The sequence below is a fragment of the Lactobacillus sp. ESL0785 genome, assembly GCF_029395455.1.
Lineage (GTDB): Bacteria > Bacillota > Bacilli > Lactobacillales > Lactobacillaceae > Lactobacillus.
Genome location: NZ_CP113916.1, coordinates 634384 through 1095756, shown reverse-complemented (window position 1 = coordinate 1095756; position 461373 = coordinate 634384). Strand labels below are relative to the sequence as shown.

At 37.2% G+C, this 461373-nt stretch carries 414 protein-coding genes, 3 tRNA genes, 2 other RNA genes, 1 pseudogene, 1 riboswitch and 2 other annotated features (2 of these 423 cut by a window edge); of the genes and pseudogenes, 215 read left to right on the top strand and 205 right to left on the bottom strand.

Going from position 1 to position 461373, the window contains the following annotated elements; translation table 11 throughout:
• The 4 genes from OZY43_RS05230 to OZY43_RS05215 all read left to right on the top strand — a co-directional run.
• A protein-coding gene (locus OZY43_RS05230; RefSeq protein ID WP_277164028.1) for an SLAP domain-containing protein crosses the window boundary here: on the top strand, positions 1-13168 show its 3' portion. Its footprint begins 6614 nt before the window's first position; the window shows 13168 of its 19782 coding nt (coding positions 6615-19782); the start codon falls outside the window, past its left edge; its stop codon occupies positions 13166-13168.
• 161 nt (positions 13169-13329) lie between these two features.
• Positions 13330-14652, top strand: a complete 1323-nt coding sequence (locus tag OZY43_RS05225) for a DUF2325 domain-containing protein (RefSeq protein ID WP_277164027.1) — start codon at positions 13330-13332, stop codon at positions 14650-14652.
• Positions 14653-14882: 230 nt separating this feature from the next.
• Positions 14883-15722 (top strand): YitT family protein, encoded by an 840-nt coding sequence (locus OZY43_RS05220; protein ID WP_277164025.1) that lies wholly within the window; start codon positions 14883-14885, stop codon positions 15720-15722.
• A 173-nt stretch (positions 15723-15895) separates the two neighbouring features.
• The gene (locus OZY43_RS05215; protein ID WP_277164024.1) at positions 15896-16558 is read left to right on the top strand and encodes a BspA family leucine-rich repeat surface protein; all 663 of its coding nucleotides are present in this window, start codon (positions 15896-15898) and stop codon (positions 16556-16558) included.
• A gap of 80 nt (positions 16559-16638) precedes the next feature.
• Here the strand turns inward: OZY43_RS05215 and OZY43_RS05210 are convergent, their stop codons facing one another.
• Together OZY43_RS05210 and OZY43_RS05205 are read right to left on the bottom strand one after the other, a co-directional pair.
• Positions 16639-18084, bottom strand: a complete 1446-nt coding sequence (locus tag OZY43_RS05210; protein WP_277164022.1) for an SLAP domain-containing protein — start codon at positions 18082-18084, stop codon at positions 16639-16641.
• A gap of 14 nt (positions 18085-18098) precedes the next feature.
• Positions 18099-19070, bottom strand: coding sequence for an SLAP domain-containing protein (locus OZY43_RS05205; RefSeq protein ID WP_277164021.1), 972 nt, complete (start codon positions 19068-19070; stop codon positions 18099-18101).
• A gap of 238 nt (positions 19071-19308) precedes the next feature.
• Positions 19309-19385: a sequence feature (ribosomal protein L21 leader region), on the top strand.
• A 13-nt stretch (positions 19386-19398) separates the two neighbouring features.
• On the opposite strand from OZY43_RS05205, the gene rplU reads away from it, so the two are divergent.
• The 23 genes from rplU (at position 19399) to OZY43_RS05090 (ending at position 40046) form a co-directional block, all read left to right on the top strand.
• Positions 19399-19710 (top strand): 50S ribosomal protein L21, encoded by a 312-nt coding sequence (gene rplU / locus OZY43_RS05200; RefSeq protein ID WP_277164019.1) that lies wholly within the window; start codon positions 19399-19401, stop codon positions 19708-19710.
• 17 nt (positions 19711-19727) lie between these two features.
• Positions 19728-20021 (top strand): 50S ribosomal protein L27, encoded by a 294-nt coding sequence (gene rpmA / locus OZY43_RS05195; protein ID WP_277164017.1) that lies wholly within the window; start codon positions 19728-19730, stop codon positions 20019-20021.
• Between the two features lie 148 nt (positions 20022-20169).
• Positions 20170-21279, top strand: a complete 1110-nt coding sequence (locus tag OZY43_RS05190; protein ID WP_277164016.1) for a Xaa-Pro peptidase family protein — start codon at positions 20170-20172, stop codon at positions 21277-21279.
• 71 nt (positions 21280-21350) lie between these two features.
• Complete coding sequence (gene efp / locus OZY43_RS05185) at positions 21351-21920, top strand: elongation factor P (RefSeq protein WP_277164014.1); 570 nt, start codon at positions 21351-21353, stop codon at positions 21918-21920.
• 18 nt (positions 21921-21938) lie between these two features.
• Positions 21939-22397: an Asp23/Gls24 family envelope stress response protein gene (locus tag OZY43_RS05180; RefSeq protein ID WP_277164012.1), complete on the top strand. Its 459-nt coding sequence runs from the start codon at positions 21939-21941 to the stop codon at positions 22395-22397.
• Entirely contained in the window at positions 22375-22773 is a 399-nt protein-coding gene (gene nusB, locus OZY43_RS05175; RefSeq protein ID WP_277164010.1) for a transcription antitermination factor NusB, read from the top strand. Before OZY43_RS05180 ends, nusB begins: the two co-directional genes overlap by 23 nt.
• A gap of 53 nt (positions 22774-22826) precedes the next feature.
• Positions 22827-23675: a tetrahydrofolate dehydrogenase/cyclohydrolase catalytic domain-containing protein gene (locus tag OZY43_RS05170; RefSeq protein WP_277164009.1), complete on the top strand. Its 849-nt coding sequence runs from the start codon at positions 22827-22829 to the stop codon at positions 23673-23675.
• Positions 23665-25029, top strand: a complete 1365-nt coding sequence (gene xseA / locus OZY43_RS05165) for an exodeoxyribonuclease VII large subunit (protein ID WP_277164008.1) — start codon at positions 23665-23667, stop codon at positions 25027-25029. The genes OZY43_RS05170 and xseA overlap by 11 nt, the downstream gene beginning before the upstream one ends.
• A complete protein-coding gene (locus OZY43_RS05160) occupies positions 25013-25252 on the top strand; it encodes an exodeoxyribonuclease VII small subunit (RefSeq protein ID WP_277164006.1) in 240 nt (79 codons plus the stop codon). Before xseA ends, OZY43_RS05160 begins: the two co-directional genes overlap by 17 nt.
• A 1-nt stretch (position 25253) precedes the next feature.
• Positions 25254-26120 (top strand): polyprenyl synthetase family protein, encoded by an 867-nt coding sequence (locus OZY43_RS05155; RefSeq protein ID WP_277164005.1) that lies wholly within the window; start codon positions 25254-25256, stop codon positions 26118-26120.
• Complete coding sequence (locus OZY43_RS05150; RefSeq protein ID WP_277164004.1) at positions 26120-26932, top strand: TlyA family RNA methyltransferase; 813 nt, start codon at positions 26120-26122, stop codon at positions 26930-26932. The genes OZY43_RS05155 and OZY43_RS05150 overlap by 1 nt, the downstream gene beginning before the upstream one ends.
• Positions 26933-26941: 9 nt before the next feature.
• Positions 26942-28627: a DNA repair protein RecN gene (recN, locus tag OZY43_RS05145; protein ID WP_277164003.1), complete on the top strand. Its 1686-nt coding sequence runs from the start codon at positions 26942-26944 to the stop codon at positions 28625-28627.
• Positions 28624-29064, top strand: a complete 441-nt coding sequence (locus OZY43_RS05140) for an ASCH domain-containing protein (protein WP_277164002.1) — start codon at positions 28624-28626, stop codon at positions 29062-29064. Before recN ends, OZY43_RS05140 begins: the two co-directional genes overlap by 4 nt.
• A gap of 462 nt (positions 29065-29526) precedes the next feature.
• Positions 29527-30141, top strand: coding sequence for a guanylate kinase (gene gmk, locus OZY43_RS05135; RefSeq protein ID WP_277164001.1), 615 nt, complete (start codon positions 29527-29529; stop codon positions 30139-30141).
• Between the two features lie 2 nt (positions 30142-30143).
• Positions 30144-30362 carry a DNA-directed RNA polymerase subunit omega gene (gene rpoZ / locus OZY43_RS05130; RefSeq protein ID WP_277164000.1) on the top strand — a complete coding sequence of 73 codons (219 nt, stop codon included), beginning with the start codon at positions 30144-30146 and terminating at the stop codon, positions 30360-30362.
• Between the two features lie 69 nt (positions 30363-30431).
• Positions 30432-32831 (top strand): primosomal protein N', encoded by a 2400-nt coding sequence (gene priA / locus OZY43_RS05125; protein ID WP_277163999.1) that lies wholly within the window; start codon positions 30432-30434, stop codon positions 32829-32831.
• A 12-nt stretch (positions 32832-32843) separates the two neighbouring features.
• On the top strand, positions 32844-33788 hold the full coding sequence (fmt, locus tag OZY43_RS05120; RefSeq protein ID WP_277163998.1) for a methionyl-tRNA formyltransferase: 945 nt from the start codon (positions 32844-32846) through the stop codon (positions 33786-33788).
• The gene (rsmB, locus tag OZY43_RS05115) at positions 33775-35100 is read left to right on the top strand and encodes a 16S rRNA (cytosine(967)-C(5))-methyltransferase RsmB (RefSeq protein ID WP_277163997.1); all 1326 of its coding nucleotides are present in this window, start codon (positions 33775-33777) and stop codon (positions 35098-35100) included. The genes fmt and rsmB overlap by 14 nt, the downstream gene beginning before the upstream one ends.
• A 4-nt stretch (positions 35101-35104) precedes the next feature.
• Positions 35105-35854, top strand: a complete 750-nt coding sequence (locus OZY43_RS05110) for a Stp1/IreP family PP2C-type Ser/Thr phosphatase (RefSeq protein WP_277163996.1) — start codon at positions 35105-35107, stop codon at positions 35852-35854.
• The gene (gene pknB, locus OZY43_RS05105; protein ID WP_277163995.1) at positions 35851-37812 is read left to right on the top strand and encodes a Stk1 family PASTA domain-containing Ser/Thr kinase; all 1962 of its coding nucleotides are present in this window, start codon (positions 35851-35853) and stop codon (positions 37810-37812) included. Before OZY43_RS05110 ends, pknB begins: the two co-directional genes overlap by 4 nt.
• Complete coding sequence (rsgA, locus tag OZY43_RS05100; RefSeq protein ID WP_277163994.1) at positions 37809-38702, top strand: ribosome small subunit-dependent GTPase A; 894 nt, start codon at positions 37809-37811, stop codon at positions 38700-38702. The genes pknB and rsgA overlap by 4 nt, the downstream gene beginning before the upstream one ends.
• A gap of 10 nt (positions 38703-38712) precedes the next feature.
• The gene (locus OZY43_RS05095; RefSeq protein WP_277163993.1) at positions 38713-39363 is read left to right on the top strand and encodes a ribulose-phosphate 3-epimerase; all 651 of its coding nucleotides are present in this window, start codon (positions 38713-38715) and stop codon (positions 39361-39363) included.
• A complete protein-coding gene (locus OZY43_RS05090) occupies positions 39360-40046 on the top strand; it encodes a thiamine diphosphokinase (RefSeq protein ID WP_277163992.1) in 687 nt (228 codons plus the stop codon). Before OZY43_RS05095 ends, OZY43_RS05090 begins: the two co-directional genes overlap by 4 nt.
• A 99-nt stretch (positions 40047-40145) precedes the next feature.
• Here OZY43_RS05090 and rpmB read toward each other — a convergent pair whose 3' ends face one another.
• Positions 40146-40331: a 50S ribosomal protein L28 gene (gene rpmB / locus OZY43_RS05085; RefSeq protein ID WP_277133595.1), complete on the bottom strand. Its 186-nt coding sequence runs from the start codon at positions 40329-40331 to the stop codon at positions 40146-40148.
• 165 nt (positions 40332-40496) lie between these two features.
• Between rpmB and OZY43_RS05080 the strand changes: the two genes are divergently transcribed.
• The 16 genes from OZY43_RS05080 to OZY43_RS05005 all read left to right on the top strand — a co-directional run bounded on the left by OZY43_RS05080 (position 40497) and on the right by OZY43_RS05005 (position 62921).
• Positions 40497-40859, top strand: coding sequence for an Asp23/Gls24 family envelope stress response protein (locus OZY43_RS05080; RefSeq protein ID WP_277163991.1), 363 nt, complete (start codon positions 40497-40499; stop codon positions 40857-40859).
• Positions 40860-40880: 21 nt separating this feature from the next.
• On the top strand, positions 40881-42539 hold the full coding sequence (locus tag OZY43_RS05075; RefSeq protein WP_277163990.1) for a DAK2 domain-containing protein: 1659 nt from the start codon (positions 40881-40883) through the stop codon (positions 42537-42539).
• 3 nt (positions 42540-42542) lie between these two features.
• Positions 42543-44579, top strand: coding sequence for an ATP-dependent DNA helicase RecG (gene recG, locus OZY43_RS05070; RefSeq protein ID WP_277163989.1), 2037 nt, complete (start codon positions 42543-42545; stop codon positions 44577-44579).
• A 19-nt stretch (positions 44580-44598) separates the two neighbouring features.
• Positions 44599-45597 carry a phosphate acyltransferase PlsX gene (gene plsX, locus OZY43_RS05065; protein ID WP_277163988.1) on the top strand — a complete coding sequence of 333 codons (999 nt, stop codon included), beginning with the start codon at positions 44599-44601 and terminating at the stop codon, positions 45595-45597.
• A 39-nt stretch (positions 45598-45636) separates the two neighbouring features.
• Positions 45637-45879, top strand: coding sequence for an acyl carrier protein (gene acpP / locus OZY43_RS05060; RefSeq protein ID WP_277163987.1), 243 nt, complete (start codon positions 45637-45639; stop codon positions 45877-45879).
• A gap of 121 nt (positions 45880-46000) precedes the next feature.
• A complete protein-coding gene (locus OZY43_RS05055) occupies positions 46001-47020 on the top strand; it encodes an ABC transporter ATP-binding protein (RefSeq protein WP_277163986.1) in 1020 nt (339 codons plus the stop codon).
• A 3-nt stretch (positions 47021-47023) separates the two neighbouring features.
• Positions 47024-47989: an ATP-binding cassette domain-containing protein gene (locus tag OZY43_RS05050; protein WP_277163985.1), complete on the top strand. Its 966-nt coding sequence runs from the start codon at positions 47024-47026 to the stop codon at positions 47987-47989.
• Between the two features lie 2 nt (positions 47990-47991).
• Positions 47992-48951, top strand: a complete 960-nt coding sequence (gene opp4B / locus OZY43_RS05045; RefSeq protein WP_277163984.1) for an oligopeptide ABC transporter permease — start codon at positions 47992-47994, stop codon at positions 48949-48951.
• 16 nt (positions 48952-48967) lie between these two features.
• Positions 48968-49876, top strand: coding sequence for an ABC transporter permease (locus OZY43_RS05040; protein WP_277163983.1), 909 nt, complete (start codon positions 48968-48970; stop codon positions 49874-49876).
• A 198-nt stretch (positions 49877-50074) separates the two neighbouring features.
• Positions 50075-51847: an oligopeptide ABC transporter substrate-binding protein gene (locus tag OZY43_RS05035; RefSeq protein WP_277163982.1), complete on the top strand. Its 1773-nt coding sequence runs from the start codon at positions 50075-50077 to the stop codon at positions 51845-51847.
• A 198-nt stretch (positions 51848-52045) separates the two neighbouring features.
• Positions 52046-53815: an oligopeptide ABC transporter substrate-binding protein gene (locus OZY43_RS05030; RefSeq protein WP_277163981.1), complete on the top strand. Its 1770-nt coding sequence runs from the start codon at positions 52046-52048 to the stop codon at positions 53813-53815.
• 170 nt (positions 53816-53985) lie between these two features.
• Positions 53986-55752, top strand: a complete 1767-nt coding sequence (locus OZY43_RS05025; protein ID WP_277163980.1) for an oligopeptide ABC transporter substrate-binding protein — start codon at positions 53986-53988, stop codon at positions 55750-55752.
• A 154-nt stretch (positions 55753-55906) separates the two neighbouring features.
• Positions 55907-56590 carry a ribonuclease III gene (rnc, locus tag OZY43_RS05020; protein ID WP_277163979.1) on the top strand — a complete coding sequence of 228 codons (684 nt, stop codon included), beginning with the start codon at positions 55907-55909 and terminating at the stop codon, positions 56588-56590.
• A gap of 11 nt (positions 56591-56601) precedes the next feature.
• Positions 56602-60165: a chromosome segregation protein SMC gene (smc, locus tag OZY43_RS05015; protein WP_277163978.1), complete on the top strand. Its 3564-nt coding sequence runs from the start codon at positions 56602-56604 to the stop codon at positions 60163-60165.
• A 2-nt stretch (positions 60166-60167) separates the two neighbouring features.
• A complete protein-coding gene (gene ftsY, locus OZY43_RS05010; RefSeq protein ID WP_277163977.1) occupies positions 60168-61472 on the top strand; it encodes a signal recognition particle-docking protein FtsY in 1305 nt (434 codons plus the stop codon).
• Positions 61473-61496: 24 nt separating this feature from the next.
• Complete coding sequence (locus OZY43_RS05005; RefSeq protein ID WP_277163976.1) at positions 61497-62921, top strand: C69 family dipeptidase; 1425 nt, start codon at positions 61497-61499, stop codon at positions 62919-62921.
• 52 nt (positions 62922-62973) lie between these two features.
• Here the strand turns inward: OZY43_RS05005 and OZY43_RS05000 are convergent, their stop codons facing one another.
• Positions 62974-64398, bottom strand: a complete 1425-nt coding sequence (locus OZY43_RS05000; protein ID WP_277163975.1) for an amino acid permease — start codon at positions 64396-64398, stop codon at positions 62974-62976.
• A 150-nt stretch (positions 64399-64548) separates the two neighbouring features.
• Positions 64549-65976, bottom strand: coding sequence for an amino acid permease (locus OZY43_RS04995; RefSeq protein WP_277163974.1), 1428 nt, complete (start codon positions 65974-65976; stop codon positions 64549-64551).
• A 202-nt stretch (positions 65977-66178) separates the two neighbouring features.
• On the opposite strand from OZY43_RS04995, the gene ylxM reads away from it, so the two are divergent.
• The 8 genes from ylxM to OZY43_RS04955 all read left to right on the top strand — a co-directional run bounded on the left by ylxM (position 66179) and on the right by OZY43_RS04955 (position 71771).
• A complete protein-coding gene (ylxM, locus tag OZY43_RS04990; protein ID WP_277163973.1) occupies positions 66179-66520 on the top strand; it encodes a YlxM family DNA-binding protein in 342 nt (113 codons plus the stop codon).
• A 4-nt stretch (positions 66521-66524) separates the two neighbouring features.
• Positions 66525-67952: a signal recognition particle protein gene (gene ffh, locus OZY43_RS04985; RefSeq protein ID WP_277163972.1), complete on the top strand. Its 1428-nt coding sequence runs from the start codon at positions 66525-66527 to the stop codon at positions 67950-67952.
• Positions 67953-68034: 82 nt separating this feature from the next.
• Positions 68035-68307 carry a 30S ribosomal protein S16 gene (rpsP, locus tag OZY43_RS04980; RefSeq protein WP_277163971.1) on the top strand — a complete coding sequence of 91 codons (273 nt, stop codon included), beginning with the start codon at positions 68035-68037 and terminating at the stop codon, positions 68305-68307.
• Positions 68308-68376: 69 nt separating this feature from the next.
• A complete protein-coding gene (gene rimM, locus OZY43_RS04975; RefSeq protein WP_277163970.1) occupies positions 68377-68892 on the top strand; it encodes a ribosome maturation factor RimM in 516 nt (171 codons plus the stop codon).
• Positions 68882-69604 (top strand): tRNA (guanosine(37)-N1)-methyltransferase TrmD, encoded by a 723-nt coding sequence (gene trmD, locus OZY43_RS04970; RefSeq protein WP_277163969.1) that lies wholly within the window; start codon positions 68882-68884, stop codon positions 69602-69604. Before rimM ends, trmD begins: the two co-directional genes overlap by 11 nt.
• Positions 69605-69719: 115 nt before the next feature.
• Positions 69720-70067: a 50S ribosomal protein L19 gene (gene rplS / locus OZY43_RS04965; protein ID WP_277163968.1), complete on the top strand. Its 348-nt coding sequence runs from the start codon at positions 69720-69722 to the stop codon at positions 70065-70067.
• A gap of 104 nt (positions 70068-70171) precedes the next feature.
• Complete coding sequence (locus OZY43_RS04960; protein WP_277163967.1) at positions 70172-70936, top strand: nucleoside phosphorylase; 765 nt, start codon at positions 70172-70174, stop codon at positions 70934-70936.
• A 184-nt stretch (positions 70937-71120) separates the two neighbouring features.
• The gene (locus OZY43_RS04955) at positions 71121-71771 is read left to right on the top strand and encodes a uracil-DNA glycosylase (protein ID WP_277163966.1); all 651 of its coding nucleotides are present in this window, start codon (positions 71121-71123) and stop codon (positions 71769-71771) included.
• A 30-nt stretch (positions 71772-71801) separates the two neighbouring features.
• On the opposite strand, the gene lexA is transcribed toward OZY43_RS04955, so the two are convergent.
• Positions 71802-72425, bottom strand: a complete 624-nt coding sequence (lexA, locus tag OZY43_RS04950; protein WP_277163965.1) for a transcriptional repressor LexA — start codon at positions 72423-72425, stop codon at positions 71802-71804.
• A gap of 144 nt (positions 72426-72569) precedes the next feature.
• Here lexA and OZY43_RS04945 point away from each other — a divergent pair, with 144 nt between their 5' ends.
• The 5 genes from OZY43_RS04945 (at position 72570) to OZY43_RS04925 (ending at position 78240) form a co-directional block, all read left to right on the top strand.
• Positions 72570-72818: a DUF896 domain-containing protein gene (locus OZY43_RS04945; RefSeq protein ID WP_277163964.1), complete on the top strand. Its 249-nt coding sequence runs from the start codon at positions 72570-72572 to the stop codon at positions 72816-72818.
• A gap of 70 nt (positions 72819-72888) precedes the next feature.
• Entirely contained in the window at positions 72889-73107 is a 219-nt protein-coding gene (locus OZY43_RS04940) for a YneF family protein (RefSeq protein WP_277163963.1), read from the top strand.
• Between the two features lie 68 nt (positions 73108-73175).
• Positions 73176-74930 (top strand): ABC transporter transmembrane domain-containing protein, encoded by a 1755-nt coding sequence (locus OZY43_RS04935; RefSeq protein WP_277163962.1) that lies wholly within the window; start codon positions 73176-73178, stop codon positions 74928-74930.
• Between the two features lies 1 nt (position 74931).
• Positions 74932-76713, top strand: coding sequence for an ABC transporter ATP-binding protein (locus OZY43_RS04930; protein ID WP_277163960.1), 1782 nt, complete (start codon positions 74932-74934; stop codon positions 76711-76713).
• A 126-nt stretch (positions 76714-76839) separates the two neighbouring features.
• Complete coding sequence (locus tag OZY43_RS04925) at positions 76840-78240, top strand: FAD-binding oxidoreductase (protein ID WP_277163959.1); 1401 nt, start codon at positions 76840-76842, stop codon at positions 78238-78240.
• Positions 78241-78304: 64 nt separating this feature from the next.
• Here the strand turns inward: OZY43_RS04925 and OZY43_RS04920 are convergent, their stop codons facing one another.
• Positions 78305-79483, bottom strand: coding sequence for a cyclopropane-fatty-acyl-phospholipid synthase family protein (locus tag OZY43_RS04920; RefSeq protein ID WP_277163957.1), 1179 nt, complete (start codon positions 79481-79483; stop codon positions 78305-78307).
• A gap of 86 nt (positions 79484-79569) precedes the next feature.
• Positions 79570-80184, bottom strand: coding sequence for a 1-acyl-sn-glycerol-3-phosphate acyltransferase (locus OZY43_RS04915; RefSeq protein ID WP_277163956.1), 615 nt, complete (start codon positions 80182-80184; stop codon positions 79570-79572).
• Between the two features lie 62 nt (positions 80185-80246).
• On the opposite strand from OZY43_RS04915, the gene OZY43_RS04910 reads away from it, so the two are divergent.
• The 27 genes from OZY43_RS04910 (at position 80247) to OZY43_RS04780 (ending at position 111715) form a co-directional block, all read left to right on the top strand.
• Positions 80247-81278, top strand: a complete 1032-nt coding sequence (locus OZY43_RS04910) for a GIY-YIG nuclease family protein (RefSeq protein ID WP_277163955.1) — start codon at positions 80247-80249, stop codon at positions 81276-81278.
• A 158-nt stretch (positions 81279-81436) separates the two neighbouring features.
• Positions 81437-82222, top strand: a complete 786-nt coding sequence (gene rpsB / locus OZY43_RS04905) for a 30S ribosomal protein S2 (RefSeq protein ID WP_277163953.1) — start codon at positions 81437-81439, stop codon at positions 82220-82222.
• Between the two features lie 30 nt (positions 82223-82252).
• Positions 82253-83128, top strand: a complete 876-nt coding sequence (gene tsf / locus OZY43_RS04900) for a translation elongation factor Ts (protein WP_277163951.1) — start codon at positions 82253-82255, stop codon at positions 83126-83128.
• A 134-nt stretch (positions 83129-83262) separates the two neighbouring features.
• Complete coding sequence (gene pyrH, locus OZY43_RS04895) at positions 83263-83988, top strand: UMP kinase (protein WP_277163950.1); 726 nt, start codon at positions 83263-83265, stop codon at positions 83986-83988.
• Positions 83988-84545 carry a ribosome recycling factor gene (gene frr / locus OZY43_RS04890; protein WP_277163949.1) on the top strand — a complete coding sequence of 186 codons (558 nt, stop codon included), beginning with the start codon at positions 83988-83990 and terminating at the stop codon, positions 84543-84545. Before pyrH ends, frr begins: the two co-directional genes overlap by 1 nt.
• A 3-nt stretch (positions 84546-84548) precedes the next feature.
• Positions 84549-85280 carry an isoprenyl transferase gene (locus OZY43_RS04885; protein WP_277163947.1) on the top strand — a complete coding sequence of 244 codons (732 nt, stop codon included), beginning with the start codon at positions 84549-84551 and terminating at the stop codon, positions 85278-85280.
• 9 nt (positions 85281-85289) lie between these two features.
• Positions 85290-86087: a phosphatidate cytidylyltransferase gene (locus tag OZY43_RS04880; RefSeq protein WP_277163945.1), complete on the top strand. Its 798-nt coding sequence runs from the start codon at positions 85290-85292 to the stop codon at positions 86085-86087.
• A 10-nt stretch (positions 86088-86097) separates the two neighbouring features.
• The gene (gene rseP, locus OZY43_RS04875) at positions 86098-87354 is read left to right on the top strand and encodes an RIP metalloprotease RseP (RefSeq protein WP_277163943.1); all 1257 of its coding nucleotides are present in this window, start codon (positions 86098-86100) and stop codon (positions 87352-87354) included.
• 30 nt (positions 87355-87384) lie between these two features.
• The gene (locus OZY43_RS04870; RefSeq protein ID WP_277163942.1) at positions 87385-89085 is read left to right on the top strand and encodes a proline--tRNA ligase; all 1701 of its coding nucleotides are present in this window, start codon (positions 87385-87387) and stop codon (positions 89083-89085) included.
• 6 nt (positions 89086-89091) lie between these two features.
• Positions 89092-93405, top strand: coding sequence for a PolC-type DNA polymerase III (locus tag OZY43_RS04865; RefSeq protein ID WP_277163940.1), 4314 nt, complete (start codon positions 89092-89094; stop codon positions 93403-93405).
• Positions 93406-93498: 93 nt separating this feature from the next.
• Entirely contained in the window at positions 93499-93888 is a 390-nt protein-coding gene (locus OZY43_RS04860) for a hypothetical protein (protein WP_277163939.1), read from the top strand.
• A 149-nt stretch (positions 93889-94037) separates the two neighbouring features.
• Positions 94038-94511: a ribosome maturation factor RimP gene (gene rimP, locus OZY43_RS04855; protein WP_277163938.1), complete on the top strand. Its 474-nt coding sequence runs from the start codon at positions 94038-94040 to the stop codon at positions 94509-94511.
• 17 nt (positions 94512-94528) lie between these two features.
• Positions 94529-95743 carry a transcription termination factor NusA gene (gene nusA / locus OZY43_RS04850; protein ID WP_277163937.1) on the top strand — a complete coding sequence of 405 codons (1215 nt, stop codon included), beginning with the start codon at positions 94529-94531 and terminating at the stop codon, positions 95741-95743.
• Between the two features lie 18 nt (positions 95744-95761).
• Positions 95762-96058, top strand: coding sequence for a YlxR family protein (locus tag OZY43_RS04845; RefSeq protein WP_277163936.1), 297 nt, complete (start codon positions 95762-95764; stop codon positions 96056-96058).
• 2 nt (positions 96059-96060) lie between these two features.
• Positions 96061-96372 carry a ribosomal L7Ae/L30e/S12e/Gadd45 family protein gene (locus OZY43_RS04840; protein WP_277163935.1) on the top strand — a complete coding sequence of 104 codons (312 nt, stop codon included), beginning with the start codon at positions 96061-96063 and terminating at the stop codon, positions 96370-96372.
• 4 nt (positions 96373-96376) lie between these two features.
• On the top strand, positions 96377-99016 hold the full coding sequence (gene infB, locus OZY43_RS04835) for a translation initiation factor IF-2 (protein ID WP_277163933.1): 2640 nt from the start codon (positions 96377-96379) through the stop codon (positions 99014-99016).
• An 18-nt stretch (positions 99017-99034) separates the two neighbouring features.
• A complete protein-coding gene (locus tag OZY43_RS04830; RefSeq protein ID WP_277163932.1) occupies positions 99035-99397 on the top strand; it encodes a ribosome-binding factor A in 363 nt (120 codons plus the stop codon).
• A 44-nt stretch (positions 99398-99441) separates the two neighbouring features.
• Complete coding sequence (truB, locus tag OZY43_RS04825; RefSeq protein ID WP_277163931.1) at positions 99442-100335, top strand: tRNA pseudouridine(55) synthase TruB; 894 nt, start codon at positions 99442-99444, stop codon at positions 100333-100335.
• A 19-nt stretch (positions 100336-100354) separates the two neighbouring features.
• Positions 100355-101284: a riboflavin biosynthesis protein RibF gene (gene ribF / locus OZY43_RS04820; protein ID WP_277163930.1), complete on the top strand. Its 930-nt coding sequence runs from the start codon at positions 100355-100357 to the stop codon at positions 101282-101284.
• A 152-nt stretch (positions 101285-101436) separates the two neighbouring features.
• On the top strand, positions 101437-102486 hold the full coding sequence (hrcA, locus tag OZY43_RS04815) for a heat-inducible transcriptional repressor HrcA (protein WP_277163928.1): 1050 nt from the start codon (positions 101437-101439) through the stop codon (positions 102484-102486).
• A 12-nt stretch (positions 102487-102498) separates the two neighbouring features.
• Entirely contained in the window at positions 102499-103089 is a 591-nt protein-coding gene (gene grpE / locus OZY43_RS04810; protein ID WP_277163926.1) for a nucleotide exchange factor GrpE, read from the top strand.
• 17 nt (positions 103090-103106) lie between these two features.
• Positions 103107-104963 (top strand): molecular chaperone DnaK, encoded by a 1857-nt coding sequence (gene dnaK / locus OZY43_RS04805; RefSeq protein WP_277163925.1) that lies wholly within the window; start codon positions 103107-103109, stop codon positions 104961-104963.
• A gap of 81 nt (positions 104964-105044) precedes the next feature.
• Entirely contained in the window at positions 105045-106187 is a 1143-nt protein-coding gene (dnaJ, locus tag OZY43_RS04800; RefSeq protein ID WP_277163924.1) for a molecular chaperone DnaJ, read from the top strand.
• A gap of 102 nt (positions 106188-106289) precedes the next feature.
• Positions 106290-108128, top strand: coding sequence for a translation elongation factor 4 (gene lepA / locus OZY43_RS04795; RefSeq protein WP_277163923.1), 1839 nt, complete (start codon positions 106290-106292; stop codon positions 108126-108128).
• A gap of 24 nt (positions 108129-108152) precedes the next feature.
• Positions 108153-110429 carry a single-stranded-DNA-specific exonuclease RecJ gene (gene recJ / locus OZY43_RS04790; RefSeq protein ID WP_277166362.1) on the top strand — a complete coding sequence of 759 codons (2277 nt, stop codon included), beginning with the start codon at positions 108153-108155 and terminating at the stop codon, positions 110427-110429.
• Between the two features lie 97 nt (positions 110430-110526).
• Positions 110527-111054 (top strand): adenine phosphoribosyltransferase, encoded by a 528-nt coding sequence (locus tag OZY43_RS04785; protein WP_277163921.1) that lies wholly within the window; start codon positions 110527-110529, stop codon positions 111052-111054.
• Positions 111055-111196: 142 nt separating this feature from the next.
• Positions 111197-111715 (top strand): GNAT family N-acetyltransferase, encoded by a 519-nt coding sequence (locus OZY43_RS04780; RefSeq protein ID WP_277163920.1) that lies wholly within the window; start codon positions 111197-111199, stop codon positions 111713-111715.
• Positions 111716-112261: 546 nt separating this feature from the next.
• Here OZY43_RS04780 and OZY43_RS04775 read toward each other — a convergent pair.
• The 3 genes from OZY43_RS04775 to deoC all read right to left on the bottom strand — a co-directional run bounded on the left by OZY43_RS04775 (position 112262) and on the right by deoC (position 116263).
• A complete protein-coding gene (locus tag OZY43_RS04775) occupies positions 112262-114535 on the bottom strand; it encodes an HAD-IC family P-type ATPase (RefSeq protein WP_277163919.1) in 2274 nt (757 codons plus the stop codon).
• Positions 114536-114726: 191 nt separating this feature from the next.
• On the bottom strand, positions 114727-115446 hold the full coding sequence (locus tag OZY43_RS04770; RefSeq protein ID WP_277163918.1) for a GntR family transcriptional regulator: 720 nt from the start codon (positions 115444-115446) through the stop codon (positions 114727-114729).
• A 109-nt stretch (positions 115447-115555) separates the two neighbouring features.
• Positions 115556-116263, bottom strand: coding sequence for a deoxyribose-phosphate aldolase (gene deoC, locus OZY43_RS04765; RefSeq protein WP_277163917.1), 708 nt, complete (start codon positions 116261-116263; stop codon positions 115556-115558).
• A gap of 165 nt (positions 116264-116428) precedes the next feature.
• On the opposite strand from deoC, the gene OZY43_RS04760 reads away from it, so the two are divergent.
• The 13 genes from OZY43_RS04760 (at position 116429) to OZY43_RS04700 (ending at position 129359) form a co-directional block, all read left to right on the top strand.
• The gene (locus OZY43_RS04760; protein ID WP_277163916.1) at positions 116429-116839 is read left to right on the top strand and encodes a PTS N'-diacetylchitobiose transporter subunit IIA; all 411 of its coding nucleotides are present in this window, start codon (positions 116429-116431) and stop codon (positions 116837-116839) included.
• A gap of 25 nt (positions 116840-116864) precedes the next feature.
• Positions 116865-117359, top strand: a complete 495-nt coding sequence (locus OZY43_RS04755; protein ID WP_277163915.1) for a PTS sugar transporter subunit IIB — start codon at positions 116865-116867, stop codon at positions 117357-117359.
• 16 nt (positions 117360-117375) lie between these two features.
• Positions 117376-118221: a PTS sugar transporter subunit IIC gene (locus OZY43_RS04750; RefSeq protein WP_277163914.1), complete on the top strand. Its 846-nt coding sequence runs from the start codon at positions 117376-117378 to the stop codon at positions 118219-118221.
• Between the two features lie 11 nt (positions 118222-118232).
• The gene (locus OZY43_RS04745; protein ID WP_277163912.1) at positions 118233-119066 is read left to right on the top strand and encodes a PTS system mannose/fructose/sorbose family transporter subunit IID; all 834 of its coding nucleotides are present in this window, start codon (positions 118233-118235) and stop codon (positions 119064-119066) included.
• Between the two features lie 276 nt (positions 119067-119342).
• A complete protein-coding gene (locus tag OZY43_RS04740; RefSeq protein WP_277163911.1) occupies positions 119343-121361 on the top strand; it encodes a PRD domain-containing protein in 2019 nt (672 codons plus the stop codon).
• Positions 121345-121818 carry a fructose PTS transporter subunit IIA gene (locus OZY43_RS04735; protein WP_277163909.1) on the top strand — a complete coding sequence of 158 codons (474 nt, stop codon included), beginning with the start codon at positions 121345-121347 and terminating at the stop codon, positions 121816-121818. The genes OZY43_RS04740 and OZY43_RS04735 overlap by 17 nt, the downstream gene beginning before the upstream one ends.
• A gap of 11 nt (positions 121819-121829) precedes the next feature.
• Positions 121830-122144: a fructose PTS transporter subunit IIB gene (locus tag OZY43_RS04730; RefSeq protein WP_277163908.1), complete on the top strand. Its 315-nt coding sequence runs from the start codon at positions 121830-121832 to the stop codon at positions 122142-122144.
• Between the two features lie 31 nt (positions 122145-122175).
• Positions 122176-123222: a PTS fructose transporter subunit IIC gene (locus tag OZY43_RS04725; RefSeq protein WP_277163906.1), complete on the top strand. Its 1047-nt coding sequence runs from the start codon at positions 122176-122178 to the stop codon at positions 123220-123222.
• A 15-nt stretch (positions 123223-123237) separates the two neighbouring features.
• Positions 123238-124629: a glycosyl hydrolase family 32 gene (locus OZY43_RS04720; protein ID WP_277163904.1), complete on the top strand. Its 1392-nt coding sequence runs from the start codon at positions 123238-123240 to the stop codon at positions 124627-124629.
• Between the two features lie 4 nt (positions 124630-124633).
• On the top strand, positions 124634-125407 hold the full coding sequence (locus tag OZY43_RS04715) for a Cof-type HAD-IIB family hydrolase (RefSeq protein ID WP_277163902.1): 774 nt from the start codon (positions 124634-124636) through the stop codon (positions 125405-125407).
• 14 nt (positions 125408-125421) lie between these two features.
• Entirely contained in the window at positions 125422-125802 is a 381-nt protein-coding gene (locus tag OZY43_RS04710; protein ID WP_277163900.1) for a VOC family protein, read from the top strand.
• A 5-nt stretch (positions 125803-125807) separates the two neighbouring features.
• On the top strand, positions 125808-126680 hold the full coding sequence (gene scrK / locus OZY43_RS04705) for a fructokinase ScrK (RefSeq protein ID WP_277163899.1): 873 nt from the start codon (positions 125808-125810) through the stop codon (positions 126678-126680).
• Positions 126681-126743: 63 nt separating this feature from the next.
• Entirely contained in the window at positions 126744-129359 is a 2616-nt protein-coding gene (locus OZY43_RS04700) for a glycoside hydrolase family 38 C-terminal domain-containing protein (protein ID WP_277166360.1), read from the top strand.
• Positions 129360-129736: 377 nt separating this feature from the next.
• Here OZY43_RS04700 and eno read toward each other — a convergent pair whose 3' ends face one another.
• Positions 129737-131023 carry a phosphopyruvate hydratase gene (gene eno / locus OZY43_RS04695; RefSeq protein ID WP_277163897.1) on the bottom strand — a complete coding sequence of 429 codons (1287 nt, stop codon included), beginning with the start codon at positions 131021-131023 and terminating at the stop codon, positions 129737-129739.
• Positions 131024-131256: 233 nt separating this feature from the next.
• Here eno and OZY43_RS04690 point away from each other — a divergent pair, with 233 nt between their 5' ends.
• Positions 131257-132087: a DegV family protein gene (locus OZY43_RS04690; RefSeq protein WP_277163895.1), complete on the top strand. Its 831-nt coding sequence runs from the start codon at positions 131257-131259 to the stop codon at positions 132085-132087.
• A gap of 57 nt (positions 132088-132144) precedes the next feature.
• Here OZY43_RS04690 and OZY43_RS04685 read toward each other — a convergent pair whose 3' ends face one another.
• Together OZY43_RS04685 and pnuC are read right to left on the bottom strand one after the other, a co-directional pair.
• Positions 132145-132720 (bottom strand): phosphatase PAP2 family protein, encoded by a 576-nt coding sequence (locus OZY43_RS04685; protein ID WP_277166358.1) that lies wholly within the window; start codon positions 132718-132720, stop codon positions 132145-132147.
• A 230-nt stretch (positions 132721-132950) separates the two neighbouring features.
• The gene (gene pnuC / locus OZY43_RS04680) at positions 132951-133664 is read right to left on the bottom strand and encodes a nicotinamide riboside transporter PnuC (RefSeq protein WP_277163894.1); all 714 of its coding nucleotides are present in this window, start codon (positions 133662-133664) and stop codon (positions 132951-132953) included.
• Positions 133665-133838: 174 nt separating this feature from the next.
• Here pnuC and OZY43_RS04675 point away from each other — a divergent pair.
• Positions 133839-133928: transfer RNA gene (locus tag OZY43_RS04675), tRNA-Ser, on the top strand.
• A 74-nt stretch (positions 133929-134002) separates the two neighbouring features.
• Here OZY43_RS04675 and OZY43_RS04670 read toward each other — a convergent pair.
• A pseudogene (locus OZY43_RS04670) lies at positions 134003-135111 on the bottom strand (site-specific integrase).
• Between the two features lie 415 nt (positions 135112-135526).
• A complete protein-coding gene (locus OZY43_RS04665; protein WP_277163893.1) occupies positions 135527-135838 on the bottom strand; it encodes a TipAS antibiotic-recognition domain-containing protein in 312 nt (103 codons plus the stop codon).
• A gap of 192 nt (positions 135839-136030) precedes the next feature.
• Here OZY43_RS04665 and OZY43_RS04660 point away from each other — a divergent pair, with 192 nt between their 5' ends.
• From OZY43_RS04660 to OZY43_RS04640, 5 genes are all read left to right on the top strand, one after another.
• A complete protein-coding gene (locus tag OZY43_RS04660; protein ID WP_277163891.1) occupies positions 136031-136546 on the top strand; it encodes a dihydrofolate reductase in 516 nt (171 codons plus the stop codon).
• The gene (locus OZY43_RS04655; RefSeq protein WP_277163889.1) at positions 136543-136734 is read left to right on the top strand and encodes a hypothetical protein; all 192 of its coding nucleotides are present in this window, start codon (positions 136543-136545) and stop codon (positions 136732-136734) included. Before OZY43_RS04660 ends, OZY43_RS04655 begins: the two co-directional genes overlap by 4 nt.
• Positions 136735-137078: 344 nt before the next feature.
• Complete coding sequence (locus OZY43_RS04650; protein WP_277163887.1) at positions 137079-137933, top strand: MetQ/NlpA family ABC transporter substrate-binding protein; 855 nt, start codon at positions 137079-137081, stop codon at positions 137931-137933.
• Positions 137934-137952: 19 nt separating this feature from the next.
• Entirely contained in the window at positions 137953-139014 is a 1062-nt protein-coding gene (locus OZY43_RS04645; protein WP_277163886.1) for a methionine ABC transporter ATP-binding protein, read from the top strand.
• Positions 139007-139708, top strand: coding sequence for a methionine ABC transporter permease (locus tag OZY43_RS04640; RefSeq protein WP_277163885.1), 702 nt, complete (start codon positions 139007-139009; stop codon positions 139706-139708). Before OZY43_RS04645 ends, OZY43_RS04640 begins: the two co-directional genes overlap by 8 nt.
• A 67-nt stretch (positions 139709-139775) precedes the next feature.
• Here the strand turns inward: OZY43_RS04640 and OZY43_RS04635 are convergent, their stop codons facing one another.
• The gene (locus OZY43_RS04635; RefSeq protein ID WP_277163883.1) at positions 139776-140057 is read right to left on the bottom strand and encodes an HU family DNA-binding protein; all 282 of its coding nucleotides are present in this window, start codon (positions 140055-140057) and stop codon (positions 139776-139778) included.
• 177 nt (positions 140058-140234) lie between these two features.
• Positions 140235-141074, bottom strand: a complete 840-nt coding sequence (locus OZY43_RS04630) for a glycosyltransferase family 8 protein (RefSeq protein WP_277163881.1) — start codon at positions 141072-141074, stop codon at positions 140235-140237.
• A gap of 185 nt (positions 141075-141259) precedes the next feature.
• On the opposite strand from OZY43_RS04630, the gene OZY43_RS04625 reads away from it, so the two are divergent.
• From OZY43_RS04625 to OZY43_RS04570, 12 genes are all read left to right on the top strand, one after another.
• Positions 141260-141886, top strand: a complete 627-nt coding sequence (locus OZY43_RS04625; protein WP_277163880.1) for an SLAP domain-containing protein — start codon at positions 141260-141262, stop codon at positions 141884-141886.
• Positions 141887-141902: 16 nt separating this feature from the next.
• Positions 141903-142385, top strand: coding sequence for a nitroreductase family protein (locus tag OZY43_RS04620; protein WP_277163878.1), 483 nt, complete (start codon positions 141903-141905; stop codon positions 142383-142385).
• Between the two features lie 295 nt (positions 142386-142680).
• A complete protein-coding gene (locus OZY43_RS04615; protein WP_277163877.1) occupies positions 142681-142956 on the top strand; it encodes a helix-turn-helix transcriptional regulator in 276 nt (91 codons plus the stop codon).
• A gap of 473 nt (positions 142957-143429) precedes the next feature.
• Positions 143430-143675: a binding site (T-box leader), on the top strand.
• A 111-nt stretch (positions 143676-143786) separates the two neighbouring features.
• Complete coding sequence (gene brnQ, locus OZY43_RS04610) at positions 143787-145175, top strand: branched-chain amino acid transport system II carrier protein (RefSeq protein ID WP_277163875.1); 1389 nt, start codon at positions 143787-143789, stop codon at positions 145173-145175.
• A gap of 470 nt (positions 145176-145645) precedes the next feature.
• A complete protein-coding gene (gene brnQ / locus OZY43_RS04605) occupies positions 145646-147022 on the top strand; it encodes a branched-chain amino acid transport system II carrier protein (protein ID WP_277163874.1) in 1377 nt (458 codons plus the stop codon).
• Between the two features lie 164 nt (positions 147023-147186).
• Positions 147187-147741: an isochorismatase family cysteine hydrolase gene (locus OZY43_RS04600; protein WP_277163873.1), complete on the top strand. Its 555-nt coding sequence runs from the start codon at positions 147187-147189 to the stop codon at positions 147739-147741.
• Between the two features lie 145 nt (positions 147742-147886).
• Positions 147887-148882 (top strand): dihydroxyacetone kinase subunit DhaK, encoded by a 996-nt coding sequence (dhaK, locus tag OZY43_RS04595; RefSeq protein ID WP_277163872.1) that lies wholly within the window; start codon positions 147887-147889, stop codon positions 148880-148882.
• Positions 148883-148901: 19 nt separating this feature from the next.
• On the top strand, positions 148902-149486 hold the full coding sequence (gene dhaL / locus OZY43_RS04590) for a dihydroxyacetone kinase subunit DhaL (RefSeq protein WP_277163871.1): 585 nt from the start codon (positions 148902-148904) through the stop codon (positions 149484-149486).
• The gene (dhaM, locus tag OZY43_RS04585) at positions 149483-149854 is read left to right on the top strand and encodes a dihydroxyacetone kinase phosphoryl donor subunit DhaM (protein WP_277163870.1); all 372 of its coding nucleotides are present in this window, start codon (positions 149483-149485) and stop codon (positions 149852-149854) included. Before dhaL ends, dhaM begins: the two co-directional genes overlap by 4 nt.
• Before the next feature lie 115 nt (positions 149855-149969).
• A complete protein-coding gene (locus OZY43_RS04580; protein ID WP_277163869.1) occupies positions 149970-150689 on the top strand; it encodes an MIP/aquaporin family protein in 720 nt (239 codons plus the stop codon).
• Positions 150690-151623: 934 nt separating this feature from the next.
• The gene (locus OZY43_RS04575; RefSeq protein ID WP_277163868.1) at positions 151624-152346 is read left to right on the top strand and encodes an MIP/aquaporin family protein; all 723 of its coding nucleotides are present in this window, start codon (positions 151624-151626) and stop codon (positions 152344-152346) included.
• Between the two features lie 489 nt (positions 152347-152835).
• Complete coding sequence (locus OZY43_RS04570; RefSeq protein ID WP_277166356.1) at positions 152836-154923, top strand: copper-translocating P-type ATPase; 2088 nt, start codon at positions 152836-152838, stop codon at positions 154921-154923.
• A gap of 53 nt (positions 154924-154976) precedes the next feature.
• Here OZY43_RS04570 and OZY43_RS04565 read toward each other — a convergent pair whose 3' ends face one another.
• Entirely contained in the window at positions 154977-156125 is a 1149-nt protein-coding gene (locus tag OZY43_RS04565; protein WP_277163867.1) for a CPBP family intramembrane glutamic endopeptidase, read from the bottom strand.
• 95 nt (positions 156126-156220) lie between these two features.
• Here OZY43_RS04565 and OZY43_RS04560 point away from each other — a divergent pair, with 95 nt between their 5' ends.
• The 12 genes from OZY43_RS04560 to citX all read left to right on the top strand — a co-directional run bounded on the left by OZY43_RS04560 (position 156221) and on the right by citX (position 168470).
• Positions 156221-156865 (top strand): copper homeostasis protein CutC, encoded by a 645-nt coding sequence (locus tag OZY43_RS04560; protein WP_277163865.1) that lies wholly within the window; start codon positions 156221-156223, stop codon positions 156863-156865.
• 143 nt (positions 156866-157008) lie between these two features.
• Positions 157009-158412, top strand: coding sequence for a class II fumarate hydratase (locus OZY43_RS04555; protein WP_277163863.1), 1404 nt, complete (start codon positions 157009-157011; stop codon positions 158410-158412).
• Positions 158413-158428: 16 nt separating this feature from the next.
• On the top strand, positions 158429-159826 hold the full coding sequence (locus OZY43_RS04550; protein WP_277163861.1) for a flavocytochrome c: 1398 nt from the start codon (positions 158429-158431) through the stop codon (positions 159824-159826).
• 279 nt (positions 159827-160105) lie between these two features.
• Positions 160106-161035 (top strand): L-lactate dehydrogenase, encoded by a 930-nt coding sequence (locus OZY43_RS04545; protein WP_277163860.1) that lies wholly within the window; start codon positions 160106-160108, stop codon positions 161033-161035.
• 19 nt (positions 161036-161054) lie between these two features.
• On the top strand, positions 161055-161753 hold the full coding sequence (locus tag OZY43_RS04540) for an RraA family protein (protein ID WP_277152476.1): 699 nt from the start codon (positions 161055-161057) through the stop codon (positions 161751-161753).
• A gap of 19 nt (positions 161754-161772) precedes the next feature.
• Positions 161773-163239 carry a DASS family sodium-coupled anion symporter gene (locus tag OZY43_RS04535; RefSeq protein WP_277163859.1) on the top strand — a complete coding sequence of 489 codons (1467 nt, stop codon included), beginning with the start codon at positions 161773-161775 and terminating at the stop codon, positions 163237-163239.
• Between the two features lie 12 nt (positions 163240-163251).
• The gene (locus tag OZY43_RS04530; RefSeq protein ID WP_277163858.1) at positions 163252-164040 is read left to right on the top strand and encodes an alpha/beta hydrolase; all 789 of its coding nucleotides are present in this window, start codon (positions 163252-163254) and stop codon (positions 164038-164040) included.
• A gap of 12 nt (positions 164041-164052) precedes the next feature.
• A complete protein-coding gene (gene citC / locus OZY43_RS04525; RefSeq protein ID WP_277163857.1) occupies positions 164053-165108 on the top strand; it encodes a [citrate (pro-3S)-lyase] ligase in 1056 nt (351 codons plus the stop codon).
• Positions 165098-165394, top strand: a complete 297-nt coding sequence (gene citD, locus OZY43_RS04520) for a citrate lyase acyl carrier protein (protein ID WP_277163856.1) — start codon at positions 165098-165100, stop codon at positions 165392-165394. Before citC ends, citD begins: the two co-directional genes overlap by 11 nt.
• Positions 165395-166309, top strand: a complete 915-nt coding sequence (locus OZY43_RS04515; protein WP_277163855.1) for an aldolase/citrate lyase family protein — start codon at positions 165395-165397, stop codon at positions 166307-166309.
• Positions 166299-167837, top strand: a complete 1539-nt coding sequence (gene citF, locus OZY43_RS04510) for a citrate lyase subunit alpha (RefSeq protein ID WP_280927705.1) — start codon at positions 166299-166301, stop codon at positions 167835-167837. The genes OZY43_RS04515 and citF overlap by 11 nt, the downstream gene beginning before the upstream one ends.
• Before the next feature lie 90 nt (positions 167838-167927).
• The gene (citX, locus tag OZY43_RS04505; protein WP_280927704.1) at positions 167928-168470 is read left to right on the top strand and encodes a citrate lyase holo-[acyl-carrier protein] synthase; all 543 of its coding nucleotides are present in this window, start codon (positions 167928-167930) and stop codon (positions 168468-168470) included.
• Here the strand turns inward: citX and OZY43_RS04500 are convergent.
• Together OZY43_RS04500 and ybaK are read right to left on the bottom strand one after the other, a co-directional pair.
• On the bottom strand, positions 168463-169410 hold the full coding sequence (locus OZY43_RS04500; protein WP_277163852.1) for a sugar-binding domain-containing protein: 948 nt from the start codon (positions 169408-169410) through the stop codon (positions 168463-168465). The two genes, citX and OZY43_RS04500, sit on opposite strands and share 8 nt — an antisense overlap.
• A gap of 119 nt (positions 169411-169529) precedes the next feature.
• Positions 169530-170030, bottom strand: a complete 501-nt coding sequence (gene ybaK, locus OZY43_RS04495; RefSeq protein WP_277163851.1) for a Cys-tRNA(Pro) deacylase — start codon at positions 170028-170030, stop codon at positions 169530-169532.
• Positions 170031-170093: 63 nt separating this feature from the next.
• Between ybaK and prmA the strand changes: the two genes are divergently transcribed.
• The 6 genes from prmA to aspS all read left to right on the top strand — a co-directional run bounded on the left by prmA (position 170094) and on the right by aspS (position 177610).
• Entirely contained in the window at positions 170094-171038 is a 945-nt protein-coding gene (gene prmA / locus OZY43_RS04490; RefSeq protein WP_277163850.1) for a 50S ribosomal protein L11 methyltransferase, read from the top strand.
• A gap of 43 nt (positions 171039-171081) precedes the next feature.
• Positions 171082-171456: a hypothetical protein gene (locus OZY43_RS04485; protein ID WP_277163849.1), complete on the top strand. Its 375-nt coding sequence runs from the start codon at positions 171082-171084 to the stop codon at positions 171454-171456.
• A gap of 14 nt (positions 171457-171470) precedes the next feature.
• Entirely contained in the window at positions 171471-173711 is a 2241-nt protein-coding gene (locus OZY43_RS04480) for a bifunctional (p)ppGpp synthetase/guanosine-3',5'-bis(diphosphate) 3'-pyrophosphohydrolase (protein ID WP_277163847.1), read from the top strand.
• On the top strand, positions 173711-174148 hold the full coding sequence (dtd, locus tag OZY43_RS04475) for a D-aminoacyl-tRNA deacylase (RefSeq protein WP_277163845.1): 438 nt from the start codon (positions 173711-173713) through the stop codon (positions 174146-174148). The genes OZY43_RS04480 and dtd overlap by 1 nt, the downstream gene beginning before the upstream one ends.
• Positions 174149-174463: 315 nt before the next feature.
• Positions 174464-175750, top strand: a complete 1287-nt coding sequence (hisS, locus tag OZY43_RS04470; protein WP_277163843.1) for a histidine--tRNA ligase — start codon at positions 174464-174466, stop codon at positions 175748-175750.
• Positions 175751-175753: 3 nt separating this feature from the next.
• The gene (aspS, locus tag OZY43_RS04465) at positions 175754-177610 is read left to right on the top strand and encodes an aspartate--tRNA ligase (protein ID WP_277166355.1); all 1857 of its coding nucleotides are present in this window, start codon (positions 175754-175756) and stop codon (positions 177608-177610) included.
• Between the two features lie 124 nt (positions 177611-177734).
• On the opposite strand, the gene tpx is transcribed toward aspS, so the two are convergent.
• Both tpx and OZY43_RS04455 read right to left on the bottom strand, forming a co-directional pair.
• Positions 177735-178226 (bottom strand): thiol peroxidase, encoded by a 492-nt coding sequence (tpx, locus tag OZY43_RS04460; RefSeq protein WP_277163842.1) that lies wholly within the window; start codon positions 178224-178226, stop codon positions 177735-177737.
• Positions 178227-178319: 93 nt separating this feature from the next.
• The gene (locus OZY43_RS04455; RefSeq protein ID WP_277163841.1) at positions 178320-179504 is read right to left on the bottom strand and encodes an aminotransferase class I/II-fold pyridoxal phosphate-dependent enzyme; all 1185 of its coding nucleotides are present in this window, start codon (positions 179502-179504) and stop codon (positions 178320-178322) included.
• A 146-nt stretch (positions 179505-179650) separates the two neighbouring features.
• Here OZY43_RS04455 and msrB point away from each other — a divergent pair, with 146 nt between their 5' ends.
• The gene (msrB, locus tag OZY43_RS04450) at positions 179651-180082 is read left to right on the top strand and encodes a peptide-methionine (R)-S-oxide reductase MsrB (protein ID WP_277163839.1); all 432 of its coding nucleotides are present in this window, start codon (positions 179651-179653) and stop codon (positions 180080-180082) included.
• Positions 180083-180146: 64 nt separating this feature from the next.
• Here msrB and OZY43_RS04445 read toward each other — a convergent pair whose 3' ends face one another.
• From OZY43_RS04445 to OZY43_RS04435, 3 genes are all read right to left on the bottom strand, one after another.
• Positions 180147-181025, bottom strand: coding sequence for a YitT family protein (locus OZY43_RS04445; protein ID WP_277163838.1), 879 nt, complete (start codon positions 181023-181025; stop codon positions 180147-180149).
• 275 nt (positions 181026-181300) lie between these two features.
• Positions 181301-181843: a peptide-methionine (S)-S-oxide reductase MsrA gene (gene msrA, locus OZY43_RS04440; RefSeq protein WP_277163837.1), complete on the bottom strand. Its 543-nt coding sequence runs from the start codon at positions 181841-181843 to the stop codon at positions 181301-181303.
• A gap of 66 nt (positions 181844-181909) precedes the next feature.
• Positions 181910-182740, bottom strand: a complete 831-nt coding sequence (locus OZY43_RS04435; protein WP_277163836.1) for a pyruvate, water dikinase regulatory protein — start codon at positions 182738-182740, stop codon at positions 181910-181912.
• A 190-nt stretch (positions 182741-182930) separates the two neighbouring features.
• On the opposite strand from OZY43_RS04435, the gene rpsU reads away from it, so the two are divergent.
• The 10 genes from rpsU (at position 182931) to rpoD (ending at position 193000) form a co-directional block, all read left to right on the top strand.
• Positions 182931-183107 (top strand): 30S ribosomal protein S21, encoded by a 177-nt coding sequence (rpsU, locus tag OZY43_RS04430; protein ID WP_009560161.1) that lies wholly within the window; start codon positions 182931-182933, stop codon positions 183105-183107.
• Positions 183108-183206: 99 nt separating this feature from the next.
• Positions 183207-183650 (top strand): GatB/YqeY domain-containing protein, encoded by a 444-nt coding sequence (locus OZY43_RS04425; RefSeq protein ID WP_277163835.1) that lies wholly within the window; start codon positions 183207-183209, stop codon positions 183648-183650.
• Between the two features lie 21 nt (positions 183651-183671).
• Positions 183672-184628 carry a PhoH family protein gene (locus OZY43_RS04420; RefSeq protein ID WP_277163834.1) on the top strand — a complete coding sequence of 319 codons (957 nt, stop codon included), beginning with the start codon at positions 183672-183674 and terminating at the stop codon, positions 184626-184628.
• Positions 184628-185152, top strand: a complete 525-nt coding sequence (gene ybeY / locus OZY43_RS04415) for an rRNA maturation RNase YbeY (RefSeq protein WP_277163832.1) — start codon at positions 184628-184630, stop codon at positions 185150-185152. The genes OZY43_RS04420 and ybeY overlap by 1 nt, the downstream gene beginning before the upstream one ends.
• The gene (era, locus tag OZY43_RS04410; protein ID WP_277163830.1) at positions 185152-186060 is read left to right on the top strand and encodes a GTPase Era; all 909 of its coding nucleotides are present in this window, start codon (positions 185152-185154) and stop codon (positions 186058-186060) included. The genes ybeY and era overlap by 1 nt, the downstream gene beginning before the upstream one ends.
• A 1-nt stretch (position 186061) precedes the next feature.
• On the top strand, positions 186062-186814 hold the full coding sequence (gene recO / locus OZY43_RS04405; RefSeq protein WP_277163829.1) for a DNA repair protein RecO: 753 nt from the start codon (positions 186062-186064) through the stop codon (positions 186812-186814).
• A 250-nt stretch (positions 186815-187064) separates the two neighbouring features.
• Positions 187065-187982, top strand: coding sequence for a glycine--tRNA ligase subunit alpha (glyQ, locus tag OZY43_RS04400; protein ID WP_277163828.1), 918 nt, complete (start codon positions 187065-187067; stop codon positions 187980-187982).
• Positions 187975-190041: a glycine--tRNA ligase subunit beta gene (glyS, locus tag OZY43_RS04395; RefSeq protein WP_277163827.1), complete on the top strand. Its 2067-nt coding sequence runs from the start codon at positions 187975-187977 to the stop codon at positions 190039-190041. Before glyQ ends, glyS begins: the two co-directional genes overlap by 8 nt.
• Positions 190042-190061: 20 nt before the next feature.
• Positions 190062-191879, top strand: coding sequence for a DNA primase (gene dnaG, locus OZY43_RS04390; protein ID WP_277163826.1), 1818 nt, complete (start codon positions 190062-190064; stop codon positions 191877-191879).
• A complete protein-coding gene (rpoD, locus tag OZY43_RS04385) occupies positions 191879-193000 on the top strand; it encodes an RNA polymerase sigma factor RpoD (protein ID WP_277163825.1) in 1122 nt (373 codons plus the stop codon). Before dnaG ends, rpoD begins: the two co-directional genes overlap by 1 nt.
• A 42-nt stretch (positions 193001-193042) precedes the next feature.
• Here the strand turns inward: rpoD and OZY43_RS04380 are convergent, their stop codons facing one another.
• Positions 193043-193483 carry an 8-oxo-dGTP diphosphatase gene (locus OZY43_RS04380; RefSeq protein ID WP_277163823.1) on the bottom strand — a complete coding sequence of 147 codons (441 nt, stop codon included), beginning with the start codon at positions 193481-193483 and terminating at the stop codon, positions 193043-193045.
• Between the two features lie 125 nt (positions 193484-193608).
• On the opposite strand from OZY43_RS04380, the gene OZY43_RS04375 reads away from it, so the two are divergent.
• The 8 genes from OZY43_RS04375 to OZY43_RS04340 all read left to right on the top strand — a co-directional run bounded on the left by OZY43_RS04375 (position 193609) and on the right by OZY43_RS04340 (position 200318).
• On the top strand, positions 193609-194286 hold the full coding sequence (locus OZY43_RS04375) for a class I SAM-dependent methyltransferase (protein ID WP_277163822.1): 678 nt from the start codon (positions 193609-193611) through the stop codon (positions 194284-194286).
• Positions 194283-195080: a Nif3-like dinuclear metal center hexameric protein gene (locus tag OZY43_RS04370; RefSeq protein ID WP_277163820.1), complete on the top strand. Its 798-nt coding sequence runs from the start codon at positions 194283-194285 to the stop codon at positions 195078-195080. The genes OZY43_RS04375 and OZY43_RS04370 overlap by 4 nt, the downstream gene beginning before the upstream one ends.
• Before the next feature lie 11 nt (positions 195081-195091).
• Positions 195092-196333, top strand: a complete 1242-nt coding sequence (pepT, locus tag OZY43_RS04365; RefSeq protein ID WP_277163818.1) for a peptidase T — start codon at positions 195092-195094, stop codon at positions 196331-196333.
• A gap of 307 nt (positions 196334-196640) precedes the next feature.
• Positions 196641-196994, top strand: coding sequence for a GntR family transcriptional regulator (locus OZY43_RS04360; RefSeq protein WP_277163816.1), 354 nt, complete (start codon positions 196641-196643; stop codon positions 196992-196994).
• 11 nt (positions 196995-197005) lie between these two features.
• Positions 197006-197713: an ABC transporter ATP-binding protein gene (locus OZY43_RS04355; protein WP_277163815.1), complete on the top strand. Its 708-nt coding sequence runs from the start codon at positions 197006-197008 to the stop codon at positions 197711-197713.
• The gene (locus OZY43_RS04350; RefSeq protein ID WP_277163813.1) at positions 197710-198537 is read left to right on the top strand and encodes a hypothetical protein; all 828 of its coding nucleotides are present in this window, start codon (positions 197710-197712) and stop codon (positions 198535-198537) included. The genes OZY43_RS04355 and OZY43_RS04350 overlap by 4 nt, the downstream gene beginning before the upstream one ends.
• A gap of 82 nt (positions 198538-198619) precedes the next feature.
• Positions 198620-199444, top strand: coding sequence for a hypothetical protein (locus tag OZY43_RS04345; protein WP_277163812.1), 825 nt, complete (start codon positions 198620-198622; stop codon positions 199442-199444).
• Positions 199445-199469: 25 nt separating this feature from the next.
• Positions 199470-200318, top strand: a complete 849-nt coding sequence (locus OZY43_RS04340) for a hypothetical protein (RefSeq protein WP_277163811.1) — start codon at positions 199470-199472, stop codon at positions 200316-200318.
• Positions 200319-200735: 417 nt separating this feature from the next.
• Here the strand turns inward: OZY43_RS04340 and OZY43_RS04335 are convergent, their stop codons facing one another.
• Entirely contained in the window at positions 200736-200927 is a 192-nt protein-coding gene (locus OZY43_RS04335; protein ID WP_277163810.1) for an LBP_cg2779 family protein, read from the bottom strand.
• Between the two features lie 62 nt (positions 200928-200989).
• Positions 200990-201565, bottom strand: coding sequence for a signal peptidase I (gene lepB, locus OZY43_RS04330; RefSeq protein ID WP_277163808.1), 576 nt, complete (start codon positions 201563-201565; stop codon positions 200990-200992).
• Between the two features lie 83 nt (positions 201566-201648).
• Here lepB and OZY43_RS04325 point away from each other — a divergent pair, with 83 nt between their 5' ends.
• Genes OZY43_RS04325 through nfsA form a run of 5 tightly spaced genes read left to right on the top strand, consistent with a single transcriptional unit; the run spans position 201649 to position 206297 of the window.
• Positions 201649-202401, top strand: a complete 753-nt coding sequence (locus tag OZY43_RS04325; protein ID WP_277163806.1) for an SAM-dependent methyltransferase — start codon at positions 201649-201651, stop codon at positions 202399-202401.
• Positions 202391-203356, top strand: coding sequence for a hypothetical protein (locus OZY43_RS04320; protein WP_277163804.1), 966 nt, complete (start codon positions 202391-202393; stop codon positions 203354-203356). The genes OZY43_RS04325 and OZY43_RS04320 overlap by 11 nt, the downstream gene beginning before the upstream one ends.
• Complete coding sequence (locus OZY43_RS04315) at positions 203349-204734, top strand: RsmB/NOP family class I SAM-dependent RNA methyltransferase (RefSeq protein WP_277163803.1); 1386 nt, start codon at positions 203349-203351, stop codon at positions 204732-204734. The genes OZY43_RS04320 and OZY43_RS04315 overlap by 8 nt, the downstream gene beginning before the upstream one ends.
• Before the next feature lie 8 nt (positions 204735-204742).
• A complete protein-coding gene (locus OZY43_RS04310; protein WP_277163802.1) occupies positions 204743-205531 on the top strand; it encodes an HAD family hydrolase in 789 nt (262 codons plus the stop codon).
• A gap of 28 nt (positions 205532-205559) precedes the next feature.
• Positions 205560-206297, top strand: coding sequence for an oxygen-insensitive NADPH nitroreductase (gene nfsA, locus OZY43_RS04305; protein WP_277163801.1), 738 nt, complete (start codon positions 205560-205562; stop codon positions 206295-206297).
• Between the two features lie 114 nt (positions 206298-206411).
• Here the strand turns inward: nfsA and fni are convergent, their stop codons facing one another.
• From fni to mvk, 4 genes are read right to left on the bottom strand one after another with little or no spacing between them, the layout of a single operon-like run.
• Positions 206412-207428: a type 2 isopentenyl-diphosphate Delta-isomerase gene (fni, locus tag OZY43_RS04300; protein ID WP_277163800.1), complete on the bottom strand. Its 1017-nt coding sequence runs from the start codon at positions 207426-207428 to the stop codon at positions 206412-206414.
• Positions 207429-207436: 8 nt separating this feature from the next.
• Positions 207437-208519 carry a phosphomevalonate kinase gene (locus tag OZY43_RS04295; RefSeq protein ID WP_277163799.1) on the bottom strand — a complete coding sequence of 361 codons (1083 nt, stop codon included), beginning with the start codon at positions 208517-208519 and terminating at the stop codon, positions 207437-207439.
• Positions 208520-208554: 35 nt separating this feature from the next.
• Positions 208555-209517, bottom strand: coding sequence for a diphosphomevalonate decarboxylase (mvaD, locus tag OZY43_RS04290; protein ID WP_277163798.1), 963 nt, complete (start codon positions 209515-209517; stop codon positions 208555-208557).
• Positions 209517-210425 carry a mevalonate kinase gene (mvk, locus tag OZY43_RS04285; RefSeq protein WP_277163797.1) on the bottom strand — a complete coding sequence of 303 codons (909 nt, stop codon included), beginning with the start codon at positions 210423-210425 and terminating at the stop codon, positions 209517-209519. The genes mvaD and mvk overlap by 1 nt, the downstream gene beginning before the upstream one ends.
• Before the next feature lie 75 nt (positions 210426-210500).
• On the opposite strand from mvk, the gene OZY43_RS04280 reads away from it, so the two are divergent.
• The 7 genes from OZY43_RS04280 (at position 210501) to nth (ending at position 223574) form a co-directional block, all read left to right on the top strand.
• The gene (locus OZY43_RS04280) at positions 210501-213974 is read left to right on the top strand and encodes a PD-(D/E)XK nuclease family protein (protein WP_277163796.1); all 3474 of its coding nucleotides are present in this window, start codon (positions 210501-210503) and stop codon (positions 213972-213974) included.
• 1 nt (position 213975) lies between these two features.
• Complete coding sequence (gene addA / locus OZY43_RS04275; RefSeq protein WP_277163795.1) at positions 213976-217590, top strand: helicase-exonuclease AddAB subunit AddA; 3615 nt, start codon at positions 213976-213978, stop codon at positions 217588-217590.
• A gap of 21 nt (positions 217591-217611) precedes the next feature.
• A complete protein-coding gene (locus OZY43_RS04270) occupies positions 217612-220398 on the top strand; it encodes a helicase C-terminal domain-containing protein (RefSeq protein WP_277163794.1) in 2787 nt (928 codons plus the stop codon).
• The gene (locus tag OZY43_RS04265; RefSeq protein WP_277166353.1) at positions 220391-220870 is read left to right on the top strand and encodes a hypothetical protein; all 480 of its coding nucleotides are present in this window, start codon (positions 220391-220393) and stop codon (positions 220868-220870) included. The genes OZY43_RS04270 and OZY43_RS04265 overlap by 8 nt, the downstream gene beginning before the upstream one ends.
• Before the next feature lie 66 nt (positions 220871-220936).
• Positions 220937-222235 carry an asparagine--tRNA ligase gene (gene asnS, locus OZY43_RS04260; RefSeq protein ID WP_277163793.1) on the top strand — a complete coding sequence of 433 codons (1299 nt, stop codon included), beginning with the start codon at positions 220937-220939 and terminating at the stop codon, positions 222233-222235.
• 73 nt (positions 222236-222308) lie between these two features.
• The gene (locus OZY43_RS04255; RefSeq protein ID WP_277163791.1) at positions 222309-222950 is read left to right on the top strand and encodes a DnaD domain protein; all 642 of its coding nucleotides are present in this window, start codon (positions 222309-222311) and stop codon (positions 222948-222950) included.
• Positions 222951-223574: an endonuclease III gene (gene nth, locus OZY43_RS04250; protein WP_277163790.1), complete on the top strand. Its 624-nt coding sequence runs from the start codon at positions 222951-222953 to the stop codon at positions 223572-223574.
• 46 nt (positions 223575-223620) lie between these two features.
• On the opposite strand, the gene OZY43_RS04245 is transcribed toward nth, so the two are convergent.
• Together OZY43_RS04245 and recU are read right to left on the bottom strand one after the other, a co-directional pair.
• Positions 223621-225981, bottom strand: a complete 2361-nt coding sequence (locus tag OZY43_RS04245; protein ID WP_277163788.1) for a transglycosylase domain-containing protein — start codon at positions 225979-225981, stop codon at positions 223621-223623.
• A complete protein-coding gene (recU, locus tag OZY43_RS04240; protein WP_277163787.1) occupies positions 225968-226603 on the bottom strand; it encodes a Holliday junction resolvase RecU in 636 nt (211 codons plus the stop codon). The genes OZY43_RS04245 and recU overlap by 14 nt, the downstream gene beginning before the upstream one ends.
• A 69-nt stretch (positions 226604-226672) precedes the next feature.
• Here recU and OZY43_RS04235 point away from each other — a divergent pair, with 69 nt between their 5' ends.
• The 11 genes from OZY43_RS04235 to OZY43_RS04185 all read left to right on the top strand — a co-directional run bounded on the left by OZY43_RS04235 (position 226673) and on the right by OZY43_RS04185 (position 238420).
• Positions 226673-227242, top strand: a complete 570-nt coding sequence (locus tag OZY43_RS04235) for a DUF1273 domain-containing protein (protein ID WP_277163785.1) — start codon at positions 226673-226675, stop codon at positions 227240-227242.
• Positions 227243-227333: 91 nt separating this feature from the next.
• On the top strand, positions 227334-227771 hold the full coding sequence (locus tag OZY43_RS04230; protein WP_277163783.1) for a DivIVA domain-containing protein: 438 nt from the start codon (positions 227334-227336) through the stop codon (positions 227769-227771).
• Between the two features lie 29 nt (positions 227772-227800).
• An RNA gene (gene rnpB / locus OZY43_RS04225) (RNase P RNA component class B) lies at positions 227801-228159 on the top strand.
• A gap of 69 nt (positions 228160-228228) precedes the next feature.
• A complete protein-coding gene (locus OZY43_RS04220) occupies positions 228229-229353 on the top strand; it encodes a class I SAM-dependent RNA methyltransferase (protein ID WP_277163782.1) in 1125 nt (374 codons plus the stop codon).
• On the top strand, positions 229350-230576 hold the full coding sequence (locus OZY43_RS04215; protein ID WP_277163781.1) for a metallophosphoesterase: 1227 nt from the start codon (positions 229350-229352) through the stop codon (positions 230574-230576). Before OZY43_RS04220 ends, OZY43_RS04215 begins: the two co-directional genes overlap by 4 nt.
• Before the next feature lie 15 nt (positions 230577-230591).
• Positions 230592-230930 carry an acyltransferase gene (locus tag OZY43_RS04210; protein ID WP_277163780.1) on the top strand — a complete coding sequence of 113 codons (339 nt, stop codon included), beginning with the start codon at positions 230592-230594 and terminating at the stop codon, positions 230928-230930.
• A gap of 198 nt (positions 230931-231128) precedes the next feature.
• Positions 231129-232805: a formate--tetrahydrofolate ligase gene (locus OZY43_RS04205; RefSeq protein ID WP_277163779.1), complete on the top strand. Its 1677-nt coding sequence runs from the start codon at positions 231129-231131 to the stop codon at positions 232803-232805.
• Positions 232806-232813: 8 nt separating this feature from the next.
• The gene (gene lspA / locus OZY43_RS04200; RefSeq protein ID WP_277163777.1) at positions 232814-233278 is read left to right on the top strand and encodes a signal peptidase II; all 465 of its coding nucleotides are present in this window, start codon (positions 232814-232816) and stop codon (positions 233276-233278) included.
• Positions 233271-234179 carry an RluA family pseudouridine synthase gene (locus tag OZY43_RS04195; protein ID WP_277163776.1) on the top strand — a complete coding sequence of 303 codons (909 nt, stop codon included), beginning with the start codon at positions 233271-233273 and terminating at the stop codon, positions 234177-234179. The genes lspA and OZY43_RS04195 overlap by 8 nt, the downstream gene beginning before the upstream one ends.
• Positions 234180-234184: 5 nt before the next feature.
• On the top strand, positions 234185-235240 hold the full coding sequence (locus OZY43_RS04190) for a carbamoyl phosphate synthase small subunit (RefSeq protein WP_277163775.1): 1056 nt from the start codon (positions 234185-234187) through the stop codon (positions 235238-235240).
• Between the two features lie 3 nt (positions 235241-235243).
• Positions 235244-238420 (top strand): carbamoyl phosphate synthase large subunit, encoded by a 3177-nt coding sequence (locus tag OZY43_RS04185; protein WP_277163774.1) that lies wholly within the window; start codon positions 235244-235246, stop codon positions 238418-238420.
• 56 nt (positions 238421-238476) lie between these two features.
• Here OZY43_RS04185 and OZY43_RS04180 read toward each other — a convergent pair whose 3' ends face one another.
• A complete protein-coding gene (locus OZY43_RS04180; protein ID WP_277163773.1) occupies positions 238477-240162 on the bottom strand; it encodes an NFACT RNA binding domain-containing protein in 1686 nt (561 codons plus the stop codon).
• 382 nt (positions 240163-240544) lie between these two features.
• Between OZY43_RS04180 and OZY43_RS04175 the strand changes: the two genes are divergently transcribed.
• The 3 genes from OZY43_RS04175 (at position 240545) to OZY43_RS04165 (ending at position 242598) form a co-directional block, all read left to right on the top strand.
• Positions 240545-240958, top strand: a complete 414-nt coding sequence (locus OZY43_RS04175; RefSeq protein WP_277163772.1) for a MarR family transcriptional regulator — start codon at positions 240545-240547, stop codon at positions 240956-240958.
• 74 nt (positions 240959-241032) lie between these two features.
• Positions 241033-241911, top strand: coding sequence for a DegV family protein (locus tag OZY43_RS04170; RefSeq protein ID WP_277163771.1), 879 nt, complete (start codon positions 241033-241035; stop codon positions 241909-241911).
• A gap of 63 nt (positions 241912-241974) precedes the next feature.
• On the top strand, positions 241975-242598 hold the full coding sequence (locus tag OZY43_RS04165) for an NUDIX hydrolase (RefSeq protein ID WP_277163770.1): 624 nt from the start codon (positions 241975-241977) through the stop codon (positions 242596-242598).
• Between the two features lie 48 nt (positions 242599-242646).
• Here OZY43_RS04165 and xerS read toward each other — a convergent pair whose 3' ends face one another.
• Positions 242647-243711 carry a tyrosine recombinase XerS gene (gene xerS, locus OZY43_RS04160; RefSeq protein ID WP_277163769.1) on the bottom strand — a complete coding sequence of 355 codons (1065 nt, stop codon included), beginning with the start codon at positions 243709-243711 and terminating at the stop codon, positions 242647-242649.
• 1174 nt (positions 243712-244885) lie between these two features.
• Here xerS and OZY43_RS04155 point away from each other — a divergent pair.
• Entirely contained in the window at positions 244886-245245 is a 360-nt protein-coding gene (locus OZY43_RS04155) for a helix-turn-helix transcriptional regulator (RefSeq protein WP_277132737.1), read from the top strand.
• A 73-nt stretch (positions 245246-245318) separates the two neighbouring features.
• On the opposite strand, the gene OZY43_RS04150 is transcribed toward OZY43_RS04155, so the two are convergent.
• From OZY43_RS04150 to parE, 4 genes are all read right to left on the bottom strand, one after another.
• Entirely contained in the window at positions 245319-246248 is a 930-nt protein-coding gene (locus OZY43_RS04150) for a manganese-dependent inorganic pyrophosphatase (RefSeq protein ID WP_277163768.1), read from the bottom strand.
• A gap of 59 nt (positions 246249-246307) precedes the next feature.
• Positions 246308-247246 carry a LysR family transcriptional regulator gene (locus OZY43_RS04145; protein ID WP_277163767.1) on the bottom strand — a complete coding sequence of 313 codons (939 nt, stop codon included), beginning with the start codon at positions 247244-247246 and terminating at the stop codon, positions 246308-246310.
• 145 nt (positions 247247-247391) lie between these two features.
• Positions 247392-249845 carry a DNA topoisomerase IV subunit A gene (gene parC, locus OZY43_RS04140; protein ID WP_277166278.1) on the bottom strand — a complete coding sequence of 818 codons (2454 nt, stop codon included), beginning with the start codon at positions 249843-249845 and terminating at the stop codon, positions 247392-247394.
• A 15-nt stretch (positions 249846-249860) separates the two neighbouring features.
• A complete protein-coding gene (parE, locus tag OZY43_RS04135; protein ID WP_277166275.1) occupies positions 249861-251819 on the bottom strand; it encodes a DNA topoisomerase IV subunit B in 1959 nt (652 codons plus the stop codon).
• 96 nt (positions 251820-251915) lie between these two features.
• On the opposite strand from parE, the gene plsY reads away from it, so the two are divergent.
• Complete coding sequence (gene plsY, locus OZY43_RS04130; protein ID WP_277166272.1) at positions 251916-252551, top strand: glycerol-3-phosphate 1-O-acyltransferase PlsY; 636 nt, start codon at positions 251916-251918, stop codon at positions 252549-252551.
• Between the two features lie 139 nt (positions 252552-252690).
• On the opposite strand, the gene OZY43_RS04125 is transcribed toward plsY, so the two are convergent.
• The 11 genes from OZY43_RS04125 to OZY43_RS04075 all read right to left on the bottom strand — a co-directional run bounded on the left by OZY43_RS04125 (position 252691) and on the right by OZY43_RS04075 (position 263685).
• Positions 252691-253578, bottom strand: coding sequence for an aldose 1-epimerase family protein (locus OZY43_RS04125; protein ID WP_277166269.1), 888 nt, complete (start codon positions 253576-253578; stop codon positions 252691-252693).
• A gap of 17 nt (positions 253579-253595) precedes the next feature.
• Positions 253596-255005 carry an ATP-dependent protease ATPase subunit HslU gene (gene hslU, locus OZY43_RS04120; protein WP_277166266.1) on the bottom strand — a complete coding sequence of 470 codons (1410 nt, stop codon included), beginning with the start codon at positions 255003-255005 and terminating at the stop codon, positions 253596-253598.
• Between the two features lie 18 nt (positions 255006-255023).
• The gene (gene hslV, locus OZY43_RS04115; RefSeq protein ID WP_277166263.1) at positions 255024-255548 is read right to left on the bottom strand and encodes an ATP-dependent protease subunit HslV; all 525 of its coding nucleotides are present in this window, start codon (positions 255546-255548) and stop codon (positions 255024-255026) included.
• On the bottom strand, positions 255548-256471 hold the full coding sequence (gene xerA, locus OZY43_RS04110; protein ID WP_277166261.1) for a site-specific tyrosine recombinase/integron integrase: 924 nt from the start codon (positions 256469-256471) through the stop codon (positions 255548-255550). Before xerA ends, hslV begins: the two co-directional genes overlap by 1 nt.
• Entirely contained in the window at positions 256471-257787 is a 1317-nt protein-coding gene (gene trmFO, locus OZY43_RS04105) for a methylenetetrahydrofolate--tRNA-(uracil(54)-C(5))-methyltransferase (FADH(2)-oxidizing) TrmFO (protein ID WP_277166258.1), read from the bottom strand. The genes xerA and trmFO overlap by 1 nt, the downstream gene beginning before the upstream one ends.
• Positions 257788-257873: 86 nt before the next feature.
• Positions 257874-259982 carry a type I DNA topoisomerase gene (gene topA / locus OZY43_RS04100; RefSeq protein WP_277166255.1) on the bottom strand — a complete coding sequence of 703 codons (2109 nt, stop codon included), beginning with the start codon at positions 259980-259982 and terminating at the stop codon, positions 257874-257876.
• A gap of 63 nt (positions 259983-260045) precedes the next feature.
• On the bottom strand, positions 260046-260897 hold the full coding sequence (gene dprA / locus OZY43_RS04095; protein WP_277166252.1) for a DNA-processing protein DprA: 852 nt from the start codon (positions 260895-260897) through the stop codon (positions 260046-260048).
• 49 nt (positions 260898-260946) lie between these two features.
• Positions 260947-261705, bottom strand: coding sequence for a ribonuclease HII (locus OZY43_RS04090; protein ID WP_277166249.1), 759 nt, complete (start codon positions 261703-261705; stop codon positions 260947-260949).
• Entirely contained in the window at positions 261702-262541 is an 840-nt protein-coding gene (gene ylqF, locus OZY43_RS04085; RefSeq protein WP_277166246.1) for a ribosome biogenesis GTPase YlqF, read from the bottom strand. Before ylqF ends, OZY43_RS04090 begins: the two co-directional genes overlap by 4 nt.
• Before the next feature lie 50 nt (positions 262542-262591).
• Complete coding sequence (locus tag OZY43_RS04080; protein WP_277129674.1) at positions 262592-262822, bottom strand: YozE family protein; 231 nt, start codon at positions 262820-262822, stop codon at positions 262592-262594.
• Positions 262823-262824: 2 nt separating this feature from the next.
• Positions 262825-263685: a DegV family protein gene (locus OZY43_RS04075; RefSeq protein ID WP_277166243.1), complete on the bottom strand. Its 861-nt coding sequence runs from the start codon at positions 263683-263685 to the stop codon at positions 262825-262827.
• 118 nt (positions 263686-263803) lie between these two features.
• Between OZY43_RS04075 and OZY43_RS04070 the strand changes: the two genes are divergently transcribed.
• Complete coding sequence (locus OZY43_RS04070) at positions 263804-264469, top strand: hemolysin III family protein (RefSeq protein WP_277166240.1); 666 nt, start codon at positions 263804-263806, stop codon at positions 264467-264469.
• Here OZY43_RS04070 and OZY43_RS04065 read toward each other — a convergent pair.
• The 17 genes from OZY43_RS04065 to OZY43_RS03985 form a co-directional block, all read right to left on the bottom strand.
• Positions 264455-265651, bottom strand: coding sequence for a CCA tRNA nucleotidyltransferase (locus OZY43_RS04065; RefSeq protein WP_277166237.1), 1197 nt, complete (start codon positions 265649-265651; stop codon positions 264455-264457). The two genes, OZY43_RS04070 and OZY43_RS04065, sit on opposite strands and share 15 nt — an antisense overlap.
• Positions 265652-265921: 270 nt before the next feature.
• On the bottom strand, positions 265922-267175 hold the full coding sequence (locus OZY43_RS04060; RefSeq protein ID WP_277166234.1) for a tetratricopeptide repeat protein: 1254 nt from the start codon (positions 267173-267175) through the stop codon (positions 265922-265924).
• Positions 267176-267300: 125 nt separating this feature from the next.
• Complete coding sequence (locus OZY43_RS04055) at positions 267301-267576, bottom strand: HU family DNA-binding protein (protein ID WP_277166231.1); 276 nt, start codon at positions 267574-267576, stop codon at positions 267301-267303.
• A gap of 186 nt (positions 267577-267762) precedes the next feature.
• On the bottom strand, positions 267763-269073 hold the full coding sequence (gene der, locus OZY43_RS04050; protein WP_277166228.1) for a ribosome biogenesis GTPase Der: 1311 nt from the start codon (positions 269071-269073) through the stop codon (positions 267763-267765).
• Positions 269074-269133: 60 nt separating this feature from the next.
• Complete coding sequence (gene rpsA, locus OZY43_RS04045) at positions 269134-270342, bottom strand: 30S ribosomal protein S1 (protein ID WP_277166225.1); 1209 nt, start codon at positions 270340-270342, stop codon at positions 269134-269136.
• A gap of 72 nt (positions 270343-270414) precedes the next feature.
• Positions 270415-271089 carry a (d)CMP kinase gene (cmk, locus tag OZY43_RS04040; RefSeq protein ID WP_277166222.1) on the bottom strand — a complete coding sequence of 225 codons (675 nt, stop codon included), beginning with the start codon at positions 271087-271089 and terminating at the stop codon, positions 270415-270417.
• 42 nt (positions 271090-271131) lie between these two features.
• Positions 271132-271602, bottom strand: a complete 471-nt coding sequence (locus OZY43_RS04035) for a LysM peptidoglycan-binding domain-containing protein (RefSeq protein WP_277166219.1) — start codon at positions 271600-271602, stop codon at positions 271132-271134.
• 110 nt (positions 271603-271712) lie between these two features.
• Entirely contained in the window at positions 271713-272399 is a 687-nt protein-coding gene (locus OZY43_RS04030) for an ECF transporter S component (protein WP_277166350.1), read from the bottom strand.
• 80 nt (positions 272400-272479) lie between these two features.
• Positions 272480-272594, bottom strand: a riboswitch (FMN riboswitch).
• A 27-nt stretch (positions 272595-272621) separates the two neighbouring features.
• Positions 272622-273341, bottom strand: coding sequence for a pseudouridine synthase (locus OZY43_RS04025; protein WP_277166216.1), 720 nt, complete (start codon positions 273339-273341; stop codon positions 272622-272624).
• Positions 273341-273949 (bottom strand): SMC-Scp complex subunit ScpB, encoded by a 609-nt coding sequence (scpB, locus tag OZY43_RS04020; protein ID WP_277166214.1) that lies wholly within the window; start codon positions 273947-273949, stop codon positions 273341-273343. Before scpB ends, OZY43_RS04025 begins: the two co-directional genes overlap by 1 nt.
• Complete coding sequence (locus OZY43_RS04015) at positions 273939-274676, bottom strand: segregation/condensation protein A (protein WP_277166212.1); 738 nt, start codon at positions 274674-274676, stop codon at positions 273939-273941. Before OZY43_RS04015 ends, scpB begins: the two co-directional genes overlap by 11 nt.
• Complete coding sequence (locus OZY43_RS04010) at positions 274669-275031, bottom strand: reductase (protein WP_277166211.1); 363 nt, start codon at positions 275029-275031, stop codon at positions 274669-274671. The genes OZY43_RS04015 and OZY43_RS04010 overlap by 8 nt, the downstream gene beginning before the upstream one ends.
• A gap of 14 nt (positions 275032-275045) precedes the next feature.
• Positions 275046-275954, bottom strand: coding sequence for a site-specific tyrosine recombinase XerD (xerD, locus tag OZY43_RS04005; RefSeq protein ID WP_277166209.1), 909 nt, complete (start codon positions 275952-275954; stop codon positions 275046-275048).
• Positions 275938-276825 carry a S1-like domain-containing RNA-binding protein gene (locus OZY43_RS04000; protein WP_277166207.1) on the bottom strand — a complete coding sequence of 296 codons (888 nt, stop codon included), beginning with the start codon at positions 276823-276825 and terminating at the stop codon, positions 275938-275940. Before OZY43_RS04000 ends, xerD begins: the two co-directional genes overlap by 17 nt.
• A 111-nt stretch (positions 276826-276936) precedes the next feature.
• Positions 276937-278706 carry a pyruvate kinase gene (gene pyk, locus OZY43_RS03995; RefSeq protein WP_277166205.1) on the bottom strand — a complete coding sequence of 590 codons (1770 nt, stop codon included), beginning with the start codon at positions 278704-278706 and terminating at the stop codon, positions 276937-276939.
• Positions 278707-278736: 30 nt separating this feature from the next.
• Entirely contained in the window at positions 278737-279696 is a 960-nt protein-coding gene (gene pfkA, locus OZY43_RS03990) for a 6-phosphofructokinase (RefSeq protein WP_277166203.1), read from the bottom strand.
• Between the two features lie 167 nt (positions 279697-279863).
• Entirely contained in the window at positions 279864-282992 is a 3129-nt protein-coding gene (locus OZY43_RS03985; protein ID WP_277166201.1) for a DNA polymerase III subunit alpha, read from the bottom strand.
• A gap of 108 nt (positions 282993-283100) precedes the next feature.
• Between OZY43_RS03985 and OZY43_RS03980 the strand changes: the two genes are divergently transcribed.
• Positions 283101-283307, top strand: coding sequence for a DUF2929 family protein (locus tag OZY43_RS03980; protein ID WP_277166199.1), 207 nt, complete (start codon positions 283101-283103; stop codon positions 283305-283307).
• Between the two features lie 50 nt (positions 283308-283357).
• On the opposite strand, the gene OZY43_RS03975 is transcribed toward OZY43_RS03980, so the two are convergent.
• From OZY43_RS03975 to uvrC, 8 genes are all read right to left on the bottom strand, one after another.
• Entirely contained in the window at positions 283358-284905 is a 1548-nt protein-coding gene (locus OZY43_RS03975; RefSeq protein ID WP_277166197.1) for a bifunctional UDP-sugar hydrolase/5'-nucleotidase, read from the bottom strand.
• Positions 284906-284970: 65 nt separating this feature from the next.
• The gene (gene rpmF / locus OZY43_RS03970) at positions 284971-285162 is read right to left on the bottom strand and encodes a 50S ribosomal protein L32 (protein ID WP_277166195.1); all 192 of its coding nucleotides are present in this window, start codon (positions 285160-285162) and stop codon (positions 284971-284973) included.
• Between the two features lie 112 nt (positions 285163-285274).
• Positions 285275-285496: a LapA family protein gene (locus tag OZY43_RS03965; RefSeq protein WP_277166192.1), complete on the bottom strand. Its 222-nt coding sequence runs from the start codon at positions 285494-285496 to the stop codon at positions 285275-285277.
• Between the two features lie 9 nt (positions 285497-285505).
• Complete coding sequence (locus OZY43_RS03960; protein WP_277166189.1) at positions 285506-286300, bottom strand: SDR family oxidoreductase; 795 nt, start codon at positions 286298-286300, stop codon at positions 285506-285508.
• Positions 286293-287237 carry a ribonuclease Z gene (gene rnz, locus OZY43_RS03955; RefSeq protein WP_277166185.1) on the bottom strand — a complete coding sequence of 315 codons (945 nt, stop codon included), beginning with the start codon at positions 287235-287237 and terminating at the stop codon, positions 286293-286295. The genes OZY43_RS03960 and rnz overlap by 8 nt, the downstream gene beginning before the upstream one ends.
• 12 nt (positions 287238-287249) lie before the next feature.
• On the bottom strand, positions 287250-289169 hold the full coding sequence (locus OZY43_RS03950; protein ID WP_277166182.1) for an acyltransferase family protein: 1920 nt from the start codon (positions 289167-289169) through the stop codon (positions 287250-287252).
• 41 nt (positions 289170-289210) lie between these two features.
• A complete protein-coding gene (obgE, locus tag OZY43_RS03945; RefSeq protein WP_277166179.1) occupies positions 289211-290515 on the bottom strand; it encodes a GTPase ObgE in 1305 nt (434 codons plus the stop codon).
• Positions 290516-290596: 81 nt separating this feature from the next.
• Complete coding sequence (uvrC, locus tag OZY43_RS03940) at positions 290597-292399, bottom strand: excinuclease ABC subunit UvrC (RefSeq protein WP_277166176.1); 1803 nt, start codon at positions 292397-292399, stop codon at positions 290597-290599.
• 183 nt (positions 292400-292582) lie between these two features.
• Here uvrC and OZY43_RS03935 point away from each other — a divergent pair, with 183 nt between their 5' ends.
• Complete coding sequence (locus OZY43_RS03935; RefSeq protein WP_277166173.1) at positions 292583-292699, top strand: SPJ_0845 family protein; 117 nt, start codon at positions 292583-292585, stop codon at positions 292697-292699.
• 32 nt (positions 292700-292731) lie between these two features.
• On the opposite strand, the gene yihA is transcribed toward OZY43_RS03935, so the two are convergent.
• From yihA to rpsO, 7 genes are all read right to left on the bottom strand, one after another.
• Positions 292732-293319: a ribosome biogenesis GTP-binding protein YihA/YsxC gene (yihA, locus tag OZY43_RS03930; RefSeq protein WP_277166171.1), complete on the bottom strand. Its 588-nt coding sequence runs from the start codon at positions 293317-293319 to the stop codon at positions 292732-292734.
• Positions 293309-294589, bottom strand: a complete 1281-nt coding sequence (gene clpX / locus OZY43_RS03925) for an ATP-dependent Clp protease ATP-binding subunit ClpX (RefSeq protein ID WP_277166168.1) — start codon at positions 294587-294589, stop codon at positions 293309-293311. Before clpX ends, yihA begins: the two co-directional genes overlap by 11 nt.
• 122 nt (positions 294590-294711) lie before the next feature.
• Complete coding sequence (gene tig / locus OZY43_RS03920) at positions 294712-296046, bottom strand: trigger factor (protein WP_277166166.1); 1335 nt, start codon at positions 296044-296046, stop codon at positions 294712-294714.
• A gap of 143 nt (positions 296047-296189) precedes the next feature.
• Entirely contained in the window at positions 296190-297380 is a 1191-nt protein-coding gene (tuf, locus tag OZY43_RS03915; protein WP_277132654.1) for an elongation factor Tu, read from the bottom strand.
• A gap of 185 nt (positions 297381-297565) precedes the next feature.
• On the bottom strand, positions 297566-298399 hold the full coding sequence (locus tag OZY43_RS03910) for a tetratricopeptide repeat protein (RefSeq protein WP_277166164.1): 834 nt from the start codon (positions 298397-298399) through the stop codon (positions 297566-297568).
• Positions 298400-298401: 2 nt separating this feature from the next.
• Positions 298402-300180: a ribonuclease J gene (locus OZY43_RS03905; protein ID WP_277166162.1), complete on the bottom strand. Its 1779-nt coding sequence runs from the start codon at positions 300178-300180 to the stop codon at positions 298402-298404.
• 157 nt (positions 300181-300337) lie between these two features.
• Positions 300338-300607, bottom strand: a complete 270-nt coding sequence (rpsO, locus tag OZY43_RS03900; protein WP_277166160.1) for a 30S ribosomal protein S15 — start codon at positions 300605-300607, stop codon at positions 300338-300340.
• A 200-nt stretch (positions 300608-300807) separates the two neighbouring features.
• On the opposite strand from rpsO, the gene rpsT reads away from it, so the two are divergent.
• A complete protein-coding gene (rpsT, locus tag OZY43_RS03895) occupies positions 300808-301059 on the top strand; it encodes a 30S ribosomal protein S20 (protein WP_277129711.1) in 252 nt (83 codons plus the stop codon).
• A 64-nt stretch (positions 301060-301123) separates the two neighbouring features.
• Here the strand turns inward: rpsT and holA are convergent, their stop codons facing one another.
• The 9 genes from holA to typA form a co-directional block, all read right to left on the bottom strand.
• The gene (gene holA / locus OZY43_RS03890) at positions 301124-302110 is read right to left on the bottom strand and encodes a DNA polymerase III subunit delta (RefSeq protein ID WP_277166158.1); all 987 of its coding nucleotides are present in this window, start codon (positions 302108-302110) and stop codon (positions 301124-301126) included.
• Positions 302107-304395: a DNA internalization-related competence protein ComEC/Rec2 gene (locus OZY43_RS03885; protein WP_277166156.1), complete on the bottom strand. Its 2289-nt coding sequence runs from the start codon at positions 304393-304395 to the stop codon at positions 302107-302109. Before OZY43_RS03885 ends, holA begins: the two co-directional genes overlap by 4 nt.
• Positions 304364-305095, bottom strand: a complete 732-nt coding sequence (locus OZY43_RS03880; protein WP_277166154.1) for a helix-hairpin-helix domain-containing protein — start codon at positions 305093-305095, stop codon at positions 304364-304366. Before OZY43_RS03880 ends, OZY43_RS03885 begins: the two co-directional genes overlap by 32 nt.
• 61 nt (positions 305096-305156) lie before the next feature.
• Entirely contained in the window at positions 305157-306203 is a 1047-nt protein-coding gene (locus OZY43_RS03875) for a SepM family pheromone-processing serine protease (RefSeq protein WP_277166152.1), read from the bottom strand.
• Between the two features lie 3 nt (positions 306204-306206).
• A complete protein-coding gene (coaD, locus tag OZY43_RS03870) occupies positions 306207-306686 on the bottom strand; it encodes a pantetheine-phosphate adenylyltransferase (RefSeq protein WP_277166150.1) in 480 nt (159 codons plus the stop codon).
• Positions 306686-307237, bottom strand: a complete 552-nt coding sequence (gene rsmD, locus OZY43_RS03865; RefSeq protein ID WP_277166148.1) for a 16S rRNA (guanine(966)-N(2))-methyltransferase RsmD — start codon at positions 307235-307237, stop codon at positions 306686-306688. The genes coaD and rsmD overlap by 1 nt, the downstream gene beginning before the upstream one ends.
• Positions 307234-307581 (bottom strand): YlbG family protein, encoded by a 348-nt coding sequence (locus OZY43_RS03860; RefSeq protein WP_277166146.1) that lies wholly within the window; start codon positions 307579-307581, stop codon positions 307234-307236. The genes rsmD and OZY43_RS03860 overlap by 4 nt, the downstream gene beginning before the upstream one ends.
• Positions 307571-308761, bottom strand: coding sequence for an FtsW/RodA/SpoVE family cell cycle protein (locus tag OZY43_RS03855; protein ID WP_277166145.1), 1191 nt, complete (start codon positions 308759-308761; stop codon positions 307571-307573). The genes OZY43_RS03860 and OZY43_RS03855 overlap by 11 nt, the downstream gene beginning before the upstream one ends.
• A 99-nt stretch (positions 308762-308860) precedes the next feature.
• Positions 308861-310702, bottom strand: coding sequence for a translational GTPase TypA (typA, locus tag OZY43_RS03850; protein WP_277166139.1), 1842 nt, complete (start codon positions 310700-310702; stop codon positions 308861-308863).
• A 258-nt stretch (positions 310703-310960) separates the two neighbouring features.
• Between typA and def the strand changes: the two genes are divergently transcribed.
• From def to OZY43_RS03830, 4 genes are all read left to right on the top strand, one after another.
• Positions 310961-311515, top strand: coding sequence for a peptide deformylase (def, locus tag OZY43_RS03845; protein ID WP_277166137.1), 555 nt, complete (start codon positions 310961-310963; stop codon positions 311513-311515).
• A gap of 176 nt (positions 311516-311691) precedes the next feature.
• Positions 311692-311916, top strand: coding sequence for a DNA-dependent RNA polymerase subunit epsilon (locus OZY43_RS03840; RefSeq protein WP_277166135.1), 225 nt, complete (start codon positions 311692-311694; stop codon positions 311914-311916).
• A gap of 6 nt (positions 311917-311922) precedes the next feature.
• Positions 311923-313602, top strand: coding sequence for a ribonuclease J (locus tag OZY43_RS03835; protein ID WP_277166133.1), 1680 nt, complete (start codon positions 311923-311925; stop codon positions 313600-313602).
• 47 nt (positions 313603-313649) lie between these two features.
• Positions 313650-314585, top strand: coding sequence for a YegS/Rv2252/BmrU family lipid kinase (locus tag OZY43_RS03830; RefSeq protein ID WP_277166131.1), 936 nt, complete (start codon positions 313650-313652; stop codon positions 314583-314585).
• A 40-nt stretch (positions 314586-314625) separates the two neighbouring features.
• On the opposite strand, the gene OZY43_RS03825 is transcribed toward OZY43_RS03830, so the two are convergent.
• The 28 genes from OZY43_RS03825 to OZY43_RS03690 all read right to left on the bottom strand — a co-directional run bounded on the left by OZY43_RS03825 (position 314626) and on the right by OZY43_RS03690 (position 341863).
• Entirely contained in the window at positions 314626-316230 is a 1605-nt protein-coding gene (locus OZY43_RS03825) for an APC family permease (protein WP_277166129.1), read from the bottom strand.
• 119 nt (positions 316231-316349) lie between these two features.
• On the bottom strand, positions 316350-316739 hold the full coding sequence (locus tag OZY43_RS03820) for a DUF1828 domain-containing protein (protein WP_277166127.1): 390 nt from the start codon (positions 316737-316739) through the stop codon (positions 316350-316352).
• Positions 316740-316752: 13 nt separating this feature from the next.
• Positions 316753-319104: an ATP-dependent RecD-like DNA helicase gene (locus tag OZY43_RS03815; RefSeq protein WP_277166125.1), complete on the bottom strand. Its 2352-nt coding sequence runs from the start codon at positions 319102-319104 to the stop codon at positions 316753-316755.
• A complete protein-coding gene (locus OZY43_RS03810) occupies positions 319097-319744 on the bottom strand; it encodes a tetratricopeptide repeat protein (RefSeq protein WP_277166122.1) in 648 nt (215 codons plus the stop codon). The genes OZY43_RS03815 and OZY43_RS03810 overlap by 8 nt, the downstream gene beginning before the upstream one ends.
• Positions 319744-320403: a histidine phosphatase family protein gene (locus OZY43_RS03805; protein WP_277166120.1), complete on the bottom strand. Its 660-nt coding sequence runs from the start codon at positions 320401-320403 to the stop codon at positions 319744-319746. The genes OZY43_RS03810 and OZY43_RS03805 overlap by 1 nt, the downstream gene beginning before the upstream one ends.
• A 106-nt stretch (positions 320404-320509) precedes the next feature.
• Positions 320510-321601, bottom strand: coding sequence for a tRNA 2-thiouridine(34) synthase MnmA (gene mnmA, locus OZY43_RS03800; RefSeq protein ID WP_277166348.1), 1092 nt, complete (start codon positions 321599-321601; stop codon positions 320510-320512).
• A 36-nt stretch (positions 321602-321637) separates the two neighbouring features.
• Positions 321638-321979 (bottom strand): DUF1831 domain-containing protein, encoded by a 342-nt coding sequence (locus tag OZY43_RS03795; RefSeq protein ID WP_277166118.1) that lies wholly within the window; start codon positions 321977-321979, stop codon positions 321638-321640.
• Positions 321980-322027: 48 nt separating this feature from the next.
• Positions 322028-323185: a cysteine desulfurase family protein gene (locus OZY43_RS03790; RefSeq protein WP_277166116.1), complete on the bottom strand. Its 1158-nt coding sequence runs from the start codon at positions 323183-323185 to the stop codon at positions 322028-322030.
• Positions 323186-323881, bottom strand: coding sequence for a 5'-methylthioadenosine/adenosylhomocysteine nucleosidase (locus tag OZY43_RS03785; RefSeq protein WP_277166114.1), 696 nt, complete (start codon positions 323879-323881; stop codon positions 323186-323188).
• A 20-nt stretch (positions 323882-323901) separates the two neighbouring features.
• On the bottom strand, positions 323902-324210 hold the full coding sequence (locus OZY43_RS03780) for a hypothetical protein (RefSeq protein ID WP_277166112.1): 309 nt from the start codon (positions 324208-324210) through the stop codon (positions 323902-323904).
• Position 324211: 1 nt separating this feature from the next.
• Entirely contained in the window at positions 324212-324775 is a 564-nt protein-coding gene (locus OZY43_RS03775; protein WP_277166110.1) for an NUDIX hydrolase, read from the bottom strand.
• A complete protein-coding gene (locus tag OZY43_RS03770; RefSeq protein ID WP_277166108.1) occupies positions 324776-324997 on the bottom strand; it encodes a cold shock domain-containing protein in 222 nt (73 codons plus the stop codon). It lies immediately after the preceding gene.
• Entirely contained in the window at positions 324997-327786 is a 2790-nt protein-coding gene (gene ileS, locus OZY43_RS03765) for an isoleucine--tRNA ligase (protein WP_277166106.1), read from the bottom strand. The genes OZY43_RS03770 and ileS overlap by 1 nt, the downstream gene beginning before the upstream one ends.
• Before the next feature lie 226 nt (positions 327787-328012).
• The gene (locus OZY43_RS03760; protein ID WP_277166103.1) at positions 328013-328786 is read right to left on the bottom strand and encodes a DivIVA domain-containing protein; all 774 of its coding nucleotides are present in this window, start codon (positions 328784-328786) and stop codon (positions 328013-328015) included.
• Positions 328762-329562: a YlmH/Sll1252 family protein gene (locus tag OZY43_RS03755; RefSeq protein ID WP_277166101.1), complete on the bottom strand. Its 801-nt coding sequence runs from the start codon at positions 329560-329562 to the stop codon at positions 328762-328764. The genes OZY43_RS03760 and OZY43_RS03755 overlap by 25 nt, the downstream gene beginning before the upstream one ends.
• On the bottom strand, positions 329562-329864 hold the full coding sequence (locus OZY43_RS03750) for a YggT family protein (RefSeq protein ID WP_277166099.1): 303 nt from the start codon (positions 329862-329864) through the stop codon (positions 329562-329564). Before OZY43_RS03750 ends, OZY43_RS03755 begins: the two co-directional genes overlap by 1 nt.
• The gene (sepF, locus tag OZY43_RS03745) at positions 329864-330307 is read right to left on the bottom strand and encodes a cell division protein SepF (protein WP_277166097.1); all 444 of its coding nucleotides are present in this window, start codon (positions 330305-330307) and stop codon (positions 329864-329866) included. The genes OZY43_RS03750 and sepF overlap by 1 nt, the downstream gene beginning before the upstream one ends.
• Positions 330308-330326: 19 nt before the next feature.
• Entirely contained in the window at positions 330327-331664 is a 1338-nt protein-coding gene (gene ftsZ / locus OZY43_RS03740) for a cell division protein FtsZ (RefSeq protein ID WP_277166095.1), read from the bottom strand.
• A gap of 15 nt (positions 331665-331679) precedes the next feature.
• On the bottom strand, positions 331680-333038 hold the full coding sequence (ftsA, locus tag OZY43_RS03735) for a cell division protein FtsA (RefSeq protein ID WP_277166093.1): 1359 nt from the start codon (positions 333036-333038) through the stop codon (positions 331680-331682).
• 59 nt (positions 333039-333097) lie between these two features.
• The gene (locus OZY43_RS03730) at positions 333098-333949 is read right to left on the bottom strand and encodes an FtsQ-type POTRA domain-containing protein (RefSeq protein ID WP_277166091.1); all 852 of its coding nucleotides are present in this window, start codon (positions 333947-333949) and stop codon (positions 333098-333100) included.
• 21 nt (positions 333950-333970) lie between these two features.
• On the bottom strand, positions 333971-335077 hold the full coding sequence (gene murG / locus OZY43_RS03725) for an undecaprenyldiphospho-muramoylpentapeptide beta-N-acetylglucosaminyltransferase (protein WP_277166089.1): 1107 nt from the start codon (positions 335075-335077) through the stop codon (positions 333971-333973).
• 1 nt (position 335078) lies between these two features.
• Positions 335079-336458, bottom strand: coding sequence for a UDP-N-acetylmuramoyl-L-alanine--D-glutamate ligase (gene murD, locus OZY43_RS03720; protein WP_277166086.1), 1380 nt, complete (start codon positions 336456-336458; stop codon positions 335079-335081).
• 9 nt (positions 336459-336467) lie between these two features.
• Positions 336468-337430, bottom strand: a complete 963-nt coding sequence (gene mraY, locus OZY43_RS03715; protein WP_277166084.1) for a phospho-N-acetylmuramoyl-pentapeptide-transferase — start codon at positions 337428-337430, stop codon at positions 336468-336470.
• 6 nt (positions 337431-337436) lie between these two features.
• Complete coding sequence (locus OZY43_RS03710) at positions 337437-339599, bottom strand: penicillin-binding transpeptidase domain-containing protein (RefSeq protein WP_277166082.1); 2163 nt, start codon at positions 339597-339599, stop codon at positions 337437-337439.
• Positions 339599-339961, bottom strand: coding sequence for a cell division protein FtsL (gene ftsL / locus OZY43_RS03705; protein WP_277166080.1), 363 nt, complete (start codon positions 339959-339961; stop codon positions 339599-339601). Before ftsL ends, OZY43_RS03710 begins: the two co-directional genes overlap by 1 nt.
• Before the next feature lie 12 nt (positions 339962-339973).
• Positions 339974-340921, bottom strand: a complete 948-nt coding sequence (gene rsmH, locus OZY43_RS03700) for a 16S rRNA (cytosine(1402)-N(4))-methyltransferase RsmH (protein WP_277166078.1) — start codon at positions 340919-340921, stop codon at positions 339974-339976.
• Between the two features lie 2 nt (positions 340922-340923).
• A complete protein-coding gene (mraZ, locus tag OZY43_RS03695) occupies positions 340924-341355 on the bottom strand; it encodes a division/cell wall cluster transcriptional repressor MraZ (protein ID WP_277166076.1) in 432 nt (143 codons plus the stop codon).
• Between the two features lie 181 nt (positions 341356-341536).
• Entirely contained in the window at positions 341537-341863 is a 327-nt protein-coding gene (locus tag OZY43_RS03690; protein ID WP_277166074.1) for a DUF3397 domain-containing protein, read from the bottom strand.
• 92 nt (positions 341864-341955) lie between these two features.
• Here OZY43_RS03690 and OZY43_RS03685 point away from each other — a divergent pair, with 92 nt between their 5' ends.
• The gene (locus OZY43_RS03685) at positions 341956-342093 is read left to right on the top strand and encodes a DUF4044 domain-containing protein (protein WP_277166072.1); all 138 of its coding nucleotides are present in this window, start codon (positions 341956-341958) and stop codon (positions 342091-342093) included.
• A 38-nt stretch (positions 342094-342131) separates the two neighbouring features.
• Here OZY43_RS03685 and mreD read toward each other — a convergent pair whose 3' ends face one another.
• The 10 genes from mreD to ezrA all read right to left on the bottom strand — a co-directional run bounded on the left by mreD (position 342132) and on the right by ezrA (position 354623).
• Positions 342132-342662 carry a rod shape-determining protein MreD gene (gene mreD / locus OZY43_RS03680; protein WP_277166070.1) on the bottom strand — a complete coding sequence of 177 codons (531 nt, stop codon included), beginning with the start codon at positions 342660-342662 and terminating at the stop codon, positions 342132-342134.
• Positions 342662-343513 carry a rod shape-determining protein MreC gene (gene mreC / locus OZY43_RS03675; protein ID WP_277166068.1) on the bottom strand — a complete coding sequence of 284 codons (852 nt, stop codon included), beginning with the start codon at positions 343511-343513 and terminating at the stop codon, positions 342662-342664. Before mreC ends, mreD begins: the two co-directional genes overlap by 1 nt.
• 49 nt (positions 343514-343562) lie before the next feature.
• Entirely contained in the window at positions 343563-344567 is a 1005-nt protein-coding gene (locus OZY43_RS03670; RefSeq protein WP_277166066.1) for a rod shape-determining protein, read from the bottom strand.
• A 272-nt stretch (positions 344568-344839) separates the two neighbouring features.
• Complete coding sequence (locus OZY43_RS03665) at positions 344840-345463, bottom strand: JAB domain-containing protein (protein ID WP_277166064.1); 624 nt, start codon at positions 345461-345463, stop codon at positions 344840-344842.
• A gap of 35 nt (positions 345464-345498) precedes the next feature.
• Positions 345499-346179: an HAD family phosphatase gene (locus OZY43_RS03660; protein WP_277166062.1), complete on the bottom strand. Its 681-nt coding sequence runs from the start codon at positions 346177-346179 to the stop codon at positions 345499-345501.
• The gene (locus OZY43_RS03655; protein ID WP_277166060.1) at positions 346160-347437 is read right to left on the bottom strand and encodes a folylpolyglutamate synthase/dihydrofolate synthase family protein; all 1278 of its coding nucleotides are present in this window, start codon (positions 347435-347437) and stop codon (positions 346160-346162) included. Before OZY43_RS03655 ends, OZY43_RS03660 begins: the two co-directional genes overlap by 20 nt.
• Position 347438: 1 nt before the next feature.
• Positions 347439-350078 (bottom strand): valine--tRNA ligase, encoded by a 2640-nt coding sequence (locus tag OZY43_RS03650; protein ID WP_277166346.1) that lies wholly within the window; start codon positions 350076-350078, stop codon positions 347439-347441.
• 277 nt (positions 350079-350355) lie between these two features.
• Positions 350356-351573, bottom strand: coding sequence for a tRNA uracil 4-sulfurtransferase ThiI (thiI, locus tag OZY43_RS03645; RefSeq protein ID WP_277166058.1), 1218 nt, complete (start codon positions 351571-351573; stop codon positions 350356-350358).
• Positions 351573-352736, bottom strand: coding sequence for a cysteine desulfurase family protein (locus OZY43_RS03640; protein WP_277166056.1), 1164 nt, complete (start codon positions 352734-352736; stop codon positions 351573-351575). Before OZY43_RS03640 ends, thiI begins: the two co-directional genes overlap by 1 nt.
• A 168-nt stretch (positions 352737-352904) precedes the next feature.
• Positions 352905-354623 carry a septation ring formation regulator EzrA gene (gene ezrA / locus OZY43_RS03635; RefSeq protein ID WP_277166054.1) on the bottom strand — a complete coding sequence of 573 codons (1719 nt, stop codon included), beginning with the start codon at positions 354621-354623 and terminating at the stop codon, positions 352905-352907.
• A 356-nt stretch (positions 354624-354979) separates the two neighbouring features.
• Between ezrA and rpsD the strand changes: the two genes are divergently transcribed.
• The 5 genes from rpsD (at position 354980) to OZY43_RS03610 (ending at position 358580) form a co-directional block, all read left to right on the top strand.
• On the top strand, positions 354980-355591 hold the full coding sequence (gene rpsD / locus OZY43_RS03630; protein WP_277151714.1) for a 30S ribosomal protein S4: 612 nt from the start codon (positions 354980-354982) through the stop codon (positions 355589-355591).
• 68 nt (positions 355592-355659) lie between these two features.
• Complete coding sequence (locus OZY43_RS03625; RefSeq protein ID WP_277166052.1) at positions 355660-356127, top strand: YueI family protein; 468 nt, start codon at positions 355660-355662, stop codon at positions 356125-356127.
• Positions 356127-357428 (top strand): replication-associated recombination protein A, encoded by a 1302-nt coding sequence (locus OZY43_RS03620; RefSeq protein WP_277166050.1) that lies wholly within the window; start codon positions 356127-356129, stop codon positions 357426-357428. Before OZY43_RS03625 ends, OZY43_RS03620 begins: the two co-directional genes overlap by 1 nt.
• A 364-nt stretch (positions 357429-357792) precedes the next feature.
• Positions 357793-358074: a hypothetical protein gene (locus tag OZY43_RS03615; RefSeq protein ID WP_277166048.1), complete on the top strand. Its 282-nt coding sequence runs from the start codon at positions 357793-357795 to the stop codon at positions 358072-358074.
• A gap of 47 nt (positions 358075-358121) precedes the next feature.
• Complete coding sequence (locus tag OZY43_RS03610) at positions 358122-358580, top strand: universal stress protein (RefSeq protein ID WP_277166046.1); 459 nt, start codon at positions 358122-358124, stop codon at positions 358578-358580.
• A 72-nt stretch (positions 358581-358652) separates the two neighbouring features.
• Here the strand turns inward: OZY43_RS03610 and OZY43_RS03605 are convergent, their stop codons facing one another.
• The 18 genes from OZY43_RS03605 to OZY43_RS03520 form a co-directional block, all read right to left on the bottom strand.
• A complete protein-coding gene (locus tag OZY43_RS03605) occupies positions 358653-359846 on the bottom strand; it encodes an FtsW/RodA/SpoVE family cell cycle protein (protein ID WP_277166044.1) in 1194 nt (397 codons plus the stop codon).
• A 12-nt stretch (positions 359847-359858) separates the two neighbouring features.
• The gene (locus OZY43_RS03600) at positions 359859-360086 is read right to left on the bottom strand and encodes a DUF2969 domain-containing protein (protein WP_277166042.1); all 228 of its coding nucleotides are present in this window, start codon (positions 360084-360086) and stop codon (positions 359859-359861) included.
• An 8-nt stretch (positions 360087-360094) separates the two neighbouring features.
• Positions 360095-360388 (bottom strand): membrane protein insertion efficiency factor YidD, encoded by a 294-nt coding sequence (gene yidD / locus OZY43_RS03595; RefSeq protein WP_277166040.1) that lies wholly within the window; start codon positions 360386-360388, stop codon positions 360095-360097.
• Between the two features lie 17 nt (positions 360389-360405).
• A complete protein-coding gene (locus OZY43_RS03590; protein ID WP_277166038.1) occupies positions 360406-361395 on the bottom strand; it encodes a rod shape-determining protein in 990 nt (329 codons plus the stop codon).
• A gap of 86 nt (positions 361396-361481) precedes the next feature.
• Positions 361482-361712, bottom strand: a complete 231-nt coding sequence (locus OZY43_RS03585; RefSeq protein ID WP_277166036.1) for a DUF1146 family protein — start codon at positions 361710-361712, stop codon at positions 361482-361484.
• A 72-nt stretch (positions 361713-361784) separates the two neighbouring features.
• Complete coding sequence (locus OZY43_RS03580) at positions 361785-362222, bottom strand: F0F1 ATP synthase subunit epsilon (RefSeq protein WP_277166034.1); 438 nt, start codon at positions 362220-362222, stop codon at positions 361785-361787.
• 11 nt (positions 362223-362233) lie between these two features.
• The gene (gene atpD / locus OZY43_RS03575; protein WP_277166032.1) at positions 362234-363673 is read right to left on the bottom strand and encodes a F0F1 ATP synthase subunit beta; all 1440 of its coding nucleotides are present in this window, start codon (positions 363671-363673) and stop codon (positions 362234-362236) included.
• 23 nt (positions 363674-363696) lie between these two features.
• Positions 363697-364659: a F0F1 ATP synthase subunit gamma gene (locus tag OZY43_RS03570; RefSeq protein WP_277166030.1), complete on the bottom strand. Its 963-nt coding sequence runs from the start codon at positions 364657-364659 to the stop codon at positions 363697-363699.
• A 10-nt stretch (positions 364660-364669) separates the two neighbouring features.
• On the bottom strand, positions 364670-366181 hold the full coding sequence (atpA, locus tag OZY43_RS03565; protein ID WP_277166028.1) for a F0F1 ATP synthase subunit alpha: 1512 nt from the start codon (positions 366179-366181) through the stop codon (positions 364670-364672).
• Between the two features lie 14 nt (positions 366182-366195).
• On the bottom strand, positions 366196-366744 hold the full coding sequence (gene atpH, locus OZY43_RS03560; RefSeq protein WP_277166026.1) for an ATP synthase F1 subunit delta: 549 nt from the start codon (positions 366742-366744) through the stop codon (positions 366196-366198).
• Positions 366744-367253: a F0F1 ATP synthase subunit B gene (atpF, locus tag OZY43_RS03555; RefSeq protein WP_277166024.1), complete on the bottom strand. Its 510-nt coding sequence runs from the start codon at positions 367251-367253 to the stop codon at positions 366744-366746. Before atpF ends, atpH begins: the two co-directional genes overlap by 1 nt.
• A 46-nt stretch (positions 367254-367299) precedes the next feature.
• The gene (gene atpE, locus OZY43_RS03550; RefSeq protein ID WP_277166022.1) at positions 367300-367524 is read right to left on the bottom strand and encodes a F0F1 ATP synthase subunit C; all 225 of its coding nucleotides are present in this window, start codon (positions 367522-367524) and stop codon (positions 367300-367302) included.
• Between the two features lie 18 nt (positions 367525-367542).
• Positions 367543-368256: a F0F1 ATP synthase subunit A gene (gene atpB, locus OZY43_RS03545; RefSeq protein ID WP_277166020.1), complete on the bottom strand. Its 714-nt coding sequence runs from the start codon at positions 368254-368256 to the stop codon at positions 367543-367545.
• Between the two features lie 117 nt (positions 368257-368373).
• Complete coding sequence (gene upp, locus OZY43_RS03540; protein ID WP_277166018.1) at positions 368374-369003, bottom strand: uracil phosphoribosyltransferase; 630 nt, start codon at positions 369001-369003, stop codon at positions 368374-368376.
• Positions 369004-369088: 85 nt separating this feature from the next.
• On the bottom strand, positions 369089-370093 hold the full coding sequence (locus OZY43_RS03535; protein ID WP_277166016.1) for an L-threonylcarbamoyladenylate synthase: 1005 nt from the start codon (positions 370091-370093) through the stop codon (positions 369089-369091).
• The gene (gene prmC / locus OZY43_RS03530; protein WP_277166014.1) at positions 370094-370942 is read right to left on the bottom strand and encodes a peptide chain release factor N(5)-glutamine methyltransferase; all 849 of its coding nucleotides are present in this window, start codon (positions 370940-370942) and stop codon (positions 370094-370096) included.
• The gene (gene prfA / locus OZY43_RS03525; protein WP_277166012.1) at positions 370935-372023 is read right to left on the bottom strand and encodes a peptide chain release factor 1; all 1089 of its coding nucleotides are present in this window, start codon (positions 372021-372023) and stop codon (positions 370935-370937) included. The genes prmC and prfA overlap by 8 nt, the downstream gene beginning before the upstream one ends.
• A 16-nt stretch (positions 372024-372039) precedes the next feature.
• Positions 372040-372639 (bottom strand): thymidine kinase, encoded by a 600-nt coding sequence (locus tag OZY43_RS03520; protein WP_277166010.1) that lies wholly within the window; start codon positions 372637-372639, stop codon positions 372040-372042.
• A 150-nt stretch (positions 372640-372789) separates the two neighbouring features.
• On the opposite strand from OZY43_RS03520, the gene OZY43_RS03515 reads away from it, so the two are divergent.
• Positions 372790-374142: a Mur ligase family protein gene (locus OZY43_RS03515; RefSeq protein WP_277166008.1), complete on the top strand. Its 1353-nt coding sequence runs from the start codon at positions 372790-372792 to the stop codon at positions 374140-374142.
• Positions 374143-374196: 54 nt separating this feature from the next.
• On the opposite strand, the gene OZY43_RS03510 is transcribed toward OZY43_RS03515, so the two are convergent.
• From OZY43_RS03510 to OZY43_RS03500, 3 genes are all read right to left on the bottom strand, one after another.
• Complete coding sequence (locus tag OZY43_RS03510) at positions 374197-374829, bottom strand: aldo/keto reductase (protein WP_277166006.1); 633 nt, start codon at positions 374827-374829, stop codon at positions 374197-374199.
• A gap of 760 nt (positions 374830-375589) precedes the next feature.
• Positions 375590-375661: transfer RNA gene (locus OZY43_RS03505), tRNA-Gln, on the bottom strand.
• A gap of 10 nt (positions 375662-375671) precedes the next feature.
• Positions 375672-375743: transfer RNA gene (locus OZY43_RS03500), tRNA-Glu, on the bottom strand.
• 98 nt (positions 375744-375841) lie between these two features.
• Here OZY43_RS03500 and OZY43_RS03495 point away from each other — a divergent pair.
• Positions 375842-376852, top strand: coding sequence for a serine hydrolase domain-containing protein (locus OZY43_RS03495; protein ID WP_277166004.1), 1011 nt, complete (start codon positions 375842-375844; stop codon positions 376850-376852).
• Between the two features lie 37 nt (positions 376853-376889).
• Here OZY43_RS03495 and OZY43_RS03490 read toward each other — a convergent pair whose 3' ends face one another.
• The 5 genes from OZY43_RS03490 to OZY43_RS03470 all read right to left on the bottom strand — a co-directional run bounded on the left by OZY43_RS03490 (position 376890) and on the right by OZY43_RS03470 (position 381472).
• Entirely contained in the window at positions 376890-377075 is a 186-nt protein-coding gene (locus OZY43_RS03490) for a hypothetical protein (protein ID WP_277166002.1), read from the bottom strand.
• A 231-nt stretch (positions 377076-377306) separates the two neighbouring features.
• Entirely contained in the window at positions 377307-378692 is a 1386-nt protein-coding gene (locus OZY43_RS03485) for an MFS transporter (RefSeq protein WP_277166000.1), read from the bottom strand.
• Positions 378693-378759: 67 nt separating this feature from the next.
• Entirely contained in the window at positions 378760-379290 is a 531-nt protein-coding gene (locus OZY43_RS03480; RefSeq protein WP_277165998.1) for an ECF transporter S component, read from the bottom strand.
• A gap of 134 nt (positions 379291-379424) precedes the next feature.
• Positions 379425-380768 carry a glucose-6-phosphate isomerase gene (locus OZY43_RS03475; RefSeq protein ID WP_277165997.1) on the bottom strand — a complete coding sequence of 448 codons (1344 nt, stop codon included), beginning with the start codon at positions 380766-380768 and terminating at the stop codon, positions 379425-379427.
• Positions 380769-380848: 80 nt separating this feature from the next.
• On the bottom strand, positions 380849-381472 hold the full coding sequence (locus OZY43_RS03470; RefSeq protein WP_277165995.1) for a VanZ family protein: 624 nt from the start codon (positions 381470-381472) through the stop codon (positions 380849-380851).
• Positions 381473-381618: 146 nt separating this feature from the next.
• Between OZY43_RS03470 and OZY43_RS03465 the strand changes: the two genes are divergently transcribed.
• Complete coding sequence (locus OZY43_RS03465; RefSeq protein WP_277165992.1) at positions 381619-383811, top strand: LTA synthase family protein; 2193 nt, start codon at positions 381619-381621, stop codon at positions 383809-383811.
• A gap of 35 nt (positions 383812-383846) precedes the next feature.
• Complete coding sequence (locus OZY43_RS03460; RefSeq protein ID WP_277165991.1) at positions 383847-384707, top strand: SPFH domain-containing protein; 861 nt, start codon at positions 383847-383849, stop codon at positions 384705-384707.
• A 60-nt stretch (positions 384708-384767) separates the two neighbouring features.
• On the opposite strand, the gene OZY43_RS03455 is transcribed toward OZY43_RS03460, so the two are convergent.
• The 5 genes from OZY43_RS03455 to OZY43_RS03435 form a co-directional block, all read right to left on the bottom strand.
• On the bottom strand, positions 384768-386219 hold the full coding sequence (locus tag OZY43_RS03455; RefSeq protein WP_277165989.1) for a HAMP domain-containing sensor histidine kinase: 1452 nt from the start codon (positions 386217-386219) through the stop codon (positions 384768-384770).
• Complete coding sequence (locus OZY43_RS03450) at positions 386216-386941, bottom strand: response regulator transcription factor (protein ID WP_277165987.1); 726 nt, start codon at positions 386939-386941, stop codon at positions 386216-386218. The genes OZY43_RS03455 and OZY43_RS03450 overlap by 4 nt, the downstream gene beginning before the upstream one ends.
• Positions 386938-387333 (bottom strand): SdpI family protein, encoded by a 396-nt coding sequence (locus OZY43_RS03445; protein ID WP_277165985.1) that lies wholly within the window; start codon positions 387331-387333, stop codon positions 386938-386940. Before OZY43_RS03445 ends, OZY43_RS03450 begins: the two co-directional genes overlap by 4 nt.
• Positions 387334-387363: 30 nt before the next feature.
• Positions 387364-388332: a mannose-6-phosphate isomerase, class I gene (gene manA, locus OZY43_RS03440; RefSeq protein ID WP_277165983.1), complete on the bottom strand. Its 969-nt coding sequence runs from the start codon at positions 388330-388332 to the stop codon at positions 387364-387366.
• A 788-nt stretch (positions 388333-389120) separates the two neighbouring features.
• Entirely contained in the window at positions 389121-389273 is a 153-nt protein-coding gene (locus OZY43_RS03435; RefSeq protein ID WP_277165982.1) for a hypothetical protein, read from the bottom strand.
• A 518-nt stretch (positions 389274-389791) separates the two neighbouring features.
• Here OZY43_RS03435 and OZY43_RS03430 point away from each other — a divergent pair.
• The 3 genes from OZY43_RS03430 to OZY43_RS03420 all read left to right on the top strand — a co-directional run bounded on the left by OZY43_RS03430 (position 389792) and on the right by OZY43_RS03420 (position 392653).
• The gene (locus OZY43_RS03430) at positions 389792-390061 is read left to right on the top strand and encodes a S24 family peptidase (RefSeq protein ID WP_348535302.1); all 270 of its coding nucleotides are present in this window, start codon (positions 389792-389794) and stop codon (positions 390059-390061) included.
• A gap of 66 nt (positions 390062-390127) precedes the next feature.
• Positions 390128-390874: a hypothetical protein gene (locus OZY43_RS03425; protein ID WP_277165978.1), complete on the top strand. Its 747-nt coding sequence runs from the start codon at positions 390128-390130 to the stop codon at positions 390872-390874.
• A gap of 114 nt (positions 390875-390988) precedes the next feature.
• A complete protein-coding gene (locus OZY43_RS03420) occupies positions 390989-392653 on the top strand; it encodes a DUF4428 domain-containing protein (RefSeq protein ID WP_277165976.1) in 1665 nt (554 codons plus the stop codon).
• 344 nt (positions 392654-392997) lie between these two features.
• Here OZY43_RS03420 and ssrA read toward each other — a convergent pair.
• The 10 genes from ssrA to OZY43_RS03370 form a co-directional block, all read right to left on the bottom strand.
• Positions 392998-393365, bottom strand: a transfer-messenger RNA (tmRNA) gene (ssrA, locus tag OZY43_RS03415).
• Between the two features lie 60 nt (positions 393366-393425).
• The gene (locus OZY43_RS03410; protein WP_277165974.1) at positions 393426-394610 is read right to left on the bottom strand and encodes an acetate kinase; all 1185 of its coding nucleotides are present in this window, start codon (positions 394608-394610) and stop codon (positions 393426-393428) included.
• A gap of 42 nt (positions 394611-394652) precedes the next feature.
• Positions 394653-395654, bottom strand: coding sequence for a class I SAM-dependent methyltransferase (locus OZY43_RS03405; RefSeq protein ID WP_277165972.1), 1002 nt, complete (start codon positions 395652-395654; stop codon positions 394653-394655).
• A 181-nt stretch (positions 395655-395835) separates the two neighbouring features.
• Positions 395836-396366 (bottom strand): ComGF family competence protein, encoded by a 531-nt coding sequence (locus tag OZY43_RS03400; RefSeq protein ID WP_277165970.1) that lies wholly within the window; start codon positions 396364-396366, stop codon positions 395836-395838.
• Positions 396326-396595 carry a hypothetical protein gene (locus OZY43_RS03395; protein WP_277165968.1) on the bottom strand — a complete coding sequence of 90 codons (270 nt, stop codon included), beginning with the start codon at positions 396593-396595 and terminating at the stop codon, positions 396326-396328. Before OZY43_RS03395 ends, OZY43_RS03400 begins: the two co-directional genes overlap by 41 nt.
• Complete coding sequence (locus OZY43_RS03390) at positions 396588-396992, bottom strand: Prepilin-type cleavage/methylation protein (RefSeq protein WP_277165967.1); 405 nt, start codon at positions 396990-396992, stop codon at positions 396588-396590. Before OZY43_RS03390 ends, OZY43_RS03395 begins: the two co-directional genes overlap by 8 nt.
• 10 nt (positions 396993-397002) lie before the next feature.
• The gene (gene comGC / locus OZY43_RS03385; RefSeq protein ID WP_277165966.1) at positions 397003-397350 is read right to left on the bottom strand and encodes a competence type IV pilus major pilin ComGC; all 348 of its coding nucleotides are present in this window, start codon (positions 397348-397350) and stop codon (positions 397003-397005) included.
• Between the two features lie 12 nt (positions 397351-397362).
• Positions 397363-398367, bottom strand: coding sequence for a type II secretion system F family protein (locus OZY43_RS03380; protein ID WP_277166344.1), 1005 nt, complete (start codon positions 398365-398367; stop codon positions 397363-397365).
• Positions 398333-399307 carry a competence type IV pilus ATPase ComGA gene (gene comGA, locus OZY43_RS03375; protein WP_277165965.1) on the bottom strand — a complete coding sequence of 325 codons (975 nt, stop codon included), beginning with the start codon at positions 399305-399307 and terminating at the stop codon, positions 398333-398335. The genes OZY43_RS03380 and comGA overlap by 35 nt, the downstream gene beginning before the upstream one ends.
• Before the next feature lie 118 nt (positions 399308-399425).
• The gene (locus OZY43_RS03370) at positions 399426-400154 is read right to left on the bottom strand and encodes a YebC/PmpR family DNA-binding transcriptional regulator (RefSeq protein WP_277165964.1); all 729 of its coding nucleotides are present in this window, start codon (positions 400152-400154) and stop codon (positions 399426-399428) included.
• A 239-nt stretch (positions 400155-400393) separates the two neighbouring features.
• Between OZY43_RS03370 and OZY43_RS03365 the strand changes: the two genes are divergently transcribed.
• From OZY43_RS03365 to OZY43_RS03350, 4 genes are all read left to right on the top strand, one after another.
• Entirely contained in the window at positions 400394-402043 is a 1650-nt protein-coding gene (locus OZY43_RS03365; protein ID WP_277165963.1) for an amino acid permease, read from the top strand.
• Between the two features lie 81 nt (positions 402044-402124).
• Complete coding sequence (locus tag OZY43_RS03360) at positions 402125-402937, top strand: Cof-type HAD-IIB family hydrolase (RefSeq protein ID WP_277165961.1); 813 nt, start codon at positions 402125-402127, stop codon at positions 402935-402937.
• Between the two features lie 28 nt (positions 402938-402965).
• Entirely contained in the window at positions 402966-403667 is a 702-nt protein-coding gene (locus tag OZY43_RS03355) for an ABC transporter ATP-binding protein (RefSeq protein WP_277165960.1), read from the top strand.
• A gap of 15 nt (positions 403668-403682) precedes the next feature.
• A complete protein-coding gene (locus tag OZY43_RS03350; RefSeq protein WP_277165957.1) occupies positions 403683-406463 on the top strand; it encodes an FtsX-like permease family protein in 2781 nt (926 codons plus the stop codon).
• 46 nt (positions 406464-406509) lie between these two features.
• On the opposite strand, the gene OZY43_RS03345 is transcribed toward OZY43_RS03350, so the two are convergent.
• Positions 406510-406644: a hypothetical protein gene (locus tag OZY43_RS03345; protein WP_277165955.1), complete on the bottom strand. Its 135-nt coding sequence runs from the start codon at positions 406642-406644 to the stop codon at positions 406510-406512.
• A 167-nt stretch (positions 406645-406811) separates the two neighbouring features.
• Here OZY43_RS03345 and OZY43_RS03340 point away from each other — a divergent pair, with 167 nt between their 5' ends.
• Genes OZY43_RS03340 through OZY43_RS03325 form a run of 4 tightly spaced genes read left to right on the top strand, consistent with a single transcriptional unit; the run spans position 406812 to position 409453 of the window.
• Positions 406812-407576 carry an ABC transporter ATP-binding protein gene (locus OZY43_RS03340; RefSeq protein ID WP_277165953.1) on the top strand — a complete coding sequence of 255 codons (765 nt, stop codon included), beginning with the start codon at positions 406812-406814 and terminating at the stop codon, positions 407574-407576.
• A gap of 1 nt (position 407577) precedes the next feature.
• Positions 407578-408309: a multidrug ABC transporter permease gene (locus OZY43_RS03335; RefSeq protein WP_277165951.1), complete on the top strand. Its 732-nt coding sequence runs from the start codon at positions 407578-407580 to the stop codon at positions 408307-408309.
• Positions 408306-409025, top strand: coding sequence for an antibiotic transporter permease (locus tag OZY43_RS03330; RefSeq protein WP_277165949.1), 720 nt, complete (start codon positions 408306-408308; stop codon positions 409023-409025). The genes OZY43_RS03335 and OZY43_RS03330 overlap by 4 nt, the downstream gene beginning before the upstream one ends.
• Complete coding sequence (locus OZY43_RS03325; RefSeq protein ID WP_348535305.1) at positions 409019-409453, top strand: GNAT family N-acetyltransferase; 435 nt, start codon at positions 409019-409021, stop codon at positions 409451-409453. The genes OZY43_RS03330 and OZY43_RS03325 overlap by 7 nt, the downstream gene beginning before the upstream one ends.
• Before the next feature lie 44 nt (positions 409454-409497).
• Here OZY43_RS03325 and OZY43_RS03320 read toward each other — a convergent pair whose 3' ends face one another.
• The 3 genes from OZY43_RS03320 to OZY43_RS03310 form a co-directional block, all read right to left on the bottom strand.
• Positions 409498-411405, bottom strand: coding sequence for a copper-translocating P-type ATPase (locus tag OZY43_RS03320; RefSeq protein WP_277165948.1), 1908 nt, complete (start codon positions 411403-411405; stop codon positions 409498-409500).
• A 9-nt stretch (positions 411406-411414) separates the two neighbouring features.
• Positions 411415-411786 (bottom strand): cupredoxin domain-containing protein, encoded by a 372-nt coding sequence (locus OZY43_RS03315; RefSeq protein ID WP_277165946.1) that lies wholly within the window; start codon positions 411784-411786, stop codon positions 411415-411417.
• A 137-nt stretch (positions 411787-411923) separates the two neighbouring features.
• Entirely contained in the window at positions 411924-412157 is a 234-nt protein-coding gene (locus OZY43_RS03310) for a hypothetical protein (RefSeq protein WP_277165944.1), read from the bottom strand.
• Positions 412158-412378: 221 nt separating this feature from the next.
• On the opposite strand from OZY43_RS03310, the gene OZY43_RS03305 reads away from it, so the two are divergent.
• On the top strand, positions 412379-412801 hold the full coding sequence (locus tag OZY43_RS03305) for a YjdF family protein (RefSeq protein WP_277165942.1): 423 nt from the start codon (positions 412379-412381) through the stop codon (positions 412799-412801).
• Positions 412802-413077: 276 nt separating this feature from the next.
• Positions 413078-413731: an NAD(P)H-binding protein gene (locus OZY43_RS03300; protein ID WP_277165940.1), complete on the top strand. Its 654-nt coding sequence runs from the start codon at positions 413078-413080 to the stop codon at positions 413729-413731.
• A gap of 110 nt (positions 413732-413841) precedes the next feature.
• Here the strand turns inward: OZY43_RS03300 and OZY43_RS03295 are convergent, their stop codons facing one another.
• The 5 genes from OZY43_RS03295 to OZY43_RS03275 form a co-directional block, all read right to left on the bottom strand.
• Positions 413842-421452, bottom strand: a complete 7611-nt coding sequence (locus OZY43_RS03295; protein ID WP_277165939.1) for a Rib/alpha-like domain-containing protein — start codon at positions 421450-421452, stop codon at positions 413842-413844.
• A gap of 401 nt (positions 421453-421853) precedes the next feature.
• The gene (locus OZY43_RS03290) at positions 421854-422942 is read right to left on the bottom strand and encodes an SLAP domain-containing protein (protein WP_277166340.1); all 1089 of its coding nucleotides are present in this window, start codon (positions 422940-422942) and stop codon (positions 421854-421856) included.
• A 149-nt stretch (positions 422943-423091) separates the two neighbouring features.
• Positions 423092-423529, bottom strand: coding sequence for a threonine/serine exporter family protein (locus OZY43_RS03285; RefSeq protein ID WP_277165937.1), 438 nt, complete (start codon positions 423527-423529; stop codon positions 423092-423094).
• A 15-nt stretch (positions 423530-423544) separates the two neighbouring features.
• The gene (locus OZY43_RS03280) at positions 423545-424291 is read right to left on the bottom strand and encodes a threonine/serine exporter family protein (RefSeq protein ID WP_277165935.1); all 747 of its coding nucleotides are present in this window, start codon (positions 424289-424291) and stop codon (positions 423545-423547) included.
• Between the two features lie 136 nt (positions 424292-424427).
• Complete coding sequence (locus tag OZY43_RS03275; RefSeq protein WP_277165932.1) at positions 424428-425657, bottom strand: ArgE/DapE family deacylase; 1230 nt, start codon at positions 425655-425657, stop codon at positions 424428-424430.
• Between the two features lie 220 nt (positions 425658-425877).
• Between OZY43_RS03275 and OZY43_RS03270 the strand changes: the two genes are divergently transcribed.
• Positions 425878-426459 carry a TetR/AcrR family transcriptional regulator gene (locus tag OZY43_RS03270; protein WP_277165930.1) on the top strand — a complete coding sequence of 194 codons (582 nt, stop codon included), beginning with the start codon at positions 425878-425880 and terminating at the stop codon, positions 426457-426459.
• Positions 426460-426503: 44 nt separating this feature from the next.
• Here OZY43_RS03270 and OZY43_RS03265 read toward each other — a convergent pair whose 3' ends face one another.
• The 20 genes from OZY43_RS03265 to murB all read right to left on the bottom strand — a co-directional run bounded on the left by OZY43_RS03265 (position 426504) and on the right by murB (position 456256).
• Positions 426504-426923: a MarR family winged helix-turn-helix transcriptional regulator gene (locus OZY43_RS03265; RefSeq protein WP_277165928.1), complete on the bottom strand. Its 420-nt coding sequence runs from the start codon at positions 426921-426923 to the stop codon at positions 426504-426506.
• 3 nt (positions 426924-426926) lie between these two features.
• Positions 426927-428336, bottom strand: a complete 1410-nt coding sequence (locus tag OZY43_RS03260; protein ID WP_277165926.1) for a DHA2 family efflux MFS transporter permease subunit — start codon at positions 428334-428336, stop codon at positions 426927-426929.
• A 317-nt stretch (positions 428337-428653) separates the two neighbouring features.
• Positions 428654-431956 carry a glycosyl hydrolase 53 family protein gene (locus OZY43_RS03255; RefSeq protein ID WP_277165923.1) on the bottom strand — a complete coding sequence of 1101 codons (3303 nt, stop codon included), beginning with the start codon at positions 431954-431956 and terminating at the stop codon, positions 428654-428656.
• Between the two features lie 47 nt (positions 431957-432003).
• Entirely contained in the window at positions 432004-433575 is a 1572-nt protein-coding gene (gene asp2 / locus OZY43_RS03250; protein WP_277165920.1) for an accessory Sec system protein Asp2, read from the bottom strand.
• The gene (locus OZY43_RS03245) at positions 433576-435024 is read right to left on the bottom strand and encodes a hypothetical protein (protein ID WP_277165918.1); all 1449 of its coding nucleotides are present in this window, start codon (positions 435022-435024) and stop codon (positions 433576-433578) included.
• An 11-nt stretch (positions 435025-435035) separates the two neighbouring features.
• Positions 435036-436250 (bottom strand): hypothetical protein, encoded by a 1215-nt coding sequence (locus tag OZY43_RS03240; protein WP_277165916.1) that lies wholly within the window; start codon positions 436248-436250, stop codon positions 435036-435038.
• A gap of 24 nt (positions 436251-436274) precedes the next feature.
• Positions 436275-438599: a preprotein translocase subunit SecA gene (secA, locus tag OZY43_RS03235; RefSeq protein WP_277165914.1), complete on the bottom strand. Its 2325-nt coding sequence runs from the start codon at positions 438597-438599 to the stop codon at positions 436275-436277.
• Positions 438600-438625: 26 nt separating this feature from the next.
• The gene (locus OZY43_RS03230) at positions 438626-439495 is read right to left on the bottom strand and encodes a hypothetical protein (RefSeq protein WP_277165912.1); all 870 of its coding nucleotides are present in this window, start codon (positions 439493-439495) and stop codon (positions 438626-438628) included.
• Positions 439476-440930, bottom strand: coding sequence for a glycosyltransferase (locus OZY43_RS03225; RefSeq protein WP_277165910.1), 1455 nt, complete (start codon positions 440928-440930; stop codon positions 439476-439478). Before OZY43_RS03225 ends, OZY43_RS03230 begins: the two co-directional genes overlap by 20 nt.
• On the bottom strand, positions 440931-441713 hold the full coding sequence (gene asp3, locus OZY43_RS03220) for an accessory Sec system protein Asp3 (protein ID WP_277165909.1): 783 nt from the start codon (positions 441711-441713) through the stop codon (positions 440931-440933).
• Between the two features lie 112 nt (positions 441714-441825).
• Complete coding sequence (locus OZY43_RS03215) at positions 441826-446004, bottom strand: SLAP domain-containing protein (RefSeq protein ID WP_277165907.1); 4179 nt, start codon at positions 446002-446004, stop codon at positions 441826-441828.
• Between the two features lie 107 nt (positions 446005-446111).
• On the bottom strand, positions 446112-447632 hold the full coding sequence (locus OZY43_RS03210) for a glycosyltransferase (protein WP_277165905.1): 1521 nt from the start codon (positions 447630-447632) through the stop codon (positions 446112-446114).
• 398 nt (positions 447633-448030) lie between these two features.
• Positions 448031-448738: a hypothetical protein gene (locus OZY43_RS03205; RefSeq protein WP_277165903.1), complete on the bottom strand. Its 708-nt coding sequence runs from the start codon at positions 448736-448738 to the stop codon at positions 448031-448033.
• Between the two features lie 30 nt (positions 448739-448768).
• Complete coding sequence (locus OZY43_RS03200; protein ID WP_277165901.1) at positions 448769-449206, bottom strand: CopY/TcrY family copper transport repressor; 438 nt, start codon at positions 449204-449206, stop codon at positions 448769-448771.
• Positions 449207-449234: 28 nt separating this feature from the next.
• Positions 449235-450050, bottom strand: coding sequence for a Cof-type HAD-IIB family hydrolase (locus tag OZY43_RS03195; protein ID WP_277165899.1), 816 nt, complete (start codon positions 450048-450050; stop codon positions 449235-449237).
• Positions 450051-450123: 73 nt separating this feature from the next.
• On the bottom strand, positions 450124-451935 hold the full coding sequence (gene glmS / locus OZY43_RS03190) for a glutamine--fructose-6-phosphate transaminase (isomerizing) (protein WP_277165896.1): 1812 nt from the start codon (positions 451933-451935) through the stop codon (positions 450124-450126).
• Between the two features lie 205 nt (positions 451936-452140).
• A complete protein-coding gene (gene glmM, locus OZY43_RS03185) occupies positions 452141-453493 on the bottom strand; it encodes a phosphoglucosamine mutase (protein WP_277165893.1) in 1353 nt (450 codons plus the stop codon).
• Between the two features lie 30 nt (positions 453494-453523).
• Positions 453524-454489, bottom strand: a complete 966-nt coding sequence (locus tag OZY43_RS03180; RefSeq protein WP_277165890.1) for a CdaR family protein — start codon at positions 454487-454489, stop codon at positions 453524-453526.
• Entirely contained in the window at positions 454486-455331 is an 846-nt protein-coding gene (cdaA, locus tag OZY43_RS03175) for a diadenylate cyclase CdaA (protein ID WP_277165888.1), read from the bottom strand. The genes OZY43_RS03180 and cdaA overlap by 4 nt, the downstream gene beginning before the upstream one ends.
• A gap of 25 nt (positions 455332-455356) precedes the next feature.
• Positions 455357-456256 (bottom strand): UDP-N-acetylmuramate dehydrogenase, encoded by a 900-nt coding sequence (murB, locus tag OZY43_RS03170; RefSeq protein WP_277165886.1) that lies wholly within the window; start codon positions 456254-456256, stop codon positions 455357-455359.
• A gap of 98 nt (positions 456257-456354) precedes the next feature.
• On the opposite strand from murB, the gene OZY43_RS03165 reads away from it, so the two are divergent.
• Entirely contained in the window at positions 456355-456888 is a 534-nt protein-coding gene (locus OZY43_RS03165) for a 3'-5' exonuclease (RefSeq protein WP_277165884.1), read from the top strand.
• 239 nt (positions 456889-457127) lie between these two features.
• Here the strand turns inward: OZY43_RS03165 and tsaE are convergent, their stop codons facing one another.
• Genes tsaE through OZY43_RS03150 form a run of 3 tightly spaced genes read right to left on the bottom strand, consistent with a single transcriptional unit; the run spans position 457128 to position 459301 of the window.
• Positions 457128-457604: a tRNA (adenosine(37)-N6)-threonylcarbamoyltransferase complex ATPase subunit type 1 TsaE gene (gene tsaE / locus OZY43_RS03160; RefSeq protein WP_277166338.1), complete on the bottom strand. Its 477-nt coding sequence runs from the start codon at positions 457602-457604 to the stop codon at positions 457128-457130.
• Positions 457601-458593 (bottom strand): phosphate acetyltransferase, encoded by a 993-nt coding sequence (gene pta, locus OZY43_RS03155; protein WP_277165882.1) that lies wholly within the window; start codon positions 458591-458593, stop codon positions 457601-457603. The genes tsaE and pta overlap by 4 nt, the downstream gene beginning before the upstream one ends.
• A gap of 9 nt (positions 458594-458602) precedes the next feature.
• Positions 458603-459301, bottom strand: a complete 699-nt coding sequence (locus OZY43_RS03150) for a uracil-DNA glycosylase (RefSeq protein WP_277131303.1) — start codon at positions 459299-459301, stop codon at positions 458603-458605.
• 190 nt (positions 459302-459491) lie between these two features.
• Between OZY43_RS03150 and OZY43_RS03145 the strand changes: the two genes are divergently transcribed.
• Both OZY43_RS03145 and OZY43_RS03140 read left to right on the top strand, forming a co-directional pair.
• Entirely contained in the window at positions 459492-460367 is an 876-nt protein-coding gene (locus tag OZY43_RS03145) for a Cof-type HAD-IIB family hydrolase (RefSeq protein ID WP_277165880.1), read from the top strand.
• Between the two features lie 11 nt (positions 460368-460378).
• Complete coding sequence (locus OZY43_RS03140) at positions 460379-460900, top strand: hypothetical protein (protein WP_277165878.1); 522 nt, start codon at positions 460379-460381, stop codon at positions 460898-460900.
• 116 nt (positions 460901-461016) lie between these two features.
• Here the strand turns inward: OZY43_RS03140 and OZY43_RS03135 are convergent, their stop codons facing one another.
• Positions 461017-461373, bottom strand: the 3' portion of a protein-coding gene (locus tag OZY43_RS03135) for an FAD-dependent oxidoreductase (RefSeq protein WP_277165877.1). Its footprint extends 1380 nt past the window's final position; 357 of the gene's 1737 nt are visible here — the last part of the coding sequence; its start codon lies off the right edge, out of view; the stop codon is at positions 461017-461019.

The window sequence follows — 461373 nt, the reverse complement described above, 5'->3', positions numbered from 1 at the left end:
TGACAAAATTTGTAATGATGCCCAAACTGCTTTAACTAATGAATTTAATAGTTTAGACGATGATGAGCAAGCTGAGGTTAAGCCAAAATTTGATCAGGCTAAGCAAGATATTGAAGATGCGAGATCAAAGGGTCACACTAGTGTTAATAATGCTAAAAATTCAGCTGATATTACTGGTGCAACTAATCAAGCTAATACGGATGTTACCAATGCCAAGAAGCCAGCATTCTTAGCTTCTTCTCAGGCTAAAGGTAAGAAAGAACTGCAGGAGTATGCAGACAAGATTAAGAATCAATTGCCTGTTAATGGTGGTTATCGTGATCAGGTTGATGAATTACTAACAAGTGGTAAAGAAGAAATCACTAATGATCAAACGCCAAGTGACGTTACAAATACCGTGACAGTTTATAAAGGAAAACTTGATGGTATTCAAAATACAGCTTCTTCTGACCACAATAAAGAAATTAATACAGCTAAACAAGATGCAATTAATGCTCTTGATCATACGTTAAATGGCGATAGTACAACTGGTGCTGCGGGTGCAGTTGATGACATTCAAGATTTAGGTGATCTGAGCGATACTGAAAAAGCTAAGTATGAACAACAAGCTAAAGATGCTCATGATAAATATGTTAATTCAGTTACAGGTGATGATAATGTTACCGCCATTAATTCAGACCGTGATACAGGTATCGCTGAAATTAACAAGGCAGTAGAAGATGCTAAGCTGCAAAATGCTAAAAATGCTGCCAATAAGCAAATTGAGCAAGCTCGTCAAGATGCTGTTGATAAGATTAATAGTGATTCCACTTTAACTGATCAGCAAAAGCAAGATGCGATTAATAGCATTAATAGTGCTGCATCTGAAAAATACAATGGTGGAAAATATCAAGTAAACCAAGCTAAAGATAAAGATTCAATTAACAGTATTGTTAATAATACTAAGAATCATTTTAATGATATTGTATCTACTGCTAAAAATAATGCCTTGCAGCAAGCTAAGACAGATGCTAAGAATCGTTTAGAGGCTAATGCTAAGCAGCGAACAGATCGAATTACTGCTGATAAGTTAGCTGGTAAATTGAGTTCCACGCAAGCTGATGCTTTGATTGGAGCAGTTACTCATGATTTAGCTGGTGCTGAAGATGCTGTTGATAACGCAACAACGCAAGCTGGTGTTGCTACTGCCGAAAGTAATGGTAATTTAGCCTTTGCTTTAGATGATGCGGAAATCAATAAAGATGAAGTTCAAAAAGCTGACTTAGATAAAGTTGCAGCTGCAGTAACTACTGCTAACCAAAAGGCTGCTGATTATATTAAGAATCATCCAACCTTAACTGAGCAGCAAAAGAAACATTTGTATGATCAAATTAATTCAATTAGTAATGATACTACTAATGAAATTAACCAACACCGGACAGATAAGAGTGATGCGATTAGCAACATGGAAGAAGCTGCTCAAGCTGGTATTGATAAACTCGGTAAGCTGACAGATAAGTGGGATGAAAAAGAGACTGCTGTCGAAAAGCTTAAGCAACATGCTAAAGATGTTGAAGACAAGGTCAACAAGGATAATCCAGATTATGCTACATTAACCCCAGCTGAAATTGCAGCTGCTCAAGCAGCTGCTGATCAAGTTGAGCATGATGGTGAAAACGATATCCTTGGCTTAGATATGACTAATCATGATCCAAGCATGACAGATCAAGAATATTTGAATCAAACAGAACAAAAGTGGGAAACTGCTATTGACAATGCTTTATTGCCATCCAAGTTGCTTAATGATAAGAATAAGCAGACAAGTAAACTTAATGACTATGCTGTTGATAAAGACAAGGATTTAGATGCTCTTGCTCAAAATAAGGATAATCCAAATGGTTTAACCTCAGATGAAATTAGTGCTTACAAGAAGCAGATTGAACAAGCTCGTCAAGCAGCTGCTAATAACATTCTTGGTGAAAAATTACCAGCTGATGCAACTACTGATGATTATAATACTGGTAAGAGTCAAGTTGGTGATGATGAAACTGCTGGTGAAAAAGCAATTGATCAAATTATTAATAATGCCAAATTAGCTTCTAATAAGCGGCAAGATATTGCTGATATTCAAAACACTGCCGATGAAGCTGAGAAGCAAGATGGAGTTGATTCAACTGCTGTTGATAAGCTGGTTAACCAAGCCGAGCAAGATATTGCTGGTGCTACTGATACAGCGGGACCAAATTCTCCAGATGGTATTAAGGAAAATACCGAGAATAAGATTCAAGATTTAGTTGATCAGGCTAAGAGTAATCAGTATGGTAACGATATTGATCGTGACTTGCTTGAGCAAGAACGCGAAGCTGAAGCAATTATTGATCGTTCGCAGTTAACTGATCAACAAAAGCAGGATGCTAAGGCCAAGTTACAAGCTTTGTATGCAGATGCAGCTAAAATGCTTGCGGATGCTCATAAGGATCCATTATATCCAGATAAAGATCCAAACAATAATAACCATCATAATCCTAATGTTCCAGCAGATATTTATGCGCACCAAGCAGATATAATTAAACAAGGATATGAAAAAGAGGTTGCTCAGGTACTTGAAGAAAATACTGATAGCACTAACTTCCCATGGTTTGGTAATGAAGTTGATAATGCTCATGGTGATTTGAATAATAAGTGGCAGGATCTTGAAGGTAATTTATCACCCGAACAAAAGGCTAAGTACGCGGATTTAATCGATACAGTCAATAATAGTATTGCTAAACTTGATAAGTCTAAAGATGGTCATAATTCTTCAATCAAGGATGCAACTGATACTTATGATGCTGGTTTGACAGCTTTGAACAAGCTCAAGGCAATCAAAGAAGTTGAGGATGCTGAGAATGCTGCTAACAATGCAATTGATGGCACTGATGGTCTAACTGACCAGCAAAAACAAGATTATAAAGAGCGAGTTAAGCAAAATGCTGACAAGACAATTGCTAACATTAATAAGATAATTCCAACTGATAATGATACTATTGGTAATCAAGATAAGATTGATACCGCTAAGAAAAATAACATTGCTGACATTGCTGCAGCAGCTGATAGTGCTAATGCTGGTGCGATTGCTGACGCTCGTCAAAATGCTAAAAATAAGATTGATGCTGCATATAATGCTGCTAAGGAAAAATTAGGTGATGCCTATACACCTGATGGTGAACTTGATCAAGCTTATAAGCATGAACTTGATAAGTTGTCAGGACTATCATATGATGCCCTTCAAGATTCGACTGCTGCAATCAAGAATATTGATAAGGCAGCGGTTAATGAAGCAGCTACTTATGCTAAAAACAAGATTTCTAATCTGCAACATTCTGCTAACAAGCCATATTCAAATGAAGAAAAGAATGTTCTGAACAATGTAATTGCTAATGATGTTACTGCAGCTAACGGTGATCAAGGTACAATTACGAATGGTACAGTTGATCCTGATGATACGGTTAGTGGTGCTCGTGATGCTGCAATTGATAAAATCTTAGCTGATGCTACTGGTACAAGTGATGCTGATAAAGAGGCAATTAAGAATGATCCAGCTTGTCAACTTGCTGATGCTAAAGAACAGGCTGAAAAAGATTTAGCAACGATTTATCAAGCTGCTAAGGAAAAGTTACCTATGGGCGCCGATAGTTCTAAGCTTGATGATGCGTTTAATAACAATAAGGTAGTTATTGGTTCCACACCTGATGAAATTAAGCATAATGCTGAAAAGGCACAGCAAGCAATTGCGAAGGGTGCAGTTCAAGCTGCTGCCGAAGCTGCTAAAAACAAGATTAATGGTTTAACGCATTATACTGATGATGAAAAGGAAGCTTTGAAGAATCAAATTGATAAGGATGTTACTGCGGCCAATGAAGCAATCGACAATTCAACTAAAGATAAAGATAGTATTAGTAAAGATGATGCTGAGAAAGCTACAAATGATGGTTCAGTTAGTGGTACTTTAAATGATCAATTAGCTACAATTGCGGCTGATAGTGAAGGTACTTCAAGTAATGATAATAATGCTTTGAATAATGATTCAGTTCTTGTAAATGATGCCAAAGAGCAGGCCAAGAAAGACGTAAGTGCAGCTGGTATAGCAGCCAATGAAGCAGTTGATCAGTTGAAGACACATCAGAATGGCCAGCCTTATACAGACGCCGAAAAGCAAGCAATCAAGGATGCCATTCAACAAGAAGTTGACAAAGCGAACAAAGCAGATACTGGTACCATTGACCAAGCAGGCAATGTAGCTGAAGTTAATCAAGCTAAGCAAGATGCCATTAATGCGATTAATAAGATCAAGGATGCATGTACCAGTAATGATGGTAGTATTTTAGATCCGATAACCAATGGCAATAGTGCAGTTCAACAAGAACAAAAAGCTAAGCAGGCAGCCAAAGATGCCGTAACGGCAGCCGCCGACAAGGCACGTCAAGACTTAGGAGTTGACAAGGGCAGCAGTGAAGCAGCAGCGATTGATAAGGCCGAGCAAGATGCTTTGAATAGTCTTGAGCAGGTCAAAGACGGCAAGTATGACACCGCCGAGAATAACGGCTTAGCGAATGTCGTCAGCGCCGAAAAAGACACTGGTAAGCAGCAACTTGAAGCTGAAGAAACAGCAGCTGAAGGAGCAATCAATCAGACACCAGGTTTAAGTCAAAGTGATAAAGACAAGGCAATTAGTGAAGCTCAGCAAAAGCTTAATAGTGCCAAAGAAGCGATCGATAAGCTTAATAGTGCAGATACCAATAGCGAAAATGTCGGCAACAAGCAGGACGCAATCAAGGATGCTTATAATGCTGGCAAAGCAGGTATTAGTGGCGCAACCAGCAGTGCCGATAGCTTAAGTAAAGCCAAAGAGCAGGCCAAGAAAGACGTAAGTGCAGCTGGTATAGCAGCCAATGAAGCAGTTGATCAGTTGAAGACACATCAGAATGGCCAGCCTTATACAGACGCCGAAAAGCAAGCAATCAAGGATGCCATTCAACAAGAAGTTGACAAAGCGAACAAAGCAGATACTGGTACCATTGACCAAGCAGGCAATGTAGCTGAAGTTAATCAAGCTAAGCAAGATGCCATTAATGCGATTAATAAGATCAAGGATGCATGTACCAGTAATGATGGTAGTATTTTAGATCCGATAACCAATGGCAATAGTGCAGTTCAACAAGAACAAAAAGCTAAGCAGGCAGCCAAAGATGCCGTAACGGCAGCCGCCGACAAGGCACGTCAAGACTTAGGAGTTGACAAGGGCAGCAGTGAAGCAGCAGCGATTGATAAGGCCGAGCAAGATGCTTTGAATAGTCTTGAGCAGGTCAAAGACGGCAAGTATGACACCGCCGAGAATAACGGCTTAGCGAATGTCGTCAGCGCCGAAAAAGACACTGGTAAGCAGCAACTTGAAGCTGAAGAAACAGCAGCTGAAGGAGCAATCAATCAGACACCAGGTTTAAGTCAAAGTGATAAAGACAAGGCAATTAGTGAAGCTCAGCAAAAGCTTAATAGTGCCAAAGAAGCGATCGATAAGCTTAATAGTGCAGATACCAATAGCGAAAATGTCGGCAACAAGCAGGACGCAATCAAGGATGCTTATAATGCTGGCAAAGCAGGTATTAGTGGCGCAACCAGCAGTGCCGATAGCTTAAGTAAAGCCAAAGAGCAGGCCAAGAAAGACGTAAGTGCAGCTGGTATAGCAGCCAATGAAGCAGTTGATCAGTTGAAGACACATCAGAATGGCCAGCCTTATACAGACGCCGAAAAGCAAGCAATCAAGGATGCCATTCAACAAGAAGTTGACAAAGCGAACAAAGCAGATACTGGTACCATTGACCAAGCAGGCAATGTAGCTGAAGTTAATCAAGCTAAGCAAGATGCCATTAATGCGATTAATAAGATCAAGGATGCATGTACCAGTAATGATGGTAGTATTTTAGATCCGATAACCAATGGCAATAGTGCAGTTCAACAAGAACAAAAAGCTAAGCAGGCAGCCAAAGATGCCGTAACGGCAGCCGCCGACAAGGCACGTCAAGACTTAGGAGTTGACAAGGGCAGCAGTGAAGCAGCAGCGATTGATAAGGCCGAGCAAGATGCTTTGAATAGTCTTGAGCAGGTCAAAGACGGCAAGTATGACACCGCCGAGAATAACGGCTTAGCGAATGTCGTCAGCGCCGAAAAAGACACTGGTAAGCAGCAACTTGAAGCTGAAGAAACAGCAGCTGAAGGAGCAATCAATCAGACACCAGGTTTAAGTCAAAGTGATAAAGACAAGGCAATTAGTGAAGCTCAGCAAAAGCTTAATAGTGCCAAAGAAGCGATCGATAAGCTTAATAGTGCAGATACCAATAGCGAAAATGTCGGCAACAAGCAGGACGCAATCAAGGATGCTTATAATGCTGGCAAAGCAGGTATTAGTGGCGCAACCAGCAGTGCCGATAGCTTAAGTAAAGCCAAAGAGCAGGCCAAGAAAGACGTAAGTGCAGCTGGTATAGCAGCCAATGAAGCAGTTGATCAGTTGAAGACACATCAGAATGGCCAGCCTTATACAGACGCCGAAAAGCAAGCAATCAAGGATGCCATTCAACAAGAAGTTGACAAAGCGAACAAAGCAGATACTGGTACCATTGACCAAGCAGGCAATGTAGCTGAAGTTAATCAAGCTAAGCAAGATGCCATTAATGCGATTAATAAGATCAAGGATGCATGTACCAGTAATGATGGTAGTATTTTAGATCCGATAACCAATGGCAATAGTGCAGTTCAACAAGAACAAAAAGCTAAGCAGGCAGCCAAAGATGCCGTAACGGCAGCCGCCGACAAGGCACGTCAAGACTTAGGAGTTGACAAGGGCAGCAGTGAAGCAGCAGCGATTGATAAGGCCGAGCAAGATGCTTTGAATAGTCTTGAGCAGGTCAAAGACGGCAAGTATGACACCGCCGAGAATAACGGCTTAGCGAATGTCGTCAGCGCCGAAAAAGACACTGGTAAGCAGCAACTTGAAGCTGAAGAAACAGCAGCTGAAGGAGCAATCAATCAGACACCAGGTTTAAGTCAAAGTGATAAAGACAAGGCAATTAGTGAAGCTCAGCAAAAGCTTAATAGTGCCAAAGAAGCGATCGATAAGCTTAATAGTGCAGATACCAATAGCGAAAATGTCGGCAACAAGCAGGACGCAATCAAGGATGCTTATAATGCTGGCAAAGCAGGTATTAGTGGCGCAACCAGCAGTGCCGATAGCTTAAGTAAAGCCAAAGAGCAGGCCAAGAAAGACGTAAGTGCAGCTGGTATAGCAGCCAATGAAGCAGTTGATCAGTTGAAGACACATCAGAATGGCCAGCCTTATACAGACGCCGAAAAGCAAGCAATCAAGGATGCCATTCAACAAGAAGTTGACAAAGCGAACAAAGCAGATACTGGTACCATTGACCAAGCAGGCAATGTAGCTGAAGTTAATCAAGCTAAGCAAGATGCCATTAATGCGATTAATAAGATCAAGGATGCATGTACCAGTAATGATGGTAGTATTTTAGATCCGATAACCAATGGCAATAGTGCAGTTCAACAAGAACAAAAAGCTAAGCAGGCAGCCAAAGATGCCGTAACGGCAGCCGCCGACAAGGCACGTCAAGACTTAGGAGTTGACAAGGGCAGCAGTGAAGCAGCAGCGATTGATAAGGCCGAGCAAGATGCTTTGAATAGTCTTGAGCAGGTCAAAGACGGCAAGTATGACACCGCCGAGAATAACGGCTTAGCGAATGTCGTCAGCGCCGAAAAAGACACTGGTAAGCAGCAACTTGAAGCTGAAGAAACAGCAGCTGAAGGAGCAATCAATCAGACACCAGGTTTAAGTCAAAGTGATAAAGACAAGGCAATTAGTGAAGCTCAGCAAAAGCTTAATAGTGCCAAAGAAGCGATCGATAAGCTTAATAGTGCAGATACCAATAGCGAAAATGTCGGCAACAAGCAGGACGCAATCAAGGATGCTTATAATGCTGGCAAAGCAGGTATTAGTGGCGCAACCAGCAGTGCCGATAGCTTAAGTAAAGCCAAAGAGCAGGCCAAGAAAGACGTAAGTGCAGCTGGTATAGCAGCCAATGAAGCAGTTGATCAGTTGAAGACACATCAGAATGGCCAGCCTTATACAGACGCCGAAAAGCAAGCAATCAAGGATGCCATTCAACAAGAAGTTGACAAAGCGAACAAAGCAGATACTGGTACCATTGACCAAGCAGGCAATGTAGCTGAAGTTAATCAAGCTAAGCAAGATGCCATTAATGCGATTAATAAGATCAAGGATGCATGTACCAGTAATGATGGTAGTATTTTAGATCCGATAACCAATGGCAATAGTGCAGTTCAACAAGAACAAAAAGCTAAGCAGGCAGCCAAAGATGCCGTAACGGCAGCCGCCGACAAGGCACGTCAAGACTTAGGAGTTGACAAGGGCAGCAGTGAAGCAGCAGCGATTGATAAGGCCGAGCAAGATGCTTTGAATAGTCTTGAGCAGGTCAAAGACGGCAAGTATGACACCGCCGAGAATAACGGCTTAGCGAATGTCGTCAGCGCCGAAAAAGACACTGGTAAGCAGCAACTTGAAGCTGAAGAAACAGCAGCTGAAGGAGCAATCAATCAGACACCAGGTTTAAGTCAAAGTGATAAAGACAAGGCAATTAGTGAAGCTCAGCAAAAGCTTAATAGTGCCAAAGAAGCGATCGATAAGCTTAATAGTGCAGATACCAATAGCGAAAATGTCGGCAACAAGCAGGACGCAATCAAGGATGCTTATAATGCTGGCAAAGCAGGTATTAGTGGCGCAACCAGCAGTGCCGATAGCTTAAGTAAAGCCAAAGAGCAGGCCAAGAAAGACGTAAGTGCAGCTGGTATAGCAGCCAATGAAGCAGTTGATCAGTTGAAGACACATCAGAATGGCCAGCCTTATACAGACGCCGAAAAGCAAGCAATCAAGGATGCCATTCAACAAGAAGTTGACAAAGCGAACAAAGCAGATACTGGTACCATTGACCAAGCAGGCAATGTAGCTGAAGTTAATCAAGCTAAGCAAGATGCCATTAATGCGATTAATAAGATCAAGGATGCATGTACCAGTAATGATGGTAGTATTTTAGATCCGATAACCAATGGCAATAGTGCAGTTCAACAAGAACAAAAAGCTAAGCAGGCAGCCAAAGATGCCGTAACGGCAGCCGCCGACAAGGCACGTCAAGACTTAGGAGTTGACAAGGGCAGCAGTGAAGCAGCAGCGATTGATAAGGCCGAGCAAGATGCTTTGAATAGTCTTGAGCAGGTCAAAGACGGCAAGTATGACACCGCCGAGAATAACGGCTTAGCGAATGTCGTCAGCGCCGAAAAAGACACTGGTAAGCAGCAACTTGAAGCTGAAGAAACAGCAGCTGAAGGAGCAATCAATCAGACACCAGGTTTAAGTCAAAGTGATAAAGACAAGGCAATTAGTGAAGCTCAGCAAAAGCTTAATAGTGCCAAAGAAGCGATCGATAAGCTTAATAGTGCAGATACCAATAGCGAAAATGTCGGCAACAAGCAGGACGCAATCAAGGATGCTTATAATGCTGGCAAAGCAGGTATTAGTGGCGCAACCAGCAGTGCCGATAGCTTAAGTAAAGCCAAAGAGCAGGCCAAGAAAGACGTAAGTGCAGCTGGTATAGCAGCCAATGAAGCAGTTGATCAGTTGAAGACACATCAGAATGGCCAGCCTTATACAGACGCCGAAAAGCAAGCAATCAAGGATGCCATTCAACAAGAAGTTGACAAAGCGAACAAAGCAGATACTGGTACCATTGACCAAGCAGGCAATGTAGCTGAAGTTAATCAAGCTAAGCAAGATGCCATTAATGCGATTAATAAGATCAAGGATGCATGTACCAGTAATGATGGTAGTATTTTAGATCCGATAACCAATGGCAATAGTGCAGTTCAACAAGAACAAAAAGCTAAGCAGGCAGCCAAAGATGCCGTAACGGCAGCCGCCGACAAGGCACGTCAAGACTTAGGAGTTGACAAGGGCAGCAGTGAAGCAGCAGCGATTGATAAGGCCGAGCAAGATGCTTTGAATAGTCTTGAGCAGGTCAAAGACGGCAAGTATGACACCGCCGAGAATAACGGCTTAGCGAATGTCGTCAGCGCCGAAAAAGACACTGGTAAGCAGCAACTTGAAGCTGAAGAAACAGCAGCTGAAGGAGCAATCAATCAGACACCAGGTTTAAGTCAAAGTGATAAAGACAAGGCAATTAGTGAAGCTCAGCAAAAGCTTAATAGTGCCAAAGAAGCGATCGATAAGCTTAATAGTGCAGATACCAATAGCGAAAATGTCGGCAACAAGCAGGACGCAATCAAGGATGCTTATAATGCTGGCAAAGCAGGTATTAGTGGCGCAACCAGCAGTGCCGATAGCTTAAGTAAAGCCAAAGAGCAGGCCAAGAAAGACGTAAGTGCAGCTGGTATAGCAGCCAATGAAGCAGTTGATCAGTTGAAGACACATCAGAATGGCCAGCCTTATACAGACGCCGAAAAGCAAGCAATCAAGGATGCCATTCAACAAGAAGTTGACAAAGCGAACAAAGCAGATACTGGTACCATTGACCAAGCAGGCAATGTAGCTGAAGTTAATCAAGCTAAGCAAGATGCCATTAATGCGATTAATAAGATCAAGGATGCATGTACCAGTAATGATGGTAGTATTTTAGATCCGATAACCAATGGCAATAGTGCAGTTCAACAAGAACAAAAAGCTAAGCAGGCAGCCAAAGATGCCGTAACGGCAGCCGCCGACAAGGCACGTCAAGACTTAGGAGTTGACAAGGGCAGCAGTGAAGCAGCAGCGATTGATAAGGCCGAGCAAGATGCTTTGAATAGTCTTGAGCAGGTCAAAGACGGCAAGTATGACACCGCCGAGAATAACGGCTTAGCGAATGTCGTCAGCGCCGAAAAAGACACTGGTAAGCAGCAACTTGAAGCTGAAGAAACAGCAGCTGAAGGAGCAATCAATCAGACACCAGGTTTAAGTCAAAGTGATAAAGACAAGGCAATTAGTGAAGCTCAGCAAAAGCTTAATAGTGCCAAAGAAGCGATCGATAAGCTTAATAGTGCAGATACCAATAGCGAAAATGTCGGCAACAAGCAGGACGCAATCAAGGATGCTTATAATGCTGGCAAAGCAGGTATTAGTGGCGCAACCAGCAGTGCCGATAGCTTAAGTAAAGCCAAAGAGCAGGCCAAGAAAGACGTAAGTGCAGCTGGTATAGCAGCCAATGAAGCAGTTGATCAGTTGAAGACACATCAGAATGGCCAGCCTTATACAGACGCCGAAAAGCAAGCAATCAAGGATGCCATTCAACAAGAAGTTGACAAAGCGAACAAAGCAGATACTGGTACCATTGACCAAGCAGGCAATGTAGCTGAAGTTAATCAAGCTAAGCAAGATGCCATTAATGCGATTAATAAGATCAAGGATGCATGTACCAGTAATGATGGTAGTATTTTAGATCCGATAACCAATGGCAATAGTGCAGTTCAACAAGAACAAAAAGCTAAGCAGGCAGCCAAAGATGCCGTAACGGCAGCCGCCGACAAGGCACGTCAAGACTTAGGAGTTGACAAGGGCAGCAGTGAAGCAGCAGCGATTGATAAGGCCGAGCAAGATGCTTTGAATAGTCTTGAGCAGGTCAAAGACGGCAAGTATGACACCGCCGAGAATAACGGCTTAGCGAATGTCGTCAGCGCCGAAAAAGACACTGGTAAGCAGCAACTTGAAGCTGAAGAAACAGCAGCTGAAGGAGCAATCAATCAGACACCAGGTTTAAGTCAAAGTGATAAAGACAAGGCAATTAGTGAAGCTCAGCAAAAGCTTAATAGTGCCAAAGAAGCGATCGATAAGCTTAATAGTGCAGATACCAATAGCGAAAATGTCGGCAACAAGCAGGACGCAATCAAGGATGCTTATAATGCTGGCAAAGCAGGTATTAGTGGCGCAACCAGCAGTGCCGATAGCTTAAGTAAAGCCAAAGAGCAGGCCAAGAAAGATATTACTAATGAAGCAGCTAATGCTAAAGATAAGATTAATCATCTAAATTGTAGTGATGAAGCTAAGCAGCATTTAAAGGATGAGGTTGATAAGTTAGTTGCTACTGCTAATGGCAGTAAAGACAATAAAGGTACAATTGATCAAGCTACTGATAAACCAGGTGTTGATACTGCTAAAAATACCGCTTTGAATGACTTAACAGAAATTACTAGTCCGGAACACGTAGCGAAAGTTGCTGATGCCTACCCAATCTCAAACTCGGCTCCAGTTTCTTCGACGCCTGCTACTCCAGCACCTGGTGAAAAAACACCTGATGAAGAGACAACGACTAATGTAACTTTGAAGCACAATGCTTACCTATACAATGCAGAAGGCAAACGCACTAATAAGGTTGTTTTAAAAGCTGGTTCAGTTGTTGCCACTCATGGAACTACTACAATTAATGGTTCTAAGTATTACATAATTCAAAATGGTAAGTATTATATAGCAGTAGAGAACGTAATTAGTACGCAAAGAAAGCTTAAGCATAATGCTTATGTTTATAATAAGTATGGTGAAAGAACTAATAAGCGTTTACTTAAGATAGGTCGTGTAATTCGAACATACGGCAGTACGGTTTCAATTCATGGTAAGTCATACTATATTATTGGTAAGAATCAATTTATCAAGGCAGCTAATACTGCTGGTAAGCATAAAGCAAGTCCTGCTGGTTTAGGTACGGCAATAACGGTACCTGAAAATGCAGTCACTAAGAGGATTATGCACCATGCCTATCTCTACAATGAACAGGGTCAACGTGCTAATGGTATTATCTTAAAAGCTGGTTCAATTATTAATACTTTTGGTACAAAAGTAATTAAGGGCAAAAAATATTTAGTTGTTGCTGATAATTACTATATCGCTTTAGGTAATGTCATTGGTAAACGAGTTAAGTTAAAGCATAATGCTTATACTTACAATCAATATGGTAAACGTGTTGGAAAGAAGGTTACGAAGAAGAACCACAAGATAACAATTTACGGTGAACGTATTTCAATTCATGGTAAGAAGTTCTATATTGTCGGTAAAAATAGAGAAGTTAAGAAAAATAATATCAAGTAGATAATTAAAAAAAGCGTTTCTAATCAATTGAATTAGAAACGCTTTTTCATTATAAAATTACAATCAACTTAAAGAGAATAGATGATGAAACACTAGCAGGTGCCGGAAATTTGAGATTTGGTATATACTAGAATAATCAGATTAGAAAAGTTGAGAAAAAGATGTTTGATTATCGTAATAATTTAAAAAGAATTTTGAATAACACAGCTGGTGATGAAAAGAGCCTGCGTAATGGCCTGGCTGCAATTAAAATGATATTAGGGATGGCGAATGAAAGTGAACCGGCAGCTGCAATATCGCGCACTAATGAAGTTAAAGTTAATGATAAGCAAGTTAAGTTGCTTTTGACTGGTTTAACTGACTTAATTGCAACACCGGGTGATCCAGCAGCCAAGAATACTTCTTTGTCGGCAATTCATCAATTAACTTTTTTTCCTAAGATTGGCAACAAATATGGTAAGAATCTAAGTCAGTTGGAAAAGGCAATTCAGGCTTCTAACACAACTAAAGAGGTAATTAACAGAAAAATTTTTGAACAAGCTGTAAAGCCGAAGGAAAGACCCAAGCGTGACTATCGCAAAGGAAAACGCTATACAGTAATTCGCTTGCTTGCTGGCTGTGACTTAATCAATAGTAATAATCAGCGTGTTTATACTCTAAAAGAATCGCAAATTCATTCATTAAATTTAAAGAGTGGTGACATTGTTGAAGCAGTGGCAGAGGAAAACAATGCTAATTATGAAGCGACAATTCTGCGGGTTGTCGGCTTTCGTAAATTATCATCTAATGAAGTTGATTCAATTTCTACCTTTAAATATGCTGTTGTGCAAGGTCGTATTGGTCACTTGGCAGTAAGTCGTAATATCAAAGGCCAAAAGTTACGAATCCGGGGAAAATCTGTGTTGCTCCCGGTTGATTCTAGTCATTGGCAAGAAGATAATGTCCAGTTAGTTGATGGCTCAATTGTTGACTTAGCATGGTATGATGGCGATATTCGCTTGAAGAAAAATCCAGCTGAGGCTATTCAAATCCGATGGATTTATGAAGTTGAGCAACCTAAAACTACGACAACAGTTAAAAAGAAGAAAGTTAAGGTAGCTAAAGAAACTGCTGAATTAATTAAGTTAGAGATGGACTTACATTACCAACGTGTGGGAATTGCTGTTGGTGACAATCAGAATGAAGCGGTGCTTGAGGGAATTGTTAATCGGTATCATGGAATTCCAATTCCGATTGATGCCTTTCAAGGTAAGAAAAAGGTAATGGAAAATCAAATTAAGGATTTGGACATTGTGATTTTAGTAACTGCATTTGCAGCTCATGATAGTGCGTGGAATATCAGTGAATTTGCCAGTAAATATCAGGTGAAATTTGCAGTTAGCTCCAGCAAAGGCTATCAAGCATTTGAGCGTGCGCTCTATCGTGCAGAAAAAGGTTTACCGGCGTATGAAGGCAACCAGATGATTGAATATAAGACGGAATAAATGGCAATAAAAGCCTAGAGTAGTAATTTATTACTCTAGGCTTTTATCTTTGATAATTTAGATTGAAAACTGATAATTGCAGGATATACCGTATAGATATGAAGAAAAAGAAAGACCTGATAATTTAAATCATTTTAAATTTATTGTTATCTCATGCCGTCCTGCTTGCTGTAAATTGTTGTTTATTTGTATAATAGGAAACGATAATTTTATTTTGGAAGGAAGATGAGATGGTAACAGATAAACAGAAACATACATGGCAATATTGGTTATTTTTCCTAGCAGGCTTAGAAATAATTACGATTGCAATTAACTTCTTTTACGCGCCGATTAATATTGCAGCTGGTGGCTCAACAGGAATTGCAATTTTAGTTGATGCTGTCTGGGGAATTAATCGGTCAGTGACGGTGTTTAGTATTAACACACTGCTATTAGTGTTGGCAGCTGTTTTTTTAGGTAAAGAAACATTAAAAAAAGTTGCTTTAGGTAGTATATTATTGCCACTATTAATGGCGATTACTCCCAGCTTTAAATTAACCAGCAATAACTTGTTAGCAGTTGTCTATGGCGGCGTCTTGATGGGGATTGGTGTGTCGATGTTGTACCGCATTAATGCATCGGCTGGCGGGACAACGATTCCACCATTAATTTTTAAAAAATATTTTTATCTGGAGCCAGCATTAACTTTGTTAATGTTAGATATGGCAATTATTGTGTTAAACATTTTTGTCGCTGGTATGGAAGCATTTTTACTAGCAGCGTTCTCACAGATAGTGACGACAATTACGATGCGTTACACCGAGATGGGCTTTGACAAAAAGTATCAGGTTCGCATCATGAGTAATGATAAGTTGAACGTAATTAAGCAAATGCTGCAGGGCGATTATGAAGGATTAACCGTCTATAATGTCGTTGGCGGCTATAGTGATGAGGATAAGCAACAGCTAGTAATCGTGGTTGATACAAACGAATACGGTCAGCTGGTTGCTAAAGTGCGTGCAATTGATAGCGAAGCTTTTATTGTGACGGAAAGTGTAGCCAAAGTTCATGGCGGTAAGTGGCAAATATAAAATAATAAAATGAAGGACGGGATGTTAATCTCGTCTTTTTAAGTAACTAATGAAGGTTGCAGTAGCATTGCTAATGAAAGTAATGATATTAATAAAATTTGCTTTTAATTGTAAAAACAAAATTGTTTTAGTTTATAATTAACATAATTAAGCCAAATTTGAGGTATTACAAAATGAAAAAATGTATTGATAAAAAGAAAAATAAAATAACCGTGTTAATGTTGGCAACGCTATTGGGAATAAATCTCATGGCAACTGACATTGTTACAGTTCATGCAGATAATGTGAATTCCTCTGAGGATACTACTTTTTCTGCTTTGTGGACGGGAAAAGATGGTGAGTGTGACTGGTCCTATGATATTGTTACTAGAACTTTGACAATCAGTGCTAGCAGTCGCGGCAAGCAGTTAGGGACTAAGATACTTACAGGTCAGACAGGTGGTCTTATTCCTTGGAGTAATTGGATAGAGCATATTAATTTTGCAACACCAGTTAGCTTGGCAATTAATTCTGGTGGAAAATTTAGTTATTTGTATAATTTAAAGACAATTGATAATTTTAACCTCGTTGATACAAGTAAAGTAGTTAATATGTCAGAGCTATTTAGCAATGATGATAAGTTATACAAACTGGATTTAAGTGGGATTAATACAAGCAAGGTCGCAAACGTAACCAATATGTTTTATGGTGATAAAAAGTTAACCCAACTTGACTTGAGTAGGCTTGATCTTAGTCATGTGCCGGCTGCTAAGAAAAGAGGGATGTTAACCAACTCAGGTTTAGATAATAAACCTGAGTCTACACAAACTGGTGCAGTTGCTCATGTAGGCAAGTAAATGCAAGGATAAAAAATAAATAGATAAAACAAAAAAGGAGCTTAATGCTCCTTTTTATGTAGTATCAAAAGTGGTAAATATTAACTCCAATCTTCAAAATATAATGACTGAAGTTGCTTTTTAGTTGTTTTTACTAGCCAGATAACTTCTTTGACTTCACCGCGGCTAACAGAAGTTGATCTTAAAGTTACTGCTGCTATTCCCAAGGCATTTTCATAGTTATTCTTCAGGCTAGCATCAATAGCGATAGCATTTAGGTTTTTTTGTCCAGCCATAAATAATTGAGCCAATTCTTTTTTGTCAGCTGTTGTTGCAGTTACTTGATCAGCTTGAGCATCTTGCGGACTATTTAGTGGTTTCAAAGTAATGTAGTTGTTGGTGAATTTAATTGCATCTGCTTTAACGAAACTGTTACTAAAAGTCATTCGTTCGGGATCAGAAGCAGGAATTACATCATTGTTTTGCCGGAATAAATGATAGAATAATTCTGCTTTTTGAGTCTTATTGTTCCAAAGATAAAATAGACCATCGGCGCTGACAGCTTCATCTTTTAGTGGTGTTAGTGGCTTAGAAAGTTCGGTGCCTAGATTAGAATAGAGCTTAATTGGCGCGTTTGAAGTCGAGGAGAAAGTTCGATAGGCCATTTCATTATAATCAGCGATGGGGGGATCATTTCTTAACTTAAGCAGACTTTGATCAAGATATTCATCAGGATAATCATGCAAGTGGTAGATGTAACCATCAAAATCTTCTGCCCATGGAGTAACAGTCCGGTCAATTTTAACTTTTTGTCCCTTTTTAAGTTGATGATTGGTGCCGATATTTGAAATATATTGGGTGGTAGTATTTGCTGTCACGACGGCAGTTGTGATGCCATTATAGTGGGCAACTGTGCCGTTGATTCTGCCAATATTTTTGGCATTAATATATTGATTATTGCCTAAAGCATAGTAATCTTTACCGTGGATTTTGTGAGTAGGCAAATAACCATACTGTTGATTACTAATATAATAAAAATACTTAGGAATTTTCGTGGTCGTCTTTCTTCTATCAGCATAGGTGACTAACGTATCTTTAGTTAAAGTTTTTCCTGTTTTTTTGCCATTTTGATGATAAATATTAGAATTATGGTTGAGCATTAATTTACCTTTTTGCAGGTTTTTACCATTAACGCCAATCACATACTTAGCATTAATATAAGCATTTTTAGCAATGCGGTAATATTTTTTACCTTTAATTAAAGCAGTTTGACCAGTATAGTGAAATTCGTTATCATCACTGTCACAATCTAAATGAGCGTAACCTTTTCTGTCAGTATTAATATCAAGAGTAACACCAGGGATGCTGTCATAATAACGGTAACGTTTGCCATTTGCCTGATAAATGAAAGGACTATCGATTATTTCAAGCGTATTTTTGGGTGTTTTTTTAACAGCCTGTACTTTTTGTGATTGTATCATGGTTAAACAGGGACTACCAAGCAGCATGACAGCTAGCAGAATGTTTAATTTTTTAGTTAATTTCATTATTTGCCTCATTATTAAAACTTCACTGAAATCATTTTACCTTTGCCGATAATGTAGTAGGCTTTACCATTGAGCTTAATTGGATCACCGTAGGTGTTATATGGTGTGTGTGCTGGTATTTTACCGATTTTTTTACCCTTAGTGTTATACAGGGTGGCGGCATGATCTGACCATTCAATTCCGCGTCCACTAATGTTGCTTTGTGGAACATAAAAATTATTATCAATTAGGTAAAAATAGCGACCGCCAGCATAATGAATATTTGCTTGCTGTCCAAAAGTTCCCTTGATTTTTTGAATTTTGACGTATGAACCAGCCTTTAGCAGCAAACCGTTTGCTCGATGACTTTTAGCATCATATAGGTAGGTACTGTGCATGATGCGTTTGGTGCCCTTAGCAGCCTTAAGTTGGTCTTTAGGCTTAACTTTAAAGGTTTTTAGTGGTAGGTAATATTGATTATTTAACTGGTAAAAAGTATGGCCTTTAATGTCTTTAGTACCGTTAATATTGACAATTGAACCCGCTGCTAAAATTGTGCTGTTTAGCTGTTTACCAGTAGCATTAAATAAATAGGTAGCATGTTTAAGTTTGATCTGTTTTTGCCCAGCAATTCTAACTCTGACCAAAGTATACTTAAAAGTACCATCTGGTAAAGTCACGTTAACGCTGCCAGTAGCTAAGCCATTGATAATAGTTGCTGGTTTACTACCCCAAACAAAAGTAGTGCCATCAGGCATGTCTTGCCAATTAGCTAGACTCAGTTTAGCGGTCTCAGAATTTTTAGTTAATACTGTGTTAGTTGGGATAACTTCCTCTTGTCCTGCCGGCAATGCTAGTGGCGTGAATTTATCGTAGTCGATTATTTCAGGTTCTTGGCTAGTGTTGTCAGCGTGCACCAATTGACTTGAAAAGATAATACTGCCAAATGTGAACAAGCTGACTGAAGCGGCAAGTTTAAGTAAATTCTTAGTCTTTTTTTCTTGCATTTTTTTCCTTATTAAAATTATTAATAATAAATTTGCATTCATCATAATTCTTTAAGTGCCTTGTGTAAAGGGCATTAAGAATTATGTGTGTAACTATGTAAATTAAGTTAAAGCAGCACAATTGCAAATAGTAATTAAAAAAACACGCTTATTTGATAGTGAATGTTAAGCCAATAATTTTTTATTGCCAATTATGCTTAAGGGTAGTATTATAAAGTAGTTGTATTTGTGGAGACCTCCACATCTGCAACCGCACATTTCGGGAGTTAGAAGACTTTGAAAAAGGCACCCCGATTGGCGAGTCTAAGTATTTTTTGGAGGTGCAGTAATGTACGCAATTATTAAAACCGGTGGTAAGCAATATAAAGTTGCTGAAGGCGACGCTGTTTTTGTAGAAAAGCTTGATGTAGAAGAAGGCAAAGAAGTTACCTTTGATGAAGTCATTCTTGTTTCTGATGGTAAAGATGTTAAAATCGGTAACCCATTGGTTAAGGGTGCTAAAGTAACTGCTAAAGTTGAAAAGCAAGGTAAGGAAAAGAAAGTTGTAACTTTCAAGTACAAGCCTAAGAAGCACTCACATTCAAAGTATGGTCACCGTCAACCTTATACTAAGGTTACAGTTGAAAAGATTGAAGCTTAATTCAGAGGTGAAATGATATGAATATTTTAGGTCTTAAATTATTTGCCCACCACAAGGGTGGAGGTTCTACTGCTAACGGTCGTGACTCAGCTGGTCGTCGTTTAGGCGCTAAGGCTGCTGATGGTCAAACTATTCACGCAGGTTCAATTATTTACCGTCAACGTGGTACACACATTCACCCAGGCAAGAATGTTGGTCAAGGTGGAGACGATACTTTGTTTGCATTAGTTAACGGAGTAGTTAAGTTTGAACGTCTGGACAAGTACAGAAAACAAGTTTCTGTTATTCCAGTCGAAGAAGAAGCTAAGTAATTTAGTTCTTATGAAGACGAAAAGCACATGCTTCTCGTCTTTTTTATGCTTTTTTAATTTTATTCTATATTAATATTTAAATATGTAGGCAATGATATCTTTTAGCGGTAAAATAAGATTAAATATTTTACCATGAAAGAGGTCGAAAATGAACGAACAAGATCAACTGCTGACACTTTTAAATAGGCGGATTACCGTGGTTACTAAATTGATTAAAGAGCAAGGAGCCGACGGTCTACTTATTTTTAATCAAGCTAACTACCGCTATTTAACGAACTTTACTGGTGAAGAAGCACAATTAATTTTAACAGCTGCAGGAGACAGAATTTTATTGTCTGATTCCCGTTTTGCTGATCAAATTAAGGCACAGGCTCCTGGTGAACTGACCGTAATTATGAAGCATGGTAATCAAGACGCTGAGATCAGTAAGCAATTAAAGCAAGCTAACCTCAAGAAAGTATTGGTTGAAGGTGAGTTTATTTCGGCAGTTGAATTTGCTAATTTACAAAAATTAAATCCAGAGATTGAATTTTCCTTAACTGAAGAATTGGTTGAACGGGTACGTAATGTTAAAGATGAATTGGAGCTGGCTGCTCTAAAGCAGGCAATCAGTATCTCTATGGATAGCTTTAATGGCATTTTACCGTTAATTCAACCGGGAGCAATCGAACGTAATATTGGTGCTAAGCTTGATTATTTGTTTAAAGTTAATGGCGGTGAAGGCCCGAGTTTTGATACAATTATTGCCTCAGGCGTCCGCTCTGCATGGGCACATGGTGTTGCCAGTAACAAGATGATTGAAGACGGCGACATGGTGGTAATTGACTTTGGTGCTTTTTATCATGGTTATGCTGCTGACATCACTCGAACTGTGTCTGTTGGCAAAGTTGATCATGAAATGCATCAGATTTACAACATTGTGCATGAAGCACAACGACGTGGAATTGCCGCTGCAGTTGCTGGTAATCATGGTAAGGATGTTGATTGTGCTGCTAGAGATTACATTCAAGAGCAAGGCTATGGTCAATATTTCGGCCACGGGATTGGTCATGGAATTGGTTTAGAAATTCATGAATTATGCCAGCCAGCTTTACCATTTGGTAAGCAAGAATTGGTAAATAATATGGTGCATACAGTTGAACCGGGAATATATTTACCGGGTAAGGGTGGCGTTAGAATTGAAGACGACATTTTAGTTCACGATCAAACGCCGGAAACTTTGTCCACCTTGCCTAAAGACGAATTAATTTCTTTGTAAAATTTGAATATTTTTAATAGTAAAATTATGCCTAAATTGGTAAGATAGATTATGGAGATGAGGTACTCAAGATGACAATGATTTCAGTTAACGAATTTAAGAACGGCCTGACTATTCAATTTAATAATGATTTATGGCGGATTGTTGAATTCCAACACGTAAAGCCAGGTAAGGGTAGTGCTTTTGTTCGCTCAAAGCTTAAGAGCTTGACTACAGGTGCAGTTCAGGAAAATACTTTCCGTTCAACTGCTAAGGTAGAAACTGCAGAAATTGAAACCAAAGGAATGCAATATTTGTATAATGATGGTTCAAGTTATGTATTCATGGACACAACGACCTATGATCAATTAGCAATTCCTAATGAGCAAATTAAAGATGAAGCTAACTATTTAAAAGAAAATATGGATGTTAGTGTAATCATGCATGAAGGTCGGACTTTGGGAGTACAATTGCCGAATACTGTTGATTTGGCAGTTGCTAAAACTGAGCCAAATATTAAGGGCGATACATCTTCTGGTGGTGGTAAGCCAGCAACGATGGAAACAGGCTTGGTAGTTAACGTTCCGTTCTTTATTAATGAAGGCGACGTCTTAACTATTAATACGGTCGACGGTACATACGTATCTCGCGCAAATAAGTAGTTTTTCGAGGTAAATAAAATGGCAGATAGTTCAAAAATTGTCTTAGATGATAAAAATAACGGTGAAGAAATCGAAATTGATCCTAGTGTTCTTGAAGTTATCATGGGCATTGCTGCCGAAAAAGTTGACGGTGTTGCCGAAATGCGCGGCAGTGTCAGATCTGGAATTAACCGAGTTCTAGGACGTGAGGATCGCAGTAAAGGTGTCACAGTTAGACTTGATGAAGACCATAATCTAATTGCTGATGTTTATATCAGTGTTGAAGCAGGTAGTTATGTACCTAAAATTGCAATGAATTTGCAAAAAGACTTGCAAGAGCAAGTTGAGCAAATGACTGATTTAACCTTTAAAGAAATTAATGTTCACGTAACCGGTTTAGTTTTCCCAGAGGATGAAGATAAGGAAGACAGTCAGACGGCAAAATTGTTTTCTGACATTGATGAAAAGAGTAAAAATGAATCAACACGAGAGTCGTAGAGTTGCGATGCAGGCGGTTTATTTAGCTAATCAAGATGTTAAATTAGAACCTGCAGATGTTGAAGCCAAAACTGTTGTAGCACTTGATTTAAAAGAACTTTCTGCTTATTCGAAAACTCTAATTACGGGCATAATTGCTAAACGCGATGAATTGAAGGGCGAACTTGCCAGTCATTTGAAGAAGAATTGGCGGATTAATCGGATTAATCAGATTACCCTTGCAATTTTGGAAGTTGCCTTATACGAAATTAAGTATAGTGATGAAATTGAGCCTAAGGCAGCAGTAAATGAGGCTTTAAATTTGTGTGACGAATTTGCTGATCCGAAGACAAAACCATTTATTAATGGTGTTTTGGCAAATTTTGTTGAAAAATAACTAATAGTCGGCTGTGAAGCCGGCTATTTTTATAGAAAAGGAAAATAAAATTTATGGGGCAAATTCTAGATGGGCAACAGTTAGCGAATTTGCGGGCATGTAATCTTAAAAAAGAAGTTGCAGATTTAAAAAAGCAGGACATAAAACCATTATTTTGCGTAATTAATATTGGTAATGATCCAAGTAGTAAAATATATTTACGAACGAAAAAAAGACGAGCTGAAGCTATTGGGATTGAACAACGGGTATATCAATTACCAGTTGATGAAAAGCAGGTTTATCTGCTAGCTTTAATTGATCAGTTGAATGCCGCTGAGGAAGTTAATGGTATTATGATTCAACTACCGGTTCCCGAACAGATTAATTTAAGTGAAGCCTTAGATCATATTAACCCTGAAAAAGATGTTGATTGCTTAACGCCAAGCAATGTTGGTCGTTTGTGGCGCGGCGATCATTTTGTTGAACCAGCAACGGCCCATGGTATTTTGGCATTATTACAGCATTATCAGATTGGCTTGCGTGGAAAAAACGTGGTAATTATTGGTCGCAGTAGCATTGTTGGCAAACCACTAGCAGCTTTAATGCTTGAGCAGGATGCGACGGTTTCGATTTTGCACTTGAAGACGCAGAACCTTTCAGAATATACTAAGAGAGCGGATATTTTGGTTTCAGCGGCGGGACAAGCAGGTCTAGTAACTGCTAATATGATTAAACCCGGTGCAGTTATTGTAGATGTTGGCATTAATCGAATAGCTGGCAAAATTGTCGGTGACGTTGACTTTGCAGAAGTAGCACCACAGGCCAGTTATATTACACCAGTTCCCGGCGGGGTAGGACCATTAACTGTTGAGTCACTAATGGAGCAGGTTGTGAAGTTAACGAGGAGAAATCATGGCAGATAATAAGTATCTTACTGTTACGGATTTGAATTATTACATTACCCAAAAATTTAAAAATGATCCGTATCTGCATAAAGTCTTTTTGCAGGGAGAACTATCTAATTTTCGCTTTCGGCGTAATTCACACCAGTATTTTTCATTAAAAGATGAAAAATCTAAGATTAATGTGGTAATGTTTCGTTCCTACTTTGATAAGGTCAAGTTTAGACCAGAAGAAGGAATGAAAGTGTATGTTACTGGTTATGTTAGTGTCTATGGTCCGCAAGGTTCATATCAGTTTTATGCAGAATCAATGGAACCAGCTGGACTTGGGGCCTTATATGAGCAGTTGCAGCAACTGCAAGCTAAGTTAGCTAAGGAAGGTTTGTTTGCTCCTGAACATAAAAAGAAATTGCCCCATTTTCCAGATCATATTGCTGTGATCACGAGTGCTTCAGGAGCGGTGATTCATGATATTTTAGTTACAGCTAATCGACGTTTTCCGCATGCTGAAGTAGATTTGTTTCCAGCTCAAGTTCAAGGGGAGCGGGCCAAAGATTCATTAGTGGCAGCAATGAAGCAAATTGTTTCGTATGGTGATAAGTACGATGTTCTAATTATTGGGCGTGGTGGTGGTTCACTCGAGGATTTGTGGCCCTTTAATGAAGAAGAAGTTGTCCGGCAAGTTTATGCAATGCCAATGCCGGTAATTTCATCAGTTGGTCATGAAACAGATACTACTCTATGTGATTTAGTTGCTGATAGTCGGGCCGCAACACCGACAGCAGCAGCAGAATATGCGACGCCGAACTTAACAGACGAATTAGCAAATATTCATCAATTACAGAGTAGTTTGCTGTCCAGTATGCAAAATGTGATTCGTATTCGGCGAGATGCACTTGAGCGCATTAATAATTCGGTAATTATGCGGGAGCCAACGCGGTTATATGATGAGCAGGCACAGACGCTCGATATGTTGCGTGAACGGTTAAATAATAATATGATGCACCAATTGGAGCGCATCCGGCAACGTTATCAATTATCTAAGCAAGCATTGCTAAGTACTGATCTAAGTGGTCAAATTGCGCAGATGCTGCAACAAGAAGATTTTTATCATCAAAAATTGTTTATTAATATCAAAGGTGTTTTGCGTGAGAAGCGACAGCAATTAGGTCAAGTAGGCCAGCAATTAAGTGATTATAGCCCGTTGCAGACATTGAACCGTGGTTATACTTATGCAACTAATGCCCAAGATCAAACTGTGAGCTCGGTAGCCCAACTTAAAAAGAAAGATGAAATTAATCTTCATTTTAAAGATGGTCAGGCGCAGGCAATTATTAAGTCAGTGAGGAAATTAGAAAATGGCAACGAAGAATAATTTTGAAGAACAATTAACAGAATTACAAAAAATTGTGGCAAATTTAGAAAACGGCAATGTACCACTAGAAGATGCCCTAAAAGAATTTCAAGCGGGGGTAAAGCTTAGCCGAGATTTAAATCAAAAATTAACAGCAGCTGAGGAAACAGTTGCTAAATTAATCGATAGTGATGGTACGGAACATAAGTTGGATCCTAATAATGCCGCAGCGCCAGAGGAATAAAATGAATTTTAACGAATTTAGAGTAAAGTGGACACCAGTTATTGACACATATTTAACCGAGCATTTAGCAAGTGAGATTGATGATGCTAAAATCAGTCAGATTATGGCTTATTCAGTAATGGCTGGAGGCAAAAGGCTGCGACCATTATTGTTCTTAGCAACTTTAGCGGCATTAGGTAAGGATATTAACCAGCCAGAAATTCAAATTGCTAGTGGAATTGAATTAATTCATACTTATTCATTAATTCATGATGATTTACCGGCAATGGATAATGATGACTATCGGCGCGGTAAGTTAACTAGTCATAAAAAGTGGGGCGAAGCCGAGGCAATATTAGCTGGGGATGCGCTTTTACCATTAGGAATTGAATGGATTGTGTCAGGTAGTCACTCAACAAAATTAGTAAAAATAATTACTCAAGCAGTTGGCCCTAACGGCATGGTTGGCGGACAATATCTAGATATTGATTCAACTAATAATGCTAGTGTTGCAGATGATAGACAGTTCATTAACCGAATGGAATGGCTTAAAACTGGTTGTTTAATCATGGCTTGTGTTGAAATGGCAGCAACTTATGCTGGCGCGGATGAGACAAGCAAAAAGAAATTAATGTCATTTGCACATGATTTTGGCCGGTCATATCAGATTTATGATGACCTCGTTGATGTGGTTGAAACAAGTGAAGAAGCCGGTAAGGCAACGCATAAGGATCAAGAAGAGGGGAAGAATAATACGCTGACTCTTCTTGGAGTAGATCAAAGTCGGCAAGAGTTGCGAGGCTTAATTAAACATGCGCAAGCTAGTGTCGCAGATTTGAATAGCGATGTTTTGTTAGGTTTTCTTGCTTTATATCAGAAGGTGTTGTAATGACTAAGAAACGAGCCGATATTTTACTAGCAGAACAAGGACTATTTCATTCAAGAACGCAAGCACAGCGGGCAATTATGGCTGGACTTGTGTCTGATCATAATCATCAGCGAATTGATAAAAGTGGCACAAGTTTTCCTGAAGATGAACAGTTTTACGTTAAAGATGATGGTAAAAAGTATGTTTCTCGCGGTGGTTTTAAATTAGAGAAGGCATTAAAATCTTTTCAAATTGATTTGCAAGATAAGATTTGTTTAGATATTGGTGCTTCAACTGGTGGTTTTACTGATGTTGCTTTACAAAATGGCGCCAAAATGGTCTATGCATTGGATGTTGGATATAACCAATTAGCGTGGCAGTTGCGTGATGATCAACGCGTAGTAGTTATGGAGAAACAAAATTTTCGGTATAGTAAGCCAGCAGATTTTACGCAAGGCTTGCCTGACTTTGCGATGACCGATGTTTCGTTTATTTCACTAGACTTGATTATGCCACCAATGTATCAAATTTTAAAAAATGGTTGTGATGCCGTCTGCTTAATTAAGCCGCAATTTGAAGCTGGTCCGGAAAATGTTGGTAAGCACGGGATTGTGCATGATCATGCGGTTCATTGTGCGGTAATTGAGCATACGATTGAACAAGCGTTAGCAACGGGATTTAATGTGCTAGATGTTGACTATTCCCCAATTAAGGGTGGTAAGGGTAATATTGAATTTCTAATTCATTTACAAAAAGAAGAACAAAGTGGCGGTCAAAGATTATGGTCAGGTACGCCAGAAGAGGTTGTAGAACGCGCGGTTCATGAGCTTTAGGAGTAAATAATGTTAGTTGAGCTGGATATTAAGAACTTCGCCATTATCAAGGCGTTGAAGGTTCGCTTTCAAGAAAATATGACAGTATTGATTGGTGAAACCGGTGCAGGTAAATCAATTATCATTGATGCAGTTTCTTTATTAATGGGTGGCCGCGGCCAAAAGGAAATGGTTCGCAGCGGTGAAAAGAAAGCAGTTGTAACGGGACTATTTGAAGTAAATCAAAGTGCTAAAAAAATTGCGGCATTATGTGAAAAATATGGTTTACCAGATTCTGATGGTCAGTTGGTAATTAGTCGTGAGTTAGCAATTAAAGGACGTAATGTTGTCCGTATTAACGGGCAGTTAACGACAATTAATGTTTTACGTGAAATTGGCAATTATTTAGTTGATATTCACGGGCAAAATGATCAGCAGATATTGATGGATCAAGACCGCCAAATTGACTTAGTTGATAATTATGCTCCAGCTGGCTTTAAGGCTGATTTAGCGGCTTATCAAGCTGATTTTGCTAAGTGGCAAAACTTAACTGCACGGTTAAATCACTTGCGTAAAGATGCACAGGAATTAGCGCAAAAGCAGGACATTTTGAAATTTCAAAATGATGAATTAGCAGCGGCTAATTTAACAGATCCTCATGAAGATGAACAGCTTGAAGAGGAATTTAACGAATTAAATAATTACCAAAAAATTGTCGATACTGCTAATTATTTGATGCAGTTATATGATGATGACGAACACGGCATTGAGACCCTGCTGGGAGACGCGCAAAATGCTGCTAATGAATTAACTGAATATGGTTCAAAATTTAAGGATATTGCTAAAACAATTGATGATGGAGTTTACGCATTGAGTGACGCGCGCAGTGAATTATCAAATGTACTTGATGAGCTGGACTTTGATGATGAGCGATTTCAGTATGTTTCCAATCGTTTAGATACATTGAATTCATTGAAGAAAAAATATGGCCCTAGTCTTGAAGATGTTTTTGCCTTTTATACTAAGGTGCAAACGGAATTAGGCCAGTATGAAACTGGTGGCCTTGATGAAGAAGAATTGCAACAGCAGGTTGCTGAAATTGAAAGTAAACTGACGCAAGAAGCTCGCGGCCTGCATAATACCCGTGAACAAGTTGCCCGCAGTCTTGAAGAAAAAATCAAGCACGAATTAGCCGATCTTTATATGGCAAAAGCGCGTTTTGCAATTGATTTTGCGACAACAAATACCTTTACCAATAAGGGAACCGACACGATTGTCTTTTTAATTGCGCCAAATCCAGGTGAAGATCTGATGCCGCTAGTTAAGATAGTTTCTGGTGGTGAGCAGTCCCGACTGATTTTAGCCTTAAAGGCGATTTTTAGTCGGGGTGAACCAGTAGGTACAATGATTTTTGATGAAATTGATACCGGGGTTTCCGGACGTGTTTCCGCTGCAATTGGTGCCAAAATGCATTCAATTGGTGAAGATAAGCAGGTAATTGCGATTACGCATTCACCGCAAGTTGCGGCTGCTGGTGACCAGAAGTACTTGGTAGCTAAGCAGGTTAAAGATGGCGCTACGTACACGCAAATTGGGCCGCTGACGCAGGAGGAAACTATTACCGCGATTGCGGAAATGATGGCCGGCAGTGATGTCACAGAAGCAGCTAAGCAAAATGCTGAAGATTTAATGAAGAGTTTTAAAAAGAAACAATGAATAAGCAAATAGAAGAATACTGGCATAATTTTTGTAATAAGCAGGCGATTGATCCTAGCGAATTAGATGAAGCTTTTGCCTTTGGCGATACCAAACAAATGGCTGACGAGCTGGCGAATTTAGTTAATCGGGGAATAAAAACGGCAACAACTAGCCTTTATGATCCAGATGATAGTCTGGCACAAGTTGGTAAATACTGTATTATTCTGAATGGGTCTGAAGAGCCGGTTTGTGTTATTCAAAATAAGGTCTGCGAAATAATGCCTTTTAAGCAGGTATCGCAAGAGCATGCTTATCATGAGGGTGAAGGTAACCGAACGTATGCATATTGGCGTAAGGCGCATGTTGATTTCTTTACTAAGGAATGCAAGCAAAATCATTGGACTTTTAGTGAAGAAACACTGGTTGTTTGTGAAGTTTTTGCAAAAATTGCATAATGAAAAAGACGAGAACTTAAAATTCTCGTCTTTTTAAATGTTATATACTATGCCAAATTTATCCGAAAAATATTGCTAACATCAATTATTTTTAGAATTTTTTGATCATTTAAGTGTAAAACGAACCGATTAACTGACAGCCAATTAACGATCTGGTCAATTTCACTTGAGTCATCAAAATAGGTTAAGTAAAACATCGCAGCGGTGAAGTAAGGCAAAATTTAAGGCTGATAAAATAGCATTACTAACTTGGCTATAAACGCTTAACTTATTAATATTATAAGTAAATAATGGTATATTTTCTTAAGCGAGTTTTTCATTATTGTACTCCCTAAAAAATTGCGAACATTGGTTTTAGAAAACAAGTGTTTGACCTAAATTTACTTAAAAAACTTATTAACTTGAAAAACTATTACATTTAGTTTTAAATAGACTTAATAGCTTTTTATAGGGGAGTATGGCATGGCAGATAAAGGGTTGTTACTTGTCCTTTCAGGTCCTTCAGGCGTTGGCAAAGGAACTGTTAAAAGTGCAATAGTTGAGAACAAAGTTTTTCCGTTCGAATATTCAGTATCGATGACGACACGCAAGCCTAGACCTGGTGAGGTTGACGGCAAGGATTACTACTTTGTGAGCGAAGAACGTTTTAAACAAGCTATTAACCATGGTGAACTTCTAGAATATAATAGATATGTGAACCATTGTTATGGTACGCCTTTGGCTCCAGTTAAGCAGATGCTGGAGCAGGGTAAAGATGTTTTGCTCGAGATAGACGTTAATGGGGCGCAGAAGGTACGTGAAAAAATGCCAGACGGAGTTTTTATTTTCTTAACACCGCCAGACTTGCACACATTACATATGCGTTTAGAAAATCGTGGTACAGAATCAGAAGACGTTATTATGGGTCGTATTAAGCAAGCCAGACATGAAATTTTGGTGATGCAAGATTATGATTATGCTGTTGTCAATGATACTGTTGCCAACGCAGTTGATCACATCAAGGCAATCGTTGATGCCGAACATGTTAGCGTTAAGCGAGTTATTGATACTTACCGGAAAATGGTCAGGGAGGACTAATTATGAGAGTTACATATCCATCAATTGACAAGTTATTAGATCGCGTTGATTCGCGTTATTCGTTGTCAGTGCTTGCAGCAAAGAGAGCACACGAATTAGAGGCTGGCGATCCAGAGGCTTTAAAGAATTACAAGTCACAAAAGTCTGTTGGTAAAGCGTTGGAAGAAATTGAAGCCGGTAAAGTTACCATTGATCAAAAACATCGCGAGGTTAATCAATAAGTTGGTTAAATTTTATGACCTTCATCAGCAAGTGGTGGAGGTCATTTTTTTCAATTTTAAGGTGATTAAATGATTGCGCAAGTAATTGTCGATATTGCGGCTAAACAAACAGACCGCGTTTTTGAATATCATATTCCTGATGAGTTAGGTGAGGTAGAGATTGGTGCGCGGGTCTTTGTGCCTTTTGGACCGCGTAAATTGCAGGGATTTGTCGTAGGTTTAAGTGAGATTAGTCACTTTCAAGGCAAATTAAAAGATTTACTATTAGTGGTTGATGAAATGCCACCGTTAACGCCAGAATTAGTTGCATTATCACAGGCACTAGCAAAACAGATTTTTTCTTATCGGATTACGATTTTGAAGGCAATGTTACCGCGAGTGATGCGGGCAAATTATCGTAAGATTTTAGTACCACTTTCTGATAAAGCCAAGAAAATACCCTTTTTTCAGGGAGAACCAGTTGACTTAAGTAAAATTACTGCACCTAAAGAAATTTCTTTTGTACGTAAATTATTAAATAATGACGATGCTAAAATTGAATATCTTGTTGAAAATAAGGCAAAAGTTAAGATGCAAAATCAATATTCTTTGTGTTTACCTAAAGAAGAATACATTAAAATTTATAATTCACTTAGACAGAATGCAGTTAAGCAAAAGCAGCTGTTGCAAGAGATAATTACAAATTATAGTTCCTTTCCTAAAATGCAGGCTAATTTAGAGCAAGATGCGCACTTAACTACGGCTACGCTAACTAGTGCAGTTAAAAAAGGTTGGCTTAAAAAAGCGACAATTGAAATTTATCGCGATCCCTTTGCCACTTCTGCTGTGACACCACAAAAAAAGCAACGAATAAAGTTAAATCAGGAACAACGGGCTGCCTTAGCTAAACTTAGTCCCGCAATTGCCGATGCTCAAGCACAAACCTTTTTGCTAGAAGGAATTACTGGCAGTGGTAAGACCGAAGTCTATTTGCATGCAATTAGTCAAACACTAGAATTAGGTAAAAATGCACTAATGTTGGTCCCGGAGATTTCACTGACACCCCAAATGGTTACGCAAGTTAAAGGCCGCTTTGGCGCACAAGTTGCTGTTCTACATAGTGGCTTGTCAGAAGGCGAACTTTATGATGAATGGCGGCGAATTAGACGGGGAGAAGTCCGAGTAGTTGTTGGGGCGCGCAGTGCTGTTTTTGCACCGTTAACAAATATTGGCTTGATTGTTATTGATGAGGAGCATGAGTCATCTTATAAGCAAGAGGATAATCCGCGTTATCATGCGCGTGATGTAGCTCTTTGGCGCAGTAAATATAATTCTTGCCCTGTACTTCTTGGTAGTGCAACCCCATCGCTTGCTAGTCGTGCTCGTGCTCAAAAAGGCGTTTATCAATTGTTGCAGCTAAAGAAGCGGGCTAATAATAAGCAATTGCCCCAAGTTAATTTACTTGATCTTAAGCAAGCAGACTTTGCTGGAGGACAATTTGATCTGTCAGTACAGCTAGTTGAAGCAATTAAGGCACGATTAATTAAAAAAGAGCAAGTTATTCTAATGCTTAATCGGCGTGGTTTTGCCAATTTTATGCTGTGCCGCGAGTGTGGTTACGTTATGCAATGTCCGAATTGTGATCTTTCCTTAACAATGCACAAAGATACTGGACAGATGCAATGCCATTATTGTGGTTATACGGAAGCAATTCCTGCAGTTTGTCCCAAGTGTCATAGCTCAAAAATTCGTTTTTTGGGAACGGGAACGCAAAAAGTGCAGGAAGAATTAACTGCACTTTTACCGGGAACAAGAATTTTACGAATGGATGTCGATACAACAAGGCGTAAGGGCGCGTTTAAACGCATTTTGGATAGTTTTGGCAATCATGAAGCTGATATTTTATTAGGTACGCAGATGATTGCTAAGGGGTTAGACTTTTCTAATGTAACTTTAGTTGGTGTAATTAACGCCGATACTGGACTTTGGGTACCAGATTATAATGCCTCTGAGCGCACGTTTGAGTTGTTGACGCAAGTTGCTGGTCGAGCAGGTCGGGCAGAAAAAAAGGGTGAAGTGATCATTCAAACCTTCAATCCCGATCACTATGCGATTAAATTTGCCCAAACGCAGGATTATGAACGTTTTTATGCTTATGAAATGCAAATGCGTCATGCAGGTAATTATCCGCCGTATTTTTATACAGTACTGATTTCCGTAGCAGCTAAAAAAGAGCAGAATGCCGCTCGGGAAGCCTTTAAAATAAAACAGCGTTTGCAGGCTAATTTGCATCCGGCAACAATTATTTTGGGACCAACACCAAGTGCAATTTCTCGCTTAAAAAATCAATATTATTATCAAATACTGGTAAAATATAAAAAAGAAGCTAACTTAAATAATTTGTTGCACCAAATTCAGGACTCTGCACAAGAAGTTAAACGGTACGGCTTAAATATATATATTGATAATGAACCAGAACGGATTATGTAAAGGAGAATACTCATGACTTCAGTTATTTTTATGGGGACGCCAGACTTTGGGGTGCCAATTTTGCGGGCTTTAGTCGCAGATCACTATGAGGTTAAGGCAGTTGTTACTCAGCCTGATAAAAAGGTGGGACGGAAGCAAAAAGTTACTAAAACGCCAGTCAAAATAGCAGCAGAAGAATTAGGCTTGCCAGTTGTGCAGCCAGTAAAACTGTCTGGTTCGCTAGAAGTGGATCAATTAATTGCTTTGCATGTAGATTTGATTGTTACGGCTGCTTACGGGCAATTTTTGCCGACTAAGTTTCTCAGTTCGGTTAAAATTGCGGCGGTTAATGTTCATGGCTCACTTTTGCCGAAGTACCGTGGCGGTGCACCAATTCAGTATTCCTTGATTAATGGGGATGCCGAAACTGGAGTTACGATCATGGAAATGGTTAAAAAGATGGATGCTGGTGATATTTATGCACAACAAGCATTAAAGATTGAGCCAGAAGATACGGCAGGCAGTGTTTTTGCTAAATTATCCTTAATTGGGCGGGATTTACTGCTTAAGACCTTACCGCAGATTATTGCTGATCCAAGTAAGAAAACACCACAAGATACTAGTGCCGTTGTCTTCTCACCAAATATTAGCAAGGATCAAGAGCAAATTAAGCTTGATTTGACAGCCACTGCTGCTAATAATCTAATTCGTGGTCTTAATCCTGATCCGGGTGCCTATTTACTGGTTGACGGTAAAAGAATGAAGGTTTGGCGGGCACAAGTTAGTTCTGAGCAAACAACTTTGCCTGCTGGTAGTTTAGTTGCCAATAAGGGACGATTTGCTATTAGTTTTGCTAACCATACGGTTCTAGAATTGTTAGAATTGCAACCGGCTGGAAAAAAGCGATTAGACGTCAAGAGCTTTTTAAACGGACAAGGTAGTAAGTACACAGTAGGAGAAAAAATTGTCGCTGACTAAAAGTGCGCGTGCAGTTGCGCTAGAAACACTGCTTCGCGTTTTGCGCGATGGTTCTTATTCGAACATTAGTCTGAACAACAGTTTACGTAATACTCATTTGAGCGTGGCTGATCGTAATTTTTGTACGCGGTTAGTCTATGGTACGATTCAGTATAAAATATATTTAGAATATCAATTGCAAGGTCTAATTAAAACTAAACTCAAGGAAGATTACTTATGGCCTCTGCTACTGATGTCGGCATATCAAATTCTATTTTTAGATCGAATTCCTAACCGAGCTACAGTTAATGAAGCTAACTTATTAGCTAAGCAATTTGGCAAGCGAAATTCAACGGGTTTCAAAATAGTTAACGGCATTTTGCATGCGCTGATTCGGCGGGGTCCAGTATTGCCACGTAAGCAAGATGCTGTACAATATTTGAGTGTTAAAGAGAGCGTACCTGAATGGTTAGTTCGGTATTTGATTGACCATTGGGGCCTAGAGAGAGCTAGTAAAATTCTTGCTAGTATTAATTTACCGGCTAAAAATGTGGTACGCTTAGCACGTTCGGCAGATAAACAGCAGGTAATAACTGCATTGACGAATTTAGACTTTGCGCCTGAAGAATCAGCGATATCAAATACTAGCTTGGTGCTTAATCGTGGTGGTGTCAGTGAAACTGATTTATTTAAAAATGGACAATTGACAATTCAAGATGAAGCTGCTAGTTTGGCAGTAAGCGCTTTTAATTTTACTGGTGATGAGACAGTTTTAGATGCCTGTAGTGCTCCCGGCGGTAAAACTGTGCAATTAGCTGAGCAGTTAACAACAGGTGATGTTACGGCACTTGATATTCACGATAAGAAGTTACGGTTAGTTAAGCAAAATGCTAGTAGAATGAATGTTGCCAAGCGAGTTAAAACCAAGGCCATGGATGCCCGTAAAGCCGATCAAGTTTTTGCTAAGGGGCAATTTAGTAAGATTTTAGTAGATGCTCCATGTTCAGGTTTAGGTTTACTAAGGCGTAAACCTGAAATTCGTTACACCAAAAAGTTAGCTGATTTAACTAGTTTACAGCGGGTTCAGCTTGATTTACTTGATCATCTTAGTTCACTTGTTAAGGTAAAGGGTGAATTAGTTTATTCAACTTGTACAATTGCAGTTGAAGAGGATGAAGAAGTAGTTAAAGCATTTTTGCAAGGGCATCCTGAGTTTAAGCTGCAAGCTTTTGAGGCAGGCAAGTTGGTTGCTCCCACAGGGATGCTTAAGATTATGCCTGATAGTTATGGTAGTGATGGCTTTTTTATTGCTAAGTTTGTAATGCGAGGTTAGAGTTTTGATCAAAACAGCATATGCTTCAAGTATTGGACGGATACGAAAAAGTAATCAAGATTTTGTACAGGTTTTTAAAAATAAAAGTGCTGCTACTATGGCAGTAGTCTGTGATGGTATGGGTGGTCATCAAGGAGGCGATGTTGCCTCGACAATGGCCGTTAGCCATTTGGGGCACAGCTTTAGTATGACTGACTTTGATGATTGTATTAGTGCTCATAAGTGGCTTGAGGTACAGCTGAATACTGAAAACGAAACAATTCTTAAAACGGCAGATCGTTTTCCCGACTTGAATGGGATGGGGACAACAATTGTTGTTGCAATTGCTTTTAAGCATGCTGCTTTGATTGCACATTTAGGTGATTCCCGAGCATATAGTTATACTAATGGTCAATTTACGCAATTAGTAGAGGATCATTCACTTGTTAACGAACTTGTCAAAATGGGACAAATTACCAAGCAGCAGGCCAAGCATCATCCGCAAAAAAATATTATTACTCAGGCTTTAGGCGTTTCCAGTACAATTGATCCGGAATTTCGCCAAATTGAGCTTCATGATAATGATATTATTTTGTTATGTACGGATGGTTTGACTAACTCTCTTAGTGATCCACAGATTCAGCAAATTTTGGCGACTAAGGATTTATCACTAAAAGATCGTTGTCATAAGCTAATTAATGAGGCTAATCGTTTAGGCGGTGGTGATAATATTACTGTTTGTCTGGTAACTAATGAAGGCGGTGGCGCGCAGTGATCAATAAAGGCTACTTACTAGGTGACCGCTATCGCATTATTGATACTCTAGGCGAAGGCGGCATGGCTAACGTTTATTTGGCTGAAGATATTATCTTGCAGCGTAAAGTCGCGGTTAAAATTTTGCGCCTTGACTTGCAGCGAGAACCGCAGACATTAGCTCGATTTCAGCGAGAAGCTTTGGCGACCAGTGAATTAAGTCATCCTAATATTGTGATGGTACTTGATGTTGGCACCGATCACGGGTTGCCTTACATGGTAATGGAATATGTTTCGGGTCCGGATCTAAAAGATTATATTCGACAAAATTCACCGCTGGATTTACATGATGTTGTCCGCATTATGGATCAGATCTTGAGTGCAATGGCGTTAGCGCATAAACATAATGTAATTCACCGTGATTTAAAGCCGCAGAATATCTTGATGGATAAACGCGGTAACATTAAAATTGCTGATTTTGGGATTGCGGTTGCTTTGAATCAAAATTCAATTACACAAACTAACTCAGCAGTTGGCTCAGTTCATTATATGTCTCCCGAGCAGACGCGTGGTGGCTTGGTGACTAAGCAATCTGATATTTATTCTTTAGGAATTATTCTTTATGAATTGATTACTGGTTCGGTTCCATTTAATGGCGATACGGCAGTGGCAATTGCTCTTAAGCATGCTCAGGAGCCGATTCCATCAATTAAGGAAAAAGATCCTAAAGTTCCACAGGCTTTAGAAAATGTTGTTTTAAAAGCCACGGCTAAGGACCCACGTGATCGGTATAATTCAGCTCAAGAAATGCAAGCAGATTTAGATACTAGTCTTGATCCAAGTCGTGCAAATGAGCCAGTTTTTTTACCATACCATGGTCTAGACAATGATGAAACAATTGTGCTGCCTAATTTTAAAGCAAGTCAGCACACTAAACAGGATGAAAAACAATCACCAGATCAGGATTTGACCAAGCCAACAAGTAATTTTTGGCAAAATTTGCGTAAAAATAAGTGGTGGTGGCTGTTTGTGGCAATTGCGGCAATTGCTGTTGTCGGCTTAATGTTTTTAGTCTTGTCGAATAATAGTCATTCAAATGTTCGGATACCAGACGTTACCAATTTAACGGAAAGAAGTGCACGCAAACAATTGGAAAATGTCGGTTTGCAAATTGGTCAGATCAAGCATAAAAAGTCCGATAGCATTGATCGTGGGCGAGTGATTGCAACTTCGCCAGCTGCTGGTACACAAACACGGCGTGGACGAGTGATTAATCTGTATATTTCGTCAGGTACAGGAATGGTGCGCGTTCCTGATGTGACTGGGGAAGACTATAATTTTGCTGTCCAGCAGCTGCAAAAGATGGGCTTTGAAGTCATTCGTGAAAATCAGTTTTCACCGAGTGTGCCGCTAGGCCACGTTATTAGTCAAAGTATTGCCGCTGATGTTGAAGTTCGCCCTGATCAGACGACGATTACATTAGTAGTGTCCAAAGGTCATGATGAAGGTCCTAAGCGTGATACTATTAAATTAAGTAATTTTAAAAATGAATCATTGAAAACTGCTCAAGAATATGCACATAAATACGGCTTAACTCTGCAAGTAACGCCGACTTATTCAAACAAAGTTAAAAAGGGAATGATCATTTCAATGAGCCCAGCAGCTGGAACTGAGGTTCAACGCGGCAGTACGATTACTGTTAGCGTGTCTGAAGGTCCTAATCAAGAAAAAGATTCTACAGCAATTAAAACTTTTACCGTTAATTATGAAAAGAACAATGGTGAAGATTCAGCCAAAGAAGGCAATCATGTCCAAATTTATATTTCTGATGATAGTCATAATTTGAGCAATATTTATCGTGATCTTTATATCAAGCGTGATATGAACTTTTCGATTCCGTTTTCACTAAAGCATGGTTCGGGAGCATTAAAAGTTGTTCGTGATGGTCAGACAGTTTTAAATGAAAAGGTGAATAAATGAGCGCGCAAGTTGAAGGAATCGTCGTTGGCTTGGTTGCCGGATTTTATGACGTGCAAACGCCAAGTGGAATTGTTCGAACACGGGCACGCGGAGTTTTTCGTAAGAAAAAGCAAAAACCGACAGTTGGTGACCATGTTAAAATTCAAGTTGATGCTCAGGGTACTAATTACTTGGTTGAAATTATGCCACGGCTTAACTTGATTGGTCGACCAGCACTAGCGAATGTTAACCATGTGCTATTAGTTATTTCGGCGGCGCAGCCTGATTTTTCTGTGCAGCTGTTAGACCGGTATTTAACTTTCTTTTCGTGGCAGCAAGTTGCAGTTAGCATTTATTTATCCAAGAGCGATTTGGTAACTGCCAATAAATGCCAAGAAATTAAGCATGAGCTCGCTTATTATGCCGCAATTGGTTACCCTATTTATGATAATTGGTCAGAATTAGCAGCTGAATTACCAACAGTTATTACTGCTGGGCAAATTTGGACACTAGCTGGGCAGTCAGGGGCTGGCAAGTCAACCTTAATTAATCATTTGAAAAAGGATTTACAGCAGGAAACAGCTGCAATTTCTACTAGTTTAAATCGGGGTAAGCATACTACTAGAACTGTTCAATTATTTAGTCTTGGTCAGGGCTTTTTGGCTGACACCCCCGGCTTTTCAGCAATTGATTTTACGCCGATTAAGCTTAATGAACTTTGTAATTATTTTGTTGAGTTTAAAAGAGCCAGCAGTCAATGTAAGTTTCGTGGCTGTCAACATCTGCAAGAACCCGGCTGTGAAATAAAAAAATTAGTTGCCTCTGGCAAAATTCGCCCAAGCCGTTATGAAGATTATTTGACAATGCGAACGGAAATTACTAATGGTCGGATACCCGAATATTTAAAATGAGGAAGAAAAAATGTTAATTGCACCATCAATTTTGAATGCAAATAATTTGGACTTAAAAAGTGACATACAAGCAGCCGTAACTGCTGGTATCCGCCGCTTTCACATTGATATTATGGATGGACATTTTGTTCCTAACTTATCATTTGGTCCCCAATTAGTTAGTGATTTTAAGGCTCAGTTTCCTGAAATTGAGGCCGAAATTCATTTAATGAGTAATCAACCAGAAGTATTGGTGCCTGCATTTGTTAAGGCTGGTGCGGACTTAGTCGAACTGCACTATGAAGCAATGACTGAAGAAGAGCTTAACAAGTGGCTAGATTATCTTAATGAGCAGCATGTTAAGGCTGGCTTAGTTCTTAGTCCAGATACACCAGTTACTGTCTTAACTAAGTTTAAAGCTAAAATTCAGCAAGTATTATTAATGACAGTTTATCCGGGATTCGGTGGGCAAAAATTTTTACCAACTGCCGTTTCTAAAGTTAAGCAGGCAAATGAATTGCTTGCAGGACAACTGCCAATTGAAGTTGATGGTGGGATTAATGCTGTAACAGCTAAAACCGCGCGGGATGCTGGTGCCAGTGTAATTGTCGCTGGTTCGTATATCTTTAAAAGTGGTGCAATTGCTGGTCAGGTAGATGAATTAATGGAGATTTTACGATGAAGGCAATTGCATTATTAGGAGGCCCAGAAGCAGAGTGGCCGCGTTCGATTAAGCAAATTTTATCACGGGCAAATAAAAATAGAGATTTACTAATTGGAGTTGATCGGGGAAGTTTGCTCTTAGAAGAGTTGGGTTTTACTCCTGATTTAGCTATTGGGGATTTTGATTCACTTCAAGCAACTGAATTAAAGCAAATTACCACTAGTGTTTCAGATGTCCGTTATTCCTTACCAGAAAAAGACTATACAGATACAGAATTGATGATTAGGGCAGCCTTTAATGATTACCATGTAGATTCGTTATTGTTACTGGGTGCAACTGGTGGTCGATTAGATCATTTTTTGGTGAACCTGTTAATGATGCTTAATCCAGCCGTTAATCAGTATGCAGAAAGAGTGCAGCTCCTTGACCAGCAGAATTTAATTAATTTTTATAATCCAGGGGAGCATGATGTGCAAAAGCAGCAAGATTATACTTATTTTGGTGTTGCAACATTAACTGCTGTTAAAAATTTGCGTATTACTCATGCTAAGTATAAGTTAGCACATTATAATAATACGATTCCGGTTTCCTTTGGCTCTAATGAATTTTTGCCGCATGAAAAATTCTTTAAATTAGCATTTACTGCGGGCACAGTTGCGGTAATTCAAGCTAAAGATCTAGATCGTTTTCAAAATATTTAAAAAAGAAAAACCATTTTCCAGTTATAATTCTGGAAAATGGTTTTTAATTTAAGACAATAAAAAAGTACTAGAAATTAATCTAGTACTTTTTTTGGTATGTTAGGCACGAGTAACTTTACCAGACTTCAAGGTCTTAGTAGAAACCCATACACGCTTTGGTTTACCATCAACAAGGATACGCACTTTTTGAAGGTTTGGCTTCCAAGCACGACGTGCTGAATTCAATGAGTGAGAACGTGTGTTACCAAAAGTGGTCTTTTTACCTGTTATATAATCTTTTGCCATTTGCTAAACCTCCTTTATTTGTGTTTTCATACTTACTTAAGATAGCATAACTTTAATTGGAATGCAACTGCAAAAGTATTTTTTATAAATGGATTTTTACGTTTATCTTGGATTACTATGATAAAATAGATTCATACTAAAAGAACAATGAGACGGAGGATAAACATGGCTGTTAAAATCAAAACAAAAAAAGGTTTGATTGATATTTCAAACGGAGTAATCGCAACTGTCGTTGGTAGCGCAGCTACGTCTAATTATGGTGTTGTCGGAATGGCATCTAAAAATGCAATTCGTGATGGCTTTGATGGAATTCTTAATCGAGCAAATTATAAGCGCGGCGTTGTCGTCAAGTCAGAGGATAATGAAATTACGGTTGATGTTTATATTATAATCGGCTATGGCTTGAAGATTTCTGAAGTTAGTCGTAATGTACAAGATAGCGTTAAATTTAGTTTAAAAAATCAGCTTGGCATAGATACAAGAGCTGTTAACGTGATCGTTCAAAGTGTTAAGGTACTTGACGAGTAACTCAATCGGAGGTTTAGAATATTGGTTTTAAAGGAAATAGATAGTAACAAATTTAGAGATATGGTCCGAGTTGCCACGCATCGGATGGGACGCAATGCAGAGTTCGTTAATTCATTGAATGTTTTTCCCGTTCCTGATGGTGATACTGGTACTAATATGAATTTGACTATTGAAAGTGGTGCTAAAGCAGTTGCTGAAAATACCAGTACTAGTGTCGGCGATTTGACTGAAAGTCTAGCTAAGGGAATGCTAATGGGTGCCCGTGGTAATAGTGGTGTTATTTCTTCACAGCTTTTTAGAGGAATTTATAAGGCAACTCAAGGGATGCAAACTCTTAATGCACAAGAATTGGCTAATGCTTTTTCAAATGGGGTAGCGACCGCGTATAAGGCCGTAATGAAACCAGTTGAAGGAACGATTTTGACAGTTGCTCGGGTTGCTGCTCAAGAAGGGGCCAACAAGGCTAACGAAACTGATGATGTTGAAGAAGTCATGAAGGCAATTGTCGAAGGAGCCAAAAAATCGCTGAAGACGACCCCTGATTTATTGCCGGTATTAAAGCAAGTTGGTGTTGTCGATTCAGGTGGTCAAGGGTTGCTCTTTATCTATGAAGGCTTTTTGGAGGGTATTCTGGGTGAGAACTTTGCTGATCGCTACCAACCAGACAAAGGTGAAATGGACGAGATGATTAATGCCATGCACCACCAATCAGTGCAGACTCAATTATCTACGCAGGATATTAAAAATGGTTATTGTACCGAGATTATGGTTGACCTAACTGCAGATATTCCTGACAAAAAGCAATTTAATCTTGAAGAGTTTAGAAAACATCTGTCTGAAATTGGTGATTCGCTGTTGGCGGTTTCTGATGATGAGGTCGTTAAGGTGCATATTCATACTGAACACCCCGGATCAGTTTTCCAATATGGCAGTCAGTTTGGTCAATTAGGCAAAATTAAGATTGATAATATGCGGATTCAACATGAAACAATTGTTAATGATAGTGAAGAAAAGCAAGAGAGTGTTGATTTTGCAGTGATTGCTGTTGCTTCTGGCAATGGTATCCGTAAGTTGTTTGAAAGTGAGGGGGTCAACCGGATTATTTCTGGTGGACAAACAATGAACCCGTCTACACAGGATATTATTGATGCGATTAAGAAGTCTGGGGCACAAAAGGCTATTGTTCTGCCAAATAACGGTAATATTGTGATGGCAGCTAAGCAAGCCGCAGAAGTCAGTGATATTCCGGTAGGAATTGTACCAACTAAGACAATTTCTCAAGGTCTGACAGCAATGCTTTCTTTTGATCCTGAAATGTCAGTTGAGGACAATGTTACCAGCATGACTGAAGATCTTGATACAGTTGTTTCTGGAGAAGTAACGCAGGCTAATCGTGATACGACAATTAATGAAGTTGAGGTTCACGCAAATGATTACCTTGGCATTATTGATGGTGATATCCAAATTGATGATCCAGATTTAATTCAGGCGACTGTTGCCATGATTGAAAAGATGCTAGATGAAGATTCAGAAATTATTACAGTAATGTTTGGCCGAGATTCAACTAAGAAGCAGGCTGATCAAGTTGTAGCTAAGCTGAAAGAAATGCATGATGATCTTGAATTTGAGGTTCATGATGGTGGTCAACCAGTTTACAATTTCCTGATTTCTGTTGAATAAAAAATGAATACAGAAGCATTGTTTGCGCCGGTAACAGATTTAAAAGGTGTCGGGACTAAAACCGCAGCTGCTTTAGGCAGCTTGGGGATTTATAGTATTTATGATTTACTATTTTATTTTCCGTTTCGCTATGATGAACTTCAGACATTACCGCTTGATCAGATCATGGATGGTCAGAAGGTAATGCTAAAAGGTATCGTAGCCACAGAAGCTTTTGTTAGTCGTTTTGGCTATAAAAAGAGTCGGCTCAGCTTTAAGATGCGAATTGACCATGATGTTATCATGGTCAATTTTTTTAATCAGCCGTGGTTGAAAGATAAGATTGAAATTGGGCAAGAAGTTGCCATTTATGGTAAGTATAATGTTGCACGGCAAAGTTTATCTGGTTTTAAATTTGTGGCGGCAAAAGAAAATGATAGTGGCATGGCGCCAATTTATCCAGTTAACCGGCATTTGCGCCAGAAGAAATTAGTTGAGTTAATTAACTTGGCTCTGACTAATTTTTTACCGCTAGTTGAAGATGTTGTTCCAATAGAAATTCGGCAAAAGTATCGTTTACTTTCGGAACGAGATATTGTTGCCAAAATGCATCATCCGAAAAATAGCCATGAGGCAGAATTAGCTAAAAGAAGTGCAATTTTTCGAGAATTCTTTATTTTTCAAACAGAATTAGCCCAATTAGTTCGCGGTAACAGTAAGCATCATGGAATTGCCAAAAAATATGATTTAACCGAAGTTGCTAAGTTAACTGCGTCACTGCCGTTTGCTTTATCACCTGACCAAAAACAGGTTGTTAATGAAATTTTTTCAGATTTGCACTCAACTAGACAGATGCAGCGCCTATTGCAAGGTGATGTTGGCTCTGGTAAAACGGTAGTTGCAGTTTATGCAATTTTTGCGGCGGTAACTGCGGGCTTCCAAGCAGCATTAATGGTTCCAACAGAAATTCTAGCAGCACAGCATTTTAAAAAAATTGATGAACTGTTGCGACCTTTAGGTGTGCGAGTTGCACTCTTAACTGGAACTACGAAAACACTTGAACGTCGTGAAATTTATCGTGAATTAACAGACGGAACAATTAACGTTGTAATTGGTACGCATGCATTAATTCAAGCAAAAGTTATTTTTAAAAAATTAGGTTTGGTAATTATTGATGAACAACATCGTTTTGGCGTGGGACAGAGGCAGGCCTTAGTTAATAAGGGGCAAAGTCCAGATGTTTTAGCGATGACAGCCACACCGATTCCGCGGACGTTAGCCTTAACCGTCTATGGTGAAACCACCGTTTCAGAAATTCGTCACCTGCCAGCTGGTCGTAAGCAGATTATTTCTGAATGGAAGACTAGCTCCCAGATGACTGATGTTTATCAGTTAATGCATCAGCAGCTCGAACAGGGATTCCAAATCTATGCGGTAACCCCGCTTATTACCGAGTCCGAAGCAATTGATTTGAAAAATGCAGAACAATTGCATGCAAAATTAAGCCACGATTTTCCGCAACAGAATGTAGTACTCCTGCATGGGCAAATGTCGGGAACGCAAAAAGATGAAATTATGACGGAGTTTGCAGCAGGTAAAATTAATATTTTAGTGGCAACGAGTGTAATCGAAGTTGGCGTTGATGTGGCTAATGCCAATATGATGGTAATTTATAATGCTGATCGTTTTGGCATTAGTCAATTGCATCAGCTGCGTGGACGGATTGGCCGTGGCAAAACGCAGAGCTATTGCATTTTCATGGCAGATCCTAAAACAGACGCTGGTAAGGCTCGGATGCAGATTGTTTCTTCAACAACAGATGGCTTTAAATTAGCTGAGGAAGATTTAAAAATGCGTGGTGAAGGTGACCTGTTTGGCAAAGCCCAATCGGGATTACCGGAATTTCAAGTTGGTAATGTTGTCAATAATTATGAAACATTAGTGGTGGCACAAAAAGTGGCTCGAAGTCTGATTGACGCCGATCCTCAATTGACAGCTGCTGCCCATAAGCCATTACGACAAGTGCTAGAATATAAACAATTACAGCAAGAACGAACATAGAAAAGATTGTGGTGAAGATATGAGAATAATTGCAGTAGATGCGATGGGCGGCGAAAATGCTCCAGACGCGATCGTCAAAGCCGTATTGCAGGCTAAAGCAGAATTAACAGAAACAAAATTTATTTTATTTGGTGATGAAAGCAAAATTACGAAATTACTTGGCGCAGATAATGAGCGAGTTACCGTAGTTGCAACAAGTGAAATTATTAATGATGCAGATGAGCCCGTGAAGGCAATTCGCAGAAAGAAGGATTCATCGCTGGTTGTAGCAGCCAATTACGTTAAGGAGGGCAAAGCAGACGCACTTTTGTCTTTAGGCAATACTGGCGCGCTCCTATCCTGTGGTATTTTTATCATTGGACGGATTAAAGGAATTGCGCGGCCCGGTTTAATGCCGACTTTACCCGTTAAAAATTCGGATGATGGCTTTAACATGATTGATGTTGGTGCTAATGCTAAAAGCAAGCCGGAATATATCTTGGCTTGGGCTAAAATGGCGGCTTATTATGCAGAAAAGGTGCGAGGAATCAATAATCCACGAGTAGCACTTTTAAACAATGGCGCTGAAAGTGATAAGGGGGATGATGTCCATCAAGCAGCATACCAGTTATTACTCGATAGCAAGTTGAATTTTATCGGTAATATTGAAGGTAATGAATTGCTTGAGGGCAAAGCTGACGTGGTTGCAACTGATGGCTTTACTGGCAATGCAGTCTTAAAAAATATTGAAGGTACATCGAGCGTTTTAATTCATCTGTTAAAAGATAATTTATTAAATAACGGTTTAATGGTTAAAATTGGTGCCTTGCTGATAAAAAATGCACTAAAAGGTCTAGTATCAAAATTTGATACGGCAAAGTATGGCGGTGCTGTCCTACTTGGCGTTAATGCTCCAGTCGTTAAAACCCATGGTCGTTCGGATCAACGAGCAATTTACTTTACACTAAAACAGATTGATAAAATATTACAAGAAAAAATTATTGATGAATTTAAAGCAGAATTTTCTTCTGCTGAATAATTAATTAAGGTATACTTAGAAATTATAAGGAGAACAGATATGACAGAAGAAGCAATTTTTACAAAAATTAGAGATATTTTAGCAGATAATTTTGAAATTAGCCAAGATAAAATTACTAAGGAAACTAACTTTACTAAGGATCTAGATGCAGATTCTATTGACCTTGTTGAATTTATTTTGCAATTAGAAGATGAATTTGGTGCAGAAATTTCAGATGATGATGCTGAAAAAATTCAAACAGTTGGTGACGCCGTGCAATACATTGCTATTCACCAAAATTAATTTCTTAAAAAGTAAATTGTAATTTGCATGGAGCTTAATTGATGTATATAATTAGAAATTAAATAAATTTATTAAATAACTTTAATGAATTTATTGCAAAATTAGAGAGGAGAAATGACCTTTGGAAAAACAAAGTGATCTCTTGCTGGATATTCAGCATTTACATACGGCGTACCGGTTACAGGGAAAATTTTATGATGCTGCAGATGATATTAATATTACTCTGAAGCGTGATGAAATTTTATCTGTCGTAGGTGAATCTGGTTGTGGTAAGAGTACGATTGCCGCAAGTATTATTGGTCTGTATGATCATAAAAATACGAAAGTAACGGGTGACATTCTATATAATGAATTGAACTTAGTTGGTCTAAATGAATCCCTGTTCAACAAGATTCGGGGAAACAAGATTGGGATGATCTTTCAAGATCCGCTTGCTAGTCTAAATCCCTTAATGCGTGTTGGTGATCAAGTTGCTGAAACCCTTTATTATCATACTGATATGAATGAAAAGGAACGATATGATCGGGTAATTGAATTATTCAATCAAGTTGGCATGCCAAAACCGGAAGAAATGTACAGTATGTATCCACATGAATTATCAGGTGGCTTACGGCAACGGGTTGTAATTGCAATGGCAATTGCATGTAAGCCGGAGGTAATTATCGCAGATGAACCAACAACGGCTTTGGATGTAACTATTCAAGCACAGATTTTGGATCTTCTAGAAGATATTCAGCGGCAGTCACATTCAGGCATCATTTTGATTACGCATGATTTGGGCGTTGTTGCTGAAACAGCTGATCAAGTTGCTGTTATGTATGGTGGTCAAATTGTTGAAAAAGCAGATGTTAAAACAATTTTTGATCATCCATTACATCCATACACACGTTCATTGCTAAACTCAATGCCACAAACTGATGATGAAAGCGAAGATTTGCACGTTATCCAGGGGACAGTTCCTTCATTGAAGAATATGTTGCGGACAGGTGACCGATTTGCACCACGAATTCCGTGGATTCCTGCAAGTGCTCATGAAGAAAATCCGGTAATGCATGAAGTTGAACCCGGTCATTGGGTCAGATGCACTTGCTGGAAGAACTTCCACTTCCAAAATCAAAACGCTGAAGTAAGTGAGGCGTAATTTATGGCTAAAGAAATTATTCAAATAAAGAATTTAAAAGTTCATTATCCAATTAGAACTGGTTTTTGGAATCGGATTACTGATTATGTTCGTGCTGTTGATGATATTAGTATTACGATTAACGAAGGTGAAACCTACGGCTTAATTGGTGAGTCTGGCTCAGGTAAGTCAACTACTGGTAAGGCAATTGTTGGTGTTGAACCCGTTACTAGCGGTCAAATTATTTATAAAGGTGTCGATATTACAAAATCTAGTAACCGGCGCAAGTTGAATTATAACAAGGATGTCCAGATGATCTTTCAGGATTCAATGTCTAGTCTGAATCCACGCAAGCGAATTGAGGATATTATTGCTGAGCCCATTCGTAATTTTGAGAATCTAACGACTGATCAAGAACGTGATCGAGTGCAAGAATTGCTTGATATTGTTGGGATGCCTAGTGATGCTATTTATAAATATCCGCATGAATTTTCCGGTGGTCAGCGTCAAAGAATTGGTGTTGCCCGTGCTGTTGCGACCAATCCAAGATTGATTGTAGCTGATGAACCAACAAGTGCTTTGGACTTGTCAGTGCAAGCACAGGTTTTGAACTTTATGAAGCATATTCAGCAGAAATATAATATTGCATACTTATTTATTTCTCATGATTTAGGTGTTGTTAAGCACATGTCTGAGAATTTAGCGATCATGCACCGTGGACGGTTAGTTGAAATCGGCACTCGTGAAGATATTTATAATAATCCAATGCATATCTATACTAAGCGGTTATTGTCAGCAATTCCTAAGGTAGATGTTGAACATCGCGAGCAGCATAAGCAAGAGCGTAACCGCGTTGAACAAGAATTTCAAAACGACCAAAGTGCTTGGTATGACAAGGATGGCCGGGTTTATCCGTTGCAGCACTTTTCTGGTAAACATTATGTTGCTTTGCCTCCAGAGCAAGTAAATCAAGAAAAGGAGAGTGACTAAAAATGTGGAAAACAATTCTGAGACGTTTTTTGGTTATGATTCCGCAAATTATTATCTTGAGCTTTTTAGTCTTTGTTTTGGCTAAAATGATGCCTGGTGATCCCTTTAGTGGGCAAATTAATCCTAATACTGACCCTAAGCAGTTAGCTGCATTAAAGCAGGCTGCAGGATTAAATGATCCTATTCCCGTACAATATGGGCGTTGGGTAGGTAACTTGTTCCGTGGTGATTTAGGAACAAGTTACATTCAACATGTGCCAGTTGTTTCATTAATCACAGATCGGGCAATTAATACATTCTGGTTATCGTTACTTTCTACTATTATTACTTATGCAATTTCGATTCCAATGGGGATTACCGCTGGTCGACACCAAGATGAATGGCAAGATCAAGCTGTTGAAGTTTTTAATTATGTAACTTATGCCGTACCACCATTTGTCTTTTATATTTTAGCTATTTGGCTGTTTGGCTTTACTTTAGGTTGGTTCCCAATTTCAGGGTCAGTTGCTCCTAATGCTTCTGGTTTTTGGGGGACATTATTTAGTCAACTCTATCATATGATTTTACCTGCGATCTTGATGGCCGTTATTACGACAACAAGTATCGTCCAATATTTAAGAACAGGGATTGTCGATAATAAAGTCGAAGATTATGTTCGGACCGCTCACAGTAAGGGTGTTCCGGAAAACGTTGTCTTTAATAAACATATCTTGCGTAACTCCTTATTACCAATTGCATCTAACTTTGGTACGGTAATCACTGGTTTGCTTAGTGGATCAATGATCGTTGAATCAGTGTTTAGTTATCCGGGAATGGGAAAATTATTCTTGGATTCAATTTCACAACGTGACTATACGACGTTAACAGCATTAATTTTAATCTTTGGGATTTTAACTTTACTTGGTAACTTACTGTCAGATATTATCATGAGTATTGTTGACCCAAGAATTCGGATTAAGTAGGAAAGGAGCGAAGATAATGGCTAAAGAAAAATCACAAAAAGACCAAAACGTTTCGCGTCCAGTTCCAGCTTCTGGATTTAAAATTATAATGCATGAAATTGTTCATGATAAGGTCGCTTTTGTAGCATTAATTATTATTATTTTAATTTTATTGTTTACTTTTGGTGGGTCGATGTTTTTACACAAGTCACAAGTAACAGAAATTAACATTGTTGATGCTTACTATGGTTGGGGCCAAAACGGACATTTGCTTGGTACTGACGACGGTGGTCGTGATATTTTGAAGCTGCTGATGATGGGTGGTCGTAATTCAATTATGATTGGGGTTGCGGTAACCGCTGTCGTGGAAATAATCGGCTTATTAGTTGGTTTAGTGGCAGGTTATTATGGTGGTTTTATCGATTCTATTATCATGAGAATTGTTGACTTTATTCAGGTTTTACCTAAATGGCCAATTATGATTGTTTTAGTAACAGTTATTCCAAACTATAATGCCGTTAGTTTAGTTTGGATTATCTCAATGTTTGCGTGGCCAGCAACGGCACGTTATTTCCGTGCCTTTGTTTTATCTCAGCGTGAACGTGACTATGTTTTGGCTTCTAAAACTTCGGGATCGTCCGATTTGAAGATCATGTTTAGAGAAGTTTTACCTAATATTACATCGATGATCATTATTGATGTTGTTTTAGCAATTGCTGGTAATATTGGAGTTGAAACTACCTTATCATTCATCGGTTATGGTTTGCCAACAACAACGCCATCGCTAGGTACCTTAATTGGTTTTGCAAATGATCCAGTTAACGTTGTTAGTCGTCCATGGCTGTGGTTACCAGCTACTGTTTTATTGTTAATGATTTCATTGAGTGTTAACTATGTTGGTCGGGCATTACAACGTGCTGGGGATGCAAGACAACGAGAAAATTAGGCTAAGCAAAAGCTTTACTTTTAAAGTAAAGCTTTTTTTCTGGACTAAAATTCTAAGCGAGATATGAAATAAATATAATATTAAAATTAAAGTACGATAAAATAATCCGAAAAGCTATTTAGATATGCTAAAATCTATGTATTAACCTATTCCAATTACACGTAGATATAGAATAGAATGGTTAGGAGTAATTATTTTATGAAAAAGTCCAAAATACTTAGTTCAATTGGAGTTGTTACAGCAGCTGCATTAACCTTAGTAGCTTGTGGTAAAAGTAATAATGGCAGCAGCAATCAAAATGCAAATACGGCCAGTAAGTTTTCTGAATCAGTACCTAAGAAGGCTGCTAAACAAGGTGGCACTCTAAAAGTTGCTGTTAGAAGTGATACTCCTTTTACCGGAATTTTTTCGGATGAATTGTATACTGTTCAAACTGATGCTCAGGTTGCTGAACCTGGTGAAGAAGCTTTGTTTGATACAGATGATAATTTCAAGATTAATGATAAAGGTGCCGCAACCTTAAAGCTGAATGTTCAAGATAAAACGGCAACAATTACGGTTAAAAAGGGTGTTAAGTGGTCTGATGGCAAGCAGGTAACTGCTAAGGATTTAGAATATTCCTATGAAATTTTAGCTAACAAGAAGACCGCATCACAGCGTTACAGCAGCCAATTGGAAGATATTGAAGGCATGAAGGAATATCATAACGGTCAAGCCAAGACGATTTCTGGTATTGAAATGCCAGATGGTAAGAATGGTCGCCAAATTGTGCTGCATTTTAAACAAATGAAGCCGGGAATGTACAACAGTGGTAACGGCTACTTCTGGGAAACTGCAGCACCATATCATTATCTCAAGGATGTACCATTTGATAAATTGCAATCTTCAGATAAGATTAGAAAGCACCCACTATATTTTGGCCCGTTTAAATTGGCTAAGTTAGTCCGCGGCGAATCAGCAACTTGGGTGCCTAACAAGTATTATTGGCGTGGCACACCAAAGCTAGATAAAATTGTGATTTCAGTTCTTTCGTTTAATTCGACTTCACAATCGATTAAGGATCATAAGTTTGATGTCGTTAATGCAATCAATACTCAATGGGACCAGGTTAAAGATACCAAGGACGTAAATTTTGTTGCCCAAATTCCACTTCAATACAATTATCTTGGCTTTAAGGTCGGTAAGTGGGATGCCAAAAAGGACAAGAACGTGATGGATCCGAAGGCCGAGATGAATAATAAGGCTTTGCGGCAAGCAATTGGTTACGCAATGAACGTTGATGCTGTTGATAAGCGTTATACTGAGGGCTTGAGTTTCCGTGTACCAACTCTAATTCCTGAACAATTTGGCGATTACTTTGATAAAAATGCCAAAAGCTATTCTTATAACTTAAAGAAAGCTAATGAAATTTTAGATAAGGCTGGCTATAAGAAGAAAGGCAAGTGGCGTGTGCAACCTAATGGTAAGCCACTAGTTATCAATTACATGACTAGACAGGGTGATTCTGCTAAAGAACCAGTTCAGCAGAATTATATTCAACAATGGCATAAGATTGGTCTGAATGTTAAATTGCTTGGCGGTCGGTCAACTGAGTTCAATTCTTTTGAAGATAAGCTGCAACATGATGATCCAAGTGTTGATATGTTTGAAGCTGGTTGGGGTTTAGCTAGTGAGCCATCACCTAATAATCTGTATGGTGAAACTTCACCCATGAATTATTCACGATTTGTTACACCAGAAAATAACAAATTATTATCTGAAATTGACTCAACCAAGTCATTTAATCATAAGTATCGTGTCCAGAAATTCCATGAATGGCAAGAGTATATGAATGATCAAGCGTTCAGTATCCCTACTGATAATTCATACACGATTTATGCAATCAATGATAAAATTACCGGTTATTCATTAAAGCCTTCGCAAAATAGCAACGGACACCAATTATGGGGTCAAGTTGGTTTTATTAAGTAATTAAACATAATTTTCAAGAATTCTAAGAGTAAAATCTTAGGATTTTTTATTTTGAATAATTTTTAAGTTAAATATTTAAAAGTATTTTCTTATACTTTATTGCGTTTGATTATTCATTATTATATTGATTTTTTAATAAATCATGGTAATATTTATTTGATAACTTGTTTCAATATATTAGGAAAGTGTAGCTTGTTTATGAAAAAAACTAGATTTTTAAGCTCCATTGGAGTAGTAACTGCAGCTGCTTTAACTTTAGTAGCTTGTGGGAAGAGTAATAATGACAGTAATGAAAATGCAAAAACTGCTAGCAAGTTCCCTGAAGCAACACCAGTTAAAACTGCTAAACAAGGCGGTACATTAAAAATTGCTGAAGCAACTGATACACCATTTCCAGGTGTTTTTAGTCCAGAACTATCAATGAGTCAAATTGATACTGATATCATGAGCCCAGGTGATGAATGGCTGTTTGATACTGACGATCATTATAAGATTAATGATAAAGGTGCAGCAACTTTGAAGTTAGATCGTAAGGCTAACACTGCAACAATTACGGTTAAGAAGGGTGTTAAATGGTCTGATGGTAAGCAAGTAACTGCTAAAGATATTGAATACGCCTATGAAATAATTGCTAATAAGGATACACAATCACAAAGATATTCTAGTCAATTTAATATTATTAAAGGTATGAAAGAATATCACGAGGGCAAGGCCAAGACTATTTCAGGGATTGAGATGCCCGATGGTGAAAATGGCCGTGTAGCTGTAATTCATTGTACTGAGTTGAAGCCGGGTATGACTAACAGTGGTAACGGTTATCTATGGGAAGATGCGGCTCCATATCATTACTTAAAGAATATTCCATTTAAGAAGTTACAATCATCTGACCGAATTCGTAAACATCCAATCTTCTTTGGCCCATTTAAATTAGGTAAATTAGTTAGAGGTCAATCAGTTACTTGGGTACCTAATAAATATTATTGGCGTGGTAAACCAAAACTAGATAAGATTATTTACCAAGTGGTAGCACCTACTTCAGTTTCACAATCAATTAAAAGTCACAAGTTTGATGTTGCCGAAGTTGTTAACGACCAATGGAATCAAGTTAAAGACACAAAGGGTGTTAACTTCGTTGCTAAAATTCCGCTAGCATACTATTACTTAGCCTTTAAGGTTGGTAAATGGGATGCCAAGAAAGCTAAAAATGTTATGGATCCAAAGGCAAAGATGAATAATAAATCTTTGCGGCAGGCAATGGCTTATGCCATGAATACCGATGCTGTTTATAAGCATTATACGCATGGCTTGAGTTTCCAAGTGCCAACTTTAATTCCGGCACAATTTGGCGATTATTTTGATAAAAGTGTTAAAGGCTATACCTATAATCTTAAAAAGGCCAATCAAATTTTGGATAAGGCTGGCTATAAGAAGAAAGGTAAGTGGCGTGTGCAACCTAATGGTAAGCCATTAACAATTCATTTCTTGGCAATGTCTGGTAAGGCAACACAAGGACCAATTATGCAAAATTATATTCAGCAATGGAATAAGATTGGCCTGAACGTTAAACTAGTTGGCGGTCGACTGACAGAATTTAATTCCTTCTATGATAAGGTACAACATGATGCTCCTGGAGTTGATATGTTCATGGCTGGTTGGACAATGTCCTCTGAACCATCACAACAACAACTTTATAGTGAAGGTACTATGTCCAACTATTCCAGATTTGTGACGCCAGAAAATAATAAGTTGCTGGACGAGATGGATTCGCAAAAAGCCTTCAACCATAAGTATCGGGTACAGAAGTTCCACGAATGGCAAAAGTACATGAATGATGAAGCTTATGTAGTACCTACATACAACTATTATTCAATTAATGCGATTAATAACAAGATTACGGGTTACTCTAATAAACCATCACAAGATAATAACGGTTATCCTCTATGGTATAAAGTTGCCTACGCTAAGTAAGTTAAATCTAGTTAACCAAAATCCTAAGATTAAGTTCTTAGGATTTTTTGCTTTTATAAATATATTATGAGAATAATATGAATAAAATTATTGATTTTTTAACTTTTAATGTTATGATTTAATCATTAACAAATTACCAATTATGTTAAAAAAAGAGGGTTAACTTATTTATGAAAAAAATTAAATTTTTGAGTTCTGTTGGCGTAGTTACAGCAGCTGCTTTAACCTTAGTAGCTTGTGGTAAAAGTAATAATAGTAATGATGCTAAGACTGCTAGTAGGTTCCCAGTAGAAACACCTGCTAAAGCCGTTAAGCAGGGTGGTACAATTAAAGTTGCCGAAGAAACAGATACCCCCTTTACGGGTGTCTTTAGTGAAGAATTACAGATGGATCAGACTGATGCGGATATTTATTCTCCAGGTCAAGAAGGTTTATTTTATGTCGATAATAACTATAAGATTAATGATAAAGGACCAGCAACTTTACGATTAAATCATAAAACCAAAACCGCGACGATTACGATTAAAAAAGGAGTTAAGTGGTCTGATGGTAAGCAGGTAACTGCAAAAGATATTGAATACGCTTATGAAATAATTGCTAATAAAGCCACACAGTCACAACGGTATACTCGACAACTTAATATTATTAAGGGTATGGCAGCATATCATGCAGGTAAAGCCAAGACAATTTCAGGAATTGAAATGCCAGATGGTGAAGATGGCCGAACAGTTGTGATTCATTGTGCTGAGCTAAAGCCGGGGATGCTCTATACTGGTAACGGTTATCTATGGGAAGCTGCTGCACCATATCATTATTTAAAGAATGTGCCTTTTAAGAAAATCGAGTCATCTGACCAAATTAGAAAGAATCCAATGTTCTTTGGTCCTTATAAAGTACAAAAAATTGTCCGTGGTCAGTCGGTTACTTGGGTACCAAATAAATATTATTGGCGTGGTAAACCAAAATTAGATAGGGTTATTTATCAAGTTGTTTCCACAAATTCTGCTTCACAAGCAATTAAGAGTCATAAATTTGATATTGCGCGTGTGGTTAACAATCAATGGAAGCAGGTTAAAGATACTAAGGGCGTTAACTTTATTGCTAAAATTCCACTATCATACTATTATTTAGCATTTAAAGTTGGTAAATGGGATGCCAAGAAAGCTAAAAATGTTATGAATCCAAAGGCAAAGATGAATAATAAATCTTTGCGGCAAGCAATGGCTTATGCCATGAATACCGATGCAGTTTATAAGCACTATACTGATGGCTTAAGTTTCCAAGTGCCAACTCTAATTCCAGCACAATTTGGCGATTACTTTGATAAGAGTGCTAAAGGCTATACCTATAATCTTAAAAAAGCCAACCAACTTTTGGACCAAGCAAACTATAAGAAGAAAGGTAAGTGGCGTGTGCAACCTAATGGTAAGCCATTAACGATTCATCTCTTGGCTATGTCAGGAAACCCAATTCAAGAACCAGTTATGCAAAATTATATTCAGCAATGGAATAAGATTGGTCTGAACGTTAAACTAGTTGGCGGTCGACTGACAGAATTTAATTCCTTCTATGATAAGATTCAGCATGATGATCCAAGTATCGATATCTTTATTGCTGGTTGGGGCTTGCCTGATGAGCCTTCACAGCAACAAATGTATGGTGAAGGGACCATGTCCAACTATTCTAGATTTGTGACGCCAGAAAATAATAAGTTGCTGGACGAGATGGATTCACAAAAGGCCTTCAACCATAAGTATCGGGTACAGAAGTTCCACGAATGGCAAAAGTACATGAATGAAGAAGCCTATGTTGTTCCAACTTATAATTCATATCAAATTGATGCTGTTAATGATAAGATTACCGGCTTTTCAGATAAGCCATCTGATAATTATCATTATGATCATCACGATTGGTTTAAGATTGGTTATGCTAAATAATCTATATTAAATTAATGCAGTAAATAAAAATCACTTAGTTAAATTTAACTAGGTGATTTTTTATTTTAAGAATAACTTATTATGTGTAATGGCTTTCTTTTGCATTTTGTCTTATAAAAACTGGTATAATCAAGGGATAAAGGGGGTTGAAAAGATGGTTAGTACAAAATTTATTAATCAATTAAATGATAAATATAAAATTAAATTTAATAACCCAAAATTATTGGAAGAAGCTTTTACGCATTCTTCTTATGCGAATGAGCATCCTCATGGTACTCGCGATTATGAAAAGCTAGAATTTTTGGGTGATGCAGTATTAGAGCTGGCAATTTCTGATTACTTGTACCGGCATTTTTCTGAATTAAATGAAGGCGAATTGACGCGAATGCGTTCAAATATCGTTGATACTGATGGCTTTGCTGAATTTGCTCAAAAATTTGGTTTTCCTGCTGAAATTAATTTAGGTCATGGTGAAGAAAAAGCCGGTGCGCGTTCACGCAAAACACTGCTTGAAGATGTGTTTGAAGCTTTTAATGGTGCGCTTTTTCTTGATCAGGGCATGAATGCAGTTGAACATTTTCTTCATTTAACTGTTTATCCGTTGATTGATGCAGGGAAGTTCGATGCTTCACGCGATTATAAGACAGATTTACAGGAATTTTTGCAGCAAGATGGACCAGTTAAGATTGCGTATGAAGTAATCAAGGAGGAGCAACTGCCCTCGCGGTTTATAGTTCAATTAAAAGTCAATGGTAAAGTTGTATCACAGGGTACAGGTCACAATAAAAAAGCAGCTGAACAGGAAGCTGCCAAGGCCGCTTTAGCTAAGAAAGGCTAGGAGGTAAGTGGGTGGCATTAAAAGAATTAATAATTGACGGCTTTAAGTCTTTTGCTGAAAAAACTAAGATTGAATTTAATTCTGGAATTACTGGAATTGTTGGTCCCAATGGTAGCGGTAAAAGTAATATTACTGAAGCAATTCGCTGGGTAATGGGTGAGTCACGGGCTAAGTCGTTGCGCGGCTCAAATATGAAAGATGTTATTTTTGCTGGGAGTGAGTTCCGTCAAGCTACTAATCACGCAGAAGTTACATTAGTGTTTGATAATCAGCAGCGAGAGCTTAATTTGGATGATGATCAGGTGGTTGTTACACGGCGAATTTTGCGTTCAGGTGATAATGAGTATCTGATTAATCGGCGTGCAGTCAGACAGCGTGATGTTCGTGCACTGTTTTTAGATTCTGGAATTTCGCAAGATAGTCTTGCAATTATTTCGCAGGGACGTGTCGATCAGATTTTGAATTCGCGCCCAGAAGCGCGGCGAGTATTGTTTGAAGAAGCAGCCGGTGTCCTGCATTTTAAAAAGCAAAAAGAGACAGCTAGTCTACAGCTAGAGCAGACAACTGATAACCTAGTAAGAATTAATGACTTAGTTAAGGAATTAGAGCAACGCATTGAACCATTGCATGAGCAGAGTTCACTTGCTAAGGAATATCAATTTCAAAAACAAGGTCTAGACCAGAAGTTAAAAGTTTTATTAGCTTTTGAAATTGAGGATTTGAATAAGCAAAAAGCTCAGGTTCAGCAAAAAGCTGATGAAAATCAAGTTCTTTTGTCAAAGCTTGATCGCGAGGTAAAGGAATCACAAAAAGCTGTAGTCACTAAACGCGATGAATCTAAGCGAATGAGCAACCAGCGCGAACACATTCAGGCCGACTTACTGGCTTTGACAAAGAAACTTTCTGAAATAAACACTAATTTACAGGTTGCCGAGCAGAGTAAACAATATAGTGCAGCAACTAAAAAAGAATATCAGGCAGAATTAACTACTGTAAAGAAGCAGCTTGAGCAGCTTCAGGTTAATAATGCTACTCTGGTTAAGCAGGAAGCTGAATTAACAGCTAAGCAGAAGCAGCTGCAAAGTAAGCGTGATAAGTTAACTGTCAAGCTGAATGAAAATCCAGCAGCTTTAAATGAGCAACTTGATAATTTACGAACAGATTACATTCAATTATTACAGGATCAAACGTCTAATAATAATGAAATTGTATACCTTAATTCAGAATTAAAGCGAACACAGGACGATCGTAGTTATCAAAATACTGATGTTGCAGGTGAATTAGCAAAGGCAACAGCCGAATTAACCAAGTTAGGTAAAACTGGGCAAACCATTAAAGCTAAACGAACCAAGAAGCAAGATTTGATTACTGGTTTAACTGCTAAGCTGGCTGATAAGCAGAAGCAGCTTGCTGATTTACGCCAGATTATCAATGAAAGTAATCGGCGACTTAATCAGGTAAGTGCCCGCTATGAAGCCTTGGAAAATATTCGTAAACGTCATGAAGGCTACTATTATGGTGTACGCAACGTATTAAATAATCTTAGTAATTATCCCGGGGTAATTGGTGCTGTTGGTGAATTATTATCTTTTCCTGTAGAACTAGAAGCAGCAATGACAACAGCGCTTGGCGGCGGCGTTCAAGATTTGGTGACTACAAGTAGAGCAAGTGCACGAGATGCCATTAACCAGTTAAAGCATAATCATGCTGGTCGTGCGACCTTTCTGCCGTTAGATGGTTTGCACCAATATACGATACCACAGTCAACTGTTCGCAGTTTACAGTCGTTTACGGGTTTTAAAGGAATTGCCAGTGAGCTAGTAGAGAGTTCGATTGCCGAAGATATTAGTGCAGCAATTAATTATCTGCTCGGTAGTACAGTTATTGTCGATACTATCGATCATGCGCTGCAAATTTCGCAACGAATTAGTCGCTACCGAATTGTAACTCTTGATGGTGATATTATTTCACCTGGTGGATCAATGACTGGTGGTATGCGCAACCAAAAAAACAATTCACCATTGCAGACAACTGCAGAATTAGCCAAGCTAAAGGAGCAAATTAAGCAGTTGCAAACGACATTGACTGCAGATCAAGCTAGTTTAGCTCAATTGGTAACCCAAGAAGATCAAGTTACGCAGCAATTAACTACCTACAAGCAGCAACTAGAAGAAGCAAACCGTAATTTGAGTGAAGCTGTAATTTCTTATCAAAATCAAGAAAAGGAAGTCAAACGATTAAAGGCTGCTAATCAATTGTTTGAATCACGCAAAAAAGAACGTGCTGCAGAATTAGCAACGGTAAAGGGAAAGATTACCCAAGCTCAGCAGCAAAAGCAGCAGTTAGTGCAGCAAATTGCTGACCAAAAAGCACAAATTAGTCAGCTGCAAGAGCGAATTGATAATTTTACAGCACTAAATCAGCAGGTGCAGGATGATTTAGCTGAGCTTGATCCACAAATTGCGGTTTATACAAATAAATTAGAGAATTTGGTAGTTAAGCAAAAGGATCAGGCAAAAGAGTTAACTGCAAAACAGCAGCAAATTAAGACCTTGACTGACAAGTTAGCAGAACTAGCGCATAGCGGCGAACTTGACCAACAGAAAAAGCAGCAATTACATCAAGAAAGTGCGGTTGGTGTGCAGCAAAAGGCTACACTAGAAAAACAATTAAATGATCTGAGTGCAAAATTAGGTCAATTTGATGCTCAGATTAATCAGCTTGATCAAGTGGCAAGTCGTAATTATGATTTACGTAAAGATGCGGCTACTGAACAAGAGGGTTTGTCAGTTCAATTAGCCCAATTTACCAGTAAGATTGATCAGCGGCTAAAAACTTTAAGTAGTGATTATTCGTTAACTTTTGAAGCAGCATTAGCCCAAGCAACTGGTGAAAATAATGCAGCTACTCGTCAAAAAATGCAGAAAGAAGTTAAACTACACCGGATGTCGCTTGAGGATATTGGACCCGTCAATTTGAAAGCCATTACGGAATACGAAGATGTTAAGCAGCGGTACGATTTTCTAAATAATCAACAAAATGACCTATTAGAGGCCCGGGATAATTTACGTAAATCAATGAATGAATTAGATCAAGAAGTAGGTAGTCGCTTCAATAAAACTTTTTCAGCTGTTGCACAAAGCTTCAAGGATTTGTTCCCGGTCGTGTTCGGCGGTGGTAATGCTAAGTTGGTGCTAACTGATCCTGATGATATGTTAACAACAGGTGTGGAGATTATTGCCCAACCGCCTGGCAAAAAATTGCAGCGGTTGAGTTTATTATCAGGTGGCGAACGTGCTTTGACAGCAATCACGTTGCTATTTGCAATGTTAAAAGTCAAGCCAGTGCCATTTTGTGTATTAGATGAGGTAGAAGCCGCACTTGATGATGCCAATGTTACGCGTTTTGCCCAATTTTTAGAAAAATATGATCTGCACACCCAATTCATTGTGATAACGCATCGTCGTGGAACAATGGAACATGCTGACCAGCTGTATGGGGTTGTGATGCAAGAATCCGGTGTTTCCCAGGTCTTTTCGGTATCATTAAAAGAATTAAAAGATGAGGTGAACTAAAAGTGGGATTATTTGATAAAATCAAGAAGTCACTTTTTGGTAATAAAGAAAAAGAAACTGAAGTAGAGTCGAAAACAGAGTTAGAAAAGCAGGATGAAATTGTTAACTCTGAACTAGGATCTAATGTAGACTCTGATCGCCAAGAAAATGTTGAAAGTGAAGCTGAAAAGCCAGTAGAGTCGGCTGTATCCGAGAGCGAAAGTACTCCTGAAAAAGAATCTGAATCAACTTCTGTAAGTCAAACGCTGTCTGCTGCAGTAAGTGAATCAACTGTGGCAAGTACATCCGCAGTAGAAGAAGCGACAACAGAAACTCAAGTTGAACCTCAGAAAGAAGTAGAGTCAAAATCCGAAACTCAGGAACAAGAAGAAAAAGATCAAACCGCATTATATGAAAAGGGCCTTGCTAAGACTAATAAGGGCTTTGGTGCGCGTTTAAATCAATTCTTTGCTCAATTTCGGTCAGTAGACGAAGATTTTTTTGATGATTTAGAAGAATTATTGATTGAATCAGATGTTGGCTTTGAAACGGCTGAGGAATTAACGACAGAATTAAAAGATGAAGCGAAGTTGCAAAAGGCTAAATCCCATGATGATTTGAAGAAATTAATTGTGGAAAAATTGGTTGATCTCTATGATAAAAATGGCGATGCTGAAAATGAAAAATTGCGTTATCATGATAATGGACAACCGAATATTTATCTTTTTGTTGGAGTTAATGGTGCTGGCAAGACAACCACGATTGGTAAGTTGGCAAAACGCTTCAAAGATCAAGGTAAGTCGGTTTTATTGGCAGCCGCTGATACATTTAGAGCAGGTGCTGTTGAACAGCTGGTTGAATGGGGCAAGCGTGTTGGCGTGCCGGTAGTAACAGGCAAAGATCAAGCGGACCCGGCATCAGTTGTGTATGATGCAACCGCAAGAGCAATTGCGGAACACGTCGACTATTTATTAGTTGACACTGCTGGTCGTTTGCAAAATAAGAAAAACTTAATGAGTGAACTCGAAAAAATTGAGCGAATTATTAAGAAGCAAGCTCCTGCAGAACCAACAGAAACTTTATTAGTATTAGATGGTTCAACAGGGCAGAATGCTTTGTTGCAGGCGAAAGATTTTGATAAAACAACTAAATTAACAGGCTTAGTTCTAACCAAATTAGATGGTTCGTCAAAAGGTGGCGTGGTCTTAGCAATTCGCAACGAAATGAAACTACCGGTAAAATTAGTAGGTCTGGGCGAGAAGCCTGAAGATCTTGCTGACTTTGATGCAGCAAATTATGCTGTTGGACTTTTCCATGATTTGGTATAATAATAAAAACAAAAGGAGAAAATTATGAAAGAATATAGTGCATGTACAACCATTTTGGTTGGTAAAAATGCTTCAATTGACGGCTCAACAATGATTGCCCGCAACGATGACACTTTCCGGCCGATTACGCCGCAAAAGTTTATTATTCATCCTGCTGCTCATGGTGAAAAAGGACGCAAGATTAAATCTTGGTTGAATAAATTTACCTTGGACCTGCCTGAGGATGCGCAGGCGGTACCAGCTGTTCCTAATGTTGACTACCAACACCGCGGCTATTATGATGAGAGTGGTATTAATCAAGAAAATGTTGCTATGTCTTGTACTGAGTCAACTTATGGTAATGAACGTGCTTTGGCCTTTGACCCATTAGTTAAAGATGGTTTAGACGAAGACTGTATGCAATCAGTTGTTTTGCCATACATTCATTCTGCTAAACATGGGGTTGAATATTTAGGTAAATTAATTGCCAAGTATGGTTCACCTGCTGGTAATTCAGTTCTGTTCAGTGACCAAGATGAAGTTTGGTACATGGAAATTGTTACTGGTCACCACTGGGTCGCACAAAGAATACCAGATGATGCTTATGCAATTGCAGCTAACCGGGTTTCGATTGAACAAGTTGATTTTGATGACCCAGATAACTTTATGTGGAGCGAAGGCATTCAAGAATTTGTGACCGCGCATCACTTAAATACAGATCATGAGGGCTGGAACTTCCGGCACATCTTTGGTACTTACACAGAGCAAGACCGCCATTACAATACTAATCGAGTTTGGTATGGTCAAAAGTACTTTAATCCCGAAATTGAGCAAGATCCAACTAATGGTGACTTGCCATTTATCCGCCGGGCAGCCAAGAAGATTACACGTGAAGATATCGAATTTGTATTAGGCAGTCATTATCAAGACACCCCTTATGATCCATTTGGCAAGGGTACTGAAGAAGAAAAGCATCGTTTTCGTCCAATTGGCTTGAACAGAACGCAAAATTCACATATTTTACAAATTAGAAATGATGTTGACCACGACAAGGCCGCAATCATGTGGTTATGTATTGGTGGGCCGACCTTTACACCATTTGTTCCGTTCTTTGCGAATATGAACGACACAGACCCTTCATATAGCGATACTTCAATGGATTACAACATGAACGACGCTTGGTGGTATTACAAGTCATTAGCAGCAATCGTTGAAAGTCATTATCCGCAATTTGTGCAATTAGATACTGACTACTTGAAGGATTTAAACCAGTACTTCCGTCGTCGCGTTGAAGATGTTATTGCTGGCGCTGAAGGTAAAAATGGCAATAAACTGACAGATTACTTGACTAAGGCAAACCAAGAAACGGTTGCTTATACTCGCAAACAATCAGAAAAATTGTGGGGTCAGATGATGATCGATTCAATTAACATGTCGAAGTTGACCTTTAATATGGATGAAAATTTATAGTAAATAAAAAGGCTTAACCGTGCTGGTTAAGCCTTTTTTGTTTAGTTAAAAGTTATTGCTTATTCATTGCAGAATGGTGCATGCCGTAGAGGTAATAAATGATGATACCGACTATTGTCCAAACTAGCATGTACTCCTTGGCTTGACTATCGAGGCCTAAGAAAACTGCAAAGGATCCTAAGAATGCAAGAAACGGCAAAACTGGATAAAGCGGCATTTTAAATGCAGGATCAGAAATGTCGTGACCTTCGCGTGGTCGTAAACGATAAATACCAATTGAAACAAACATAAAGGCAATTAATGTCCCCGCAGATACTAACTGAGTTAAAAAGGCGAATGGAATAAAAGCAGAAATAATAATGGAAATAATTGCTACTGTCCATAATGCTGTTGCTGGGCGGTGGTCTTGATTAAGCTTGCCCAGTTTCTTTGGCAACATGCCATCACGACCAAAAGAATAGACTAGCCGTGAACTTGCCATACATAAGCCAATTAAGGCGGTAAACATACCCAAGACTGCTACGGATTGAACAATAATTGCGACGCCGCCGTGACCGGTTTGGCGTAAAGCATAACCAACAGGCTCGGCAGAGTTAAGATATTGATGGTAGGGAACCATGCCGACAAGTACTAAACTCACTGCTACAAACAAGACAACGGCAATTAATAATGAGCCAATAATTCCGCGAGGCATGGTCTTTTGCGGGTTAATTGCTTCAGCAGAGTTAGAGGCGATTGTATCAAAGCCCAAGAAAGAAATATAAATCATTGAAACACCGGCATAAATTCCCTGCCAGCCGCCAAAAGGACCGTTGGCAGTTGCTCGATAATGCGGGATGAACGGCACGAAATTAGCAGCTTTAATTGCTGTTAAACCGACAACAACAAAAAGTACGATTGCTAGAACCTTAACAACAACTAAGATATTTTCAACGCGGGATGCTTTGGATACACCAAAACTAACCAAAATTGCGGCCAGCATAATAGCAATTAGAGCTACCAGATCAACTACACCGCCGTTAACACCTAGTGGGTTGGCTAAGGCTGCCGGCAACTTCCAGCCTAAGGGAGCAATTAGTGCCCGCAAGTTAGCTGACAAGCCTGAACTAACAAAGGCCATACCAATTAAATATTCGGCTAATAGGGCCCAGCCGGAAATCCAGCCCCAAAATTCACCAAAGACGACATTAATCCATGAATAGACCGAACCGGCAAAAGGCATTGCTGCTGCCATTTCGGCATAAGCAAATGCCACTAGACCAGCAACGATTGAGGCAATAACACAAGAGATAGCAACTGCTGGTCCTGTGTGCAGTGCTGCCACTTCTCCCGGAAGAGTGAAGATTGAAGTGGAAACGATTGTTCCAACGCCAAGAGCCAAAAAATCGCGGACTTTTAAGGTCCGTACCAAATGACCATCTTTTTCTTGATAAATATTAGGGTCTTCTTTGCGATTCATTGTTTGCCAAAGCTTCAAATAAATTACCTCCATAAAATAATGATTTTTTGATAATTAAATTAAATAATAATTAATAATAATGCAAAAGATTTTAATCGTCAAATTTAACAAAGTAAAAACGCAGCTAAGTCGTCTAGCTGCGTTTTTTAAAAGTTGAAAATATCAAAGTTAATTTTTCTGGTTCATTACTGAATGTTTTAATCCATAAGAGAAATAAATAATTAATCCAATGACAAACCAAATAATTGCGTAAATTTTAGCCTGTGTATCGAGTCCCATAAAGACAATGAGTGATCCCAAAAATCCTAAGAATGGCAGTACAGGATACCAGGGCATTTTAAATGCGGGTTTAGCAATATCAGCGCCTTCACGTGGTCTTAAGCGATAAATACCTAGGGAAACAAACATGAAAGCAATCAGTGTGCCAGCTGAAACTAGCTGTGTTAGGAATGAAAATGGTAAAAAGGCACTAATTAAAATTGCCACGACAGTAATTGTCCATAGGGCATTGTTAGGTCTTTTATCACTATTTAATTTACCTAATTTTTTGGGTAGCATGCCGTCGCGGCCAAAGGAGTAGACTAATCTTGAACTTGACATGCAGAGACCAATTAGCGCGGTAAACATACCGAAAACAGCAATTGTTTGCACGATTGTAGCGATTGTCCCGCGACCGATTGACCGCAGAGCAAGACCAACTGGTTCTGCAGAACCGAGATATTTCTGGTAAGGGACAACGCCAATTAGCACCAGACTAACGGCAACAAATAAGACAACGGCAATTAATAGTGAACCGACAATTCCGCGGGGCATGGTTTTTTCTGGGTTTTTGGCTTCGGCAGAATTAGCCGCGATTGCATCAAAGCCTAGATATGATACGAAGATCATGGACACACCGGCATAAATTCCCTGCCAGCCGCCAAAAGGACCGTTGGCAGTTGCTCGATAATGCGGAATAAATGGAATGAAGTTAGCCTTTTTAATTGCGGTCATACCAACAATAACAAAGAGTAAGATTGCCAAGACCTTCAGGGCAACAAGGGCATTCTCAACTCGAGATGCCTCAGATACCCCGTGACTAATCAACAGGGAAACTAAAAAGATCGAGACAATTGAAATGAGATCGATAACTCCGCCATGAACACCAAAGGGATTGGCTAAAGCAGCCGGCAACTTTAAGCCTAAGGGAGCAATAAGGGCACGAAAATTGGCCGAAATCCCCGAACCGATAAATGACATGGCGATAAAATATTCCGCTAAAAGTGCCCAACCGGCAATCCAACCCCACACTTCGCCAAAGACAACATTAATCCAAGAATATGCGGAACCAGCAAAAGGCATAGCTGCTGCCATTTCCGCATAAGCAAAAGAAACAATGCCGGCAACAATGGCTGCTAAGACACAAGAAATGGCGACAGCTGGCCCTGTATGCAGTGCCGCTACTTCCCCAGGTAAAGTAAAGATGGAGGTAGAAACGATAGTTCCGACACCAAGTGCCAAAAAGTCTTTTACAGTAAGCGAGCGAACTAGCTGGCCATCTTTTTGTTCATAGACCCGCGGGTCTTCCTTACGATTAATTTTTTTCCATAAATTCACTTTTTATTCTCCTTAGAATTTTTAGAATCAATATAAAGAAGCTTACACAAATGCTTCTAACTGTGCAAGTTTAATTATCATAAGAAAACGGTCAGATAATCGCAAATGCTTTTTTATCCAAAATCAATAAAATTTGCTAAGAGTTGCTGCTGGCAATCGTCAAATCATCGCTTTTTTGCTATACTGGTTCAAGGTGAAAGTAATGGACGAACTCGTTAAAAATGAATTATTGGGCGATTTATACGCATATTATGGTCAGCTCCTAACTAAGGGTCAGCAAAGTTATTTTGAAGATTATTATTATGATGATCTTTCTTTGGGCGAAATTGCTGCTAACCACAATGTGTCACGGCAGGCAGTCTATGATAATCTGCGCCGCTGCCGAAAACTTTTAACCAATTATGAAGCAAAACTGCACATGCATAAAGACTATAATGAAATAGAGCAAAAGTTAGTGGCAATTGCTGATGCAGTCGCCCAGGATCAGCATGAAGAAGCATTAATTAAAATTAAGCAATTATTAGGAAAAATGAGGGGAGAATGACTCAATGGCTTTTGAAAATTTAAGTGAACGAATTCAAAAAGCGTTGCGGAATTTAACTGGCAAGGGCAAAATTTCTGAAGAAGACATTAATAATGCCAGCCGTGAAATTCGGCTAGCATTGCTTGAAGCCGACGTTAACTTTAAGGTTGTTAAAGATTTTATTAAAAAAATCAAGGAAGAGGCCTTAGGTAAGGAGGTCCAGGAAAGTTTAAATCCGGGCCAACAGGTCATTAAAATTGTTAATGATGAGTTAACCAAGATGATGGGTGAGAGTGCTGTCGGTCTGAATAAGTCCAAGCATATTCCAACTATTATTATGATGGTCGGTCTGCAAGGTACTGGTAAGACAACCACCGTTGGTAAGTTAGCTAATCGGTTGATGCAAAAAGAAAAAGCTCGGCCGCTGTTAATTGCCGGCGATATTTATCGTCCGGCCGCAATTGCCCAGCTTGAACAAATCGGTGCCGAATTGAAGGTTCCCGTTTATAGTGAAAAAGACCAGTCAGACGTTGCCCAAATTGTGCAAAATGGGTTAAAACAAGCTGATGCCAATAAAAATGACTACGTAATTATTGATACGGCTGGTCGTCTGGAAATTGACGAACCGTTAATGGAAGAACTTGAGCAGGTTAAGCAGGTGTCACAGCCAGACAACATCTTGTTAGTCGTTGACGCGATGACCGGTCAAGCTGCAACTGATGTCGCTAAGGGCTTTGATAGTCGCTTAGATATTACCGGAATTATTTTAACTAAGCTTGATGGTGATACCCGTGGTGGTGCGGCACTGTCGATTAGGGCAGTTACAGGTAAGCCGATTATCTTTACTGGTCAAGGCGAAAAGTTGACAGACTTAGAACAGTTCCATCCAGACCGGATGGCTTCGCGGATTTTGGGCATGGGTGATATGCTGACTTTGATTGAAAAGGCTCAGCAAGATTATGATGCCAAAAAGGCCGAACAAGTTGCCGAAAAGATGAAGGAAAATACCTTTGATTTTAACGACTTTGTTGATCAACTTGACCAAGTTGAAAAGATGGGACCACTTGACCAAGTCATGAAAATGATTCCAGGACTTGCTAATAATCCGCAATTAAAGAATATCAATATTGATAAAAAGCAAATTTTGCATGTCAAAGCCATTGTGTCTTCAATGACAGAGGCTGAACGTGAAGATCCAGAATTACTTAATCCAAGTCGGCGAAGAAGAATTGCCTCAGGCTCTGGTCGACCAGTGGTTGAAGTTAATCGTATGATTAAGCAATTTAAGCAGGCCCGCGAGATGATGAGTAAGATTACCAAAGGTAATTTTAAGGGCATGAGTAATTTGCCCGGAATGGACTCACCAATGGCCAAGATGGCAATGCGGCGAATGGGTAAAAAGTTTAAAAAGAACAAGAAAAAGCGCATGAAGATCAAACGGTATCATTCATAATTACCTGTTAAGTAAAAACACTTTACACCTGCGGCAAAAGATGCTATATTAGTAATCGTTAAGTTTTAGGAGGATATTATTTATGTCAGTAAAAATTCGCATGCGCCGGATGGGTGCTAAGAGAAACCCATTTTACAGAATCGTTGTTGCAGACTCAAGAATGCCACGCGATGGTCGTTTCATCGAAGAAGTTGGTTACTACAACCCAGTTGCAGTCCCAAAGGAATTAAAGCTTGATGAAGACAAGATTTTTGAATGGCTGCAAAAGGGTGCACAACCTTCAGATACTGTTAGATCACTTCTTTCAGGTGCTGGCTTGATGAAGAAGTTGCACGAAGCAAAACAAAGCAAATAATGAATTTGTAGTTAGAGGTTTGGAGTATAATACTTCAAACTTTTTTCTTACTTGGATTTAGGAGAATACATGCACTTTTATGATGTAGCACATATTGTGGCAACACACGGCTTAAAGGGTGAAGTTAACGTTGTCCTAGTAACTGATTTCCCTGAAGAACGGTTTGCTCCTGGCAGTAAATTAACTCTCAAAGAAGATAACAAACGTGTTTTAACGGTGGTAAATGGTCGTCCTTTCAAAAAAGGCTGGCTTATTCAATTCGCAGAAGTTAGCGATATTGATCAGGCAGAGCAATTAAAGGGTCAGACCTTGGTTATAAGTGAAGATGAGCAGCATGATTTGCCAGCTGGCACTTATTATTATCGTGACATTTTAGGCTGTACAGTGATCGATAATTTAACTGGCGCAAATTTGGGTAAGGTGACAGAGATTGCATCTCCTGGAGCTAATGATGTCTGGCAGATAACAGAGGAATCAGGCAATGAATATTTAATTCCCTATATTGATGATGTAGTTAAGAAAATTGATGTTCCAGCCAAGCAGATTTATGTTGAATTAATGGCGGGGTTACGCGATGAAGATTAATGTTTTAACACTCTTTCCTGATATGTTCGTACCGCTAAAAACTTCAATGCTAGGACGGGGACTAGAAGATAACAAGTGGCAGCTTAATCTGGTTAACTTTCGCGATTTTACTAGTGATAGCCATCATCATGTTGACGATACGCCTTATGGTGGTGGTGCCGGGATGGTTTTGCAGATTATGCCGATTAAAAAAGCATTGGATTCGTTAACCAATAAAGGTAAAGTAATTATTACTGCCCCGCAAGGTCAGACCTTTAACCAGCAAATGGCGCAAAAATGGTCTAAAGAAGAAAATTTGACTTTTATTTGTGGTCATTATGAAGGCTTTGACCAACGGATTTACGATTTGGCTGATGAGACAGTGTCAATTGGTGATTATGTCTTAACTGGTGGTGAATTACCAACAATGAGTATGATTGATGCTACTGTACGGTTATTACCGGGAATTTTGGGTAATGCTGCTTCGCCAGTTGAAGAAAGTTTTTCACACGGCTTGCTTGAATATCCACAATATACACGGCCGGAAAACTTTGCGGGATTAGAGGTTCCTGAGGTTCTGACATCAGGTAATCATCAAAAAATTGCTGAGTGGCGCCATAAAGAAGCATTAAGAGTAACTTATCAGGCACGTCCAGATATGCTGGAAAATTATGATTTAAGCTCGGAAGAACGAGATTGGCTTGCAGAATTTAAAGAAGAAGACAAGACTTGATTTAATAAATTAAGTTTGTTAAACTATTCCAAGTGCAGCTATTACAGCTACACTAAGAGTTATGGGTGTTCCGCTGACGCAGGTAGCGCTGATGAACGCCGCAGAAGGAGAAAATATGGATCCATTAATTCAAGAATTGACTAAAGAACAATTACGTGATGATATTCCTGACTTCCGCGCTGGTGACACTGTTCGTGCTCACGTTCGCGTTGTTGAAGGTACTCATGAACGTATTCAGATGTTCGAAGGTGTCGTAATTAAGAGAAAGGGTACTGGCATTGCTGCAACTTACACTATTCGTAAGATTGCTTCTGGTGTTGGTGTTGAACGTACTTTCCCAGTTAACGACCCACGTGTAGCTAAGGTTGAAGTATTGCGTCATGGTCGTGTACGTCGTGCTAAGCTTTACTACTTACGTGAACGTCATGGTAAGTCTGCAAGAATCGCAGAAAAGCGTCGTTAATTCGCACTTTACCATTAAAAAAGAACCATCTTTTAAAAAGATGGTTCTTTTTTTGTTACTTGTGGTACGATAAAAATATGTTTCTATAATTGGAGAGTGATAAAATGAGTGAACCGTTTTTAATGCAATTTGATCCAAGTCCTAGCGCCGTGCTAGATCCCAACCATGAGCGCACTGAGCTTGATTATCATTTTCCTAAGAAATTATTATTTGCCTTTATTACTTCTGAGGCAATTGCTGAATTTTTGGTAGGGTACGAGCATCAAGAAATTGGTGTATTTGAGTGCTTTGAGGGTCCAACCAAAATTTATGAGGTGCAGCTAGAAAATGAAAAAATCACCTTTTGTCAGGCAAAGATTGGTGCTGCGGCAGCTGTGGAATTGCTTGATTGGTTAATCGGTTATGGTGTAAGGCAGGTTATTGCCATTGGTTCTGCTGGCGTACTGGTTAATTTGCCGGAAAATTATTTTTTGGTGCCAATTAGGGCAATTCGTGATGAAGGAACGTCATTTCATTACGCGTCAGCAGATAATTTTATTAGCTTAGAAAGTCCTTATTTACGACGAGTAGAAAAGCTAATGCAGCAGAATAATTTTAAAGTAAAAGAAGTTACCACTTGGACAACCGATGGTTTTTTCCGCGAGACGCCAGCTAAAGTTAAGCAGTTTAAGGAGTTGGGTGCTTCTTGCGTTGAAATGGAATGTGCAGCCTTAGCCGCGTGCGCAAACTTTCGCCAGGTAGATTTTGCGCAAATCCTGTTTACGGCGGACTCTTTAAGTGATTTAGAAAAGCATGAGGACCGCGGCTGGGGTAGGGAGGCACACGATATAGCTTTGCAATTAGGAGCACAAATTTTGTTTAAAATCTAGCATAATGCTTGTGAAAATTACTGTCGTGGAACTAATGTGAAACTCTATAAAAATTCACAATCAAAAATATAAAGGTTGATATATAAGCGATAGCATGAAATTATTATCAAAAAGTTTGTGAAATAAGATTGTCTAGTAGATGTGGAAAGTCTCAAATGTCTTGAAATGAAAGCGATAATACGTGATGAAGTATCCAAAATGGTTAATAGAAAAAGTACAGCTTCGGTCGCAAGGAATGAAGTTGGAGGGATTAAATGAAGGTGCGGGACCTAAACATCCAGCACTAATGATTGTTGGAGAAGCTCCGGGTCGAGATGAAATTGTTTCCCATGTCCCGTTTCATGGTAGTTCAGGTAAGGAATTAATGAAATCGCTGGCTTTAATTGGACTTGGACGAGATGATGTTTATATTACTAGTGTTGTGCGTAGTCGCCCTTACACAACTAAAAAGGTATTTAGTAAAAAGGAAAATAAGGAAGTTATCAAGCATCCTAACCGTAAACCGACTAAAAAAGAAATGTTAGCCCATGCGCCCTTTTTTGATTATGAAGTTGCTTATGCGCAGCCTAAAGTTATCGTCACAGTTGGTGGCACAGCAATTGAGCGTCTGTTAGGTGCGGGGCACAGTATTTCTAAGGAACATGGCCAAATAATAAAAAATACTCCGATTTTGCAGTTAAATCAGCAGGAAACAGGGTACGAATGGTCGCATGAAAAGTATACAGTTGCATTTCAATATCATCCGGCTGCAATTTTTTATAATCGAAAATTGACAGAAGATATTAAGCAGGATTGGCTCGCTTTAAAACCATACGTAAATATTAAAAAAGACTAGAGCTTAGTTAAGCTCTAGTCAATTATAGGTTTAATTAATATTATTTCGATAAAGACCTACAACTTTACCGAGGACTTGCACGCGATTAAGAATGATTGGGGACATCATATCGTTTTCTGGTTGCAAGCGGTAATGGTCTTTCTCTTTATAAAAGCGCTTGACAGTAGCTTCATTTTCTTCAGTCATTGCCACCACGATCTCACCGTTGATAGCAGAGCTTTGCTTGCGCACAATAACATTATCACCGCTTAAAATACCAGCATTAATCATACTTTCGCCGTGTACTTTTAACATGAAGAGGTCACCAGCATCGTTGGCTAAATCTGGTGGTAGAGGGAAATAATCTTCAATATCTTCAACAGCTAAGATTGGTTGTCCGGCCGTAACTACGCCAACAATCGGAATTTCAGTAGGCTTAATGCCTAAAACTTTCTTACCTTCAGCAGTGATTTCAAGAGCTCGAGGTTTAGTTGCATCTTTAATCAAAAGCCCTTTACGTTCGAGTCTTGACAAATGACCGTGGACAGTTGAAGTTGAAGAGAGTTTGACAGCTGCACAAATTTCACGCACAGTAGGTGGGAAACCACGATCTTCAACGGTTTTATAAATATAGCGTAATATTTCTAATTGTTTAGAATCATGATTAAGTGACATAATTTCTCCCCATTACTATCAAATAAATTTTCTATGAATTTAGTTTACCAAAAATTAATCTTGAATACAAACAAATGTTCTAAGGACTCAAACTTTTTTTCTGTGAGTAAATACGGTAAACTTTTTTAATAAGAGGTGTAAATTATGACTGATAATGATGAAAAAAAGATGGTTGACCGGATTAATGAGCTATATCGTAAGAAAAAAGCTACTGGTCTTAATGCCGAAGAAGAAGAGGAACGTAAGAAGCTGCACCAAGAATTTTTAAAGAATTTTCGGGCTAGTTTTAAGCAAAACGTTGAAGATATGGTTATTTTAGATAAAAATGGTAAGGAAATTACGTCAGAAAAGGCTAAACAGGCACAAAGACGTAAAGGTCTAAGAAAAGATTAATTTTAATCTTTAATTTTGGCGCAAGTTTAGGTAAGATAGAACTATTGAATAATTTGAGGAGTTAATTTTTATGAATTTGCCATTAGCAATTGTTTTAATTATTGTTGCACTATTAGTCGGCTTAATTGGTGGCTTTTATGGTGCAAGATCATACATGAAGAAATATTTTAAGGAAAATCCACCAATCAGTGAAGATATGATTGTTGCGATGATGTCACAAATGGGACAAAAGCCATCTGCTAAGAAGGTTAACCAAGTGATGAACATGATGAAGCATCAAAATAATTAATCTTAAGATTGACTAGTAAAGACGGGGATTGTCCTCGTCTTTTTTTATGCAAATCAGATAGGAATAAAATGAGTATATTTTTTAAACTAGGTTGGTTTTTTAAGAAGGAGAAGAAGCGATATTTAATTGGTATTACCTTTTTAGCTTTGACTTCAGTAGTAAATTTAGTGCCGCCACGAATTTTAGGCTTGATGGCAGATCAGCTCGATCAGGGACACATTAATTGGATACAATACGGTATATTGATTTTAGCAATTATTGTCGCGGCGTTACTTTTATATGGTTTTCGCTATTTTTGGCGCAAACAAATTTGGGGTGGTGCAGCAGAATTAGAGCGGCAGTTGCGGTCTAAATTATTTCACCACTTTATGATTATGGATCGTACTTTTTATCAGCGTCATCGCACTGGTGACCTGATGGCCCACGCGACAAATGATGTGTCGGCAATTCAAGACGTAGCTGGCGCTGGTGTGTTGACCTTGGTTGATTCGTTAATTATGAGTGTATCGACCATGGTTGCGATGATTATTTTTGTTGATTGGCGATTGACAATTGTTGCTTTATTGCCACTGCCAGTTTTGGCGTGGGGAGCATGGCAATTAGGTAATCATTTACATGATGCCTTTGACAAGTCCCAGGCTGCTTTTTCACGCTTAAATAATAAAACTCAAGAGTCAGTTTCAGGAATAAAAGTCATTAAGACTTTTGGGCAGGCACAAGAGGACACAGTAGCTTTTGACCAAATGGTTGCTGATACCATTCAGATTAATAAAAAAGTCTTCAAGTGGGATGCCTTGTTTGATCCGCTAGGGACAATTATTATCGGTCTAACATACACGATTACAATTATTTATGGCGGGTTGCTGGTAGTTAATAAGGCTTTAACAATTGGGCAATTAGTTTCTTTTATTGCCTACATTGGTAACATGGTTTGGCCGATGTTTGCCATTGGTTACTTATTTAATATTTTGGAGCGAGGCAGTGCCAGTTATGACCGAGTTGAAAAGTTGCTGAATGAGCAGCCGCAAATTACCGATCAACATGCCGATGAAAGCTTGAAGGCAAACGATTTAGTTGGTGATTTAAATTATCGAATTAATTCGTTTGCTTACCCCGATGAACCGCAAATTCCCGTACTTCACCAGATTGATTTTACGTTAAAGCAAGGGCAAACTTTGGGATTAGTAGGTAAAGTCGGTTCAGGTAAGACGACAATTATTCAATTGTTATTACGTGAATTTGATAAATATGATGGTCAGATTACATTAAACGGCCACGATATTCGTACAATTTCGCTTAATGTTTTATTACGCCAAATTTCGTATGTGCCGCAAAATAATTATCTGTTTTCAACGACTATTCAAAAAAATATTGCTTTTGCGCAAGCTGATACTGAAGATGCTGCAATTATTAGTGCAGCTAAAAAGAGTGATTTACATGATGATATTTTGCAAATGCCAGCTGGCTATCAAACATTGGTCGGTGAAAATGGGGTTTCACTTTCTGGCGGTCAGAAGCAGCGGATGGCGATTGCGCGGGCATTACTTAAACAAAGTCAAATTTTGGTGCTGGACGATGCGTTATCAGCAGTCGATGCCCGAACTGAGATAGCAATTTTAAAATCGCTGGCTAAAGAACGCGCTGGTAAGACAACGATGATTGCAACGCATAGATTAACTTCAGTAATGAATGCTGACCTGATTTTAGTTTTAAAAGATGGTGCGGTTGTTGAACGCGGCACGCATCAACAATTACTTGCTGCCAATGGTTGGTACGCAGCAATGTGGCACAAGCAGGAATTAGAAGAGAAGGTGGGTGAGTAAAATGGATGAACAACAGGAATCAGTATGGTCAAAAGAGATCCCAATTAAAGAGCAATTAAGTATTTTTAAACGTTTAGTACGATTTGTCTTGCAATTTAAGAACGAAATGATTATTGCCGGGATTGGTGCATTGTTAGTTAGTATGATTAACATGCTTTTGCCGTATGGTTTGCAGTTCTTTCTTGATAATTATTTGGTTAAAGCTAATGTGACAACGCAAATTATTTTGTTTGCTGGACTACTTTATGCCGGAGGCTCACTTATTAAGGGAATCTTGCAATTCACTTATGAATACTTCTTTTCTTTAGGGTCAGAGAAGTCACTCGAGGGTTTAAGAGCCCAACTTTATAAAAAACTTCATACTTTAGGGATGCGGTATTTTGACCAAACTCCGGCAGGTTCAATCGTGTCGCGGGTAACTAACGATACGATGACGTTAAGTAATTTTTTAACGGTAATTTCTAGTGTGGTGCTATCGTTATTTTCAATTATTTCTGCCTTAGTTGCGATGTTTGCCACTAATAAGCTGGCTGGGCTGATTGTGTTGGCTTTTTTACCAATTTCATTTTTGATTATTTGGCAGTATGCTAGACATAGTTCTAAACTATATCGGAATTATCGTGAGCGTCTAAGTCGCATCAATACTAATTTAAATGAATCAATTGAGGGTGTTTCCTTAATTCAACAATTTAAGCAAGAAAAGCGAATGACGGGTAATTTTGAGCATGAAAACGCGGCGTTAATGAAAACGCGATTTAGTATGATCAACTTAAATTCTTTATTGCTTTCGCCTCTAACCAGTTTACTTTATTCGCTAGCTTTAGCATTGACTTTAATGTATTTTGGCTTTCCATTGCGGCAAACATTTGTACCTGCGGGCGTTGTTTATGCTTTTTCGCAGTATATTTCACAATTTTTTAATCCAATTTCTAACTTAATGGACCAGATGACTTTCTTTCAAGATGGGATTGTTGCCGGCAAAAGAATTTTTCGTATTTTGGATGATACTAATTATGAGCCGCAGCAAAATGTTCAAGCAGGATTGACGATTACGCGGGGCAAGATTGAATTTAAGCACGTTAGTTTTTCTTATGATGGTCAAAATGAAATTTTACATGATATTTCATTTACAGTTAATCCTGGCGAAACCTTAGGGATTGTGGGCCATACAGGTTCTGGTAAAAGTTCGATTATTAACGTGATGATGCGGTTTTATGAATTTTATCAAGGCGAGGTTTTAATTGATGGCGTAGACATCAAAAAATATCCTAAAAAAGAATTACGTCAAAAATTAGGATTAGTTCTACAAGATCCTTTTATGTTTTACGGTGATATCAGTTCCAATATTCGCTTGTATAATGATCAAATTACAGATCAGCAAATTAAGCAAGCTGCTGAAACTGTTCAGGCTGCTGATTTTATCGAAAAGTTACCGGGTAAATATCATGCAGTAGTTGGTGAAGGTGGCAGTGAATTTAGTCAAGGTCAAAGACAATTAATTTCGTTTGCCCGAACTTTAGTAACAGATCCCAAAATTTTGGTTTTGGACGAAGCAACGGCAAATGTGGATACCGAAACAGAAACTTTAATTCAAGCGGGGTTACGGCGATTACGTCAAGGTCGAACCACACTGGCAATTGCGCACCGGTTGTCAACAATTGTTGATGCTGATCAGATTATTGTTCTTAATCAAGGCCGGATTATTGAACGTGGTACGCATGAAGAACTATTGGCTCAAAAGGGTTACTACTATAACCTGTATACTTTGCAAAATCAAAATTAGCGTAGATAAGCTTTTAAAGCTTGTCGGCGTTTTTTTGTCTATTGACAGCGGTTACATAAAAGCGTAAATTTTAATTATACACAATTTTAGTTATATTGTATTTTAATGTAAGAGAGTGACTGAATAATGGAATATCATAAAATTGACCAGACAGACAGAGAAAATTTGCGTAAGTTAATTGCGGAACCTGAGCGCTTTATTACGCAGCCGACTGAACATTGGGATCATGACCAGTTTAGAACGGTTAGAGCAATGCCTGAATTAGTAATTCAACCTGTTAATAATGACGAAATTGCTGGGGTAGTTAAATATGCTAATGACCACCAAATTCCGTTAGTTCCTCGGGGCAACTCTACAGGTTTAATGGGTGCCAATTTAAATGTTAACGGCGGCATTTCACTTGATATGGTCAAGATGAATCGCGTTTTGGAATATGATCCAGATAGTTTAACAATGACAGTTCAGGCAGGAATTAGATTAAAGGACATTGACGAATATTTAGCTGATAAGCCGTTTACTTACATGCCTGCACCAGCAATGCACTGGGCTACAATTGGTGGTAATGTTTCGACTAATGCTGGTGGTCTGAAAGCAATCAAATATGGTGTAACAAGAGAACATATCCGCGAATTAAAGGTTGTATTGACAGACGGTAAATTATATAAGTTTGGCTCAAAAGCCGTAAAATCAGCATCAGGTTATTCATTAAAAGATTTAATTATCGGGTCTGAAGGTACCTTGGGTGTTGTCACAGAAGTAACTCTGCGACTGTATCCTAAGCCACATAAATCGATTAATGCCATCATTCCATATCCAACTTTGAATGACGCAATAAGATCGGTGCCAGCAATTTTAGCATCAGGTGTAGTTCCAACAACAGTTGAATTTATGGGTCGTAAAGTAATTAATTTATGGGAAGAGTATGCCGGAGAGCAATTTCCAATTAAGAACGGTGACGGTTTTATTATCTTAGGTCTAGATGCCTTTACTGATGAAGAATTAAAGGTAGAACTTGAGCAAACGTTGAAGGCAGTTAAGTCATTTAATGCTGAAGATGCTGTTATTTTAGCAGCTGACTCGGCAGAAGCAAAGAAAATTTGGGAATGCCGTGAAGCATTGTTATTAGCAATTCAAAAATCTACACCAAAAATGGATGAAATTGATATTTGTGTTCCAATTAATCATATTCCAGATGTATTGGATAGAATTGAGGAATTGGAAACTGAGCTGCATATCAGAATTCCTAATTTTGGTCATGCTGGCGATGGTAATTTGCATATTTACCTTTGCTCGGATAAGATGAATGAGCAAGAATATGCTGAAACCAGTAAAAAAGTAATTAATGAATTATATAAGACGGCAAAAGCTCTTGATGGCAATATGTCAGGTGAACATGGTATTGGTTATGCTCGGGCTAATAATTTTGAGGACTTTTATGGTCATGATTATACCGAATTATTGCGTAAAATTAAGTGTTTGCTTGATCCCCATGATATTTTAAATCCAGGTAAGATTTTTAATCTATAATTATTTATTTTAGATAGAAAAAACCTAGCATTCCAATTAGGATGCTAGGTTTTTTATGTGTAAATTATTTATTCAACATATAATCCCGTGTTAACGGTAAGTTTTTACCAGATGGGCCTTTGGTAATTAAATATTGAACTACATCGATATTGCCGGATTCAAATGAAGCTGCACAGGCTTGTAAATATAAATCCCACATTCGCGTGAAGCGTTCACCCATCATCTTTTGAACTTGTTCACGATTTTTGTTAAAGTTGCGGTCCCAAATTTCTAGTGTGCGTTGATAATGACGTCTGAGCATTTCAAGATCGTCAACTTGTAGGTTGCTGGCAATAATATGGCTAATGTTTTCGTTTAATCCGGGAACATAACCACCTGGGAAAATGTATTTGGTAAGCCATGCGTTGGTGGCACCTCCTTGCTGGCGCGTAATCCCGTGAATAAGGGCAACACCATCTTTTTTCAGGTATTTAGCGACATCATTAAAGTATTCACCGAGATTTTCTTTACCGACATGTTCAAACATACCAACAGAAGTAATATAATCCCATTCTCGTGCATCAAGTTCGCGGTAATCTTCTAGTTTGATTTCTGCAACATCTTGCAAATTTTGGTCATAAATTTTCTTTTGTACTAATTTATATTGCTCTTCACTTAATGTTACGCCAGTAACTTTTAAGCCATATTCTTTAGCAGCAGTGAGCATTAACGTTCCCCAGCCACAGCCAATGTCAAGGAGGGTTTTACCTTTTTCAGGATGTAATTTGTTTAAAATATGATGAACTTTTGCCAGTTGTGCTTGTTCAAGATTATCTTGGTTATCAGCAGTAAAGTAAGCGCAAGAATAAGTCAAAGTTGGATCAAGCCATAATTTATAAAAATCATTGCCAATATCGTAGTGACTTTGGACATCTTTTTCACTTTGCTCTTCAGTATGTTTTTGTTCAGGTAAGAATTTACGAAATTTATTTGATCGTAAAAAGCTGCCAGCACTTTCATAAGCACCATAAATTAGTTTTTGTAAACTGCCTTTAACTTCAATTTTTTTATCCATGTAGGCTTCACCAAGTGCCAATGAAGCATTGCGAGAAATTGCTGAAATTGGAATTTTTTCTTTAAAAATGATTTCAATTTCAGGATTGCCATTACCGTAAATTTCGCTTTTGCCGTCCCAGTAAGTAACTTTAACTGGAAAAGGAAAAGACTTGCTAAGCATCATTTTGTAAAATGTTTTTTCTAACAATTTTAAAATTCCTCCATTCATTCATAATTATTATTTTATTTTAACACTAGTAAAAAAAGATTGGGCTCATAACGAGTCCAACCTTTTTATTTAGGAATATAACGAAAAGCAGGGTTGTGTTCTTGATCAATCTGATCCCAAGCAGTCTGCAATTGTTGATCAAATAGGGCTTCATTTTCATGAGATAAGCGCATTTTTCGATCAATTTGCATTGGTTTACCGAAGCACACATCAAGCGGCTGCCGTTTTAATAAACCGCCAAAGGTAATTGGTCCTTGATAAACTACGGGAACAATAGGAGCACCAGACAATTTAGCAATAGCTAAAGTGCCGCCTTTTAATTCGGCTGAGTGTCTTGTGCCAGAGGGAAAAATAATTAATGAATAATTACCCTTTTTCAATCCTTTAATGGGAATTTTAAGTGCTGATGGCCCCGGATGCTTACGATCAACGGCAAAAGCGTGTGCATGCTTAAGAATGAAGCGTAAAAGCGGATTTTTAAATAATTCGATTTTAGCCATGAACATAAATTCTTTAGGACTTGCTGCTAGAGCAAACAAAATCGGCTCCCACCAGGTTCTGTGAGGTGCCGCTAAAATATAATTGCCTTCAGGGATGCGGTCTTGATGATAAACATGCAAATGGCCGTTGATAACCCAGACGACAAAACGCGCAACAACGCGAATAAAATGATAAAACATGATTAAACTCCTCCACTTGTTGTAAAATATTATAGCAAAGCTCAGGGAGAGGACAAAATTTTATGGTGAAACTGGCAAAAAATGAACGAATTGATTATATGTATAGCGATGATTTGAAAATTATTCAGGACAAAACAGCTTTTAGTTTTTCACTAGATACACTGTTGCTGGCAGCAGCAGCTAAAGAAATAATTCGTGATAAGTCTAAGGTTGCGGATTTATGTGCTGGTAATTGTGCTGCTAGTATTTATTTAGCATATTTTAATCATGCTAAATATGATGCGGTTGAAATTCAGGCAGCAGCGGCTTCACAAGCTCGGCGGTCAATTGTATTAAATCAAATGGAAAATCGAATAACAGTTTTTCAAAAAAATGTTAAGGACGCCACCAGTTTTTTACGTAAAGACTCTTATGATGTGGTGGTTGTTAATCCACCATATTTTAAGGTTCCCGTGGGACATGAAGTTAATCCTGATCCGAAAAAGGCAATTGCCCGCCATGAAATTTTGATTAATTTAGAAGAAATAATTGCAACTGCTAGTGGGCTATTAAAAATGAAAGGCAAATTTTTTATGGTACACCGACCAGAGCGCTTAAATGAAATTGCCTATTATTGTATTAAGCACGATTTAAGTATTAAGCTGGTACAGCCGTTTGTTTCTCATCGCGGGGATAATAGTAATTTAATTATTATTGAAGCAGTTAAGCATACAGCAAGTGATGGCTTGGTCTTAAAAGATGCAATTGAAGTTCACGACAAGGATGGTAATTTTTTGCCGCCAATTCAGCGTATTATTCGCGAAACACCTGAGGATCGTGCGCAAAGACAACAGGGCAAGGACTATTATTTTTATGTTTTACTTTGCAGCGATGGCAGTTTTTATGGTGGCTTTACTGATGATTTACAAAAACGACTGACAGCGCATAATTCAGGTAAAGGTGCCAAGTATACTAAGGCAAGACGACCAGTAAAAATGATTTATCACGAAAAATTTACTGATAAAAATTTGGCATTGAAGCGCGAATATTGGTTCAAGCACCATTCAAGACAATGGAAAGAAAAGTTCTTGCATGAGCATGCAATTAATTTTTAGTCTTGCATCTTACAGTTAAATCTAGTATCCTATTAAGGTGCGTCTAATGAGATACACATGTAAAACACATCAAGAGCGATCAATGTTTTGGTGCCAAACACTTGGCGAAATGTTGAAATGACCGCTTGAGAAGGATAAAACCATAGGAGGAATTTATTATGTCAGTAGTTTCAATGAAACAATTACTTGAAGCTGGTGTCCATTTTGGTCACCAAACTAGAAGATGGGATCCAAAGATGGCTCCTTATATTTTCACTCAAAGAAATGGTATCTACATCATTGATTTGCAAAAGACAATCAAAATGTTGGATGATGCTTATGCTTTTGTTAGAGCAGTTGCTCAAGACGGCGGCGTAATTCTTTTTGTCGGAACTAAGAAGCAAGCTCAAGATTCAATTGCTGAAGAAGCAACTCGTGCTGGTCAATACTACGTTAACCAACGTTGGTTAGGTGGTACTTTGACTAACTGGAAGACAATCCAAAGCCGAGTACAAAGATTAAAAGATTTAAAGAAGATGTCAGAAGACGGTACCTTTGATGTATTACCAAAGAAGGAAGCTTCACTTTTGACTAAGGAAATGGACAAGCTTGAAAGATTCTTAGGTGGTATTGAAGATATGCCTAGAATTCCTGATGTTTTGTTTGTTGTTGATCCTAAGAAGGAAAAGATTGCTGTTCACGAAGCTAATATTTTAGGTATTCCAGTTGTCGCAATGGTTGACACTAATACTGATCCAAATCCAGTTGATGTTGTTATTCCTTCAAACGATGACGCTATCCGTGCTATTCGCTTAATTTCAGGTGCAATGGCTGATGCTGTTATTGAAGGTAAGCAAGGTCAAGACGATAACGATGAAAGCATTGAAGTCGAAATGGCTAACGGTGCTGCTGATACTGAAGATGCAGAAGAAAGCAAAACTGAAGAAGATTCAGATCAAGAATAGTTTTTACTGTTTCTAACAAGGAGGACAAGCATGGCAAATATTACTGCTAAGCAAGTTAAAGAATTACGTGATCGTACTGGTGCCGGTATGATGGACTCCAAGAAGGCCTTAGTTAAGGCTGATGGAGACATTGAAAAGGCAATTGACATCTTAAGAGAAAACGGTGTTGCCAAGGCTGCTAAGAAGTCTGGTAGAATTGCTGCCGAAGGTTTAGCTGAATATGCCTTTGATGGTAATACAGCTGCTTTAGTTGAAATTAATTCAGAAACTGACTTTGTTTCATCAAATGATAAGTTTATCAAATTAGTTGATGATGTTACTAAAGCAATTCTTGCTGCTAAACCAGCTAATGTTGAAGAAGCATTGGATGCTCCAATGGGAGACTCAACTATTGGTAAGGAAATTACTAATTTAACTGCTGTTATTGGTGAAAAGATCACTTTGAGAAGATTTGATTTAATTACCAAGAACGATGATGAAGTCTTTGGTGCATACAAGCACAATGGTGGTGCAATTGTTGCTCTTGTTACCTTGAAGGGTGGCAATGAAGAAGCAGCTAAGAATATTGCAATGCACGTTGCTGCTATTAATCCAGAATACTTAAACAAGGATTCCGTTCCTAAAGCTGATTTTGACCGGCAAAAAGAAGTTTTCACTAAGGAAACTGAAAATGAGGGTAAGCCAGCTAAGATCGTTCCTAAGATTGTTGAAGGTCGGGTAAACAAGTACTTAAGTGAAATTTGTTTAGTTGATCAACCTTACGTTAAGGATTCTGACAAGACTGTTGCTGAATATGCTAAGTCAGAAGGTGGCGAAGTTGTTGCTTATACTCGTTACGAAGTTGGCGAAGGTATTGAAAAGAAGCAAGAAGACTTTGCTGCTGAAGTAAAAGAACAAATGAAGTAATTTCTTTGTTGGTTAAAAAAAGAGAGGGATAGATACCTTCTCTTTTTTTCTGGAAAAATTGTTGTCTTTTATTTTGTGGTCGGACAATTACCTGTGTAATATGGTAAAATATTTAGATGATAGAGGAGGTCACTATGACTAAAGTTAAATATAAGCGGGTTATTTTAAAAATTTCTGGTGAGGCCTTAGCTGGTGATAAGGGAACAGGGATTGATCCTACGGTTATCAGTCACTTAGCTCAAGAAATCAAATCGGTTCATGACTTGGGAGTCGATATTGGTGTAGTTTGTGGTGGTGGCAATATGTGGCGCGGCGAAACTGGTGAGAAGCTGGGCATGGAACGTTCACAAGCCGATTATATGGGAATGCTAGCTACAATTATGAATGGCTTGGCTCTTCAAGATGGGTTAGAGCACGTTGGTGTTCCGACAAGATTACAAACTTCAATTGAAATGCGGCAAATTGCGGAACCTTACATTAGAAGAAAAGCCATTCGTCATTTAGAAAAAGGCCGTGTAGTCATTATGGGTGGTGGTACTGGTAATCCATACTTCTCAACTGATACTACTGCTGCACTTCGTGCCGCTGAAATTAATGCTGATGTTATTTTAATGGCTAAAAATGGTGTTGATGGTGTTTACTCTGCTGACCCTAAACTTGATCCAAATGCAACAAAGTATCATGAATTAACGCAACTTGATTTAATTGCAAAAGATTTGAAAGTAATGGATCGAACGGCGAGCTCACTCTCGATGGATACCAATATTCCGTTAATTGTATTTAATGTTAATACTCAAGGTAATATTAAAAGAGCAGTCATGGGTGAACCAATTGGTACTGTTATTGAAGGTGGTAAATAATGAATAACGAAACAATTAAAAAAGCTCAAGAAAATATGGATAAGTCAATTACGGTCTTTCAAAAGAACTTGGGTTCAATTCGTGCTGGTGTTGCAAATGCTGCAATTTTAGAGGGTGTAAAAGTTGATTACTATGGTGCACCAACTCCATTAACGCAAATGTCTAGTGTGACAATTCCAGAACCGCGCGTATTACTAATTACACCGTACGATCAAAGTAGTTTGGACAATATTGAACATGCATTGATGGCTTCAAACTTAGGTTTGACACCAGCTAATGATGGTAAAGTAATCAGATTAGTGATTCCACAATTAACTGGTGAACGGCGTCAAGAAATTGCTAAGCAAGTTAATAAATTGGCTGAAGAAGCAAAAATTGCGGTTAGAAATGTTCGCCGTGATGCAATGAATAGTCTTAAAAAACAAGAAAAAGACGACGAAATTACGGAAGATGAGCAACGTACGTTAGAAAAGCAAGTTCAAAAAATTACGGATAATGCAACTAAGAAAATCGATGATTTAGCTGACCAAAAGCGGACAGAAATTACGCAAGGTTAAATAATGACAGCAAAGAATCAATTAAATCACCTTGCCATTATTATGGACGGTAATGGACGCTGGGCACGTAAGCAAGGAAAGCCGCGTGTTGCCGGACATCATGAGGGTATGAATAATGTTGAGCGAATTACTTTAGCCGCTGATAAGTTAGGTATCAAGGTTTTATCGCTTTACGCTTTTTCAACAGAAAATTGGGCTCGACCTAAAGAAGAAGTTGCCTATTTAATGAATTTACCAGTACGCTTTTTTGACAAGTTTATGCCAATTTTGATGGCAAATAATGTTAAAGTCAACATTATGGGGTATTTAGATCAATTACCTAAAAAGACGTATAATGTTGTTCAACGGGCAATGGCTGAGACTGCCAATAATACAGGATTAATTCTGAATTTTGCGTTTAATTATGGTGCACGAAGTGAGATTACGTCTGCCGTTAAAGAATTAGGTGGAATGATTGAAAGCGGCGCGTTAACGAGTAATCAGATTGATGAAGAAATGATTTCACAGCGGTTAATGACAGCTAAATTTGGTAAATTTCGGGATCCTGACTTGGTAATCAGAACGTCAGGTGAGCAGCGTTTGTCTAATTTTTTACTTTGGCAAGTTGCTTATTCTGAATTAGCTTTTAGTCCTAAAAGCTGGCCTGATTTTACAGAGAACGATCTGTGTAAGTTTGTTAATGAATTTCAAAACCGTAACCGTCGTTTTGGTAAGGTTGATGAATCAGATAGTTAGGTAGTTTATATGAAACAAAGAGTTATTACAGCAGTTATTGCTTTAATTTTATTTATTCCCATCGTTTGTGTTGGTGGGCCATGGATAGATTGGTTAACAGTTGCTTTTGCGGCTGTTGGCATCAGTGAAATCTTCTTAATGAAGAAACAAATTTTAGTTTCAGTCAATTTTTTGTTAGCATTACTCGCAACTATTATTTGGGCGGTGCCAGATAGCTTTATTACGTGGTTGCCGTGGCAATGGTCAAAGTATGGCATGTACTTTGCAATTATTATGTTGATGCTGACATGGACCGTTTTATCAAAGAATAAGACAACATTTGATGATATTGGTGTTTACACATTGTCGTCTTTATATATTGGTACAGGTTTTCATTATATGGCTGCCATTAGAAATGGTTCTAATGGCTTAGCTTTACTTTGCTATGTTTTCGTTGTTGTCTGGTTGACTGATACTGGAGCCTATATGATTGGTCGTAAGGTTGGCAAGCACAAGTTATGGCCAGTAATTAGCCCGAACAAGACATGGGAAGGTTCAATTGGTGGTACACTATGTGCTGTTATTTGCGCAGCAATTTATGTTTATTGTGTTAACGTCGGTTATCCGCAAATTCAAATGATCATTGCCGCATTTTTCTTATCAATTGTTGGTCAAATGGGTGACTTAGTTGAATCTGCTTATAAACGTTTTTATGGCGTAAAAGATTCTGGTAAAATTTTGCCGGGACATGGTGGTATTTTGGATCGTTTCGACAGCATGTTGTTTGTTTTACCGGTAATGGCTGCTTTATTAGGCATGATGCACTAGGAGAATTCTATTGAAGGGCATACTAATCTTTTTAGTTGTATTTGGAATATTGGTCTTTGTCCATGAGTTTGGTCACTTTATTGTTGCTAAAAAATGTGGTATTTTAGTACGCGAATTTTCAATTGGCATGGGGCCGAAACTCTTTCAGGTGCGGCGTAATCCAACGACATACACTATTCGCTGGCTACCACTTGGAGGCTACGTTCGCTTAGCAAGTAAAGATGATGAAACTAAACTAGATCCAGGAATGATAGTCGTTTTACAGTTAAATGAGCAAAATGAAGTTGTTAAAATTGACGCTTCAGAGTCAGAAATTCCAATTGCGGGAATTCCTGTGCAAGTTAAGGCTGCTGATCTTGTTGATGAGTTAGTTATTACGGGTTATGAAAATGGTGATGAGAACAGGGAAGTTACTTATCACGTTAATCATGATGCAACGATTATTGATCAATCTAAGACCGAGCTGGTCATTGCGCCACGGGATACTCAGTTTCAGCAAGCTAATGTTTGGCAAAAATTAGCAACTAATATTGCTGGACCGTTAATGAATATTATACTAGGCTTTGTTGTCTTTTTATTGTGGACATTTACAGTCCCTGGTCCGTCTACAACGACGGTTGGTCATGTCACTTCAAATTCACCAGCACAGTTTGCCCGCATTAAGCCGGGATCTAAGTTTGTTGCAATTAATAGTCATGAAATTAACACTTTTGATGATCTTGCACAACGAATTGATCAAAGTAAAGGCAAAAAGATTGCTGTTACTTTAGTTAAAAATGGTCAGCGACAAACTGTTAGTGTTAAACCGAAGGCAATTAAGGTTGCTGGCCAAACAGAATACCAAATTGGCATTCAGGCTAAAAGCGATGAGCGCGCAGCTAGCAAATTAAAACGTGGCTGGAATACAGCAGTTGCAACTACCGGCATGATTTTTAATGCTGTTGGGGGGCTATTTCGTCATTTTAGTCTAAACAAGTTATCTGGCCCTGTAGGAATTTATTCAGAAACTGCGCAAGTTTCTAAAATGGGTTTTGCGTATATTTTGGCCTTTTTGGCAATGATTTCAATTAACTTAGGAATTGTTAATTTGATTCCAATTCCCGGCCTTGATGGTGGTAAATTCTTATTAAATATTATTGAAATTGTTCGTGGTAAACCAATTTCTGAAGATCATGAAGCCATTGTTGAATTAATTGGTTTTGGTTTGTTATTAATCTTAATTATTGCAGTTACTGGTAATGATATTTATCGTTACTTTATCAAATAGAAAATTTTTATTTTTCTTGGGGGAAATCTAATGCGTCAATCTAAATTATTTATGCCGACTTTAAAAGAAGCACCTTCAGATGCAGTGGCAAAAAGTCATCAGTTAATGCTTCGTGGAGGATATATTCGCCAGGTTACAGCAGGTGTGTATGCTTACTTGCCATTAGGCTATCGCGTTTTGCGCAAGGCTGAGAACATTATGGAAGAAGAAATGGCAAAGATTAATGTTCCTGAAATGTTGATGCCACATTTTTTACCAGCGTCATTGTGGGAAGAATCTGGTCGGTTACAAAAATATGGTCCTGAAATGTTCCGTTTGAAGGATCGTCATGGCCGTGAAAGTCTGCTGGGGCCAACTCATGAGGAAACTTTTACTGAAATTGTAGCTAAAAATATAAAGAGTTACAAACAAATGCCAATTGCTCTTTACCAAATTCAGACAAAGTACCGTGATGAAAACCGGCCACGTTTTGGTTTACTGCGTGGTCGTGAATTTATTATGCTTGATGCGTATAGTTTTGCGGCAACTCGTGAGCAATTAGATGAACAATTTGACGATGAAAAGCGCGCTTTTGAAGCTATTTACCGTCGTTGTGGTGTCCAAGTTAATCCTGTTATTGCTGATTCAGGCACAATGGGGGGTAAGAATTCAACTGAATTTCAAGCTCCAGCTGCAATTGGTGAAGATACAATTGCAACTAATGAAACAGGCACTTATTCTGCTAACCTTGAGATGGCAACCAGTGTTGATACTTTTAAACAAGATCAAGAAGATGCACAAGAATTAGTTGAAGTTGCTACTCCAGAGCAAGAAACAATTGCTGATTTAGTTGACTTTATGCAAGTGCCAGCTACGAGAATTGTTAAGAGTGTTTTATATATTGTAAATGAGCAAGAACATGTTTTAGTACTAATTCGTGGTGATAAGCAAATTAATGAAGTTAAGTTAACTCACTTGCTCGATGCTGATACTTTACGAGCAGCAACTGACGAAGAATTAGTTACAATTACTGGTGCTGCTAAAGGTGGCGTTGGTCCAGTTAAGGCAGATTGGGCTGATAAAATTATTGCTGATGAAACTGTAAAGAATCTTTATAATGTTGTTGTTGGTGCTAATAAGACAGGCTACCAATTAAAAAATGCTAATCTTGATCGCGATTTTAAAGTTGATCAATTTGGTGATATTCGGGTGGCTAATGAAGGCGAACCAGATCCTATTGATCATTTACCATTGAAATTTACAACTTCAATTGAAGTTGGTCATATTTTTAAGTTAGGAACTTATTATACTGAAACAATGGGTGCGAATTTCTTAGATCAAAATGGAAAAACGCAGCCTGTGATTATGGGTTCATATGGGATTGGTGTAACTAGAATGTTATCTGCTGCAGTTGAGCAGCATGCAACTAAGTTTGGTATTGCTTGGCCAAAAGAAATTGCCCCATTTGACTTGCACATTGTCCAAATGAAAATGAAGGATGCAGAACAAACTAAGTTAGCCGAAGAATTAGATCAGAAGTACAGTTTGAATTATGATGTATTATACGATGATCGAAATGAACGTGCTGGGGTTAAATTTGCTGATGCTGATTTGGTTGGGGCACCAATTAGGATTACAATTGGTAAAAAGGCTAGCGAAGGCATTGTTGAAGTTAAGAAACCAACTGATGATAAGGCTAGTGAAATTTCAGTTGCTGAATTAGATAATTTTATAAATAAAGAGTTAGGATAATTTTTCGTGACTAATAAAAACGAGCTTTTCTTACGACTTTTAGAACAAATTCATTTTCCTGAACAATTTGAGGATAATGAGTTACTCAGAAAAGGCGAAATTGAGAACGTGGATGTTTACGCTAAAGAACATAGGTGGGATATCCATGTTCTTTTTACTACACCATTAAAATTTGAAACTTACGATGCTTTAAATAAGGCAATTGCTGCTAACTTTTCTTCATTTGTGAAGACAAGGTTATTTGTTCGCAGTCAAGATGGTGCTGATGATTATTTAACTGATTACTGGCATTTTGTGGTTCAAAATTCACAATTTTTGCAACCAGTAGCACGTGAATTTATTGCTGGTCATCAGCCTAAAAAAGAAAATGACCGTTGGATTATTCCAGTTGATAACTTAGTTGTTGATGGTTTGATTAAGCAGCAAAGTTTAGATAAATTAGCAGAAGAAATGCGAGCTTTTGGGTTCTTTAACTTAAAGTTTGTGACGGAACTTGATGAGCAAAACTCCCAGAGCAATCTTGAAAGTTTACAGCAACTGCAAGAGCAGCATGAGCAAAGTATGCAAGAAGCTTATGATGCAGCTCCACTTAAGGAGCGGCCTAAGCCGCAAACATATCCGACTAAAAAGACCCGTTATGGTAAGCGCAAGCTAGATGAAAGTTTGCCAATTACTCAAATTAAAGAAGTCGTTGATGGTACACGAAATGTTGTCATTGAAGGCAATATCTTTAATACTGAAAGTCGAGAATTGAAGTCGGGAGCAATTATTTTTACTGGTGAAATTACTGACTATACTGATTCAATTTCTTTTAAGAAGTTCGTGTCTGATAAAGAGCAGATTAAGAGTATTGCGGAATTAAAACCGGGTACTTGGGCAAAAATGCAGGGTACTGCTGCAGATGATCAATGGCAACACGATGTTGTCTTTAATATTTCAAGCTTTGAAGTTGTTCAGCATGTTGGTCGAACTGAAAAGTATCAGGGCGATGAAAAAAGAGTGGAGTTGCATTTGCATACAAACATGAGTCAGCTAGATGCAACTAACACTGCTACAGACTTTATTTTGACTGCGAAAAAGTTTGGTCAAAATGCAATCGCAATTACGGATCATGCTGATGTTCAGTCCTTCCCAGAAGCCTACAATGTTGGTAAAAAGAATGGCATTAAAATTATTTACGGCGTTGAAGCGAATATGATTGATGATCATGCCTTGTTAGTACTTAATCCAGCCTCAATGAAGTATGAGGACCGCGAATTTGTAATTTTTGACGTGGAAACCACGGGTTTATCATCTGTTTACGACACAATTATTGAAATTGGTGCCGTTAAAATGAAAAACGGTGAAGTTCTTGAGCGGTTCGATAAATTTATTAATCCACATCATCCTTTGAGTGAACAAACGATTAATTTAACCTCAATTACTGATGAAATGGTCAGTGCCGCGGACGATGAAGCGGTTGTGATTAAACAGTTTCAGGATTTTTATGGTGATCGACCATTATGTGGGCACAATGTTCAATTTGATGTTGGCTTTGTTAATGCTGCGTTAAGACGGACAAATTTACAGGAAATTACCCAACCAGTTGTTGATACCTTGGAAGTCTCCCGTTTATTGCACCCAGAACAGACAAGACATACATTAGATTCGCTGGCTAAGAAGTATAACGTTGTCTTGGAGCATCACCACCGCGCTAATCAGGACGCTGAAGCAACAGGTTATTTGATGTTTAAATTACTTGACGCCTTTAAGGCTAAGTTTAACGAAGATGACCTAGGTAAGATGAATGATTATGCTGCTCGCGGTCAAGTCTTTAAGCGGGCTAGGCCATCGCATATGACCATCTTAGCTAAAAATCAGGCAGGACTAAAAAATATGTACCGGTTAGTTTCAATTGCTAGTACAAAAGATTTTTATCGAATTCCGCGAACTCCTAAATCAGATTTAGCTAAGTATCATGATGGGCTACTTTATGGCTCAGGATGTCTGCAAGGTGATGTCTTTGTTGCTATGATGCAAAAAGGCTATGATGAAGCACGCAAAAAGGCTAGGTTTTATGACTATCTTGAAGTGCAACCGCCAGCTAATTACGCACAGATGATTGTGGATCACTTGATTGCTGATGAAGCTGAACTGGAAGAGATTTTAACTAATATTTATAAACTCGGAAAAGAGTTAAAGAAACCAGTAGTGGCAACAGGGGATGCCCATTATGTTGAAAAGCATGATGCAATTTACCGTACAATTTTAATTTCTGCACAAAGAAGTAATCCAGATCGAAATAAGCCACAGCCTGACCTGCATTTTTATAGTACTCAAGAAATGCTTGATGCGTTTAGTTTCTTAGGTGAGGATGCCGCAAAAGAGATTGTCATTACTAATCCAAACAAGATTGCGGCGTCGACTGAAGAAATCGCACCAATCAAGGATGGTCTGTTCCCGCCGCATATTGATAATGCCGATGAGGAAATGAAGCGACTGACTTACGATAAGGCCTATGAACTTTACGGCAAGCCATTACCTAAAATTGTGCAAGATCGGTTGGAAATGGAACTAAATTCAATTATTTCTAATGGTTATGCGGTTATTTATTTGATTTCGCAACGTTTAGTTGCCAAGTCGAATAAGGATGGTTATTTGGTTGGCTCGCGGGGGTCTGTCGGTTCAAGCCTAGTTGCAACAATGTCAGGAATTACGGAAGTTAATCCGTTGGCGCCTCATTATCGATGTCCGCAATGTAAGTATTCCAAGTTTTTTGAAAACGGTGAATATGGTTCAGGTTATGACCTGCCCGATGATAAGTGTCCAAAATGTGGTACAGAATTAGTCAAAGATGGGCAAGATATTCCGTTTGCGACTTTCTTAGGCTTTCACGGTGATAAGGTTCCTGATATTGATTTGAACTTCTCAGGTGACTATCAGCCAGTAGCGCATAATTTTATTCGGGTTATGTTTGGGCCGGATAATTCTTATCGTGCGGGAACAATCGCGACGGTGGCAGACAAGACTGCTTATGGCTACGCCAAGCACTATGATGAAGAAAAAGAACTTAACTTACGCAGTGCTGAACTTGACCGGTTGGCAGCAGGTGTCAGTGGTGTTAAACGTACTACGGGGCAACACCCTGCGGGAATTGTTGTTGTTCCTGATGATATGGATATTTATGATTTTACACCTGTTCAATATCCTGCTGATGATGTACATGCAGCCTGGTTAACTACTCACTTTGATTTCCACTCAATTCACGATAATATTTTGAAATTTGATATTCTGGGACATGATGACCCAACGATGATCAGAATGCTTCAAGATTTGTCGGGGATTGATCCGTTGACAATTCCACCAGATGATCCTGGTGTGATGTCGCTGTTTTCTAGTCCTAAAATATTGGGCGTGAAGCCAGAACAAATTCAATCAGAAACGGGAACATTAGGTGTTCCAGAATTTGGTACCAGATTTGTTCGGGGAATGCTTGAAGAAACTAAGCCAACAACGTTTTCTGAATTATTACAGATTTCTGGCTTGTCACATGGTACGGATGTATGGTTGGGCAACGCTGAGGAACTAATTAATGATGGAACTTGCAAGTTAAAAAATGTTATTGGTTGTCGGGACAACATCATGATGGACTTAATCCACTGGGGTGTAAAGCCGGAAGTTGCCTTTTCAACAATGGAATCTGTGCGTCATGGTCGCGGAATTAGCGATGAGGATATGGCCGTTCTGAAGAAAAATGACAAGATTCCGGACTGGTATATTCCGTCATGTCTTAAAATTAAGTACATGTTCCCGAAGGCGCATGCAACAGCTTATATTTTGATGGCTCTGCGGATTGCATGGTTCAAGGTTTATTATCCTGAAATTTATTACACAGCTTACTTTTCTGTTCGGGCCGACTTGTTTGACTTAGTAGCGATGAGTCATGGTAAAAACACGGTTAAGGCAGCCATGAAGCAGATTCAAGATCAAGGCAACGATGCTTCTGCTAAAGACAAGAGCTTATTAACAGTACTTGAAATTGCTAATGAATGTTTGGAGCGGGGAATTAAGATTAAGATGGTTGATATTAATCAGTCAGAAGCAACTAATTTTAAAATTCTCGATCAACATACAATTTTGGCACCATTTAATGCAGTACCGGGTCTTGGCAATAATGCAGCTAAACAAATTGTCGCTGCTCGGGCAGAGCAAAAGTTCTTATCAAAAGAGGATTTAGCTAAACGCGGAAAAGTTTCGCAGACAATTATGGATTATTTGGAAGATAACGGTGTTTTGGAAGGGATGCCTGATCAGAACCAGTTATCATTATTTGATCTTTAAAATAAATAAAAAGCGTTAGTTTGTAACTGACGTTTTTTTCAATATGTCCTTATTAAAAGTTGTATAATAAAGTAATTTTATATGGAAGTAAATATGTTAACAATTAAAGAAGCACAAGACATAATTGGTAATTTTAGTAATCCTAACAATCAAGATACAAGTTTAAATACTAAACGGTCATTTTATTCAAATAAGAAAATAGTTAATCGGATTGCCTATCCTAATCAGCAGCAAAATTGGTTATACGAGTTAACTGCTGCCCAGGCAAAATTTGGTGATCAAAAAGATTTTAAATACGTTTATAACCACATTCATTGTGCGCCAATGCTTAGCTATCTTGCTAATAGCTTAGGGATTAATACTGCAGCAGCTGAAACTGCAATTAAACAACAGAAATTGCAGATGATGAGTGAAGCTAAAAAAATGCGGGATAATTATCTTCCATATGCTGAAGTTGAACGGGCAATGATAAAGTTAAAATAACTTTTGAGTAGAGATTCTTAAGTTAGTTGCTAGGACTTTGAGATTATAATTGTGATATTTGTTAAAATATGCTATACTAATTAAGAAGTTCGGATAATTAATTCGAGTGAGCATTTTTTGCTCACTCTTTTTATTACGGAGGAAAGTATTTGGCGAAAGTTACAGATCTTGTTCTGACAGAAATTAAACCGATTATTGCTGCACGCAACGATGAGTTAGTAGATATTGAATATGTGAAGGAAAAAGGTCAAAATTATTTAAGAATATATGTTGATCGCGAGAATGGAATTGATATGGATGAAATTGCTGGTCTTAGTGAGTTAATTTCAGCTAAGCTTGACGAAATTCAGCCCGATCCATTTCCAGACCCTTATGTTTTAGAGTTGTCCTCACCCGGAGTTGAGCGGCCAATTAAGTCTGCCAAGGATTGGCAGAAGGCACTTGATAATTATATTCACGTTGGCTTATATCAAAAGATTGCCGGTGAAAAGAATTATGAAGGTACACTTAGATCATTTACTGATGATGAAATCGAGTTAGAAATAAAGATTAAGACGAGACGGAAACGATTAACTATTCCTCGCAAGTTGATTGCAAATATCCGTTTTGCAATTGAATTTTAGAAAGGCTGATTAAACTTATGTCTAAAGAAATGCTAGAGGCGTTTGCCACTTTAGAAAAGACAAAAGGTATCAAGCAAGACGTTATTGTTGAAGCAATTAAGGCAGCACTTGTTGCTGCTTATAAAAAGAACTATAATCAAGCTCAAAATGTTGAAGTTGAATTTGACGAACGTAAAGGTAACTTTAAATTATTAGCAGTTAAGACTGTTGTCGATGAAGTACATGATGAACGACTTGAATATAGTTTAAAAGATGCACTGAATATCAATAAGGCTTACGAAATTGGTGATGAAATTCGCTTTGAAGTTGCGCCTAAGGATTTTGGTCGGATTGCAGCACAGACTGCTAAGCAAGTTATTATGCAACATTTGCGTGAAGCTGAAAGAACCCATATCATTGATGAGTATTCACAATATGAAGATGAACTCATTACTGGTACAGTTGAAAGACGCGATAATCGGTTCGTTTATGTTAAAATTGGTAATGTTGAGGCTGTGATGCCCCATAACGATCAAATGCCAGGCGAAATTTATAACCCTCAAGATCAAATTCGAGTTCTTGTAACCCACGTTGGTTCTGATTCTAAGGGTGCCCAAATTACTGTTTCACGGACAGCACCAGACATGGTTAAGCGCTTGTTTGAACAAGAAGTACCAGAAATTTTTGATGGCACTGTTGAAATTGTTTCAATCGCGCGTGAAGCTGGTGACCGAACTAAGATTGCGGTTAAATCTAATGACCCTAATATTGATCCTGTTGGTACCTGCGTTGGTCAACGAGGCAGTAGAGTACAGAACGTTGTTAACGAACTTGACGGTGAAAATATTGACGTTGTTAAGTACGAAGAAGATCCATCAGACTTTATTGCTAATGCGTTGAATCCAGCAGAAGTAATTGCAGTTCAATTTGGTGACGAAGAAGAGGAAGAAAAGAAGGCATTAGTAATTGTGCCTGATTATCAATTATCCTTGGCAATTGGTAAGAAGGGTCAAAATGTACGTCTTGCAGCTCGTTTAACCGGTTATAAAATTGATATTCGACCAGAATCTGAAGTTGAATTTGTTGATGATGGCAGTAAGTCCGACAGTGATGATATTGATACAGATTTGTCAGTTGAGTCTGATGAAAGTACTGCTGAAGAAGCAGCTAATTCTGAGACTGATTTAGAAACTGGTGAGCAGGTTGTAGACGATAATGACATATCCGAGTCTGAAGAGACCGACGAAGAATAAGTCTAGGGGTGAGTTCTTTTGAAAAAAAGAAAAATTCCAATGCGGAAGGATCTATTAACTAACACAATGCAGCCTAAGAAGGATTTAGTGCGTGTTGTAGTTGACAAAGAAAAGAATATTACAGTTGATCCAACTGGTAAAAAACCGGGGCGTGGTGCATATGTGTCACTTGATCCTAGCAAAATAAAATTTGCGCAGGAGAAAGGCGTTTTGGAGCGTAGTTTGGGTGCTAAAGTGCCAGACTCATTTTATGAAGAACTCTTTTCTTATGTAGATCATCAAAAAGCAAGGAAAGAATTGTTTGGTGATAAATAAATTTGCAAAATAGACAAAAAGCGTTGAATTTATTGGGTCTTGCGCAACGAGCTGGAAAACTTGTTTCCGGACTTGAGATTGTGCTGGTCGGTATTAAAGCAAAGCAAGTAAAAGTAGTTATTTTGGCTAATGATAGTCATGCTGATACAACTGAGAAAGTTACTCGTATTGCTAAGCAAAATGATGTTCACATTATTTCTGCTTTTAATAGTAGCGAACTTTCACGGGCAATTGGCAAGGAGCGTAAAGTGTTGGGCTTAACCGATACTGGTTTCTGCAAAGCATTAGTACAAAAGATTAATGAAGGAGTGTGATTGGATGGCTAAAAAAAGAATTTACGAAATCGCAAAAGAACTAGGCATCGATAATAAAGTTGTGGTTAAAAAAGCGAAGGACCTCGGCTTTGATGTAAAAAACCATATGTCATCACTAGAAGATTCACAAACGAATCAGTTAAAGAGTAGTTTCCATGACTCCGCTCCCGCTAAAAAGCACGAGAATACTGCTCAAAAGAGTAGTAAAATCAAAATTTCTGTTAAGTCAATTCGAAAAAATGAAAAAAATCATGAAGACGAAAAGTCTAGCAGACCTAAAAATCGTCGTCGAAACAATCGTCGGTCTAATAATCGTGATGATCGGGGCCGCCGCTCACAAAGCCGTAATCAAGATCGTCATGCTAATTCTAGTAGACCAACAGCTAAACCTGCAGCCCAAGATTTGCTTAAGCAATTAAAGCAAAAGCAACGAGTTGAAGAAACTAGCTTGAACAAGCAAGCGGATCAGGCGCGTAAAGCATATCATGAGCATTTGAAGAATCCTAAGGCTGCAGAAGAAAAAGTAACTGTTCAAGAAACTAAGCAGACTGCTTCGAAAACAGTAGCTGAATCTCAAGTAACGGGTCCTAAGATTTTGAAGCCATCGCCTGCTAGAATGAAGAAAACCCAGTCTTCTGCTAGGGAGAATAATCAACCTGCAAGTAATAATGTCGGTCCAGAGCCAGTTAAGGAAGAAAAAAGACGTGGCAATGGTCATACCCGTAATACTGGCAAGCCAGGTCGTAAAGGCAGAAACCAAAACTTTAGTAATAATCATTCTGATCGTCATGAAAGACGTAAACGGCGGAATAAGAAACATCAATTTGAACAAGTTCCACGTAAGCAGCCAACTCAAAGAAAAGAGCGTCCATTACCAGAAACCTTAGTTTATGAAGTTGGGATGAATGCCCAAGATCTAGGCAAGATTTTACACCGTGAACCAGCTGAAATAGTTAAGAAATTGTTCATGCTCGGCGTGATGACTAATCAAAATCAATCTCTTGATAAAGATACAATTGAATTAATTGCCGCTGAATATGGCATCAACGCTGAAGAAAAGGTTCATGAAGATATTTCAGATATCGATACTCTGTATGATAAGCGGATGGCAGCATCTAAGGAATCAAAGCGACAGATTAAGCGGCCGCCAGTTGTTACGATTATGGGGCACGTTGATCATGGTAAGACAACTTTACTTGATCGTTTGCGTCATACGCATGTTTCTGCACATGAAGCCGGTGGTATCACACAGAAGATTGGTGCTTATCAAGTTCATGTTGGTGAGCATTTGATTACTTTCCTTGATACGCCAGGGCATGCTGCCTTTTCTAACATGCGTGAACGTGGTGCTGAAATTACGGATATTGTTGTTTTGATTGTTGCCGCAGACGATGGGGTTATGCCGCAAACAATTGAAGCGATTGATCACGCTAAGAGTGCTAATGTACCAATTATTGTTGCAATTAATAAGATGGATGCGCCAGGGGCTAATCCACAACATGTTACTGAGCAATTAATGAAGTACAATTTAATTCCAGAAGATTACGGTGGCGACACTATTTTTGTTAATATTTCTGCTAAGACTGGTGAAAATGTTGATGAATTGTTGCAAATGATTCTGTTGCAAGCCGATGTAATGGAATTAAAGGCTGATCCGAAGCAACAAGCTATTGGTACTGTTGTTGAAGCACGGCTTTCTCGTGGTCGTGGTCCTGTGGCCGATTTGCTTGTTCAACAAGGAACGCTGCGGACTGGTGATCCAATTGTTGTTGGTAATCGTTTCGGTCGGGTCCGGGTAATGACCAATGATCGTGGCCGTCAAATTGATAAGGCTACACCATCAATGCCAGTTGAAATTACTGGATTGAACGATGTACCAGAATCAGCTGATAAATTGGTTGTCTTTGATGATGAAAAGACAGCTCGTAGTGTTGGTGAGCAAAGAGCACAACAAGCTTTGCAACAATCACGGGAAAATGTTCAACATATTACTTTAGATAATCTCTTTGATACAATGAAGAGAGAAAACATGAAGGAAGTTGACATTGTCTTAAAGGCTGATGTTCAAGGTTCAACTGAAGCTTTACAACAATCGCTTGAAAAGATTGAAGTTGAAGGTGTTCGAGTAAATATTGTTCATGCCGGTGTTGGTGCCGTTAATGAATCTGATGTTACCTTAGCTGGTGCTTCTAATGGCTTTATTATCGGGTTCAATGTTCGTCCAACAGCAACTGCTAAGTCACAAGCTGAAGCTGATGGTGTTGATATTCGCCTTTATAGTATTATTTATAAGGCAATTGATGATGTTAAAGCTGCTATGCAAGGAATGTTAGAGCCAACTTATGAAGATAAGGTGGTTGGCAACTTAACTGTTCGTGAAACTTGGAAAGTTTCTAAGATCGGAACAATTGCTGGTGCTTTCGTTGATTCTGGCTTTGTAACGCGTGATTCAAATATCAATTTAATTCGTGATGGCGTGGTTATTTATACTGGTAAAGTTGCTTCTTTGAAGCGGTTCAAGGATGATGCTAAGATTGTTAAACAAGGTTTTGATTGTGGGTTAACAATTGAAGGCTATAATGATATTAAGATTGATGATCAGCTTGAAGCCTTTGAAAAGCAAGAGGTTAAGCCAGGTAAGTAATTTTATTAGGAGGAAAGCATGAAGCACAGAATTGGTCGTGTTGAAGGAGAAATCCTCCGTGAGCTAACTAAGATTTTGCGGAAAAACATTCGTGATCCACGTGTTAATGATGTTACAATTACGGCAGTTGAATGTACGAATGATTTATCATATGCAACTATTTACTATAGTATTCTTTCTGAAGATCCAAATAAGGAAGAAGAGGTTGCCACAGGTTTAGAAAAAGCTAAGGGAATGATGCGGCACTTGCTGGGGCAAGTTTTGACTGTTTATAAAGTTCCGAAACTGATTTTTAAACGTGATAATTCCGTTAAGTATGGAAGCAAAATTGATCGGTTGATTGCTGAAGTTAAAAAACAGGATGCAGATCGTGATAATTAAAAAAAGCGCCTTAATGGCGCTTTTTTAGTGAAAATGGGTAGAAAATGATAAACGGAATTTTAGTGATTGATAAGGCTAAGGGGATGACAAGTGCCGATGTTGTCTATCATCTGCGTAAAGCCTTACATATTAAAAAGATAGGGCATGCAGGCACACTTGACCCAGACGTAACAGGGGTATTACCAATTGCAATTGGTCAAGCAACAAAGTTAATTGAATTAATGCACACACGAACCAAAAAATATGTTGGTAGTGGCATTTTGGGCTATGCAACCGATAGTTATGACATTAGTGGAAAGATTTTGCTTTCTAAAAAATTGCCTCGTGCACTTACTGCAGATGAAATTAGACACGGGATGCAAACTTTTGTCGGTAAAATTGAGCAGGTACCGCCAATTTACTCAGCAGTTCGTGTTAATGGTAAACACCTTTATGAATATGCACGGGCAGGCATTGAGGTTAAACGGCCGAAACGTCAAGTTGAAGTTTTAGCATATGATTTATGTAGTGAACCCGAATTTAATCAAGATACAAGACAAGAAAATTTTGACTTTGCGATTGAATGCAGTAAGGGAACGTATGTACGTTCACTTGTAAATGACCTAGGAACTAAATTAGGGTATCCTGCTGTAATGAGTGATTTAAGGCGAACTGCTAGCTCAGGCTTTAATATCGGTCAAGCCGTTAAATTGGATGAGATTATTGCAAATCCAGAAAACGTGTCGCAGCTGATTCAACCGATTGATGCTTTCTTTAAGGATTATGTTCAAATAGAACTAACATCAGGGCAATGGTTGAAAGTTAAAAACGGCGCGGCAATCGAGTTAGAAACAGATGCAAATTTAGTTGCGCTAAGGTACAATAAAAAGGTTAAAGCAATTTATCAAAGGGAAGATACTAAGTATCGGCCACACTTGATGCTTTTGCAGAATGAATAGGTGAAATGAAGGTCTTATTGTGCAAATTATCCATTTAACTTATCCAGTTAAAGAAAATGTAATACCAAGTAAAATCGTTTTAGCCTTGGGCTTTTTTGATGGTGTTCATCGAGGCCACCAACATTTAATTAAGCTGGCTGCTAAAACGGCACAGGAAAAGCGATTGCCACTAGTTGTAATGACGTTTGACCGACATCCTAAAGAGGTTTACCAGAAGGCAAAAGTTACCTATATTGATAGCGCTGCTGAGAAAGCTTACAAGATGGAGCATTTAGGTGTTGATTATTTAATCATTATTCATTTTAATCAGGGCTTTAGTCAATTAACACCGCAGCAATTTGTTGATCAGATTATTGTCAAATTAAATACAGACACAGTAGTTGCCGGTTTTGACTATACTTATGGACCAAGAGAAATTGCTAATATGAAAAATTTCCCTAAATTTGCTAAAGGAAGATTTCAAATCATTGATGTTCCTAAGCAAAGTTATGATGGTCAGAAAATTGGCTCAACTGAGATCAAGCAGGCGATTGAGGATGGCAAAATGGAATTTGCCGCTCAACTCTTAGGTGCACCATATGTAATGTCAGGGATTGTTGGGCATGGCTTGCGTAATGGTCATAAATTAGGCTTTCCAACTGCCAACTTAGTTTGGTCTGAAAATAAAGTGTTGCCCAAAGTTGGAGTTTATGCCACCAAAACTAAAATTGGTGGCAAATGGTATGACTCAATGACCAGTGTCGGCTATAATGTCACGATTAATCAGAGCAAGCGAATTTTTATTGAATCAAACCTTTTTGGCTTTGATCAAGAAGCCTATGATCAAAAGATGATTATTAAGTGGTATAAGTATACACGTGGTGAAATTAAGTTTGCAGATCTTGCTGGATTAAAAAAGCAAATGATGCAAGATAAAGCTGAAATTAAGGCTTATTTTGCTAATAAATAAAGTTCTTCTCTACACTAAAAGTAGGTGGGACTTTTTATTTTCAAAAAATGTAAATATTTGTTAGCACTCGGCTTGACATTCTGCTAAAACCTAGTATCATAATAATTGTTAGCACAAAAGATATGAGAGTGCTAAAAGTGAGGGCGATATTTATGTTGACCGAGCGTCAAGAACTTATTTTAAAAACCATTATTAATGATTTTACGCAGACACATGATCCTGTGGGCTCAAAGACTGTAATGAACCAGCTACCAATTAAAGTATCAAGTGCAACTATTCGTAACGAAATGGCTGTGTTAGAAGATCAGGGGTTGATTGAGAAGACGCATTCTTCTAGTGGTCGTGTTCCTTCAAGTGATGGCTATCGTTACTACCTTGATAATTTGGTAGAACCGCTGCAAATACCAGAATCTGTTTATAATAAAATCATCAACAAACTTGATCGACCTTTTCATCAAGTTAATGAAATTGTACAGGAAGCTGCTAAAATTTTATCAGATTTGACTAATTATACAGCATTTGCTGAGGGACCGGAGAGTCGCAATGTTACGGTAACGGGCTTTCGCATTGTTCCCCTGTTTAGCAGGCAGGTGATGGCAATCTTAGTTACAAGTGACGGTAATATTCAGAATCAAGTTTATAATTTGCCACATAACGTGCATGGTGATGAAATTGAAAAAGCGGTACGCATGATCAATGATGAATTGGTTGGCAAAAGCTTAAATCAAATTACGCCGGATTTGCTCAAGCAGTCATTAGGTCAAAATGCTAGTAACAAGCATGCTAGTGAATTTATTGACTTGGTGGAAGACGTTATTAATGATGCTGCTAGTGAACAAATGTATGTTGATGGCCAGATTAATTTACTTAATAATACTTCAACTAATGATGTTACTAATTTACGTTCATTGTATGAATTAGTTGATCATGACGATTTAATTTCTAATCTGGTTGACTATGGTAATGCGTCTGAAAATGGCAGGTTTCCGGTTCGCGTTAGTTTAGGATCAGAATTGCCCAATGAACTGTTGAAAGATTATAGTTTGTTGACTGCAGAATATAGTGTTGGTTCTCATGGTAAAGGTGTAATTGCCTTGCTGGGACCGACTAATATGCCATATTCACAAGTGATTGGTTTGCTTGAATACTTTAGAAATGAGCTAGCCAAAAAGTTGCTTGAATATTATGGTCGATTTAAATAAAGGAGGTTAGCCGTGAGTAAGGAAGATTTTCCCAGTGAAAAAGATTTAGATCAAGAAGAAGCGACTACCAAAAAGTCAAAAGAAAAAGCTGAACCACAAAAGGCAAGTGCTGCTTCTAAAAAAGAAGAACAATCACCTGAGCAAAAACTTCAAGAAGAATTAACTAAGGCGCAAGCTGATAGTAAAGATTTTGAAGATAAATATTTGCGCAGCCAAGCAGAAATGCAAAATATGCAAAACCGTTATAATAAAGAACGGGCACAATTAATTAAATATGAATCACAATCTTTGGCTAAGGATGTTTTGCCTGCAATGGACAATTTAGAGCGTGCTTTAGCCACTAAGGCTGATGATGATGTTTCTAAGCAATTAAAAAAGGGTGTACAAATGACCCTTGATGCACTTGTAAAGGCTATGAAAGATCACGGAATTAGTGAGATTGAGGCTGAAGGTGTTAAATTTGATCCGACATTACATCAGGCTGTGCAAACAGTTGCTGCAAGTAGTGATGATCAAAAGGACCACGTTGTTCAAGTTTTACAAAAAGGATATCAATATAAAGACCGTACATTAAGACCAGCAATGGTTGTTGTTGCACAGTAATGAAAGGATGTTAATTAATGTCAAAAGTTATCGGAATTGACCTCGGAACTACTAACTCAGCAGTTGCCGTTCTTGAAGGTAAAGAACCAAAGATTATTACTAACCCAGAAGGTAATCGGACTACACCATCAGTAGTTGCTTTTAAAGATGGTGAAATTCAAGTTGGTGAAGTTGCTAAACGTCAAGCAATTACTAACCCGAATACAGTTATTTCAATTAAGCGGCACATGGGTGAAGCTGATTACAAGGTTAAGATTGGTGATAAATCATATACCCCACAAGAAATTTCTGCGATGATTTTACAATATATCAAGAAGTTCTCTGAAGATTATTTAGGCGAAAAAGTTACTGATGCTGTTGTAACAGTACCTGCTTACTTCAACGATGCCCAACGTCAAGCCACTAAGGATGCTGGTAAGATTGCTGGCTTAGATATCAAGCGGATTATCAACGAACCAACTGCTTCTTCACTTGCTTATGGTCTTGACAAAGATGCTGAGGATGAAAAAGTTTTGGTTTACGACCTTGGTGGTGGTACTTTTGATGTTTCCGTTTTGCAATTAGGTGACGGCGTCTTCCAAGTATTATCAACTAATGGTGATACGCACCTTGGTGGTGACGACTTTGACAATAAGATCATGGATTGGCTTATCCAAAACTTCAAGGATGAAAATGGTGTTGACTTGTCTAAAGACAAGATGGCTTTGCAACGGTTAAAGGATGCTGCTGAAAAGGCTAAGAAAGACCTATCTGGTGTATCGTCAACTCATATTTCACTACCATTTATTTCTGCTGGTGAATCTGGTCCTTTACACTTAGAAGCTGACTTAACAAGAGCTAAGTTTGATGAATTAACTAGTGATTTAGTTGACAGAACTAAGGTTGCTTTTGATAATGCCTTAAAGGATGCTGACTTAACGGTTAATGACATTGACAAGGTTATTTTAAACGGTGGTTCAACAAGAATTCCTGCTGTTCAAGAAGCCGTTAAGAAGTGGGCTGGTAAGGAACCAGATCACTCAATTAACCCTGATGAAGCTGTTGCCTTAGGCGCCGCTATTCAAGGTGGGGTTATTTCAGGTGATGTCAAGGATGTCGTTTTGCTTGATGTTACGCCATTATCACTTGGTATTGAAACTATGGGTGGCGTCTTCACTAAGTTAATTGAAAAGAACACAACTATTCCAACTTCTAAGAGTCAAATTTTCTCAACAGCTGCTGATAATCAGCCAGCTGTAGATGTTCACGTTTTGCAAGGTGAGCGGCCAATGGCAGCTGACGATAAGACTTTAGGTCGTTTCGAATTGACAGATATTCCGGCAGCTCCACGTGGTGTTCCGCAAATTCAAGTTACTTTTGATATTGATAAAAACGGAATCGTCAATGTTTCTGCTAAAGATATGGGTACTGGCAAAGAACAAAAGATTACCATTAAGAGTTCATCGGGTCTTTCTGATGAAGAAATCAAGAAGATGCAAAAAGAAGCCGAAGAACACGCTGAGGAAGATAAGAAGAAGAAGGAAGAAGTTGACTTGCGTAATGAAGTTGACCAACTAATCTTCTCAACTGAAAAGACACTGAAGGAAGTTAAGGACAACGACAAGATTTCTGCTGACGATACTAAGAAAGTTCAAGATGCTCTTGATGCTCTGAAGAAAGCACAAAAGGATAACAATTTGGACGAAATGAAGTCGAAGAAAGATGAGTTAACCAAAGTTGCACAAGATTTAGCTGTTAAGTTATACCAAGCTAATGGTGGTGCTCAAGGTGCTGCTGGTCAAGCTGGTCCACAAGATCCAGGTTCACAAGGTGGCAGCACAAATAATGGTTCTGCAGGTGACGGTGAATTTCATAAGGTAGACCCAAACAAGTAAAGGGTTTATAATTAAATAAACAAGAAAAGAACTGCCGAAAAAGTAGTTCTTTTCTTTTGGAAAGTAAGGAGCTTTTAGTAAATGGCACAAGAAGATTATTATAGTGTGCTAGGCGTTGATCGTAGCGCCAGTGATAAAGAAATTAACTCTGCTTACCGTAAATTAGCTAAGAAGTACCATCCAGATTTAAATCATGAACCTGGTGCCGAAAAAAAGTATAAAGAAGTTAATGAAGCTTATGAAGTTTTGCATGACAAGCAAAAGCGGGCACAATATGATCAATTTGGTTCAGCTGGTGTCAATGGTCAAGGTGGCTTTGGTGGTGCAGGCCAAGGCTATGGTAACTTCAACGGCTTTGGCGATTTTGGCGATATTTTTAATGATTTCTTTGGTGGTGGTACTGGTGGCGGCCAGCGTCAAGCCAATCCAACAGCACCAACCCGTGGACAAGATCTTGATTATACATTGACCATTGACTTTATGGATGCTATTACTGGTAAAAAGACTCAAGTTTCTTATACGCGTAGTGAAACTTGTTCAACTTGTCAGGGAACAGGTGCTGAAAAGGGTACACATCCAGTTACTTGTGATAAATGTCATGGTTCAGGTTATATGACAGTAACTCAAAAGTCGATGTTGGGGATGATTCGCCGGCAGACAGTTTGTGATAAGTGCCATGGTCGTGGTGTCATTATTGAGCATCCATGTCAAACTTGTCACGGTAAGGGAACTGTTAATGGCAATAATACAATTGAAGTTAATATTCCGGCAGGAATTGATAATGGTCAGCAACTACGCTATGAAGGTCAGGGAGAAGCTGGCAAGAATGGTGGGCCTTATGGTGACTTGTATATTAGTTACCGTATTAAGCCATCTAAGGACTTTGAGCGTAATGGTAATACTATTTATACAACAGTACCAATTTCCTTTGCTCAGGCAACTTTAGGTGATGAAATCAGTATTAAGACGGTGCACGGTAAGAGTAAGTTGAAGATTCCAGCAGGAACCCAACCGAATAAGAAATTTACATTGCGCGGTGAAGGTGTACCATACTTGCGCGGTAATGGTAACGGTGATCAAGTTACAACAGTGCAAGTTCAAATTCCAGAATCAATTAATGATAAGCAAAAGCAGGCCTTGGTTGACTTTGTAAAAGCTGGTGGTGGTTCAATTACCCCACAAGAAAAAGGCTTCTTTGAACGTTTAAAAGAAAAATTGAAGTAATCAAATTAAAATAAAGAATCCTAAATTTGTTAGGATTCTTTTTTCTGTTCTACCTATGTATTTGTTATAATAGAAAGATAGAATAAAGGGTGCAAATAATTTATGGATATTAAAAAATTACAAGATTATCAAAAACATATTCGCAATTTTTCAATTGTTGCGCATATTGATCATGGTAAATCAACCATTGCTGATCGGATTTTGGAATTAACTGATACGGTTTCAGAGCGACAATTGAAGAACCAAATGCTTGATGACATGCCACTTGAGCGACAACGCGGAATTACAATTAAGATGAACTCGGTCGAAATTAAGTATCACGCACAAGATGGGCAAGATTATATTTTTCACTTAATTGATACACCGGGACACGTAGATTTTTCTTATGAAGTTTCACGGTCATTAGCAGCTTGTGAAGGGGCTCTCTTAGTAGTTGATGCTTCACAGGGTGTACAGGCACAAACACTAGCTAATACTTACCTAGCAATTGATGATGATTTGGAAATTCTACCAGTAATTAATAAAATCGACTTGCCTTCAGCTAATCCCGAACAGGCCAAAGAAGAAATTGAAGAGATGCTGGGACTTGATGCTTCAGATGCCGCTGAAGTTTCTGGAAAAACTGGTCAAGGAATTTCTAATATGCTTGAAAGAATTGTCCAAGATATACCCGCACCAGATGGTGATTTAACAGCACCACTGAAAGCATTAATTTTTGATTCAAAATATGATGATTATCGTGGCGTGGTCCTTTCTGTCAGAATTGAAGAAGGGATTGTTAAGCCGGGTGATCAAATTGAAATTATGAATACTGGCAAAAAGTATGAAGTAACTGAAGTTGGGGTTACAAGTCCGCAGCCAATTAAAAAAGACGTTCTGATTGCCGGAGATGTTGGTTATCTAACAGCTAATATTAAGTCTGTGCGGGAGACACGTGTGGGTGATACGATTACCTTTGCAGAAAATCCGACAGCTGAACCGATGCCTGGTTACCGGCAGATTCCACCAATGGTCTATTCTGGGATGTACCCAGTTGACAATGCCAAGTATGACGATTTAAAAGAAGCCTTGCAAAAATTGCAGTTAAATGATGCTGCTTTAGAATTTGAACCGGAAACGTCTACTGCCTTGGGCTTTGGCTTTCGGTGTGGTTTTTTAGGCCTTTTGCATATGGATGTTGTGCAGGAACGGTTAGAGCAGGAATTTGATCTTGATTTAATTATGACAGCACCATCGGTAGATTATCATGCGCTTATGAATGATGGAACAACAAAGGTAATCGATAATCCATCGGATTTACCGTCTGCTGGTGAGTATAAGGAAGTGCAGGAGCCTTATGTCAAAGCTGAGGTTATGGTTCCTAACGACTTTGTAGGTCCAGTGATGGAATTATGTCAGCGTAAACGCGGCGAGTTTGTCACAATGGATTATTTAGATAAGTATCGCGTCAATGTGATTTATGATATGCCGTTAGCTGAAATCATCTATGACTTTTTCGATGATTTAAAATCATCAACTAAGGGTTACGCTTCGCTTGATTATGAAATTACGGGCTATCGTGCCACTGATTTAGTCAAGATTGATATTTTACTTAATAAACAGGCAATTGATGCTTTGAGTTTTATTGCGCACCGAGATGAAGCCCAGAAACGGGCGCGGCAAATGACCTCAATGCTCAAGAAATTAATTCCGCGGCAAAATTTTGAAGTTGATATTCAGGGAGCAATTGGAGCTAAAATTATTTCGCGGGCAACAGTTAAGCCTTATCGTAAAGATGTAACGTGGAAAATTCATACAGGTGACCCTGATCGGCGAGCTAAACTATTAGAAAAGCAAAAACGTGGTAAAAAACGGATGAAGGCTGTGGGTCGTGTTGAAGTGCCACAAGATGCTTTTATGGCAGTTTTAAAAATGAATGACGATGATCTGAATGCAAAGTAATAGTTAGGAGTAAAACATTTAATGATTGAGTGGAAACAACGTTCTGCTAAGGAATTAGCTCCTGAGTTAATTGAAAAATACCAACTTAGCCCAATGACGGCTAAGTTGTTTTCTTTGCGAGGAATAAATACTGATGAAGAATTAAATTTTTGGTTTAATGCGACAGAAGCAGATTTAGCTGATCCTAATTTAATGCATGATTTGACTAAAGCTGTTCAGCGGATTAATCAAGCGATTGATAATGGTGAAAAAATAACCATTTATGGTGATTATGACGCAGATGGTATTACAGCTACAACAATTATGATGGAAAATTTGGAAATTTTAGGTGCTGATGTGCATTATTTTATTCCAGATCGTTTTCGTGATGGCTATGGTCCAAATTTAGCAGCTTACCAAAAGATAGTTGCAGATGGTACTAAACTAATTATTACTGTTGATAATGGAGTAACCGGTGTTCAAGAGGTTGCTTATGCCAAAAGTCAGGGCGTTGATACAATCATTACGGACCACCACACTTTTCAAGAAGAAGTTCCTGCTGCTTACGCCATTGTTCATTGTAATTATCCGGGACAAAAATATCCGTTTGATGATTATTGTGGTGCTGGTGTTGCCTACACAATTTGCCGAGAATTAATGCAGGATCCTATGTCTGAATTGCTTGAATTAGCAATGATTGGAACAATTGGTGATATGGTTAAAGTTTCGGGCGAAGGCCACGTTATTGTTAAACGCGGACTGGCAATGCTTAATCAAACGCAACGGCCTGGGTTGCGTGCTTTAATTAAAAATGCTGGTTTAAAGTTAGGTTCAATTGATGAAACCGATGTTGGCTTTAATATTGCACCGCGATTAAATGCAGTTGGTCGACTAGCTGATGCTAGTTTAGCTGTTGAGCTGCTTTTGTGTGATGAGGAAGAGCAGGCACGAGAATTGGCTGCTCAGGTTGAGGAACTTAACGATAAGCGTAAAGAGTTAACGACTACGGTTTATCAAGATTGTCTAATGCAGGTGCAAAACAATGGTTGGCAGACTAAGAATACTTTAGTCATTTATAATCCTGATTTTCATGAAGGTGTCCTTGGTCTAGTAGCAAATAAAGTAGTAGAAAAATATCATAAGCCGACAATTGTCTTAACTAAAAATGATCAAGGCGAAATTAAGGGCTCAGGTAGATCTACTCAGGGATTTAACTTGTTTAATGCCTTAAATCCCCTAAAAAAAGATTTACTAACAAAGTTTGGTGGGCATGATTTTGCGTGTGGGCTGTCAATGACTGAAGATAAAATTGCTGCTTTGCGGGATGCTTTTGAAGCGAGCTTTGAAGGGACATCTAGTTTGGCAACTAAATATTATGACTTAGAATTACCACTAGCTGGATTAACGACTGATACAGTAGCAGAAATTAGCCAAGTTGGTCCTTTTGGTACTGACAATGTACAACCAATTTTTAGTATTACCCATGCAGCAATTAATAATTTTATTTTTATGGGTAAAGACAAGACTCATATTCGTTTTCAAGCTGTCAAAAATGGTGGTAAATTAGATGTTGTTGGGTTTAATAAAGAATTTTTGACGCGTAATTTATTACCATTTATTGATCAAATTTTTATTCAACTGGGGCTTAACACTTATCGTAAGCAGACTAAATTACAGGGCATTATTACGGGTTTTGTTTTTAAAGCACCGCAATTAGCTGTCCCGACACCAGTTGTGGATTTACGTCAAGAAAAATATATTATGGGTTTTGCTGACAAGTATTTATTGTTTGATGATAAAAATCGCTCAATTGCTGAAAATAGTTTAGGTATTGAACCGGCTAAAATTTCTTTGGTAACTGATTATCAGGAAGCTGGAGAGACAGCCGTGCTGCTTGATGCCCCACATAGTCAGCAGGAGCTAGATGCAGCTTTGACTAATGATTATCAGCAACTTTATTTACGTTTTTTATTAGATCAGTTGCCTGTAGAAACTTTACCAGCCAAAGCTGATTTTGCTCGGGTTTTAAAATATGTTTATCGGCATCCAGAACTTGCAGTAGCTGATTACCGGCAAGTTGCACCTTTTCTAGGTTTAGACTACAATAGTGTCTTATTTATTTTACGCGTCTTCTTTGAATTAGATTTTGTGAAAATGGAGCAGGGTAAGATTGTTGGGGTGCGAAAACCAGTGAAGCAGCCATTAACTTCGTCACGCTATTTTTGTGCTTCTGTATCGCAAATTAAATTTGTGCATGAGTTAAGGCAGATGCCGACCACGCAGTTATTAATGTATGTCAACAGTCAGCTAAAGCGGCATTAATGTTTTCTTTTAATGCTTTTCAAGTAAAAATCTGTTAGAATAGATAAGTTGAATTATGCTTGGTAAAGCAATTGAAATTTTGGAGGTTTTTCTTCGTATGGCAAACATTTTTGAAGAGCGAATTGCAAGTGTTAAGGATTTTCCGAATAAGGGAATTGTTTTTCGTGATATTACCCCTATTTTGCAGGACGGTAAATTATTTCAGGCAGCTACACATAAGCTGGCAGAGTATGCTAAGAGTAGAAAAGCTGATGTGATTGTTGGTCCAGAAGCTCGTGGATTCATTGTTGGATGTCCTGTTGCAACTGAATTAGGTTTGGGCTTTGTTCCTGCGCGGAAGCCCCATAAGCTGCCAAGAGATGTTGAACGTGCTTCATATGATTTGGAATATGGCTCAAATAGTCTGGAAATGCATAAAGATGCAATTAAACCTGGACAAAGAGTAGTTATCTGTGATGATTTATTAGCTACTGCCGGAACTTTACGTGCATGCAAGCAATTAATTGAAAAGTTGGGCGGTGTGCTAGTTGGTGCTGCTTTTTATATTGAATTACCAGATTTAAAAGGACATGAAAAGTTGCCTAACTTAGATATCTATTCACTTGTACAATTTCATGGTGCTTAAATAATTGTTAATATGTTAAAAATGGTTTTCTTTAAATAAAAAGGGAAACCATTTTTTGTGCAAATAAGAAAACAAATTTTTTTACATGGTTAGTTTGTGTAGATATAATATAGCTTATGTTAAAAAAGGAGAAGTGAATAATTTGCAATTAAGAAAAGCAACAATGGTCGATTTTGACCAAATTATGGATATTTTAAAAGATGGGGCAAACCAATTGGCAGAAAGTGGTGTCAATCAGTGGCAAGGAGATTATCCATCACCAGATCAAATTAAGGAAGATATTAAAAATGGTTGGGCGTATTTAGCTGTTTCCGACGATCGAGAAACAGTTGGGGCAATTTCGATTGTTCCCGCACCTGATCATGCGTATGATCAATTAAATGGTGCATGGCTGACACAAACGGATAAGTATCTTGTTATTCATCGTGTTGCCATTCATTCTAAGCATGCAGGTAATGGTTATGCAACTAAGCTCTTACAAGCTGTAATTACTGAAATTAAGGATAATCATCCTGAAATTGACTCGCTTCGTATTGATACGCATGAAGATAATAAGGCAATGCAGCACTTGATAAATAAAATGGGTTTTAAACAAGTAGGAACTTTACATGGCGTCTATCGTGCAGATGAAACTTCGTATGTTTATGAATTGGTTAGATAAAAAATAATTGCAAAAATTGCTCGAATAATTGTTCGAGCAATTTTGTTATTTAAACAATTATAAGTTATAGCTAAATATTTGATTTAAAGCTAATTTTAACCACTTTAAATTTAATAATTTTGTTTACAATAGTTATTTTATGTTGTACTATTATTATAACAAGTGTAATTTAATGCCATGAAGGCAAAAAATGTTGCTAACAAATTTATGTAGCGTTTACTTTTATAAGCACACTACTGTTAGCAAAGGGAAAGGAGATGATGCAAGGGACAACCAACATAATATAGTTATTGTTAACTTACTTGTGTCCTTGTCTCACAGTTCACAAAATAATAATTATCTTTCCTGATTAATTAAATATTTTTTCCTATTCTAAATTTTTATAACCAAATAGCATATACAAAAACACTTTTTCATTAATGTGATGGTCAATCAGGAACACATTAATGAACTCATTTAAAGACTGACCTCGGCAACTAAACGAGATCAGTCTTTTTTTTGCTCAAAAAAATAGGGCTTCCGCAAAGAAGCTCTATTTTAATCAGGTTATTTATTTTTCATAATCGGTTGATAAACAAGGTCGATTACAATTGCTGCTACTAGAGCAATTGCAAATGTCAGCAATAAGTTAGTCCAACTGATTTTAGTCATTGCTAACCCAAAGACTGCCAAAATGATTGTTAAAACAATATCGCCTAATTGGGTTAAACCAACTGCTTTGGAAGGGTAATCCTGCCAGAAAAAGCGTTTAGTCCGCGTAATCAAGATAATGAACATTGCACTCAATACGAGATAGACGTAAACCATTGTTGAAACTGTACCATGGCTAAAGCCATGAGTATTGAGGAAACCAACTGCAATAATACCAATTGCTGTCCAGCCAAAAGCTAATGAGAAGGCAATCTTAGCTAATTTAGCCATGTTCCAGTTTTCTGGCTTATAAGTGATATGAGTGCGGTCAGTACCAATCATCATGGTCACCATGTTATTCATGATTGTGTAGATGACCATTGCGTTAAGCGCCATTGGAATATAGTTGAAGAAAAGATAACCAAAAGTTAGCAACATCGTTAATTCAGCTGTTCGTGCTAATTTGGTTAATGACCAAGTGGTCATTCGTTGGTAAACACGGTGACCAGCATCTAAAATTTTAACAATCGAGCTTAACCCATCATTTAAAAGTACCATTTTACCAGAACGCTTAGCAACATCGGCGGCGTTTGAAACGGCAATACCAACTTCAGCTTGTTTTAGTGCCGGTGAATCATTAACCCCATCACCAGTCATACCGACAATATAGCCTTTCTTTTGGAAAAATTTAACCATTCGTAATTTATCTTCTGGTAGAACGTCAGCAATGCCAGCTAGGTGAGTAATATCAGTATTTTCATTGAAATCATGAATTGAGATAACATCACCGGATAAGTCGACTTGTTGAGCAACTGCGATCGCTGTTTTTTGATTATCACCAGTCAACATAATTGGGCGCACGCCGCGTTTTTTCAATTCGGCCAATGCAGCTTTAGAATCTGACCGAACTTGATCTTGTAAGATGAAGACGCCAGCCAATTGATCGTTAATTAACAAAGCACAGGAACGACCAGCACCAAAATCAATCTTTTTAGCCGTACTGCTAGCAGTTTGATCGATTAGGGATAGTTGCTTAAAGGAACCCAATTTAACGTTGTAACCCTCAATATTAGCCATTGAGTAGCCCGTAGCAGAAGTGAACGGGGTAAAGTCAGTGGCAGTTTTAACAGTTAAGCCTAAGCCAGCAACATAATCGTCAATAGCTGTGTCAATGATTTTTTTGTTACGCTTGTCAGTAGCTGCAGTTGCTAGTTCTAAAACCGTGTTATTGTCGAGTGGACTGAAATTAGTCCATTGGGCAACAGCTGTTTTGTTTTCTGTAATAGTTCCAGTTTTGTCCAGTAAAATCAGGTTCAAGTTGGCTGCATCTTGAATTCCAGTTAAGTCTGAAGTTAAAACGCCTTCTTTACTTAGTCTAGTTGCTTCAAATGAGTTAGAAAGAGCAAAAGTTGAGGGCATAGCAACTGGAATTGATGCGATAAACATCATTGCCAAAAATGGTAGCATATTAATTAAATTTTGAATGTCACCGCCCTTAAAGAAGGAAGCAATGACGATTACTAAAGTTAGAATACCATCAAGTAGACAAAGGTAATAGATGATTTTAGTTAATAATTGTTGTAAATGTCCGGGAGCAGCTGAATTGTTGATTAAGTTAATGGTTTTGCCTGAACGTGAATCTGAACCAGTCGCTGTAACTATAGCTAAGCCAGAACCTTCAACAACTGTTGTTCCAGCAAAAGCTGAATCAGCAACTTGCTTATGAACAGTTTTGGCTTCACCAGTGATTGAACTTTCATCAGTTGCAATCTGACCGTCAACTAATTTAACATCCGCCGCTATGACATCGCCTGGTTGCATGTTAATCAAGTCACCAGGAACTAAATATTTTGAATCAATGTTCTGCCACTTGCCGTCACGTTCAACAGCAACTGTCGGTGTTAATTTGTGGGAAATATTATTTAAAACGCGTCGTGATTGCTTTTTCTTTGATGCCCCATTCCAGGCAGCAAAGAGTAACATTAGTAACACGAATAATGATTGAATCCATTTACCTAAGATACATTCTAGAAGAAGGGCAGCTTCTAGAATCCAAGCGGATAAATTCCATAATTTAGATAAAAATTCTTTAAAGAAATTAAATTGTGGTTCAGGAACTTCATTTAAGCCCTTTTCTTTAAGAAGTTTATCTGCTTCGGCTTGACTTAAGCCGGTAATTTTTTCAGACATAATTTGCCTTCCTTATATTAAATTTGTACCTTATCTAAATTAGCACAATTAGGCGCTTTTTACTAGAAAATAAAAGCATGACCACTTGATAATATTAATGATTATCTTAAAGATCAGCTAGGAATAAATGTCATTTAAGTAGTCAGTTAGAATTTGTAAGCTGAACATAAACGTTTTTAGTTGAGTTCAGATTATCTACGCACATCGATTATGAATGAGTTAAGGTCACCACGATACTTAGCAATTGAATATTCAATTGGCTTTTCATCACTGGTAAGTCCTTGGGTGTGAAAGTAAAAGATTGGCTTGTTATTTGGAATATTAAGTAGATTGGCCGTAGTTTCATCAGCTTCTAGAACTTCCAACTTCCTGATAACATGCGTAACTTTTAATTTATACTTTTCCAAAGTGCTGTAAAGAGAATCCTTAACGAAATCGTAGTTAATTAACTCAGGCACTCTTTCCTGGGGAACGTAGGTAGTAACTAAAACAATTGGCTTTTGGTCAGCATAACGTAATCGTGTAAGTTTAAAAACTGGTGCATTCAACGGAATTTTTAAGTTCTCACTTACTTCAGAGTTAGCTTGTTGGACTTGAAAGTATAGCAGGTTTGTCTTAGGATAAATACCTTTTATATTCATTTCTGCGCTGTAACTTTCAATTACGTGAGTAAATTCCTGTTCGATTTTTGCTTGCCTAACTATCGTTCCACGCTTGCGGCGGCGTTCTAAATAGCCTTTGTTGACTAGCTTAGAAATTGCTTGACGCACGGTTGGTCGGCTGACATGATAGTTTTCTGCAAGTTCTACCTCTCGCGGAATCAGTGTGTTTTGTTTATAGACACCAGTTTGTATTTTCTTTAGTAAATCATCTTCAATTAATTTATATTTGGGTTGTCCTGCTTTTGTCACACTATTGCCACCTTTTTATGTAATCACAAGTTACTATAACACAAAAAAATCAATGCTTATAAATTCCAGTTGGTATTTTGCATTGATTTTTTTATCTTAAAATTTTGTTTTAAATATCTAGAGAAGTAATATTGTCATCTTCAAAGCGTTTCTTCAAAGTCTCAATAATTTTTACTCCGGAACTAGTCCCGATTCGCTTTGCACCTGCGGCAATCATTGCTAAAAAGTCATCGGTGTTACGAATACCGCCAGCTGCCTTAACTTTGACGTTAGGGCCAACATTTTCCTTCATTAACTTGACATCCTCAACTTTAGCACCAGCAGTCCCAAAACCAGTTGAAGTTTTTACAAAGTCAGGTTCAACTTTTTTGGCAATTAAGGCTAATTGCTTAATTTCATCTTTAGTAAGAAAACAGGTTTCAAAGATTACTTTACACGGAATATTCTTTTCATGACATGTGGTAACAATTTGCTTCATTTCGTCTTCAATGTAGTCCCAATCATGGTCACGTACTTTGGTTAAATTTACTACATAATCAATTTCATTGGCACCATTTTCGATTGCATTTTTAGTATCAAAAACCTTTGAAGCTACAGTTGTTTGTCCCAAAGGGAAACTAATTGCTGCTCCAGTATCAATATCTGTTCCTGCAAGTTGTTTAGCGCAATATTTTGATTGAACTTGATTAATTGCCACCATTTTAAAATGATACTTTTTTGCTTCATCACAAAGTTTTTTCATATCTTCTTGAGTTGCATACGGATGTAAATTCGTATGGTCAATTAAGCGGGCAAAATCATCAATTGTATATTTCATAATTATTTCTCCTTTATGTATTTACATAATAGATTATAATGATTAAAGGAAAAAAGGTCAACAATAAATTAAATTTCTATAAAAATAGATATTGACTTAAAGATAGCGATTACATATAATTACATTGTAAAAATAATATGTAATTACAAAATGGAGATGAAGCTAGTGAAAGTTCTTTTAACATCACATGGTAATTTAGCTGAAGGTATTTTATCAGGCTTTGAATTTATTGCCGGTAAAAGTTCAAAAATTTTAACTCTACAATTGGATAATGATGGCATTGATAAATATCGTAGCAGTTTAAATGAATTATTAGATCAGCAAAAGGAATCAGTTTTGATTTTGGCCGATTTAAAAGGAGGGACACCTTATAACGAATCATATAAATATTATTTAGAACATCCAGAAAGAGTTAGTTTAATTAGTGGATTAAATTTGCCAATGTTACTTGAACTAATTCCACAGCTTACAAGTAAAACAACACTTGATGAAGCAACAGAAATTGTTTTAAAAGCTGGTGCAGAAGGAATTATAAAAGCAGTAGATATTCAAGATGATGATGACGACCTTTTTTAGTCATTGAAGAATGGAGTAATAAAAAATGAGTATTTCAGTAGTAAGAGTTGACGATCGTGTAATCCATGGTCAAACAATGACCAGATGGACTAAGGCCCGTCCAGTAGATGGCATTTTAGTTGTTGGTGATAATATTGCGCATGACAAGCTGAGGAGAAAGGTACTTAAAGCTGCAGCCAATGAGTTAAAAGTTGGAATTTACACAGTTGCAGAAGCGGGTGAAAAGATTGCAAAAGGAATTGAATCTAAAAAGAAATTCTTTTTAATAAGTGACTCACCGCAAACATTCGCAAAATTGGTTGATTTAGGTATTGACTTTGGTAAGGTGCTTAATGTTGGTCCAATGAACACTAGACCTGGGACTAAGGTATTAGGAAGAACGGTTGCTTTAGATCAAAATGATTACGATGCTTTTGAAGATATTGCAAAACATGGTGTTGAGATTCAATTTCAGCTTCTGCCAGATGATGAACCGAAATCATGGACAACTATGAAGAAAAAATATGATGAAATGAAATAAATAGGAGGAACAGAAAATGAATAGTTTGTTTTTTCCAGCTCTTTTAACAGGAATTTTTTGCTATTTAGGAGCAATTGAAACACCTTGGCTATTTGGTATGTCGGGTGGTTTCTACATTGTAGGTAGACCTTTAGTTGCTGGATTATTAGTAGGTCTTGCTTTTGGTGATATTAAAAATGGTATTTTATGTGGTTTAGCTGTACAGGCTGTATTTATAGCTAACCTTTCAACTGGTGGTGCTACTAATAGTGAGATTACTTATGCGGCATATGGCGGTATCGGTTTAGCAATGGCTACTACTAAGAATCCAGCGATTGCGGTAACTCTGGCAATTTTAATTGGCCAAACTTTTGGCTTAATCTTTTACAACGGACGGATGGCTCTCTATTCTTTTTGGAATACTAGAGCAGAAAAAGCAGCCCATGAAAACAACGATCGCGGTATTGTTTTAAACCATTTGGTATATCCACAAATTACTACTTTTCTTTTACGTGCCGTACCAGTATTTTTAGCAATTTACTTTGGTAAAGGACTAGTTAATTGGCTGATTAGCAGTATTCCTGAAATTGTAACTCATATTATTCAAGTTCTAGGTGGCGTTTTACCAGCTCTGGGTATTGCTATGCTTATGAGTATAGTTATTAAAAGCAAACCACATTTTATCTTTTTCCTTGCTGGTTTTGTCCTACTAGCTTTTGCTAAGTTAAGTATGATTGCGATTGTCTTTATTGCAGCGTTAGTTGCATATCTTTATTATCTTGCATCCGGTAAAAACACTGTCTCTACAGCAGGTTCAACTGTGGGTGATAATGATCAAACTGTTAATACAGATGATGAATATGAAGATGAGGATCTATTCTAAGGAGATTTATTATGGCAAATTCAAACAATACTGAACCGAAAAAATTACTATCAAAGCACGAATTAAATCAAATTTGGTATCGTTGGGGCTTTACGCATTTGAGTTCGATGAGTTACGAAAAGTTGCAGGGTCATGCATGGGCATATTCATATTTACCATTTGCTCGTAAATATTATAAAAATGATCCTGAAAAAAAGCGTCGCCTTTTGGAACGGCATTCAATGTTTTATAATACTGAACCACAAACTGGACAATTGATTAACGGAATTGTTGCTTCACTTGAGGAACAAATTGCTCTTGGCAATGATGTTTCTGAAGAAATGCCGGTAACTATTAAAGCAACTTTAATGGGACCTTTAGCTGGTATTGGCGATTCAATTATTCAAGGTATTATTGTTCCTATTCTCTTATCTATTGGTATGAGTTTAGCTAAAGGCGGTAGTCCAGTTGGACCATTGTTCTATATCATTGCTTACGGTATTATTGGACCAACGATTTCATACATTGCATTTCATAGTGGCTATCGTCTAGGTGTTGGAGCAATTGATACCATCGTGGGTGAAAATTCTAAGCGTATCACTGATGCCTTCAATATTTTGGGTGTGATGGTTGTTGGAGCTTTAGCGGCTAATACAATTGTTCTGAAGACAATTGCTAAAATACCACAAGGTGGTAAATCAGCTCCATTGCAAGGTGTTTTAGACGGAATTTTCCCAGGACTATTGCCTCTAGCTATGGTTATTCTTGGCTGGTGGCTTGTTTCAAGCAAACAAATGACAGCAACAAAGGTTATCATTATTATGGTAGTAATCGTTACTTTGGGCTGTTTAGTAGGCTTATTTTAAAATGACAATATAATTAAAACTGCATAAAAATAGTGAGCGTAAAGCTCACTATTTTTATGCTTTTTTCGTATTTATTAACTTGGGATACTGTTTGCCAAATAGTTGATTATTAGAATATGTATCACTAAATTAGGTTATTACTTTTAATTTTGTACATATTTAAGGGTATCTTTTTTCCAATCGTCTATTGAATTAATTGATTTTGTAAGCAAATTCAGTTGACGATCTGACATATTAGGGGGATGTACATAAATATTTTAAATTTTAAGTGAATTAATGAATTATACTATTAAAAGTATATTTTGTTCTGTATCGTTATGGATTTATCACAGTTATAATTGGAAGCGTATTCAGGGTAAAAAGAAAGAAGGCGATTATATCAACGATAGAGAAGTGAAAATTGTTAAGCAAATATTAATTGATGGCGTGACGCACTATGAAAATATTGAACATAACATTGGTGTGTCAAGAGGAACAATTAATAAGTATCTTAAAGAAATTGCTGACGAAGTTGAAAAATATCATATCAAACTGATTAGAAAGCAAAGTTACGGAATTTATTTTGAAGGCGATACTGATCATCTTTTGTCTTCTTTACAAAAGGGTAACTTAGTATCTAGTCAGGAAAATCCAAAAGAAATAAAATTGGGAATTATTTCTAGATTACTAACAGATGAGCAGCCTATAACCATTCAAGAATTATCTAATAAATATTATGTTAGTAGAACAACAATTGAACTTTATCTTAAGGAAATTAAAGGTTGGTTTAATCAACAAGGTGCAAGCCTCAAAAGTGGAGAGCGTGGAATTTTTGTTCAAGCATCTGAAAGTATCAAGCGAAAATTAATGACCTTGCTTTTAGGATTTTATTGGGGTGATAACCTAAGTATTAATGGTCAAGTTAATTCAGAAATGGTGATCAATGTGCCTAAAGAGTTGAAGTCAATTTTTGATCAAACTATTTTCTTTGGAGTTGGACAGACACTTACTCAATTTCAAAAAAATAGTTTAATAACTTTGAATGACTATCAATTCCAATCTTTAGAAATTCATCTGGTGATTGCTATTCAGAGAATAAAAAATGGTGAAATTATTCAACAAAATGATGATTTTACGGCTCATCCCATGTCCCCGAATACTCAAACTTTAACAAAGCTACTGGAAGATAAGTTTCAATTGACAATACCTGAAGCTGAGCAAAAATACATTAACATTCACATCTTAGCTGCTGAGCCTAACAGTCAGCAATATGCCAATTTAGAGGGGAATATGCCAGACTCTCAAAACAATGTTATTGCTTGCTTTTTACGTAACAAGTTATCAAGTTACGATGAAACTTTAATTAACAATCTGACCCTGCACTTAATTCCTGCGCTGCATCGCTTTACCTTAGGCCTAAGTATTAAGAATCCGTATAAAGATAGCATCAAAAGAAACTTTGCTTATGTTTATAACCAAGCAGTGGATTTAAGTATAGAGATAGAAAAATCCTTTTCAGTTCATATCAATGATGATGAAATTGCATATATTGCTCTGCATTTAGAAAGTTATGTTGAAAGGCGTGAACAAAATAATAAAGTAGTTGCTGTTATTGCTTGTAGTACAGGTTTGGGAACGGCTCGACTTCTTAAACAGAGAATTGAAAAATATTTTCCTGATACAATCAAAATTAATCGTGTAGTTTCAATATCGGAGCTGATTAATACACCTGTTACAGAGGATTTGGTCATTAGTACAGTTGATATAAATATAGCTCACAAGAAAGTTGTATTTGTACCACCATTTTTAGATGAACAATCAAAAGGGAAAATCCAACAAGTAATTGATAATTTAACTAAGTTTAAAAAAGACGAAAATGAATTTATGAAGTTAGTTAAACCAGAATTAATTATGATTGATCATCAACATATTAAACGTAACCAAGCAATTCATAAAATTTGTGATGTATTACAAAAACAGGGTTATGTATTTCCTGGAATTGAGAAAGCAGCGATTAAGCGAGAAGAACTTGCTAGTACAAAAATGGAGCTTGTTGCCATGCCACATGCTCCAATTAAGTATGTTAAGTCTCCCTGTATTGCTATTTATATTAATTCAAGTGGTATTGATTGGGGTAAAGGTAAAGTTAATCTTGTCTTTTTCATGGCAATGAACAAAAGCATAAAAAGTTCAATTAATGAAATTTATAGTTACTTTAATGCAATTTTGGAGGATAAAAAGATGTTGCGTAAATTGAGTCGGTTAACAAAAGAAACAGATGTGATTACTACGATAGGAGATGAAGAGATTGACTAAAAAAGAGACAAGTTTTATTTCAAAAGATAATATCGTAATTGGTTTAGATGCTTCTTCTAAGGAGGATGCAATAACTAAATTAGCGGCTGTCATGGAAAAGAACGGTATTGTAAGTGATGCAACTAAATTTAAGGACGATGTTTTGTATCGAGAAAGCTTGACGACAACAGGCATTGGCAATAATATTGCTATTCCTCATGGAAAAAGTGAAACGGTTAATGTGGCTTCATTGGTGTTTGCTAAAACAACTAAGCCACTTGAGTGGAATTCACTTGACGGCAGTAAGGTATCAATTATTTTTTTAATGGCTGCACGTGATAAAGATAGCGGTAAAGAGCATTTAAAGATGCTAGCAACAATTGCTGGAAAGTTAATGGATGATGATTTTGTTGCACAAGTCAAGGCAGAAAATGATCCAGATAAATTAGTAAATATTTTTAAGGAACTAGAAGATTAGGAGAAATTATTATGAGTAAATTTGTAGCAGTAACAGCATGTATTGCCGGAGTAGCCCACACCTATATGGCAGCACAAAACTTGAAAAAGTATGCCAAGAAAAATGGTGATCAGATTAAAGTTGAGACGCAAGGTGCAATGGGCTTTGAAAATAAACTAAGCGCAAAGGATATTGCAGAAGCTGATGCTGTGATTTTCGCAGTTGACACTAACGTTCGAGAACAAGATCGTTTTGCAGGTAAAAAAATTCTTAAAATGGGTACTTCTGAAGTAGTAAAAGATGGTAGTAAGGCAATTGCTAAAGCTCATGAGCTACTTGGTGATTAATTAAATTTTTTTAGAAAGGTGAGTTTGTTTTATGGATAAGATAAAGCAATTCTTTAAAGAATTAGTAGATCACTTTCAAACAGGAGTTTCATACATGATTCCCCTTGTTTCAGCCTCTGGGTTAATCGTTTCGATTGCTGTTGTCGGCGGTGGTAATGGCGTATGGAATCAGACGAGTAATATTTGGGGTATTTTACGGATGATTGGTCAACAAGGCTTGGGCTTTATTCCTGTCATGATTGCCGCATACATTTCATACTCGATTGCTGATCGACCAGGACTGGCACCAGCCTTTATTGTTGGACTAGTTGCTAATAAGTTGGGTATGGGCTTTATTGGCGGAATGGTTGTTGGTGTTTTAATCGGTTATCTTGTTTATTGGCTTAAAAAGTTGCCAATGCCAATGAGTCTGATTTCTTTAAAATCAATTTTCGTTATTCCTTTAGCCTCTGTATTAATTGGTGGTTTAGTAATTTTCTATGTCTTCAGTGATCCTGTTAGAGCAATGCAAAATGGCTTAACTTCATGGTTGGCAAGTATCAGTGGTTCTAACAAAGTCTTAGTTGCTGCAATTATTGGTGCGATGATGGCAACAGATATGGGTGGACCAATCAACAAAGTTGCTTATACGTTTAGTATGGCTTCATATACTTCTGGTGGTTACGCAATTAGTACTGCATGTTTTATTGCTATTGGAATTCCACCTCTAATCATGGCGTTAGCAAGTTTTATCGGTAAAAAGTATTACAGTCAAGATGAAAAAGAAAATTCAACTACTGCTTTGATCATGGGTATTATTGCTACTACCGAAGGTGCAATTCCATTTGCTGTTTCTGATCCAATAGCCGTAATTCCAAGCTGCATGATTGGTTCAGGATTAGCTAGCGCACTTAATGCATTCTTTGGTACAACGCAAAAGACGGCTTTATCCACATTTATGGCTGCACCGTTTGATTCAAATATTTTATTATACTGCTTATCAATTGTGATTGGTGTAGTTGTTGGAGCATTACTATGTAATTTCCTTAAGAAATTAATGCATCGGGATCAAAAAGTTGCTGCAGAAGCAGCTGCTTAATTATAGGAGAGAAAAATGTACAAAGTATTTTATAAACCTGAAAAAGATAAATGGATGGGTGACATCATGCCTTTTGGCAAAGATGGTAAGTTCTATTTGTATCATCAACGTGACCCTCGTAAGCCAGGACCACTGACTGATAATGATGAACCGTTTGGCTGGTCACTGTCAACCACAACAGATTTTGTTAATTATGAAGATCATGGCGACGCAATTCCTGCTGGAGATGCCAAAGACCCTGCACAGTGGATTTATGCGGGTTCTGTTTTTGAAGCTCAAGGAAAAATTCAGGCCTTTTATACTGGTTATAATAAGAAAGCTGAACAGGAAGGTCGTGCTTCGCAAGTTTTGCTTCATGGAACTAGTACAGACTACGAGCATTTTCAAAAAAATGTTGATAAATTATTATTACCTGCTCAAAAGGGTTATGATAAAACAGATTGGCGTGATCCATGGGTCATTTGGGATAGTGATAAGGAAGAGTACTTATTAATTTTGGGAACCAGATTAGCAGGTCCTAAATCTAAATTAACAGGGCGAATTGTTTCATTTACCTCAAAAGATTTGAAGAATTGGGATTTTAAAGGCGATTTCTATGCTCCTAATTTGTATACCGGTCTTGAAATGCCTGATTTATTTAAGATGGGTGATTGGTGGTACTTACTATATACTGAGTATAGCGAGCAAAGTAAAACCCGCTACCGCATGAGTAAGAATATTAATGGTCCTTGGATTAAGCCTAGAGATGATGCCTTTGATGGTCGTGCTTATTACGCTGCCAGAACTGCTTTTGATGGTCAAAGACGAGTACTATTTGGTTGGGTGCCAACTCGTGAAAAAGGTCAGGGCGATATGGTCAACTGGGAATGGGGTGGCACATACGTACCACTAGAACTTGCTCAAAGAGAAAATGGTACACTTGCTACTAAACTCCCAGATGAATTAACTGAACAATTTACTACTAAAACTAAAATTTCTGATTTTACAATTGAAAATTCAGCTGGTAGAACAGAAAAAGTTATTGCTCATGATGTAGGCCGCCATTTTGTTTTAGACATGGATATTACATGTTCAGATGATACCAGTGATATTGCAGTAAGATTATTTAAGAATCTAAAAACAGATGAATCATATCAGTATTTATTAACTAAAGATGATAAACGGTTGATTTTTGATAAGAGTCCAGAGTGGCCATGGTTCCAAATGATGAACAAAGGGCTTAATAGACCCCTTCCTGAACCTAACTTTAAGAAAATGCATGTCAAATTAATGGTAGATAATGACATTTTTGTCTTGGTTGTTAATGGCATTAGTTTAATCGCTCGTGGTTATCAAAAATTTGGTGATGACCTAGCCGTTGCTGCCAACGGTAAAGTGGAATTTAAGAATATTGAGTTAAGAAAGTAAGCTAATGGCAGAAAAGATTAAATCTTTGGTCTTTTTTGATATGGATGGTACTTTATTATCTAGCAAAACCACAATTTTACCGGAAGTTAGTCAGGCTGTACGCCAATTAAAAGCCAATGGGAATATTCCAGTAATTTGTACTGGACGAGCTGCATTTGAAGTACGACATTTCATGAAAGAATGTGAGATTAATTCATTAATTGCAACTAATGGACAATATGGTGAATTTAATGGTCAAGTGGCATTTAACTTAATGATTTCTAGTACTATTTGTCAAAAAGTTTTAACATACGCGCAAAGTAGAAATGATATTATTGGCTTTTATAATTATAGGCAGATCGCATTATCCGATGATCAGCCGCTATCACGTAAATTTTATCAAAATATTTCATCGCCATTTCCGCAAGTTAACCCTGATTTTTATAAAGATAATCCAGTTAATCAGCTTTTAGTGATTACTCATCATGCGGATACTGAATATAGCAGACTATTTCCTGAATTACGTTTTATGATTACCGGTTCCCAATCAATTGACACGGTTTTACAAAATAATTCTAAAGGTCAAGGGATTTTAAGATTATTAAAACAAGAAAATCTTTCTGTGCCGACCTATGCTTTTGGTGATGGTAATAATGATTTAACAATGTTTGACGTAGTTGATTGCGGAATTGCAATGGCAAATGGCAATTCTGCAATTAAAAATGCAGCTACCTATGTTACGGATACAAACGATAACTTAGGGATTGTTAAAGCTTTAAAAAAATTAAAATTAATTTAAAAGAGGGTATAATAATGAGCGTATTTAAAGGTGTTTCACATGTGGGTATTCCAACAGATAATTTTGCTAAAAGTGTTAGAGATTATAAGAAAATTGGTTTTGAATTAATTAATCAAGAAGATAACAATGGCAGCCAAACTGGATTTTTTCAATTAGGCAATTTGATGCTTGAAGTCTGGGAAACAACAATTAATCCAGTAAATGGCGCAATTAACCACTATGCTTTGGATACAGATGATGTTGCTACAGCATTTGCACAAATTAAAGCAGCTGGTTTTAAACTGATTGATCAACAGATTATGCACTTACCTTTTTGGGAACATGGCATTAGTTACTTTAACTTTTATGGTCCAAATCATGAAGTTATTGAAGTTTGTCAAAGAAATAAGAAGTAAAGAAAATGTTATTAGGTTCAATTGAAGCTGGCGGTACTAAATTTGTTTGTGCTGTTGGCAATGAAAACTATCAAATTAAAGATTCAATTAGAATACCAACGACAACACCAAAAGAAACTTTGCAAAAAGTTGCAGATTATTTTAAACAATTTGCAGTCAAAGCAATTGGTATTGCTTCGTTTGGACCGATTGAGATTCGTAAGCAAGCAAATAATTACGGCTATATTACTGATACTCCTAAAAAAGGATGGCAAAATACTAATTTTGTAGGCTTTTTACAAAAACAAATTAATGTACCAATCTTTTTCACTACTGATGTTAATGGCTCTGCTTACGGTGAATATGTGATGTCACTTTTATCAAACGAAGATATTGATTCGCTAGTTTATTACACAATTGGTACTGGAGTTGGTGGTGGTGCGTTAATCAATGGTCATTTAATTGGATCGCAGGGTCATCCTGAGATGGGACATGTCTTATTGAAGCGTCACCCTGATGATTTAGATTTTGTAGGTGTTTGTCCATTTCATCACGATTGCCTAGAAGGTCTAGTTTCAGGACCTACTTTTGAAGCAAGATTACACAAACCAGGAGTGCAAATACCGCTTGATAATCATGTATGGGATGTTATGAGCTATTACGTTGCTCAAGCTGTTTTGCAGGTTACATTGATTTTACGACCTGATAAAATTGTTTTTGGCGGCGGCGTTGTTAGTGAAAAATTTTTAAAGAAAGTTAGACGTGATTTTAGTAAGATGCTGAATAATTACGTTAATGTTCCACAATTAGATAAGTATATTGTGATGCCAGCAATTACTGATAATGGTTCAGCAACAGTCGGTGACTTTGCTTTAGCAAAGAATTTATTAAAACAATAGAGTAAAAAGGGATGTTTAATTATCAGTTATTAATTAAGCGTCTCTTTTTAAATGGAGGAAATGATGGTTAAAGCTTATTTAGTAAATCATACTCACTGGGATCGTGAATGGTACTTTTCAATTATGGATGAGCAGGTTTTAGGAGAACAGCTTTTTACAGAGGTTTTAGATGAATTAGAAAAGAATCATGAAGCTAATTTTTGCTTGGATGGTCAAGTGTCAATTGTTGATGAATATGTGGCAATTCATCCTGAGGCAAAACAGAGAATTAAAAAATTAGTTGATCAAGGACGCTTATTTGTCGGACCGTGGTATACCCAAACAGATGCATTAATGCCGCAAGCAGAATCTATCATTCGTAATTTAGTTATTGGAATTAAAGATACGCAAAAAAATTATGGTAAGCCAATGATGGTAGGTTATTTACCAGATTCATTTGGCTTTAATGCACAAATGCCCACTTTATTGCATCAGGTAGGAATTGATAATTTCATCTTTTGGCGTGGTACTAATTTTAAGAGACAGACGAGTTCTGTTTATTTTAGATGGCGTGGTTTAAGCGGTAAAGAAGTGCTAGCACTTAATTTTCCATTTGGTTACTTTACTGGGCAGATTACACCAGAAGCTAAGCAAAAGCTGGATGAATTTGTGACGCAAAAGTATGACCCGGCAGTTAAGTTTGAAGCGGAACATGGTAATCATGAAGATGTCTTGGTACCATCAGGAATTGATCAGATGAATATTGTAAAAAATATGTCACAGACAATTTTAGAGCTTAATGCAAAAAGTAATTATCACACTGTAATCAGTTCATTTCCAGAATTTGTAGCTTTAATGAAAAAGAAAAAAGCAACCTTACCTGATTATCAAGGGGAATTAAGATTACCAACTTATTCCCGAGTTCATCGGTCAATCGGTTCAGTACGTAGTAAATTTAAGCGTGCTAATTTTAAACTAGAACAAAAGCTTTTAACTCGGGTTGAACCATTATGTGTCATTGGTAAAAAGGTTGGTATAAATATTGGTAATGGTTTATTAGAAAATGTATGGCAAAAACTATTAAAATGTCAACCACACGATTCTTTGGGTGGTAGCGTTTCTGAAAGCACTGCGGAAGATATTTGGCACCGTTATAAAGAAGTAAATGAGTTGGCTGATGGTATTGAAAACATGATTAAAAAGAAAATTGCTCAATATCTAAAATTAACAGCTAATCAAGTCCTGATTTTTAATACAGACCCACACCGCTTTTCTGGGTATAAAGAAATTGAGATTGTGGTACCAACAAAGAATATTCAGTTAGAGGGAATGTCTGATAATGAAATTATTAGTGAAAAATATGTTGCTCCAAGAAAACATATTTTAATGCAAACGCCTCATGGTGAAGATTATACTGATGAGCCGGGATATTACAAACTCAAAATTAAAGGACGAATTGATTTACCAGGATTAGGTTATAAAGTAGTGGCAATTCATAACACAGATAAAGCACTAGCAGAAATGACATCTTCACAAATTAAAAGTAGCGGTGAAATTACATTTGAAAAGCAAAAGTTGCAATTTGTTAATGGTCAAATTAATTTATTAACGCCCAATAAAAAGTATATGAATATTATTTCTTTGGTTGATCAGCCGAATGATGGTGATACTTATGACTTTTCACCATATCGAGATTTTGTTGAACAACGATTGCCTTTGGAAAATGTGATAATTAGACACAGCTTACACCATGACGTAATGATAATTAGAGGTAGTGCTAGTTTACCGTTAAATTTAAACGATTATGATGTAGATAAGCCTCATTATGGTCAACTAGACTATATTCTCAATTTGACTTTTAATAATTCAGGACAAATTTGTGCAAAATTGGTATTAAATAATCAAGTTAATTCTCATCGTTTAAGACTATGTTTCAATCCTCAAGTTAATACGCAGGATGCTAGGGCGCAAATTCAGGCTGGATACATAACAACTAAAAATCATCAAATTGCTCCTGATTGGAATAAAGAATTTGTTGAGAAACCAGTTAACCTTTATAATTTCACGAAATCAGTAACTTTAAGGGAAAATGGTCGACATTTTACTTTTTGGGGAGTTGGTCAAAAAGAATATGAATATCAAAATAAGCAGTTATTCATTACTTTAATGGCAACAACCGGTGAACTAGGTAAACCTAATTTAGCTTGGCGCCCGGGTCGTGCTTCTGGCGATACAACAAGTCAGGGTCATATTATGATGCCGACTATATCAGCACAAGAACTAGGTCATAACGAATTTAAATTTTGCTTTGGTTTATTTGATACCGACTTTAATGAAAGTAAAAATAATCAGTTAACAGCTTCTTGGTTGACACCAAACATTTCATATCAAGCACAAACTTTGAATATGTTTATTAATCGACTTGATAACAAGATTTGGCCCACTGAGAATAATCCTCAAATTGATGATCAATTAGAATTAATAAATTTACCTGAAAAAGTTAGAGTTGCAGCGATTTACCCGGCACTTTCTGAAAAAAGAAGTTACATTATCCGATTAGAAAATTTAACTAATCGGCCAGTTTCAATCCCGGAAGTATTGTTAAAAAAGGGTCGAATTGTTAATGCATTAGAAAATGCGATTAGTGAACGAAAAATAGGCCCATATGACTTAATTTCTGTGATTTTACCATTAGAATGAACGGCTAAATGAATTTTACTGATTCTAGTTTTTGGTTGAGGTGCAATTCTTCTTGATGATTACAACTTGGGGAATGCTATTTCATATTTGATTCCTAAAGTATTGGTGAAGCTGGAGTAACAGCTGCTAGTTTTGCTGCAGATAGTGGCGCCAAAGTATACTGTAGTTGAAATAGTTTACACAAGTCGCGTCTTAAAAGATGCGTTGAATAAGGCTAAATAAGTAGCAGGTTAAAATATTAGCACAGAAGATAGCTAGTAGTGCTTTTTTATAGAAAAAAAGCAAAAAAATAGATCAAGATTTTTCCAAAAGGAATTCTTGATCTATATTTTTTTGTCTAAGAAATTAATTTTTCCTGGACACTGACAAATTATCTATTAATCCTTGTCAACATTGTCTGGGAAGAATGCAAGACGTTCACCATCGCCAAGTTCTTCTTCGATTTCAAGTAAACGGTTGTACTTTTCAACACGTTCTGAACGAGCTGGAGCACCAGTCTTCAATTGACCACCGTTAACAGCAACAGCAAAGTCAGCGATGAAGGTATCACCAGTTTCACCTGAACGGTGAGAAATCATGGTGTTGTAGCCATTCTTACGTGAAAGACGAATAGTTTCCAAAGTTTCAGTAACTGTACCGATTTGGTTCAATTTGATTAATGAAGCATTACCAGCACCTTCCTTGATAGCTTTAGTTAAAAGCTTAGGATTAGTACAAATAAAGTCATCCAAAACAATTTGAATTCTATCCTTGTGAGTTTCAGTAAATTTAATCATACCGTCAACGTCATTTTCATCGTATGGGTCTTCGATGGAGATTAATTCTGGGAATTCACCAAGCAACTTGTCGTAGTAATCTGACAATTCTTGATCGTCAAGAACTTTACCTTCAAAGTGGTACTTCTTGTCTTCTTTGTTGTAGAAATATGAAGCAGCACAGTCACAAGCAATAGCAATATCTTCGCCTGGTTTGTAGCCAGCCTTGATGATTGCTTCGTGCAAAGCCTTCAAAGCTTCTTCTGAACTCTTCATGTTAGGAGCAAAACCACCTTCGTCGCCAAGGCCAGTTTCGTAACCCATATCTTCAAGAACTTTTTTCAAAGTGTGGTAAGTGTTAACAATCTTTTCAAAACCATCACGGAATGAAGTCTTCTTAACTGGAGTAATCATGAATTCTTGAACATCGATACCGTTATCAGCGTGTTCACCACCGTTAATAACGTTATGGAAAGTTTGTGGCATTTCAAGATCAGTTCCGCCAAGGTATCTATAAAGTGGTTGGTGACTGTCTTTAGCAGCAGCAGCGGCAGTAGCCATTGAGACACCTAAGATAGCATTAGCACCAAGCTTAGCCTTGTTTGGCGTACCATCTAATTCAATCATAACGCGATCAATATTTGCTTGGTCGTGTGGGTCTAAGCCCTTCAAAGCCTTAGCAATTTTAGTGTTAACGTTGTTAACGGCTTTAGAAACACCTTTACCACCAACACGTTTGCCGCCGTCACGCAATTCAACAGCTTCATTTTCACCAGTTGAAGCACCTGATGGTACTTCAGCCTTTCCTACAACACCGTTTGAAAGGGTAACAAAAGCTTCAACAGTTGGGTTACCACGTGAATCATAGATTTCCAGTGCATGAACATTTTCAATGACTGATTTTAACATCTAAAAAACCTCCTAAATAATAAATGCTGTACAGCAATTGTATACATACATTAGATGGAATAAGCCTTCCATCTCTACATGACAAATTTTAGCCTAAGTTTGTGATTCTGTAAACATTTGAAAGCGATTTCTGATATTAAAAATTTTTAATCGCTTTTTTACGCATTTTGCATTATTATTTATCTATACGATTTAAATCCTGAATCTCTTTTATTTAATTAAGGACGCATTACATGGAAAAAATAAAATTAATAATTGACTCTAGTTCTAATGAAAGTTCAGAGCAAAATGTTGAAGTAGTTCCACTTACACTGACAATCGCAGGAAAGGATTTTGTTGATGATGCTCAACTTGATCTTGACCAACTGTTAACCAGTATGGCGCAAAATACAGAAGCAGGTAAGACTTCTTGTCCAAGTATTAATGACTGGTTGGAAGCTTTAGCGGGCAGCAAGTGGGCAATTTTAATAACAATTACTAGTGGGCTTAGTGGTAGTTTTTCATCAGCTTTTCAAGCCAAAGAAATGTATGAAAAGGAACATCCAGAAAGTCATGTAATTGTAGTTGATTCGCGTTCGGCTGGTCCAGAATTGTCAGTTGTTCTTGAAGAAATTAAACGGCTGCTTAATAATAAAACCCGGTTTGTTGATTTAGAACAAAAGATTTCTGAATATCGGACGCACACGCACCTGTTATTTATTCTACAATCTTTGCATAATTTGTCATTAAATGGTCGAGTTAGTCCAGCTGTTGCCAAAGTAGCGCATATGCTTAAAATTGATTTAGTTGGCACAGCTAGTGATGAAGGTAAGCTTGAACCATTGGCAAAAGTGCGTGGAATGAAGCGAGCACTTAAAGAAGTCTTGAAGCGAATGTCTGATATGAAATATCAAGGCGGCCGTGTCATTATTGATCATTGTAAAAATGAAAAAGATGCACGGACACTTAAAGAAAAGATTATGGCAAGTTATCCGCAGGCACAAATTGCCATTAGACCGATGCATGGCTTGTGTAGCTTTTACGCTGAAGAGGGCGGTTTAATGATTGGCTTTGAGGGTAAGTAAAAGCAGAAAGTAAAAATATCTCTCAGATTTACGTCTGAGAGATATTTTTTATATAGTTTAAAAAATTGCTAAAAAGATTTGCTGGGAAAGGCTGAAGCAAAAAATAGCCAAACTAGTTGCGCCAATAATATCAGAAGGATAATGAGCTTTTAAACTGAGACGCGAAATGACAACCATTAGCCAAATAGCACTTAAAGTAATAATGAGTCCCGTTCCCAATTTAGCACCAAATAGTTTCCAGATGATTAATACCATACACGTTGTTCCAAGTACATGGCCACTAGGGAAACTATAACCGTCTTCTAAGTCAGAATGTTCACTTGGGCGTTTACGATGCATCCATTTTTTTAAAAAGATGCCAACTAAATCGGTAAACCCCAGAGTTACAATGACCCACAGGGCAGTAATATTTTTTTCTTCATTAATTAGAAAGCTAGCCAAGAAAACGTCCCAAACGACCATTAGTTTAGGATCGTTAATAAACGCAATTATTTGCCAGCTAAAGCTATCATGATTTCTGACTAACTTGTGGTGTAGCCAATGATCAAATGAATTAAAGCGACTGGAATTACGTACATTAATGATGAGAATTAGCAGAATAAAAGCGGATAAAGCCGCAAGCCAAATGTTTATTTGCAAGATTAAATCACTACCTAGAAAGATTACTTAATGTTATTTTAACAGCTTCAGGAGTAGGGGATATACCGTTATTAGCTGGTCTTGAATAAAATTTAAGAAATGTTGAGATTCTGTAACTTTCTTGTAATAAAAATTGTCAACAAGTTAGTTTTAATAAAATTAAATTTATTATTGTATCTAAAAAAGCGCCCTTAAAAAGAGCGCTTTTTTAGATGATTAAATAATTAGTGAAACCAGTGCGTATGCTTATCAGTAAAAGCCAATAAGTCGTTACTCAAGTACAAGATATATGTAAAGAATAGGGTCAGGCTAGCATCACCTTGAAAGGCAGTAACTCCCCACAAAATAATTGACATGATCCCTTGAATAGTCCAGAAATAATATTGTTCACGAAAACGTAATGTACAGAGAAGCGAGCCTGTAACACCAATTGAGCCAGTTATTGCATCGATCCAAGGCCGTGGACTAATAAACATTCTTGTGTCCATAAAGTAAAGCATACCTGTAACAACTACGAAAAAAAGCAGTGTCCAGAGCCATTTAACAGCTGTCAGACCATGAATATGCTTTTCAGCATCTTTGGCCCAAGCTGGCAATAATAAAACTGGCAAATCTAGCAGAAATATATATGATGTTTGCAAAACAACATCAGCATAATTACGTGCGATAATTGCAACTACAATATAAATTAAGGCTGATAACAATCCCAAAACTCCATTTAAAGGCTTGGCATTAGTGATTGCTAACGTACAAGTGAAACCCATAATCGCTGCCAGCATTGTAATCAAAGCTAGCGGCGTTATTGCTGCTGCAATTGTTGTTCCGACAATTACACCAATCCCAAACATCAAAAGCATATAAGTTTTGAAGCTCCAGCCCCGCATTTGATTAATATACCATTTAGGTTTGAAAACATCAGTATTTGGCTGTATTTTCATTGATCATTCTCCCATCTTTAAACTGCAATATCTTGTGTTATTTATCTACGTCTTCTATCATATCATGTGTTTTATTTAAATTAAAATCATATTGACCTATAACATACAGCACATAATTATTTAAAATTTTTAGTTGGAAAATTTGAATTAATACGGTATAATAATTCTCGTTGTGGAGAGTTGGCAGAGTGGTAATGCACCGGACTCGAAATCCGGCGAACCAAGTTTTTCCTTGGCGCGCAGGTTCAAATCCTGTACTCTCCTTAAATGAAACTTCAATCCTTGCTGTATAAGGACTGAAGTACAACAATTTCTAATTCCACATGATTTCCACATGATTAAATATTTAGAGAGTCCAGAGATTGGATAGCATCTTTTTTATTCATGTTAGTTACGTGAGTATAAATGTTCATTGTCATTCCAATAGTTTCATGTCCCATTAGCATTTGAACAGTTTTAGGTTTAACGCTGGTTTCACTTATTAAAAGAGTAGCGAATGTATGACGAAAGCCGTGAATAGTTATACGTCTTAAGTTTGGATTACTTTTATAAACGGATTGCAACCATTGATCTGGTTTGCTAAGCCGTAAGTATGTACCTTGTAACGTATGAAATAATTTATCACAAATAAGTGGTTGCTCCAGTTCATGTTTATGATAATCAATTAGCACATTTTTTAGATTAGGTGTTATAGGTAAAGTTCTAGCTGACATTTTGCTTTTTGGATCTTGAATTAACAGCTTATTATCATATCCGTAAGCTAGGGTCTTGTTTATATCTATTTTATTTTGTTTTAGATCAATATCTTTCCAGGTTAAAGCTAAAGCTTCAGATTTGCGTAATCCAGTTGAAGACAGTAAGTAAAAGTAAGTGTAAGGTCTAATACCACAGTCCTTAGCAGCCTTTAAAAAATTTTCTAATTCAACCCGTGAATATACATTGTGTTCTATGTCTCGTCTTGGCCTTGAAGTTTTTTTAGGCATGATTATTCGCTTAACAGGATTATCTTTAACATAACCAAATCGGATAGCATATTCAAACAGTGTTCCCAATTGACGAACAACGTCTTTATATTTAACGATTTCTTTTGCTTTTTTGTCAGCAAAACGTTGAATGGACTTAACTTGAATTTTATCCATATATTTATTACCAAAAACAGGTTTAATGTGTATTCGATACATTATGTTATTTTTATTTGCAGTTGATTCTTTGACTTGATTTTTATAGCTTTCAAACCATATTTGATACATTTCATCGGTCTTTATCTGGTTGGGACGTTGATATGATTTTTTTTCCTTTTGCCTTTAAAAAATCTCAGCTCCGAAAAGGCTTCATTATATGTGTTGAAGCCTTGTCTGGTAACACATATTTGTTTACCATCTTCATCTAGGCCAATGTATGCTTGGAATTTCCATTTTTTCTTACCAGATTTTAAAGTATATTCAATTTGTTTATTTGTCCTACCGGCATAATTTTAAACCTATTGATTTATGCTAAAATAATTGTATGCAAAAGGGTAAGTATCCCCATGCAGTATTGATAATCGATTAAAAACAATGTTTGGTAGCTGAGTTCTTAATCGAAATGGTTAAAATTAATTTTGCTTCTTCTAGTTAATCGTATTCTTCTTATAAAATGAGATCTTCATCCAATAGCTTTTTATCTGCGTATTTCTGTTGGAACGTCGGTTGATGTATGGGTTCCTGTAATTGACATATTTGAATATTTCAAACGTTCATTGCTAGCATAAATATCAATTTTACCTTGTTCACATCATTTAGATCTTTAAAATCAACTTTTTTAGCAAAAAATCCCATCAATGAATAAATTCATTAACAGGATCAATGTTCAATCACTAATATTTATTTTGCCAAATGCTGTTTAACAATTCTAATTAAAATTTTAGTTGCGCCCTTACCAGCTTTGTCATCATAGTAAGATTCATATCGGCTATCAGTTTCATAGCCCTTAATAATTCCGAGGTGAATTTCTGGCGAATAATTGGGCATGATCACTTTTAACCAAGCTTGGTGATTGTTGAAGATATCATCACTCAGTTCGGCTTCTTTAGTAGGTTCTTGAACGACTTTTTGTAAATCACGAACAAGATCAGCTTCGGTACCTTTTAACTGGTTAAATTTCTTTTCTGTTATTTTATCTTCACGTTTAGTCATTAATTGTTTACTCCTCAGTTTAAAAATCATCTATTTTACTATAGCATATTGATCGGCAGAGATGTGATTTTGTGGTTGAAATACTTTAGCTGGATAATGGTACTTAATAACTTATTTTAAAATTGGTTGGGTTAAAGCATTAAAGAACAATTAGAAGCTAGTTAGCCGTATAATAAGAGGAGAGGTGGCAGAATGATTACTTTTGTGTGGGTTGAAGATCAAAAAAAGCAAATTGGTCTAAATGGGCATTTGCCGTGGAAATTGCCTGGAGATTTGCAACATTTTAGGAAATTAACAAGCGGGCATACGATTGTTATGGGGCGAAAGACTTTTACTAGCTTGCCGAAAATTTTACCCCACAGAAAGCATATTGTTTTAAGTAAAAATCATGAGTTGGCACAGAAATATAGTAAAAATCAGCAAGTTGTTATTTTATCTTCACTTAAGCAGCTTGAACTATGGCTAGCAAACCACCAAGAGCAGCAAATTGATGTAATTGGTGGTAATGCTGTTTTTAAACCGTTAGTGCATCAAGTTGATCGCCTTGAAAAAACAGTGATTGCAGCAACTTTTAAAGGTGATACGATTATGACACCAATTGATTATTCTAAATTTAAATTGGTTAAAAAAGAGTATCACAATCCCAATTTACAGGATAAATATCCGTATGAATTTTTAACTTATATACGAAAGGAAGAGACAAAATGAAAAAAATAATCTGGTCAGGTTTGGATTTTTTAATTTGTGTTGTTATTTTAATTGGTAGTATTGTTCAAGCAGAAACTTTTAATCATAATTTTTGGTGGCAGGTAATTGGCATGGCGATTGTAACTTATGGAGTAGGTCGTTATCATATGGCAAAAATTAAAGAATTTAAAAAATCCCAGAATAATTAATTTTAATTTTAGGTTGACAGGGTTAAGTTCTAATGTTAAATTAATAAACAATTAAATAATTAATACATCTTGAAAAGCAGAGTAGCTATTGTTTTTACTGATAAAGAGAGTTGGCGTTGTGGTGAGAGTCAACAAGTGGAAGGTAGTGAATATGGGCTTGAAATGATGTCTGTTAGTGATATTTAGCTAATGGCGGAGTTGCATCCGATATGATTGCAAGCTATTGTTTGATAGCTAATGAGATTTATCATGTGAGTGATAAATAAATTTAAAGGTGGTAACACGAGCATTCGTCCTTAATTGGGACGGATGCTTTTTTATTGCAGTTTTGGAGGTATTTAATTATGCGTCAGAAAAAACAAAGAAATATTATAATTGGGGTAATTGTTGCTGTTATAGTAGTTGTTGCAGCTTGGTTTGGCTTAGGGCCAGGTCTCAATCAGTCCAAAACGCAAAATCATGTCGTAACAGTTGGCGTTGTTAATTTGTCTAAAGGCGACCAAGCAATTTGGAATCATACGGCAGCTTTAGCGAAGCAAAAATATGGTATTACAATTAAAATTAAGAATTTTACGGATTATAATCAACCAAATAAGGCTTTACAAAATGGCGATATTAATCTGAATTCTTTTCAACATTATGCTTTCTTAAGAAATTGGAACAAGGCCAATAATGGTCATGTTGTAGCTATTGGGCGGACTTTTGTTTCACCAATTAGATTGTATTCTAAAAAGTATCATAAATTAAATCAGCTACCTGATGGGGCAACGATTGCAGTACCTAACGATACATCAAACGAATCCCGAGCCTTGATTGTACTCAAGAATGCGGGTTTAATCAGCTTACGGAAGAATAAAGCGTTATTGACGGTTTCTGATATCATTAAAAATCCACACAATATTAAAATCAAGGAAGTTAGTGCTGACCAATGTGGTAGAGTTGTTGGTTCAGCTGACGCCGCAGTTGTAAACAATACTTTTGCTGTTCCTGCTGGTTTGGGTAAGAAGCAAACAATCTTTGTTGAACCACTTAATAAAGATTCACTACAATGGGTTAATATTATTTGTGCACGCAAGGCAGACGTTAATAATAAAGATTACCAAAATGTTGTTAAAGCCTATCAAACTACAGAAACTAAAAAGCTGGTCAAGAAGTATTATGACGACACTGAACTTCCAGCTTGGGATATTAAATTTTAACTACGAGGAGAACTAGTCGATGAGTATTATTGAACTAAAACACGTTAATGTAGATTTCCCTGATAAAAAGGGCAAGGTGGTGCATGCAGTTCACGACGTTAATTTACAAGTTGAAAAGGGTGACATCTATGGTGTTGTTGGCTTTTCCGGTGCAGGTAAGTCAACGCTAGTACGGACAATCAACCTTTTACAAAAGCCAACAGCGGGGGAAATTCAAGTTAACGGTATTGACTTTGTTAAGGCTGGCAAGCAAGTGATTTCAGGTAAAGAATTACAACTTGCGCGTAGAAAAATCGGCATGATCTTTCAAAGTTTTAATCTTTTAAATGAAATCAGCGTTTTAGAAAATGTTTCTTTTGCCCTTAAGCATTCAGGCCTAAAAGATGTTGAGATTGAGCAAAAAGCATTACATCTACTTGGTTTGGTTGATTTAAAAGATAAAGCAAACTTCTATCCGGCACAATTATCTGGTGGGCAGCAGCAGCGGGTAGCCATTGCCCGCGCACTAGCCAATGAACCTGATATTTTGATATCAGATGAAGCAACAAGTGCACTAGATCCGCAAAATACACAACAAATTTTAACTTTATTAAAGAAGTTAAAGTCAGAGCTTAACTTAACAATTGTTTTAATTACGCATGAAATGGATGCAGTTAAGAAGATTTGTGATAAGGTTGCCGTCATGGAACAAGGCAAAATTATTGAAAAAGGAAATTTGCGGGATATTGTACTACATCCGCAAAATCAATTGACTAAGAGTTTTGTCGGTGGTTCATTAGAAGTAATTAATACACTAGAAATGCTGCACTTGGATCGCTTAAGTGACCATGAGGCGATTTATCAGTTGGTTTATAGCGTTGCTAATGTGACTAAATCGATTATTATTGATCTTTATCGTGAAATTGGGGTTGAAGTCAGTATGCTGTATGGTAATGTGGAGCTGCTTGATGAGGAACCAATTGGTACGTTGCTGGTTTTAGTTAAAGGTGATCAGGAAAAACAAGCACAGACAGTTGACTTTCTCCAACAGCAAAAAGTATCACTCACAAGACTAGATGAAAAGGGGAATATATATGAGTAGTTGGTTTAGTAAGGTCTTTCCTAATGTTATTCAACTTGGTTGGAACGGAGATGCTGGCTGGGGCACCAGTATTATGCAAACTTTATTTATGACTTTTTGGTCAGCAATTTTTGGTGGCATTCTGGGAATTATCTTTGGCGTTATTTTGGTACTAACCAAGGAAGACGGTATTAGACCAAACAAATTTTGGTTTAATGTGTGTGATAAAGTTGTTTCTATCTTTCGGGCAATTCCATTTATTATTTTGTTAGCCTTTATTGCACCAGTAACGCAGAAAATTGTTGGTACTCAAATTGGGATGAAGGCGGCATTAGTTCCGTTAACCTTAGGTGTTTTCCCGTTTTATGCGCGGCAAGTACAAGTTGCCTTAGAGAGTGTTGATCAAGGTAAGATTGAAGCAGCTCAGAGTCTAGGTGCGACTATTTGGGATTTAATTTTTAGTGTTTACTTAAATGAGTCGCGTTCAGAATTAGTGCGGGTTTCAACTGTAACCATTATTAGTTTGATTGGCTTAACTGCAATGGCTGGTGCGATTGGTGCTGGTGGTTTAGGTAATACCGCGATTTCTTATGGCTACAACCGATTTAACAATGATGTGACGCTCGTTGCAACAGTATTAGTTATTATTTTAATTTTCATTGTTCAAATTGTGGGTGACTTTTTTGCGAAAAGGTTGAACCATCAGAGTAGGTAAATTAGTCATAATAAAAAAAGCATTAGGAATAATATCCTAGTGCCTTTTTTATTATATGAGTTAAAAATTATTTAACAGCGTCTTTTAAAGCCTTACCTGGCTTAAAAGCAGGTACTTGAGTTGCAGGAATAATTAAGGTTTTACCAGTTTGTGGGTTTCTACCTTTTCTTTCTGCACGTTGACGAACTTCAAATGAACCAAAGCCAATGATTTGAACCTTGTCGCCATTAGCTAAGTTTTCCTTAATTGTATCGATCAAAGTATCGATTACTTTTTCAGCATCCTTTTGCTTAAGTTCACTTTTAGCTGCAACTTGCTTAGTAAGTTCAGACTTATTAATTGAGGCCATAGTATCCTTCTCTTTTCTATAAAAAATTATAATACAATCAACACAATTGATTCGTTAGAATCGCTACGCTATACGCGCAATGCGTTGTGTCGCTTGATATTCAGCAACTTTAATTATTTTAGCACAGTTAGCTCGCCCTTCAATAGAAAATGCTAAATTACTGAATTATTTTTGCTTTTACAATAAGCGTGAGGTCATTTGCTGATAATTTAAGTAGAGTGCCTTAAAGCGAGAATGGTTCTCTTTTTGCCATGGTTTAGGTTTACCACAAAAATGTAAAATGGCAGTATTTTGCATAACCCATTCAAGGTTAGTATCACCAGTACTTCGAGTTAAATACATGGAGTAGGCGCGAGCGTCATAATTCCAACGAATTTCAGGTATTTTAAGAATGTCTTCACCATAAAGATAATTAAGAATATCCTGATCGGGCAGAATTAGGACATCATGATGCTCAGTAATGGCTGCCGAAATATCAGTTAACTTAACTTTTTGTCGCATTTGGTCAAGGTCAAGCAGCATAATACCAGAATTAAAATAACTGGTCGTGGTGCCGAGACGCAGATTGTTGATGGAACTCATAATATCAGTTAGTCCTTCGTGAACAGCAGCCGCAAACATTTTTCCAGCTAAATCAAGCTGCCAGAGCGGTTTAATTGAATTAATGACCAAAATATCGGGATCAAGATAAAGAATGCGGTGTAGACTTGCTGGCAAAATCCTTCCTGATAATAGACGAAAGTACATTTCCTGCGGATAATCATGTAAATTAAGTAAAGAATCAGGAAAAGAAAAGTCAGCATTCATTGCTAAAGCAATTACGGTAATATCGATTTGTGTACCAAAAGCCTTCAGGTTAGTAAGGACCTGCTCTTCAATTTTGTCGTAAATTACCCAGACACGTAGCTTGCTGCCAAGATTATTGAGCCTTAAAGAGTACATCATGACTTCTAAAGGTTTAATGTAATTTTGGTCAATGGTTACTAAGATTTCGATTGGCTGCTGATTGATGTTCATATTTTCCTCGCTATTAAAATAGATCTTCTTATTTATTATAAAATATAATTGTGTTGGCAATACTATTTTCTGTTAAGAAAAAGTTACAAATAATTACAATTACGTTTAGAAACAGAAATCAGACAATTAATGTAGTAAAATAAGTTTTAAAGATATAAATTGATTACAACTGATGAGGTATAAAGATGAACAAAAAACTGTTATTAACTTTGGCCTGTGCGGCCGCATTGTCTGTGGGTTTAACTGATGTAGCACAAGTAAGTGCAGCTACGACCGAAACAACCAACAGCACTAATGATAATAAGCAGCCAGCAACCACAACAGATACAAATCAGTCGAAGCCAACCAAACCAGCAGCTAAGCCAAGTAAGACAGATTCTAGTAGCAAAGGCAATACAACTGCAATTTCTTATATCGGAAGAAATGTTAAGTTGAAGCGCAATTCTTATGTTTATAATAAGAAGGGTAAACGTATAAATATCAGTAAACTTAAAAAGAATACGATTGTAACGGTGTCTGGTTTTACTAACGTTAATGGCAAGAATTTATTGCAGATTAATAAGAAGAACCAATACATACTTGCTAATAATGTTAAGACTTTTAGAGCAGCTGGTTATAAAGTTAAGAAGAAATCCTATGTTTATAATTCCAAAGGTAAGTTGATTCCGGGAATTTATATTGCTAAAGGTAAGTTTGTACCGGTAGTGAAAGCTAAAGAAATAAACGGAATTAAATTTGTTGGTATTACTGAAACCCAATTTATTAAATGGTCTAATTTGAACCATAAGAGTGGGAAAATTTTAAACCAATAGCTATTTAGAGGTAAAAATGGATGATCCAGTTTTAAAAAGAGTAGCAGTTCGTAAATATACAACTGCCAAAGTTGCAAAAAATGATGTTTATAAATTAATAGCTGCCTTTCAGGCTGCTCCTTGTGGAATGCATGAAACTGATGTGATGCAGATGACAGTTGTTGAAGATGAGCAGTTGCTGACTGAGATTGAGCAATTAACTGATAATGCTTGTTATGGTGCACCATTGCTGTTTGTGATTAATGTTAAGCAGGAAAATCATTTTGGCATACGGGATGCATCGGTAGCTGCTGAAAATATTATGGTGGAAGCCACAAGTCTTGGCTTAGGTTCAGTTTATCTAATGATGGCTGCTGGTAAATTAAATACTGCACCAGACTTGCAACAGCGGCTGGGGATCGCAGCTGGGTTTGCAACGAGTGTAATTGTAGCTGTTGGTCATGCTGCTGAAACACCGATAGAAGACCGAAAACAGCGCTATCTAGTCACTAGAAAGTAATAGATAGTTAGCTGGTAAAAATTATTTTTTTGAGATTAAAAGTAGATCAAGATTTTTGAACAACTTGGTCTATTTTTTTGCTCTAAAAAGAGCTTAAGTTTGATTGGGTTTTGTCATTAGCTGATAAAATAATAATTGTTTTTAGTTGGTTTGACTAAGACATAATTTGGTTTTTAAATAACATTACTTATTTAATTAATTAATGGTATTAGCACTAATAGTTTTGTATAATAAATATATAGAATTTAGAATTGTAGCTTTATGAATTATATAGTATAGATGGGAGAGAGTTAATTTGTCAGAAAATAAAAATATTAAGCAGCCACCTCAAAAGCCAACTTGGTTAGTGGTTGATGATCATCTTGCTAAAACACTATTAGTTAAATTACGTCAAGAAGCTGATTTGAGCCAACGTCAACTTGCTAAGCAGTCAGAGGTAGCTAAGTCAACGATTACTAAGATTGAATCGGAAAAAATGAATCCAACATTGAAGATACTTAACCAAGTTGTCACTGCCACAGGAAGACAGTTGCGAATCCAATTGATTAAGCAGGATAAGAATAGTCAATAAAAGTACGCTTAAGTTGAAGCTTAAGCGTATTTTTTAATGAGCATCTATAATGGAGCCATCAATATTAAGATACTGCTGTTGTAGATAGATTCTAAAGCCCTATGTGATTTAGTACTTGATAATTTAATCTTAATAAAAAGTGCGAAAATAAAATAAAAAATTATCATTTAAGATCATTTTCCTTTGTTGTAAATAAAGTTAACAAAAGATTGCGATTGTATTAGTTTAAATTTTTAATTGATATAATTTACAGTTTAAGTTGTTAAGCTATGATAAAAAGGAATGATTTAAATGGTAAACCTAACTAAATTTAATCGTGAACGCCTTATACAAATTGCTAAAATTTTGGAATTAACTGTTGAAGTTAATGAGCAAAAATCAAAACAAAATCATAAAAATAAATTGCTTAGGTAAGCACTTTAATCATTTACTTGACAAAGTACTAGTAAATGATTAAAGTATTATTAACATATGAAAAAGCAATGAAAAGAAAAGTATGATTGCAAGTAGCGCACAGGGAGCTTTGATTATTGAGATAAAGCCGTGAATGCAAGCAGAAAATCCCTTGGAGCTATCTAGTGAATTAAAGTAACTAGTATTGGTAACACCCATTATCGTGTTAGCGTATCGCAATTGCCGTACGTGAAGTGACTATTTATTGGATTAATTCTAGTTAAATAGTAAATTAGGTGGTACCGTGCTGAAAAAGCACCCTTGATGAAGAATCAAGGGTGCTTTTTTTATTGCTAAAATGGCAGGTGATGACGAAGTGAAAGTTAAAATTAGCACTCAATAAAGTTAAATAAAATTTAAGGATGGAGGCATATTAAATGAACGAATTAGAACAGGATGTAAATCAAAAGCCATTAACATGGAAGCAATATTTAGTTGTGTCATCACTATTATTTGGACTATTTTTTGGTGCGGGAAATTTGATTTTTCCGATTCACTTAGGACAAATGGCAGGAGCTAATTGGGGACTGGCAACACTCGGCTTTTTAGTGACAGCTGTGCTTTTACCATTATTGTCAGTTTTAGCAATTAGTGCTACTCATGCTCGCGGTGTTTATGATATTGGCTTGCCATTAGGGTCAGCTTTTGCGTTAGCTTTTATGATTTTGATTCACTTAACCATTGGACCGCTATTTGGTACACCACGGACCGCTAGTATTTCGTTTACAGTTGGGGTATTACCAATGTTGCCCAAATCATGGTCACAAGCAGGATTGCTTGTGTTTTCAGCGTTATTTTTTATTTGCGCGTTTATGGTGGCTTACAAGGAATCAAATATTTTAGCAAGTATCGGTAGGATATTAAATCCATTATTCTTGTTATTGCTGTTTGTCATTTTCCTACTTGGCTTTTTATCACCAATGGGCCATGCCAATGCTCAAAAAGTAACATTGGCTTACCACCAAGCACCATTTTTCAATGGCTTTTTGCAGGGTTATAACACCATGGATGCTCTGGCAGGTTTAGCCTTTGGGGTTACGGTTGTTGCAGCTGTACGGCAAATGGGTAAGACAACGGCGAAAAGTAATGCAAAAGTAACTGCCAGAGCTGGAATTTTAGCAACGGGCACAATCGGTTTAATCTATGTTGCCTTAATTTGGTTAGGTGCCACAACCTTAAATCATTTTAAGCTCTCGCCAGATGGTGGTGTTGCATTTAATCAAATTGTTACTTATTACTTAGGTGACTTTGGCCACGCATTGTTAGCAACATTAATTACTGTTACTTGTTTGACGACAGCGGTTGGCTTAATTGCTGCGTTTGCGCAAGATTTTCACCGTAGTTTTTCTAAGATTAGTTATCATACTTGGTTATTCTTAATGACATTAACTTCATTTTTAACAGCTAACTTTGGCTTAGATACAATTATTTCTTGGTCAACACCAATGCTGATGTTCTTATATCCGTTTGCTATGGTTTTGATTTTATTATCAATTACTTCATCCTTATTTCACCGTGATCCAATAGTTTACTTTTGGGTTGTTCTATTGACATCAATTCCAGCTTTCTTTGATATGATTGCAGCTTTTCCACCAGTTGTTAGTCAAAGCACTTGGGCTTTAGCCTTACGTACGTTTCAATTAAAGTTCCTACCATTTGCAGCGATTGGGATGGATTGGTTAATCCCAGCTCTAATCGGATTGATAATTGGTTTAACCTGCCACATGATTAAACGTAATTCTGCTAAAACTCGGACTGCTGATTAATAATTTTTATTTTTAGTTGACAAAGATTAGGTCAATGATTAGAATATTATTAATATTTAAATAAGCGACGAAAAGAAGAGTACGATTATCGGTAGCGTTAAAGAGAGTTCTATTGGTGAAAAGGAACCGCGAACATAATTGGAAAGTAACTTTGAGCTATCTAGTGAAGTAAAAGTAGCTGGGATTGGTGACACCCATTATCGTGTTAGCGTATCGCAATTTGCCGTACGTGAAGAGACTGTTTGACTTAGCTTGAGCCAGTCAGCAGTAAGATAGGTGGTACCGTGCCAAGTAAAGCACCCTTGATTTTAAAATCAAGGGTGCTTTTTTAGTTATCTTTTAAAGATAGATAATAGTTAAAGTTTTTTCGTCAAACAATAGGAAGTGACAACGATGAGAAAAAGACCTGGTTAAGTTAAAGCAAATTGCTTTAACTAAATTAGATAAGTTTGAAACGGGAGGTTATTTAAATGGAAGAAATCGAAGAAGATGTAAATACTAAGCCACTAACGTGGAAACAATATTTAGTTGTTGCTTCATTATTATTTGGATTATTTTTTGGTGCAGGGAATCTAATTTTTCCACTTCATTTAGGACAAATGTCGGGAGCGAATTGGGGCATTGCGACAGTTGGGTTCTTGATAACAGCTGTACTTTTGCCGCTGCTAGCAGTTTTAGCAATCAGTGCTAGTCATGCTAAGGGTGTTTTTGATATCGGCCGGCCGTTAGGACCAAAATTTGCCTTGGTTTTTATGGTGTTGATTCACTTAACTTTAGGGCCATTGTTTGCGACACCAAGAACAGCAAGCATTTCATTTTCAGTTGGTTTACAACCAGTTTTGCCAGAAAAGTTGGCTAAGCCGGGATTGTTGCTTTTTTCTGCAATTTTCTTTATTTTGGCATTTATTATTTCATATGAACAGTCGACAATTTTGGATAGTATTGGGCGAATTTTAAATCCAATCTTTTTACTATTATTGTTTGCTATTTTTTTATTAGCCTTTTTCTCGCCAATGGGTGCAGCTAAACATCAACCTGTCACTGCTGCTTATCAGAGCGCACCATTCTTTAATGGCTTTTTACAGGGTTATAATACCATGGACGCGTTAGCTGGGTTAGCTTTTGGCTATACTATTGTTTCTGCAGTGCGTCAGCTAGGTAAGACTAGTGCCAAAAGTAATGCGCAGGTTACTGCTCGTGCTGGTGTTTTAGCAACAAGTGCAATTGGTATTATTTATATTGGTTTAATTTGGTTAGGATCAACAACTTTAAATCATTATAAGATTTCAGCAGATGGCGGCGTTGTTTTTAACCAAATTGTTACCTATTATATGGGTGGTATTGGTCATGCATTATTGGCAACCTTAGTTACTTTGACTTGTTTAACAACTGCGGTTGGTTTGATTGCAGCTTTTGCGCAAGATTTTCATCGTAGTTTTAGCAAGATTAGCTATCATGGCTGGCTTGGAATTATGACCTTTGTTTCGTTTTTGACTGCTAACTGCGGTTTGGACCAAATTATTTCTTGGTCAACACCAATGTTGATGTTTATCTATCCAATTGCCATGGTTTTAATTATTTTGTCAATTACGGCTAGATTATTTGATCGGGACCCAATTGTTTACTTTTGGGTAGTTATTTTTACCTTAATTCCTGCAATTTTTGATATGATTGCAGCCTTTCCGCCAATTATTAGTCAGACTAATTGGGCGTTGCAAGCACGTGCATTTCAGTTGAAATTCCTGCCGTTTGCATCAATTGGCATGGATTGGATTATTCCGGCACTTATCGGTTTAATTATTGGACTGGCTTGCCACTTTTATCGGAAAACAAAATTAGCAAAATAAGTTGTTAAAAATCTAGGAGTAAGATCTTAGATTTTTTTATTGGCTAAAATAATTAGTTTTTAAGCAAAATAAATACTGATATTTTAAAAATAATTCGTCTTATAACTTGTAATAGAGTATAATTTTGACTAAATGTTTATATTTTAGTTAATAGGAGAAAAACAATGGCAAATAAAGAAGCATTATTAATTATCGATTATACTGACGACTTTGTTGCTGATAATGGTTCACTTACTTGCGGTAAAGCTGGACAAGATTGTGAGAGTACAATTGTTAGCCTAGCTGATAAATTTATCAGTCAAGGCAATTATGTTGTTTTGCCCACAGACTGTCATCATTTAAATGATCCGTTTCACCCAGAGAGTAAACTGTTTCCACCGCACAATATTGTAGGAACAAGTGGTCGGAATTTTTATGGTCAGCTAAAGCCGTGGTACGAAAAGAATAAGAATAAGGTAAATGTTTGGCAGATTGATAAAACTCGGTATAGTTCCTTTGTTGGCACTAATCTTGACTTGGATTTGCGGATGCGCGGTGTTCGAACGGTTCATTTAGTTGGCACTTGTACGGATATTTGCATTTTGCAAACAGCAATTTATGCTTATAATTTGGGCTATCAAATAATTGTTCATCAAGATGGCGTGGCAGGAACAACACCAGAAAATCATCGCTTTGCTTTAGCTAATATGAAGAATAATTTGGCAGCAAAAATCATTTAATAACCTAGACTAATATTATTTTTGTTATTCCTATGTCTGTGGGTGAATGTGTATTTTTATTTACATTATTATAGCTAATGGAAGCGCTTGCTGATATAATCGAATTGTAATGAAACTTTGAGTTTATGGTTGAAAGAAGACAAAAATGAAAAAGATAATTAATGATCCCGCTAATGTTGTTCCAGAAATGGTTGCTGGGATGGTTCGTTCATATCCACAGTTTATTAATAAGATTTCTGATGCAGAAGCAGTTGTAAGAGCTGATCAGAAATCAATGACGGGTAAAGTTGGGCTAGTTTCTGGTGGTGGTTCTGGTCATGAGCCGACACATGCAGGCTTTGTTGGTAAAGGAATGTTGAGTGCAGCTGTTTGCGGGCAAGTGTTTACTTCACCAACGCCAGACCAGATCTATGCAGCAATTAAGTCGGTTGATCAAGGCCAAGGTGTTTTTTTAATAATAAAGAATTATTCTGGCGATATTATGAATTTTGATATGGCTAAAGATTTGGCCGAAATGGATAACATTAAAGTTAGGTCAATTGTTGTCGATGACGATATTGCCGTAGAAAATAGTACTTTTACGCAAGGTAGGCGTGGCGTGGCAGGGACAATTTTTATGCATAAAATTTTGGGGGTGGCCGCTCAACAAGGTGCTAGCCTTGATGAAATTGCTGCATTAGCTGAAAAAGTTTTACCTAATATTAAAACGATTGCTGTTGCTTTATCTGCTGCTACTAACCCTGAAACCGGGAAACCTGGTTTTGTACTTAAAGATGATGAAATTGAATTTGGTGTTGGTATTCATTCAGAGCCTGGATATCGGCGTGAAAAGATTAGACCAGCTAAAGACCTTGTTGAAGAATTAGTTAATAAGCTTGATAGCGAATTGCATCTTAATAGTAGTAAAAAATATGCTGTTTTGGTAAATGGCATGGGGGCAACACCATTAATGGAACAATATATTTTTAGTAATGATTTATTAAATAAATTGAACCAATTTAAGATCAAGCCGGCATTTATGAAAATTGGCAATTATATGACATCACTTGATATGGCGGGAATATCTCTTACCATGTTTGAATTAGCAGATGAATCATGGCTGGATGCTTTAAAATATCCTGTAGAAACCATTGCTTGGTAGATTAAGAAAGAGCAAAATAATGACATTAACAGTTGATACGTTGACAGAATGGATAAATAATTTTACAACAAAAATCGCCACAAATCAGCAGTTATTGAGTGATTTAGATACACCGATTGGTGATGGCGATCATGGTTTCAATATGAATCGAGGTATGCAGGCAGTTAGTCAAAAGTTAACTGCCAAGCCAGCAAGTGTAACTGCCGCATTAAAGACCATTGCAATGACACTTATTTCAACAGTTGGTGGTGCTTCAGGCCCATTGTATGGTACTGCCTTTTTGGAAATGGCTAAAAAAAGCAGCTCTACTAATGATCTGGGTGAATTGCTTGATGCTGCTTTAGCAGGAATCGAAAAGCGTGGTGGAGCACAACCAGGTGATAAAACGATGGTTGACGTCTGGACAGTCTTAGTTCCTGCAGTTAAAGCAGGAAAGTTAACTAAGGAAAAAATTACAGCAGCAGTCTCAGCTACTAAAGAAATGGTTGCTAAAAAGGGACGTGCTTCATATTTAGGTGAACGTTCTAAGGGACATATTGATCCTGGTTCACAATCTAGCGGTTACTTATTTGAAGCAATGATTGAAACGAAGGGATTGTTATGAGTTTAGGAATTACATTAGTTTCGCATGTTCCCGAGGTTGCAATTGGTCTAAAAAAATTGTTAAAGCAAGTTGCAGTTGATATTTCAATTACAACAGCTGGCGGTACTGATGATTGTGATATTGGTACAAGTATGGGTAAGATCATACAGGCTTTTACAGATAACTCTGCTACTGAAATTTTGGCTTTTTATGATCTTGGCAGTGCGAAGATGAATTTAGAAATGGCAGTTGAATTAACCGATAAGCCAGTTCATGTGTACAATGCTGCCTTTATTGAAGGTGCCTATACTGCAGCTTCACTTGCACAAGCAGGGGTAACACGGAAAGAAATTGAACAGCAGCTCAAGCCATTACTTGTAAAAGAATAGCCAATTATCTGCAAATAGGTCTCACTAAGCAAAAAATTTTTTCATTTACATAAGTTAAGCTATCATATGTTAAGTTAAAAGTAATACTTTTATGTCTTTGAGTGGAGGAAAGATAATGCATGATAGTTTGATAATGCAAATGCTAGGTGAGTTCATTGGAACAGCCATTCTAGTTTTGCTCGGTGATGGTATTTGTGCCGCAGCTAATTTGAAAAAGTCAAAGGGTAATGGTGCAGGTTGGCTGGCAATTACTCTTGGTTGGGGCTTTGCTTTAGCCTTGGGAATTTATAGTGTTAGTTGGTTGAGTCCAGGACATTTAAATCCAGCAGTTACTTTAGGAATGGCAATTGCAGGTAATGTATCTTGGTCCGCAGTTTTACCGTACTTTGTTGCCCAAGTTGCTGGTGGTTTTGTTGGTGGAATTATTGTTTGGCTGACTTATTATCCATATTTTGCTGCAACTGAAGACCAAGATGTCATTTTGGGCACTTTTGCAACCGAACCTGCAATTAAAAAATATCTCTGGAATTTCTTTGCTGAAATGATTGGGACATTTATGCTTGTTTTTGGTTTGCTGGCCTTTAGCAAGAGTCAGTTTGCTCCAGGATTAAATCCACTAGTTGCCGGTTTATTATTAGGAGCTATTGGTCTTTCACTAGGTGGTTCAACTGGTGCTGCTCTTAATCCAGCTCGTGATTTGGGACCAAGATTGGTTCACCAATTGTTCCCGATTGCTAATAAAGGTAAGTCTGACTGGGCATATGCTTGGGTTCCAGTTGTTGCACCATTTGTTGGTGGCATTTTAGCAGCATTATTATTTTTAGTAATTAAATAGTTTTTACTTGTTGACTAACCAGTTTGACAAGTACTGATATTCTTGAAAATCCTTTAGGCAAAACTGCCTAAAGGATTTTTTGCTGGCAATTTATTTTGCATATAATAAAATGTTTTAATAAAAAATAATGATGCAGGCTTGGCCAGTTTTTTAGTGAACTGACTGTAATGATGCGGTTGTTCTAAGAATTTTTTACTTATTTTTGTAATTTCAACCGGTCGGGTATCTAACACATTAATGCAATCTGATTTTGAGAATAATGACAAATTGTATGTCAAAGGTAAATTATTACCAGAACCATATTTGGAAAATAATTATAAGAAAGCTGGCATAGAATTGGTCAAACATGTTCAACCAATTCTATGCCTCAAGTTCCTAAGGGTTATTACTGAGATAATGGGTAACTACCGTGATATTGCGAAGGATTTCGGCCCAATAAAAAGAAAAGCAATAATCGGTAAAGTGGTATTTTGTTATTGGCCACTTAATAAAATACAAGCATTTTAAAAGTAAATAATTTAAAAATTCTACAATATTTGATTATTGGAAGATTTTTGAATTAAAGCAAAAGATCACATACTTAGCGTAAATTTTGCCTTTTTAAAATATTTTTAACTTATAAAGTAAGTGCTTAAAATTACAATAAATTAAGTTTATATATTGCTATCATCGTAGTAACAATTAGCGATATCTACATATTTATTGATTGCGGATTAATAGAATAAATTTCACAAACTATTTCACAAAGTGAAAAATAAAAATCATATTTTTATTGAGATAACAACATTTATGCTCATAAAAATATTTGTTAAAAAACTATTTACAATTGTGAAAAAATATTGTATATTTTAATCAAGCGCTTCCATTATGTTTAATATTTATAAATATGAGGTTACTAATTCAATTACTAATTTTAGAAAGATTGGGAGTTAAAATGTTACATGATAGTTTAAGTATGCAATTGATTGGCGAATTTGTTGGAACGGCAATGATGATTTTATTAGGAGACGGTGTCTGTGCTGATATGGGACTGTCGAAGTCAAAGGCCAGAGGTGCTAACTGGGTTGGTATCGCTTTTGGCTGGGGCATGGCAATCACATTCTCCGTATATTTTGTCAAATGGCTGACTCCTGGCTACTTTAATCCAGCAGTTGCTGTCGCAATGGCAATTTCAGGTAGTTTTTCGTGGTCTTATGTTTTACCATATATAATTGCGGAAGTTGCCGGTGCATTTGTTGGTGCCATTTTAGTATGGCTGATGTTTTATCCACATTGGCAAGAAACTAAAGATCAAGAAGCTATTTTAACCAGTTTTGCTACGGCACCTGCTATTAGAAATTACTTTTGGAACTTTTTTGCAGAAATGTTAGCAACATTTGTTTTGGTATATGGCTTGCTCGCATTTAGTAAGAGTGGTGTGGATCCGGCACTTAATCCTATTCTTGCAGGTACTTTAATTACTGCAATTGCCTTTTCACTTGGTGGCCCTACGGGAATTGCACTTAATCCAGCTCGTGATTTTGGTCCACGGCTTGCCCACCAAGTACTACCAATTGCTAACAAAGGTAATTCAGATTGGGCATACAGTTGGGTACCAATTGTTGGACCATTTGTTGGTGGCATTTTAGCTGCTTTGTTATTTGTTGGTCTTAGATAAAATAAAAAATAAGCTATTCAGGTATGAATAGCTTATTTTTTATGGCTTAAAATTTCTTAAAACCACTGTCATAGAAAATTATGGCTGCTGTCTTTATTTGGGCAGTGGCTGGCTTGTAGGTTCAAAAATCGGTATTGACGCAACTGGGGTTATATTATCTTAACTTGTTTGACAACTGCGGTTGATATGATTACCTCGTTCCCACTTGTTATCAGCTAAGCACATTAAACACTGCAAGTTCAATCATTCCAATTAAAGATTTTGCCATTTGATAGGTATGGACTGGATTATTCTGGCTTTAATTGGCTTGATTATCGGTTTAGCATGTCATTTTTATTGCAAAGCAAAATAATTAATGAATATCTAGGATTATAATCCTAGATTTTTTGATGCCGAATTTTTGACATCAAGCGTTTACCACAGTAGATTAAAAGTGCAGGGCAGACAAAATTAATTGTAAAAGGATGGGACTGATTTATTTTGGCAAAAATGAACATGACAGATAATCATAAAATGCAGATGGAGCATAAGCAGTCGATGACGCATGATGACAAAATGCAGATGGGTCATGAGCAGCCAATGATGCATGATGGCAAAATGTCAATGCACAATAGTGACATGATGATGCATGGCGGGCACATGATGCATATGGGTAATTTAAAGCAGAAATTTTGGTTCTCGTTGATTTTAGCATTACCAATTTTGTTTTTGAGCCCCGCAATGGGAGTCCATCTGTTCTTCCAATTCTCTTTTCCTGGGTCAGAATGGGTCGTAATGCTATTTGCGACTGCCTTATTTATCTATGGTGGGGAACCATTTCTTAAAGGTGCTTTTTATGAATTAAAAGATAAAAAGCCGGAAATGATGACATTAATTTCATTAGGGATTATTACAGCCTACATTTATAGTTTGTACGCGTTTATTCAGAATAATATCAACTCAAGTTCTAATCATGTGATGGACTTTTTCTGGGAACTAGCCACTTTGATTTTAATTATGCTGTTAGGCCACTGGATTGAAATGAATTCAATTATGAGGGCTGGCAGTTCTGTTAATGATCTAGCTAAATTATTGCCGGATAAAGTCCATGTTCAAAAGGATAATCGAACAATTGATGTTCCTTTGGCGCAAGTAAAAAGTGATGCTGTGGTAGTAGTCAAGGCTGGTGAAAGTATCCCGCTTGATGGCATCATCATTGCCGGATCAAGCGATGTCAATGAATCTTTGGTCACTGGAGAAGCGCGTTTAATTACTCGTCAAAAGGGTGATCATGTAATTGGTGGTGCAATCAATGGCTCAGGGAAATTGACAATTAAAGTAACTAATTCAGCAAACAGTGGTTTTTTGGCTAATGTTAATCGGTTAGTCCAATCTGCGCAAATGAATAAGTCAAAATTGCAAACTCTTGCAGCTCAAGTATCAGGCTGGTTATTTTACGCTGCATTAATTATTGGCGTAATTGCTCTAATTGTTTGGACTGCTAGTCAAGGAATAGCTGCCGGACTTGAACGAATGGTGACGGTCTTGGTAATTGCCTGTCCACACGCACTAGGATTAGCAATACCCTTGGTTAGTGCAAAAAGTATGTCTCTTGGAGCTAAACATGGTTTATTAATTAGAAATCGGAATGTAATTGACATTAGTCCACGAATTGATTATTTACTGCTTGATAAGACTGGTACGTTGACTGAAGGCAAATTTCAAGTTCGCAAGTATGCCAGTTTAAATGAGCAAATATCAGCAACACGCTTATTAACACTAATTGCTTCACTTGAGCAAGATTCAACGCATCCAATTGCTCAAAGTATTTTACAGTTTGCACATACTCACGAAATCTCGCCCTTACCAATTGACAATAGTAAGAATCTTGCCGGTAAGGGAGTAATGGCGACAGTTGCCGGTCAGAAATATTTTTTAATTAATGAAAAAGCCGCCCGTGAGCAAGTTCATGACTTCCCGCAAGTTGCAGTTAACGATTATACAGTTAGCTATTTAGTTCAAGGACAGCAGGTATTAGGTTATGTAGCTGTCGGTGATCAGATTAAGCCAGATGCAGCTGCATTAATCAGCAAGATCAAGCAGAACAACATTACACCAGTGATGTTAACTGGCGATAATCAGCAGGCAGCACAGAGTATTGCCCAGCAATTAGGCATTACTGAGGTTCATGCTGAATTAATGCCGGATGATAAAGAAAAGATTGTTACAGGTTTACAACAAAAGGGCAATAAAGTAATGATGGTCGGTGATGGCATTAATGATGCCCCAAGTCTAGCACGTGCAGATATTGGTGTCGCTATCGGTGCCGGTACAGATGTTGCAGTTGATTCCGCAGATGTAGTTTTGGTTAATAGCCGGCCATCAGATATTGTTAACTTTTTAGAATTGGCACGAAATACCCATCGTAAAACTGTTCAAAATTTATGGTGGGGTGCAGGTTACAATATTATAGCCTTACCTTTGGCAGCAGGTATTTTAGCACCGTTAGGTATCATGTTAGACCCTGCTTTCGGTGCAATTTTAATGTCACTTTCTACTATAATCGTAGCAATTAACGCTGAAACTTTAAAAATATAGCATTTAATTAGGATGACGTGGATGGACCAATGCCAGAAAATCATTTACTTGTTTTATACTAAATTTTGTCTTTTTAAATTATAAATAACTACTTCTTTACGTTTACCAGAAAAAAGAAAATATGAAAAGGCAAGATAAATTACGCATAGTAAGATAGTTTCTTGCCAATCAAATATTGTAGGAACTGTCATAATAATTTGTCCACTGGTTACAAATGCGGCAATATCAAATAAACTATGATAAATAATGGTAACGAGAATTGAACCTGTGTATAAATACATGGTAGAAAATACAATACCACTAAAAATTGCTGCCAATACTTGCTGAATACTAGCAGCAACTGATTGGTTAGCAAATATGTTAAAGATATGCAATAAGCCAAAGACTGTACTTGAAATTATAATAGTTCCTGATATTGGGTTCGGCCAATGCTTACGATGAAAGAGATTTAATAACAAGTTAAGCGTACAAAAGCGCATTAGTATTTCTTCACTAATCCCAGCTTTGGCTCCGCTTAACAGCATCGCTAAATTAATTGCTTTAGAATGAAAATTCCAGTTAATAAATAAATTATTCCAAGTAGTTGCCTGATTAAAGCCATTAAAAAAGCAATCTGCTGCAATAAAGATAATTATTAATAGTATAATTTTGGGTTTAGCTTTATTACTTAACCTAAGTTGCGGCAATTGAAAGCCCCATTCGTGCATTGCAATTAGGGCAACAATAGTGAACAAGATAGCGTTAATAAACCCAGATGATGTTAATACAGTTAACCAACGGCTGCAGTAAATCGTAAGATTTCTTGGATCAATACTCGAAAAAATAACAAATAGAATAAAGAAGCGTCCAAGAAAACTTTTAATCTTGGAAATAGCCAGTTTGGTAATTGGAATAAAGGCAACTAAAAGATAAAGAATGACAATTATTGTCGCGAAGTTAAAATTAATTAAATGAAATTTACGAATAAATTTTACGATTGTTGCAAGTGATTGTGGAATTGTGTATACAGAAAAGAACACTTGTAAATAATTGTTTAAAGGCTCAAGCGAATTTGGAATTAATAGGGTAAATTCTAAGATAATAAAAAGAAAAGTTAGTGCATCATCATAACTATTGAAAAAGATTAGACCAACGATAACAATGATTAATTGCACAATTGTTTGCCATAAGTACCATCTTTTAATCAATTTATTTGAACTCATCTTTTTATTCCCTTCACTTTGCTGTCTTATGTGTATATTTTACTACTTTATATGATAATATCATCATAATTTTTTTGAAATAATAGGAAAGTAAAATGCTTAAAGAAGTTTGTGTTGAAAATTTTACTATGGTTCCGCAAGTGATTGCTGCTGGCGCTGATAGAATAGAGCTGAATAATAATTTAGCAGCTGGAGGTACAACGCCTTCTTATGGTGTGATTAAGCAAACAGTTTTATACGCTCATCAAAGTAATCTGCCAGTTGTGGTGATGATTAGACCTCGTGGTGGCAATTTTAGTTACAATAATGAAGAAATGGCAATTATGCTGGCTGATTTGCAAATTGCAGCTGAACTAAATGTGGATGCTGTAACTTTTGGCTGCTTAACTAATAATCAGCAATTAGATAAGGCTAAAATGCAATTGCTGCTAACTGCAGCTACTAAAGTTAACCTGCCAGTTGTGATGCATATGGCTTTTGACGAAATTCCAGTTGCAGAACAACAGGATAGCCTTAACTGGTTGGCAGATCATGGTGTAAGCCGCATTTTGACCCATGGTGGTAGTCTGAAACAGCCAATCGAAAAAATGATACCGCATTTGCAAGAAATTATTTCTTGGGCAAAAGATAAAATTGAAATTTTGCCCGGTGGTGGCATTACTGCTGCTAATTGTGAGCGTATTGAGCAAGAAGTGAGAACCGGACAGCTGCATGGTTCAAAGATTGTGGCATTATTATAAGCAATTATTTTTTTAATAAATTAAAATTATTACCTTTTATTTTAAAATTATTGAAATAATGAACCTTAAAATGTATTATGAAGATAGTTATTAGTATAATTAACAAAATATCGGGGAGTTATTTCCCAAAAGGAGACTTAATAATGAATGAAGAAGAATACCGCATTGAAAGTGATACGATTGGTCCAGTAAAAATTCCTAAAGATGCATTATGGGGTCCACAAACAGAACGCAGCCGCAATAATTTCCCAAGTGGTGAATTAATGCCACTAGCAATTATTCGGGCATTTCTTAACTTAAAGAAGGCTGCTGCTCAATCAAACGTTGAAGTGGGGGATGAACCTAAGGAAAAAGGTGCTGCAATTGAAGATGCCATTGATCAGCTTTTAAAGCTCGATGACGTTAATTTGCGTAAAGATTTTCCATTGCATGTTTTGCAAACTGGTTCAGGCACGCAGAGCAACATGAATGTTAATGAAGTTGTGGCTAATTTAGCTAATAAGCTTCATCCAGGCTTAGACATCTTGCCAAATGATGATGTCAATCGGGGACAATCATCTAATGATACTTACCCAACTGCAATGAATATTGTGGCAGTTGAAGCTTTGGACAAGTTAGAGCCAGCAATTCAACACTTAATTGATGAATTAAAGATTAAGCAAGACAAATATTGGAAGACGGTTAAGGTTGGTCGTACTCACTTACAAGATGCAACACCTGTTACCTTTGGTCAAGAAGTATCCGGCTATATTTCAGCATTGAAGCATGATTTGGCTTATATTAAGGAATTGAAACCAACTTTGTATGAATTAGCAATTGGCGGGACAGCTGTTGGTACAGGATTAAATGCCGCACCAGGAATGACTGAAAAGATTGCTGGTAAGTTATCAGAAGTTTACGGTCATACTTTTGAAGTTAAGACTAATAAATTCTGGGGCTTAGCTCATCATTCCGGTCTTGATGTAGTTCATGGTGCTTTGAAGACTTTAGCTGCTGATATGTTCAAGATTGCTCAAGATATTCGCTTTTTGGCTTCAGGTCCGCGTGCTGGTTATCATGAATTAAATATTCCTGCCAACGAACCAGGATCATCAATCATGCCAGGTAAGGTTAACCCAACACAAGCTGAAGCTGTTACAATGGCTGCTGCTAAAGTTTTTGGTAACGATACAACGATTACTTTTGCTGCTTCACAAGGTAATTTTGAAATGAATGTCTTTAAGACAGTAATGATTGCTGCATTCTTAGATTCTTGTGATATTTTAACTGGTACAATTACCGGGTTTGCTGATAAAATGATTGCTGGTCTAACTGTCAATTCTGCAAGAATGGACGAATTATTGGAAGATTCATTGATGACTGTAACTGCATTATCACCACACATTGGTTACCATGACGCTGCTAAAATTGCCCAGGCTGCCGATAAAGAAGGTACTACTTTAAAAGAAGCAGCCTTAAAGAGCGGTAAAGTTACGGAAGCTCAATATGATGAATGGATGGATTACATGCAAATGACCAATATTGACCGGACAAAACCTGAAGAATAAATAATAGAGGAGAAATATGGCAAAATTTATTTTTACCCCAAATCAAAGTTCTGAAATCGAAAGTAACTATGATGCAGTAATCGTTGGTGCCGGTGGTGCTGGATTAACTGCAGCAATTCAAGCACATGAATTAGGCTTGAAAGTTGCTGTTTTTGAAAAAAATGATGGTCTTGGTGGTAATACTAACCGGGCATCGTCAGGGATGAATGCCTCAGAAAGTCTTGTGCAATTGCAAGAAGGGATTATTGATAATAAAGAAGATTTTTACCAAGAAACCTTAAAGGGCGGCGGCTTAATGAACGACCGCGATTTATTACGGTACTTTGTTGACCACTCTGCAATTGCGATTAGCTGGCTAATGGACCATGGAATTGAACTGACTAACTTAACAATTACTGGTGGGATGAGCAAAAAACGGGCTCATCGTCCCGCATCAATGGCTCCAGTTGGTGGTTACTTAGTTACTGGTGCTTTGAAGCAAATGCAAAAAGACAATGTGCCGATTTTTAATAACGCTAAGGTAACTAAGTTAATTAAAAATGAAGCTGGTATAGTTACTGGAATTGAAGTTGAAACAGATAATGGCATAAAAACTGTTAACGCTAAGGCAGTAATGCTAGCTTCTGGTGGTTTTGGTGCTTCTAAGGAAATGATTAAGAAGTATCGTCCAGACTTAGCTGATTATAAGACGACTAATCAACCCGGCGCAACTGGTGATGGTTTGAAGTTAGCCAGCAATATTGATGCTCAATTGGAACAAATGGACTTTATTCAAGTGCATCCAACTGCGCAAACTGATACCGATCATGTTTACTTAATTGGTGAAGGCTTACGTGGTGAAGGAGCAATCCTCGTCAATAAGGCTGGACAACGGTTTGTCAATGAAATGAATACGCGCAAAATCGTTTCTAATGCAATTACTGATTTGCATGAAGATGGTGCATATTTGATCTTTGACCAAAGTATTCGTGATAATTTTACTGCAGTAGAGTTCTATGATCATGTCGGTCTTGTTAAGCATGGTGATTCATTGGCAGACTTGGCTAGTGCGATTAACATTGATGCTGCTAACTTGGAAAAGACAATTACTGGATGGAATAAAGCAGTTGCTGCTAAAAATGATGCTGAATATGGTCGGATGACAGGAATGGATCGTGCAATTGATCGTGGCCCGTACTTCGCTATTCATATTCACCCAGCTGTTCATTACACGATGGGTGGCATTCATATTACACCAAAGACAGAAGTCTTGGATACTAATGGTAATGTGATTAAGGGTCTGTACGCTGCTGGTGAAGTTTCTGGCGGATTGCATGGTAACAATCGGATTGGTGGTAATTCAATCGCTGAGACGGTTGTCTTTGGTCGTCAAGCTGGTATCCAGATGACAGAATTTGTGCGGACAAACAAGTAGAAAAGATAAATAAAAAAGCAAGAAGAACTAAATGTTGTTCTTGCTTTTTTTACTATAAATTTTCTTCATGAAGTTAGACAGAGTAATTTCATTTTTGATTATAGTTCATAAAAGAATAGTTTTATAATTTTGATCAAATTCTTTTGTAAGCGCTATATCTGTTTAACTTTTTAAAAATAAATTATTTTATTTTGAATATTGTAAAATAGCAGCTAGAGTTTTATAATAATTTGTGTAAATAAGTACAACTTTTTATAATTTTTGAAAGGAATCTAATTTATGACTAGAAAAGTATTACTTGTTGGTGATGGTGCCGTTGGTTCGACTTTTGCAAATGATTTGTTGCAACACACAAAGGTTGACGAATTAGTAATCGCTGATGTTGTGAAAAAACGTCCAGTTGGTGATTCAATGGATTTAGAGGATATTACACCTTTTGCTGGTGAGTGCAATATTCATCCGGGTGAATATTCTGATGCAAAAGATGCTGACGTTGTAGTTATTACTGCTGGTGTTCCTCGTAAACCGGGTGAAACTAGACTTGACCTAGTTAACAAGAACGTCAACATTTTAAAGAGTATTGTTCAACCAGTTGTTGATTCTGGCTTTAAGGGCATCTTCGTTGTTTCTGCTAACCCAGTTGATATTTTAACAACTTTAACGCAAAAATTATCTGGTTTCCCTAAGAATAAGGTTATTGGTACTGGTACTTCACTTGATTCGGCCCGTTTACAAGTTGAATTGGCTAAGAAGTTGAATGTTCCAGTTGCTGCTGTTAATTCAATGGTTTTGGGTGAACATGGTGATACCTCGTTTGAGAACTTTGATGAATCTAGTGTTGCTGGCAAGGCTTTACGTGATTACGGCGAAATTAACGCTGAGGTTTTAGCCAGCGTTGAAAGTGACATTCGGCAAAAGGGCGGTAAAATCATCGAAAACAAGGGTGCAACTTTTTATGGTATCGCTGTGATGTTAACCCAAATTGTTAGTGCAATTTTGGATAATCATTCAATTGTAATGCCGTTGTCAGCACCGATTAATGGTGAATATGGCATTAAGCACGAACTTTATTTAGGTACACCTACTGCAATTGATGGTACAGGAATTAGCCATGTAATTGAAGCTAACTTATCAGAGGAAGAAAAAGCGAAGATGCTTAACTCAGCTGACAAGATGCAAGAGGTTTTAGCAGGTGTTAATTTAGATTAAGTTAAAAGAGGCGTTTTTAATGGAAGATGGCAAGCGAATTTTTTTAAAAAGAGAATTGCCAGATGCAGATGTAATTAAAGCATATACAGAATTACCTTCATCTAATGTGGCCGACTGCATGAACAGAACAGGGGCAATGTCACCACGGATCAGGTTAATGTCTAAACCTAAAAAGGAAATGTGTGGTCCAGCCTTTACTGTTCATAATCGTCCGGGCGACAACTTGACAATATTTGCTGCATTAAAATATTGTCACCCAGGTGATGTGGTTGTGATTGACAATGAAGGTGATAATACTCGTGCCATTATTGGTGAAGTAATGATGACATGGTTAAGAGATCAAAGGCATGTTGCTGGAGTTGTTATTGATGGTCCAATGCGTGACATTGATACATTAAGAGATTGGGATTTGCCAATTTATGCAGTTAGTACAACACCTAATGGTCCTTATAGAGAAGGTCCTGGTGAAATTAACGTGCCAATTTCATGTGGTAATACCAGTGTTTATCCCGGAGATATTATCTTAGGCGATGCTGATGGCGTTGTTAGAGTGGGTCGTGAAGATGCTGCAGAATTATTACCAAAGGTTCAAGCCTTTCATAAAGAAGACGATGCTAAAGCTGCAAGTTATCATGATGGTACCGGCAATTTAGACTGGGTTGATATTAAGCTTGCCGAAAAAGATTACAAGATTATTGACGATATATATCGCCTTTGAATAATAAAGAAGGATAATTATGAAAACTTTAGAAAAAGTGAATTATAAAGGCTTTATTTGGCCTTTAATAATTGGAATTGTCCTGTGGTGTATTACGCCTTGGCGGCCAGCTGGGTTAACACCACAAGCTTGGGAAATGTTTGCCGTCTTTGTTGCGACCATTGTTGGTTGTATTACAAAGCCGCTGCCGATTGGGGGAACAACATTAATTGGTTTGATCGTAACTGTTTTGGTTGGACTTGCTCCAATTGGAGATGTTGTTGATCCAAAAACAGGCGTTGTCACTAAAGGTATCTTGAGTGCTTTCAGTAATTCGGCTGCATGGCTAATTGCGATGGCTTTCATTATGGCTTACGGCATTAGTAAGACTGGTTTAGGTAATCGGATTGCTTATTGGATGATTCGGCGTTTTGGTAAAAAGTCAATCGGAATTGGTTACGCAATTACTGGTTTGGAACTGATTTTAGGAGCTTTAATTCCCTCTAACAGTGCCCGTACTGGTGGTGTTGTTTGGCCAGTTACTAAATCAATTTCAGAAAGTTATGGGTCAAAACCTAATGATCCATCACGAAAGAAGATTGGTGCATATTTAGACTTTATGGCCTTTCATGCTAATACAATCTCAACGGCATTATTTATTACTGGTGCGGCACCAAACTTGGTTGCTTCACAAATGGCTGCCCAGAAGGGTTACAACATGAGCTGGATCAGTTGGTTTATCGCTGCATTAGTTCCAGTAATTGTTGCTACGATTGTTATTCCAATTGTTATTTATAAGATTTTCCCACCAGAAATTAAGGAAACGCCTAATGCCAAAAAATGGGCTGATGATCGGCTAACAGAAATGGGACCGGTAACAACACCTGAAAAAATCATGGCTAGCGTTTTCTTGATTGCAATTATTCTTTGGGTTTTATCTGGGATTATTAAGATTCCGCAATTAGATTCTACTTTTGTTGCTTTCTTAGCTGTTGGCTTGCTTCTACTAACAGGCGTTTTAACAATGAATGATGCTTTAAAGCAAACTGGTGCTTGGAATATTTTGATTTGGCTGTCAATCTTAGTCTTTATGGCTGGTAAACTAATTTCATTTGGCTTTATTGATTGGTTCTCAAAGACAATTCAAACAAGTTTACACGGTGTTAGTTGGCAAATCGTACTGCTAATCTTAGTTATTTTGATGTTCTATACTCACTACTTCTTTGCAAGTGGAACTGCTCATATAACAGCACTTTACTTACCATTCTTATCAGTTGCAGTTGCAACTGGTGCGCCACTTAAGTTAGCTGCAATGCTGCTTGCATTCACTGGTGCAATCAATGCTTCAACTACTCACTATGCTAATGGACCGGCGTCAATTTTAGCTACCACAGGTTACGTTAAGCAGGGCGAATGGTGGAAGATGAACTTCCTGTTAGGAATTATTTATCTGTTAATCTTCGGTGTTATCGGCACGTTATGGATGAAAATCATTGGTATGTGGTAAGGAGTAACAACAATGGATTTTACCACTAACGATGGTATCCGATTGCATTATTACGATACAGGTGGAACTAAACCTGCAATTATTGCCATACCCGGCATTGGTGGTTCTAGTCAATTATGGGCTAGAGTTGCAGAGTTATTCAAAAAGAATTTTCGCTTCATTATATTAGATCCACGCAATCAAGGCTTGTCACAGAGAACGTATCAGGGGCAACGAATTAGCCGTCATGCGCAAGATTTAGCAGAGTTACTGCGTATCTTAAATTTGCAAGATGTTATCGGTATTGGTAATTCAATGGGGGCTGCTAATTTATGGTCATATATTTCATTATTTGGTAGTAAGCCATTTAAGGCAATTGTTGATTTAGATCAATCACCCAAAATGATTTGTGATCAAACTTGGCAGTATGGCTTTAAGGATTTGACGTGGAATAATTATCCTGAATACTTAAAGTTTGATTTTGGCACTGCTTCTTATGCCCATATTGATGATGAAATGTTTAATCAGGCAAAATTGGAAGCCCAACAATATCCTTATTTGCCTGCTGATAATTATCTTTGCCTGCTTGATCATGCTGAACAAGATTGGCGAGATGTTTTACTTGATTTAGATATCCCGCTGCTAGTTTTAGCAGGAGAAAAATCGCCATTTTTTGATTATCATTTTGCCACGCAAATGCAAGATTTGAACCCTAAAATTAAGGCGAAAGTTATCTCTAATTGTGGTCATTTAATTCAGGCAGAACAACCAGCAGCAATGTATGCTGCAATTATGACATTTTTAAATAGCTGTTCAGAATAAGAAAGTGACTAAATGGACCAAGTAATAGATCTTTATTTGAATGACAAGGCAGTGAAAGCAAAGTGGGAAAAATTTTTGCTTAAGCTGGGATTACATAATTTTAGTTCGCGCGAAGTTGCCAACATCGACCATACTTTAGGCTTAGTTGATGATGATGGCACATTGGTGGGAACTGGCAGTATTGCTGGCAATGTTTTAAAGTACATTGCTGTCTGCAATCAAAATGCAACCCCCGGAAGTCGCTTTAATCAAATAGTGACCGCCCTGCAGCAATATCAATTTAATCAGAAAATTTTTCATAACTTTGTGTTTACTAAGGCAAAATATTCTGCTAGCTTTCAACATTTAGGTTTTAGCGAATTAGCACATACTGATGAAGCTGCTTTTTTAGAAAGTGGCACGCCAGATGTACAGGATTTTCTAAAAGCAATTCCCCGTGTTACTGGGCAAGAGCAGAAAAAAGTAGCGGCAATTGTGATGAATGCCAATCCTTTTACTTTAGGTCACCGCAAATTAGTTCAATTGGCAAGTCAAGAAAATGATTTAGTCTATGTCTTTGTTGTGGCAACTGATGCATCTTTGTTCAGAACAAGTGAACGAATGCAGCTTGTCAAAGCAGGAACAGCTGATTTAACAAATGTGATTGTTGTCAGTGGGGGCGATTACTTGGTATCGCAAGCAACATTTCCGGCATATTTTTTAAAGACGCCGGATGATTTGATTATTACTCAAACAACAATTGATGCTCGTGTATTTAAAAACATTATTGCACCAGCATTGATGATTACCCGACGTTATCTTGGGACAGAACCCTTTTCACATACAACTAATTTCTATAATCAGAGTTTAACTAATGAACTCACGCCCAAAGTTAAGGTTAAAGTCGTACAGCGTTTTAGTAATCGTGATCAAATTATCACGGCAACTCATGTACGGCAATTAATTAAGGACAATCAGTTAGATCAAATTGCACCACTGGTACCACAAACAACAATGGCTTTTATTAATAGTCAACAACATATTTTACAAACAAGAATTAAGAAAGGAATGAATATTAATGGAAATTAAAACAATTGGTGTCGCAGGAACTTTAGAATCTTCAGACATTCAAATTATGATTTCTCAAGGTAGTAATGGCATCCAAATTGATTTGGATTCAGAAGTAATTAAGGCATATGGTGATCAAATTAAAAAGGTGATTACTGATACCTTAAATAGATATGGCATTGACAATGCTAAAGTTAAAGCAACAGACAAGGGTGCACTTGATTGTGTCATTGCTGCTAGAACTTTAGCTGCTGCCCAGAGAGCAACAGAAACTACTGATAAACCTGAATTGGAGGTATTGCAATAAATGACTTACGTAAAGAATCGTTTACGCCGGACAATGATGTTTGTTCCCGGCAATAACCCAGCAATGGTTAAAGATGCTGGTATTTATGGCGCAGATTCAATTATGCTCGACTTAGAAGATGCTGTTTCCTTAACTGAAAAAGATGCTGCTAGAATGCTCGTTTATAATGCAATTAAGCACATCGATTTTGGCGGTGCCGAAATTGTTGTTCGAATTAATGGCCAAGATACACCATTTTATGACGAAGATGTTAAGGCAATGGTTAAAGCTGGGGTTGATGTTATTCGGTTACCAAAAACAGAATCAGCCGAAATGATCAAAAAATTAGTTAAGGACATAGAAAAAGCCGAAGCTGAATATGGTGTTAAGAAAGATTCAATTGGTGTAATGGCCGCAATTGAAAGTGCAAAGGGCGTTTTAAATACGCCAACAATTGCTACTGCTACACCATTGATGATGGGATTAGCTGTTTCTGGTGAAGATTATACAGCTGACATGCACACACACCGTTATCCAGATGGTCGTGAATTGGAATTTGCACGTAACATGGTTTTACAATCAGCACGTGCTGCTGATGTTTACGCTTTTGACACGGTATTTTCTAATATGAAGGATACCGAAGGCTTTTACCGTGAAACAAGATACATTTATGAATTAGGTTATGATGGTAAGTCATTAGTTAACCCACGGCAAATCCCAATGGTTAATGAAGTTTTCAATCCAACTAAAGAAGAAATTGAAAACGCTAAAAACGTCCAAAATGCAATTCGCGAAGCTAAGGCCAAAGGTTCAGGTGTTATCTCAATGAACGGCAAGATGGTTGATAAGCCAGTTGTTGCTAAGGCTAACCGCGTTATTGAAACTGCTAAAGCATCAAACTTAATTGATGAGGAGGGTAATTACATTGGAGAATAAAGTAAACCGCGAATTGCCAGATGATTTAATGAATAAAATGAATTTAAAACCGTTTGCGTCAGTTGAGATCGGCAATCCAGAAGTTCAACGAGTAGCACCTAAAGTAAGAGTAACTGCTGGTGAAAATAAGGTAGTTGATTCACTAGAAGATGTTATTAAAAATAATTTGCAAGATGGTATGACAATTTCTTTCCACCACCATTTTAGAAATGGCGACTTTGCTTTTAACAAAGTTATGGACCAAATTATTAAAATGGGATACAAGGATTTAACGCTTGCACCATCTTCATTAACTGGTGTTATGAATGATAAGGTAATTGAAGCCATTAAGAAAGGTGTTATTACTAACATTGCTTCTTCAGGTATGCGGGGCTCGCTTGGTGATTTTATTTCTCATGGTGGTCTGAAGAATCCCGTCATTTTCCGTTCACATGGTAATCGGGCGCGGGCAATTGAAGAAGGAGATATCAAGATTGATGTTGCTTTCTTGGGTGTACCGGTTTCTGATCCAGCAGGTAATGCTAATGGTCAAGATGGCGATGCTGTCTTTGGTTCACTGGGTTATGCGTTAATTGATGCCCAATATGCTGATAAAGTTGTTTTATTGACAGATAATATTGTTGCTTATCCGAATACTCCAGCTTCAATTAAGCAGGATCAAGTTGATTATGTGGTTAAGGTTGATAAGATCGGTGATCCCGACAAGATTGGTTCAGGTGCGACCCGGTTTACCAAGGATCCAAAGGAATTGAAGATTGCACAAATGGTTAATCAAGTAATCGTTAATTCACCATATTACAAGCAAGGTTTCTCCTTCCAGACTGGTTCTGGTGGTGCTGCACTTGCAGTTACACGTTATTTGCGGCAATCGATGCTTGATGATGGTATCACTGCTTCATTTGCATTGGGTGGCATTACTAAGCCAACAACTGATTTGCTTGAAGAAGGCTTAGTTAAGAAAATCATGGATGTACAGGATTTTGATAAGGGTGCTGCTGCTTCCATGGCTCAGAATAAGAATCAACAAGAAATTGATGCTTCTTGGTACGCTGATCCGCATAATAAGGGTGCTGTTGTTAATAACTTAGATGTTGCTATTTTATCAGCATTGCAAATTGATACTGACTTTAATGTTAATGTTATGACTGGTTCTGATGGTGTTATTCGGGGTGCTATTGGTGGTCACCAAGATGCTGCTAATGCTAAGATGACAATTATTACGGCACCACTTGTCCGTGGTCGTAACGCTACTGTTGTTCCGACGGTTGAAACAGTTGTTACCCCAGGTGATTCAATTGATGTCTTGGTAACTGAACGTGGCATTGCTATTAATCCTAAACGGCAAGATTTAATTGCTGCCTTTAGTAAGGTTCCTGGTCTGACAATCTTAGATATTAAGGACTTACAAAAAATGGCACAAGACCAAGTTGGTGTGCCAAAGCCACTTGAATATACTGATAAGACTGTAGCTCTAGTTGAATATCGTGATGGTACAATCATTGATACAATTAAGCAAGTTAAAGATTAATTTAATTGTTTAACACAAAAAGCGTAGAAATAAGTTACGACTCATTTCCGCGCTTTTTTAGTTATAATAAACAGTAAAGGAATGATTAGAGTGACTAAATCAATTTTTACCATAGGAAAACCACAAACTATTCCCAATGTTTTGGCAAATAAAGATCAACGCGTAGCTTTGCAGCAACAAATTTTTACACGCTATCCACAACAAGTACTGCTTGACGTAAAATTAAATATTCCGGGACCAATTAAAAATAACCGTTATTTGCGAAAATTATTTGCTGCAGGTATCCAAGATTTGGAAGCTATTCTAGCAGCGAAACAATTAAGTTTTAATTTGTTAGTTAGTTGGGATAAACCAAGTGGCTGTGAGAATTTTTATTTGTTAACCGAAGACAGTCAGCTGGTTAAGCAGGCAGCAATTATTTTTGAAGATCAAACACAATTAGGGCGTTTGTTTGATGCAGATGTTCTCGTTAAAAGTCAGAATGCAGCTTTATCACGTTCTAAATTGGGATTAAAGGTGCGACGTTGCTTTATTTGTGAGCGTCCAGCAAAAGAATGTGCTAGATCGCGGCGTCATGCTGTTAGTGAATTACAAGAGTACATTAATCAAATTTACGCACAGAAATTTAATTAGTACCGTTATTTTTACGTAAAACGCGCTCAGCAATACCGCTGGTTGTAACTAGGTGAGTAATTACGCCACTTCTAAGTGCGCCTAGCAAGGCATCTTCCTTGAAGCGATTTTTAACAATGACAAACCGGTTAGGAATTTGCATAATTTCTCTTAAACTAATCCCGCAAATATGAGGTTCAATTGAGGAATAAAATTCACCATTAATATCGTAGGGACGACCAAAAATAACCCCGGCAACTTTATTGCGATCAATATTCGCAAATAATTGATCATTATAATAATCCATAAAGAACTTGCCGGATTCAAATGCTTGATTAGTTCCAATGCTGGCGAAGGCTAAATCAATCTTAGAATAATAATTTTTAATATATTCAAAAAATGGTTCTTTTTGAATATATTGAACTAATTGTGGGTTAATGGCATAAAGTGGGGCTGGCAAAGTTAAACATTTAGCATTAAACATATTGGCAGCAATTTGTGCTAACGGATGTTTACGTTTGCTGGCATTAACTGCTTGCCCAACAAGTTGAATAAAAGTAAGGTCTTCACGATTAACTTCAGAAAAATTATCAATGATATCGCGGACTAAGGTACCCCAAGTTAAGCCGATAACATGGGCTGTTTTGGCATAATTTTGAATTTGCTTGGCGGCATACTTGACGATCATTTCATTATCTTGGTTCTTGGTTTCAAGATCTTTTAGAATGTAAACTTCCTTTAAATCAAAAAGTTTTTGAAATTCGCGTTCCAATCTTTCAGCTCTTCTAGGGCTTTGATAGATACTAATTTTCACAATACCTTTATCTTCAGCTTCTTCAATTGCCTTAGTAATCAAGTAACGTGAAAGATTATACTTTTGCGAAATATCGGCAATATTTAGTTTACTTAAAAAATAATCATGTGCGATATTTGCTAGCTCTTCATCTGTTAATAGTGTCATTTCCTTATTCCTTACTTATCATTAATTAAAATATTGTAAATATACTTTGAGTATTAATGCTCAAAGTTACTAATAATTATTACCGAAATGCACAAAGTGAAAAAAGTCTTGCTGCTTATTTATTCTAATAAGTCACAAAAAGTACCATGACTAACTTTTTGCAAATCAGCTGGTTTTAAAAAGACACTACGCCCAACTTTACCACTAGAAACACCAATTTCGTTTTCTTGTTGCATTCCAGCATCCAGATAGATAGGAAAATGATGTTTAAAGTAGATGCCAATAGGGGTATTGGCACCATGAACGTAACCGGTTGTCTTTTCCAAGTCCTTTAGTGGTAGCATTTCACATTTTTTATTACCAGAATTTTTAGCTAATTTTTTCATGCTTAAATGCTCAGTTACAGGGATTACGCCGACAACAGTACCAGTTTTGTTACCCGTGCAAACTAGCGTTTTGTAGACCAAATGTTCTTTCTCGTTTAAAATAGAAGTATCCATTTTAGCAACACCGCCGGAATCTTCATGTGTCACAAATTCTGTTTGCCGATATGCGATTTTGTCGCGATCTAAAATTTTTTCAACCAATGTTTTTTCAAGTTTATTTTTCTTCTTTGACATAATTATCACCTTTATAATGATAGCATTGCTCGGAGAAAAATAAAAAGGGAGTTTATCTAAAAAATGAAATTATTAATAATTAAAATTGAGACTAGTCATGAAGTAGAAGACGCGCTTGGCGTTTATAGTCAGGATGTGCTGCACGCACTGGGAACTGAAAGTAGAAAGCGGGCAGATTTTGAACATGCAGGTTGGGAACACGATTCAACTGTTGTTAAACTTGATGAGATTAAGGATTTGCCAGAAGATTTACAATTTTTAGCTTATTTTGATGAGGAAGCGGATCCCAAAAAACTGATAACACAATATCAGGAGAAATTAACAGAATTAAAGAGTTATGGTTTAGCAATTGGTCAGGCGAAAATTACTAGTTCATATATTAAAGATCAAGATTGGAATACAGCTTGGCAAAAATTTTATCATGTTATAGATTTTTCTCGGCACTTGGCAATTGTTCCTGAATGGGAAGAGTATCAACCGGCTTTTCAAGACCAAAAGTTAATTAAACTTGATCCTGGTCTAGCTTTTGGTACGGGTAATCATAAAACAACGCAATTAGCAATGATGGGCTTAGAACGGGCAATGATTGCACCTAAAAGTGTCGTTGATGTGGGCACTGGTTCTGGCATTTTAGCAATTGCGGCTGCTTTATTAGGTGCGAAATCTGTTTTGGCGACAGATATTTCTGATGAAGCAGTAACTGCGGCTCACGAAAATATTGCTTTAAACCAATTAACAAATATCAAGGTAGCCAAGGCAAGTCTACTGAAGAACGTTACTGGTAAGTTCGACATTATTGTTGCTAATATCTTAGCTGAAATTCTCTTAGATTTAATTCCGCAAATGGATGCGCACTTAAACGTTGGCGGCCAAATTATTTTTTCAGGAATAGATTATTTACAGTTAGATAAGGTTAAGCAAGCGTTGCAAGAACACAATTTCAAGATTACATTAACCATGCGGCAAGATCGCTGGGTGGGCTTAATAATTGAACGCCAAGAACGGTAAAAAGGATTATAATATTAAAATAAGTTATGTAAGGAATATTAGATTGATTAATAAATTTAAGTATATTAAGCAAAAAATCAAACAGTTACCGTTAATTTACAAATTAAATCAATTTCCAGCAATGCCAATAATTTGGTGGGGATTGTTAGTTGCACTTTTACCCTTTTTATTCAGCTTACTAAGTGTACCCATTGTTTGGCGTGTCGGGCTGCTATTTTTTGTAATAAACAGTGTTGTTAGTTATCATGTTGGTAAATTAATAGTAACATTGAGGGTAAAACATTACTGGCTGCTTTTTTTACCAGTTGTTTTTTGCTTAGTTGTTTTAATTAAATTTGCTAATTATAATTTATTATTTAGCCTAATTTATCTTATTTTTGAGGTATTTGGCTTGATGGATAAACATATTTATAATTAGGCGAGGTGTTAAGAATGTCCAAATATGTAGAAATGACGCATGATCAGGTAATAGATGCCTGTAAGAAGTATATGAATGATGACCAGATTGCTTTTGTAGAAGAAGCCTATCAATATGCTAATGAAGCACATAAAGAACAGAAACGGGCTTCAGGTCAGCCTTATATTGTGCATCCAACACAAGTGGCTGGAACTTTGGCGAATTTGGGACTTGATCCTGATACGATTGCTGCCGGCTTTTTACATGATACGGTTGAAGATACACCAGTTACCAACGATGACATTAAGCAAAAATTTGGTAAGGATGTTGCCTTTATTGTTGACGGCGTTACTAAATTAAATAAATATGAATATAAGTCTCACCAAGAATTTTTGGCAGAAAATCACCGCAAAATGTTGATTGCAATGGCGAAGGATATCCGAGTAATTATGGTTAAGCTGGCTGATCGACTGCACAATATGCATACTTTACAGCACTTACGACCGGATAAACAGCGTCGCATTTCTTCAGAAACGATGGATATCTATGCACCATTAGCTGATCGTTTAGGAATTGGGACGATTAAGTGGGAACTTGAAGATTTAAGTTTTCATTATTTAAACCCCAAGGCTTATTATCGCATTGTTAACTTGATGAACTTAAAGCGCAGTCAGCGGGAAAAGTATATCCAAGATGCAATTCAAACTTTGGAACAAAGTCTAGATAATTTGGGTATTAAATATGAAATTTATGGGCGGCCTAAACATATTTATTCTATTTATAAAAAGATGGTCAACAAGCATAAAGATTTTGATGAAATTTATGACTTGTCAGCTGTTCGGGTTGTTGTTAAGACAGTAAAGGATTGTTATGCGGTTTTAGGTGCTGTCCATACTAAGTGGAAACCAATGCCTGGGCGCTTTAAAGATTATATTGCTGTACCTAAGGTCAATGGTTATCAGTCTCTGCATACAACAATTATTGGGCCTGGTGGTCGACCATTAGAAATTCAAATTCGGACGCAGCAAATGCATGAAGTTGCTGAGTATGGGGTTGCGGCTCATTGGGCATACAAGCGTGGCAACTTTACCGGTGTTGAACAAACCAATTCCAATGAAAAATTGGACATGGTTCGAGAAATTTTGGAATTAAAAGATGAAACGCAGGATGCTGGCGAATTCATGAAGAACGTTAAGAGTGAAATTTTCTCTGATCGTGTTTATGTTTTCACTCCTAAAGGTGAGGTTTATGAATTGCCCAAGGGTGCGGTTACGCTTGATTTTGCTTACGAAATTCATACACAAGTTGGTAGTCATGCTGTTGGTGCTAAGGTTAATGGTAAGTTAGTGCCCCTGGATTATAAATTGAAAAATGGTGATGTAATTGATATCATGACTCAGTCAAATGCTGCGCCTTCGCGTGACTGGATTGACATGGTTAAGACTTCACGAGCTCGTAACAAGATTCGACGTTATTTCCGTAATTTGGACCGAGAAAACAGTATTGAGCAAGGGCAACAAATGGTAGCGGACAAGCTGCGCGAGCAAGATTTAGCCCCCAAAGAGTTCATGGATCAAGCACACATTGACAAGGTTCTTGAGCAACTCAATTACCATACCGCTGATGAATTGTACGCTTCAATTGGTTTTGGTGATTTATCTGCTGTCAGTATCGTTAATCGGCTGACACTTGACTTGCGGCGCGAAGAAGAAAAAAAGCGCCAGAAGCAACTTGAGGAAGAAATTCTAAATTCAGGTCAAAAGTCTGCGACCAAGGAACAAAATAGTAAGTCTGCGACAACGCCAATGAAAATCAAGCACAAAGATGGGGTGATGATTCAGGGCATCAGTGATTTGATGCTTCATTTGGCTAAATGTTGCAATCCAGTCCCTGGCGATAAGATTGTGGGCTATGTTACTAAAGGACGCGGCGTTACAATTCACCGGGCTGATTGCCGTAATATTGTTAATAATGAAGCAAGTAAGGGCCGGTTAATTGAAGTTGAATGGGAAAATGTTGAAGAAAACAGTGCCCAAGCCTTTAATGCTAATATTGAAGTTTTTGGTTACAACCGTAGCAAGTTATTGAGCGATGTAATTACAAAATTAAATTCGGTCACAACGAATATTAACAATCTTTCGGGAAAAGTTAATGAAGAAAATATTGCTCATATTTATGCTACTGTTGCAGTTAGAAATTCAGCTCAACTGGACGAAATTTTGAGTAAATTGCGGGATGTACCGGATGTTTATGAAACTAGAAGGGCGGATAACTAATGCGGGTTGTCATTCAACGGGTCAATGAGGCACAAGTAAAAATTGCTGATAATGTTGTTGGTCAAATTACTAAGGGCTTATTGCTGCTAGTAGGAATTAAGGAAGGCGATGATTTAGCAGTTGTGCAAAAAGCTGCTGCTAAAGTTGTCAAGATGAGAATTTTTGCAGATGAAAATGGCAAAACTAATTTAGCAATTAAGGATATTGGCGGCCAAATTTTAAGTGTTAGTCAATTTACCTTGTTAGCTGATACTAAGAAAGGTAATCGACCAAGTTTTATTCAGGCAATGCGACCACCAAAATCTAAAGAATTATGGGAAGCTTTTAACCAAGAATTGGCTAGTGCTGGTTTACATGTTGAAACTGGTGAATTCGGTGCTGATATGAAGGTTAGCTTGGAAAACGATGGGCCATTTACGATTGTATTAGATCTGTAACTAATTTAAAAAATAACGAATTACGATCTGTCAACTAAGAATTGGCTATTATGTAAATTCTTAGTTGACATTTTGCCCTTAAAACTATAAGCTAAAACAAGAATTATCAATGACAAAGATTGAAGTTCAGCGATTTCTATTGTTAGAGACTACTCAATTGGTGTAAGAGTGGATAGAAGGCTGACTGTGACCCCTTTATCAGATAATATGCGCGTCGCGAGCGTTATTCGCAGCAAGCAAAAGGTGGTACCGTGCATGATCTAGCGCCCTTGATTTATTCAAGGGTGCTTTTTTATATTTAAAAAGGATGATTAAATGAGAGTTCAGAAACCAAAAGGAACAGTTGACATTTTACCTGAACAATCCGGTTCATGGGAAAAAGTTGAACAAATAGTGCGTGATTTTTTTAAACAAGCAAATTATCGCGAAATTCGAACCCCAAGTTTTGAAAATTATGAGGTCTTTTCCCGTTCGAGTGGCGAAACTTCTGATGTTGTTGAGAAGGAAATGTATGACTTTAATGACAAAGGTGGCCGTCACATTGCCTTAAGACCTGAGGGAACTGCTGGTGTTGTGCGGGCTTACGTTGAAGATAAGCTGTATGCGCCAGAAGTTGTTAAACCATTCAACGTTTATTATATTGAATCAACTTTCCGTTATGAACGTCCACAAGCTGGTCGTCAGCGTGAATTTCACCAAATTGGGGTTGAAAGCTTTGGCTCTAGTAATTCATTAGCTGATGTCGAAACTATCGTTTTGGCTCATGATTTATTGGCTAAGTTAGGCGTTAAGAATTATGAGTTACATATTAATACTTTGGGTAACGCCCAAGTGCGCCAAGATTACCATGATGCTTTAGTCAATTACTTTACGCCATTAAGAGAACAATTATCTGACGATTCTAAACGACGGTTAGAGAAGAATCCACTTAGAATTTTGGATTCTAAGGATGAACAAGATAAGCAATTTTTACCAGATGCACCGAAGATTATTGATTATCTAGATGACGATTCTAAAGCTAACTTTGATGAGATTACTGGTATTCTCGATCAACTTAAGATTAATTACGTTATTGATAACGATTTGGTTCGCGGACTTGATTACTACACGGGTATCATTTTTGAATTCATGGTTGAAGATAAAAATCTTTGGGAATCAGCAACAACAATTCTTGGCGGTGGTCGCTACGACCATTTGGTACAAGAGTTTGATGGTCCTGAAACACCAGCCGTTGGTTTTGGGATTGGAGAAGAACGGTTAATGCTTGTCTTACAAAAGCAAAATCCGGCTTTATTTGCTGATGAGGGAATTGATTTCTTCATTACTAATATTGGTGCAGGTACTGAAATTAAGGCTGTTGAAATTGCCCGTTCACTTCGTAAGCAAGGTTTTAAAGTTCAATATGATGTTGACCAGAAGAAATTAAAAGCTCAGTTTAAGAAGGCTGATCGGGTTAAAGCTAAGTTTGTGATTACTCTTGGCGCTAAGGAATTGGCAAATGGCACGTTGAATGTTAAGCGTCTTGCTGACGGTCAGACAATTGATCTAAGTCTATCTGATGTTGATGAGATGAAGACTGTTATGAAACGATTAAAGGATTAAATGATGGAACAAATGGAAAAAAGAACAGATTATTGTGGTAATATTACCGCTGCGTATCTTGGTCAAGAAGTTAATTTATATGGTTGGGTACAACGTGTCCGTAATTTAGGTAACTTATTATTTATTGATTTACGTGATCGGGAAGGATTAGTTCAAGTTGTCGTTAACCATGATTCTGGTGCAGAATTGATGGCTACTGCTGAAGAACTTGGTAACGAATACGTAGTACAGGTCAAAGGAACTGTTGTTAAGCGGTCAAGCATTAACCCAGACATGAAGACAGGGGAAGTTGAGATTGAAGCTGCAGCAATTGAAATTTTAAACAAATCACAAAATCCACCGTTTGAAATTAAAGATGATATTGAAGTTGGTGAACAAACACGGTTAAAATATCGTTACCTTGATTTACGACGTCCGGGATTACAACAAGCCATTATTTTAAGATCAAAGATTTTACGTGCAACGCATGAATACTTTGACGAGCACGGCTTTATTGATATTGAAACACCAATTTTAGGAAAGTCCTCACCAGAAGGTGCGCGTGACTACCTGGTACCATCAAGAATTTATCCTGGAAGTTTTTACGCTTTGCCACAATCACCGCAATTATTTAAGCAATTATTGATGGGTGCAGGATTTGACAAATACTATCAACTTGCTAGATGTTTTCGGGATGAGGACTTGCGTGGTGACCGGCAACCTGAATTTACCCAAATTGATATGGAAACTTCATTCACCGATGAGAAGCAAGTGCAAGATTATACTGAAGGTCTGCTCAAGAAAATCATGAAGGATGTTATGGGAGTTGAATTAAAGACACCGATTGCCCGAATTTCTTGGACTGACTCAATGAATAATTACGGTACAGATAAGCCTGATACTCGTTTTGGCATGTTAATTCATGATTTAAGCAGTATTTTTAAGGATAGTGACTTTAAAGTCTTCTCTGGTGCAATTCAAGATGGTGGTTTTGTTAAAGGAATCGCTGTTAAAAATGGTGCTAAGGCATATTCACGTAAGAAAATTGAGAAAAAGCAAGACTACATCAAACGTTACCACGCTAAAGGACTTGCGTGGGTTAAGTTTGAAGATGGCGAATTTTCTGGTCCGATTAGCCGCTTCTTAACAGATGACAATCAGGCAGCTTTAATCAAGGAATTTGGTCTTGAGGGCGGCGAATTAATTGTCTTTATCGCTGATAAGTGGAAAGTTTGTTGTGATTCCTTAGATCATTTACGACGTGAATTTGCTAAAGAAACCGACATTATTCCTAAGCATGTCTTTGACTTTGTCTGGGTTGTTGACTGGCCGTTATTTGAATACGATGAAGGCTTTGGTCGCTGGATTGCTGCCCACCACCCATTCACAATGCCTGATGATGAAGGAATTAAGCTGCTTGATACTGATCCACACAAGGCTCATGCCCGCAGTTATGATATTGTCATGAACGGGGATGAACTTGGTGGTGGTTCAATCAGAATCCACAAACGTTCAATTCAAGAAAAAATGTTTAAGGCACTTGGCTTTACTAAGAAGCGCGCTTACGAACAGTTTGGTTACTTGCTCGATGCTCTTGACATGGGCTTTCCACCACATGCTGGATTAGCTATCGGACTTGATCGTTTTGCCATGATGTTAGCAGAGAAGGATAATATCCGCGATGTCTTGGCCTTTCCAAAGAATGCCAGTGCTTCAGAACCAATGATGCACGCACCAGCTCCAGTTGCCGAGCAGCAATTAACTGACTTAGGAATTGAAGTTGAAGAGCAATACCAGGAAAGTGTTGCGCAAACAGAGGCACGTTTACAAGAAGAAGCACAAAAAGATGCGGATCAAAACGCAACTTGGGATGAAGAATAACTAAAACAACAAAAACGATGTAAATTTTCACATCGTTTTTGTTGTACTAATCTTAATTTAATGGTATTTTTGACAAAAAAGGACAATCACATTTGTGATTGTCCTTTTAGTAGTGCCTTTAACTTTATTTTAAGTTACTTAAAAATGTTAATGCAGCATCGTAGTCTGGTTCGTCGGTCATTTCGTAAACCAATTCTTGGTACAAAACTTCGCCGTCAGCAGAAATAATCCAAACACTTCTTGAATCTACGCCGCTTTCAAGGTAAAGACCCATTTCTTCACCAAAGTTGTGGCTTTCATCTGATAAAATTTCCATGTTTTTAACGCCTTCAGCAGCACACCAATTCTTTTGGTCATCAAGAGTATTAGTAGAAATAGTGTAGAAGTTAATGCCAGCAAACTTATCAACTTCGTTGTTGAAACGTTTAGTTGAAATACTGCAGACACTAGTGTTAAGGTCAGGAACAACACTAATTAAAGTCGGCTTAGATAATAAGTCAGCCTTGGTTGCTTTACTACCGTCAGCTCTAACAACAGTAAAATCTGGCAACTTATCGCCAACCTTAGGTGGTTCACCGTTAGTATATAGAGGCTCATTTAATCTTGTAATTTTCATAATAAAATCCCTTCATTTGATTGATGTCTAATTTGATAAATTATTTATCTAATCAATTTTACTATAAAAATGGCAGAAAGGCGTCTACTTTGCTTACAGCTGGTTAACGTAATCAGTAATTCGCAAAACGGCTTCTTTTAAATCAGCTTCAGAAGCGGCATAAGATAACCGAATAAATCCTTGCCCGCCTTGACCAAAAAAGCTTCCTGGCATAACACCGACTTTAGCCTTAGCAGCAAGATCTTTGGCAAACTTAACATCATCTTGCCCAAACTTGGCCGGAATTTTAGCAAAAATATAAAATGCACCTTCTGGTGTTGCCATGTTAAAACCACATTTTTTGAGGCCCTGTTCAATGATGTTTAATCGCTTTTCATAAATTCCACGGGCTTGTTGATAATCATTTTGCCCGTTAGTAAGTGCCTCAGTAGCTGCAGCTTGGACATTGTCAGTGACAGCTGTGATTAAGAAGAAATTAACTTTAATAATCGTACTCATAATTTCTGCGGGACCAGCAATATAACCAAGACGCCAGCCAGTCATTGCCACACTTTTAGATAAACCTGATAATAATAGTGTTCGCTCAGGAATTAATTGAGTAAGTGAATAGTGCTGTTTGTGGTTGTAAATCAATTCGGCATAGATTTCATCACTAATCGCATACAAATTATAGTCCATGATCACTTGTGCTAATGCGGTTAATTCTTCCTTACTATATACACGGCCAGTCGGGTTTGAAGGATCGGTTAAAATTACAGCTTTGGCACCTTTGCCTTCATTTTTTAAAACATTTTTTAAGTGATCGGCTGTAAGAATAAAATTATCTTGTGCTGTGTCGATTTGAACTGGAATAGCACCGGCCATTTCGATAATCCCAAAATAAACGCCCCAAACAGGAGTAGGAACAAGAATTTTATCACCCGGATTAAGGAGTGTCATGCAAACTAGATTCAGTGCTTCAGTAACACCAACTGTTGTACAAATTTCACTTGCAGGATTATATGTGACGTCTAAACTATCCTTTAAATAAGTACTAATTGCTGCTAGCAACTCTGCCTTACCAGCTTGAGGCGCATAATGCGAATCATCCTTTTCAATATCAGTAATTGCAGCTTGCTTAATGTGCTCCGGCGTTTTTAAATCTGGTTCACCGATTGTCAATTTAATTATTTCAGGAATTTGCGAAATTTCATCATTAAATTGACCCATTTGCGAAACTGGTAGATGATGTATTCTTGAATTGATTGTTTTGCTTAAATCTTTTGCTAAATGTGGCATAATTAAAACCTTTCTAATAATATACTTCCCAAATGATTATAAACTAAAAGACTTGTAAACTGAATTAAAAAATCGCAAACTTTAATAAGCACTTAAACAATAAATAATTGCTATTTGGATGTATAGTTAAAAATGAGGTGAAATACATGGAAGAAAACAAAAAGAATGAACGATTAAAGCAGCTGACTAATGACCAGTATGAAGTTACGCAAAATGCTGCAACTGATTATCCATTCAGAGGCAAGTATGATGATTTTTATGAACCGGGAATTTATGTTGACATTGTATCCGGCGAACCATTATTTTCTAGTAAAGATAAATATGATGCCGGGTGTGGTTGGCCTAGTTTTACTAAACCAATTAAAAAGTTAAATTATCGCCGCGACCAATCGCACCAAATGGAGCGAACTGAGGTCCGTAGTCCTGAGGCAGATTCGCATTTAGGTCATGTTTTTACGGATGGTCCAAGTGATCGTGGTGGATTGCGTTATTGTATTAATTCTTCAGCCTTGAAATTCATTCCTTATGAGCAACTTGAACAAGCCGGCTATGGTGAATATGAAAAGATATTTAAATAATTTTTATTATGTAAAGCTGAATTAAAAAATAAAAAAGCACTACAAATTTGTAGTGCTTTTTAACTTAAACAATTTCTTGCTCCTTAAACCGGCCATAAACTCGCTCAACTTCGCTTACACTCATGAATGCATAAGGATCACTCTTTTTAATGATCTGTAAAATATCATACATATCGTAACGGTCAATCACTGTAATCAAAACCGTTTTTTCATTATGGCTGTACGCACCTTCAACATCGTGAAAAATAGTAATGCCACGGTGCATTTTTTCTTGAATACCATCAATAATTACCTGTGGTTGTTCAGTAACAATGATTACCTGTAATTTTTGATGTTGGGTATAAACTGCATCAATTACGCGCCCATTAATAAAAATTGTTAAAGCAGAGTAGAGTGCTCGACTCCAGCCGAAGGCAAAACCCGCGGCAGCGATAATTATTAAGTTAATCAGGATATTAACTTTGCCGTAACTTGCACCTGTTTTTTGCCGAATGACGATCCCAATGATGTCAATGCCACCAGTAGAAATGCCGTTTTTCAAAGCAAAGCCAGTCCCCAATCCATTGACCATGCCGCCAAAGATAGCACAAACCAGCGGATCAATATGCATGCTAATTGGATTTACTACGTGCATCATAAATGATCCTAAAACAACGGTAATAATTGTAAACACAGTAAACTTGTGCCCAATTTTAAACCAACCAAGTAAAAAAAGAGGCACGTTTAATGCAAAATACATTGTTGACGTACTCAACGTAAACGGCAAAAAACGTTCACTCAGTGTGTTAATCAGTTGGGCAAATCCTGTTACTCCTGATGAGTACATGTGTCCGGGTGTCCAAAAGAAGTTAAGAGCAACGGCTACGGCAAGCGAATAAAAGAAGGATGCTGAAATTTTTGAAAGCAGGTTATACCGCCTGTTAAATTTATCAAGTTGATCCATATATTAAATATTAGTCCCCTTTATTAAAACTACTGACAGGCAAACATGATTAGTGTAACAAAAGTTGCTTTTTTAACCAACAAGAAAATGCTTTTTCGTTAAAGTTTCTTAATTAAAAATAACCAGCAATCAAGCTGGTTACATCTGTGGATGTTTAACAAAGTAAAATCAAATCTCTAGTATAGTATAATTATTGTTATTTAGTATGTAATATACCGCAATACAACATCCACATCTATATCGTAACACGGATTATCTATCAAATAGTAGTAATTTTACTTTGACCAATGTTTCTTAATAAATTCTGCCCGGCCACCAGACTCTTCAAGTTCATATCTTGAAGGATCCTTTTTATAAAAGTCTTGGTGGTATTCTTCTGCAGGATAGAAGGGTTGAGCTGGTTCAATTTTAGTGACAATAGGTTTATCAAATTTGCCGCTAGCTTCTAAAGCAGCTTTAGATTTTTCCGCAGCTGCTTTTTGCACTGGTGAATTATAAAAAATAACGGGACGGTAATTGTCACCACGATCTTGAAATTGTCCCATTGCATCAGTTGGATCAGTTACTTGCCAATAGTATTCAAGCAGCTTCTCATATGGCATAACTGTAGGATCAAAAGTAATTTCAACAGCTTCAGTATGACCAGTTGTCCCAGAGCAAACTTGTTCATAGGTTGGATTGGCAACTTGGCCGCCAGTATAGCCAGAAATTACCTGCTTAATTCCCGGTAAACTATCAAATGGTTGCACCATGCACCAAAAACAGCCACCAGCAAAAATTGCTGTTGTTAATTTAGAATTTTTCTCTTGTTGTGTCATTAATGTACCTCGAAAACAATTTGTTAATGTGATTAAGTAAAAATAATACTAATAATTAAACGATATTTACAGTTCCTCAATTCCTAGATGACGCAAAATTAATGCAGCCGTTTCTTCAATTGACCGGTGAGCAACATTAATTACATAACAGCCTAATTTTTCATATAATTGTTGGGCTGAGTTAAGCTCTGCTCTAATTGCATCAGTATTGGAATAAGTTGTATCCGGATTAAGGCCGTAAGAGATCATTCGTTGGCGCCTAATTTCGTTTAAGACAGACAGATCATTAGTTAAACCAATAATTTTTTTCGGATCAATTTTATAAATTTCTTTAGGAATATGGGTGTCGGGAACAAGAGGCAAGTTAGCCACCTTTAAGTTCTTATTAGCCAAAAATAACGAAAGTGGTGTCTTAGAAGTCCGAGAAACACCTAGTAGCACAACGTCGGCTTCTAAGAACCCTTTCGGGTCTTTACCATCATCATACATTACTGCAAATTCCATCGCTGAAATACGGTCAAAATATTGTTGGTTCATCTTGTGTTGAGCACCAATACGTTCTAGCGGTCGTATTCCTGTTACTTTTTGCAAGGCCTCAACAGCTGGCGACAAAATGTCAACACTTTGAATTTTATGTTCACGGACAAACCGAATAACTGGAATTTGCATTTCGTCTTTGACTAAACTATAAATAATTACTAAATTAGGATACTGCTCAATTTCAGTAAAAGTTTGTTCGAGACGCTTCTTATCAATAATAAAAGGGTAGCGCCGATAATTAATCTGAGCATCAGGAAATTGAGCCGCAGCAGCGATTGCATTGTTAAAGGCAGTATCGCCGGCCGAATCAGAAATGATAATTATATTAACTTCTTTTTTTGGTGTTTCTTCACTCATTAGTAACTCCTTTTTTTGTTTAATTATACCTTTTTAAAATGGGCAATAACAGATTTTATTAATCAATTACACAGAAAAATAGATTTTTTTGAAAAATATTACAGATTTGTATTGACCGTACGATATGGTTTGTTATAATTTAAATAAATGCAATGACGGTAACGTCAAGAAATGGAAGGAGGGATCACACATGGCTAAGACAGTCGTTCACGAAAACGAGTCTATTGATGATGCTCTTCGTCGTTTCAAACGTTCCGTTTCAAGAAGTGGTACCTTGCAAGAATACCGCAAACGCGAATTCTACGAAAAACCTAGTGTACGTAGAAAGCTTAAATCTGAAGCAGCACGGAAACGTAGACATTATTAATATATAAAGAAACGACTTCTATCTGTTGGTAGAGGTCGTTTTTTTACGTTAAATTTGTTATAATTTATCTGGATTATATTTTAGAAAGAAGGAGTAGTTGTGAGTTTATCTGAACAAATCATGGCGGATATGAAAGAAGCTATGAAAGCCCGTGATAAAATCAGATTGAATACTGTACGGATGATTAAGTCAGCTTTAATGAATGAAAAAATCAAGGCTGGTCATGAACTCAGTCCTGATGAAGAACTAACGGTATTAAACCGAGAAAAAAAGCAGCGTGAAGAATCAATCGCAGAATTTACGAAGGCCAAACGCGATGACTTAGCCGAAGAAACTAAAAAAGAATTGGCTGTTGTTGAAAGTTACATGCCAAAGCAGTTATCTCAAGCTGAATTAAAGCAAATTGTAACTGAAACAATTGCTGAAGTTGGTGCAAAAGGCAAATCAGATTTTGGCAAAGTAATGAAAGCTTTAATGCCTAAAATTAAGGGTAAGGCTGACGGTAAGGCCGCTTCAAGTGCGGTTCAAAGCCAGTTGAACTAAGCAAGAAAAGGAGCGAAGTTTTTGGCTCAAACCAATTTTATTCCTAAAAATCCGGAAAATATGCAGCAATTAGTTGGAATTAATGACGGTAATCTTAACTTAATGGCTGAAGGTTATGATATCAGCGTTACCGACATGGGTAACCAAATTGTGGTTGCTGGTGAGCAAGATAATGTACTGAAAGTAATTGCAGTTCTAAAGGCTTTAGACCAAATTGTGGGAACGGGTGTTAACATCGGTGCCCCCGACGTTGTCAGTGCAATGAAGATGGCGGATAAGGGAACTACGGAATATTTTTCAGACCTCTATAAACAAATTTTAATTCGGGATGCTAAAGGTAAGCCGATTAGAGTTAAAAATATGGGGCAGAAGCGATATGTCGAAGCTATCCAAAAAAGTGATGTTGTATTTGGGATCGGACCTGCCGGTACTGGTAAGACATTCTTGGCCGTTGTTTGTGCAATTGCAGCTTTTAAAAAGGGTGAGGTTTCTCGCATTGTTTTAACACGTCCAGCTGTTGAAGCTGGTGAATCACTAGGATTTTTGCCAGGAGATTTAAAGGAAAAAGTTGATCCGTATTTGCGGCCAATCTATGATTCGCTCTATGCTATTTTAGGAACTAACACCACTGATCGACTAATGGAACGTGGTGTAATTGAAGTGGCGCCACTTGCTTATATGCGGGGAAGAACTCTTGATGATGCCTTTGTTATTTTAGATGAAGCTCAAAATACAACCGATGCGCAGATGAAGATGTTTTTAACGCGGTTAGGTTTTAATTCGAAAATGATTGTTAACGGCGATATGACACAGGTAGACTTACCGGGTCGTCAACGCAGCGGCTTAATTGATGCACAGCGAATTTTAAAGGGTATTGACCAAATTAAATTTATTAGGTTTACGGCTAACGATGTTGTACGACATCCAGTTGTTGCCAAAATCATCAACGCTTATGAGAAAGAGGACGAACGACATTAATGATGCCTATTGAAATTACTTATAATGACGAGGTCAATTTTTTGAAGAGTGATGCGCGTGATTGGCAAGCTTGGATTGCCAAATTATTATTATTAGCCAAAAAAGAAATTGCTAAAAATAATAATCTGGCAATGAGTATCAATTTTGTCGATGAAGAACGCAGTCATGCAATCAATAAAGAATATCGGGGTAAAGACCGACCAACTGATGTTATTTCATTTGCAATTGAAGATGGCGAAGATGACCTTGATTTAGCAGCTTTTACTGCTGACCCAGATTTTCAAGAAGACATTGGTGACTTATTCATGTGTCCTAGTGTAATTAAGCGGCATAGTAAGGAATATGGTACAGGATGGGATCGTGAATTTGGTTATACATTAGTTCATGGCTTTTTACATCTTAATGGTTATGACCATATTGAACCTGATGAAGCAAAAGAAATGTTTGGCATTCAAGGTAAAGTACTTGAAGAATATGGGTTACCACTGTATCCTGACCAATTAGATGAAGGCAGAGGAAAATAATGACTGAAAATAAGAAAAATAAATCTGGTTTTGTTGCATTGGTTGGCCGACCAAATGTTGGTAAGTCTACTTTGATGAATAATTTAGTCGGTCAAAAAGTCGCAATTACTTCTAATAAGCCGCAGACAACTCGTGATAAAATTTCTGGTATTTATACAACTGACGACATGCAAGTTGTCTTTGTGGATACGCCGGGGATTTTTAAGCCACATTTGAAGTTGGATGATTATATGGATCAGGCCAGCATTTCTAGTTTAAATGATGTTGATCTGGTTTTGTTTATGGTTGAACCTGAGAAAATTGGTAAAGGTGACGAATATATCGTTCAATTGCTGAAGCAAGTTAAGGTACCAGTTTTTTTGGTAATTAATAAAGTTGATCAGGTAAATCCCAACAACTTGTTGCCAATCATTGATTCTTACCGCAAATTAGATTTGTTTAAAGAATTTTTACCAATTTCTGCTACTCAAGGGGTTGGAATTACCGACTTAATTGCAATTTTGCACCAGTATTTACCAGCAGGACCAGATTATTATGATCCTGACCAAATTACTGATCGTCCAGAATATTTTATGGTTTCTGAGTTAGTACGTGAACAAATTTTGAAATTAACTGCTGAGGAAGTTCCACATGCAACTGCAGTTTGGGTTGAACGGATGAACCAACACGAAAAAGGCAAGCTGCAAATTGAAGCCACAATCTACGTTGAAAAGAGTGGTCAAAAAGGCATTATTATTGGTAAGGGCGGTAAAATGCTGAAGCAGATTGGTATTAATTCGCGACGACAAATTGAGAATCTGCTTGGTGAAAAAGTTAATTTACATTTATGGGTTAAAGTGCAGCGTAATTGGCGCTCTGATCCTAGCTTTTTAAAGCAGATTGGTTACGATAAGAAGGCTTTATCCTAAAATGGCACGTGAACTTAAAGAAGTTCAGGGCATTATTTTTAAAAGGCAAAAATTTAAAGAAGCAGATTTACTTGCTAAGATTATTACTAAAGAAAATGGCATTATTACGATGATTGCTCGGGGAGCATTGCGTCCGAAATCCAAGTTAGGTGCAGCTTTGCTTAACTTTTCTTACGGGACTTACGTTATTTATACTAGTGGTCAGGGTTTAAGTAATCTGCGAACTTATAAAGAAGTAAGGCAGTTTGATGGGTTATTTAATGACCTGACTAAGAATGCTTATGCTTCTTTTATTTTGGATTTAATTGACCATGCCTTCGTTGAACATCAACCGTTGAGTAAATATTATGCTTTAGCTGAATTTGCCTTGCAAAAAATTAATGCTGGTGTAGATCCGGAAATGATTACCCAAATTGTCCAGATGCAGCTACTCGCAGCTTACGGAGTTGAACCTGAGTTACGTAATTGTGTTATTTGTGGCAAAAGTCAGGGCATTTTCGATTATTCAATTAAGCGTGGCGGTATTATTTGTAGTGATCATTTTTATACAGAAACTAGTCGGCTCCGCTTACAACCTAAAGAAACAGCTATCTTAAGAACAATCGGCTTACTGCCAATTGCACGTCTAGGTTCAATTACAGTCAATGAAGGAACTAAAAAAGCTACACGCAAAGCAATTGACCGCATTTATCGGGAAACAATTGATTTAAACTTGAAAACCAAAAAATTCTTAGATGAATTAAAATTATTTTAGGTAAGGATTTTGTTTACTTACGTGATTATGGTAAAATACCAGTGTATTTTGATGTAGATGAGGATTTTAAAAAGTACCAGTTAAGCGAGTGTTAGTTAGTGTGAGGACATCTGGGAAAAGGCACCTCTAGTCAATCCAATTAAGAGCAGGGAAAATATTCCCTGAATTAGGGTGGAACCGCGATCAAATCTCGTCCCTATGCAAGTTTTGCATAGGCTTTTTTTATGGCCTAATGCAGGGAGGAATTATAATGGCAAAGAAAAAATTAACAATTCAAGAAATGATTTTTAAACTGGAAGAATTTTGGTCTTCCAAAGGTTGTATGATTATGCCGTCATATGATGTCGAAAAGGGTGCAGGCACCATGAGTCCCTATACCTTTTTACGAGCAGTCGGACCTGAACCTTGGGCTGCTTGTTATGTTGAACCATCAAGACGGCCAGCTGATGGGCGTTATGGTGATAACCCTAATCGCTTGTTTCAACATCACCAATTCCAAGCTGTAATTAAACCAGCACCTGAAAATATTCAACAATATTATTTAGATAGTTTGCAAGTTTTAGGAATTAATCCGCTAGAACACGATATTAGATTCGTTGAAGATAACTGGGAAAATCCGTCAATGGGTTGTGCCGGTGTTGGTTGGGAAGTTTGGCTTGATGGGATGGAAGTTAGTCAATTTACTTATTTCCAAACTGTTGGTGAACTTGATGTTAAGCCAACTATGAGTGAAATTACTTATGGTGTTGAACGTCTGGCTTCATATATTCAAGACGTTAATTCAGTCTTTGATTTGGAATGGGGCAATGGCGTTCTTTACCGCGATATCTTTAAAGAAGCTGAATACGAGCATTCTAAGTATGCTTTTGAAGAATCAAACCAAGAGAATTTATTAAAGTTCTTTGATGTTTATGAAAAAACTGCTAAGCGTTTACTAAGTCAAAATTTAGTACAACCAGCTTACGATTACATTTTGAAGTGTTCACATACTTTTAACTTACTTGATGCTCGCGGCGCAGTTTCAGTTACTGAACGGGCTGGCTATTTGGCACGAATCAGAAACTTGGCACATGAAGTTGCTGTTTGCTTTGTTCAAGAACGTGAAAAGCGTGGCTTTCCATTATTAAAGAATGCAGAAGACAAGAAGGCAGGCATTGAAAATGACTAAAGATTATTTATTTGAAATTGGAATTGAAGAAATGCCAGCGCATGTTGTTTCTCGCAGTGTGAAGCAATTAGCTGACAGAACGAGAAAATTTTTAAAAGAAAATGGCTTAAAGTTTAAGGATATTAAGACTTACTCAACACCTCGTAGATTGACAATTCTTGTTGAAGACTTAGCTGAAAAGCAGGCTGACATTGATGAAATTAAAAAAGGTCCAGCAAAAAAAATTGCTCAAGATGCTGATGGTAATTGGACAAAGGCTGCTCAAGGATTTGCTCGTGGTCAAGGAATGACTGCTGATGATATTTATTTTGCTGAACTTAAGGGTACAGAATATGCTTACGTTCATGTTCAACAAGAAGGCAAGCAGGCCAGCGAGATTTTGCTGGGAATGAGTGATATTGTTAAGGCAATGACTTTTCCAACCAAAATGCGTTGGGATTCGCATGATTTTGAATTTGTTCGTCCGATTCACTGGTTAGTTTCACTATTTGGCAGCGACGTAATTCCTGTGAAAATTTTAGATATTACTGCTGGCCGCAAAACTGAAGGCCATCGTTTCTTAGGTGATGCCGTTGTTTTGGCTAATAGTGACGATTATGAAGATGCTTTGAAGGATCAATATGTGATTGTTGATGCTAACGAACGTAAAGACATGATTGTTCAACAGATGCAAGAATTGGTTAAGAAACATAATTGGCGGATTAAATTAGATAAGAATTTACTTGAAGAAGTCACTAATTTAGTTGAATATCCGACTGTTTTTGCAGGGACATTTGCTGAAAAATACTTGCAAATGCCACAAGAAGTTTTAATAACTTCAATGAAAGATAATCAACGTTACTTTGAAGTTTATGATCAAAATGACAATTTAATTAACCATTTTATTGCTGTTCGTAATGGAAACAAAGACTTTTTAGACAATGTTATCTCTGGTAATGAAAAAGTTTTAGTAGCACGGCTGGATGATGCCCAATTCTTTTATGATGAGGACCGCAAGTACCCGTTGAGTCATTTTGTCCAAAGACTAAACAATGTCTCTTTTCATGATAAGATTGGTTCAATGGCTGAAAAAACACAACGTGTTCGCATTATTGGTGATTTCTTAGCCAAAAAATGGCAATTGGCTGACCAAACAATTGTTGATTTTGATCGTGCTAGTGAACTATATAAGTTTGATTTAGTTACCCAGATGGTCGGCGAGTTTACTGAACTGCAAGGTGTAATGGGCATGCATTATGCCAAGCTTGCTGGTGAAAACGATGACGTTGCTGTTGCCATTAAAGAACACTATATGCCGTTATCTGCAGAGGGAGAATTACCACAAACGACTGTGGGTTCACTACTGTCAGTTGCTGATAAACTTGATACAATTATTACGTTCTTTGCAGCTGGGATGATCCCCACTTCGTCTAACGATCCTTATGCTTTACGACGTTACGCTTACGGCATTGTCCGCATTTTATTAAATCAAAAATGGTCATTACCGTTTAATCAAGTTTTGCCAGAAATCGTAGCTTTACTTGATGGTAAAACCGCAGCTAAGTTGCCTAAATCAACAGAGCAAGATGAAGAAATTGCTTCCTTTATTCGTGATCGGATTAATCAATATTTACAAAAGAATAAGTTTAAGTATGATATTGTTGATGCTGTTTTAGCTTCTAGTCAGCAAGATCCAATTCGAATTTTAGCTGCCGCAAATGTTTTACAGGCACACCACGATGATGAACAATTTAAGCCAGTAGTTGAAAGTCTAATCAGAATTAACAATATTTTGAAGAAAGCTAAATTTAAGGGGCAAGTTCAGGTTGATTCTAGTTTGTTTACAGATAACAGTGAAAATGAGCTTTACCTAGGTGTTGAAAACTTGCAAGCTGTGACTAATTTAACTGAACTTTATGATGACTTTGTTAAATTACAACCAATTATTGATCACTACTTCGAAACTAATATGATTATGGCGAAAGATGAAGCAGTTAAAAATAATCGATTAGCACAATTAAGTACAATTAGTAATTTAGCTGATCGGTTAGGTGATTTAAGTAAGTTAGTAATTAAATAATGATAAAGATAGGTGATTAAATGGCTGGCTTAATTTCTCAAGATACAATTGCTAAAGTTCGTAGCAGTGTCAATATTGTTGATGTAATCAGCCAGTATGTTTCACTTGAAAAGAAAGGCAAAGACTATGCTGGTCTTTGCCCTTTTCACCAAGAAAAAAGCCCGTCGTTTTACGTTAATGAACAAAAGCAATTTTTTAAATGTTTCGGTTGTGGCAAAGGTGGCAATGTCTTTAAGTTCCTAATGGAAAAAGATGGTCTAACTTTTCCTGAAAGCGTTCAAAAAGTAGCCGAAATGGGCCATGTTGAAATTGATGAAATTACTCCGCAAAAGTTTAAGTATTCCAATATCTTAATTCAAATTAATCAAGCTGCAGCAGATTTTTACCACCGCGTACTGGTATCAACCAATGCTGGTAAGCGCGGACTTGATTATGCTAAAGAACGTGGGCTTGATGCAGAGATTATCACGCATTTTAAGATTGGTTATGCACCTAAACAGAGTAAACTATTGTTGACATATTTACGTAGTCAAGGTTATCAAGATGATGATCTAGCTGCGAGTGGTTTGTTTGCTCAGTCTCAAGATGGTGATATGTTTGATCGCTTTCGCGATCGCTTAATGTTTCCATTGGGGAATGAAAGTGACTATGTAGTTGGTTTTTCTGGGCGGCGAATTTCTGCTGATAAAAAAGATGCTAAGTATGTTAATAGCCCGGAAACTAAAATTTTTACTAAGTCTAATGTCTTATTTCATTTTGCTGAAGCGAAAAAGGCTGCTCGTGAAGAAAAACATTTGGTTTTATATGAAGGCTATATGGATGTGATTGCAGCATACAAAGCTGGTGTCAAGTCTGGAATTGCTTCAATGGGGACCAGTTTAACCGACCAGCAGATTTATCTGCTGCGCCGAATAACCAACAATATTATCATTAATTATGATGGTGATGATCCGGGAGTTCATGCGGAAGAACGTGCAGCCAAAATGTTTGATCATGCGGGCGGTTTTAATATTGGGATTGTTGTGTTACCGGAAAAATTAGATCCTGATGAATATGTAAAAAAATATGGTGTGACGAAATACCGTGCAGAACTTGCAGGTGCATTGACGCCAACTGATTTTTTCTTAAAGCGGTTAGCCAAGAAATATAATCTTGCCAATGATCGTGAAAAAATCACCTATCTTAATGAAGCGGTTAAAGAAATTGCGCAATTATCTAATCCAGTTGAACAAGATTTGTATTTGGATAAAATTGCGACCCAGCAAGATGTATCTCGAGATGCATTGAAGGTTAATTTGTTACAGGAAAGGCGTAAAATAGCTGCTGCTGAGCGCCATAAACGTGGCAATGAATTACCAGAGCCAATCTTAGAGGATGATTCAACTCCAATAGTTGAATTAGAGCAAAATGCCAAAAATGATCCGGTGCAAACAAGATTATTATATTTATTTATGCATTCAGAACATGCACGTGATTTTTTACTTAAAAAAGGATTTTTATTTCCAGATAAAAAGTATGCAGATTTAGCAGAATTATGGTTAAAATTTAGTAAAGATAATGATGATCCAACAACCAGTGGTTTCTTAGATTTTATTCCTGACGAACTTCAGAGTATAATAGTAAATGCTGAAATGACAGATATGCCCCAGGATTTTTCTGATCGTGAAATTAATGAACAAATGCATGCTCTCAAGATGCGTGAAGTCACTTCCCAATTAAAAGAATTAGAAAATCAATTAACGGACGCAAAACGCAGAACTGATAATAGCGAGATTATTGCAATTACGCAAAAAATTTTACAGTTAAAGAGAATTCAGGGTCAAAGGGGGGCTTTTTAGTGGCAGAAAAAAAGAATACTAATAAGACAGAAGAACTGTCTTTAGACAAAGTAGTTAAAAAGGTCGTTAAGGCAGTTAAAAAGGATAAGGCAATTACCGAAACTGATTTTACGGCGCAATTAATTACACCGTATAAGTTGCAAGGTAAGGCTGTCGATCAATTAGTTCAAGAATTTGAAGATAACGGTATTAGTATTGTTGACGACAAAGGTGAGCCATCCAAATTAGCCTTAAAGAAACAAAAAGATGTTGAAAAAGCCGAATTAAAGGATATGTCAGCACCTTCAAGTGTAAGAATGAATGATCCAGTGCGGATGTATCTGAAAGAAATTGGTCGGGTACCATTGCTTAATGCTGATCAAGAAATTTCATTAGCCAAACGTATTGAGAAGGGTGATGAAGAAGCTAAGCAAGAATTAGCAGAAGCTAACTTGCGGTTGGTTGTTTCAATTGCTAAGCGTTATGTTGGTCGGGGGATGTCCTTCTTAGATTTAATTCAAGAGGGTAACATGGGCCTAATGAAAGCTGTTGATAAGTTTGATTATAGTTTAGGCTTTAAATTTTCAACTTATGCAACTTGGTGGATTAGGCAGGCAATTACGCGTGCAATTGCCGATCAAGCACGGACAATTAGAATTCCTGTTCACATGGTTGAAACAATTAATAAATTAATTCGAATTCAACGACAATTATTGCAAGACTTGGGGCGTGAACCAGTACCTGAAGAAATTGGTGCTGAAATGGACATGCCAACAACTAAGGTTCGTGATATTTTAAAGATTGCTCAAGAACCGGTTTCTCTTGAAACGCCAATTGGTGAGGAAGATGACTCACACTTAGGCGACTTCATTAAGGATAAGGACGCCACAAGTCCTGAACAACATGCTTCCTATGAAATGCTCAAAGAGCAGTTGGAAGAAGTGCTTGATACATTAACTGATCGTGAAGAAAATGTTTTGCGGTTGCGGTTTGGTCTTGATGATGGGCGAACACGCACACTTGAAGAAGTTGGTAAAGTCTTTGGGGTTACCCGTGAACGAATCCGGCAGATTGAAGCGAAAGCTTTACGCAAACTGCGGCATCCTAGTCGTTCTAATCAATTACGCGACTTTTTAGATTAAACCAATAAAAAAGATGATTACGAAAGTAACCATCTTTTTTATTTAAAATAATTCGTCACGATTGCCATCCAGCATGTGCTCATAAATAGTATCATTAAAATAAACGGGGAGGTCATGATCAAAATTATAAGCAAGTTGATGACTAAGCAACTCATCTTTAGTCATCCAGGTTAATGTGCCTTCGTCAGAAGCGCGAACAGAACCAGTAAAATGTGTCGCAATATAAAAGAAAACGAGGTATCGCTGATTGTTATCGTCATAAAATTGTTTAATTCCAGTAAGCCGCGGTTTAATAATTGTTAAGTTAGTTTCTTCTTTAATTTCGCGTACCACTGCATCATGAAATGATTCATGACTTTCAACGTGACCACCAGGAAACGTTAATCCTGGCCAAGTAGGATCATTGCGATTCAAAACCAAAATTTTATCCTGATTAGTAATCATACACATATTAGTTAACGTTACGCGTTCAGTTCTATCCATATAAATATTAACTCCTTTATTATGATACTTCATTATAAAGCAAATAAAATTAAAAAGCTGGCGGCTATTTTTAAACTAAGACAATAATATGCTAAAATTTTAATACAAGAGAAAGTAGGATGGAAATGAATTTACGTTTAAATACTTTAGCACAAATGGTCGCTCCACATACTCGGGTTGCTGATATTGGTACCGACCATGCTTACTTACCAATCGAATTAGTGAAATCAGGTAAAATTCAATTTGCGATTGCCAGTGATATTGCCAAGGGACCACTTGAAAATGCGCGAGAAGATATCGCTCAAGCTGGCTTGCAAGAGCAAATTGAAACAAGATTAGGTGCAGGTTTAACAACCATTAAGCTTGAAGACCACATTGATACGGTGGTCATTGCTGGGATGGGGGGTAAGTTAATAACGACAATTCTAGAAGATGCTTGGCAACAAGATTTTCACTTTAATCAACTGGTGCTTGAACCAAATGTTGGTGAACCTGGTGTGCGCCAATGGTTAATGACACATAATTATCAAATTCAAGCAGAAGACCTAATTGCTGAAGCCGGTCATACCTATGAATTAATTCAGGCTAAACAAGTTAGGCAAAAAATTAATTTGTCCGCTAAAGAATTATTCTTTGGACCAATTATTTTGCAAAATAAAAATTCGGTTTTTGATCAAAAATGGCGTAGTCAATTAATTTACCAGCAAAAATTATTGGTTAATCTAAATCAGGCAAAGAAAAAGGATTTTCAGCATATTAAGCAGATTGAGGCAACAATCAAAATGATTAAGGAGGAATTATGACCCAAGTTAAAGAAATTGTTACGCGTCTTAGACAAGACTTTCCAGAAGAAATTGCGAGTCAAGGTGATCCGGTTGGCATCCAAATTGGTTCAATGGAACAACCAGTTACTAAGATTATGACTACTCTTGACGTTCGCCCTAATGTTGTTGATGAGGCAATTGCTAATCATGTCGATCTAATTATCAGTCATCACCCGTTGATGTTTCATCCAGCACGTAATTTAAATTTTGCTGATCCGCAGAATGCGATGTACGGCAAAATCATTGCTAATGGCATTACAGTCTATTCCATTCATACCAATTCGGACAAAGCTCAAAATGGCTCAAGTGATTGGCAGGCGGCAGAATTAGATTTAACTAATGTTGCACCGTTCTGTTTGGATGAAGACGGAATTGCCATTGGCCGTAAAGGCAAATTACCACAGCCGTTAACTGCTGTTGATTTTGCCATGTATGTTAAGCAAAAAATGAAAATCAAATTAGCCCGCTTAATTACGGCAGATAATCAAAAGATGATTTCAACAGTCGGGTTTATCTGTGGTGATGGTGGTAAGTATTGGCACCAAGCAGTAACTGAGGGACTAGATGCTTTCATTACGGGGGATGTTTATTATCATACAGGCCATGATATGATCGCTGCTGGTCTTACAGTAGTTGATCCCGGTCACTATACTGAAAAGATTTTTAAGTATAAAATGCACGATTTATTACAAAAATGGTGTGCTGAAAATAATTGGCAAGTCAAAGTTAGTTTGTCGCAAGTATCAACTAATCCATTTCAAGATTTAATTTAAAGGGGTTTATTATGGAATATCCAAATTTATTACCACGTTTTTTAAAGTACGTTAAAGTTAATTCGCGATCAGATGAGCATGCGACACGTTTTCCGTCAACTGCACGGGAAGAAAACTTTCAAAAACAAGTTATCATGAAAGACCTCAACGAGTTAGGCTTGCATGATGTTCATTATAACCAAAAGTCTGGCTGTGTTATTGCTGAAATTCCGGCAAATATTAATTATGATGTGCCTGTGATGGGCTTTCTAGCTCACAGTGATACCGCTGATTTTAATGCCGAAAATGTTCAACCACAAATTCATTCAAATTATGATGGTCAATCAAAAATTCAATTGGGTACTTCTGATTTTTATTTAGATCCAGCAGTATTTCCACATTTAAAGAATTATAAAGGGCAAACAATCATTACGGCATCTGGTGACACGCTTCTGGGCGGCGACGATAAGTGTGGTGTGGCTGAATTAGTAACTTTTGCTGAATACTTGTTGGCCCATCCGGAAATTAAACATGGCAAAATTCGTTTAGCTTTTACACCAGATGAAGAAATTGGTACAGGGGCAGAACACTTTGACGTAGCTGAATTTGGTGCAGATTTTGCTTTTACTGTTGATGGTGAAGCACCAGGCAAGCTTGATTGGGGAACATTTTCAGCAGCCCAATTTAGTTTAGATATTCAGGGCGTCAATGTTCATCCAGCAGTTGCTAAAGGACAAATGATTAATGCAGTGCAAATAGGAATTAACTTCCAGAATGCTTTGCCGCAAGCAGAAGTGCCAGAGCAAACAGATGGTAAACAAGGCTTTTACCACTTAATGAATTTTCAAGGAACAGTTGATAACGCTCATTTAGATTACATTATTCGTGATTTTGAACGTGATGGTTTAGAAAAAAGAAAAAATCTAGTAAAGTCAATTGTTGCTAAGATAAATACTGACTTTGGGACAGAGATAATTAAGCTAAAGATGTGGGATCAATACTACAATATGGCCGATGAACTAGCTAAGCATATGGATATCGTTAATCTGGCACGTGAGGCATACAAGGCCGAAGAACTAATGATTGATGAAGATCCAGTACGTGGTGGTACAGACGGCTCCCAATTGACTTATATGGGACTTCCTTGTCCGAATATCTTTGCTGGTGAAGAGAACATGCATGGTCGTTACGAATATACTGTTTTGGAATCAATGTACAAGGCCGTTGATGTAATGATCAAAATGGCTGAATTGAATGCTGTCAATCATCAATAGCGAAACAAAATTGACTAAAATCTGTCTGTTTATTAAAAATAATTAAGGAAGTATAACCCTTATGTTTCTAAGGAAAATTATTTATAGCAGATTTTCAAAAAGTTATGCACAAATAATGAAATTTTACTAAAATGCTTACAAAATCATTGATATTAATGACTTTGTAAGCATTTTTGTTTGCACAGAAAGTAAAAAGTTACGATGTGAAACATTTGAATTAGTTTAAAAAAGATTGCGCTTAATCTTAAAATGAGTTACTATATAAGTGTTCTAGGAATATAATACAGTAAATATGGAAGGTGAGCTTTTGGAGTTTAAGGATAATATCCCTATTTATCTGCAAATTAAGCAGTATCTTTACCGGCAAATCGTACTTGGTCATCTTAAGGCTGGTGAAAGAATTCCATCCGTGCGTAAGTTGGCTGTTCAGTTGACAGTGAATGTTAATACGGTGCAGCGAGCTTTACAACAGATGAATGACGAGGGAATTTTATATACCAAACGAGGCGAGGGGAACTTTGTTACCGAGGATACAGATTTACTTGCACAGACCAAACAAAATTTGATTAACGATGAATTGACAAAATTTGTCCAGAATATGAATGAACTTGGTGTTGCTGATGAGCAAATTAAGTCAGTTCTGGCCCAATTTTTAGAATAGGAGCTTTGAGCATGGAAAACGTATTAGAAATCAAAGATGTCACTTATAAGAAGAATCAAAAAGTTATTCTGCAAGATATTAACTTGGATTTACAACCGGGGAAAATTGTTGCTTTGCTAGGTGAAAACGGTGCTGGTAAAACCACATTAATGCGGATTATCAGTGGCATGGCTAAGAATTATCGTGGCAATGTTAAAATTGATGGTTTTGCTGATGATGCTAATAAAAAGGCAAATTTATCATTTACCGATGGTTTAACTGGCTTTAATGATTCGACTAAGATTAAAGCTGTCGTTGAGTTTTACGAAGTTGTCTACAGCGATTTTGATAAAGAAGAATTTGCTCAATTACGTAAATTTATGAAATTAGATCCAGAAATGCGACTTAGTCAATTATCCCGTGGGATGCGCGAAAAACTGATTATTGCCCTAACTTTTGCCCGTAAAGCCGACTTATACTTACTTGATGAGCCTTTCGGCGGCATTGATGCGATGGCGCGTAAAAAAATCATCAATTCAATTATTCTTTGGAAAGCTGACAATGCGACGATTTTGATTTCTGATCACTTTGTTAACGAAATTGCTTCATTACTTGATGAAGTTGTCATTATTAAGGACCACACGATTCTTGCCCATAAGTCGGCAGACGAAATTCGTTCAACTAATAAGAGTATTGAAGAATACTATGAGAGCCAATATGATCAGGAGGAAGAAGAATGATTTTTAAGCGGTTATTTGCCGAATTATTTAGGCAAAAATGTAAAAAAGCCAACTTAATGCTGTTACTGCAGTTTTTGGTTGCCGTGCTCATAACGATTTTTTCTTATTTTCAAGGAAATATAATTGTTAATGATCATGAACAAAAAATAATGCTACTTATACCACTTTTGTGTGCCATCTTTTTTGCATTTAGCTTTGTTTTTTTGCTAGTCTACTTAATTATTACTTGTTCTCAAAATGAGCGGATAAATCGTAGCCAAACTTGGCGTTTAGTACCACTGAGTGATGAAAAAATATATTTGGTCAATATTTTAAGTTCATTTGTTTCTTTTATTTACCTAGGGATCTTACAAGTAATTACTTCTATTGTTTTATTTGGTATTGGTTATTTGTTTAATAAACAGATGAAAGATGGCTGGGATAGTTTTATAAGCGGATTTAAGCATGTCAACCAGAGTACTAACTCATTACTAGATTTGTTGGGGTTAATTATTTTAGTAATGTTGGTTGCACTTTTAGCTTACTTGCTTGTCAGCTTCTTAAACTTTGCTAGTCAATCAATTATGGATTTTTTACCAGCTGTTTCTAGTAAATTTATTGTTACGCTTATTCGTCTAATCCTGATTATTGCCATTATGTGGCTGCTAGTACAAATTTATAGTTTCCTTAAGCCAATTATTAGCTCGCCATTCGATTTCATCTTTGATGGTAAAGCCGTTAATACTGGTTCAGCAAGCGGCATATTAGCCTTAATTGATATTGTTTTTCTAGCAGTCAATATGTTCTTAATTAGTAAATTCTTTGAAGCTAAACAGAATAAGTAATCAGGAGAGAAAAAATGATAGTTTTTAATTAACAAATTCTTCGAAGTCGAGGCTAATTAGTAAGCAAGAAAGAAGGGGTCGTATGACAAGTTTTAAACACTTATTCGGTGAATTATTTAAAATTAAAAGTAAAAAATTATTGCACTTTAGTATTAGCCAGCTAGTCATGGCTGTTATCTTAGCCGGATTAATAACTTTTAAAGCCGTTACGGTTGCGACGGTAGCAAATCCGCTCTTTAATATATTTCGTAGTTTTTTAGCTAATTTAGCAAGAACTATCACCTGGACAGGACTTTTCATTGTCTTGATAAGTTTGGTTCTTATTGCTTATGATACTGAAAAAATCAATCGCAGCCAAACTTGGCGATTAATACCAATTGATAATAATACAATTTATTTAAGTAATCTTGTTAGTTCACTAATTGCCATAGTGATATTAGTTCTACTAGAATTCTTTGGTGCAATTGCACCGATGCTGTTACACGAAGCACTTACAGGACAAGGAGTATTGGTTAGTGAATTCTTTTCTGATATGGGCAAGATAGGTTTCCTGAAATGGCTACAAATTATTGTCGCGCTTTTTCTTTTATTATTAGCTATTTTTTTGATAATTAGTTTTCTAAACTTTAGTAGTTATACAATTGTTGACTTTTTACCACATTTTTCTGGTAAATTAACATTGATGGTTGTACGGTTAGTCATTATCTTATTAATTTGCTGGCTTGGTGTGACCGGGGCCAATACATTTTGGCCTGTGCTTAAACTGCCCGCTGAATTAATAACTGTTGGTGCTGTCAATCTGAATTTATTGAGTAGCATTGGCATTTTAGCTATTTTGGATTTATTTACTGGTATGCTAGATATTTTTTTAATGAATAATACTTTCGAAACAGAACCAAATAAGTGAAGAAGTAAAGGTAGGAGGTAACCAAATGACTAATGGACACTCACTATTCAAAGCATTATTTAAGCAAAAAAAGCGTACTGTCTATCTATTATGGAATATTCAATTAATTGCAGCACTTGCAATTGCTGGGTTTAATTATCTTAATGCTAATAGGATAGAAATTGATTTTGATCATTTACAGATGACAGCCTTTTTTCCGCAATGGTTGATTTTAATAATTGGTCTTAGTTTTATTAGTCAGCTATTAAACTTATTTATTATTGTAGCCAAAAGTGAGGAAGATAATACTAGTCAGACTTGGCGCTTAATACCAAATAGTGATACTCACTTTTACCTGATTAATCTTGTCAGCAGCTTAATTAGTCAATTATACTTAGCACTGCTGCAATTACTGGCCATTGCTGTTTTGGGTGGCGTCTCTTTAGGCACTAGTTCAACTTTTCGAACTGATTTTAGTCAGTTTTGGCAACATAATATCAGTAGCATTAGTTGGAATGCGGGTGCTATCATGCGAATACTGGAATTAGTCTTTTTGATATTATTAATGTTATTAGCTATTTTAGTAACATTAAGCATGATTATACTATGCTGGCAATTAATCATTGAATTTTTAAGTACATATGTTAATCAGACATTATTGAGATTTATCTTATTTTTTTGTTTGTTCGCTGCTTACGGACCATTCTTAAATTTATTAAGCAACTGGTTTAAAGCTGTAGACAAGGCGTTGTTTGATCCACTTAATTTTATCGCTGGTCAATGGACTGCAAGTATAACTATTTCAATGATTAGCTTATTGGTTTACATACTTGTGTTACTCGGGATTAATCTGCTGTTATTTACAAAATTTATCGAAGCTAAGGCAAATAATTAAAATACACTATAATTTAAAAACACACTTATTTTCCTAATATTCAGTGAAAAATAAGTGTGTTTTTTGCTATAACTTGATAATTTCCTGATAAATTGTCCTTATTGTTAATAGCAGCAGTTGCTTGAAATGAATAATGACAAAATGATTTTGGCAACCAATAAGTTGCCGAAAAAGTAGGGCGTATCAGTAATTTTCTAGAATTAGGATATTGGCTTTTTGACATTAATTTCCACTATGATAAATAATCAAAGCTAAGGGTAAAGATAGTTATTAGCATATCAATATTAGAAAAGCAAACAAATTAAAATACACGATCGCGGATAAATACCGCAATCGTGTATTAGAAACAATGCAACAAAAATGACTAATTTTTGTTGCATTTCGTTAACTTGAAAGTTTTTTAATGAAATTGATAGACTAATGGCTGGCTGCCATATAATCATAAAGCTGGTTGATCTCTTCAGGAGTAAACTCACCTTCACCAACTTTCATCGCATGAATTTTTTCAACTGACAAATGACTAGCAAAAGCCAAATCAGTATCATTAACATGGTGCTGCACTTGATAATTGATAATTGCATCGGATAATTCTTCTAGTTGTTGATTCATAATAAAACTCCTTTACAATTTTATTTTAGCGAAAAATACCATAAATTCAAATCATAGCAACACTAAAAGCCCTGAATTTTGGTAAATGGCCAATAGCGAAAGACAACTTTGCCAACTAATGCGCTGCGCTTAACTGGTCCAAAAATATGTGAGTCTTTAGAGATATCACGATGATCACCCATTACCCAGTAATAACCCTTCGGTACCTTATAAGTAAAGTTAGTGGTATAGTTTTGTCCGGCATCATTATCAGCTTTTTTCAAACTGTTATTAAGATACGGTTCTGGCAGTAACTTGCCGTTAACATACATTTTGTCATTTTTAGACACCAATTTATCACCGGGTAGTCCAATAATACGCTTAATGTACATTGCGCCAGGAACATCTTCAGCAGCCTTAGGTGCTAATAAGACTACAACATCATCCCGTTTAGGTGTAAATTTCCGAACTGAAATTAGCCGATCACGATCCTGAAAAGTAGGCTGCATTGACGGTCCAGATACGCTATCGTTTGATAGAACATAGTTAAAGACAAGCCAAAAGACTCCAAGAATAACTGCCATCATCACGACGACGTCGAGAATGAACTTGCCAAGACTTTCTTCTTCCCCTTGTTGCTTTTTTGTTTTATTTGCCATAAAAATTCTCCTTTATTTGGTTACCTTTTATTATAACTGAAATTTAGTCGGTTGAATGGTAAAATCATTATAGGGATTGAAGTATGACACAATTTTTAAATAAAATTAACCAATTAAACAGTAAAATTAACCAACCAGAAATTACGCGGCAAGTTGCGGAAATCAACCAGATTATTGCTTATCTTAACTGCCAAAAGATTTTAACGCAGGCCCCTAACCGCCTAGGGTTATTACCAGATGAAAGTGAAGCAATTTTGCAGCGTGTAGGAGCAAGTAAGGCACCAACTTTAAAAGTACTTAATCAGTTACTTAACAGTGTCCGCCAGTTTTTGTCAATTAATTACGGACTCTGGTCGTTGCCGAATCTGCAGACAGTGCAGCTGCTCAAACAAGAGTTACATGTTAACTCAGCTTTAGAAATTATGGCAGGCAATGCCTATTGGTCACAGGCCTTAACTGCAGTAGGTGTCAAGACCATAGCCAGCGACTCGCTTGAGTGGGCTAAGACATCTTCAACTGGTAGTAAGCCAGTAATGCAGGTGGTTGACCTAGATGCAGCTGCGGCCATTAAAGCTTTTCCTAAAGTGGATTTAATTTTATGTTCATGGGCACCTAATTTTACGACAAGTGATTTACTGGCTGTCCGAGCATGGAAACAGTATAATCCTAAGAGCCATTTATTATTTATCGGAGAAAAAGATGGGGCAACTAATTCAGCGGCCTTTTGGCACGAGATAAAGTTACATAAGTCACCGCAGTTACGTAAAGTTAACCAGTCTTTTCTAAGTTACGATTTTATTAATGAACAAATATTTGAGATAGAACATGAAATTTAAAAAATTAGGATTAATTATTATTATTTTTTTGGCTCTTTTAGGTATTGGTAGTATGTTGTCCAACGTGCAATCACGTGAGGCTGACCAATTACTTGAAGCATATGGTCTAAGTAACAGTACACGCTATATTGAAGTCAATCAGAAGCAAAAAGTTAGTACTTTTTTACATTATTTGACTAAGAATTATCCGCATAATAATATTCAAGTACACTTAGCTAAAAAGGGTCACAGCAGTCAAACCTTAATCTGGGCTAACCATACAATCATTAATCTACCAACCGAATCTGGACGTTATTTTTCAACTGATGACTTTCAAGGACAAGTATCTTTTGCTGTATTAGGACTTAATGCTAAAGTTAAAACGTTAAAGACGCAGGGCAACCAATACGTGATTTTAGGGCAAAAATATTATTCTGTTATTGGTATCTTGAAACATTATCGCCAAATGAAGCAAGATGGTTACTATTTGACAACAGGACCCCAACAGCCGACTGGTCGCTTTAAATTGAAGAACTACCAGATTATTATTGATGCTTCAGATAAGGTCATGCATAAAATTGCAATGCATTATCACGTTAAGGAAAAAACGCCGTTATTTGTTAAAAAGCATCAGATACACCAATTTTCAGTTATTCGTGAAATATTATTAATTATTTTATTCCTGATCGCAGCTATTAGTTGTAACTTTTTATTGGCTGTAGTTGATTGGCAGACCGTAAAAAGAACTAATCTCAGTGGCAACTTATTACGCAATTGGTTAATTAACCGTGGTATTAGAATAATTTTGACAGAAATATTGGTTACTGTAGGAGCATATCTATTTTTACGTTGGCGGGCTTTCTATTCTAAACCAGAGCATTTAATTTGGTTATTAGCAGCCAGTTGGTTGGTAATTGTTATCGGCTACACATGCAGTATCGTTTATTTATCACGAAAGGATAAAAATTGTGCTTAGTTTACCAGCAGAGTTTATTAGTAAATACCAAAAATTATTAGGCAAAAAGCAGGCCGAAAAAATGTTTGCGGCAATGCAAGAACCTAGTAAGAAGGCCTTTCGCATTAATCCGTTGAAGTTTACGCAAAAAGTTACTTATGCGACTGAACAACCAATTCCGGCAATTAACAATGCGTATTATGGCCAAGTAGCAGGCAATGACCCTGAATGGGTGAGTGGGATGGTCTATTCACAAGATCCATCAGCGATGTTTCCAGCTGCAATGATGCAAGTGCAACCTGGGGACAAAGTCTTAGACCTATGTGCAGCACCAGGAGGAAAAAGTACAGCCCTTGGTGAGCAGTTGAAAGGACAAGGCTTACTAGTCGCTAATGAAATTTCACAATCACGAGCAAAAGTTTTACGCGAAAATATTGAACGTTGGGGCATTACTAATTGCTTGTTAACTAGTGAAGATCCAGCTGTCTTAGCACCACAATTTCCCCAATTTTTTGATAAAATATTGGTTGATGCACCGTGTAGTGGTGAAGGCATGTTCCGGAAAAATCCAGAAGCAGTTAATTATTGGTCACAGGATTATGTTGTCAGTTGCCAAAAACGACAACAGGAAATTTTAGAGCAAGCTATTAAGATGCTTAAACCGGGTGGCGAATTAGTTTACTCGACTTGTACCTATGCACCAGAGGAAGATGAGCAGATTGTTTCTTGGTTGCTTACTGAATTTGACATGATAGTATTACCAGTAGAATTCACAGACAGTAAAATTAGTCATGGGCAGCCTGCATGGGCCGATGGCAATCCGACTTTAAAAAACACATTACGCTTTTGGCCGCAAGATAATTTGGGCGAAGGTCAATTTGCGGCCAAATTAAGATTGCCAGGTGAGATAAGTAGTCCGCTGAAGACCAAAATTCGCTCACGTAAGAAAAAAAGCAAATTAACGTTAACAAAGACAGAAAGTGAATTAACGGCAGCAATATTAATGCAATTTAATTTGCCAACAACTCTAGCCAATTGGCAAAAAGCAGCCCGAGTTCGCCACAATCATGTCTTCGTCCCAGCTTTTGCTCCTGATAATTTGCACTTAAAAGTCCTAAGCAATGGCGTTGAATTAGGTATTTTGAAAAAAAACCGTTTTGAACCCGGTCACCAATTAGCATTAGTTTTAGGCCAAGTTAAACAAAAACGCGTGGTCGAGCTAAGAGATGAAGATTATGCGGCATATTTACATGGTGAAACTTTACGAGTTACCAGTGAACTACGTGGCTTTGTTCTGGTTAGCTGTCATAACTTAATTTTTAGTTTTGGCAAAATTACTGGTAATGGTATGCTTAAAAATTTCTATCCGAAAGGTTTGCGAACACTCAAGAAAGGTTAATTAAACAAATGATTAAATTGATTGCAACAGATATGGATGGTACATGGCTGACTGACGCCAAAACCTATGATGTTGATTTGTTTTTGCGCGAATTTAAGATTATGCAAGAGCGCGATATTAAATTTGTCGTTGCTAGTGGTAACCAATATGAAAATTTGGTAACTCGGTTTCCGGAAGTTGCTAGTCAAATTTACTTTGTCGCGGAAAATGGAGCATTAGTGGCTAAGGGCAAGCAAGTGATGCATACAGAGAGCATGTCTGAGCAAGATTTGCGAACAGCTTTGAAAATTACCCAACAATATGATGAAAAAATAGTCGTTTCTGGATTGCTTAGCGCATATGCGTTAGATGATACTAGTTCAGCTCATCTTACAGAATTACGTAAGTATTACCATAAGTTGATTTTGGTAAAGGATTTTGAACATTTGGCAGATCAAGTATTCAAGATAACATTTTCAGTTGATGAGAAGAAAATGCCGCAAATGTTGGCTGAGTTGAAACGCAATTATCCCAAACTTGGCTTTGTTGCTGGTTCAGCGGGCTCAATTGATATGTCAACTAAGGGCATGAATAAGGCAGTTGGCTTACAATATTTGAGTCAAAAACTGCGAATTAACCCCCGTGAGATGGTTGCCTTCGGTGACAGCGGCAATGATGTGGGGATGCTTAAATATGTTGGACGCAGTTATGCAACGGCGACGGCATTGCCAAGTGCTAAAGCAGCAGCTAATCGCATTATCGGGTCTAGTAATGATAGTGCGGTACAAAAAGAAATTTGGCACCTGCTAAATAATTAACCCCGCAAATTAAAGGAGAATTAAATAAGTGAACGATTTTATCCAAAAAATGACTGCGCATGTTTCTGTCCGCTCATTTGTCGATGAACCCTTGAAAGAAGAAATTAAGCAAGAATTATTAACTGCAGCTAATAGCGCATCTTCTTCAAATTTTGTCCAAGCATTTTCAATTATCGAAATTACGGATAAGCAAAAAAGGCAACAATTAGGAGAAATAGCTAACTGTCCTGAATACGTAATTCACAGTGGTGCTTTTTATGTGTTTGTAGCTGATTTATACCGGCAAAAATGTCTTTTGGACAAAGCTCACCAGCCTCTTGCCGGTATTCAAAATATGGAGGCGCTCTTAGTTAGTGTAGTTGACACTACAATTGCTGCTCAAAATATGGTAGTCGCTGCCGAAGCAATGGATTTAGGGATTTGCTATATTGGCGGAATCCGTAATGACTTAACAGCAGTAAGCAACATTCTCAATTTACCAAAATACACGGTACCAATTTTTGGCATGACGATTGGTATACCGACTACTAAGAATGACGTTAAACCGCGAATGCCATTAGCACAAAAAGTTGCTCAAAATAGTTATGATCAAGAAAAATTTACTGCTTTAGCTAATTATCAAAAAGAAACTGCTGAATATTATGCTAATCGTGGTTCTAACCAGCAACAAACAGATTGGTTACAGAAAAATATTGCTTTCTTTAGTGAAGAAAGACGTCCCGAGGTTGGTGCCTTCTTAAAGAAGCAAGGATTTTCACTAAACTAACTCTCATTTAAACGTGGATCTATTATTTACCTAAATCAAAAGCTCATTACAAATAATATTGTAATGAGCTTTTTTGCTGGCATAATAAAAATTATGTAAAATTAAATCAAGAAATTAGTTTAACTGCTGGATGATATTCTGCAATGGTAAGTCATAATATTGTTTAATTGCAGCCAAGTTTTTCAGATCAGTTTGACCAAAAATTGCTAGTAGTGCAGCCAGTTCTTCCTGCCAATTTTGAATCATTTGCAATAAAAATTCCGGTGTATTCTGCACCATTGCTTGCAAGAAGACATTCGAAATACCCACATACTTACCGCCTAAACACAGACCTTTAAAGATATCTAGTGGATTACGAACGCCACCTGAAACAATGAAATTAGTCTGTTCCTGCTGAGCCATCATTGCTGCTACTACTGTTGGTAATCCAAGATTTTCTAAGTAGGAGAGATCACTTTGATTACGAGCATTTTCAATTTGGGCAAAATTAGTGCCGCCACTACCCGCAAGATCAAAGTATTCAAAACCTACATTCTTAAGCTGATGAATAGTTCCGCGATCAAGACCAAAGCCAACTTCTTTAATAATAATTGGGACAGTTATTTTTTGTCGCAGTAGCTTCAAGTTATCTAACCAGTGAAAGTCACGTTCACCTTCGGGCATGGCAATTTCTTGCACCGCATTTAGATGTACTTGTAGTGCATCAGCTTGTAATTCTGTCACAATTTTTTGGGCATCTTGTGGGGTGGTTTTGGCATTGACATTGGCAATAATCACACCAGTTGGATTAGCTTCCCGTGCAACCAAGAAACTAGCTAATTGGTCATGTTCTTCAACTAAAATGCTCGCGGACCCCAAGGCCAAAGCTATTTTAGTTTGACCAGCTATTTTACCTAAATTTTGATTAATTATCTGTGATTTAGCTGAACCGCCGGTCATCGCATTGATAAAGAAGGGGGCATTGACTTTTTTACCAAACATCGTTGTTTTGATTGAATTTAAGTTTACTTTAGTTTCCGGCAATGCTGGTCTAAGTAAATGCATTTGGTCAAAGCTATTTATTTGCTCAGCTTGATAAAAAGTATGGGCCAGTTCTAAATGGTCTTCTTTACGTCTTGATCTAATCGACATTTTTTCTCCTAATGAGCTAATTTAACCTGATGAACATGAAAATTTAATGGTTGGATGCCGTTTTCTTGCCACTTATTTTCAAGAGCGGCAACATCGGTTGTTTCATCGGCAATGACAATGCCACAGTCACCATTACCAGCACCTGAAGTTTTAGCTGCACCGCCAAAATCTTCAGCAATGTTAATCAACTTAGATAAACGCGGAATTTCAATTGCTATCTGGTTAATTTGCGCAAAATGCTGCAATAATGCTCGGTTAACGCGAATTTGCTTTTTGATCAAGTTAATATTATTTTGTTCAAAACCAGCAATCATTCTTAAAACACAAACGCGCGATAACTGCAAAAATTCTTGATATTCATCGTTTAAGGCTGCCCTATTAGCATTGGTCTCGTCAACTAACCGTGAAGTTGATGCTGGTTTATGGCTCCAGCCAATCATTAACTGCATCCCTTCAGGAGGAGTTAATAATTGCACTTTTAGTCCCGGCCAAGCCTCGTTAACAATATCTGATAATGACTTAGCGGCCAATTCATTAGTCAGCCAGGTTTTATCAAAAGTCTGATAAGCAAGCCACCCACCATAAACACTAGCAGCAATATCACCAGCGGAGCCATTTCCTTGAACTGAATAATGGGAAATGGCGGATAACTTGTAAACTAATTCGTTGCTGAAAGGAACGTCATAAAAACGTAAAATTGCTTTAACAGTGGCAACTGTAACGGCAGCACTAGAACCCAAACCGTACTTTTTACCATCAGCTGAATCTAGGTCTGAATTAATATGTAAATCATAGACTTGCATTTTGACATTTTGTTCAATACAAAAACGTTCAGTATAAGAAATAGCAGCCAAGATGTACTCAAATGGATTATCACGATTATCAATAACCATTTTGGCACCTTTACGTACCCAATGGATTGAATCTTGTGAGTATTGTTTGGAATGGATTAAGCCAGTTGATGATTTGCTTTTAGTAATTGAAACCCGAATAAACTGGTTAACCGCCACTAAGATTGCAGGGCAGTCTTGTTCTAAAACGGCGTATTCACCAGCAATATACAATTTTCCGGGTGCTTGTTCTGTGATCAATTAATTTAATCTCCTAATCAATTAAATTACGCTAATTAGTCCAGGTAAGAAATACCTGGACCAAAACTTGCATGTACTATCTTAGCATTCTTAAATTCAGACACAAACGAATTGGTAATTTCTTTTACATTTCTTAATTGACAAAGGACTTTTACATTGGGTCCAGCATCAATTGTGTAATAGCATTCAAGTCCTGCTGTACGTAATTGATTGACTAATTTAATAGCTTTAATTGTATCTGGCTCAAAATAGGTAAAGCCAGGCTGTGCCGTCAAGTTAATGGCATGCATTTCGCTAGCATTTAGTTCCGCTAACTGTCCTAAACAAGTAAAATCATTATTTTTAACTGCTGCAATCATTTGCCTCAGTTCTTCCTGATTACGAGCCAGCCATGGTTTAAAGAAAGGGGATGACTTTGCCTGTTTCATTCCACCCGTAGATGATAATTTCTTAGGGCACTGGTTTAATTCAATTGCCAGTAAATGTAAATCCATCTGCGGTTTTTCATTTAAGGCATAAGCATAGGACGTTAGATCATCTGTACCTTTTTGCCAGACAGCAAAACCGCCATAAATAGAACGACTGGCGGAACCTGAACCAAGCCGCGCCAACCGTGACAGTTCACGGCGATCAACTTGCAGCTTGTAATAAGCACAAAAAGCAGCAGCTAAGGCGGCAAAGGCCGAACTAGATGAAGCCAGCCCAGCAGCTGTTGGAACATGATTAGTTGATTTAACCGTTAATTCACCAGTAACTTTAAATTGAACTTGTAATTTTTTTAAGTAGGTAAAAACACGTTGAGCACTAGATCCGGTTTGTTCAATGTCATTCAGAAAAAAGTGATTGCCTGAATGGCTAGCTGTAATTTGTGTATCGGTATAAAATTCGTCTAGTGTCATTGACAGACTAGACATTAATGGTAATCTTAGTTGCTCATCGGCTTTACCCCAATATTTAATTAGTGCAATATTTGTGTGGGCGCGTGCTGTTTTGGTCATTAAATCTCCTCAATCCATGAACCTGTAATTAGTGAGTCACATTTATCTGCAATTTGCTTAGCTGTTTGGTCATCATTGCAAAGAGCCAGCACAATGCCGCCCAAACCGCTGCCTGAGAGTTTAAAGCCTAAGGCACCGTTTGTTAGAGCAATTTTTTGTAACTGGTCAATTTTAGTCGTTGCTAATGCAAATGATTGCAAAATCGTTTGCGCCTGATTAAAGATTTGGCCAACGGCAGCTTGATCTTGTGCTAGCCATGCCGTCTTAGTTTGGTCAGCTAGTTCACCTAAACGTGCAATTTGCGCCTTTTTGCTAGGGGATGCTTTAATTTGCTCATATACCTGATTCACTGCTTGTTTAGTACTACCAAGCTCCCCTGTGTCCATAATTAATAACGTAGCATTAAGCTTAGCGTTAAGTGTTTTTGGACCCATTTTTTGATTAAAAAAGACCAAATAATCAGAATTAACCGTTGCGGCATCAAGGCCTGAAGCTTTACCGTGATTAATCATTTCTGCATGGTTAGTAATGGCCATGATTTCTTCGTCAGCTAGTTCTAACGCAAAATATTGGTTCAATGCTTTAGTTGTAGCTAAGGCAACCGTTGCACTGGAACCAAAGCCACGCTTCATAGGAATTTCACCCGTGTAAGTCAATTTTAATGGTTGCGAACAATGCGCCTTTGTCTGCATTGTTTTGACAACGTATTTTAAACCGCCATATTCATCAGGAGCCGTAAAAAAGGGGCCATGATAACGTGCGGTATCCATCCACATTTTGGCACTAGACTCAACACTAGCTTTTATTTGCAGCGCCATAATCGGCATTGCCAATGCATCATAACCATAAACAACCGAATGTTCCCCAATTAAAATCACTTTTCCATGTGCTAAATAACTACATTTCATTTTATTTAAGATCCTTAATGTTAGTAAAAATGTTAGCCGCCTATGCTAAAATAATAGCTAAGGAGACGTGAACAAATGATTAAAATTTTAGTCGGGCGGCAAACCGATCCCCTGCAAGAAAAAATCCTGCAGCTGGCCATTACTAATTATCAAAAGCAGCCAGAACACGAAACTTTTATCATTGTCCCTAATCATATTAAGTTTACCACAGAAATTAGGGCAATAAATAGGCTGGCAGCTAGTCGCAACCGAATTGAACAATCTGTTAAAAATTTACAGGTACTATCATTTTCGCGACTGGCCTGGTATTTTTTAAAAGATGCTGAGGAAGGTTTACCGACGCAACTTGATGATGCTGCAGCTGCAATGCTGTTAGCGAAAATCATTGAAGAAAATCGCGCTAAATTGCATTTATTTAAGGATGTTAGTGTTAATTCAGGCTTAGTTAAGCAGCTGTATGACACTATTTTACAAGTACGTGAAGGTAATTTAGACTTAGATGAACTTGATGAAAACAATTTAGATTTGGAAACCAAAAATAAAATCGCCGATTTGCGCATTATTTATGATGCCTTTATTGCCGCAATCGCGGGGAAATTTTCAACCAAGAATGAGGTGCAACTGCAGCTGAACGAATTATTGGCCAAAAGAAAAGATTTGCGCAAGACTGATTTTTACTTTAGTGATTTTTCACATTTTTCACTGCAGGAATGCCTAACAATTAAGTTGTTAATGCTGCATGCAGGAAGTGTTACCTTAGCTTTTAAAACTAAGTTAGGAACAATTGAACCTACTGCTGAAGCTGGCGACTATGATTATGTGATTCAAAAAACGATTACGCAATTAACTCATTTTATTGAAGAGCGTGACTTAAATTACCAAATTGACCAGGTACCGCTAGCACCTAAGCAAACTGAGCGTGAATTACTAAATGCCTTTTGGACAGGAACAATTACGGCACCAGAAAAAATGAGCCAAGTTCAGTTAGTACGCGCTGATTCGCGTTATGCTGAAGCTTATTTTGTAGCTCACACGATTTACCAACAAGTTACGCTTAGCAATTATCGTTACCGCGATTTTTTGATCTTAGCACCTAATTTGCACGAATATGAAACGTATTTGACGCCAATTTTACGGCAAAATCAAATCCCATTCTTCAATGATTTGCAGCAAGAGATGAAATATCATCCTTTAGTAGTTCTCATCGAAAATATCGCCCAGCTAGTAACTAGACCGCTGCAAACCAGCAACTTATTGGCAATTATGAAAACCCGACTAATCATTCCGGACTGGTACCAGGAAGAAGCTGCTTATATTCACGATGTTGATGAACTAGAAAACTTTGTTTTGGCGCATGGAATTAATCACCAGTTGTGGCAACGTGATTTTACTGATTATGTGGCAGCTGAGGTAATTCGATTAGATAAAATTCCGGACGAGGTAGCCAGAATTAATAAGCTAAAGGCTTATTTTGTTAACCAATTATCCGCTTTACTTACTGAAATGAAGCAGGAAACAGCTAGCCAGCAGGCAATAACTGTATTCTTTAATTTTTTAACGCAAAATGGCATCCCCAAAAGATTAGAAAAGTGGCGTGAAGCTGCTCAAGAAAAGGGAGAATTGCAACAGGCCCAGCAGCCTGAACAAGTTTGGGACTTATTAATTAATCTACTACACGATTATCTCTTGATTAATCCTGAGCAGTTTAATGTAGATAGTTTCTTTTATGTTTTAACTAATGGCTTTAAAGAAGCGACCTTCTCCCAAATTCCCTCAACGTTAGATGCTGTTAACTTGTCGGAAATGGGAATGATTCAAACCAGTGGTTACAAACAAGTGTTTATCATTGGGGCCACTAGTAATAATTTGCCGGCAATTCAAAATACACCGGGATTTTTAAGTACTGAGAACCTAGATAAGCTAAGTCAAGCGTTTGGTGAAGATTCCTATTTGGAAGATCGCCAGCAGCTGAGCAATTTAGACCAGAATTATCAGTTTGGGATTTCGCTGGCACTAGCTCAAGATAAGGTCTACTTATCCTATCCAGTATTGAATGCAGCCAATGAACAATTAAAACCATCGTTATATTATGAACGATTGCAAGCGGCAGGGGCACCGGTATTCAACCAACATAGTTTGCCTGAGCAAGTGCAAGATGTCTTGTCGTTTATTACTAACCCCCAAGCAAGTCTAGGTTATTTAACATATTTGGCTCAAGGCCAGACTGAACCACATGTGCAGCAGTTACTCGCATTAACGCAAACATATCTACCACAAAAGACCAAAATGGTACTTGAAGCTAGTCAGTTCGTTAACCAACCAGAAGATATTGGCCCAGAACTTGCGCAAAAATTATACGGTGAAAATCTGAATTCATCGGTTTCACAATTGGAAACCTTTTACGAAAATTCATATGAATATTTTCTAAATTATGGGTTACGACTGCATAAACGATTTGAAAATGAATTAGACGTTATCCAAGCGGGAAATTATTTTCATGAAACTTTTGATCGTCTAGTCAAAGAATTAAACCAGAAAAAGTTAGATTTAGCAGAAATTGATCAAGCTACTTTGCAGAGATTGCTCGCATTAGCTCAAGCAAAGATGCGGGATGAAGCCAAATACCAACAATTAATGAACGATCCGTTTAACAAGTACCTCTTTAAGTGCTTAGACAAGACAACGACCAAAGTTGCGGTAAATTGGCATCATTCCTTACAAAAAACACCACTGCGGGCTAAGTATTCCGAATTGAGCTTTGGGCTTGGTGAAAAAGTTAAAGGACTAGATTTTGTCGTGCCTAATTTAGCCGGTCAGCACCATGTTAATTTACGTGGAAAAATGGATCGGGTAGATTTGGCCCAAATTTCTGACCAGCAAGAATTTTTAGCACAAGTAATTGACTATAAATCTTCAGCGAAGAAATTTAATTTAGGATTATTTTACAACGGCATTTCCTTACAAATGGTGTCTTATCTGGATGTACTAGCTAAAAATCAGGACTTTTTTGTTGGCAAGCAGCCGTTATCTTTGTTAGGTGCGTTTTACCAAACGGTAACACGCCAAGTTGAACGGTTAAATGATGCGCAATTAATTGGTCCTGATTTGCAGCTGAAAAAGCCAGCTCTTGATGGTAAAATTCGCCTTAAATATACTGGTGTTCTAAATGAAGATCCAGATTTATTACTAAAGGCAGAACCGTTACTTGAAAAAGCCAGTATATCATCAGATCTTTATTCAGGAGTTAAAACCAAAGCTAAAGGCGGTTTTAGCTTTCAAACAAGTGCCTTTACCGCCGATGAAATTGAATTGCTGCTAAAGTACGATGAGGACCTCATTAAAGAAGCTTCCAGTCAGATCTTATCCGGTCAAATTAAACTTAATCCTTATAAGTATGGTAAAAACCAAACGGCCCTAACTTATTCTGATTATCGGGATGTCTTTTTCTTTGATGCCATGTTAAAAGAAAATAAATATCATCAAATTAGCAATTTAAAGAAAAAAGAATTACTAACAAAAATTAAAGAGCGGTTAGGAGAAAGTGACTAAGATGCCCCAATTTACAGCCAAGCAACAACAGGCTATTGATGATCGTGACCGTGATATTTTAGTTTCTGCATCTGCAGGTAGTGGTAAAACCACGGTTTTGGTTGAACGAGTAATGCAAGAAATTTTAGCAGGAACTGGTGTTGATCAGTTATTAGTTGTAACTTTTACTAAAGCTGCTGCTCAAGAAATGAAAACTAGGATTAAGCAGGTTTTGGAAGAACGATTAAAAGAAGGTAGTGACAAGCGCTATCTTCGCCAGCAGCTTAACCAAGTTGACACTGCCAATATTTCAACTATTGATGCTTTTTGCTTGGATATCATTCACCGTTTTTATTATGTAATTGACATTGATCCTAGTTTTAGTGTTTTAACTGATGAAACACAGGCAGCATTATTGCGTGAGCGCGCCTTACGGGAAATCGAAGGCGAATTTTTAGAAGCAAAAGATGCAGATTTTATTGCTTTTTATGATAATTTTGCAGGGGATCGGGATGCTGCTTCAGCACAAGGATTACTACTTGACCTCTACGATTTTGCGATGGCTAAGCCAGATTACCGTGATTGGCTTAAGCAGTTAAGTCAAAAATATCAGGTAACCGGTAAAATTGTGACTTCTGACTTGTGGCAGCAACAAATCAAACCATATCTGACTAAGGTTTTTACCAGTCTTAATGACAAAATTGCTGATTTGTTAGCTAGCAGTCAAATTGAAACTAAGGAATTAAGTAAAGTTAAAGAAAGTTTTACTATCTTTGCTCGCTGCCTGCAAAATTACCGACAGGGCTTAGCAACAGATGTAGATTATGAGCAGCAACGTGAACTTTTACGCAGTTGTATTTTTACCGGTTCTTATCGACAATCAAATAAGTGGGATGAAGATTTATTAGCCGTTTATCAAGAAAGCAAGGTTTTGAAAAAAGAGGCTAAAGATCAAATTTTTGCAGCCTTTACGTCATTTTATGCAACTGATGAGGCTGAACAGCTTGCGCTTTTAAAGCAGGGGCAGCAAATTATGACCGCGATAACTAAGGCAGAATTGGCCCTGATTGACCGCTTTAACCAGCTAAAACGAGCAGAAAACTTAATTGATTATAGTGACATGGAACAACTTGCCTACCAGATACTTAGCCAAGATACATCTAATTCACAATTAGCCCGTGAATTTTATCGGCGCAAATTTAAAGAAATTTTGGTTGATGAGTACCAAGATATTAATGCGCTGCAGGAGAAAATTTTGCAGCTGCTTAAGGAAGACAAGCAGAATAACTTGTTTATGGTGGGGGATGTTAAGCAGTCAATTTATGGCTTTCGTCAAGCAGAACCTAGCTTGTTTTTACATAAATATCATGAAGCTGCTAAAAGCGAGAATGATGATCAAGAGCGCATTTTGCTGTCGGCTAATTTTCGGTCAACTAAACCAGTAGTTAAATTAGTTAATCAGATTTTCAATAGCGTTTTAAGTACAGATTTTGGCGGGATTGATTATCAAAAGGAAGGTCAATTAATTTTTGGTGCTGACTATTATCCGGCTGAATTGCCGGCAGCCAGCGAATTGCTTTACCATGAAAAAGCGACCCCACAAAAGCAAGATACGGAAACAAAACTAGAATTTGATTCGGCAGAAATCGCAATGGTCATTAATCGGATTCAGCAGCTTAAACAAGAACATTTTGAAGTGTATGACCAGCAGAAAAAGACGCACAAGCGACCGTTTAAATACAGTGATATCGCAATTTTAACTAGAAGTCGCAGCGATAATTTGCTAATAATGCAGGAATTTGCTAAAAGTAACATTCCGTTATTTATCACTGATGCTAAAAATTATTTTCAAACGTTAGAATTAACGATTATGATGAATTACCTCAAGCTTATCGATAATCCTGATCAAGATATTCCACTGGTAACTGTTTTGCGGTCACCGCTGTTCAATTTTAAGGAACCAGATTTAGCTAAAATTAGGATCCATAGTAAAAATACTAGTTTTTTCAACGCTTTAACCTCATACGTAACAATGAATGACCAGTTAAGTGAACGGGTGAAAACTTTTCTTAATCAGTTAGATAATTTGCGGCAATTTGCAATGAACCACCGCATTTCCGAATTAATCTGGAGTGTTTATGAACAAACCAATTTATTAGAAATCATGACGGCTTTACCTAACGGTGAACAGCGCCGAGTTAACCTTGAAGCTCTCTATGAGCGGGCTAGTTCGTATGAAAGTGCTGGTTTCAAGGGCTTATATCAATTTATTAACTTTATTGAACGCATGCGTCGTAGTCAAAAAGACCTTGCACAACCGTTATTAACTAAAGAAGCGGGTGACGCTGTCAGGTTAATGACGGTTCACGGTTCGAAGGGATTAGAATTTCCAATAGTGTTTTATATTGGTTTGCAGCATCGTTTTCAAATGCGTGATTTAAGTGGCAACTATCTGATTAATAACGACAACGTTGGTTTAACTTTGCGACGCAAGCATTATCGAGCTGATTCATTAATTAAAGCAATTGACAATATTCACCAGCGCCAAAAGTTACTGGAAGAAGAAGCACGAATTCTTTACGTTGGCCTAACTCGTGCTAAGCAAAAATTGATTTTAGTTGCAGATATTCCTAACCTAGCTAAAAATAAGTTAGCTTGGGCGCAACAATTAAATCATCAGGGGCAATTAACTTTGACTGACAAGCTGGCAGCAACCAGTCCATTAAGTTTTATTGGACCGATTATTCATTTTGACGAGCAAATTAGTCAAACAATTGCGACCGTGACTAAGGAGCTTGATCAAAGTCAGGATTTCCTATTGCTTAAATATTCTCAAGAAAAAATAGCTGCTGGTGCTTCACAAGAAGTAACAACCAAGAAGCCGACTTTGCCATTATTAGATACAACTGTTCGTAAATTATATGATTTTACCTATCCGTTTAAGGATGCTAGTCAGACAACTGCTTATCAAGCTGTTTCGGAAATTAAGAAGGCCTTTAATGATCCCTTAGACACAGATCTAGAAAATGCTCATTTGTTGGCTTCAACTAATAGATATTTACAGCCAATTGATACTAAGCCGGATTTTTTATTTGCATCTAAATTTACCGGAGCAGAAATTGGAACAGCAACGCATCTAATTTTGCAGTATTATAATTATCGTGGTCAAGGAAATAGTGCGCAGCTTGAAGCAGAAATTCAAGAGTTAGTGAAGCAAAAAAAGTTGAACCCTAAAATTGTTGCTAGTCTTAAAAAGGATGAAATTGAGTGGTTTGTTCACAGTGATTTTGCCCGTGACTTTTGGCAGCGACCGGCTAATTTAAAACGTGAAGTTGATTTTTCTAGTTTGCTAGCGGCAAGTACTCTGTTTGCTGATTTTAGTGATCCTGATGCCAAAATCTTGGTTCATGGGACCATTGATGGCTATTTTGAAACGCCAAAGGGAATTATTCTGTTTGATTATAAAACTGACCACGTTGATAAAAATAATTTGGTGCAGGCTATTGCCAAAATTAAACAGAAATACACTGGTCAGCTGCGTTTGTATGAACAGGCGCTTAATTCTTTTGCCAAACAAAAAGTAATTCATAAATACTTAATTCTACTTGATGCAAAAAGAGCGGTAGAAGTTAAATAGAAGAGAAAAGGAGGGTAGACTATGACTTCATTTGCTAAAGATACCTTTGCGGTAGTCGATCTTGAAACAACTGGTACTCAAAGAGAAGATGATAATCACATTATCCAATTTGGCTGTGCCATTATTAAAAAGATGAAAGTTGTTAAGACTTATTCATTCATGATTAATCCTCACCGTGAGATTCCTCTGGCAGTTCAGAATCTAACTCATATTCACGATCAGGATGTCGCTGATCAAAAAGACTTTGCTTATTACGCTCCTAAAATTCAAAAAATATTGCACAACACAATTTTTGTCGCGCATAATGTTAATTTTGATTTGCCGTTTTTAAATTACGAATTAGTGCAACATGGCTTCACAGAACTGCCTAATCGTGCAATTGATACGGTGGAATTGGCTAAAATTGCTTTTCCAACACTGCCATCATATAAGTTAAGTGACTTGACAACACAATTGGAAATTAAACATTTAAATCCGCATAAAGCAGATTCTGATGCTTATGGAACGGCAATTTTGCTAATTAAAATTATTCATAAACTAGAAAAACTGCCTCAGGCGACGTTAAATACGTTAAGTTCATTAGCTCACGGATTAATTCGCGATACGTCTTGGATTTTTACGACAATTGCAGAAAATGCACGCCAGCAGAAACGACCACTGAGTAAAGATCGGATGCAAGTCCGTAATATTGTCTTACAAAAGCAGCGTCATATGGTCGGAACCGATAAGAAACAAGCTAAAGCAGAATTTCCTGTTAATAATGACGTTAAACGGAAATTGTTTAAGGGTAAAATTAATTACCGGCAACCACAAGTAAATTTAATTAATCAACTTAATAAATTTATAGTAAGTCCTAAAGAGCGAGCACTTCTAGTTGAAGCGCCCAACGGTACAGGAAAAACATTTTCCTATCTTTTTAGTTATGCTTACCATTTGTATTCTAGTCGTAAGTTAGTGGTGGCAACACCAACTAAGATATTGCAAAATCAAATAATTAGCCAAGAAATTCCACAAATGTTAGCTGTAACTAAGCTGGACTTGACTGCTGAAGTGGTTAAATCAAGTAGTCATTATCTAGATCTAGATGGTTTTTATCAAAGTTTGTATCAAGGAACGACCAATAAGCCGACTTTAATTTTACAAATGCGTATTTTAGTTTGGCTGACAGAAACCAAAACTGGTGACCTTGACGAATTGCAGTTAACTAATTATCGGGCACCGTTATTTACGCAGGTAACTCATCCGGGGGATGCACGAGTTGGCAGTAATTTTGCTAGTGTTGACTTTTGGAATTTTGCACGGCAAAGACAGGAGCAAGCCGACATTCTTGTAACTAACCATGCCTATTTGGCTAATCATTACAATGATTCAATTTGGGGACAAAATCCTTACTTAGTAATTGATGAAGCTCATCGATTTACAGATAATGTTATTACTTCACGCAATGATTCTTTTCAATTTGAATCATTATGGGGCGTACTCAGTCATTTACGCAACTTACTATATTATGCTGAAGACAGTGTTATTAATCAGTATACAAGTGATGTACAGCTTAATTTTCTACTTGAACAGCTTGACCCACAGATTACCGACTTCATTCACATAATGAATTCCCTGCAGCAACTACTTTATGAGAAAAAAGATCAGGCACTTAACAAGAATTTATTAGCTAATGGCAACTTACTGTTAAGTTTTCAGGGCACTGATCTGTTCCCAGCTAAGGGAGTATTTCAAAAAAAGCTTGGTGGCTTTCAGCGAAAATTAGAGAAATTACGTCAAGGCCTTAACCAAATTTTGTTTAAACTATACAAAGAAACTGATGATTCTAGTGGGGATCGGGATGCTCTATTGAGTGAATTAAACGCTCAATTAGATCGGCTTGATTTTTATATTGAAAAAAGTTACCAATTGTCTGATTTACTACATGAGCAAAAGGCACTTGAACAAGAGGGGTTTATTGTTACTTTAACTAACCCCCAGGATCCGCTTAGTGCTAACTTAAGTTGGCTAATGCTCAATGCCGATAATGAGCTAAAACAAATTTATGCTCGGTTTGACCATCTATTATTTGTCAGTGCAACTTTGACTACTGCAGATGGTTTTGCCTTTGCGATTAAGCAATTGGCATTAGCAGATTTAGCACCACAAGAATACATTGGTAAAAGTACCTTTAACATGGCTAGACACCTTGAAGTTTTATCAGTTAAAGATATGCCTGATTTTGCTAATAGTGACTATAATAAGCAATTAACCAATATTCTAACTAACGATTTAAGTAATAAAAAACATGTACTCGTGCTGATGACTAATTTAGAACAGATTCGCGATGTTTTTGGGACAATTTTAAATTGTCCGCATTTACGTGATTTTGAAATTTTGGCTCAGGGAGTAACGGGTTCTAATAATCGAATTGCTAAAAGATTCGCCATTGCCAAACAAGCAATTATTTTAGGAGCTGATAGCTTCTGGGAAGGCATCGACTTTCATCAGTGTGGCATTGACCTAGTTATTGTTGCAAAATTGCCATTTGAATCACCTGATCAGCCTGAAGTTAAATTAAGACAGAAGAAGCTGCATGATGAAGGCATTAATGTTTTCAAGAGTGATACTTTACCGCGCGCAGTTATTCGTTTTCGTCAAGGCATGGGACGCTTAATTCGTGGTGAAGAGGATCATGGCCAGTTTGTGATTTTAGATTCACGAATTTGGCAGCGTGAGTATGGTAAAGTATTTTTAAATGCCATTCCAGTTAAAACCAAAAAGGTTAATTTAAAGGAGCTACAAAAGAAGTTGGCTAATGATGATTAAAGACGATACAAGACAAACGATCAAATTTATAATTTGGCTAATAGTAGTTATCATATTGGCATATTGTTTAACAGTTGTTATTTTTTATAAGGCTGGTAAACCTGCTCAAGGTGAAATGCAGGAAGTAAGCCGAATTGCAACAGAGAAGACGCCGATTACACGCGTACAAACCTATTACCATCTTGACCGCGGAATTAACAGCTATTCCCTTAAGGGCAGCGGCAAGAAAGGCAGCTATTACTTTATCTATTTGCCTGGATCTAAAAAGGGCTATTTATTTCCCACTAAAAAGGGTGTTAGTGAAGCTGCCATTAGAAGTAAGTTTAAGGCTCAGGGAGCTACTGGCAAAATTAGTCAAGTTAACCTTGGCTGGTACCGGGGACGTGCCGTTTGGGAAGTTACAGCTAAAAATTCCTCTGGCAGTTATAATTACAAATTATATGAATTTAAAAATGGAAATTTAGTAGGTTAAGTCGCGTAAATGGCAAAACTTTGGTATGATTAACTTGATATAATAAGGAAAGTGAATTAGGGATTTATGACAGAATTAATTTCAATTAGAGATTGTTCCAAACATGTCGACGAAGAAGTCGAAATGCATGTTTGGCTGACAGACAAACGTTCAAGTGGAAAGATTGTTTTCCTGCAATTACGTGATGGTACCGCATTTTTCCAAGGAGTTATCCGAAAAAATGATGTATCTGATGAGGTTTTTGAAACAGCAAAATCGCTGCATCAAGAAGCTAGCTTTTATATTAAAGGAACTGTTCATCAAGATGAACGGTCACACTTTGGTTATGAAATTCAAATTTCAGATTTAAAAGTTGTTACTAACACCGAAGGTTATCCAATTGCCAATAAAGAACATGGAATCGACTTTTTGCTTGACCACCGTCATTTATGGTTAAGAAGTAGACGACCATTCGCAATTATGCGTATTAGAAACGTTATTTTCAAGGCAACCGTTGACTTTTTTGAAAACGAAGGCTTTGTTAAATTTGACGCGCCTATTTTTATGCATTCAGCACCTGAAGGGACGACAGAATTATTCCATACCGAATATTTTGGCGGTGACGCATATCTATCACAATCAGGACAATTATATGGCGAAGTTGGTGCCGAAGCATTTGGTAAGATTTTTACCTTCGGTCCTACCTTTAGAGCCGAAGAATCTAAGACGCGCCGTCATTTAACTGAATTTTGGATGATGGAGCCAGAAATGGCTTGGATGCACCAAGATGAATCACTCGATATTCAAGAAAGATTTTTGACTTACGTTGTTGAGCAAGTTTTAGCTAACTGCCAATATGAATTAGAACTTCTTGGCCGTGATCCTAAAAAGCTGGAACCAGCTGCTCAAGGTAATTACCAGCGTCTATCTTATGATGATGCTGTTAAACTATTGCAGGAAGGTGGCCGTGATTTCAAGTGGGGTGACGACTTTGGTGCACCTGATGAGGCTTATATTTCTGAAAAATTTGACCGCCCATTCTTCATCGTTAACTATCCAACTGCAATTAAGCCATTTTACATGAAGAAGAATCCAGATAATCCTAAGGAATACCTTTGTGCTGATGTTTTGGCACCTGAAGGTTATGGTGAAATCATGGGTGGCTCAGAGCGTGAAAGTGATTATGAAATTTTAAAGAAGCAAATTGCTGAAGCTGGCTTAAACGAAGCTGATTACAGTTGGTACCTTGACTTGCGTAAGTATGGTAGTGTGCCACACTCAGGCTTTGGTATGGGCTTCGAACGAGTAATTGCATGGATCTGTAAGCTAGACCATGTTCGTGAAGCAATTCCATTCCCAAGAATGATTAACCGTATTGAGCCGTAAAATTATAAATAAAATATAATTAAAAAGTTGAACTAAATTTTTAGTTCAACTTTTTTAAAGGAGCGAATTTAATTTGCATTATAATACTTTTCGTAAATTAGGTTTTACAACATTACAAAATGGTTTAATCGCTTACTATCCACAACTCAAAATTAGTGATGCAGAATTAATTTTAATTATTCAGTTGGAAGCATTTTCCCAAAAGGGTGAAAATTTTCCAACTAACGAACAAATTGCTGCTAACACTAACTTGTCAACCAGTGATATTGCTAATTTAATTCAAAGTTTAATTGATCAGGGCTGCTTGACTATTGATCAATTAACCGATCAGCAAGGGCGTATTGGAAATTATTATAATCTTGCTGCATTATATCAAAAGTTAGATGATTTTTTAGCACAAAATATTGTAGTACAGGATAAATCAACCCTAACTACTAAAATCAGCGATAGTCTAGATAATAATCCGGTTAATGCACTAACACGACAATTTGAAATTGAATTTGGGCGCTATTTGAGTCCGATTGAGCGTGAAGAAATTTCTGCTTGGCTTAGTGTTGATCATTATGATCCCAAGATTATTAAATTAGCTTTACGTGAAGCTGTTTTAGCGCAAGCATACAGCCTAAAATATGTTGATCGTATCTTACTTAATTGGCAAAGAAATAACTTAAAGACAGTTGCTCAAGTGCAAAAATTTTTACAAAGGAACCGGTAAATGACAGAAGAGAAATTATTAACTACTGCAGAAGCACGTAAAGTACTCAGAAAGATTAACCAAATGTATCCAGATGCCAAGAGTGAGCTTATCTGGGACAATAATTTTCACTTGCTGTGTGCTGTATTAATGAGCGCCCAAACAACTGATAAGATGGTTAATCGCGTAATGCCTGAATTTATCAGAGATTATCCGACACCGATTGAACTTTCTCAGGCCACAATTGCCGAAATTGAAGACCATATTTCTAAAATTGGCTTATATCATTCCAAGGCTAAACATCTTAAAGCAACTGCAAAAATACTAGTAGACAAATATCATTGTCAAATTCCCGAGGATAAGAAAACTCTGGTTACTTTGCCAGGTGTTGGCGTTAAAACTGCTAATGTCGTTTTAGCTGATGGCTTTGGTGTGCCGGCAATCGCGGTTGACACCCATGTTTCGCGAATTTCCAAGCGCTTCCACATTGTACCGCAAGATGCTAAACCACTTGAAATTGAAAAGCGACTTGAAGAAATTTTGCCAGCGGATGAATGGATCCATACGCATCATGCCATGATTTTATTCGGACGTTATTCAATGACTGCTCGCGATAAAGAAGATCCTTATACATATCTAAAATAAATACAAAAAAAGCGCTGGCTAAAATAGCCAAGCGCTTTTTTTAGAATTAATGACCATTATTATGCTGCTGATTAGGTGCAGTAACTGGAGAATTATTTTGATTATGATTAGTTTCATTACCAGTCTGATTATTTGTACCATGTTGCTGTTGGCTTTGGTTTTCTTGCGACTGACTAGTATGATGGTCATCAGTATTATGATTAGTATTGGAATTATGTTGCCCCTGAGTTGATTGAGCAGAGGAACCGTTTTGTGTACGGCGCCGACTAATTGCATGATTTTGCTGCGTATTAGTTGTTGAGCTAGAACTATTAGTATCAGCTTGTTCGTCGTCTTCATCATAATCACTACTATCATCGACAATACCTGCTGGAGCATGACCACGAACAAATAATTGCCATTGTCCAGTTGCCGAAACTTCTGGTGGATTAGAATTCTTAGCAATTTTAGCACGAATTACTGAATCTGGTTTTTGCCAATCAATATTTGCTTTGTTCTGCATTAAATAAGACATCATGCTCTTATAGATTAGTTGGGCTGACTGTTGACCAATACCAGAAACGGTCCCATCTTTTAAGTTATCATATCCTGTCCATACGCCCATTACATAACTAGGGGTATAGCCAACAAACCAAGAATCTTTAGGTGTTGCTGCATAAGCAGGATAGCGAGCTAAATCTTGTTCAGAATACTTAACTGAACCAGTTTTGCCAGCTTGATGCAAACCAGGAATTTTAGCACTAGTACCAGACCCATTCTTGATAACACCCTTAAGCATATCCGTAATCATGTAGGCTGTTGACTTACTCATAACCCGAACACCGGCTGAATCGTAATTTCTTGTTAAACCATCAGGTGTCTCAATTTTCGAAACAAACTGTGGTTTATGATACACACCCAATGTAGCAAAAGCACTAAAAGCACCAGCCATTTGCATACTAGATGCATTAGCCCCAATAGCAACCGATAGGCCAGAATTAGTTGGCACATTAATGCCCAACCGCCGAGCAAATTTAGCAGCTCGTGGTACACCAACTTCCTTTAGTGTTTTAACTGCTGGAACATTCCGTGATTGCTCCAATGCATGGCGCATTGTCATCATTCCGTCATACTTGTTGTCCCAATCATATAGTTGAACGTTAGTTCCGGGATAATAATATTTACTATCATCAAGCATTTTGGCAGTTGACCAATTAAGATATTGAATAGCGGGGCCGTAATCAAGTACTGGCTTAATTGATGATCCAGTTGAGCGGCTAGTTTGAACAGCACGATCAAGGCCGAGCTGAACGGAAGAAGGTAAGTGCCGGCCGCCAATAATTGCAATCACGTGACCGCTGCTAGGATCAACAACGGTTGCTCCGATTTGCATTTGATCACTAGTAAATGGCACTTGACCGTTATTAGCTAATTTATATAGTTGGTTCTGGGCTTTTTGATTAATGTTAACCGTGATTTTAAGATTATCGCGATAAGGATCGAAGCCTTTAGCCTGAACTTCAGCAATTGCTTCTTTGATATAAGGATCATCAATCTTACGCAAGTTTGATTGTTCCTTTTGACTATGATGCTTCAATCCTTTTTTAATGCTTTCGCGGTGAGCATCATTATATTGTTGGCGGGTAATTTTATGATTATCAAGCATTGCCCGTAATACTAAATTTCGCCGATATTTAGCAAGCTTAGGGTACAGATAAGGGTTATAAGCAGTTGGTCGATTAGGCATCCCGGCCAGAAGTGCTGTTTGAGCTAAATCCAGTTGCCCAATATTCTTACCATAATAGTAATTCGCTGCTGTGCCCATACCATAATTGCCATAATTCATGTAAACCTTATTAATATAAAATTCAAGAATCTGGTCATGAGAATATTCGCGTTGTACTTTCATTGCCAGCCATGCTTCTTGAGCTTTTCGCCTTAATGTCCGTTGCGAAGCATCCGTTGAAAAAACGGTCAATTTGACAAGCTGCTGAGTAATGGTTGAACCACCAGCCGCGATACTCTTGCTTTGAGCATTAGTCAACATAGAACCCACAATTCTAATTGGATCAATTCCCAACTTATCCTTATAAAAACGTTTATCTTCAACTGAAACAATCGCGTCTTTTAATAATTGCATCTTGGGACTGTCTTTAACATAGAGACGCTTTTCTGAACCTAATGATAATAAAAATTTACCACTAGTTGTATATAGTCCCGACGAACCGCCGCTTTCAAGCTGGGTTTGACTGATATTAGGTGCGCTTTTGGCATAATAAGCAAAAAGACCGATACCAAAAACCACTAATAAAAATGCGGTTAAAAAGCACCACTTAATAATTCGCCGCCATAAAGGTTTTGGTTGCTTTTGTCGATACTCCTTACGCGATTGGTGCTGATTATTTGAATTATAATTACTGTTTGTCATTATTCATTTTCCTATCTGCAATAAAACAATCAACTGCAATTAAATAAGGTAAAGTTGGCTGAAAGCCACTCTTTATTTCAACTGACCATTTTTCCACCTCGGGTAAAGTCACTGAACTTTTATCCTTGGTCCACCATGCTTTAATGATAAAACTAGCCGGGGTAACAAAATACCGCTTCAAACTTGTAAAGCCAATAATCGTAAAGCAAATACCTTTTTGCTTTAAGCATTCCGCTAAATGAACTATTTGGTGTTCATGAAAATTCTTTAAGGGAAAGTTAGTTTTGTTCTTCGTTTCTTTGGCCTCAAAGTCTAGATAATAACCTCGATATACACCATTATAATCCGTTGTGGACTCTTGGCGAAAATATGCTTCACGAATAACAGCCCTTGAACGTTTAGGATAATCAACTTTAACAATTTGAATTGGGGTTGGCTTCTTGTGAACAACCGCAATTTCTTTTAAGCGATAATATTTATTTGACTCGTTAATCATTTGTTCAAGAGTCATCCCACGTCCAGAAAAATTAACATTCTTTTGATGATGAAAATTTTTACGAATTTTAGATTCCTCGGTTGATTTACGAAATGCAGCTAAACTACCGCTTGGATATTTGACCATCAATCTCACTCCTGCTAGCATTATAGCAATAAAGGAAAAATTTTTGAATAAGGAGCCACCTATTTCACTATGCAACGATTATGGATTACTGGATATCGTAATTATGAATTGAATACTTTTGGCAATAAAGACCCGAAAATTAAAATTATTAAACTAGTTCTTAAAAAGCGGATGACAGCACAGTTAGAAGATGGGCAGCTTGATTGGGTAATTACCGGTGCTAATCTAGGCGTTGAACAGTGGGCAAGTGAGGTCGCAATAGAATTGCGTAATACTTATCCGCTACACGTATCAATCATTACTCCCTACGAAGGATTTGCTAAGCGCTGGAATGAAGCTAATCAAGATCGCTTCCTTAATATGAAAGAACAAGCTGATTTTTTTGCTTCAACTTCAAATCAGCCTTATCAAAGTCCAGTGCAACTGCGTAATTATCAAAATTTTATGCTGCTACATACAGATAAGGCATTAATGATTTACGATTCAGAAAATCCGGGTAAACCCAAGTTTGACTATAATTTAATTAAAAAATATCAAGAAACCAAGGATTATCCGCTAGAATTAATTGATTTTTATGATTTACAAGATGCCGCAACAGAGTATCAAGAAAATATGACTGAAAATAAATTTTCTGAATAATTTTAAACTTTCCCTAAAGTTGTAATTTTGGTTTTAAGAGCGCGTTATTTTTGCTAAAATGAAGGTGTATGATAAAGGAGTTGTCATCATAATGGCAGATTTAAATGATATTCAATTATCCACACAGGATATTTTAAAAAAACAGTTTAGAACCAAAGTTAAAGGTATTGATCCTGATGAAGTCGACGCATTTTTAGACAAAGTAATTGCTGATTATGACACATTCGAGCAAATTATTGAAGACTTGTACGGTCAATTAGGTAAATTACAAGGCGAATTAATTTCTGATCAAAAAAAGAAAGCAGCAAGTAATACTGCTAAAATTGAGGTAGCACCTACGCAAAATCAGCAAGATCAAGATACTATTCGCACTTATACGCCAAGCAGCAGTAGAACCCATGATTTTACGGATTTTGCTAGTGAACCTGACGCTGAAAGTTCAACTAATATGGCGATTATTCAGCGGATTTCATCGCTAGAACGCAAAGTCTATAATTTGGAACAGCGAGTTTATGGGTTACAAAAGTAAATTATTTTGGTATAATCTTTTTTAGTGTGAATTTTGAGCAGTCGCGGTTTGACTAAGATCAAGCTGAGGAAAGTCCACGCACGCACAAGCTGCGATGCTTGTAGTGCTCGTATTTAGCCCAATAAGCTGAAGAATTTTTAATTACGGCGGAAAAAGTGCTAAGTCGTTTGATATGCATAACTATCCTGAAAAGTGCCACAGTGACGAAGCAGCAGTGGAAACACTACTGGTGGAACGAGGTAAACCCTGCGAGTGTGCAACCCAAATTTGGTGGGGGCGTCTCAACCTAAGAAATTGAACTAAAGGTTGGATTACTTTAATAGTAAAGATAGATGGCTGCTGAAGGTGATTTTGCCAAAATTACTGGAACAGAACGTGGCTTATAAAAATTTGCACTGGCAGCGTTGAGCTTTTCAAAGAGCTCAACGCTTTTTTTAAGAAATGAAAAGAGTTAATTATGAAACAATATCAACTTTACACAACAATGGGTGCTGGTTTTGAAAGCGTAGTTGCTAAGGAATTACAATCTTTAGGTTATGACACGCAAACTGAAAATGGCCGTGTTTTCTTTAAAGGTGACCAATCAGATATCGTAAAAACTAATCTGTGGCTGCGGACAGCTGATCGGGTCAAAATTTTACTAAAAGAATTTAAAGCACCGGATTTTGATACCCTTTATAATCAAGTCTACGATTTTGATTGGGCTGAACTATTACCAATTGATGCCAAATTTCCAGTACAAGGCCGCTCTGTTAGATCGAAATTGCATTCTGAACCGGGTATTCAGTCAATTGTCAAAAAGGCCATTGTCAACAAAATGTCTGATCAATACCACCGCCGCGGATTTTTACCAGAAAGTGGTCATGAATATCCGTTAGACATCCATATTTATAAGGATACGGCACGCGTGTCACTAGATACAACTGGTGCTAGTCTCTTTAAGCGTGGTTATCGGATTGAACACGGGGGCGCACCTTTAAAGGAAAATTTTGCGGCTAGTTTAATCAAATTAACCCCTTATGATGGTACTCATCCGTTAATTGATCCGATGACAGGATCAGGAACACTAGCAATTGAAGCGGCATTAATTGCTAAAAACATTGCACCAGGTACTTGGCGGAAGTTTGCCTTTGATGGCTTTGATTGGTTTGATGCCAATTTACATGAAGCGGCTGTAGCAGAAGCTAAAACCCAAGTCAAACCACTTGAGCAGCCAATTTGGGCTAGTGACATTGACCAATCAATTTTAGAAATTGCTAAGTTAAATGCGCATAATGCTGGCGTCTTGCAGGATATCACTTTCAAGCAAGTAGCAGTTAAGGATTTTTCAACGGATTTAGAAAACGGTATTATCATTGCTAATCCACCTTATGGTAAACGTTTGAAAGACCGCGAATCCGCTGAAGACTTATACAAGCAAATGGGTGACGTTTTCCGCAAATATGATAGCTTTAGTCAATATTACTTAGTTGGTGATCCGAATTTTGAAAAATGTTTTGGTAAACGTTCAACTAAGAAACGTAAGTTATTTAACGGTAATTTACGGGTTGACTTTTATCAATATTGGGCAAATAAAAAATGATTACACCTAAGTTAAATCCAGAGATTTGGATAATTACTGACACTCATTTAATTGCTGACAGCCTTCATGACGATGGTGCAGCTTTTATACGGATGCAAAATACAAGTCAGGGCAAGGATCTTTTTTATCAAGAAACAGCATTACGGGCTTTCTGCAAAATGGCTAATGAAAAAAAGCCTGCTGCAATTATTGTTACTGGCGACGTTACTTTTAACGGTGAGTTGATTTCAGCAGTTAAATTTAATGAAATTTTTAGCGATTTAACTGAAACTAAATTACTGGTTCTACCCGGTAATCATGACATTTATGATGGTTGGGCGCGAAAATTTATCGGTAACAAACAATATCTAACTAAACAAATTAGTCCGCAAAAGTGGCATGATTTGTTTCAAACTTCGTATAATTGTAGTCTGAATCAGGATCCTAGTTCGTTAGCGTATAGTGTGCAGCTTAATCCGCAATATCTATTGCTTCTGCTTGATTCTAATATTTATCACAATCACGAAAGTTTCCATACCCCAGCAACTGAAGGGCAAATTAGCGCGGCACAAGTTAAATGGTTAAAAAAGCAATTGGTTTATGCGCAACAACACCATTTACGACCGTTGTTGTTTATGCATCATAATTTGTACGCTCATAATTCGGCTGTTAATCGGGGCTTTGTTTTAAATAATGCCCCGATTTTGCGACAATTATGCCAAGAATATGATATTAAGCTGGCATTTTCTGGTCATATTCATGCCCAAAATATTATTGGTCCTGTTGACACAATACCAACAATTGAAATTGTTACTTCCAGTTTTTGTTCATATGATCAAGCTTATGGCGTAGTTCAATTATCAGCTGCTAGTGTAAGCTACAAGCGGCAAGTATTTGATATGCGGCCATATATTTCAACAGATGAGCAAAATAATCAAATTTTGATGCATTTTCATGAATATTTAAAACAAATTCAGTTACGTAACCTCACCGGTAACTCTCAGCATAAGGATCAAGCGACAAGTAAGCAATCACTAACTAAGAAAATTAATCAGCTATTTCTTGATATGAATTATAATTATTTTACTGGTCATAATCACATTGAAAAACAAAAACTTTTGCAACTCTATAATTCACCAGAGTATCAGACATTAGTAGCTGAACATCCCAAGTTTAGTAAATATTTAGCAACTTTGTATGATACATCAGATCATAGTAATCTTACGACTAGTGTTAATTATTAGAAAGGATTACATTTAATGGCTAAAAAACATTTTATCGTTTTAGGTAGAGCAGGTATTACCTATTTTAGTTGGCTATTTGTTGTTCTTTTTCTTAGTTTAATTTTTGCTTATGAAGGTACTAAGACAATTAATTGGCCAGCTATTTGTATCGCTAGCTTGTTCTTATTGTTAGTAATTTATACGTTTTTGACTTCATATTGGGACAGCGGTGCATTTAAGTTGCCCTTTAAAGCAAAAGTGAATATTAGTTTTGCACCACAAATGATTTGGCAATGGCATTACCTTTGTATTTATGAAATTAAGATTACTGAGTTAGAAAAATATTATTTACTGCGTATTACCAAAAATTATTAATTAATCATCACGGCAAGTGGATTTTAATCCACTTGCTTTTTCTTTATTAAGATTGCAGTCAATTAGAAAATTATTGCTAAAAATTTGCTATAATGAGATTTGATTTATAGCAAAAGGTGGGACCTAAATTCTAAAATGAAACGGCAAGTAATAAAAATGACAACTTAAAATTATATTTTACAAAAGGAAGTATGCCGATTGAAAACAGATATTCAAATTGCTCAGGAAGCAAAAATTTTACCAATTAATGAAATTGCCGCTAAAGTTGGCTTAAGCACGACAGATATTGAACCTTATGGCAATGATAAAGCTAAGATTAAGTGGTCAGCTATTAAACGTGCGCGCAGTAATCATCATCTAGGGAAATTAATCTTAGTAACATCAATTTCACCAACTCCAGCTGGTGAAGGAAAATCAACAATGACCATTGGTCTTGGCGATGCACTTAATAATCAGCTCCACCAAAAAACAATGATTGCGTTGCGTGAGCCTTCAATGGGACCTGTTTTTGGTCTTAAAGGCGGTGCAACCGGTGGTGGTAAAGCACAAATTATTCCCATGGAAGACATTAATCTTCACTTTACAGGTGACATGCATGCTCTAACTGCAGCAATTGACACTTTAGCTGCTCTTGTTGACAATTATATTTATCAAGGAAATGAATTGCAGCTTGATCCTGAAAAGATTGTGCTCAAGCGTGGGCTTGATGTTAATGATCGGAGTCTGCGGCAGATAACAGTTGGTCAAGGCTCTAAATTTAACGGTATTGAGCATAAGTCAAGCTTTGCAATTACTGTTGCTAATGAATTAATGGCTATTTTATGTCTGGCAACTGATATTGACGACTTGAAAAAGCGCATCGGTAATATGCTGGTTGGTTATACAACAACTGAACACCCAGTTTATGTCAAAGAGTTAGGCTTTCAAGGAGCAATCGCTGCATTACTTGCTAATGCTCTAAAGCCTAATTTAGTACAAACAATTGAACACACACCGGCTCTTGTTCATGGGGGGCCTTTTGCTAATATTGCTCACGGAGCTAATTCGGTCATGGCTACTAACTTAGCCTTGCATTTGAGTGATTATACTTTAACTGAAGCTGGATTTGGTAGTGACCTTGGCGGCCAAAAATTTATGGATTTTGTTGCCAATCATCTTGATAAAAAACCAGATGTTAGTGTTGTTGTTGCAACCGTGCGCGCTTTAAAGTATCAAGCTGAAGGTTCAACTGTTAATTTAAATGACGAAAATCTGTCTGCTTTACGCAGCGGTTTTAAAAATTTAGAACGGCATATGAACAACATGCGTAATTATGGCATACCTGTAATCGTACTGATTAACCATTTTGCTAGTGATTCGCCAGCAGAACTTGATCTCTTGCAGCAATTGGTTGCGGAACAAGGAATTACAGCTAAGGTTGTAGATTATCATGAACAAGGATCACGTGGAGGAATTGCAGCCGCTCAAGCTGTTGTCGATTTGGCTAACACAAAAACAGCTAACCTAACGCCGACTTATCAAGATAGCGATGACGTGAAGACTAAGATCGCTAAAGTTGCTCAAAATATTTATCATGCAACCAATGTTGAATATAATGATAAAGCCGAGCAGGACATCCAAAAATTAAAAAAGATGGGAAAGGATAAATTACCAGTTATTATTGCTAAAACACAGTATTCATTTACCGATAATCAAAAATTATTGGGTGCACCAACTAACTTTACTTTGCACGTTAAGGGTGCAAGTTTAAGAAATGGTGCCGGGTTTATCGTAATCACTACGGGACATGTTCTAGATATGCCCGGATTACCTAAGCATCCCGCTGCACTGGATATTGATGTTGACAACAATGGTAAAATTAGCGGGTTATTCTAAATTTATTTATGCAATTTTTATATTTAATTATTTCTTTAGTAGTTGTCTTGGCAGACCAAAGTCTCAAATCATTTATTAGCAGTAACTATGCTATTGGTGAAGTCCATAATATTATTCCTCGTATTTTATCGTTTAATTACGTCCAAAATAATGGTGCGGCTTGGAACATTTTGACAGGACAAATGTGGCTGTTTTATTTAATTAGTATTATTGCAATTGCTGTCTGCTTATTTTATTTGTTCAAGCCTAAGTACAAAAATCGTCTCTTTGACTGGGGACTTGCCCTTGTTTTGGGTGGAATTTGCGGTAACTTACTTGATCGCATTCATTTAAAGTACGTTATTGACATGTTACAGGTGGACTTCATTCATTTTAATATCTTTAACATTGCTGATTCTGCAATCACAGTGGGGATTATTTTGATTTTTATCTACCTTCTATTTTTTGATGAAAGTGGTAAAAAGAATGACTAAAAATTATCAGCTTGAGGTTACAACCGATCATGAACGACTTGATAAGTTTATTACCAGCAAGATTACTGATTTATCCCGGACGCGAATCAAAGAACTAATTCAAGACAAACATATTTTGGTTAATAATAAGTCTGAAAAAGTATCTTATCAGGTGCAAGCAGGTGACCAAATTCAAGTTACAGTTCCCGCACTCAAGCCATTGGCAGTAACGCCAGAGAATATCCCATTGGATATTATTTATGAAGACAATGATGTTATTGTGGTTAATAAGCCGCAAGGAATGGTTGTTCATCCCGCAGCAGGTCATCCAGATCATACTCTAGTTAATGCACTGCTGTATCATACTAAAGATTTAGCAGCTAGTCCTGAGGGCTTTCGTCCCGGAATTGTTCATCGTATTGATAAGGATACATCCGGCTTATTAATGATTGCCAAAAATGCGCATGCGCGTGAAAGTTTAGAAGGGCAATTAGCACGTAAAACAAATAAGCGTCAATATTTAGCAATCGTTCATGGTAATTTTAGCGAAGATTCTGGTGTGATTGATGCTCCAATTGGTCGTAATCATTACAATCGTAAAAAAATGGCCGTCATTGAAAATGGTAAAAATGCGATAACTCATTTTACAGTTTTAGAACAGTTTAAAAATTACAGTTTAATTTGTTGCCAGCTTGAAACAGGACGAACACACCAAATTCGGGTTCATTTAGCATATATTGGCCATCCGGTAGCGGGAGATCCACTATATGGGCCACATCATACTTTAAAAGGACACGGACAATTTTTGCATGCGCAAGTTTTAGGGTTCGCTCAGCCAACTAGTGGTAAATGGCTTGAATTTCAAGTAAAACCACCACAAATCTTTAATGATCGTCTGGCAGAATTAAGAGAAACTAAGTGAAATAAATGAAACGATATTTAATTCTTGAAGATGGTAATTCATTTGTAGGTGAAGGCTTTGGCGCAACCATTATTTCTACCGGTGAATTAGCAATTCAAACAAGTAATTTTGGTTATCAAGAAGCTTTAACAGATCCAACTAACGCTGGCAAAATCCTTGTTTTTACGACGCCAATGATCGGCAGCAACGGCATAAATGCCATTGACTATGAAAGTATTACTCCTACAGTTAAAGGAATTATTGCCAATGATCTTGCCAGCAATATCTCTGATAGTGAAAATTTTCAAGACCTTAATTCGTTCTTAAAAGAAAAGAATATTCCAGCAATTTTTAATGTTGATACACGAGCCTTAGTTCACCTGTTAACGACTGAAAAAATAATTAAAGCCTCAATTATGGATACTAATGACGAACATGCTTTTGATCAAATTAAGGCGTTAGTTTTGCCCAAAAACAAGTCAGCTGTAGTTTCTACCAAGAATGCTTATGCAGCACCAAATGTTGGTAAAACCGCCGCCGTTTTAGATCTCGGTCTCAAGCATTCCATGTTACGAGAATTGTCGCTGCGAAAAATCAATGCAACAGTTTTGCCGTACAATGCTTCTACAACGGATATTGAAAATCTACGTCCAGATGGCATTATTATTTCGGGAGGACCGGGAAAAGCTGCTGAACTTAAACCAGCAGTAACGCCAATTTTTGACCATTTTTATGGCAAATATCCAATTTGGGGAATTGGGTTAGGCTTCTTAATCCTGAGCGAATATCTTAACTTTGAATTAGTAGACTTGCCTGAAGAATTCAATGGGACCAATTATCCTGTAATTGAACAAAATTCTAATCATATTTGGCAAGTGGCCATGAACATTAAGCAATTAGTTCTGCCAGATGGAATTCAAATGAAAATGGACCGGGAATACTTTGACTTACATAGTGATCTATTAGCCGGATTTTGTAATACGCAAGCACAAATAATTGGTACAGCTTTTAACGCTGAAGGAGCACCTGGAAGTCTTGATGCACTCACAATCTTTGATGATTTTGTACAGATGATGGGGTAAAAAATGCCATTAGAAAATGATTTAGACAAGATTTTAATTATTGGTTCGGGACCAACGCTTGTTGGTAGTGTTGCTGAAACTGATTTGTTGACTGCTGACGCAATTAAGGCGCTATTAGAAGAAGATATCCATGTTGTTTTGGTTAATCCCAATCCAGCAACAATTTCAACTGATAAGCAGCCCGGCGTTACAGTTTATTTGGAACCAATGACCTTAGATTTTCTAAAAAGAATTATTCGCATGGAAGAACCTGATGCAATTATTTCTGCTTATGGTTCGACAATGGGATTGAAGGTCACGCGTGAATTAGTTAAAGACGGTATTTTGGCACAGATGGGAATTAAACTACTTACTCTAAATGAGCAGACTTTAATGATTGATTCACATCAAAAAATGGTAACTTTTTTGAAGCATAACGGAATTGAAGTCAACCATAATTGGCGATTAACCGATTTTGCAGCAACTAATTTTAAAGCAGAGTTAGATAATAAAGTCAATTTTCCAATATTACTTGTTAAAAACGAGCAGTACTTACCTAATAAACAAATTATTTTTTCTACAAGTAGCGAGTTAGTAGATTATTTAAAAAAGGAACGTCAGGCAGAGGATTTTTCTTATAAACATTATCGTCTAACTGAAGATCTTTCCTCATGGGAAGAAATAATTGTTAATGTTATTCGCGACAATACTGGTAATGTTCTTTTTACAGATTTTGCTGATTCTCTTGAACCAGTGGCAATTAATTCTGGGGATTCAGCAGCAATAATTCCAGCTTTAACCTTAAATAATGATCAAATTCAGCAGTTACGACAGATTGCACAAAAAATTGCGGCTAGTCTAAACATGATTGGCATCTTAAATATTCACTTTGCAGTCAAACGTACAGGTACGCGATTGGCAGTTAAAATTTTGACAATTAAACCGAGGTTGACACGCAGTGCATTATGGTCGCAGCAAATCGGCCTGATTAGCGTGGGTTATTTGGTCTGCAAAATTGCGATTGGTTACCGCTTAAATGAAGTAATCGACCCAATGTCTGGACTAAACGCTGCAATTGAACCTGTGCAGGACAAGGTGGCAATTAGAATGCCATATTGGTCTTTAACACAGGCCGGTACCAATCATTATTTTTTAGGAAAAAGAATGCAAGCTAGTGGTGAAGCAATTGGCATTGGACGTAATTTTGAAACTGCCTTTTTAAAGGGTTTATCATCAACGATCAACCTAAATTTAGCGCTCCAAGTCTTTGCTGATGAACAAGAAAAAACGCAAGCGGAAATTCTAGCAGACTTACTTAAAACAGATGAACTCCATCTGATTAGACTTCTTGCTGCAATTGCACAAGGAGTTGATTATGCCAAATTACAAGAATTAATTCACTTACATCCCGTTTATTTTCAAAAATTGCAAAATATCGTTAAACTTGGTCAGCAATTACAAAAAAATGGTCTTGACGAACAATTATTGCTGGAAGCTAAAAAGTGTGGCTTTAATAATGAATTAATTGCAGCAATTACAGGCAGCAACTTAACAGCTGTCCAAACGCGCCTTAAAAAGATGCAGTTAACACCAGCTTATTTGCAAATTGATGGGTCTGCTGGGATTTATCAACCTCAAGTACATGCTTATTACAGCTCTTTTGGTGTCCAGAATGAAGTTAAGCCTTTGGTTGCTGCTAAAAAAGTATTAATCATTGGTATGTTGCCATCACAGGTTTCAGTTACAAGTGAATTTGACTACATGATCAGTCATGCAATAAAAACTTTACATAATAATAATTATGCAACTGTACTTGTATCAAATAATGATGAGTCAGTTGCAACCAGTTATCAAGATGCTGATCGTGTTTATTTTGACCCTATTACTGTCGAAAACATTGTGAACATTGCGCATAAAGAAAATATTCAAAATGTTCTATTACAATTTTCAGGCAAAAAGATCAACGCGTTAGGCGATAAATTAGTCAAAAGTGGGTTAAATATTCTTGGCAATAATAGTGAAAATCCGATCGACAAAATCAAACAAATTTTGGCTGTTCCATTAAAGTCACTAAAGCAAAACCCATTATTAACTACGACCACTAAAAAAGAGGGACTCAGCTTCATTCAAGAGCACGGTTTTCCTATTCTCATTGGTGGGTTTAACAATCAAGGAATTAAAGAAAAATCGGCTATTGTTTATGATATGCCAGCATTACAAAAATATTTAACAGAAACACAACTTTCTAAGGCTACTTTATCGCACTTCATTGAAGGTAATAAGTATGAATTGACAGCTATTTCTGATGGTCAAGATGTAACCATTCCGGGAATTATTGAACATTTAGAACAAACCGGGTCACATGCCTCTGATTCAATTGCAGTTTTTAGACCACAAAATCTGTCTAAAACAGGTAGAAAGCGCTTAACCGAATATGCCATAGAATTAGTTAAGCGACTTAAGATGCGTGGAATTTTTACGTTGCACTTCTTGATTGTTGAGAAAAATATCTATCTTTTGCAGATTAAACCATATGCAGGGCATAATGTTGCTTTTTTATCTCAATCTTTAGGTAAGGATATTACTGCATGCGCAACCGCGGTTTTAATTGGACAAACTATTGCTGACTTAGATTGTAAGCAAGGATTATGGCATTCAAGTAATTTTATCCACGTTAAAATGCCTGTATTTTCTTACATTAATTACAATAGTGGCAATACCTTTGATTCGAAAATGAAATCTTCTGGCTCAGTAATGGGCCGGGATACAGAGCTGGCTAAGGCACTCTATAAAGGATATGAGGCCAGTGGGCTTCATATTCCTAGTTTTGGTACTATTTTTATTTCTGTTCGTGATGAAGATAAAAAGCGCGTTACCGAACTGGCCCAAGGATTTTACCGGCTAGGATTTAAAATTGTGGCAACAGAAGGGACTGCTAATGCTTTTGCGGAAGCAGGAATTACTACCGAAATTGTAACCAAAGTCCACACTGATCCTAACAATTTAATTGATAAAATTCGGCAACATAAAATTATGATGGTTATTAATATTACTAATTTGTCTGATACAGCAAGTGAAGATGCAATTAGAATTAGGGACGCGGCCTTAAATACTCATATTCCCGTCTTTTCTAGTATTGAAACGGCAGGATTAATTTTACATGTACTTGAGTCATTGTCATTAACAACACAACCAATTTGATTTTATAAATTACTACATAAACTACACAAAAGGAGGATGCAATTGCATCCTCCTTTTTAATTAATTCTTTTACTTAAAACTCGCTGTTTTTCTGGCGTTACTTCAATTGAGTTTTGTCCCGTATAAATTACAAATCCGGGTTTAGCACCATTAGGCTTTTTAACTCGTTTATCTTGAACATAATCAACCTGAACATGAGCAGAATTTTTTGCCTTTGAAAAATACGCTGCAATTTCAGCTGCTTCTGCAATATCTTCATCAGTTGGTTCTTTATCCTGCAAAATAACATGTGAGCCAGGAATGTTTTTAACATGTAGCCATAAATCCGTCTTATTAGCCTTTTTTAACGTTAACCAATCATTTTGATAATTATTTTTACCAACTAAAACTGTTTTTCCGGAAGATAAGCGAAACTTATTTAAGTTATGTTCAGTAATTTTCTTCCGCCGCTTTTGTTTTTGTTGTCGGCGAATATAACCTTGGTTAGTAAGCTCATCGGTAATCTGATCAATATCTTGCGGTTCAGCATTATCAATAGCTGTTTGTATTGAATCAAAGTAGTCCAAATTATCTTGAGCAATTTTTATCTGCTCTTTAACGTGCTTAATTGAATCGCGTAATTTTTTATATCGGGTAAAATATTTTTGACCGTTGCGGGCAGGAGATAATGCTGCATCTAGCTTAATCTCGATCGGATGATTATTGTCATAATAATTTGGTAAAGCAATCCTAGTCATTCCCGGTTTAACTTGCGCTAAATTGGCATTCAGAATTTCTCCCCGAATCCGATAGCCTTCCGAATTTTCTGCCTGATCTAATTGCTTGTGCAATTTGATAATTTTTCTACTTAATTTTTTCTGCTCATTTTTCACAATTTGTTCAACATGAGTTGCCTTTTGCTTAACCCAATCACGATTAGCCTGATATTGATAAAACTCAACAAGTGCATGATTTAGATCTGGATCTGAACTTTCTTTAACTAATTCCAAATGATAGGGTAGGTAAGGAAAAATCTTACGTTTGTTATTAGGAGTTTTTAGAACAAACGCTCTTGATTTATTAAATTGCTCAATAAAAGTCATAAACGATGAATATGAATAATCATCTTCCAAATAACCAATCAATTCATCACGATCATCACGATCAAGACCGCCAATTTTACGTGAAAAATCAACTGGTGTAAGTACACTTAACTTCTTAAAATCTTGTTCAGAGAGTTTAAAACCATCGATTCCGGGATTAAGCGGTGGCAGTTCATACTTTGCTTTCGGCAGTAAAATTCGGGCACGATTTTCATCAGGATTAATTCGTTTAAGCAAATCAATAATATGTCCACTAGTTTGATCATACAAGATCACATTACTATGTCGACCCATTAATTCAACTGATAAGACTAACTTAACTTGATCACCAAGCTCATTACGGTTACTAAAATGAAAATTAACAATTCGGTCAACACCAACTTGATCAATTGACTGCAAGACAGATCCTTCTAAATATTTACGTAAAACCATTACAAAAGTTGGAGCCTGAGCAGGATTACTAATTGCCTGCTTAGTTAAATAAAATCTTGGATACTGTGCATTAGCAGAAAGCAACAATTGTTGATTTTTGCGTTCTTTACGAAATGTCAAAATTAAATCTTGACTAAAAGGCTGGTAAATCTTAGATAAACGTCCACCAATTAAAGCAGGAGTCACGCTTTTTAACAAACTATGAATGAATAAGCCATCAAATGCCATTAAATATCACCTCAAAATACGAAGTCTATTATACCAATTATTTGCCAATAAGTATAAGACTAGAAATAATCCCGCTATGCTGAAAATACAGTACTAAGTATAATATATGCACTATTTTACTTAAGCAAAGCAAACGAGCTTTGAAAATGTTATACTAGTAATATATATTAACTGCTGATATCAGATTTTATATATAAGGTTAAGATAATAGGTAATCTCAGATAATTACAAATTAGTTATAATTAATAGAAAATGTTTCACGGCCAATAAAAGGTAATTACTACTTGAATTTAAAGTCTTATCTACGATATTATTGTTGATGAACTGTCATTTTAGCAAAAGTAATTTTGGTTTTGTTCTTTGAGGAGAAAGGGTTAGTTAAATGGATATTTTATCTTTTAGTACAATTTCAGGAAAAATAAAAAAAGAAATTAGTCATCGCTGCGGTTTGAATTTATCACAAACTAGGATTTTACTATATTTTGATAAAAATAGTAACAAAGCAATGAAGATGGGGAATTTAGCTGTTAAATTAAAAATTTCTCTTTCTACTTTAAGCAGGCAATTGAAGCAGCCTAAGACTTTGGGTTATCTGGCAATTATCCGATCTGAAAATGATTCTAGTAAAATAGTTAATTTAAACGATAACGGGCTTAAAAAAGTTACAGAATTAAAGCAAACTCTGCAGGCAATTGAGCAAGAATTATTCAAGAACCTCTCTGAAAATGAACGTCAAACTTTAACCAAACTAATTACTAAATTAATTCAAGCAGTAACAGAAGCAAATTCGCTATAACAGTAGTCGCTGCCGGTGGTTATATGCTATAATTTCTTTGTATCATACATATTAATAAGTGAAAGGTTAGTTAGATGAAAATTGCATTAGTTACCGATAGTACTAGCGTTATATCTCCACAGGAAGCTGAAGCCAACAATATTATCGTTGTTCCAATCCCAATTATTATTGGTAGTAAGGAATATTTAGAAGGCGTTAATATTACTTCTGATAAGCTTTTTGAATTGCAAAGGCAGGGTGCGGATTTTCCGAAAACCTCACAGCCAAGCATGGGTGACATGATTAGTCTCTTTAATCATTTACATGAAGAGGGTTATGAAGCCATTATTGCAATTACACTTTCGAGCGGTATCTCAGGTTTTTATCAAACTCTTTGCAATATTGCAAAGACTAATCCTGAATATGGTTTACATCCAGTTGATACGCAAATGACGGTGCGACTACAAGGAAATCTTGTTCTTGCTGCTGCGCGTATGATCAATAATGGTTTAGGCTTAGAGACCATCCTCGATCACTTAGAAAAAATTCGCGCAACTATTGACGAACTATTTGTTGTTAATGATCTTAAAAATCTTAGTCGCGGTGGCCGTTTAAGTAATGCTGGCGCTTTTATTGGTTCAATGTTAAATATCAAGCCTTTATTAACCTTCAAGAATGGTGAAATTATTGCTTTTGACAAAATTCGCTCAATGAAGCGAGCTTTTAACAAGATAGAACGTTTAACTATTGAAAAAATTGACCAACTACCATATAAAGATAAAATTAAGTTATTCATTATCGATTCGAATGATGAACATCAAGCTGAAGAAGCCAAGCAATTTTTGCTTGAACAGTTTCCTGATAAGACAATTTCTGTTACCAAGTTTAGTCCTGTGATTGCAACTCATTTAGGTGAAAAATCATTGGCAATTGGTTGGATGATTGATATTGATAAAATTGATTTAACCAAGTAAAAAGCAGCTGTGAGGGCTGTTTTTTTGTGATTTTTTATAGATCAGGGAGAATTAAGGAGCACTATGGATAAAAAGGATCAATTTACTAATTGGGCAGTTGAACTGCAAAGTTTAGCGCAAAACGGTTTGGAATATGGCCATGATCGGTTTGATTTAGAACGTTATGAACGGATTCGCGTGATTGCTACCGAAATGATGGCCGCTAAAACCGGTTTGCCGCTAAAGAAAGTCAAATCGCTCTTTAGCAGTGATGATGGTTATCAAACACCTAAATTAGGTACTAGAGCAGCAATTTTTAAAGATGAACAAATTTTATTAGTTCGTGAAACTATTGATGGGGCATGGTCATTGCCGGGTGGCTGGTGTGAACCCAACATGTCAGTTAAAGACAATTGTATTAAGGAAGCTAAAGAAGAGTCTGGTCGCGAAATTTCAGTAGAACGAATAATTGCACTGCGTAACCATGATCATACAATTCGTGGTGAACGTGCAATTAACGTTGTCAATGTTTTCTTTTTGTGTCATGAACATGGCGGCACTTTTAATCAAAACACTGAAACTAGTGCATGCCGTTATTTTAGTCAAGATAAGCTACCACAACTTTCAGAACAAAGAACTACCCAAGAAGAGATTAACTTGTGCTTTGCCGCCAAAAATGATCCTAATTGGCAACCAAAATTCGAATAAGATATGAAAAAGACACTGGAAATTTATAATAATTCCAGTGTCTTTGTTTTATTTATCAGTTTCAGAAATTTCATTTAACGCTGCACGTTGTTTTTTCTGGTCAACATGGGTATACAAATCTGTGGCTGAAGTACCTTTTTGACCTAATTGTTGTGCTACAAGGACTTGATCCTTAGTTACATCATAAAGCTCGGAAGCAAGAGTATGCCGTAATTTATGAGGTGTTAATGGATGACCAAAGCTGGCCGAATATTTATTAACCATTTTTTCAATTGCATTAGTCGTGATCCGTCTAGTTTGGTGATGCCAACGAGTTAGAAAAAAGGCTGTTTCTTTTTTAGAAGCAGAATAACGTGCCTGCCGGATTTTTTGATATTCAACAATATAATCTAGTGTCCATTCAGCAATCGGTACACTGTCACGTTGCCCGCCTTTACGAGTTACATCAAGGGTGGCTTTCTTTAAATTCAAATCCGCTACATTAACACCAGCACATTCAGAAACGCGAATACCAGTCCCTAAAATTAAAGCAATGATTGCCATATCACGTTCTTTATTCAATTTGAAGGCGGGCACAGCATGTTGATTACAGTGCTGTTCATAGTCTTTTTCAATAAAATCAAGAAACTGATACTTTAATTTACCGATATACATATGGGATTCAAGAATATGAGCACGATAATTTAATGTCTTTGTATTATTTAACGAATCGATCTTTAACATTACGTTACGCTCAAAGTAGGGCTGACCATTATTATTATCAGCAGTAATTGTTAAAAACTTAAACAATGAGCGCAAGGCATTAATTGAACGATTGATTGTTGTAGGTGAATTAAGGTGACCTTGCTGGTTTTTAATATGTCCTAAGTAATTGATGTATAGCATAATATCATTACGTCTTAAATTAGCTAACGTAGCAGTACTAACATGTTGATTATCACTAGCATCAGAAATTCCTTCACGTCGCAGCCAGTCAAAGAAACGCCTGATTTCAGTTAAATATTGGTAAGTTGTTGTTAGGGAATGATTAGTACCAAAGTTGTATTCTTTAACAAAATCCGGCATGGTACTTAATTCGGCAGCAATTAAATCTAAATATTTTTTGGTTTCCACGGCTAGATTCTCCTATTATCCAATTTTTATCAAGTTATCTTTAATATTATAAAGCAAAAATAGAATGTATGTTTGGATTTTTGACTATGAAAGAGGTCATGTAAAGAGAGTAGAGGGTAGTATAAGAGCAGGTATTTCAAGCTTTTCAGGGTAAAAAAGAGTAATGCAAGTAGTATAACCATCGTCTTCAGTTTAACTATAATACTATTAAGCTATCATAAATAAAAAGGCCGCCTTACGAATCAAATCAAAAATTTATGTTATTAATTTTAATCAAATTCAAAAACCAAATAGCCAAAATTTGATTAAAAACCTAAATTATCACCTTAACTACCTATCATTAAAATTATAGTTTTAATGATAGCAAGTAAAAAACACTTAGATAAAAGCAATCGTATTAATCAATAGATTCTTTTATTATCCATATAATGTTCTACCTAATACGCCGTGATAAATTCAAAAACAAATTATATCTCACAAATTCTATTTATTATTCGAAGTTAAAAACCCAAATAATTATTCATTAATTATCAATTCTCAAACTAACTAGAGTAATTCAGACGTAGAATCGTTGCCTTAGCCAACTAACTTTAAGCTACTAAGTTCATTAATTTATATGCCGTTTATTTTTTTATTACTACAAGTTTTTGTTATCAATTTGATAATGACTAATTGATATTAATAGCCAAATTTGCTATCTCTTAAGTAAATTTTTATATTTTAATTTAACTTTACATAATATATATTATACGAAGTGCAACTGCGCTAGTAACCCTAACTAATAGCATTCAGCTTTAAGTCACTAAAGCCAATAAAATTATGCTCCTATTAGCTATTATATCAACCTTTTTAAAGAAAAAATGTTTTTACAGTTAATTAATTACTAACTATAAATTGTTTATAGTTCTAGTTTAGCTTGATAGCAAGTGATCACATGCATTTAGATAATATTTTCCGCTTTTAATCTTATTTATTTTAAGTTGAATTTTTCTTGGTGCATTTTTATTTGAATTTTTAGCAAAATAGCCTACAATACTATCTGGGGTTTATTTAAAAACATTTTATTTAATTTCGGTTTTTTCGTTAAATTTAAATGTTTTACTTATTATTTTTATTATTTTGTTCTATAATCTATTATTATGGGACTGTGTTTTTGAAAGGGTTGATTTATTCAATGAGTATAAATTTAGGAAAAGAAATATGCCGTCGACGACGTGAACAAAAGCTGACACAGGAGGATCTCGCTGAATTAAGTGATTTGTCAGTTAACTTTATTTCTCGGCTTGAACGGACCAAGAACCAAAACATTAGTATTCAAAAGCTTGACTCAATTGCTAGAGCTTTAAATACAACTACACCAGATATTATCATGAATGCTTACCGCTTCAAGGAAGTTAAGGTAGAAAATCATCAAGATAATACTCCGGTATTTATCAAAAAGGTTCTTAATGAATTAAGAAAAATGGCGCCTGAAAAGGCTGAAAGAGTATGTAAATCTTTCATTATCTTAGCTAAAGAAATTAATAAAGACTAGTTTTAATTTTATTAAAAAAAGCGAAGTAGGATCAGTTCCCTACTTCGCTTTTTTGTTACGCTAAAACTAGATTTTAATTAAATGCTTCAGTTAATGGTGGTACAACTTGCTTCTTACGTGAAACGACACCAGGTAAACTGATTTCAGAATCTGTAACTTCACCAAATGCCTTAGCAAATGCTGCTTGAGCATCATCTGAACCAACTACTAAGGCAGTTGAATCAGAATCAAGCACATTGGTAATTAGCAGCATAAACAAGTCATAATGATTTGCTGCAGAAGCATCATTCATTGCCTTCAAAAAAGCGGCTTTTCGTGCCATTGCTTCAGGTAAATCAACAACATTAATTTGTGCAACCCGAACATTTTTACCATTAAGTTCAAAGCTCTTAGCATCTAAGTCAATGAGATCTTCCTCAGACTTAGCAGCAATATTTGTCCCAGCCTTTAATTCTTCAAGACCATACGTTTCATAATCAACATCAGCAATTTTAGCTAATGCTTCAACTGCTTGATGATCATCATCAGTAGTAGTTGGTGATTTCAAAAGCAAAGTATCAGAAATAATTGCAGAAAGCATGATTCCAGCAATATTTTGTGGAATTTCAACGCCATAATGCTTATAAAGCTTCCACATGATGGTACTGGTACAGCCAACAGGTTCAGCCAAATAAAATAATGGCGCACTTGTATCAAAGTTCATAATTCGGTGATGATCGACAACATGGGTCACCGTTACCTTGTCAATATCAGCAACACTCTGTTGTGGTTCATTATGATCAACCAACATTACCTTATTTACTTCGTTAGCAGCAGTTTTAATTACCCGTGGTGCTTCAAAGCCAAACTTCTTCAAGGCAAAGGCTGTTTCATCATTAGGTTCACCCAAAGCGACAGCTTCCGTATTATAACCGCGTTTATTTTGCAGGTACGAATATGCAATCGCAGTACCAATTGCGTCTGTATCAGGATTTTGATGCCCAAAAATTAACTCTTTTTCCATTAATTTCCTCTTCTTCCTTTTTAACAAAAATTATTGTTCTATTCTAGTTTACCTAATAGTTACTCTTTCTCCAAGAATTTTTTGAATTCGGTCAAAATATTATTAATCCGTGGTACATCTTTCTTACCTTTACGATAAACCATCGATACAGAGAATTTCTTGTTTTCTTTCAAATAAACAGGTGTCAAATTGATTTCATCCTTATGTGCTTGGTAATAAGCATCACTAACAAAAGTATCATAATCTGTTTCTTCAGCTGTTGTAATTAATTGCGGTGTTGATGACAAACTAAGCGGTACGGTTAAGTCACCCTTAGCATTCCCTTTGGCACCCAGCTTTTTCTTCATTAATTGCGTCAAATAAAATTCATCTGGATAGGCAACCCATTCACGATGCATAAATCGAGAAATCGGATAAGTTTTGCCAGCTTCAACTGTGTCTTTATGAGTTAAAACGGTTAATTGATCTTCATAAATATCCATATGTTCATATTGATGTTGTAATTCTGCCTGACTCTTCTTGGTACTATCTGGCAAAAACATAACAGCAATATCAATTAAATTATTGTCCAAGTTATACCATAAATTTTTACGATTAAAGTAAGTAAGACTAATCGTAATATCTGGATTATTTTGGTTAAAACTAATCAAAAACTTCCGTAAAATTTCTGAATTAATACTATCCAAAACCCCAATAGAAATATTGCCCTTATCAGCTTGTGTAAATTCTTGAATATCACTAACTACCGAATTAATAGTTCCAAGCAATTTGATTGCACCAATTTGCAGCTCTTTACCCGCTTCAGTCAAATAAAGTTTTTTACCCATTTGACCAAACAAAGGTGTACCAATTGCATGCTCAATTTTTTTAATCTGCTGTGTCAAAGCTGGCTGTGTAATACCCAAGATTTGTGCAGCTTGAGTATAATTCATCGTATCAATTAATTGTAAAAAATAGTGTAATGACTTAGTTGAAAGTATTGTATCTGTTTTAGGCATAAGAATATTCCTTCTATCTTGATAATAATATTGTTTTATTTATATGCTATTATCAAATAAAAACTCGGTCATGTCAAAGCATAATTCAAATATTATTAACTTACACTTAATTTATTTTTTATTTAGTTTTATGTAAGCCTTTCATTTACTGATTAATCAACGGTTTAACTAACTTTAAACTAAGCGGTTTACCATCACTCGTAGTATCAATAACAAAGGAACCATTAGAATAACGGTCGCCTAAAGGAAACGCATTTGTTGCTATTTTTATCTTTCTTTTACTGCTAGTAGTAACAACTAAAGTATAGTTTTGGGCATATGCAGTTAAGGCAGAAATTCGATGCGGCTTGGTCTTTAGTTCACGTAGAACAAGAACCCCACGCTTAGCACGCGAAACCTTATTAATTAACTTCGCCTTAAATTGTTTGAACGCCCCACGTTGTGTAATTAAACCAATATGAATTAAATCAAGAAATTCTGGCTTAACTAGAACATAAGTTACGATGAAGTCATCATCTTTTAAGTTGACTGATTTGACACCAACTGCCTTAGCGCCAGACTCCGGAATTTCGCTAACATCATAACGAACGGCATAAGCTTGATGCGTAAACAAAATAATTTCGGCATTAGTATTCGGCTCAATTACGTCAGCACGAACTACCTGACTATCCTGCGACTTCATCTTCATCGCCGTCATTGCCCGTGAACGATACGTTCTTGTCGGTTGTAAATTAGCAAGTTGCAGTTGCTTAATGTAGCCGTCATTAGTGGCCAATAAGAAGTTAACATCCATATCTAATTTAGTAAAATCAAAAACGCGAATTATCTGTTCATCACTTGGTAACCCAATTTCTTGCGATAGGTGCTGACCAGTTTCTTTCCATTTGGTTTCAACCAATTCATGAACTGGTCGATAAATTACATTACCGCGATTAGTAAAAAGATACAGGTTGGCTAAGGTTGAAATTGTTTTTTCAAACACAACATCATCACCATCAGGCAAGCCATTTTCAGTATCGTCACTTGATTGCCATGAACGTAACGAAGACCGCTTTAGGTAACCATCACGACTGATTAAGACCCGTACTTGTTCATCAGCAACCAAAGCCTTTTCGTCAATTTGAATTTTAGCCGTAGCTGTAGAGATTTCTGTCCGCCGTGGATTACCAAATTCACGTTTAACCGCTGAAAGTTCCCGAATAATTTCTTTTTCTAAAACCTTAGAATCAGATAGTAGTTGTTGAAATTGCGCTACTTTTTTATTCAAATCAGTCTGTTCAGCAACTAAGGCATCAACGTCGGTATTAGTTAAACGGTACAATTGCAGTGACACAATTGCTTCAGCTTGACGTGATGTAAAAGAAAATTCATTTGTTAAGTTCTTCTTTGCATCAGTCTTATTCTTAGAAGCTCGAATCACTTTAATCACTTGATCAAGGATATCCATTGCGTGAATTAAACCTTGAATAATTTCTAAACGATTTTGTGCCTTATTCAGATCAAATTTGGTTCGCTTAATAACAACGTCTTTTTCGTGACTGAGATATGAAGCAAGGATATGTTTTAGTCCAACTTGCACAGGCGTCATATTATCAATCGCTACCATATTAAAGTTATAAGAAACTTGCAGTTCAGTATTTTTAAACAGATAGTTCAAAATATTCTGTGCATCTGCATCTTTTTTAAGTTCAACTACAATTGATAAACCATGACGGTCGGTTTCATCACGCACTTCTGCAATACCATCAATTTCCTTGTTAAGACGGATTTCATCCATCTTTTTAACCATTAAAGCTTTATTAACGGCAAATGGAATTTCAGTAATTACGATTTCTTGACGGTGTCCCCTAATTTCCTGAATTGCGGTTTTAGCCCGTACCTGAATACGGCCACGACCAGTTTCATAAGCTTCACGCAACCCCTTTTGTCCCATTACGATTGCTCCAGTTGGAAAATCTGGACCTTGAACATACTTCATTAAATCGTCTAAAGTGGCATCTGGATGCTTCAACAGATAAATAGTGGCATCAATAACTTCTGACAAGTTATGTGGCGGAATTTCTGTTGCATAACCTGAAGAAATCCCGGTTGAACCGTTAACCAAAAGGTTAGGAAAGCGTGCAGGTAAAACCGTTGGTTCATACTCCGTATCATCGAAGTTCAGCACCATGTTAACCGTGTCTTTATCAATATCCTGCAGCAACATATTGGAAATTTTATTCAGCCGTGATTCCGTATACCGCATAGCAGCAGGGCCATCGCCATCCATTGAACCATTGTTACCGTGCATCTCAACTAATGGTTCACGCATTTTCCAATCTTGAGATAAGTGCACTAACGCCCCATAGATAGAACTATCACCGTGAGGGTGAAAATTACCCATGATATTACCAACTGCTTTAGCTGCCTTTTTGAACGGTTTATCATAAGTATTATTATCCTGATACATTGCGTAAAGGATTCTTCTTTGAACTGGCTTTAGCCCGTCACGAATATCTGGCAAAGCCCGTTCCTGAATAATATATTTTGAATAGCGGCCAAACCGTTCACCCATGACTTGCTCAAGTGGCATTTCACGAATTCGTTCTTTTATAGCCATTAATTAAAAACCTCTTTACTCATTTTCTTCTTCCAAGATTGATGTGTTCTCGCCCATTCTAAACTTGACGTTTTGTTCAATCCATTTTCGTCTAGCAGCAACTTTATCACCCATTAAGGTAGTTACTCGGCGTTCAGCTAAAGCAGCATCATCGATTTTAACCCGAATTAACATACGCGATTCGGGATTCATTGTTGTCTGCCATAATTGTTCAGCATTCATTTCACCGAGTCCCTTAAAACGTTGTAAAGCATAACCTCGACCCATATTCTGTTCATCAGTTGCCAATTCTTCATCGGTCCAAGAATACTTAACCTGTGCTTTTTTACCACGGCCTTTTTGCAAGCGATACAATGGCGGCAAGGCAATATAAATCTTACCTTGTTCAATCATTGGCCGCATATAGCGATAAAAGAAAGTCAGCAGCAAAATTTGAATATGTGCACCATCGTCGTCGGCATCCGTCATGATAATAACTTTGTCATAATTAGAATCTTCCACTTTAAACTCAGCTCCAACACCAGCACCAATGGTATAAATCATGGTATTGATTTCTTCATTTTTAAAAATGTCTTGCAGTTTAGCTTTTTGCGTGTTTAAGACTTTACCCCGCAATGGCAAAATTGCTTGGAATTTTCGATCACGGCCTTGTTTAGCAGAACCACCAGCAGAATCACCCTCAACCAAGAATAACTCATTCTTTTTGGGATTACGTGACTGCGCTGGTGTTAACTTACCAGATAAAACTTCCTTTTTACGGCGTTTTTTACCATTACGGCTCTCATTACGTGCTTTTTTGGCAGCCTCACGAGCATCCCTCGCCCGTTGCGCCTTCTTAACCAAATCTTGGGCTAACTCACCATTTTCCATTAAGTAGTACGACATCTTCTCGTAAACGAGTGTATCAACTACCGAACGTGCTTGTGGCGTGCCCAATTTACCCTTCGTCTGACCTTCAAACTCAAGTAATTCTTCCGGAATCTTTACTGAAAGAACGGCACTAAGACCTTCACGATAATCAGATCCATCAATATTTTTATCTTTTTTACCAAGCAGGCCCTGCTTTTTGGCATAGTCATTAAAAGCCCGCGTAAAACCGCTTCGAGCACCCACTTCATGAGTACCACCATCAGAAGTACGCACATTATTAACAAATGAAACTAAATTTTCTGAATAGCTGTCACTGTACTGACCACTAAATTCAACTTCCATTTCGTCTTGCTTGCCTTCAAAGTAAAAGACATCACTTAGGGTATCTTTGCCTTCATTCAAATAAGACACAAAGGACTTAATCCCGTCATCATACTTAAAATCATCATGATGCTCAGGTTCCCGTTCATCTATTAAAACAAAGCGCACTCCCTTTAATAGAAAAGCAGATTCTCGAATTCGCTCTTGAATTGTTTCATACTTATACTTAATCGTTGAAAAAATTGTTTCATCAGGTTTAAAAGTAATCGTTGTTCCCGTTTTATCCCTAGTCTTACCTAATGACTTAAGCGTTCCTACGGGATGACCACCATTAGCAAATTCTTCTTCGTAAGCTTTGCCATCGCGAACAACTCTAACTTTCATATAACTGGAAAGAGCATTAACAACAGATGACCCCACTCCATGCAGACCACCTGAAGTTTTATAATTTTGTTCAGTAAATTTACCACCAGCATGCAGAACCGTCAGAATAACTTCAATCGTCGGTTTCCCTGACTTGTGCATCCCTGTTGGCATACCTCGACCAAAATCACGCACGGTCACACTATTATCTTGATGGATCGTCACATCTATTTCTTGACCAAAACCGGCCATTGCCTCGTCAACCGAATTATCAACAATTTCATAAACCAATTGATTTAAACCATGAACATCAGTTGAGCCAATATACATTCCTGGTCGCTTACGAACAGCTTCTAAACCATGAAGAATCTGAATTGACGAGTCATCGTAAGAATTTTTGTTATTATTTGTTTTAGTCAAATAAACTCCTCCAGTTGTTAAATCATTTAAATTTTCCGCGCAAAGTCAATATTTTTTGCTAAAATAGCTTTAAGATACTAAGAGAGCAGGATGTAAATGATAAATTTGAAATTTGTACTGGTATTTATTCTAGCATACTTAATTGGATCCTTCCCGACCGGTGTGATTATTGGAAAAGTCTTTTTTAAAGAAGATATCCGAAAATACGGGTCGGGTAATATTGGAACAACTAACACATTTCGTGTGTTTGGCCCCTATGCTGGCACGTTTGTATTAGTTGTCGACGTCCTCAAAGGAACACTGGCAACATGTTTACCGCGACTTTTTCACCTCAAAGGTCCTAAGTACCTATTACTAATCTGTGGTGGCTTAGCCGTACTAGGTCATACTTTTCCCATTTTCCTTAAATTCAAGGGAGGTAAGGCAGTAGCAACTAGTGCCGGCGTCTTTTTAGGTTATAACTTAACATTTTTTGGCGTTTGTGCAGCAATCTTTCTACCGCTTGTGTTTATCACATCATATGTTAGCCTATCAAGCCTAATCGCCATTAGCGCCATCTTTATTGTAACTTTTTTCTTTCACGATCCTTTTTTAACCGTGATTGTTGGAATAATGCTCATTATCTTATTTACCCGACACAAGGATAATATCCATCGTCTGGAACATCATAATGAGAATATCATTCCCTTTGGTTTGCTTTATTGGTATAAAAAAAGGCACCACAAGTTATAGACTAAAAATAAATACAGCCAGTCAAACAATGTTTACTGGCTTTTATATTATAGTCCATTCGAACAATAGTTCGCAAGTAATAGTATAAACAAAAACAGCATTAGAGCTACTATTACCAGTTCTAATGCTGTTTTATTATTTAGTTTTTATCATGAAAAGCCATGCCGAACCCAGCATGAAATTCTGCACCGGGCTCTAAATGATTCATACCATACTTCTCTTCGAGCTTGCCGCTAGTATCTTCACGGTCAGCAATTCCCCACCACGGTTCGATACAAACATAGTCAGCCGTCTTAGGATACTGTGACCACACGCCAACAAATGGTGCATTTCTTAACCATACATTAACATGAAAATCACTAGTTTCTGTTCTAAGCGATACTTTATTATCATGACCGTGCAATTGAAAAATCAGTGCGTCATTTTTAAATAAATGGTCACTCAACGTAATTAAACTGTTAGTCGAGGCTAACGACCGGTTAGACCAGTCTAAATAGGCACCTTTTAGTGGAATCTGAATTCTGGCAACCGAAGGCTGCGTACAAAAATAATAATCCTCTTTAGTAATTGCTTTAGTTGTCGGAATGTTAAAGCCAGGATGACCACCAATACCAAAAATCATTTCACCAGCAGACTTATTAGTTACAGTAAAGTTCTCCTCTAAAAGATTGTTAAGCAGATTATAATTAACCCGCAACTCAAACTTAAACGGATAAATCTCCCTTGTCTGTTCAGTATCATGCAATAAAAACGTAATACTTTCAGCTGCTTGGCGTTCGACTGTAAATTCCAAATCACGTGCAAACCCATGCTGTGCCATATGATAAGTCTTACCTTGGTAAGTATATTCATCGTCTTTTAAGCGGCCTACAATAGGAAATAGCACTGGCGCATGACGACCCCAGACATTAGGGTCTGCTTGCCAAATATATTCATACCCATTATGCTGACTCTTAATACTTTGAATTTCAGCACCCTTGCTTGAAATTACAACTTGTAAAATTGAATTTTTGATGGTGTAATCCATACTACTCATCGCCTTTGTCAAAGAATAAACTTAGTTAAATCTTTATTCGTTATTATATCACTAAGTTTTTCATTAACATATGCTTCAGTAACTGTAATTTCACCCATCGTCATATCAGGACCTTCATAAAGCACATCTTCCAGCAATTTTTCTAAAATCGTTGATAATCTTCTAGCACCAATATTATCAGTACCTTGGTTAACATCAAAAGCTATCTGGGCAATGCGGTTAACCGCTTCTTGTGTAAAGATCAATTTAATACCATCAGCTTTAAGAAGAGCAACATATTGCTGCAAAAGCGAATCTGCAGGATCCTTAAGGATCTTAACAAAGTCATCCTTAGATAAAGCCTTCAGTTCTACTCGAATAGGAAATCGACCTTGTAATTCTGGAATCAAATCACTTGGCTTACTTTCAGCAAATGCTCCAGCGGCAATAAAGAGAATATGATCAGTAGCAATAGGACCATATTTAGTTTGAACTGTTGAGCCCTCAACGATTGGCAAAATGTCCCGTTGCACACCTTCACGCGAAACTTCGCCAGAATTTTTCTTATTACTTGATGTTACCTTATCAATTTCATCAATAAAGATAATTCCGTTGTTTGTTGTACGTTCAATTGCTTTTTGATAAAGCGTGTCATAATCAATTAATTTATGTGATTCTTCTTGAATTAGTATTTCGCGTGCATCCCGTACAGACAATGTACGCTTAACTTTTTTCTTCGGTACTAAATTATTGAACATGGAACTCATATCAATTCCCATTTGCCCCATCATATCACCCATAGGGTTAACCTTAGGTGTTTGTTCAACTTCAATAGTTACGTCACGATCTTCCAGCAAGCCCTTGTTGAGCTGTTCAGAAATTGTTAACCGTTGATTACGAATATCATCAGTTACTTCTTCTTGATCGGTATCTTTAGCTGCGGCATCACCTTGATTTCCGCCCATTAACATTGCCATCATATCTTGCATTTCCTGCATCTGATTTTGGCGTTTTTCATGCTTAATTCCTGGTACTAGCAATCTAACTAAAATTTTATTGGCTTCTTTAGCAGCTTGACTGCGGACACGATCAAATTGCTCTTTTTCTTCCATGCGCACAGCTTCATTGACTAAATCGCGCACCATGGATTCAACATCACGGCCAACATAACCAACTTCAGTAAATTTGGTTGCTTCAACTTTAACAAATGGTGCCTTGACAATTGCTGCCAGCCGCCGCGCAATTTCCGTTTTACCAACACCGGTAGGACCAGCCATCAGTAAGTTCTTGGGTGTAATATCTTCTTGCATCTTCTTCGGTAGCTGCATGCGGCGATAACGATTATATAAGGCAACAGCTACTGCTTTTTTAGCTTCATCCTGCCCAATAATGTATTCATTTAACAAACTAACAATTTGTTTGGGTGTCTTTGTATCCATGAATTTTTCTCCTAAACTTTAAAGCTCATCCGTGATAATTTGATTATCTGTAAAAATATCAATACCTGAGGCAATTTCAACGGCTTCATGAGCAATTTCTTCAGCCGACATTCCAGAAGAATGTCTTGTTAAAGCAATAGCTGCTGCTTGCGCAAAATTACCACCAGAACCAATTGCTACCACATTTTCATCGGGTTCTAAGACTTCACCATTCCCAGAAATCAACAGTAAATCTTGGTCATTAAAAGCAATCAACATTGCTTCTAATTTTTGCAAAGTTGGATCTTTACGCCAAGACTGGGCCATTTCAACGGCTGCTCGTCGTAAATCGCCACCAAAAGCTTCCAATTTTCCTTCTAGCATATCTTGCAGACTAACAGCGTCAGCAACACCACCAGCAAAGCCGATGACTACCCGGTCATGATAAATCCGCCGAATTTTTTTTGCTGTTGCCTTAGCAATTACTTTTTCACCTAAAGTGACCTGACCGTCACCAGCAATTGCTGTTTTACCATTAAATTTAACTGAACAAATTGTTGTCATTATTTTGCCTCATCTTTCTTATTATTACGAGTAAAAAATTGCTCATAGTTAGCCTGTAAATGGCTCATTGTTACGTGAGTATATATCTGTGTAGTCGATAAATTAGTATGGCCCAAAAGTTCCTGTACGCTGCGCAAATCAGCACCATTATTAAGCATTGCCGTTGCAAACGAATGTCGCAGTTCATGGGGATGAACCTTACCACTAACCCCAGCTTTATTAAATACTTTTTGCATTACATATTCAATTCCGCGCGGTGTAATCTGTGTTCCGCGATTATTCAAAAAAACAGTTTGTTGATCTACATTTTTACCTAACAGTCTGGGACGAGCAGTATGCAAATAAGTAGTTAAAGCTGTTTTTGTCGGCTCATCAAAGGCAACATAACGATCTTTTTGTCCTTTACCGTGAACTAAAATCATCTTTAACTTCAAATCAATTTGCTTTAATTTTAACGCACTAACTTCACTTACCCGCATGCCGGTTGTATAAAATAACTCGAACATCGCCAAATTACGGCAAGTTAAAGTGTCAGTGCCAGTTAGTGACTTAAATACTTGCTTAAGTTCAGGAGCATAAAAGAACTGCGGCAGTTTATGGCCTTGAGCACGTAGGACAATGGCTTGAGTAGGATCAACTTTAATTAACTTCCGTTTAGTCAAAAAGCGATAAAATGACCGCAAACTCGACATTTTCCTTGCTTGCGTAGCTCTAGCTAACTTACGATCAGCGAGATTTTGTAAAAAAATCTCAACATCCCGTTCTTGCAGTTTTGCCCACGACTTAAAGCCGCCATTAGCCTGCCAAAATGCTTTTGCCTCAAGCAAATCAGTTTGGTAAGATCTAATTGTTTTGGGACTATAATGTCGCTCATTTTGCAAGTAAGAAATAAATAAAGCTAATTCTTGATCTTTTTCAGTCATTAATCTAAAACTTCCGCTTTAAATTTAGCCAGACTAGCTAAGCCACGCTCACTAATTTTTTCATGGCGCTCACGCTTATTACGTACCTTTTTGCCTTCAAGTCCTGGAATTAATGCAAAACTGGCATTCATCGGTTGAAAATGTTTAGCACTAGTTGTTGTGACATAATTAGCCATTGACCCAAGAGCCGTCATTTTCGGAAAAGCAACTGGTGCTTCATCACGAGCACGTCTGGCGGCATTAATACCCGCAACTAAACCGCTGCCCGCACTTTCAACATAGCCTTCAACACCAGTCATTTGACCAGCAAAGAACAATCCTGGTTGCTTTTTTGCTTCATAACTAGCAGTTAGAACTTCGGGTGAGGCCATATAAGTATTACGGTGCATTTTACCATAGCGAACAAACCGTGCATTAGCTAACCCCGGAATCAGTGAAAAAACTCGCTTTTGTTCGCCATACTTCAAGTGTGTTTGAAACCCAACAATATTATACATCGAAGCCGAGGCATTATCTTGCCGCAGCTGAACAACTGCATACGGCGTTGTTCCAGTATGAGGATCTTCCAACCCCACTGGCTTCAATGGACCAAATAACATTGTTTTACTGCCACGGCCTGCCATTACTTCAATTGGCATACAACCCTCAAAAACATCTTGGCTTTCAAAACCATGCATTGCAGCTGTTTCTGCCTTAACCAATTCACTGGCAAAGTGATCGTATTCATCTTTCGTCAGTGGACAATTCAAATAGGCAGCTTCCCCGCGATCATAACGTGATTTCTTATAAACAATGTCCATATCAATGGAATCAGCAGCAACAATTGGTGCTGCCGCATCAAAGAAATGCAGACTATCAGTACCAGAAAATTGCTGAATCTGCTCAGCTAAGCGATCACTCGTCAATGGTCCTGTCGCAATTACAGTAATATCATCTTGAGGAATTGTTGTAATTTCCTCGCCATGAAAAGTAATATTCGGCAAGGCGTGCAATTTTTGTGTAACGTATTCACTAAATTGATCACGATCAACGGCTAAGGCACCACCAGCTGGCACTTGAGTCTTATCGGCTGCTTCTAAAATCAACGAATCTAATTGACGCATCTCTTCTTTTAATAAGCCGACCGCATTGGACAATTGGTTTGATCGCATTGAATTCGTGCAGACCAATTCTGCCAAATTACCAGTCTTGTGGGCTGGTGTTAATTTATGTGGCCGCATTTCATATAAGTCAACGTGAATTCCTCGCTTAGCTAACTGCCATGCCGCTTCACTGCCGGCTAAGCCACCGCCGATTACAATTACATTTTTAGGCATATTTTACTATTCCTTTACTAAAAATTATTTTACTAAATACAAGAATATCATCAAATCACAATCGATTTGATGATATTAACTTAAATTTAACTTTCTTTTACCGTGTCATCTTTTGCTTCTTCCTTATAGTCGCCGTTAGGGCACAAGACAACAAGTCCCTTTTTGTTTTTCTTTTCAACCAAAAAGTGACCGTCATTGGGACAATTACGTCCAATTGGTTTATCCCAGGACACGAAGTCGCATTCAGGATAGCGTGAACAGCCGAAGAATTTACGATTACGCTTCGACTTCTTTTCAACAACATCCCCCTTGCCACATTTAGGACAAGTAACCCCAATTTTCTTCACAATTGCCTTAGTATTCCGACAATCAGGGAAACGCGAACAAGCATAGAACTTACCATAGCGGCCCATCTTAATCACCATTGGTGCCCCACAGATATCACAATTGAAGCCAGCTGGTTCATCTTTAATTTGAACCTTTTTGATCTCACTGTCTGCTTTATCCAGTTCCTTTTTAAAAGGATGGTAATAGTCATCAATGACCTTAACCCAATTTTTCTTACCTTCTTCAACACTATCAAGATCATTTTCTAATTGTGCTGTAAAGTCAACATTAACAATGTCTGGGAAGAATTGTTCAATTAAGTTGTCAACAATTTCACCCAATTCAGTTGGCACAATCGACTTACCTTCAAGTTTAACATAATAGCGGCGCTGAATAGTATCAATTGTTGGCGCATAAGTCGAAGGCCGACCGACACCATTTTCTTCAAGTGAGTGAACTAGACTAGCTTCAGTATAACGAGCTGGCGGCAATGTAAAGTGCTGCTTATTATCTGACTTAGATAGCTTAACCTTGTCGCCCTCATTTAAGTCTGGTAGTTCAACATTTTTTTCTTGTTGATTATCGTAAACCTTAGTAAACCCAGCGAATTTCATCTTTGAACCCGTTGTTCTAAAAGTTACACCATTTTGTTCGCTGTCAGCTCTTACTGTATCATAGACAGCCGGTGTCATTTCACTAGCTAAAAAGCGAGACCAGATTAACTTATACAAACGATATTGTTCTGTTGTGAGAACAGACTTAAGTGATTCTGGTGTCCGGTAAACGCTTGTTGGCCGAATTGCTTCGTGGGCATCTTGAGCGTCTTCAGCATTCTTAAAATGACGCTGACCCTTAGCCGCATATTCTTTACCATATTTTTCGTTAAGAAATTTTGACGCTTCCGCTTGCGCAATTGGCGATGTCCGTTTAGAGTCAGTTCTCATATAAGTAATTAAACCTACAGTACCTTCTTTACCTAAGCTAATGCCTTCGTACAGTTGCTGTGCAATACTCATTGTCCGCCGTGTACGATAATTCAGGCGCTTATTGGCTTCCTGCTGCATCGTAGAAGTAGTAAACGGTGCCGCTGGCTGGCGGCGGCGTTCACGCAAAACAACCTTGTTAACTGTAAATTCTTTCTTTTTATCAATTTTAGCTAAGATTGCCTGAACAGCATCATTATTTGGTAATTCTTTTTTCTTACCATCTACGCCCCAAAATTGCGACTTGAATGCTTTACGACCTTTTTTAAATTCAGCGTCAATTGTCCAGTATTCTTGAGGCTTAAAGTCTTTAATTTCTTTTTCACGATCAATTACTAACTTTAAGGCAACTGACTGCACTCGACCTGCACTCAGACCCTTTTTAACTTTATCCCATAAAATTGGTGATAGTGAATAACCCACAATGCGATCAAGAATTCGGCGTGCTTGTTGAGCATTAACTGTATCCATATCAATGGACCGGGGATGCTTAAAGCTGTTCTTCACCGCATCCTTAGTTACTTCATTAAATGTTACTCGATTCTTTGCTGTGTCATCAAGATTTAACGCATGTGCAACGTGCCAAGCGATCGCTTCTCCTTCACGATCAGGGTCAGATGCTAAATAAACATCCTTGGCTTTTTTAGCTTCCGCTTTTAATTCTTTAATCGTATCGCCTTTACCACGAATTGAAATATATTTGGGTTTGTAATTATTATCAAAATCAATTCCCATTTGGGATTTTGGCAGATCACGAATATGACCTTTTGAAGCAATTACCCGGTAATTACGCCCTAAATATTTTTCAATTGTCTTGGCTTTTGCCGGAGATTCAACGATTACTAATGTTTTTTTCCGCTTTTTTGGCTTTGACTTAGTAGGCATCAAAAGCCTCCTCATTAAAATTCTAATTTCAAAATACTATTCTGAGAATAGAATATTTTATGACTAGTTGTCAAATCTTTCAAGCGATAAATTAAAATCAGTCAGCGGATTTGCTCCTGCCGCAATCAATTTATTGGGTCCTACTGACAATTCACTGGTGATTGGTCCAGGAACGGCATAAACATTACGATTTTCTTGCAAAGCTAGGTTAGCTGTAATTAATGAACCTGATCGTTCTTTGGCTTCCGTTACTACTACACTAGTAGCTAATCCAGCTAAAATTCGATTACGTTGGGGAAAACGAAACGGCCGTGGTGGTGTATCTGGTAAATATTCACTTAAAATTAAACCTTCACGCATAATTTGCTCTTGTACATAGTGATTGGCCATTGGGTAATAATGATTGAGTCCATTGCCAACGACTGCAACTGTTTTACCATGATACTTTAAGGTAGCTTTATGCGCCAGCACATCGACGCCTTTGGCTAGACCACTAGCAATCACAAAATTATGTTTAATTAAATTGGGTACTAGTTGTTCTAACACTTGCTGACTATAAACTGTTGCCAGTCGAGCACCCACAATTGTAACAATTTCTTTTTGCAGTAAGGTAGTGTCACCCAACGCAAACAAAATTAGTGGTGGCTGGTAAATTTGCCGCAATTTTTCAGGATACAAATCATCGAAGAAACTAATTACCTGACATTGTTTTTTAATTCGCTTAATCACGTTTTCGGCTTGAGGATCATTGTATGCAGCCCAAGCCAATTCTTTAAGAGCTGCTGGTAAAGTCATCTTATTAATTGTTGCCCGATTGATTTCATCAGTATCGAGTTGACTAGCAATTTGTAGCATCTTGACGTACCCAATTCCACGCTGCAGTTTTAACCGCAATAGAAAATTTGTTTTTTTCATCAAAAAAGCCTCCTGATTACAAATACGTAAAAAGGAAGCAATATTTCTTTTAACTAGCAAAAAAATCGCTAACCGGCGCAAAAGTTTTGCGGTGAATCGGCGTCGGGCCATACTTTTTAAGCGCCGCAAGGTGATCACTAGTGCCATAGCCAGCATTATGTGCAAACTGATACTCAGGATAGATTTGGTCATAATCAGCCATTAACTGATCCCGGAAGACCTTAGCAACAATCGAAGCTGCCGCAATTGAATTCGATTTTGCATCCCCTTTAATTAGACTAACCTGGGGTAAAGCAACGGGCACATTCATCGCATCAACTAGCAATATATCCGGTCGACAGTCTAAATTATTAACTGCTTGGGCCATTGCTAAGCGATCAGCCTCATAAATGTTAATTTTATCAATTACCGCCGCGCTTTTAACACCAATTGCAATACTAACGGCTTCTTTTAAAATTTGCGGATATAATTGCAGCCGCTTCTTTGGACTTAACTTTTTAGAGTCGTTAACATCAATTAAATCAAAATTTTCATCAATGATTACCGCTGCAGTAACTACTGGTCCAGCTAACGGTCCCCGGCCAACTTCATCAACACCAGCAACTAACTGTCCCTTAGACCAAAACTGACGCTCATATTGAAACCGACCTAAAAAAGCTGCTTGCTTATTAGCCAGCTTTTCTTGACGATTACGATAACTAACGAGCAACTTTTGCACGCCTGAACGTGAATCAGCCTTTAGCGCCATCAAATCTTCAGCGGCTACCTCATCACTGTCAAGAAGCGCCTTAATTTCTTTAATTGTCATGGGCGATCTAACGTAATCCTTCCTACTTTACCCTTCCGCAGCCGCTGCAAGAAATAAAGTGAAAAGCGATCATAATCATCCCGCATTCCGTAGACTTCAGTCATTGCTAAAAGTAAGTCTGAATCATTAATTTTAGTTAATTGCTCCTTAGTAGTTCGCGCGAATTTAACTAAGTTAGCAAGATAATATTTACGCAAATTAGCTAAAACAAATAAGGCAACATCATCGGCATGAAAAATACTATCTTTAATTGCACCAAAAGCGGCCAACTTATAACCAACCTCTTGATCATCAAATTTAGGCCAAAGTATTCCCGGTGTATCTAAAATTTGAATATTGGTCTGCGTTTTAAGCCAAGTTTGTCCCTTAGTTACCCCGGGCTTATTACCAACTGCGGCAACATTATGTCCAACCAAACGGTTAATAATTGTCGACTTACCACAATTGGGAATGCCAGCCAAGGCAATCCGGATAACAGGATTAGATGCACCTTTAGCTTCAAGTTTGGCTACCTTTGCGATAGCTGCTTTTTTAACCATCCGCACTAATACCTGCATATTAGTATTATGCAGTGAATCCATCGCCATGACAAATTTACCTTTGCCGCTAAACTTCTTCTGCCACATCTTAGTTAAAACGGGATCTGCCAAGTCAGCCTTATTTAAAATAATTAAATGCGGCTTATCACCCACTAATTTTTCAATCATTGGGTTTCTTGACGATTGGGGGATGCGGGCATCCAGCACTTCAACCAAAACATCAATTAATCCCATTTTTTCTTCAAGTTGGTTGCGGGCCTTGTTCATATGTCCCGGATACCATTGAATTGTCGCCATCTTTTTGTCCTCTTTAACACTAAAAAAGCTCCAAAAGTTAGGAGCTTTACTCAATACGCCATCTTTTCTTGATACATTTCATAGGCACGATCAAAAATACTCATACTAGATAAATAACCAGCATTTAGTTCAAGATAATCAGACAGCTTTTCGTAATCCTGTTCCTGTTTAGGAAAAGTCTGATCATTCTGAGCATTGTTTGCAAACTGCGCAATTTCATCATTTGAATCACTATCGCGCTGGGTCATTAAATAACGATAAAAACTTTCTCGATAAGCCATGATTACTCCGTATAGTACAAAATTGCATAGGCGTCTAGTCCCGTGTGAGTCGCAATAATTGGACTCGTTTCACGCACTAGTACGTCAATCTCAGGATTAATCTCTTTAATTTTTGCAGCAAAATCCTTTAATTTTTGCGGTACACCATCAAGAGAAACGTAAGAAATACCTACTTCCTTAATCTTATCCTTGTTAGCTGCAATATCAGCTAAGACACGATTATCAAAGGCTGACGAGAATTTCTTACCACGACCTTTTTTGGCCACTTTTAAATGACCTCCCGGCATTTGCAACTCAAGACGAATGTTCAGTAGAGTAGCAATTTTACCAGAAACAGGTCCTAGTCGTCCACCCTTGATGATATTTTCCAAATTGACAACTATCAGCCTTAATCGTTGTGTCTTCTTAATATGTTCTAGGTGTTCTAAAATTTCTGGGACTGACTGTCCTTTCAAAGCACCACGAGCAGCCTCTAAAACCTGCAATCCTTCAGCACGATCAGTCAATTCAGAATCGACCAAATTTACCTGTTCATCCTTACCAGCAATTTTGACGGCCTGTCTTGCTGCATCAATTGTTCCACTCAAGCCCTTGCCTAAAAAGATGCCAATAACTTCACTGCCATCAGCAGTCAAATCATTAATAGTATCAATTAACTGGCCAATTGGTGGCTGACTTGTCTTAGGTAATTCTTTTGCTGTTGTCATCTTTTGGACAAACTCGTGTCGGGTGATATCGACACCATCAACATAGGTCTGATCATCAATTGTTACCAGCAAGGGAATAACTTTAATATGATATTGTGCGATTTCTTCTGGCGTTAACTGCGCCGAAGAATCCGTCATGATTTTTATCTTTGACAACGTATTCGCCCTCAATTCTAATTTACGTTACATTTATGATAGAATGTGAATTGTATTAATTACAAGTCATTATAACAAAAAATTTAGCAATAGCAGCAAACAATGGGATTGATTTAAAATGAAATTGAAAGAAATTTGGCAGAAACCAGTAAACAGGTCAACAACGTATTATTTACTAGATAATATTTTCAGTGCTATCACACACGGAATTGGTTGCTTTCTGGCTATTATCGGCTTGTTTTTTTTAATTAAAAAAGCTGTCGCCACTGGCAGTCTATTGCGTATTGTTACCTTTACTATTTATGGTATCTGCCTAATATTCTTGTATCTTTTTTCATCGCTCTTTCACAGCTTGATTTTTACTCGGGCGCGGCACATCTTTCAAATTTTTGACCATTCATCAATTTTTTTATTAATTGCTGGCTCTTATACACCATATTCACTTGTCGCTATTGGTGGCACTTGGGGCTGGATTTTATTTTGTCTAATCTGGATTTTGTCCATCTTTGGCATTATTTATTATATTTTTAGTAGTGGTCAACACCCTATTCTTAATACCATTTTATATGTCGCAATGGGCTGGCTTGTCATTTTATCAGGCCAATATCTCTATGTTCGTCTTGGCCCAACGGGCTTTTGGCTCCTTGTCGGCGGCGGGATTGCTTACACAGTTGGTGCCTTATTATATACCATGCAGCGAATTCCATTTATCCACGTTATCTGGCATTTATTTGTAATGCTAGGATCAGGATTAATGTATTTTTCCATTTTACTTTTCGTTTAGGTAGGCAGTTACGGCATCCTTAGTATTCGCTAATTCTCCAGTAATGACTTTTTTCTTAATGTCCGTCAGCAGCTTACCTAAGCGCGGACCCGGTACAACACCAGCATTAATTAAAAAGCGACCATCAATTACTAATTCACTTGAAGATTTAATTGGTAAAGCAACATAGCGGTCAACTAACGCCTCAGAATTAATTGGCTGCCCCAGAATATGAGCAACGTCAATTGTATTAAGCAAGGTTTCTTTACCAGCTTCAAATAATTCAAAATCAGTTGGTGTGCGTTCAGAAATCAAATCAAACAAAGCAACTACTCGTTCAACTTCAGCTGTCATTGCATTAGAATTCTTCCAATCACGCATAAACTTAGTAATCTGACTATCCTGAATTTTCAGTAGAATAATAATAATTGCCCATAGACTTGTTTCCATATTAGGATTAAATTTCAAACTAGGATAAATTGCCAGCAAATCACTTTTACCGGCAAAATCAGGTACGTCTTCGCTTAATTGCGTATCTAAGAAAACCTGAAAAGCTTGCCGTGAATGCGGGCCAATCCCCATCTTAACGAATTCATCTCGAATTCGCTCAACTGAAATTTTTTGTAACAATTCATGGTGGGCTTTTACTGCCTGCTCAGTCTGTGTTTCCAGTTTAAACTGGAGCTGACTCATAAATCTTACAGCACGCATCATTCGCAAAGCATCCTCATTAAACCTTTTTTCAGGATCGCCAACAGCTTTGATGACGTGCTTTTTTAAATCGGCTAACCCATCGAACAAATCAATAATTTCCCCTTGAGTATTCATCGCCAGGGCATTAATGGTAAAGTCACGCCGCTTAAGATCTTCACTTAAATTTTGTACAAAAGTTACATGGTCAGGTCGACGATAATCTTGGTACCCGGATTCTGTCCTAAAGGTCGTAATCTCATAACTTTCATTTTCATATAAAACAGTAACTGTTCCGTGCTTAATTCCAGTATCAATTGATCTAGTAAACAGCTCTTTCACTTCTTCGGGATAGGCACTTGTTGCAATATCAATATCATGAATATGCCGGTTTAGTAATAAATCCCGCACAGACCCACCAACAAAATAGGCTTCATAGCCCGCTGCTTCCAACTTAATTAAGACGGGGAGCGCCGCCGTAAATACTGGCGGTAAATTATTTATTTTCATCATTAATTAATCAACTCATTTATTTTAGTAATTTATTGTTTTTAATCATTTAAATTAGCATTAAGCAAAATTAATTATTACTATCCTGCTTGCTTGTAAATTTAACATCATCATTTAGACAAGCAACTTACCCAACGTAATAATTTTTTGCTGCTTACTTTGTTATTATATCCTATTTAAACAAGGAACACGAACTATTATTGGCAATTATAAATTTTAAGCCATACAAAAAGGTCGCAATATATTACGACCTTAATTTAGAACTATTACTAACTAATTAGCTAGTCGATTATACATTTCCTGCATTTCAGTATCTTCGGGTTCAAGTTTTAAATAACGTTCCAATAGCTGTAAAACAATCTCGCTAGAATTAGCTTCAGTATTAAAGAAACGCAACATTTGTTTTAAGAAATCCGCATTATTTTGAAACTCAGGATAAGCCAGCAAGAATTCACTTTTAGCATGATCACTATCATCTAACTGTTCGTAAGCCTGGGCCATGTTCCAATGGGCCTGTGGTTCAAGATCGCTTTCATCTAAACTAGTAAACAATTGTAAATTAGCTTCAGCCTTATTTTCATGTAAATAAAGATTAGACAGCTGCAAACGTAAATCATTATTTTCTGGAGCTATTTTCAAGCCGCGTTGCAATAAATCTTCTGCTGTCTTCAAATCATTGAGGCTAGCTGCTGCTCTGGCTCCCTTAGAATACAGAATCGGGTCAAGTTCATTATAAGCAAGCCCAGCTTGACATGAACGCAGAACCTGTTCATTATCATTTTTATGCTCATAAGCAGTTGCAAGTAAGGGATAGGCATTAACATAGTCAGGGCTTTGATCAATTACATCGTTCAGATAACTGATTGCCTGATCATCCTTATTCACCGCCAGCATAACCAATGCCGCCTGATACTTACTGTCAATATCTAAAATATCACCACTATGGTCTTCAATTACATTGCTGGCCTCTTCATAACGCCCCAGTTTAGCTAAAGTTTGAAACAGGCGGTCAATCAGATTAACTTCACTGAAACTTTTTTGTCGCTTTAATAAGTCTTGATACAAACTTAAAGCACGCTCATAATGCCCACTTAAGTAGTCTAATTCAGCTAAACCAAATTTAACTACGTCTTCATCTGGAGCAATTTTAGCAGCTTGTATCAGCTTACTATATGCCGTTTCAAGTAAGCCGCTAGTTTGGTAATAATCAGCCTGCACCAACAAACTATCAAGATAAGCTGCCGAATTAGGTTGAATTGCATAAAGCAATGATAACCCATCATCGTCTTTACCATCATTTAACAAAATTTCCGCCAAGTATACCTTAAACAGGTCTTCTTTAGGAAATTGAGCAATTAAGCTGCGGTAAACTTCTTTAGCCAAATTAGTAAAACCCAAGCCGGTTAAATTTTCTGCCAGCGAAGCTAATACTTCTGGCTCATCGTTATCCAGTGCTTTTTTAAGCAAAATCTTTTCTTGTGAAAAATCTTGCTGTTCAATCGCATCAAGTAATTGTTCAGAATACATTTCTGTCCCTCCGTTACTTTTATTATGACATAAAAATCTAGTAACACGAAATTTACCGACCTGTTTTAAAAAAGCAAAAAAGATGATAACTTAAGTTACCATCTTTTTTGCTAAAAACTATTAAATTATTTAACAGACTCTTTAAGAGCTTTACCCGGTCTAAATGCAGGAACACTACTTGCTGGGATTTCAATTTCATCACCAGTTTGTGGGTTACGTCCCTTACGAGCTGCACGTTGCCGAACTTCAAAAGTACCGAACCCAATCAATTGTACCTTGTCACCTTTAGCAAGATCCTCTTGGATTGAACTAAAAATTGCGTCAACAGCAGTAGCTGCATCCTTTTTAGTTAAGTTAGTTTTTGAAGCTACTTCTGAAACTAATTCTGCTTTATTTGCCATCTGGAATTCACCTCCCAAAATTTAGGTTTTAATTAAAACCTAAAAAACTATTCTTCGAACTGAAGAACAAGAAATAATGATTTGTACTAATCACTGCTTCCTTGCACTCAAAATAGCACAAAAGCCTTACCTCAACAAGCTTTTTTACTAAAAAATTGTGTTTTTAATTAATTTAGTATATACAAATTACTTTCTCTTGCGGGCAATAATTTTAATTGGCGTACCACTGAAGTCAAAATTCTCTCTTAATTGATTAATTAAAAATCGCTGGTATGAAAAATGCATTAATTCTGGATCATTCACAAAGACAACAAATGTGGGCGGATTAGTTGAAACTTGGGTCATATAATACACTCTAAGCCGTTTTCCCTTGACCATTGGTGTCGGTACCAATTTACTTGCTTCTAGCAGGAGATCGTTTAATACGCTTGATTTAATCCGTTGATTTTGATTATGGTAAACCTGTTTAACCATTTCAGGAATTTGTTCTAAACGTTGTCCCGTTTTAGCAGAAACAAACAAAATCGGTGCATAATCCAAATATTGAAATTCTTGGCGAATGGTTTGCTCAAATTCTTTGCCACTGGAACTATTTTTTTTAGGAAGATCCCATTTATTAACAATGATAATAATTCCCCGACCAGCATCATGAGCATACCCCGCAACATGCTTGTCTTGCTCGCGAATACCTGTACTTGCATCTAAGACCAAACAGACAACGTCAGAGTGCTCAATTGCTCCCATTGCGCGCATAACAGAATACTTTTCTGTCTTTTCGTAAACCTTGCCACGGCGTCTAATACCAGCCGTATCAACAATTCGGAATTTTGTACCGTCCTCACCGATAAATGGACTATCAACGGCATCACGAGTTGTTCCTTCTTCGTTATTAACGATTACACGTTCCTCGCCAACTAAGCGATTAACGATGGATGACTTACCAACATTTGGTCGGCCAATAACACTAAAAGAAATTTCGCTTTCATCTTTTTTAGCCAAGTCCTTAGGCAATTCACTAACAATTCGGTCAAGTAAATCTCCAATCCCTGTACCGTGAACACTGGATACAGGAACGGGATCCCCTAAACCCAAACTATAAAAATCATAAATATCGGCTCGTTGCTCAGGATTATCTGCCTTATTAACTGCCAATATAATCGGCTTCTTGGTCCGATAAAGTAAATGGGCAATTCGTTCATCTAGATCGGTTAAATGGTTAGTAACACTGGTCAAAATGACAATTACATCAGCTTCATCAATCGCAATTTCTGCCTGTGCACGAATTTCATCTTCAATTCGACCATTTTCCCAGGTAATCCCACCTGTGTCAATGAGATCAAATTTATGTCCCATCCATTCAGCTTGCGCATAATTACGGTCCCGTGTAACGCCCGGCTTATCTTCAACGATTGCCAAGCGCTCATTAATAATCCGGTTGAAAAGCGTTGATTTACCAACATTTGGCTGGCCAACAATTGCAACTACTGGTAAAACCATTTCTCAGCCTCCTTTATAAAATAAAAAAAGCCGGCTATGCAGTCGGCTTTTTTATTGTAATTAACGACGGTCTTTCAATTGGTCACCAATAATGTCACCTAAAGCAAAACCACTATCATCATTACTCATGTACTTCTTGTTAACTGAGTTTCTATTGTTGTATGAACTGTGTGAACGAGAACCTTCATTGTCAGAGCCTTTAGAATCAGCTGCCTTCATTGAAAGTGAAATCCGACGTTCACTTGGATCAATGTTCAAAACCTTGACCTTAACAGTTTGACCAACTTCCAAAACATCGCTAGGCTTATCGACATGCTTGTATGAAATTTCTGAAACGTGAACTAAACCTTGAATACCATCGGCAACTTCAACAAAAGCACCAAAGTTAGTCAATGATTTAACTTCACCTTCGAAAATATCACCTTCATGTAAGTCTGCTGTAGCTTGTTCAAATGGAGAAGGTTCAGTTTGCTTGATTGAAAGGGAGATGCGATGTCTATCATCATCAATACCAATAACTTTAACTTTAACAGTTTGACCAGCCTTAAGTACATCACTAGGCTTCTCAACGTGCTTATATGAAATTTCTGAAATGTGGACTAAACCGTCAACACCACCAACATCAACAAAAGCGCCAAAGTTAGTCAAACGAGAAACTTTACCTTCAACAACATCACCAACAACTAATTGTGATGCTACCTTATCAAAGGCTTCTTCACGTTCTTCTTCAATTAAATCCTTGTGTGATAGAATCAGACGATTCTTACTTGGATCAATTTCGGTAATCTTAAGTTTCATTGTCTTACCAATGTAAGGCTTAAGATCGGAAACATAACGGTTAGAAATAAGTGAAGCTGGCAAGAATCCTCTTGTACCAACGTCAACTAATAAACCGCCACGAACTGAAGCTGTAACTGTACCTTCGATTGTCTTGCCTGCTTCAAAGTCCTTTTGTAATTCGTCATAGGCTTCTCTTTCCTTAAGACGAGTAACTGAGAAGAAGAACTCACCGTTTTCTTTGTCGCCACCAGCTTTTCTCAAAACTAAAGCCTTAAGCTTGTCTCCTGGCTTAACAAGATCACGTAAATCGGCGTTGCGATCTGAAGTGTATTCACGACGAGGGATTACACCTTCGACACCGGCATTTTCAACACCGACATCAATTTGGCCGTCTTCAACGTCTAATACTTCTACATCGACGATATCTCCGACCTCAACTCCTTGCATTTGTTTCAATGCATCTAAAAATTGATTACTGTTTTCTGACATTATTTACCTCCCAATATCATAATCTAATTTTAAATGAAAGTGAGTTTTTTTTCTACTGTTTTAACCCGTTTTTTATAGTTTTTTTTGACTTTTTTTAATTTCAGCCAAAATTGCACTAACAACTTGGTCAATTGACATAGTGGTAGTGTCAATTTCAACCGCATCTGGCGCTTTTTTTAACGGTGAAACCTTACGGTGTGAATCTTTGTAGTCACGTTCAGCAATGTCGTGCTCAATTTCAGCAACTGTTTTAGTCGATTTAATGCCACGCTCCTGAAAATCATGCAGCCGTCTTTCAGCACGTGATCGCGGCGAGGCTACCAAAAAGATTTTAACTTCTGCATTAGGTAAAACTGTAGTTCCAATATCACGGCCATCCATAATAACGTCAACTTTACCAGCCATTTGCCGTTGTAAACTAACCATTTTTGTCCGTATACCGGCTAATGCTGATACTTGCGAAACATTAGCGGAAATCGTTGGTGTCCTAATTGCAAGCGAAATATCCTTATTTCCAGCATAAACTTTTTGCTCACCATTAACTGATCGTAATTCAATCCCCACACGGTCAATCGCAGCTAAAATCGCAGCCTCATCCCCATAATCTAATTTATTGTCGCGAGCAATAACTGTACATGCGCGATACATTGCTCCCGTATCGATATAAATAAAATTCAACTTTTGCGCAATAATCTTTGCGACTGTGCTTTTGCCAGCTGAAGCTGGTCCATCAATTGCTACTTGCATTCAATCAAAAAGGGACGCGTTAGTCCCTCTCCTTTCTAAAATTTACTTTAACCGCAGAGTTTGTCCGGTTTCTATTTGGCTGTCAACGTCAATATTATTAAGCTGCGCCAAGCTGCTAACATCAAGATGATGCTTTTGCGCAATACTTGTTAAAGAATCACCATCTTGAACTACATATTGCTTTAATTGCTTAACTTTCTTACGGCGCTTTTTTGCCGATATTTTTTGCCGACGTTTGCCATTAATTTTTGACTTTTTAGCGGTAATTTTGACTTTTTGCTGCTTTTTAGACTGCGAACGCTGCAACTCAACTGCTTGATTACTTTGACTACTTTGATTTCCAGCTTTGCTATTTGCAGCCAAATGATGAACAACAGGTACAAGCGCAACAATTACAACCAGCAAAATTACAATAGTAACAATCCAGCCTTTAGATGTTGACTTATAACAAGCGGTCCTAGGTTCAGCTGGCCGCTGATAATGTTCATATAGCCTTTCTTGTTTTTGCTTCATCAAAAATACCTCCCTGCACCTAACTTGCTTAATTTTAGCATATTTAATAGCTATCTGGCGCAAAAAAATCGGTCATTTGCATGACCGATTAATTCTATTATTCTAAAAAATTATTTTTTAAGATTAAAGTGTTTTTGAACAAATGGCTTCAAACTACGTAAAACTGTTTCGAATAATAAGTAAACGACTACCCCGTTAATTAAGCCTTTCAGTAAATTAAACGGTACAATAATGCCAAAAAGATAAGCATTCCATGAAGGAATATGCAAGAGTTGCCCTAAATACACTTTTTCAGTAAAACTAAGTAATCCGGCATAACCATGAATTGCTGGCAGCTTAGGCATTGTTGTCACAGCATACATTGGTGTCAAAATCAAAAAATTAAGTGTTGCCAAAACAACTGTCATTGCAATAATTCCTAAAACAATGCCCAAAATTGGTTTTAAATGACGATTAACAATACCTTTTTCATTAGCTGTTACATTCTTGGTCATGTAATAAAATGGCAAGGCAAAAGAAATCGATGCCAGTAATGCTGCTAGTTGTCCTACAATGCTAGGCAACATAAAACCCTTAACAATTAAATCAATTAACATTCTAATTACAGCAATAAAAATCCCAGGGCCAATGCCAAACAGAAAAGTACCGATAGTCACAATGACATCTGAGAAATCAAATTTCAAAAAACTAGCAATCGGTAACGGAAACGCCAATTCCATTAATACAAACGAAATTGTACCAATCAATGCATAGGCAATAATATTAGCCAAATTATTTGAACTTCTACTCTTCAAGATCCTACCTCCAAAAAATTAAGCCTGTCGCTTCTAAGCAACAGACTTAATAAAAGTAAGATCTTGTCTTCTCTTCTAGTTTAGTCTGTCTTCTTTCATCTAGACTTTAACTATCGGTATCTTAAAAGATTCAACCACTCACGTGGGTCGTGGACTCGCACCACCGGTCGGGATTTACACCCTGCCCTGAAGACAACAAACTTTTATTTAATTAACAATTCTATACTAATCTACATGTTTCAGTCTGTCAACTTCTTCATGTGATAGCTCACGATATTGACCAGAAATTAATCCATCAAGTGTTAAGAAGGAATACTTTTCTCGGGCCAGTTTTTCAACTTGGTGGTGAACAGCCTTAAACATCTTCTTAACTTGGTGGTAATGACCCTCATGAATGGTCAACTGGACAATTTGCCGATTACGCTTTCTATCAGTGCGAATAACTTTAACCTTTGCCGGACTACTCCGATGATGATCAAATTCAACCCCGTGAGTTAACTGCTTAATTTCCTCTGGCAGCAATTGACCTTCAATTCTAGCAACGTAAACTTTAGCAACTTTATTACGTGGATGCATCAATAAGTTAGCTAGTTCACCATCATTAGTCATTAACAACAGCCCCGACGTATCATAGTCGAGCCGACCAACAGGATATAACCGGTATGGCAACTCACTAAAGAAATCAACTACCGTCTTTCGTCCCTTATTGTCACTAGCTGTCGAAATTACGCCGCGCGGCTTATAAAACAAATAAGTATGCAGACTTTCACGCTCAATTGGCTCACCATCAACAGTAATATTACTGAAAGTTTCAACTTTGGTTCCCAATTGGGTCACAGTGTGACCATCAACGGTCACTCGACCTGCTGTAATTAATTTTTCGGCCTTCCGTCTAGAAGCTATCCCAGCTTCCGCAATAACTTTTTGTAAACGTTGTAACGTCATTATCTATCTCCTTTTTGAGCCTGAGCCAAACCCTTATCCGCTTGACCTCTAGCTGCAAACAAATCTATTTCACCTTCAGCATTAATATTATCATCAGCAAAATCCTCAATCAGCGGCAGGTCAGAAAGACTCTGATAACCAAAATACTGTAAAAAATAATCACTCGTGACATAAACATTGGGGTGTCCCGGTGCATCTTTTTTACCATTAATCTTAACTAACCCTCGCCAAATAAGTGTCTGCAGTGCTCCTGACGAATTAACACCGCGAATTTCATCAATCTCTACACGTGTTATCGGTTGCCGATACGCAACAATCGCTAAAATCTCTAAAGCTGACTGACTCAACGTTTTAGTTAAATCCTTTTGAAAATAATTAGCAACCGTAGGACCAACTTCTGGTCTTGTTGTAAGCTTGTAATTATCGTTAATTTGCAACACTTGCAAACCTGAATCTGAATTTTGCTGCAACTTGTCTGTCAAGCTCTTGATTAATTCCCGCAAGGCTGATTGCCCGACTTGCAATAATTCACATAAATTTTTACTAGCAATGCCATTGTCACCGGCTACATAAAGAAGAGCTTCTAACTGTGCGATTTTACTGACCATTAATCTTAATTCCCTCTAATTCTAAATCGCCAAAGGTACGTATTTGCCTAACCTTAATTTTTTGTTTTTTGCAAAGTTCAAGCAACGCCAAAAAAAGACCGATAATATCGGATAAACTCTTCATTTGATCGCTGCAAGCAAAAAAACTAACTTTGTTGTGCTGAGCAATTTTTGTTTCCAAAAAAGTGATCATTTTAGTAATTGGCGTTTCTTTTACTTTAACTGACACCAGATCAGGCTTTCTAATTTTCAATCGTTGTAAAACCACTATAAAAGTGTTAGCTAACTCTGTTGCCGTAATTTGACCTAGTGGCAGCGGCTGCACCTTTTGCGTTTGTGGCACACTTGCTTCTTTAGCCGCAGTAATGGGAACTTGTTCATTCCGCTTTTTGAAATATGCTGAAACTTTTTTAAAGAGCGAATACTGTACTAATTGCTGTACTAATTCATCACGTGGATCTTCTTCCACTTCATTTTCATCAATAAAATCATTTTGCGGTAACAATGATTGGGACTTGATACGTAATAAAGTTGCTGACATTACAAAGTATTCACCAGCAATTTGTAAATTAAGTTGTTGCATCTGTTGCAGATACGCCAAATACTGTTCCGTTATTTGAGCAATTGGAATATCATAAATATCGATTTTTTGTGACTTAATTAGATGCAATAATAAATCAAGCGGCCCCTCAAAGTTAGGTAATTCTAAAGTTAAATCATCACTCATTGTTATTATTTTCCGTTAAATATTTAAGCAGATAAGTATATTCAGGCAAAGCTGTTATCTTTTTCTTAGGGTTACTGGCTGCAAGTTCACGAATCGCTGCAGCCTCATATTTGTGACTGCGATAATCCGGTGCAAATGAAAGATACCGAATTATAACAAAAGCAGCATTATTCTGTGTTCCAATGACCCCTACAAAGTTAGCATCATCTCCGCGATAGAGATAAAGCTGAAATTCAGAGCTATTTTTATTTAAGGCAATTTCATCCTTTAAATTTGCTAAATTTTTAAAATCTGGCAGATAAGAAAGTAGCCCCATTGCTACTTTTTCCTTATCATTTTTACATTCAATTAACATTTGATCACCTAAATTCAAGTTCGCGGATGAGTTTTAGCGTAAACCTGCAAAATATGTTTTTGCGATAAATTAGTATAAATTTGCGTTGTACTAATATCCGAATGACCCAAAATTTCCTGAACTACACGCAAATCTGCACCGTTTTCTAATAAATGTGTCGCAAACGTATGCCGTAATGTATGGGGCGTGACATCTTTAGCAATTCCTGCCATACGACAATAACGTTTGATTATTTGCCAAACAGCTTGCCGAGTTAAACTGCCGCCGCGATTATTCAGAAAAATATAATCACTTGCCTTACCCGCTTTTAGGAGTAAAGGTTCTCGCACTTTTGTCTGATAACGCTGAATCCAAGAAATAGCGACCGCACTAATCGGAATTAAACGTTCCTTAGAGCCCTTACCAAGTACCTTAAGCAATTTTAAATCTTCATGTAAATTATCAAACTTAAGATTGATCAATTCACTAACCCGAATCCCCGTTGCGTACAAAGTTTCCAATAATGCCCGATCACGCAAACCCAACTTTTGGTGAATATCTGGCTGTGCTAACAGCTGATCAACTTCAGTAATTGTTAATGCCACCGGCAAACGATGTTCCTTTTTTGGCGGATCAATTTCTAACATTGGGTTTAGCTTTTGAATATTTTGCCGTGCTAACCATTGATAGAATTTTCTTAAACTTGAGATCATCCGGCTAATTGAACTTGTCGCCTTATTTAAATCGTGCTGTTGTGCTAAAAAAGCATCAATATCCAGGGCCTTTGTCGGCCATGTAGTTAAATTTTCTTCATGTAAGAAATTAACAAATTCCATTAAGTCCTGCCTGTATGCAGTAATTGTATTATCGCTTAAACCACGTTCAATCTGACTATAACGCAGATAATCTTCTACCTGTTCTTGCAGCTTATTCATTTTGCTCATTATTAGGATCGTTAATTAAACTAATTGTGCCAGCAACTTTATCTTCAGCAATATAGCCTGCTTTTAACAAGTGACCTAGAGCCCGCTTAAAAGCTGACTTTGAAATGCCAAAATAATTTTTAATTTCTTGAGCATCAGACTTATCATAAAACGGCAAGGTTTTGGTATTCATTCGTCGTAAACTCATTAAGACCATTTGGGCATCATCATCAATTTCTTCAAAAGCTCGCGGTAGGCTACTTAGATTAAGCCGGCCATACTGGCTAATGCCAACAACACGTCCCTTAAATTGCTCACCTAGCCGCAATGGACGTGCCATCTGTGATGAATGCACAAAACCCAAATAATATTCCTTAGTAATTACAAACGCACCAAGATCCCGGCTAGCATAAACAGTACCAAAAATATTTTTATTTTTCATATCGTTAGGAAAGTGTGCCGCCAATTGATCAAAAATATTTTCATCAGCTAATTTTGCCCAAACACGATTCTTGTCATCCGTTTCAAGATGAACTAATAATTGATCATCCTTACGCGGCCAGCGATCTTTATTAAAGGGTAAATCATCAACAGACAAGACAACATCTTTATCTGGCAGCCCAATATCAACAAAAACACCTAAATTATATTTCACATCCGTGACCTTACCCCAACCATATTGGTCAGCTTGTGCAAAGGGTAAGAACTGGGTCATTTCACGATTATGCTGCTTATCATCATATAAAAAGCCGCGAACATCATCGCCAATTTGTGGTTTTTCTTCTTGCGTAATTTCTTTACGCTTTAACTCATAAGTGATCCCATCAATTTGAACATAATATGCGTCTTCATTTTGATCAATTACTTTACCTGTTTCAATCGTGCCTAGCATAGTCACTTCTCCTAATTTTACATAATTCTATCTTTACTAGTATAAAAGAAATTGCCGCAAAATAAAATAGCCAGCACCTAAGCTGACTATTTTTTAATTAATTATCTTAAATTACAGGTTAGAAATTTCACCCTGATAAATAGCTCCCCGACGAGCATCAACTGTAATCGTTGTACCACTAGTAATCTTTTCAGTGGCGTCAGTGACACCAACAACAACTGGAATACCCAATGACAAACCAACAACAGCAGCATGTGAAGTTAAACCAGATGCTTCAACTACTAAACCAGAAGCCTTCTTAATTGCAGGCATGTAATCTGGATCTGTAGTCTTAGATACTAAGATGTCTCCTTCTTGAACCTTGCTATTAGCTTCTTCAGCACTGTTAACAACAACAGTCTTGCCAACAACAGAGCCATTACCAACACCTAAGCCTTGTGCAAGCTTACTACCGATAATTTGCAGCTTCATCAAATTAGTTGTACCTGAATCACCAACTGGAACACCAGCAACGATGATTACCAAGTCACCATCTTTAACATAACCATGTTCTTTAGCAACTTTAGCAGCTACTTCAAACATGTCATCAGTTGACTTTGGCTTTTCTGTCAATAATGGTTGAACACCCCAAGTAATACCTAATGAATGTTGAACCTTTTCGTCAAAAGTCAAAGCTAAAATATCAGCATTAGGCCGGTATTTAGAAATCATTCTTGCTGTGTAACCTGAGTTAGTAGCAGTAATAATTGTCTTAACGCCCAATTCTTGAGCAGTCCGAACAACTGACTCACCAATAGCTTCAGTAACGTTTGAACCCTTGTAAGCTTCAAAACGTTGTAAAGCTAAAGTATTACGCTTAAGTAATTCACGTTCCGTTCTTTCATCAATTTCAGCCATTGCTTGAACAGCCTTAACTGGATAAAGACCGTTAGCTGATTCACCTGAAAGCATAGTTGCGTCACTACCATCAAGAACGGCATTTGCAACGTCAGAAACTTCAGCACGAGTAGGACGTGGATTTTCTTGCATTGAGTCAAGCATTTGGGTAGCAGTAATAACTGGCTTACCTAAAGCATTTGCCCGCTTGATTAAATCTTTTTGGACAAACGGAACATCGATAAATGGAATTTCAACACCCATGTCACCACGAGCAACCATTAAACCATCTGAAACTTGCAAGATTTCATCGGCATTATCAATACCTTCTTGTGACTCAATCTTCGGATAAATTTTAACGTAGTCACAGCCAGCATCTTCACATAACTTACGGATATCTAAAATATCTTGTGCCTTACGAGCAAATGAAGCAGTAATAAAGTTAATACCGTGCTTAAGACCAAACTTAATGTCATCAGTATCTTTTTCAGTAATTCCTGGGAGACGAATTTCAACACCAGGTGCGTTAACACCCTTCTTTGAGCCGATAACACCAGTGTTTTGTGCTTCACAAACTAATTCGCGGTTCTTGTCATCCTTATCAGTAATGAGCAGATCAACTAAGCCATCATCAATTAAGACATGTCCACCAATATGTGTATCATCATAAAGACCTTCATAAGTAACGTGAATTTTATCCTTATTACCCTTCTTTGAGTCGTCCATTGAAACACGGATGGTATCACCAGTATTAATGGTAAACTTGCCGCCTTCTTGTTCAGTAGTTCTGATTTCTGCACCCTTAGTGTCCAGGTCAATTCCAAGAACTAAACCAGTTTCCTTTTCAACTTGGCGCACCATCTTCATTCGTGAAAGGTGTTCTGCATGGTCACCATGCGAGAAGTTAAACCGGAATACATTTGCACCAGCTTTTGCTAAAGCAGTAATCGTTTCAATATCATTTGAAGCTGGCCCTAACGTACTAACAATTTTAGTTTTCTTCATTATAAAAAAATCTCCCCAAAAATCGACTAATTACTTAGTCATTTCTTCATTAATGTCTAACAATGTTTCATCACTGTGATGCTTGCTATCAAACAAATCTAAGATGTCATGAGTATTAAGTTGTCCATTCTCCATGCCGACAGCTAAACCGCCTTGACCATCGAGAAGTAATTTAACAGCATAATTACCCATCTTCGTAGCATTAATCCGATCCAAAACAGTTGGTGATCCACCACGCTGCATATGACCTAAGACATTAGCTCGAGCATCAAAATCACCGTACTTTAAGAGCTCTGCCTTAAAGTCAGCAGCATTCATTACGCCTTCTGCCAATACGATAATACCATGATCCTTACCATCTGAAAAGCCACTCTTTAGCGTTGCTGCAATTTCCTTAACATCATAATCGCGTTCAGGAACCACGATAGCATCTGCGCCACTGGCTAAACCAACGCGCATCGCAATATCACCACATCCACGGCCCATTACATTAACAATGAACACCCGGTGATGACTGCTGGCAGTATCGCGAATCTTATCGATTGCATCCATTGCTGTCGTGCATGCTGTATCTAGGCCAATCGTGTAATCAGTATACGGAATATCATTATCAATTGTTCCCGGTAGACCAATTGAATTAATACCTAAACGAGTTAAAGCTAATGCACCATGATAGGAGCCGTCACCGCCGATAACGATCACAGTATCAATACCATGCTTCTTTAATTGCTCAACACCCTTTTCTTGCACTTCTTTTTGTGCAAATTCAGGATAACGAGCACTATAAAGAAAAGTGCCGCCTAAACTTATTTTGTGGTCAACATCTTTCGCAGTAAGCGGAATAAAGTCACCAGCAACTAATCCAGCAAAGCCGTAACGAATACCAACAACGCCGAGTCCGTGATGAATAGCAGTCTTAGTAACAGCTCTAACTGCTGCATTCATGCCAGGAGCATCGCCGCCACTAGTCAAAATACCAATTCGTTTCATGAATTCACCTCATCAAGATTTATTGTGTACTTTCTCACATCCCCTAAATTTTAACATTCTTTTCGTAAAAAATCTCACAAAAATTAATTATTTTTCCTATTTTGTCGGTCTTTAGCGATGTTAGCGTTAACATTGTTGACTTGCTCATATTTGCGCAAAAAACTATCTTAGCCTAAAAAATTAACCACTTTTAGATTAGTTAGAACATACTGCTTTTTACTGGAATCAAACCGATCGCTTTGAACCTTAATTCCCAATAAATAAATATTACCTTCTTTAAGGTTTACCTGAATTTTATCATAAACAGCAGGAAAAATAACAATATCTTGTTTGCTACTTGTATCTGCGAAAATGCCAAAAGCCATTGTCTGCCCTTTTTTAGTTTTAATTGACTTTAAGCGTATTAACTTACCAACGGCAATCCCATTATCACTTACTGCAAATTGATTTAATGGTTTAGCATTAAATTGTTGAGCATACTTTTGGACTGCAATCAGCGGCGAAGTCATCGTTGAAAAGCCCATCGCATCAGTTTCCATTTTAGCTAATTCACTCTTAGTTGCTTCAGGTGTCCGTTGAATTGGCACACCACCTAAACTTTCAGAAAGTGCGAGGTTTTGACCAGTTAATTGCACATTTTCAATAATTTCTTGACTATTAGTCAGTAATTCCTTGCGATTGGGATAAAGCTGATCAAAGCATCCAGCCTTGACTAGTGACTGAATTATTTTCTTTTGAAGATATTTAGGATCTATCCGCCGTAAAAAATCTTCTAGTGACGAAAAGCGCTTTTCGCTGCGCAGTTTGATTATTTCTTTCAAAAAATCCAGTCTAATCCCCTTGATTGCCTTTAAACTGACTAAAATCTGCTTTTGACGGCCGGAATAAGCTAAGCCGCTGCGATTGATATCTGGCGGTAAAATTTTGGCTCCAGCTTCCTGCGCGTGCATGATATAATCTGCAACTTGAAAATGATTACCACTGTTTGAATTTAACATAGCGGCATAAAATTCTGCTGGATAATGCAGCTTTAAATAGGCCAACCAAAAGGCTATTTTAGTATAAGCAACGGCATGTGAGCGGTTAAAGCCATAATTGGCAAATTGCTCAATATAATGATAAACGTGTTCAGCAACCTCTTTAGTATGCCCCCTTTTAACTGCGCCATTAATAAATTTTGTCCGCTGCTGTTCAATTACACCTTGCTTTTTCTTTGACATTGCCCGCCGTAAGATATCAGCTTCTCCTAGTGAAAAGCCGGCTAATACCTGCGCTGTTTGCATAACTTGTTCCTGATAGACAAGAATTCCATACGTCGGCGCTAAAATCTTATTAAGTGTTGGATCTGGATATGTAACTCGCTGCTGCCCTTTCTTACGCGCAATAAATGTTGGAATATTTTGCATTGGACCCGGCCGATAAAGTGCATTAACGGCAACCAAGTCTTCAAAATTATCTGGATGCAGTTTTCGCAATACTTCACGGATACCGTTAGACTCAAATTGAAAGACAAGATCAGTATCGCCTGCTTGAAATGCATGCAAGGTACGCGGATCAGTCAACGGAATTTGATTAGGATCCAAATCTATGCCTTCACGATGAATCATATTTAAGGTGTCACCTAAAATCGTTAAATTACGCAATCCTAAGAAATCAATTTTTAATAACCCTAGTGCTTCAACATACTTCTTAGTCTGCTGGGTCAGGGGAATTCCTAATTGCCCAGCCTGCATACCAGAAATTCCTGCAATTGAATTATCACTAATTACCAAGCCGGCCGCATGAATTGAAAAATGCCGCGGTAATCCTTCCAACTTGCGAGCAGTCTGAAAAAGCAGCTTGTTTTTAGGACTAGCACCAACTAATAGCCGCATCGCAGATGAATTTTGATAAGCTTCATTTAACGTGATTTTATTTTTTGCCGCCGGAATACTGCTTACCCATCGGTTTATTTCTACATCACTTAATCCAAAAACTCGCCCAGTATCCCGTAAAACCTGCTTAGCCGCCAAAGTGCCAAAAGTTAAAATTTGGGCTGCATGATCCATGCCATATTTTTGAAACATATATTGGATTACGTCATCACGCCGGTTATCTGGAATATCAAGGTCAATATCTGGCATTTCGTGTCTTGCTGGATTTAAAAACCGTTCAAACAAAAGATGATACTGAATAGGATCAATTTCAGTGATTTTTAAAGCATACGATACTAGTGAGCCACAAGCAGAGCCTCGTCCGGGACCAGTAATAATTCCCACGCGGTGGCAGTAATTAATCACATCCCACACAATAAGAAAATAATCATTAAAGCCCATTTGGTCAATAATCTTTAGTTCATAATCAAGCTGCTTTTGATAATTATGCGGAATTTGTTGGTGCTCCCAACGTTTTTGCAAGCCAGTTTGAGCCAAATAAGTAAGGTATTCTTTGGAAGTTGCAAATTTTTTCTGCTTATATTTAGGTAAAACTGGCGTTTGAAAATTGACTTTAGCATGACATGATTGTGCTATTTGCCAAGTATTCTTTAAGGCATCATCCAGATCAAATTCATGATAACGTGTACTCAATTCAACTGCTTGGGGTAAAAAATGTGAACCTTTTTGTTTAGCTAATTCTTCAATATCTTGCAAGGTCTTACCCTGCTTAATTGCCTGTAAAGTCTTCCTTAAAAATTGTTCCCGCGGCTGCAAATAACGCGTATCTTCAACAGCAACTAACGGCAATGAAAATTGGCGAGCAAGTGTTGTAACATACGCTAGATAATTTTGCCGCTCTTTTGAAGCATAAACTCCCAAATAGGTCGTACTTGACTTAGGAATCAATTTTAACAACTTACGGACAAAATCATTACCTAATTGTTCTTGTTGCCGTTGTAAATTAACTAACTCACTATGATCATTGGCGGGAATAATTATTACTAGTTCAGCTAAGTATTTTGTTAATTCAGCCAATGTTAAAATCTTTTTGTTAGTTCCATTTTCTGTTAACAAGTTAATTGCACTTGAAAGTCGCAAAATATTACGGTAGCCCTCATCAGATTTGGCTAAGACCATTAAGTCATATTGCCGGGCACTGTCAATCAAGCCGTTAAGCCGCAACTGCATCCCTAACAACGGTTTAATCCCTACATTTTGCGCTAATTCATAGAAATTAACTAGGCCATAAGTAAAATTAATATCAGTTAGCGCAACAGCTTCATACCCAAATTCTTTTGCTGTTGTCAGTAATTCCTTAACCTTTATCGGACTTTCAAGTAACGTAAATGAACTTATATTTTGCAACGCGGCAACTTTCATCTTGCCCACCAGCTTTCTTTAAATTAGTATACCAAAAAGCACCTTTTTAGTTTGAAAACAAACATAAATTTTGCTAAAATTCAACTATGGATGAAAGAAGGAACTACTATGGGTCGTTATATAGTGACTATCTGTTGGAGCGTTGTTTACATGTTAATCGTGGGTTTTATCGCTGCACCATTAACGCAAAATGTTTTTAACTTGCAAGATGCTGTAATTGTCGGTATAATTTTTGGCTTGTTATTTGCTATTATTATGCCAACAATTACTGCACACTCCAATAAGGATAACAGCAAATTTACTAAGCTTAAATAACTTTCAATCAAAAAGGCCACCGGCAAGAAATTACCGGTGGCCTTTTTTAACTAATAAAACTGATAATTAGCCTGAGTATCAACTTGCACCTGACTACTTGTCAGAAATTCCTGAAACATCTGTACGTAATCTTTATCAATTATTCGTACAATTTTATCCTTACTATATTCTGGATAGTCACCACCACCCATTACCCGGTAATTATTAACCGCCAAATAATAGGTTTGTTCATCCTTAATTGGCTTGTTATTCAATTCTAGCTTAGTCAATCTCTGTCCAACAGGTCTAGTAATTTCTGCCTGATACTTAACCGGATAAAAGACATCAAAGTTAAAAAGAAAGCCACGTAATTGCGGTTTAAAGGTTACCTTACCTGTCTTATCTTTGGTTAAAAAGGACAAGCTATGTTCAATTACATGCCGCAATTGCCGACCGGTAAATTTTACTTTACACAACTGGTTAGAATAAGGATAATTAAGCAAAATATCCCGCATTGTAACCTCCTTGCCAAAGCCCTGAGCAGTTTCACTCATCACTGCCGTAGCCGAAAGATCAGCTCCTGTAAAATGAAGCTGCATTGCTTGTAACAAGTTAATAAATGGGGCTCCGTGTAATCTTGCCGCAATTGCATTACCAATCGGTGCTGGTTTATTTAAGTGTGCAATCGGCTGATCAAGCCAATCTTGCGTTGCTTGATCTAGTTTTGCCGTTAATTTTTTAATTTGCAAATCTGCAGCAAACTCACCCGTATCAATTAACCGGGCCGTCATTGCTGTGATTTTTTTAGTAGTATCGTCAAGATCTAAAATAACTTCGCCAACAGCTTCACCACGATAACCGGGTTGCACTATCGCCGTTTGCTTAACAACCATTTGCATTTTTTGATGCTGATGCCCTGTCAAAAATACATCAACTTCAGGTATCTCTGACAAAATTCGCGACCCCTCATTTTCACCATTATGTGGCATAAGCGAGGCACCAGTTTGTGGATCATCTTCAAATCCACCATGATAAACTACCGCCAAAACATCAACTTGTGGACGCAAAATTTGGGCATAATGCTTTATCTGCATGAAAGCCGAGCTAAATTCAAGCCCGGCAACATGATCTGCTGGCTCCCAATGAGGGATATACTGCGTTGTAATTCCAATTAAGCCTACTTTTACTCCTTGCTTTTCAATTATACGATAAGCCTGTCCCAAAGCCGGTAAACCGGTTGTTTTAGCTAAAATATTAGCATTTAAAATCGGTGCTTGATTATGAGCAACATAATATTTAAGATACTCTAAGCCATAATTAAAATCATGGTTACCTAATACGCGAGCATCATAATCAATTGCATTGTATACTGCTGTATAATCTCTAAGAGCCGTATAATCAGACCGAGAATGGACGTATGACGCAAGTGGTGAACCTTGAAGGCAATCACCCGCATCAGTTACAATTACGTGTTCTGAGCCGTACTTAGCCGTTTCAGCCTTGACTACACTCGCAACCTTACTTAAACCAAACTTCGCATCGGTACCATGTCGTTTTTGATAATCTGTCGGTAAGAGATACCCGTGAAGATCACTGGAATGTAAAAACACTAACTTCATAATTTATCTTTCCCCTATTATTAAATTTGGGCAAAAAAAAGGCACCAAAACTTTGGTGTCTTTTTTTAATTGTTGTCGCTGGTGCTAGTTTCGCTAACCACTTGACGACCCTTGTAATAACCTTTAGGTGAAACACGGTGACTCAAACGGTATTCACCAGTAGTTGCATCATAGTGCATTGCTGGAACAGTTAACTTGATATGGCCACGACGTGAACGTTTCTTTTGTTTAGAAGTATGTCTCTTAGGAACTGCCATTTAAATTGATCTCCTTTATTGTAGATTTAAGTTTTAGGACACTAATTAAAAGTGCCTAAATTACCTCACGTGTGTTAATGATACTATTGAATGATAAATAAATCAAGATTTATTAGCTTTTCTTAGATTGTTTATGCTTATTTGCACCCCAGAACCAGCCGATTAAAACACCGATAATGAGCATTACTACCAAAACAATAATTAATGGCAGCTTGACAGCAAAAAAGCCAAAGCTAATAGCAACTGGATTAGTATTAAGCACAACAAAAATCACGGCCAACAGAAGCAAGATTAAACTAAAAATTAATTTTATCTGCTGCTTTTTATCTTTCATTTGTAAGCGCTACTTTCTCGAACCATACTTTAACGATAATTCATCGCCAATTGTTGGAAACAAATTATAAAATTTTGCTAAAACTGACAAACTTAATGGTAAATTCAATTCTCGCTTATTACTACCGAAAAAGTGTACTACCTGCCAAGCAACATCATCTGGGTCAAGCATAAATCTAGCCACACTTTGAGCATAATTACCGGTCTTATCCGCAATATTAAAGAAATTAGTATAAACCGGTCCCGGATTTACAGTCATTACCTTAACGCCAAACGGTTTTAATTCTAAACGCAAAACATTAGAAAATTGAATAACTGCAGCCTTAGAAGCACTGTATGCAGCGGATTTTACTGTTGGAATTTTGCCAGCAATTGAGCCAAAATTAATAATTTGTCCCGTCTTTTGATCCATCATAACGCGCCCGATTAACCGCGTAAAATACATTAACCCCAAAACATTAACTTGAAACATTGCTGTTACTTCACGCCGATCCATCTCAACAAATTTTTCAAATTTACCAAAACCAGCACAGTTAACCAAGTAATCAATATGCTTAGTTACCTTAATAATATTTTTAAAGGTCTCATCAATCTCGTCACTTTCACCCATGTCAGTAGGAAAAGCATAGGTAGCCGCACCGGATAGTTCTCGCGCTTCGGCTGCAATCTGTTCTAACTTGTCTTGACTACGGGCAATTAAAATAACAGTTGCCCCACGGCCAGCACTCTCAAGCGCAATCGAACGACCAATTCCACTTGATGCGCCAGTTACAACGACAACTTTATTTCTCAATGAATCACTCATTATTGTTCTCACCTTTCATTGGAATCGTTACCCGATCAAAATCATTGGCTAATTTTGTATTCGGGAATACTTCACGTGCCTGCTTTTCTAAGTTTTTCGCCTTAGCACCTAAATATCTTGCAGAAATATGATTCAGGTACAAAGACTTAACTCCATTATCGCGCGCAATCTTAGCTGCTTCAACTGCTGTAGAATGATAATATGCATGGGCTAAATCAGCCTCATTACCAGCAAAAGTTGATTCATGCACTAATACATCAGCATTTTTAGCTAGTTTAGCAATTACCGGCGTTGAACGCGTATCATAGATAATAGTTACTATTCTACCAGGTTTATTCGGGCCTAAAAAGTCATTACCATCCAAAATTGTTCCGTCGGCTAAAGCAACTTGCTCACCATTCTTTAATTTGCCTAGCAAAGGACCATTAGGAACATTATATTGCGCCAATTTACTCATCAAAAGCTCACCCTGATGAGAATCCTCGACTACCCGATAACCAAAACTAGGAACACGATGAACTAACTTTTCGGCATAAACCTTAAAGCCTTGACCTTGATAAATTAGTCCACCCTCTTCTAAAACCACAAATTTGATCGGATATGAAACTTTGGTCCGCGAAACTTTTAACGCTGTTCTAACAAATTGTTCTAGACCACTAGGGCCATAAATGGTCAACGGTCCAACATCCCCCTGAAATGATCTAGTCGCAAGCAATCCCGGAAGCCCAAAAATATGATCACCATGATTATGCGAAATAAAAATTTTAGTAACTTTCCGTAATCTAATATTTGTCCTTAATATTTGATGTTGCGTCGCTTCACCGACATCAAACAACCAAATTTCATTTATTTCATCAAGCATCTTTAGCGCAATACTCGAAACATTCCGCTTTTTTGATGGTTGTCCTGCTCCTGTACCTAGAAATTGTAATTCCATAAACTTTCCATTCTAAAATCTTGCGTGCTCAACTACTGTCTTGGCAATTAACGCACTATAATACTTGGATCCTATTGGTGTTGGATGTGTTTTATCCTGATATAGCCAATGAGGATGCTTTTTAACTTTGCCATACCAATTAATCACTGTTAAATTATGATAGCGCTTTTCTGCACTTGACAACAAGTTATTGACTTGATCTTGCCAAGGTTTACTTGGTACATAGGTATTTAGCCAAAAAACCTCTCTTTTTGACCCTAGCTTTTTCATTATCTGATCTAAATCTGTCATTGAAAATGGCCCATTAGTTCCTAAGCCAATTAAAACATTATTAGCTAACGCATGCTGCGCTGCATATTGATCAATTAGGCCAAAAGCTACATTCAATTGCCGCGAAACAGCGGCATCTACTATTGCCTTAGGCATTAAGGCAGTCAAAGTATCACTTGAACCAGCCATTACTGAATCACCAATCGCCGTCAACTGTACTTTGTGAGCTAGTTGAAGATCAATTTGAGAGATACCATACTTTTTGTAGTCTGAATTAACTGGGTGCTTTTTAGCTGCTCGAACTGCTCTATTAATTAGTTTAGTCCTTTGTTGTGGGTTTTTCTTGGCTTTTTTAAATTTAGCAATTAAAATTTGGTTATTTTTTTCTTGTTGTTTACGATTAGTACTAATTCGCTGTGCTAATTGCGACTTGTTAAAATTCTCGGCTTTAACAGTTGGCGAAACAATAATTGCAGCACTTCCAACCAAAAAGACCAGGCTAACAACAATTGCTTGGCACTTAAGCAAATAATTATTAGTTGTCCCGTCAAATAACTGCCGCCAATAGTTTTTAGTCTTAGTCCAAGTAACTTTACCCAATGGTTTTTCAATCATGCGGTACGACAACTCGCTTAACAGCAAGATAATGGCGATTTCTAATATCCGGTAAAATAATACATGATCAGCCATATTCGTAACTTTATCTTCCAAAAAAATCATTACCGGAAATTGATAGAGATAAATACCATAACTACGCGACCCAATCCAATTAAAAACCGGATTAGTTAACCAAGCATTCCAATGACTTCCGGGGTGTGCAACTACGCCAACTAAAAGCACTGTTAAAATTGTAAATAATACCATCCCACCATAATAGGGAAAACTAGTTTCCGGATTCATTTGCGGACTAAAGAATAAAACTACCATTCCAGCTAATGCCACAAAACCAGTAATATCCAGTATATAGGCATCAGAGTGAGCAACCTGATCTTTTAGACTTGCAGTCGGCCAAACTGCAGCCAAAGCTGCCCCAAATCCTAAAGAAAAGAACCGCGTATCCGTTCCGTAATATAAGCGGTTAATATCAACGCCACCATGGTACATAACAGCCATTTCAATTGCGGATGCAAGCGATAAACCACATAATAGCCAAAAAATATTTTTGCGCTTTTTACAAAATTTTACTAACAGAAAAATGACCAGTGGCCACAACAAATAAAACTGACCATTGATTGACATTGTCCATAAATGGGTAAACGGTGATTCATTAGCTGCAAACCGTTCAAAGTAACTTTGACCATGCAAAATCTGCCAAAAATTATAAACATTTAATAAATTTGTAACTACAATCTGTAGCAGCTTAGCCAGTAAATTACGTTGAAATACAAAAATATAGGCAGCAGATAACCACAATACGGTAATTAATGGCGGATAAATCTTTTTTAAACGACCCCAATAAAATTTATGATTATCGTAAGAGCCCGTCATAAAGTACGAACTAAGCATATGGTCAGTTACCAAATACCCAGTTAATACAAAAAAGATCGGTACTCCAAGATAACCGCCCCCAAAAGTATTAGGATCTAAGTGATATAAAATCACACCAATAACTGCCAATGCTCTAAGTCCAGAATATCCTGTAATAAACCGATTTTTTGTCATATTTTCAAACTTTTCTATTTTATTATTTTAATTAACAATCACTATTGGACGAACTCAAAATTAAAGTCACCAATAAATACATCATCGCCATCTTCAGCTCCAGCAGCCCGCAAGGCATCATCAACACCCAAATTCTTCAATTTTCGTGCTAAACGCATTACACCATCATGGTAATCAAGGTTAGTGCGCTCAACTAACCGTTGTAAACTATCACCTTTAATTTCAAAGACATGATCCTCAAGTTTTTCAATCGTGAATTCATTCTTCTTAGGTGCAGTGAATTTGTATTCTTTAGTTTCATGAATCTGCTGTGGTACTTCTTCAGCCTGCTTCTTTTCAACCTGTTCAACCATAGTTGCTGTATCCTGCATTAGCCGATCAACACCTTGATGAGCGACACTAGAAATCGCATATACAGGCTCATTAATACCAGCTGCTTGTAAATCTTGCTTGAATTCAGCCAATTTTGCTTCTGCATCCGGAATATCGATTTGCGAAGCCACAATTATCTCCTGCTTTTGCTTGAGACTATCATCATAAGTAAGTAATTCTTTACGAATTGCCTGATAATCTGCCATTGCATTACGGCCATTATTAGGATCCATTGATACTAAGTGCAGGATAACTTTTGTCCGCTCAATGTGCCGCAAAAATTGAATACCCAGACCCACGCCTTGACTTGCACCTTCAATTAATCCGGGTAAATCAGCCATTGAAAAGTCACGACCGTCAGGCAAAATAACCATCCCCAAATTAGGAGTTAGCGTAGTAAATGAATATGCTGCAATCTTGGGCTTAGCCTTAGTTACTACTGATAATAACGTTGATTTACCAACTGATGGAAAACCCACCAGACCAACATCAGCTAATACCTTTAACTCAAGGCGCAGTACCCGGTCTTCACCGGGTTCACCATTTTCAGCAATTTCTGGTGCTGTATTCACACTAGTTGCAAAATGAATATTACCGCGACCGCCGCGACCACCATGGGCAACTACCAGTTCTTGCTTATTTTCAGTTAAGTCACCAATTTCTTCATCAGTTTCAAAATCATAAACGGTTGTACCAATTGGCACTCTTAAATATAAATCTTTAGCACCACGACCATATTGTGACTTAATCCGCCCATTTTCGCCGGGTTCAGCTTTAAACTTACGCCGATACCGAAAGTCCATTAAGGTTCTTAATCCGCTATCTGCAACAAAAATAATGCTGCCGCCACGACCGCCGTCACCGCCAGCTGGACCGCCATTTGGAACGTACTTTTCATGGCGGAAAGCAACCATGCCGTCGCCGCCTTTACCGGCTTGAACTTCAATCTTAGTTTGATCGACAAATGTTGGCATGTCTATTATCCCTCCGTCTTTTTTAACTCTAATACAATACTATAACATAATAATCAAATTATCACTGGAAAAAGTTAAACATTACAAAGTTAATTTAACCGTTTGCGCCTGCGGTAATGTCAACCCAGCAGATCGTAATTCATCAATTGAAGCTTCTTTAATTTTTTTCAATGAACCAAACTGCCGTAGCAATTTGTTTCTACTTTTAGGGCCAATTCCTTTAATTGAATCCAATTTGCTTGATAACGCATTTTTTGCATGCGTCCTGCGGTGAAACGTAATCGCAAACCGGTGCACTTCATCTTGAATTCGTGTCATCAAATAAAAGCCCTGTGATTTAGGATCTAATGGTATTAGCTTTAATGGTACGCCATTAATGGGATCACCAAATAACAAGTGATTCGTTCTGTGCTTATCATCTTTCACCATTCCAGCAACTGGAATATTGAGATCTAACTCATTACGTAAAACATCCTCACAGGCATCGACTTGAATTTGCCCACCATCCATTAGAATTAAATCTGGCATCTTTTGGTGTTCCCGCAACAGTCGACCATAGCGCCGCCGAACAACTTCACGTGTATTACGGACTTCATCACCACCATTTTGGTGTTCAATCTCACCTTTTAATTTGTACTTACGATATGAATTTTTATCAGGTTCACCATCTTTAAAGACCACCAAAGCAGAAACCGGATCAGCTCCTTGAATATGTGAATGGTCAAAACTCTCAATTACGTGACCATACGGCAAGCCCAATGAAGTGAAAATTTCTTTTTGTGCACCCTTAGTCTTACGGTTGCCTAACTCTAGTAGTCTAAATTTATCATCTAATTTCAATTTAGCATTATCTTTTGCCATTTTGAGTAACGCCCGCTTTTGTCCTCTTTGCGGTGTCCTAACTGGTACCTTTAACACTTCTGCTAAGGCATCATTATCAATTCCCTTAGGTATCAAGACTTCTTTTGGCAAAACTCTGTTTCTTTGACCATAAAATTGGACAATAAACGAAGCAAAAGTATCTTCAGGATCACCTGTATCAGTGAGAGGATACATTCGAGTTTCACGTCGGAGTAACTTAGCCTGCCGCAAGAAAAAAATTTGAATTGAAATCCATGATTTGTCAACGTAAAAGTTAAAAATATCACGTTGCGTATTATCATTAGAAATAATTTTTTGCTTTTCAACGGTTTCTTCAATATATTTCAACTGATCGCGAATTTCTGCTGCCCGCTCAAACTCTAAATTTTGTGAAGCTATTAGCATTTTTTGATTCAAATCATGCTTAACCCAACCAATATCACCATTAAGAAAACTCTTAATTTTCTTAATTTGAGCATCATATTTTTCTGGAGACACGGTTTTAAAGCATGCACCTAAGCACTGACCCATATGATAGTAAAGACATGGCCGCCCCTGCTTACCAGGACAACGTCTTAAAGGAAAAACTTTTTGAATAAACTTCAAAGTTGCTTGAGCGGCATAAATATTAGGATATGGGCCAAAATAATAACCATTATCTCGGCGAACAATACTGGTCAGCTTAGTTTGCGGATCGCGTTCATTTGTAATCTCAATATACGGGTAACCTGTTCCTTGCTTTAATTGCACATTATAATAAGGCTGATACTTTTTAATTAACGTCACTTCAAGTAAAAAAGCTTCTTTATCCGTTGAAACCGTAACAATATCGTAATCACGTATTTCTCGGACTAATTCTGCACGACGACCAACTTGTTTACTTTTAAAATAAGAACGAACCCGATTTTTCAGATTTTTTGACTTACCAACATAAATAACCGTCCCGTTAATATCTTTCATTAAGTAACAACCCGGTTTTGCTGGTAATAGTTTCAATTTATTTTCAATCAGTTCCGTAGCCAAAAAATCACTCCCTCGAGAATTGTACTATTAAGTTTAACACAATTTGTTGCTAGTCGGTTTTTCCTAGGTTTTAGTCATTGTTAATTACTTTACATAATAATTATTATTTGAAGTAATTAACAATTTATACTAGCTCTTCTTAATAAATTTTATTATAATTATTACAATGAAAGGAAGATAATTATGGGCTTAACTTTTAAAAAACAAGATGACTTAGAAAAAATGTTTGATAAATTTGCAACGGTTCCAAAGGGCAAAAAGAAAAAGGTAATTAAAGATAAAAAGAAGACTGATAAATAAAAATGACTCTCAATTACGAGAGTCATCTTTATTTATTGTAGATGTTGTTCTATCCAATCTCCAAGTTCCTTAACGTGCAGTCGTTTAACAGAACTATAAGTCAAAACAGTAACATTTTCATTAGATAAATCAAGCGTCTTATTTAAATTAGCCAATGCCTTGTTAACTTGATTTTTCTTAACTTTATCAATCTTGGTACAAACAAGTAAAAGCGGTAAATTTAAATACTGCGCATAATTATACATTGCAATATCATCTTTAGTAGGTTCATGACGAGCATCAACTAAAATAATTAACCCCTTTAAATTAGCTCTAGTTTCAAGATAATCTTGAATCATTTCCCCGAACTTTGCACGTTGCGATTTTGACACACGAGCATAACCATAACCAGGAACATCAACTAAATAAAATGCTTGGTTAACAATATAAAAGTTTAAAGTTTGCGTTTTTCCTGGCTGCGATGAAGTTCTAGCAAGATTTTTACGGTTAAGCAAGGAATTAATCAAGCTCGATTTACCAACGTTAGAACGGCCAGCAAGCGCAATTTCAGGAAGATTATCTTGGGGATATTGATCTTCACGAACAGCACTAATCGCATAATCGCTACTTTTAATGATCATTAGCAGTTGCCTTAATCCCTTCACCCATTTTAGGTTTATCAACCTTCTGCCGGGTTATTTTCGGTTCAGAATTATGCGTTATTACATCCTTAGTAACTACAACCTCTTTAATGTCGGTTTCACTTGGTGTTTTGTACATAATACCCATCATCGAATTCTCAATAATCGTTCTTAAGCCACGTGCACCCATGTTTCGTTCAATTGCCATATCAGCAATTGCTTTTAACGCTCCTTCAGTAAATTTAAGTTTTACTTGATCAAGCGACAATAGCTTAGTATACTGCTTAACCAAAGCATTTTTAGGTTCCGTTAAAATGCGAATTAGATCTTTACTGCTTAGCTTGTCTAAAGTTGCAATAATCGGAATTCGACCGATAAATTCAGGAATTAGACCAAACTTAACTAAATCGCCAGTAGTCAAATGCTTAGTCCAAGTATCATCTTGTACTTGATTAAGTTCGTTTTCTGCACTAAAACCAATAACTTTTTTACCCAAACGATTTTTAACAATTTGTTCAATGCCATCAAATGCACCACCAACGATAAACAAAATATTAGTGGTATCAATCTGAATCATTTCTTGTTGCGGATGTTTACGACCGCCCTGCGGTGGAACAGAAGCAATCGTACCTTCCAAAATTTTTAAAAGTGACTGTTGTACACCTTCACCTGACACATCCCGTGTAATTGAAACATTTTCTGCCTTTTTAGAAATTTTATCAATTTCATCAATGTACACAATACCTCGCTCAGCCCGATCAATGTCATAATCAGCATTTTGCAATAATTTTAGCAAAATATTTTCAACATCTTCACCAACATATCCCGCTTCAGTTAAAGTTGTTGCGTCAGCAATTGCAAACGGCACATCCAAAATTCGTGCCAATGTTTGTGCTAAATATGTTTTTCCCGAACCAGTAGGTCCAATTAAGGCAATATTGGATTTTTGCAATTCCGTAGACGAGTCAACGTCCATTTGCGTAATTCGCTTATAATGATTGTATACAGCCACTGACAGAACTTTTTTTGCCCTTTCCTGACCAATTACATATTGATCAAGTTTCTTCTTAATTTCCATCGGTTTAGGCAAGTTCTGTGCTTTCTTCAACGAATCTGATTTTAATTCATCATCAATAATTTTTTTAGATAAATCAACGCATTCATTGCATATATACACACCGTTACCAGCAATCATCTTTTTAACCTGATCCTGTGTTTTACCACAAAAAGAGCATTTAATTTCTTCCTGATCAGTAAACTGTGTTGCCATACTATTCCTCCTAATATCTACAAGTCTAAGGGTAGCATAAATTTTAAAAAGTATCAGAACTATTTGCTTGTAGAACATAAAAAAGGGCGGTTGATCAACCACCCTTTTTTAGAAATAATTAATTATTTCTTATCAGACTTTTTTTCGTCTTCTTTTTCTTCTTTAATCTTGGATTTAGCAACTTGCTTTGCATTGTCAGCTACAAGATCGATGGCTTTACGAACATTGATATCATGTGAAAGCATTTCATCTGTCAAAGTACTACGAACAGTCTTTTCGTCCATGTTGTATTCACTTGCAAGATCCTTAACTTCTTTAGCAATTTCATCCTTAGATGCTTTAAGATCTTCTGCTTTAACAATTGCTTCCAAAACCAAGTTAGTCTTAACTCTTTCAGCTGCATCCTTGCTAAATTGAGCCCGTAATTGATCTTCTGTTGTATTAGTCAACTTGTAATAAGTATCTGGACTAATTCCTTGACGTTGCATATTTCCCAAGTATTGATTCATTTGGGTGGTAACATCTTCTTGAATCATTGCATCAGGAATGTCATCAATAGTTGCATTAGCTACAGCACCTTCGATTGCAGCTTGTTCAATCGCATCTTTAGCAGCAGTTTCCTTTTGCTCCTTCAAATTCTTCTTGATCTTTTCCTTCAAATCATCAAGGGTATCAACAGTATCGTCAACGTCCTTAGCAAATTCATCATCAAGCTTAGGCATTTGCTTTGACTTAACTTCATGAATCTTAGTAGCAAAATGAGCTTCTTTTCCAGCTAAATCTTTGGCACCGTAGTTTTCAGGGAAAGTAACAACGACATCAACGTCATCTCCTGCCTTGTGACCAATCAATTGGTCTTCAAAGCCAGGAATAAAGGTGTTAGAACCAAGCTCAAGTGAGTAGTCATCAGCAGAACCACCATCAAAAGCCTTATCGTCAATTGTACCCTTGTAGTCGATTGTTACAGTATCACCTTTAGCAGCTGCACCCTTCTTGAGAACAAGTTCAGCATTCTTTTCACGGTCTTTTTCAAGTTCAGCATCAATGTCCTTAGCATAAACCCGAGTGTTTTGTTTAGGTACTTCAATCCCCTTGTAGTCCCCCAATTTAACTTCAGGTTCAACAGAAACAATGGCCTTCATTGTCCAATCTTTGCCACTATCCATTGATACTGGTTGAATTTGCGGTTGACCTACTGCAGCAATGCCAGCTTCTTTAACAGCTGCTGAGTATGCATCAGGCAAAACAATATTTAAAGCATTCTCGTATAAAGCTTCTTCACCATAATATTGATCAAAAATAACACGAGAAACATGACCCTTTCTAAATCCAGGAACACGTAAACTATTCTTCACTCTCTTAAAAGCTTGATCTAAACCACGCTTAACTTCAGCTTGTGAAATATCAAAAGTAAGTTCACCGGCAGTTTTACCAGTCTTATTCCATTTTACAGACATTAATTAAATACCTCCAATGTCGAATTCGATCGCTTCTTTGCGTACTAAATTATCTTACATTAAACGCGCGCAAAAAACAAATTTAGGCAAAAAAAGATGTACTTCTATGAAGAAGTACATCTTTTTAAACTGTTTTTAAGAAACTAGTCAAGAATTTCAGTAACCTGACCAGCACCAACAGTACGACCACCTTCACGGATAGTGAACTTAGTACCCTTTTCAATGGCAGCTGGTTTGATTAAGTTAACAGTGAATTCTGTGTTATCACCAGGCATAACCATTTCAGTACCTTCTGGCAATTCAATTTCACCAGTAATATCAGTAGTGTGGAAATAGAATTGAGGACGGTAGTCTGAGAAGAATGGAGTATGACGTCCTCCTTCTTCCTTCTTCAAAACATAAACTTGACCCTTAAATTCTTTATGAGTTTGAATTGAACCAGGTGCGGCCAAAACTTGTCCACGAACAACTTGATCACGGTCAATACCACGAAGCAATACACCAACGTTATCACCGGCTTCACCTAAGTCCAAAGTTTTGTGGAACATTTCCAAACCAGTAACAACTGACTTAAGAACTTCTGGTACCAAACCAACGATTTCTACTTCGTCACCGATCTTGATAGTACCACGGTCAATACGACCTGAAGCAACAGTACCACGACCAGTAATAGTGAAGACATCTTCAACTGGCATTAAGAATGGCTTGTCAGTTTGACGTTCTGGAGTTGGAATGTATTCATCAACAGTGTCCATTAACTTCATAATAACGTCTTGTTGTTCCTTGTCACCTTGTAAAGCTTTCAAAGCTGAACCACGGATAACTGGAATATCATCACCTGGGTAATCGTATTCAGTTAACAAGTCACGAACTTCCATTTCAACTAAGTCGATCAATTCTGGATCATCAACTAAGTCAGTCTTGTTTAAGAAGACAACGATGTAGTTAACACCAACTTGACGAGCAAGTAAAATGTGTTCACGAGTTTGTGGCATAGGACCATCAGTTGCAGCAACAACCAAGATAGCACCATCCATTTGAGCAGCACCGGTAATCATGTTCTTGATGTAATCGGCGTGACCTGGAGCGTCCATGTGAGCGTAGTGACGATTTTCAGTTTCGTATTCTACGTGGGCGGTATTAATAGTAATACCACGTTCCTTTTCTTCTGGCGCAGCATCGATTTCTGAATAATCTTCAGCCTTTGCTAAGCCTTTTTCTGATAAAACTTTAGTAATAGCCGCAGTTAAAGTGGTCTTACCATGGTCAACGTGACCGATAGTACCAATGTTTACGTGTGGCTTCGTTCTAACGTAATGTTCTTTTTCTGCCATTAAAATGACCCTCCTGTAATTTTGCAAGAAGTCCGTTGAGTAAGTAACGGATAATTCTCTGTTGAATATTGTACTACTTTCATTGGCAAATGCCTAGTATTTTAATGCATAGAGCCATGCCTAATGAAAACGTCCTTTGCTATTATACTAAATACCTTCAAAAAGTAAAGTCTTTTTGCTTAAAATTATTTAGGTAATTTAGTATAAATCTGCTTAAACAGCTTATCGTGACCCCTACCATCATGTTTTTCAATGAATGAAGCAAGATCACTAGCGAAGCTGTCAGGCTCATCAACGTACTTAGTTAGTTTAGGATAAAGACTGCCCAAAATCAAGTTTACTTCACCCAAAATCGTTGGTAATTGACTAGGCCGATGATAGTATCGCGACCCAATTGCTGAAACAATCTCGCGATAAACGGTGCCTTTTTCTAATAATTCTGTTTCTTGCGGGACAAAATGTTCCACCTGATTCAAAACCAATACAGAAATATCTTCCTTAACACCCAAGCGAACTAAATCTTCACACAGAGCAATACGCACAGCAAAATTTAAGCTGGGATCAAGAAGTAAACTTTGTGCAAAATTAATAAAATTATGCAATTGCAACTTGAATAATTGCTCGTAATCATACTGCGTAACTTGCTTTTTTTGCTTAAACTCAGCCATAATTTTTTGCTGTTTTGCTTCAGTTTCTGGGGAAACAGCAACTATTACCTCAAGCTTACTCATATGCTGTAATTCAAGTGCTTCAATCACAAAATGATTAGCCTGCAAGATTTTGCTATACTCCGTGAAAATAGCTGATTCTGAAAAAAGATCTTGTTCTTCCTTAATCAGGGCATACGCCGCATAACTTTGGCCGGTTTTCAAATACAAATCACATAATTCAATAACCAGTTTAGTTGTCCGACCATTTCTTAGCGCTTCCTCCAAATATTGAATTGCCTGAGTTAAGTTACCACTAGCGGCTGCTTTTTGCGCTAAATTCAGCAAATTTTTCTGACTCACTGATGTCATAATTAATCTTTCTTAACTATTTTCTGCTTAGTCTTAACAACGTTAGTTGATTGATGAGCATGGTTATCTGCTCCGTTTTTATTATTACGCTTTTGCATTGCACGATGCCTGTTTTGGTTAACTTCCATCACAACAGGTAAAACAACTGGCCGCCGGTTAGTCTTCTTATATAAAAAGCGTTCAAGATCATTACGAACATCCTGCTTAATTTCGGTCCAATCAAATTTCTTATGGGCAAAATTATTATTGATGGTTTCTTTAATTAATTCAATACTGTCATGCATTAACTTGTGGTTAGCCTTGATATATACGAAACCACGGCTAGTAACTTGTGGCTGGGCAACAATCTTTTTCTTGCGGCGATCAATTGTCACAACTGCAATAAAAATCCCATCATCAGACAAGACCTCACGATCACGCAAAACAATATTACCAACATCCCCGATACCAGAACCGTCAATCATCGTATCCTCACCAGGAACTGGATCAGTTAAGTATAATTTTTTCTGTTTAAAATCATAATTCAAGCAGTCACCATTTTTGGTAATAAAGATATTTTCCTTCTTTAAGCCAACTTTAATTGCTAAATCCTTATGAACTTCCATCAACCGATATTCACCAATTACCGGAATTAAGAACTTGGGCTTTAAGGTATCAATCAGAAGCTGCAAATCTCTACCAGTTGCATGGCCACTAGTATGCTTAGCCTGTCCTAGTTGAATAACCGTACCACCAGCACGATAAACCAGATCACTAGTTTGAGCTAATGTAGTTTCAACAGCATGTGATGGTGTTGTCGAAATAAAAACAAGATCCCCTTGATGAATGGTAATCATACTATGACGATTTTGCGCCATTTTCTGCAATGAATTAAGAGGCTCACCCATTTGACCAGTTTCAAGAATAACCGTCTTATTGTCAGGGGTTGTTTTGAGATCCTTAACCCGCATTAATAAGTCCTTAGGCACCTTTAAATAACCTAATTCCATTGCTGTACGAGCAATCTTAGCAACATCACGACCCGTTAGCAGAACTCGTCTGCCAGTCTTATATGCGGCATTTAAGACCTCTTGCATTCTAATTAAATTAGATGCTTTGGCAGCAACAATTATGCGGCCTTCAGTATTTCTAAACACATTGGTAACATAATTGCCAATATCTTGTTCAGAAACATTCGGGAACGATGCTTCGGCATTGGAAGAATCACTCAAAAGTGCTAAAACACCCTTTTCAGATATTTCGGCAAGGCGATCCATGTCCGTATGGTAATTTGGCGCAGCTGAAGGATCAAATTTAAAATCACCTGTATAAACAACTTCACCAGCTGGTGTATGAACATCAATTCCAAGTGAATCTGGAATTGAGTGCGTTGTATGGAAGAACGAAATACTTGCGTTCTTAAAATCAATTTCTGTTTCTGCATCAATTACATGGAACAAACTATTTTTACACCGTTTATTTGTACGCTTAACTTTAATTTTAGCTAGCTCAACTGTTAGTTTCGAACCAAAAACCGGAATATCATACTTGCGCAAGATATACGGCAAAGCTCCAATTGAGTCTGCATGTCCGTGGGTCAAAAAAATCCCCACAACCTGATCGCCATATTGCTCGAAAAAATCAAGGTCTGGAATAACCAGATCGATTCCAAACAAAGAACTATCAGGATACTTAAGTCCCGCATCAAGGACAAAAATTTCATCATTGACTTGGACGGCGAACATATCTTTTCCTTGTTCACGCACGCCGCTCAAAATCATTATTTTAACTTGATCAGCCATTATATTTCCTTTTCTATTGCTATTCAATTGTCATTTTTATGGATCATTGTGTGATCACAACGTAAAAAGTATCTTTATTAATTTTAGCATAAAAGTGATTACGACCAAAATAAAAAAGTCAGTTCTTGACGAGCTGACTTTTTTATCATATTTGCAATTAACGACGTAAACCTAACTTCTTAATTAGTTCACGGTAACGATTAATATCGTTATCTTGTAAGTAACGAAGTAAGTTACGACGGTGACCAATCTTCTTCAGTAAACCAACGTAAGAATGGTGATCATGTGAGTGACTCTTCATGTGGTCAGTCAAGTTGTTGATATCTGTAGTCAAGATTGCAACTTGAACCTCAGTTGAGCCAGTATCGCCTTCGTGGGTTGCATACTTCTTAATGATTTCGTCTTTTTCAGCTTTTGAAATTGCCATAATATTTTTCACCTTTCACTAAAATAATTGCCGTTAACAACGTTAACCGTCAGGTGTGAGCGTGCAAACAGCGTTAACGGTTCACAACAATAGTATAATACAGATTATTTTTTTAAAAAGCAAGGATAAATTATCTTGCATCTGCAATTATTCTCCAGTATAATAATTAAGTAAAATTACGATTAATGGAGGTGAATCTCATGCCACAAATCAAATCAGCTATTAAGCGAGTTAAAACTCAAGATGCTGCAAGAAAGCGCAACGCCGCTCAAATGAACCAGTTAAGAACTGCTGTTAAGAAGTTCAAGACTGCTCAAGCAGCCGGTGCTGAAGACGCCTCCGAATTACACATTGCTGCTGCTCGTGCTTTGGACAAGGCTGCATCAAAGGGTCTTATTCACAAGAACAAGGCTAGCCGTGATAAGAGTCGTTTAGCTAAATTGGCTAAATAAGTTGGCTAATATTTTATTGACTAACAATTAAAAAGACAAGAATCATTTGATTCTTGTCTTTTTTCTATACATTCAAAATAAATAATTTTAAAAAATTATCTTCATGGTACTGGCCATTTTTGTAATTATAATCTAATTCAATTGCGTCCTTTAATAAGGATACTAACTTTGCAATCGGCATTCTATTACCTAAAGCAAGTTTGACCCGATACGGATGTACACCAAGTTCTTTGACAATTTGTGCTTCACTTCTCCCCCGTTGTTGCAAAATTTTAACAGCTAAAATCAATTCCAACTGGTTTGCAAAAACAGCTAATAATTGCACGGGGTTGCTGCCCTCGCGTAACTGATTATCCAATCGTTCAATTGCTTCTTGGTAGTTATGCTTCAAGGCAGCTTCTAATATTGCAAAAACATTTTGAGCCAACGATAAATCAATGTTTCGTTCAATTTCTGCTTCAGTAATCTTACCATCAGCCGCAATCATCTTTAACTTATTAAAATTACTTAAAATCGTATCTAGAACTTGATCACTACGCTGTAACAATAATTGTAACCCTGTCTGCGAAATTTGATAGCCTTCAGCTGCAATTAGTGCTTTAGTGATTGACCCAACTTCATAAGGTCTAATCGCTGTTTCAACAACATTGAACTGGTTTAAAACCGTTTTAGTTAATTTCTTACGGCGATCAACTTTAGCATAAGAAGCTACTAAAATGACAATATCCTCTAATTGATTAATATTTACAAAAATTCGCTGCAATTGCTCTAATTGTTTTTGATATTTTTTAGGCACCTTAGCTGTTAAAAAAAATGGATTTTTAACTGTAATGATTTTTTGCTGGCTAAACAGGCTTGATTCTGTCAAATTAGCAATCAAGTCATCTAAGCCATCACTTTCACAGTCAACAATTACATGATCAAAGTTTTTAAACCTTGGTTCGCGCGTATAAGAACGTGCTATGTAGTCATTAAAAAAGCTGTCCTCACCTAAAATTAAAGTTTGTAAGTTAGAACTATTGGTATTTTTAAATAAAGATAATAAAGTCATTTGTTATTCACCGGGATAAAACGTGTAAATTTTGGTTCAGTAAAACCGCCATAAGTCCATGTAATCATACCACAGTCTTGTGTTGAAACCCACGGTATATGTTGCACTTTTAATGTTGTTAACGTTTCTGGATGTGGATGCCCAAAACGATTATTCCGACCAGCAGAAATAAAAACCATTTCTGGATGCAATTGCTGCAAAAAGGTTGGATTTGATGCTGTCCGACTGCCATGATGACCTAATTTAAAATAATTAGCATGTAAATGATAACGGGACATGATTTCTTGTTCACCATCTTGACCTAAATCACCCGTAAATAACCAAGTTTTATTGGCAATCGTAAACGTCAACGATAAGGAATCATCATTTGTACCCAATCCAGGTTTAACAGGATAAACAACATGAAACTTAATTTGCGGTTCCCTTACGCTATTACCAGCAAGTAATTGCACAATTTGATCTTGATGTAACAGACCACTAATTCTTTTCTGAAAAGACGGGTTATTAATTAAACCTTGTGCCATATACAATTTTTGGACTGGTACCTGTTCAAGTAGTGGCCGCAAATCACCAACGTGATCAGCATCTTGATGCGAAACAAAAATGCCATCAATTTTACTAATTCCCTCAGCCTTAAGCAGTGGCACAGTAATTTTATTAGCTTGTGGTGCCAGCTTTTTTCCGCCAAAATTAGGTTTACCACCAATATCTATTAGATATGTCCGCCGCGGGAAAGGTGTTGTCAGTAAAATACTATCCCCTTGCCCAACATCAATAAAAGTAACCTGTCCGGTTAATGGAAAATGAATTGTTAAAAATAAAATTATATATATGATAACCAACTTACCGATCAAAAAATTAGTCATTCGCCGATTACTTACCTGCTCGTTTACGTATAACAGCAACATGCTTGTTAAAATAAGCAGTAGTAAACACTGCCACCAACTAATCTTGCCAAAAGTTAATAAACCGAGCTTAGTTGCCGAAAGTTGGCTAATGAATTGTTCGCCAATCGTCAAAATTTTTTCAAATAAATTACTAATACTAGACACCGAGCCAAATACTAGCAGATTAATAAAAGTTACGGGCATAACTACCCAATTAAAATAAGGTACCACTACCATATTAAAAAGCACTGTTAACAAATTAAATTGGAAAAAATAAAATAATAATAATGGTGTCAGCAAAATATTAAGTAATGCTGACTGCTTTAGACTAGGCATTTTATTAGTCATTTCTAATCCTAAAGCCAAAAGATACGTTAAAATAGCGCCAACGCCCATCATTAATCGCGGATTAAGCAGTAAATGCAGCATACAAGTTAATCCAAGTAAGTCAAAATGAGTTATATGCCAGCCCCGAAAATTAAATATTTTACCTAAAATATACGTCAAACTAGCTCGAATAAATCCAGCTTGGCCGTTACTAAGAAAAATTCCTAGCAATAATAAACTTAAACAGCAAACAAAAGTTTCTTTTTCTGTAAATTTTAAATAAAAACAAATTGTACTGAGAGCCAAAACATAAATGCCAACGTGCAGACCAGAAATACTCAAAATATGAATTACGCCCAAATCGCGATAATTATCAAGAATTCCTTGATTATCTTGGCTAGGATTTTCGCCTAAAATTAATTCACTACTAAAAAAGCTTAAAATTCGGGGCATTCTTTTAAAGTAAGACTGTAAGGAAAAACGTAAATAATGCCAATAATCAGCGATACCTCCAGGTACAACTTTAATTTGACAGCTTTTTAATTTTGCTTGTTGGTAAATATTTTTTCCAGCATAATATTGCCGAGAATCAAATTGACCATAATTAGTTGCCGACATTATTGACTCAACTTGCCCAGTCAACGCAGTTAAATAAATTGTATGTCCCTGGTTAATCTGCTTAACCTGATTAGAAGTAACCGGCAGCGATACTAATATTTTCCCATCTGAAACTTCACCGATAGCCGAAAGCCAGTTATCAGTAAGTTTAATTTGATCTGGGTAAAGTTTAATAGCCGCATTATCAGTAATTGTAAATGTAGTTTTAGACTGATGTAAATGCACGTCAAGCAGGCCAATTACCAATATTATACAAATTAACCACTTAAGATCGGTATATTTTGTTAATAATAAATAAGCCAAATAGCCAGCAATTAAACCACTACAAATTTGCTCTGGATATCCGTAACTTTGATAAATTAAAAAACTTAAATCAACTAATAACAGTGCTAGCAATAATAAAAAGCCGGGAGTAAACAGCTTATACTGCCAATTGGTCTTTGAGAGCTGCAAAAGTTTTGTCTCCAATTCCCGAAACTTGCTTTAAGTCTTCAATCTTTTTAAAATTACCACTCTTTTGCCGATAAGCAATTATTTGTTCTGCTTTTTTTTCGCCAATACCATTGAGTTTTTGCAATTCTTCAGCATTAGCCGTATTAATATTAATTTTAGCATTCGTTTGGTTATCACTAGCAGTAGCTGTAGAATCAGACGCAGCAGTTGTTTCTGCTGTTTGCTCACCTGCACTATTATTAACTGCAATCACAATTTCACTAGCTTTAATCTTTTCACCATAATAGGGAATATGCACTTTATCTTGATCCTGCAAAATTAATGCCCGATTAACCTGCTTAAGTTGAGCTCTAGCCGTAGTTCCACCAGCTGCATCAATTAGTTCTTGTAAGCGCGCACCAGTTTTCAAAGTATAGACTCCTTGATGTTTAACTGCACCCGAAATATCACAGGTTACATTTTCTGGTTTAGCTTTTTCTTTAGGTTGCACGTTGTCTGTCGGGGTAATTTTAGTCGGTTGTGTAGTATCTGCTTTTTTAGTCATTGTTTTAGTAGTTGTACTATCTACGGTGAAATCAGCGTTATGATTATTCAAATCACTGCCCTGCCTAGTCCAAATTACAATTCCGACTACAATTAATCCAACTAAAAAATATTGTTTATGCTCAATAATAAAGTCTTTGATCTTTTGCCAATCCACTTTTTTCACCTCAATTATTAAGTACGCAAAAAAGCTCAGAATTTCTTCTGAACTTTTTTAATTAATAATTCTTTTCTAAATAACTGAGCACATCACTAAAAGTCGCAACTGGAACAATTTTCATCTTCGAATGAAGTTCCCGAGCTGTTCTTTGCGCCACTACATAATTACTAGCCTTTTTTTTCACTCCAGTCGTATCAGTCGGTGCAAAAAAGACTTCCGCACCAATCCGATTAGCAGCAACTACTTTCTTATCAACACCACCAATAATTCCAACTTTGCCATTGGGAGTAATTGTTCCTGTTCCAGCAATTTTATGACCAGCGGCTAATTTCTTACCCGTAAACGCTTCATAACTAGTTAAGGTAAACATTAAGCCAGCAGACGGACCGCCAATCGCTCCAGCATCAATTTTTAACTTGGGTTTAGTTGCTACCTTAACGTGTTCTACCAGCTGAATACCAATTCCCGGTTTACCTGTTCCGGCAACTTTAACAATTTTTCCAGTAAAGTAGCGGGCACGGCCTTCGCGCAAGACCTTAATTTTGACTCTGGCATGCAATGGCTGCCTCTGCAAGTAAGCCATCATTTCTTCAGTTGATTTAAATTGATGACCATTAGCACCTAAAACTGTATCACCAACCTGCAATTTTCCTCTAAAACTTGAATGCTTCTGCACTTGCATAACATAAACGCCTTGATACTTTAATTGCGGTTTTAAACCTGCTCTTTTTGCTGCACAATAAATCGCATTTTGCTGGCTAGTTTCCATATACCAATTTTGTAATTCTTGATACTGACTGTTAGTTGCACCACCAAGCAATTCTGAACTAGGAACACGTGTTGTATATTTTTGAGTGTAACTCCATAGATACTGCAAAACAGAAGCTGGCGCACTAGTTTCACTAACTGTTACCAAATATAAATTATTAGGCTTTGGCCTACTGCTCTTCACAAACTGGCCAACTGAAATTGCTTCACCCGGCATTTCCAAATAATACTTAGTCGGCCAGCTAAGGCCGACTGCGAGTAAAACTAATACTAATAAACATCCTAACCAATTACAAATTCGTCTTTTAGCCTTAAAATTTTGCTTTTCTTGTGCCACCGTCTAGCTCAACTTCTTCCTTACGGCTTTTGCTGCCATTGGCGGTAAAAAGCTGTTAATATCACCACCAAAGTGAGCAACCTCTTTAATAATACTAGATGCAACAAAGCTATTTTCTGGTTGTGTAAATAATAAAACCGTTGCTATTTCTGGGCTCATTGTCTTATTCATTGCTGCAATTTCTTGCTCATATAAGAAGTCAGAACTATTACGAACCCCGCGAATAATCGCATTAGCATGTAAATCCCGAGCAACATTAACTGTTAAATCATTAGGCCGCTTAATAACCTGAATATTAGGATAATCCTTTAATGCATCTTGAATAAATGCAACCCGTTCATCTACCGTAAACAAATATTTTTTAGCTGTATTGGTCATTACAACGACATATAATTTATTAAATAACGCTGCGGCTTGCTTAGCTACATCAATATGACCATTGGTTATCGGATCAAAACTACCGGGAAAGAGTGCAATTGTCATTATTCTGCCCTCCGATAAAACCGCACTATCGTTTTACCCAAATGATGCACCTTAATCAATGTAAAATCGGGAATTTCTCCTAATTGTGTTTCATCATCTGTTTCGGCAACGATTATTGCCTTGCTAGTTAATAAATTTCCAGCCAACATTTTTTGCATGTCACTAGCAATTCTTTGTTTAGCATACGGCGGATCTAAAAAAATTAAATCAAATTTTTGTCCATCTTGAGCAAATTTCTTTAAAGCAGCAGCACTTGACATCTTATAAACGGAAAATCGGTCTTCTTCTTTAGTTAACGCCACATTTTTGCGAATAATTGCAGTGGCTGCATAATTAATATCAACTAGTGTTGCATGACTGCAGCCGCGTGAAACAGCTTCAATTCCTAAAGCACCACTACCACCATACAGATCAAGCACTTCACCACCAGTAAAAAATTGCCCTAAACTATTAAATAACGATTCTTTAACTTTGTCGCTAGTTGGTCTTGTTTTTTGACTTTTTAACGTAAATAAATTGCGTTTGGCATACTTACCTGAAATAATTCTCATAATAATTGTTGTTCCGTATTTTTCTCTTGTTCTTTTAACAGTTTATCTTCAGCTTTTTTAGCCATTTCACTAATTTGCTGTTCAATATGTGTACTGGTTAAATCCAGTTTATCTTCCTGCGATTTTTCAACTTTCATTACAAAATCTAATGATTGCAAAGTTTGTATTATTTGGTCAGCATCCTTGTAATTAACATACAAGACACAGTAACCCATTTTTTTAGAAAAATAGACAATGTCACCATAATGCCGCAACCGATACTGGTTATTTGCCGCATCAAGATAGACAATTAGTCCTTGTCTTTTAGTAATTGCGGTATCAGCTAAGTCGTGATTAACGCTCATGAGACAACACTCCTTCTTCAATTTTGATTTTTTCATTAGCTGAAATATTTAAAACTAAACCAATTGCAGCAGACAGAACAATCATTGATGAGCCACCATAGGAAATAAACGGCAAAGTTACTCCCGTAATTGGCAATAGACCTAAGACAGCTCCCACATTAAATAAAGTCTCCGTAAAAATAATCGTTGTTACGCCAAAGCAAACCAAGGCATCAAATTGCGAAACCGCCTTAATACCCACTTCCATAATTTGCCACATCAAATAGAATAACAAACCTAAGACCAAGACAGCTCCTAAAACACCAATTTCTTCAGCTGCAATTGCCAAAATAAAATCAGTATATGGTTCCGGCAAATAACCACGCTTTTGCATACTATTTCCCAAACCAACGCCAAACAAACCGCCATTATGAATTGCGTAGTAAGAATTAACCAACTGGGCCCCACCTTTTTGCTGGAGTTCAAACGGATGCAGAAAAGACATAAACCGTTGATACTGATAACTATTTTGCAAAAATTTAGGATTCCAATGAATTACCAAAAAAACCAGCAGAAAAACGCCTAAACCAATACCAAATAAACATGTTAATGCATTCTTGGTCGGCATCCCTGATACCGAAAACATAACAATCACGATCATTGCTAGAATTGCGGTACCCCCAGCATCAGGTTCCATAAAAACAAGAAACATCATAAATATAGCCACAATCCCTGGTCTTAATAGATTTTCAATAATGTGGCCACTATTAAAACTACCATCATGTCTATCTAAAAAGAATGCTAAATAGATAACCAAAGCTAACTTGGCAACTTCCAATGGCTGAATTTTAATAATTTTTAGGTCAATCCAGCCCACGGCCCCATTAACAGCAGCCGCTGATCCCCGGACAATTTTTAAGACAAATAAGTAAAGTAATAAAACTATACTGATCCCTAAAAACCAAGCAACAAATTTAGTGTTTTTAAAAAGGTCAAGTTTGAGTGTAAAAAAAGGTAATGCAAAAAATAAAATTGCCACTAACGCATAAATTGCTTGTCTGACGCCATACGCTGACGGCTTAAAGCCGTTAACCAGCAAAATATCAGAACTTGCTGAATAAACCATAATAATGCCAAAAATAACCAGCAACAAATATGGAATTAAAATACGATAATTTAAATAATGAATTTTTTTGCGCACAGATAGTCTCTCCCTTAGAGTAAAACTTATCCCTTATTATAAAGCAAAAAAAGCACCACTTCATCAAGTGAATGCTTTTTTTAAAAATAATCAAGCTAATTATTTACGATTACGTTTCTTATCAGCCTTTTGCCGTTCTGAAGTATTTAAAATCTTCTTCCGTAAACGAATTGATTCTGGAGTTACTTCACAATATTCATCATCATTCAAAAATTCAATTGCTTCTTCCAAAGTCAAAGATTTTGGTGTATGAATAGCAGCAGCGTGATCCTTACCAGCAGCACGCGTGTTAGTCAGGTTCTTACCCTTAATAACGTTGACAGCGATATCACGATCACGTGAGGATTGACCAACAATCATTCCTTCGTAAACTTCAACACCAGCACCGATAAACAACTCACCACGTTGTTCAACTGTTTGCAATGAGTAAGTTGTTGACTTACCTTGACTAATTGAAACCAAGGCACCATTCTTTCGTCCAGGTTCCCAATTTTTAACAACTGGCTTATATGAATCAAAACTGTGGTTCATAATTCCATAACCACCAGTTTGTGACATAAATTCATTGTTGTAACCAATCAAACCACGAGATGGCACTAAGAAATCAAGTCGAGTTTGACCGTTACCAGTTGCTGCCATGTTCTTCATTTCACCTTTTCTTTGTGAAAGTGAATCAATAACAGAACCAACATATTCATCTGGGGTATCAACTTGAACAGCTTCAAAAGGTTCACACATCGTACCGTCAATTTCACGGTAGATAACCTTTGGCCGTGAAAGTTGTAATTCAAAACCTTCACGCCGCATTTCTTCAACTAAAATTGACAAGTGCAATTCACCACGACCAGAAACAGTCCAAGCGTTAATTTGATCAGTTGGTTCAACCTTCAAAGAAACATCGGTCCGTGTTTGCTTAATCAAACGATCTTCAAGCTTCTTAGGAGTAACCTTGTCACCCTCACGACCAGCAAATGGTGAGTCACTAGCAACAAAGTCCATCTGCAATGTAGGTGGATCAATCTTAAGTAGTGGCAATGCTTCTGGATGTTCTGCTGAAGCGATTGTTTCCCCAACAAAAATGTCGTTAATTCCGCTGATCGCAATAATGTCGCCAGCCTTAGCCTCTTTAATTTCATTACGCTTCAAGCCGAAGAAACCAAATAATTTAGTAACTCGGAAGTTTTGCGTTGAGCCATCACGCTTCATCACAGTGATATTATCACCAACTTTAACTTGACCGCGATAAATCCGACCAACACCGATTCGACCAACATAGTCATCCCAATCAAGCATTGTAATTTGGAATTGTAGTGGTTCAGCAATATTGTCAAGTGGAGCTGGAATTGACTTAATAATAGTGTCAAAGATTGGATCCATTGTTTCTTTTTGCGTTGCAGGATCAGCTTCATATGAAGAAGTTCCGTTCAAAGCTGAAGCATAAACAACTGGGAAATCAAGCTGCTCATCATTAGCACCTAATTCAATGAAAAGTTCCAATACTTCATCCATTACTTGCTTAGGACGAGCACCTGGACGGTCAATCTTGTTAATAACAACGATTGGCTTAACACCAGCTTCTAACGCCTTCTTAAGTACGAAACGAGTCTGCGGCATAGTACCTTCATAGGCATCAACTAATAGAAGTGCCCCATCAACCATGTGCATGATTCGCTCAACTTCACCACCGAAGTCGGCGTGTCCTGGCGTATCCAAAATGTTAATGGTTGTATCACCATACTTAACAGCAGTATTCTTAGATAAAATAGTAATACCACGTTCACGTTCAATATCATTTGAATCCATTGCCCGATCTTCCAAAGCCATATGCTCAGGCAGAGTATCGGATTGCTTCAATAATTGGTTAACCAAAGTAGTCTTACCGTGGTCAACGTGCGCAATAATTGCTATATTTCTAATATCGTTTCTTCTTTTTTCTGACAAAAGTATTCCTCCTCCACTCCTCAATAAAAAAACTGTGACCTAGTCACAGTTTCGGCGGCACGCTATCAAACATGCTGATCGAAGTGTTTTTTATATCTGTGTAGTTACGCTCATTGATTTTACCACCTAACTATATACCGGTCAACGTTTATCCCTCTTTTTCAAATTTAAAATTTAGTATAAAATAAAAGGCAGACAAATAACCTAAGTTTATGGTAAAAATATATTTGTAACTTTTAGATGAAAGAGTGATTTTAATTGATTTTAATGAAAGATATTACCCGTGATGGTAACCCTGTCTTGCGCCAAGTCGCTAAGCCGTTAACTTTTCCTTTAAGTGAGCATTACCAAAAGTTAGCTGATGAGATGATGGAGTACTTAATTAACTCACAAGATCCCAAGATTGCTAAAAAGCATCAATTGCGGGCTGGTGTTGGTTTAGCTGCACCACAAGTTGGTGAAAGTGTCCAAATGGCATCGTTACTTGTTCCGAATGATAAAGGTGAGATTATTTTTAAGGAAACATTTGTTAACCCGGAAATCTTGTCTGAATCAGTACGCCAGGCTTGTCTTAGCGAAGGCGAAGGCTGCCTAAGTGTTGACAAGGTAATCGATGGCTATGTTCCCCGCCCTGACAAGTTGAAAATTCATTACTATACGGTTGCTGGTGAAGAAAAGACGATTCGTTTAAAAGATTATCCGGCAATTGTTGCTTCCCATGAAATTGAACATCTGCGAGGGCACCTCTTTTACGATCGCATCAATAAAGAAGACCCGTTTAAGTTAGCTGAAGATACTGTTGTTATTTATTAATAAATAACTAAGCACAAAAGTCGTCAATGTTGTTTTGGCGGCTTTTGTGCCTAATTAATGAGAACTTGTTTCTATACTTGTAATTATAATTATGGTAGAATTTTCATTAGCTATTGGATATTTTTATTAATATTCAAATTAAGAACGTTTTATAACTGAATAAGGAGAATACAAATATGATCTACAAAGTTTTGTATCAAAAAGATAAGGTTGTTAACCCAAGAAGAGAAACAACCCAGACTCTTTACCTGGAAGCAGACAATACTGTTGCTGCTAGAACATTGGTTGAGGAAAATACCCCCTACAACATTGAACTCATCCAAGAACTTACAGGTAATTCGCTAGAATATGAAAAAGAACACGCTGATTTCGAATTAACGTCATTCGCAGGTAAGAAGTAGTCTTCCGTGCGCATTAAAAATAATGAAGTTGCCGTTTTTGCAATCGGGGGGTTGCATGAAATAGGCAAAAATATGTATTGTGTTCAATACCAAGATGAAATTATCATCATGGATTGCGGCATTAAATTTCCAGAAGATGACCTCTTAGGCATCAACTATGTTATTTCCGATTATTCTTACTTAATTAAAAACCGGAAAAAAATCAAGGCATTAGTTGTCAGCCATGGTCACGAAGATCACATTGGTGGTATTCCGTTTTTACTAGAAAAAATCCCAGAAATTCCAGTTTATGCTACCCCATTTGCTTTAGCCTTAATCAAGGGCAAACTTGAGGAACACGGCATTTTACGCACAACTGAATTGCACGAGGAACATGAAGATACTGTTTTAAAATTTAAGAAATTATCTGTTGAATTTTTCAGAACGACGCACTCAATTCCTGATACTTTGGGAATCGCTGTTCACACACCACTAGGTGCAGTTGTCTTTACTGGCGACTTCAAGTTTGACTTGACACCAGTTATGAACCAACCAGCACCAGATTTTCAGAAGATGGCAAAGTTAGGTAAAGAAGGCGTTTTAGCCCTTCTCTCTGATTCAACTAACGCAGAAGTTACCCAATTTACTAAATCTGAGCGTTTTGTAGCAAAATCGCTACATGATATTATTACGGGTATTCATGGCCGCATTATCTTTGCCACTTTCGCTTCTAATCTCTATCGAGTATCAACTGCCATTCAGGCTGCAATTGATACTGACCGAAAAGTTGCTATTTTTGGTCGCAGTATGGAAAACGGTGTTCAAAACGGAATTGATTTAGGCTACCTTAACGTTCCCGAAGGCTTAATTGTTGATGCCAACGAAATTAATCATACTCCAGCTGATAAAGCGATGATTTTATGTACTGGTTCACAAGGTGAACCACTAGCTGCTCTTTCACGAATTGCTAATGGTACTCACAGACAGATTAGTCTGCAGCCGGGAGATACGATTATCTTCTCATCTAATCCAATTCCAGGTAACACTTTAAGTGTTAACCACTTGATTAACAAACTGATGGAAGGTGGCGCTAATATCGTCCACGGACGCGTCAATAACGTCCACACTTCTGGTCATGGTGGTCAAGAGGAACTTAAGATGATGGTCCGTTTAACTCATCCAAAATATATGATTCCAGTTCACGGCGAATATCGGATGCAGGTTATCCATACCCAATTAGCTCAAGCTGCTGGTGTTCCAGCTGACCAAACTTTTGTTTTAGAAAATGGCGAAGTTATTTGCTTTGGTCCTGAAGGCTCGAGAATTGCTGGTCATGTGCCAGCTGGTGACGTTTATGTTGATACTTCTGGCACTGCTGATGTCGGCAATGTTGTGGTTCACGACCGGCAAATTCTATCTGAAGAAGGCTTAGTTGTTGCTGTTGCCACAGTTGATTACAAGCACAAACGAGTTTTAGCTGGACCAGATGTTTTGAGTCGCGGATTTGTTTACATGCGTGAATCAACTGACTTAATTAGTCAGGCTCAGAAGCATATCTATCACGTTATCAAAACAGAAATGGATAAAACGGACCACCCTAAAGACAGTGTCATTCGTAAGGCAATCGTTGAAAATCTTTCTGACTTTTTATATTCACGAACTAAAAGACGACCAATGATCCTCCCAATGATTATTGAAAAGAAATGATAAAAAAGCCCGTATAGGGCTTTTTTAATTGTAAGATGAATAACAAGATGAAAATACACCTACTCGTTAATGAATTAGCTGGCAACGGTAATGCCAAAGAAACTTTTGAGAAAACAGTTCTCTTGTTAATTACCCAGCAGATTAACTTTGACTTTCAAAAAAGTAATTATGCTGGCGAACTAATTGAATTGGCACAAGCATACAGCAATCAGCCGCATACAGCTAATGAAATCCTACTCGTAATTGGTGGTGATGGATCCTTAAATGAGGTCTTAAATGGAATTAAACGTTCAAAGAGACCCGCAACCGCCTTTGCTTATTTACCAGCTGGTACTGGTAATGATTTTGCTCGTGCTGCCAATTTGAGTTCCAATCCTGAAAAATTACTTGCTAGATTAAAGACTAATCCAGCACCAACAGCAATTGATTGTGGCTACTTTGAACTTGCCGGATACCAAGATCAACCCGGTTATTTTGCCAACAGTTTTGGTATTGGCTTTGATGCTTCTGTTAACCATTTCAGCAACAATTCTAAGTTAAAAGAAATTTTAAATAAAATTAATCAAGGTAAATTAATCTATGCCGCCAATATTTTGCGTGCATTGCGTAATCAGACTACATTCAGTGTCGAGATTCGCACTAGTACACAAAAAATGCACTATGATGATGCCTTCTTAGTTACTACGACTAATCATCCCTATCTTGGCGGCGGTATTCCACTTTTACCCAGTGCTAACATTACGAGCCATAATTTAGATGCAGTTGTTGTAGAAAAATTTAGCATTCCTAAATTAGTTAAATTATTATTCCATCTTCTTAAAGATGGCTCACATATTACTGACCCGCAATTCCATTACCTTGAAGCTCAAGAAATTATTGTCAAAACCAAGCAAAAAGAATTTGCGCAAGTTGACGGTGAAGAAATCTACCAGCAAACATTCAATTTAAAATTAAAAGTCAGTCAATTTAACTTATTAAAATAAAAGCGTTTTTGCACTTCAAAATGCAAAAACGCTTTTTTAATTAGTCATTTTCTTCAATTGTCTTGCTATTAATTTTAGCGGCCTCAGTCAGATCTGGTCCAGCATAAGCACTTTTAACTCCCCAGTAGTAAAAACCAATACTAATCACTGCTACCAATACCAAATCCCACGGATAATGCAGCCAATTTAAACCACCAAATTCTTGTGAACCAAAAAGTGATATTCCTGCCATTGCCAGCAGATAAATAATTAACCACCAACTACCACGTAAAGCCTGCTTAAATTGATGATCATGATTTTTCCATTCATAATACGCATAAATAGGCATCCCAGCTAGAATAACTAACATCACTTCCCAAGTAGTCGGGAATTGCCCCCAATAAACTGCCAAACTAGTCAAAACAAAAGTTATTGGGGCAAGAAAGCGCAAATTATGCAGCTTAATCGGCCGTTTAAACTTAGGTGCTAACCTGCGTAAGGCAACTGTTGAAACTGGCCCCGTTAGGTAAGCAATCAAAGTTGATGTCGCAATCACACTCGCAAGTTGTCCCCAATTAGGAAATAAAATCACTAAAATAATGCTAACAAGTAAACTAGCCAGCATTGCCTTATGCGGCGTATGATATTTAGAGTCAATTTCCGTTAAAAAGTGTGGCAAGTGCTTATTCTCGGCCATTGCTGCAAGTGACCTACTGGTAGTTGCCATAAAGGCAATTCCTGTTCCAAAAGGCGAAACAAAAGCATCAAGATACAACAAAATCGACAACCAATTTAAACCTAATAAAACTGCCAGCTGCGCAAAGGGTGAACTAAAATTGATCCCTGACCAGCCATTAAGTTGAATTAAGTGATGTGGCATACTACCGACAAAAGTAAATTGTAATAGTGTATACAAAACTGCACTCAATGCTAAAGAAATAATAATCGCCCGGCGCATATTTTTTTCAGGATTCTTAATTTCACTGCCTAGATTAATCACGGTTTGAAATGCGTCATAAGAAAAAATAATTCCCGCACTCGTTGTCGCCGTTAAAATCGGTGCTGTGCCGTGGGGAAACCAATTTGTCGTTGTCAAAGCTAAATTATGAGCATTAAACCCGGATAAGAGTAGCAAAATAAAAGTCAATGTTGGAATAATAATTTTAAACCAAGTAATCGTGTTAGAGAAGCGTGCCATCAAATTAACAGAGTAATAATTAATCCATGTAAAGATCCCCATAAAAATAAAGACAACTACCAGTCCAATACCAGTAATTCGTCCCGCATGCATTAATTGATGAAAGCTGCGTGCCCACGGCCAGGGCCAAGAGCTAAGATATTGCACTGCCGCCACAGCTTCAATTGGCAAAATTGTTTCAAGTGAGACCCAATTAGCCCAAGCAGCAATAAAGCCTAATAATGACCCATGCGTATACTGGGCAAACCTACTCATGCCACCACTTTGCTGAAACATGGTTCCCATTTCTGTGTAAACAATTGCAATAAAGCCCATAATCACGGCACCAATAATCCATGAAAAAATGGCTGCAGGGCCGGCTAAATGTGCACCCTCTCCAGCACCAAAGAGCCAACCTGAGCCAATAATTGAACCTAACGATAACAAAGTCAGTGATACCAACCCAATTTTTTGCTTTTTAATTTTCATTACCTCATTTCATAAAATTAATTTTGCCCCTTCTGTCATAAAAGTCAAGCATTAGGAATGGCTAGCTGGCAAGTATTTTATTTAAAAGGTACTAAACAGACTTATTATCATTATTTATTCTAGCCTAAATACGAAATTGCTACCTGTAATTGAGCTAGCTTTACTATTGTCTGAACAACATCAGTTTGATCAACCTGCATGGAAATAGCACAAGTTGCTTCATCAAAATCATATCCTGAACCAATTGCCATCTCTGCTGCGGTCTGATACAAATCAGTATCACTTACCCCAGGATCAAGCTTAAACAGTATTCTGCTGTCATCAGTAACTAAATATTGCGTGCCCTGTTTCTGGACAAAACAATAAACAGTATCACCATATGCATCAATTGCAGTTGTGGCAACTTCTAACGTATCAGCACTTACAGTAACAATACCGGTTTCTTTTGCAACCCAATCCCCAATTGCTTTTTTTAAAGGCGGAATTGCTTCCGTTATTTCTTTTATCATATTTACTTCTTTCTTATGCCCGCGGTGCTAACTTAATCCCTTGCATCCCAATCATGGGGTCAATCTCTCCAGAATAAATTAATTCCGGTGTCAAAAAATAATCCTGAGCAGCAGTTTGTGCCTTGCTTTCTTGTTCAAGATCAAGGCTAGCTTTACTATCTGGAACAGCAAATTGCTTTTGCAATTTAGCAGTTAGTCCTGTTTTACGATCATTTCCTGATGTATTGAGTGCCATAACATAAGCTCGCGGATCACCAACCAAAACCAAATTCTTTTCAGCCCGTGTGACAGCTGTATATAACAAATTACGCTTCAGCATCACATAATTTTGCATTGTCAAATTTAAGATAACCAACGGAAATTCAGATCCTTGAGATTTATGAATCGTAATTGCATAAGCCCTAGTTAAATCGAATAGATCTTTTTTACTAAAATTAACTTCACGGCCATCAAAATCTGCTGTTAAACATTTTTTAGAATTTTTTTCATCAATTGCTAAAATTTTGCCAATTTGCCCATTATAAATATCTTTTTCTGGATTATTTTGCAATTGCAAAATTCGATCACCAATGCGAAAAATTTCATCATGAACTTTTAAATGCTTACTGGTTGGCGTATCTGGATTCATAATTTCTTGAATTAAATTATTAAGATTAGTCACGCCGCCATCACCATGATACATTGCACTTAAGACCTGAATATCATCCGGATCAAAGCCTTTTGCCAAAGCACGCTCAACAATTTGACTAACTACGTGACCAATTTCATGCGGTGGACTAGAAATAAAGGAATAATTTTTAGTCTTTTTGAACAGCGCTTCCTGATCTTGACCTTCATTAATATCGTGTGCCAAAGTAATAATACTTGAATCATCACCTTGGCGGTGAATTTGCGTTAAAACAGTCGTAGGCAGGGTTTCGGACTTAATAAGGTCACTAAATACATTACCTGGGCCAACTGAAGGAAGCTGATCCTTATCCCCCACAAAGACAATATGCTTAGTTTGATTAATACTCATAATTAATTGCTTAAACAAAAACATATCAACCATTGACATTTCATCAATAATCAAAATCTCTCCGTTTAATTCATTTAAATCAGTATTATCGTTATTACCAATACCCAAACCGAGCATACGGTGAATTGTTTTCGCTGGAATGCCTGTAATTTCTTCCATTCTCTTAGCAGCACGACCAGTTGGTGCTGCTAGCAAAAATGGCGGATCATTGCTATATAATGCCGCAGCTGGAATTTCCGCTAGATAACGCAATGCCAATAAAATACCGTTAATGATAGTGGTCTTCCCTGTACCTGGACCACCCGTTAAAATCGAAATTGGATGTGTTAAAGCATTTTTAATCGCCACTTTTTGCGTATCATCATACTTGATTTTAAGGTCTTTTTCGGCTCTGTTAATTGCCTTGTTAACAGCATGATCGCTATATTGTTCATCTTCCTGCTGCTCACGATTGGCAATTAAATTTTTCATTATCAGTGCGATCTCTGTTTCTGTCTGAAAAATATTCTGTAAAGCTGCATCCTCACCAGCAACTACTAACTTACCATCATGTTGCAACTGATTAATGCAATTAGCAATAGGATCAAACTTAGTAATCTGTAATAATTTACTGGCATCTGTTAACAATTGGGCTAACTTCACATACGTATTGCCGGACTTACTCAATTCATCAAGTAAAACTTGAAAAAGTGCGCCATTAATCCGTCGTGGATCATCAATACTAATTCCAAGTTCTCGTCCCATTCGATCAGCACTTTTAAAACCGTAACCAGCAACTTCATCGATTGACGCATAAGGATCTTCCCGCAGTTTAGATAAGGTTTCACCATGATATATTTGGTATAAACGATTAGCAACTTTTTTATTCAGGCCAAATTGTCCTAATTTTAAAACAATTTCTGAATACGAATCCATCGCATTAATGCCAGCTAAAAGACTATCTTTTTGCTTCTGGGTCAAGGACAAAGTAGCAATTTTAGCTGGTTTTTCTTTTAAAATTGTTAGTGCATCCACGCCTAATTCAGCAATAATTGTATTAGCTGCCTTTTTCCCAATTCCGGGAAATTTACTCGAACTCAAATACCGCGTTAAACTGCCTTCTTCATGTGGCATTGCCTGCTGGTAACTGTCACAATGAAATTGTAACCCAAACTTATTATGAACGACCAATTTCCCAACAAAACGGTAATTACCACCAATCTGAATATCACCAAAATTACCAGTAACCTTAATATCTTCACGGTCATAATCTGTTAATTTTCCAATAATCGCAACATCAAGAATTTTATAGAGATCTTGGTCATTTTCAAATACAATGCCACTAATTTTCCCTGTAAATTCAGTCATTATTCTTTCCTTTATCGTTAATCATCTTAAGAATTGCGGCATATTGGTCCAGCGCCTGCTGGTAGTACTTCGGATCCAGCTCTTTAGCTTGCTCAAAAAACTTCTTGGCCGCCGTGCGATCTTCTGCAAGTATCGTAATTCCTAATAAAAAATCAACCTTCGCACTTCTATTGGCTAGTCCAATCTGCCGATAACTTTTCTGAGCTTCATCCAATTGCCCCAAACTGAGCCAAATATCACCTAGTAATTCCCGTACCCGATCATCAACGTGCTTAATCGTCAATGCATACGCCAAGGCTTTTTGTTGTTGACCAATTTTAAGATAAACTAGGGCTTTTTGGTATAAAACCAAATCATCATTGGGAATCTGATCAAGTAGTGTCAATGCCTTGGTAAATTCACCCTGCATATAATAGCAAACTGCTAAGTCATAATCTAAGTCCTGTGGCTTATTAACTAAGTGCTTAGCCTGTTCCAATAATTGCGTTGCTTGAGCAAAACTTCCCTGATCAAGTAAACAAGTTGCTAATTGCAAATAATTGGTCGTATTTTGGGGATCTTGGTCAATGCGCGTTACCAATTGATGAATTTGCTGGTTAATTTTTGTTTGTTCAGCCTGTTTTTTATCCTGCTGTCCCATTATAATGCATCCGTTTCTGAAATTTTCCGATCCAAAAAGTCTGTTTCATTCCACACTAGTGCATGAAAGTTACATCCCTCATCTTTAGTTTCTAAAATAGTTAGACTTGTATTATTCAAACTACCATTTTGCCGTACATTTTTGAGTGAATAACCTAATAAACCACCCATAATTGCCGATAAGGCTGCACCGTGACTAACCGCAAGTACTCGATCATTATCATTAGGAAATTTTTGTGCAACACTACGAGCAAAATTCTGTCCCCGCGCAATTACTTCAGCATAATTTTCACCACCAATACTATGGCCATCATAGAGATCAGGATGCGCCCACAAATCAGCTGCCTGTTTAGGATATTTTTGCTTTGCTTGGGTAAACTGCAGACCTTCCATTTTACCCAAATCAAATTCGCGTAGCCGTTCATCAATAATTACGGAAAGCCCAGCATTCATCACAGTATCAATTACTTGAGCTGTCTTAAACGCCCGCTTTAAGGGACTAGTATAAATTGCCTGAAACTTAGTTCCCATAAGATACTTACCCAACTTCTTAATATCAATTAAGCTCTGCGGTAACAATGGTGAATCGCCGTGACCACCTTGAAAGCGCCGTTCAAGATTCCATTCCGTTTTTCCGTGACGTACAAAGTAAATTTGCATCAGTTAATTTATCTCTTTTCTTTTGCTTATTCTTGTCTAGTTTATCATTTAATTAGGACAAAAGAAAAAGAGAAAAATGCTTTAATCATTTTTCTCTCTTACTAAATTAAACTAACTGTAATTGTCGTTCATCTTGATAAGCAGTATCAATATTGCCGCCACCTAAGCATTCTTCACCACGATACAAAACTAATGCTTGTCCTGGTGTAACTGCTCTTGCCGGTTCGTCAAAATAAACAGTTGCAGTATTAGTTGCTGCATGATATGTCACCGTTACCCCAACATCAGGCTGCCGATAACGGAACTTAGCACTACAATGAATTTTAAAATCAGCCTTAGGTTGACCAGTAAAAAAGGACATTTCACTTGCTTCAAGCCTAGTGGCATACAATAATTCACTATCATAACCCTGCTCAACAATTAATTCATTCTTCTTAAGATCCTTACCAACAACAAACCATGGGTCGGTTGACTCTTTAGTTGAACCAAGGCCAAGGCCTGAACGTTGCCCAATTGTATAGTACATCAGTCCCGCATGCTCGCCAACAACTTTACCATCTGGTGTAATCATCTTACCAGACTTGGCTGGTAAAAATTCACTCAAAAACTTGCGGAAATTCCGCTCACCAATAAAGCAAATTCCGGTAGAATCTTTTTTCTTTGCCGTTGCTAAACCTGCTTTAATAGCAATTTCACGTACTTGTGGCTTAGTTAAATCAGCTAATGGAAAAATAACTTTACTAATTTGATTCTGATTTAATTGGCTTAAAAAATAAGTTTGGTCCTTATTACCATCTTTTGGTCGCATCATGTGCGTCAACCCGTTTTCATCAGTCACTGTTTTAGCATAGTGCCCCATTGCAATATAATCAGCATCCAAATTCATAGCAAATTCCAAAAATGACTTAAACTTAATTTGGCTATTACACATTACATCAGGATTAGGTGTGCGTCCTTTTTTATATTCATTTAAAAAGTATTCAAAAACACGGTGCCAATATTCTTTTTCAAAGTTAATTGAATAATATGGGATCCCTATTTGATCTGCCACGCGCTTAACATCATCGTAATCTTCTGTTGCAGTACATACGCCAGCATCATCAGTGTCATCCCAGTTCTTCATAAAGACGCCGATTACATCATAGCCCTGCTGCTTAAGCAATAAGGCAGAAACGGATGAATCTACGCCCCCACTCATGCCCACAACGACTCTTGCTTTTTTTGCCAACTTTCATCAATCCTTTACGGAAACAATAATTTTACGCTCAGCCAAATCCTTAAGGATATAATCCAACAATTCTACAGTCTGCGCTAATTGTTTGTTCTTAAAAATATTTACTTTCTTTAACCCACTGCGATCAGTTACAACCATCGTTAAATGCGTCATTGCCTTATTAATTGTCATTTTCAGCTTAGTTGGCGCATCATAAGGAGACTCATTATAGAGTGGATGCTCATAATTAAAGTTCCCTTTAACAGTTTTCACAAAACCAGCATCAATTAATGCATAAAGTTTTAAATCTGGACTAAGAGTAAATTTGCGATTATCACCATTAATTATAACTGTATTTGCCATAATTTTACCTCACTTACTTATAATAAGTTAATTTAACAAAGAAAGCAACTATTTATTTTTCTGTTGCACTTTAAGCGCAATTTTAGCTAATGCAGCAGCAAAAGCTTTTACTTCCTGATCCGTATTATAGCGCCCAAAAGAAATTCGAATAGATTCATTTACCCGCGGTGATTTTTTACCAAAACAGGCTACCAAAACATGTGACGGCTCAAGCGAACCAGCTGTACAAGCTGATCCACCAGAAACAGCAAAGCCTGCTAGATCAAGATTAGCTTGCAAAATCGTTGTTGCAACACCATTAATGCGTAAATTCAGAACGTGGTGCGAGACTTGTTTACCTCGACCACCATTAATCTGATATTGAACCCCAGCTTGATCTAAAAATTGCAAAATCAGATCCTGCCAGTGTTGATACGTTGCTTGTAAAGCAGTCTTGTCAACAGCGGCAATTGCATTAACGGCTGCACCAAAACCAGCAATTGCTGGAACATTTTCCGTCCCAGCCCGTCTCTTAACTTCTTGTTCACCACCCATAATTAATGGGGGCAATTGAATTTTTTGATTTTCATATAAAAAGCCCAAAAATTTTGGTCCATTAATCTTATGTGCTGACGTTGATAATAAGTCAATCTTCATTTGCTTGACATCAAGATCAATATTGCCTAAGCCCTGAACAGCATCAACATGAAAATAAGCATTGCTAGCAGCAACGAGGTCACCAATTTCGGCTAATGGGTTAATACTGCCAACCTCATTATTCACAGCCATTACTGACACTAAGATTGTCTCTGGCGTTAGTGCTTGCTTGAGATCAGCTAACGAAATATGACCTGTTTCATCAACATCTAAATAAGTAACGTCATAACCCTCACGTTCTAATTCGCGCATTGGGTTTAATACAGACGGATGCTCAATTTTAGTTGTTATGATTTTTTTGCCAATTTTGTACCGACTATGTGCGACACCAAAAATCGCCGTATTATTGCTCTCTGACCCACCGGATGTAAAAATAATTTCGCCTTCAGTAGCATTGATTGCCCGCGCAATTTGATTACGTGCATAATCAATTGTATGCCGTGCTTTACGCCCCAATTCATAGGTACTTGAGGCATTCCCAAAATCATTTTTCATTTCCTGCGTCATCACATCAATTACTTCCGGTGCCATCGGTGTCGTTGCAGCATTATCTAAATAAATTTCTGTCATTTAATTCATCTTCTCTAAATAAGCACAAATTAGCTTAGCAGCTTTGGCGCCAACTTTTTTGGCAAATTGATCAAAATCACTGTTAGCATCATCATTGCCATTATCAGAAATTGCCCGCATTGCCACTAATGGTTTATTAAAATGATAAGCAACCTGAGCAAAAGCCGCGCCTTCCATTTCAACTGCTAATGCTGTTGGAAAGTTTTGCTTAATAATTGTCTTCTGCTCGTCTGAGCCAATAAACGCATCCCCTGTAACAACCAACCCTTCTTGGTAAGGTACCTTCTCTGCCTGCAAAAACGCAGCGAACTTATTTCTCTCAGGTGAAGTTAATTTAAATTCCGCAGGTTCACCCGGAATTTGCCCCTCAACATAATCACCAGCTAAGGTATTATGTGCATCATGATAAGTAAATGCATCAACTAGCAATAAGTCTTCACGATGAACATTAGCAGCTAATGAACCAGCTGTACCTGTCATTAAGATGAGATCAATCTCAACCCTACTTAGTAAACTTGTCAAATTCATAGCAGCCTGTACCTTGCCAATTCCACTTAGGCCAAGGTAAATATCATTACCCTTAACGCAAAAATGCTCGAATACGGTTGATCCGAACATTTCCTTGTTACCTGAGTGAAAATATTTTCGATAATATTCTGCCTCAATTTCCATTGGGACAATAATTGCTATCTTCATTTTGCTCCTCAAATAAATTTTTATAAATGAAACAATGCTAATAATACTAAAATAATCAAACCAATTGTTAGTATTATGGCATGATTCAACTTCTTTTTTAACTTTACTGCACGCTCATCTGGCATTAAAACATTCGTTTTTGACTGTTTAGAATGCTCACGCTGTTTACGTTGCTGATTTACTTTATTAGCTTCAGCTGGCTCGCGTTTAAAGTCAGGATTAACATCGACTTGATCATCACCTGCAAAAGCGGACTTAATCGTGTGCAAAAAATCACGTTCTTGTTTATGTTTGATTTTTTTACGGTAATCGGATCTTTTCTCAGTCATTTTATTCCTTCGCGTCTGCACCCGTCAACAGCATGTTTTCCCAGACACTCATCGCATACAAAGTTTTAGCATCGACAATTTTTCCTTGAGCAGCCAAATGCTTAAGTTCTGCCAAATTATACCAATGACTTGTCAGAAATTCATCAGCATCCAATGGCCTTTTATCAGTTAATTTTGTTAAAGTATCACAATAAAACAAGTATAATTTTTCATCAGTAAAACCAGGAGAGGAATAAAACTCGGTAATTTTTTCCCAATAATCGGCCCGGTAGCCTCCCTCTTCATTTAATTCACGCTTCATCGCATCTAATGGACTAGCATCAGTTTCATCAATCAAACCTGCTGGAATTTCCAACGTTAGTTCTTTAATCGGCTCACGCCATTGTTCTACCAGCAACATTTCCTGCTTACTATTAACCGCAATCACAGCTGCAGCTGGTTGATGTTTAATCACCTCTCTAGTCGAAGTTGCACCGTTTGGCAATTTGATTGTTCTAACTGAGAGGTCAACAATGCGGCCCTTAAAAATTTGCTTTGAAGAAATTTCAGTTTCTGTTAAATCCATTTACTCACTTTCCTGCGAATCAGCCAAATAGACATTCACACATTGCAAACCATTCTTACCCTGTGCAAGCTGATATTTAACCTTTTGTCCTACTTGAAGATGACGATAGCCCTCTTCCTTAATTGCCGTGTAAAAGACAAAGTATGACTTATGGTTTTCATTATCTTCAATAAAACCAAAACTACTGTCATGATCAAATTGCTTTACTGTTCCTAAACGCATTATTCTTCTAATCCTTCCTGAACCGCTTCAGGATGATCTTGCTTAACAATCTTACTACAACGGCCACAAAGCATTGGCAAACTACTGTCGGCACCAATATCAGTTCTGATCATCCGACAACGTGGACAAACTTCACCTGCAGCATGTTCAACAATAATTGCTGCATTTGGTAATTGTTCAGCATTTTCAGGAGCTTCTCCAGTAGCAATTGTCAACTTAGAAACAATTAAAATCTGTCTAAAGTCGGCATTTAATTCATCAAGAACAGTTTTAGTTTCCTTAGTTGGATAAAGTGTAACCGCAGCTTCAAATGACTTACCAATTAACTTCTTATCCCGTGCTTCTTCCAAAGCCTTTAAGACATCATCGCGTAAGTTCATAAAGTGATGCCAATTATCTAACAATTCTTCACGATTAGCAAAAGTTTCAACTTCTGGCATATTTGCAAGTTGAATGTAGTCTTCCTTTTCTTTTAAGAACGACCAAATTTCTTCCATTGTATGTGGCAAAATTGGGGTTAAAATTTTCGCTAATTTAACAGCGGCATCATAAATAACTGTTTGCATTGATCGTCTTGCAAGACCATCTTCACTCTCAATGTACAGAACATCTTTTGCAAAGTCCAGATAAAAGGCTGATAAATCATTTGAAATAAAGGCAAAGACCTGCTTATAAACAGAATTAAAATCGTAATGATCATAATCAGTTAGGCAATCTTTAACCAAATCATTCAAACGCACTTCCATATACTGATCAATTGAATTCATTTCCTTATAAGCTATACGATTTTTACTTGGATCAAAGTCAGTTGTGTTAGCCAACATATAACGGAAAGTGTTTCTGATCTTCCGGTAACTCTCTGAAGTTTGACGTAAAATATCTTGGGAAACAGCAACATCTGAAGTAGTATCAACTGAAGCGACCCACAAACGAATAATTTCTGCACCCATTTGCTTAATTACATCATTTGGTGAAATAACATTACCTAATGACTTAGACATCTTGTGTCCTTTGTCATCAAGAACAAATCCTTGAGACAAAATACCCTTATATGGTGCCTGGCCAGTTGCTGCAACCGCTGTAATCAAACTGGAATTAAACCAACCACGATACTGGTCACTGCCTTCAAGATAAAGATCAGCTGGGAAACGTAAATCATCCCGATGTGCCATTACAGCTTGGTGAGACGACCCTGAATCAAACCAAACGTCCAAAATGTCAGTTTCTTTTCTAAATTTACCATTTGGTGAATGCTCAGAAGTAAAACCAGCTGGAAGTAATTCTTCTGCAGTATGTGTATACCAAGCATTTGAACCTTCTTTAGCAAAAATTTGCGCAATATACTCAATTGTTTCTGGAGTAACAATTGGCGTGTCATCCTCAGCGTAAAAAATTGGTAGTGGAACACCCCATGCACGCTGACGTGAAATTACCCAGTCGCCACGGTCTTTAATCATGTTGTGCAGACGTAACTTACCCCAAGATGGTGTAAAATTCACTTTGTCGATTTGTTCAAGAATTTGGTCACGACACTTGCTAATTGAAGCAAACCACTGCGTTGTTGCTCGGTAAACCACTGGCTTCTTTGTCCGCCAATCATGTGGGTATGAGTGGGTAAAGAAGCTTAACTTCAGTAAATTACCTGATTGCTTCAATTTTTCACTAACAACCTTGTTAGCATCATCATAAAACATACCAACTAGATCTGGATCAGGAATATCCTTAGTAAAGCAGCCTTTATTATCCATCGGACTGAAAACTGGCAAACCATATTTTTGACCAACATTATAGTCATCTTCACCAAAACCGGGTGCACTATGAACTAATCCAGTACCATCATTAGCAGTGACATACAGAGCGTTCATTACTAATGAATCTTGATCATAAAGTGGATGCTTAGCAACCATGCGATCCATCTCAGTGCCTTGCAGGTGTTGCACAACTTGATAATCAGTCCAACCTAAATCTTGCGCAACTGCTTCAAGACGATCAGTACCAATTACATAACGCTTATCGCCAACTTGAACAACTGAATAATCAAATTTAGGATTAACAATGATCCCCAAGTTTGACGGAATGGTCCACGGTGTCGTAGTCCAAATTACAAAGTAAGTATCTTTAGTATCTAAAACACCCTTACCATCTTTTACAGGAAAAGCAACATAAATTGCTGGTGTTTTAATATCATGATATTCAACTTCAGCTTCAGCTAAAGTTGATTCACTTGACGGTGACCAATAAACTGGCTTCTTACCCTTGTAGATATAGCCTTTTTCATACATTTTACCGAAAACACGAATTTCTTCTGCTTCATATTCAGGCTGCAAAGTAATATAAGGATGATCCCAATCGCCCATCACACCTAGCCGTTTAAAGTCAGCCATTTGCTTTTTAATTTCTTTTCTAGCATATTCTTCACAAAGCTTACGGTATTCAGCACGATTCATTGTTTTCCGGTCAACACCCTGCTTAGCTAATTGCTGCTCAATTGGCAAACCGTGAGTATCCCAACCAGGAACGTAAGGAGCGTAATAACCAGACATGTTCTTATAGCGAACAATGATATCCTTAGAAACTTTATTCATCGCATGACCCATATGAATATTACCATTAGCAAATGGAGGGCCATCATGTAAGTCAAACCGTGGCTTGCCTTCGTTTAACTTTAATCTCTGTTCATATAATTTGTTTTCTTCCCATTCTTTTTGCCATTGAGCTTCACGAACTGGAAGATTGCCCCGCATTTTAAATTTGGTTTTACCCAAATTGAGTGTATCTTTAACTCTCATTATTAAATTCCCTTCTGTAAAAAAAGACCTCGTCCCTAATTAGGGCGAGGTTAATTATCGTGGTACCACCTAAATTGAGCTATTAAGCTCCACTTATGTATTGCGTATCGTGCAATTGACGTAATAGACCTTAATTGACAGCTGATCAACTTAACAAGCTCTTATATTAGCCTCCCACCAGCGCTAATTCGCTGAATTGCCTGCAAGTTTTACTGTCAGTCTATTATTAATTATGATTCTTATAATCATCAGGAAAAACAATTTTTGTTTTCGAATCATCTATTGCTTGGTTACTTTGCGAGGAATTGATGGTCTCATGATTGGAACTGTCACCTGTCATTGGCTGTGGCTCATCGTCATCTTCATCACGATCCTCGTCAATACCTTCCTCAAAGTTTACGTCATCATCATCATCATTGTCAAGCTCATCTGGCTCTTCATCGTCATCAATATTTACGTCATCATCAGCTAAAGTTATTGGCTCTGAACCATCTGGCGGATAAAAACGTTCAGTAGAAAAATATTTATCTAAAGCTCGCTGCCATTTTTCATCGGTTAAATTATCAATTGCAATTTGCAATAAATCTTGAATATGACTACGATAGCCGGCAATTTCTTTCTTCAAACGTTCATAATCAGAGTGCAAAGTCTCTTGTTGCTGCCGTTCAAAATTAACATCAGTTTTAGCCTGTGCAGTCGCTTCATTAACAATTTCTTGTGCCCTTGCTTGAGCATTTGGAAGTGCTTGTTCAGCAACTTTTGAAATTTGTTTATATTGTTCAACCTGCTTTTGCAAATCTGTTATTTGGGTCTTTAACTCAACAATATTATTTTTCAAGTCAGCTGTTTGATCCAAAGCATCGCCATAATCATCAACAATATGATCTAAAAAGCTATCAACCTCATGACGATCATAACCATTAAGACCACGTTTTTTAAACTCTTGATTGTGGATATCCATTGGCGTTAAACGTCTTATTTGTGTTTCTTTGTCTGCCACAGTTTTAGCACCACCTTATATTTACCTTTTTTAGTTGTTGTAATGTCTTGCACTTGGCAGCGACCAAAATGCCGCAAGCTAAGAACATCCATTACCTTTACTATTATATTAGAATCTTGCACTCGATGCCAATTTAATTTGACAAAATCAGTAGCAAGTGCTGCTTTTATTTGCCGACGACTATTTTTACTAATTGCAGCTAAAACCGCATCTAACCGCAACGAAGCTACAATAATTGTTACACTGGCACCATCATCTTCTGGCATCACAATTTTTTGTGGTGCGACCAGATCGATTCTAACATGAGTGCGACCAATTCGGTCAATTTGTTCTGTAAAAAAGTCTAGCAACTCTGTCTTAATAAAAAACTGCCACTCACCCCGACCATCAGTGATAATATCACCAAATGTATCAGTTTCAACACCTGAATTAGCCAAAGTTCCCAAAATCGAACTATGTGTTAATTGAACAAATTTATTGGGATAAGAAATTGTACATGCAGTAACTTGATAATCTTGTAATTGCAAATTTTTCCATTCTTCACTGATATAAACACGCTGCTTTTCAGCAGCTGGATAACCACCAAATTCTTGAACAAACAAATCGCTGCCAACAACTGTTTTTAAAATATCTCTTTGTCCTGGATCCAAAAAATCAGTCAAAATTGCTTCATGTTGAAAAATAACCTGATTAAAAAAACCGACCATCTTGTCAACAGTCGATTTTTCTTCTGAATCAAAATGCGGATAAAAACTACTTGCTTGTCTTCTTTTCATTAAGCAAACACCCGCAATAAAATATTTACTAGCCACCCAAAAACATAATCTTGAATAAAGTAGAGTAACAGCAGGCCTAGCAGAAACGATAAATCCAATCCAGTTGCATAAGATATTTTTTGAATTGGACCTTTACGAAAAATATTTACATATGGCTCGATTAACCGGTTAAGTAGTTGTCCGACAGCTGAATTTCGCAGCGATGGCACCCAACTCATAATAGCATCAATTACCATCAAAATACTATATAACCAAACCAGCCACTTAAGAGCATACAAAATATAAGCAATTATTGTGATCATTAACTCAAATTATCTTTCTTATCAACTAGGTCACTGATTTTACCATTAGTAACAAATTTAGGCGGCGTTGCCAAAAAGATCTTATCACCTATTCGTTGAATTTCACCATTTAAAGCGTAGACAGTTCCAGTAATAAAATCAACAATCCGACGTGCAGAGGTATCTTCCATTCGACTAAAATTGATGATTACTGCCTTGTTGTTTAATAAATTTTGAGCAACATCTTTAGCATCAGAATAAACTCGTGGCTCGTAAAGAACTATCTTACTTTTGGCCGTATTCATCCCTGATTTAATCGAAACCACTTTGTCATGGTCAATGGCACCCAAAGGAATGTTGTTATCATTTTCAACTTCGCGGTCATCTAAATATTCTTCGCCGTCCATTATATCGTCATCTTCATTTGATATACCAAAGAACTTGCCCAATTTGCTTAAAGCCATTCTACTTGTTGCCTCCTAATTAGTTTTCGCTACGGTGTCTAAAAAATGGAATATCATCTGCATCATCGTCATCTTGAGCACTTGTCTCAATCTGTGAAATACTACTTTGCTCATCATCAGCAGTAAATGAATTTAAATTATCAGTCCGCTCTAAATTATTTGGCGTTGTCCGTCTAGTTTCTGGATTGTCATTATTCAGACCCCAAACACTTGTAGGATCAACCATCGGCTTATGCTTAGGTGCCTGCTGAACCGTAGTTTGACTAGTAACTTCTTCCTGATTAGGAGCCGGTTGCTGTTGCACGGTGTCAGACTGTGATGTTTGTTGAACACTTGCTGCAGCTTGCGCCTTAATTTGATGACTGCGACCCGGTAATTGCTTAGAAGCTTCTTCTTCTGCTTGCGAATTAATTCCTGTAGCAATTACAGTAACTACAACCTCGTCACCAAGATTAGGATTAATTGATGTCCCAAAGATAATGTTAACATCGTCTCCTGCAGCTTTAGAAACAATTTCTGAAGCATCTTGAGCCTCAAACAAAGTCAAATCTGGACCACCAGTAATATTAAGCAACACTTGTTTGGCACCATCAATTGACACTTCTAGTAATGGTGAAGAAATTGCCAACTTGGTTGCTTCAACTGTCCGATTTTCACCACTAGCACGTCCAATTCCCATCAAAGCTGCACCTTGATTTGCCATTACCGTTTTTACATCAGCAAAGTCCAAGTTTACATAATCTGTTGACGTAATCAAGTCAGAAATTCCTTGAACACCTTGCTTTAAGACATTATCTGCTTCTTTAAAGGCATCCATCATTGGTGTCTTTTTATCAACCATCTCAAGCAGACGGTTATTAGCAATAATTACTAATGTATCAACATACTGCTTTAATTGGGCAATACCTTCTGTTGCATTTTTGGAACGCTTAGGGCCTTCAAATGTAAATGGCCGGGTAACAACCCCAACAGTTAACGCACCTGTTTCACGCGCTATTTTAGCCACAATTGGAGCAGCACCAGTACCAGTACCACCACCCATGCCAGCAGTAATAAAAATCATATCTGCACCTTTGAGTGCATCTTCAATTGTTTGTTCACTTTCTTCAGCCGCTTTTTGACCTACTTCTGGATGTGAACCAGCTCCTAGACCTCTAGTCAATTTAGGCCCTAACTGAATTTTATTTTCTGCTTTATTACTATTAAGTGCTTGAACATCAGTATTTGCAGCAACAAAGGAAACACCTTGTACACCATCATCAATCATTCGATTGACAGCATTACCGCCGGCACCACCGACACCAATAACTTTGATGACTGCATTCTTATTGTCGTCTGAATCGAACGTAAAATCCATCTAAATTAACCACCTTTAATCAAAGAACTTCTTAAAGAAATTCTTTACGCCTTTATTTTTATTTTGATTATTATTTTTGTGTTTACTATGTGAGGTTTTTTCTCGTTTTAGCAACTCATGTCCATTATATTCTTCTTTTGCTTTAGTTTCACTAACAGTTGATGGTCTTTTTGAAATTTTAGTTTTTTCTTGAACCACTGTCGTAGTTTGCTTTTGAGTATTTTTGCTATAAATTGCGCTAATAACCAAAAAGTCAATATCAGACATCTTATAGGCGTAGTTAACAATGCCAAACGCCGCCGAATAAACAGGATTACGCATGCCAATTTGATCGGGTTGATAAATTTGCGTCTTAACATTTAAAGAATTAGCAACAATACTATCAATTCCCTGAAGTAAGCTGCTACCACCAGTAATTACAATTCCACCCGGTAATTTTAAGGCATCATGCTTGGCTAAACCCTTACCAATCCGCTCAACAATTTGCATAATTCGCGCATTAATAACTTTACTCAAGTAAACTTCATCAACCATTTGCTGACCATCAGAGCCAACACTATTTACAGCGAACTTATCCTTAGCTGATGCTAAAGAAGGATCTGCGTAACCATAATCAAGTTTAATTTGTTCCGCATCTTTTTTGGAAGTACTAAGAACAACCGAAATATCATTGCTAATATCACTGCCGCCCTCAAAGTCAATATTGGCATACTTAATCTGACCGTCATGAATAACTGTAGCAGTAGTAACACCACCACCTAAGTCAAGAATGATTGAGCCAAAAGTCCGCTCACTTTCATCAAGGGCAACACTCGCAATTGCAAGCGGAGTTGGAATAAAAAAGTTATTCTGATAACCTGCTCGTTCAATTGCTTTCTTAATATTATGTAGTTGACTTGCCGGCGCAGTCAATAAGATTCCTTGAACAGCAAGCGAATGGGCAATCATTTTGCGTGGATCATCAACTTCCGTTTTGCCGTCAATTAAAAAACGACTTGGTAAAAAAGAAATCGGTTCTCGTTCATTTTTAACAGCTGACTTAATTGCGGCCCGTAAAACTCGGCGAACATCGTTGTTGCCAACTTCCTGTCCACTATCACTAACGTTAATTAAATCGCTTGCCGTTTCCAGCTGCAGCATTCCTACTGGAATTCCCGTGACTACGCTATAAATCGGCGCATTCGTCTTTTTTGCAATTTCTTTTAATGCTCGGCCAATTGCACTTGCTGTTTCATCAATATCAACAATGTTACCATGACGCATTCCCTTGTTGGGAATAGCAACAGCACCGATAACTTTACCTGAATCGGCAACAACTGCTTTGACACTTGTGGTACCTATGTCAAGACCCACTAATAGATTCGTATTGTCCAAAATTAACCCCCAATCGATGATATTTTAAGAAATTCTAACATATAATAACAATAAATTCATTACGATAAACCGTAAGTTTTTTTCTCACTTGCAGTTAGTGGCCTACTTAAAGCCCCAACTTCTAAATCAATCAAACTATTCTTTTTAACCAGTGGTTTAATTTTATTATAAAGTTTAATTTTTGCCTTAAAAGTTGAAATATCGCCAATCACCACATTGCCATCTTTCATTAAAAAAATAACTTGTGATTTTCGTCTAGTATTACCGCTGAGAAGCTTAACTTGATCTTGAAAATCACTAGGTAAGCTATTAAACAACTGTAAATCGTGTTTTAAAGATATTTCATGATTATAGCCGACAAATACAGGTCGATCATGATTTACTTTATTCCAAGGTAACAGCCTTGTTCCTAGTTTACCATGTGTCAAAATTTTACGATACCTATTGTTTATTTTAATATAACCGACTGTCTTATGCTCATTAATTTGCAAAATTAATTGATTAAAGTGCTTTACTTGTAAATTAACATTATTTACTTCTGTATATTTACTGGTTAGTTGCCGACTAACTTCTTCGTGATTAATTAAGTAATCTAAAATTTTGTCACTGGCTTTAATTCCTGAAGCACGAACCACTTCTTTTGGTGGAAGATCATCAGCACCCTCAACACGAATGCTATTAATACTTGCTAAAGGCGAAATATAATAACCTAACCCCAAAAGTACTACAAATGAAACAACGATAATTAATCCTAACCGTTTAATTAACGCTGATCTTCGCTCACTATGTAACTTAGAAAGTGAGTCAGACACCTTATCACGCTGATGATTTTTACTTTGTCCTGCTTGATGATCTAAATAAGGGGACAACTTTTCTTTAGGATCAATTTTAGTTACCCGCTTTTTTGGCATCTGTACTCACCTCCTTAATAGTTAATTAGAAATAGTTTCCATTACCTTAATTACTTGATCAGAAGCATCTGGCACACCCAAAGACCGTGAAGATTTACTCATTTCATCCGCATACTTGGTATCAAGCAAGATATGATCAATCGAAGAAATAAAATTATTGGGATTTAAGTCATTTTCTGGAAGAACCAATGCTGCTCCAGCTTTTTCCAGGTCAAGCGCATTCTTCATTTGATGATTATGTGTCACATTCGGACTAGGAATTAAAATTGCAGGCACACCTAGAGCAGTAAATTCAGCAATGCTTGTTGCTCCTGAACGAGAAACTACACAGGTCATTTCAGGCAATAATGCTGGCATATCCTCAATATATGGCAAAATCTTTATGTTATTGCCATAATCAATACCGGCAAGTTTAGCTATCACCTTTTCATAATAAAATGTTCCCGTTGCCCAAATCACCTGATATGGCTTCTTCTTTAATTTAAGTAAAGATTGTAACATTATTCGGTTAATTGCTAATGCACCACGCGATCCACCAAAAATCAACACTGTCGGTATATTGGAATTTAAATTCCACTTAGTCTGTAAATCGACTTCAGTTTCATGCAAACCCAAAACTTGCTGTGAACGTGGATTTCCTGTTTTCACTAATTTCTTTTTTTCAGAAAACTGTTTAGCAGCATCATCAAAGCTATAACAAATTTTGTCAACATAATGCCCTAAAAACTTGTTGGCTACACCAACAACTGAATTTGATTCGTGAATCATCGTTGGAATACCCAATTTAGCTGCTTCAAAAACAATTGCACCACTGACATAACCACCAGTACCTAAAACAACATCAGGCTTAAAATCTTGTAAAATTTTCTTAGCCTTTTTAGTTGCCTTAATAAACATATTAACGGTACTAAAGTTTTTTAACAAATGTTTGCGGTTAAAACCCTGAATTTCAATTGTCGTAAAATTAACGCCTGCTCCTGGAACAATTTTGGCTTCCAAACCCTTTTGCGTGCCCACAAACAAAATTTCATCATTAGTTGCAATTTTACGCTCTTTTAACCGTTCAATAATTGCCATAATCGGGTAAATATGACCGCCAGTGCCGCCACCAGTAAAAATAATTCTCATTTTATTTCGTCTTCAAATCCTTAACAAAATTTATAAAGTAATCGCCACGTTCTTCAAAAGTCCTGAATTGATCCCATGAAGCACAAGCCGGCGAAAACAATAATACATCGCCAGGTGCTGTTAATTCATAAGCCCTAGGAACTGCTTCTTGTAGCGTGTTTTCAATGATAATTTGCTTAATTCCGGCTTTACGTGCCGCATCTGCCAATAAATACTTCGTTTCGCCATACAGTACAATTGCTTTAACGTGTTTTTTAAATAAAGGAACTAACGAGTCAAAGGTAAAGCCGCGATCAAGTCCACCAGCAATTAACACTTCAGGTTCAGAAAAAGACGGAATTGCAACAGTGGCAGCTTCAATATTAGTTGACTTGGAATCATTGTAAACTTTACGCTCATCTAAAGTCATTACATACTGTAACCGATGCTTGGCACCAGTAAAAGTTGTTAGAACAGCTTGAATATCATGATTATCTGCACCCATTAACTTACTAATGGCAATTGCTACCAAAGCATTTTGTTGATTATGGACACCTGGTAGTTTCATCTCACTAGTTTTCATAATCTTTTCGTTTTGACTTTGTAAATAGCCGTCAGCAATAAAGTAATCAGCTGCCCGATCAGTCTCAGAAAAAGTTTGCATCTGCGCCTTAGTTAACGCCTGCTCTTGTTCTAAAATGTCCTTTTGATCATAATTAGCTACAAAATAATTATCGGCGGATTGTGTTCGTGTCACGTTTAACTTGGCATTAATGTAATTAGCAAATGTCTTATGATAATCAAGATGAACATTGTGGTAAATGTCAACAATTGCTGCTACTCGTGGATTAATATCCGTTACACCCAATAATTGAAAACTGGAAATTTCAACAACTAGAATATCATCCTTCGTTGCCTTAAGAACAACTTCTGAAATTGGTACTCCAATGTTACCTACTGCATAAGCATGGTGTCCACTTGGCGCTAAATGATGATCTAATATCTGTTGTGTCAACATTACTGTGGTAGTTTTACCATTTGAACCAGTAACACAGACATACGGTGCATCACTGACGCTCAATGCAATTTCTGGCTCTGTAATAATCGGAACCTGTAATTGCATTGCTTTTTGCACCATCGGATTTTCATACGGAATTCCCGGATTTTTAACTAAATAATCAAAATGTTCCTGTTCAAGTAATTTTGTCGGATGCTGACCGCCAATCACTCGGACACCCTTTTTTTCTAATTCTTGTGCATGTTCATTTTGCTTCAAATCGGCTTTATCATTCAAAGTCAGCTTTGCACCAAGTTTAAGCAACAACATACTTACTGCAAAACCGCTCTTACCGAGACCTAAAACCAAAATGTTTTTATGATTATACGTATCAATCTGTTTCATTTTTATTATTTAACCCCAGATTACTAAATACAAAATACTACCAATTAAACCAACTAACCAGAAGACAATATCTACCTTCCATTCAGACCAACCTAGCATCTCAAAGTGATGGTGAATTGGTGTCATTTTAAAAATACGCTTACCCCTTGTTTGAAAAGAGATAACTTGCAAAATGACACTTGCCGTTTCACAAACAAAAACAATTCCCACTAGTAGCAATGACCATGGTCGGTTTAAAAAGACACTGACTGCTGCGAGTCCGCCACCTAAAGCAAGCGAACCAGCATCACCCATAAAGATTTTAGCAGGCTTATGATTAAAAATGAAGAACGAAATTAAGCCACCAATTACACTCATACAAAAAATAAGAATGGCAAAATTATTTTGTTTCAAGGCTAAATACGCGTAAGTACCATAAGCCACGATTGCTAGTCCAGTTGCTAAGCCGTCAAGACCATCAGAAAGGTTAACAGCGTTAGAAAAACCAACCAACCAAAAAATGACAAATAAAGTAAATAAAATTACGCTACTGATCACGCCGACAATTGGTATGTAGAGTTTGAATTTAAAATTATCCGATGCCGCAATTCCAACAATTACTACTGCAATTAAGATCTGCAAAAACAATTTTTGCCATGCCCGTAAACCTAAATTGCGCTTATAAAAAAGCTTGAGTCCATCATCTAAAAAGCCGATAATTCCATAGCCCAAAAGACTAATCACTAAAATCCAGATAGTCTTGCTTAACTGCTGCTGCCACCCAGCAACCCAAACAGAAGAAATAGCTGCTGCTAAAACAAAGATCACACCACCCATTGTTGGTGTACCAGACTTTTTTTGATGCCACTTAGGACCTTCATCACGAATTTCTTGGCCTTCATGGTGTGAGCGCATGAAAATAATCATCCACGGCAGGAAAATTGCCGTTAAAACTAATGAACTGACTAATGCAATGATGCTAATTATGAGCATATTGTGCTACTCCTTTAAATTAATTATAATTTTGGTTCCTGATTTAAGTCTGGTATTAGGGGCAATACTTTGCTTTTGAACACTGCCACTACCCTTGATAACCAACTTAATTCCTGCTAATTCTGCAAACTGATGCAGATCGTCTAAATTCCAACCTTTCATGTTGGGACACATAATTTTATCAGAAGTCAAGACAAACATTCTCTTACCTGCCTGCTCTTTTTGACCACTAACATAAGACTGGGCAATTACTTTGTTGCCACTGCCAATTTTGGTAATTCTTAAACCAATCCGTCGTGCCTGTGCTTCAGCATTAGCATAAGTCTGATTCTTTAAATTCGGGACTTTAACAATCGCTGAATCTTCACTGTCATTTTTAGACATTAGAATAACCCGATTCATCATTGGCTTAAAAATAGAACTTAAAATTGTTTCCGCTGGTCTAAACATCCGCCGCGGCTGTCTCATAGTAATATAAATACAATAACGCGGATGCTTAGCAGGGGTGACCCCAACAACTGAGAAAATATAATTACTACTGCCCTTCAGGTAGCCACCCTTAGCATTAGCAATTTGTGCGGTTCCTGTCTTAACTGCAATACTTTCGTTGCCCATCTTATAAGCATAACCTGTACCAATTTGCTTGTTTAACACACGCCGCATATTTGCTAAAACCGTCTGAGCAGTCGCAGCTGAATAAACTGGTTGCCCAACATTTTTAACCTGATAACCAGAGATTGTCTTGCCAGTTGTATCTGTTATCCGATCCACAAACTGTGGCTTTACCATTTGTCCATTATTAGCCAAGCTGCTAAAGGCCTGCATCATCTGCATAACATTAACATTGACTCCCTGACCGAAACTAGTAACTGCCTGATCAATTGGTGACTTAAAAGCTAACAGCCCATTTTGTTCACCCGGCAATGTAACACCAGTTTTTTGACAAATATGAAATTTACGTAAATATTTACGCCACGTTTTAGCACCCATTTGCTGTTCAATATGAACAAAACCAGTATTACTAGATCGTGGAAACGCCTGCGAAAACGGAATACTGCCCCAACCTGATGACTGCCAATCATGAATTACAGAACCATTAACAGTAACTGAGCCAGAATTGTAATATTGATTAGGGTGATAATGTCCGCTATTAACCGATGCTGACAAGGTCAAAACCTTAAAAACAGACCCTGGTTCATATGTATCTTGCACCAAAATATCCCGATAAGACTTGTCCATCCCCTTCTTAGTCTGAGGATTAAATGTTGGTCTTTGTGAAGCTGCCAAAATTTTTCCAGTTTTAATATCCTCTACAACTGCCGTCATTGAAACTGGATTATAGTTCTTTTGAACAAAACTTAACCTATTTTCTAAGTAATCCTGCAATTGTGAATCTATTGTTAAGTACAAATTATTGCCATTTTGGGGTGACTTATACGTTTGTAAACTATTCGGTGTTTCATAGTTAGAGGCATCAACTGATGAAACTTGATAACCGTCTTTTCCAGTAAGAACATTATCATACCAAGCTTCTAATCCCATTGTACCCGTCAAATTTTCCGAATGTGTTTTTCGGTTATATTGTGGTACTGCTAAGCCAACAATATGAGATGCAAAATTACCGTTAGGATATAATCTTGCCGGTGTTTCAAAGAATTTTATTCCTGGGAGCTTCATGGCATCAATTTGATCTTTTTGTTGCTTTGTCAAACCATTACCTGCAGAGCCAAATTGAACCTGAAAAACCGAATGAGCTGGTGTTAAGTAATGCAAAATTTTAGCAGCAGAAAGCGGCAAAACCTTAGCCAATTTATTCGCAGTCTGCTCTTTATCAACCACATACTCCGGCTTATTATGATAATCAATTGACGACTTATCCAAAATTGCATAAACAGTATATAAATGAGAATCTTGGGCTATTGCTAAGCCATTACGATCATATATTGTTCCCCTCGTAGCCTTTAAAATTTGATTACGACGGTACAATTGTTGTGTTCTCACAGTTAAGTTCTGGCCATTAACTGATTCAGAAATACCAATATATAAAAATCTACCTGTAAATACAAGAAAAACCAAAGCAACAGCTACTTGGAGAACTCTCCCTACTGTAAAACGGTAGCTATGGGCTTTGGATTTTCGGCGCTCTAAATTATTAACGTGCTTCTTCATTAGTGAATTGTCCTAATATTTTTTTCAATTAATGTCAATCCTTTACTTTGGGCAATTTTATTCATTCTTGCGCTTGAAGTCAATTCACCAATCTCTTGGTGCAAATCACTCACGTTATTTTGTCCTTTAGCAACTAATTGCTGCACATTGGTAAGTTCATGTTGGGCTGAAGTAGCAGCGATACTGGAAGAAACCAAAAATGTCATTAATCCTAAAGTTAACAAAGTACCTATTACAAGTAAGGATTTTTCAAAAGCAGACCAAGCAACATGATGATGGTTTAATACCATTTGCTGCGCTTGTTCTGCTTTAGTTTCTTTTTCAGGATTAAACTCAATTTTTCTTGCTAAATTATTAGCCATGTTTCTTCCTCTTTATAATTTTTCTGCAACTCGCAACTTGGCACTGTGTGAGCGATTATTATTATCTAACTCTTCACTTGAAGCAACGATCGGCTTACGATTTACCAGTTGCAGTGTCGGCTTCATATTATCAGGAATCATTGGCATTCCTCTAGGCACTTCAACCTCAGAATACTTCTTAAAAATCTTTTTAACAATTTTATCTTCATCAGACTGAAAAGTAATGACACTGATTCTACCGCCTGGTTGCAATAACTTGATTGCTTCCTCAAGTGACTCCCTAAGAACGTCAAGCTCATTATTGACAGCCACTCGCAAGGCTTGAAAAGTCTTCTTAGCTGGGTGACCGCCAGTCCGTCTTGCAAATGCCGGTATCGCTTCTTTAATAATATCAACTAACTCAAATGTAGTTGTAATTGGTTCGATTCGTCTTCTTTCAACGATTTTACGGGCAATTTGGCGAGAAAATTTCTCATCACCATATTTATACAAAATATTCGCTAATTCTTTTTGACTTGAATTATTTACTAATTGATAAGCATCAAGAGTCTGGCTTTGGTCCATTCTCATATCTAATCTTGCATTAAACCGGTAAGAAAATCCGCGTCCTGCTTGATCAAATTGTGGCGAAGAAACTCCTAAATCATAGTAAATTCCAGAAATTCCATTTGTGTAACCTAGCTTAACCAGATTCTCTTGCAAATGACTAAAATTATCATGAACTAACTGTAATCTAGGCTGACTATCTGCCTGCAATAACGCAGCAAAGTTTGACTCAGCCGATCTTATTGCATATTCATCTTGATCAAATCCAATTAGTGTTCCTTGTTCAATTCTACTTAGTAAATATCTTGCATGACCCCCGCCGCCAAAAGTGGCATCTACATAAAGACCGCCGTCTTTAGGTCTTAAATTATCTATTGTTTCGTGTAAGAGTACACTGGTGTGTTTGAATTCCATAATTATAGTTCAATATCATCCAAATTTTCTGCGATGTCATCATAATTTTCATTTGCTTCATCATTAAAACTTGTCCAGCGCTCAGCTGACCAAATTTCAATTCGTTCAGAAACACCAATAATGACACATTCTTTTACTAGAGCTGCGTGCTTTTTCAGCGTTGTGGTCAGATTAACACGCCCCTGCTTATCGAATTCGCATTCCATTGCACCAGAGTAAAACAAGCGCATAAAACTGCGAGCGTTTCTCTTAGTTAATGGAAGTTGCGCTAACTTGGCTTCTATCTTCTGCCATGCCTCGATGGTATAGCCAAAAATACAGCCTTCCATTCCGCGAGTAAATATCATCTTGTCACCAATCTGTTCACGCAAACGAGCGGGAATAATTAATCGCCCCTTACTATCGAGATTATGATGATATTCACCCATGAACATGGTCTAGCCCCCCTTCCACTGAATAATTTACCACAATTAACCACTTTCTACCACAGTTTAATTAAAAATAATAAAAAATATAAGTTATTTAATTTCCCCGGATTTTCCCAAAATAAAAAGCTAGAGATTCGTTGATAACTCTAGCTTTCTAAGCACAGTGATTTTATAAAAACAGCAGCATTTAAATCATCATAAATAGCAACCCAATATACCAGAATAAACTACACATAGTCAAATAATCCCACAACTGGCGCAACGTTCTACCTAGTGAAATATTTTTATTTTTTACTGCTTCTGTTACCGAAACAATAATTACTAAAATAAAAAAGACAAAAAAACCGTAAGGTAAAAAGCCGGGCTTCCTTTGCTCAATACTTATTAAGTGACAAGCAAAAAGCAGAAAAAAGGGCAGTACATCATAACCGTGAAAAAGTGCTTTAGGAAAAAATTTATTTAAAATAAATGCCAACACTAATCCGATAAATGGCAATATAAAAATTAACAACATGATATTTCCTCCACTACTTATTTTATCTTACTATGTAATTGAAAAAAACTATTAATAAGGATAAAATATTGTTCAAACAAGGAGGTCAATCAATGGCACGGAAAAAGAAAAAAAAATCAGGGTTTCAAAAATTAACAATCGTAATGGCTTGGCTAATGGCATTTATCACTTTGGCAGCAATCATTGCTCAAGTTGCAATAGTTTTGGTAAATAATGGCATGATTGGATAAAAATAAAAAAACGTGAGTTTTAAACTCACGTTTTTTTATTAATGATAATTATCAAAATTAACCATAAACGGATAATTTCGTGCCAAGCTAGCCCAAATGGGATAAGTAATAGCCGCAAAAAGTAAGGCCCAACCCAAAGTTGGTAATAGACTAATTAAAAAATTACGTAAAGAAACAGTAATCATTCCCACCACACTTAAAATAAGCCAATTATATGTACTCATAACAACCACAGCCAAAATCACTGCCAACATCCGTGCCCAAAAGACCTCGGGCAAGAAGCGGGCTGACTTTTGCAATAGCCAGCTTAAAAGTGGCAAAATTACCGTGTAAACACCAATAATTCCCCAGAAATACAGGTCACTAACAACCCCTGCACCTAATGCCAGCCAAATTTCTTTGTCATTCAAATCATCAAATAAGGCTAACAACATCACGCCAATGGGCATCACTAAACAAGCCGCATTTCCTAATTCAAAAAATTGATGAAGAAAAAGTGCTAAACTACCATCAATTACCAACGCAACATATAAAGCAAAGGCCAAAACAAATTTGCGTAAAGACTGCATTAGTCTTCCACCTTTCTCCTAATTACAGTTACTAATGAGGGATCATTTAACTCTCCTGCTGGCTTAATTTTAATTAAATCAGATAAACCAAAAGAATCACGCGTAGCTTTGGCAATTGAGCCAATCAGTAATCCTTTGGGTGAATTACCACCCATACCACTAGTATAAACTTGTGTACCTTGTTTTAACTTGTTACTATCAATAGCCTGCGTAAAGGCTAAAGTATTATCGCCAACTACAGTGATAATACCGTGGACTTTTTTACCGTTAGTTGCTGTAGCTTCAACAGCAAAACGATTAGCATCCTTATCACTCGTCGTAATTAATTCTACCTTAGCAGAAGCAGCATTAACCTCAATTACGCGGCCAATTACACCGCCACCGCTCATTACGGCCATATTTTTACGTAAACCGGAAGTAGCGCCTTTATTAATGACCAATAAGTCAGTCCAACTATCAGGAGAACGCGAAATTACAGAAGCACTTACTAAGTCATAATCCGCTAGCGAGCCTTTAATTTTTAAGGCAGACTTTAATTGCTTATTCTCTGCTTCGAGGACAGAGTTGCGAGCTTTAGTTTGCTCTAAATTGGTTACTTTGCTCTTCAGGTAATTATTTTCATTTTGAGCGTTTAATAAGGCATTAACATTATTTAAACCACCAGAAACTAAGCTGACAGGCCAATCAACAATTCTCGTTCCAACAGCAACAATATCATTACCAAAACTCTGGATAATCAATGGTGTATTGCGTTTATTCCGCAAATGAACACTAGTACCCAAAACAGAGAAAATGACAATAAGAACAACACATACCGTTAATAATTTTTTGTTTTGCAGAAATTTTTTCATTTGGAATTGATCCTAAACAAAAGCCGGCTAAAAACAGCCGGCCCCAGTATTATTTGCGACTTCTACGAATTACTTCGATATTTTTAAGTGATTCACCAGTACCAATTGCAACACAGTCAAGCGGATCTTGAGCAATAAATACTGGGACTTTAGTTGCCTCAGAGATAACATCTGGTAAGTTCTTGAGCAGTGCGCCACCACCCGTTAAAACGATTCCGTGATCAATGACATCAGCTGCAATTTCAGGAGAAGTTTGTTCTAAAGTTTCTTTAATTGCAATGATAATATCTTGGACAACATCTTGAATAGCCTTAGCAACATCAACTGCTTGAACATCAACCGACTTTGGCAGTCCTGTTACCAAATCACGACCACGAATATTAACAGATTCAATGTCTTTAGCTTTTTCAATTGATGCTGAACCAATTTTAATTTTAATGTCCTCAGCAGTTCTTTCACCAATTAATAAGTTAAAGTTCGAATGAACATAATTAACAATGGCTGTATTAAACTTGTCGCCAGCTTGGCGAATTGAAGTTGAAGAAACAATTCCGCCAAGTGAAATTGTTGCAACATCAGTTGTACCACCACCAATATCAACAACCATTGAACCTGTTGGATCCATTACTGGAAGTCCCGCGCCAATAGCTGCTGCAAATGGCTCTTCAATTACGTAAGCTTCGCGTGCACCAGCAACTCGTGCAGCATCGATCACTGCCCGTTTTTCAACTTCAGTTACACCTGATGGCACACAAATCATAACTGATGGCTTGGAATTACCAACAGTCCGATCAATAAAATGCTTGAGCATCGATGCTGTTGTATCATAATCGGCAATCACACCGTCTTTCATTGGGCGAATTGCAACAATGCTGGCAGGCGTTCTACCAATCATCTCACGAGCCTTGGAACCAACCGCGATCACCTTATTATCTTGAGTATTTTTGGCTACAACAGAAGGTTCTCTTAGGACAATCCCCTTACCTTCTGTATAGACAAGGGTATTGGCTGTACCCAAATCAATACCAATATTTTTTGCTCCTAATCCAAACACTAAAATCTCTCCTTAATTATTGCAGTCTTTAAATCTTGAATCATTATAGCACAAAGCGAGGTCTAAAAAAGATTTCTGGTATAAGTTTAAGATGAATTTAAGACAATTTAGGTGGTTAATCATAATTAAACAGTTACTTAATAACGAAAATTATTACCTAAGAAGAAGCAGCTGTTAAATCTCTAAGACGCAAAAAACCTCCATGTAATAACACAGAGGTTTCGGCATCTTAACAAGTAACTACATAATTAAAATATTTATTACCAACAATTTTAGAACAGCTCATGTTCTCTCATACTGATATAGCGGTTTTTGCCAACAATAAAATGATCTAAAAAGTCAATCTGCATCATATCAGCTGCATCATGTAACATTCGGGTCAATTTAATATCACTTTGCGATGGCACTAAATTACCACTAGGATGATTATGAACGACAAACATCCCTGCACACGCATAAATTATGCCCCACCGGAAAATTTCTCGTGGATGAGCCACTGACTTATCTAGTGTGCCTTTAAATAAACATTTTTCAGCAATTATATGGTTGCTATTATCAATATAAACGCCCCACAATTCTTCTTGCTTATGACCTGCTAATTTATCAGCTAAATAGGTTCCCACCTCATTACTAGACGTTAACACAGCCTCACGATCAGGTATAGCACTACGCAGCCTTTCAAGTAATTCCTCGCTGGTAACTGCTAGCACATTTGAAGCTTCAGACCCTGAGAGATATTGCAATAAGTCATTAAAATTACTAATTCGTAATTGTCGCAATCTATCAATTAATTGAGTTAAGTTAATAATTTCTTTTTTAGCCAACTGGTCAACTAGTTCATTTAATAATTCAATATCCGTTTTTACTAAATAGTGATTGGACTTGATGATTTCCATTAATATCATTCCCTTCACTATTACATACGCAAAAACTAATTTATTTTTTCTAAAAATTCATTAAAATCTTGACAAACAAAGACAGCATTTTGACGATCAGCTGTTGTCGGCGGTAATAAATCTGGAATCATCACACACTTAAGGCCGGCATGTGCAGCTGCAGCCACGCCAGTTCCTGAATCTTCAAAAGCTAAAATATTTTTTATCGGCACTGCTAATTTTTGTGCTGCCCATAAATAAATATCTGGTGCCGGTTTAGCCTCAAGTTGGTGCTTACGCACATCATCATAATTTAGGTGGAACTGGAAGTAATTACGAATTCCTGTTGCCCACATCTCATGTTCCAGCACTCTTTCATAATTGCTAGATACAATTGCCATCGGCAAATCTAAGTCATAAAAAACATCAAGTGCCTTTTGAACGCCGGGACGCAAATTAAGTTTGCCCTCATCTGTCCACTTCCAAACCAACTCGTCTGTCCGTTTAATAAAATTAACTCGTTGCTTCTCAGTTGCAAAATATTTACGATAAAATTTACGCATATTACTAGTAGTTGAACCTACTAATTTTAAGTAAGTATCATCGGACGTACCTAAATGTTCTTCCTTAGCAGCTTGAATATTGGCCCGCCAATATAAATTTTCGGAATTAACCAGCAAGCCATCCATATCAAGTAAAATCCCTTTAATTTCTTCATCAATGCCTTGAACACGCATCTACTGCCTCCATTTGTAAAATTTCACCTACTAAATAAAACGAACCTGTTACTAGTAAAATATCGTTAGCTTGGCTTACCTTCTGCAATTGCTCAAAACCAATCTGACAATTAGATTGATAAGGATACTTTTGCTGCACTTGTCGTGGAAAATCTTCTTTTTTGGCTGCTCGCGGATAGGCAATCGTCGTTAACTCAACCTGATCCGTGGACTTAAACAGAGAAAAAACTTCTGTTAGGTCTTTGTCTTTCATCATCGTAATCAACACACGCACCTTACCTTGACGCAATTTTTGTTGTTGATGAACAAAATTGAGCAAATTTTTCATTGCTTGAATATTATGTGCACCATCAAGAACAATTAATGGTTGCTCCTGCAATATTTGGTAACGTCCAGGAATTACTGTCTGATTAATTGCTTGCTCAATCTCTGCATTCGTTAAAGTTAATTGGAGTGTCTTAAATGCGCGCACCGCCACGGCAACATCATAGCCCTCAACTTGTGGTCTGATTGTAAAAGTCAACTTTTCCTGCATATCTTGATACGTTAATTGGGTTTTCCCTGTAATTGTAAAGTCGCGAGCAAGTAAAAATACCGGTGCCTGACTGGCTCTTGCTTTTTGCTCAAGAATTGGCAAAACTACTTGCGGCACATTACCTAAAATAACTGGTCGCTGTTGTTTAATTACCCCACTTTTTTCTCGTGCAATATCCTGAATTGTCGGTCCAATTAAATCTTCATGATCTAAATCAACAGTTGTAATCACACTTACTTCAGGCGTGATTACATTAGTTTTATCGTGTTCACCGCCAATTCCCACCTCAATTATCGCATAATCACACTTCTTTTGGGCAAAATAGACAAAAGCCATTACGACTTCATATTCAAATGTAACTAAACTAAAGGAGGGTAATTCTTGCCGTAACTCATTTAATACTTCTTCAACCTGATTAGCAACTGCTACTAAGTCAGCGTCACTAATATTTTGACCATCTAATTGGATTCTTTCACCAAAAGCAAACACATATGGTGAGACAAAAAGGCCAGTCTTTTGACCAGCCTTTTGCAACAAATTACTAAGATAGTAACATGTTGAGCCCTTACCATTGGTGCCCGTGACATGAATAGTTTTTACTTTATCCTGCGGCTTACCAAGTGCAGCTAATACTCTCTTGATATATGATAAATCAGCTTTCTTGTGTAATTTTGGCAGTGTATATAAATAAGATATTACATCTTGAGCATTGGTAAAAATCACATTATTTACTCTCTTTCAAATCTTGAATTCGCTGACGAACACCAGCTAGCTGACTTTCATAGTCAGTCTTCTTGGCTTCTTCCTTAGCAATGACTGCTTCTGGCGCATGTGCAACAAATCCTTGATTAGCTAATTTCTTAGTTGAACGTGCAACTTCAGCTTCAAGATCTTTTTCTTCTTTTTCCATCCGCTTAATTTCGTCATCAACATTAACCAATTCAGTCAATGGTACAAAGACTTGTGCACCAGCAATTACCGCTGTCTTAGCTAATTTTGGTGCTGTTATTTCAGTAGCAATTTCCAATTTCTTAGGGTGTAAGAAGTTCTTCACGTAATCTTCATTATCCGTTAAAATATGCTCATTTGCAGCATCATCAAGTTGAATCATAAGATCAATTGGTGATGACATTGGTGCATTAACTTCCATCCGAATGTTCCGGACGGCCTTGATAACTTCAATCAAGAAAGCCATATCACTATCTGCTTGCTTATTTTCAAATTCAGGGTGCATTTCTGGATATTTTGCAACCATAATTGACTTTCCCTCATGCGGCATTGATAACCATAATTTTTCGGTTACAAATGGCATAATTGGGTGTAACAACCGCAAAATTTGGTCAAGAATCCAAATTAAATTATCCTGTTTCTTGGCCTTTAATTCACTATTGTTACCATTTAAAACAACCTTGGAAATTTCAATATACCAATCGCAGAAGTCATTCCAAATAAAGTTGTAAAGTTCTCGACCAGCTTCACCAAATTTGTACTCGTCAAACAAGCGAATAACTTCACCTACTGTGTGGTTCAATCGATCAAAAATCCAGCTATCAGCTAAGTCAAACTTGCTGGTATCAGGCATGTGAGCTGGTTGAGCATCTGCTGGCAGGTTCATGATTACAAATCGTGATGCATTCCAAATCTTGTTAATGAAGTTCCAGGCTGCTGCCAATTTCTTTGGATTATAACGAGTATCTTGACCAGGAGCAGTCCCGTTCAATAAGAACCAGCGCAATGCATCGGCACCATATTCGTTCACAACGTCCATTGGGTCAACCCCATTGCCCAATGATTTACTCATCTTACGGCCTTGTTCATCACGAATTAAGCCGTGCAAAACAACATCTTTAAACGGACGCTCATTGGTAAAGTGCAAACTCTGGAAAATCATTCGTGATACCCAGAAGAAAATAATATCATAGCCGGTAACTAAAGCATTAGTTGGAAAATAACGTTTAAAGTCCTCTGAATTTTCATCAGGCCAACCCATAGTTGAAAATGGCCACAAAGCACTTGAGAACCAAGTATCCAAAACATCTGGATCCTGATCCCAGTTTTCAATATCCTTAGGTGCTTCTTCACCAACATACATTTCGCCGGTCTTCTTGTTGTACCAAGCTGGAATGCGGTGACCCCACCATAGTTGCCGTGAAATTACCCAATCATGAACATTTTCCATCCAATGTTCAAGCGTTTGTTCAAATCGCTCAGGGACAAAATTAACCTTATCGTCAGTCTTTTGATTAGCTAAAACCTTATCAGCTAATGGCTTCATCTTAACAAACCATTGTGTTGACAGACGTGGCTCAACTTGAACACCTGAACGCTCTGAGTGACCAACTGAGTGAACAATTGGCTTAACCTTAATCAAGTAGCCCTGTTCCTTTAAATCGGCAACTAATTGCTTACGGCAGTCAAACCGATCCATGCCAGCATATTTGCCACATTCCTCGTTCATCGTACCGTCATCGTTCATCACGTTAATCCGCTTTAAGTTATGACGATTACCAGTAGCAAAGTCATTCGGGTCATGAGCCGGCGTAATCTTTACCAAACCAGTACCAAAGTCTGGGTCAACGTGTTGATCTTCAATAATTGGAATGTGCCGACCTACAAGCGGTAAAATCAATTCTTTACCAACCAAGTCCTTGTAGCGTTCATCCCCAGGAGCAACAGCAACTGCAGTATCACCAAACATAGTTTCTGGCCGGGTCGTTGCGATTTCAACAAATCCCGAACCATCCACAAATGGATATTTAATATGATAAAAGGCACCCTTGTCATCTTGGTGAATAACTTCAATATCACTCAAAGCTGTCTGCAAAGCTGGATCCCAATTAATAATATATTGACCGCGATAAATTAAGCCCTCATTATACAATTGGACGAAGACCCGCCGGACAGCTTTAGACAATCCTTCATCTAAGGTAAAACGTTCACGCGAATAATCAAGTGACAGACCCATTTTAGCCCATTGACCCTTGATAATATTTGCGTATTCATCTTTCCAATCCCAAACTTGCTTAACAAAAGCTTCACGCCCCATTTCGTGACGATCTTTGCCTTGCTTGCGCAATTTAGCTTCTACCTTAGCCTGGGTTGCAATGCCAGCATGATCCATTCCCGGTAAATACAAAGTATCATAGCCTTGCATCCGCTTAAAACGAATTAATGTATCTTGAATTGCTGTATCCCAAGCATGACCCAAGTGTAATTTACCGGTAACATTAGGCGGCGGAATAACAATTGAATATGGGTGGGCCTTCTTATCACCTGACGGCTTAAACAAATCCTCATCAAGCCAAGTTTGGTATCTGCCATTTTCAACCTCTTGATGATCATATTTTGGTGCCAAATCTGTCATATAATTTCCTTCTTTCATATAATAAAAAATCGTCCTAGACTTCTATTGTCTAGGACGATTTACTAACCGCGGTACCACCTAAGTTAAGCAGTCAAATAGCTGCCTCTCTTACTTAGTGATAACGGCGAAAACTGCCGGATTAACTTACTCTTAGTTCAGCCAATCAGTTAAAACTAAGCTACCAATTAACTTTCAGCCTTACACCATTTGTGGCCTTTCTCTGTTTGTAAAGTTAATACCTCTTAGTCATTACTTTGCTAGTTATTATAGCACTTTTTTACAATAATGCAGCATCTTCTTCGGCTTTATCCGCCAAAAACTTGTCATTTGGATAAATTGCGGTAACTTTAATGCCTGCAAGTGCTCGTTCAATTAAGCCAGCAACATCAAGTCGTGCCTCATATTCACGTGCCTTATCAACCTTTGGTTTTGTCTTAGGGCGTGGCGGTGCAAAAATTGTACAACAATCTTCAAAGGGCTTAATGGATAAATCAAAAGTACCAATTTCTTCAGCTAAGCGAATAATTTCTGTCTTGTCCATCGTTGCAACTGGCCGGACAACTGGCGTTGTTGTCACATCATTAATCGCCATCATTGATTCTAAAGTTTGCGAAGCAACTTGACCAACTGATTCACCGTTAAAAATTGCTAATTCATTTCTTTTGTTACGAATTTCATCGGCTAACCGCAACATAAACCGCCGCTGAACCGTCATCAAGTAGCCTTCCGGTACTTTTTCCTTAATTGTTTCCTGAATTTCCGCAAAGGGAACGGCAATAAAATTAATTCGACCAGCATAATTAGCTAAGATACCAGTTAATTCTTTGGCTTTATTCAATGCTTTTTCAGTTGTATAAGGTGGACTAAAGAAATGCACCATCTCAATGTCAACGCCACGCTTTAAAGCTAAGTAAGATGCAACGGGCGAGTCAATACCACCAGACAGCATCATTACAGCACGACCACCAGTACCAACAGGCATCCCGCCAGCACCATGCAATAATTGGTTAGAAATATAAATTGCATCTTGACGCACTTCAATTCGCAGCACTAGATCTGGATGCTTCATTTCTACCTTTAAGTCAGACATATTTTCAAACAGATAATCGCCAACTAATGAATTTAATTCATTAGTATCGTAAGTAAAATGATGATCACTGCGTTTAGTATTAACCTTGAAAGTCATACCTTTTTTGAAAGTTTCCTTCATTAAAGCTAACGAAGTTTCTTCAATCGCCTGTAGCGTTTTTTCCACTTTAATTGTTGGTGAGTAAGTTTGAATACCAAAAACTTTCTTCAACTTTTGGTCAATTTCATTAAAGGATGCGCCATTTAAGACGATGTGCAATCGATCATGACGTGGATGGATTTCAATTTGCGGAAAGTCACGCAAAACTTTGGTCACATTGCCAGCAAGCTTGCCAATAAAATCCTTCCTATTCTTACCTTTAGTTGAAAGCTCACCATAGCGAACCATTATTTCAGTATATTTCATTAATTATTTTCTCCTAAATGATTAATTTTAGCAAAATGGCGGTAAATTTGATCAAAAACAGTGATAAACTCATCAGCTTCTGCAAGTGTATTAGTTTCATCAAAACTTAAACGAATGGCACTCATTGCAATCTGATCAGCAACATGCATTGAAACTAGCGTGCTTGCCTCATCAGTCTTAGTTGAAGCACAAGCAGAGGTCGTTGAAGTATAAATATCGTGTTCTTCCAGTGTATGAACTAAGGTTTCACCGCGAATTCCTTCTAAAGCAAAGCATAAAATATGCGGTGTAAAACCAGTACTTACTGGAGAGAAAATTTTAATTCCCGGCTTATCTTGCAAATAAGCAACGATTTCACGCTTAATTGCGGCTTCCCGGTTTGCCTTTTCAGCTTCATCAGTTAACAATAATCGTACAGCTTTCGCCATTGCTGCAATTGCCGGTAAATTTTCTGTCCCTGAACGCAAGCCTTTTTCTTGCCCACCACCATCATGTAACGGTGACAGCATTTTACCTTCTTTTTTGTAAAGGATACCAATTCCACGGGGAGCGTGAAATTTATGCGCCGACAAACTAGACAAATCAACCCGCGGCGTAAAGACTCGTGGCCAAATGTTTTTGCCCAGTGCCTGCACATTGTCAACATGGAATTGAATTGTCGGATAATTAGTCAACAAATCACTAATTTCTTCAATTGGCTGAATTGTTCCAATTTCATTATTAACACCCATAATTGAAACTAAGGTTGTATCTGTATCAAGAGCATTGCGCAAATCATTAACATTGACTCGGCCTTCTTTATCAACAGGCAGACGCGTCACACGGTAACCTAAGTTTTCTAAAGCATTAAAGGCATTAGCAACTGAAGCATGTTCAACACTCGAAGTAATAATATGCTTACCAAATTCACGCTTCTGAATCGCTGTCCCTTTAATTGCGGTATTATTGGATTCAGTTCCACCAGAAGTAAAGAAAATTTCATCTTGCTTCGTACCTAACAGATTTGCAATTTGTTTGCGTGAACTCTCCAGCAATTGAAAGGCACGATCGCCCATTTTATGTAAACTAGATGGATTACCCCAAATATTTTGCGCAACTTGATTATAAGTAGCTAACACTGCAGGATCAATCTTAGTCGTTGCACTATTATCAAAATAAATCACAAATCTTACTCCCTTCAAAAAAGCCTATTTAGGCTACCATCAACTTATAAATTGTAACTTAAATAGGCTTTTGCTTCAATTAATATTTATTTTTAGAAAAAGTGATTTGCTTAAAATTAATTCTTATAACTTGTAATTAACTGCTTAGCTAATTCAGCAGTCATCACTTTAATCCTGATCCTTCTTTTCCGTATAATATAAATTCTCCAAACGCTGATATGACCCAGGTTCTGCCTTTTCAATTGCTGTTGCAATTGTATCTAAAGCATCCTTATAGTTATATTGTTCTTCATATAGTTTCAGTGTTTGCTTTTGGGCACGCTGAATTGCCTCATTATCGGAATACTTATTAGAATACTGCAGTGTCAACTCAACTAAATCCGCAGAACTAATAATATCATCGGCTTCACGCTTCAAGCGTTCAACATCATCAGATATCTGAATTAATTCGTTAGAGATTTTTTCCATATTAATTCTAACTTGACTCAATTCTTTCGCAACATGGCCAATTTCGTTAACTACTAACGTATACATTTGAACAAAAGTATCAGGATTACCTGGTAACTTTTTCCGTTCTAACCGGCGATAAACCAATGATACTTCCTGCTTAAAGCGATTAATTGAATCATTAGCAACATTTTCTGAATCATATAAGCCATCAACATCTTGCGACATTTGCTTTTGTTCAGAGCTAATTTCCCGCAGCCGTTCTAGCATCGCCAGCCAAGAAGTCTTAATTTCTGAATAAACACCCTTGCCATCAGCCACATTCTGTGTGTCAACTGTGTATTGCCGACTCATATCTTTAACTTCCTGTTCAAGCTGCCGACTTTGAGCCAACTCACCATGAGTCAATTCATAACTTTCATCAATATGACGTAATTTTTTTACCAAGTCCTTTGATTCATCTTGCTCGCGAGTAAGTAACTTCTGAATTTTAGCCTGATTTTGTTCAACAAATGGTCTAGCCTTATATTCCAAAGCTAAAACATCATATAAATCGGAGATTTCTTGCTTGATTTCTTTTGTCTTTTTGGTTAATTCCGCAATCTTTAAATCTCCCAGCAATTGATCTGCTTGGGTAACTTGTTCTCGGATATCTTTGATCTTTGCCAAAACATCAACTTGCGTAATGTAGTACTTTTCCGCAACCATCTTCTTATATGAATCAGATAATTCACTTAATTGCTCTTGAAATACTGTATCTAATTCATGGCGACACTGCTTCAATTGTGGTAATTCCTCTTGCATTGAAGCTAAAGTTGCCTTAATTGTTGACAAAACCCGCTTGGCCTCAACTTGATCACCCTGAGCAGACAAGTTCTTCGCTTCGGTAAAATCACCTTCTAGCGTTGACAACTCATTTTCAACTTGATCAATAGCCACACCATAATCAAATGAATCCGCTAAAACGCCCTTGCGTAATTCATGATAAGTTTTAATTAAAGCATCGTATTGAATCTTGTTTTCCCGGTTAGATTCAAGTAATTCAGTAAAAACTTCTTTGGTATTCTTCGCATCATCATAAGTTGGCTTCATAATCTCTTGTGCCTGCTTGATGTTTTTATGAGCTTTATACAAATGATAATGGATATTTTGGTCCGCTGCTTGCTCAAGCAAGTTTTGTGCCTGTGGTATCTTCTTCGAAGTGGCCTCTTGATAACATTTACGCCAAGTAGTTAATGTAGTCAAACTTTCTCCAGCAAGATCCATACGGTCAAGCCGATCAATATCTTGTTCCAAGTGCATTTTTTCAATTTTAGTAATTAATTCATCAAGCTCAATAACTTCGTGTAACTGGCGCCGATTAATAATGAGCATAAATGCGATAATAATAATGATGACTAAAATTGCAATTACCACAATTAGAGATTGAGTTGATGACATAAAAATTCCTCCAAAAACTACTTCTAATTATAGCAAATTTATGGAGTTATGTGGAAACCTTTTAAAGAAGTGTGAGATTTTATTGAAAAAAGTACAATTTTATCCATTTATTTTTAGTCAATTATCTAGTCGATTTACCCTTTTTTACTTGCTTTACTATTCTATGACCTCTATAATTAACTTCGTGTAAAATATTTGCAGCTATAAGTGACAAGAACGTCAACATCTTAATACGTTTTAGTGAACGAGTAACCGACGCTGCAACAGGCGAAAATGAAAATTAAGATGCACGAATGTTGAACTTATGTGTAATATTTTACTCCAGAAACTGTTATCAGATTTTATTGGAGGATTTTATGTCAAGATATACAGGTCCAAGTTGGAAACGTTCAAGAAGATTAGGTATCTCACTTTCAGGTACTGGCAAGGAAATTAGTCGTCGTAACTATGCTCCTGGTCAACACGGTCCTAACTCACGTGGTCGTTTATCAGAATACGGCGAACAATTGCACGAAAAGCAAAAGTTACGTTGGATGTATGGTTTAAACGAACGTCAATTTAGAACTTTGTTCATTCAAGCTGGTAAAATTCGTGAAGGCGAACACGGTACTAACTTCATGATCTTATTAGAGCGTCGTTTGGACAGCGTTGTTTTCCGTTTAGGCTTAGCTACTACTAGACAACAAGCTAGACAATTAGTTAACCACGGTCACATCACTGTTGATGGTAAACGTGTTGACATTCCTTCATATGAAGTTCAAGTTGGTCAAACTATTGGCTTGAAGGAAAAGTCAAAGAACTTACAACAAGTTAAGGATGCTCTTGAAGCAGTCGTAACTCGTCCATCATTTGTTTCATTTGATGACAACAAGATGGAAGGTACTCTTGTACGTCTTCCAGAACGTGATGAAATGGAACCAGAAATTAACGAAGCCCTCGTTGTTGAATACTACAACAAGTTACTTTAATTTCTATATTCGCATGCCCCTTTCCACTTTGGAGAGGGGTTTTTGTTACCTTAGAAAGGAAAATAAGCATGACTGAAGACCTAAATACACGAGTTGAAAATGCAGCTAAAGGTATTACACCGCAAACTAAACCAGATGAACGGCGACGCTTCTTAGGATCACTACGCGAACGTGTTTTAGTGAGAATGAATAATACAGAAATTAAGCAGCCCAAATTAACTAGTACTTTTTTAGAGCATTTTGCTGATTACCGCGGTTACGCGATTTTAATCAATGGCAATCTTGACGATGATTTTTTAAATCAAGTTGAAACTAAATGCAGTCAATATGATATTCCCTTTACCCTTGTTAACAACGAAACTGCCAGACTTGGTGCCGAAGATACGGCTATCTTGGTAGTTGCCAAAACTGCAATTAACAAAAACCGCGTTGAAATTGGCCAAGTCTACCCACCCGAAATGCCTAAAATTGCCCTCGGACAAGCCCAAACAAAAAAGACGAGTTTTTGGCAGCGGCTTTTTCATGGAGGTCGTTAATGAAGCCATTAGCATATCGAATGCGTCCGCAACATCTGGATGAAGTTGTTGGTCAACAACATTTAATCGGTCCCGGTAAAATCATTCACCGAATGGTCGAAGCCAAGTTGCTATCGTCAATGATCCTTTATGGCCCACCTGGTATCGGTAAAACCAGCATTGCTAGTGCTATTGCTGGCTCAACTAAGTATGCTTTTCGAAAATTAAATGCAGCAACCGACAGTAAAAAGCAACTAGAGCAAGTTGCAGCTGAAGGCAAAATGAGTGGCACTGTTATCTTGCTGCTTGATGAAATTCATCGTTTGGATAAGACTAAGCAAGATTTTCTCTTGCCGCTACTCGAATCAGGTCAAATCATTTTAATTGGCGCTACTACAGAAAATCCGTATATTTCCATTTTGCCTGCTATTCGGTCACGCTGTCAGATTTTTGAACTAAAGCCATTAGCAGAAAAGGATATTGCCCAAGCAATTACGCGAGCATTAACCGATAAAGAGAATGGTCTGGGTAAATACAAGGTTAAGCTAACTGATGATGCCCAAAAATTGTTAATTCAAAAAGGCAATGGTGACTTACGAGCAACACTCAACGGCCTTGAACTTGCCGTAAGATCAACTAAACAAGAACTAACCACTGCTGGGAAAAAAGACACTGCATTTACCATCACTCAACAAGAAATGGCTGATTCTATTCAAATGCGCAGCCAGAACTTTGATGCTAATGGTGACGGCCACTACGATTTGGTTTCTGCCTTTCAAAAATCAATCCGCGGTTCCGATACCGATGCAGCATTGCATTATCTAGCACGCTTAATTGAGTCTGGCGACTTGATTTCGATCTGTCGCAGACTCAGTGTAATTGCCTACGAAGATATTGGCTTAGCCAACCCTGCTGCTGCTCAGCACGCACTAATCGCCATTCAGGCAGCACAAAATCTTGGCTTTCCCGAAGCCCGGATTCCACTAGCCAATGCAGTCATTGAACTTGCCCTCTCCCCTAAGAGTAACAGTGCCATGACTGCAATTGATACTGCCTTAGCTGATGTGCGCAAAAACGACATTGGTACCATTCCCGCCAGTCTTAAAGATGCCCACTATTCTGGTGCTAAAAAACTAGGCCACGGCATAGATTACACTTACCCACATGCTTATCCTAATGACTGGATACCTCAACAGTATTTGCCTGATAAATTACTGGGCAAACAGTACTTTACGCCTAAGGGTAATTCTAAAATCGAAAAAGCATTTAAAAAGCAATACCAAGTCTTGCATAAAATGCAAAAAGATGGGCTGCATAAATAATTAAATTTTGCACATTAACATTTTACATGAGTAAAAAATTTTATTAACCATATCAAGGCTGAATACCCGCTGCACCCAACTTTCTTGACAAATATCGTGACATTGGGTAAGATAATACTGATCTGAGTTGATCAGCAAGCTTAAATGTATAAAGTTGACCGATCAAACTAAAGACGTGCGAGTAAGTAAATAACTACCGAATCGGAAGACTATCTCAGAATAGGATCCATATTCGCTGCGCTACTACTCAATTTTTGAACACTGCGGGTTCAACAAGCGTCATTGTGCTTTGTGTAGTCAACTCGGATTTTATTTAGAAATTTAGTAGAACGGTCTTTAGACCGTTTTTTTGTGGAGATTTTTTATGATTATTAAAGTCATCATGGCAGTTTATCTCTTAATCCTATTAATCACGGCCTATTACTTGTGGCACAATCGTAACGGCAATTTTCTAATGTACAATAGTAAAAGCACAGAAAACTTCAAGTCAATTATGACTTGGACAGCTATCTTTTTATTAGCAGAATGTTTGCTCGGTGTTTTTCTTTTATGGCAAAGTAATCGCTATCTTAATTTAATTACCTTGATTTTAAGTTCCATCACAATTTTAAGTTTTAGTCTATTAATTAATCAAAAGAATGAATAATTAACCAAAAGTTTGGTAAAATAGAGGGTGAAAGAGGTGTTTTTAATATGAAACAATATCACCACATCCAAGTCGCTGTTGATGGTTCTAAAGAAGCAGATTTGGCTTTTACCAAGGCAATTGCTGCAGCTAAGCACAACGATGCAACTCTAGAGATTTTACATGTCATTGATACGCGTTCATTTCAGAACGTATCTAGCTTTGACTCCGAAATGGTTGAGCAGGTATCTAATGATGCCAAAGAAAAAATGGAAGATTACTATAATCAGGCTAAGCAAGCGGGTTTAACAAATGTCCACTACTCAATTGAATTTGGTTCACCAAAAGCAATTATCGCGCATGATTTTCCTAAAAAGCATCAGATTGACTTAATTGTCGTTGGTGCGACTGGTCTTAATGCCGTTGAACGAATTTTAATTGGTAGTGTTACAGAATATGTTACTAGAACTGCTAATTGCGATATTTTGGTCTGTCGGATAAAAGAAAATTCATCTTTGACTAAGTAATTGTCAACTAATAGCAAGTAAAAAGAGCATTCAACTCAAGTTGAATGCTCTTTTTGTAATAAATAAGTGACTTTAAAAGTCGCCAGCCTTACTAAACATATAATCTTTATTGTGGAACTTCATTGACAAAATCATTCCAATTCCGATCATGTTACCAATTAAAGCTGACCCACCTTGTGAGATAAACGGCAATGGAATTCCCGTTAATGGCAACAAATCAATACTCATACCCACATTTTCAAAAACATGGAACAAAATCATCATAATAACACCTGTTGAAACATAGGAATAGAAAGCATTTCTAGTTTCAAATGTGATTTTTACCATTTGAACAATTAAATATAAATAAAGTAAAATGACAGCTACACTACCAACAAAGCCAAAAGATTCACCAATAACTGAATAGACCATGTCTGAACCACGTACCGGAACATAAACGCTTAACTTACCAAAGCCATTACCAAATAACTGTCCTGACCCAATTGCCTGCATACTTTGCCATAACTGGTAAGCACCTTTTGAAGTGTCAGTTGCAGGATTTAACCATGACATAATCCGTTTAAACTGGTATGCCTGAAAGAAATGACTTAGAAATGCTTGACCGCCAGGTGTTGTTACCATAAAGATTACTCCTGCTGCCAAGATAAAAACTGCCACAAACATTGGTGTGATAATTTTCCACGAAATTCCAGAAACTAAAATTACACCACCAACAATCGCAATAAAGACAAGCATGGTACCAAAATCGTTTTGTAATTTTAGTAAAATCGCAATTGGCAATAACCATGCAACAACCTTACCAATCAATATCCAATCATTTTTAATTGTATGAGCCAATTTTTGGTTATGCTCATGCACAACCCGTGCCAGCATCAAAATAAAGGCGGGTTTCATAACTTCTGAAGGTTGAAACGAAATCGGGCCCAACTTAAACCAACTTTTGGCACCTGTATCACCAGCAACGCCACGGTTATAGAAGAACAAAACCGCAATCAATAACAAAATTCCACAAGCATAGATATACGGTGCAATCCTAAACAACTGCTCCGCATCAAATTGCATGACAAAAATCACAATCGCAAGAGAAATAATATACCATAATCCCTGCATTGCTACTGCCTTAACTGGACTTCCCATATGACTAGGATCATCAATTGCAGCAAAATAAATCGAATACAGACCAACAACTGCTAGTAAAACAACGGGAATAACAACGTTCCATGCAATCCGATCAAATAAATCTGTCTTGTTTTCTACTTTTACCATCAATAATCACATCTATTTTTCATGCAGTGCAAAGTAAGAAAGTAAGTCATTGATACTACTCTCTAAACTTTTAGCATATAAAACATTATTAGTCTTCATCGTAGTTGCACGATAACGACCAGCTGTTTTTTCAATCAAACCAATTGTTTTCCTATTTGGAATAACAACTTCCCAAGTTGGAATTTCTTTACCTTTAACTTCGTTTATTTCAATATTAATATTTTCTGGTTTTTTTGACATTTTATCTCCTATTTCACGTCCGGGTGAAATTTGCGTGCAATAATTTCATCCTCATACTTTTCCGGATGAGGATTGCGAAAAATAGTAAAGCGATCAGGAACTGGATCAACACCACCGCGTACAAACGGATTACAACGCAAAATGCGGCAAATCCCCATGATTAAACCTAAAATTGGACCATGCTTTTTTAATGCCGCAATCATATAAGCTGAACAAGTTGGATAATATCGACAACTGTTAGGCAATACAGGCGAGATAAAGTTCTGATAAAATTTAACTAGCAAAATTAAAATTTTACGCAAGTCAAACCCCCGATTAATTAATGACGTTGATGTTTTTCAATATTTTTAAGCAACGTACCAGTACCTAAAGCAACGGCTTCAAGTGGATGATCAGCTGTTAAAACTGGAACCTTCAGGTAATATGATATTAGCTTATCAATATTCTTAAGCAAAGCCCCACCACCGGTTAACATAATGCCGCGATCAATAATATCAGCCGATAATTCAGGCGGTGTCTTTTCCAAGACTTCCTTTGTTGCTGCAATGATTGTCATTAAACCATCGTGCAAAGCTTCCTGAATTTCGGGAGCTGTAACCGTTGCCTGCTTCGGTAGTCCATCAACAACATCACGCCCACGAACAGTAATTGACTGCTCTTTATCCGGCTCAAAGGCACTACCGATTTCAATTTTAATCTGTTCAGCTGTCCGCGAACCAATTAGCAAGTTATGTTTATTTTTAATATAAGCAATCACAGCTTGGTTCATTCGGTCACCAGCATAACGCAAAGATTGGCTAGTAACAATTTCACCCATTGACAGCACAGCAATATCTGTCGTACCACCACCAATATCAATTACAATATTACCTTGCGGCTTAAAAATGTCTAGTCCTGCACCAACAGCAGCAACTTTGGGCTCAAAATCAAGGTAAACCTTGCCACCGCCAGATTTTTCTGCTGCTTGAATAATTGCCTTTTGCTCAATTGAAGTGACACCTGTTGGCGCACAAATCAAAATATTGGGCTTAGACATAAAACCTTTAACATTCAGCTTTTCAATAAAATACGACAGCATTGCTTCCGTAATATCAAAATCAGCAATTACGCCGTTTTTTAGAGGACGGATAACCCGAATATTACCGGGTGTGCGGCCGACCATCTTATATGCTTCGGTTCCAACCGCCACTACTTTATTTGTACCTGTATTGACAGCAACTACTGATGGCTCATTTAACACGATTCCTTTACCGGAGACGTTAATGAGCACGTTTGCTGTCCCTAAATCAATTCCTATATCTCGTGCCACGATGAAAAATCCTCCATAAATATTCATTGTCCATTTTACCATAAAGAAAACAGGTTTGCCTTGGTCTTCTTTCTTTTTACTAAGTCTTAAAAGAAATTGCTTAACTGCAACGATGTATCGATTAAGGTGATAAAGAAATTCCCAACCAAAAAACCAAGACCAATTGCTGCAAAAATCAACAACAACTGTGCTTCAAACGTCCTACCTTTTCTGATAATTTTTTCAATTCTAATACTTTTCATTATTTGAAAAGATAAGCCAATCGTAATCAAATAAATTACAATACTAATTAAAGCATGGACACCAAGTTGAAACATAATCTTTCTCACTTTTCTTCAGCTAAATAAAAAACGGATACACTCTTGTGCATCCGTTTAAAACTCTTATTACTAATTATCCGAGTTGTAAACACTGATTCGGTTTACAGCCCGTCTTAATGCAACCTGAGCTCTTTCTAATGAACGTTGGTCATGCTTAGCCTTTGCTTCTTCCATATGCTTTTGAGCTCGTTCACGAGCAGCTTGTGCCCGTGAAACATCAATATTTTGAGATCGCTCAGCACTGTCAGCAATTACTGTTGCAACGTTATCAGAAAATTCAAAATAACCACCACTAACAGCAATATGATTAACAGCCTGATCTAATTCTTGACTGCGCTTGACTTTAATTTCACCAATTGTCAACGGCGTTAAAATTGGCAAGTGATTATACATCACTGAACGCTGCCCATCAATTGCCCGCATTTCAATAATACTGGCATGATGTGAATAGATCACGCCATCAGGAGTAACAACATTTACTAAAAAAAGTTTTTCTGGATCAGCCATTTGACATCACCCTACTTTTCTAATAATGCTTTAGCTTCTGGATCGCTAGCAGTAACACCCATCTGTTGCGCCTTTTTCAAAACGTCTTCAATTGGGCCAACACTACGGAAAGCATCTTCAGGAAGATCATCAAGGTGACCGTCTAAAATCATCTTGAAACCTTTGATCGTATCTTTAATTGGAACATAAGAACCAGGAACGCCCGTAAATTGTTCAGCAACAAAGAAGTTTTGTGACAAGAAGAATTGGATCTTCCGTGCCCGACTAACGATCACTTTTTCTTCATCAGATAATTCGTCCATTCCCAAAACAGAAATAATATCCTGTAATTCGTGGTAACGTTGCAAAATATGTTGTACACCAGTAGCAACTTCATAATGTTCCTTGCCAACGATTTCTGGGTCCAAAGCACTGGATGTTGACTCAAGTGGGTCAACCGCTGGATAAATACCTTGCTCAACTAAACTACGTTCCAAGTTGGTCGTAGCATCAAGGTGAGCAAAAGTCGTTGCTGGCGCTGGGTCAGTATAGTCATCAGCTGGCACATAAACAGCCTGAATTGAAGTAATCGAACCCTTCGTAGTCGAAGTAATTCTTTCTTGCAATTGACCCATTTCTGTAGCTAATGTTGGCTGATAACCAACAGCACTAGGCATCCGACCTAACAAGGCAGAAACTTCTGAACCAGCCTGAGTAAACCGGAAAATGTTATCAATAAAGAGCAAAACATCTTGCCCTTCAACATCTCTAAAGTATTCAGCCAAAGTCAAACCAGTTAAAGCAACCCGCATTCTGGCACCAGGGGGCTCATTCATCTGACCAAAGACCATGGCGGTTTTACTCAAAACACCTGAAGCCTTCATTTCAAAGTAAAGGTCGTTACCTTCACGAGTTCTTTCACCAACACCAGTAAAGACGGAAATACCGCCGTGTTCTTGCGCGATGTTATGAATTAATTCCTGAATAATCGTGGTTTTACCAACACCGGCACCACCAAACAGACCAACTTTACCACCTCGAATATAAGGTTCAAGTAAGTCAATAACTTTAATTCCTGTTTCAAGAATTTCTTGACTAGTGGTCAATTCAGAATACTTAGGAGCTTCCCGATGAATACTATTACGAGGATGATCCTTACTAAATTCAGGACCATTATCAATTGGGTTACCTAAAACATTAAATACACGACCTAAAGTATCATTACCAACCGGTACGGAAATAGGACCACCAGTGTCTTCGACCTTCATTCCGCGCCTGAGACCATTAGTAGATTCCATGGCAATTGTTCTTAAGACACCATCGCCAAGCTCCAGTGTAACTTCAAGGACAACAGAAGTGTCATCTGATATGACTACACGCAAAGCGTTGTTAATATCAGGTAGGTTTTTATCAAGTGGAAATTTAACATCGACAACTGGGCCGATTACTTGAACAACTTCACCTTCACTCAAAACATCTACCTCCTTTTCTCTAATTATTTCAAAGCCTCAGCACCACTGACAATTTCAGTAATTTCAGTAGTGATTTCAGCTTGTCTTGCACGGTTTAATTTAGTAGTTAAATTAGAAACCAAGTCATTAACATTATCGGTTGCACTCTGCATCGCCGTCATTGAACTGGCATGCTCAGCAGTCTTAGCATCCAAAATAGCACCGTAAATTGTTGAACGCGCATATTGTGGAACCAAAGTTGACAAAACCGTGTTAATATCCGGCTTGATATCATATTCTAAATCTTTATGTGCTTCAGCTTCCTTGATGCCGATATCAATATCAACAACAGGGAGCATCTTCTCAACCCGAAATGCAGATGACAATGAATTAATGTGGTGGGTGTAGCAAACATACAACTCATCATAAACACCATTCAAATACATCTTAATCGCAGTTGATACAATCGGTAAAACCTCATCAAACGTTGGTACATCAGTTATTGCATCATTTTCATAAACAACATTTAAATTGTTCTTTTTGAAAAATTCAGCACCAACTGACCCAACAGCCAAAATTTTAATGTCTTTATTTTCAGCTTTAGAGTCTTCAACCAGACCCATCATATTCTTAATTACAGAACTATTATAAGAACCAACAAGGCCACGGTCACCAGTTATCACTAAATAGCCAGTTGACTTGACTTCCTTGCGTTCTTGTACCATATCGGAAACAATTCCTAAGCCAAAAACATTCTCATAATCAATTTTACTAATGTTGTCTTCGTCAGCGTTAACATTTTCTTGATGCAAATGACTAACAACTTGTGCACTCATCAAACGCGACAAAGTTTGCCGCACATGATCGTTATAAATAGTATAACCTTTATCACGTTTTTCAGTTTGATTTAACTTTGATGCAGAAACCATATGCATGGCTTCCGTAATTTTACCAGTTTGCTTAACTGAAGCAATTTTTTTCTTCAACTCAAGTAAAGATGCAGGCATAAACTACCTCCTATTTATTACTTGGTGAAAAACTATCAGCGAATTTGCTAATTGCAGCTTGTAATTCTTTCTCATCTGGTAATTCACCAGTTTCACGAATCTGCTTTAATAAGTCTGCTTGAGAACTGTCGAAGTTGTCGTACAATTCCTTTTCAAACCGAGCAATATCTTCAACTGGGACAGAATCCAAATAACCATGTGTTAAGGCATACAGGATTACAACTTGCTTTTCAACTGGAATTGGGGCATGCAAAGGTTGTTTCAAAACTTCAACAATGCGCCGACCACGATTCAATTTAGCTTGAGTAGCTTGATCTAAATCACTACCAAACTGCGCAAAACTTTCCAACTCATGGAAGGCAGCCAAATCAGTACGCAAAGTACCGGCTACCTTTTTCATTGCTTTAATCTGTGCACTACCACCAACACGAGAAACCGAATTACCGGCATCAATGGCAGGACGAGTTCCAGCAAAGAATAAATCACTTTGTAAGAAAATCTGCCCATCCGTAATTGAAATTACGTTGGTTGGAATATACGCTGAAATATCACCGGCCTCAGTCTGAATAAACGGTAAAGCCGTCATTGAACCGCCACCAAGTTCATCGCTCAACTTAGCACTACGCTCTAGTAAACGTGAATGCAAGTAGAAAACATCACCAGGATAAGCTTCACGACCAGGCGGACGACGGAGAAGCAAGGAAAGTTCACGATAAGCAACGGCTTGCTTAGATAGGTCATCAAAGACAATCAAAACATCCTTGCCATTGTACATAAATTCCTCGCCCATCGCTGTACCAGCATACGGTGCAATATAGAGCATCGGTGCTGGTTCACTAGGTCCAGCTTCAACAACAATCGTATAATCCATTGCGCCAAAGCGTTTCAATGTTTCTACTTCAGTTCTAACAGTTGATTCTTTTTGACCAATGAAGACATAGATACAAATAACATCCTGTCCCTTTTGATTCAAAATTGTATCAACCGCTAAACTTGTCTTACCGGTTTTACGGTCACCAATAATTAACTCACGCTGACCTCGACCGATTGGTACCAACGCATCAATCGCCTTAATCCCTGTTTGCAATGGTTGATTAACTGATTGCCGCTCCATAACACCAGGAGCAGTTGATTCAATTGGACGTGTTTTATCAGTCTTGATGTCACCTAAGCCATCAACTGGTTGACCCAATGGGTTAACTACCCGACCAATTAATTCCTTACCAACTGGCACACGCATGATTTGACCAGTTCTTTTAACTTGGTCACCTTCACGAATATTGTCAAAACTACCCAAAATAATGATACCAACATCATTAGCTTCAAGGTTTTGCGCAATCCCATAAGAACCATTGTCAAATTTTAACAGCTCATTAGCCAAAACATTGTTTAGTCCGTGAGCTCGGGCGATACCATCACCTATGTATGTGACAACTCCGACTTCATCAATATCGAGTTTGTCATCATAGTGTTCAAGTTGCTGCTTGATTAAAGAGCTAATTTCTTCTGCTTTAATGCTCAATGGTTTCACCTCTTTTAATCTTTATTAATTAACTGAACGCGAATCTTTTTCAGCTTATTTTTAACGGAACCGTCAATTAACCGATCACCGATCTGCAAAATGACACCACCTAAAATATCCTTATCCACCTGATTTTCAAGGCGAACATCTTTTAGGCCGTACTTTTGCGCATATGAACGGCTCAAAGCTGTTAGCTGCGCATCATCCAACTTAACTGCAGTAGTTGCAGTACCAGATGTAATCTTATTTGCTTCATCATACAAATCATTAAACCGATCAATGATATCAAGCAAATCGTTAAAGCGATTGTAGTCCAATAGAAAATTCAAAAAATTTTGTACTTCTGCTGTTAAGCCTTGCTCAATTACAGAAAGTGACTTTTTCTTTTCAATACTATTGAAAATCGGATCACTAAAAACGTTTAAGATTTGCGGATTAGCGGAAACAGCTTGTGCCAATTCTTGTAAATCCGCATGAACAGCAACCAAAGAATTCGTGTCCTGTGCATAGCCAAACAGTGCACCTCCATAACGTGCAGCTATTTCTTCTCTACTTAAGGCCATTATTCATTCAGCCCCTTAATGAATTGATTGACTAACTCTTTCTGGTCATCAGCAGATAAGTTCTTAGCAATTACTTTTTCTGCAATTGCAACTGAAATATCTGCGACTTGACCACGCGCCTCATTCAAAGCATCAGTCTTTGCTTGTGCAGCATCAGCCTTAGCCTTTTCATGAATTGAAGCAGCATCATCGTTAGCACTAGCCACAATTTTACTACTCGTCTTTTGCGCGTTAGTCTTTGCTTCAGAGAGAATCTGAGTTGCCTCTTGTCTTGAATTCTTCAAGGCAGCTTCACGTTCATTCGCCAAAACTTCAGCTTTTTTACGATCACTTGCAGCTGAATCTAAGTCCTCAATTACCTTTTGGCGCCGTTTTTCCATCATTTCGGAAACTGGTCCCCAAGCATAATGCTTAACCAGAACGAGCAAAATTGCAAAAACAATTAAATACCAAAGAGTATTACCAAGGTAAATATGACCTGAGGCTGCAAATAAAGTTTGAAATGTCATTTACTGCCCTTCTCTCTTTTTCAACCTAAATTCTTATTAGCAAAAATTAAAGGAAGAGAATCAGGAACGCAATAACAATTGCCAAGATTGGTACGGCTTCAATCAAACCAACACCAATAAACATTGTTGATCTCAAGTTACCAGCACTTTCTGGTTGACGAGCCATACTCTCAATGGTCTTGGTAATAACCTTACCGTTACCCCATGAAGCAGCTAAAGCAGCAAGTCCAGCTGCAACTGCTGCAGCGATATATTTAAAAGCTTGTGACATATTTAAACCTCCAAAAAATTATTCTTTTGTAACTTTTTTGCCAATGTATACCATTGATAAAGTTACGAAAACATATGCCTGGATAGAGCCAATGAAGACAGAGAAACCTTGCCAAATCATTGCAAGTGGCGCAGCTAAGATTAACGTTGAAATACCAAAGCTTGGAGCTAAACTATTTCCAATTAGTGTTAACAAAACTTCACCAGCATAGATATTCCCATATAAACGCAAAGATAGCGTCAAAAAGTTGGTGATTTCCTCAATCATATTAATGGGGAACAAAAAGCTAACTGGTGCAGCATAGTTGCGCCAATAACCACCAACGCCAAATTTTTGCATTCCAAACGTGAATGATAGAAGCAAGGTCATCATTGCAAACGACATTGTCGTCACTGGGTCGGCTGTTGGCGACTTAACAAACATATAGTCGCCAGCTTTGACTTCTAGGAACAAGCCAAGCATGTTCATAAACCAGATAAAGAGAAACAAAACGAAAGCATACAATGACAAATGTCTCTGCGCATCGACATCCCCAACATTATCTTTAACAATGTTATTAGTGAAGTCAAGTAGAGCTTCAAGGACATTTTGCTTTTTGTTAGGTTTCATTTCAACTTTACGTGAAAGCCAAATGCAGACAAATAAAACCACGGCTGCCATTAAAGTTGAGCCAATGATCCCTGTAAGATCAAAGTTTAAGCCCAAGAATTTAAAAACAAATGATTTCTCCATTACTTCGCGGACCTCCCTTCCTGTGCTCAATTATCGAACACTCATACAATATTAACACCAAACATTAATTTTGTGAAAAATGTAAGCGAATTCGAAAATTATTTTGTCAAATTAAAGTTATTTTGTCCCAAATAAACGGTCACCGGCATCCCCCAGACCAGGGAAAATATAGCCGTTCGGCAATAGTTTGTCATCTTCAGCAGCAGCGTAGATATCAACATCCGGATTTTCTTCTTGGATCGCCTTAACACCTTCAGGAGCTGCAACTAAAACAGCAAGCTTAATATCTTTAACGCCCCGCTTTTTCAAGGCTTCAATTGCCATGTTAGCAGAACCACCCGTTGCTAACATCGGATCAACAACTAAACATTCACGTTCAGCGATATCTTTCGGCATTTTACAGAAATATTCATGCGGTTTTAACGTATCTTCATCACGATACATTCCAATTACGCCAACTTTAGCTGACGGAATCATTTCCATTACTCCATTAAGCATTCCGATTCCGGCACGTAAAATTGGTACAATTGTCATCTTCTTACCAGCAATTTCTTTTTGAGTAGTCTTACCAATCGGTGTTTCAATTTCAACATCTTGCAATGGTAAGTCTCTGGTAATTTCATAGGTCATTAACCCACCGATTTCACCAACAATGCGCCGGAATTCATTCGAACTCGTTTCCTTACGTCTAATAATGGTTAACTTGTGCTGAATCAACGGATGATTCAAAACTGTAAATTTACCCATAATTCCTCCTTGATAAAATCAAATTATGCTTACCAAGTATTTTAATCAAAAAAGCAAAGGGTTTAAAGTCCTTTGCTGTAATTTTTTATTTTATTTGAAAATGATGACCAGCAGCAGCCTTATTTAACCGATTCATATAGGCTAAAGTTTCTTCACTACCGCTAAAACCTTGAACATAAATCTGCTTAATCTCTTTTTTATCGTCAAAATAACGGAGCCCACTAAACAAATTATGATCAGCAGCAGCCAAATTTTGACCCAAGCTAAATTTGTTTTCATCAGGTACAGTAATTTTGGCTAATTCAGTTTCAAGAGCCATTACACCTGTTGTTTTGTCAAACTTAATTTTGGCAAAATCACGCCCATCATCAACGACCATAACTGGTGCAGCTGGTGCATAATGACGGTACTTCATTCCCGGAGCTTTTGGCACATCTTGATCTGTAACTTTACCAGTATTGATTAAAACTTTTTCGCCTAACACCGCACTTAGTTCTTCTGGCGTAATTTCACCCGGCCGCAAAACAATTGGAGTTTCAACTGATAAGTCAATAATAGTAGACTCAAGTCCTACTCTAGTTGCACCACCGTCAATAATTCCAGCAATTTTCCCCTTCAAATCATGATAAACATGTTGAGCAGTAGTTGGACTTGGTTTAGTTGAAGTATTAGCTGATGGACCAACAATCGGCGAACCCAACTTAGCAATTAGGTCATGAGTCAACTTATCATCGGGACAGCGAAAGGCAACTGTATCTAAGCCACCAGTAACGGCACTTGGCAAACTGCCCGGTTTAACAAATAACAACAAAGTTAATGGACCCGGCCAAAATTGCTTGATTAATTTCTGAGCCCGTTCAGGCACTTCTTTAGCATATTTGGCCATCATGTCAGCATCTGCAACAGTTACAATTAACGGATTGTCACTTGGTCGCCCTTTAGCTGCATAAACACCCTTGACCGATTTTTCATTAGTTGCAATTGCCCCAAGACCGTAAACCGTTTCCGTTGGAAAAGCGACTAATTCACCTGCAGCCAATAATTTGACTGCCTCATCAATTTGTCCTTCAGAAAAAATTTTCGTTTCCATCTACTTATTCCACTTTCCATAAACCATACGTGGCTTACCTGCCATGTCATTTTTAAATTCAACCGTAAAGTCCGGTAATTCTTTGGCAAACAGTTCTTCAAGCTGCTTTTTTTCACTGAAACCATACTCTAAGAAAAACTCTCCATGACTATTTAAATGTTCACGAACTTGTTTGGCAAATTTTTGATAAAAATTAAGCCCATCTTTACCACCAAACAGAGCCTCTTTAGGTTCATTTTGCAAAACATTCTGATCCATAATATTTCGCTCAGTTTCCTTAATATAAGGCGGATTAGAAATGATTGTATCAAATTTTTCTAAACCAATTAAAATATTAGCCTTACGAACAGTAACATCAATATTATAGGTTAAAAAATTCTCTTCACTAGTTCTAAGAGCAGCATCAGTAACGTCAGATGCAAATAAATTTAGGGCGGTGATTCCCTTTTTGGCAGCTTCTTTAGCCAAGGCAACTGTAATACAGCCAGATCCTGTCCCCAAGTCAAGCACCTTATCACCTGTTTGCAAATGTTCTAAGGCCCAAGCAACCAATTCTTCAGTTTCAAATCGTGGAATCAAAACGCCACGTTGTACCATAATTTTATAACCATAAAACCACGAATAACCTAAAATATACTGCGGTGAAGTTCCTTTAGCTAGCTTCTTAATATCTTTTTGTGCCTGTTTTAATTGGTCAGGTGTTAATTGGTCATCCTGCTTTAGTTCAAATTCACTAGGCGTGAAATTTAAACGTTCAGCTAATAGAAATTCCACATCTTCTTGTCTTGCTTCTGGTGCTGCTTCAACAGCCCAAACACGTAAATCTTTTAAGGTTTCAATCTTAGGCATTTTGGTCAGCCAGCTCCTCTAATTGCTTAGTTTGATTGTACAAAATCAAAGCATCAATGACTTCTTCAAGTTCGCCATTCATAATTCGGTCAAGCTTATTCAAAGTCAAACCAATCCGGTGATCTGTTACCCGATTTTGCGGATAATTATAGGTTCTGATCCGTTCTGAACGATCACCAGTACCCACAGCATTCTTTCGCTTAGCATCATATTGATCCCGGTTTTGACTTTCATAATAATCATAAACCCGTGATTTCAAAATTTGCATTGCCTTTTCCCGATTTTGCTGCTGACTACGCTGATCCTGCATCGCAACCACAATTCCAGTTGGTAAGTGCGTCATCCGTACAGCACTAGAAGTTTTGTTAATATGCTGACCACCAGCACCACTTGAACGATAGACATCAACCCGAATATCCTTAGGATCAAGATCCAAGTCAACTTGCTCATATTCAGGCATTACCGCAACTGTTGCAGTTGACGTATGTACCCGACCTTGCGATTCAGTTACAGGAACCCGTTGTACTCGGTGAGCACCATTTTCGTACTTCAATTTAGAATAAACTTTGTCACCAGTAATCATAATCGCGATTCGTTTATAACCGCCGACTTCTGTCGGTTCACTATCAACAACTGACACCTGCCAATTTTGCCGCTCAGCATATTTTTCATACATTCTAAGCAAATCACCAGCAAATAAGGAAGCTTCATCCCCGCCAGCAGCACCACGAATTTCCATAATGATGTCCTTATCATCATTAGGGTCTTTTGGCAGCATTAAGATTTTAATTTGATCTTCAAGATTGGTAATTTCTTGTTCAAGGTCGTGATTTTCTTCCTTGGCCATTTCAACCAAGTCACCATCACTTTCACTAGAAATAATTTCTTTGTTATCAGCAATTTCTTTCTTATCAGCCTTATATTTCTTGTATTTCTGCACCACTTCGCGCAAATCAGCCTCTTCCTTAGAAATTGCCATATAGCGCTTAGTATCATTAATGACTTCTGGATCAGCCATCATTTCCTGCAGCTCCTCATAATGAGCTACTAAGCCCTCAAGTCGTGCCATCACTTTATCCATACTTATCTATTCCTCTCTATCTCGCCATTCCTGGGTGAAAATAATGAAAACGGCAAACCGGATAATAACTTTCATCACCGCCAATTTGAACTTGTTCGCCCTCATAAACAGGCTTACCATTGTGAATACGCAAGTTCATTGTAGCCTTGCGACCACAATAGTGGCAAATTGTTTTAATTTCCTTAATTTTATCTGCAAAAATTAGTAAGTATTTACTGCCTTCAAATAATTTGTTTTGAAAATCATTTTTGAGACCAAAGGTCATCACCGGAATTTTAAGCTCATCAACAATTCTGGCACATTCTAACACATGATGTCGCTCTAAAAACTGTGCCTCATCAATAAAAACACAGGCAATTGGACCATCACCATTTGCTTCATCTTCAACACTTAGTTTTTGAATATAATTGAAGATATTTGTGTCATGCTCGATCGGCACAGCTACTCGATGCAAACCGATTCTTGAAGCAACAACACCTACACCACTGCGGTTGTCAACGCCACTCGTCATCAAAGCAATTTTGCGACCCTGGGCTTCATAATTGTGTGTATCCTTTAGAATTTCAATCGTTTTGCCACTACTCATTGCACCATAGTGAAAAAATAATTGTGCCATTTTTTGCTCCTTTGTTTAAATTAAATTCACCTAACTTAACTAGTATAGATGAAAATTGAATTATGTGCAGTTAAATCGTCATGAAAACTCGTTTTCACCTCGACGCTATGCTATAGTTATAATGATTTTAAAGTGAGGGATAAAATAAAGATGAATCTAAAATCAGGAATTGCCAAGGCCGCTGGTAAATCAAGCTATTGGTTTCTTCATAATGTATTAAAAGGCGGTACCAGTTTTCCCGGTAAATTAGCGATGAAAATTGATCCGCAGGTGTTGAATGCACTGGCACATGATTATGAAACTGTCATTGTAACTGGGACTAATGGTAAAACGATGACGACATCATTAATTGTTGCTGCATTAAAGCAAAAATATGGTGATATTTTAACTAACCCGTCAGGCTCGAACATGGAACAAGGAATTGTAACTGCCTTCTTAGCTCACAAAAAAAATGCAGCTACCCGTAAAATTGCCGTACTTGAAGTTGATGAAGCTAATGTCAAGATGGTCACTGAATTAGTCCATCCTAGTTATTACGTCTTGACTAATATTTTTCGTGACCAGATGGATCGCTACGGTGAAATTTATACAACTTATGCCAAAATTGTCGACGGTATTAAGCTAGCTCCTAAGGCAACAATTATTGCTAATGGCGATGCCAGTATTTTTTCATCAGTGAAATTGCCTAATAAGAAAGTATTCTACGGCTTTAATTTGGATTCTGAGCAAAAGGATAACGATACTAAGGCCCCAGTTAATACTGACGGCGTCTTATGTCCACAATGTGACCACGTTATTCACTTTCATGACCGAATTTATGCTAATCTGGGGAATTTTTTCTGCCCTAATTGCGGCTACCATAGACCTGATTTAAAGTATAGTGTAAATCAAATTACGTCCCAAACACCGAATAAACTTGAATTTCAAATGGGAGCCAAAAATTATTCGATCAATATTGGTGGGACTTATAACATTTATAATGCTCTAGCTGCTTACTCTGTTGCTCGTGAGTTCGGTTTAAATGATGATGAAGTTGCACAGTCATTCGCTAATAACAAACGAGTTTTTGGTCGGCAAGAATTAATTAATTATGCTGGTAAGGATATTGATTTGATTTTAGTTAAAAATCCGGTGGGGCTTGACGAGGTACTGCACATGTTAAACACAGAACCAGATGATTACTCATTAGTTGTGCTACTTAACGCCAACCATGCAGATGGGATTGATACCTCATGGATTTGGGACGGCCAATTTGAAGAATTAAATCATGAGCAGATTAAGCACGTCATTGTTGGCGGTTTGCGTCGTAAAGACATGCACTTTAGGTTAGAAGTCGCTGGCTTCAACCTTGATAACATGACAGTGGCTAAAGACAACGATGATTTAATCAGGCAAATCGCTAAGCTGCCAACCAAAAAAGTTTACATTTTATCAACTTATACTGCCCTGTTAGCCTTACGTAAAACTATGGCTGAAAAGAAAATTATTAAGGCGGGAATGTAACAGCTAAAAAAGACAGTTCTCATGATCAAGAGCTGTCTTTTTATTTATATGAATTTATTTACCGCTAAAAACTGGAAAGTTGCTTGAAGAACTATAATCCTTAATATGAGGAATTGCTTTGAGTAACTGCATATCTTCCGGAGAAATGGTAAAATTTACTTTCCGATTGGCGGCAATATGTTTAAGAATTCTGCTCTTAGGTAGCGGCACAGTTCCTAACTCTAAACAATATCTGATAGCTAATTGGGGAATTGATACCTGATATTTCTTTGCCAACTTGATTAGCTGCTCATTTTTCATCATTTCTCCATGAGCAATCGGCGAATAAGCTTCTACCAAGAGACCCTTTTTCTGACTGTAATCAATTAATTCGAAGTTCGTATTACCAATATGCGTTAATAACTGATTAACTACTGGTTTAATCGTACAATTTTGTAGAATATTATCTAAATCAACCTCTTCAAAATTAGAAACACCAATTGAGCGAACTTTACCAGCCTGCACAGCTTCTTCCATTGCCTGCCAAACTGCTAAATTTTCCGCAAAATAATGATTAGTGCCATGAAATTCAGCCCATGGCTCAGGAGCATGAATTAGCAATAAGTCAATATAATCCAAATCTAATTTTGCTAGCGATGTATCAATCGACTTTTTAACCGTTTGGTAATTCTTATAATTAGCTTCCACTTTAGTTGTAACAAAAAATTGCTCACGTCATTTTGGCGGAAGCCCTGTAAATTAGGATAACCCAAGAATATTGTTAACAATCAATACAGTTTTTAATTCAATAAATTACTTCAGACACCATTTTAGTACCTCAACTAGTTGAGCCTGCTATAATAAAAGAGTGTAACAGCTTTACCTGCTTACTCCCTTTCTATGTTGGGTTATTTCTTGAACTGGTCATACAAAACCATGAAGAAATTAAGTTAGCTAGTATGCCTGAAAATGAATGATCTCTATGAGGCTAAACCTCAAAAAGTCCTAAGGCTGATTACTTTAGGCAGTCATTAAAATTATCCCCTGTTAACGCAGAGGATTTTTTAATACCGTCGCAAAACACGACTGAATAACATTTCGTTATCCAGCAAGGTTTACGGCGATTTAACTTGAACAAACAATTTAACACCCTAAAGGGATGCACCGAATGTTGTAACCGAATTGCTGATTTTCAACAAAAAAAGAAGCCTTTTTAGGCTCCTTGAGGTATCTAAACTAATAGATAATTAAATTGCTGAACACCTGGTATTATAGCACTTTTCAGCACTCAACTATACCAATTTTAAGATATTTTGATTAATCCATCATTGCCAAAAAATTTGCACCGAATTTTGCACCGATTTATGCTTTTTCGGCTGATTTCAGTTAATTTCAAAAAATCGTAAAAAATAAAAATGTCTTAATATCAACGCTTATGGCTAGTTGAAACTAAGACAAATCATAAATATTGGGATATCCGGGCTCGAACCGAAACATGCAGGAACCAGAAACCTGTGCCTTACCATTTGGCTATATCCCATTAATAAAAATCACCCGTACGAGAATTGAACTCGTAACTCCACCTTGAGAGGGTGGCGTCTTAACCATTTGACCAACGGGCAAAATCAACATTAACAATTATGCTAGAAAAAGTACTTCTTGTCAAGACATTTTTTAGTTATAATAAATAATAAGATTTTTTGTAAAGGATAGAAATTACATGATTGATTACTCAACCACCCAAAACCTAATTGAATCAATGGTTTCAGAACGAATTGTACCAGGCGTAAATTACGCCTTTATCAAAGACAAGCAAACTTTCACTTCAACTGTTGGCTTCGCCAGTATCTATCCTGAAGTAAGTCAGCTTAGTCCCTTTGCAGAATATGATCTTGCAAGTTTAACCAAGGTCATCGCTACAGAGAATATTTTACTAAAATTATACGCAGAAGGCAAACTAAATTTTTCTGAACCACTACACGATTTTATTCCTGAATTTACTGACAAGCGAATTCGCCTATTTCACCTACTCACTCACACAAGTGGTATTCGTGGTTGGATTGCACATCGTGACCAATTAAGCCATGATGAACTGATTGATGCCATTATTCATTTGCCAGTCACAGATGAATTTGAGCACAAAATGCGTTATGCAGACACTAATTTTGTTTTATTAGGATTAGTTATCAAAAAAATCTTTAAACAACCAGTTCAAGAAGTTGCTACCAATGAAATTCTAATACCCGGTGGTCTTACTGAGACCACATTTAAGCCTAGTAAAAGCAGTTGTGTCCCTACTGCACTTTATAACGGACAAGTACTGCAAGGAATACCCCATGACCCTAAAGCCCGACAATTAGGCAGTGATTGTGGTTCAGCTGGCCTTTTCTCAACAATGGCAGACTTAATCAAAATTAGCAAAGGCTATCTTGGACTTGACCCCAATATTTTACCTTTCAGTCAGGACGTTGTCAGCCAACTATTTGAAAACAAAAATCCAGCCGGCCTTAAACCCCGGTCTTGGGGGTGGGATCTGCGTTGGGATCCTAAATTTCATTATCCACTCATCTTACATACGGGTTACACTGGCACATTAATGCTTCTCGATCGTATCAAAAAGACTGGCTTAATTCTCTTGACTAATCGTGTCCATCCAACTGGACATAATCAAATCTTTCTTGCAATGCGCGAAAAAATTATTCAAAGTTTTTTAATTGAAAATGACAACTAAAAAAGATGGTCTAGAACAAAATCCAAACCATCTTTTTTTATTTCTCACAATCTTTTTTATGTGGTAAAAAGTGCCAAATTAAATCAACAACTGCATCGAACAGCATCCCACCAGCCATCCAATACATTGAAAACATCATTCCACCCGGAGTGAAAGTATAGTAAGCAGCCAAGCCAAAAATAATTACATTAATAATTTTGATAAATAAGTTATCACACATCATTTAAAAAAACTCCTTTTACTTAATCAACTAGATCAATTATACCTAATTTTTTCAATATTGAAAGCGGTTTTTATGTTCTTTAATTATGATTTGATAATATTATACAAATTTACTTCTTTGAAGTGCATCGTTATCAAATGTTTACAAGCGTAAGCATACGAAAAATATTTTATTTTAGTAATCAATGACAGCTGGTAAAAGTAATAAAATCTGTATGATGTAATTTAATTATTATTTTGCTTTTTCTAGTTGGAACATTTTTAGATAACTTAACATGATTATTATACTTACAATAATTAACACAATAAATGCCATTCTACTGCCTTGAGCAGTTAACAGAGCATAATTTCCTGGTCTTTTTTGCCAAGCAGAAATAATTGCCGCCATTGCTGTTGTCCCTAGTGAACCTGCATACTGCTGTCCAGTTTGAAAAACAGCTGTCGCATCAGTCCGTAATTCCTCTGGTTGCAGTTTAGATGCTTCAGCCATCGTATTATTAAAAGCTAATTGGCGCCCTATAATCATGATGCCATAAAACAAAACGACCATTAACGTGGAAATTTTCAAACTAAAGATGGCAAATAAAGTACATGCAATTATACAAAATGTCGCACCAGTTAACAGCGGCATTTTGGCACCTTTTTGATCATATAAATGCCCAAACCACGGATTAAGAATACCACTTAAAATACAACCCGGTAACAAAATTAAGCCGCCAATTAGTGAACTAGAATGATTTACAATTTGAACATAATTTGGTAGCGTAAAACTTGTCCCAATGTTAATAAATTGCAACAAAAGATACGAAATCATAGCATAAATAAATGCTTTATTTTTAAAAACCGCCAAATTAATTAATCGTTTTTGACTATGCTTAACTGATTTAACAAACAGCCACACTAACACGGCAACAATAAGCAGTCCCAACCAAAACCAAACATTAGCCAGACCATTGCCAATTTGATCAAAGGTTAAACTAAAAACGATCATGGCAGCTGCAATTAGGCCATAACTTAACCAATTAAATTGCGGCCGCTTTTTAGCATGATATTGTTCAATTACAAAAAAGCCTAGCAAAAGAATTGCAATTCCAATTACAGCAACAATGTAAAAAATGAGCGGCCAGCTAAAGAAGTAGACGATCGTGCCCCCAAATGTTGGACCAAGTGAAGGCGCTAAAATAATTACTAGGCCCGTAATTCCCATATAAAAGCCCCATTTATCTTGCGGCATTAATTCAACTACCAGATTAAACATCAGTGGAATTGATAATCCTGCACCAAATGATGAAATTAGTCTTCCCGCAAGTAGCAGCCAAAAACTCGTTGCCTTAGCTGCAAGTAAAGAGCCAATAATAAAAGTAATTGCCGCTGTTAAAAATAATTGCCGTGCAGAAAACCTTTCATTCAAATACGAACTAGCAACCATAATTACTGCAATCATTAATAGATAGCCAGTTGTCGTCCATTGCACTAGACCTAAACCAATATGAAACTGGCGCATCATCACAGGAAAAGTCACATTTAAGCTTGTTTCTGTCAAAATCGATACAAAGGCCATTAATGCGCAACTAATAATTGCCAAGATATGTTTTACCGTTACTTCTTTTTCTGTCATTAAAATTTCCTCCTTATTAAAAAAGGTAAAAGCATAACGCTTTTACCTTTTTTAGTACTACTTTAAGTCATGATAATCGCCAATAATGAGCCAAAATTTTTTGCAAAGCTGGCAGCAAAATTACAGCAACAATAGCACCTGCTACACCTTGAATCGTATTAGTTAAAACACTAAAAATTCCAGCTGCAGTTGAATATAAAATCCAATTGGTAATGTAATAGCCAATAACCATTACAATTATTCCCACAATTATCGCCAAAATAATCTGCGGCCAGTTATTACTGACTTTATTTGACTTGGCAAATAAACCAACCAATAATCCTTCTAAACCATGAACAATTAGTGAAAAAATCATAAATTGACCGTATCCAGAAAGCAAATCAAGCAAAAAGCCAGACAAACCGCCAACCAGTAAACCAGCCCATGGACCTAACGATACGGCTGCCAAAAAAATTCCTGTATCACAAAAATTAATATCACCGTGTGTAGCCGGAATTGGAATTATTAAGATACGACTTAGAACAACATTTAATGCTGTTAGAAGTGCTAAAAAAACTAGTTGTCCCAAAGTTAACTTGTTTTTACTATAACCTGCCATAATCAATACCTCATTAAAATACCAATATTCGCACGCTTAAAACTTATTAAATATTTTAAGTGAATTATCGTATTTTTAATATTTATTTAATTAAAAACCAATTATAGTTAAAAGTAAAGCCTAAGTAGTAACTATTATTTATTAAAACGTGCAGTTAAATCATCGTGCAGTTCTTCATAACCAGGTTTGTTCAACAGACCAAACATATTACGCTTATACGCTTCAACGCCTGGTTGATTAAATGGATTAATCCCGTTTAAATAACCAGAAATTGCAATTGCTAATTCAAAGAAGTAAATCAAGTAACCCAATGTATGTTCAGTTTGATCAGGAATATTAACTGTCATTACTGGAACACCACCATCAGTATGGGCTAACACAACGCCTTCATAAGCACGTTCATTCACATAGTTCAAGCTCTTACCAGCCAAGAAGTTTAATTGATCCAAATTATGATCATCAGATGGAATTTCAACATCATTTGCTGGATTTTCAACGCGAATAACCGTTTCAAACAAGTTCCGCAAACCTTCTTGAATATATTGTCCAAGTGAGTGCAAATCGGTCGAGAAATTAGCACTGGATGGCCAAATTCCCTTATTATCTTTACCTTCAGATTCACCCATCAATTGCTTGCACCATTCACCAAACATTCTTAAAGTTGGTTCATAATTTTCAACAATTTCAGTTGTATAACCTTTACGATAAAGAATATTACGCAAAGCAGCATATTGATACGGTGTTGCTTTTGTTAAATCAGTATCCTGGTAATCACTACGAGCATCAGCTGCACCTTGCATTAATTGGTCAATATCAGCACCTGATGCAGCAATTGGCAATAAACCAACAGCAGATAAGACACTATAACGACCACCAATATCATCAGGTACAACAAATTCTTCATAACCTTCGGCATCAGATTCGGTCTTTAAAGCACCCTTGACACGATCAGTAGTTGCATAAATCCGCTTTTGTGCTTCTTCTTTACCATATTTCTTAATTAATTTAGCTTTAAAAATTCTAAAGGCAACGGCTGCTTCAGTTGTTGTTCCTGACTTAGAAATAACATTAACACTGAAATCTTTATCACCAAGCCATACCATTAAATCGTGCAGGTATGAACCAGAGAGTGAATTACCACAAAAGACAATCGTTGGGTATTTTTCTTTGCCTTTACCATAAAAGGCACTGTTCAAAAACTCAATTGCTGCTTGGGCACCCAAGTAAGAACCACCTATTCCAATACAGATTAAAACTTCTGAATCACTCTGAATCTTCTTAGCGGCCTTTTTAATTCTACTAAATTCATCTTTGTCATAATTAACAGGCAGATCAACCCAGCCTAGGAAATCACTTCCAGCGCCAGTGCCGTCTTTTAACTCTTTATCAGCAGCATTAACTAATGCTTGCATCTCGCTTAGTTCATTTTGATGAACAAATGGTGTCAGTTTCGTGCTATCAAATTTAATCAAACTCATAAGTACGCTTCCTTACTAAATAAAATATTTATTTCACAAGAACATTCTAACAATCTTATTTTATAAATACCAGCTATTTTTCATTGTTTTTTCAACTTTCCACGTAAATATTTGAACACTAAATACACTAAATATCCTAACACTGCCCCACAGGTATTGAAAAAGACATCATCGATATCACTAACCCCAGTTTCTAATAAAAATTGCATCCCCTCAATAAAAACTGACAACAATATTCCTGCTAAAAGAACACGAATAAAAGTTTGTTTTTTTGAAAAAACAAACGGTACTAAAAAGCCAAACGGTAAAAAACATAAAATGTTGCCTAACGAGTTGTAAAAGAAATCAACTCGACTTTGTGCATAAATTAGTTTCCATGTTTCTTTCAGAAAAACCAAATTAATCTCACTTAACGGCCGATTAAAGTAAAAAGTCAGCTGCCACGGAAAATACGTGTTGCGAAAAGTGGTCAACATCAACAATAAGATTATGTAAAAGGCAAACAACCAAACAGTAGCCTCAGATTTAACCGTTCTACGCCGTCTAATTAACATTAGCCACAACAAACGCAACACTGCAAAAAGCAAAAAATATAAAATTGTCTTATCAATTGCCAACATTGTCAGTTTAATTAACGCAAAGTGGTTAATTTTCGTGGCACAAGCTTGGGCAATGAAATTATAAAGCGGCCCTAAAAAAATCATGTCTTGCTCAATTCCTCAAAATAAAATCCATTTAAATTATACCTAATTTTATCCTGTAAAATGTTTAAAAAAAGACTAATAATCGCGAAAAGATTGTCTAGTACTCATTAAACCTTTAAAATTAACCTATTAAAGGAGCGTTCAATTTGAAAAAGAAAAATCTCATTCGTTTCATGCAAAGCCGAGCAGGCTTCTTTACCCTGCTTGTATTGCTTTTTGTCGTGAAATATATTTTTGCCGCCTATCACGACTTTAATTTGGGCATTTCTGATCCCTACCAGCATCTTATCATGTGGCTCAGTCCTTTAGGATCAGAAATCATTCTTTTGAGTATTGGCTTTTACTTTCCTAAGCCAATAGTTTCTTACTGCGTCATGTTAGTGATGGACTTTGCTAACACCTGTTTACTCTTTGCTAATATCCTTTATTACCGGGAGTTCTCCGATTTTATTACGGTCAAAACGATTGCCAATACTAGCAAAGTAGCCCCTGGCTTAGGTAAAAGTGCCGTCTCCCTATTACAGCCGTCGGATATCTTACTATGGCTTGACCTAATTTTAGTAATTGCCTTATTAATTGCTCATAAGATTAAAATTGATCAAAAATCTTACGGCCTGCTGACGCCATTTGCGATTACTTCATTTGGGATTTTTGTTTTGGTTCTAAATGTTTTTTTGGCCGAATCTTCAAGACCACGACTTTTGCGTAATACTTTTGACCGTGCTTATGTTGTTAAATATTTAGGACTTGACACCTACACCATTTACGATGGCATTAAGAATGAACAAACTGAACAGGTTAATCGTAATGCGAATGCTGCTGATCTTAACAAAATTTTGAGTTTTACTAATAAGAATAAGATTCCCGCTAATCCCAAATATTTTGGTAAAGAAAAAGGTAAAAATGTCATTGTCATTCACCTTGAAAGCTTCCAGCAATTTTTAATCGGTTTGAAAGTTAACGGTCACGAAGTGACGCCTTTTCTTAATTCGCTTTATCACAATAAGCATACTCTCAGCTTTGCTAATTTCTATCACCAAGTTGGTATTGGTCGTACCAGTGATGCTGAAAATATGTTAGAAACTGGTACTTATGGTATTTCTGACGGCTCGCTGTTTACCGCACTTGGCGGATCGAATACTTTTCAAGCGGCCCCACAAATCTTGCATGATCACGGTAATTATACGTCCGCGGTCTTCCACGGAAATGTTGGTACTTTTTGGAATCGTGATGATGTTTATAAAAATATGGGTTATAACTACTTCTTCGATCAAAATTACTTCAGTAATGATAAAGATGACAAAAAAGAATATGGCGTCAAGGACAAACTACTATTTGCAGAAAGTATCAAGTATCTAGAACAAATGCAACAGCCATTTTATACCAAATTTATCACAGTAACTAATCACACACCATTTTCAATGGATGAACAGGATTTAGATCCCCATTTTAAGACTACTGATACTAGTGATAAGACTATCAATAATTATTTTGAAACTGCTCACTACCTTGATCAAGCCGTACATGAATTTTTTAATTATTTGAACAAGTCTGGCCTAGCTAGGAATACGTTAGTTGTCATTTACGGTGACCACTATGGCCTAACTAATTCCGAAAATCAGACTTTGGCACCCATTGTTGGTGAAAGTTCTGATACTTGGAGCAGTTTTAATGATGCCCAAATGCAGCGAGTGCCATTTATGATTCATGCAGCCAATTTAAAAGGTAAAATCAAACATGAAGTTGCTGGTGAAATTGATGTTTTACCTACTCTTTTGCACTTATTAGGAATTTCTAATCAAGATTACATTCAGTTCGGCAGCGATCTATTAGCACCACGATATCAGCCTTGGATAGTCTTCCGCAACGGTACCATTGTCAGTCAAAAATATATTATTATCGGTGCTAAAGGTAAAAAAGGAACGGTGTATGAGCGGCGAACAGGTAAACAAATTATCAATTTTACTAAACAAGAAAAAATTGAAATAGCTGCACTAGCCAAAAAAGCTAAGAAATCACTTAAATATTCTGACTTATTAAATAACCATAATTTATTACGTTTCTATACTCCTGATGGTTTTAGTCCCGTTAATCCTAGCCAATATGATTACCTAACAAATTTCCAACAAATGAAACGAATTCAAGCTAAACTTGGCCGCAAGTCAACTGCCTTAATTAGTAAACGGCACAAGACAACCACCAATCTGTACAAAACTGATGCAATCGAGCTGCAGGGCCGTAAAGCTGAAATTACAACCGTACCTGAATCGGTGCGCGACAATCACTTAAGCGAAAAGAAAAATAAGTCTAGCCAAAGTTCAAAAAAGTCTTATAATTAGAATTTATAAAAGCAAATTTTTGAAGGAGTAAGTTAATGCTGTATCTAATTATTTTAATTTTATTAATTATCTTTTTCGCTGCTGGCTGTCGCGTTGTGCCCCAGAATAATGAAGGATTAATCGAAACCCTCGGCAAATATTCGAAAACAGTAAAAGCCGGTTTTGTTTTCATTATTCCGTTAATTCAAAAAATGCGTCGTGTCTCATTAGCAATGTTCCCAGCTGAAATTTCTAAATATTCAATTATTACGAAAGATAATGCTGAAATTACGACGAGCCTCACCCTTAATTATTTGGTAACTGATTCATACAAATATTTTTACAACAATACTGATTCAGTTAAGTCAATGGTTGAGCTAATTCGTGGTCATTTACGTGATATTATCGGCCGCATGGACCTGAACGAAGCCTTAGGATCTACTAGCAAAATTAACACTCAACTAGCTGAGGCAATTGGTGATTTAACCGATATTTATGGTATCCGCGTTGTTCGAGTAAACATTGACGAGCTTTTGCCTAGTCCCGAAATTCAAAAGGCTATGGATAAACAATTGACAGCTGACCGTGAGAAAATTGCAGCAATTGAAAAGGCTGAAGGTGAAGCAAAAAATATTGAATTAACCACAAAAGCTAAAAATGATGCCTTAATTGCAACAGCTAAAGCCAACGCTGAAGCTGTTAAAACCAAAGCTGATGCTGAAGCTTACCGCATTAACCAAGTCCAAGCTAGTTTGGCTAATGCTAGTGAAGGCTACTTCAGAAATCAAAGTCTTGACAGTTTCAATCAACTAGCTGCAGGGCCTAATAACCTCATCGTTGTCAACAAAGATGAGATTAGCGAACTAGGAAAAATTCCTGCAGCTGCTAAAGTTTGGCACCACGCAGAAGAAAAATAATTTTAAATAAAAAAAGCACTTCAGAGTTTAATCTACTCAGGAAGTGCTTTTTTTGTTTAATTATTTAACAAACTGCTCATGACCTTGATCAAAAATAGTAAATCTAAATTGCGATCCCTCACCCAATTTAGACTCAACACTAATTTGACCGCCATGTTGCTTAATAAGTGAAGATACGATTGCTAAGCCCAGGCCAGATTCACCAGTGCCACCAAGTCGAGCTCGTGAAGGATCAGCCTTGAAGAAACGTTCAAAGATATATTTCATTTGTTCTTGATTCATCCCAATTCCATTGTCTCTAACCGTTATTTCTGTTCCATGATTAACTCTGTGACCACCAATAACAATCTTGCCATGATGAGTAAATTGAATTGCGTTTTGTACGAGATTAACTATAATTTGCGTAAAACGATCACGATCTGCATAAATTGGTAATTCTTTAGGAACTGCAAGTATGAGTTCATCTGTTGACTTAACAGCATTTTGCTTTAATTGGATACAAATATCTTCTAGTTCCTTAGAAGCATTGAACTTAGTCTTCGTTAAAGTAATTTGATTATTTCTAATTTTCTCATAATCCAAATTTTCATTAACTAACCGAATTAATCGCCTAGTTTCTCGCCGCATCAATGCAATTGACTTAGGTTTAGATTCTTCTGGAATTGCATCATATTGCAAGCCCTCTAAAATACCATTAATTGTCGTTAATGGCGTACGCATTTCGTGCGCAGCATCAGCCATAAACTGATCCCGTCGCTTTTCCTGCAGCTTAATTTCCTGATTGGATTTCTTTAGCGCCCGCACCATTTGGTTAAAACTAGCAACCAGCTGATCAATTTCATCATTGCCTTTATGCTTTAATTGAACATTAAAATTTCCCGATTGTACCTTTTTAGTTGCTCGTGATAATTTATTAATTTTACTCGTTGAATAATATGACAAAATCATACTAAGAATCAAACCAACAATTAAGGCAACAATCAAGGCATTAATTATTTGCTTTTTGGCTGTAACGATTGGCTGTTCAACAACTTTAACTCGTGAGCCCAGCCAAATTGCCCCAATTATTTTATGATTATTCATCCAAGGGACCAATACGCCAGTGAAATCATCCTTGGTTGGTCCCAAGTACGTATGTGTATCATTATTATTTTTAACCCGAATTTCTTGCCCCTGACGCAAGACCTGATAAACATCATCAGCTAAATGTAATTTTCGTTTATCTTCTGGATAAATCTGCATCCCACGATCATTAAAAATGCGTAAGTGAAGGTCATCGCTACGCAAAATAAACTGCAACTGATTCAAAAATTCCGAATTAAGCATGACTGTGCCATCTTGATTATCAGTATCTGCCAAATCGCCTAAAGAATTAGCATAATCTTCCATACGCCGATAATTTTGTGAATAAGCTTGCTGCGTCACACAGTTAATTTGCGCATAACCAACAATTGAAACAATAGTTATAATAATCAATAAAAAGCTAAGCATATGTTGATAAATCAGTTTCATTTTTGGACCTGAGAATCATCAAATTTATAGCCAACTCCCCACACGGTTTGAATAACGTTAGCTCCAACTTTTTCTAATTTTTGCCGCAATTTTTTAATATGAGCATCAACCGTGCGCTCTTCGCCAAAGTAATCATAGCCCCAAACTGATTCAAGTAATTGACTACGTGAAAAAACTTGATGCGGCTTTTGGGCCATTGTATACAACAAATCAAATTCTTTAGGTGTTATATTAGCAACTTGTTGGTCATCAAACAAAACTTCTCGACGGGCTTTTGAAATTTTAATATGTGTTGTTACAACATCAAAAGCAGGTTCATTTACCTGCTTTTTTGACTGTTTTTGACTATCTTCCATCATAATTCGGCGGTGTAATGCCTTAATTCGAGCAATCAGGGCTAATGGACTAAAAGGCTTTGACACGTAATCATCAGCACCAACGCCTAAACCTAAAATTTGGTCAGCCTCACTATCACGTGCCGTTAACATAATAATCGGAACAGTAGGCGAAATTACCCTAACTTCTTTTGCAACTTCAATGCCATCTTTTTTAGGTAAATTAAGGTCCAATGTAATTAAATCATATTTACCTGGATTTGCCGCAAACATCTTAACAGCTTCTTCGCCATCAACTGCAACGTCCTGTTGCCAACCTTCTTTTGCAAAAAACATGCCCATCATTTCAGCAACAGAATTATCATCTTCAACCATTAAAATTTTCATTTTCGATCCCTGAATCCCTTAGTTCTTTCGTGCTTTACCTGATCAGGATCTACATAATCAGGCGGTAGTTCATTTCGTTTAAGCAAAAAACTTTTTAAACTTTTCTCTGTTGCCATAATTGGAAACAAAATAAAGAAATAGAAAGTAAGTAACCAAACCATAAAATAGCGATCCCAGTTTAAAAAATGAATACCAATTCCTATTAGTAATTGGATCATTCCAAAAACAATAAAATAACAGCTTGCCCATTTTTGAGCAAAGTGAAAACTTGCACGGTTAACTTGAGCCAAGTATGAAAAATAACCATAAAGTCGATTAGGCTTATTAGCTGGTGCAATTAGCCATAAAATTCCAATAACTACAAGAATTGCACCACAAGCGATATAAATCATACTTTTTCCTTTCTATCTTCCTATAAAACTTTAATCTTGATTTCCGGGAGCAGATATTACTGTTTTCATTCTACCAAGGAATTTAAAATTCTTCACCTGATTTGGCATAATAAAATTAGTTCCACATTTCAAAGTATATGTTTGGTCAGTAATTTGCAACTTTCCTACCCCTGAAATTACTGAAACTAGTAGATATGGATGTTTATTGAGACTTGTTTGCCATTGACCATCTAAATCAATTTGCCACAAATAAAAATGGGGTGATAACGGCGGTGCAACCAATGTTTTAATAACTGCATCTTGCTCTCTCTTAGTTTGCAAATCAAGTTTAGGATCAATATGCGGCACAGTAGTAACATCAATTGACTTTTGTGTATGCAGCTCCCGTTTCTGACCTGTATGATCATCAATTCGATCATAATCGTACAAGCGGTATGTTACATCACTAGATTGCTGCGTCTCAATTACCATAATTCCTTTTGTCAAAGCATGAATTGTTCCAGATGGTACATAGAAAAAGTCACCAGCTTTAACTGGAACTTTACGCAATAATCTATCCCATTCACCGTTATGAATCATAGCAGCTAATTCTTCTCGCGTTTTAGCGGTGTGACCATAAATCAAATATGAACCTGGATCTGCCTGTAATACGTACCAGCTTTCGGTCTTGCCACTATCATTTTCAACTTTTGCAGCATACGCATCATCTGGATGAACTTGAACGGATAAGTTATCATTAGCATCTAAAAATTTAACCAATAACGGAAACTCTTTTGTCTTAGGCTTGCCAAATAGTTCAGGATATTCATGATAAACAGTACGCAAACTTTTACCTTTAAGTGGTCCCGTGCTAACTGTTGACGCATCATCCTTATAGCCAGAAATAATCCATGCTTCACCGACTTTACCATCAGGAATATCATAATCAAAAATTGTCTTTAGCTTACGCCCACCCCAAATTTTAGGTCTAAAATATGGCGTTAAAAAAATTGGTTTCATTAATATCACCTCATGTTTAGTTTAAACTTTTAACCGCTAAAATAGAAACTATTTTTAAAATAACAAAGTATATTAATAAAATCTTGAATAGCCATACATATATAAAAATTATAAGTAATAGTTTAGCCTTAAAATATTTTATTATTAGAATAATAGCAGAATTAATTACTAATTATAGAATATTCTGCTCTACTTAATTTCAAACAAAAAAAGGAACTCTATATAATAGAGTTCCTTAATATAATTAAAAAATATCTTATAAAATCTAATTATTACAAGACTTTTTAATTATTTAAGCAAACCATCAAAGCTATTAAATATAGTCTTAAAGAAATCAAGAATATATTCAACAATTTTTGAAATAAAGTCTTTCATTGTACTACCTTCTTTCATTACTATACATACAGGTTATATAACCTATGTATATTATAGCACATTATTTTTTATTTACAGTATTTTTTTAATTAATACATAAATTAGTTTAAACTACAAAGCTTAGCTGTTTTACTCGCTATTTAATAAAAATATTTTTGTTTTAATAAATTAAATAATAAACTTTTTTAAATACAATAACCTATAATTATGAGCATGATAACAAAATATTTGCTTCGTTCGACGCGATTCTCTGATAAAGTCTTTGTTTATTATTTATATTTATAAAATAATATTATTAGTTAAATTTAATGGTTTATTACATAATAGCTAGCAGAATTAACATTTATCTTAACCAAAGTTGTTCTAACTAATTTTAACTACAACTAGTAAACAATTAGCTATCTTTCATCTTTTTATAGACTGACTTCAAAATAAGCCTTTTTAGCTGCCTGTTCAATTAACTTTATTCCAGAACCATTACCTCCGATGTCGTGATAATCATGTTTTACCACGTCGATTGTTAAGGCATAGTCATTATATTTGCGTTTAATTCCATTACCACTCATAACGAGACAACTTTTGGATTCCTTCGTAAAATCAAAGTCTTCTTTATTAATTTCTGCATCATGTCTTTTTATTTCTATATTTAAATTGTAATTTGAAACAAAAAATATATTTTTTATGATTTTACTTTCAAAAAAGCGCTTTTTTAATATATAATTATATTTATATAAGAAAATAGCAAGTTTTAGACTTAGGAAACATGCATGTAATAGCTGAAAACAACATTAGCTCAAATAACACGTATGAGTTACAGTACTGTATCTTCTTGGCTTCAAGGCATTAATTATTCAAGAATTGATAAAATAGAACTGATGACTAATTATTTCGGTATTTCTAAAGTTGATCTTGTAGAAAATCACAAAACTATACCTAATTTTGCTGTCAAAATAGATCCTGATGATCTTCGTCAAGTCCTCTTGTATGGGTACAATTGCTTGTGGAACTCCCATATTGGCAGAACAAAATATTGATGGGTATGTACCAATGTATTTTGTTAATCATCCTAAGGACGATACAATTTTTGCTTTGCGGTGCAAGGGGGCACTCAATGGAACCGACACTTAATTCTGGCGATACTGTCTTTATTAAGCAGCAGCCCACAGTTGAGGACGGCGAAATTACCGCAGTCTTAGTAGATGACAATGAAGAAGCTACTCTAAAGCGTGTTAAACATATGGGCAAGCAGATCTTATTAATGCCTGATAATACTGACTACAGCCCTATTCTTTTAAACAAAGAAAATCCAGGTAGAATTTTAGGTAAAGTTATTGAATCAAGACGGAGGTTTTAATTATTATGTCCACAAAGCCAGTGACACTAAACCTACGGCAATATTTTATTGAAGGAGCTAATAATAATGGCTAAGGAAATTAAAGATGAAAATGGAAATACATATGTGCAAAAGAAACCGTGGTATAAACGCTTTTGGGTTTGGCTTTTAATAGTTGTTGTTGCATTGTTTCTTATTGGTGGAATGTCTTCTGGTTCAGATGATGATTCAAATTCGAGTAAATCAGCTTCAGATTCTTCAAATACCAGCAAATCTAGCAAAACAAATGATTCTAAGCCTTCTGTAGAAAAGAATACAGCTAAAGCTGTAACCTTAGGTGCAGGAACGTATAAAGTTGGTAGAGATATTAAACCTGGTAGATATACAATTCAACCTGTTTCAGGTAGTGGGAATTTGCAATCTGATAATGAATCAAATGATGAAGAAATCAATGTTATAGCTGGTACATCCGTAGACAATGATGAAGGACAAGTAACTTCATATACAGCTGATTTAACAAAAGACGAAAAAATAAAGATTGATGGAATCGAATCAACAAAGTTTATTCCTACTCCTAACAAACGTTCTTTTCAAACCACTCTAAGTGCAGGAAACTGGGTTGTAGGTAAAGATATTAAACCTGGACGTTATTTGATCACAGCAGTAGAAGGTAGTGGAAATATTTCTTCGGATAACGGTGAAGATGATATTAATGAGATACTTGGTACCGAAGCTGATAAGGATTCAGGTCAAGTAACAAAAATTTCCGCTGACTTAACTAATGGTGAAGTATTAAATACTGATTTACAGTCAATTAAATTAACTGCAAAATAAATAAAACAATCCATTAAAAACTCCGTCAGCAAACTTAGTTTTTAATGGATTATCGAAATACTACGCTATTAATGCGTTTAATTTATTTTAACACAAAAGAAGGAGGTTTTAATCATGGCTAAAAAGAATTGTGGTATTTGTGGTAGAGAATTAGGCCCTTGGGATAATAAGCACATCGTAAAAAATGGTGTGATTTGCTATCCATGTTTTAACAAAGGTAATTTTTATGGTGGTGCTAATCAAGCACACATGAATAAGTTTCTAAACAATCAAACTATTGCAGAAGTTAAAGAATTAATTAATGATCCAGTAAAGTTAGAAGCTATCAAAAGAAAAGTTGCTCCTGTAAGTCATCGCTTTCATCAGCCTATAGCACAATGTTCATTTTGCGGTAAAGATATTTACAAAGTTGATGAACCTTTGAAATTCAAAGATTCTACCTACATCTGTATGGATTGTGCAGCTAAGAATAAAGCTGCTAAAGCACATGGTTGGGCTTCTGAACATACGATTGATGATTTTAAAAAATACATTAACCAAGGTAAAGATTTTTCTGATATCTCTTTAGAAATAGATAAGCAGAACGAAAAACAAGAATCAAAATCACAAGATAAAACAAACAAATGTGGTATTTGCGGTAAAGAACTAGGCTTTTGGAGTATTGAGCATCCTATAAAAGATGGCGTAATTTGCGACAGCTGCTTCGAAAAAGGTAACTTTTATAAAGATACTGATCCTAAAAAAATACGTGAATTTTTACAAACTAAAACTGCCACAGAAATTCAAAGTCTAATTAATAATCTAGAAGAATTACAAAATGTTAAAAAGAAAGTTGCCCCTACCCCTAAAAAGCACAGTTTTCCACCTATAGCAAAATGTTCACTTTGCGATCAGGATATTTATCGTAGTGATTTTTCTTTAAAATTTAAAGACTCTTCCTATATTTGCGCAGATTGCAGATACAAATATAAATTTTCAGCAATCAATAAACCTATTAACTGGGCTTCTAAACATACAATTAATGATTTGAAATTATACATTGATCAAGGCAAAGATTTTACTGATATTGAATTCGATATGGATCAACAAAGACAAAAAGAGCAAGCAGAGAAAGAGCATCAAAAGCAAATAAAACAAGCAGAGAAAGAGCATCAAAAGCAAATAAAGCAAGCAGAGAAAGAGCACCAAAAGCAAATAAAGCAGGCCGCAAAGCAAAAACGCAAGCAAGAACAGGCGGAATTAAAGGCAGAATCTGTTTGGTATGGTGCCTATCGTTTCAATCTTAAAAAGAAAAAAATTTATACTAATACAGCGTTTCATGGTTTAGAATTTCGTGCAGATGCCGATGACATCGTTTCATATCACGTCAATGAAAAAGGTCATGACAGAACTAAGCACCACACAATTACTCGCGCTGCTGTTGGTGCAATCATTGCTGGCACACCTGGTGCCATTATTGCAGGTACCACTGGCGGCAAAATGAATGAATATATCGATGAGCTAGGCGTAATTATTAACCTAGCTGATGGTAGCAGTATTGATGTTGAGCTCTTAAACGCTAAAGATAATAAGGCAGACGGCTTTTTTGTTAGACATGCATATTCAGATTTAAACCATGTCATTGCAATTTTAGATAGTTGGCAAGCACAGAAACCGGAAAGTCCTGCTGCGCCAACTGACGTTCCAACAGAAATACGCAGATACAAAAATCTATTAGATGACCACCTCATTACCCAAGAAGAATACGATGCAAAGAAGAAGCAATTATTAGATCTGTAAACAAAAAAATCGATTAAGAACTCAGCTACCACACATTATTCTTAATCGATCCCCAAATACTGCATAGGGATACTATGCCCTTTTGGATAGGAATATTTTAACATAAATTAAGTAGGGTTTAAATTATGCTAAAAAGAGATTCCCATATCAAAGATTACACTATTAACAAGGGAGAATGAAAAAAGAAAAATTAATAGGGACTATAGGAGTTGGCATAACAAATACTGATGTGTCAGTACACAATTTTGCATGGTAAAGCAAGCACGTGAAGTTAAAGTTGTTAAGACCGTACAAATTAGCAAAATCAAAAAGAAGCCTCAATAAATCAAGGCTTCTTTTACACACAATGGAGATGAGGGGAATTGAACCCCTGTCCAAACGCATCCCGTCACTGACCTCTACGATCATAGTTATATTACTTGAACTTCGCTAGTCCAAAACGCCATATAACAGGGCTAGGATGAACTAGCTAACCTGCTTAGGACTCTTTTTAACTATTCAGATGAGGTAGTTAAACGTAACTCACTAATTTGATACCTATTACTAGACGTGAGTAATCCAGCACTAGGCAAGGCATTATGCTTAAATTAAGCAGCTAATGCGTAAGAATTTTCTTTATTTGCAGTTAAAGTTCTGTGACGTTTTAATGTAGACGTGACCTACAAATCGCAGTCAATGCGAATCTACGCCTGTCGAATCCCAAAACATCCCCTTGAGACCCTCTAATTATAGCATAATTCACATCGACATACGATCAATAAAGTTCAATTAATTAATTCAAGTGAGCTAAACGAACAACATCACGTTCAATCATCAATTCTTCATCAGTTGGGATAATCATTGCCTTAACTTTTGATCCGTCTTTAGAGATGAATTTCTCACCATTAGACTTGTTAGCTTCAAAGTCTGGATCCAAACCGATAAATTCAAATGCCTTCATGACGTTTTCACGAACACTACTGTCATGTTCACCAACACCGGCAGTAAAGATAATTGCGTCAACGCCGCTCATTTCAGCAACATATGAACCAACATATTGGATTACCCGGTCAACAAAAATATCACGAGCAAGACTAGCCTTAGAGTCAGTATTATTTTCTAAATCACGCATGTCTGAAGAAATTTCAGAAATTCCAAGCAAACCAGATTTATCATTTAGAATATTAATCATCTGGTTAATATCAATCTGATCTTTATTCATAATGTACTGCAAAACAGATGGATCAACATCACCTGAACGTGTACCCATTGTAATACCCGCAAGCGGTGTAAAGCCCATTGAAGTATCATATGACTTGCCATCCTTAACAGCAGTAATTGAAGCACCTGAGCCCAAATGACAAACAATTAATTTCAAATCTTTAGCATCTTTGCCAAGCATCTGTGCTGCACGCCCAACAATATAACGAACTGAAGTACCATGAGCACCATATTTACGAACACCATATTTTTCGTAATATTTATAAGGAATTGAGTACATATAATGTACTGGATCTAAAGTTTGGTGGAATGAAGTATCAAATACGCCGATTTCTGGTACACCAGGCAGTAATTTCATAAAAGCTTCTATGCCCTTACCTTCTGCTGGATTATGTAACGGAGCATATTCCTTTAAATCATAAACTTTTTGCAATTTTTCTTCGTCAATAATGGCAGAATCAGTAAATTCTTCACCACCAGCAACAATTCTATGACCAACACCAACAATTTCACTTAAATCAGCAATTACTTGATATTCTTTCAGTGCCTTAAGAAGTAAGTTAACAGCTGTTTCTTGATCAGGAATTGCAATTTCTTCTTTATGCTTTTCACCATTAGCTAATTCAATTTCAAATGATGAGCCAGCAATACCAACACGGTCAGCAAGACCTTCAGCTAAAACTTTCTCTTCTGGCAAAGCGAATAACTTATATTTAAAAGAAGAACTCCCTGAGTTGATTGCTAAAACTTTTTTCATAAACAAAACTCCTCCATACATATAACTTTTGATTTTCACAAATTAATGAATGTTATTAGTATACCACTCATTTAGCTTAACATTAAGCTTAATTAGGTCTTCTTGCTTTTTAAGTGAGTCTAACTTTGTGAGAAGAACTTCACTATTTGTAACTTGTTCACCATGATTTTGAAAGACCAAAACAGATTTTTGATTAAATTTATTCTGAAACATACTATCTGGTAATTCAACAATTGCCCGAATGCAAACCTTCTCTGTAAGCCATGGCATAAAGTCTGCGCCCACTTTTCCAGCAAGAATTGATTTAGGAACAACAAGAAAAGCATAACCTGCTGGCTCCAAATTCTTAATAATTTGTTCAATAAGTAAAAGATGAGCAAATGAGTGCCCTTTTTCTGCTTTTGTTGCAAAATTAGCAGCATTTTCATCAAGCGGATAATACCCCACTGGCAAATCACTAATCACGACATCTGGCTTAGCAATTAACCATGGACTCAGTGCATCTTGGCAATATAAATCAATCTTTAAATTATTTAAGTGCGCACTAATATCAGCAAAATTAAGCATTTCTTCATCATTATCAATTCCAGCCAATTGATAATCCAATTTAGAATGATTAGCACTCTTAAGCTGATTGATCACTGCATAGAGTAAATTCCCACTGCCAATTGCTGGATCAACAAATGCTAACTCTTTTTTAGGCAATAATTTCTGCGCAATCATTGCAATAATCGTGGCGATTGCTGGCGGCGTTGGCATTTGGTTAGCATCAAGATCAGCTTCATTAATTGCCTTAAGCGTCAAATAGGTAAAAATTTGAACTTTTACTTTTTGCGATAGAGCATCATAATTCAGAGCAGCATATTTTTGACTTAACTTAGCAACTGTTTCTTTATCCGGTGCTCCCATTTCCACCTTGATTTTACCATTTTCAAGGTTATCAAAAGTTTCGGTCAAAGCTTCACCAAAGGACACATTTAAAGCAGTTTGCAAGCACTTAACACAAGCTAAAAATTCATTAAACAATTTTTCGATTTTATCCATGTTCATTCCCCTATCTTTAACTATTTTAATGGATAGTGGGCACGCAACGCAAGAAAATCAATTATCAATTAAATATTCAATTAATAATAAGTCACTTTCAATACTGTCATGATAAACTGCCTGATAAATTTGTAAAAATAGTAAGCACGTTGTTAACACCAAGACACTACTTAATAATGTACTAGCCTTTACTTTTAGTTTTCTTAGTCTTCCCTTCATTAAGAGCCTTCTTTTCTGGTCGCTTATCTACTTTAAAATATAATTCAGATTGACGATCGTCTGCTTCTGTGACATTGATTTTAACCTGCTGATCACTAATACTAAACTGAGCCCGCTTGACATCAAGTAATAATGGCATATGTCCACCTAAATTTGTTGTTGCGCGAATCATATTTTTATAAAAATTCAGATTATAAATTTTATCCTCACCTGTTTTATCAATTTTCCTTAGTGCAACTTGTTTAGAATTAGAATATTCAGGTACGATATAAATAATCTTGGTATTATCATCATGCAAAAAACGGTTAAACTGTACGTAAGCAAAAACCACATTGTCAGTTCGATGCTCCGTTTTATTAGTTGTCGCAATACTCTTTAATAAATTTTGCAGTGTAATAACCACAAATAAGGTAATTAAAACTGAAAAAATAGCTTCACTCAATAAAAAGCCGTTACTTCTTAACGACATACGTTTTTTGATCAGTTTCATCATAGACACCATTCGTTCCTACAGGATGATACATGCGATTGTGTACCAATATTTTTTCTAAGTTATTGGTTTTCATTACGTGCCAAGCATATGCACGATCCGTCCGCAATTCGATTTTTTGTTCAGTTGTTCTTGTTCCTCCCACAATTAACACCAGCAAACTAATACCCATAATTGCCAAAGTCAAGGCAACCATACTTTCAGCCAATAAAAAGCCTTTCACTTTAGTCATCACTTTCAATTGCCCGCCCCCACAGCATCTGTAAGCGTAGTTTTCTAGAATGCTTAGCATTATTAATCGTTATTGTTTGCGGTGAAAGTGAGCCGTCATTCTTAATTTGCAAAACTTTCATACTAGAAATTTTAATTCTAGAATCTAAATGCACTAAGCGGGCATATTCTGGTCCCCTAAAATTGAGTTCATTTGTACCCGGTCGCCAATTAATTTTTATGGCAGTATGCCTAATCGTACAAATCCGCGCCGCTTGCTCAATTGAACTTTTTACTTCTCTAACAGTATTATCCAAAATCAATTGCTCGCGATATTCCTTAATTTCAATCGTTCCTAGTAACACTAAGCTAATTGAAATTATTAGCGTAATTATCATTTCAATTACAGTAAAACCCATAAGTCTACTGTTAATTACCTTTTTCAACCACACCGTTAGTTACCGTATAATTTTTCGACTTATCTAATTGATTTTTAGTTAAATAACCATCATCAAACATATTTTGAAAAGTGATGTCCTTACCTTTTCGGTCTTTATCTTCTTCATACAAATCAGCCTGTGTTTGCAAAGTCGTTTTAAAAGCATCATCGGTTCTATCAGCAGCACTCTGCTTTTGCTTTGTTAAGTTAGGAGCAATAATCAATAATAGCAATACGATAATCGCAATTACAACGACCATTTCAATTAGCGTAAAGCCTTGAGCCTTACGGGTTTTAGCAATAATATTTAACAGATATTTTTTCATTCTTTTTTTCATTTAATAATCCTCCTAAATTTTCTGCATCATTGCATACATCGGTAATAGCAACTTTAAATACATTCCAATAATACATAAACCGATTAAAATAAAACAAAATGGTTGAACATTAACAATTACTTTTTCAATTTTATTAGTTAAATTAATAAACAGACTACGTCCGAGTAATAAACAGCGATTACCTAAATCTGCCTTAGTTGATCCTGTCTCAAGCAACAACAATAATTCATCAGGCAAGAACCGTTCTTTTTTAATAATTTCCTGCAAGGACCGGCCCTTAGCAAGTTGCCGATTAACCCGGGCACCAATATACTGCTGCAACGATCCCTTAGTCTGCTGCGCAGCATATGCACACATTTTTTGCAATGAAAAACCACTCGCTAATAGCAAGCCAACGTCATAAACTAATAAATAATTAACATATAACTTAATCACTGGTCCAATGATGGGGTAATGCGCCAATTTTTTCAGTGAATGGTAGTCTTGTTTATGCAAAAGTGTCATTACCTCAGCCAAATAATACAAAAATAATAGTCCCAATACTAATAAGCCCAGTAATAAGAAGTCACCTGTATGCTCACCTGAATCAGCGAATTGATTCGAAACAAAAGTCTGCATAAAAGCAAGCAATATAATCATCATGATTGTTAGAATAAATGGGTACGACATTTCTGCTTTTAATTTTTTAACTTGTTCATTCTTCAGGCGATTTAATGTTGCTAATTGAGCTAAACAATCCAATAAATTACCCTGCTGCAGTGCCAGATCTATTTGAGTTACAGTTGTTTTGCTAAAGCCTAAAAGTAACATTTGTTCACTTAATTTAGCTCCTTGTTGCATTTGCTTAGCAAATGCAGTCAATAATTTACGCCGTTTTGGCCATAAAATTGGCATTAATTCTAAGCTAGTATTAAGTGAAAAACCGTTGGTTAAACTATTTTGTAAATAATCAAGAAAGACAAGTTGTTCGCTGCTTGTCAAGTTAGCCTTCTTGATATTGCTGGTATATTTTCCCACTAATTTCACCTTTTTCTACTAGCATTTTTAAGTTTTCTTGCCACGCAACAAAATTGCTGTGAACTTCACTATTAATTTGATCTTGCAAAACCACCCCACTAGCAATATCCATTAAACAAGAAAAGCCATTCTGTGTTGGCAGTAAACGTTGGTATGAAATTGCTGTTAGACAATTACTTAATTCATTACGTTTAATTTGTAAACTCTCCAATCGAGAAATTGTCTGAAAAGTGTTTTTAGCATGAACCGTTGCCAAAACCAAGTGACCACTAAGAGCAGCATCAACTGCTAATTTTGCTGTTGCCGCATTTCTAATTTCGCCAATAATCAAAATATCAGGTCGATGACGCAACGCCGCTTCCAGAAGTCGCGAATAACTGATATTAGCTTCCGGATTAACCTGCGTTTGCAAAAAGCTCGCTTCATGAATTTCTACTGGATCTTCAATTGTCATTACCATTTGCTGCTGGCCGACATTTTTTGCCAATTTATACATTGTCGTTGTTTTACCTGACCCTGTTGGCCCACTAGTAATTATCAAACCTCGCCTATGGGTCAGTTCTTTTAGTTGTGTAATTTGCTTAGGTAAAAAATATCGCCCCGAACTAACTTGATAAATAATACGGACAACTAACGACTCACAATCGGTAAAATCTCCCACACTTGACAACCGTAAATAGTACTTATCATTATCATATTCATAAGTTAACGCACCTACCTGTGGCCTGCGGTGTTCAGCAATATCCATTTGTGCAGTATATTTTAGATAATTAATAATCTCCTTACCCTCATTCAAGGTAAAAGTAGACTGATCAGTAATTCCTGCAATTGTTCGCATCTTAACTACTGTTTGTTCAGCACGCAATAAAAAGAACAAATCACTTGCATGAAGCTCAATTGCACCTTCAATTAGAACAGCAATTGCTTCTTTAATTCGCATAAAAAACCTCCTTTACGTTTGTCCTTAATAGTACATACGCAAAAGAGGTCAAAATTTTTTAAGAAAATAAAAAATCACTCCAAACTTTTGGAGTGATTAAAATTTTATCAATTGTTAGTTAGTCTTCATCTGCTGCAGCAGTATAAACATTCTGTACGTCGTCATCGTCTTCTAAGGCATCAACTAGGTTAGCAAATTGTTCTTTCTTATCTTCTGGAACTGGCGTAGTATTTTGTGGAACCATCGTCAGTTCAGCATTAGCAAGCTTGTAACCCGCCTTTTCTAAAGCATCACGTACTTGAGCCAATTGCTTAGGGTCAGTATAGATTTCATAAACTTCATCACTAGTTTGCAAATCATCGCCACCAGCATCCATAACATCTAAAAGCATCTGGTCTTCATCGGCATCAGTAGTTGTTCTATCAATGGCAATATAACCCTTACGATCGAACATGTAAGCAACTGAACCAGTAGCACCAAGTGAACCGCCATTACGCGTAAACGCAACCCGAACTGAAGAAGCAGTCCGGTTCTTGTTATCAGTCAAGGCTTCAACAAAGACAGCAACACCACCGGGTGCATAACCTTCATAAGTAATCTCATCGTAATGCTCGTCTGAATTGCCGTCAGCCTTCTTGATTGCGCGGTCAATGTTAGCCTTAGGCATATTATTAGCATGAGCTTTATCCATTACCATCCGCAAGTTAGGATTCCCTGAGGGGTCAGGACCACCATTCTTTGCAGCCATATATATCTCACGAGATAGTTTTTGGAAAATTTTACCTCTCTTAGCGTCTTGCGCATTCTTGCGGCCTTGAATATTGTGCCATTTTGAATGTCCTGACATAAGAATCCTTCTTTCTTTATTTGTAGTTATTAACGATAATAATCTTAACTCACGGCAGCATAAAATTCAATACTAGCAGCAATTTAGACTGCTTTTTTCTTAAATTTACCAGAAAATCAGCAAAAACAAAAGTAAATTTAAGAAAATCAGCAGTAAATAATTTTATTATTACCCTAGTCAGCTTCACCAATAATGAGTAAAATAGAAAATGTTGATTATTTTTAAAGGAGCGAATTTAAGTGGAAGAAATTAATTCCAACAATAAATATATTTCGTGGCCGGTATTAACCTTAATGGCTTTTTGTACTGTTATTGGCTTAGACGATATCATGTACAACTTCCAAAATCAAGGAATGCCTGTTGTTACCTCATGGATTATCATGTGTATTTTTTATGTGATTCCATACTCTTTAATGGTTGGTCAATTGGGATCAGTCTTCAATAAAGAAGGCGGCGGCCTTTCATCATGGGTCCGTGGAACTGATGGTGAATTTTTAGGTTACTTTACTGCCTGGACATATTGGGCAGCATCTATTCCTTATGCTGTTGACTCAGCCAATACCATCGTTGTTGACATCGGCTGGGCAGTTACCGGTTCTGGCAAGTTTCAGGATCAAATTTCAAACACCAAATTTGCCCTAATGACGTTTGCAATGTTTATTATCTTCATTATTGTTGAACATTATTTTTCCCGTTCAATGGAAATTTTGTCTACAATTGGTGGCGGCATGATGTTAATCATGACTTTCATGTTTGTCTTCTTAGCCTTTGTTGGTCTAACTAAATCTGGTGGCCATATGGCAACGACTAACTTTACTTGGCACTCCCTAGTACCAAAATTTGACATGCATTATTGGACAACAATTGCAATGCTGATTTATGCCCTCAATGGTTGTGAATTAGTTGCGCCATATGTTACTAAGATGAAGAAACCCAAGTATGATTTTCCAAAAGCTATGATTGCATTGGCAATTATGACCATTTTCCTAACTGTCTTTGGTTCATTTGCCTTAGGTATCTACTTTAACGCTAACCATATCCCGAATGACTTAAAAATGAATGGTGAATATTACGTCTTCGAAATGGTCGGACAGCAATATGGTCTGGGCAAAGGATTACTTTATTTATGGTCTTGGACTTCCGTCTTCTATAATGCTGCATTATTAGCAGTTTTACTTGATGCCATGACAAGAATGTTGATTTCTGATACCGGTGATCAGTATATGCCAAAATTCTTACGTAAAAAGAATAAGAGCGGCCTACCAATTAACGGTTATATTTTGACAGTCGCACTTTCAGCCTTTATCATGTTGCTGGGAATTTTCCTACCTAACATGAACGACATTTTTAACTGGTTACTAAACCTGAACGGTATTATTTCGCCGGGTGTTACCTGCTGGATTTTCTATTCTTTCATGCGCATTAGAAAGAATTCAAAGAAATTTCCATCAGAATACGTCTTTATTAAAAACGACAAACTAGGCTATCTCGCTGGACTGTTCTTATTAGTTGTCACTGCCGTTGCTACTATTCTCGGAATTGCACCACTTGATGTTAAGCAATTTAGCAATTATTGGTGGTATGAATTAATCATTAACATCATCGCCGTTGTTGTTTTAATCGGATTAGGTGCAATCTTACCTGGTATTCGACGCCGTGAGGAAGAATACGGCATAGCCTTTAGCCGTGATCAATGGCTTACCATGTTCATTTTGATTATCGGCTCAATCGTCCTTGATCTTTACCTTGGTGGTCATAATATTGGTGCTGCTAATTTGGGTCAATTTAAACTAGGCTTAAATATCATAATTATTTGTGTTGAAGCCGTGCTTGCAATTTTGATTTGCTGGTTAGTCGGCAGAAGAAAACCAAGTAACGCTAGAAATTAGTTGTATTTTAAAAAAGCAGACTCATAATAGTAGTGAGCCTGCTTTTTTTATATTGAATAACTTAAAATTAAGGAGAAATAAATGACTGAAATTCCTTTTAAAGCTGTCGCTGTTGATATGGATGGTACTTTTGAAGATAACAACAAACACTTTGATCATCAGCGATTTGAAAAGATTTTAACCAAATTACGACAGCATCATATTCATTTTATTGTTTCTAGTGGCCGACCATTATCGCGACTACGGAAAGACTTCTATGACTTCTTAGATCGGATTGATATTATTGCCGACAATGGCTCAATCCTGACGCAAGATAACAATATCATTTCCCGGCACGTTTTTACTTATAAGACTGGCATCAATTTAATTAATTTTATTCAACAAAATTATCCTACGACCGAAATAGCTGCTAGTGGTTTAGCACGGGCCTATATTGATAAAAAAGCTTCAATCAAGTTTAAAAATTCCATGCACTTTTTCTATCCTAACGTAATTGAGGTCAATAATTTAATTAAACTGCCGACTAGCGACAACTTAACTAAGTTAACCCTCAATTGTGATGCTCAATTAGCTAGTGAGCTTGAGAAAATGTTTAACCAAAATAGTGGTGAACCGATTCACTGTACTACCAGCGGTTTTGACAATATCGATGTCATGCCTACTCGAGTTAATAAAGGGCAAGGACTAAAATATTTCTTGCGCTACTTCAATGTTAAACCAGAAGAATTGATTGCCTTTGGTGATGGCATGAATGACAAAGAAATGATTGAACTCGCCGGCTTTAGCTACGCAATGAAAAACGGTGATCCTAAACTCAAAGCAATTGCAAAATATGAAGCGCCAAGCAATAATAACATGGGTGTACTGCAGGTTCTAGAAGAATATTTAAAATAAATTTTGTTTTTTCAAGGAGTAAAGTTATATGAGCTACATTGAGATAAAGCATAATTTTAAAAAATATCACACTGGCAACACAGAAGTATTAGCCAATAATGACGTTAATTTTACCGTTGAACAAGGCGAACTTGCGATTATTTTGGGTGCGTCTGGTGCGGGCAAGTCCACTATTCTTAATATTTTGGGCGGTATGGATACCAATACTAGCGGTGATATCATCATTGATGGTCAAAATATCGCACAGTATAACAAACGTCAATTAACAACCTACCGCCGAAATGACATTGGTTTTGTCTTTCAATTTTATAATTTAATTCAAAATCTAACGGCCAAAGAAAATGTTGAACTTGCTTCAGAAATTGTTAAGGACGCGTTAGATCCGGTCCAAACATTAATTGACGTTGGCTTACAAAATCGGATCAACAATTTTCCAGCCGAACTATCTGGTGGCGAGCAGCAGCGCGTGGCAATTGCTCGTGCAATCGCTAAGAATCCTAAGATTTTGCTCTGTGATGAGCCGACTGGTGCCTTAGATTATGAAACTGGCAAGAGTGTCTTAGAAATTATTGCTAATATGAGCCGAGAAAAAGGTGCGACTGTAATTATTGTTACACATAACAGCACTATTGCGCCGATTGCCGACCGTGTAATTCATTTTCACGATGGCCAAGTCACACAAATTGAACAAAATTCCCATCCTGAAGCAATCGCCAATGTTAAGTGGTAAAGAAGGTGAACTTCAATGAATAAAGTGGTTTGGCAAGATTTTTGGCAGTCAATTAAGCATACTAAAGGACAATTTTTATCAATTTTTGGCTTAATGATGATTGGTGCATTTGCACTTGTCGGGCTGATCGTTACTGGTCCTGACATGCGTGACACAGGTAATCATTATGCGCAAACACTAAAAACACCCGATTTAACAATTATCAGCAATTATGGTTTAGACAGGCAGGATACACAGAAAATTAGCCAAGTAATTGGTAGTAAAAAAGTTGAATTTGGCTATATGACCGATACAGTTTTAAAAAATAGTCATGAAAGCTGGCGCTTTTTTTCTAAGCCAAAAAAGATTGGTCATTACGAACTTCGTGCTGGGCGTCTGCCACAAGCTAATAATGAAATTGCCGTTGCTGCTAATTTTCAAAAACGTTATCACTTAGGACAAAAAATTGCTTTTACCGAAAAAAAGTCTATCTTAGGTACAAAAATGTTGCGGCGCCACCAATTTGAAATTGTTGGCTTTGTTCGCTCCAGCCAAATTTTATCAAATGTTAATCTCGGTCAAAGTAACAGCGGCACGGGCGAGTTAAAAGGTTATGCCGTTGTCTTACCCAGTGACTTTAACCAGAGCGTCTATACAACAGCCAATTTAACTTATCGTGATCTACGTGGGCTTGACTCTTATAGTAAGCTTTACGCTACTCGCCTTAACAGGCATAAGCGTACACTTGAGCATACCTTAAAGGCCGCAATTCCTGAGCGCAAGCAAAGAATTGTTGCCGCAGCTAAACACAAGTTAAAAGCGCAAACTACTAAAATCACGGCTGCTAAAGTCAAAATTCAAACTGCCAAGCAAAACTTAATTGCTGCTGAAAAAGAGCTATCTACAAAACAAGCTCAGCTCACCGCTCAAGCGAGTCAAATTAATAATCTTACGCCTGCCGAGCAAAAGCAATTAGCTAGCGCCCAACAAGAATTAACTTCTAAATTGCAATTATTGCAAACTAAAAAGCAAAAATTAGCTCATTCTGCTAGTCAAGCAAAAAGCAAATTAGCATCCGGTGAACATCAAATCAGACAATCTCAAAAGCTGCTTGATAATTTACCAGCACCTACCTATCACGTTTATAATCGGCGGGAAATACCGGGCGGCGAAGGTAACATTGTCTACAGCACCGTAGCTCAAGTTGTCGAAGATCTTGCTAAAGTCTTCCCTATCTTTTTGTATTTCGTTGCGGCACTAGTTACCTTCACAACAATGAACCGCTTCATCGATGAGGAACGAATTAACTCTGGTACCATGAAAGCTCTTGGCTATGACGACTATGTAATCATTAATAAGTTCATTCTGTATGGTTTTCTGGCGGGAACACTTGGCACTCTTGCTGGTATTTATTTAGGTCACACATTAATGCCGCAAATTGTCTATCATGCCTACTATCAGTCTTTGACTTTGCCGCCAATTGAAGAACACTTCCACTGGCAAATCAGTCTAATCGCACTCCTTCTTGCTTGGGTCAGTTCGGTCTTGCCAGCATACTTAACTGCTAGAAATGAATTTAAGGAAAAGCCAGCAGCACTTTTATTACCTAAGCCACCTGCTGCAGGATCCAAAATTTTATTAGAAAAAATACCATTTATTTGGCAGCATCTTAATTTCACCCATAAAGTCACTGCCCGCAATATTTTTCGTTATAAAAAACGCATGTTAATGACAATCTTTGGTGTTTGTGGCTCTGCCACTTTACTTTTTGCTGGTTTTGCCGTTAAAAATTCAATCAGTAACATGAATAATCGCCAATTTAATGACCTAATTCACTACAACTTAATTGTCGCGCAGCAATCACCGATTTCTACTAGACAAAAGGCAGCGCTAAATCACCAACTCAAAGCTGACAGCATCAAACAAGAAATGCCAATCTATTACCAATCGCTAACCAAAATTGCTGGCAAAAACGGTGATACACAAGATATTACAATGATTGTGCCACAAAATAAGAAACAATTTCACCAGTACATGTACTTAGACCAGCGCCGAACCAAACAGCAAATTTCATTAACCAATCAAGGAGTTGTGATTTCGGAACGATTAGCAAGCTTATTAGGGGTCAACCCCGGCGGTCACATTACCTTAACAGACCAAGATAATCACCAACGAACAATGAAGGTGGCAGCAATTACGGAAATGTATATGGGGCACTTCGCAATTATGACACCAGCAGTCTATCAAAATATTTTTGGCAAGAGATTCAAACCCAACGCTAATCTGGTTATTCTCAAAAATGGTTCGCGCAAAAACACTCGCAATATGGCTGCTCAATTTATGAAGTTAGCCGGTGTGAGTGGCGTCGTTCAAAATACAGCAATCAGTCAAGAACTTGATGTCGTTGTTCAATCACTTAATATGATTATGCTCGTATTGATAATTGTAGCGGGGCTACTCGCAATTGTAATCTTGTACAATTTAACCAATATTAATATCGCTGAACGAATTCGCGAACTTTCAACTATTAAAGTCCTTGGCTTTTATAATAATGAAGTGACAATGTACATCTATCGAGAAACGATATTGCTGACTTGTATCGGTATTTTAGTTGGCTACTTGACAGGTGACTTGCTCTACCAATACATTCTCTATGTTGTGCCGCCTGCCAATGTCATGTTCAATCCGGCTCTGTCTGCTAATAGTTTTCTTTGGCCACTGGGCGTTGTTGGCGTAATTACGATTGTCCTCGGCTTTATCGTTAATCATAAATTTAAAAATCTTGACATGTTGGCAGCTTTAAAATCTGTTGATTAAATAAAAAGAAGAATTTCTTAGATAAAAAATCCTTCTTTTTTACTTTTTATAAAGATTGATCAATATGACATTTAATTTCTGCTATCACGGGTACTTTGGCATCGTCATATTCTTGAACAGTCGTCCAGGACTTTTGGGCCAATTCTTGTTTAGCTTGCTGTAAATATTCAAATGAAGTCATCTTTCCATCCTTATTATTAATAATATATAGCAGAATAATAAAAATGTGCTATAATTTTCTCATAGACTTAATGTTACATCAAGCTGTTCTTCGCATTAACTAAAATCAATCATACCTTCCTTTTTAGCGATTGATTTTTAACACATTAATTTACGGAGAATGATTTTTTGGAAAATATATTATCAGTTAAACACTTAAAAAAGACTTACCAGAATGGGGCACATATTTTTAACGCCCTGGTTGATGTTTCTTTTACGATTGCTCAAGGTGAAATTCTTTCACTATTAGGACCCAACGGAGCTGGCAAAACCACTACTGTCTCAATTATTGGCGGCTATTTATTGCCAACTTCTGGGCAGGTCATGATGAATGGAAAAGATATTACTACTGCAAATAAAAGGCCACAAATTGGCGTTTCATTTGGCGGTGAATTAGGATTTTATCGTAATAGTACTGCTAAACAAAATTTGGCGTTTTTTGCCGATTTAGCCAAGATCCCTTATCGTAAGCAAAAATTAGAAATTGCTCGGGTTCTTGACATTGTAGACCTAACGAATGTTGCCAACAAAAAAGTTGGTACCTTTTCAAAAGGCATGACCCAACGACTACATCTTGCTCGTGCTCTTTTAGGTCAACCCAAGTTACTCTTACTTGACGAGCCAACAAGTGGTTTAGACGTCGAAATTGCGCAAAGTATTCGGGGTACAATTAAACACCTAGCTGCTAGTGGTATCAGTATTTTACTAACCAGCCATACAATGAGCGAGGTTGAGACCTTAGCTGACCACATTGTTCTACTTGGTAGTGGTAAAGTATTCGCTACCGGTAGCGTCAACGACATTATTAATAAGGCCCAAGTTAACGAGAGTAAGCACCCTGCTACTCTAGAAGAATCATATTTGACTTTAGCACCTCAACTGCGGAGGAAATAACATGCGCTTTTTACGATTATTTTTCTTCCACGTTAAAGATTACTTATCAGATCAATACTTCGTCTGGCTGACAATTACCAGTACAATAGCTGTCTTTTTGACCCAATATACGATTGCTTATGCTAACCACAACTTAGGTAATCCCATGCTATGGCGACAAAGTGGCATTTTTGGCATGTGGACCTCATGCACTACTGTTGCTGGCTGTATTAATTTTGAACGATATAAGGGAACCCTGCCATACCTCTTAAACAATCAATATGATGAACGGGCAGCTCTCATTACATTATTACTACCCGCATCAGCCTATGGCCTATGTGCCTTTCCCCTTAGCTTTGCCCTAGCAAAATTACTTGGTGTTGCAACCGGCAGAATTGATCTACACTTGCTATTAACTATTTTCTTATTATGGTTGGCGGCAGCAACCATGGGAATTTTGATTGCATCATTTCTAACTTTAACCCAAGATGCAATGGTCTATGAAACACTGATTGGTACTCCCATCGTTCTACTTGCAGGACTTTTTGGTAATCAAAAAATCTTAACTTCATTGACGCAAATATCACAGTGGTTTATTCCCCTTACCTCTCCAGTAGCAACCTTAACCAGACAAGTGGCTTTTAATTGGCCAGCTTATCTTGTTAGTCTTAGCTTATGGCTTCTTGCAATCAAAATTATTGTGCGCCATGTTAATTTCTTAGCCAGAAAGAAAGGAGCACTGAAGATACTATGATTGCTACCCAGTTTTCTGCACTATCCTTTCTACATAATTGGCGTACTAAACTCGTTTACTTTTTCCTAACACCACTAATTGATCTTTCATTACTAATTTTAATCGCTGCGCAATATACTGGGAACTTCAATTGGATGATTGGGATTGCGTCAATTGCAATTGACGCTGCTAGGTTGACCATGCAAACAATGAATGAGTTATTAATTAAAGATGCAACTTTGCGAATTGACTTCGAATTGATTGCTAAACGGCCTTTTAGTCCTCGCTATTGGTTAACTAAGGCTGTCGTTGCTATGATTATTGGAGTTAGCTTAGCTTTAATCAACCTCTGTTTAGTCTTTTGCTTAGGTGCACCGCTAAAGATCATTATTCGGGCCTTAATCTTACTACCACTATTAAATCTTTACGGTGTGATTTTCGGTTTCACTGCTTGGACATTATCTTGGCAGCTAAATGACCCCTATTTCGGGCAAAATTTATTTAGTTCACTAATTGAATTAGTTGCAGGTATCCTAGTTACGATTACTGCTTACCCAACTTGGCTTGAAAGAATCGCCCACTTGTTTCCCTTTTCTGGTCCGATCGACTTTATTAAGTTTGGCTACATTAACTTGACCAATGGGCTAATCATTACTATGATTTGGTTAATCATTGGTGTAATTGCTTACATTTTGCAAATTAAGCCAATTTTACAAACAAGGAGGTACATATATTAATCATAATTCGTCAAGTAAAAATAACAGATAGTTCAGCAATCCAACAAATCAATTATACGCAACTAGGATATAATTATCCCTTAGCTAAAACACAAACTAATTTACAGCATTTACTTGCTGACTGCCAACACCATCTTCTGCTAGTAGCTGAAGAAACTCACACAGAAAAAATTCTTGGTTATGTTCACGTTGAACTTTACCAAGAAACTTATTTCGATCCCATGTTCAATATTATGGCTTTAGCCGTCGACCAAGGACAAGGTATTGGAACCCAATTAATGCTAGCCATTGAGGCTGAAGCTAAAAAGCTGGGTATTAGTACTATTCGTCTCAATTCCAATACTAAACGAACGGGTGCGCATCAGTTTTATCGTAAAATTGGTTATTCCTATGATAAAACGCAAAAGCGGTTTTCAAAGCAAGTTTAACCAAAAAAGGCACTTGATATGATATCAAGTGTCTTTTTACATGACTAAATTTTTACTTTTCCTAATAAAACTGAACTAATAACTACCGACAATGAGCTAAAGGCCATTGCTAAACCAGCTAACTCCGGACTGAGAATTAAGCCACAGCCAGCAAACAAACCTGCCGCAATCGGAATCCCTAAAATATTATAGATAAATGCCCAAAATAGATTAAGCTTAATCCGATTAAAGGTCTTATGACTCAGTTTCAGTGCTCTAACAACATCTAATAAATCATTTTTTACTAAAACAATTCCACCAGCGTCAATGGCAACGTCCGTGCCCGAACCCATAGCAATCCCAACATCAGCTTGAGTTAAGGCCGGAGCATCATTAATCCCGTCACCAACAAATGCGACCTTGCCGCTATTTTGCAGCTTCTTAATTGCAGCAGCTTTCTCAGTAGGTAAAACGCCAGCGATTACTTCATCAATGCCGACTTGCTGGGCAATAACGTGGGCAACCTGCTTGTTATCACCTGTTAGCATTACCGTCTTTAAACCGTGCTGCTTAAGTTGGGCAATTGCTTGTTGGCTATTTCTCTTGGGTATATCCTGAATAGCCAATAAGCCAATGACTTCATTAGCTAAACAAACCAACACCACTGTCTTAGCTTCTTCTTGTAAGGTTGTTAACTGCTCTTGTAATTTTGCCGGGATTTTAACCGTATCAGTAATTATCGGACTGCCAACTAGCGCTATTTGACCATTAATTTTGCCAGTTACCCCTTTACCTTCAAGTGCCTTGAAAGCTGTTACCTTAGTTAAGACGACTTGCTCTTTACGTGCAGCTTGCAGAATTGCTTGCGCCAACGGATGCTCAGACAAACTTTCTAAACTTGCAGCAACTTGCAATACCTGCTCGCGTTTGCCAATAATATCCGTTACTTGTGGCTTACCAGCAGTAATCGTTCCTGTTTTATCTAGCACAATTGTATTCAAATCATTAGCTGCTTCTAAGACAGTACCATTTTTGATTAGAATCCCTTTCTTAGCGCCTAGACCTGTGCCAACCATTAATGCCGTTGGTGTTGCTAAGCCTAATGCACAGGGACAAGCAATAACCAGCACCGAAACTGCAAACTCTAAAGCTGTTCCAATGCCCTTACCAATAAGCACATACCACACTAAAAATGTAAGAATGGCAATCATTAGCACCGCAGGAACAAAAATATCGACAACCTGATCAGTTAAGTTTTGAATTGGTGCATGACTATTCTGCGCTTTTTTCACAATAGCAACAATTTGCGCCAGCACTGTGTCACTACCAACTTTTTGTGCTTTAAATACCAACGTTCCTGCTTGATTGATAGTTGCACCAACGACTTTATCACCGGGCTTTTTACTAACTGGCAAACTTTCACCAGTAATCATTGATTCATCAACACTCGATGTACCAGTAACAACTATCCCATCAACCGGAATCTTCTGTCCCGGCTTAACTTGAATTAGATCACCCGGAACAACCTGAGCAATTGGTAAATTACTAAATTGGCCTTTTCGCTTAACCAAAGCATCTTTTGCCTGCAAACCCGCAAGTTTGCCAATAGCATCAGAAGCATTGCTGCGCATTTTTACTTCTAAAACTTGTCCTAGTAAAACAAAAGTAATCACAAACGCAGCACTTTCAAAGAAAACTGGCTTATGATTAAACAGCGCATAAATACTATACAAATAAGCAGTTAATGTTCCTAAAGCCACCAATGTATCCATATTAGCATGGTGTTTTTTAAATGATGCCCAAGCACTAACAACAAATGGTTTAGCCGAAATAAACATGACTAAAGTTGTCAAAATTAGCATTGTCCATTCGCCGCCGGGAAGCATCCAACCAGTTATGGGCATCAAGATCATTTCAATTAACATCGGTAGTGATAAAATTAAGGCCAACCAAAAGCGCGTTGTTGTTTTCATTAACAGCTCCTACTTAACAACCACTTGTCCATGAAACATATTCATACTGCAAGCCCAATCATAAATTCCTGGCTTAGTTGTATCAATTTTAACTTGTTCTACTTGACCTTGAGGCAATTTCTGATCAATGCCTAAATCTGAAAAAATCACATGATCAAGGCAAGATGAGGAATCCATTCGCTTAAAATTAAGTGTTGCTGGAACACCCTTTTTCAAAACAATCTTTTCAGGTGAATAGCCTCCCTTAACTTCAATATCTACACTTTGCTTATTTTGCTTAATATTAGCCTGCTTTGCTTGGACTGTATGCTTGCCAAAAAACCACCAGGCAATAAAACCCATTAATATAATTCCACTAAGTAAAATAATAATCTTTGTCATGCTAATTACCTCGTTAATTATTTTATCGTCTACACTTGTAAACTATAATTAGTATAAAATATTAATCTACACTTGTAAACATTAATGCTTTTAAGAAAAAAAGACTCACTGATAAAATCAGTGAGCAACAAACTTATTTAATCTGCATCAACATTATTGAGCCAGCTATCCAATCCCGGCTTATTCATATCTCTCTTAGCCATTTCTAAAAATTCGCTAAGTTGGCGATCATCATTAGCAACATGGGTCAAAGCAACATTAATATAATCGGCAAGTGTTAAACCATACTTCGCCAAATTTTCCTTTGCCTTGTCACTTACAGCCATATCCAATTCTGATGGGCCATTTTCGGTATTAAATTCCGTTTTCATATCGTATCTCCTCCATAAAAATACAACTGTAAGCAATTATTTTAGGTAATTCAGACTGTTATTGCAAGGTTTTCGCACTTTTACCCAAGTTCTATGCTATATTAAATGGTAGAAAGTAAAAACACAGTTCGGCTGGTAGTCCGGACATGGCTACTTTTAGCCATCAGTAACCTGCCTCCTTGGTTGTCCGTCTTTCTTAATTTTTTAAGGAGGATGACACTATGTCTACTATTTATAGTTCTTTATCTATCGTATTTGAACCGCCCTTTTACAAAGCTGTTTTTGAGCGACGCGATCATGATCATTATGAAGTTGCTCAAGTTAATTTGGGCACATCCGAACCCAAAACGACCATGCTATATTCATTAATTCTTAATCATTGGCAGGAATTACACTTTTTTCAACAAGCTGACTTAACAAGACCGCATCTAGTTAATCATCTTAATCCTAAACGCCGACAACGCTTAGCTAAAAAAGCTATTAAAAAAGGCGTCAGTACTAAGGCACAATTAGCTTTACAAAAGCAATTTGAGCAAAACAAATTAACTAAGAAAGTCAACCAGCGAAAGTATAAGACTCAATTAGCTGAAGCTAAGTTTAAATTACGAAAAGAAAAGAAACGAAAAAAACATCAAGGTCATTAATGGTAAAAGCCACAAAGAATTTATCTTTGTGGCTTTTATTTAATCAAGCTAACTGAATTATTGCAGCAACAATTTCTTCCTTAGTACTACCATGTTGTTTGCCCAGCTTTAGATGATATAAAGGTAAAAATGCTGGCATTATCAATAATAATGAAACTTTTAGCGCCTATTTGCAAAAATTAATCAGCATTAAGCAAACCAGATAATTGAAGCCAGCATTTTAAAACACTAAAATATAATTAATGTCGATTGTTAAAATCAATTTAAGGAGAAAAAATGAAAATATTTGTAATCGGTGCAACCGGAATGGCTGGATCAGCTTTTGTCAAAGAAGCTAACAAACACGGCCTAGAAATTATTGCGAACGGCCGGCAAACAGACAAGCTAGCTAAACTACAAGCTAAAGTGCCTAACATCCAAATTCTAGCTAAAGATGCTTTTACCTTAACTAAGGACGATTTTACTGACTGCGACGTAATTGTTGATGCTTTTTCAACTGCGCCAAGCCAAGCTTACCGTCATACTGACCTTGCTGCACACCTAGTAGCACTTTTTAGAGAAACTACTAAGCCGCGATTAGCCTTTATTTTAGGCGCGGGTAGTCTAGTTACTGGCCCTGACCATCACCGTGTCTTGCACGATATTGAGCAAGATGACACTACCAAGCCATGGCGTAATACCCCCAAGAACCAATACTTTGAATATCAATTTTTACAAAATGTTGATAATGTCAATTGGTTTGGTATTTCACCAGCTAACTTATTCATTCCCGGGGAACAAGCTGCCAAAATTTTAACTGGTAAAGATGAGTTGCTATATAATGATGCAGGTGAATCCATTACTACTGCTGGCACTATGGCTGCTGCGCTCGTGGCAGAAATTTTGCAACCTCAGCATCGCCAAGAACGATTTACTGTTGCTAACGGCTAACGCTATAATTAATATTAATTAGGAATCCTGGTAAGGTAAACCGGGATTTTTTAATACAAAAAACCGTTTGATTTTCATCAAACGGTTTTTCAATTCTAATTTTGAGTTAATTACTTAAGCTCTGAATTAATATTACTTGCTCTCAGATAACGCTTATTACCAATAATCCAGTACCAGTGACCACGCATCTTAATCGGATCACCATATATCGTCAAATTAGTCTGACCTTGGTGCAGTACCTTTTTGCCTACCCGTTCAGCATATTGATTATAGACATAAGCATTATGATTAAGATAAACATGCGGTGTACCCGTAATATTGCCTACCGGAATATAGAAGCCCTTAGTTGTCTTATAGAAACGTCTACCTGCTTTAGTATAAACAGTCTGGTCAATTCCTATTCTTGAGCCAGCCTGCAAAACGATTTGGTTAGCCCGGTGACCATTTTCATCATACAGATAAGAATTATGCATCACCATCTTCTTACTTGGATCAGCAGCAATCTCTTGAACCGGACGTAAATCTTTAATCGAAGTTGGGAAATTAGCTGCTTTCAAGTAATGACCGTTACCAATCTGGTAAAACTTCTTACCACGAATCTTAACAGGTTCACCATAAGTCTTCATGACCTTACCAACCTTCAAAACTTGCTTACCAACGCGCTTACCATACTTGTTATAGATATAAGCATTATGCGTCAACTTACGCTTAAGTGGCAAGACATTACCAGTTGCTAAATAATAATTATTCTCAAGAAGATAGAAGTTTCTGCCATTAATCACCTTAGTACCATAAACTGGAAGTGTTGAACCAATCTTGAGGATCAACTCATTAATCCTTTGCCCTTGTGCGTTATAAACATAGGCATTGTGCGTTAAGGTAACATTCTCTGCTTGTCTATTGCTAATATTAACAGTTACTGCAACAATTACGCTTCTACCATCAGCAAATTTAACTAACACAGAACCAGACATATCTGTTCCTAACTTAGAAGTATCTGGGATCTTATTCCAAGAATAAGTTGTTCCAGCCGGAAGACTAGCGGCATTGCTAATAGCTAATTCAGCATAATGTGTATCATTACTCAGGTCTGTTCCTTGCGGAATCATGACGCTGCCACCGATAGGCGTTTGCGAATTATTGTCTGTTGGCGTGCCAGTATTACCATTACCACCGGTATCTGCTTTTGGATTAACGATTAGCGGTACTTTCAAGACCTGTTTCGTACCATCACCGTAATCAATGACAACATAAGCATCGCGCGAGCCCAGTTTGCTAGTATCAAGCGTACCCGTACCGTCACTCTTATTAGCCCAGCCAAACTTAGCAGTTGGATATTGTGCCAGAATCTTGTTAACTGAGTCGTCTTGACCTAAAACTGCCTTAGCTTGTTCTTCAGTTGGTTGCTCACCAATTGTAACTTCTGCCGGAACTGGCGTTATGCCAGCAGCATCAAGATGCTGTACACCAACAATGTTGGCTTTAACCGTCACAGGATCACTGATTGAGCCATCCTTATAATGAACTCGAACCTGAACATCCTGATTTTCACCCGGCTTATTCGGTCCTACTGCTGCCCAAGTTAAGTAATCAACTTGCGTCCAATCAACGCCCTTAATAACGGTCTTCATTTTATCTTGATCGGTAAAACTATCCGGACTTAAGGCAACTGGATTACCTGTCCCTGAGTCATGAACTAAGTGTGTCAAAATCGGTGTAGTAGCATTTTCATCTGCAGCAGTAGGATGATTATTTTCAGCATTAGTACTATCATCAACCTTTAAGTTAATCGGTACAATTTGTTTCGTGCCATCACCAAAGTCAATCACAACATAGGCAGTACTTTCATTAGGGGCACTAGTATCAACAACTCCCGTACCATCATTGTTTTCTGCCAATGAATACTTCGCATTCGGATATTGGGCATCAATCTTCATAACATCATCCAAGTTTAAGGCATTCTTAGCCTCAGCCTCACCCGGAGTACTGTTAACCCGGACTGTCGTCGGTAAATTATCTTTCTTACGGGCACCAAGGACATTAACATTAAGCTTAAATGGTGCACTTGTTGACCCATCTTTGTAATGAGCAACTACTTCAATCTGTTGACCATCACCAACTGTTGCTGGCTGCGTGCCATTCCAGCTTAAATGATCAATCAACGTACTAGAATCAGTGACACCATCAAGGGCAATATTATCTTTAATCCAATTTGGATCAGTGAATTCAGGTACTTGAACTTCATTATGCAAACCATCGGCAACGTGGGTTGTAATTGGTACAGCCTGAGTGGCATCAAGTTTACTTTCATTGGCATCAGCTTGACTCTTTACGGTCAAATCGACTTGGACTACCTGCTTAGTACCGTCACCGTAGTCAACCACAACATAAGCAGCTGGCGTTCCTGCTTGGCTAGTATCAATTGTACCAGTACCATCGCTATTAGCAGCCCAAGTAAATGTAGCAGTTGGATACTTAGCTAAAATCGCTGCATTTTCGGTTTGATCCAAGGCATCCTTAGCTTGTGCAGCAGTTAATTGACTGCCAGCAGTAACTGTAGTTGGTGCAATTGCTTTTTTCGCACTTAAAACATTGACATTGATGTTAAACGGATCGCTGACTGATTGATCCTTGTAATGAACAATCACTGCAACTTGCTGGTTATTGCCAACTGTTGTCGGCGCATTATTAGCCCAAGTCAAGTAGTCAACAATGTCAGTCAAATTATCAACTCCAGGAATTTGCATGAAGTCAGACATCTTAGTAGTATCATTAAATTCTGGCGGCATAATGACACCATTATCAGTCATATGCGTAGTAACTGAGCCACTAGTAGCTGCTGGATGATAAGTAGCACCAGACGTTGGCTGTTCACTAACGTTTAAATCAACTTTAACCGTTTGCTTCTTGCCATCGCCGTAATCAATCAAAACATAGGCATCTGGACTACCAGGTTGACTAATATCAACTGTTCCAGTACCATCAGCCTTACCTACCCATGAATAATGGGCATTAGGGTACTTCGTATCAATTGCAAGAACATCATCTAAGTTTAATGCATCTTTGGCACGTTCTTCATCAAGCTTGCTGGTATTCATCACAGTAATTGCTGTTGGGACAGCTGACTTTCTCGCACCAATGACCTTAACATTGATGTCTAACGTCTTAACCGTACCATCATTAAAAGTAAGCTTAATTTTACCAGTTATCTGGTCGGTTGCCTGGTCAACACTTGGCTGACCATCCGCTGCCCATTCAACTTGTTTGATATTGGCATCAGTTGTGCCAGTTAAGAATGAACTTGGATCAGCAAATTCAGCTGGTATTTGAGTATGATCCGTACCGACATTAACAACATGAAGCACAACATCTTTACTTTGCGTAATATTAGCTTCAGAAGTTTGTCTTGGAACTGTTAGAACAGAAGCAACATCTTTTTCTGTCCCATCATGGAATCTGATATGAATTGTTTCAATATAAGTTCCAGGATTTTCAGCTTTACCGTCTTTAATATTAACCGAACTAGCAAATTCTGCAGTTGCATCACTTGGCAAGGCATTAACCATCTCGGCTGCAGTAATTGCAGCGCCGACTGTCTTCGTAACAGTCTTACCAGTAACCGAATCGGCACGCTTTTCACCATCAGAAACAACTCTGACATAACCAGTAACTATCTTAACTGAACCATCCTTAAAGGTTAACTTAACTTGTGATTGTTTAAGACCTGCAGTCTTAGTACCATTTTTAGCAAAATCAGGATCAACCCACTCAGCTGTTGGATTACCAGACAATTCTGTAAAGTTATCAATCACGCTAGCAGCGCTAACTGTGCTGTTAACATTTGTCCGCACTGTCTTAACATGAGGATTATTCTTCTCAGCTTCTGTTGAAGTCGAGGTTGCCACTGCAGCAACAATAATTTGTGTTGGTACCTCATCAGTTGAACCATCCGCATAAGTTACCTTAATCTTAGTTTGAGTAATGCCAGCAGCACCAGTTGACGGTGTTGTTTCATATTCAAAATCGGTGGCATTGGTTAGATCAGCACTATTAATCACTGCATCTTTAGCATTCGGCAAAGCATCCCCAACATTGACACACACATTCTTTGCCCGCGGTCGTGGTGCTGTATGCGCGTCACTAACAACATCAACAACTACGGGAACATTATTGCTAGTACCATCTGGATAAGTTACCTTGACAACTGCTCCTTGAACACCTAATCTACCCAAGTCATTAACTACTGGTGGTGTTTGCCAAGTAAAGGTTGTCCCTGTTGGTAAACTTGCCGCATTAGAAATAGCAGCTTTAGCTTCGGCATCGGTTGCTGTCTTACCTGAACCATAACCAATATTGGTTCTTTGACCTTGTGGGTCATTTTCCTGTGTTGGATTAGCATCGCCAACAATTACCGGAACAATGACATAATCACTAGAGCCGTCAGCATAAGTTATCTTAACCGTGCCAGCTGCAGAACCTTCTTTACTTAAGTCTGGTTCATTTGCCCACTCATATTGAGCATCACTTGGTAAATCAGCATTATTAGCAATTGAAGCCTTAGCATCAGGAACCGTACCATTTAGATCAGCTGTCTGTGTCTTAGCCTTAGGATACTTAATTGAAGCCGTATCATAAACATTGACCAATACTGGAATACGGTCTATTGAACCATCTTGATATTTAACATCAACCCATGCTTGCTTATCGCCAGTCGTTGAAGTATCAACTGGACTTTCCCAAGTAAAGGTTGCATCAGTTGGAAAACCTGCCGGTTTATGAATGGCATCCTTAGCAGCAGCGTCATCAAGTGTTGTTCCTTTAAGAACTGAAACCCCTTGTGAATTTTGTCCAGAACCAGCTAATTGAGTGTGATACAAATTATTTTCCTGTTTATTAATTATTACATCAACTGGGACAATCTGCTGACCATCAACATTTTCTGGCGTATGTGCTGCACCCTTCTTGTAGTAAGTTAAGACAACATATCCGGGTACGGTCTTATTAGGCTGGTGTTCATCATAACTAACATAACCAGCATCCATTGGGGTACCTTGATCGTCTTTAGCCCATGAATAATCAACATCATAGCCAGCAGCACTTAAATCAGTAGTTAAATTAGCTTCATCTTTAAGAGCCTCTTTTGCTTGCTCAACTGACGGAATAACACCATTAGGGGTTGTAGTCGTCTTAGTAGCATCTTTTTCACCACCAAGAACGTTAACCTTAACATCATCAACTTCTAAAGTTGAACCATCATTAAAGGTAACCCGCAATTTAGCAGTTTTTTCACCAATCGTACCATTAATAATGGTTGAAACGTCAGTATCATCATCCCAATCAACACTTGCTACGTTAGTTAAATCACCAGCTAAATATGAGTTCCACTTGCTGGCATCAGTAAAGTCAGGTACCAAAGGCTTATTGGCACTCGGAATATTAGCGGCGTGAACAACAACTGGCCCAGTACCTGCTGTAATCCCAGAAGCATGAGCTTCTGTATCGCCCATGGCAACTTTAGCAGCAACTAACTGTGTCCCATCAGGCTGACCGTCTTTATAATAAGTTACTAAAACAGCAACATCATTAATTCCTGCTTGCAGATCAGCAGCTGTTAACGGTGAACCATCAGCTTTACGCCATTCATAAGTAGGAGTTAAGTTGCTGGCATCACCATCAAATGCAACCGCATCTTTAGCTTGATCGGCTGTCGGCATTACACCATGTGCAACTTGTTGAACATCACCAGAAGACTTAGCTTTAATTATATTCAAAGTTACAGGGATATCATCAGTTGTGCCATCACCATAAGTTACCCGAATAACTGCATTACCTAATTGACCTTCTTCTGGAACAACTTGATTAATATCGTCAACAAGGTTACCAGCATTATCCTTAATTAAGCCACCGCTGGTTAAGTTACCTTGACTGTCCATTGCTTGATTTGGCAGCCATGCAACGCTCATAATTGTCTTATTATCTGGATTGATACTATCATCAAGTCCCAATAAGTCGGCAATTGTTGTCGTCGTATTATTGTTACCATCAACAGCCTTCAGCTTATCTTCAGCACCACCAATCGCACTAGTTTGTCCTTGGTGAATTGAAATTTTATTGCTAGAAATATTATAACGACCAGCATCAGTCTTCTTCCAACCATCATAAAGGTCAGTCCCTAATGCAAAACCAGCAGAACTGTTAAAGCCGCCTTGACTTTGAATTACAGTTTGAAAATCTTCCTTAGTATTTAAATCTTGGAAAGTTTTATCAGCTTTACCATCAGCCAAAATGTTTTCTGGTAAAGTTGGGTTAGCCAAAATGGTCATTTGGGCATCTGTCAAGTTCGGATCAATAATATTGGCATTATTTGAGCTTTGAATAATCCACTTATAATGATCGGTAATCATTCCCATCTTATCACCAGAAATATCGGTCACTGGGAAATTGAAGTTATTAACGTCATTACCATTATTACTGGTAATTTCAAACAGCTTTGGTGTATCGGCAAGTAGCTTGATTTGGTTGTCTTTGCCTGGATTAACACCAGTATCAGAAGAGTTATTTTGAATAATTGTGGTTGAACCAGGATCGACCTGAATGTACATTGGCGGAATACCTTCATCAACCCGATAAAGGAAGTTAACTGTCGGATCAATATTCAGGTGAAAATTAGAACCTTCCCCAACTTCAATTCTGGCATCATCAACGGTACCTGTTCCCCGCAATGCACTCTTAGTATTAGAAATGTTGGCAGTTACATTGGCATTGCTACCAATTAAGAAAACATCACAGATAAAACTAGAGGAAGTATCAGGTGTTGGTGCAAAATTAATCATGACATCAGAATCGTCATCAGCCGTTGGCTCAGCATAATCACTAAAGATATTACCATCAATGTTGTAATTTAAAGTAACCTTATTTTCAAACTTAATCAATGAATCATAACTAACATTATCACTTTCAACATTATTTAGCGTAACTGCCTTGTCATTATCATAACCGTAAAAGTTAAACCGACTAGGATCATCACTTGGCTTTCTACCCATCAATTTAACATCGTTAAAAGTAATCCCATACTGATAAATATCGTCTTGAATTATATTCGCACCAATATCTAAAGTCTTGTGATTACCATTAACTACCTTACTGCCTTGAATGGAGTATTGTTGATTATTTTCCGTTGCTGTAATGTCACTAGTTAAATTAATTGTTGTGACATCTTCATTAAGCAAGGCTGCCGTAAAGTCAGCCCAGTTATTAACATCAGTTTCATCATCCTGAGCAGCTGGCTGCTGAACCTGATTAGTAGTAGCCAAATTTTGCTTATTAGTAGCATTATCTGCCTGATCCACTGGGGCAGGTGCTTTTTGCTCTGTTGCACTTGTTGTCTTAGCCGCAGTTGCAGACTTATTTGTATCTGTTTCAGCAGCATTTGTACCACTCTTCAAAAATGAACTTAGACCAGAATAAGTAGTTAAATTCTGTTTAGTATTCTGAGCTTTCTTGGGTTGTGCAGTAGCTTTTGCGGTTGCAGACGTCGCTGCTTTTTCATCTGTTGCAGCAGTTTTATTTACTTGCTGTGTTGTATTTTCAGTTGAATTTGCAGAGATAGTGTCAGCCTTTGCAGTTTGGCTACTCATTGTCAAAAAACTAAAGCCCAACAAAACAGAGGCAGCACCAACAGTCAATTTACGAATCGAAAATCGATCTCGCTTTGATTGCATCTCCATTTTTCTTAATCGTTCATTAAAATTATTTTTACCTAGCATATTTTTACCCTCTTTAAGTTATTAAAAATCCGGATTTTTTATGATAGTGCTTACAGTTATTATATTAATGCCTAAACTACCAAAAAAACAAATACTATGCTTATACATAACATTTAATAACGATATTTTTTATATGGGTTGTTTCTTTAAAGCTAGTAATATCAGTACTGTCACCACAACTTTTATTTTTATTTAATAACTATTTTTAATAGTAAGTAATAATTGTAATTTGTGTTTTTTATATACATAGTTATTTAATTTCCTGCAACAATAAATAAAAAAAGAATTACAACTTATTAAAAGCTGTAATTCTAACTATAAAGTTATTTTTTAATTAAAATTTCTTATCTAGTTTATTAAAAGTTACCTTTTTTAATAAACTGATTAATATCTATTTGATAATACTTGTGTCCCTTAATCTTTACACATGCACCAAACGTTCTAATGGATTTACCACGAAATTTCTTATTTGCAGTCCGCTTACCATTATTATCGTAAACATAGGCATTATGCTTTAAATGACGCTTTTTACCCGTAACATTGCTGGCAACGATATATTGATTACTACCAATTTGAAGATAATTCTTACCAGCAATTTTTTGTTTACTATAAATAGTCAACTTAGTCCCAGCACTTTTACTTGTTGCATCTGTTAATTGACCAGTTTGATCGTAAACTAAAGCATCATGCATTAAAGTTTTAGTAGCAATTGGGTCAGGCAACGCTGCAGAATTATCAGTAGCTGGTGCATCTTTAACGCTACTTGGAGAATCATAATAGTACGTAACTAGATCACAGAAGTCATCCATTGAATAGCCCCATTTGGCAAAATAGCCATCAGGATCCGTATGATCAGTCCCGCCTAAAAACTTGGTAACTGCGTGATGGGACCAGATCGTTCCTTGACCATCGTTTGAAGCATTATCAGGTGTTAAATTATAATGATGCAGTAATTGAGCGACATAAATAGCATCATTATTGACACTTTTGACAAAGTCGGTCTGGTTATCTTCCTCACATAATTCGACTTGAATAAAGCGGTCATTAGCAACAGGACCAGCACCCCAAGTACTATAATCCGGTGACATCATTTGAATAACACCAGTTTTATCAACAAAAGCATGAACATACGTCGAAATATTTTTCCATTCACGATTGAAGTAAATTGCTTCATCATGAGCTGTTGCATTAGGAGTAGCTGTTTCATGGATAACTACACCTTCTGGCGAACCATTGCGGTATGAATTTTGATTTTCAGCAGTAAAGGAATTATATTTAACGCCTTCCTGCTTTAACATATCTTCTAAGTTGGTCACGCCACCATAAGAATCATTTTTAGCTAAGTCATTAATCGTACTGCTAGCTTGAACATTATCTATCTTCACCATGGGCATGATAGTCGCAGTTGCTAAGGCCATGACTGCAACTAATTTACCTAATTTCATTTTTGACATTTTAAAGCACTTTCTAAAAATATAAGTTGAAATTTTCTACAACTAAATTTTAGACTTTTTTGTGGATTTTTTAAATGCGCCTTTATGTATTTTTTCAAAATAAAAAGGCGATCATTATGACCACCAAGATTTTTCAATTATCAACGTCTTTTTTGATGCATTAATTCTACTATTACTTGTGAAAAGACATAGCCTAACGCAATCGCACCAGCTACCATACAAACATGAATTGTCTTCTGCACAGCGATCATTGGTGAGTGACTAATCATCGCCGCCAAAGCTTGATATCCACTGGCTCCTGGAACTAATGGCACTAAGCCACTAACAAACATTGTACTTGGCATTTTCTTTTTAACCGCGCAGACGATGCCCAAGCTGCCCACCACAAAGGCGGCCACAAAATTAGCTAAGATGGCACCCAAACCAAATTCAAATATGAACCAGTAGACAAGCCAGCCGATACAAGCAATGGTTCCGGAAGTATTGAATGCTTTTTTAGGTAGGTTAATAAACATATCAAACATTACTGTCCCCAAATAGCTGAAAAGAACTTGAATAATAAAATGATAAAAAGTCATTATGCGTCCTTTCTACTACATATAGTGCAGCACAACACCAATACCAAAGGCTAAAGCACTAAGTGTAATCATACATTCCATCATTCGCTCCAGTCCTGACAGTAAGTTACCTTCAAAGATATCACGCACAGCCGTAATCATTGGAATTCCCGGAACTGGTGGCATGATTGCCCCAATGATAATATTTTGCACGTTAAAGCCTAAATGCAAGCGGACACCAATAACCGTACATAAGCCAATGACAAGTGCACCAAAAAATTCACTAATAAAGCGAATCCTAATCCTTGACGACAACAGCAATGTAACTAGGTAACCTAGTGCTCCTGCAACAAAGGCCAACGGAAAATCACGCCAATCATAGGTTTGCGTAAAAATAAACATGAAAAAGGCACCTTCAAAGCCGGCCGCAATTGTCTGCACCCAAATAGGAAATTGTGGCTTAGCCTGCTTAACCGCAAATAATTCTTTTTCAAGTTGGTCAAGACTGATTTCTTCAGCTGTATATTGACGTGACAACCGGTTAACTGAATTAATTTTATCCATATTAATCCCGCGCTTATCAATTTGAATAAATCTTGTGTAAGAGGCATTCTTCAAACTGACGAGCACACCCGTTAAGCTGGTAAAGGCCTCTGCCTTGCTGCCAGCCGCATGATCGATAATTCGTTTAGTTGTATCTTCGACTCGCCACATTTCTGAGCCGGATTCAATCAAGATTTTGGCAGCTAATACACCAACATCAATTGCCTTTTTATTTTCCATTTTTTCATCACCACCTAAAAAGTGTAACAGACCTTAACAATTTTTACATCATAATAAGGGTTGACAATTCTCAAACTTATTATTTACCAGTAAAAAATCCCCTAACTCTTATCAGTTAGGAGATTTATCTTACAACTTAATCTCGACCGTAATTAGTAAAGATTTGCTTATAAATATCCACAAAGTCCAAATACATTTGCTCAGAAATATATTCATTATCTTGGTGTGGAGTATCACTACCCGGACCATACACTAAATATTCAAAACCAGTTGGGTGCTTAATCAAAAACTTAGAACCATCGGTACCACCAGAAACACCTTCAGTTAAAAAGCCACCTTCATGATACTCAGTATTAGCAATCTGGGCTTCCTTTTGCATTAATGCTAATTGAGCAGCTGGAATATCTTGCTTAGCAATATAAGGTCGACCAGCATCTTGAACAACTTTAAGCAACTTAGAGTCACGATTACCAATAATTGGAACGATGTCCATATCAACACTCATCTTAATATGACCATTAGTTGAATTATTGTAGTCATCAATTACTGCTTGAAATTCTTGCAAAATCGTTGGGTTAGCTAATTCTGGAATGGTCCGCAAATTCAGTTCAGCTTCAGCATGATTAGGAATTGCATTTACTTGGTTGCCGCCTTTAATGGTATCAATGTTAAAGACTGTCTCACCCAAAATATCATTCTTAACACCAGCAGTTAACTCTTTAATCCGCTTCTTAATCGCATCTAATACATTAAGCAAGTGTTCAACCGCGTTGTTACCCAAGAATGGCATCGAACTGTGCGCTGTTTTACCTTCTGAAGAAATTGTTAAGTCCAATTCACCTTTATTAGCAAAGACAGTTCTAAACAAACCTGAAGGTTCACCAATTAAAAGAGCATCAGCATCATCAACATAGCCCTGCTTTTGCAATTCTTCAGCACCAGGTTGACCAACTTCTTCGCCAGCAGTTGCTAACAGACGAATAGTACCCGGAATAGCAGCACCACTTTCTTTTAGTTCTACCATGGCAATGACCATTGCGGCTAAACCAGCCTTCATATCAGTAGTGCCGCGGCCGTATAGCTTATCGCCTTTTTTAGTGACTTTAAATGGATCGGTCTCCCAATTATCCTTGTTCACATCAACTGTATCCATATGGCCAGAAATAACCAAGACTGGCTTACCTGAGCCAAGTTCAGCTACCAAGTTAGCACGATTAGCTTCATTTTTTAATGGTAAAATTTCATTCTTAATACCAGCATCATCTAGCAACTTCTTCAAATACTTTGCAACCGGCAATTCATCACCATTAACTGAGTGAATGGCAACAAGATCCTGCAAAATTTGCATTTTCTGTTCTTTCTCCAAGATAAATTCCTCCTGTATTTTGATATATTACTTAGTTCATATTGTAGCCCACTTTTCGTATAGTTTCTAAACAGAAGCATTTTACTAAAAAAGCTTTAAGAATCATTAAGCAACCACACTACTTTTAAATAATAAATAGTATTACTTTACTAACAAACTTATTGGTTGCTACAATGAAGAAGAATAGGTTGAAATTAAAAAATTAATCAAGGAGGTTATAATGAAAGTAACTGAGATGGACAGAAAAATTGTTTCTGCTTTTGCTAAACTAGCCAGTAGTTATGGCTATAAAGGAACAACAACCCGCAAAATTGCTGAAGAAGCAGGAATTAACGAAAGTACAGTTTTTCGGCATTTTCCTGATAAAGAGAGCATTTTAAAAGCATTAATAAATCATTATACTGAGGAAATTACCGCGTTCGGTAATTCTTTTACTCCTAGTGGTGATCTTGAAAAAGACATTCAACACGCGGTTACTATTTCGCTGCAATTCATTGAACAACATCGCGGGATTTTTTTAATTGCATTGCGCGAAAATCACCAGTTTCCAGAATTAACAGCAGCAATTGAGCAATTATTGCACTTAGAGAACAAAATATATACCGATTTATTTAAAAAACTGCAGAACTGCGGTGAAATTGCTGCCGATATAAATATCAAAGTTGAAGTAAACAATATGCTACTAATTAATTTTGGTCACGCTGTTTTTAGATTGGCGTATGCGGATATTAAAAGCGAGCTCTCTGATCATGAGTATTTAACCCAAAATATCAAGACTTTTACTGAACATTTAAAAAAATAAAAGATAAAAAAGACGATGTATTGTTAACAATACATCGTCTTTTTTTATAGTTCTTGATCTAACTTCAGCAATGCTGCCGTTACCTCATCACGCAACTGTGTCCCTAGAATTTGCTCAACTTTAGCTTCCGAACGACCCACATAAGCAGCAGCATCCCGCTGAATCTCTTGGGCTTTAGCAGTTAAAGTAATTTCTTTTAACCTACTATCATGCTCATTAGCTTTTTTGGCAATTAAATCTTTTTGCTCTAATAATTTCAAAATATTGGTTGCTGTCGACTTGCGAATATTGAATTCATGTTCAATATCTTTCTGATAGATTTTTTGTTTGGCTGGAATGGCACTCAAGAATTGAATGATTACCATTTGCGTTCCTGTTAAGCCAATTGTTCTAGCATAACGATCAATATTACGATTAAAGGTATTTTGCGCTCTTTGCAAAGCTAAACCAAAATTTTTTTTCATTAGTTAATTCTCACTTAACTTGTCCTTTTTAGTAGCTTGATGCAATAAGTATGCGCCAATAACCACCAAGATTAATAAGAAAATCAAACCAACTTGGGCACCATCAACAAGTTTACCAGCACTAGTTGGTCTTGAACTCATTTGTTGGACAAATTGCATAATTGCAGAAACAATTGAAGTTCCAACTGCACCAGAAAATTGCTGCACCATGTTAAACAAGCCATTACCATCGGCATTTTCTTCCTTAGTAAGCAGGTTCAGTGAAGCTGTCATTGTATCACCCATGATTAAACCTGTCCCCGTCATAATAATAACGTAGGAAAGTAAGACATTAACAGAATTAAAATTCTGTGCAAACAGACAGAACATAATACTGCCCAAAACTTCAAAACAGGCACCGATCATAATCGGCTTTCTTGGACCATAATTGTCCAACATCCGGCCACTAACTGGTGAAGCAATTGCACCAATCGCACCGCCAGGTAGTAGCAGCAAGCCAGCTAACATTGCAGTTGCTCCGTTAACGATTTGCAGGTAATTCGGCAAGATAAAGGATAAGCCCACCGTATTAACTTGAAAAATAAAGTAAGCAATAATCCCAGCAGTAAACTTATGGTTCTTTAGCAATCTAATATTTAACAGCGGTTCTTTAACCTTGAGTGCATGCTTGATAAAGAAAGCTAGTGCAATCAAACCGATTACTAGTGGAACGATAAAGTTAATTGGCCGTACTAAAATTCCTGATAAATTACTGAAAGCTAAGATCAAACCAACAAAAGCTAATGCAATTTCAATAAAACCTGTCCAATCAAGCTTAGTATGACTTAATGGATACGGATCCTTGGTAATGCAGGTCACACCCATAATGAAAGAAATAATCATTACTGGGATAATCAAAATAAAGATATAGCGCCAACTAAGTGTATTAACGACTAATCCACCAAATGTTGGTCCTAAGGCTGGAGCAACTGCCGTAATCATTGTTCCAATCCCCATTAAAAGGCCAACCTTATCTAATGGCGTTCTCTCTAAAATAATATTAAACATCAACGGCAACGCAATTCCGGCTCCGGCACCTTGAATAATCCGGCCGATTACTAAAAAGATAAAGCCCATTGATTCAGTGGTACATGAATCAATCAATAGACCAATTACAAATAAAATCGCAGCTGTAACGAATAGCTTCTTAGAACTAAAATTCTTCTTCAAGTAAGCCGACAGTGGCATAATAATTGCGGCAATTAATAAATAACCGGTCGTCATCCACTGTACTGTGGCCATATTTACGTGAAATTCTTGCATTAAAACAGGAAAAGTTATATTTCCGGCTGTTTCAATTAGCACACCCGAAAATGACATTAAACCTGCAGCAAGAATTGACAAAATTAATTTTGCGTCTAATTTTCTTTGCATCAAATTCCTCCTAATTAAAAGATAGTTAGCTTGCTAACTATCTTCAAGTAACTATGCTATAACAAATTTCACTAAAATGCAAAGTTATTTAAATAAGGAACCGCTTTTATTTTTAAGCAGTTCCTTATCGCAAATCAATCATTTATTTTTTATGTTAATTTCTGTAATTTTGCCGAAATTTCTTTAATTTTCGTAAATGACGCATTGGAAGTAGCTAACATTTGGTCACGCTTAAATTGCAATAACTCAATTTCATTATATAAAAATAAGATAGCAAAAAAACTACTAGTCCTCTTGCTATCTTAAATTAAATCTTTTTATTTTGACTCATAGCCAGTTAAAAAACCGTTATACATATTTAATGATTGTAATGGGTAACCTTGATCATCAAACAACGCATTATTATCCCAAGATGAGCCGCCCCAAGCTGGATTTCCATTATAATACAATTTAGAATCAGGATAATAGCCTTGAGAATTGCCGTTAGCCCAACCTGTACCAAGCGAATCGGCAACATTTTTATTGTATTCCCAACTATCCCAGCCAGCCTTTACTGGAATCCATGCAGGTTCCCAATAAAATGCACCTAGGCCATTAGGATTATTAACAATAATTTTGTACATTTCAGCTGTATGATCAACTTGACCCTGTGGGCTAATTGCATAGTGACCAGGATCATAACCAATATTATTAGGCGTACCATCAGCATCATTAAGTGAATTAGGCCAAGCTGTCTCTAAAACAACAAACTTCTTACCAAATTGATTAACCGCCAAATCTTCAACTACTGCTAGAGTCTGCGGATTATTAGCATTCCAGCCATATAATGGGTAATAAGATGAACCCAAAACGTCGTAATCAACATTATTATTTTTTAACGAATTCATAATAAATTTATAATTATCGACATTTGGTGTTTCAAGCTGAACAGTTACTAAGGCGTTAGCATAGGTTTCACGAATTGCCTTTGAAGCAGCATTAACATAACCGGCTAGCTGTGCACTACTATCGCTTTCACCCCAAACTGCCTTGCTTGATCCTAGAATGCCCAGCATCCCTTTGGTAATTTCATTTCCAGCTTGGACTAGACCAATATCAACACCAGCCGCTTTAAAGTCAGCTAAAACCTTATGTGTATAATTGTAAATCGACTGCTTAATTTCAGCTGCTGTTTCATGTTCCCAAGCTTTTGGCAATGCTTGCGTTGCCGGATCAGCCCAAAAGTCTGAATATTGGAAACACAAAGCTGTCTTAATGCCATATTGCTTAGCTTCTTTAGCAATTGCCAAAACAGTCGCTTCATCATCGATACCACCACCATAGTTTTGGCCATGAGCATTATATGGATTATTCCACAATCGCAACCGAATATAGTTTACCCCAGCATCATGCAAGACTTTAAGTAAACTAACTTCTTTACCAGTAAAATCATAAAATTTTACCCCAGCATTTTTTAAAGCTAAATAACTAGAGATATCAACACCACGAATTGTATCTTCTTTCATACCAGCAATTGGCTGAACATTAACCTTTTCTTGACTTAATCCTGAATCTGTACCAGTTTGATAGACTTGCTTAATTTCATCTGGAGTCATTTCAGTTTGCGTTTTTGTAGTTTTATCTAAACTGCTTCCGGGTGCTGGTCCCCAAACTAAAGTTGCAGTATAAGGAATTACTAACGGATCACCATATTTGGTATTTTCATTGGCATGAATAAAATTATACTGTTTTTGATCCAAATTTTGTCCCTGCAGCCATAGTTCATAATGATAGGCATCGTTACCATTAAAGTAATTTTTAATGCCCACAAACTTACCATTACGTCCCGGTAAGGTAGCAAAAATCTTCTTTAAATTAGCTTCACCGATTAACTGTCCCTTAGGACCATTCAAAAGAAATGGGTCAGCTAAGTTAGTTAAACTCCCAACATCAACAGCAGTTAATTTTTGATTCTCCTGCAGGCCATCAGTAACATCAACATTAATACCTGAATTTTTATAAACTTTAACCACAATTGGTTGCACATCAGATGCTACCATCCCAGATGGGGTTGGCTCTGCACCAGGAGTAAACAGCAAAACTGCGATTTCACCAGAATTACTATTAACGCCTACACCTAAAACAGTTTTATCTAGATCTTTTATATTAGTCAGTGTAGCTACAAAATCTTGAGCAACTTTTTGAGCAGAAGTTACCGAAAAATCTGGAGCCGCACTAGTAATAAAACTTGTCTCTAGTTTACCTGTTAAATTAGCATTCTTTTTAATATTTTGTTCAATCGTAACTGGATTATTATCTAATTGTTGGTTAGCTACTAATTGAGCTGCATCGTGCAAAGTAAATGCTTGATAATTATCAGTTTGATTATTCCAATCAAAATCAATTTTAGCACCCGTTTGTTTTTGAACTTCCTGAGCAATATCGCTCGCAACTGCTTCACGATATTGTTGTCTTTGCTTTGACAAGTCAGTAATTAGGCTACCATCGCTAGCAAATTGATAATCTGTTCCATCAATTACCTGTTTACCCTGATACTGATGGCCATCACGCCGGTCAAAGAAATACTTCTTACTATTAATTGTCTGCCAACCATATTGCATTTGGCCATTAGTAGCATAATAAACTATTCTGTGACCAACTTTTTGAAATCCTGTCTGCATTGCACCAGTATTTTTATCAAATAAATACCAATTGCCTGCTATTCTTTGCTCACCATAGACCATTCCGTCGGCATTATAATAAACTGTCTTAGTACTTGTAGGTCCAGTGGGAATCGTCTGCCAACCAGTTAAATACTTACCAGTAGGATCCTTTAGCCGCCAATGACCATTTTCATAAACTTCAACATTTTTTGGTGTTTCTGGTTTACTAGATGCACTGGCATCACTGGCATTGGAAACTGACCCGGTTGAACCACTTATCGTACTTGATGATGACGAATTAGTTGGATTTGAACTCACAGAACCATTATTCGTAGGTTCATTTGCAGCAGCCGAATTATTAGCAGCACTAGATGTGTTTGCACCCGGATTTTTTGCCGGTTCAGCACCTGTTTTTAAAAATTTAATCTTATTAATCAAGACATACTTGTCTTTACTCAAAAGATAGTACTTCTTACCATTTATCGTCTTATGACCATAAACTTTGACTTTCGTACCTTTCTTAATCTTTTGCCTCTTCTTGCCTGTTGCAGTATATAAGTAAGTAGTTTTACTAATTTTAGCAGCTCTAGCTTTTGTACCTTTAATTCTTGTAGCTGTTGCCGCAAGAATATATTGACCATTACCAACGCGATAAAATTTTTTACCTTTAATTATCGTAGTCGCAAGGACTCTTAATTTTTTGCCTTTTTTGAACGTTCTGTGCGCAATTCTTTTACCCGCATGATTGTAAACAATAGCGGTACGTTTAAGCTTAATTTCAATTACCGCTTTAGTATTTTTAGCTGCATAAACGACATTATTTTGCGGCACCGTTACATTAGAAACAGCCCAAACTCCAGCTAGTATACTGCCAGTTGCAGTACCGATCAACAAATTCCGGGCAGTTTGGTGTAACTTTCCACCGTGCAAACAATTCTGCAGATCTTTTTGTAATTTTCGCTTCCAAATAAAGTTCATATATTAATCTTCGTCAATCTCAACAACTATTGATAACTAAAATAATATTACCCTTCCATCTCTTGCTCACGATATTTATAATTAATCAAATCCATCACCTGTTGAATAAACCAACTAGAAATTTCGGCATTATCATTATGTCGTCCCCAAAAGCCTTTGCTTAACACGTGAGCCTGTGGATATTTTTTTTGCAAAAAGTTACGCACAGACTGGTATCCCGTATCATCATAATCTTCTTCTTCCATGTAACCCAGAGTAAAATCTGTCTGACTTAGATCGGCACGTGCAAACTGTAGCCACATTTTTTGGTTTACCTTAGCAAGCGTAGCAGCATCAATACCGCCATATTCAGCTAAAATAATATCATTAATATCATCAAAGCCTTCTGGACGTTTGATTTTAGAGTTAGCAGCTACTACACCTAAATTAGCAATAATTTTAGCAGCTACAATTGATCCTGCACCTAACTGCGCACCATAATATAGTGCCGCATAAGCGCCCATTGAAATTCCTGTTAATACTAAATCTTGCCTAGTAAAGCCTAATTGATGGAGGTAATGAATAATTATTTGCCCGACTTGCTGTTCAAATTCAGCCGATCCGATATAAAAAGCACCACCATAAAGACGCGAATCCGTTACCAGTAGTGAAGGAGAACCAACTTTTTGGACAAGACCATTTCCTTCAAACACACTAGCCGTATTAAAACCGGCAAACACTACAAGTAGTGGCGGTTTTAAATTACCAGCATTAAATAAATAATTAACTTCCCCGCCTAATCCTTGACGATCGCAAATTCCTTTGGCACCCAAAGCAATTTTGCCATAAGGACCAAGGGCACGGTGCATATGAATTGTTCCTAATTTCAACTGGCCACTGCCATAAGCATAAAAAGTAACTTGAAAATAACTCGCTTCACCCAAATCGCCAACTAACAAATGCTTCTGATGAAAATCATGATCACTCATTACCCATTTTTTAATGCAGGACTGTTTTTGAATTGAAAAGCACTGTACTTCAACTTTAAAATGAACATTAGCAGATCTTTGACATTCAACTTCAATGTCTTCTTTCATTCCTTGCGGTAAAAAAACACTATGACGTAAATGCCCAATATTTTGCCAAGTTGTGCCAAAATCATAATTAATTTCATAATATGTATTCCCCATAATTTTAGCACACTCTAAAATTGGCTGCGGTAAATATATTTCTAATGGCAAAACCTGATAACCAATATTTTGACCAAAGAAGTATAAATTTATATCATGCTGTAATTGGGTTAAATTTTGACCAAAATCAAGTCGAAATTCACCACGAAAATCCAAAATAGCTTGACTTTCTGCAGTTAGCTTTGCCTGGGCACTATAAATCACTCGATTAGCTGGCAACTGTTTTAAAATTGCTGGTTGCTTTAACCAAACCGAACTTTTATCAAGCAAAAAATAATTATTCTGGTAGCTTGCATTAAATCTACCATTAATGAATACTTGTTCAAGATTATTTTCTTGCAAATAATCCTCATTAGCCCACAGATAATTACAATTCACAAAGAAATTATCAGGAAGGATAAACTGGTTACTTCCACTATGAATTAAATATGGTAATTTTTTGGGTCCCATTTAAAGCAGCTCCCTCCATTGTTCAACTACCTGTGATGGCTTCATCTGCTCAATTATCCGCGTATTTTCAATTACTGAATTATTCCACTTATCAAGTGAACGTAAAAATAAGGATAGCTGTTCAGGCAGTGCACCATTATCTGCAACTAAGTCGCCATTAACTTCTGGAGTAATCAAGCCATTACTCTGCCGCGCAAATTGGGGAATACCTGCTTGCAGAGCTTCCAATTGCAACGTAAAATTACTTTTAGTACCTGTATCAAGGTAAATTCGTGCTTGCCGCATTAACTTTTTTTCTTCCTGAAATGCCAAGGTTTGACAGGAAACGCGGTTAACTACTGCTGGGGTATTAATTGGAGCTGGCTTAGTTTTTTCGCCAGCATCTTTAATTAATAAATTAAGCTGCTGTAAAATAACTGCTTGCAGAACCTCCGTTGCATCAATTACTAATTCCACATCTTTTTGCTCACTCATAATAGTTAACAGCTGATTTAAATAGTCTTTAATTAATGCCGGCAAAATTTCACCAGTGTGCCAATAGATAATTTTGGCAACCAGCTTATTACTCAAACTTAGGTTAGCCTTTTCAATTACTGGTGTAATCAACTGGCAATCTTCTTGCTTAACTTCAGGCGCTATTTGTAAAAAATCATCCCGTAAACTAACCGTCCGAAAAGCATATTTTATATTATGAAAACGGCCAATATTTTGACCAACAGGAACCGTGGCTGAATCTGTAATTAAAAAGCAAAAGCGAAATTGTTCCGGCAACGTTAATCGTAAATTAATTGTATCTGGATCAGTATCAGCAATAAAAAGTGTCTTATCATCAACATGCTGAAGCAAAAATTCCTTAACTATTTCCAATTCACTATTATATGTTGCTTGTCTAAAGCGTTTGCGTTGGTTAGCAGCAATAACAATTGAACTATTCTGCTGAGTCATAATCAACTCGCCATAATTGTTAAACCACTCTTTTTTTAATACTTGGGACGTATATTTATCAAAATATTCGGTTGTGATTTTAAACCCACGCACATCATAATTATCTTGAATAAAGCAGTCAGACTGATAACTAACTACTTGACGCACCCAGCCAAATTTATTTAGCTTCACAGTTAATACGCGCTGCTCTCCCTGCCAGAAAGTAACACTATCCGTTCTACTATCTTGAAAATTAGGAATTAGGTCAGTGGGTATCTTTAAATCTGCCAAAAAAAGCGGGTTACTAAGGGTATTAATTCCCAAAATTTGGTCAAACAAATAATAAGTATCTGTCAAATTATTAATTGCCACAAACGACTCATTATCACTAGTATTTTCATTAATTAAATATAACTGACACGGTATTTTGGCTGCACGCAGCTTACGCCGTAAAAACAATAAGTAATTTTCCTGATAAAAGTTATCTTGCTTAGCCAAGTCAGGCAGTAGAACTATTTTATCCATTCTTACTCCTTTTAACCCAAATTAAGGTTATACTGCATTTCAGATAGTAATGTCTGATATTGCTGAATAATTGTGATAAAAATTGTAACTAAAATAAAAAGATTACTAATAAATAAGGTTAGGTTGGCAATTTCCGGTTGCCACAAACCCCAAATTAGTGGCCACATAACCAATAACAATAACATGCCACTGCTGCCCCAAGTTAAGCGGACATATTTACTTAACAAAAAGTGTTCTGTATCAGGTCCCGGTACAACATGATAAAAATAATCACCGGATTCTTTTAATTGTCTTGTTCGTACTTTTAATTGCAGTGTTAACAAACCAAAAATAAAGTTTAAGCCAATCACCACTAACGCATAAAAAATAATCCCCGTAAGATGATTAATTGCTGTTAACTTTAATAAAGGTATCTTAAATCTTACTAAAAGATTGCTCTTTAATAATAGCCGCGGCAACATAAATAGTCCCGAAGCAAACATAAATGACATAGCTCCCGCTAATAAAAACCGCATTGGAAAATACGAACGAGCAAAATCACTCGTTAATAATGGATTACACAGTGGAATTTGCTCCTCAGCTTTAGTCATTGCAACCCCAGCAAATAATGTCAGACCAATTACTAAAAGTAATAATCCAAGATGAAAAATAGTTAAATGATACTGGGCAAAACCCCAACCTTGTTTCAAAATACCAGGCAGCGACATCAGCAATTGCGGCACAATCAGTAAAGCCGGTCCACCTAAGCCACGCTCCACATTGAGATTAGCTAAGAACACTACGGCCATACTACCAGCTGTTAAGATAATCACCCAAACAAAGTAAATAGTATTCTCGCCAACCTGTTTCGTCATCACTACTGAATTGGGCAGATAACTGGCATACCATGCTGACTGCACAAAAGCAAAGAACAAACTCAACAGATTAATGATCATGCCCCAGTTTTCTTGTGACATCCCCCGTAAACTTTTTAAATCAAAAGATGTCAACGCCTGAATGACAATGTTCGCAGACATATATGGTCCAATCCCCAACATAAACAAGGTAGGGATATTCGTCTGAGCTCCTGTATACATTCCAACCAAGCCAATCCACGAATTTTGCAATAATTGTTGACTAGCTAATTTAATTGAAACTGCAGGTAAGACAATTGTCTGCCCTAACAAATATATTGTTAAAATAAACACAGACCAAATGACTCTTTTTCCCAAATAATTCACTCTCATTAAAGAAAATAATCTCCCCTAAAATTATGCAAAATAAATTTGCATGCCCTTATCTGTACTACCAGTCACTTTTGAACACAAAAGATAACGCATAATTTTTAATGAAATGTCCTTCTTCATCGCATTAAAGCCGGCTAATGCTTCCTGCTGATAGTCAAACAGTGAATCTTGTTGGCCAATCACATGTTGCTGAACAGCAGCTTGCAGTTGTTCCAAATTATCAACTTGCTTAACCCAAGAATCATCAATTGCTTTTAAAATCGCCGTTTGCTCAAAATATGTCCATGCTTCCTCACTTTCAAAGCATGTCCGCTTAGCCGCAAATTGCCTTTCAAATAATTTTGTTAAATTATCCGCCAAATTTTCACCAATAAAGCGGCGGTTAAGCTTACCTAAGAAAGTAGGATCAAGATTAGTGACAATATAAGTTGTTACCAAATTAATATCTGTTATCGGCTGACGCGTTAAGTCCGCAATCGCTGCTGTCGCACTATTAATGACAACTTGATCCAAATCTACTGCAGAAGTCATAAGCCGATTTCTAGCTTGATAAACAGCGTCACGCTGCAATTTCATTACTTCACCATACTGCAGCGTATTAAAACGAGCTTCTTGCTCTTGATGCTTTATTCTAGTTTGTAATTTAGTAAAGAGATGCCGAAAACGAAAACGAATTAACTGTGAATCATGTCGATGCTTAGCAATCAACCGGTCAATGTTAGCCGAAGGAAACTGCTTAATGATTTTATCTTCGAGTGAAGTAAAGAAAATCGTTGCTCCGGGTTCTCCTTGCCGACCTGACCGTCCCCGTAACTGATTATCAATTCTTCTTAATGACATTCGCTCTGTCCCAATAACCAGTAGACCGCCTAATTTTTGCGCTTCTGGCGACAAAACGATATCTGTTCCTCGACCTGCCATTGACGTTGAAACTGTTACCATTCCTACTTGACCAGCACTTTTAATTATTTCGGCCTCTTTGGCAGCACTTTCAGCATTGAGTAAACTATGTGGGACATGTCTTTGTAGTAATAATTTTGAATATTGTTCTGATAAAGCTAACGAGCCAGTTTCAACTAATACCGGCCGTTTCTTAGCATAACTATCCTCAACCAGAGTTAAAGAATCATGCAGCTTAGCTTCGGTTGTGTAATACAACAAATCTGAAAAATCTTTACGAATACTCTTTTTATTAGTAGGAACCTTAACAACATATAGATTATATATTTGCATTAATTCCCGTTTATCTCCCGAAGCTGTGCCCGTCATTCCTGCTAAGTTAGTAAACATCCGGTACAAGTTTTGGTATGTAATCGTAGCAACTGCACTCTGCTCGTGAGTTTCCTTTAGTCCTTCCTTAACTTCCAAGGCTTGGTGTTGCCCAGCCTGTAATTGCATTCCCGGAAGTTTGCGCCCATTATTTTCATCAATTAGCACAATTTTGCCTTCAGCAATAATATAATCCTGATTTTTTCGGAGTACATAATTTGCCCGTAAAGCCAATAATAAATGGCGATACAGTTCCTGCTGTTCTTCAGCCAAAACATCAGTAACACCAAAGAATCGATTGGCTCGCTGCAATCCTTGCTTTAAAAACCAGACTTTCTTTCGGTCCTTACTGAGAGCATAATCTTGCTTTTCCTTAAGCGTTTTAACAAAAATATCCGCTAATTGATTGTAGTTGGAATTAGCCTTAGGTGTACCGGAAATTACCAATGGCGTCGCAGCCAGATCAAGCAAAACTGTATCGACTTCATCAATCAAAGCAAACTTAAAAGCGCGAATAAATTGTTTATCACTGTTAGAAGCAAGATTATTAAATAAATAGTCAAAACCCAAAGAACCACTGTCTGTATAAACAATATCAGAAGCATAAATTTTCTTTTTTAAACTTAATTCCTGACTAGAATCGGAGCTTGAGCGATTGTTAGCAACGGTCAACCCCAAAAAGCGATACACCTTGCCCATACTCTCAGCATCACGCTTAGCCAAATATGAATTAGCAGTAACCAAAAAATTACCCGGACCTGTTAAGCCATGCAGATACATAATCATTGTTGCCGTAAGTGTTTTACCTTCGCCAGTTTTCATTTCAATGATGTTACTGTCTTGCATTGCCACTGCACCAAAAATTTGAACACGATACGGCCGCATTCTTAGTACTCGCTCATCGACAACACACACTACGGCATACGCATCAGGTAAAATATTATCCAAACTTTGACCGTGACTAATTTGGGCCTGAAAATCTGCTGTTTTGGCCTGAAGTTCCGCATCACTCAACTGCTCATATTTTTTAATTAATTTTTCAATTCGCGCTGTCTGCTTCCAGTATTTGCGAAATCTCAAATGTATACGCATATTAATTCAATCTATCATTTACTTACTTTATGACTGACAACTTCAAGTTTATTAACAGGCAACTGCTGCTTTTCAATTTCGTAATATTGCCGCCGCGTGAGTACCACCTTAGCAATATATGGAATTTGATCATTCAAAATCATTGCTAAGTTAGCCCGCACATTGCCATTTTGATCTAAAGGATCTTCATTTAAATAATAAATGTTTTGTGAACTTGTCTGTGCTAAAGCTGATAATTCAATTCCTAAGAAGTTAATACCAACTGTATCCTTACTGTCGATTTTTTGAGCTAGTTCAGCAATAATAAACTCATTTAAAGAATCATATTTACTAATTATGGCGTTGGTCTTAGGATTCTCAACTGTAACCAAATTAATTTCATTATTATAGTAATAATATCTAATTACAGGTTGCCGCTGTAAATTAAAGAAAATTATTTCTTGCAAGACATTATTGGCATATAGTAAGTGACTATATAACTTGCCATCAGAAGTATATTCTTCAATATAATCTAAACTGCCGTCAGGATTTAAAAATCTAATATCTTGGGCTGCTCTTCTTGTATTAGGAAAAATATATTCTCGAGCAATATAATCACCTTGATAGCTAGCAAAGATACTGCCATTCTTTAATACTTCAACATAACCCGAATCCGGAATATTTACTTCATTAAAATAGCGATAACTTTTAGGATCGTATTTTCTTTTGGTAATTAAATCAATTAACGTCGTGCCCTTTAATCCGTTAGCTTGCAAGAAATTACGCATATTTGGCATTGAGCCAAGGCACAGTAATTTACCATTTGTTTTTTGTAAGCGTTCTTTAATCGCCTGCAATGTTGCTTGATCTAGAGTGTCTACTCGATTAACTAACTCGTAATCCATCTACCAATTTCCTCCAACTACGTGCAATTGTTTCATTACTAAATTTTTCCATGCCCACTTGTGTTTGCGCACATAACTTCGGATAATCAGCTGCAAGCAACCGATTAAGTCCTTTAATAATTTGATCAACATTAAACTGATCATCATCACGTTTTAATTCTTGTAAAAAGCCATTCTGACCGTCTTTAATCATTGCCATTGACCCAAACCGCGCCTTAAAGGTAACAACTGGAAGCCCAGCATTCAGTGCCTCAATATAGGTCAAGCCAAAGCCTTCAGAAAATGAAGTTGAAATAAACGCATCATATTGGGGATAAATCTGCGCTAATGAATCTGACAATCCCTTCAATTCAATATAATCTTCTGCGTGATTGTCTTTAATTAACTTAGCCAGTTCATCCTTCTTTTCACCTTGACCATAAATCGCAAAGCTGATTTTCTGACCAGCATTATGCAATGCAACTACGGCCTTAATGGCAATGTCGATGTGCTTTTCCGCAGCTAACCGTGAAGCCGTAATTAACTTCAACGACTTCAGTTCAGTTTTATGTGGATGATGTTGTTGTAACGTGAGGCCACCAACAGGAATAGTCACAAATCTTGCCCCTTCTTTTGGAAAATCAACCAAAATATCTTGCCGCTGTAACTCTGTCGCAACAACAATGCGGTCAAATCCCTCAAGGTGTCTGAACATATACTCATAGTAATTATTCCACAACGGTTTTGTAGGATCATTCCGATCTGCCAAGTGATCCGCATGAATAATACCGATGATTTTAGAATTAGGAATTTTATGCGGAACCAATGCCTCATCGACAAAGTCACCACGATCAATATAAAAATTACTTTGTCCGCCAAAGAAGCGGTCAAGAATCTCAAAAAAGTACCGGTGAAGCTTTACTAAATTAGCAAAAAATAAATGGTGCCCTGCTTGATTAAACAAATGAATATTTTGAACCTGTGATTCCACATTTTCACTATTAGTAATTTCATACGTGGCCTTTAATTCATTTGTTTTTGCATTAAAGATTTCAACTTTAAAGACGCGAACAACCAGCACCTTGCTCTCAGGCTTCTGCTTGTTTTTTTCTTTGACAAAATGTTCCACAATATGCATGCCGGAATCAGTATAAATATGTTTCAACCTAATTGTATTGCTGCTATCGGTAATCGTTACCGCTTTTTTAGGCTTAGTCCGCCGAGGTAAGCCGTCAGCTAAATACTTTTCACCTAAAGTAAAATACTCCCACATATTGATAACTTCATCACGATGCAAATGCCACTTTTTCATTGCTTGATGTAATTCGGGAACCAGCGAGACAAAGACAAATTTATAAGGTATATTTTCATCCTTAAATCGCTTTGCTCGATAAAATTCCGCGTGCTCAACTCCTGAATTTCCCAATCCCATTGCCTGATTAATAAAAAAATCCATCTATATTCCTCTCTCTGATAAATCAACTTGCATCATCCGCTTAGTTATCGGTTCAGTTAATCGATTACGGTCAATTCTTAAACTAAAATGTTGTAATTCTGCTTGAATCAAGTAATTAATAATTTGTTCAACCATTGCTGGTTCAAGATATAATTCACCCTTACTGTTTTGCGGAACAAAGATAAACAGGTGCTGTTCTTGAGCAATAAAACTGAGTTCTTGAATGACTGACCTCTTTTTTACTAAATGCACAAATAACAGATTATCTTTTGCATACTTACTTGTTATCTTAAGCACACGTAAATTGGCAATTCTATCTAACTTAAACCGATAATTTGTCATAATTGCTGCACGCGCCACAATTAAATTAGTCAGCGTAAACTTGACCGTATTTAAATTAATTAATGCCAGACTATAACTTACTGTTTCTTGCGGCAGGGTAAACATTGGTGCCGCTGAAGTAACAATCTGCTCACTAACTTTATTTTGATCTTCATCATATGCATTAACTACTAATGCCACAGAGTCGCGCGGATGAAACTCCCCATTAAACTTAAAGCTGTAAGCTGTTCGCGGAAGCAAATTAGGCAAATACATGCTCGGCGTAAAATCAGGTTGATGCGGGCGATTTTCCCAATTAATAATTTTTTGTCCGGGCGTCAACAGCGGATTTTCATAACTGACCTGATCAGCAGTAAAGCGAACTTGAGAACCATTAAGATACAGATAAGCCAGATCAGTAGGACAAAAGAATAAATATATTTTTTCTATCTTGGTTTTCATTCTGTGACCTTATTTTTAACAAAACTTTCTAACAAAAAGCATCCCCAATAAAGTTATTCGGGATGCCTATTATAACTATCAAATTAATAACAACTAGGCAATTTAATTATTGTTATTTTTTAAAATTACCTGCTGCAACATATTTACCTTTACCAATTGAGTAGAATTTTCTACCTTTAATGATTTTACTGCCATAAGTCTTAACTAACTTTCTCTTCCTTAAAATCTTTAGCCCTACACGTTTACCGTGTTTGTTATAAACAAAGGCATTGTGCTTCAACCGCGATTCAAAGCCGACAAAATTACTTGCTTTAATACAGTTACCATCAATATTAGTGTAGTATTCTTTACCATGAATAGTGATACTTTCGTAGATCTTAATCCACTTATGCTTTCTTACCTTCTGTTTTAACTTAGTACCAGACTTAGTATAAACACGAGCATTATGCTTTAACTTGGATTCAAACCCAATGAAGTTACCAGCGGCAACATAATTACCATTACCAATTGAATAGAACTGCCGACCATTAATTGCAACCTTATCACCATAAGTACCCATCTTGCCGCCGCGTGAGTAAATAACTGTACCCACTCTTTGACCTTGATTATTGTAGCAATAAGCATTATGTGTTAAGAAACGTACCGTCTTATTTTCAGTGGTTGTATTAGTATTGGTCGTATTATTCGTGGTGGTATTATTATTAGTTGTATTATTTGTGTTATTAGTCGAATTATTAGTATTCGTACCTGTCTGACCGCCAGTTCCACCAGTTGTAGAACCACCAGTTGAGCCTCCACCGGTTGATGAGCTGCCAGTTCCACCAGTTGAACTACCGCCTGTTGTACCTCCACCGGTTGATGAGCCGCCAGTTCCACCAGTTGAGCCACCTGCTGTACCTCCGCCTGTTGTATCACTAGAATTTGCTAACGAACTAGACGTGCTGGCACTAAGAGAATTAGCTAAACTACTGTCACCGTCATTTGCTCCTGTTGAATTAGCCGAAGCTGACATACTAGATGCAGCACTGATGCTGGCACTAGTTACACTGTCACTAACTGACCGTGAAGCTTTCTGACTCTTAATGGTCGACTGTGAAGCACTATTACTTGCCTGTACTGGATCCGTAAATGCAGGTGCATTCTTAGATTGCGACGTACTCAAACTGTCTGAAGTTGAAGCACTAGCACTAGCACTAATTAAACTCGTACTACGTGAAGCGGAATCTAAAGCACTTGTATTCGTTGATCTCGATGCACTTGTACTATAAGCTTCGTGAAGGCCGCTGTTAATTTGTGATGTGAAGCCACCAGTTAATGAATCCAATGCAGAATCTTTAGCACTAGATATCGTAGAATCTGATTGACTAGCACTGGTCGATGCTGAAGCACTATCACTAGCAACTGAAGAACTTTGACTATTTGAACTAGAAGCACTAATACTCGTACTCTTAGATACAGAAGCTCTAACACTAGCTAATGAAGCCGAAGTGCTGATACTGTCCGGATCATTTGACGGGTTAGCTGACATACTCTTAGATGCAGAATCACTAATCTTCGTTGAAGTTGAGGCACTATCACTAGCAGTACTCAAACTAGTACTTTGAGAACGTGAAGCCGATTGACTATCTCTAGTCGAATTACTAATATTAGTTGAATTTTGTGAGATAGCTATTGAGACAGCTTCACTTTGGCTAATTGAAACTGAATTAGAATCAAACGACTGTGAACCAGAACTGTTGCCACCATTGCTCGTTGAATTCGAACCACCGCCAGTAGCACTATTGAAGCTATCAAGGAGACTATTCTCACTCTTAAATATTGATGCCGCAGTACTTAAACTCTTGGCTTGTGAATCAGCATTATCGTATGCTGATAACCTACTATTATTAGTTGAAGCTGCAGCTGAAGCACTTGCATCATTTGTACTTTGGCTAAGTGATTGTGAATCTTTAGTACTTACACTATTGATACTATTGATTAAAGTACTATCTTTTGGAGTTACACTTACAGAATGAACTATGCTTGTGTGCTCAGATGCATTTGCACTATTACTTGCACTATCTGTTGCACTACTTGCACTCTGTGAATCTGAAGCACTAGCCAAGCCACTACCACTTACACTGTTTGCCAGTGAAGTCGATTCACTAAGTGCTGTACTGTTTGATTGGGATGCAGTTGATAGCGACTCACGCGCATTTGAAGCAAAGCTTTGTCTACTGTCAAGCGGTTTATTATTATCCAAAATACTTGCATTAGCTGCAGCCAAACTAGCAGCTAAACTATCTGATGCTTGACTTTCTGAAGTACTTTGAGAATTAGCTATGGATTGGCTATTAGAAACAGAAACAGATTTAGAATTAGAATCATTAATTGAATTAATTGCAGAAGTTGCCTTTGAAGCTGATTCACTATATGAGGCAATCTCACTTGAAGCAGAAGTAGCACCATTGAACCCATCAAGGAAACCCATCTCATCACTAATGATTGATGCCGCAATACTTAAACTCTTGGATCGTAAAGCAGAATTATCATATGCAGATAACCTACTATTATTAGTTGAAGTTGCAGCTGATTCACTTGCAATACTTGTACTTAGGCTAAGCGATTGTGAATCCTTAGTACTTACACTATTGATACTATCGATTAAGGTGCTGACTTCTGGAGTTACACTTACAGAATTAGCTCTGCTTGTGATCAAAGATGCATTGGCATCATTACTTGCGTTAACTGTTGAATTATTTGCACTCTGTGAAGTTGAAGTACTAGTCGAGTCACTACCACTTGCACTTTTTGAAAGTGAAGCCGATTCACTAGGTGCAGATGATGCAGCTATACTATTTGATTGGGATGCAGTTAAGAGCGAATCACGGGCATTTGAAGCAAAACTTTGTCTGCTATCAAGCGGTTTAGTATCATCCAAAATACTTATATTAGCTGCAGATAAACTAGCAGATAAACTATCTGATGCTGATACTAGGCTTTTTGAAGTACTTTGAGAATTAGACACAGATTGACTATTAGCAACAGAAACAGACGTAGAGTTAGACTCATCAATTGCAGAAATTGCCTTTGAAATTGAAGCACTATTACTAAAGATATTAAGTAAAGCATCTTCACTCTTAATAATTGAGGCTGTTTTACTTAAACTTTCATTTTCAAGATTAACACTAGTACTTGCAGCTGTCTTACTATCTGAAGTTGAAGTTGATGCTGAAGCACTCGCCGTTTTAACACTAGTACTAAATGATTCTGAAGCTGTTTGACTAGCAGCTATTACATCAGCCATTGATGTCTTAAGATCTTCCAGTGATTTATTAAAATTACTATCTCCAGACAAACTATTAGATGTAAGCTCACTATTACTTACACTGGTACTATTAGATACACTAGCATTTGTAGAGACAATTAAAGTTGAATCATTTGCACTATTCAAAGTTGAAACACTAGTTGAGCCACTACCACTTGCACTCTGACTAAGTGAAGCTCGATAACTAGCTGCAGATGCTGAAGCTGCGCTATTCGACCGTGACAGATTTAATAACGAATCACGGACATTGGAAACTAAACTTTGTCTACTACCAAATGGTTTACTTGAATCAGAAATACTTGTATTGGCATTACTTAAACTTATAGGTAAACTATTTGATACTGAATCAGATGAACTTTTTGAACTAGCTACTAACTCACTATTAGCAGAAGAGACAGATACAAAATTAGATTCATTAATTGAATTACTTAAACTACCCGAATCAATTGCACTTACAATTGAAGAGCCATTAATAGAAGCTTCTGAAGCGATAGCTGAATAGTCGGTACTATGTTCGGTACTATGTGCACCTGTATCCCGCAACAACACTTGCGTGTTTTCATTATCTTGTTGTGGTTTTGCAGTTTGATTTTTAGCAGTTTCTTCTTGGCTAACTGGCTTGGCTTCATTAGTTGAAGCTGTCTGCTGCTTTTGACTTACAGACTGTACTTTTTTGGTTGCAGCAGTGGATTCATCATGATGATTATTTTCACTAATATCACTTACTGAAGCTGACCCATTTTGCGATGCAGGAATTGACATTGAATTAATATTAGCTAGCGTTGCATTTTTGCCAGCCAATTTAACTTTAGGTACATTAGTAGCTGCGTGTGCTGTCTTGTTAGTAGCAACTAAGCCACCCAAAACTCCACCAATACCGGCTGCGCCTGCAGCTAATAAATCGCGGCTAACTTGATATAATCTATTCTTTTTAGACTTATCCGAATTATCCGTACTTGTTCCTTTTATATTATTAAAATGCATAGTTATCCTCCTGTTTATTTGATTTTATAACATATGTTATTTACAGTCAATTAAACCTATTTATTTTAACAAAATATTCTGTTAAATTATACAGGAATTATCGCATACTAATCCGCATCAATTACATACTTCTTCCAGTATTGCCATACATTATCTGCAGAGAAACGCTGAGCATTTTTATAAGCTGCTGTACTCATTTTTTGCATTAATTGTTCATTAGTAAAATAATCATTTATCTTTTTAGCTAATGCATTAACATCACCATCTGGTGTAATGTAGCCGCTGACGCCATCAGCCACCAAGTCAGCAGGACCATAATGCGTATCATACGAGATCACTGGTACGCCGTGAGATTGGGCTTCATTAATTGCCAATGGTGCCCCTTCAAACCGCGATGACATAACCATCAATTGCGCATTATTATAAACAGAATCCATATCTTGCGTATAACCCATAAAATGAATTGCTTTTTGCAAATGAAGTTGCTGCACTAACTTTTTCAACATCTTCTCTTCTTTATAGCCATCACCACTATTACCATAGCCATAAATATCCAGCGTAATTTGATGATTATGCTTGCGGACTTGTGCAAAGGCATTAATTGTATCGTCAAGCCGCTTTTCAGGGAATAAGCGGGCAACGGCAATAATTTTTCCAGCTTTTCTTTGCGACATTGAAATCTGTGGTGCCTGCAATTGTTCATCAGGAACAATTCCCACGGGAATTGCCACAATTGGCACCTGCGTCTTCAACCGATCACGCATATCATTAGCTTGGTGCGGTCCCGGGGTTACAATCAAATCAGTTTTGCTTAATAACTCATTATCAGATATCGAATTATAGGTTAATGGTGAATCTGGATCCCAATAATCACGGAAATGAATACTATGAAAATGTTCAATTCTTCTTACCGGTGTTTTCATATTAATCATTGGTACATTCGTAATATTGCTGCGATCTGAAATAACTGTTGACTTAGTATCACCATCATTTTTATTTAAGTCATCAAGCATAATTGTAAATGCTTGACCCAAATTCATTAACGAATGCAAGTTACCTTCACGATCGACCAACTGAATATTAGTAGCCGCTAACCAATTAGGCCGTTGTTCATACGAAATTTCATAATAGATTGTGCCATTAGGCCGGAAAAATAATTCATACACCAAATTGCCAGTGCCAGTAGCATAGATCTGAGTCAAGCTATTAAAGCCACGCGTATCATAAAAATCCTGCTTGGTACAATTACCATCACCATTAAAGTAACGAATTGTATCAATCTGCTTGTTGGCAAATAAGTTAATTGCCATTGTCTGCCACTCACCATCATAAACATCATAGCCAGATGCAGTCTTCTCAACCCTAAAGTTCGGTGCAATCTGCAAATCTGCAATTGTTTTGGGCTTACCTGTGTAATTAACAGTACCGGCAAAATAGTCAAACATGTTAACGTAATCATCTTCAGTCAACCCATACAAGGGCAAATTTTGATGGGCAAAACGATTATATTCACACATAACAATCTTAGCTTTAACCCCATTTTGTTTAAATAGTTTCAGTCGTTTGACTTCAGCATGTTCTATTCCTGAACTATTAGCATCCAGCCGATTATTTAAAAAATAATACATTTTTTCTCCTATCTAATATTAATTTAAATATACTAAAAGGCCTGATAACAAGTTCTTCCTGAAATCAGACCCTTTAATTTTTACTTCATAAGTATTTAAAACATCACTATTCGTAAGAGCTTTTTAATTTTTTATAGTTCTTATTTATATAACATCATTGTCATATAATAAGGCATTAACTCAATATAATCAAGCTGAAATTGTGATATTTTTGTGATAACTTTTCAATAAATGAACTGTTATATAGGCGTTTGTTCAAGCAAAGGTATATATAATTATTGTTATTTTATATACTAAAAAATAATCAATCTCATGCAGCTTTAGTTACCAGTTCAAGGCCAACAAAAAACTGTTATACCTTTTAAGATATAACAGTTTTTAAATTAGATATTAAAAAATTATTTTTTAGTAATTCTTAAGCATAGCGGCCAAACAATAGCGACAAATATACCAATTGCCAGTCCCCACCAAAGTTGCGGTAAAATCACAAAGCTAATTCCCTTAGCTAACTCACTTTGCAAAATTTGCACTAGCTGGGTACTGCAATATTGCAATGCACCAAAAGTTCCAATACTAGCAAGAAGAACTGCTGCTGAAGCACCATACTTACCAAATAAAATCAACAGGGCAGCCAAGATAAATACTAAGAGGACAGCCAAAATAAAACATTGAAAGATACTAATTAATTGGCCAACTTGCTTAGAATTCTCATTTAAATTTTCATTCAATTGCTTTAAAATCAAATAATTTACTGCTCGTTCAGTTTGATTATCTGTAGGCAAATTTAAATTTTCAGCAGTTAATTCACCATTCGCCTGATAAGCAGCACTCAAATTATATAAACTCGTATATGACAGGTCATAATGATATTTTTGCGGTAATGGTGCCAAAATTTTATCTTCTAACCCCCACTTTTGCGCTATTTTAAGTGAGGTCTTTAAACTAGAATCAGTCGAACTAGCAGCACTCTTATTAATTACCTCGCGCACAACCTTATGAGTATCTGGCACATTTACCGTTACCGAACTTCTTAATAATAAAAACCCTGATCCAGCTACTAACAGCACCATTAGTATCCGAGATAACACTGTGCTAACCTTCTTCACCCAATCGACCTCCTTAAACTTTTTTGTCATTTAACAATCATGTTGCTCTGCAGCTAAACAATTACAGTCAACCATGGTGGGAGCTGTTTTCGCTTTTTCTGTCAATTCTTGTTCAATAGTTGCAATATCTTTTTTGGATAATGGCATCCCTTTTAGGATTTCAATCAACATTTGTCCTTTATGCATATCACACATGTGGCTCATCATTTCAGTTGTAACCTGAACCATCATTTGGTTTTCGGTTACCGTTGCTGTGTAAACAAAACGCCGACCATCCTTATGCGTAGTCAGCAGGCCTTTTTTTACTAATCGCCCCATTAATGTCTTAATTGTCGATTCCGACCAGTTTTTCTTAGCTTGAAGCTGCTTAATTACTTCTCCTGTATGAATTTTACCTAGTGTCCATACAATCCGCATAACTTCCCACTCAGCTTCTGAAATATTATGCCCTTTACTTTTTTCTGCCATTATTATTTATCAACTCAGATTCATTTTACTACAAAACAAATTTTTTAAGTGCTTGGGCAATTCCCTCGCTATTGTTATCAGCTGTTACATAATCCGCATTAGCTTTAATTAAGTCAATTGCATTGCCCATTGCAACTTTCTTAAAATTAGGGTTAGCAAACATTGAAACGTCATTGCCTTGATCGCCAAAAACCATTACTTGATCCTGCTTAATCCGCAACCGATCTGCTAATTCAATTAAGGCATTACCCTTAGATGCATTTTTAACATTCAATTCAACTATTGTCGCAAAGCTGCGCACAACGTCATACTTACCAAAGACCCAATCAGGAATGTTATTCCACAGCTTTTCGACTTCAGCTTCATCTTCCATCACGCTAAAGCCTACTTTATTAAACGAAAAATCTTGGGGAATTTCTTCAACCTTGCGCACTTTAATTTGATTACGTGTCATCGTGGCATTAGTTGCTAAATTAAGACCTAGATCGCGGTCACAAGTCCAAAAACATTCTGGCGTTTCAAAGTGCAAATTAACGTGTGCCAATCTTTGCAGCCGCAACATATTAGTAAAATCACGGTACCCCATTTTTTGATCCATCATGACTTTACCAACCAAGTTTTGAATAACTGCACCATTAAAGACAATATTATACTGCTTACTGCCAGATAGCCCTAATTGCTTATTATACGACATTACACCAGACAATGGTCGCCCTGTGGCTAAGACAACTTTAATTCCTTGCTCACTTGCCTTTTTAAGTGCTTTCTCCGTTTCTGGCATAATCTTTTGCGTATCTGTCAACAGAGTACCGTCCAGATCAACCGCAATTAATTTGATCGTCATTATGTACCTCCCACAATTTAGTCATCTCCTTTATTATACAAAAAGTCGTAACTAGTTACGACTTTTTCATTAATTATTCTACTGTAACACTTTTAGCCAAGTTGCGTGGCTTATCAACATCTAACCCCTTATCCCTTGAAGCATAGTAGGCAATGAGCTGGGCGACAACCACTGTAATCAATGGTGATAAATAATAATTAAGCTCAGGCAAAACTAGATCATCAGTTGCCTTAGCTAGTTGCTGCTTAGCAATAATTATCACTTGCGCGCCACGGGCAATTACTTCCTGAATATTACCCCGCATCAAGTCAGCTGTAACTGGATCATTAATTAACGCAACAACTGGTGTCCCTTTTTCAACTAGTGAAATTGTCCCATGCTTTAATTCCGCAGCCGCAAATCCTTCTGTTTGAATATAAGAAACTTCCTTTAACTTTAATGCTGCTTCCAAAGCAACTGGGTAATCAATCCCGCGACCAATATAAAAAGCATTACGTGACGGTATAATTATTTGATCAGTTAATTGCTCGATTTTCTTTTGCTGCGTAAGTACTTGTTCAATTCCTTCAGCAGCCAGACTTAGATCATTTGCTAAGTTAAAGTTTCGGGCTTCTTGCTTTAATAATTTTTCACCCACGGCCTTAGCCAAAACTGCCTGCGTTGCTACTTGAGCAATGTACGCTTTAGTTGAAGCAACTGCAATTTCTGGGCCAGCCTCTAAAGACAGCGCGTAAGTTGCTTCTCGGGCCAATGTTGATCCCGGAACATTAGTCAACGTTAAACTAGGCAGGTTGCGCTTAATTGCTTCTTGCAAAACCACACGTGAGTCTGCTGTTTCGCCAGATTGAGACAAGAAAATCAAAAACGGATGTTTACTCATCATTGGGAAGTGATAACCAGCTTCAGAAGCAAAGTCCACTTCTGTAGGAATCCCCGCATATTTTTCAAGCAGCATCTTACCAACTAAACCAGCATGATAACTTGTTCCAGCCGCAAAAATATAAAACTTATCAGCTTGTGCCAACGCATCCACAATCTCTGGAGCCAACTTAGGTGTCCCATCTTCAGTCAAATAATATTGAATCAAATGACGCAAGACGCTGGGCTGCTCAGCGATTTCCTTTAACATATAGAATTCATATGTTCCTTTTGATGCTGCATCAGGATCGATGTTCAATTGATAAGGCTTGCGCGTCACCTTGTTACCAGCAATTGTTTCAAGTTGATAATTATCCTTAGTAATATCGGCAACTTCACCATCATGCAGATCAACAAAAGTTTTGGTTTGATCAAGAACTGACAAGGCATCAGAAGCAATTACATTAAAGCCATCCCCTAATCCCAGCATCAATGGCGACTTGTTTTTAGCGACGTAAATGTGATCAGGCTGCGTATTATCAATCAATAGCAATGCGTAAGAACCCTTAATCAGTTTTAAACTCGCCTTTAAAGCCGCAAAAGCTGTTAACTTTTGCTCACGAGCCAACTTACTAATCAGTTGAACGACAACCTCAGTATCAGTATTTGATTCAAAAGTTGTATCTTGCAAATACTTGTCTTTAATATCCTGATAATTTTCAATCACGCCATTATGTACAAGATAAAAACGCCCAGTTTCATCAAATTGCGGGTGCGCATTAGCAATCGTTGGCTTACCATGAGTAGCCCATCTTGTATGACCAATTCCAACTTGACCTTGCTCATCGCTGGTCATTTTATCCTTCAAATTTTGAATGCGGCCAACTGTCTTAGTTAAATATTGCTTGCCTTGCAAGTCATTTAAATAAATTCCAGCTGAATCATAGCCACGATATTCTAACTTAGTTAAACCATTCAAGATAGCTTCTCTAGCAGATTTACCGATAATTCCAACAATTCCACACATATTTTTCTCCTTTGGTCTAGTTCAATTCTCAAAAATGGACTTATTTAAGATTACATGTTACGCAAGGAATATTAGACTTTTTTGTGAAATTGGTCAAGTCATATATTCTACAATTGGTATAGACTATATAGGAAAAACCTAGTGCGACAAAAAGAAGCAGGAAAAAATATTTTTCCTGCTTCTTTATTAAATACAAATTTAACTTTTAAATACCCATTTCTTTTTCAACGACATCAGTAATCCGTTTAACATAGGCATCAGTTGCTTCTTGCGTAGGTCCTTCAGCCATTACCCGCAACAGTGATTGAGTACCAGATGGCCGTACTAAAACACGGCCGTCATCACCCATATCAGCCTCAACTTCCTTAATAATATCAAGAAGCGGTTGGTGCTCACGCCAACTCTTCTTATCTTTAACCGGAACATTAACCAAGCATTGTGGGTATTCCTTAAAGTCGGCTAATAATTCTGTCAGGGACTTGCCTGTCTTCTTCATTACCAACATCAAATGCAAACCTGTCAGCATCCCATCACCAGTATTGTGATAATCACTCATAATTACGTGACCTGATTGTTCACCGCCGAGATTATAACCATTAGCCCGCATTTCTTCAGACACATAACGGTCACCGACTTGAGTACGGACATTTTTAATGCCCTTTCTTGCCAATGCCTTAGTAAAGCCAAGATTACTCATAACTGTTGTCACAATTGTATCATTCTTTAAGCGACCACCATCAGCCATGTAAGTACCCAAGACGTACATAATATGGTCGCCATCAACTTCATGGCCTTGTTCGTCAACTGCAATACAGCGATCGGCATCACCATCAAAAGCCAAACCCAACTGTGCGCCCTGTTTAACGACTTCTTCCTGCAGCTTCTCAGTATGCGTTGCCCCAACATGATCATTAATGTTCATACCATTAGGATGTGTCGCAATCGTTGTAAAATCAACTCCACAATCTGCAAAAAGCCGTGAAATCAAGCTGCTGGCAGCCCCATTAGCACCATCAATGACCACTTTAATGCCATCAAGATCTTCAGGAATCGTATTTTCAATAAATTGCAAATATTTCGAGCTGCCCTCATGAAAGTCAGTTACTGTCCCTAAGCCTGCAGCAGAAGGACGCGGCAATTGATCTTCTTTAGCATCAATTAATTTTTCAATTTCGCCTTCCATTTCATCGGACAGCTTCAAACCATCACTACCAAAGAATTTTATCCCATTATCTTGAACTGGATTGTGTGATGCAGAAATCTGGACACCAGCATCAGCTCCTTGAGCCCGAACTAGATAAGATAAGCCCGGAGTAGTAATTACGCCAACTTCTAAGACTTCAATTCCAACTGACAATAATCCTGAAATTAAGGCATATTCAAGCATTTGTCCTGACATCCGCGTATCACGAGAAACTAAGACCTTGGCTTGTTCATCTTTTGCCTTATTTTTCGTTAAAACATACCCACCGTCACGGCCTAATTTAAATGCCATTTCCGGGGATAAATCTTGATTTGCTACCCCACGTACACCATCAGTGCCAAAATATTTTAACATTAAAAAACAACCTTTCTTTCTCTAATTTGTTTATTTTGAATTATTTGAATTTGCTACTTTAATTTGAACCGTAACTTGTGCCAAATTTGCTTTAATTACGCCGCCCGGCAATTGCAACTTGACTATTTTGGTCGTTGAAGAATTGACATCACTTAAATCAACCGGTACTTTAAGACTTTTAACCTTATTTAAAGCAGCCTGACTGCCGTATAGTGTAACGTAATTACTTTTAGCAGTTAGCGAATAAACTTTACTCGATTTTTCGTGTTTAGGTGCCAACGCAATTTTGACTGTTTTTTTCGCTACCGAAATTGGAATTGTTACCTTAGCCGTAGCCGGTTCAATAATCACATTCAACTGACGACCCTTACGATCTTCGGCAATTAAGTTTACCTGCCGTTCAAAATTATGATCAATACCATTAGGTAAGACAACTTTGGCCGCAATTTGATCAATCTGATCAATTTCTCCCCGCGCACCTGTCACTTCAACCTGCTGTGGATCAACATTCGTTTTACCTAGTTTATAGCCATGAGCTACAGCATTTTTATTATACTCTATTTGAACAGGCATTGTCGTTGATTTTCGATGCTGAATATTTACATGGACAGTTTTAGGACTAATTGTACATGCCAATTGATTACTTAATCCACTAACGTGTACTTGAACCTGGTGCTCACCAATACTCTTATTAGTTAAATCAATATATGCTCGAAAATTTTGTGTATTAATTGTCGACGTTACCAAGGCATTTGAGCCTTCAAGCGTAACACTAACTTTAGCAGGATAACCCACAACATAATAATTGTCAGTATCCACTGAAACTTGCAGCGGTACTTTAACTGTCTGAGTTTGCGTAGCCGTTTGTTTGGTTTTATCAGCCTGACCCTGAGTCATAAAGCCCTCTTGAGTATAATTAATATAAATTACTAACAATACTGCAATCAGCAGCGAAACAAGGCGAATAAACCATGACTTACGCCAAAAATCTTTCATCGATCAGCACCCCACTTCCAAATTTTACTTAATATTTTTTGGTACCACTTAGTACTCTTTTCCTTTTTCGGTACTAACTCAGCCTTCAAATACTTTAAATATTCATCCCGGCTAAGATCAAGTAAAAAGCGGCCATTACGCGTAATTGTAACTCCACCGGTTTCTTCGGAAACAACAATCGTGATGGCATCAGTAACTTCAGAAATCCCGACTGCTGCTCGGTGCCTAGTTCCTAAACGCTTAGGAATCATGCTGCTGTCGGACAATGGCAGATAAGCAGCAGCAACCGCAATTTGGTGATCTTGATTAATAATTACTGCACCATCATGAAGTGGTGTATTCGGAATAAAAATGTTAATTAACAATTCACCGGTAACATGGGCATTAAGCTTAATACCTGTTTCAATATAATCTTCAAGACCTGTTTCTTGTTGAATTGTAATTAAGGCACCAATTCGCCTTTTAGACATATATTGGATTGCCTTATCTAGTTCTTTAATAAATCTGATTGATTCATCACGAGCACTTTCCTCACGCCCACCAAAAATCGGCATTCGGCCCAAATGTTCAAGTCCACGTCGAATTTCTGGTTGAAAAATCACGATAATTCCCACAACTGACCAAGAAACAATCTGATCAATTAGCCAAGTTGTTGTATGTAGCTGCAGGATCCCAGCGATAATCCGGACAATAAAAATCAGGACAATTCCCTTAGCCAGCTGCACTGCCTTAGTGCCCCTAATCAAAATGATTAAGTGATAGACAAGAAACCAAATGATCAATACATCAAGCACCAACGAAAAGTTACTCCAAGTAAAGACATTTGTAAAATTAAGATGCATAGCTACTCCTTTCTGAGCAAATATTTTAATCAGTCGGTCGACCAATAATTCTAACTTCTGTTTGCAAATCAAGAGCAAACTTCTGCTTAATCACTTTTTGAATTAAATGAATTAAATCAAGGTAATCAGTAGCTGTTGCTCCGCCCTTATTGACGATAAAGCCCGCATGCTTAAGTGAATCCTGCGCTCCACCAATTTGCCTTCCTTGAAGACCAGACTGAATAATCATTGGCCCAACATAATGACCAACTGGCCGCTTAAAGACACTACCACATGATGGATATTCCAGCGGCTGTTTGTAACGGCGCAAAGCATTAAGATAATGCATGTTAGCTAAAATCGGTGCCTTAGCTGCTGGTTGCAGTGCAAAAGTTGCAGCAACAACTACATCTTCATTATCTTGAACAACCGAATGACGATAAGAAAACTGCATCTCCGTGTTAGTATATGTCTTAAATTCACCTGCAGGTGTTAATACCCGGACAGTCTGCACTACTTCACACGTTTCACCGCCATAAGCACCAGCATTCATAAAGATGGCACCACCAACACTTCCCGGAATTCCTGCTGCAAATTCCATCCCGCTAAGTCCAGCTTCAGCTGCAGTAAAAGCAGTATCAATAATTCGTGCTCCTGCTTGAGCAGTAACAGTATGCCCAGTAATCGTAATTTCTTTCATCTCTGTTAAAATAAGCACTAATCCAGCTATACCGCCATCACGAATTATTAAGTTAGACGCATTACCAATTACCGTTAACGGAAGATGCTCTTGCTTAGCAGCTGTAACTAATTGAACTAATTCTTGCTCATTTTTTGGAAAAGCTAGATATTCAGCAGGACCACCAGTTTTTGTAAATGTATATTTACTAAGTGGAACTTGCTCTTTAATAACAATTCCCTTCTTTTTCAAATCAAGTAATTTCAAAGCCAAAATCCCCTCTAATATATCTTGTTATATTTTACCGCATTCATCCGTCAGCTACACCCTATGTTATACTAAAATTAAGTTTTAAAGGAGAAAAAATGAACTTTATTGCAATGGATTTTGAAACCGCAAATCATCACCCAGAAAGTGCCTGTTCACTAGCACTTGTAATGGTGCGAGATAATAAAATTGTCGACCGCTTTTATACAGTTATCAATCCGCAAATGCCCTTTGATGCCCGCAATATTCAGGTACATGATATCACAGCAGAAGACGTGCAAGATGCCCCAACAATGGCTGAAGTTTGGCCGCAAATTAAAGATTTATTTCAACCTGGGATGCTGGTTGCTGCACACAATGCGCGCTTTGATACTAATGTAATGCGACAAAGTTTAGCGCGCTATGATATTCAAGAACCGCACTATTTTGTTATCGATACTTTAAAGACCAGCAAATTATTAGAACCTAATTTGCCTAATCATAAGTTAGATACTGTCGCAGATGCACTTAAGGTGGAACTATGGCACCACCATAATGCCCTCAGTGACAGCGAAGCTTGTGCCGGGATTTTAATCGCTCAAAATAAAGAATTTGGTGATGATGCAATTAAGAATTTGGTTTATCAAATCTAAAATAACCCGTTAATTTGCTAAAACAGGGTTTTGTTCGATTTAGCTGGTAAGAGTAAAATTTTATACTGATCTAAAATTGGTTGATAAATATTTAACTAATTATCTATAATTAAGACGTATGATAGTGTCATATTATAAACCACTAAAACAATTATACCCGCAATATGAATTTGTTTAGTAATAGATATTAAAACAACTTAAAAGCAGAACTGATTGCTTACAGCTCTGCTTTTTGTATATTATTTAATTTTTACTAATAATTCATTAACCCACATTTCATTGCGCTCACCTTGTGGTTTAAATTCAATTACACGTTTAGTCGAATGCCAACTATCATCAACGCGACTAATAACCAACTGTAAGTATTCATGCGGCAAATCTTTTTCAATCACTTGCGGCCATTCAATCACAACTAGACCGGGTTCAGCCAAGTAACTATTCAAATCAATCGAAGATAAGTCATCATTTTCTAAACGATAAAAATCCATATGAAATAGGGGCAATTTTGCTTCACGATACTCACGCACAATGGTAAAAGTTGGACTCTTTACCGGCCGTTTAACACCTAATGCACGGCCAATGCCTTGTGTTAACGTCGTTTTACCTGCTCCTAAGTCACCATTTAACAGCAACAGATCATGCGGCTGCGCCGTTTGCGCAATTGCTGCTCCAATTTGCTGCATTTCAGCAGCGGAATTAACTTCTAATTTCATTATTTTTGCTCATCCCTCAAAAGTGCCTGGGCAGCTGTCAAAATTGCCATATTATAAATATCTTGACCGCTGGCGCCACGCGATAAGTCATTAACCGGTGCGGCAAGCCCCTGCAAAATTGGGCCAATTGCCGTAAATTTACCTAGCCGCTGGGTAATTTTGTAAGCTAAATTCCCTGATTGTAATTCTGGAAAGACAAAAATATTAGCTTGACCCTTAAGTGCAGAGTCTGGCGCCTTAGTTGCCGCAACTTCTGGAATATAAGCTGCATCAAATTGCAATTCGCCATCAGCGACAACCTCAGGATGTTGTTGATGGAACAAATCATTAGCAGCTTGCACCTTATCAATCATGTCACCCTTAGCAGATCCCTTGGTTGAGAAGCTCAAAAATGCTACTTTAGGATCAATATCAATTAACCGCGCTGTTTGCACAGATTGGTAAGCAATTTCAGCCAAAGTACTGCTGTCAGGTTCAATGTTAATTGCGCAATCAGCAAAAACGTACTTTTCAGTGCCACGCTCCATAATAAAACTTCCGGAAACACGGTGCATTCCGTCAGCTGCATGAATTAATTGTAAAGCTGGACGCACAGTATCAGCTGTTGAATGCGCCGCACCTGATACCATCCCGTCAGCCTTACCCATTTTCACAAACATTGTGCCAAAATAATTGGGGTCTTGCAGCTGGTGAGCAATTTCTTGTGGCGTAAAAGTTTTGCCACGAGCAGCAGTAAATGCCGTTATCATCTCATCTAAGTGTGTATAAGCTGCAATATCAATTACAGTTACTGCACTAAGGTCGATTTCGTCAGCTTGCGCTCTTTGATTAATCTCTTGCGGATTACCCAACAAAATCGGTTCAATTATTTTTTCTTGTGCTAACCGACTAGCTGCTACAATCACACGCTTATCGATGCCCTCAGGAAAGACAATATGATAATTCTTATGACTAGCTTGGATCTTATTTTTTAATAATTCAAAAACACTCATTATCTTCACCTATGCTAAATCTGCTTGGGCAACTGTCTGCGGCAATTGCCAATCTATCGGCGTTTCACCAAACTTTTTCAATGCGGTATTACACCGTGAAAATGGTCGTGACCCAAAAAAGCCACGATCAGCTGAAAACGGACTTGGATGAGCTGATTTAATCACAAAATTCTTCTCTTGGTCAATTAATGGGATTTTGTTTTGCGCAAATCTACCCCACAGAATAAAAACAACCTGACCGCGATCACTTAGTGCCTTAATTGCCGCATCTGTTACTTGTTCCCAGCCTTTGCCTTGATGACCATTAGCATGACCATAAGGAACTGTCAAAACAGCATTTAGCAATAATACACCTTGATCTGCCCACTTTTTCAAGTAGCCATGATTAACTGGTTGACAGCCCACATCGTCATACAATTCACGATAAATATTTTGTAGTGATGGCGGCAAATTAATTCCCGGCATCACTGCAAAACTCATCCCTGTTGCCTGACCGGGATTATGATATGGGTCTTGTCCCAAAATAACCACCTTGGTCTGCTTATAGGAGGTTAACTTAAAAGCTGTAAAAATATGATACATATCCGGAAAGATTTGTTTAGTTGCGTATTCCTTCTTTAAAAAGTCATGCAGTTGGTGATAACCATCACTTGCAAATACTGGTGCTAAAACCTCATCCCAATCATTACCAATAAACCGTTTCATTATCATGTAGCCTCTCTTCCATTAACTTCAATGTTATCATGAAACTATGCGCTAATGGCAACAAAATTTGCTAAATTAGCAATAATCTTAATATCATTCTACTTAAAAAGTAAGGTTAATATTTTTATGATATGTTAATATTAATTTAAAGAAATAATTAGTTAACTAGATTAAGGGAGGATTAAATTTTACCTTGATTAAATTAGTAGCTTGTGACCTCGATGGCACCCTATTTAATAGCAAAGTAACCATTTCTGACGAAAATGTTGCCGCCATTCGTGCTGCCCAAGACAATGGTATTGAATTCCTAATTGCAACCGGTCGCTCACCTAAGCAGTCACACACAGTCATTCGCAATTACGGACTACAACCCGGTTTTATCAACATTAATGGTGCCTTGGTTTATGATGAACATGACACTTTGCAAGTTAAGCACTCTTTACCCAAGCAAAAAGTAATTGCTGCTGCCGACATTCTGCGTAAACATGATATTTATTTTGAAATCGTGACTGCTGACCACATTTATTCCGAAGACATTAGCAAACGCGTCTTCAACTTGGCCCACTCATTAATCACTCTTAATCCTGGATTAACTTTCAAAAAGGCAGTTGCAATTTCTGGCGGTAGTAATGCAATGTTAAGCATGACCCTAGTTAAAAACTTTGACCAGCTTTTACGCGATCCTAATATTGAAGTCATGAAGATAATTGGATTCGATAGTCAGGGGGGCGACTTATTAACTCAAGTTAAGCAAGAACTAGCACTTATCGGCGATCTTGCAATTACTTCTAGTGCTGCAACTAATATTGAAATCAACAACATTCACGCACAAAAAGGAACTGCCTTGCTCGATTATGCCAAGAAAAAAGGCTTTAAACGTGACGAAGTTGCCGCAATCGGCGATAATTTAAATGACGAAAGTATGATTCGTGATGCTGGCGTCGGCGTGGCGATGGGAAACGCTGTTCCCAGAATTAAAGAACTTGCGCAAGTTGAAACTAAAACTAATAACGAAGACGGTGTCGGATATATTTTAAGGAAGTTTATCAAAGATAATGCTAAAGAATAGAGGTATTATAGATGCGCTACTTGTTAGAATTAAGTCAAAAATCCGAATACGGACAGATACCTGTTGCTGACGAAAATGGACAAATTCAGTATCTTATTCAGGGGAATTTAGATAATCCTAATCATACCCTATATCTAAAGACGCGCAACCATGAAGAAATCGGTCGGTTATATGCTGACGGCAACGGCCTTATTTCTTCATTTACTATTGATGTCGTCAATCATTCTCTAGTCAAAGTTAAGCGCCTCAACAGCCACATGACCAACTTATTTTACCTGACACGACTCAATTACATTGTTACTGGCAGTATTAAAAAAGGCAGCTACAAATTTCTCTTTGGCATCAAAAAAGTAGCGACTGTCAAGACTAAAGTTGGTAAAACCGGTGTAATCCTAACTTGTGATATTTCACGTCCAGAAGATGTTCCCTTTATTTTACTAAGTGCCACACTCTTTACTCAGTGGCACACAACACCGTTAAAATTACCAACTTTCCCACCAATTGGTCGCAAGGTCAACGTTAATTTAAATTAAAACATATATCAAAAAAGCCCCATAATTGATAAGCTAACAATTATGGGGCTCTTTTTTGGATTAACTATGCTTTTAAAACGATTCGATAAACCACTGGTTATAGCCTGCTTAAGGTACTAGTTCTTAAATTTTTCTAACCTAGATTCTGAAATTTCGGCATTCAATTCTTGCTCATACCGACTAATTTGTTCTTGATCCCAATTATAGTAATCTGCCATGTGCTTGATAATGCCTGCTTTAACCTTATCTAGAGTATCATTCTTAAACAGAATATGATACGTCCGACGCAGCAAGTAATCAACTGGCGTCAACGCCATTTCTTCATTAAGCGAATAATCAAGAGCAGCAGTCTGCCCTAATGTTAAACCAGCTGCTGGTTCAATTTCTTGTGCATGTGCAAAAATTTGATTTGCATCTGAACCAAAAAGATTAGCTATTTCCTTAGCATCTTCTGAGCTAATTCCACTTTGAAC

Coding starts and splice junctions, on each gene's coding strand:
- OZY43_RS04940 (WP_277163963.1), top strand. CDS start 72,889: ATGAATTTGCCATTAGCAATTGTTTTAATTATTGTTGCACTATTAGTC.
- rpsP (WP_277163971.1), top strand. CDS start 68,035: ATGTCAGTAAAAATTCGCATGCGCCGGATGGGTGCTAAGAGAAACCCA.
- OZY43_RS03285 (WP_277165937.1), bottom strand. CDS start 423,529: ATGACTTTTTATCATTTTATTATTCAAGTTCTTTTCAGCTATTTGGGG.
- OZY43_RS03805 (WP_277166120.1), bottom strand. CDS start 320,403: ATGCAAATTTACTTTGTACGTCACGGAAAAACGGAATGGAATCTTGAA.
- OZY43_RS04280 (WP_277163796.1), top strand. CDS start 210,501: ATGATTAAAATTTTAGTCGGGCGGCAAACCGATCCCCTGCAAGAAAAA.
- gmk (WP_277164001.1), top strand. CDS start 29,527: ATGGCAGATAAAGGGTTGTTACTTGTCCTTTCAGGTCCTTCAGGCGTT.
- OZY43_RS04870 (WP_277163942.1), top strand. CDS start 87,385: ATGCGTCAATCTAAATTATTTATGCCGACTTTAAAAGAAGCACCTTCA.
- OZY43_RS05170 (WP_277164009.1), top strand. CDS start 22,827: ATGGGGCAAATTCTAGATGGGCAACAGTTAGCGAATTTGCGGGCATGT.
- OZY43_RS03405 (WP_277165972.1), bottom strand. CDS start 395,654: ATGGATAAAATCGAAAAATTGTTTAATGAATTTTTAGCTTGTGTTAAG.
- OZY43_RS03215 (WP_277165907.1), bottom strand. CDS start 446,004: ATGCATTTTAATAATATAAAAGGAACAAGTACGGATAATTCGGATAAG.
- OZY43_RS04540 (WP_277152476.1), top strand. CDS start 161,055: ATGGAAGATGGCAAGCGAATTTTTTTAAAAAGAGAATTGCCAGATGCA.
- tsf (WP_277163951.1), top strand. CDS start 82,253: ATGGCAAATATTACTGCTAAGCAAGTTAAAGAATTACGTGATCGTACT.
- clpX (WP_277166168.1), bottom strand. CDS start 294,589: ATGGCAACACAGTTTACTGATCAGGAAGAAATTAAATGCTCTTTTTGT.
- OZY43_RS03935 (WP_277166173.1), top strand. CDS start 292,583: ATGGGCTTAACTTTTAAAAAACAAGATGACTTAGAAAAAATGTTTGAT.
- tig (WP_277166166.1), bottom strand. CDS start 296,046: ATGTCTGTAAAATGGAATAAGACTGGTAAAACTGCCGGTGAACTTACT.
- OZY43_RS04830 (WP_277163932.1), top strand. CDS start 99,035: ATGAAGCACAGAATTGGTCGTGTTGAAGGAGAAATCCTCCGTGAGCTA.
- OZY43_RS03585 (WP_277166036.1), bottom strand. CDS start 361,712: ATGTTTCAACTTGGTGTCCATGCTTTAATTAGTATTGTAATTTATTTG.
- OZY43_RS04600 (WP_277163873.1), top strand. CDS start 147,187: ATGGCAAATAAAGAAGCATTATTAATTATCGATTATACTGACGACTTT.
- OZY43_RS04370 (WP_277163820.1), top strand. CDS start 194,283: ATGACCCAAGTTAAAGAAATTGTTACGCGTCTTAGACAAGACTTTCCA.
- OZY43_RS04010 (WP_277166211.1), bottom strand. CDS start 275,031: ATGTTAATTGAATGTAAAAATGATAAGGAAAAAGTAGCAATGGGGCTA.
- infB (WP_277163933.1), top strand. CDS start 96,377: ATGGCTAAAAAAAGAATTTACGAAATCGCAAAAGAACTAGGCATCGAT.
- OZY43_RS03515 (WP_277166008.1), top strand. CDS start 372,790: ATGAATCTAAAATCAGGAATTGCCAAGGCCGCTGGTAAATCAAGCTAT.
- brnQ (WP_277163874.1), top strand. CDS start 145,646: ATGGAAGAAATCGAAGAAGATGTAAATACTAAGCCACTAACGTGGAAA.
- OZY43_RS04355 (WP_277163815.1), top strand. CDS start 197,006: ATGGAAAACGTATTAGAAATCAAAGATGTCACTTATAAGAAGAATCAA.
- OZY43_RS04635 (WP_277163883.1), bottom strand. CDS start 140,057: ATGGCCTCAATTAATAAGTCTGAACTTACTAAGCAAGTTGCAGCTAAA.
- OZY43_RS03910 (WP_277166164.1), bottom strand. CDS start 298,399: ATGACATCAGTGAGTCAGAAAAATTTGCTGAATTTAGCGCAAAAAGCA.
- ybeY (WP_277163832.1), top strand. CDS start 184,628: ATGATGCCTATTGAAATTACTTATAATGACGAGGTCAATTTTTTGAAG.
- OZY43_RS04665 (WP_277163893.1), bottom strand. CDS start 135,838: ATGACTAAACGTGAAGATAAAATAACAGAAAAGAAATTTAACCAGTTA.
- OZY43_RS04735 (WP_277163909.1), top strand. CDS start 121,345: ATGAAGAGATTGACTAAAAAAGAGACAAGTTTTATTTCAAAAGATAAT.
- OZY43_RS04500 (WP_277163852.1), bottom strand. CDS start 169,410: ATGACACTATTAACAGATGAAGAGCTAGCAAATATCGCACATGATTAT.
- OZY43_RS03690 (WP_277166074.1), bottom strand. CDS start 341,863: ATGTTGTTAATTTTTATATTGCCATTTATCGGATTAGTGTTGGCATTT.
- aspS (WP_277166355.1), top strand. CDS start 175,754: ATGGAACAAATGGAAAAAAGAACAGATTATTGTGGTAATATTACCGCT.
- OZY43_RS05205 (WP_277164021.1), bottom strand. CDS start 19,070: ATGCAAGAAAAAAAGACTAAGAATTTACTTAAACTTGCCGCTTCAGTC.
- OZY43_RS04220 (WP_277163782.1), top strand. CDS start 228,229: ATGAAACAATATCAACTTTACACAACAATGGGTGCTGGTTTTGAAAGC.
- OZY43_RS03950 (WP_277166182.1), bottom strand. CDS start 289,169: ATGACAAAAAATCGGTTTATTACAGGATATTCTGGACTTAGAGCATTG.
- OZY43_RS04380 (WP_277163823.1), bottom strand. CDS start 193,483: ATGGATAGAACTGAACGCGTAACGTTAACTAATATGTGTATGATTACT.
- rpsO (WP_277166160.1), bottom strand. CDS start 300,607: ATGGCAATTTCAAAAGCTGAAAAAGACGAAATCATTAAGAAGTATGCA.
- mvk (WP_277163797.1), bottom strand. CDS start 210,425: ATGAAATGTAGTTATTTAGCACATGGAAAAGTGATTTTAATTGGGGAA.
- tuf (WP_277132654.1), bottom strand. CDS start 297,380: ATGGCAGAAAAAGAACATTACGTTAGAACGAAGCCACACGTAAACATT.
- OZY43_RS05095 (WP_277163993.1), top strand. CDS start 38,713: ATGTTAATTGCACCATCAATTTTGAATGCAAATAATTTGGACTTAAAA.
- OZY43_RS03770 (WP_277166108.1), bottom strand. CDS start 324,997: ATGCGTTTAGGAACAGTAAAGCAATTTGATCATGACAGTAGTTTTGGT.
- OZY43_RS03785 (WP_277166114.1), bottom strand. CDS start 323,881: ATGAAGATAGCAATTATTGTCCCAATGGAAATTGAGGCAGAATATTAT.
- rpoZ (WP_277164000.1), top strand. CDS start 30,144: ATGAGAGTTACATATCCATCAATTGACAAGTTATTAGATCGCGTTGAT.
- OZY43_RS03300 (WP_277165940.1), top strand. CDS start 413,078: ATGAAAATATTTGTAATCGGTGCAACCGGAATGGCTGGATCAGCTTTT.
- hslU (WP_277166266.1), bottom strand. CDS start 255,005: ATGGATACAAAGACACCCAAACAAATTGTTAGTTTGTTAAATGAATAC.
- OZY43_RS03605 (WP_277166044.1), bottom strand. CDS start 359,846: ATGGTAAAAGTAGAAAACAAGACAGATTTATTTGATCGGATTGCATGG.
- OZY43_RS03685 (WP_277166072.1), top strand. CDS start 341,956: ATGGCACGGAAAAAGAAAAAAAAATCAGGGTTTCAAAAATTAACAATC.
- OZY43_RS03310 (WP_277165944.1), bottom strand. CDS start 412,157: ATGAAAACGGAATTTAATACCGAAAATGGCCCATCAGAATTGGATATG.
- comGA (WP_277165965.1), bottom strand. CDS start 399,307: ATGCGAATTAAAGAAGCAATTGCTGTTCTAATTGAAGGTGCAATTGAG.
- OZY43_RS05220 (WP_277164025.1), top strand. CDS start 14,883: ATGGTAACAGATAAACAGAAACATACATGGCAATATTGGTTATTTTTC.
- OZY43_RS03905 (WP_277166162.1), bottom strand. CDS start 300,180: ATGGCTGATCAAGTTAAAATAATGATTTTGAGCGGCGTGCGTGAACAA.
- OZY43_RS04620 (WP_277163878.1), top strand. CDS start 141,903: ATGGATGATCCAGTTTTAAAAAGAGTAGCAGTTCGTAAATATACAACT.
- OZY43_RS03810 (WP_277166122.1), bottom strand. CDS start 319,744: ATGGGACAGCAGGATAAAAAACAGGCTGAACAAACAAAAATTAACCAG.
- OZY43_RS04880 (WP_277163945.1), top strand. CDS start 85,290: ATGAAACAAAGAGTTATTACAGCAGTTATTGCTTTAATTTTATTTATT.
- mraY (WP_277166084.1), bottom strand. CDS start 337,430: ATGCTCATAATTAGCATCATTGCATTAGTCAGTTCATTAGTTTTAACG.
- OZY43_RS03195 (WP_277165899.1), bottom strand. CDS start 450,050: ATGACGATCAAATTAATTGCGGTTGATCTGGACGGTACTCTGTTGACA.
- OZY43_RS03830 (WP_277166131.1), top strand. CDS start 313,650: ATGAAAATACACCTACTCGTTAATGAATTAGCTGGCAACGGTAATGCC.
- OZY43_RS04755 (WP_277163915.1), top strand. CDS start 116,865: ATGAGTATTTCAGTAGTAAGAGTTGACGATCGTGTAATCCATGGTCAA.
- upp (WP_277166018.1), bottom strand. CDS start 369,003: ATGGGTAAATTTACAGTTTTGAATCATCCGTTGATTCAGCACAAGTTA.
- OZY43_RS03180 (WP_277165890.1), bottom strand. CDS start 454,489: ATGAAAGATTTTTGGCGTAAGTCATGGTTTATTCGCCTTGTTTCGCTG.
- pyrH (WP_277163950.1), top strand. CDS start 83,263: ATGACTAAAGTTAAATATAAGCGGGTTATTTTAAAAATTTCTGGTGAG.
- OZY43_RS03435 (WP_277165982.1), bottom strand. CDS start 389,273: ATGAGTGGTAATGGAATTAAACGCAAATATAATGACTATGCCTTAACA.
- OZY43_RS05180 (WP_277164012.1), top strand. CDS start 21,939: ATGGCAGATAGTTCAAAAATTGTCTTAGATGATAAAAATAACGGTGAA.
- OZY43_RS03270 (WP_277165930.1), top strand. CDS start 425,878: ATGAAAGTAACTGAGATGGACAGAAAAATTGTTTCTGCTTTTGCTAAA.
- lepA (WP_277163923.1), top strand. CDS start 106,290: ATGGATATTAAAAAATTACAAGATTATCAAAAACATATTCGCAATTTT.
- OZY43_RS04640 (WP_277163885.1), top strand. CDS start 139,007: ATGAGTAGTTGGTTTAGTAAGGTCTTTCCTAATGTTATTCAACTTGGT.
- coaD (WP_277166150.1), bottom strand. CDS start 306,686: ATGACAATTGCACTCTTTCCCGGTAGTTTTGATCCGATAACCAATGGT.
- OZY43_RS03975 (WP_277166197.1), bottom strand. CDS start 284,905: ATGAAGTTAGTGTTTTTACATTCCAGTGATCTTCACGGGTATCTCTTA.
- murD (WP_277166086.1), bottom strand. CDS start 336,458: ATGAAACAGATTGATACGTATAATCATAAAAACATTTTGGTTTTAGGT.
- der (WP_277166228.1), bottom strand. CDS start 269,073: ATGGTTTTACCAGTAGTTGCAATTGTTGGCCAGCCAAATGTTGGTAAA.
- addA (WP_277163795.1), top strand. CDS start 213,976: ATGCCCCAATTTACAGCCAAGCAACAACAGGCTATTGATGATCGTGAC.
- OZY43_RS04625 (WP_277163880.1), top strand. CDS start 141,260: ATGAACAAAAAACTGTTATTAACTTTGGCCTGTGCGGCCGCATTGTCT.
- OZY43_RS04175 (WP_277163772.1), top strand. CDS start 240,545: ATGGATATTTTATCTTTTAGTACAATTTCAGGAAAAATAAAAAAAGAA.
- OZY43_RS05040 (WP_277163983.1), top strand. CDS start 48,968: ATGGCTAAAGAAAAATCACAAAAAGACCAAAACGTTTCGCGTCCAGTT.
- OZY43_RS04930 (WP_277163960.1), top strand. CDS start 74,932: ATGGATGAACAACAGGAATCAGTATGGTCAAAAGAGATCCCAATTAAA.
- OZY43_RS03345 (WP_277165955.1), bottom strand. CDS start 406,644: ATGACTTCATTTGAATATTTACAGCAAGCTAAACAAGAATTGGCCCAA.
- OZY43_RS03320 (WP_277165948.1), bottom strand. CDS start 411,405: ATGAAAACAACAACGCGCTTTTGGTTGGCCTTAATTTTATCACTACCG.
- OZY43_RS04480 (WP_277163847.1), top strand. CDS start 171,471: ATGTCCAAATATGTAGAAATGACGCATGATCAGGTAATAGATGCCTGT.
- OZY43_RS03280 (WP_277165935.1), bottom strand. CDS start 424,291: ATGGAAAATAAAAAGGCAATTGATGTTGGTGTATTAGCTGCCAAAATC.
- lspA (WP_277163777.1), top strand. CDS start 232,814: ATGCAATTTTTATATTTAATTATTTCTTTAGTAGTTGTCTTGGCAGAC.
- OZY43_RS03480 (WP_277165998.1), bottom strand. CDS start 379,290: ATGGCAGGTTATAGTAAAAACAAGTTAACTTTGGGACAACTAGTTTTT.
- pyk (WP_277166205.1), bottom strand. CDS start 278,706: ATGAAGAAAACTAAAATTGTTAGTACGTTAGGGCCAGCTTCAAATGAT.
- pnuC (WP_277163894.1), bottom strand. CDS start 133,664: ATGAAAATACAGCCAAATACTGATGTTTTCAAACCTAAATGGTATATT.
- OZY43_RS03420 (WP_277165976.1), top strand. CDS start 390,989: ATGGCTAAAAAGAATTGTGGTATTTGTGGTAGAGAATTAGGCCCTTGG.
- mnmA (WP_277166348.1), bottom strand. CDS start 321,601: ATGAGTGGGGGCGTAGATTCATCCGTTTCTGCCTTATTGCTTAAGCAG.
- OZY43_RS03535 (WP_277166016.1), bottom strand. CDS start 370,093: ATGGAAACGAAAATTTTTTCTGAAGGACAAATTGATGAGGCAGTCAAA.
- OZY43_RS04065 (WP_277166237.1), bottom strand. CDS start 265,651: ATGATGAAAATAAATAATTTACCGCCAGTATTTACGGCGGCGCTCCCC.
- rsgA (WP_277163994.1), top strand. CDS start 37,809: ATGAGCGCGCAAGTTGAAGGAATCGTCGTTGGCTTGGTTGCCGGATTT.
- OZY43_RS04165 (WP_277163770.1), top strand. CDS start 241,975: ATGGATAAAAAGGATCAATTTACTAATTGGGCAGTTGAACTGCAAAGT.
- OZY43_RS03470 (WP_277165995.1), bottom strand. CDS start 381,472: ATGATTTTTTTAGGGCCGCTTTATAATTTCATTGCCCAAGCTTGTGCC.
- OZY43_RS03625 (WP_277166052.1), top strand. CDS start 355,660: ATGACTGAAGACCTAAATACACGAGTTGAAAATGCAGCTAAAGGTATT.
- OZY43_RS03445 (WP_277165985.1), bottom strand. CDS start 387,333: ATGATTTATATCGCTTGTGGTGCAATTCTTGTAGTTATTGGAATTTTA.
- dnaJ (WP_277163924.1), top strand. CDS start 105,045: ATGGCACAAGAAGATTATTATAGTGTGCTAGGCGTTGATCGTAGCGCC.
- OZY43_RS03460 (WP_277165991.1), top strand. CDS start 383,847: ATGCTGTATCTAATTATTTTAATTTTATTAATTATCTTTTTCGCTGCT.
- OZY43_RS04925 (WP_277163959.1), top strand. CDS start 76,840: ATGGAATATCATAAAATTGACCAGACAGACAGAGAAAATTTGCGTAAG.
- OZY43_RS03370 (WP_277165964.1), bottom strand. CDS start 400,154: ATGTCAGGACATTCAAAATGGCACAATATTCAAGGCCGCAAGAATGCG.
- OZY43_RS03485 (WP_277166000.1), bottom strand. CDS start 378,692: ATGACAGAAAAAGAAGTAACGGTAAAACATATCTTGGCAATTATTAGT.
- glyS (WP_277163827.1), top strand. CDS start 187,975: ATGACTAAAGATTATTTATTTGAAATTGGAATTGAAGAAATGCCAGCG.
- OZY43_RS04630 (WP_277163881.1), bottom strand. CDS start 141,074: ATGAACATCAATCAGCAGCCAATCGAAATCTTAGTAACCATTGACCAA.
- trmFO (WP_277166258.1), bottom strand. CDS start 257,787: ATGCCTAAAAATGTAATTGTAATCGGCGGTGGCTTAGCCGGCAGTGAA.
- OZY43_RS04000 (WP_277166207.1), bottom strand. CDS start 276,825: ATGCTAGGCACGATTGAAACAGGTAAAGTAATTGATCAAAATGAAGAC.
- OZY43_RS04180 (WP_277163773.1), bottom strand. CDS start 240,162: ATGGCATTTGATGGCTTATTCATTCATAGTTTGTTAAAAAGCGTGACT.
- prmA (WP_277163850.1), top strand. CDS start 170,094: ATGAAATTATTAATAATTAAAATTGAGACTAGTCATGAAGTAGAAGAC.
- dtd (WP_277163845.1), top strand. CDS start 173,711: ATGCGGGTTGTCATTCAACGGGTCAATGAGGCACAAGTAAAAATTGCT.
- OZY43_RS03410 (WP_277165974.1), bottom strand. CDS start 394,610: ATGAAAAAAGTTTTAGCAATCAACTCAGGGAGTTCTTCTTTTAAATAT.
- OZY43_RS03305 (WP_277165942.1), top strand. CDS start 412,379: ATGTCTACTATTTATAGTTCTTTATCTATCGTATTTGAACCGCCCTTT.
- OZY43_RS04340 (WP_277163811.1), top strand. CDS start 199,470: ATGACTAATGGACACTCACTATTCAAAGCATTATTTAAGCAAAAAAAG.
- fni (WP_277163800.1), bottom strand. CDS start 207,428: ATGTCGATTAGATCAAGACGTAAAGAAGACCATTTAGAACTGGCCCAT.
- OZY43_RS03240 (WP_277165916.1), bottom strand. CDS start 436,250: ATGAGAGTGAATTATTTGGGAAAAAGAGTCATTTGGTCTGTGTTTATT.
- OZY43_RS04025 (WP_277166216.1), bottom strand. CDS start 273,341: ATGACGTTACAACGTTTACAAAAAGTTATTGCGGAAGCTGGGATAGCT.
- dprA (WP_277166252.1), bottom strand. CDS start 260,897: ATGAAAAAAACAAATTTTCTATTGCGGTTAAAACTGCAGCGTGGAATT.
- thiI (WP_277166058.1), bottom strand. CDS start 351,573: ATGAAATATACTGAAATAATGGTTCGCTATGGTGAGCTTTCAACTAAA.
- OZY43_RS05190 (WP_277164016.1), top strand. CDS start 20,170: ATGAACGAACAAGATCAACTGCTGACACTTTTAAATAGGCGGATTACC.
- OZY43_RS04565 (WP_277163867.1), bottom strand. CDS start 156,125: ATGAGTTCAAATAAATTGATTAAAAGATGGTACTTATGGCAAACAATT.
- OZY43_RS04945 (WP_277163964.1), top strand. CDS start 72,570: ATGACTGATAATGATGAAAAAAAGATGGTTGACCGGATTAATGAGCTA.
- OZY43_RS03260 (WP_277165926.1), bottom strand. CDS start 428,336: ATGCAAAGAAAATTAGACGCAAAATTAATTTTGTCAATTCTTGCTGCA.
- OZY43_RS03750 (WP_277166099.1), bottom strand. CDS start 329,864: ATGATCACAATAATTGCTTATATTTTGTATGCTCTTAAGTGGCTGGTT.
- OZY43_RS03965 (WP_277166192.1), bottom strand. CDS start 285,496: ATGAAAGATAAAAAGCAGCAGATAAAATTAATTTTTAGTTTAATCTTG.
- lexA (WP_277163965.1), bottom strand. CDS start 72,425: ATGTCACTTAATCATGATTCTAAACAATTAGAAATATTACGCTATATT.
- OZY43_RS04660 (WP_277163891.1), top strand. CDS start 136,031: ATGATTACTTTTGTGTGGGTTGAAGATCAAAAAAAGCAAATTGGTCTA.
- OZY43_RS05080 (WP_277163991.1), top strand. CDS start 40,497: ATGGCTGTTAAAATCAAAACAAAAAAAGGTTTGATTGATATTTCAAAC.
- OZY43_RS04960 (WP_277163967.1), top strand. CDS start 70,172: ATGAGTGAACCGTTTTTAATGCAATTTGATCCAAGTCCTAGCGCCGTG.
- OZY43_RS03610 (WP_277166046.1), top strand. CDS start 358,122: ATGAAACAATATCACCACATCCAAGTCGCTGTTGATGGTTCTAAAGAA.
- OZY43_RS04310 (WP_277163802.1), top strand. CDS start 204,743: ATGATTAAATTGATTGCAACAGATATGGATGGTACATGGCTGACTGAC.
- OZY43_RS04145 (WP_277163767.1), bottom strand. CDS start 247,246: ATGCCTAAAACAGATACAATACTTTCAACTAAGTCATTACACTATTTT.
- rpsD (WP_277151714.1), top strand. CDS start 354,980: ATGTCAAGATATACAGGTCCAAGTTGGAAACGTTCAAGAAGATTAGGT.
- OZY43_RS03815 (WP_277166125.1), bottom strand. CDS start 319,104: ATGACTGAATTTACAGGGAAAATTAGTGGCATTGTATTTGAAAATGAC.
- atpB (WP_277166020.1), bottom strand. CDS start 368,256: ATGGAGAAATCATTTGTTTTTAAATTCTTGGGCTTAAACTTTGATCTT.
- OZY43_RS03265 (WP_277165928.1), bottom strand. CDS start 426,923: ATGAAAAAAAATTTTGGTTTAGCTTTGCAAAGAGCGCAAAATACCTTT.
- rpsT (WP_277129711.1), top strand. CDS start 300,808: ATGCCACAAATCAAATCAGCTATTAAGCGAGTTAAAACTCAAGATGCT.
- OZY43_RS03570 (WP_277166030.1), bottom strand. CDS start 364,659: ATGCCTGCATCTTTACTTGAGTTGAAGAAAAAAATTGCTTCAGTTAAG.
- OZY43_RS05005 (WP_277163976.1), top strand. CDS start 61,497: ATGAAAGAATATAGTGCATGTACAACCATTTTGGTTGGTAAAAATGCT.
- hslV (WP_277166263.1), bottom strand. CDS start 255,548: ATGACAACAATTTGTTCAGTTAAATTTAATGGTAAAACAGCAATTGCT.
- OZY43_RS04035 (WP_277166219.1), bottom strand. CDS start 271,602: ATGAAGCAAAAACAAGAAAGGCTATATGAACATTATCAGCGGCCAGCT.
- OZY43_RS04320 (WP_277163804.1), top strand. CDS start 202,391: ATGAAATTTAAAAAATTAGGATTAATTATTATTATTTTTTTGGCTCTT.
- ylqF (WP_277166246.1), bottom strand. CDS start 262,541: ATGGCGACAATTCAATGGTATCCGGGACATATGAACAAGGCCCGCAAC.
- OZY43_RS04750 (WP_277163914.1), top strand. CDS start 117,376: ATGAATAGTTTGTTTTTTCCAGCTCTTTTAACAGGAATTTTTTGCTAT.
- asp2 (WP_277165920.1), bottom strand. CDS start 433,575: ATGGGACCCAAAAAATTACCATATTTAATTCATAGTGGAAGTAACCAG.
- OZY43_RS04375 (WP_277163822.1), top strand. CDS start 193,609: ATGAATTTACGTTTAAATACTTTAGCACAAATGGTCGCTCCACATACT.
- nusA (WP_277163937.1), top strand. CDS start 94,529: ATGTCTAAAGAAATGCTAGAGGCGTTTGCCACTTTAGAAAAGACAAAA.
- OZY43_RS03795 (WP_277166118.1), bottom strand. CDS start 321,979: ATGGCAAATACAGTTATAATTAATGGTGATAATCGCAAATTTACTCTT.
- hisS (WP_277163843.1), top strand. CDS start 174,464: ATGAGAGTTCAGAAACCAAAAGGAACAGTTGACATTTTACCTGAACAA.
- OZY43_RS03495 (WP_277166004.1), top strand. CDS start 375,842: ATGATTGATTACTCAACCACCCAAAACCTAATTGAATCAATGGTTTCA.
- rpmF (WP_277166195.1), bottom strand. CDS start 285,162: ATGGCAGTTCCTAAGAGACATACTTCTAAACAAAAGAAACGTTCACGT.
- OZY43_RS03780 (WP_277166112.1), bottom strand. CDS start 324,210: ATGACTGAGAAAAGATCCGATTACCGTAAAAAAATCAAACATAAACAA.
- OZY43_RS04230 (WP_277163783.1), top strand. CDS start 227,334: ATGGCAGATTTAAATGATATTCAATTATCCACACAGGATATTTTAAAA.
- lepB (WP_277163808.1), bottom strand. CDS start 201,565: ATGGCAAATAAAACAAAAAAGCAACAAGGGGAAGAAGAAAGTCTTGGC.
- OZY43_RS03400 (WP_277165970.1), bottom strand. CDS start 396,366: ATGATGAAACTGATCAAAAAACGTATGTCGTTAAGAAGTAACGGCTTT.
- scpB (WP_277166214.1), bottom strand. CDS start 273,949: ATGGTCAGTAAAATCGCACAGTTAGAAGCTCTTCTTTATGTAGCCGGT.
- OZY43_RS04245 (WP_277163788.1), bottom strand. CDS start 225,981: ATGACAAACAGTAATTATAATTCAAATAATCAGCACCAATCGCGTAAG.
- ezrA (WP_277166054.1), bottom strand. CDS start 354,623: ATGTCATCAACTCAATCTCTAATTGTGGTAATTGCAATTTTAGTCATC.
- OZY43_RS04690 (WP_277163895.1), top strand. CDS start 131,257: ATGGAAAAAATAAAATTAATAATTGACTCTAGTTCTAATGAAAGTTCA.
- sepF (WP_277166097.1), bottom strand. CDS start 330,307: ATGGCTTTAAGCAAATTGGGCAAGTTCTTTGGTATATCAAATGAAGAT.
- OZY43_RS03985 (WP_277166201.1), bottom strand. CDS start 282,992: ATGAAAGTTGCCGCGTTGCAAAATATAAGTTCATTTACGTTACTTGAA.
- atpH (WP_277166026.1), bottom strand. CDS start 366,744: ATGGCCTTAAGTAGAGAAGAAATAGCTGCACGTTATGGAGGTGCACTG.
- OZY43_RS04210 (WP_277163780.1), top strand. CDS start 230,592: ATGGCTAAAAAACATTTTATCGTTTTAGGTAGAGCAGGTATTACCTAT.
- OZY43_RS03335 (WP_277165951.1), top strand. CDS start 407,578: ATGCGCTTTTTACGATTATTTTTCTTCCACGTTAAAGATTACTTATCA.
- OZY43_RS04935 (WP_277163962.1), top strand. CDS start 73,176: ATGAGTATATTTTTTAAACTAGGTTGGTTTTTTAAGAAGGAGAAGAAG.
- OZY43_RS04530 (WP_277163858.1), top strand. CDS start 163,252: ATGGATTTTACCACTAACGATGGTATCCGATTGCATTATTACGATACA.
- asp3 (WP_277165909.1), bottom strand. CDS start 441,713: ATGAAAACCAAGATAGAAAAAATATATTTATTCTTTTGTCCTACTGAT.
- OZY43_RS04170 (WP_277163771.1), top strand. CDS start 241,033: ATGAAAATTGCATTAGTTACCGATAGTACTAGCGTTATATCTCCACAG.
- asnS (WP_277163793.1), top strand. CDS start 220,937: ATGACAGAATTAATTTCAATTAGAGATTGTTCCAAACATGTCGACGAA.
- priA (WP_277163999.1), top strand. CDS start 30,432: ATGATTGCGCAAGTAATTGTCGATATTGCGGCTAAACAAACAGACCGC.
- topA (WP_277166255.1), bottom strand. CDS start 259,982: ATGCCTACTAAGTCAAAGCCAAAAAAGCGGAAAAAAACATTAGTAATC.
- OZY43_RS04060 (WP_277166234.1), bottom strand. CDS start 267,175: ATGTATTCTGAACAATTACTTGATGCGATTGAACAGCAAGATTTTTCA.
- OZY43_RS03350 (WP_277165957.1), top strand. CDS start 403,683: ATGAATAAAGTGGTTTGGCAAGATTTTTGGCAGTCAATTAAGCATACT.
- OZY43_RS03825 (WP_277166129.1), bottom strand. CDS start 316,230: ATGAAAATTAAAAAGCAAAAAATTGGGTTGGTATCACTGACTTTGTTA.
- eno (WP_277163897.1), bottom strand. CDS start 131,023: ATGTTAAAATCAGTCATTGAAAATGTTCATGCACTGGAAATCTATGAT.
- yihA (WP_277166171.1), bottom strand. CDS start 293,319: ATGATCATTAAAAGTAGCGATTATGCGATTAGTGCTGTTCGTGAAGAT.
- OZY43_RS04725 (WP_277163906.1), top strand. CDS start 122,176: ATGGATAAGATAAAGCAATTCTTTAAAGAATTAGTAGATCACTTTCAA.
- OZY43_RS03355 (WP_277165960.1), top strand. CDS start 402,966: ATGAGCTACATTGAGATAAAGCATAATTTTAAAAAATATCACACTGGC.
- OZY43_RS04730 (WP_277163908.1), top strand. CDS start 121,830: ATGAGTAAATTTGTAGCAGTAACAGCATGTATTGCCGGAGTAGCCCAC.
- OZY43_RS03290 (WP_277166340.1), bottom strand. CDS start 422,942: ATGAAATTAGGTAAATTAGTTGCAGTCATGGCCTTAGCAACTGCGACT.
- OZY43_RS03200 (WP_277165901.1), bottom strand. CDS start 449,206: ATGGCAGAAAAAAGTAAAGGGCATAATATTTCAGAAGCTGAGTGGGAA.
- truB (WP_277163931.1), top strand. CDS start 99,442: ATGATAAACGGAATTTTAGTGATTGATAAGGCTAAGGGGATGACAAGT.
- ftsZ (WP_277166095.1), bottom strand. CDS start 331,664: ATGGATTTTACGTTCGATTCAGACGACAATAAGAATGCAGTCATCAAA.
- xerD (WP_277166209.1), bottom strand. CDS start 275,954: ATGAGCAAAATGAATAAGCTGCAAGAACAGGTAGAAGATTATCTGCGT.
- OZY43_RS05215 (WP_277164024.1), top strand. CDS start 15,896: ATGAAAAAATGTATTGATAAAAAGAAAAATAAAATAACCGTGTTAATG.
- OZY43_RS04090 (WP_277166249.1), bottom strand. CDS start 261,705: ATGACAATTAAAGAAATTAAGGCGCTTCTTGACAGTGATGAGGTAGCC.
- era (WP_277163830.1), top strand. CDS start 185,152: ATGACTGAAAATAAGAAAAATAAATCTGGTTTTGTTGCATTGGTTGGC.
- OZY43_RS04785 (WP_277163921.1), top strand. CDS start 110,527: ATGGCAAACATTTTTGAAGAGCGAATTGCAAGTGTTAAGGATTTTCCG.
- trmD (WP_277163969.1), top strand. CDS start 68,882: ATGAAGATTAATGTTTTAACACTCTTTCCTGATATGTTCGTACCGCTA.
- plsX (WP_277163988.1), top strand. CDS start 44,599: ATGAGAATAATTGCAGTAGATGCGATGGGCGGCGAAAATGCTCCAGAC.
- rpsB (WP_277163953.1), top strand. CDS start 81,437: ATGTCAGTAGTTTCAATGAAACAATTACTTGAAGCTGGTGTCCATTTT.
- glyQ (WP_277163828.1), top strand. CDS start 187,065: ATGGCAAAGAAAAAATTAACAATTCAAGAAATGATTTTTAAACTGGAA.
- cdaA (WP_277165888.1), bottom strand. CDS start 455,331: ATGCATCTTAATTTTACAAATGTCTTTACTTGGAGTAACTTTTCGTTG.
- rsmH (WP_277166078.1), bottom strand. CDS start 340,921: ATGGAATTCAAACACACCAGTGTACTCTTACACGAAACAATAGATAAT.
- OZY43_RS03455 (WP_277165989.1), bottom strand. CDS start 386,219: ATGAAACTGATTTATCAACATATGCTTAGCTTTTTATTGATTATTATA.
- OZY43_RS03210 (WP_277165905.1), bottom strand. CDS start 447,632: ATGTATTATTTTTTAAATAATCGGCTGGATGCTAATAGTTCAGGAATA.
- ffh (WP_277163972.1), top strand. CDS start 66,525: ATGGCTTTTGAAAATTTAAGTGAACGAATTCAAAAAGCGTTGCGGAAT.
- plsY (WP_277166272.1), top strand. CDS start 251,916: ATGATAAATTTGAAATTTGTACTGGTATTTATTCTAGCATACTTAATT.
- nusB (WP_277164010.1), top strand. CDS start 22,375: ATGAATCAACACGAGAGTCGTAGAGTTGCGATGCAGGCGGTTTATTTA.
- OZY43_RS05150 (WP_277164004.1), top strand. CDS start 26,120: ATGACTAAGAAACGAGCCGATATTTTACTAGCAGAACAAGGACTATTT.
- OZY43_RS03245 (WP_277165918.1), bottom strand. CDS start 435,024: ATGGATAAAATAGTTCTACTGCCTGACTTGGCTAAGCAAGATAACTTT.
- OZY43_RS04445 (WP_277163838.1), bottom strand. CDS start 181,025: ATGGATCAACTTGATAAATTTAACAGGCGGTATAACCTGCTTTCAAAA.
- dhaM (WP_277163870.1), top strand. CDS start 149,483: ATGAGTTTAGGAATTACATTAGTTTCGCATGTTCCCGAGGTTGCAATT.
- ylxM (WP_277163973.1), top strand. CDS start 66,179: ATGGACGAACTCGTTAAAAATGAATTATTGGGCGATTTATACGCATAT.
- OZY43_RS03490 (WP_277166002.1), bottom strand. CDS start 377,075: ATGATGTGTGATAACTTATTTATCAAAATTATTAATGTAATTATTTTT.
- ftsL (WP_277166080.1), bottom strand. CDS start 339,961: ATGGCTAATAATTTAGCAAGAAAAATTGAGTTTAATCCTGAAAAAGAA.
- OZY43_RS04555 (WP_277163863.1), top strand. CDS start 157,009: ATGAATGAAGAAGAATACCGCATTGAAAGTGATACGATTGGTCCAGTA.
- mraZ (WP_277166076.1), bottom strand. CDS start 341,355: ATGTTCATGGGTGAATATCATCATAATCTCGATAGTAAGGGGCGATTA.
- OZY43_RS03580 (WP_277166034.1), bottom strand. CDS start 362,222: ATGGCTGATCCAGAAAAACTTTTTTTAGTAAATGTTGTTACTCCTGAT.
- OZY43_RS03620 (WP_277166050.1), top strand. CDS start 356,127: ATGAAGCCATTAGCATATCGAATGCGTCCGCAACATCTGGATGAAGTT.
- dhaL (WP_277163871.1), top strand. CDS start 148,902: ATGACATTAACAGTTGATACGTTGACAGAATGGATAAATAATTTTACA.
- OZY43_RS03475 (WP_277165997.1), bottom strand. CDS start 380,768: ATGAGTTTGATTAAATTTGATAGCACGAAACTGACACCATTTGTTCAT.
- dhaK (WP_277163872.1), top strand. CDS start 147,887: ATGAAAAAGATAATTAATGATCCCGCTAATGTTGTTCCAGAAATGGTT.
- rimM (WP_277163970.1), top strand. CDS start 68,377: ATGCACTTTTATGATGTAGCACATATTGTGGCAACACACGGCTTAAAG.
- OZY43_RS05035 (WP_277163982.1), top strand. CDS start 50,075: ATGAAAAAGTCCAAAATACTTAGTTCAATTGGAGTTGTTACAGCAGCT.
- OZY43_RS05225 (WP_277164027.1), top strand. CDS start 13,330: ATGTTTGATTATCGTAATAATTTAAAAAGAATTTTGAATAACACAGCT.
- OZY43_RS04080 (WP_277129674.1), bottom strand. CDS start 262,822: ATGGCTTATCGAGAAAGTTTTTATCGTTATTTAATGACCCAGCGCGAT.
- OZY43_RS04860 (WP_277163939.1), top strand. CDS start 93,499: ATGTTAACAATTAAAGAAGCACAAGACATAATTGGTAATTTTAGTAAT.
- OZY43_RS04645 (WP_277163886.1), top strand. CDS start 137,953: ATGAGTATTATTGAACTAAAACACGTTAATGTAGATTTCCCTGATAAA.
- OZY43_RS04535 (WP_277163859.1), top strand. CDS start 161,773: ATGAAAACTTTAGAAAAAGTGAATTATAAAGGCTTTATTTGGCCTTTA.
- OZY43_RS05025 (WP_277163980.1), top strand. CDS start 53,986: ATGAAAAAAATTAAATTTTTGAGTTCTGTTGGCGTAGTTACAGCAGCT.
- OZY43_RS04560 (WP_277163865.1), top strand. CDS start 156,221: ATGCTTAAAGAAGTTTGTGTTGAAAATTTTACTATGGTTCCGCAAGTG.
- OZY43_RS03165 (WP_277165884.1), top strand. CDS start 456,355: ATGAACTTTATTGCAATGGATTTTGAAACCGCAAATCATCACCCAGAA.
- frr (WP_277163949.1), top strand. CDS start 83,988: ATGAATAACGAAACAATTAAAAAAGCTCAAGAAAATATGGATAAGTCA.
- OZY43_RS03520 (WP_277166010.1), bottom strand. CDS start 372,639: ATGGCACAATTATTTTTTCACTATGGTGCAATGAGTAGTGGCAAAACG.
- obgE (WP_277166179.1), bottom strand. CDS start 290,515: ATGCCAACATTTGTCGATCAAACTAAGATTGAAGTTCAAGCCGGTAAA.
- xseA (WP_277164008.1), top strand. CDS start 23,665: ATGGCAGATAATAAGTATCTTACTGTTACGGATTTGAATTATTACATT.
- murG (WP_277166089.1), bottom strand. CDS start 335,077: ATGAGAATTATTTTTACTGGTGGCGGCACTGGCGGTCATATTTACCCG.
- dnaG (WP_277163826.1), top strand. CDS start 190,062: ATGGCTGGCTTAATTTCTCAAGATACAATTGCTAAAGTTCGTAGCAGT.
- recU (WP_277163787.1), bottom strand. CDS start 226,603: ATGGTCAAATATCCAAGCGGTAGTTTAGCTGCATTTCGTAAATCAACC.
- OZY43_RS04155 (WP_277132737.1), top strand. CDS start 244,886: ATGAGTATAAATTTAGGAAAAGAAATATGCCGTCGACGACGTGAACAA.
- cmk (WP_277166222.1), bottom strand. CDS start 271,089: ATGCAAGTAGCAATTGATGGACCAGCTTCAGCTGGCAAAAGCACAGTC.
- OZY43_RS04720 (WP_277163904.1), top strand. CDS start 123,238: ATGTACAAAGTATTTTATAAACCTGAAAAAGATAAATGGATGGGTGAC.
- OZY43_RS03390 (WP_277165967.1), bottom strand. CDS start 396,992: ATGGGTTTTACTGTAATTGAAATGATAATTACGCTAATAATTTCAATT.
- pta (WP_277165882.1), bottom strand. CDS start 458,593: ATGAGTGTTTTTGAATTATTAAAAAATAAGATCCAAGCTAGTCATAAG.
- OZY43_RS04740 (WP_277163911.1), top strand. CDS start 119,343: ATGAATTATACTATTAAAAGTATATTTTGTTCTGTATCGTTATGGATT.
- atpE (WP_277166022.1), bottom strand. CDS start 367,524: ATGTCACAAGCTTTTAAATATATCGCTGCAGCAGTTGCAGCTGGACTT.
- OZY43_RS04345 (WP_277163812.1), top strand. CDS start 198,620: ATGACAAGTTTTAAACACTTATTCGGTGAATTATTTAAAATTAAAAGT.
- OZY43_RS03395 (WP_277165968.1), bottom strand. CDS start 396,595: ATGACTAAAGTGAAAGGCTTTTTATTGGCTGAAAGTATGGTTGCCTTG.
- OZY43_RS04910 (WP_277163955.1), top strand. CDS start 80,247: ATGGTGAAACTGGCAAAAAATGAACGAATTGATTATATGTATAGCGAT.
- msrA (WP_277163837.1), bottom strand. CDS start 181,843: ATGACACAACAAGAGAAAAATTCTAAATTAACAACAGCAATTTTTGCT.
- rplS (WP_277163968.1), top strand. CDS start 69,720: ATGGATCCATTAATTCAAGAATTGACTAAAGAACAATTACGTGATGAT.
- OZY43_RS04655 (WP_277163889.1), top strand. CDS start 136,543: ATGAAAAAAATAATCTGGTCAGGTTTGGATTTTTTAATTTGTGTTGTT.
- opp4B (WP_277163984.1), top strand. CDS start 47,992: ATGTGGAAAACAATTCTGAGACGTTTTTTGGTTATGATTCCGCAAATT.
- glmM (WP_277165893.1), bottom strand. CDS start 453,493: ATGTTAAAATATTTTGGCACTGATGGTGTACGTGGGGTAGCAAATCAA.
- OZY43_RS04570 (WP_277166356.1), top strand. CDS start 152,836: ATGAACATGACAGATAATCATAAAATGCAGATGGAGCATAAGCAGTCG.
- mreC (WP_277166068.1), bottom strand. CDS start 343,513: ATGAAAAAATTTCTGCAAAACAAAAAATTATTAACGGTATGTGTTGTT.
- OZY43_RS04070 (WP_277166240.1), top strand. CDS start 263,804: ATGAAATTGAAAGAAATTTGGCAGAAACCAGTAAACAGGTCAACAACG.
- rnz (WP_277166185.1), bottom strand. CDS start 287,237: ATGGAATTACAATTTCTAGGTACAGGAGCAGGACAACCATCAAAAAAG.
- OZY43_RS04125 (WP_277166269.1), bottom strand. CDS start 253,578: ATGGATTACACCATCAAAAATTCAATTTTACAAGTTGTAATTTCAAGC.
- fmt (WP_277163998.1), top strand. CDS start 32,844: ATGACTTCAGTTATTTTTATGGGGACGCCAGACTTTGGGGTGCCAATT.
- efp (WP_277164014.1), top strand. CDS start 21,351: ATGACAATGATTTCAGTTAACGAATTTAAGAACGGCCTGACTATTCAA.
- OZY43_RS03790 (WP_277166116.1), bottom strand. CDS start 323,185: ATGACAGAAATTTATTTAGATAATGCTGCAACGACACCGATGGCACCG.
- OZY43_RS04185 (WP_277163774.1), top strand. CDS start 235,244: ATGCCATTAGAAAATGATTTAGACAAGATTTTAATTATTGGTTCGGGA.
- nth (WP_277163790.1), top strand. CDS start 222,951: ATGACAGAAGAGAAATTATTAACTACTGCAGAAGCACGTAAAGTACTC.
- OZY43_RS04915 (WP_277163956.1), bottom strand. CDS start 80,184: ATGTTTTATCATTTTATTCGCGTTGTTGCGCGTTTTGTCGTCTGGGTT.
- OZY43_RS03710 (WP_277166082.1), bottom strand. CDS start 339,599: ATGAAGAAGCACGTTAATAATTTAGAGCGCCGAAAATCCAAAGCCCAT.
- OZY43_RS04710 (WP_277163900.1), top strand. CDS start 125,422: ATGAGCGTATTTAAAGGTGTTTCACATGTGGGTATTCCAACAGATAAT.
- OZY43_RS04550 (WP_277163861.1), top strand. CDS start 158,429: ATGGCAAAATTTATTTTTACCCCAAATCAAAGTTCTGAAATCGAAAGT.
- OZY43_RS04580 (WP_277163869.1), top strand. CDS start 149,970: ATGCATGATAGTTTGATAATGCAAATGCTAGGTGAGTTCATTGGAACA.
- brnQ (WP_277163875.1), top strand. CDS start 143,787: ATGAACGAATTAGAACAGGATGTAAATCAAAAGCCATTAACATGGAAG.
- citD (WP_277163856.1), top strand. CDS start 165,098: ATGGAAATTAAAACAATTGGTGTCGCAGGAACTTTAGAATCTTCAGAC.
- OZY43_RS03425 (WP_277165978.1), top strand. CDS start 390,128: ATGGCTAAGGAAATTAAAGATGAAAATGGAAATACATATGTGCAAAAG.
- glmS (WP_277165896.1), bottom strand. CDS start 451,935: ATGTGTGGAATTGTTGGAATTATCGGTAAATCTGCTAGAGAAGCTATC.
- OZY43_RS03600 (WP_277166042.1), bottom strand. CDS start 360,086: ATGTCAAAAAAACCAGAAAATATTAATATTGAAATAAACGAAGTTAAA.
- xerA (WP_277166261.1), bottom strand. CDS start 256,471: ATGACTGAAAAAGATCAAGAATTAGCTTTATTTATTTCTTACTTGCAA.
- pepT (WP_277163818.1), top strand. CDS start 195,092: ATGGAATATCCAAATTTATTACCACGTTTTTTAAAGTACGTTAAAGTT.
- OZY43_RS03840 (WP_277166135.1), top strand. CDS start 311,692: ATGATCTACAAAGTTTTGTATCAAAAAGATAAGGTTGTTAACCCAAGA.
- rplU (WP_277164019.1), top strand. CDS start 19,399: ATGTACGCAATTATTAAAACCGGTGGTAAGCAATATAAAGTTGCTGAA.
- OZY43_RS04715 (WP_277163902.1), top strand. CDS start 124,634: ATGGCAGAAAAGATTAAATCTTTGGTCTTTTTTGATATGGATGGTACT.
- OZY43_RS03315 (WP_277165946.1), bottom strand. CDS start 411,786: ATGACAAAGATTATTATTTTACTTAGTGGAATTATATTAATGGGTTTT.
- tpx (WP_277163842.1), bottom strand. CDS start 178,226: ATGAAAATTACAAGATTAAATGAGCCTCTATATACTAACGGTGAACCA.
- OZY43_RS03360 (WP_277165961.1), top strand. CDS start 402,125: ATGACTGAAATTCCTTTTAAAGCTGTCGCTGTTGATATGGATGGTACT.
- OZY43_RS05050 (WP_277163985.1), top strand. CDS start 47,024: ATGGCTAAAGAAATTATTCAAATAAAGAATTTAAAAGTTCATTATCCA.
- OZY43_RS04215 (WP_277163781.1), top strand. CDS start 229,350: ATGATTACACCTAAGTTAAATCCAGAGATTTGGATAATTACTGACACT.
- OZY43_RS05140 (WP_277164002.1), top strand. CDS start 28,624: ATGAATAAGCAAATAGAAGAATACTGGCATAATTTTTGTAATAAGCAG.
- OZY43_RS03860 (WP_277166146.1), bottom strand. CDS start 307,581: ATGAGCGTTAATCACGACTTAGCTGATACCGCAATTACTAAAAGACAA.
- OZY43_RS04650 (WP_277163887.1), top strand. CDS start 137,079: ATGCGTCAGAAAAAACAAAGAAATATTATAATTGGGGTAATTGTTGCT.
- rpsA (WP_277166225.1), bottom strand. CDS start 270,342: ATGTCAGAAAACAGTAATCAATTTTTAGATGCATTGAAACAAATGCAA.
- prmC (WP_277166014.1), bottom strand. CDS start 370,942: ATGCCTAAGATTGAAACCTTAAAAGATTTACGTGTTTGGGCTGTTGAA.
- OZY43_RS03650 (WP_277166346.1), bottom strand. CDS start 350,078: ATGACAGATTTGGCACCAAAATATGATCATCAAGAGGTTGAAAATGGC.
- OZY43_RS04335 (WP_277163810.1), bottom strand. CDS start 200,927: ATGAATCAACAACTAGAAGAATTATCCGATGCAATTATCAATTATCAA.
- rpsU (WP_009560161.1), top strand. CDS start 182,931: ATGGCTAAGACAGTCGTTCACGAAAACGAGTCTATTGATGATGCTCTT.
- OZY43_RS04190 (WP_277163775.1), top strand. CDS start 234,185: ATGAAACGATATTTAATTCTTGAAGATGGTAATTCATTTGTAGGTGAA.
- comGC (WP_277165966.1), bottom strand. CDS start 397,350: ATGAAAAAAAGAATGAAAAAATATCTGTTAAATATTATTGCTAAAACC.
- OZY43_RS04700 (WP_277166360.1), top strand. CDS start 126,744: ATGGTTAAAGCTTATTTAGTAAATCATACTCACTGGGATCGTGAATGG.
- OZY43_RS04055 (WP_277166231.1), bottom strand. CDS start 267,576: ATGGCAAATAAAGCAGAATTAGTTTCAGAAGTAGCTTCAAAAACTAAC.
- OZY43_RS04235 (WP_277163785.1), top strand. CDS start 226,673: ATGCAACGATTATGGATTACTGGATATCGTAATTATGAATTGAATACT.
- OZY43_RS03230 (WP_277165912.1), bottom strand. CDS start 439,495: ATGGATTACGAGTTAGTTAATCGAGTAGACACTCTAGATCAAGCAACA.
- OZY43_RS04455 (WP_277163841.1), bottom strand. CDS start 179,504: ATGCCACATTTAGCAAAAGATTTAAGCAAAACAATCAATTCAAGAATA.
- OZY43_RS03660 (WP_277166062.1), bottom strand. CDS start 346,179: ATGCGTGTTCAAGGCATTGATGAAGAAATTAAAGGGATTTTACTTGAT.
- OZY43_RS05160 (WP_277164006.1), top strand. CDS start 25,013: ATGGCAACGAAGAATAATTTTGAAGAACAATTAACAGAATTACAAAAA.
- OZY43_RS03755 (WP_277166101.1), bottom strand. CDS start 329,562: ATGAAAAGAAGACAAGCAAGTAGTTTTTATCCGCATTTTGATTCAGAA.
- citC (WP_277163857.1), top strand. CDS start 164,053: ATGGACCAAGTAATAGATCTTTATTTGAATGACAAGGCAGTGAAAGCA.
- OZY43_RS03225 (WP_277165910.1), bottom strand. CDS start 440,930: ATGGATTTTTTTATTAATCAGGCAATGGGATTGGGAAATTCAGGAGTT.
- OZY43_RS03775 (WP_277166110.1), bottom strand. CDS start 324,775: ATGGATTTAACAGAAACTGAAATTTCTTCAAAGCAAATTTTTAAGGGC.
- OZY43_RS05090 (WP_277163992.1), top strand. CDS start 39,360: ATGAAGGCAATTGCATTATTAGGAGGCCCAGAAGCAGAGTGGCCGCGT.
- recN (WP_277164003.1), top strand. CDS start 26,942: ATGTTAGTTGAGCTGGATATTAAGAACTTCGCCATTATCAAGGCGTTG.
- OZY43_RS04545 (WP_277163860.1), top strand. CDS start 160,106: ATGACTAGAAAAGTATTACTTGTTGGTGATGGTGCCGTTGGTTCGACT.
- OZY43_RS05210 (WP_277164022.1), bottom strand. CDS start 18,084: ATGAAATTAACTAAAAAATTAAACATTCTGCTAGCTGTCATGCTGCTT.
- rpmA (WP_277164017.1), top strand. CDS start 19,728: ATGAATATTTTAGGTCTTAAATTATTTGCCCACCACAAGGGTGGAGGT.
- OZY43_RS03615 (WP_277166048.1), top strand. CDS start 357,793: ATGATTATTAAAGTCATCATGGCAGTTTATCTCTTAATCCTATTAATC.
- OZY43_RS04515 (WP_277163855.1), top strand. CDS start 165,395: ATGACTTACGTAAAGAATCGTTTACGCCGGACAATGATGTTTGTTCCC.
- msrB (WP_277163839.1), top strand. CDS start 179,651: ATGGAAGAAAACAAAAAGAATGAACGATTAAAGCAGCTGACTAATGAC.
- pfkA (WP_277166203.1), bottom strand. CDS start 279,696: ATGAAACGAATTGGTATTTTGACTAGTGGCGGCGATGCTCCTGGCATG.
- OZY43_RS04745 (WP_277163912.1), top strand. CDS start 118,233: ATGGCAAATTCAAACAATACTGAACCGAAAAAATTACTATCAAAGCAC.
- holA (WP_277166158.1), bottom strand. CDS start 302,110: ATGACTTTATTATCTTTATTTAAAAATACCAATAGTTCTAACTTACAA.
- ileS (WP_277166106.1), bottom strand. CDS start 327,786: ATGAGAGTTAAAGATACACTCAATTTGGGTAAAACCAAATTTAAAATG.
- OZY43_RS04150 (WP_277163768.1), bottom strand. CDS start 246,248: ATGGAAAAAGAGTTAATTTTTGGGCATCAAAATCCTGATACAGACGCA.
- OZY43_RS03255 (WP_277165923.1), bottom strand. CDS start 431,956: ATGAACTTTATTTGGAAGCGAAAATTACAAAAAGATCTGCAGAATTGT.
- recG (WP_277163989.1), top strand. CDS start 42,543: ATGAATACAGAAGCATTGTTTGCGCCGGTAACAGATTTAAAAGGTGTC.
- recO (WP_277163829.1), top strand. CDS start 186,062: ATGGCACGTGAACTTAAAGAAGTTCAGGGCATTATTTTTAAAAGGCAA.
- OZY43_RS04955 (WP_277163966.1), top strand. CDS start 71,121: ATGAAGTATCCAAAATGGTTAATAGAAAAAGTACAGCTTCGGTCGCAA.
- OZY43_RS04195 (WP_277163776.1), top strand. CDS start 233,271: ATGACTAAAAATTATCAGCTTGAGGTTACAACCGATCATGAACGACTT.
- OZY43_RS03140 (WP_277165878.1), top strand. CDS start 460,379: ATGCGCTACTTGTTAGAATTAAGTCAAAAATCCGAATACGGACAGATA.
- manA (WP_277165983.1), bottom strand. CDS start 388,332: ATGAAACCAATTTTTTTAACGCCATATTTTAGACCTAAAATTTGGGGT.
- deoC (WP_277163917.1), bottom strand. CDS start 116,263: ATGAAATATACAATTGATGATTTTGCCCGCTTAATTGACCATACGAAT.
- dnaK (WP_277163925.1), top strand. CDS start 103,107: ATGTCAAAAGTTATCGGAATTGACCTCGGAACTACTAACTCAGCAGTT.
- OZY43_RS05030 (WP_277163981.1), top strand. CDS start 52,046: ATGAAAAAAACTAGATTTTTAAGCTCCATTGGAGTAGTAACTGCAGCT.
- OZY43_RS04265 (WP_277166353.1), top strand. CDS start 220,391: ATGATTAAAGACGATACAAGACAAACGATCAAATTTATAATTTGGCTA.
- OZY43_RS04435 (WP_277163836.1), bottom strand. CDS start 182,740: ATGAGTGAAGAAACACCAAAAAAAGAAGTTAATATAATTATCATTTCT.
- OZY43_RS04015 (WP_277166212.1), bottom strand. CDS start 274,676: ATGAGTGATGATTTAACTTTAGAATTACCTAACTTTGAGGGGCCGCTT.
- ybaK (WP_277163851.1), bottom strand. CDS start 170,030: ATGTCAAAGAAGAAAAATAAACTTGAAAAAACATTGGTTGAAAAAATT.
- OZY43_RS03980 (WP_277166199.1), top strand. CDS start 283,101: ATGGGTCGTTATATAGTGACTATCTGTTGGAGCGTTGTTTACATGTTA.
- OZY43_RS04350 (WP_277163813.1), top strand. CDS start 197,710: ATGATTTTTAAGCGGTTATTTGCCGAATTATTTAGGCAAAAATGTAAA.
- OZY43_RS04270 (WP_277163794.1), top strand. CDS start 217,612: ATGACTTCATTTGCTAAAGATACCTTTGCGGTAGTCGATCTTGAAACA.
- acpP (WP_277163987.1), top strand. CDS start 45,637: ATGACAGAAGAAGCAATTTTTACAAAAATTAGAGATATTTTAGCAGAT.
- mreD (WP_277166070.1), bottom strand. CDS start 342,662: ATGCAGTCTTTACGCAAATTTGTTTTGGCCTTTGCTTTATATGTTGCG.
- OZY43_RS03330 (WP_277165949.1), top strand. CDS start 408,306: ATGATTGCTACCCAGTTTTCTGCACTATCCTTTCTACATAATTGGCGT.
- prfA (WP_277166012.1), bottom strand. CDS start 372,023: ATGGATAAAGTGATGGCACGACTTGAGGGCTTAGTAGCTCATTATGAG.
- OZY43_RS04775 (WP_277163919.1), bottom strand. CDS start 114,535: ATGTCTGAAAAAATTACCGGCTTAAGTCAAGCCGAAGCAGATAAACTT.
- mvaD (WP_277163798.1), bottom strand. CDS start 209,517: ATGACCAAAACAGCACGCGCCCACACAAATATTGCACTAATTAAATAT.
- atpF (WP_277166024.1), bottom strand. CDS start 367,253: ATGACATTTCAAACTTTATTTGCAGCCTCAGGTCATATTTACCTTGGT.
- OZY43_RS03820 (WP_277166127.1), bottom strand. CDS start 316,739: ATGATAAAAGAAATAACGGAAGCAATTCCGCCTTTAAAAAAAGCAATT.
- OZY43_RS03730 (WP_277166091.1), bottom strand. CDS start 333,949: ATGCCAAAAAAGCGGGTAACTAAAATTGATCCTAAAGAAAAGTTGTCC.
- OZY43_RS03295 (WP_277165939.1), bottom strand. CDS start 421,452: ATGCAATCAAAGCGAGATCGATTTTCGATTCGTAAATTGACTGTTGGT.
- rnc (WP_277163979.1), top strand. CDS start 55,907: ATGGTTAGTACAAAATTTATTAATCAATTAAATGATAAATATAAAATT.
- scrK (WP_277163899.1), top strand. CDS start 125,808: ATGTTATTAGGTTCAATTGAAGCTGGCGGTACTAAATTTGTTTGTGCT.
- OZY43_RS04575 (WP_277163868.1), top strand. CDS start 151,624: ATGTTACATGATAGTTTAAGTATGCAATTGATTGGCGAATTTGTTGGA.
- rpmB (WP_277133595.1), bottom strand. CDS start 40,331: ATGGCAAAAGATTATATAACAGGTAAAAAGACCACTTTTGGTAACACA.
- parC (WP_277166278.1), bottom strand. CDS start 249,845: ATGGCTATAAAAGAACGAATTCGTGAAATGCCACTTGAGCAAGTCATG.
- hrcA (WP_277163928.1), top strand. CDS start 101,437: ATGTTGACCGAGCGTCAAGAACTTATTTTAAAAACCATTATTAATGAT.
- OZY43_RS05155 (WP_277164005.1), top strand. CDS start 25,254: ATGAATTTTAACGAATTTAGAGTAAAGTGGACACCAGTTATTGACACA.
- rsmD (WP_277166148.1), bottom strand. CDS start 307,237: ATGAGAATTATTTCAGGTAAGTATGCCAAACGCAATTTATTTACGTTA.
- OZY43_RS03960 (WP_277166189.1), bottom strand. CDS start 286,300: ATGAGTGATTCATTGAGAAATAAAGTTGTCGTTGTAACTGGCGCATCA.
- OZY43_RS03450 (WP_277165987.1), bottom strand. CDS start 386,941: ATGAAAATTTTAATGGTTGAAGATGATAATTCTGTTGCTGAAATGATG.
- OZY43_RS03665 (WP_277166064.1), bottom strand. CDS start 345,463: ATGGAAATCATCAAGTCCAATCACTATTTAGTAAAAACGGATATTGAA.
- OZY43_RS04885 (WP_277163947.1), top strand. CDS start 84,549: ATGACAGCAAAGAATCAATTAAATCACCTTGCCATTATTATGGACGGT.
- OZY43_RS04325 (WP_277163806.1), top strand. CDS start 201,649: ATGACACAATTTTTAAATAAAATTAACCAATTAAACAGTAAAATTAAC.